The 461,373-nt window shown below is 43.6% G+C and carries 431 protein-coding genes, 8 tRNA genes, 2 rRNA genes and 1 other RNA gene (2 of these 442 running past the window's edge); 271 read left to right on the top strand and 171 right to left on the bottom strand.

The window, feature by feature from the left end:
* Together KRP56_01600 and KRP56_01605 are read left to right on the top strand one after the other, a co-directional pair.
* Positions 1–653, top strand: the 3' portion of a protein-coding gene (locus tag KRP56_01600; protein ID UAL07976.1) for an oxidoreductase. The gene continues 607 nt to the left of window position 1, outside the view; the window shows 653 of its 1,260 coding nt (coding positions 608–1,260); the start codon falls outside the window, past its left edge; it ends in the stop codon at positions 651–653.
* A complete protein-coding gene (locus KRP56_01605; protein ID UAL07977.1) occupies positions 654–2,171 on the top strand; it encodes a Ni/Fe hydrogenase subunit alpha in 1,518 nt (505 codons plus the stop codon). It abuts the gene before it with no gap.
* Between the two features lie 51 nt (positions 2,172–2,222).
* On the opposite strand, the gene KRP56_01610 is transcribed toward KRP56_01605, so the two are convergent.
* From KRP56_01610 to KRP56_01630, 5 genes are all read right to left on the bottom strand, one after another.
* The gene (locus KRP56_01610; protein UAL07978.1) at positions 2,223–3,008 is read right to left on the bottom strand and encodes a metallophosphoesterase; all 786 of its coding nucleotides are present in this window, start codon (positions 3,006–3,008) and stop codon (positions 2,223–2,225) included.
* Between the two features lie 4 nt (positions 3,009–3,012).
* The gene (locus KRP56_01615) at positions 3,013–4,416 is read right to left on the bottom strand and encodes an NAD(P)H-hydrate dehydratase (protein ID UAL07979.1); all 1,404 of its coding nucleotides are present in this window, start codon (positions 4,414–4,416) and stop codon (positions 3,013–3,015) included.
* 12 nt (positions 4,417–4,428) lie between these two features.
* Positions 4,429–4,722 carry a signal recognition particle subunit SRP19/SEC65 family protein gene (locus tag KRP56_01620; GenBank protein ID UAL07980.1) on the bottom strand — a complete coding sequence of 98 codons (294 nt, stop codon included), beginning with the start codon at positions 4,720–4,722 and terminating at the stop codon, positions 4,429–4,431.
* Between the two features lie 85 nt (positions 4,723–4,807).
* Positions 4,808–5,191, bottom strand: coding sequence for a 30S ribosomal protein S8e (locus KRP56_01625; protein ID UAL07981.1), 384 nt, complete (start codon positions 5,189–5,191; stop codon positions 4,808–4,810).
* Between the two features lie 54 nt (positions 5,192–5,245).
* Positions 5,246–5,887, bottom strand: a complete 642-nt coding sequence (locus KRP56_01630) for a metallophosphoesterase (protein ID UAL07982.1) — start codon at positions 5,885–5,887, stop codon at positions 5,246–5,248.
* 393 nt (positions 5,888–6,280) lie between these two features.
* Between KRP56_01630 and KRP56_01635 the strand changes: the two genes are divergently transcribed.
* From KRP56_01635 to KRP56_01670, 8 genes are all read left to right on the top strand, one after another.
* Positions 6,281–7,327, top strand: coding sequence for a hypothetical protein (locus tag KRP56_01635; GenBank protein ID UAL07983.1), 1,047 nt, complete (start codon positions 6,281–6,283; stop codon positions 7,325–7,327).
* Complete coding sequence (locus tag KRP56_01640) at positions 7,308–8,432, top strand: homocitrate synthase family protein (protein ID UAL07984.1); 1,125 nt, start codon at positions 7,308–7,310, stop codon at positions 8,430–8,432. The genes KRP56_01635 and KRP56_01640 overlap by 20 nt, the downstream gene beginning before the upstream one ends.
* The gene (locus KRP56_01645) at positions 8,433–9,641 is read left to right on the top strand and encodes a 3-isopropylmalate dehydratase large subunit (GenBank protein ID UAL07985.1); all 1,209 of its coding nucleotides are present in this window, start codon (positions 8,433–8,435) and stop codon (positions 9,639–9,641) included.
* Positions 9,638–10,108, top strand: coding sequence for a 3-isopropylmalate dehydratase (locus tag KRP56_01650; protein ID UAL07986.1), 471 nt, complete (start codon positions 9,638–9,640; stop codon positions 10,106–10,108). The genes KRP56_01645 and KRP56_01650 overlap by 4 nt, the downstream gene beginning before the upstream one ends.
* A gap of 88 nt (positions 10,109–10,196) precedes the next feature.
* A complete protein-coding gene (locus tag KRP56_01655) occupies positions 10,197–11,159 on the top strand; it encodes a hypothetical protein (protein UAL07987.1) in 963 nt (320 codons plus the stop codon).
* Between the two features lie 9 nt (positions 11,160–11,168).
* A complete protein-coding gene (locus KRP56_01660) occupies positions 11,169–12,536 on the top strand; it encodes an aldehyde dehydrogenase family protein (GenBank protein UAL07988.1) in 1,368 nt (455 codons plus the stop codon).
* Positions 12,537–12,676: 140 nt separating this feature from the next.
* Complete coding sequence (locus KRP56_01665; protein ID UAL07989.1) at positions 12,677–13,804, top strand: type I restriction enzyme HsdR N-terminal domain-containing protein; 1,128 nt, start codon at positions 12,677–12,679, stop codon at positions 13,802–13,804.
* A gap of 390 nt (positions 13,805–14,194) precedes the next feature.
* Positions 14,195–14,431: a hypothetical protein gene (locus tag KRP56_01670; GenBank protein ID UAL07990.1), complete on the top strand. Its 237-nt coding sequence runs from the start codon at positions 14,195–14,197 to the stop codon at positions 14,429–14,431.
* A 488-nt stretch (positions 14,432–14,919) separates the two neighbouring features.
* Here KRP56_01670 and KRP56_01675 read toward each other — a convergent pair whose 3' ends face one another.
* Together KRP56_01675 and KRP56_01680 are read right to left on the bottom strand one after the other, a co-directional pair.
* Positions 14,920–15,744 carry a hypothetical protein gene (locus KRP56_01675; protein UAL07991.1) on the bottom strand — a complete coding sequence of 275 codons (825 nt, stop codon included), beginning with the start codon at positions 15,742–15,744 and terminating at the stop codon, positions 14,920–14,922.
* Positions 15,745–16,196: 452 nt separating this feature from the next.
* Positions 16,197–16,284: transfer RNA gene (locus KRP56_01680), tRNA-Ser, on the bottom strand.
* A 255-nt stretch (positions 16,285–16,539) separates the two neighbouring features.
* Between KRP56_01680 and KRP56_01685 the strand changes: the two genes are divergently transcribed.
* The 3 genes from KRP56_01685 (at position 16,540) to KRP56_01695 (ending at position 18,771) form a co-directional block, all read left to right on the top strand.
* On the top strand, positions 16,540–16,731 hold the full coding sequence (locus KRP56_01685) for a hypothetical protein (protein UAL07992.1): 192 nt from the start codon (positions 16,540–16,542) through the stop codon (positions 16,729–16,731).
* A gap of 21 nt (positions 16,732–16,752) precedes the next feature.
* Positions 16,753–18,223: ribosomal RNA gene (locus KRP56_01690) — 16S ribosomal RNA — on the top strand.
* 230 nt (positions 18,224–18,453) lie between these two features.
* Positions 18,454–18,771, top strand: coding sequence for a cupin domain-containing protein (locus KRP56_01695; GenBank protein UAL07993.1), 318 nt, complete (start codon positions 18,454–18,456; stop codon positions 18,769–18,771).
* Positions 18,772–18,962: 191 nt separating this feature from the next.
* Here KRP56_01695 and KRP56_01700 read toward each other — a convergent pair.
* The 4 genes from KRP56_01700 to pyrG all read right to left on the bottom strand — a co-directional run bounded on the left by KRP56_01700 (position 18,963) and on the right by pyrG (position 22,619).
* Positions 18,963–19,038, bottom strand: a tRNA-Gln gene (locus KRP56_01700).
* Between the two features lie 21 nt (positions 19,039–19,059).
* The gene (locus KRP56_01705; protein UAL07994.1) at positions 19,060–20,298 is read right to left on the bottom strand and encodes a tRNA (N(6)-L-threonylcarbamoyladenosine(37)-C(2))-methylthiotransferase; all 1,239 of its coding nucleotides are present in this window, start codon (positions 20,296–20,298) and stop codon (positions 19,060–19,062) included.
* A 14-nt stretch (positions 20,299–20,312) separates the two neighbouring features.
* Positions 20,313–20,948 carry a translation initiation factor IF-2 subunit beta gene (locus tag KRP56_01710; protein UAL07995.1) on the bottom strand — a complete coding sequence of 212 codons (636 nt, stop codon included), beginning with the start codon at positions 20,946–20,948 and terminating at the stop codon, positions 20,313–20,315.
* A gap of 54 nt (positions 20,949–21,002) precedes the next feature.
* Positions 21,003–22,619, bottom strand: coding sequence for a CTP synthase (glutamine hydrolyzing) (pyrG, locus tag KRP56_01715; GenBank protein ID UAL07996.1), 1,617 nt, complete (start codon positions 22,617–22,619; stop codon positions 21,003–21,005).
* A 338-nt stretch (positions 22,620–22,957) separates the two neighbouring features.
* Between pyrG and KRP56_01720 the strand changes: the two genes are divergently transcribed.
* From KRP56_01720 to ilvD, 6 genes are all read left to right on the top strand, one after another.
* Positions 22,958–23,386 (top strand): 30S ribosomal protein S12, encoded by a 429-nt coding sequence (locus tag KRP56_01720; protein UAL07997.1) that lies wholly within the window; start codon positions 22,958–22,960, stop codon positions 23,384–23,386.
* Between the two features lie 5 nt (positions 23,387–23,391).
* Positions 23,392–23,976, top strand: coding sequence for a 30S ribosomal protein S7 (locus KRP56_01725; GenBank protein ID UAL07998.1), 585 nt, complete (start codon positions 23,392–23,394; stop codon positions 23,974–23,976).
* 22 nt (positions 23,977–23,998) lie between these two features.
* A complete protein-coding gene (locus tag KRP56_01730) occupies positions 23,999–26,203 on the top strand; it encodes an elongation factor EF-2 (protein UAL07999.1) in 2,205 nt (734 codons plus the stop codon).
* A gap of 69 nt (positions 26,204–26,272) precedes the next feature.
* Positions 26,273–27,541 (top strand): translation elongation factor EF-1 subunit alpha, encoded by a 1,269-nt coding sequence (gene tuf / locus KRP56_01735; GenBank protein UAL08000.1) that lies wholly within the window; start codon positions 26,273–26,275, stop codon positions 27,539–27,541.
* 12 nt (positions 27,542–27,553) lie between these two features.
* Positions 27,554–27,868, top strand: coding sequence for a 30S ribosomal protein S10 (gene rpsJ / locus KRP56_01740; protein UAL08001.1), 315 nt, complete (start codon positions 27,554–27,556; stop codon positions 27,866–27,868).
* 108 nt (positions 27,869–27,976) lie between these two features.
* The gene (ilvD, locus tag KRP56_01745; GenBank protein ID UAL08423.1) at positions 27,977–29,623 is read left to right on the top strand and encodes a dihydroxy-acid dehydratase; all 1,647 of its coding nucleotides are present in this window, start codon (positions 27,977–27,979) and stop codon (positions 29,621–29,623) included.
* A 48-nt stretch (positions 29,624–29,671) separates the two neighbouring features.
* On the opposite strand, the gene aroC is transcribed toward ilvD, so the two are convergent.
* From aroC to KRP56_01775, 6 genes are read right to left on the bottom strand one after another with little or no spacing between them, the layout of a single operon-like run.
* On the bottom strand, positions 29,672–30,733 hold the full coding sequence (gene aroC / locus KRP56_01750) for a chorismate synthase (GenBank protein UAL08002.1): 1,062 nt from the start codon (positions 30,731–30,733) through the stop codon (positions 29,672–29,674).
* 4 nt (positions 30,734–30,737) lie between these two features.
* A complete protein-coding gene (gene aroA, locus KRP56_01755) occupies positions 30,738–32,018 on the bottom strand; it encodes a 3-phosphoshikimate 1-carboxyvinyltransferase (GenBank protein ID UAL08003.1) in 1,281 nt (426 codons plus the stop codon).
* Positions 32,015–32,851: a shikimate kinase gene (locus tag KRP56_01760; GenBank protein ID UAL08004.1), complete on the bottom strand. Its 837-nt coding sequence runs from the start codon at positions 32,849–32,851 to the stop codon at positions 32,015–32,017. The genes aroA and KRP56_01760 overlap by 4 nt, the downstream gene beginning before the upstream one ends.
* Positions 32,848–34,164, bottom strand: coding sequence for a shikimate dehydrogenase (aroE, locus tag KRP56_01765; GenBank protein ID UAL08005.1), 1,317 nt, complete (start codon positions 34,162–34,164; stop codon positions 32,848–32,850). The genes KRP56_01760 and aroE overlap by 4 nt, the downstream gene beginning before the upstream one ends.
* The gene (locus KRP56_01770; protein ID UAL08006.1) at positions 34,161–35,174 is read right to left on the bottom strand and encodes a 3-dehydroquinate synthase II; all 1,014 of its coding nucleotides are present in this window, start codon (positions 35,172–35,174) and stop codon (positions 34,161–34,163) included. The genes aroE and KRP56_01770 overlap by 4 nt, the downstream gene beginning before the upstream one ends.
* Positions 35,175–35,176: 2 nt before the next feature.
* Positions 35,177–35,968 carry a 2-amino-3,7-dideoxy-D-threo-hept-6-ulosonate synthase gene (locus KRP56_01775; protein ID UAL08007.1) on the bottom strand — a complete coding sequence of 264 codons (792 nt, stop codon included), beginning with the start codon at positions 35,966–35,968 and terminating at the stop codon, positions 35,177–35,179.
* Between the two features lie 103 nt (positions 35,969–36,071).
* On the opposite strand from KRP56_01775, the gene KRP56_01780 reads away from it, so the two are divergent.
* Positions 36,072–36,147: transfer RNA gene (locus KRP56_01780), tRNA-Ala, on the top strand.
* 80 nt (positions 36,148–36,227) lie between these two features.
* Here KRP56_01780 and KRP56_01785 read toward each other — a convergent pair.
* Entirely contained in the window at positions 36,228–36,500 is a 273-nt protein-coding gene (locus KRP56_01785; GenBank protein UAL08008.1) for a hypothetical protein, read from the bottom strand.
* Positions 36,501–36,672: 172 nt separating this feature from the next.
* Between KRP56_01785 and KRP56_01790 the strand changes: the two genes are divergently transcribed.
* Positions 36,673–36,993 (top strand): demethoxyubiquinone hydroxylase family protein, encoded by a 321-nt coding sequence (locus KRP56_01790; protein ID UAL08009.1) that lies wholly within the window; start codon positions 36,673–36,675, stop codon positions 36,991–36,993.
* A gap of 72 nt (positions 36,994–37,065) precedes the next feature.
* Here KRP56_01790 and KRP56_01795 read toward each other — a convergent pair whose 3' ends face one another.
* On the bottom strand, positions 37,066–38,835 hold the full coding sequence (locus KRP56_01795) for an alanine--tRNA ligase (protein UAL08010.1): 1,770 nt from the start codon (positions 38,833–38,835) through the stop codon (positions 37,066–37,068).
* A gap of 65 nt (positions 38,836–38,900) precedes the next feature.
* Positions 38,901–40,133, bottom strand: coding sequence for a nitrogenase cofactor biosynthesis protein NifB (nifB, locus tag KRP56_01800; protein ID UAL08011.1), 1,233 nt, complete (start codon positions 40,131–40,133; stop codon positions 38,901–38,903).
* Between the two features lie 109 nt (positions 40,134–40,242).
* On the opposite strand from nifB, the gene KRP56_01805 reads away from it, so the two are divergent.
* From KRP56_01805 to map, 5 genes are all read left to right on the top strand, one after another.
* The gene (locus KRP56_01805; protein ID UAL08012.1) at positions 40,243–40,641 is read left to right on the top strand and encodes a DUF61 family protein; all 399 of its coding nucleotides are present in this window, start codon (positions 40,243–40,245) and stop codon (positions 40,639–40,641) included.
* A gap of 340 nt (positions 40,642–40,981) precedes the next feature.
* Positions 40,982–43,894 (top strand): 23S ribosomal RNA (locus KRP56_01810).
* Between the two features lie 139 nt (positions 43,895–44,033).
* Complete coding sequence (locus KRP56_01815; protein UAL08013.1) at positions 44,034–44,675, top strand: MBL fold metallo-hydrolase; 642 nt, start codon at positions 44,034–44,036, stop codon at positions 44,673–44,675.
* A complete protein-coding gene (locus KRP56_01820; GenBank protein ID UAL08014.1) occupies positions 44,672–45,310 on the top strand; it encodes a threonylcarbamoyl-AMP synthase in 639 nt (212 codons plus the stop codon). The genes KRP56_01815 and KRP56_01820 overlap by 4 nt, the downstream gene beginning before the upstream one ends.
* On the top strand, positions 45,304–46,194 hold the full coding sequence (map, locus tag KRP56_01825) for a type II methionyl aminopeptidase (GenBank protein ID UAL08015.1): 891 nt from the start codon (positions 45,304–45,306) through the stop codon (positions 46,192–46,194). Before KRP56_01820 ends, map begins: the two co-directional genes overlap by 7 nt.
* 99 nt (positions 46,195–46,293) lie before the next feature.
* On the opposite strand, the gene KRP56_01830 is transcribed toward map, so the two are convergent.
* Positions 46,294–47,331 (bottom strand): linear amide C-N hydrolase, encoded by a 1,038-nt coding sequence (locus tag KRP56_01830; protein UAL08016.1) that lies wholly within the window; start codon positions 47,329–47,331, stop codon positions 46,294–46,296.
* 209 nt (positions 47,332–47,540) lie between these two features.
* On the opposite strand from KRP56_01830, the gene KRP56_01835 reads away from it, so the two are divergent.
* The 11 genes from KRP56_01835 (at position 47,541) to KRP56_01885 (ending at position 56,128) form a co-directional block, all read left to right on the top strand.
* Positions 47,541–48,962, top strand: a complete 1,422-nt coding sequence (locus KRP56_01835) for an MFS transporter (GenBank protein UAL08017.1) — start codon at positions 47,541–47,543, stop codon at positions 48,960–48,962.
* 60 nt (positions 48,963–49,022) lie between these two features.
* Positions 49,023–49,655 (top strand): MarC family protein, encoded by a 633-nt coding sequence (locus KRP56_01840; protein UAL08018.1) that lies wholly within the window; start codon positions 49,023–49,025, stop codon positions 49,653–49,655.
* A gap of 166 nt (positions 49,656–49,821) precedes the next feature.
* Positions 49,822–49,906, top strand: a tRNA-Leu gene (locus KRP56_01845).
* A 348-nt stretch (positions 49,907–50,254) separates the two neighbouring features.
* Positions 50,255–51,157 carry a metal ABC transporter substrate-binding protein gene (locus tag KRP56_01850; GenBank protein ID UAL08019.1) on the top strand — a complete coding sequence of 301 codons (903 nt, stop codon included), beginning with the start codon at positions 50,255–50,257 and terminating at the stop codon, positions 51,155–51,157.
* A gap of 9 nt (positions 51,158–51,166) precedes the next feature.
* Positions 51,167–51,943, top strand: a complete 777-nt coding sequence (locus tag KRP56_01855) for an ABC transporter ATP-binding protein (protein UAL08020.1) — start codon at positions 51,167–51,169, stop codon at positions 51,941–51,943.
* Positions 51,943–52,893: a metal ABC transporter permease gene (locus tag KRP56_01860; protein UAL08021.1), complete on the top strand. Its 951-nt coding sequence runs from the start codon at positions 51,943–51,945 to the stop codon at positions 52,891–52,893. The genes KRP56_01855 and KRP56_01860 overlap by 1 nt, the downstream gene beginning before the upstream one ends.
* Before the next feature lie 189 nt (positions 52,894–53,082).
* Positions 53,083–53,451 (top strand): CopG family transcriptional regulator, encoded by a 369-nt coding sequence (locus KRP56_01865; protein ID UAL08424.1) that lies wholly within the window; start codon positions 53,083–53,085, stop codon positions 53,449–53,451.
* Positions 53,452–53,753: 302 nt separating this feature from the next.
* On the top strand, positions 53,754–54,233 hold the full coding sequence (locus tag KRP56_01870) for a 30S ribosomal protein S13 (protein UAL08022.1): 480 nt from the start codon (positions 53,754–53,756) through the stop codon (positions 54,231–54,233).
* Positions 54,234–54,243: 10 nt separating this feature from the next.
* Entirely contained in the window at positions 54,244–54,894 is a 651-nt protein-coding gene (locus KRP56_01875) for a 30S ribosomal protein S4 (GenBank protein ID UAL08023.1), read from the top strand.
* Entirely contained in the window at positions 54,894–55,286 is a 393-nt protein-coding gene (locus KRP56_01880) for a 30S ribosomal protein S11 (protein ID UAL08024.1), read from the top strand. The genes KRP56_01875 and KRP56_01880 overlap by 1 nt, the downstream gene beginning before the upstream one ends.
* 11 nt (positions 55,287–55,297) lie before the next feature.
* Positions 55,298–56,128: a DNA-directed RNA polymerase subunit D gene (locus KRP56_01885; protein UAL08025.1), complete on the top strand. Its 831-nt coding sequence runs from the start codon at positions 55,298–55,300 to the stop codon at positions 56,126–56,128.
* 63 nt (positions 56,129–56,191) lie between these two features.
* On the opposite strand, the gene KRP56_01890 is transcribed toward KRP56_01885, so the two are convergent.
* The 3 genes from KRP56_01890 to KRP56_01900 form a co-directional block, all read right to left on the bottom strand.
* Entirely contained in the window at positions 56,192–59,545 is a 3,354-nt protein-coding gene (locus KRP56_01890; GenBank protein ID UAL08425.1) for a DNA polymerase II large subunit, read from the bottom strand.
* A 42-nt stretch (positions 59,546–59,587) separates the two neighbouring features.
* The gene (locus tag KRP56_01895) at positions 59,588–60,574 is read right to left on the bottom strand and encodes a 50S ribosome-binding GTPase (protein UAL08426.1); all 987 of its coding nucleotides are present in this window, start codon (positions 60,572–60,574) and stop codon (positions 59,588–59,590) included.
* Between the two features lie 67 nt (positions 60,575–60,641).
* A complete protein-coding gene (locus KRP56_01900) occupies positions 60,642–64,709 on the bottom strand; it encodes a lamin tail domain-containing protein (protein UAL08026.1) in 4,068 nt (1,355 codons plus the stop codon).
* A 136-nt stretch (positions 64,710–64,845) separates the two neighbouring features.
* Between KRP56_01900 and KRP56_01905 the strand changes: the two genes are divergently transcribed.
* The 3 genes from KRP56_01905 to KRP56_01915 are packed head-to-tail and all read left to right on the top strand — an operon-like array spanning position 64,846 to position 67,838.
* Positions 64,846–66,468, top strand: coding sequence for a radical SAM protein (locus KRP56_01905; GenBank protein UAL08027.1), 1,623 nt, complete (start codon positions 64,846–64,848; stop codon positions 66,466–66,468).
* Positions 66,469–66,477: 9 nt separating this feature from the next.
* Positions 66,478–66,651 (top strand): 4Fe-4S binding protein, encoded by a 174-nt coding sequence (locus tag KRP56_01910; GenBank protein UAL08028.1) that lies wholly within the window; start codon positions 66,478–66,480, stop codon positions 66,649–66,651.
* On the top strand, positions 66,648–67,838 hold the full coding sequence (locus KRP56_01915) for an NAD(P)/FAD-dependent oxidoreductase (GenBank protein ID UAL08029.1): 1,191 nt from the start codon (positions 66,648–66,650) through the stop codon (positions 67,836–67,838). The genes KRP56_01910 and KRP56_01915 overlap by 4 nt, the downstream gene beginning before the upstream one ends.
* A 114-nt stretch (positions 67,839–67,952) precedes the next feature.
* Here KRP56_01915 and mvk read toward each other — a convergent pair whose 3' ends face one another.
* From mvk to KRP56_01930, 3 genes are read right to left on the bottom strand one after another with little or no spacing between them, the layout of a single operon-like run.
* Positions 67,953–68,885, bottom strand: coding sequence for a mevalonate kinase (gene mvk, locus KRP56_01920; protein UAL08030.1), 933 nt, complete (start codon positions 68,883–68,885; stop codon positions 67,953–67,955).
* A complete protein-coding gene (locus KRP56_01925) occupies positions 68,885–69,403 on the bottom strand; it encodes a hypothetical protein (GenBank protein UAL08031.1) in 519 nt (172 codons plus the stop codon). The genes mvk and KRP56_01925 overlap by 1 nt, the downstream gene beginning before the upstream one ends.
* A 5-nt stretch (positions 69,404–69,408) precedes the next feature.
* Positions 69,409–70,536 (bottom strand): pyridoxal phosphate-dependent aminotransferase, encoded by a 1,128-nt coding sequence (locus KRP56_01930; protein ID UAL08032.1) that lies wholly within the window; start codon positions 70,534–70,536, stop codon positions 69,409–69,411.
* 90 nt (positions 70,537–70,626) lie between these two features.
* On the opposite strand from KRP56_01930, the gene KRP56_01935 reads away from it, so the two are divergent.
* The gene (locus tag KRP56_01935; protein UAL08033.1) at positions 70,627–70,992 is read left to right on the top strand and encodes a hypothetical protein; all 366 of its coding nucleotides are present in this window, start codon (positions 70,627–70,629) and stop codon (positions 70,990–70,992) included.
* A 9-nt stretch (positions 70,993–71,001) separates the two neighbouring features.
* Positions 71,002–72,153, top strand: coding sequence for an HD domain-containing protein (locus KRP56_01940; protein ID UAL08034.1), 1,152 nt, complete (start codon positions 71,002–71,004; stop codon positions 72,151–72,153).
* Here the strand turns inward: KRP56_01940 and serS are convergent, their stop codons facing one another.
* From serS to KRP56_01960, 4 genes are all read right to left on the bottom strand, one after another.
* Positions 72,154–73,428 (bottom strand): serine--tRNA ligase, encoded by a 1,275-nt coding sequence (serS, locus tag KRP56_01945; protein ID UAL08035.1) that lies wholly within the window; start codon positions 73,426–73,428, stop codon positions 72,154–72,156.
* Positions 73,429–73,437: 9 nt separating this feature from the next.
* Positions 73,438–73,731: a YhbY family RNA-binding protein gene (locus KRP56_01950; GenBank protein ID UAL08036.1), complete on the bottom strand. Its 294-nt coding sequence runs from the start codon at positions 73,729–73,731 to the stop codon at positions 73,438–73,440.
* The gene (locus KRP56_01955) at positions 73,728–74,048 is read right to left on the bottom strand and encodes a ribonuclease P protein component 4 (protein UAL08037.1); all 321 of its coding nucleotides are present in this window, start codon (positions 74,046–74,048) and stop codon (positions 73,728–73,730) included. Before KRP56_01955 ends, KRP56_01950 begins: the two co-directional genes overlap by 4 nt.
* A gap of 63 nt (positions 74,049–74,111) precedes the next feature.
* Entirely contained in the window at positions 74,112–75,110 is a 999-nt protein-coding gene (locus tag KRP56_01960) for a hypothetical protein (protein UAL08038.1), read from the bottom strand.
* Between the two features lie 172 nt (positions 75,111–75,282).
* Here KRP56_01960 and rplJ point away from each other — a divergent pair, with 172 nt between their 5' ends.
* The 6 genes from rplJ (at position 75,283) to KRP56_01990 (ending at position 79,351) form a co-directional block, all read left to right on the top strand.
* On the top strand, positions 75,283–75,801 hold the full coding sequence (rplJ, locus tag KRP56_01965) for a 50S ribosomal protein L16 (protein UAL08039.1): 519 nt from the start codon (positions 75,283–75,285) through the stop codon (positions 75,799–75,801).
* 9 nt (positions 75,802–75,810) lie between these two features.
* On the top strand, positions 75,811–76,791 hold the full coding sequence (dph2, locus tag KRP56_01970; protein UAL08040.1) for a diphthamide biosynthesis enzyme Dph2: 981 nt from the start codon (positions 75,811–75,813) through the stop codon (positions 76,789–76,791).
* A 45-nt stretch (positions 76,792–76,836) separates the two neighbouring features.
* Positions 76,837–77,346, top strand: coding sequence for a hypothetical protein (locus KRP56_01975; GenBank protein UAL08041.1), 510 nt, complete (start codon positions 76,837–76,839; stop codon positions 77,344–77,346).
* A 231-nt stretch (positions 77,347–77,577) separates the two neighbouring features.
* The gene (locus KRP56_01980; GenBank protein ID UAL08042.1) at positions 77,578–78,054 is read left to right on the top strand and encodes a 6-pyruvoyl tetrahydropterin synthase family protein; all 477 of its coding nucleotides are present in this window, start codon (positions 77,578–77,580) and stop codon (positions 78,052–78,054) included.
* Complete coding sequence (gene queC, locus KRP56_01985; protein ID UAL08043.1) at positions 78,033–78,719, top strand: 7-cyano-7-deazaguanine synthase QueC; 687 nt, start codon at positions 78,033–78,035, stop codon at positions 78,717–78,719. Before KRP56_01980 ends, queC begins: the two co-directional genes overlap by 22 nt.
* A gap of 5 nt (positions 78,720–78,724) precedes the next feature.
* Positions 78,725–79,351: a radical SAM protein gene (locus KRP56_01990; GenBank protein UAL08044.1), complete on the top strand. Its 627-nt coding sequence runs from the start codon at positions 78,725–78,727 to the stop codon at positions 79,349–79,351.
* Here the strand turns inward: KRP56_01990 and KRP56_01995 are convergent.
* Entirely contained in the window at positions 79,343–79,693 is a 351-nt protein-coding gene (locus tag KRP56_01995) for a NifB/NifX family molybdenum-iron cluster-binding protein (protein ID UAL08045.1), read from the bottom strand. The two genes, KRP56_01990 and KRP56_01995, sit on opposite strands and share 9 nt — an antisense overlap.
* Positions 79,690–80,520, bottom strand: a complete 831-nt coding sequence (locus tag KRP56_02000; protein ID UAL08046.1) for an Mrp/NBP35 family ATP-binding protein — start codon at positions 80,518–80,520, stop codon at positions 79,690–79,692. The genes KRP56_01995 and KRP56_02000 overlap by 4 nt, the downstream gene beginning before the upstream one ends.
* An 88-nt stretch (positions 80,521–80,608) precedes the next feature.
* On the opposite strand from KRP56_02000, the gene KRP56_02005 reads away from it, so the two are divergent.
* Positions 80,609–81,010: a VOC family protein gene (locus KRP56_02005; protein UAL08047.1), complete on the top strand. Its 402-nt coding sequence runs from the start codon at positions 80,609–80,611 to the stop codon at positions 81,008–81,010.
* Positions 81,011–81,041: 31 nt separating this feature from the next.
* The gene (locus tag KRP56_02010; protein ID UAL08048.1) at positions 81,042–81,629 is read left to right on the top strand and encodes a flavodoxin family protein; all 588 of its coding nucleotides are present in this window, start codon (positions 81,042–81,044) and stop codon (positions 81,627–81,629) included.
* A 37-nt stretch (positions 81,630–81,666) separates the two neighbouring features.
* Here the strand turns inward: KRP56_02010 and KRP56_02015 are convergent, their stop codons facing one another.
* Positions 81,667–82,389 carry a hypothetical protein gene (locus KRP56_02015; GenBank protein ID UAL08049.1) on the bottom strand — a complete coding sequence of 241 codons (723 nt, stop codon included), beginning with the start codon at positions 82,387–82,389 and terminating at the stop codon, positions 81,667–81,669.
* 105 nt (positions 82,390–82,494) lie between these two features.
* Between KRP56_02015 and KRP56_02020 the strand changes: the two genes are divergently transcribed.
* The 3 genes from KRP56_02020 to KRP56_02030 all read left to right on the top strand — a co-directional run bounded on the left by KRP56_02020 (position 82,495) and on the right by KRP56_02030 (position 84,635).
* The gene (locus tag KRP56_02020; protein UAL08050.1) at positions 82,495–82,986 is read left to right on the top strand and encodes an RNA-binding protein; all 492 of its coding nucleotides are present in this window, start codon (positions 82,495–82,497) and stop codon (positions 82,984–82,986) included.
* 1 nt (position 82,987) lies between these two features.
* On the top strand, positions 82,988–83,329 hold the full coding sequence (locus tag KRP56_02025) for a cell division protein SepF (protein UAL08051.1): 342 nt from the start codon (positions 82,988–82,990) through the stop codon (positions 83,327–83,329).
* Between the two features lie 94 nt (positions 83,330–83,423).
* Entirely contained in the window at positions 83,424–84,635 is a 1,212-nt protein-coding gene (locus tag KRP56_02030; GenBank protein UAL08052.1) for an HD domain-containing protein, read from the top strand.
* Here the strand turns inward: KRP56_02030 and KRP56_02035 are convergent.
* From KRP56_02035 to KRP56_02045, 3 genes are all read right to left on the bottom strand, one after another.
* Positions 84,625–86,076: an RtcB family protein gene (locus tag KRP56_02035; GenBank protein ID UAL08053.1), complete on the bottom strand. Its 1,452-nt coding sequence runs from the start codon at positions 86,074–86,076 to the stop codon at positions 84,625–84,627. The genes KRP56_02030 and KRP56_02035 overlap by 11 nt on opposite strands.
* 37 nt (positions 86,077–86,113) lie before the next feature.
* Positions 86,114–86,191: transfer RNA gene (locus tag KRP56_02040), tRNA-His, on the bottom strand.
* A 69-nt stretch (positions 86,192–86,260) separates the two neighbouring features.
* Positions 86,261–86,767, bottom strand: a complete 507-nt coding sequence (locus KRP56_02045; GenBank protein ID UAL08054.1) for a glyoxalase — start codon at positions 86,765–86,767, stop codon at positions 86,261–86,263.
* A 111-nt stretch (positions 86,768–86,878) separates the two neighbouring features.
* Here KRP56_02045 and argF point away from each other — a divergent pair, with 111 nt between their 5' ends.
* Complete coding sequence (argF, locus tag KRP56_02050; GenBank protein UAL08055.1) at positions 86,879–87,793, top strand: ornithine carbamoyltransferase; 915 nt, start codon at positions 86,879–86,881, stop codon at positions 87,791–87,793.
* Here argF and KRP56_02055 read toward each other — a convergent pair.
* A complete protein-coding gene (locus KRP56_02055) occupies positions 87,786–89,063 on the bottom strand; it encodes a DHH family phosphoesterase (protein ID UAL08427.1) in 1,278 nt (425 codons plus the stop codon). The genes argF and KRP56_02055 overlap by 8 nt on opposite strands.
* A 223-nt stretch (positions 89,064–89,286) precedes the next feature.
* On the opposite strand from KRP56_02055, the gene KRP56_02060 reads away from it, so the two are divergent.
* The 8 genes from KRP56_02060 (at position 89,287) to KRP56_02095 (ending at position 96,736) form a co-directional block, all read left to right on the top strand.
* Positions 89,287–90,012 (top strand): metallophosphoesterase, encoded by a 726-nt coding sequence (locus KRP56_02060; protein UAL08056.1) that lies wholly within the window; start codon positions 89,287–89,289, stop codon positions 90,010–90,012.
* Between the two features lie 96 nt (positions 90,013–90,108).
* Positions 90,109–91,140, top strand: a complete 1,032-nt coding sequence (locus KRP56_02065) for an MtaA/CmuA family methyltransferase (GenBank protein UAL08428.1) — start codon at positions 90,109–90,111, stop codon at positions 91,138–91,140.
* Positions 91,141–91,238: 98 nt separating this feature from the next.
* The gene (locus KRP56_02070) at positions 91,239–91,952 is read left to right on the top strand and encodes a DUF169 domain-containing protein (protein ID UAL08057.1); all 714 of its coding nucleotides are present in this window, start codon (positions 91,239–91,241) and stop codon (positions 91,950–91,952) included.
* 286 nt (positions 91,953–92,238) lie between these two features.
* On the top strand, positions 92,239–93,567 hold the full coding sequence (mcrB, locus tag KRP56_02075; protein UAL08058.1) for a coenzyme-B sulfoethylthiotransferase subunit beta: 1,329 nt from the start codon (positions 92,239–92,241) through the stop codon (positions 93,565–93,567).
* 4 nt (positions 93,568–93,571) lie between these two features.
* Entirely contained in the window at positions 93,572–93,994 is a 423-nt protein-coding gene (gene mcrD, locus KRP56_02080; protein ID UAL08059.1) for a methyl-coenzyme M reductase operon protein D, read from the top strand.
* 5 nt (positions 93,995–93,999) lie between these two features.
* Positions 94,000–94,776 (top strand): coenzyme-B sulfoethylthiotransferase subunit gamma, encoded by a 777-nt coding sequence (gene mcrG / locus KRP56_02085; protein UAL08060.1) that lies wholly within the window; start codon positions 94,000–94,002, stop codon positions 94,774–94,776.
* A 2-nt stretch (positions 94,777–94,778) separates the two neighbouring features.
* The gene (gene mcrA / locus KRP56_02090) at positions 94,779–96,443 is read left to right on the top strand and encodes a coenzyme-B sulfoethylthiotransferase subunit alpha (protein ID UAL08061.1); all 1,665 of its coding nucleotides are present in this window, start codon (positions 94,779–94,781) and stop codon (positions 96,441–96,443) included.
* A 5-nt stretch (positions 96,444–96,448) separates the two neighbouring features.
* Complete coding sequence (locus KRP56_02095; GenBank protein UAL08429.1) at positions 96,449–96,736, top strand: DUF2098 domain-containing protein; 288 nt, start codon at positions 96,449–96,451, stop codon at positions 96,734–96,736.
* Positions 96,737–96,865: 129 nt separating this feature from the next.
* Here KRP56_02095 and KRP56_02100 read toward each other — a convergent pair whose 3' ends face one another.
* The 4 genes from KRP56_02100 to KRP56_02115 form a co-directional block, all read right to left on the bottom strand.
* The gene (locus KRP56_02100) at positions 96,866–98,074 is read right to left on the bottom strand and encodes a YcaO-related McrA-glycine thioamidation protein (protein UAL08062.1); all 1,209 of its coding nucleotides are present in this window, start codon (positions 98,072–98,074) and stop codon (positions 96,866–96,868) included.
* A gap of 71 nt (positions 98,075–98,145) precedes the next feature.
* Entirely contained in the window at positions 98,146–98,700 is a 555-nt protein-coding gene (locus KRP56_02105) for a hypothetical protein (GenBank protein UAL08063.1), read from the bottom strand.
* A gap of 52 nt (positions 98,701–98,752) precedes the next feature.
* Complete coding sequence (locus tag KRP56_02110) at positions 98,753–99,073, bottom strand: hypothetical protein (GenBank protein ID UAL08430.1); 321 nt, start codon at positions 99,071–99,073, stop codon at positions 98,753–98,755.
* The gene (locus KRP56_02115; GenBank protein UAL08064.1) at positions 99,073–100,029 is read right to left on the bottom strand and encodes a DUF2111 domain-containing protein; all 957 of its coding nucleotides are present in this window, start codon (positions 100,027–100,029) and stop codon (positions 99,073–99,075) included. Before KRP56_02115 ends, KRP56_02110 begins: the two co-directional genes overlap by 1 nt.
* A 159-nt stretch (positions 100,030–100,188) precedes the next feature.
* Between KRP56_02115 and atwA the strand changes: the two genes are divergently transcribed.
* From atwA to KRP56_02195, 16 genes are all read left to right on the top strand, one after another.
* The gene (atwA, locus tag KRP56_02120) at positions 100,189–101,802 is read left to right on the top strand and encodes a methyl coenzyme M reductase system, component A2 (GenBank protein UAL08065.1); all 1,614 of its coding nucleotides are present in this window, start codon (positions 100,189–100,191) and stop codon (positions 101,800–101,802) included.
* Entirely contained in the window at positions 101,799–102,416 is a 618-nt protein-coding gene (gene mcrC / locus KRP56_02125; GenBank protein ID UAL08066.1) for a methyl-coenzyme M reductase I operon protein C, read from the top strand. Before atwA ends, mcrC begins: the two co-directional genes overlap by 4 nt.
* 2 nt (positions 102,417–102,418) lie before the next feature.
* Positions 102,419–103,930 carry a methanogenesis marker 3 protein gene (locus KRP56_02130; GenBank protein ID UAL08431.1) on the top strand — a complete coding sequence of 504 codons (1,512 nt, stop codon included), beginning with the start codon at positions 102,419–102,421 and terminating at the stop codon, positions 103,928–103,930.
* A complete protein-coding gene (locus tag KRP56_02135) occupies positions 103,927–104,349 on the top strand; it encodes a methanogenesis marker protein 6 (GenBank protein UAL08067.1) in 423 nt (140 codons plus the stop codon). The genes KRP56_02130 and KRP56_02135 overlap by 4 nt, the downstream gene beginning before the upstream one ends.
* Positions 104,346–104,780: a methanogenesis marker 5 protein gene (locus KRP56_02140; protein ID UAL08068.1), complete on the top strand. Its 435-nt coding sequence runs from the start codon at positions 104,346–104,348 to the stop codon at positions 104,778–104,780. The genes KRP56_02135 and KRP56_02140 overlap by 4 nt, the downstream gene beginning before the upstream one ends.
* Positions 104,777–106,000, top strand: coding sequence for a methanogenesis marker 15 protein (locus tag KRP56_02145; protein UAL08069.1), 1,224 nt, complete (start codon positions 104,777–104,779; stop codon positions 105,998–106,000). The genes KRP56_02140 and KRP56_02145 overlap by 4 nt, the downstream gene beginning before the upstream one ends.
* Positions 106,001–106,009: 9 nt before the next feature.
* Positions 106,010–106,570, top strand: coding sequence for a methanogenesis marker 17 protein (locus KRP56_02150; GenBank protein ID UAL08070.1), 561 nt, complete (start codon positions 106,010–106,012; stop codon positions 106,568–106,570).
* Positions 106,570–107,499 carry a methanogenesis marker 7 protein gene (locus KRP56_02155; protein ID UAL08071.1) on the top strand — a complete coding sequence of 310 codons (930 nt, stop codon included), beginning with the start codon at positions 106,570–106,572 and terminating at the stop codon, positions 107,497–107,499. The genes KRP56_02150 and KRP56_02155 overlap by 1 nt, the downstream gene beginning before the upstream one ends.
* Entirely contained in the window at positions 107,496–107,903 is a 408-nt protein-coding gene (locus tag KRP56_02160; GenBank protein UAL08072.1) for a GIY-YIG nuclease family protein, read from the top strand. Before KRP56_02155 ends, KRP56_02160 begins: the two co-directional genes overlap by 4 nt.
* A gap of 369 nt (positions 107,904–108,272) precedes the next feature.
* Positions 108,273–108,797, top strand: a complete 525-nt coding sequence (locus tag KRP56_02165; protein ID UAL08073.1) for a hypothetical protein — start codon at positions 108,273–108,275, stop codon at positions 108,795–108,797.
* Positions 108,798–108,806: 9 nt separating this feature from the next.
* Positions 108,807–109,028, top strand: coding sequence for a helix-turn-helix transcriptional regulator (locus KRP56_02170; GenBank protein UAL08074.1), 222 nt, complete (start codon positions 108,807–108,809; stop codon positions 109,026–109,028).
* A gap of 130 nt (positions 109,029–109,158) precedes the next feature.
* A complete protein-coding gene (locus KRP56_02175; protein ID UAL08075.1) occupies positions 109,159–111,879 on the top strand; it encodes an FAD-binding oxidoreductase in 2,721 nt (906 codons plus the stop codon).
* A gap of 194 nt (positions 111,880–112,073) precedes the next feature.
* The gene (locus tag KRP56_02180) at positions 112,074–113,153 is read left to right on the top strand and encodes an ABC transporter substrate-binding protein (GenBank protein UAL08076.1); all 1,080 of its coding nucleotides are present in this window, start codon (positions 112,074–112,076) and stop codon (positions 113,151–113,153) included.
* Positions 113,154–113,389: 236 nt separating this feature from the next.
* Positions 113,390–114,322 carry an iron ABC transporter permease gene (locus KRP56_02185; GenBank protein UAL08432.1) on the top strand — a complete coding sequence of 311 codons (933 nt, stop codon included), beginning with the start codon at positions 113,390–113,392 and terminating at the stop codon, positions 114,320–114,322.
* Entirely contained in the window at positions 114,322–115,074 is a 753-nt protein-coding gene (locus KRP56_02190; GenBank protein UAL08077.1) for an ABC transporter ATP-binding protein, read from the top strand. Before KRP56_02185 ends, KRP56_02190 begins: the two co-directional genes overlap by 1 nt.
* Positions 115,075–115,083: 9 nt before the next feature.
* Positions 115,084–115,695 carry a class I SAM-dependent methyltransferase gene (locus KRP56_02195; GenBank protein ID UAL08078.1) on the top strand — a complete coding sequence of 204 codons (612 nt, stop codon included), beginning with the start codon at positions 115,084–115,086 and terminating at the stop codon, positions 115,693–115,695.
* Between the two features lie 168 nt (positions 115,696–115,863).
* Here KRP56_02195 and KRP56_02200 read toward each other — a convergent pair whose 3' ends face one another.
* Positions 115,864–116,355 carry a hypothetical protein gene (locus tag KRP56_02200; protein ID UAL08079.1) on the bottom strand — a complete coding sequence of 164 codons (492 nt, stop codon included), beginning with the start codon at positions 116,353–116,355 and terminating at the stop codon, positions 115,864–115,866.
* A 4-nt stretch (positions 116,356–116,359) separates the two neighbouring features.
* Positions 116,360–117,907, bottom strand: coding sequence for an MFS transporter (locus KRP56_02205; GenBank protein UAL08080.1), 1,548 nt, complete (start codon positions 117,905–117,907; stop codon positions 116,360–116,362).
* A 323-nt stretch (positions 117,908–118,230) separates the two neighbouring features.
* Here KRP56_02205 and KRP56_02210 point away from each other — a divergent pair, with 323 nt between their 5' ends.
* Complete coding sequence (locus tag KRP56_02210; GenBank protein ID UAL08081.1) at positions 118,231–120,150, top strand: GAF domain-containing protein; 1,920 nt, start codon at positions 118,231–118,233, stop codon at positions 120,148–120,150.
* Positions 120,151–120,152: 2 nt separating this feature from the next.
* On the opposite strand, the gene KRP56_02215 is transcribed toward KRP56_02210, so the two are convergent.
* The 4 genes from KRP56_02215 to KRP56_02230 form a co-directional block, all read right to left on the bottom strand.
* Positions 120,153–122,171 (bottom strand): hydantoinase/oxoprolinase family protein, encoded by a 2,019-nt coding sequence (locus KRP56_02215; protein UAL08082.1) that lies wholly within the window; start codon positions 122,169–122,171, stop codon positions 120,153–120,155.
* Positions 122,140–122,454, bottom strand: coding sequence for a hypothetical protein (locus KRP56_02220; GenBank protein ID UAL08083.1), 315 nt, complete (start codon positions 122,452–122,454; stop codon positions 122,140–122,142). Before KRP56_02220 ends, KRP56_02215 begins: the two co-directional genes overlap by 32 nt.
* A gap of 168 nt (positions 122,455–122,622) precedes the next feature.
* Complete coding sequence (locus KRP56_02225; GenBank protein ID UAL08084.1) at positions 122,623–123,711, bottom strand: uroporphyrinogen decarboxylase family protein; 1,089 nt, start codon at positions 123,709–123,711, stop codon at positions 122,623–122,625.
* On the bottom strand, positions 123,708–124,349 hold the full coding sequence (locus KRP56_02230; protein ID UAL08085.1) for a cobalamin-dependent protein: 642 nt from the start codon (positions 124,347–124,349) through the stop codon (positions 123,708–123,710). The genes KRP56_02225 and KRP56_02230 overlap by 4 nt, the downstream gene beginning before the upstream one ends.
* Positions 124,350–124,607: 258 nt before the next feature.
* Between KRP56_02230 and KRP56_02235 the strand changes: the two genes are divergently transcribed.
* Complete coding sequence (locus KRP56_02235; protein ID UAL08086.1) at positions 124,608–124,946, top strand: hypothetical protein; 339 nt, start codon at positions 124,608–124,610, stop codon at positions 124,944–124,946.
* Positions 124,947–124,957: 11 nt separating this feature from the next.
* On the opposite strand, the gene KRP56_02240 is transcribed toward KRP56_02235, so the two are convergent.
* From KRP56_02240 to rnpB, 6 genes are all read right to left on the bottom strand, one after another.
* Entirely contained in the window at positions 124,958–125,638 is a 681-nt protein-coding gene (locus tag KRP56_02240; protein UAL08087.1) for an HAD family hydrolase, read from the bottom strand.
* An 18-nt stretch (positions 125,639–125,656) separates the two neighbouring features.
* Positions 125,657–125,821, bottom strand: coding sequence for a FeoB-associated Cys-rich membrane protein (locus KRP56_02245; GenBank protein ID UAL08088.1), 165 nt, complete (start codon positions 125,819–125,821; stop codon positions 125,657–125,659).
* Positions 125,815–127,938 carry a ferrous iron transport protein B gene (gene feoB / locus KRP56_02250; GenBank protein UAL08089.1) on the bottom strand — a complete coding sequence of 708 codons (2,124 nt, stop codon included), beginning with the start codon at positions 127,936–127,938 and terminating at the stop codon, positions 125,815–125,817. The genes KRP56_02245 and feoB (KRP56_02250) overlap by 7 nt, the downstream gene beginning before the upstream one ends.
* A gap of 64 nt (positions 127,939–128,002) precedes the next feature.
* Positions 128,003–128,224, bottom strand: coding sequence for a ferrous iron transport protein A (locus tag KRP56_02255; GenBank protein UAL08090.1), 222 nt, complete (start codon positions 128,222–128,224; stop codon positions 128,003–128,005).
* Between the two features lie 5 nt (positions 128,225–128,229).
* Entirely contained in the window at positions 128,230–128,544 is a 315-nt protein-coding gene (locus tag KRP56_02260; protein ID UAL08091.1) for a ferrous iron transport protein A, read from the bottom strand.
* A 91-nt stretch (positions 128,545–128,635) separates the two neighbouring features.
* Positions 128,636–128,930, bottom strand: an RNA gene (rnpB, locus tag KRP56_02265) — RNase P RNA component.
* Between the two features lie 274 nt (positions 128,931–129,204).
* Here rnpB and KRP56_02270 point away from each other — a divergent pair.
* The 3 genes from KRP56_02270 (at position 129,205) to KRP56_02280 (ending at position 130,968) form a co-directional block, all read left to right on the top strand.
* Positions 129,205–129,762, top strand: a complete 558-nt coding sequence (locus KRP56_02270) for a TetR/AcrR family transcriptional regulator (protein ID UAL08092.1) — start codon at positions 129,205–129,207, stop codon at positions 129,760–129,762.
* An 86-nt stretch (positions 129,763–129,848) separates the two neighbouring features.
* Positions 129,849–129,932 (top strand) — tRNA-Leu (locus KRP56_02275).
* Positions 129,933–130,119: 187 nt separating this feature from the next.
* Complete coding sequence (locus tag KRP56_02280) at positions 130,120–130,968, top strand: DUF1638 domain-containing protein (protein UAL08093.1); 849 nt, start codon at positions 130,120–130,122, stop codon at positions 130,966–130,968.
* 6 nt (positions 130,969–130,974) lie between these two features.
* On the opposite strand, the gene KRP56_02285 is transcribed toward KRP56_02280, so the two are convergent.
* The gene (locus KRP56_02285; GenBank protein UAL08094.1) at positions 130,975–131,895 is read right to left on the bottom strand and encodes a hypothetical protein; all 921 of its coding nucleotides are present in this window, start codon (positions 131,893–131,895) and stop codon (positions 130,975–130,977) included.
* Positions 131,873–132,508: a hypothetical protein gene (locus KRP56_02290; GenBank protein UAL08095.1), complete on the bottom strand. Its 636-nt coding sequence runs from the start codon at positions 132,506–132,508 to the stop codon at positions 131,873–131,875. The genes KRP56_02285 and KRP56_02290 overlap by 23 nt, the downstream gene beginning before the upstream one ends.
* 266 nt (positions 132,509–132,774) lie before the next feature.
* On the opposite strand from KRP56_02290, the gene nifH reads away from it, so the two are divergent.
* The 12 genes from nifH to KRP56_02350 all read left to right on the top strand — a co-directional run bounded on the left by nifH (position 132,775) and on the right by KRP56_02350 (position 144,712).
* Positions 132,775–133,596: a nitrogenase iron protein gene (nifH, locus tag KRP56_02295; GenBank protein UAL08096.1), complete on the top strand. Its 822-nt coding sequence runs from the start codon at positions 132,775–132,777 to the stop codon at positions 133,594–133,596.
* 13 nt (positions 133,597–133,609) lie between these two features.
* The gene (locus KRP56_02300; GenBank protein UAL08097.1) at positions 133,610–133,933 is read left to right on the top strand and encodes a P-II family nitrogen regulator; all 324 of its coding nucleotides are present in this window, start codon (positions 133,610–133,612) and stop codon (positions 133,931–133,933) included.
* Positions 133,934–133,947: 14 nt separating this feature from the next.
* The gene (locus KRP56_02305) at positions 133,948–134,319 is read left to right on the top strand and encodes a P-II family nitrogen regulator (protein UAL08098.1); all 372 of its coding nucleotides are present in this window, start codon (positions 133,948–133,950) and stop codon (positions 134,317–134,319) included.
* Entirely contained in the window at positions 134,316–135,926 is a 1,611-nt protein-coding gene (locus KRP56_02310) for a nitrogenase component I subunit alpha (protein ID UAL08099.1), read from the top strand. Before KRP56_02305 ends, KRP56_02310 begins: the two co-directional genes overlap by 4 nt.
* A complete protein-coding gene (locus KRP56_02315; GenBank protein UAL08100.1) occupies positions 135,926–137,293 on the top strand; it encodes a nitrogenase molybdenum-iron protein subunit beta in 1,368 nt (455 codons plus the stop codon). Before KRP56_02310 ends, KRP56_02315 begins: the two co-directional genes overlap by 1 nt.
* Positions 137,294–137,352: 59 nt before the next feature.
* Positions 137,353–138,702, top strand: coding sequence for a nitrogenase iron-molybdenum cofactor biosynthesis protein NifE (gene nifE / locus KRP56_02320; protein ID UAL08101.1), 1,350 nt, complete (start codon positions 137,353–137,355; stop codon positions 138,700–138,702).
* Positions 138,699–140,546 carry a nitrogenase gene (locus KRP56_02325; protein ID UAL08102.1) on the top strand — a complete coding sequence of 616 codons (1,848 nt, stop codon included), beginning with the start codon at positions 138,699–138,701 and terminating at the stop codon, positions 140,544–140,546. The genes nifE and KRP56_02325 overlap by 4 nt, the downstream gene beginning before the upstream one ends.
* Positions 140,543–140,851, top strand: coding sequence for a (2Fe-2S) ferredoxin domain-containing protein (locus KRP56_02330; GenBank protein ID UAL08103.1), 309 nt, complete (start codon positions 140,543–140,545; stop codon positions 140,849–140,851). The genes KRP56_02325 and KRP56_02330 overlap by 4 nt, the downstream gene beginning before the upstream one ends.
* 8 nt (positions 140,852–140,859) lie before the next feature.
* Positions 140,860–141,801 carry a helix-turn-helix transcriptional regulator gene (locus tag KRP56_02335; protein ID UAL08104.1) on the top strand — a complete coding sequence of 314 codons (942 nt, stop codon included), beginning with the start codon at positions 140,860–140,862 and terminating at the stop codon, positions 141,799–141,801.
* Between the two features lie 229 nt (positions 141,802–142,030).
* The gene (gene modA / locus KRP56_02340) at positions 142,031–142,921 is read left to right on the top strand and encodes a molybdate ABC transporter substrate-binding protein (GenBank protein UAL08105.1); all 891 of its coding nucleotides are present in this window, start codon (positions 142,031–142,033) and stop codon (positions 142,919–142,921) included.
* A gap of 51 nt (positions 142,922–142,972) precedes the next feature.
* Positions 142,973–143,656, top strand: a complete 684-nt coding sequence (gene modB / locus KRP56_02345; protein UAL08106.1) for a molybdate ABC transporter permease subunit — start codon at positions 142,973–142,975, stop codon at positions 143,654–143,656.
* Entirely contained in the window at positions 143,657–144,712 is a 1,056-nt protein-coding gene (locus KRP56_02350; protein UAL08107.1) for an ATP-binding cassette domain-containing protein, read from the top strand.
* Between the two features lie 82 nt (positions 144,713–144,794).
* Here the strand turns inward: KRP56_02350 and KRP56_02355 are convergent, their stop codons facing one another.
* Positions 144,795–145,934, bottom strand: a complete 1,140-nt coding sequence (locus tag KRP56_02355) for a Fic family protein (protein ID UAL08108.1) — start codon at positions 145,932–145,934, stop codon at positions 144,795–144,797.
* Between the two features lie 140 nt (positions 145,935–146,074).
* Between KRP56_02355 and KRP56_02360 the strand changes: the two genes are divergently transcribed.
* The 12 genes from KRP56_02360 to KRP56_02415 all read left to right on the top strand — a co-directional run bounded on the left by KRP56_02360 (position 146,075) and on the right by KRP56_02415 (position 159,440).
* Positions 146,075–147,403: an MFS transporter gene (locus KRP56_02360; GenBank protein UAL08109.1), complete on the top strand. Its 1,329-nt coding sequence runs from the start codon at positions 146,075–146,077 to the stop codon at positions 147,401–147,403.
* 13 nt (positions 147,404–147,416) lie between these two features.
* On the top strand, positions 147,417–148,385 hold the full coding sequence (locus KRP56_02365; GenBank protein ID UAL08110.1) for a DUF1743 domain-containing protein: 969 nt from the start codon (positions 147,417–147,419) through the stop codon (positions 148,383–148,385).
* Between the two features lie 143 nt (positions 148,386–148,528).
* A complete protein-coding gene (locus KRP56_02370; protein ID UAL08111.1) occupies positions 148,529–149,092 on the top strand; it encodes a TetR/AcrR family transcriptional regulator in 564 nt (187 codons plus the stop codon).
* 2 nt (positions 149,093–149,094) lie between these two features.
* Positions 149,095–150,192 (top strand): radical SAM protein, encoded by a 1,098-nt coding sequence (locus tag KRP56_02375; GenBank protein ID UAL08112.1) that lies wholly within the window; start codon positions 149,095–149,097, stop codon positions 150,190–150,192.
* Positions 150,193–150,341: 149 nt separating this feature from the next.
* Positions 150,342–151,475 carry a hypothetical protein gene (locus KRP56_02380; protein UAL08113.1) on the top strand — a complete coding sequence of 378 codons (1,134 nt, stop codon included), beginning with the start codon at positions 150,342–150,344 and terminating at the stop codon, positions 151,473–151,475.
* Positions 151,476–152,609 (top strand): hypothetical protein, encoded by a 1,134-nt coding sequence (locus KRP56_02385; protein ID UAL08114.1) that lies wholly within the window; start codon positions 151,476–151,478, stop codon positions 152,607–152,609.
* 772 nt (positions 152,610–153,381) lie between these two features.
* Positions 153,382–154,659 (top strand): hypothetical protein, encoded by a 1,278-nt coding sequence (locus KRP56_02390; GenBank protein UAL08115.1) that lies wholly within the window; start codon positions 153,382–153,384, stop codon positions 154,657–154,659.
* A 71-nt stretch (positions 154,660–154,730) separates the two neighbouring features.
* Positions 154,731–155,450 carry an InlB B-repeat-containing protein gene (locus KRP56_02395; protein UAL08116.1) on the top strand — a complete coding sequence of 240 codons (720 nt, stop codon included), beginning with the start codon at positions 154,731–154,733 and terminating at the stop codon, positions 155,448–155,450.
* 108 nt (positions 155,451–155,558) lie between these two features.
* Positions 155,559–157,928, top strand: coding sequence for a leucine-rich repeat protein (locus KRP56_02400; GenBank protein UAL08117.1), 2,370 nt, complete (start codon positions 155,559–155,561; stop codon positions 157,926–157,928).
* Positions 157,929–158,048: 120 nt separating this feature from the next.
* Positions 158,049–158,573 carry a DUF3793 family protein gene (locus KRP56_02405; GenBank protein UAL08118.1) on the top strand — a complete coding sequence of 175 codons (525 nt, stop codon included), beginning with the start codon at positions 158,049–158,051 and terminating at the stop codon, positions 158,571–158,573.
* A gap of 117 nt (positions 158,574–158,690) precedes the next feature.
* Positions 158,691–159,011 carry a hypothetical protein gene (locus tag KRP56_02410; protein UAL08119.1) on the top strand — a complete coding sequence of 107 codons (321 nt, stop codon included), beginning with the start codon at positions 158,691–158,693 and terminating at the stop codon, positions 159,009–159,011.
* A 108-nt stretch (positions 159,012–159,119) separates the two neighbouring features.
* Entirely contained in the window at positions 159,120–159,440 is a 321-nt protein-coding gene (locus KRP56_02415) for a hypothetical protein (protein UAL08120.1), read from the top strand.
* Here KRP56_02415 and KRP56_02420 read toward each other — a convergent pair.
* From KRP56_02420 to mtnP, 4 genes are all read right to left on the bottom strand, one after another.
* Positions 159,437–160,549, bottom strand: a complete 1,113-nt coding sequence (locus KRP56_02420) for a TIGR00303 family protein (protein UAL08121.1) — start codon at positions 160,547–160,549, stop codon at positions 159,437–159,439. The two genes, KRP56_02415 and KRP56_02420, sit on opposite strands and share 4 nt — an antisense overlap.
* 12 nt (positions 160,550–160,561) lie before the next feature.
* Positions 160,562–161,554, bottom strand: a complete 993-nt coding sequence (locus KRP56_02425; protein ID UAL08122.1) for a phosphoglycerate mutase — start codon at positions 161,552–161,554, stop codon at positions 160,562–160,564.
* Positions 161,551–163,719, bottom strand: a complete 2,169-nt coding sequence (gene hypF / locus KRP56_02430; GenBank protein ID UAL08123.1) for a carbamoyltransferase HypF — start codon at positions 163,717–163,719, stop codon at positions 161,551–161,553. Before hypF ends, KRP56_02425 begins: the two co-directional genes overlap by 4 nt.
* Positions 163,720–163,809: 90 nt before the next feature.
* The gene (mtnP, locus tag KRP56_02435) at positions 163,810–164,589 is read right to left on the bottom strand and encodes an S-methyl-5'-thioadenosine phosphorylase (GenBank protein UAL08124.1); all 780 of its coding nucleotides are present in this window, start codon (positions 164,587–164,589) and stop codon (positions 163,810–163,812) included.
* A 321-nt stretch (positions 164,590–164,910) separates the two neighbouring features.
* On the opposite strand from mtnP, the gene KRP56_02440 reads away from it, so the two are divergent.
* The 25 genes from KRP56_02440 to KRP56_02560 all read left to right on the top strand — a co-directional run bounded on the left by KRP56_02440 (position 164,911) and on the right by KRP56_02560 (position 192,450).
* Positions 164,911–165,642: a class I SAM-dependent methyltransferase gene (locus KRP56_02440; protein ID UAL08125.1), complete on the top strand. Its 732-nt coding sequence runs from the start codon at positions 164,911–164,913 to the stop codon at positions 165,640–165,642.
* Positions 165,643–165,769: 127 nt separating this feature from the next.
* Positions 165,770–166,576: an AAA family ATPase gene (locus KRP56_02445; protein ID UAL08126.1), complete on the top strand. Its 807-nt coding sequence runs from the start codon at positions 165,770–165,772 to the stop codon at positions 166,574–166,576.
* On the top strand, positions 166,569–167,348 hold the full coding sequence (locus tag KRP56_02450; GenBank protein UAL08127.1) for a sirohydrochlorin cobaltochelatase: 780 nt from the start codon (positions 166,569–166,571) through the stop codon (positions 167,346–167,348). The genes KRP56_02445 and KRP56_02450 overlap by 8 nt, the downstream gene beginning before the upstream one ends.
* 9 nt (positions 167,349–167,357) lie before the next feature.
* The gene (cfbE, locus tag KRP56_02455) at positions 167,358–168,572 is read left to right on the top strand and encodes a coenzyme F430 synthase (GenBank protein UAL08128.1); all 1,215 of its coding nucleotides are present in this window, start codon (positions 167,358–167,360) and stop codon (positions 168,570–168,572) included.
* A complete protein-coding gene (gene cfbD, locus KRP56_02460) occupies positions 168,569–169,651 on the top strand; it encodes a Ni-sirohydrochlorin a,c-diamide reductive cyclase catalytic subunit (GenBank protein UAL08129.1) in 1,083 nt (360 codons plus the stop codon). Before cfbE ends, cfbD begins: the two co-directional genes overlap by 4 nt.
* Complete coding sequence (gene cobB, locus KRP56_02465) at positions 169,648–170,979, top strand: hydrogenobyrinic acid a,c-diamide synthase (glutamine-hydrolyzing) (protein ID UAL08130.1); 1,332 nt, start codon at positions 169,648–169,650, stop codon at positions 170,977–170,979. The genes cfbD and cobB overlap by 4 nt, the downstream gene beginning before the upstream one ends.
* 237 nt (positions 170,980–171,216) lie before the next feature.
* On the top strand, positions 171,217–171,975 hold the full coding sequence (gene cobM, locus KRP56_02470) for a precorrin-4 C(11)-methyltransferase (GenBank protein UAL08131.1): 759 nt from the start codon (positions 171,217–171,219) through the stop codon (positions 171,973–171,975).
* Complete coding sequence (cobJ, locus tag KRP56_02475) at positions 171,976–172,740, top strand: precorrin-3B C(17)-methyltransferase (GenBank protein ID UAL08132.1); 765 nt, start codon at positions 171,976–171,978, stop codon at positions 172,738–172,740.
* Positions 172,741–173,448 (top strand): precorrin-2 C(20)-methyltransferase, encoded by a 708-nt coding sequence (cobI, locus tag KRP56_02480; protein UAL08133.1) that lies wholly within the window; start codon positions 172,741–172,743, stop codon positions 173,446–173,448.
* Positions 173,449–173,457: 9 nt separating this feature from the next.
* A complete protein-coding gene (locus KRP56_02485) occupies positions 173,458–174,093 on the top strand; it encodes a bifunctional precorrin-2 dehydrogenase/sirohydrochlorin ferrochelatase (protein UAL08134.1) in 636 nt (211 codons plus the stop codon).
* Positions 174,090–175,340: a glutamyl-tRNA reductase gene (hemA, locus tag KRP56_02490; GenBank protein ID UAL08135.1), complete on the top strand. Its 1,251-nt coding sequence runs from the start codon at positions 174,090–174,092 to the stop codon at positions 175,338–175,340. The genes KRP56_02485 and hemA overlap by 4 nt, the downstream gene beginning before the upstream one ends.
* A gap of 1 nt (position 175,341) precedes the next feature.
* Positions 175,342–176,325 (top strand): porphobilinogen synthase, encoded by a 984-nt coding sequence (gene hemB / locus KRP56_02495; GenBank protein ID UAL08136.1) that lies wholly within the window; start codon positions 175,342–175,344, stop codon positions 176,323–176,325.
* Positions 176,318–177,595: a glutamate-1-semialdehyde 2,1-aminomutase gene (locus tag KRP56_02500; GenBank protein ID UAL08137.1), complete on the top strand. Its 1,278-nt coding sequence runs from the start codon at positions 176,318–176,320 to the stop codon at positions 177,593–177,595. The genes hemB and KRP56_02500 overlap by 8 nt, the downstream gene beginning before the upstream one ends.
* Complete coding sequence (gene hemC, locus KRP56_02505) at positions 177,592–178,473, top strand: hydroxymethylbilane synthase (GenBank protein ID UAL08138.1); 882 nt, start codon at positions 177,592–177,594, stop codon at positions 178,471–178,473. The genes KRP56_02500 and hemC overlap by 4 nt, the downstream gene beginning before the upstream one ends.
* A complete protein-coding gene (gene cobA, locus KRP56_02510) occupies positions 178,470–179,213 on the top strand; it encodes a uroporphyrinogen-III C-methyltransferase (protein UAL08139.1) in 744 nt (247 codons plus the stop codon). The genes hemC and cobA overlap by 4 nt, the downstream gene beginning before the upstream one ends.
* Positions 179,210–179,989 carry a uroporphyrinogen-III synthase gene (locus KRP56_02515; GenBank protein ID UAL08140.1) on the top strand — a complete coding sequence of 260 codons (780 nt, stop codon included), beginning with the start codon at positions 179,210–179,212 and terminating at the stop codon, positions 179,987–179,989. The genes cobA and KRP56_02515 overlap by 4 nt, the downstream gene beginning before the upstream one ends.
* A gap of 303 nt (positions 179,990–180,292) precedes the next feature.
* Positions 180,293–180,574: a hypothetical protein gene (locus KRP56_02520; protein UAL08141.1), complete on the top strand. Its 282-nt coding sequence runs from the start codon at positions 180,293–180,295 to the stop codon at positions 180,572–180,574.
* 4 nt (positions 180,575–180,578) lie between these two features.
* Positions 180,579–180,917, top strand: a complete 339-nt coding sequence (locus tag KRP56_02525; protein UAL08142.1) for a hypothetical protein — start codon at positions 180,579–180,581, stop codon at positions 180,915–180,917.
* A 227-nt stretch (positions 180,918–181,144) separates the two neighbouring features.
* Positions 181,145–181,822 (top strand): energy-coupling factor ABC transporter permease, encoded by a 678-nt coding sequence (locus KRP56_02530; protein UAL08143.1) that lies wholly within the window; start codon positions 181,145–181,147, stop codon positions 181,820–181,822.
* Positions 181,822–182,169: an energy-coupling factor ABC transporter substrate-binding protein gene (locus KRP56_02535; protein UAL08144.1), complete on the top strand. Its 348-nt coding sequence runs from the start codon at positions 181,822–181,824 to the stop codon at positions 182,167–182,169. The genes KRP56_02530 and KRP56_02535 overlap by 1 nt, the downstream gene beginning before the upstream one ends.
* Positions 182,170–182,458: 289 nt before the next feature.
* Positions 182,459–184,279 (top strand): energy-coupling factor ABC transporter permease, encoded by a 1,821-nt coding sequence (locus tag KRP56_02540; protein UAL08145.1) that lies wholly within the window; start codon positions 182,459–182,461, stop codon positions 184,277–184,279.
* 2 nt (positions 184,280–184,281) lie between these two features.
* Positions 184,282–185,430, top strand: coding sequence for an energy-coupling factor ABC transporter ATP-binding protein (locus tag KRP56_02545; GenBank protein UAL08146.1), 1,149 nt, complete (start codon positions 184,282–184,284; stop codon positions 185,428–185,430).
* 2 nt (positions 185,431–185,432) lie between these two features.
* A complete protein-coding gene (locus tag KRP56_02550; protein ID UAL08147.1) occupies positions 185,433–186,587 on the top strand; it encodes an energy-coupling factor ABC transporter ATP-binding protein in 1,155 nt (384 codons plus the stop codon).
* A 72-nt stretch (positions 186,588–186,659) separates the two neighbouring features.
* Positions 186,660–188,030, top strand: a complete 1,371-nt coding sequence (locus KRP56_02555; protein UAL08148.1) for an ATP-binding protein — start codon at positions 186,660–186,662, stop codon at positions 188,028–188,030.
* 289 nt (positions 188,031–188,319) lie between these two features.
* Positions 188,320–192,450 (top strand): leucine-rich repeat protein, encoded by a 4,131-nt coding sequence (locus KRP56_02560; GenBank protein ID UAL08149.1) that lies wholly within the window; start codon positions 188,320–188,322, stop codon positions 192,448–192,450.
* Between the two features lie 123 nt (positions 192,451–192,573).
* On the opposite strand, the gene KRP56_02565 is transcribed toward KRP56_02560, so the two are convergent.
* From KRP56_02565 to KRP56_02580, 4 genes are read right to left on the bottom strand one after another with little or no spacing between them, the layout of a single operon-like run.
* Complete coding sequence (locus KRP56_02565) at positions 192,574–193,221, bottom strand: histidinol phosphate phosphatase domain-containing protein (protein ID UAL08150.1); 648 nt, start codon at positions 193,219–193,221, stop codon at positions 192,574–192,576.
* A complete protein-coding gene (gene hisIE, locus KRP56_02570) occupies positions 193,218–193,820 on the bottom strand; it encodes a bifunctional phosphoribosyl-AMP cyclohydrolase/phosphoribosyl-ATP diphosphatase HisIE (GenBank protein UAL08151.1) in 603 nt (200 codons plus the stop codon). The genes KRP56_02565 and hisIE overlap by 4 nt, the downstream gene beginning before the upstream one ends.
* Positions 193,817–194,569, bottom strand: a complete 753-nt coding sequence (hisF, locus tag KRP56_02575) for an imidazole glycerol phosphate synthase subunit HisF (protein ID UAL08152.1) — start codon at positions 194,567–194,569, stop codon at positions 193,817–193,819. Before hisF ends, hisIE begins: the two co-directional genes overlap by 4 nt.
* Positions 194,570–195,121, bottom strand: a complete 552-nt coding sequence (locus tag KRP56_02580) for an imidazoleglycerol-phosphate dehydratase (GenBank protein UAL08153.1) — start codon at positions 195,119–195,121, stop codon at positions 194,570–194,572.
* A gap of 492 nt (positions 195,122–195,613) precedes the next feature.
* Here KRP56_02580 and KRP56_02585 point away from each other — a divergent pair, with 492 nt between their 5' ends.
* Together KRP56_02585 and KRP56_02590 are read left to right on the top strand one after the other, a co-directional pair.
* Positions 195,614–196,480 (top strand): ATP-binding cassette domain-containing protein, encoded by an 867-nt coding sequence (locus tag KRP56_02585; GenBank protein ID UAL08433.1) that lies wholly within the window; start codon positions 195,614–195,616, stop codon positions 196,478–196,480.
* Positions 196,477–197,238, top strand: a complete 762-nt coding sequence (locus tag KRP56_02590; GenBank protein ID UAL08154.1) for an ABC transporter permease — start codon at positions 196,477–196,479, stop codon at positions 197,236–197,238. The genes KRP56_02585 and KRP56_02590 overlap by 4 nt, the downstream gene beginning before the upstream one ends.
* A 70-nt stretch (positions 197,239–197,308) precedes the next feature.
* On the opposite strand, the gene KRP56_02595 is transcribed toward KRP56_02590, so the two are convergent.
* Positions 197,309–197,938, bottom strand: a complete 630-nt coding sequence (locus tag KRP56_02595; protein ID UAL08155.1) for a precorrin-8X methylmutase — start codon at positions 197,936–197,938, stop codon at positions 197,309–197,311.
* Between the two features lie 114 nt (positions 197,939–198,052).
* Here KRP56_02595 and cbiD point away from each other — a divergent pair, with 114 nt between their 5' ends.
* From cbiD to KRP56_02640, 9 genes are all read left to right on the top strand, one after another.
* Positions 198,053–199,183, top strand: a complete 1,131-nt coding sequence (cbiD, locus tag KRP56_02600) for a cobalt-precorrin-5B (C(1))-methyltransferase CbiD (GenBank protein ID UAL08156.1) — start codon at positions 198,053–198,055, stop codon at positions 199,181–199,183.
* Complete coding sequence (locus KRP56_02605) at positions 199,183–200,232, top strand: cobalamin biosynthesis protein (GenBank protein UAL08157.1); 1,050 nt, start codon at positions 199,183–199,185, stop codon at positions 200,230–200,232. The genes cbiD and KRP56_02605 overlap by 1 nt, the downstream gene beginning before the upstream one ends.
* Positions 200,229–202,208, top strand: coding sequence for a precorrin-6A reductase (cobK, locus tag KRP56_02610; protein ID UAL08158.1), 1,980 nt, complete (start codon positions 200,229–200,231; stop codon positions 202,206–202,208). Before KRP56_02605 ends, cobK begins: the two co-directional genes overlap by 4 nt.
* Complete coding sequence (locus KRP56_02615; GenBank protein UAL08159.1) at positions 202,205–203,557, top strand: cobyrinate a,c-diamide synthase; 1,353 nt, start codon at positions 202,205–202,207, stop codon at positions 203,555–203,557. The genes cobK and KRP56_02615 overlap by 4 nt, the downstream gene beginning before the upstream one ends.
* An 821-nt stretch (positions 203,558–204,378) precedes the next feature.
* Positions 204,379–205,293, top strand: coding sequence for a hypothetical protein (locus tag KRP56_02620; protein UAL08160.1), 915 nt, complete (start codon positions 204,379–204,381; stop codon positions 205,291–205,293).
* Positions 205,280–206,065, top strand: a complete 786-nt coding sequence (locus KRP56_02625; GenBank protein ID UAL08161.1) for a hypothetical protein — start codon at positions 205,280–205,282, stop codon at positions 206,063–206,065. The genes KRP56_02620 and KRP56_02625 overlap by 14 nt, the downstream gene beginning before the upstream one ends.
* Positions 206,058–206,414, top strand: a complete 357-nt coding sequence (locus KRP56_02630) for a hypothetical protein (protein ID UAL08162.1) — start codon at positions 206,058–206,060, stop codon at positions 206,412–206,414. Before KRP56_02625 ends, KRP56_02630 begins: the two co-directional genes overlap by 8 nt.
* Positions 206,415–206,723: 309 nt before the next feature.
* Positions 206,724–206,894, top strand: a complete 171-nt coding sequence (locus KRP56_02635) for a hypothetical protein (protein ID UAL08163.1) — start codon at positions 206,724–206,726, stop codon at positions 206,892–206,894.
* 50 nt (positions 206,895–206,944) lie between these two features.
* Positions 206,945–208,606, top strand: coding sequence for an InlB B-repeat-containing protein (locus tag KRP56_02640; GenBank protein UAL08164.1), 1,662 nt, complete (start codon positions 206,945–206,947; stop codon positions 208,604–208,606).
* A gap of 164 nt (positions 208,607–208,770) precedes the next feature.
* On the opposite strand, the gene hisA is transcribed toward KRP56_02640, so the two are convergent.
* The 8 genes from hisA to KRP56_02680 all read right to left on the bottom strand — a co-directional run bounded on the left by hisA (position 208,771) and on the right by KRP56_02680 (position 214,477).
* Entirely contained in the window at positions 208,771–209,484 is a 714-nt protein-coding gene (hisA, locus tag KRP56_02645) for a 1-(5-phosphoribosyl)-5-[(5-phosphoribosylamino)methylideneamino]imidazole-4-carboxamide isomerase (protein ID UAL08165.1), read from the bottom strand.
* On the bottom strand, positions 209,481–210,080 hold the full coding sequence (hisH, locus tag KRP56_02650; GenBank protein ID UAL08166.1) for an imidazole glycerol phosphate synthase subunit HisH: 600 nt from the start codon (positions 210,078–210,080) through the stop codon (positions 209,481–209,483). The genes hisA and hisH overlap by 4 nt, the downstream gene beginning before the upstream one ends.
* Positions 210,077–211,132, bottom strand: a complete 1,056-nt coding sequence (gene hisC, locus KRP56_02655; GenBank protein UAL08434.1) for a histidinol-phosphate transaminase — start codon at positions 211,130–211,132, stop codon at positions 210,077–210,079. Before hisC ends, hisH begins: the two co-directional genes overlap by 4 nt.
* Positions 211,132–211,983: an ATP phosphoribosyltransferase gene (gene hisG / locus KRP56_02660; GenBank protein UAL08435.1), complete on the bottom strand. Its 852-nt coding sequence runs from the start codon at positions 211,981–211,983 to the stop codon at positions 211,132–211,134. The genes hisC and hisG overlap by 1 nt, the downstream gene beginning before the upstream one ends.
* A gap of 85 nt (positions 211,984–212,068) precedes the next feature.
* Positions 212,069–212,491, bottom strand: coding sequence for a hypothetical protein (locus KRP56_02665; GenBank protein UAL08167.1), 423 nt, complete (start codon positions 212,489–212,491; stop codon positions 212,069–212,071).
* A complete protein-coding gene (locus tag KRP56_02670) occupies positions 212,488–212,697 on the bottom strand; it encodes a type II toxin-antitoxin system Phd/YefM family antitoxin (GenBank protein UAL08168.1) in 210 nt (69 codons plus the stop codon). Before KRP56_02670 ends, KRP56_02665 begins: the two co-directional genes overlap by 4 nt.
* Before the next feature lie 178 nt (positions 212,698–212,875).
* Positions 212,876–213,937 (bottom strand): aspartate-semialdehyde dehydrogenase, encoded by a 1,062-nt coding sequence (gene asd, locus KRP56_02675; protein ID UAL08169.1) that lies wholly within the window; start codon positions 213,935–213,937, stop codon positions 212,876–212,878.
* Between the two features lie 237 nt (positions 213,938–214,174).
* Positions 214,175–214,477, bottom strand: coding sequence for a chorismate mutase (locus tag KRP56_02680; GenBank protein ID UAL08170.1), 303 nt, complete (start codon positions 214,475–214,477; stop codon positions 214,175–214,177).
* Positions 214,478–214,691: 214 nt separating this feature from the next.
* On the opposite strand from KRP56_02680, the gene KRP56_02685 reads away from it, so the two are divergent.
* The 6 genes from KRP56_02685 to KRP56_02710 all read left to right on the top strand — a co-directional run bounded on the left by KRP56_02685 (position 214,692) and on the right by KRP56_02710 (position 225,787).
* Positions 214,692–215,135, top strand: a complete 444-nt coding sequence (locus KRP56_02685; GenBank protein ID UAL08436.1) for a regulator of amino acid metabolism, contains ACT domain protein — start codon at positions 214,692–214,694, stop codon at positions 215,133–215,135.
* A gap of 151 nt (positions 215,136–215,286) precedes the next feature.
* Positions 215,287–215,646 carry a hypothetical protein gene (locus KRP56_02690; protein ID UAL08171.1) on the top strand — a complete coding sequence of 120 codons (360 nt, stop codon included), beginning with the start codon at positions 215,287–215,289 and terminating at the stop codon, positions 215,644–215,646.
* Positions 215,616–219,119 carry a hypothetical protein gene (locus KRP56_02695; GenBank protein ID UAL08172.1) on the top strand — a complete coding sequence of 1,168 codons (3,504 nt, stop codon included), beginning with the start codon at positions 215,616–215,618 and terminating at the stop codon, positions 219,117–219,119. The genes KRP56_02690 and KRP56_02695 overlap by 31 nt, the downstream gene beginning before the upstream one ends.
* A 184-nt stretch (positions 219,120–219,303) precedes the next feature.
* Positions 219,304–221,985, top strand: a complete 2,682-nt coding sequence (locus tag KRP56_02700; GenBank protein ID UAL08173.1) for a hypothetical protein — start codon at positions 219,304–219,306, stop codon at positions 221,983–221,985.
* A 162-nt stretch (positions 221,986–222,147) separates the two neighbouring features.
* Positions 222,148–223,962: an ATP-binding cassette domain-containing protein gene (locus tag KRP56_02705; protein ID UAL08174.1), complete on the top strand. Its 1,815-nt coding sequence runs from the start codon at positions 222,148–222,150 to the stop codon at positions 223,960–223,962.
* A gap of 97 nt (positions 223,963–224,059) precedes the next feature.
* Positions 224,060–225,787 (top strand): cation:proton antiporter, encoded by a 1,728-nt coding sequence (locus KRP56_02710; protein ID UAL08175.1) that lies wholly within the window; start codon positions 224,060–224,062, stop codon positions 225,785–225,787.
* An 82-nt stretch (positions 225,788–225,869) separates the two neighbouring features.
* Here KRP56_02710 and nifV read toward each other — a convergent pair whose 3' ends face one another.
* Positions 225,870–227,057 carry a homocitrate synthase gene (nifV, locus tag KRP56_02715; protein ID UAL08176.1) on the bottom strand — a complete coding sequence of 396 codons (1,188 nt, stop codon included), beginning with the start codon at positions 227,055–227,057 and terminating at the stop codon, positions 225,870–225,872.
* A gap of 141 nt (positions 227,058–227,198) precedes the next feature.
* The gene (locus KRP56_02720; GenBank protein ID UAL08177.1) at positions 227,199–228,236 is read right to left on the bottom strand and encodes an mRNA surveillance protein pelota; all 1,038 of its coding nucleotides are present in this window, start codon (positions 228,234–228,236) and stop codon (positions 227,199–227,201) included.
* A 187-nt stretch (positions 228,237–228,423) separates the two neighbouring features.
* Here KRP56_02720 and carA point away from each other — a divergent pair, with 187 nt between their 5' ends.
* Positions 228,424–229,509 carry a glutamine-hydrolyzing carbamoyl-phosphate synthase small subunit gene (gene carA, locus KRP56_02725; GenBank protein ID UAL08178.1) on the top strand — a complete coding sequence of 362 codons (1,086 nt, stop codon included), beginning with the start codon at positions 228,424–228,426 and terminating at the stop codon, positions 229,507–229,509.
* Complete coding sequence (gene carB, locus KRP56_02730) at positions 229,506–232,715, top strand: carbamoyl-phosphate synthase large subunit (protein UAL08179.1); 3,210 nt, start codon at positions 229,506–229,508, stop codon at positions 232,713–232,715. The genes carA and carB overlap by 4 nt, the downstream gene beginning before the upstream one ends.
* A gap of 84 nt (positions 232,716–232,799) precedes the next feature.
* On the opposite strand, the gene KRP56_02735 is transcribed toward carB, so the two are convergent.
* The gene (locus KRP56_02735; protein UAL08180.1) at positions 232,800–234,269 is read right to left on the bottom strand and encodes a leucine-rich repeat domain-containing protein; all 1,470 of its coding nucleotides are present in this window, start codon (positions 234,267–234,269) and stop codon (positions 232,800–232,802) included.
* A gap of 347 nt (positions 234,270–234,616) precedes the next feature.
* Between KRP56_02735 and KRP56_02740 the strand changes: the two genes are divergently transcribed.
* The gene (locus KRP56_02740) at positions 234,617–237,472 is read left to right on the top strand and encodes an InlB B-repeat-containing protein (protein UAL08181.1); all 2,856 of its coding nucleotides are present in this window, start codon (positions 234,617–234,619) and stop codon (positions 237,470–237,472) included.
* A gap of 238 nt (positions 237,473–237,710) precedes the next feature.
* Here KRP56_02740 and KRP56_02745 read toward each other — a convergent pair whose 3' ends face one another.
* Positions 237,711–238,841 (bottom strand): hypothetical protein, encoded by a 1,131-nt coding sequence (locus KRP56_02745; protein ID UAL08182.1) that lies wholly within the window; start codon positions 238,839–238,841, stop codon positions 237,711–237,713.
* Positions 238,842–239,020: 179 nt separating this feature from the next.
* Between KRP56_02745 and KRP56_02750 the strand changes: the two genes are divergently transcribed.
* Positions 239,021–240,427, top strand: coding sequence for an alanine:cation symporter family protein (locus KRP56_02750; protein ID UAL08183.1), 1,407 nt, complete (start codon positions 239,021–239,023; stop codon positions 240,425–240,427).
* Between the two features lie 145 nt (positions 240,428–240,572).
* On the opposite strand, the gene KRP56_02755 is transcribed toward KRP56_02750, so the two are convergent.
* Both KRP56_02755 and KRP56_02760 read right to left on the bottom strand, forming a co-directional pair.
* The gene (locus KRP56_02755; GenBank protein UAL08184.1) at positions 240,573–243,140 is read right to left on the bottom strand and encodes an MMPL family transporter; all 2,568 of its coding nucleotides are present in this window, start codon (positions 243,138–243,140) and stop codon (positions 240,573–240,575) included.
* A gap of 150 nt (positions 243,141–243,290) precedes the next feature.
* Positions 243,291–245,792 carry an MMPL family transporter gene (locus tag KRP56_02760; protein UAL08185.1) on the bottom strand — a complete coding sequence of 834 codons (2,502 nt, stop codon included), beginning with the start codon at positions 245,790–245,792 and terminating at the stop codon, positions 243,291–243,293.
* 205 nt (positions 245,793–245,997) lie between these two features.
* Between KRP56_02760 and KRP56_02765 the strand changes: the two genes are divergently transcribed.
* Together KRP56_02765 and KRP56_02770 are read left to right on the top strand one after the other, a co-directional pair.
* Positions 245,998–246,690, top strand: a complete 693-nt coding sequence (locus tag KRP56_02765; protein ID UAL08186.1) for a TetR/AcrR family transcriptional regulator — start codon at positions 245,998–246,000, stop codon at positions 246,688–246,690.
* A 52-nt stretch (positions 246,691–246,742) separates the two neighbouring features.
* Positions 246,743–247,963, top strand: a complete 1,221-nt coding sequence (locus tag KRP56_02770; protein ID UAL08187.1) for an isocitrate/isopropylmalate dehydrogenase family protein — start codon at positions 246,743–246,745, stop codon at positions 247,961–247,963.
* A 40-nt stretch (positions 247,964–248,003) separates the two neighbouring features.
* On the opposite strand, the gene KRP56_02775 is transcribed toward KRP56_02770, so the two are convergent.
* The 3 genes from KRP56_02775 to KRP56_02785 form a co-directional block, all read right to left on the bottom strand.
* The gene (locus KRP56_02775; GenBank protein UAL08188.1) at positions 248,004–251,606 is read right to left on the bottom strand and encodes a leucine-rich repeat protein; all 3,603 of its coding nucleotides are present in this window, start codon (positions 251,604–251,606) and stop codon (positions 248,004–248,006) included.
* Between the two features lie 465 nt (positions 251,607–252,071).
* Entirely contained in the window at positions 252,072–253,706 is a 1,635-nt protein-coding gene (locus KRP56_02780) for an ABC transporter ATP-binding protein/permease (protein UAL08189.1), read from the bottom strand.
* Between the two features lie 207 nt (positions 253,707–253,913).
* Complete coding sequence (locus tag KRP56_02785; protein ID UAL08190.1) at positions 253,914–254,078, bottom strand: hypothetical protein; 165 nt, start codon at positions 254,076–254,078, stop codon at positions 253,914–253,916.
* Between the two features lie 282 nt (positions 254,079–254,360).
* Here KRP56_02785 and KRP56_02790 point away from each other — a divergent pair, with 282 nt between their 5' ends.
* The 5 genes from KRP56_02790 to KRP56_02810 are packed head-to-tail and all read left to right on the top strand — an operon-like array spanning position 254,361 to position 261,457.
* The gene (locus KRP56_02790; protein ID UAL08191.1) at positions 254,361–254,654 is read left to right on the top strand and encodes an STAS domain-containing protein; all 294 of its coding nucleotides are present in this window, start codon (positions 254,361–254,363) and stop codon (positions 254,652–254,654) included.
* Positions 254,655–254,658: 4 nt separating this feature from the next.
* The gene (locus KRP56_02795) at positions 254,659–256,086 is read left to right on the top strand and encodes an ATP-binding protein (GenBank protein ID UAL08192.1); all 1,428 of its coding nucleotides are present in this window, start codon (positions 254,659–254,661) and stop codon (positions 256,084–256,086) included.
* 4 nt (positions 256,087–256,090) lie between these two features.
* A complete protein-coding gene (locus tag KRP56_02800) occupies positions 256,091–257,263 on the top strand; it encodes a hypothetical protein (protein ID UAL08193.1) in 1,173 nt (390 codons plus the stop codon).
* A 4-nt stretch (positions 257,264–257,267) separates the two neighbouring features.
* Positions 257,268–259,724, top strand: a complete 2,457-nt coding sequence (locus tag KRP56_02805) for an aldehyde dehydrogenase family protein (protein UAL08194.1) — start codon at positions 257,268–257,270, stop codon at positions 259,722–259,724.
* Positions 259,721–261,457: an ATP-binding protein gene (locus tag KRP56_02810; protein ID UAL08195.1), complete on the top strand. Its 1,737-nt coding sequence runs from the start codon at positions 259,721–259,723 to the stop codon at positions 261,455–261,457. The genes KRP56_02805 and KRP56_02810 overlap by 4 nt, the downstream gene beginning before the upstream one ends.
* Here KRP56_02810 and KRP56_02815 read toward each other — a convergent pair.
* From KRP56_02815 to KRP56_02835, 5 genes are all read right to left on the bottom strand, one after another.
* Positions 261,449–263,266, bottom strand: coding sequence for a SpoIIE family protein phosphatase (locus tag KRP56_02815; protein UAL08196.1), 1,818 nt, complete (start codon positions 263,264–263,266; stop codon positions 261,449–261,451). The two genes, KRP56_02810 and KRP56_02815, sit on opposite strands and share 9 nt — an antisense overlap.
* Before the next feature lie 179 nt (positions 263,267–263,445).
* A complete protein-coding gene (locus tag KRP56_02820; GenBank protein ID UAL08197.1) occupies positions 263,446–264,066 on the bottom strand; it encodes a hypothetical protein in 621 nt (206 codons plus the stop codon).
* Positions 264,063–264,674 carry a hypothetical protein gene (locus tag KRP56_02825; GenBank protein ID UAL08198.1) on the bottom strand — a complete coding sequence of 204 codons (612 nt, stop codon included), beginning with the start codon at positions 264,672–264,674 and terminating at the stop codon, positions 264,063–264,065. Before KRP56_02825 ends, KRP56_02820 begins: the two co-directional genes overlap by 4 nt.
* A gap of 130 nt (positions 264,675–264,804) precedes the next feature.
* Positions 264,805–265,344, bottom strand: coding sequence for a DUF308 domain-containing protein (locus tag KRP56_02830; protein UAL08199.1), 540 nt, complete (start codon positions 265,342–265,344; stop codon positions 264,805–264,807).
* Between the two features lie 101 nt (positions 265,345–265,445).
* Positions 265,446–266,351: a hypothetical protein gene (locus KRP56_02835; protein UAL08200.1), complete on the bottom strand. Its 906-nt coding sequence runs from the start codon at positions 266,349–266,351 to the stop codon at positions 265,446–265,448.
* 41 nt (positions 266,352–266,392) lie between these two features.
* On the opposite strand from KRP56_02835, the gene KRP56_02840 reads away from it, so the two are divergent.
* The 5 genes from KRP56_02840 (at position 266,393) to KRP56_02860 (ending at position 271,549) form a co-directional block, all read left to right on the top strand.
* Positions 266,393–266,896, top strand: coding sequence for a hypothetical protein (locus tag KRP56_02840; protein ID UAL08201.1), 504 nt, complete (start codon positions 266,393–266,395; stop codon positions 266,894–266,896).
* Positions 266,897–267,194: 298 nt separating this feature from the next.
* Positions 267,195–267,572, top strand: coding sequence for a hypothetical protein (locus tag KRP56_02845; protein UAL08202.1), 378 nt, complete (start codon positions 267,195–267,197; stop codon positions 267,570–267,572).
* A 133-nt stretch (positions 267,573–267,705) separates the two neighbouring features.
* Positions 267,706–269,337: a radical SAM protein gene (locus KRP56_02850; GenBank protein UAL08203.1), complete on the top strand. Its 1,632-nt coding sequence runs from the start codon at positions 267,706–267,708 to the stop codon at positions 269,335–269,337.
* A 996-nt stretch (positions 269,338–270,333) separates the two neighbouring features.
* On the top strand, positions 270,334–271,272 hold the full coding sequence (locus KRP56_02855; protein ID UAL08204.1) for a hypothetical protein: 939 nt from the start codon (positions 270,334–270,336) through the stop codon (positions 271,270–271,272).
* A gap of 124 nt (positions 271,273–271,396) precedes the next feature.
* Positions 271,397–271,549: a hypothetical protein gene (locus tag KRP56_02860; GenBank protein ID UAL08205.1), complete on the top strand. Its 153-nt coding sequence runs from the start codon at positions 271,397–271,399 to the stop codon at positions 271,547–271,549.
* A gap of 44 nt (positions 271,550–271,593) precedes the next feature.
* Here KRP56_02860 and KRP56_02865 read toward each other — a convergent pair.
* The 3 genes from KRP56_02865 to KRP56_02875 all read right to left on the bottom strand — a co-directional run bounded on the left by KRP56_02865 (position 271,594) and on the right by KRP56_02875 (position 274,248).
* Positions 271,594–271,669: transfer RNA gene (locus tag KRP56_02865), tRNA-Gly, on the bottom strand.
* A gap of 56 nt (positions 271,670–271,725) precedes the next feature.
* Positions 271,726–273,216, bottom strand: a complete 1,491-nt coding sequence (locus KRP56_02870) for a DUF1846 domain-containing protein (GenBank protein ID UAL08206.1) — start codon at positions 273,214–273,216, stop codon at positions 271,726–271,728.
* A 63-nt stretch (positions 273,217–273,279) separates the two neighbouring features.
* A complete protein-coding gene (locus tag KRP56_02875; protein ID UAL08207.1) occupies positions 273,280–274,248 on the bottom strand; it encodes a Na+-dependent transporter in 969 nt (322 codons plus the stop codon).
* 147 nt (positions 274,249–274,395) lie between these two features.
* Here KRP56_02875 and KRP56_02880 point away from each other — a divergent pair, with 147 nt between their 5' ends.
* Together KRP56_02880 and KRP56_02885 are read left to right on the top strand one after the other, a co-directional pair.
* Positions 274,396–275,805 (top strand): DEAD/DEAH box helicase, encoded by a 1,410-nt coding sequence (locus KRP56_02880; GenBank protein UAL08208.1) that lies wholly within the window; start codon positions 274,396–274,398, stop codon positions 275,803–275,805.
* Between the two features lie 111 nt (positions 275,806–275,916).
* Complete coding sequence (locus tag KRP56_02885; GenBank protein ID UAL08209.1) at positions 275,917–276,480, top strand: acetate uptake transporter; 564 nt, start codon at positions 275,917–275,919, stop codon at positions 276,478–276,480.
* Positions 276,481–276,503: 23 nt separating this feature from the next.
* Here the strand turns inward: KRP56_02885 and KRP56_02890 are convergent, their stop codons facing one another.
* The 9 genes from KRP56_02890 to KRP56_02930 form a co-directional block, all read right to left on the bottom strand.
* Positions 276,504–276,689: a hypothetical protein gene (locus KRP56_02890; protein UAL08210.1), complete on the bottom strand. Its 186-nt coding sequence runs from the start codon at positions 276,687–276,689 to the stop codon at positions 276,504–276,506.
* Positions 276,682–276,903 (bottom strand): hypothetical protein, encoded by a 222-nt coding sequence (locus KRP56_02895; protein ID UAL08211.1) that lies wholly within the window; start codon positions 276,901–276,903, stop codon positions 276,682–276,684. The genes KRP56_02890 and KRP56_02895 overlap by 8 nt, the downstream gene beginning before the upstream one ends.
* A 51-nt stretch (positions 276,904–276,954) precedes the next feature.
* Positions 276,955–279,564, bottom strand: coding sequence for a valine--tRNA ligase (locus KRP56_02900; GenBank protein UAL08212.1), 2,610 nt, complete (start codon positions 279,562–279,564; stop codon positions 276,955–276,957).
* Positions 279,565–279,674: 110 nt separating this feature from the next.
* Positions 279,675–280,850, bottom strand: coding sequence for a CBS domain-containing protein (locus tag KRP56_02905; protein UAL08213.1), 1,176 nt, complete (start codon positions 280,848–280,850; stop codon positions 279,675–279,677).
* 162 nt (positions 280,851–281,012) lie between these two features.
* Positions 281,013–282,695 carry a glycine--tRNA ligase gene (glyS, locus tag KRP56_02910; protein ID UAL08437.1) on the bottom strand — a complete coding sequence of 561 codons (1,683 nt, stop codon included), beginning with the start codon at positions 282,693–282,695 and terminating at the stop codon, positions 281,013–281,015.
* A 33-nt stretch (positions 282,696–282,728) separates the two neighbouring features.
* On the bottom strand, positions 282,729–283,553 hold the full coding sequence (locus tag KRP56_02915) for a CBS domain-containing protein (GenBank protein ID UAL08438.1): 825 nt from the start codon (positions 283,551–283,553) through the stop codon (positions 282,729–282,731).
* A gap of 22 nt (positions 283,554–283,575) precedes the next feature.
* Positions 283,576–283,947: a universal stress protein gene (locus KRP56_02920; protein ID UAL08214.1), complete on the bottom strand. Its 372-nt coding sequence runs from the start codon at positions 283,945–283,947 to the stop codon at positions 283,576–283,578.
* Between the two features lie 51 nt (positions 283,948–283,998).
* Positions 283,999–284,448 carry a universal stress protein gene (locus tag KRP56_02925; protein ID UAL08215.1) on the bottom strand — a complete coding sequence of 150 codons (450 nt, stop codon included), beginning with the start codon at positions 284,446–284,448 and terminating at the stop codon, positions 283,999–284,001.
* Positions 284,445–285,494: an amidohydrolase family protein gene (locus KRP56_02930; protein ID UAL08216.1), complete on the bottom strand. Its 1,050-nt coding sequence runs from the start codon at positions 285,492–285,494 to the stop codon at positions 284,445–284,447. Before KRP56_02930 ends, KRP56_02925 begins: the two co-directional genes overlap by 4 nt.
* A gap of 99 nt (positions 285,495–285,593) precedes the next feature.
* Here KRP56_02930 and KRP56_02935 point away from each other — a divergent pair, with 99 nt between their 5' ends.
* Positions 285,594–285,758 carry a 4Fe-4S binding protein gene (locus KRP56_02935; GenBank protein UAL08217.1) on the top strand — a complete coding sequence of 55 codons (165 nt, stop codon included), beginning with the start codon at positions 285,594–285,596 and terminating at the stop codon, positions 285,756–285,758.
* A 125-nt stretch (positions 285,759–285,883) separates the two neighbouring features.
* Here KRP56_02935 and KRP56_02940 read toward each other — a convergent pair whose 3' ends face one another.
* Complete coding sequence (locus tag KRP56_02940; protein ID UAL08218.1) at positions 285,884–286,819, bottom strand: NAD(P)/FAD-dependent oxidoreductase; 936 nt, start codon at positions 286,817–286,819, stop codon at positions 285,884–285,886.
* 404 nt (positions 286,820–287,223) lie between these two features.
* Here KRP56_02940 and KRP56_02945 point away from each other — a divergent pair, with 404 nt between their 5' ends.
* From KRP56_02945 to KRP56_02955, 3 genes are read left to right on the top strand one after another with little or no spacing between them, the layout of a single operon-like run.
* Positions 287,224–287,622: a pyridoxamine 5'-phosphate oxidase family protein gene (locus KRP56_02945; protein UAL08219.1), complete on the top strand. Its 399-nt coding sequence runs from the start codon at positions 287,224–287,226 to the stop codon at positions 287,620–287,622.
* 55 nt (positions 287,623–287,677) lie between these two features.
* Entirely contained in the window at positions 287,678–288,097 is a 420-nt protein-coding gene (locus tag KRP56_02950; protein UAL08220.1) for a hypothetical protein, read from the top strand.
* On the top strand, positions 288,097–288,321 hold the full coding sequence (locus KRP56_02955; GenBank protein ID UAL08221.1) for a hypothetical protein: 225 nt from the start codon (positions 288,097–288,099) through the stop codon (positions 288,319–288,321). The genes KRP56_02950 and KRP56_02955 overlap by 1 nt, the downstream gene beginning before the upstream one ends.
* Positions 288,322–288,350: 29 nt before the next feature.
* Here KRP56_02955 and KRP56_02960 read toward each other — a convergent pair whose 3' ends face one another.
* Together KRP56_02960 and KRP56_02965 are read right to left on the bottom strand one after the other, a co-directional pair.
* Positions 288,351–288,566 carry a hypothetical protein gene (locus tag KRP56_02960; GenBank protein ID UAL08222.1) on the bottom strand — a complete coding sequence of 72 codons (216 nt, stop codon included), beginning with the start codon at positions 288,564–288,566 and terminating at the stop codon, positions 288,351–288,353.
* A gap of 185 nt (positions 288,567–288,751) precedes the next feature.
* Entirely contained in the window at positions 288,752–288,979 is a 228-nt protein-coding gene (locus tag KRP56_02965; GenBank protein ID UAL08223.1) for a YdbC family protein, read from the bottom strand.
* A gap of 217 nt (positions 288,980–289,196) precedes the next feature.
* On the opposite strand from KRP56_02965, the gene KRP56_02970 reads away from it, so the two are divergent.
* On the top strand, positions 289,197–289,808 hold the full coding sequence (locus KRP56_02970; protein ID UAL08224.1) for a hypothetical protein: 612 nt from the start codon (positions 289,197–289,199) through the stop codon (positions 289,806–289,808).
* A 300-nt stretch (positions 289,809–290,108) separates the two neighbouring features.
* Positions 290,109–291,323 (top strand): hemolysin family protein, encoded by a 1,215-nt coding sequence (locus KRP56_02975; GenBank protein UAL08225.1) that lies wholly within the window; start codon positions 290,109–290,111, stop codon positions 291,321–291,323.
* On the opposite strand, the gene KRP56_02980 is transcribed toward KRP56_02975, so the two are convergent.
* Together KRP56_02980 and KRP56_02985 are read right to left on the bottom strand one after the other, a co-directional pair.
* Positions 291,283–291,744 carry an exosome protein gene (locus KRP56_02980; protein UAL08226.1) on the bottom strand — a complete coding sequence of 154 codons (462 nt, stop codon included), beginning with the start codon at positions 291,742–291,744 and terminating at the stop codon, positions 291,283–291,285. The genes KRP56_02975 and KRP56_02980 overlap by 41 nt on opposite strands.
* A gap of 4 nt (positions 291,745–291,748) precedes the next feature.
* Entirely contained in the window at positions 291,749–292,231 is a 483-nt protein-coding gene (locus KRP56_02985; GenBank protein UAL08227.1) for a hypothetical protein, read from the bottom strand.
* A gap of 120 nt (positions 292,232–292,351) precedes the next feature.
* Here KRP56_02985 and KRP56_02990 point away from each other — a divergent pair.
* Positions 292,352–292,426 (top strand) — tRNA-Ile (locus tag KRP56_02990).
* 439 nt (positions 292,427–292,865) lie between these two features.
* On the opposite strand, the gene KRP56_02995 is transcribed toward KRP56_02990, so the two are convergent.
* Positions 292,866–293,510: a hypothetical protein gene (locus KRP56_02995; protein ID UAL08228.1), complete on the bottom strand. Its 645-nt coding sequence runs from the start codon at positions 293,508–293,510 to the stop codon at positions 292,866–292,868.
* 63 nt (positions 293,511–293,573) lie between these two features.
* Here KRP56_02995 and KRP56_03000 point away from each other — a divergent pair, with 63 nt between their 5' ends.
* Positions 293,574–294,221, top strand: coding sequence for a hypothetical protein (locus KRP56_03000; protein ID UAL08229.1), 648 nt, complete (start codon positions 293,574–293,576; stop codon positions 294,219–294,221).
* A gap of 15 nt (positions 294,222–294,236) precedes the next feature.
* Entirely contained in the window at positions 294,237–294,554 is a 318-nt protein-coding gene (locus tag KRP56_03005; protein ID UAL08230.1) for a hypothetical protein, read from the top strand.
* A gap of 676 nt (positions 294,555–295,230) precedes the next feature.
* Here KRP56_03005 and KRP56_03010 read toward each other — a convergent pair.
* Complete coding sequence (locus KRP56_03010; GenBank protein ID UAL08231.1) at positions 295,231–295,635, bottom strand: hypothetical protein; 405 nt, start codon at positions 295,633–295,635, stop codon at positions 295,231–295,233.
* Between the two features lie 834 nt (positions 295,636–296,469).
* On the bottom strand, positions 296,470–296,964 hold the full coding sequence (locus KRP56_03015; protein UAL08232.1) for a hypothetical protein: 495 nt from the start codon (positions 296,962–296,964) through the stop codon (positions 296,470–296,472).
* Positions 296,965–297,067: 103 nt separating this feature from the next.
* Here KRP56_03015 and KRP56_03020 point away from each other — a divergent pair, with 103 nt between their 5' ends.
* From KRP56_03020 to KRP56_03065, 10 genes are all read left to right on the top strand, one after another.
* Positions 297,068–297,244 carry a hypothetical protein gene (locus tag KRP56_03020; GenBank protein UAL08233.1) on the top strand — a complete coding sequence of 59 codons (177 nt, stop codon included), beginning with the start codon at positions 297,068–297,070 and terminating at the stop codon, positions 297,242–297,244.
* A gap of 102 nt (positions 297,245–297,346) precedes the next feature.
* Positions 297,347–297,658, top strand: coding sequence for a hypothetical protein (locus KRP56_03025; GenBank protein UAL08234.1), 312 nt, complete (start codon positions 297,347–297,349; stop codon positions 297,656–297,658).
* Complete coding sequence (locus KRP56_03030) at positions 297,648–297,995, top strand: hypothetical protein (GenBank protein ID UAL08235.1); 348 nt, start codon at positions 297,648–297,650, stop codon at positions 297,993–297,995. The genes KRP56_03025 and KRP56_03030 overlap by 11 nt, the downstream gene beginning before the upstream one ends.
* Before the next feature lie 4 nt (positions 297,996–297,999).
* Entirely contained in the window at positions 298,000–298,206 is a 207-nt protein-coding gene (locus KRP56_03035) for a hypothetical protein (GenBank protein UAL08236.1), read from the top strand.
* Positions 298,203–298,571, top strand: coding sequence for a hypothetical protein (locus tag KRP56_03040; protein ID UAL08237.1), 369 nt, complete (start codon positions 298,203–298,205; stop codon positions 298,569–298,571). The genes KRP56_03035 and KRP56_03040 overlap by 4 nt, the downstream gene beginning before the upstream one ends.
* Before the next feature lie 25 nt (positions 298,572–298,596).
* On the top strand, positions 298,597–298,794 hold the full coding sequence (locus KRP56_03045) for a ribbon-helix-helix domain-containing protein (GenBank protein ID UAL08238.1): 198 nt from the start codon (positions 298,597–298,599) through the stop codon (positions 298,792–298,794).
* Positions 298,791–299,072, top strand: coding sequence for a hypothetical protein (locus tag KRP56_03050; GenBank protein ID UAL08239.1), 282 nt, complete (start codon positions 298,791–298,793; stop codon positions 299,070–299,072). The genes KRP56_03045 and KRP56_03050 overlap by 4 nt, the downstream gene beginning before the upstream one ends.
* The gene (locus KRP56_03055) at positions 299,069–300,577 is read left to right on the top strand and encodes a hypothetical protein (protein ID UAL08240.1); all 1,509 of its coding nucleotides are present in this window, start codon (positions 299,069–299,071) and stop codon (positions 300,575–300,577) included. The genes KRP56_03050 and KRP56_03055 overlap by 4 nt, the downstream gene beginning before the upstream one ends.
* Before the next feature lie 83 nt (positions 300,578–300,660).
* Positions 300,661–301,683 carry a site-specific integrase gene (locus KRP56_03060; protein ID UAL08241.1) on the top strand — a complete coding sequence of 341 codons (1,023 nt, stop codon included), beginning with the start codon at positions 300,661–300,663 and terminating at the stop codon, positions 301,681–301,683.
* Between the two features lie 84 nt (positions 301,684–301,767).
* Positions 301,768–302,877 carry an ATP-binding protein gene (locus KRP56_03065; GenBank protein ID UAL08242.1) on the top strand — a complete coding sequence of 370 codons (1,110 nt, stop codon included), beginning with the start codon at positions 301,768–301,770 and terminating at the stop codon, positions 302,875–302,877.
* A 561-nt stretch (positions 302,878–303,438) separates the two neighbouring features.
* On the opposite strand, the gene KRP56_03070 is transcribed toward KRP56_03065, so the two are convergent.
* The 3 genes from KRP56_03070 to KRP56_03080 all read right to left on the bottom strand — a co-directional run bounded on the left by KRP56_03070 (position 303,439) and on the right by KRP56_03080 (position 304,457).
* A complete protein-coding gene (locus tag KRP56_03070; GenBank protein UAL08243.1) occupies positions 303,439–303,675 on the bottom strand; it encodes a hypothetical protein in 237 nt (78 codons plus the stop codon).
* Positions 303,676–303,867: 192 nt separating this feature from the next.
* Positions 303,868–304,077, bottom strand: coding sequence for a DUF2188 domain-containing protein (locus KRP56_03075; GenBank protein UAL08244.1), 210 nt, complete (start codon positions 304,075–304,077; stop codon positions 303,868–303,870).
* Positions 304,078–304,175: 98 nt separating this feature from the next.
* Entirely contained in the window at positions 304,176–304,457 is a 282-nt protein-coding gene (locus tag KRP56_03080) for a peptidyl-prolyl cis-trans isomerase (GenBank protein ID UAL08245.1), read from the bottom strand.
* 119 nt (positions 304,458–304,576) lie between these two features.
* On the opposite strand from KRP56_03080, the gene KRP56_03085 reads away from it, so the two are divergent.
* A complete protein-coding gene (locus KRP56_03085) occupies positions 304,577–304,954 on the top strand; it encodes a hypothetical protein (GenBank protein UAL08246.1) in 378 nt (125 codons plus the stop codon).
* Between the two features lie 67 nt (positions 304,955–305,021).
* Positions 305,022–306,593: a GTPase domain-containing protein gene (locus KRP56_03090; GenBank protein ID UAL08247.1), complete on the top strand. Its 1,572-nt coding sequence runs from the start codon at positions 305,022–305,024 to the stop codon at positions 306,591–306,593.
* A gap of 3 nt (positions 306,594–306,596) precedes the next feature.
* Here KRP56_03090 and KRP56_03095 read toward each other — a convergent pair whose 3' ends face one another.
* On the bottom strand, positions 306,597–307,562 hold the full coding sequence (locus KRP56_03095) for a pirin family protein (protein ID UAL08248.1): 966 nt from the start codon (positions 307,560–307,562) through the stop codon (positions 306,597–306,599).
* Positions 307,563–307,698: 136 nt separating this feature from the next.
* Between KRP56_03095 and KRP56_03100 the strand changes: the two genes are divergently transcribed.
* Positions 307,699–308,427 carry a pseudouridine synthase gene (locus KRP56_03100; GenBank protein UAL08249.1) on the top strand — a complete coding sequence of 243 codons (729 nt, stop codon included), beginning with the start codon at positions 307,699–307,701 and terminating at the stop codon, positions 308,425–308,427.
* 99 nt (positions 308,428–308,526) lie between these two features.
* Here the strand turns inward: KRP56_03100 and KRP56_03105 are convergent, their stop codons facing one another.
* From KRP56_03105 to KRP56_03125, 5 genes are read right to left on the bottom strand one after another with little or no spacing between them, the layout of a single operon-like run.
* Positions 308,527–310,131, bottom strand: a complete 1,605-nt coding sequence (locus tag KRP56_03105) for an Hsp70 family protein (GenBank protein ID UAL08250.1) — start codon at positions 310,129–310,131, stop codon at positions 308,527–308,529.
* Positions 310,128–310,982 (bottom strand): hypothetical protein, encoded by an 855-nt coding sequence (locus KRP56_03110; protein ID UAL08251.1) that lies wholly within the window; start codon positions 310,980–310,982, stop codon positions 310,128–310,130. The genes KRP56_03105 and KRP56_03110 overlap by 4 nt, the downstream gene beginning before the upstream one ends.
* Positions 310,979–312,232 carry a hypothetical protein gene (locus KRP56_03115; GenBank protein ID UAL08252.1) on the bottom strand — a complete coding sequence of 418 codons (1,254 nt, stop codon included), beginning with the start codon at positions 312,230–312,232 and terminating at the stop codon, positions 310,979–310,981. Before KRP56_03115 ends, KRP56_03110 begins: the two co-directional genes overlap by 4 nt.
* Before the next feature lie 4 nt (positions 312,233–312,236).
* Entirely contained in the window at positions 312,237–315,260 is a 3,024-nt protein-coding gene (locus tag KRP56_03120) for a zinc ribbon domain-containing protein (GenBank protein ID UAL08253.1), read from the bottom strand.
* A gap of 12 nt (positions 315,261–315,272) precedes the next feature.
* On the bottom strand, positions 315,273–317,324 hold the full coding sequence (locus KRP56_03125) for an Hsp70 family protein (GenBank protein ID UAL08254.1): 2,052 nt from the start codon (positions 317,322–317,324) through the stop codon (positions 315,273–315,275).
* A gap of 214 nt (positions 317,325–317,538) precedes the next feature.
* Between KRP56_03125 and KRP56_03130 the strand changes: the two genes are divergently transcribed.
* Genes KRP56_03130 through KRP56_03145 form a run of 4 tightly spaced genes read left to right on the top strand, consistent with a single transcriptional unit; the run spans position 317,539 to position 320,980 of the window.
* Positions 317,539–317,892, top strand: a complete 354-nt coding sequence (locus KRP56_03130) for a metalloregulator ArsR/SmtB family transcription factor (GenBank protein UAL08255.1) — start codon at positions 317,539–317,541, stop codon at positions 317,890–317,892.
* Positions 317,889–318,122, top strand: a complete 234-nt coding sequence (locus KRP56_03135) for a cation transporter (GenBank protein UAL08256.1) — start codon at positions 317,889–317,891, stop codon at positions 318,120–318,122. The genes KRP56_03130 and KRP56_03135 overlap by 4 nt, the downstream gene beginning before the upstream one ends.
* Positions 318,119–320,008, top strand: coding sequence for a cadmium-translocating P-type ATPase (cadA, locus tag KRP56_03140; GenBank protein UAL08257.1), 1,890 nt, complete (start codon positions 318,119–318,121; stop codon positions 320,006–320,008). Before KRP56_03135 ends, cadA begins: the two co-directional genes overlap by 4 nt.
* Positions 320,009–320,026: 18 nt before the next feature.
* A complete protein-coding gene (locus KRP56_03145; protein UAL08258.1) occupies positions 320,027–320,980 on the top strand; it encodes a hypothetical protein in 954 nt (317 codons plus the stop codon).
* Here the strand turns inward: KRP56_03145 and KRP56_03150 are convergent.
* A complete protein-coding gene (locus KRP56_03150) occupies positions 320,958–321,596 on the bottom strand; it encodes an HAD family hydrolase (protein ID UAL08259.1) in 639 nt (212 codons plus the stop codon). The genes KRP56_03145 and KRP56_03150 overlap by 23 nt on opposite strands.
* A 130-nt stretch (positions 321,597–321,726) precedes the next feature.
* Here KRP56_03150 and KRP56_03155 point away from each other — a divergent pair, with 130 nt between their 5' ends.
* Positions 321,727–323,403, top strand: a complete 1,677-nt coding sequence (locus tag KRP56_03155; protein ID UAL08260.1) for a formate--tetrahydrofolate ligase — start codon at positions 321,727–321,729, stop codon at positions 323,401–323,403.
* On the opposite strand, the gene KRP56_03160 is transcribed toward KRP56_03155, so the two are convergent.
* On the bottom strand, positions 323,387–324,046 hold the full coding sequence (locus tag KRP56_03160) for a sel1 repeat family protein (GenBank protein UAL08439.1): 660 nt from the start codon (positions 324,044–324,046) through the stop codon (positions 323,387–323,389). The genes KRP56_03155 and KRP56_03160 overlap by 17 nt on opposite strands.
* 127 nt (positions 324,047–324,173) lie before the next feature.
* Here KRP56_03160 and KRP56_03165 point away from each other — a divergent pair, with 127 nt between their 5' ends.
* The 3 genes from KRP56_03165 to KRP56_03175 are packed head-to-tail and all read left to right on the top strand — an operon-like array spanning position 324,174 to position 327,496.
* On the top strand, positions 324,174–325,652 hold the full coding sequence (locus tag KRP56_03165; GenBank protein UAL08261.1) for a sel1 repeat family protein: 1,479 nt from the start codon (positions 324,174–324,176) through the stop codon (positions 325,650–325,652).
* 12 nt (positions 325,653–325,664) lie between these two features.
* The gene (locus KRP56_03170) at positions 325,665–326,768 is read left to right on the top strand and encodes an SEL1-like repeat protein (protein ID UAL08262.1); all 1,104 of its coding nucleotides are present in this window, start codon (positions 325,665–325,667) and stop codon (positions 326,766–326,768) included.
* Positions 326,769–326,773: 5 nt separating this feature from the next.
* Entirely contained in the window at positions 326,774–327,496 is a 723-nt protein-coding gene (locus KRP56_03175; GenBank protein ID UAL08263.1) for a sel1 repeat family protein, read from the top strand.
* Between the two features lie 79 nt (positions 327,497–327,575).
* On the opposite strand, the gene KRP56_03180 is transcribed toward KRP56_03175, so the two are convergent.
* Positions 327,576–327,950, bottom strand: a complete 375-nt coding sequence (locus KRP56_03180; protein ID UAL08264.1) for a nucleotide pyrophosphohydrolase — start codon at positions 327,948–327,950, stop codon at positions 327,576–327,578.
* A gap of 60 nt (positions 327,951–328,010) precedes the next feature.
* On the opposite strand from KRP56_03180, the gene KRP56_03185 reads away from it, so the two are divergent.
* Positions 328,011–328,547: a hypothetical protein gene (locus KRP56_03185; GenBank protein ID UAL08265.1), complete on the top strand. Its 537-nt coding sequence runs from the start codon at positions 328,011–328,013 to the stop codon at positions 328,545–328,547.
* On the opposite strand, the gene KRP56_03190 is transcribed toward KRP56_03185, so the two are convergent.
* Together KRP56_03190 and KRP56_03195 are read right to left on the bottom strand one after the other, a co-directional pair.
* The gene (locus KRP56_03190) at positions 328,529–328,669 is read right to left on the bottom strand and encodes a hypothetical protein (GenBank protein ID UAL08266.1); all 141 of its coding nucleotides are present in this window, start codon (positions 328,667–328,669) and stop codon (positions 328,529–328,531) included. The two genes, KRP56_03185 and KRP56_03190, sit on opposite strands and share 19 nt — an antisense overlap.
* Before the next feature lie 339 nt (positions 328,670–329,008).
* The gene (locus tag KRP56_03195) at positions 329,009–329,446 is read right to left on the bottom strand and encodes a hypothetical protein (protein UAL08267.1); all 438 of its coding nucleotides are present in this window, start codon (positions 329,444–329,446) and stop codon (positions 329,009–329,011) included.
* A 162-nt stretch (positions 329,447–329,608) separates the two neighbouring features.
* Between KRP56_03195 and KRP56_03200 the strand changes: the two genes are divergently transcribed.
* The 5 genes from KRP56_03200 to KRP56_03220 all read left to right on the top strand — a co-directional run bounded on the left by KRP56_03200 (position 329,609) and on the right by KRP56_03220 (position 333,207).
* The gene (locus KRP56_03200; GenBank protein ID UAL08268.1) at positions 329,609–330,499 is read left to right on the top strand and encodes a DUF6293 family protein; all 891 of its coding nucleotides are present in this window, start codon (positions 329,609–329,611) and stop codon (positions 330,497–330,499) included.
* Positions 330,500–330,604: 105 nt separating this feature from the next.
* Entirely contained in the window at positions 330,605–330,805 is a 201-nt protein-coding gene (locus KRP56_03205; protein UAL08269.1) for a hypothetical protein, read from the top strand.
* 87 nt (positions 330,806–330,892) lie between these two features.
* Positions 330,893–331,159 (top strand): hypothetical protein, encoded by a 267-nt coding sequence (locus KRP56_03210; GenBank protein UAL08270.1) that lies wholly within the window; start codon positions 330,893–330,895, stop codon positions 331,157–331,159.
* Positions 331,160–331,243: 84 nt separating this feature from the next.
* Positions 331,244–331,519, top strand: a complete 276-nt coding sequence (locus KRP56_03215; GenBank protein ID UAL08271.1) for a hypothetical protein — start codon at positions 331,244–331,246, stop codon at positions 331,517–331,519.
* Positions 331,520–331,842: 323 nt separating this feature from the next.
* Complete coding sequence (locus KRP56_03220) at positions 331,843–333,207, top strand: O-acetylhomoserine aminocarboxypropyltransferase/cysteine synthase (protein ID UAL08272.1); 1,365 nt, start codon at positions 331,843–331,845, stop codon at positions 333,205–333,207.
* A 141-nt stretch (positions 333,208–333,348) separates the two neighbouring features.
* On the opposite strand, the gene KRP56_03225 is transcribed toward KRP56_03220, so the two are convergent.
* Positions 333,349–334,074, bottom strand: a complete 726-nt coding sequence (locus KRP56_03225; GenBank protein ID UAL08273.1) for a sel1 repeat family protein — start codon at positions 334,072–334,074, stop codon at positions 333,349–333,351.
* A 126-nt stretch (positions 334,075–334,200) separates the two neighbouring features.
* On the opposite strand from KRP56_03225, the gene KRP56_03230 reads away from it, so the two are divergent.
* Complete coding sequence (locus KRP56_03230) at positions 334,201–335,436, top strand: phenylacetate--CoA ligase (GenBank protein UAL08440.1); 1,236 nt, start codon at positions 334,201–334,203, stop codon at positions 335,434–335,436.
* A 60-nt stretch (positions 335,437–335,496) separates the two neighbouring features.
* Here KRP56_03230 and KRP56_03235 read toward each other — a convergent pair whose 3' ends face one another.
* The 3 genes from KRP56_03235 to KRP56_03245 form a co-directional block, all read right to left on the bottom strand.
* Entirely contained in the window at positions 335,497–336,456 is a 960-nt protein-coding gene (locus KRP56_03235) for a replication factor C small subunit (protein ID UAL08441.1), read from the bottom strand.
* Positions 336,457–336,563: 107 nt separating this feature from the next.
* Positions 336,564–337,769, bottom strand: a complete 1,206-nt coding sequence (locus tag KRP56_03240) for a SufD family Fe-S cluster assembly protein (protein ID UAL08274.1) — start codon at positions 337,767–337,769, stop codon at positions 336,564–336,566.
* Positions 337,748–338,437: an ATP-binding cassette domain-containing protein gene (locus KRP56_03245; GenBank protein UAL08442.1), complete on the bottom strand. Its 690-nt coding sequence runs from the start codon at positions 338,435–338,437 to the stop codon at positions 337,748–337,750. The genes KRP56_03240 and KRP56_03245 overlap by 22 nt, the downstream gene beginning before the upstream one ends.
* 404 nt (positions 338,438–338,841) lie before the next feature.
* Between KRP56_03245 and KRP56_03250 the strand changes: the two genes are divergently transcribed.
* Genes KRP56_03250 through KRP56_03260 form a run of 3 tightly spaced genes read left to right on the top strand, consistent with a single transcriptional unit; the run spans position 338,842 to position 341,906 of the window.
* The gene (locus tag KRP56_03250) at positions 338,842–339,804 is read left to right on the top strand and encodes a hypothetical protein (GenBank protein ID UAL08275.1); all 963 of its coding nucleotides are present in this window, start codon (positions 338,842–338,844) and stop codon (positions 339,802–339,804) included.
* 1 nt (position 339,805) lies between these two features.
* Positions 339,806–340,987 carry an AAA family ATPase gene (locus KRP56_03255; protein UAL08276.1) on the top strand — a complete coding sequence of 394 codons (1,182 nt, stop codon included), beginning with the start codon at positions 339,806–339,808 and terminating at the stop codon, positions 340,985–340,987.
* Position 340,988: 1 nt separating this feature from the next.
* A complete protein-coding gene (locus tag KRP56_03260; protein ID UAL08277.1) occupies positions 340,989–341,906 on the top strand; it encodes a TIGR00269 family protein in 918 nt (305 codons plus the stop codon).
* 87 nt (positions 341,907–341,993) lie between these two features.
* Here the strand turns inward: KRP56_03260 and KRP56_03265 are convergent, their stop codons facing one another.
* The 4 genes from KRP56_03265 to KRP56_03280 all read right to left on the bottom strand — a co-directional run bounded on the left by KRP56_03265 (position 341,994) and on the right by KRP56_03280 (position 347,174).
* Positions 341,994–343,025 carry a radical SAM protein gene (locus KRP56_03265; protein UAL08278.1) on the bottom strand — a complete coding sequence of 344 codons (1,032 nt, stop codon included), beginning with the start codon at positions 343,023–343,025 and terminating at the stop codon, positions 341,994–341,996.
* Positions 343,010–344,434: a cysteine--tRNA ligase gene (gene cysS, locus KRP56_03270; protein UAL08279.1), complete on the bottom strand. Its 1,425-nt coding sequence runs from the start codon at positions 344,432–344,434 to the stop codon at positions 343,010–343,012. The genes KRP56_03265 and cysS overlap by 16 nt, the downstream gene beginning before the upstream one ends.
* Before the next feature lie 3 nt (positions 344,435–344,437).
* Entirely contained in the window at positions 344,438–345,130 is a 693-nt protein-coding gene (gene cysE / locus KRP56_03275) for a serine O-acetyltransferase (protein ID UAL08280.1), read from the bottom strand.
* Positions 345,131–345,242: 112 nt separating this feature from the next.
* Complete coding sequence (locus KRP56_03280; GenBank protein UAL08281.1) at positions 345,243–347,174, bottom strand: phosphoadenosine phosphosulfate reductase family protein; 1,932 nt, start codon at positions 347,172–347,174, stop codon at positions 345,243–345,245.
* 344 nt (positions 347,175–347,518) lie between these two features.
* Here KRP56_03280 and KRP56_03285 point away from each other — a divergent pair, with 344 nt between their 5' ends.
* A complete protein-coding gene (locus KRP56_03285) occupies positions 347,519–348,268 on the top strand; it encodes a DUF1275 domain-containing protein (protein UAL08282.1) in 750 nt (249 codons plus the stop codon).
* Between the two features lie 162 nt (positions 348,269–348,430).
* Positions 348,431–349,636, top strand: a complete 1,206-nt coding sequence (locus KRP56_03290; protein UAL08283.1) for an aminotransferase class I/II-fold pyridoxal phosphate-dependent enzyme — start codon at positions 348,431–348,433, stop codon at positions 349,634–349,636.
* A 55-nt stretch (positions 349,637–349,691) separates the two neighbouring features.
* Here the strand turns inward: KRP56_03290 and ribH are convergent, their stop codons facing one another.
* The 4 genes from ribH to ribB are packed head-to-tail and all read right to left on the bottom strand — an operon-like array spanning position 349,692 to position 351,715.
* On the bottom strand, positions 349,692–350,108 hold the full coding sequence (ribH, locus tag KRP56_03295; GenBank protein UAL08284.1) for a 6,7-dimethyl-8-ribityllumazine synthase: 417 nt from the start codon (positions 350,106–350,108) through the stop codon (positions 349,692–349,694).
* Between the two features lie 4 nt (positions 350,109–350,112).
* The gene (gene ribC / locus KRP56_03300) at positions 350,113–350,583 is read right to left on the bottom strand and encodes a riboflavin synthase (protein UAL08285.1); all 471 of its coding nucleotides are present in this window, start codon (positions 350,581–350,583) and stop codon (positions 350,113–350,115) included.
* Complete coding sequence (locus tag KRP56_03305) at positions 350,580–350,999, bottom strand: FAD synthase (GenBank protein UAL08286.1); 420 nt, start codon at positions 350,997–350,999, stop codon at positions 350,580–350,582. Before KRP56_03305 ends, ribC begins: the two co-directional genes overlap by 4 nt.
* A 5-nt stretch (positions 351,000–351,004) precedes the next feature.
* Positions 351,005–351,715: a 3,4-dihydroxy-2-butanone-4-phosphate synthase gene (ribB, locus tag KRP56_03310; GenBank protein UAL08287.1), complete on the bottom strand. Its 711-nt coding sequence runs from the start codon at positions 351,713–351,715 to the stop codon at positions 351,005–351,007.
* A 216-nt stretch (positions 351,716–351,931) separates the two neighbouring features.
* Between ribB and KRP56_03315 the strand changes: the two genes are divergently transcribed.
* The 3 genes from KRP56_03315 to feoB (KRP56_03325) all read left to right on the top strand — a co-directional run bounded on the left by KRP56_03315 (position 351,932) and on the right by feoB (KRP56_03325) (position 355,967).
* Positions 351,932–353,215 (top strand): serine hydroxymethyltransferase, encoded by a 1,284-nt coding sequence (locus KRP56_03315; GenBank protein UAL08288.1) that lies wholly within the window; start codon positions 351,932–351,934, stop codon positions 353,213–353,215.
* Positions 353,216–353,406: 191 nt separating this feature from the next.
* Positions 353,407–354,066 (top strand): metal-dependent transcriptional regulator, encoded by a 660-nt coding sequence (locus tag KRP56_03320; protein ID UAL08289.1) that lies wholly within the window; start codon positions 353,407–353,409, stop codon positions 354,064–354,066.
* The gene (gene feoB, locus KRP56_03325) at positions 354,066–355,967 is read left to right on the top strand and encodes a ferrous iron transport protein B (GenBank protein ID UAL08290.1); all 1,902 of its coding nucleotides are present in this window, start codon (positions 354,066–354,068) and stop codon (positions 355,965–355,967) included. Before KRP56_03320 ends, feoB (KRP56_03325) begins: the two co-directional genes overlap by 1 nt.
* Positions 355,968–356,004: 37 nt before the next feature.
* Here feoB (KRP56_03325) and KRP56_03330 read toward each other — a convergent pair whose 3' ends face one another.
* Positions 356,005–357,690, bottom strand: a complete 1,686-nt coding sequence (locus tag KRP56_03330; GenBank protein UAL08291.1) for a glutamate--tRNA ligase — start codon at positions 357,688–357,690, stop codon at positions 356,005–356,007.
* Positions 357,691–357,861: 171 nt separating this feature from the next.
* Positions 357,862–358,338: a tryptophan-rich sensory protein gene (locus KRP56_03335; protein ID UAL08292.1), complete on the bottom strand. Its 477-nt coding sequence runs from the start codon at positions 358,336–358,338 to the stop codon at positions 357,862–357,864.
* Between the two features lie 166 nt (positions 358,339–358,504).
* On the opposite strand from KRP56_03335, the gene KRP56_03340 reads away from it, so the two are divergent.
* Positions 358,505–359,782 (top strand): UbiD family decarboxylase, encoded by a 1,278-nt coding sequence (locus KRP56_03340; GenBank protein ID UAL08293.1) that lies wholly within the window; start codon positions 358,505–358,507, stop codon positions 359,780–359,782.
* Positions 359,760–361,289: a nitrite/sulfite reductase gene (locus tag KRP56_03345; GenBank protein UAL08294.1), complete on the top strand. Its 1,530-nt coding sequence runs from the start codon at positions 359,760–359,762 to the stop codon at positions 361,287–361,289. The genes KRP56_03340 and KRP56_03345 overlap by 23 nt, the downstream gene beginning before the upstream one ends.
* A gap of 38 nt (positions 361,290–361,327) precedes the next feature.
* Here the strand turns inward: KRP56_03345 and KRP56_03350 are convergent, their stop codons facing one another.
* Positions 361,328–362,635: an adenylosuccinate synthase gene (locus KRP56_03350; GenBank protein UAL08295.1), complete on the bottom strand. Its 1,308-nt coding sequence runs from the start codon at positions 362,633–362,635 to the stop codon at positions 361,328–361,330.
* Between the two features lie 251 nt (positions 362,636–362,886).
* On the opposite strand from KRP56_03350, the gene KRP56_03355 reads away from it, so the two are divergent.
* Positions 362,887–363,882: a cation diffusion facilitator family transporter gene (locus KRP56_03355; GenBank protein UAL08296.1), complete on the top strand. Its 996-nt coding sequence runs from the start codon at positions 362,887–362,889 to the stop codon at positions 363,880–363,882.
* 111 nt (positions 363,883–363,993) lie between these two features.
* On the opposite strand, the gene KRP56_03360 is transcribed toward KRP56_03355, so the two are convergent.
* The 3 genes from KRP56_03360 to KRP56_03370 are packed head-to-tail and all read right to left on the bottom strand — an operon-like array spanning position 363,994 to position 366,088.
* Positions 363,994–365,106: a tRNA (guanine(26)-N(2))-dimethyltransferase gene (locus KRP56_03360; GenBank protein UAL08297.1), complete on the bottom strand. Its 1,113-nt coding sequence runs from the start codon at positions 365,104–365,106 to the stop codon at positions 363,994–363,996.
* Positions 365,106–365,648, bottom strand: a complete 543-nt coding sequence (locus tag KRP56_03365; GenBank protein UAL08443.1) for an NTPase — start codon at positions 365,646–365,648, stop codon at positions 365,106–365,108. Before KRP56_03365 ends, KRP56_03360 begins: the two co-directional genes overlap by 1 nt.
* Positions 365,649–365,701: 53 nt before the next feature.
* On the bottom strand, positions 365,702–366,088 hold the full coding sequence (locus KRP56_03370) for a dihydroneopterin aldolase family protein (GenBank protein UAL08444.1): 387 nt from the start codon (positions 366,086–366,088) through the stop codon (positions 365,702–365,704).
* Positions 366,089–366,135: 47 nt separating this feature from the next.
* Between KRP56_03370 and nadA the strand changes: the two genes are divergently transcribed.
* The 3 genes from nadA to KRP56_03385 all read left to right on the top strand — a co-directional run bounded on the left by nadA (position 366,136) and on the right by KRP56_03385 (position 370,050).
* Positions 366,136–367,038 carry a quinolinate synthase NadA gene (nadA, locus tag KRP56_03375; protein ID UAL08298.1) on the top strand — a complete coding sequence of 301 codons (903 nt, stop codon included), beginning with the start codon at positions 366,136–366,138 and terminating at the stop codon, positions 367,036–367,038.
* An 88-nt stretch (positions 367,039–367,126) separates the two neighbouring features.
* On the top strand, positions 367,127–368,479 hold the full coding sequence (gene trkA / locus KRP56_03380; protein ID UAL08299.1) for a Trk system potassium transporter TrkA: 1,353 nt from the start codon (positions 367,127–367,129) through the stop codon (positions 368,477–368,479).
* Between the two features lie 2 nt (positions 368,480–368,481).
* On the top strand, positions 368,482–370,050 hold the full coding sequence (locus tag KRP56_03385) for a TrkH family potassium uptake protein (protein UAL08300.1): 1,569 nt from the start codon (positions 368,482–368,484) through the stop codon (positions 370,048–370,050).
* Here KRP56_03385 and KRP56_03390 read toward each other — a convergent pair whose 3' ends face one another.
* The gene (locus KRP56_03390) at positions 370,051–370,890 is read right to left on the bottom strand and encodes a tetratricopeptide repeat protein (GenBank protein ID UAL08301.1); all 840 of its coding nucleotides are present in this window, start codon (positions 370,888–370,890) and stop codon (positions 370,051–370,053) included.
* A gap of 81 nt (positions 370,891–370,971) precedes the next feature.
* On the opposite strand from KRP56_03390, the gene KRP56_03395 reads away from it, so the two are divergent.
* Together KRP56_03395 and KRP56_03400 are read left to right on the top strand one after the other, a co-directional pair.
* Positions 370,972–372,003: an ATP-binding protein gene (locus KRP56_03395; GenBank protein UAL08445.1), complete on the top strand. Its 1,032-nt coding sequence runs from the start codon at positions 370,972–370,974 to the stop codon at positions 372,001–372,003.
* 44 nt (positions 372,004–372,047) lie between these two features.
* A complete protein-coding gene (locus tag KRP56_03400) occupies positions 372,048–372,860 on the top strand; it encodes a DUF4435 domain-containing protein (GenBank protein UAL08446.1) in 813 nt (270 codons plus the stop codon).
* Here the strand turns inward: KRP56_03400 and xseB are convergent.
* Positions 372,850–373,083, bottom strand: a complete 234-nt coding sequence (gene xseB / locus KRP56_03405; GenBank protein ID UAL08302.1) for an exodeoxyribonuclease VII small subunit — start codon at positions 373,081–373,083, stop codon at positions 372,850–372,852. The genes KRP56_03400 and xseB overlap by 11 nt on opposite strands.
* Positions 373,070–374,341: an exodeoxyribonuclease VII large subunit gene (gene xseA / locus KRP56_03410; GenBank protein UAL08303.1), complete on the bottom strand. Its 1,272-nt coding sequence runs from the start codon at positions 374,339–374,341 to the stop codon at positions 373,070–373,072. The genes xseB and xseA overlap by 14 nt, the downstream gene beginning before the upstream one ends.
* Positions 374,342–374,409: 68 nt before the next feature.
* Between xseA and KRP56_03415 the strand changes: the two genes are divergently transcribed.
* Positions 374,410–374,838: a PaaI family thioesterase gene (locus tag KRP56_03415; protein ID UAL08304.1), complete on the top strand. Its 429-nt coding sequence runs from the start codon at positions 374,410–374,412 to the stop codon at positions 374,836–374,838.
* 4 nt (positions 374,839–374,842) lie between these two features.
* Positions 374,843–375,322, top strand: a complete 480-nt coding sequence (locus KRP56_03420; GenBank protein ID UAL08305.1) for a hypothetical protein — start codon at positions 374,843–374,845, stop codon at positions 375,320–375,322.
* Between the two features lie 77 nt (positions 375,323–375,399).
* Here the strand turns inward: KRP56_03420 and KRP56_03425 are convergent, their stop codons facing one another.
* The 3 genes from KRP56_03425 to KRP56_03435 form a co-directional block, all read right to left on the bottom strand.
* Entirely contained in the window at positions 375,400–375,957 is a 558-nt protein-coding gene (locus KRP56_03425; protein UAL08306.1) for a hypothetical protein, read from the bottom strand.
* 62 nt (positions 375,958–376,019) lie between these two features.
* Complete coding sequence (locus tag KRP56_03430) at positions 376,020–376,445, bottom strand: hypothetical protein (protein ID UAL08307.1); 426 nt, start codon at positions 376,443–376,445, stop codon at positions 376,020–376,022.
* A gap of 43 nt (positions 376,446–376,488) precedes the next feature.
* The gene (locus KRP56_03435; protein UAL08308.1) at positions 376,489–377,187 is read right to left on the bottom strand and encodes a hypothetical protein; all 699 of its coding nucleotides are present in this window, start codon (positions 377,185–377,187) and stop codon (positions 376,489–376,491) included.
* A 155-nt stretch (positions 377,188–377,342) separates the two neighbouring features.
* Here KRP56_03435 and KRP56_03440 point away from each other — a divergent pair, with 155 nt between their 5' ends.
* Genes KRP56_03440 through KRP56_03450 form a run of 3 tightly spaced genes read left to right on the top strand, consistent with a single transcriptional unit; the run spans position 377,343 to position 385,504 of the window.
* Positions 377,343–380,009, top strand: a complete 2,667-nt coding sequence (locus KRP56_03440; protein UAL08309.1) for a PD-(D/E)XK nuclease family protein — start codon at positions 377,343–377,345, stop codon at positions 380,007–380,009.
* A complete protein-coding gene (locus KRP56_03445; GenBank protein ID UAL08310.1) occupies positions 380,002–382,881 on the top strand; it encodes a UvrD-helicase domain-containing protein in 2,880 nt (959 codons plus the stop codon). The genes KRP56_03440 and KRP56_03445 overlap by 8 nt, the downstream gene beginning before the upstream one ends.
* A 25-nt stretch (positions 382,882–382,906) precedes the next feature.
* Positions 382,907–385,504, top strand: coding sequence for an HAD-IC family P-type ATPase (locus KRP56_03450; protein ID UAL08311.1), 2,598 nt, complete (start codon positions 382,907–382,909; stop codon positions 385,502–385,504).
* Here the strand turns inward: KRP56_03450 and KRP56_03455 are convergent.
* Both KRP56_03455 and KRP56_03460 read right to left on the bottom strand, forming a co-directional pair.
* Positions 385,483–386,127, bottom strand: a complete 645-nt coding sequence (locus KRP56_03455; protein UAL08312.1) for a 3'-5' exonuclease — start codon at positions 386,125–386,127, stop codon at positions 385,483–385,485. The two genes, KRP56_03450 and KRP56_03455, sit on opposite strands and share 22 nt — an antisense overlap.
* The gene (locus KRP56_03460) at positions 386,124–386,726 is read right to left on the bottom strand and encodes a hypothetical protein (protein ID UAL08313.1); all 603 of its coding nucleotides are present in this window, start codon (positions 386,724–386,726) and stop codon (positions 386,124–386,126) included. Before KRP56_03460 ends, KRP56_03455 begins: the two co-directional genes overlap by 4 nt.
* Positions 386,727–386,801: 75 nt before the next feature.
* On the opposite strand from KRP56_03460, the gene KRP56_03465 reads away from it, so the two are divergent.
* Entirely contained in the window at positions 386,802–386,996 is a 195-nt protein-coding gene (locus KRP56_03465) for a hypothetical protein (protein ID UAL08314.1), read from the top strand.
* Here the strand turns inward: KRP56_03465 and KRP56_03470 are convergent, their stop codons facing one another.
* Positions 386,997–387,830 (bottom strand): cobyric acid synthase, encoded by an 834-nt coding sequence (locus tag KRP56_03470; protein ID UAL08315.1) that lies wholly within the window; start codon positions 387,828–387,830, stop codon positions 386,997–386,999.
* Complete coding sequence (locus KRP56_03475) at positions 387,827–389,644, bottom strand: cobyric acid synthase (protein ID UAL08316.1); 1,818 nt, start codon at positions 389,642–389,644, stop codon at positions 387,827–387,829. Before KRP56_03475 ends, KRP56_03470 begins: the two co-directional genes overlap by 4 nt.
* A gap of 170 nt (positions 389,645–389,814) precedes the next feature.
* Between KRP56_03475 and KRP56_03480 the strand changes: the two genes are divergently transcribed.
* The 13 genes from KRP56_03480 to KRP56_03540 all read left to right on the top strand — a co-directional run bounded on the left by KRP56_03480 (position 389,815) and on the right by KRP56_03540 (position 404,622).
* Positions 389,815–391,005, top strand: coding sequence for a DNA repair exonuclease (locus tag KRP56_03480; GenBank protein UAL08317.1), 1,191 nt, complete (start codon positions 389,815–389,817; stop codon positions 391,003–391,005).
* Positions 391,002–393,218, top strand: coding sequence for an AAA family ATPase (locus KRP56_03485; GenBank protein UAL08318.1), 2,217 nt, complete (start codon positions 391,002–391,004; stop codon positions 393,216–393,218). Before KRP56_03480 ends, KRP56_03485 begins: the two co-directional genes overlap by 4 nt.
* A 294-nt stretch (positions 393,219–393,512) precedes the next feature.
* Positions 393,513–395,438 (top strand): DNA primase, encoded by a 1,926-nt coding sequence (locus KRP56_03490; GenBank protein ID UAL08319.1) that lies wholly within the window; start codon positions 393,513–393,515, stop codon positions 395,436–395,438.
* A 10-nt stretch (positions 395,439–395,448) separates the two neighbouring features.
* Positions 395,449–396,966, top strand: a complete 1,518-nt coding sequence (locus KRP56_03495; protein ID UAL08320.1) for an ATP-binding protein — start codon at positions 395,449–395,451, stop codon at positions 396,964–396,966.
* 227 nt (positions 396,967–397,193) lie between these two features.
* Positions 397,194–397,973: an ATP-binding cassette domain-containing protein gene (locus KRP56_03500; protein UAL08321.1), complete on the top strand. Its 780-nt coding sequence runs from the start codon at positions 397,194–397,196 to the stop codon at positions 397,971–397,973.
* Positions 397,970–398,683 carry a cobalamin biosynthesis protein gene (locus KRP56_03505; protein ID UAL08322.1) on the top strand — a complete coding sequence of 238 codons (714 nt, stop codon included), beginning with the start codon at positions 397,970–397,972 and terminating at the stop codon, positions 398,681–398,683. The genes KRP56_03500 and KRP56_03505 overlap by 4 nt, the downstream gene beginning before the upstream one ends.
* The gene (locus KRP56_03510; protein ID UAL08323.1) at positions 398,655–399,299 is read left to right on the top strand and encodes a Fe-S cluster protein; all 645 of its coding nucleotides are present in this window, start codon (positions 398,655–398,657) and stop codon (positions 399,297–399,299) included. The genes KRP56_03505 and KRP56_03510 overlap by 29 nt, the downstream gene beginning before the upstream one ends.
* 5 nt (positions 399,300–399,304) lie before the next feature.
* A complete protein-coding gene (locus KRP56_03515; GenBank protein ID UAL08324.1) occupies positions 399,305–400,540 on the top strand; it encodes a methanogenesis marker 16 metalloprotein in 1,236 nt (411 codons plus the stop codon).
* A complete protein-coding gene (locus KRP56_03520) occupies positions 400,519–401,790 on the top strand; it encodes a cysteate synthase (GenBank protein ID UAL08325.1) in 1,272 nt (423 codons plus the stop codon). The genes KRP56_03515 and KRP56_03520 overlap by 22 nt, the downstream gene beginning before the upstream one ends.
* Positions 401,783–402,889, top strand: coding sequence for a sulfopyruvate decarboxylase subunit alpha (gene comD / locus KRP56_03525; GenBank protein ID UAL08326.1), 1,107 nt, complete (start codon positions 401,783–401,785; stop codon positions 402,887–402,889). Before KRP56_03520 ends, comD begins: the two co-directional genes overlap by 8 nt.
* A gap of 8 nt (positions 402,890–402,897) precedes the next feature.
* Positions 402,898–403,587: a UPF0280 family protein gene (locus KRP56_03530; protein UAL08327.1), complete on the top strand. Its 690-nt coding sequence runs from the start codon at positions 402,898–402,900 to the stop codon at positions 403,585–403,587.
* On the top strand, positions 403,584–404,246 hold the full coding sequence (locus KRP56_03535) for a class I SAM-dependent methyltransferase (protein ID UAL08328.1): 663 nt from the start codon (positions 403,584–403,586) through the stop codon (positions 404,244–404,246). Before KRP56_03530 ends, KRP56_03535 begins: the two co-directional genes overlap by 4 nt.
* Positions 404,247–404,304: 58 nt before the next feature.
* Entirely contained in the window at positions 404,305–404,622 is a 318-nt protein-coding gene (locus KRP56_03540; GenBank protein ID UAL08329.1) for a nucleoside triphosphate pyrophosphohydrolase, read from the top strand.
* Here the strand turns inward: KRP56_03540 and KRP56_03545 are convergent, their stop codons facing one another.
* From KRP56_03545 to KRP56_03560, 4 genes are read right to left on the bottom strand one after another with little or no spacing between them, the layout of a single operon-like run.
* Entirely contained in the window at positions 404,623–405,057 is a 435-nt protein-coding gene (locus tag KRP56_03545; GenBank protein UAL08330.1) for a GNAT family N-acetyltransferase, read from the bottom strand.
* 23 nt (positions 405,058–405,080) lie between these two features.
* Positions 405,081–407,120: a hypothetical protein gene (locus KRP56_03550; GenBank protein ID UAL08331.1), complete on the bottom strand. Its 2,040-nt coding sequence runs from the start codon at positions 407,118–407,120 to the stop codon at positions 405,081–405,083.
* 8 nt (positions 407,121–407,128) lie between these two features.
* Positions 407,129–407,782 carry a triose-phosphate isomerase gene (gene tpiA, locus KRP56_03555; protein UAL08447.1) on the bottom strand — a complete coding sequence of 218 codons (654 nt, stop codon included), beginning with the start codon at positions 407,780–407,782 and terminating at the stop codon, positions 407,129–407,131.
* Between the two features lie 43 nt (positions 407,783–407,825).
* The gene (locus KRP56_03560; GenBank protein UAL08332.1) at positions 407,826–409,016 is read right to left on the bottom strand and encodes a fructose-1,6-bisphosphatase; all 1,191 of its coding nucleotides are present in this window, start codon (positions 409,014–409,016) and stop codon (positions 407,826–407,828) included.
* Positions 409,017–409,184: 168 nt separating this feature from the next.
* Between KRP56_03560 and KRP56_03565 the strand changes: the two genes are divergently transcribed.
* From KRP56_03565 to KRP56_03590, 6 genes are all read left to right on the top strand, one after another.
* Complete coding sequence (locus KRP56_03565) at positions 409,185–409,334, top strand: hypothetical protein (GenBank protein UAL08333.1); 150 nt, start codon at positions 409,185–409,187, stop codon at positions 409,332–409,334.
* Positions 409,335–409,407: 73 nt separating this feature from the next.
* Complete coding sequence (aspS, locus tag KRP56_03570) at positions 409,408–410,712, top strand: aspartate--tRNA(Asn) ligase (protein UAL08334.1); 1,305 nt, start codon at positions 409,408–409,410, stop codon at positions 410,710–410,712.
* 100 nt (positions 410,713–410,812) lie between these two features.
* Positions 410,813–411,349 carry a Holliday junction resolvase gene (locus KRP56_03575; GenBank protein UAL08335.1) on the top strand — a complete coding sequence of 179 codons (537 nt, stop codon included), beginning with the start codon at positions 410,813–410,815 and terminating at the stop codon, positions 411,347–411,349.
* Positions 411,350–411,542: 193 nt separating this feature from the next.
* A complete protein-coding gene (gene hisD / locus KRP56_03580) occupies positions 411,543–412,799 on the top strand; it encodes a histidinol dehydrogenase (GenBank protein ID UAL08336.1) in 1,257 nt (418 codons plus the stop codon).
* 6 nt (positions 412,800–412,805) lie between these two features.
* Positions 412,806–414,887, top strand: coding sequence for a polyphosphate kinase 1 (gene ppk1, locus KRP56_03585; GenBank protein ID UAL08337.1), 2,082 nt, complete (start codon positions 412,806–412,808; stop codon positions 414,885–414,887).
* Entirely contained in the window at positions 414,874–416,397 is a 1,524-nt protein-coding gene (locus KRP56_03590) for a Ppx/GppA family phosphatase (GenBank protein ID UAL08338.1), read from the top strand. The genes ppk1 and KRP56_03590 overlap by 14 nt, the downstream gene beginning before the upstream one ends.
* Here KRP56_03590 and KRP56_03595 read toward each other — a convergent pair.
* Positions 416,394–417,017 (bottom strand): CDGSH iron-sulfur domain-containing protein, encoded by a 624-nt coding sequence (locus KRP56_03595; GenBank protein UAL08339.1) that lies wholly within the window; start codon positions 417,015–417,017, stop codon positions 416,394–416,396. The genes KRP56_03590 and KRP56_03595 overlap by 4 nt on opposite strands.
* A gap of 388 nt (positions 417,018–417,405) precedes the next feature.
* On the opposite strand from KRP56_03595, the gene KRP56_03600 reads away from it, so the two are divergent.
* Both KRP56_03600 and KRP56_03605 read left to right on the top strand, forming a co-directional pair.
* Complete coding sequence (locus KRP56_03600; protein UAL08448.1) at positions 417,406–418,656, top strand: Nre family DNA repair protein; 1,251 nt, start codon at positions 417,406–417,408, stop codon at positions 418,654–418,656.
* A gap of 46 nt (positions 418,657–418,702) precedes the next feature.
* Positions 418,703–419,425, top strand: a complete 723-nt coding sequence (locus KRP56_03605) for a radical SAM protein (protein ID UAL08449.1) — start codon at positions 418,703–418,705, stop codon at positions 419,423–419,425.
* On the opposite strand, the gene KRP56_03610 is transcribed toward KRP56_03605, so the two are convergent.
* Positions 419,426–420,043 (bottom strand): hypothetical protein, encoded by a 618-nt coding sequence (locus KRP56_03610; protein UAL08340.1) that lies wholly within the window; start codon positions 420,041–420,043, stop codon positions 419,426–419,428.
* Positions 420,044–420,365: 322 nt separating this feature from the next.
* Here KRP56_03610 and KRP56_03615 point away from each other — a divergent pair, with 322 nt between their 5' ends.
* The 5 genes from KRP56_03615 to KRP56_03635 all read left to right on the top strand — a co-directional run bounded on the left by KRP56_03615 (position 420,366) and on the right by KRP56_03635 (position 424,773).
* The gene (locus KRP56_03615) at positions 420,366–421,991 is read left to right on the top strand and encodes a TCP-1/cpn60 chaperonin family protein (protein ID UAL08341.1); all 1,626 of its coding nucleotides are present in this window, start codon (positions 420,366–420,368) and stop codon (positions 421,989–421,991) included.
* Positions 421,992–422,074: 83 nt separating this feature from the next.
* Positions 422,075–422,365 carry a DUF3795 domain-containing protein gene (locus KRP56_03620; GenBank protein UAL08342.1) on the top strand — a complete coding sequence of 97 codons (291 nt, stop codon included), beginning with the start codon at positions 422,075–422,077 and terminating at the stop codon, positions 422,363–422,365.
* A 94-nt stretch (positions 422,366–422,459) separates the two neighbouring features.
* Positions 422,460–423,230, top strand: a complete 771-nt coding sequence (locus KRP56_03625; GenBank protein ID UAL08450.1) for a recombinase family protein — start codon at positions 422,460–422,462, stop codon at positions 423,228–423,230.
* A 1-nt stretch (position 423,231) separates the two neighbouring features.
* Entirely contained in the window at positions 423,232–424,077 is an 846-nt protein-coding gene (locus KRP56_03630; protein UAL08343.1) for a recombinase family protein, read from the top strand.
* 198 nt (positions 424,078–424,275) lie between these two features.
* Positions 424,276–424,773, top strand: coding sequence for a hypothetical protein (locus tag KRP56_03635; GenBank protein UAL08344.1), 498 nt, complete (start codon positions 424,276–424,278; stop codon positions 424,771–424,773).
* A 242-nt stretch (positions 424,774–425,015) separates the two neighbouring features.
* Here KRP56_03635 and KRP56_03640 read toward each other — a convergent pair whose 3' ends face one another.
* Positions 425,016–426,071: a prephenate dehydrogenase/arogenate dehydrogenase family protein gene (locus tag KRP56_03640; GenBank protein ID UAL08345.1), complete on the bottom strand. Its 1,056-nt coding sequence runs from the start codon at positions 426,069–426,071 to the stop codon at positions 425,016–425,018.
* 36 nt (positions 426,072–426,107) lie between these two features.
* Complete coding sequence (locus KRP56_03645) at positions 426,108–426,902, bottom strand: 2-amino-3,7-dideoxy-D-threo-hept-6-ulosonate synthase (protein UAL08346.1); 795 nt, start codon at positions 426,900–426,902, stop codon at positions 426,108–426,110.
* 262 nt (positions 426,903–427,164) lie between these two features.
* Between KRP56_03645 and KRP56_03650 the strand changes: the two genes are divergently transcribed.
* The 3 genes from KRP56_03650 to KRP56_03660 all read left to right on the top strand — a co-directional run bounded on the left by KRP56_03650 (position 427,165) and on the right by KRP56_03660 (position 430,445).
* Positions 427,165–428,352, top strand: a complete 1,188-nt coding sequence (locus KRP56_03650) for an MFS transporter (GenBank protein ID UAL08347.1) — start codon at positions 427,165–427,167, stop codon at positions 428,350–428,352.
* Between the two features lie 219 nt (positions 428,353–428,571).
* Positions 428,572–429,132 carry a hypothetical protein gene (locus KRP56_03655; protein ID UAL08348.1) on the top strand — a complete coding sequence of 187 codons (561 nt, stop codon included), beginning with the start codon at positions 428,572–428,574 and terminating at the stop codon, positions 429,130–429,132.
* 1,016 nt (positions 429,133–430,148) lie between these two features.
* Positions 430,149–430,445 carry a hypothetical protein gene (locus KRP56_03660; protein ID UAL08349.1) on the top strand — a complete coding sequence of 99 codons (297 nt, stop codon included), beginning with the start codon at positions 430,149–430,151 and terminating at the stop codon, positions 430,443–430,445.
* 104 nt (positions 430,446–430,549) lie between these two features.
* Here the strand turns inward: KRP56_03660 and KRP56_03665 are convergent, their stop codons facing one another.
* Entirely contained in the window at positions 430,550–431,029 is a 480-nt protein-coding gene (locus KRP56_03665) for a GyrI-like domain-containing protein (protein ID UAL08350.1), read from the bottom strand.
* A gap of 178 nt (positions 431,030–431,207) precedes the next feature.
* On the opposite strand from KRP56_03665, the gene KRP56_03670 reads away from it, so the two are divergent.
* The gene (locus tag KRP56_03670) at positions 431,208–431,621 is read left to right on the top strand and encodes a hypothetical protein (GenBank protein ID UAL08351.1); all 414 of its coding nucleotides are present in this window, start codon (positions 431,208–431,210) and stop codon (positions 431,619–431,621) included.
* 358 nt (positions 431,622–431,979) lie between these two features.
* Here KRP56_03670 and KRP56_03675 read toward each other — a convergent pair whose 3' ends face one another.
* Together KRP56_03675 and KRP56_03680 are read right to left on the bottom strand one after the other, a co-directional pair.
* Complete coding sequence (locus KRP56_03675; GenBank protein ID UAL08352.1) at positions 431,980–432,558, bottom strand: hypothetical protein; 579 nt, start codon at positions 432,556–432,558, stop codon at positions 431,980–431,982.
* Positions 432,559–432,866: 308 nt separating this feature from the next.
* A complete protein-coding gene (locus KRP56_03680; GenBank protein ID UAL08353.1) occupies positions 432,867–433,190 on the bottom strand; it encodes a hypothetical protein in 324 nt (107 codons plus the stop codon).
* Positions 433,191–433,537: 347 nt separating this feature from the next.
* On the opposite strand from KRP56_03680, the gene cooS reads away from it, so the two are divergent.
* The 4 genes from cooS (at position 433,538) to cas9 (ending at position 441,750) form a co-directional block, all read left to right on the top strand.
* On the top strand, positions 433,538–435,475 hold the full coding sequence (gene cooS, locus KRP56_03685) for an anaerobic carbon-monoxide dehydrogenase catalytic subunit (GenBank protein ID UAL08354.1): 1,938 nt from the start codon (positions 433,538–433,540) through the stop codon (positions 435,473–435,475).
* Positions 435,476–435,842: 367 nt separating this feature from the next.
* On the top strand, positions 435,843–437,657 hold the full coding sequence (locus KRP56_03690; protein UAL08355.1) for an oleate hydratase: 1,815 nt from the start codon (positions 435,843–435,845) through the stop codon (positions 437,655–437,657).
* A 177-nt stretch (positions 437,658–437,834) separates the two neighbouring features.
* Entirely contained in the window at positions 437,835–438,704 is an 870-nt protein-coding gene (locus KRP56_03695; GenBank protein ID UAL08356.1) for an aldo/keto reductase, read from the top strand.
* Positions 438,705–438,933: 229 nt separating this feature from the next.
* A complete protein-coding gene (gene cas9, locus KRP56_03700; protein ID UAL08357.1) occupies positions 438,934–441,750 on the top strand; it encodes a type II CRISPR RNA-guided endonuclease Cas9 in 2,817 nt (938 codons plus the stop codon).
* Positions 441,751–441,883: 133 nt separating this feature from the next.
* Here cas9 and KRP56_03705 read toward each other — a convergent pair whose 3' ends face one another.
* The gene (locus tag KRP56_03705; protein ID UAL08358.1) at positions 441,884–442,282 is read right to left on the bottom strand and encodes a carboxymuconolactone decarboxylase family protein; all 399 of its coding nucleotides are present in this window, start codon (positions 442,280–442,282) and stop codon (positions 441,884–441,886) included.
* A gap of 257 nt (positions 442,283–442,539) precedes the next feature.
* Between KRP56_03705 and KRP56_03710 the strand changes: the two genes are divergently transcribed.
* The 3 genes from KRP56_03710 (at position 442,540) to KRP56_03720 (ending at position 445,222) form a co-directional block, all read left to right on the top strand.
* Positions 442,540–442,893: a hypothetical protein gene (locus tag KRP56_03710; protein ID UAL08359.1), complete on the top strand. Its 354-nt coding sequence runs from the start codon at positions 442,540–442,542 to the stop codon at positions 442,891–442,893.
* Between the two features lie 194 nt (positions 442,894–443,087).
* On the top strand, positions 443,088–444,644 hold the full coding sequence (locus tag KRP56_03715; GenBank protein ID UAL08360.1) for a hypothetical protein: 1,557 nt from the start codon (positions 443,088–443,090) through the stop codon (positions 444,642–444,644).
* Between the two features lie 152 nt (positions 444,645–444,796).
* Positions 444,797–445,222, top strand: coding sequence for a hypothetical protein (locus tag KRP56_03720; protein UAL08361.1), 426 nt, complete (start codon positions 444,797–444,799; stop codon positions 445,220–445,222).
* Positions 445,223–445,458: 236 nt separating this feature from the next.
* On the opposite strand, the gene KRP56_03725 is transcribed toward KRP56_03720, so the two are convergent.
* Positions 445,459–445,887 (bottom strand): PH domain-containing protein, encoded by a 429-nt coding sequence (locus tag KRP56_03725; protein ID UAL08362.1) that lies wholly within the window; start codon positions 445,885–445,887, stop codon positions 445,459–445,461.
* Positions 445,888–446,077: 190 nt separating this feature from the next.
* On the bottom strand, positions 446,078–446,554 hold the full coding sequence (locus KRP56_03730) for a YbhB/YbcL family Raf kinase inhibitor-like protein (protein ID UAL08363.1): 477 nt from the start codon (positions 446,552–446,554) through the stop codon (positions 446,078–446,080).
* 145 nt (positions 446,555–446,699) lie between these two features.
* On the opposite strand from KRP56_03730, the gene KRP56_03735 reads away from it, so the two are divergent.
* Entirely contained in the window at positions 446,700–447,473 is a 774-nt protein-coding gene (locus KRP56_03735; GenBank protein UAL08364.1) for an NYN domain-containing protein, read from the top strand.
* Positions 447,474–447,552: 79 nt separating this feature from the next.
* Here KRP56_03735 and KRP56_03740 read toward each other — a convergent pair whose 3' ends face one another.
* Positions 447,553–448,557, bottom strand: a complete 1,005-nt coding sequence (locus KRP56_03740; GenBank protein ID UAL08365.1) for a tRNA-dihydrouridine synthase family protein — start codon at positions 448,555–448,557, stop codon at positions 447,553–447,555.
* 295 nt (positions 448,558–448,852) lie between these two features.
* On the opposite strand from KRP56_03740, the gene KRP56_03745 reads away from it, so the two are divergent.
* The gene (locus KRP56_03745; GenBank protein ID UAL08366.1) at positions 448,853–449,410 is read left to right on the top strand and encodes a hypothetical protein; all 558 of its coding nucleotides are present in this window, start codon (positions 448,853–448,855) and stop codon (positions 449,408–449,410) included.
* 157 nt (positions 449,411–449,567) lie between these two features.
* Here KRP56_03745 and KRP56_03750 read toward each other — a convergent pair whose 3' ends face one another.
* Both KRP56_03750 and KRP56_03755 read right to left on the bottom strand, forming a co-directional pair.
* Positions 449,568–450,527 (bottom strand): sialate O-acetylesterase, encoded by a 960-nt coding sequence (locus KRP56_03750; protein UAL08367.1) that lies wholly within the window; start codon positions 450,525–450,527, stop codon positions 449,568–449,570.
* Positions 450,528–450,714: 187 nt separating this feature from the next.
* Positions 450,715–451,923: a DUF4238 domain-containing protein gene (locus KRP56_03755; GenBank protein UAL08368.1), complete on the bottom strand. Its 1,209-nt coding sequence runs from the start codon at positions 451,921–451,923 to the stop codon at positions 450,715–450,717.
* Positions 451,924–452,425: 502 nt separating this feature from the next.
* Here KRP56_03755 and KRP56_03760 point away from each other — a divergent pair.
* From KRP56_03760 to KRP56_03775, 4 genes are all read left to right on the top strand, one after another.
* Complete coding sequence (locus tag KRP56_03760; GenBank protein UAL08369.1) at positions 452,426–452,584, top strand: hypothetical protein; 159 nt, start codon at positions 452,426–452,428, stop codon at positions 452,582–452,584.
* 148 nt (positions 452,585–452,732) lie between these two features.
* Positions 452,733–453,110 carry a very short patch repair endonuclease gene (locus KRP56_03765; GenBank protein UAL08370.1) on the top strand — a complete coding sequence of 126 codons (378 nt, stop codon included), beginning with the start codon at positions 452,733–452,735 and terminating at the stop codon, positions 453,108–453,110.
* A 74-nt stretch (positions 453,111–453,184) separates the two neighbouring features.
* Positions 453,185–454,198 (top strand): DNA cytosine methyltransferase, encoded by a 1,014-nt coding sequence (locus KRP56_03770; protein ID UAL08371.1) that lies wholly within the window; start codon positions 453,185–453,187, stop codon positions 454,196–454,198.
* A 5-nt stretch (positions 454,199–454,203) separates the two neighbouring features.
* Entirely contained in the window at positions 454,204–455,331 is a 1,128-nt protein-coding gene (locus KRP56_03775) for a hypothetical protein (GenBank protein UAL08372.1), read from the top strand.
* 75 nt (positions 455,332–455,406) lie between these two features.
* Here KRP56_03775 and KRP56_03780 read toward each other — a convergent pair whose 3' ends face one another.
* Genes KRP56_03780 through KRP56_03790 form a run of 3 tightly spaced genes read right to left on the bottom strand, consistent with a single transcriptional unit; the run spans position 455,407 to position 458,825 of the window.
* Positions 455,407–456,165, bottom strand: a complete 759-nt coding sequence (locus tag KRP56_03780) for a hypothetical protein (protein UAL08373.1) — start codon at positions 456,163–456,165, stop codon at positions 455,407–455,409.
* Positions 456,155–456,967, bottom strand: coding sequence for a hypothetical protein (locus KRP56_03785; protein ID UAL08374.1), 813 nt, complete (start codon positions 456,965–456,967; stop codon positions 456,155–456,157). Before KRP56_03785 ends, KRP56_03780 begins: the two co-directional genes overlap by 11 nt.
* Positions 456,957–458,825 (bottom strand): hypothetical protein, encoded by a 1,869-nt coding sequence (locus KRP56_03790; GenBank protein ID UAL08375.1) that lies wholly within the window; start codon positions 458,823–458,825, stop codon positions 456,957–456,959. Before KRP56_03790 ends, KRP56_03785 begins: the two co-directional genes overlap by 11 nt.
* A gap of 253 nt (positions 458,826–459,078) precedes the next feature.
* Between KRP56_03790 and KRP56_03795 the strand changes: the two genes are divergently transcribed.
* A complete protein-coding gene (locus KRP56_03795) occupies positions 459,079–459,897 on the top strand; it encodes an HNH endonuclease (GenBank protein UAL08376.1) in 819 nt (272 codons plus the stop codon).
* Between the two features lie 57 nt (positions 459,898–459,954).
* On the opposite strand, the gene KRP56_03800 is transcribed toward KRP56_03795, so the two are convergent.
* On the bottom strand, positions 459,955–461,151 hold the full coding sequence (locus tag KRP56_03800) for a DUF2130 domain-containing protein (protein ID UAL08377.1): 1,197 nt from the start codon (positions 461,149–461,151) through the stop codon (positions 459,955–459,957).
* A gap of 141 nt (positions 461,152–461,292) precedes the next feature.
* Between KRP56_03800 and KRP56_03805 the strand changes: the two genes are divergently transcribed.
* On the top strand, positions 461,293–461,373 hold the 5' portion of the coding sequence (locus KRP56_03805) for a hypothetical protein (GenBank protein UAL08378.1). It continues 2,229 nt past the right edge of the window; only the first 81 of its 2,310 coding nucleotides appear in the window; it begins with the start codon at positions 461,293–461,295; its stop codon lies beyond the right edge, outside the window.

The following is a 461,373-nucleotide window of genomic DNA, read 5'->3' on the forward strand; positions in this document are numbered from 1 at the left end:
TCCAGAAGGATTACCATCCGAAAGCGCCTGTCATGCCTCAGACGTCCTACAAGGCACCTGAGGGAGAGCTCACATTGCCAGTCCTGTACGATAGAGTAAGGACTCTCGACCAGACGATCGATGTGGACTACTTTGTTCCGGGATGCCCTCCTATGCAGGAGACTATATCTCAGCTTCTCAAAGCAGTTGTGGACTTCGCGTATCACGGAATCGCTCTACCCCCCAAGGGAACAGAGATCGGTGTAACGAAGAGTTCTCTCTGCGATCAGTGCCCCAGGCACAAGGAGTTCAGAAGGATAACCGTGATCAAAGAACCATACCAGGTCAATGTTGATCCGGATCTTTGTCTTATGGATCAGGGAATTCTTTGCCTCGGACCAGCAACGGTCGGAGGATGCAATGCAAAATGTACACGTGCTGGACAACCTTGCCGTGGATGCTACGGCCCCACAGCAGAGGTTCAGGAGCACGGAGCAAGCGCACTCACAGCAGTCGCTTCGCTGTTCCCCATCCTTGAGGATGACGGAATTATCGGCGAGGACAAGATCATCGACATCATGAGCACCATAAAGGATCCTCTTGGATACTTCTACGCGTTCACGATGGCCAAATCGTTGATCAAGACCGCCGTCAATGAAAAAGGAGGTCAGTAAATGGCCGGACCTATCATTTGGGATGACAAGCATAAAGTAACCACCAACAGGGTCGAGATCGACCCCATCACCCGTCTCGAGGGACATGGAAAGATAGAGATCTTCCTCGACGACAAGGGAGACGTTAAGAACGCATATTGGCAGGTTCCCGAGGTCAGAGGATTCGAGAGATTCTGTATCGGAAGAAGGGTAACAGAGCTTAACCAGATAACGGCTAGGCTTTGTGGTGTCTGCCCCGGCGCACACCACCTTGCTTCCACCAAGGCCATCGACGGATGTTATAATGCCAAGCCTACCGAGGCAGCATTCCACATCAGAGATACGTTCTACCATGCACACTTCGTGCACAGCCACATTGCGCATTTCTACGCATTGGCTGCACCCGATTTCGTGTGCGGACCTGCTGCACCCGCAGCAGAGAGGAACGTTCTCGGCGTAGTTGCACGTGTCGGGCTCGAGCTTGGAGGAGCAGTCCTCAAAGCACGTGCCGAGGCTCAGAAGATCCAGGCGATCATCGGCGGAAAGGCAACACATCCAGTAATGGGTGTTCCTGGCGGAGTATCCAAGGCTATCTCGAAAGAGGAGCAGAAGGAGATCCAGGGATACGCAGATAACCTGGTGGCATTCGGAGAGACCTCTATGAAGGTCCTCGAGGATGTGGTCCTCAAGAACAAGGAATATGTCGACATAATAGCCAACAAGGACCTGTTCTACAATGAGACATACCACATGGGACTTGTGAACAGCAAGAACCAGCTCGAGTTCCATGACGGACTTGTGAGAGTAGTTGACAACGACAGAAAGGAACATGACAAGTATGACCCGAAGAACTACCTCGACCATATCGGAGAGGCAGTCGAACCATGGTCCTATGAGAAGTTCCCCTATTTGAGAAAACCCGGATACAAGGGACTCGTCGACGGAATGGACAGCGGTATGTACCGTGCGTCACCTCTGTCCAGGCTCAATGTGTGCGAGAGTATATCCACACCTAAGGCACAGGCAGAACTCGTAAAGTACAGAGACTTCTTCAAGAGCGTAGGCGTACCAGGATCTGTCCAGTTCACACTGGCCACACACTGGGCAAGAGTCATAGAGCTGTTGTACTCGGCAGAGAAATTGCACGAGGATGCATACAGCGATAAGCTCATTGATGCTAACATCAAGCAGTACGATCTTGTTCCTGGAGGACGCGGTGTAGGTTGTGTAGAGGCTCCCAGAGGAACCCTTACACACGACTACACATGTGATGAAGATGGAATCGTCACCGCTTGTAACCTGGTTGTTGGAACTACCAACAACAATGGCCCCATCAATATGGATGTTGCCAAGGTTGCAAAAGGCCTGATCCACAACTTCGAGGTCTCCCCCGGTCTCCTTAACATGGTCGAGATGGCATTCCGTGCATATGACCCATGCAACTCCTGTGCAACACACAGCTTGCCTGGTCAGATGCCCCTTGAGGCAGTCATCAGATACAATGATGGTGACGTCTTCGAGACACTCAAACAGAACTGAATGCAAAAACGAGGGGTAACCCCCCTCTTATAATTTTTATTTTTCAAAATATTAGTCTGTTTTTGGGCAATTCTTCCATTTTGAAGTATCTTTACCTTTGATCATGAGGTCAGAACGTTTTCCAAGATTGATCCCATCTAAAAGATGAATGCTGGCACTGTCAAGATCAACAATCTCGCTATTAAGTATCGGTCCGAGTAATGGTTCATTGATTATATTTACCGGTGAACCGCCTAGCATGCGATTGAATGCAGGTACAATAATGAATTCCTTAGGAACGTTATCGAATCTATCACTGTGCACATCTTGTTTGAATTTTCCTCTGACCCAGCAAGGTTCAGATGTTTGTTTTCCGACACCGTCTCTGAACATGACCGAGGGGTGAGTATGTCCCATCACAAGTGTATCTGCGGACATGACATCTTTGGATGGCCACGTATGTCCATGAATAAATCCAACGTCCATTATTTTCAGTCCAGATGCAGGTCGGATATTGACACGGCCTGGTAAGAATTCTTCGAGGTTCGTGTCATGGTTACCTCTGACCACATCAATGGAATCAAATTGTTCCAGCAGTCTTTCAAAGAATAATGGTATTTCTTTGTATTCTTGTTTTGTAGAACCGGGAACGGAGTCTTTAATGTCACCAATAATAACGATCCTGGAACATTTGTTATTCGTGGCCTCCATTATACTGTCAAACATATCGTCTGTGCGAGATACGATATGGAATCCTTTCTTTCTGAGATGCGATTCCAAACCAATATGCAAGTCGGTAATGATAAGATACTCATCTGCACGAAGAGCAGGTATACCTGGGACCGGTTGAAGGTCCATACTTTCACCTGAGTTCCTTTGCAAGGACGGTGGGGATTTTTTCAATAATATCTGTGGCGATAAGGCCATAGGATTTTTTCTTGAAAGCACAGTCTCCGGCCCTTCCAGAGATGTATGCACCAAGACAAGCAGCATCAAAGGCTGACATTTTTTTCGCTAAGAGACCTGCTATTATTCCGGCAAGTACATCTCCTGTACCCGCACTGGTCATTCCAGGATTTCCAGTGTTGTTAAATCTTATCTTTTCACCATTCGAGATGATATCGGTGGATCCTTTTAGCAGTACGGTTGTGTTAGTTTCTTTTGCTTTTAGGCACACATATTTTGCAGGATCACTTCCGATGGTTCCGCCAAGTCTAAGGAACTCTCCAGTGTGAGGGGTCAGTACTATGGGGGTTCCATTGCTGTGAAAGTTCTTGCCCAATGCGTTCAATCCGTCAGCGTCTATGACCATGGGGGCCTTACAGGAATTTACGAAATCATTAACAGCTTCTATAGTGAGATCATCCGTGCCTAAGCCTGGACCGATAAGTACTGCATCGCAGGATTCACTGAGTTCCAGTAATTTTTTTACATGTCCTGGTGCCAGTATGTTACCTTTGAGTTCAGTTAAGATGAGAACGGGAGAGAATGAAGCTATTGTAGGATAACTGCAAGAAGGTGTTGCGACCTTTACTATGTCTGTACCAACGCGCATTGCCGCCATTGCCGCCATTGCCGGTGCACCAAAATAAGGACCACCGCCTATCACGAGCAAGGTTCCACCGCATCCTTTATGACTGTCTTTGGCAGGTATAGGATATCTGAGCATATCTCCAGGACCGACATTTTTTATTGCTTCTGTGGGAACTCCGATGTCTCTTACGATGATCTCTCCGGAATTTTCGGGCGTCATCCCATCTTTTATGTCATGTAGCGCTAAGGTTAATTTGGGTTTAATTGCATGATCTGTACCAAGTCCAGATGGTACATCTATGGAGATTATGTCTCCTTTGAAACCATTCATGGCATTAACATATGATACGTACGGTTCTTTCAATTCACCTGTAAGTCCGGTGCCCAATGCGCAATCTACAATGACATCATAGTCTTCTAATCTGGCTGAAAAAAAATCCAATTTAGGGCATTTCAATTTGGAATATTGTTCGAACGCTTCTCTGCTGTTTATTATAGAAGTTGGAGAGATTATTAGAATCGTAACGTCAGCATGTGAAAGAATATTGGCCGCGGTGTATCCGTCACCGCCGTTATTTCCTTTTCCGCATGCAAAAGCTATTCTTTTATTCGAATACCTGGTTCTGATAATGTCTGCAATTGCTTGTCCTGCGTGAGTCATCAATGATGCTCTGGTAATTCCCAATGCTTCGGAATTGGCATCCATTACTTTGGAGTCCAATGAAGATATCATAAAATCACAACCTTATTTTTGATTCTTAACCAAGACCTCTCCAATTTTAGGAATGAGCTCTGTCTTAGATAATTTTCCACGTTCTACACGAACACATCCACATTTTGCTGTCCAGTTTGAAGGATATGCTTTATTTTCAAGGACTTTGTATTCCAGATCAAGTATCAATGCCCCTTTGGCAATCAAATCTAGTTGTGGATTTTTTACACAAAGATTCTTTGGAAGTTTTCTTCCTTCGGAGCGGGTACGATCAATATCGAAATATTCCGGCCAAAGTGTGATTGCCGTGTCCTCATCGTATGTCATGATATCGGTGTGGTATGGACGACGTGGTATAAGAATTTGTCAAAAATAATCGTAAGTTCCGGGCCATGAGGCCCGGAATGAAAAATCAGTTCTCGATTAGAATGGCGTTAACTGCACCACACTGTCCAGGCCTGGATGTCACGATTGCATTTCCGAGGTCTGTTGTGATGAGAGCACCCTTGTTGAGGATGTTACGCTGAACGTAGTTAGGGTCGGCAGGATTTCCTTTGACATTGAGTATCTTTGTCTTCTGGACCTTGTTGGTCTTCTTATCAAGGACATTTGCGTATTCTGCAAGGAGCATTCCAACCTTCGAGTTGCCACCCATTCCGCGGTACTGTTTGAGGGACTGTTTTCCCATCTTTGTGTACTGCTTCTCTCTGCTAATCTCGAATTTTCTCTTCCCTCTGCTGGCGACAAGTCTGCCTCCAGTGGGCTTTCTGTTGGACCTTCCCTGGTGTAGTGCCATTTTAATCGAACCCACTAATCATGGTTCTATATTTAAAGATTTCCAGTTTTTTGGTCAATCTAAAGGGCCTATAAGTTTAACGTCTGTCTTGTTTCCAGAGATCGTGATGATTGCACAGTAGCCTTCCTTGGCGGCTCCTGGATTACAGAACAGTGTTCCGTCAATTGTCTGTGCTCCGCGGTCTTCGTGTATATGTCCAGACAGAGCGATCATCGGTTTGAATTCTTCAACGATCTTTCTGATCGCGGGACTTCCCACGCTCATACCGTTTGGAATATGATCATAAATGCCATACGAAGGGGCATGCGTCATTAGGATCATTCCCTTTTTCGATATGGGCTTAAGTGCATTGTAGATATCCTCTTCTTCAAGTTCAAAGGGCGTTCCGAAGATCGTTATATTGGAGCCACCCAAACCTATCAAGTTGTATTCACCGATCTTCGCGCTCTTTCCGTGCATATTGTGAGCTACAGAGGCGATTTTAACAGGAAAATCCAGCGGATCACAATTTCCAGGTATGACATAGATGTCTGAGTGGATCATCTTGAGGATTTCTCTGGCATCTTCGCCAGTTCCCATGTTTGTAACATCTCCAAGGAATAGCGTGAAATCGGGCTGGTTATCAGAAATTACTCTATTGATCCAGTCTATGCATGATTTCTTTTGGTGTAAATCAGTTAGGACGAGGAATTTCATATTTGAGGAGAATGAATTTGCATATATATTGATTAACTTATGATTCGTAAACGCTAGTGTGCTCCCAATTACCAGCCATTTATAAGGGAAGATGAATACAACTCATAAAATATATCCCACGTCATACTTTTTATTGAGAGTATAGTAACAGATTTTTGATTCATAATGACCAGAACAATATATCTTTTGTATAACTCTAAACTTGGGATACTGACTATGAAGGGGCATATGGTACATGGATATGACACGGCACAAATTGGAATCTGTTACAATTAAAAGTGCGAGTATGATGAAAGAAAAATCAAAAGAAGGACGTTTAACGGTAGGTATGGACGTCGTTGTAACGGGAGTCGTTTGACCATGTGGAGATTGCTTGCAGAATGTATCAAATCAATGAGTGACACATCATACACGGTACATGGTTATCCAATAACAGACCTCGCGAAAGAAGCTGGGTCTATAAACGTCATAAATGAGAAGACTGCTTTAGAATATGCACTTGGGGATTCTCTCTCAAAGAAAAGATCTGTAGTAATAGTGAAGAATGTAGGAATGAACGCACTTGCAGATCCGCTAGTGATCGCTTCGACCCAGGGGTTGATCGGAGGAGTAGTGCTCATATCGGGGGATGATACCCAAGCAAAGAGTACTCAGAACCGTCAGGATACAAGATCGTACGCTGAGGTAGCATCGATTCCGCTTATGGAGATCGACACAGAGGATGTGTATCAAAGTCTCGAGAATGCATTCATAGCGTCTGAAAGATATTCACGGGTAGCACTACTGAGAACCACTGACGTCATTATTTACAGTAAACCTAAGAAGCAAAAAGTCCATTCGATGCCGAGAGAACGTCAATACGGAAGTCTTGTCAGTAGGACTTTCACGGCTAAAGGCTGTGCAGATTATGCAGACAGGCTTTTCAAGGGGGAGGGAGAGGTTCCAGAGACGGTAGAAGATATAGGCTACACATTGGGCCTGTGCAAGAACTGTCCGTACAAACCTCTTCTAAAATACATATCGGACGAGGGCATCGAGGTGGTAGTCGACACTGGATGTATATTACTTGCCAGAAGAAAGCCTTACTACATCGGAGTGGCGAATTATGGGTTGGGTTCATCGATCGCTGTGGCCGCAAAATCTACAGGCATAGCGATAATCGGAGATTACGCTTTTCTCCATTCAGGCATAAACTCGTTGATAGATGTTTATGAAAGGGATATTCCATTGATCACCATCATACTTAAAAACAGAAGGTTAGGCATGACGGGAGGCGAGGAATGCATCGATATAACGAAGTACATCCCGTGGGCAGAGCCTAAAAATTTAGGGATCGAAGAAGTTAAGAAGATATTGAAGGGACCTGTGGTCGGTCCAAAAACCATCATAATAGAGACAAAATGTCCAGAAGGTGAGATACATGAAAAAATTAGATATTGAGATCTGTGATGTGACACTTAGAGACGGTGAGCAGACACCTGGAGTTTCATTCACATGTGAGGAAAAGCTTGACATCGCGCGCTGCCTTGATACTATCGGCGTTGAGGTGATAGAAGCAGGTTTTCCGAGCGTAAGCGAAAATGAGATGAAATGTATAAAAAGAATAACAGAGGCCGGATTAGATGCGAGGATATGCTGTCTTTCGAGGGCGGTCAAATCCGATGTCGATGCAGCGATAGCATGCGATGTAGATCTGGTGAGCATATTCTTTGCAACATCCGATCTTCACATAAAGGTCAAGTACAATAAGAGTCGCGAAGCGATGCTGGCACAGGCTCTGGAGATGGTTGACTATGCAATAGATCACGGAGTGCAAGTGAGATTCTCAGCAGAGGATGGTTCCAGGACGGACATCTCATTTCTGAAGGAAATGTTCAAGCAAGGTTACGAGCACGGAGCAATGTATAGCAGTATCGCCGATACGGTAGGGTGCCTGACCCCACTTCAAACAGCAGATATAGTAAGGGACCTGAAAAAGGATCTGAAGAACAAGTTGTGTGTTCATCTTCATAACGACATGGGGTTTGCGACAGCTAATGCATTCACAGCTGCAGAATGCGGGGCGTTCCAACTTCATACAACGGTTAATGGTATCGGGGAAAGGGCAGGTAATGCAAGTCTCGAAGAGCTGCTTGTTGCATTGAGGATGAAAGGCGGTGTAGACAGATACGATCTAACGCATCTTACCAAATTGTCCAAGATGGTTTCCAAGTATTCGGACGTCCCTGTTTCGAAGACAAAAGCAGTTGTCGGTGAAAATGCATTCTCGCACGAGAGCGGAATACATATTGCGGCCTTGATCGTAGACAGTGCCACTTATGAGTATTTCCCCCCTGAGATGGTAGGCGGGGAGCAGAAGTTTGTATTAGGTAAACACACAGGCAGGAAAGGTCTTGAGCACATCGTGAACACTCTGGGATATCAGCTTACGGATGCTCAGATGGAAAAAGTACTCCACGATGTGAAAGAGAGGGGCGAAGATAAATGTGCGATCACACCGAAATTGCTCAGGGAGATTGTAAAGAATGCAAAGGAGACGGTGTAATTGAGCACGCTATCCGAGAGGATCCTGAAAGGAGAAGCAGGCAGTTTCGTCGATGTAATGGTGGACAGAGTAATGGCGCATGACGGTTCCGGAATTCAAGCATTGACAGCATTCCATGAGATGGAGGCGGAGGAAATCGCGTATCCTGAAAAAATATCGATAATCTACGATCATATCATTCCGGCGAACAATTCGATAACGGCAAACCTCCAGGCAGAACTCAGAAAGTTCTCTATAGAGAAAAATCTGAATTTCTACGACATAGGAGAGGGAGTATGCCATCAAGTGATGAGCGAGGGCAGAGTAATGCCCGGTGAGATCGTGGTCGGAGCAGATTCGCATACCTGCACCATGGGTGCATTCGGGGCGTTTGCGACCGGGGTAGGAGCATCAGACATGGCATCCATCTGGATCACAGGTGGTACATGGCTGAAGATACCGGAGACCATCAACATCAAATTGGAAGGAAAATTACCTAAATTTTCAGAACCTAAGGATGTAGCATTGAGATATGTGAGCATGCTTGGAGCGGATGGTGCAACGTATAAGGCCATAGAGTTCACTGGCGATAATAATCTAGGGATGGAAGGAAGACTCACGATCTCGAACATGGCCATCGAGGCCGGCGCCAAAGCAGGTCTTTTCTATGCTGACGATGTGACATGCGGTTATCTAAGAAAATATGGAAAGGATGCAGCCCCTCAAAAAGTGGAGGATTGTGACTACATAAGAGAGGAGACGATAGACCTAGATGATGTGGAGCCAGTCCTTGCAGTACCACATAGGGTCGACACGATAAGACCCGTATCTGATATGGAAGGAACGCATCTTGACCAGGTCTTTGTCGGCACATGTACCAACGGCAGATATGAGGATCTAAAGCGTTTTGCAGACATAGTCAAGGGTAAACGGGTGAAGGTCAGGACCATCGTCGTTCCTGCTTCGAGGACCGTGTTATTGAGGGCAATGGAGACGGGGGTCCTAAGGGATATCGTTGAATCTGGAGCTGTCATAGGTACACCAGGCTGCGGACCGTGTTTGGGTGCGCATCAAGGTGTGCTGGGAGAAGGGGAAGTCGGACTTTCTACAGCCAATAGGAACTTTAAGAATCGCATGGGGGTCGATGCAGAATATTATCTTTCGTCGCCGACCACGGCCGCATTCTCCGCACTCAAAGGAGAGATCGCATCACCCAAGGAGGCACCATGAAAGGAATGGTAGTGAAGGTCGGTGACGATATCGACACTGACCTTATCATAGCCGGAAGGTATCTCAGGACCAAGGACAAATCACTCTGGGCAAAGCATGCGTTCGAGGATCTGGATCCGGATATGTCGTCACGTCTCAATGGTAGTGTCGTCGTCGCAGGAAAGAATTTCGGATGCGGTTCTTCACGTGAGCAGGCGGCAATAGCTCTGAAGGAAGCAGGTGTTGTCGCGGTCGTTGCGACAAGTTTTGCAAGGATTTTTTTCAGAAATGCGATAAACAGAGGCATCCCGTTATTCGAGATCCCGGATCTGATAGAATGCAGTGATGGAGATGAGATGACCGTCTCCCTCGAGGGTTCGTATATCGAGGTAGAAGGCATAAGATACGAGTCTTTGAGACTCTCGGACAGGATGATGGAGATCATAAATTCTGGCGGACTCATCGAGTTGAGGAGAGGAAACAAATGATCTTCTTCGACGGTGCTTTTCCGGGTCGATACATGGAGCGTGTCATCTTCAAGATGATCGAGACCAGGCATGTGTGGAGGAATATAGTATGAAGATAGCGGTCGTCAAAGGGGACGGAGTCGGCGAAGAGGTAATACCGGTAGCGGTGAAGGTGCTCGAGCATTATATCCCGGATGCAGAGTATTTCGAGGTAGAAGTCGGATATAAGAAATGGAAGAGGACCGGAAACGAATGCGATGATGAGGACATAAGAAGACTCAAGGAAGCGGATTCCATCATATTCGGTGCCGTGACGACACCTCCTGACCCGAATTACAAGAGCGTTTTATTAAGGATAAGGCGTGAGTTGGAATTATATGCTAACATAAGACCAGTGTACGGAAACGGTTTCAAGATAACGGTCGTTCGTGAGAATTCGGAGGGATTGTATTCCGGTATAGAGACCATCGGTCCCGAAAGATCCACCACATTAAGGGTTGTGACGAGGGAGGCTAGCGAGCGTATCGCCGTGTGTGCTTGTGAGATACTTCTAAAGGATTTCAAGGGCGGCACTCTTACCATAGGAAACAAGGCGAATGTTCTGAAGTCAGACGTATTGTTCAGAGATACATGCATAGAGGTCGCGGAGAGGATGGGGGTACCATACAGGGCCGCGTATATCGACTCGCTGACATTCGACGCGATATACAATCCTCGTAAATACGACGTGATAGTCACGACGAATTTATTCGGAGATATACTGAGCGATGCGCTCGGGAACCTCGTAGGCGGATTGGGAATGCTTCCGAGTGCTAACATAGGGAAGAAATATTCATTCTTCGAGCCAGTGCATGGCAGCGCACCCGATATCGCAGGGAGAGGGATCGCAAACCCCATCGCAGCGATAAGGAGTGCGGGTATGCTATTGGAGCATGTCGCAGGTATGAACTGCTTAGGGGATATCGAGAAGGCGATATCTGATACGATATCGTCAGGAATATGCACTCCAGATCTTGGTGGGCATGCTAGCACAGAGTTATTTGGGAACGAGATGTTGAATAGACTTGTTTGAGACGATAGTATGGCAATAGATGTTTTTAATCCCGCAAGTAACGAGAAGATCGGAGAGGTCGAGGAGTTCACAGAAGATGAGGTCGGAAGCACGATAGAGAGGCTTCAAGACGGATTTTCCGAATGGTCAAAGAGAAGACCAGCATCTAGAGGCATGGTACTTTACAAAGCGGCAGAGATCATAAGAACGGACCAGAACAGACTCGCATCGATCCTGACATCAGAGCAGGGAAAACCATATTTTGAGGCGAGGAATGAGATCCAGGGCGTTGCTGCGGTCTTAGAATTCTATGCATCTATCGCAGGAACGGTATGTGGGCATACCACGCCGAAGTCGGATTATGGATATGCTTTCACAAATAAGTACCCCATGGGAGTATGCGGCGCGATCATCCCGTGGAATATGCCGGCACTTATAATGGCCTGGAAGATAGGGCCCGCGATCGCATCTGGCAACACGGTCATAGTAAAACCCGCGGAGACGACCCCGTTAACAAATATCGAAATTGCAAAGGCGTTATATTCCGCTGGTCTTCCTGAGGATGTCCTCGCGGTCGCTACTGGAAGCGGCAATATAACAGGTGCTGCCATCGCAAGGAACAGAAACATCCGGCACCTGTCCTTCACAGGATCCGTTGAGACCGGAGAAAGGATCTCAAAGATGGTCGATGCAGGCAAGATCAGGTTGACACTTGAGCTCGGGGGAAGTGACCCGATGATAGTATGTGACGATGCCGATATCGACAAAGCGGTGGCAGGCGCGGTCACTGGTAGATTCTACAACTGCGGTCAGATATGTACGGCGGTCAAGAGGCTTTTTGTAGCAGATAAAGTGGCGGATGCATTCATTGATAGGTTGAAGACCGCGACGGAGCAACTCAGGATAGGAGATGGGGCTGTTGAAGGCACGAATCTCGGTCCGCTGAACAATATCAAAGGACTGAACAACATAGATTGCATCGTCAAAGACAGCATATGCTCAGCAAAGGTTATAACTGGAGCTAAAAAACTCAACGGTCCGGGTAATTTCTATGCTCCAACATTGATAACGGATCTTGAACCGGATTCGAGGCTTTTGACCGAAGAGGTCTTCGGTCCCGTACTTCCTATCGTAAGGTTCGAAAACCTGGATGAAGCAATAGGGATGGCAAATTCCACAAGATTCGGCCTCGGTGCTTCGATATGGACGAACGACATAAGGAGTGCATCCAAGGCGATAGACGAGATAAGATCAGGGATACTATGGGTGAATAGGCATTCGAGGATCCCGCCCGAGGTACCATTTGGAGGCGACAAGAACAGTGGTATTGGCCGTGAGAACGGCCTCAATGCATTGGAACAGTATCTTATCGAGAAGACAGTCATCATTGCGCCATGAGTACAGATTTTTATCAAATATTATTAAGAATATTGTTATTTTGTTTAGATACATGGAAATCTTGTTTTGATCAAAAACAACCAGATCGGATAATTGTAAAATAAGAAACAATTTTAAAATTTGTTTATTGTCTACGATGGATGCCCGAATTTTTGACAGTTGGCTTTATACATTTATATAACTCTTCGTTTTTCATGTCGTGCAGTTTCGAAGATAAACTTAACACCCTCATTGCTCAGATACCTGCCAGAAAAAATGTTATCAAGACAGAAGAGGCTACTAAAACAGGTCTTATAATGCCTTTTTTAACGGCACTCGGATATGACTGCACAAATCCTTTGGAGGTTTGTCCAGAATATATTGCTGATTTTGGTGTTAAAAAAGGAGAAAAAATAGATTATGCGATATTAAAAGATAACAAACCTATAATATTTATTGAGTGTAAAAGTATTGGATTTGATTTGGATGATAAAAAATTCGGTTCTCAATTGTATCGTTATTTTTCAACATCCAACACTAAGATAGGAATACTTACCAATGGTATTGAATATCGGTTCTTCTCAGATATCAAAACAGAGAACAAAATGGACACTACACCTTTCTTGATAATTAATCTTGAAAATATCAATGAGCGTCAGATCAAAGCTCTTTCTAAATTCTCACGTGATGAATTCAATATTGAAAGTCTTTTGCCGTCAGCCGAGGACATGATGATACGTAATGAAATCATGAAAGCAATAGAATCTGAATTGAATAATCCTTCAAAAGAATTTGAAGATATATTGATCGTAAAGGTCTATGAAGGTCGTATCACTCCCAATGTAAGACAAAGATATTCGCCGATTATTAAAGATGCAATTAAAACCTACATAAGCGAAAAAGTTACTTCTAGACTTATGACTGCTATGGATCATGAAAAAGAAAGCAATCTTCCTGTTGAACCTGAATCGGTAGTAGAAGAGGACAGTATTGTAACAACAGAAGATGAAAAGGAAGGTTATATGATGGTCCGTGCAATTTGTGCGCAATTAATTGATCCTGGCCGCGTTTATATGAGGGACGCGAAAAGCTATTGTGCCATTCTTTTTGATGATAACAACAGAAAACCAATATGTAGACTTTATTTCAACTCCCCTACAATCAGATATATTTCCACATTCGAGGGAGAAATCGAAAATAAGGTCAAAATAGAAAAAACAATGGACATATACAAGATGCAAGAAAATATTGTTGCAACTGTCAAGAAATATCTTGAGAAACAACTATAATTTCAGATATTGATAAACTTTTTACAAATTACTTTTACGAATTTTGTAATAGTCACGAGATTCACAGGCTTTGTTCATTGAGAATTAACAAACATGTTAGTAGATTCAATAGAACTAAATCCGTCACGGATGAAGAACCAAGGGGATGTTTCCATCTTGATATCGTAGATTTCTATTCTTAGACGTTCTATTTCTTTTAGGGTTGAGAAGTATCTGTCGAAAAGGTCACAATATATTGCACGTGTGAATGGATCGAATCCTTCTTTTGATTCTATTTCTTGAATTAGTCCATCTCTTTCCTTTACGTATGTTTTAACTTAGTACGAGTAATATCAAGTAGGAATATCTGATTGATGATTCGAATTTATATTGATTTTCCGATAATTAGATATGAAACTAAAGCATTCAGTAGAAAATAAGGGAATGAAAATGGAATTATTCGTGTCTAGTAAAATGCATGAATTTTTGATGATCATTACATTTTTAGCACTTTTGGGATTTGCAGTAGCTAATGTGGTTTACAATATGCTCAACGGAATAAGTAGCTACATACTGATAACAATGCCACTCGTAATGTTATTTTTACTGGCATTTGTAAAGACATTCATAAAAGTAAAGGAAAACTGACGATTGTTCAATGATCGTATTGTAGGTTTTAACTTGGGTTATCTCTATCAAGTCTATACGGAAAACCTCGTTCCACTCGGTTTTTGAACAAGATATGAATGATTTTGTTGAACTTATTTATTCGACGTTGTTAAATTCTTGTATTTCATAATGGGCGAATTGTATTAGATCAGTGACATCAATGGATAAAATCAAAAAATTGGGATTAATATATTTGCTGGTTGGAGCAATAGTGCTTCTGTACTACTTATGCATGTTCGCATGGACCAAGTCTGAGAATTATATAGGCTTTTTAATTGGCAGCGGTATTGTGTATCTGATAGTTGGTATTTATTTTTGGAAGAAAGGAGTATTCACATCATCCAGAAAGGAATGAGAATTATTCTCTCAATCAGTTGAATTAAAAATTACTGATTCGCGGGGGTTCGGTGGCTTCGGGCATTAGACGAAGATTGGATGAAAACGATTTAGAATTTTCAGTTTAGAATTTATGTTATCGGTAATGATAAGCGGTTTAAGATCTCTCGAGCATCATCAAACGAATAACTCATGAACAGGTACAGGAAAGGGTCATTGATACTGACCGTTTTAATATGCACCCAATTGCCCTTGAGTTTATCCCTGGTCTCTTTCAGTCTGTTCAGGGCAGTCCTGAATGATTTGGATATCACCCACGTCTGAGAGTTCCATATGAGGTTGTTGAGTATCGTCCAGACGGCTGTACGGTACTTCTCTGGAAGTTCTGATACCTTCTTGCAGGTCTTGAGTTCAGGGATATTTTCCACATCCAGGGATTTGGAGATGTACTTGGCGATGTAATTGACAGGGTTAGCATAACCATGGAATGACAGTCTTTCCTTTGTGAAACCGTATATGTCTATGAAACCGACACCCCACACAGGACTTACGGAATTCCAATCATTGAGGTTCTTCAATGATCCCAGTACCTTCTTGGAATAGGGGTCCGAAGTATCTGGGCGGTAAGTATGGCTCTTCTCGTGCCATTTTATCTTGAGAGGTGTGTTCAGATAGAGGATTATGTGAACGGCAGGATATCCCGATGTTGTAGATTCTTTTACGCTGACCTTGGAATATCCGCCGATCAGGACCTTGTTTAGACGGGCAAATAATTTGTTAGGACCCTTACCAGCAGTTGTGATGTACTGATTGGCCTGGGCGCAGGACATGAGATGTTTATCGAATGTCAATGTCATGAAGAACAAGTGCGAGAATGTCTGACCGTTGCATGTTCTAGAGATATAGGCCTTCTTGATTATCTTGGCAAGGTCCGCTTTTTTGAAGGATTGTCTCAAGGCCCATTGGGTGTTTCCCCTTCTAGATACGGGTATCGCGTGCCTTTCTTTAGTTTCTTTATTTTCAAATAGGTTATAATAATGACACTCAATATAATCCAATAGATCGGATAATAGGTCATCAGGGTCTATCTTGCCTGATAGAACATCCTTCTGTAATTGAGACCTATGTTCAGAATCAAAGATGGTGATGTTAACACCACCCTGGAAATAAACTTGGATCCTTGGCGGCCTTAATGGTTCTAAAGGACGGCAGATAACGGGCGGAGGGGGGAATACCCTCCCGTCCGCCCTATCTGCCTGGTGGTGCTTGTTATTGGCCGTCTTGTGACGACCATAACATCCCTTCGGGAATGCACCGAAAGAAGATAGCCCTCCATCTTGTTTTTTCAGGAATTGAGGGTTGAAAATTCTGGCGTGTGAGAAATTGAATTGGTAGCCAGATGTAAAAATGGCGTGGAGAGGGGGATTCGAACCCCCGGGTCACGTAGTGACATCAGATTAGCAGTCTGACGCCTTGCCAGGCTGGGCCACCTCCACTTATGAAAGGGGGAAAGACGTAATGCTATTAAAACTTTGGATTGATATGTGGCAATCGTCCTGTTTGGGGTCCAGCTACATTCACATTTTCTTTTTAATATAGAAAGTATTAAATATAATCTGGTTATCGAGGGTATTGTGCGATGTGACCAAGGCGACTCACCCTGTGAGATTGTCTTGCTACCAAGTCGCGTGGTTCTTGGGAAAAACTCCCAGGGATGAAAAAGCTTATATACTCCCCCTGATTACAGGGGAATGCGCAAGTCGTGTGGATTTGTCGCAAAAGATGGAGAATCAAGATCTCCGCTGGAAGGCGTGCTCTCTTGTATTCTGACGTTCGATGCTACGAATGTTCCGTTAGACGGACATTCGAAGAGTGTGCCGTCCGACGGAGCAGCGGTGAAATATGGTAAACTGCCATTTCCTTTCATCCATCAAGAGGCGTAAATACTAAAATTAGGATATTTGACTCCGGTTGATCCTGCCGGCGGCCACCGCTATAGGAATTCGATTAAGACATGCGAGTCGAGAGTCGTTATGGACTCGGCGGACTGCTCAGTAACACGTGGACAACGTGCCCTTAAGTGGGGGATAATCTCGGGAAATTGAGGATAATACCCCATAGATCATAGCATCTGGAATGAGCTATGGTTCAAAGTTCCGGCGCTTAAGGATCGGTCTGCGGCCTATCAGGTAGTAGTGGGTGTAACGTACCTACTAGCCTACGACGGGTATGGGCCTTGAGAGAGGGAGCCCAGAGTTGGATTCTGAGACACGAATCCAGGCCCTACGGGGCGCAGCAGTCGCGAAAACTTCACAATGGGGGCAACCCCGATGAGGGAATTCCTAGTGCTAGCTCTTTTTGAGTTAGCTTTTCTTTAGCATAGATAACTAGAGGAATAAGGGCTGGGTAAGACGGGTGCCAGCCGCCGCGGTAATACCTGCAGCCCAAGTGGTGGTCGATTTTATTGAGTCTAAAACGTTCGTAGCCGGTCTGATAAATCCTTGGGTAAATCGGAAAGCTTAACTTTCCGAATTCCGAGGAGACTGTCAGACTTGGGACCGGGAGAGGCTAGAGGTACTTCTGGGGTAGGGGTAAAATCCTGTAATCCTAGAAGGACCACCGGTGGCGAAGGCGTCTAGCTAGAACGGATCCGACGGTGAGGGACGAAGCCCTGGGTCGCAAACGGGATTAGATACCCCGGTAGTCCAGGGTGTAAACGCTGCAGACTTGGTGTTGGAGACCCTTCGAGGGTATCCAGTGCCGGAGAGAAGTTGTTAAGTCTGCTACTTGGGGAGTACGTCCGCAAGGATGAAACTTAAAGGAATTGGCGGGGGAGCACCGCAACGGGAGGAGCGTGCGGTTTAATTGGATTCAACACCGGAAAACTCACCAGGGGAGACTGTTACATGAAACCCAGACTAATGATCTTGGTCGATTTTCAGAGAGGTGGTGCATGGCCGTCGTCAGTTCGTACCGTAAGGCGTTCTCTTAAGTGAGATAACGAACGAGACCCTCACTAATAATTGCTACTCTATTCTCCGGAATGGAGGCACATTATTGGGACCGCTGGCGCTAAGTCAGAGGAAGGAGAGGTCAACGGTAGGTCAGTATGCCCCGAATCTCCTGGGCTACACGCGCGCTACAAAGGGCGGGACAATGGGTTCCGACACCGAAAGGTGAAGGTAATCCCGAAACCCGTCCGTAGTTCGGATTGAGGGTTGTAACTCACCCTCATGAAGCTGGATTCCGTAGTAATCGCGAATCAACAACTCGCGGTGAATATGCCCCTGCTCCTTGCACACACCGCCCGTCAAACCATCCGAGTTGGGTTTCAGTGAGGCTGCCTCTAATTAGGGTTGTCGAACTGAGATTTAGCAAGGAAGGTTAAGTCGTAACAAGGTATCTGTAGGGGAACCTGCAGATGGATCACCTCCTACGCAGGGTGGGGTTAACCCCCCACCCTCAAAAAAAAACAAAGCGATATATTGGCAAGGAAATTACTAAATTGTGATTTCCCTCCGATTCCTAGGCAGCTTACCATACACTAAACGTAGCATCGAACGTCATCTCTTCCACACCAATCTTTTCTATTTTCTATTATCATTCATGTTTATTAGTGATTGTGTCATTATAATTGTATGAAATTGAATGATTTTCCAGATTTTATGAAGGTTGATACAAACAATATCGATCCTTCATTTCAGAATACTAAAGATATCGATGGATATTACTATACCGCGAATGATGGAAGTCAGATGGCATTTTGGACTTGTTACTCCGATAGAGAGTCAAAAAAACACTGCCATCAATTTGATGAGTATACCCTTGTGATCACAGGACAATATACAGTCTGTCTTGAGGATGGACAGGAGATCGTTCTGAATCCTGGAGATGAGTATTTTACACCTGCTAATACAGTACAATGGGGAAGATGTATTGCTAATACGAGAACCATTCACGCATTTGGTGGAAAAAGGGTATAAAAGAAGATTTTGTTATTCATTCTTGAAAAAATCGATATTATTGCTATAATAAAATGCAGCACAAAAAGACAATCTTTTGATTTGATATGTTAGTCAAAATATTCTTGTTTATTTTTATCTGGCCAAGGCCTCAATATATTAACAGATTTAGTACTCACGTTTTTATTTCATTGTAGGGATGAGTAGGAAAGTGGTAGCCCTGTCCGGGTTCGAACCGGAGTCGCCGGCTCCAAAGGCCAGCATGATTGACCACTACACTACAGGGCTATTGTTTCTACTTTACGCAATTCATTTATTTAAGGCTCTTCCAACCAAATACGTAGATGCGCATCCTGTAACCTCGACATCAATGAAAATTCCTAGCGGAATATCGCCTTTTACGGCAATCGGCCTGTAATTTTCTGTACGAGCGATCACAGTTCCTTCCTTCCCTTCTTCGGTCACAAGTACCCTATATGTTCTGCCGATCAATTTGGAATTGACCTGGTATTCAGTGATGTTCTTCACATCGGTCATCTCAGCAGAGCGTTCGGCACTGATCCTCCCATTGATCTGTGCCATTGAGATCGCGGGGGTTCCAGGCCTCGGAGAGAATCTTGTTATATTGACAGTGTCTGCTTTGAGTTCCTTTATAAGATCTATGCTTTTTCTGTGATCTTCTTCTGTTTCTTCGGGGAACCCTGTGATCATGTCTGTAGATATGCTTACTTCAGGATACCTTGTACGCAGTTTACTTACTATGTTCAGGAATTCTTCTACAGTGTAATGTCTTTTCATTTTGGAGAGGACATCGTTACTGCCGCTTTGTACCGGGATGTGAAAGAACTTATACACACGCGGATCTTCGATAGCATCCAACATATCATCTATTATTGGTTTGAGACTATTGGGATTCATCATCCCTATCCTGATGCGGTAATCACCCTTTGTTTCTAGCATCTTGGAAATGAGATGAGCAAGATCTGTTCCGGTGTCTCTGCCGTAGCATGCTGTGTCTTGTGCGGTGACAAGTATCTCTTTAGCGCCGTCCAATACAAGTCTTTGGAATTCACGGACGATGTTCTCTTCCGGGTAGCTTAAAAGATTACCTCTGGCGAATTTTGTTATGCAGTATGTGCAGTTGCCCAAACACCCTTGTGCTATCGGTATGATCCCGAAGCAGCTGTTTTCCATGTCGGGGATGGAATCGCCACAACCGTATCTGTCCAATACAAGTTTTGAAAAATCCTCGTATTCGTTAGGAGGAAGTATTATGGAATCAGGCAGTCGGATTAGTATGCGGCCAGGTTGAACCTTTGCCATGCAGCCCGTCACAATGACCTGCTTTCCTGCCTTGCGGAGTTCTGACATCCGCTTGATCATCTTTTTTTCCGTAGTGTCGACAACGGTGCATGTGTTGAGGATCACTATGTCTGCTTCTTGCGCAGTATCCACTCTCTTATGACCTAATTCGGTCATGCGGTCAGAGAGTTGCCTGCCCTCACCAAAGTTCATTGTGCAACCGTATGATTCCACAAAATATCTCATGTTACACTGTCTTCTCAGCGGGTTGCGGCTTCTGTCGTGACCGTTCCGAATGCTGTTTTGGCGGAGATGTTTGTAATTTTGGTATGTACCGCATTTCCTTTCGATGTTCCTGGTACAATGACAAGGTAATCCATGAACTTACCTACGCCATCTCCTTTCTTTCCAACATCCGTTATGAGCAATTCGATAATATCTCCCACTTTCAGGGTGTTAGGGCTTTCTACTCTAGCTGTCTTTTTGACATTAATCGATCTGCGTGCACCACATGCTTCGCATTCGAGAATGAGTGTCCTGTCCTCTTTGACAACCTTTGTGTCGGGAAGTCCGCATTCCGAGCAGATGACATATGTCTCGGTGTATGATTGGATCTTATCGTTAATGTTTTGAGGGTTGATCTTGGCTTTGAATATGACCCTGCGACCTTCCAGATTTCCAGGGGTTCCAAGTTCTTTGAGGAGGAATTGAAGCACATGCTGTGGGTCCCTTCTCAGTTTGTCGGTGACATCGATGAAGTTCCTGAATATCGTTATCTTTCCTTCTTGGATTATATCAAGTTCGGGAAGTACGAACCTTTCGTGGTTCACGATAGTTTCTGGTAGTACGCTTTTTGCTCTGTCGAGCAGTGTAAAGTAATTGTCATCTGATGTCATAGTACCGCTTATTGGGGCTTACTTTATAAAGGTATTGCGCATGTGCGGGTGTTTTTAGTGCTTGTTCTCCATGTATTGTATGGCTGCATTCACTAGTCCCTGGTGCAATGGTGAAGGACTTAGAGGCCTGGATTTGAATTCCGGATGGAATTGTGAAGCAACAAAGTAGGGATGTCCCTCCAGTTCTCCTATCTCCATTCTGGAGCCGTCATCCGATCTTCCTGTGAATTTCCATCCTGCTGCTTCCAAACGCTCTATGTATGCAGGGTTGACCTCATATCTGTGTCTGTGTCTTTCCGATATATCGGTGCTTTTGTAGAGGTCGAATGCTTTTGAGGATTTTAAGACCTTCACAGATTGTGCACCAAGACGCATTGTGGCCCCCATTGTTTTGACGGCCTCTTGTTCATGCATGATGAAAATAACAGGATTGGTGGTTTCCGGATCGAACTCCGTACTGTTCGCATCCTTAAGGTTCAACATATGTCTGCTTATCTCTATTGTAGCGATCTGGAATCCCAGACATATTCCAAGGAAGGGGATGTTGTTTTCGCGTGCATATTTTGTGGCAAGGATCTTTCCCTCTACACCCCTGATACCAAACCCACCTGGAACGATGATGCCGTGCACATCCATCAGGAGTGATTTAGGATCTTTGTTTATGAGATCGTCGCTGTCGATGAATTTGATTTTGATCTTGCAACTTTGCTTCGCACCTGCATGTGTGAAAGCTTCGAGATGACTGAGGTAAGAGTCTGCCAGAGCAGTATATTTTCCTACCAATGCTATGCAGATCTCCTTCTTGGGTTCCAGTACGTTATTGAGGAATTTTTCCCAATCTTTCATGTTCCTCTTAGTGGTCAAAGGGACGAGTTTCATTTTGTCAATTATGTAATCGGCGACACCTTGTTTTTCAAGTGTCAGTGGAACTTCATATATCGAGCGGGCATCTGGTGCAGATATTACCGCCTTTTCATCGACATCGCAGAACATTGCGATCTTTGCCTTTGCAGCATCGCTGATGGGTTCTGAACAGCGGCCAACAATGATATCTGGTCTTATTCCGATGCTCATCAGTTCTTTCACCGAGTGCTGTGTCGGTTTGGTCTTCTCTTCCCCGACGGAACCCATGATCGGTATGAGCGTAGTGTGGACGAACATCACATTCTCTTCTCTTCCGAAATCCCTACCGAGTTGTCTGGCAGCTTCGAGGAAAGGCATGGACTCCATATCTCCTACAGTCCCTCCGAGTTCGATGATGATCACATCTGCGCCAGATTCCCTTGCTACCGTCGTTATGCGTCTCTTTATTTCGTTCGTTATATGAGGAATGATCTGAACGGTCTTTCCGAGATAATCCCCGCGCCTTTCATTCTCAATTACCGTTCTGTATATTTTGCCAGTAGTTATGTTATGGTTACTGTTGAGCTCCAGGTCCATAAATCTTTCATAATTTCCCAGGTCCAGATCGACCTCTCCCCCATCGTTGAGAACATATACTTCTCCGTGTTCAAAGGGGTTCATAGTTCCCGCATCGATGTTGAGATACGGGTCGATCTTTATTGCGGACACGTTGAGCCCGCGTGCCTTAAGAAGGCGTCCAATAGAGGATGCAGTGATCCCTTTACCTAGTCCCGATATAACTCCACCGCTGACAAAAATTAGTTTCATACAAATCAACGGGAATAATCCTATTGGTTGAATGTTAATAAACCTGTTGATTCAACGAAAAAGATGTACTATTGTTGTATTTGATGACTGTCCATCACATAATATACCTGGGTGCATTCTTCGTCGCAGAAAAGGCTATGGGAAGGATTTAATAATCCTAGCTCTTCTGTGTCACCGTTAATGCCTGTTGGTTACCAGTCACATTCTGACGTGTCCGGTAAAAGGTGTTAAATATGAAGTTAGGATAGACCACATTAGCGTGAAGCTATTGCTATAAGCATGTGCTTTAAATACGATAATTAGTATCGTGTCGAAATACTTCAAACGAAGGTGAAAATTTGGGTAGAGGTCTAAATACCGCAAGAAAAATGAAGTCTGACCGCCAGAAATTCCGCTGGCTGGACAGGGGTTACAAGAAAAGAGTACTGAGACTTAGGGAGAAATCCGATCCATTAGAGGGATCGGCACAGGCACGTGGAATAGTGTTGGAGAAAGTCGGAATCGAGGCTAAACAGCCCAACTCTGCAATCCGTAAGTGCGTAAAGGTACAGTTGATCAAGAACGGACGTCAGATCACAGCATTCGCTGTCGGTGACGGTGCCATCAATTTCATAGATGAGCACGATGAGGTTCTCGTCGAAGGTATCGGCGGAAGGATGGGACGTTCATATGGTGACATTCCCGGAGTCCGTTACAAAGTTATCAAGGTAAACAATGTCTCTCTGAACGAAATGGTCAGGGGAAGGACAGATAAGCCAATAAGGTGAATTAAATGTCAGATGAGATCGTTACGCAGAAAGCGCTCATATTCGGAAAATATGATACGTCCGAGGTTATCGTCAATGATGGCGGATTGGCAAAATACATAGACCTCACACCCACGAATGTGCCTCACTCGGGCGGTAAGCATGCAAACAGGTGGTTCGGAAAGTCCAAGCTCAGCATCGTTGAGAGGCTGATCAACAATATAATGAGGACCGAGAAGTACACCGGAAAGAAGATGAAGGCCTATAAGACAGTCAGTCAGGCCTTTGATATCATTGCAGCTAAGACCAAGAAGAACCCAGTACAGGTACTTGTCGAAGCTCTTGAGAACGCAGCACCACGTGAAGAGGTCACAAGACTTCAGTTCGGTGGAATCTCCGTTCCCAAAGCAGTAGATATCTCTCCTCAGAGAAGGTTAGATATCGCCCTCCGCAACCTCTCCACGGGAGTAGTTGCCGCATCTTCGAAGAATAAGAAGGCTATTTACGATTGTCTCGCAGACGAGATCCTTCTTGCCGCCAAAGGGGATATGACATCATATTCGGTTGCTAAGAAAGAAGAGATCGAGCGTGTTGCGCAGTCGGCCAGATGAAACTAACAATGGGTGAGTGATTATGGGCCGTAAAGAAGACAACATGAAAAAAGCGCAGGAAATCATGAAAACTCCTGAGTACATCAGGAATCTTGGTACCGCAGCGCATATCGATCACGGGAAGACAACATTCTCTGATAACCTGATCGCAGGTGCAGGAATGATGTCCTCTGAGCTCGCAGGAGAGCAGCGTGTTCTAGACTACGATGAGCAGGAAGCAGCGAGAGGTATAACCATCAATGCCGCATGTGCATCAATGGTCCATCACATCGACAATAAAGATTATCTTATCAATCTTATTGATACGCCAGGTCACGTTGACTTCGGCGGAGATGTTACAAGAGCAATGAGGGCTCTGGACGGAGTATATATTCTCTGTTGTGCGGTCGAAGGCATCATGCCTCAGACCGAGACCGTCATCAGGCAGGCGCTCAAAGAGCGTGTAAGGCCTATGCTGTTCATCAACAAGGTTGACAGGATGATAGTCGAGCAACAGGTGACCAAAGAGATGATGATCGAGAAGTTCTCGAAGCTTGTACATGAATTCAATGTGAAGATCATGAACATACTTCCTGCACCACTCAACAAACAGTGGCAGGTCAGCATCCAGGGCGGAACCGTTGCATTCGGATCCGCTTACAACAATTGGGCCATATCTGCACCATACATGCAGAAACACGGGATATCGTTCAGCGATATATTCGAGTACTGCTCCAGAGAGGGCGGCCAGAAAGAGCTCGCCAAGAAGATCCCGTTGCACGAGGTCGTTCTTGAGATGGCAATCCGTCATGTTCCGAACCCTGTCGATGCGCAGAAACTCCGTATACCAGTCATATGGAAGGGGGATCTCGACTCGAAGATAGGAAAACAGATGCTTTCATGTGACCCTAAGGGAGATGTCGCAATGATGATCACAAAGATCATCATGGACCCTCACGCAGGAGAGGTTGCCATTGGAAGACTGTTCTCTGGTGCAATCAAGAAGGGACAGACACTTTACATAGCTGGATTCCCAACACCACAGAGGGTACAGACCGTCGCGATGATGGTTGGAGCAGATAGAATAACGATCGAAGAGGCCGAAGCAGGAAACATTGTTGCGGTCACAGGATTGAAGGATGCAATCTCAGGATCAACTGTATCGTCGCTTCAAGACATGGAGCCATTCGAGAGAATGACCCACTATTCTGAGCCTGTAGTCACAAAAGCTATTGAGGCCAAGAATATGAAGGACCTTCCCAAATTGGTAGAGGTTCTCAGGACAATTGCAAAAGCAGACCCTTCGTTGAACATTGAGATCAACAATGAGACTGGTGAGCACTTGCTTTCAGGAATGGGAGAGCTTCACCTTGAGATCACTGAATATCGTATCATCAACGAACAAAAGGTGGATATAATCTCATCACCTCCGATCGTGGTGTATCAAGAGTCCATAAAGGGAAAGAACCCATCTGAGTTTGAAGGTAAATCACCTAACAAACACAACAAGTTCTATTTCCTTGTTGAGCCTCTTGAGAGCTCAATAAGAGCAGCCATTAGCAAAGGGGAGATCGATCCAGATGCAAAAATCAAGGATCCAAAAGCACTCGCAAAGCATCTTTTCGAGTTGGGTCTTCCTGTTGATGAGGGAAAAGTCGTTGCATTCAAGAACACCAATGTCCTTATCGACTGCACAAAGGGTATCCAGTATCTTCACGAGACAATGGAACTCATAAAGCAGTCCTTTGAAGAGGCAATGATGAAAGGACCTCTTGCAGGTGAAAAAGTAGCAGGGGTCAAGGTCAAACTCATGGATGCTAAGCTTCACGAGGATACGATCCACAGGGGTCCCGCACAGGTGATTCCCGCAGTGAGGGACGGTATATATGGAGCCATGTGCCTGGCAGGAAGAGTAATTCTTGAGCCTATGCAGCATGTTTTCATCAGTGTACCTCCTGATTTTATGGGATCGGCGGTCAATATGATCAACCAGCGCCGCGGAACCATCCTTGAGATGGGCCAGGACGGAGCGGACTCTACGGTTTCCGCCGAGTGTCCTGTAGCGGACATGTTCGGATTTGCATCTGATATACGTGGATCAACACAGGGTCGTGCACTCTGGTCCACTGAGAACGCTGGATTCAAGCAGGTCCCGCCTGAGTTGCAGAAGAAAATCGTTGCGGACATTAGGACCCGTAAGGGATTGAACCCTGAACCGTACGATGCAGGCTACTACTCAGGTCTGTAAACTTTTTATACAAACACTTTAATCGGCTAACAAGCACCTATATAAACAAAATCATAGGAGGAAAGAAATATGGCAGAGAAAGAGCACATGAATCTGGTCATCATCGGACACGTCGATCACGGAAAATCCACCCTTACTGGAAGGATTTTGCTCGAGACCGGTGCAATTGACCCACACGTAGTTGAAAAATACAAGAAAGAGGCAGAAGAGAAAGGAAAAGGATCCTTCTACTTTGCATGGGTCATGGACGGACTCAAAGAAGAAAGGGAGAGAGGAGTTACTATCGATGTTGCACACAAAAAGTTCTACACCGACAAATACTACTTCACCGTCATCGACGCACCTGGACACCGTGATTTCGTCAAGAACATGATCACTGGAACATCCCAGGCAGATGCAGCAGTCATTACCTGCTCCGCAATCGAGGGACCCCAGGCTCAGACAAAAGAGCACGTCTTCCTTGCAACTACACTCGGTGTAAAGCAGATCATCGTCGCCATCAACAAGATGGATGCAGTCAAATACGACGAGACCAAATACAAAGAGGCAAAAGAAGCGATGGTAAAACTCATGAAGATGGTCGGAGTCAAGACCGATGAGGTTCCATTCGTCCCTGTTTCCGCATTCGAGGGAGACAACATCAAAGTACTGTCCCCCAAGATGCCTTGGTACAAGGGCCCAACCCTTCTAGCCGCATTCGACAGCCTCAAGGTTCCCGAGAAGCACACAGAGAAGCCCCTCAGGCTTCCTATCCAGGATGTTTACACAATCACTGGTATCGGAACAGTCCCTGTCGGACGTATCGAGACCGGTGTCTTGAAGCCCAACATGAAGATCATGTTCGAGCCTTCCCACGTAACCGGAGAGGTAAAATCCATTGAGATGCACCACGAGCAGATGCCCAGTGCAGGCCCTGGAGACAACGTCGGATTCAACGTCCGTGGAGTTGCCAAGAACGATGTTAAGAGAGGAGATGTCGCTGGACCAGTTGATAACCCTCCCTCCGTTGCGAAGTCATTCACAGCGCAGATCGTTGTATTGAACCACCCCTCCGTCATCACGATCGGATACACCCCGGTGTTCCACTGTCACACATCCCAGACCGCATGCAGGTTCGTTGAGCTTATCAAGACAATCGACCCTAAGACTGGTCTAGCAAAGGCAGAGCACCCTGACTTCCTCAAGACAGGAGACATCGCACTCGTTAAGGTCGAGCCCACAAAGCCCCTCGTTATCGAGACAGCTAAAGAGTACCCTCCGCTCGGAAGGTTTGCAATCCGCGATATGGGACAAACTGTAGCTGCAGGTATGTGCATCTCCGTCGAGAAAGCCAACTGAAGGTAATCTCATATGTCACAGCGTGCAAGAATATCTCTCAGCGGAACCGACCCAGAAAAGGTCGACAGTGTCTGCGCACAGATCAAGGGAATATCCCAGAGAACCGGCGTGGACATCCGCGGACCTGTACCGCTTCCTACAAAGAAGCTGAAGGTTCCATGCAGGAAAAGTCCTGATGGAGAGGGAAGTGAAACATGGGATCGCTGGGAGATGCGTATCCACAAGAGACTCATCGATCTCGATGCTGATGAGCGTGCCCTTAGGCAGCTCATGAGGATCGAGGTTCCCGATGGTGTCAATATCGAGATCGTACTCCGCAGTACCTGAAATCTTTTTCATCCAGGGGGCTCCGGCCCCTTGAACTTAATTTTTAAATTTATTTTGAGATAATTATATACTGTTTACTACGTTCACATGGTCATTGGAATGATGATCATGAAAAGTGATGCCGTCAAAAAAGGAATGAATGCCGCTCCAGCCAGGAGTCTTCTCAGGGCTGACGGACTGACAGATGAGGATTTCGATAAACCCTTTATTGGTATTGCGAACTCCTGGAACGATATTGTTCCTGGCCACATACATCTTAATGAGATCGTTCAGGCAGTAAAGGAAGGTATAATCGAGGCCGGAGGAAAGCCATTCACATTTGGAGTTCCTGCGATCTGCGATGGTATCGCTATGGGCCACCAGGGAATGCGGTATTCTCTTATTTCGAGAGAGGTAATCTCCGATTGTTGTGAAGTGATGGTAATAGGTCATGCTTTTGATGGTTGGGTAGGTGTAACCAATTGTGATAAGGTAACTCCAGGTATGCTGATGGCCGCTGGAAGAATGAATCTTCCTGCACTCATGGTCACTGGTGGTGCGATGGAAGCAGGAAAAAAAGATGGAGAAACACTCGATCTACAGTCTGTTTTCGAGGCATTAGGTTCTTATTCAGCGGGAAAGGTCGACGAAGAGTACGTTAGGTCCATTGAATGTGCCGCGTGTCCCGGGAGAGGCAGTTGTTCTGGATTGTTTACTGCCAACACAATGGCATGTCTCACCGAAACACTTGGAATGAGTCTCACAGGATGTGGAACTTCTTTAGCGATTGATAATAAAAAGTTAGAGATAGCAAGAGAAACTGGAAAGCGGATCGTTGAAATGGTCCTTAAAGACATAAAACCCCGTGATATCGTCAACACAGATTCATTCCGTAATGCCATCTGCGTCGATATGGCGATCGGAGGTTCGACAAATACTGTTCTCCATATTCCTGCCATCTCAAAGGATTTCGGATGTCCCGTCACACTTGATACATTTGATGAGATCTCAAGGGTCGTCCCTCATATTACTAGTCTGAGACCTGCAGGACCATTTACCATTCGTGATCTGGACAACGCAGGAGGAATTCCTGCAGTATTGAACAGATTGCAGAAATATCTGAAGGACAGGCCTACGGCGAGCGGGAAGAACATATTGAGCATTGCTAAAGAGTCTAAGGTCTTAGACGATAATGTTCTCAGGCCACTCGACAATCCGTACCATAAGCAGGGAGGGATCGCCATTCTCAAAGGAAACATTGCACCGTTGGGATCTGTGGTCAAGCAAGCCGCTGTAGATCCCAAGATGATGAGATTTACAGGTAAAGCCAAGGTCTTTGATTCTGAAGATAATGCAAAAGACGCAATCATTTCTGGAAAGATCGTTTCCGGAGACGTGGTCGTCATAAGATACGAAGGGCCGAAGGGAGCACCCGGGATGCCTGAGATGTTATCACCTACCAGTTTGATCGTTGGAAGAGGATTGGGAGATTCGGTGGCATTGATAACCGATGGAAGATTCTCAGGAGCATCCAGAGGCGGAGCCATTGGTCATGTCTCGCCTGAGGCATATGAGAAGGGACCGATATCGATCGTTGAGAATGGAGACATCATCGATATCGACATTCCTGCAAGATCCCTCAATGTTAGACTTTCAGATCAGGAGATCAAAACACGGCTCACGAAGGTCAAGATCGTCGATCGTCCAGTGACCGGTGTTCAGAAGAAATACAGGGCACTTGTCACGAACGGGGCCAATGGTGCGTATCTCGAGTAAAACTTAAAGGGGATTTTTTCCCCATTTAATTATTTTTTAGACAACTTTTCAATCGGTCTCGCAGATTATCTGATCGGCTATGATAATGGCCGTCATCATTTCCACGACAATTACGGCTCTGGGCACTATGCAGGGGTCATGTCTTCCGGTAACTGTGACTTTGTCATTGTGCATCTCATCAAGATTCACTGTATCCTGTTCTCTTGCTATTGACGGTGTGGGTTTGAATACCGTGCGGAAGATAAGCGGCGCTCCGTCACTCATTCCTCCCAGAATTCCACCCATGTTATTTGTTCTGACCTTTACTCCATTATCAAAGTAGAACGGATCGTTACTTTGTGATCCCCTCATCTCAGATAGTTCGAAGCCTTTTCCGAATTCAATACCTTTGCATGCGGGAATACCGAACATAGCTTTTGCGATAAGAGCGTCCAGCGCATCGAACCAAATATCTCCGAATCCGATCGGAAGGCCCTCTGTTATGCATTCTACTGTACCCCCTACGCTATCTTTTTCTTGACCTGCGGCGGTGATCTCCTCGAACATTTCCCTATCGAGGGTTTCTGTACATGCTCTTGTTGGGAATTTACGAGAGTCTATTGACGATTTAAGGTCCCTGGTCTCCGTATCTTTCACTCTCCCTATCGAAGAGGTATGAGCTGAGGTGAATATACCATAACTTTCATTGAATTGTTGACATATGCTACCTGCTGCCACGATCGCAACGGTAAGTCTCCCTGAGAATTGTCCTCCTCCGCGTATGTCATGTTTTGGATATTTTATCAATGCAGGAAGGTCAGCATGACCGGGCCTAGGCGTTACACCGAATTTGAGATATTTTGAACCGTCGGTATTCTTGTTCCTTATTATTATGAGGATAGGGTTGCCATCCGTTACGTTGTTCACTATTCCTTGGGCGATATCGATCTCATCGTCTTCGGCTCTGGGAGTTCCTATTCCATGCGTTGGTTTTCTTAGTTCTATTGCTTGAACGATCCTACTGCGATCGATCTTGAACCCCGCAGGCAACCCTTCAAGTATACAACCTACACATTCTGCATGGCTTTTTCCGAAAAGGTCAAATTTAACCCTTCTTCCAGTTTGGTACATCGATTCACCTTTCGAATATCAAACCGATTTTGGACATATCCTCTGGGAAATTGGGGTATGATACTGCATAGCAATCATCGTTATCGACAATAACAGGATTTTCGCAGATCAATGAGGCTATTGCAGCGGACATTAGTATCCTGTGGTCATCCAATGTTTGTACTTTTCCTCCAGTGAGTCTCTTTTTTCCACGGATTATGCATCCATCTGCGGTTTCTTCTGCATCTGCACCTATGGCTTTTAACATTGCGACCGTCGATTTGATGCGATCGCTCTCTTTATGTCTCAATTGAGGCGCACCGTACAATTTACTTGTCCCATCCGCAGTGCTTAGAAGCACGGCAACTACAGGGAATAGGTCTGGGGTATTTCCCATGTCAATATCCACTGCCTTGAGTTTGCCTTTGGATATGCTTATGTTTTTTCCGGATACGTTCACGACGGCTCCGCAAAGCTTTAGGATATCAAGGATGCGGCGGTCACCTTGAGGATCTGAAAGATCCATATCGGTCACGGTGACGTTATCCCCGTTGAGTGCGGCACCTACCATGGGAAATGCAGCAGAGGAGAAATCTGCAGGTACATGATAATTGAATGCCTTGTATCCGCTCTTGCCTTTAACTTGAAAATGATTTTTTTCTCTTGTGCTCTGGGCACCTGCGATCCTCATCATGTTCTGCGTGATATCGAGATATGGGTCGGACAATATCTGTCCGTTAACTGTCAGCTCGGTGTCATTGGGTAGCATGGGTGCAGTGATCAACAGCGATGTAATGAATTGTGAACTTACGGTGCCATCAATCTCAACATGTCCACCGGCGTTAGGTCCTTTTACTGTGACAGGAGGTCTGCCGTTCTCCGATGTACAGGTGACTCCGGTCATTCTGAGAGCATCCAGTAATGGTGCCATTGGTCTTTTTTTCAATGATTCGTCACCGGTTATAGTGACCTTTTCATCGAATATGGAAACAATGCCTGTCAAAAGACGCATCGTAGTCCCGGAATTGGCGGTATCGACAGTATCAATAGGAGCATGGAGGCTACCGCCTTCGATAATTACTCTTTTACTGTTCAGAGCGTCTTTTTCATTCTCGACCTTTATTCTAGCGCCCATTGCTTCACACGATTTGAGTGTCGCTTTGGTGTCTTCGGAGAGCAGAACGTTGTCTATTTCGCTTTTTCCATCAGCCATTGCGGCCAAAAAGAAAGCACGGTGCGTATGACTTTTTGAGGGAGGTGTTGATATCGTTCCATCTAGTTTTCCGCCTTTGAATATCATATTCATTCAGGTATCCCCCTTGTTTTTGTAAGTATCGTATTTTTAAGACCTGTTCTCTCAATGAAGGCCTGACCTCTTCCGTTCTCGAGTACGATGGCTATTGCCGGTCCTGAACCAGACATACCAGCCCCTAGTGCACCGTTGTTCAAAGCCATCTCCGCTACAGAATTATCCACTTCAGACACTTTTGAGATTATGCGCCCATTCATGGTCATGGCGCTGAAAGGATAGAATTCGGTGATGCCAAGAGCGGCATTGATCTCCGTGCCTACTTTTTGGAGCTCTTCCAGGTTGAGAGTGTTCTTTCTGATCTTTTTATCTGGAATGTAGAGGACGACATCGTATGTCTCTATGTCCCTGTGGAGTATGATCTGATTTTCGCTATTATTGGTAATAACAAGACCTCCAAGTTCGCATCCGCAGGCATCATCGAACGATCCAGTTACTGTCACCTTTGCTCTTTTTGCACATGACACGCCGTGGTCGACGAGCACCACAGGATTGATATGGAAATTATATTCGTTGAATACGGCATGTAGTATTGCATTACACGCTGAGCTCGAGCTCTTCAATCCTCTTGAGACCGGTATCTCAGAATTTACAATGAGCGCCCATCCTGTAGGTTCTTGTCTGTTCATGACCTTGTATGCCTTTTCGACACAATACCTGGCCATTGTTGTATCCTCATCGGGATCATTAACAATGCTAACTGTTCTTTTTTCTCCACCAGGTATGAATTCGGCCTGTGTTTTGAGCTCTATTCCGATGGTTGCACCTATTCCCATAGGCATTGCATTGATAACGGTGATCGCACCATGTGATACTCCCTTTCCGGTCATTGTAGTACACTCCTCATTGTCTCGAATTGATCATAGTCGCCGGTCCAGAGTCCGAACGATGCGGCCCCTTGTCCTGCAAGCATGTCGGCTCCGGAGACAGTTCTTGCACCTACAGAAATAGCTCTGGATATTATAGGGGTATCCCTTCCATAGACCATATCGAAGACCGTATGGTCCTTGTTGAGTTGTTTAAGATTCAATGGATATTCTCCTTCTCCGTACATTCCGACAGGAGTACTGTTCACAATGAGGTCATTCATTTGAACAGGAACGGAATCTTTTTGTTTGTATTCGCAGCCCATATCTGATGCCAGACTTTTTGCTGTGGATTCGTTCCTTCCGGTTATCGTAACATGACATCCCTTTTCCAATAGTATGTATGCGCAGGCTCTGGCTGCTCCCCCGGAACCCATTATGACAGCTTTTTTTCCTTTGGGTTCGAATTTTCCCTTTTTAAGAGCTGTTTCTATACCGATTATATCTGTATTGTACCCTTTCAGTTTGCTGTTCTCGTTTACGACAGTGTTAACGGCTCCAATATCCTGGGCAGTTTTATCCATGCAATCTAATTGTTGTATTATGTTTTGTTTGTGAGGTATAGTGACATTGATACCCTTTATGTTATATTCCCGTATAATGTCAGCACAATGTTCCAGGTCCCCTGTTTCGAACTTGAGGTATATACCGTTCAACCCCTTTATTTCCATTGCAACTTCATGCATGATGGGAGATTTTGATTTGGATAGAGGGCAACCGACTATACCAGTTATCATGCAGTCATCACCGAGTTTTCTCATATCCTTTATACTCAGTTGTCCGGGGGCTGTTGGTTCTCCAACGTATCCGAATGAGAATTCGTTTTTTAGAAGTGTTTTTCTGATCCTTGTGATCTTTCCAAATTCGCCCATACCCAGCAGAACATGTCTACTATCAATTTTTTCAGAGGACACGAATATATTGTGAAGGTCAGCGAATCCTTTTACTGCAAAGGCACCTTTGTGTATGTCTCCGTCCATGGACATGAGTTTGTTGACAATAGCATCATACGACGGGGTCAGATCATAATTATGGTATGAGGATACAACTGTAAGATGAGTGTTCGGTCTGGGGGTTTCCCCCACATCGATCATCCCGTTGAATCCGCTGGGCAGCAATGACAGATCCACGTTCCCGCGATAAGTGACCAGAAGTTCTTTATTCGGTATGTGGGGCACTTGACCCAGCAGATCAAGTCTGATCTCGACCATATCGGCATCTGAAAGGTCATCCTTTTCCGAATATGAGCTCAGAGAGGCGCAGATCCTGCCGATCATAATTCCCTGATCGTCTCATCGATCTTCATACCAAAGTGGCGTCCACCAGATTCCAGTCTGGCATATACCTCATCGCCTGTTTTTATCTTGGATACGGAGATTGATCCTTTTGGTCCGACCAATTTGACCGTTTCTGCATTTTGTAAGATGGTGGTATATTTTTCCTTTCCATCAGTGGCCTCAAGTATGAGCATGGGTCTCTGTTCGATCTTACATCTACCTACGCTGGATATTCTGGTTTTTCCACCTTTATCGACGAGAAGTATGGTTTCTCCGGATTTGAGCTCAGAAAGATATCTGGTCTTTCCTTCAGGTCCGAGTACATAGGCATGCACGGCTCCTGCATTCACTCTGAAAGGCCTCGCGTTGACATAGCCGTTGTCCTCGCTTTCTGATTGTATAAGGAAGAGGCAGGATGCGGTCGAACCAATCAGCATACCTTCTCCTGGACGCATCATCGATACAGTGTCTACGCAAACTCTGTCGCCCATCTCTATTTTCTTCACATCCAATACCTTTAAAGGTACTAGATTTACGTCGGAAGATTCCATGCTGAGGTCCGCAAATTGCCTGACCTCATTACCTGTGGACACATCTATCACAATGCCATCTACACCTTTTTCCAAAGTAGTCAGATATGTTTTCGCCTTTTCAACACTGGATGCGCATGCAAAGATGCGGGTATCTGTTTTATGGAATTTGGCGATCATATTCTCAAGGGGAATGATGGTCCAGTCTGACGTTCCTAGAACTACGGTCTTACATTTTCCGGCAAGTGCCATGGCTCCTTCTTGATCGGCAGGTTTTTTCAGTTCTACATATACTGAATCATCTGAGAGTTTTCCATTGTCGTTGAAGATAAGTTTGACATTTCCGAAGGAGGTAAAATCTTTGTCTTCAGGTCTTACGATGGCAACTGTCACACCACACTCTAGAGCGCTTATCACCAATTCTTTTCTTTTTTCCTTTTTATCAGGAGTATCCGCTTTGACCCAGATTTCTTTTGACATGTTCACTCCAAATTCTGGTATGCTTCTTTGACAGTTGCTCCATGTAGAACTATATCAGAGATGGCTTTGGTCATTGCTTCGACATTTTGGTGTTGGAACACATTACGCCCAATAGAAACACCTTTTCCTCCGGCCTGAAGTGAATCATATACCATGTTGAGGATATCCATATCGGATTTCATCTTCGGTCCGCCTGCGATCACTACTGGCGCAAGTGCTCCGTCGACCACTTTTTCGAAAGTTTTCACATCGCCAGTATAGCTGCATTTGACCAGGTCTGCGCCGAGTTCGGTTGCTACTCTTGCTGCGTGTGCAACAACGGCTGGATCATACGAATCAGATATCTTAGGTCCGCGAGGGTAGGCCATAACTAGAAGAGGCATACCCCAATCTGCGCATTCTTCGGAGATCATTCCGAGGTCAGATAGCATTATGGTTTCTGTTTCAGCACCTACGTTGACATGCATCGATACGGCATCCGCACCGATCTTAAGTGCTTCCTCGACGGTTGCTACGAGGGTCTTGCTGGTAGATGTCACTCCAATGTCAGTGGATGCTGATAGGTGCAGTATGAGTCCGATATCACGGCCGCTTGTACGGTGACTAAAGCGGATAAGACCCTTGTGCATGAGTACAGCAGTTGCACCGCCGTTTGCCACATCATCTACGGTCTTTTTCATGTCGATAAGACCCTCTACTGGACCTATGGAAACTCCATGGTCCATAGGTACGATAACACAGTTTCCTGTGTTCCTATCGACTATCCTCTCCATTCTTATGCTTTTTCCGTACATTTGTATCAACTCCCGGATCGTTTGATGACGATCCGATCCCGTGATCAATATCCTCATTCTAGCGAAACATATATATTTATTGCCAGGTTCATGGAAGGATAGTGGGCTGGTAGATCAGCTGGAAGATCGCTTGCTTTGCAAGCAAGAAGTCGCGTGTTCAAATCACGCCCAGTCCACCACTCGTATGATTGTTTTGAAGCCTTTTCATAGTATAATTCGTTAATTTGTTTGATCGTAGTATAACATTTCTAGAATTCTATTAACAGGATTTTTGATCGTTTTCACATTCGTGCAATGCATTTTCAGCTATTTTGTACACTCTTTCATATTGTGATTGATAGACAATTCTATCTGCATCTCTGATATTTCCGCCGGACCCTGGTACGCTATTGAATTTTAGATATTCTTTGACCAAATAATCCAGAGGTATCGGTTGTGATTTGATCATTTTTTTGAATGTTGATAGATATACGGTGAATCCCATTTTTTTCAGCACACACAGAAGCTCATCTTCATTCTGAATTTGATCCATGATTTGAAATTAACATACATAATATAAGTATAATTTGCAAAAAATTCGAGGATCCTTAAGATCATTTGTTCTTATACAGGAAGAATCATCACAATTCAGTTGCAGTTATTATTAACGGGTCCATCCGCCAGTTACTTATATGCACAATACTGTCCGATTTTTGGTGAACTGAATGCCAAGTTTTGCTGATCCGTTTGTAGGAAATGTAAATAAAAAAATGTCAAAAGAGGAATTGGCACAGGCTCTAAGACTGGACATCGCTGGTGAGTTAGAAGCTATAACTGTTTACGAGTCGCATATACTCGCTACGGACGACCCCGTTGCAAAGGCTGTCCTGTCAGATATAAGGGATGAGGAAAAGGTCCACATGGGGGAGTTGATAACGCTCATGCGTTATCTTGACCCAATGGAGACCGAGCATTTTCTTTCCGGAGAGGAAGAAGTAAAAGAGATGCTTGACAAACTCAGAGCGCAGGGTAAGATCAAAAAATGATCCGATCTAAAACAGTTTAACTCTATTTCTCATTTATTAAAGATATAAATTTTAAAGTGTTTGAAATGATATTCAATCGAATTTACCGACCGTCGCTTTTATGCGCCTTACCCCTGCAGCACAACTTTCTTCTTTCTGTATCTTGAAGCCTTGAAGTTCTCCAGTTTGTGCGACATGCGGTCCACCGCAAAGTTCTGAGGAAACATCGCCTATGACGTAAACTTTGACAAATTGTCCATATTTGTTGTCAAATACGCCGATCGCACCAGATGCTTTTGCGTCATCTAGGGGCATCTCCTTGCATACGACGGGAATGTCCGCTTTTATGGCCTCATTGACATATTTCTCGATAGCTGTGAGTTCTTCTGGAGTGAGTTTTCTGTCAAAATTAAAATCGAATCTTAGTCTTTCCGCAGTGATGTTGCTTCCTTTCTGTCTTATATCGGGGTCGACCAGATCCCTAAGTGCAGCGTTAAGAAGATGTGTTGCAGTATGCAGTTTCGTGGTTTCTTCGGTATGGTCCGCCAACCCTCCTTTGAAAACTTGGTCCGAACCAGCTCTGGATTTATCCTGATGGTCTTTGAATCTGTTGTTAAAGTCGTCTATATTGACAGTAAGTCCTTTTTCAGCTGCAAGTTCTTGTGTCAATTCTACTGGGAATCCATAGGTATCATAGAGTTTGAAAACAAGTTCTCCATTCAATTCTTTGGAATCTCCGTTCTCGACAAGCATCTCTTCGAACCTTCTGAGTCCCTTGGTGAGTGTTTTATGGAACTTTTCTTCTTCCGCAGTTAATTTTTCATAAATGTCCGTCTTATTATTTTCAAGTTCAGGATATGCCGCAGAATAATCGCGAACAATGACCTCAGCGATCCTTTGCATGTATGTTCCATCATAACCTAATTTAGACATGTATCTGCTAGCTCTTCTGATGAGTCTTCTTAAAATGTAGCCTTGTCCCATCTTGGACGGTACCACACCGTCACCAAGCATGAATGTTGCAGCTCTTAGGTGATCGGCTATAATTCTGAATGATATTATGTCATCTTCGTATTTTTTACCGGAAATTTCTTCTATTGTCCTTATTATCGGTTGGAAAAGTTCCGTGTCGTAGACGGTATCTTTTCCATTCATTATGCGGAGTGCTCTTTCAAGACCCATTCCAGTATCTACGTTCTTTTGACCAAGCGGGGTGAATTTACCATCTTTGTCTTTGAAATATTGCATGAACACATTGTTCCATATTTCAGTGTATTTTCCGCAGTGGCAGGAGGGTCCGCAATTCGGACCGCATTTTTGTCTGCCATCGTCATAGAATATCTCTGTATCGGGCCCGCACGGTCCTGTTTGTCCAGCAGGTCCCCACCAGTTGTCCTTTCTTCCGTAGAAGAAGATCTGGTCGTCTTTCATACCGTGGCTTTTCCAATATTTCTCTGTGTCTGTATCGCGTGGTATATCGCCCTCGCCTTCAAAGGCGGTCACCGCTAGATGATCAATAGGTATCTTAAGAACTGTCTGGAGAAGATCAAAACTGAATTGTATGGATTCTTTTTTAAAATAATCTCCGAGAGACCAATTTCCAAGCATTTCAAAGAAGGTCAGGTGACTTGCGTCTCCGACCTCTTCGATATCTCCTGTTCTTATGCATTTTTGGAAATTTACCAGTCTTTTTCCCTCGGGATGTTTTTCGCCGAGCAGATATGGTACCAGGGGGTGCATCCCTGCTGTTGTGAATAATACCGTTGGGTCGTTTTCAGGGATGAGCGATGCAGATCTTATGTATGCATGGCCTCTGTCCTTGAAGAAATTAACATATGCTTCTCTGAGTTCTTGAGCGTCCATTTTGTACACTCCAAATGATTCGTGTGATACCCTTATCGTTTAAATAGACTGTGAGTAAATGGTTTTCAAAGGGTATTCAGGATATCGTAGACGTCTCCTTCAGCGATTATTATCTTCTTTTTTGCATTTTTCAAGATCTTTTCAGGAAGTGCTCCGATCTCTTTGACGATGACCGTATCGCACTCATCAAGTTTCCTTACTATGCCTTCAAGATGTTCCCGGTGGCCTTTTCCAGCGACTTCAAAATTCGTATCGATAATGAGTGTTTTGCAGAGGATGAATTTTCCATCTTTTTTATCATAAATGTTAAATTTCACACTGCTACCGAAACCAGAATCAATAGTCCTTCCATCGGATGTGGCCACAGCTATCTTGTTTCCATTGTTAAAGAACTCTGTTCGTATCGGGATTTCATGCAACGGTCCGCAGCCAGGTTTACAGGATCCCATGTGAACGAATTCACCTGAACGATCATTGTCCAACATCCCTATGGCATCTGCGCGACATTGTCTGCAATGGCGCATCATCTTAGCATCAATTGAACATTTGTCCATTAGTTCTTTTCTTTCTCCTGCCGTGGGTGCACGTCTGTTTGCAAATTTTGTGTCATCAACGGGGATCAGAGGTAGAATATTCACTATATAGGCACCGAGTTCTTTTACTTTTTTTACTAATTCCGGAATGTGCGTATCGTTGATACCGGGTATCATTACAATGTTTGCTTTTACGACAATTCCCATTTTGGCACAATTTTTTATTCCTTCGAATTGTCTCTCCATGAGGACCTTTGCACCGTCTTTTCCGTTGTATTTTTTACCGTTCCATAGGACGGAATCGTAGATCTCTGCACCTATGTCTGGATCGCAGGCATTCACAGTGACTGTAACAAATCTTACGCCAAGATCAAAAAGTCTTTTTTCATTGCCTGGAAGCATCAGTCCGTTAGTGGATATGCACAGTGTGAGATCTGGAAAATTTTCTTTGATGAGTGCTAATGTTTTGAATGTAGCATCATTGGCAAGAGGATCTCCTGGTCCCGCAATGCCAATTACTTTTAAATTTGGGATTTTTTCTTTTACAAAACGGACCTTCTCTACAGCCTGTTCCGGTGAAAGAATTTCGCTTGTAACTCCAGGGCGAGACTCATTGCTGCAGTCAAATTTTCTGTTGCAATAGTTACACTGTATATTACAATGCGGTGCAACCGGTAGATGCATTCTAGCGAATTGGTGATGAGCCTGTTCGTCGTAACAAGGGTGCGTTCTTATCGCTTCCTTTAGTTCATCTTCCGAGGTCATAGTCCTTAATCCTCTTACTTATATTATATTATAATTGAAGGTAAATCGAAAATAAAAAAGAGAAATTTAAAATAAATATGTCGACAGGATATGGTAGTCCGTGAATTAAATGTCCGATCCAATCGATGTAGAGCGTATTGTATCCGAAATGAATAATAATATGCCAATAAATCGTAGAACTTTACTGGATTATTTAGAGAATGGCGATTATACATATCAAACGCGTAGCGGTATAAAAGGTACTTTTGGTCCAGTAGAATTAGAATATCTTTCTTCGATATGTACAGAGATCGAAAAAATGAGACTTCGGTTGCCTATTTTTATCGGTACAGATGTTATTTCTGAAACAGGCGCTTGGAAAGTAGAGGGTAAGATAGAATCATCGGTTGTGTCAAAGATGTTAGGCAAGAATCGTCACTGTGAGGATTATATACAACTATGCTATCCTGACCTCTTGGAAGTAAGAAGACTATTGCCAGAGCTGGCTGTAGTAATATTTCTTCCCTGATTATGGAATGTAATCGGAAAAATATAAATACTAATCCTGACTACAGGGATTTGCGCGATGTGTGGCATCGTGTGGTTCCTGTCAAAAATGGCAGTGAATTGGTGCGATGCGAACATCGTTCGTAAAGCTAAATCTCGATCACAGGCGAGTAATTATATACTACCTGCGCATCGGGAGTATTCGCCAGGTTTGGTAACAAACCAGGCAAATTAAAATCATGCACCCGAACAGAGGTCCTGCTTCGGGGAAGAGGTGTAGGGCTCCAATAATGGAGGATGAGATTGGAATCCGCCCGATGATCACCGATCATACGCAACCTGGACGTGTGCTAGATCATACGCCAGCGGCGATGCTACGCCGCATGGGGGATGGTTCGGCTAGAGCGCTGAAGAAGGTCGTGTCAAGCTGCGAAATGCGTCGGGTAGGCGCAAGAAACCTATGATCCGACGATGACCTAATGGGACTTCCTATTCTTCGGAATAATCAGTAATGATTGGGAACGCGGGGGATTGAAGCATCTTAGTACCCGCAGGAAAAGAAATCAATAGAGATACCGCTAGTAAAGGCGATCGAACACGGTATAGGGCAAACTGAATCCCTTAATGAAAGTTAAGGGAGATGTGGTGTTGTAGACTCATTTACTCCTAAGTTGTAATATTCAAAGTTGTCTGGGATGACACGCCATAGAGGGTGATAGCCCCTTAGAAGAAAGATAATATGGAGATTTTTGATGTTCTTGAGTAACGTGCATTGGATATTGCGCGTGAATCTGGGAGACATTCGCTTCCAACCCTAAATACGTCTCTAGTCCGATAGTGTAGTAGTAGCGTGAGCGAAAACTGAAAAGTACCCTTAACGGGAGATGAAAAGACCTGAAACCATGCGGTCAAAGATTTATATAGCATCAAAGGGAAGAAGCCATTATGGTGGACCAGTGTTATATTATTCGTTTAGAAAAACGATCCAGGGAGTTCTGGTCATTGGCGAGGTTAACCATTCAATTGGGAAGCCGAAGGGAAACCGATTGTCCGCAATTTTTATGAGGGACAACGTGTGCTCGCGTGGAGTCAATGGCGCGGATACCCGAAGCCGGTCGATCTATGCTTGAGCAGGATGAAGCCTCTCGAAGGGGAGGTGGAGGTCCGAACCAGTTCTGATGTGCAAATCGTTTGGATGACTTGAGTATAGGGGTGAAAGGCCAATCTAGGCCGGAAATAGCTGGTTCCCCCTGAAACTAGTCGCAGCTAGACCTCGATCGAGGTAGAACATGAGGTAGAGCACCGATTGGGTGCTTAGGGGAAGAAATTCCTCGGCATCCTGTCAAACTCCGAACTTGTGTTCATCGTAGACGTCGGGTGCAAGGCCGTCCGGGGTAAGCTTGACGGCCATAAGGGAAACAACCCAGACTACAGTTAAGGTCCCCAAATTTCGGTTAAGTGTAATATGAAATGGCGTCGGCAGTCTAAAACAACCGGGAGGTGGGCTTAGAAGCAGCCATCCTTTAAAGATAGCGTAACAGCTCACCGGTCGAGATCGTGGGCCCAGAAAATGGACGGGGCTAAACCGAGTACCGATACTGTAGAATACAGCAATGTAATTTGGTAAGGGGGCGCGGTGCATGGGAAGAAGCAGGGCTGTGAGGTCCTGTGGACCGTGTACCGACGAGGATCCTGGAGAGAGTAGCAGCAAAGCACGGTGAGAATCCGTGTCGCCGCAGGGGCAAGGGTTCCTTGGCAATGTTCGTCAGCCAAGGGTTAGTCGATCCTAAGGTAATTCTTAATCGAAGTTATCGAAAGGGAAACAGGTTAATATTCCTGTACTAGGAAATCCTTTGTCCATATTATCGGATCAGGGTAGTTTTTGTACGACCGTCGTCGTATCTAAGTGTACAAGTTTGTGAAGAACCGTAATGGTGAGAAGCGAACGAAAGCATGATGGGGTGGGAGTATTCCCACTTTAAATGATCCCCGGTCTCCGTGAAAGTAATATGGTTACAGATTTCTTATTCGTACCAAGAACCGACACAGGTGTCCCTAGGTGAGTAGCCTAAGGCGTGTTAGCATAATCGAGGCGAGGGAACTCGGCAAATTAGCCCTGTAACTTCGGGATAAAGGGTGCCAGTAGTGAGAGCTACTGGTCGCAGTGACAAGAGAACACCGACTGTTTAATAAAAACATAGGTCCCTGCTAGTTCGAAAGGATGTGTATAGGGGCCGAAGCCTGCCCAGTGTTGGCATCTGAAATTCTGTTTCAACGGAACGAAGGACCGATAAACGGCGGGGGTAACTATGACCCTCTTAAGGTAGCGTAATACCTTGTCGCTTAATTGGCGACTTGCATGAAGGCTCAACGAGTGTTCTACTGTCCCCGCCTCGACGCTAGTGAAATCAATCTATCTGGTGCACAATCCAGATCCCTCCATCTGAAAGCGAAGACCCCATGGAGTTTCACTACAACCTGTTGTTGTTGTAGGGAATGTTATGTGTAGGGTAGGCGGGAGACGTTACCCAGGAAGGTGCGCTAGCACCTCTCCGAGTCGACGATGAAACACCGCCCTTAACATTCCTTACGACTCACCTCTTCGGAGGAACAGCTATAGGCAGGTAGTTCGGGTGGGGCGCCACGCCCTCAAAAAGATAACAAGGGCGCCCAATGGTTAGCTCAGGTAGGTCAGAAATCTACCGAAGAATGTAAAGGTAAAAGCTAGCTTGACTCGGAACCAGACAATAGGGTTCGGAGATAGGAAACTATGGCTTAGCGAACCAATCAGCCTCCCGAGTGGGGGCGATTGATGTCAGAAAAATTACCCTGGGGATAATTGAGTTGTCTCGAGCAAGAGTTCATATCGACCTCGAGGCTTGCTACTTCGCTGTCGGCTCTCCCTATCCTGGTGGTGCAGCAGCTGCCAAGGGTGGGGTTGTTCGCCCATTAAAAGGGATCGTGAGCTGGGTTTAAAACGTCGCGAGACAGTTTTGTTGCTTTTTGATGGAGGTGTGGGTACCTGACGAGAAGGATCCTTTAGTACGAGAGGAACAGGGATTCGTCGCCTCTAGTTTATCAGTTGTCTGACAAGGCATGCTGAGTAGCCACGCGATAGTGGATAAGAGCTGAAAGCATCTAAGCTCGAAGCCACCTTGAAAAAGAGGTACCATAGGGCGCTTATAAATGATAAGTTTGATAGAAGCCGGATGTAAGTATCGAGGTTCGCCGAGATATTCAGTCCTGGCTTACTAAAGCCGTTACGTCGCTGGATGTGGTCTAGCAGTCAAACAGGTTGCGTATAAAAAATTCTCATCCTCCAAATAGTATTTTATTTGGTTTTAATTTAATTTAGTTGTACTTCTCATCCAGTACACCTTATTTGTTAAATATTACAATCTCAGTCTGTTTTTTATGGCAGTTACAAGGATATCGTCAAAAATTTCATTTGATTCCAATATTTATCTTGTTCAAGGCAGGATCAACGTCCTGATCGATACTGGAACAGGTCTTGGTTCCCAAGAGGTCTTGAAGAATATAAGACGTATTTTGGGTGATTCAAAACTTGATATGGTCATTCTTACTCACTGCCATGCAGATCATATCGGTGGTTTGACCGATATAATTGAATCCTTTTCGTGTCCTGCATTTGCAGGTAAGGATGCCGAATACATTCGAAGTGCAAGTCCTGTAACTTTGGCAGAGGAAGTATTGGGTATCTGTCTTCAACCGGTGGACGTTACAGAGGTATCCGATGGAGAGATAATTGATATGGGAGATCACAGGTTGCGCATTATCGATACGCCAGGACATACAATTGGAAGCATTTCGTTGTATGATGAGGTAACGCACTCGCTTTTTTCCGGAGATACTTTGTTCACAATGGGAGTGGGTCGTACTGATTTTCCAACGGGTTCATTTAAATATCTCACCGAATCTCTATTAAAACTTAGTAAGATAGAAATAAAATCATTGTATCCTGGGCATGGTAATGTTTCGGATCAAGGTAATCAAATGGTAAGATACGGGTTGAATATGTTGGGGGTGTCAGTATGAGAATAATAAAATGCGATTGTTCAAACGGTGTCAATGCTCACTGTGTAGAGGCAGCTTTGAATGCTGCAGAGGATATCAGCGAAGGAAGGTTAATTGTGTACCCGACAGAGACTGTTTATGGTGTCGGGGCCGATATATATAATCAGGTTGCGTTGAAGAATCTCTATCTTGCAAAAAAGAGGCCATTCGATATGGCGTTATCTGTTGCCGTCAGTGATAGGAATATGATGGAACAGGTTGCGATACTGGATGATAATGCGGATAAATTGATCAAGGCATTCCTTCCAGGGCCGCTCACACTCATCATGCCGAAACAACCTGACGTTCCTGATTTGTTGACCGCGATGTCACAGAAAGTAGGCATACGCATCCCAGATCACCCTATTGCGCAAGAGATAATAAGGCGTACGGGGCCTATTGTAGCGACTTCGGCAAATGTACATTCTAGACCAGATGCTACCACTGTTTCAGAGGCCATCAATGATTTCGGTGATGCGATCAGTACGTACATAGATGCAGGAAAATCACCTACAGGAAAGCCATCAACTATTGTTTGGCTTGCTGACGGTGAGGTGGAGATTGTACGTCAGGGTATCATCACAATACATCAGATAGAGGAAGTCTTAAGATGCTGACAAGCGAACAATTAGAAAAACTTCGTAAAGCTGGTCAGGTGGCAGGAGCTGCCAGAGAAATGGGCATGGGCCTTGTTAAAGCGGGCGGTAAACTCTATGATGTCGCACAGGAAGTCGAGGGATACATAAGAGAACATGGTTGTGGTCTTGCATTTCCATGTAACATAAGCAGAAACGAAGTTGCTGCCCACTACACACCATGTATCAATGACCCCACGGTTTTCGAGCTGGGGGACGTTGTTAAGATCGATTGCGGTGCTGAGATAGATGGCTATGTGGGTGACACTGCAGGCACAGTGGAAGTCGGTACCAGGAGATATACCGAATTGATTGACGTATCAAAACGTGCGAGAAATACCGTGGCAGAATTTATTGGTGAAGGTACACCGCTCGGAGAGATCGGACGTGCAGTTGAGATGGTGATAAACCAGGCTGGATTCAAACCCATTGATAATTTAAATGGGCATCAGATTGAGCCATACAATTTACATGCTGGACTTTCGGTTCCGAGTTATGCAAGCGGCGACACGACTACATTGAAGGCAGGCATGGTAATTGCTATTGAGCCCTTTGCTACCAATGGGGGAGGGTCTGTTGTAAATGGCCCTCAGGGCAATATCGTTCGTCTTGTCAGAGACCGTAAGGTCGATGATCCGAAGGCACAGGATTTCTTGGAATATGTAAAAGGTGAATTCAAGACGTTCCCGTTCTGTGCGAGAAGCTGTGATTTTCCAGATGCAGAGAAACATGTGAAATATCTTATGCATCGCGGGGTCCTGTCAGGATACGCACAGCTTGTGGAGGTAAAGGGAGGGATGGTGTCTCAACATGAGTACACGTTCTATATTGCCGGCCCAAGGGCAGAGGTCACAACTTTGCCTTGAATGGTGTGGACGGGGCTTTGCCCCATCTTACACTCACATTTGGAACCTATTGAAGTAATTTGTTAATGTAAGAATAATAAAAAATAATTTAAAATGTTTTCAAATAGAAAACGTGATGTTCTCAATATCCTGTTGTTTCATCCTATCCAATGGTTGTGATTTGTAATCTTTATTTGGAGAAAGGTCCACTTTGCTTAGGTCCAGGCAACGTAGACGACGATTGTATTGTGTATGATAATAGTAACGAAGGTTCTTCGTATCGCTTATTGTCGTCCATGTGGTGGAGCTGACTAGGCCTTTCTGCATATCTTTTTCTTTGGGAGTGAAGACACGTTCTAATGGCACATTGAATGAATCCATTATCCTATTCATTTCTAGGACAGTATCATAGGCGTCGACGGTAGGTCTGGCGGTGTTTGTTAGTGCAGCAGCTCTCACAAAACGTGACGGCGGCGTATAATCGCCAGGCATCCCTACCAGTCCAGCTCCATGGCCTATGGGTATCATCTCAACGCCCATGTAATTTGCTTTTTCCTCTCCATCAGCACGGAAATTTAGATAGTTGCGTAGATTGGTCATATGCCAATCGAAAGAAGGTGAATTTGTGATTATGCCTACGGGGTTATCGAATATTGTTGTTTGACCGTTTAGGAATTCAATAGTGATGGCTTTTCCACTTCTGTCTGCGACCATGTAATGACACGGGACCTCTATGTTGGTACCAGGTAGGGGTATCCCTACCAAGTGTATGCCTTCTATACCATTTTTTATTTCATCTATGGTAGCGAACATGCTCAATATGTAGGTTCCAAGATCTGTTGCCGCCATACTTTTTTCTGCAAGTGCCGGATCATATTTTTCATATTTTGCAGTCCCTGTATGATAGAAAAGTCCTGCGACCAATCCTTTTTCATTCATACCATCAGAAGCAAAATATTGACCAAAGGCATCTATCCCGACAAATCCATATTTTGCATTCCAAGTGAATCCGGTGTTGCCATCTGGTAGTGTACCAGTTATCTTTTTCTCTCTGGGCGCGATGAATATTCTGGAAAATATGTCCATGGTCCCCCATTCCATACTTCTCCCTTTGATCACAGCTCCATCTTGAGCTTTTAGTATGATGCCTGTACACATGTTATCTTACTCTGGTCCTTAAGGGCCATTCTATCATTTCTTCGTGTAGCTTTAATACTTTTGGGTATTTTTTTATTATTTTTGGCTATTTGTACAGGACTTATTAACAATATGTAGTTTTTGAACATTTGAAAAAAAATAACATTGGATTATTTGAATGCGCAACGGCAGTTTATATATACCATCAAGGTAAGTTTTCATAAGGTAAAATGTCTGAAGTCAGTTTTAAAAATAGTAAACTGGTCATAGTTGTGGCATTATTAGCAACCTTTATGGTCATGTTAGATCTGAGTTTGGTCAATATATCCTTGCCTACGATCCTTAAGGATTGGCATCTCAAAACCTCAATGGTGATGTGGGTATTGTTGGCTTATACGGTCTCACTTTCGGCATTCATGCTGCTGTTCGGTAAACTCGGTGAAAGGTACGGGTTCAAGATCATAATGTCAGTTGGATTTGTTATATTCATATGTGGTACATTATTGTCTTTCTTCTCACCAAACATTGACACACTCATAGTATGTAGATTTGCGCAAGGTATAGGTGCGGCGATGATAACCGCTTTGGCATTTGCAGCCATAACCCGGTTTGTAAGTCCAGATCTACGTGGAAAAGGTCTTGGAATAGTGGCTGCTGCAGGTTCTCTCGGCACTGTGATAGGTCCTACATTGGGCGGATATCTTGCAGGTACTTTTGGTTTTCATACGGTCTTCCTTGTTAATATTCCAGTTGGAATCGTTGCACTTTTCTTGTCATTGAAGGTCATTCCAGGTGACAGATTGCCAGTAAAGGGTCGTTTCGACGTTATAGGTGCTGTATCGATATTCATCGGAATATTCGGCATAATATATGCATTGAATATGGGAGAGCAATTAGGTTGGACATCGATAACGATAATAAGTACGATCTTGGCTGCGGTCATATTCATACCATTGTTTGTATTCTGGGAGAGTAAGAGGGCAAGCGATCCCCTACTGAATATAAAGGCAGTATCTTCTAGGAATGTGTTATTGCCTTCGATAGGCTCGATGATGATCATGGCCGCGTTCGCAGGAGCATTCGTCATATTGCCGTTCTATTTCGAGCTCATGCACGGTATGACCTCAACGCAATCCGGTCAGATGTTCTTGTGGGCCACGGTCACAATGGTCGTTGCAGGCATTGTCGCAGGTACTATTGCTAATAAAGTATCTGTCCGCTCCCTATCTATCGTATCTCTGATAATTGCAGCAGCAGCATTCTTCATAATGTCCACTATAGTCGCTAATACAGGCCTGTTAATCATAGGCCTCATGTTATTGATTCTGGGTATTGGTAACGGTCTGTTCTACCCTCCTTCGAACAGGATGATCCTGACAAGTGCCCCGCCTGAGGTGCAGGGGGAAGCATCAGGATTGTTGAGGACCATGCAACAAGTGGGTTGTGCTATCGGCGTGGCAATATTTACCACCATAATCACGACCTATGTTGATTTCAAAGGATACCTGGATGGATCAGAGACATTACAAGATCTAGAAAGTAATTTCATCAGCGGTATGTCGGTCTGTATGATAATCGGTGGCATAATGGTCATTATCGGAGTTGTTGCATTATTATTTACCAGAAAGATGGCATCCGTAAAAAAGGAGTGACTTCGATGATACATGAACATATTACAATATTGTTGAATACGTGGATGGAGGCGCGATAATATGATTAGCATACAAGAGGCCGTAATATTTGCGATCGGTCTAGCTGTTTTGTTCAGTCCTCCTGCGACTATTGGGCCATATCTCTCGATAACAAGTGCATTTGATGAAAAGACACAGAAAAAGATTGCAAGGACCGCGGCTTTGTATTATTTCATCTTTGTTATAGCAATAGCTTGGATAGGTCAGTATGCGTTGGAAGTACTGGGTATCAGTGTCAATGCATTGATGGCAACAGGAGGTATAATCTTGCTGGTATCGTCGATACCTATGGTCTTGGGAAAGAACTACGGAGGTATCGATTCAGAACAAATAAAGCACAGTAACTGGAAGACGGTGGCTGCTGTGCCGATAGTATTCCCATTGGCATGTGGCGGAGGATCAATCGCATTGATCATAAGTAATGCAATGGAATACAGTGAAGTAAGTTCTCTTATTTTGATATCGGCTATGTTATTGCTAGTGTCATTGGTTGTTTTCTTGACATTCATTTTTGCTGAACCATTGGCGAAGAAAGCAGGTAACAGCGGTCTGGAAGTGATGTCCAGGGCAGGAGGTATAATCTTGGCTACCATAGCATTGCAGATGTTAGTCAAAGGTCTTGTACCAATGATATATGGTTATTGGCCCGGCTAAAATCAGAAAAAAATATTTTGATATTTAATGCAGGACCTTCGGGTTCTGCATATTTTTTTTATAATATCGGTTCAATTGATCAATTATTCCTATTGTATTTTTTTTTAAAAACGAAAATTCATCGTAAAGGTTTATTTACCATTTACGTTTACGACCTAATACAGAAGCCGATGTAGCCAAGCCTGGTTAAAGGCGATGGACTCAAGATCCATTCTTGCAGGAGTTCGCCGGTTCGAATCCGGCCGTCGGCACTCATATTTCTCTTTAGCAGAGAGAGGGTTGTTTTGAACTCGAATTATTTTTCTGAACTTTTCTTGAGTATGCGTGGTTTTAAACATCATATTCTTTAAAAATATTGTATTTTAAATTATTATTAATGTAGTATTAATATATTAAAAAAATTCTCATGTTAACTAGTTCAATTCATAAAATCGATTAACACAATGTGATGTACGATACTTAATAATGAAAACATCGTTAGTACTGAGTTAATTTTGATTTAATTGTTAATATTACTTATTAAAATAATTAGATATTATAATGATTTTTTAATAACATATCAATTAGATTTTAATAATAAATATCACAATCCCATGCTGATGAAAACAATATCGATAGTAGCAATAGTGATTGCAATCGTTTTGGTCGCAGGAGCGGCAGCGGTCGTGGTCATGCACAATAATTCGAATGATGATGATCGTCAGACCATTACTGTAACAATGGCATGGGAAGAAGACATAGTCGAAGAGATCGCAGGTGATGAGTATAACGTAGTGTCTATGATGCCGTCAAATGTAAGTCCTCATACAACTTATTCACAGCCTAGTACCGTGGCGGAGCTTTATTCTTCTACGGTTTACTTTATGGTGGGATCTGGCATAGAATGGGAGACTGCGTTCATGGACGATGTCATCTCGCAGATCCCAGATTCAGTGGAGATCGTGAAATTAGCGGATGAGATCGAGTACACTCCCCTATATTCAGTAGAAACGAGTGAATCTGGTGAGTATGATGTTCATATCTGGACATCTCCTGATAATTTGGCAAAGATGGCAGAGGTCATTATGGATAAGCTCATAGAGCTGAATCCAGACAATGCATCTGTCTATGAGGCAAATTATGAAGCATACATGGACAAGGTCGATGCTGTTAACGATAAGATGACAGAACTTGCAGACCTTGTAGGCGATGAAGAGATCAATATCCTCGTTTGGCATCCCGCCTGGCAATATTTCATCGAGCAGTATGGAGCTGAGATGGGATTGAATGCCAATATGATCGGGGTCGAGAGCCAAGGCGAAGTGTCGATAGAGGATGCTGTGACCTTGTACAAAGATTATGACGTCATCTATGTGTCCGTAACAGATGAAGGATACGAGTATAGAGATGTACTTGAAGAAAATGGGATAAATGTAGAAGTTGTCAATCCGACACCTGATGATATGCTCGAGTCCCTTTCTGATTTCATAGACCTTCTTATGCAGGAATATGCTGAGTCGTGAGGTAGAGCAATGACAGGTGAACCCCCCATATCGATCAAGGATCTCTCCGCAGGTTACGGGAACGAATTGATACTCAAAGGGATCTCTCTCGAACTCAAAGAGAATGATTTCCTTGCGGTCATCGGTCCCAATGGCGGCGGAAAGACGACATTGTTCCGTTCAATATTGGGCTTGCTCCGCCCAATGAGCGGCACAGTGGAGGTCTATGGGGAGCCACCTGTTACAGGTGTAAGGCATATCGGTTATGTGCCTCAGCGTGGAGTCTTCGATTCCAACTATCCAATATGCGCTGAAGAAGTCGTGTTGATGGGATTGAGGGTACGTAAAGGTCTTAGGCCGTTCTATTCCAAAGAAGAGAAAGAGATGGCAGAGGTTGCAATGGAATATTCAGAAATGTTAGATTTCCGTGATAAGCGCATCAGCGATCTCTCAGGGGGACAGTTGCAGAGGGTCTTTCTAGCAAGGGCCCTCGCACCCAAACCTAAGATACTTTTATTGGATGAGCCAACATCCAGTCTTGACCCGTCCATGAGGGATTGTACGTACGATGTTCTTAAGAAGGTCAATAAGGACGGTGTGGCGATAATGATCATAACACATGATATGACCAGCATATCACATGATGTGAAGAGATTGGCATGTATGAACAGGAGATTGATCTGCAATGATCGTCCGGAGATCACTGAAGAGATGGTGGAATTGGGATTCCACTGTCCGCCAGAGTTCTTGAGGGTATCAGGTAATGTCAAAGGTAAGTGCTGCTGCCATGAAGGTGATTCTGACTAATGGATATATGGGATTATCTTTCAATTTCTTTGATACAGAACATGTTCATGGCAACGGTATGTGCCTGTATCTTGTGCGGAGTCATAGGCACATACGTGGTCGTCAATAGAATGGTAGCTGTGACAGGGGGTATAGCTCATACGACCTTCGGAGGTATAGGTTTTTCATATTATGTGATGTCTGTATTTTTGGTCGGATGGTTCACACCAATGCTCGGTGCATTGCTTTTTGGAGTTGTTTCTGCAATAATAATGACATTCTGTAAAAAGATCTCTGATCTTAGGCAGGATACGTTGATCGGCGCTCTATGGGCTGTCGGTATGGCCATGGGAGTAATATTCTTGTGTTTCATGGATCGCAGTGTTATAACTCCGTCCTCGTACGAATCCATTCTTTTTGGTAATGTGCTGTTCGTTAGCAATCTGACACTAATGATAATTGCCGCGGTTACAGTGGTTATATTGACAGCAGTGGCATTGTTGTTCAGGGACCTTCAGATCCTGACATTCGACGAGACCCACGCGAAGATATCAGGCATCAATGTGTTTTGGTTGAACATGGTACTCTATGTCATGGTCGCAGTTACTTGTGTGATGGTAGCCAATGTGGTCGGTATAATAATGATAATCGCTCTTATGACAATACCCGTGGCGATATCTAATTTCTATACTTACAATCTGAAGGGTATGATGATAGTCGGCACCGTAATTTCCATGGTATTATCAATTCTGGGTCTATTCCTAGCCATTGGTTTTGACTCCCCTCCAGGGGCGACAGTTGTTCTTATCATTGGAATCGCGCTTATCGTAGCTCTGTGCATCAATTATTTATCGAAAAGAAGTTCCAAAAAGTTGGAAAAGCGTTCAAGATCAGAAATGCCAGTTGTCAAAGAGACAAATTCAAATGTTGTCAACGAATCCAATGTGAAATTTTCTTCGAATAAAAAATAAATTTCATCGAATGTAAATACACGAATTTGGGTTTCTCTTTTTAGTTTTTTAGGTATTTTTTGATGCAGTTTATACTATTTTGCATCTACATTGTGCGTTAAAATAGGGGATCAAAAGGCACAATGTTAATAACTTTTCACGGTATACGGTCGTTTTGTTAATAAGGGCGAGACAATGGGCATTGTAAGCATATCACTCAACGAAAAGAATTTAGAAGCACTCGATGACATCCGTTCAGCATTCGGCCTCAATGGTAGAAGTGAAGCCATGCGTACTGCGATCAACATTGCAATGAGCGATATACAAGAGATGAAAGATCTGGCTGGGTCTATAGAAGGAGTATTGATCGTGGTCAGGAGAGATCATGCTGACCCCTGGATGGGATCGATACAGGCGGAATATGAGACCGAGATTAAAACTCAGATGCATTCCCATCTCAAGGACCATAAATGTCTTGAGGTGATGGTGATATCTGGAAATGCCGAGAATCTCTCATCCATGTTGAAAGAGATATATGCTACGAATAAGGCCGATTATGTGAAATTCATAAGAAGTTAAGCATGCATCCGTTGTCTAAGTTCCTTAGAGATCATATGATTTACGCGTTAATGTTACTGTTAATACGGCGTCTCTGTAACAATACGAAGTGGCACTATATATTTCAATGAAGTCATGTCGTGTAAAAATCATTTAAATTATTCTCAAACGGTGCACTAACCTTTATAAATAGTGAGCACATCAGCAGCTTTACGTAAACTCAGGACCCGTCTAATAAACGAAAACTGAGAGCACATCCCATTGGGATTTTGTGCTTGATTACTTCCCCCGAAAGGGCGGAACATTTGCGGAGGATTGAAAATATGGCAAAGGCAAAGAAAGAAGCGCCTAAGACCGAAGATGAAAATTTTAATTTCATCGTTCGTATCGCAAGCAGTGATATAGATGGTCAGAAGAGGGTCGTCATCGGCCTTCAGAGCATCAAGGGAGTTGGAAAAAGAGTTGCTGAGATCGTAGTCAGAAAGGCTGACATCGACCCAACAGTGAAGATCGGATCCATCTCGGACGAAAAGGTCAAGCAGCTTGAGCAGTGCATAATGACGTATGTCGAATACGCACCCAACTGGGTCGTTAACAGGCAGGTCGACTATGAGTCAGGTGCAGACATGCACCTTATCGGAAACGACCTTGATATGGTCCAGAAGGACGACATCAACAGAATGAAGATGATCCGCTGTTACCGCGGAATTAGACATGAGACACACCACAAGGTAAGAGGCCAGAGAACCCGTTCGAACGGAAGGAAAGGACTCACAATGGGTGTCCAGAAGAAGACGTCTTGAGGTGTTATAAATGGGAGATCCTAAATTTTCACGTAAGTCTTACGACACACCTTCTCACCCATGGCAGGGCGAGAGGATAAAGGCAGAGGCCGAGATCGTCCGCCAGTTCGGACTTAAGAACAAGACAGAAGTCTGGAAGGCACAGACAACACTCAGGAACTTCAGGAAGCAGTCAAGGGAGCTTCAGGCACTCTTGAGGACCGGAGATGCACAGGCGAAGGTCGAGGCAGATGCACTTATCAACAAGTGTGCCCGCATCGGTGTTCTGCCCGTTACCGGTGGAACGCTCAATGAGGTTCTTCTGCTGACAGATTCAGAGATACTCTCTCGTCGTCTTCAGACCGTTGTTTTCGAGAAAGGACTTTCTACAACGATCAAACAGGCAAGGCAGATGATCACGCACGGACATATTTTCATAAATGGTCACAGAGTGACCGTTCCTGGATATATTGTCAACAGGGATGAGGAAGCCTCAGTGGAGTATAATGTAGCATCGCCGTTCACAGATGAGATGCACCCGATGAGGATTCCATCGGAGAAACTTATAGTAAAGGAAGCAGTCAAAGAACAGACTCGTTCAAAATTCGAGGCAAAGACTGCAGCAGTAGCCAGGGCAGATGCTCAGGAAGCCGGAATCACAGCAAAGGATGGTGAGATCTGATGGCAGCAACACAGAAATGGGGAATCGCTAACATCTACGCCAGTTACAACAACGTCATGATCACCTTGACCGACATAACGGGAGCAGAGACTCTCGCTAAAGTTACCGGTGGTATGGTTGTTAAACAGGCCAAGGATGAGTCTTCGCCTTACGCAGCTCAGAGAGCAGCAGAGAAGATCGCAGAGGTCGCAGGAGAGAAGGAGATCATCGGAGTTCACGTCAGGGTACGTGCACCCGGAGGAAACAAATCCACATCTCCAGGACCCGGAGCTCAGGCTGCAATTCGTGCACTGGCAAGGGCCGGTCTTAAGATAGGCCGCATCGAGGATGTTACACCTATTCCGCATGACGGAACCAAGAAGAAAGGCGGACGCAGAGGACGCAGGGTCTGAGGAGGCCTCTTATGGACATTGAAATACTCGAAATGGCAGAGAGGAAGGGAAAATTCATCCTTAAAAATTCCTCTCCTGCCATGGCGAACGCACTCAGGAGGACAATGTTGTCCGACATTCCAAAGATGGCCATCGACAAGGTCGAGTTCCACCTCGGACCAATCATGGTTGATGACAAGGAGTACGAGAGCGTAACGCCCTTGTTCGATGAGATCATCGCTCACAGGCTTGGAATGATTCCAGTGCCCACGGATTATGAGCTCTTCACATACCAGGATAAATGTGTCTGTGGAGGGGATGGTTGCCCAAGCTGTACTTTAATGTACAGTTTGAATAAGATAGGTCCGTGCACGGTATTGTCCGGTGACATGGTACCGCTCGGCAATCCAGATCTTAAGGTCAAGGACGAGAACATTCCCATAGTCGAATTGACGGATGGACAGGCCGTGCTCATATATGCGACAGCAGTGATGGGCACGTGCAATAAGCACGTCAAGTGGCAAGCAGCATTTGGTGTAGGATACAAGTATCTCCCAGTGATCAGCATTAACTCGGAGAAGGCCAACGATCCCGACGTTCTAAATGTGATCAAACATTGTCCAAGACATGTTTTCGGGGAGAAGAACAAGAAATTGGTGGTTGTTAACCCACATGCATGTTCATTGTGTGATACATGTAAAGAGATTACAAACGGTGCCGTCCACGTAAAAGGAGACGACAAGAATTTCTTGTTCACATTCGAGACCGATGGTTCGCTTACTGCAAAGCAGGTTCTTGAAAAGGCAGTTGAGATCCTCAGTGAAGAAGCCAAAGAGCTTGCAATGCAGGCTGATTCGCTCTAAACAAATTCCAGATCATTCCGGGCCCGTATATCGGGTCCGGTAATTTTTAATTTTATAAAATCATTAGTAGAAATCGGATAACTTGCATTTTTTGATCTTATCATTGTTGAATAAGGAATTCATGCTCATCTCGAGGATCTCGATCCTGTCTTTGGTATAATCATCAAGACCGTATTTCTCGCTTATCTCTTTTGACACTTCAAGATATTTTCTTACGCTGGCCTCATGGACAGTAAGATTGAGGGTATGTCCGCATTTCATGCATACTCCGCTGAGAGGCACTCTTCTGTATTTCTCTCCGCACTTGGTACATCTGACAGTCTGTGCTGCAAAGCTTCTCAGATTTCCGATCATATCTGGCATGAAGTGTTTATTGATGACCTTTGTAGCGACATCCCTTTCATCGACTGCGCGGATCATCTTCCCTAGTTTGAGTTGTGCATTCATCTTATCCATCATGGATTCCAACGTGGTGTATGCCGAATATTTTGGTCCTTCGGCAATATCATGTGTATCATGGGTGAACCCAAATCCCTCATATTGTCTGGGAGTTCCGATACGTCCTGCTACAAGATCCATGATCTTATCGATCTCCCTTGGATCCTTCATCTCCATGGCGGCGTTATAGAATTCCAATGGGTATTCCCTCAGGCAATCTACATTATGGGCTTCTTTGTCAATTTCATTTGGATCCAATCTCGTTGTAAGAACCAAAGGTGCATCCATAAGCCCGCCACGTCTGTTGGGAAGGAATGTCCTGGAGAAATTAAGAAGACCATCCATCGCAAGTATTACACAATCTTCGTCACCATCGCAGTTCCTTCTTTTAGCAGCATGGAAGAAAGGATGTCCATAGCATCCCCTTACGTCAGAGTATCCTATTATGCGACTTAGTATACATCCTGATGTGTGAGGAGCAAGTGCATATGTCAGATGACCAATGAGATCACTTCTGTTACTGACGTTATAGTAACTTTTCATATCATAGAGTTCAGTCAATTCATCATCAATAAATTTGGCAACTTTCACCATATAGTTTCCACAATCTTGTGAAGGTACTATGTCCTGAACTTTGAGTTCGACTATTTGTTCAGGGTCTGTCAGAGGAGCGTTATTCCAATCGTGTGTATATCCTAACTCGTGTGCCTTTTCTATGGAGAGTCCGATCTCCCTTGGTTTGAAATGTGTAAGCGGTATGTCTGTCATGTCAAAACGAATGGTCCCTTCTTTGAACATGGAGACATCATTTTTCGATCTTAGTATGCCTTTTTCAAGCGTTTCTGGGACCTTTATCTTTGAGATCAGTTTTTCCATGCATTTGAGGTCTACCGGTCTTTCACGGAGATTTGCCAGTGCATCGTTGAATTCTTTCTCAATGTTCAATTTGGTCATCGGAGGAGCACCGGTTGGGCCACGCGGTTCTTGAACACTCATATTGAGAGTGTGACATCTGCACTCTCTGCACCAAGTACGGAATGTGATCTGACCGCATTCCGAGCATCTTCTTTTACTTACTTCTATCTCAATATATGGTGCTGAGTCAGACCTTAGGCTGGAATTATTGGCCCTTGCGGTTTTCATGGCGCATTCGATGTCTTTTCTGGGCTGGGTGTCAGAGCCGACAGGGAAGATAGATTGTAATTTGGGAGAAAGCTCACGTTCTTTTGCTTTTTCAGGACGGCCCATTCTTGTTCCGATACGGGTCATGGCCCGGGCACGGACCATATATCCTGCAGCATTGCTTATCGCGGGCAGAACATCCGTTCCTTCTAATTCTATGAGAGAAACGATCTTCTTTTCTTTGATTCTGAGACCGAGACATTCTATGATCGGAAGAGAATATCTTTGATCAATAATGGATCTTCCTTCACGGAATATGTGTACGGCGCAGAGGTCCTCTAATGTCCTTTTTGTGGAGGCATTAGTCGGAATACTGAGGGTCACCCCATCGTACATGCCCGATATGAGTATTGCATCTCTTAGTTCGATCAGTTTTTCCATCTTTACATCGGACCACATCAAGTTGAATTTTGGATGAAGTGCGAGGCCCAACTGATCGGACATCTCTTTGGAACGTTCATATGTGGGATCATTCCAATCATCTGGTAGTTCTCCTTTTGCAAGGATCTCTTTTTTGTGCCACTCGATAGAATATCCGCAGGGGACCAGTAAGTGGTTGTTCTCGCAGAATTCACCGAATGGGATTAGGATCTCACCATTGTCCACGATCTCTGATATTTGATCCCTGATTTTCAGGACCTCTTCTTTGGTTTGACAGTATATCAGGTCACCATTCATGAGGAGAAGATGCGGGCCTTCTAAGATGTCGCACGGTGTGACGACACACGCTTTTCCAGGCCTTTCGATCTTCAGTTGTGTTCCCAGGGCCATGAACTCATCCATTGCGTACATCGTTGCGGGGCTATAGGCAAGGGATGCAAGTCCAGAGGTCCTAGCCCTTCCATATCTGAGTCTGAATCCTCCAATCGCACAGGGGTGTCCAAATATAGGACGTCCTGCGACCAGATCATTAAGGTATTTGTAAGATGGCTCGACCTTTTTTTCTCCTGTTTCCATAACTTCTGTCGTTTTATGGGCATCAAGATATTTTCCAATGAAATCCCATCCTTCGATATTGAGCTTGTCTACGTGTTTCTTTAGTTTTGCGGCTTTAAGACACATACCCTCGGATATAACCAGGCACGCTCCACCCCTGACCTTGTTCGTTTCTATTCTTGGCAAGTCCCTGAATCCAGAGATCTCGATCTGTTCTGTGCCTTCTCCATCTATGCAGATCGGACAGTTGTTGACGATCAGTGCGATCTCTGATGAGGATGGTGTGAACTGAAGATGCTGGCATTGCTTGTATAAGGGTATCTCCTCGTCAAATCTTGCTGCTTCTTGAGGAGTAGGGATATATTTTCCGATTCCAAGGGTTTGTCTGACCATGTCAGCAATAAGCACGCTCATGGCTTGCCCTGTTCCTCCTGCAGCACGTATCGGACCGGCAAAGATGAGGTCGATATAGTTTGTACCGTCAGAATTTGTCTTTATTTTAGTATCGGCGATGCCTTCCAGAGGAGCAACGAGGATACCTTCAGTGAGTACGGCAAGGCCCACCCTTACGGCTCTGTCGACGGCTTTTTCCAGGCTTTCTGCAGGTCTGTTCGCGATCTCTTTCGCGATCATCAGTGCGACGATCTCACGGTTGCCGTGTTCTGTCGTTAATCTTCTGATCTCTTCAGCGACACCTTCTACATTATAATCACTTAGAAGTTTCTCAACACGGGAGGCAAGGTCCTCTGCTTGCGGGATCTCAACATGGTCCTCAGGGTCGAACCCTTTTTTCCTTGCTGCTTCTGCGATCTCATAGCATTTATCGTTTATCTTGGAAAGATTTGAAAAGTAGTCCGCCATCTCATCGCTGACGGCAACCTTTGATGGCATATCTTCTGCCTCTCAGATCTCCGCAGCAATGGACCTTTCGCGGAATATCTCTCTTAATTGCTTTATTAGCATGGACCTTAATTCATCCATTCCTTCTCCAGTCTGTGCTGAGAAATGGATATTGTCGCTATTGGTACGTATTATGTCGAGCTTGCTTTCGGCTACGATTATTGGGACACCGACAAATCCTTTTTGCACGGATTCGAGCAATGCCATTTGTTTCGTCATCGAATATCCGCAGGTTTCCGAGGGGTCTATGATGAAAATCATTATGTCTGTGAGGTAACGAAGGGCGAGGACCGCCTGTTTCTCTATATCGTTCCTGTCTTCGAAACTGCGGTCGAGAAGGCCAGGGGTATCGATTACCTGGAATTTTCTCCATTCATCCTCTATGTGACCGACGATAATTCCTTTTGTAGTGAACGGATATGGTGCTATCTGAGGGGTAGCTGTGCTCAGTTCCGTTACAAGTTTGCTCTTTCCTACATTTGGAAATCCAGCAACTACCAGGGTAGGAACACTCGGGTCTATCGAGGGCAGAGCTCTGAACTTATTTTTAGCATCCTGTAGGAAAAGGAGATCCTTAGAGATCTGATGGATGTAGGATGAAAGACGTCCGTAGAAGCTGTTCCTAATGCTGTCCAAGAGCTGAGGGTCCTTGGTACGTCTGACCTCTCTAAGGGATTCATTCTTGAGTTTTTCTGTTCTATTGGATGCCCAGTTCAAAGCTCCAAGTGATTTTTTATATTGATCAATACCGATCACGAGGTCCACAAGTTCAGGCTGGAAGTCCTCTTCCTTTTCCATTCTTGGGAATCTTTGGATGTACCCGCCAAGGGTTGTTACAACGATATCTCCAGAAGCTGTGATCTTGGCCAGGATCGTTTTCTTCTTCGTATCAAGCGCATCAGATCCGTTCTTGGTAATTTTCGACGCCCTATGGAATGTCTTCTCTATGAGTTCCTCAGCAGTGAGGACCGTTGGTATGTTATAGTTCATTCCGGCCATATTGGGAGATAGGGTTCCCATATTAATAAAAATCTTTAAAGAAGTTTGCTAGATCGGGTCATGATGACTGTTTAAATGTCGCTTTTATCAACCATATGTCATTATGTGTGTTTTTGTCCGCTCCTAACGATGAAGGGATCAGTGCATATGGGCAATCAAGAATCTGAACTCCTGCGATAACCTTCCAAGATCCGGCATCTCCACCTATTACTCTGTCCAAACTCGATAAATTGGCTCTTATGTTCACACATATTTGGACATCGGGGTATTTGTCAGCGTCGTCAAGGAATTTTGGAGTCTTTATGCCAGTATATACTTTGATCCCGAGGTAGGTATTATTGTAAACAACCTCTTTAGGATCGATACCGTACGGGTTTCCGATATTGAATAAAAGGTCCTCCATTTCACCTATCAGGCATTTCAATCCATCTTCTGCGAAATTCGAATCTATCAATAGTGAGGCCTCGAATCCAATGCATCCTGCTGAAGCGACGTCAGTTACTTCCACCGATACGTAGATAGACGCCTCCACCAAACATTCCGATAACATCTCAATTGCAGAGGTTATAGCATTCTGAACAGCAACCTGGAAAAATTTCGTTAAATCCTCAGTATTCGTAAGGTCGCCCATGTCCGATAATGTCGATGTTGCGGATTCTTTGATTATGTTGTACAGCTGTGTCCTTATCATCTGCCCTGTCAGAATTCCGCCACAATTCTTTGTATCACGAGTACCTTCTTCGAATATCCATTCGGTGGAGGCGTCCGCCACTCTTTGCCAAGTATAATTATCATTGGCAGTATCTTTTTTAGTGGGTGTCTTATCTACAGTATTGCCGTCACAATCCATTAGCATTACATACTCTCCACCCTTTAGATTTGAGGAACCAGAGTTATTCAGGAATGATCCTGGGAGATCTATGATGAGCCTTCCACCAGGTTGTAGTTCTGTCGAGGAGATCGTATACGTCTTGGTTTTGTTGGTGCCTGCACGTAACGAATATCCAGAGATATCAATGGTCTCAGAGGATGCATTATACAGTTCCACCCATTCGCAATTAGTGTCAGTTCCTTCTGGATTGGATTCGAATTCATTAACGACAAGTCCATTTTTGAAGGGAGCATTATATTTCAGATTCAGTCCCAGATCTATCGAGACCTTTGCCGCCCCCATAGGTATATTTGAAAGAATCGTACCCAATCCAGGTATGTCTTGAAGTGAGAAATCTATTTCGTTGTATGAGATAACTTCAGGCATAACTATATCGAAATCTGTTCCTTTGACGTTTCCAGATACACATATGAGGTATTTTGTCGTCTTCATTGTAGGGTCTATGTCTGCTTTTACATCCCAGTCATCACCGACTATGGATGCCGATCCTGTTATGATGAGTTCCTTGGAGCTGTCTTCTCCTTTTTGCTTTATGGTTATTGACCCAGATACGTCTAGATCGGATACGGTAGTACTCAATTTTATTGTTAAAAGTGTCTTTGTGTTCTTGATAAGAGATGCTAGATTCAAGGTTATTGTCAGTGTGAAACCCATGTATGAGAATCCGGCCGTTTGTTTTGATGCATTGACGTTCAAGATCCATTCAAGAGACCCTACAAGATTTTCTGCGGCCTCAGTGAACCAAGCTTCTATCTTATTTTCAATCATTTCCTTCAGTTCTTCCAAAGGTTCCATTAAGGCGTTATAGAGTTTTTGTACGATGTCTGTCACGAATTTACTTATCTCGATAAGTGCGGAATTAAGAATTGTCAAGGCGTCCATTATCATCGAAAGGATCTTTTTAAGAGGTTCTAAAAGAGGAGACAGTAGATTGACAAGAGAATTCCAAGCATCAGACAATACTGTATTGCTGGCACAGTAATTATTAACACCTTGTAAAGCCCAAGCACTAACAACTGTGATCTTCAATACGAGGTCTATTTGACAGCTATCTTTGATCTCTGAGTCAGAGATTCCCATGTAATTTTCCAGTGAACCTTTGCTAGAGACCTTATATGAAATATCGTCTTTTATGGAAACAGAAAAAACGGTTGAGTATGACGCCCCTGAGTTTTGTAGGAATCCTACATAATGAATACAGTCAGACAGATTGGAATTCGGGCCATATACTTCTACAGCGGGGTTGGAGGTCAGATCCATAGACATCTTTTCGATGGACGAATTACCAGCGTTATCTGTAATCACGAAACTATCGGTTCCAGGAAGTTGTATTGGGTCGCAGTATGAGTTGATGGCAATGTTCTCGCGCATCTCCCTGCATAATGATACAATGCGTTCTGGAACATTCGTCGTCTTATCCATGAATCCGAGTCCCTTCTCCAAGACAGATCTGCATATTTTTTTCATCAGATTATCCTGTTCACCATTTACATTTTTCAATGTGGTGAATCCGTTCATAAGGGAGTCCACTTCATTTGAATATGTATCAAGGATGTTCTTGATCTCAGGCCCGTCAATTAAAGAATTGACGATCTTTTCAAGCGTATTTGTATTTAACACCGTTCCGTAGTTTTCATCTATCATCTGGGTCAATTTTGTAAAGAGAATATCATGTATGTTCTCCTTGAATGTTGAAACACCATATATGTTCACTACATTGTCGTTTATTGTATCGTATATGCTGTTGTAGAATGGGTCAATGATATTCTGTTCACCGATCGATTCGCTTATTATTTTTTCAAAGGCCGCATCGCCGTTGTTCAATGCGGATTCTACGGTTTTGGAAATGGTCTCTAAAAATGATTCACCATCTGTGGAATCGACCTTGAATCTTATCGTGCCAAAACAGTTTTCAGACCCTACTTTCAGCGCTGCAGAGTTGATGATATTGGTGAACCATTCTCTGATCTCACAGTTGTCTTCCCTGTAATGCTGTTTGAAATTAGATATGCCCTCCCAGGACATCAGATCGACTGTTGGGTATTCGAGCGTAACGATATAATCTGAACTTTCTTTTCCGATAGATTCGGATATACTCTCGCCTGGAACAATTATCTGAAAGGTCTTATTAGAGTGGAGATATCTGTATTTCTCGATGTCCAGCCCATTTTCCGAAAGGACGCTTTCGATGTAAGGTGCAGCGGAGAATTCGTTGTTGTTTGTGAAAAAGCCTTTAAGGGAATCCCAAGCGTTCTTTAGTTTATCGTTTGCCAGATCTACTGTGTCAATAATGCTGTTACCATAAAGGTAATCTATCCACTGCAGCGCGATATCATCGGCGATCGACATCAATGCTTGAGAATATACGATCGAGAGATCTATTTCGACGTATCCATCAGATACAATGTAATAATCTGCAAGGTCCACAGATGTTGATGAACCGTCAATTCTTTCAGGCAAAATGCGGAAATATGTAAGACCCAGGATCTTGATCGAGTTTGAATACGCCAGTGTAACATCCTTTGTGGTAAGTATGTTGTTTGTTCCCATATCTCCGAATTCATTAATGGCTCCATAGCCGTTCATCACCCTGTATTGTGCCAGACAGGTCAGTTGATAGTTTATCATTTGGGATATCAATGAGCCGGGTCCGCTTATTGCGTTTTTGAATAGGGAACCTTGTTCTGCTACGAGAGGAAGAGCACAGGACGCATCGGTCTCAAAGTCTATTGTCTTTACAGTTTCACCCGAGTCACTGGAATATTTTGCTGTGAAGGAGCCCTCGCCAACTAGATAAGAAGGAGCACATCCTTCAGTTAGGTCGTTTTCAGAATATTTGAGAGATTCAGCTGAGAGTTCTGTTGAGAATGATTGTAGTTCTACGGTGACACCATTGTCTAAAATTGGAAACTGAAAATCCATCCAGTTCTTTGCCCGTTCTTCGTATTTTTCAGCGCGTTGTTCAATAGTGCCTTCTACTGACGCTATGCTAAGTGAGAAGATTATTTCCCCAAGGCCCTTCTCAACAAAGTATTCAGTACTATCGATCACAGTTTCAATGTTCTCTAATTCCTCAGAGATATCTTCAGTATTTTCAGAGCTTTTTTCTGTTTGTGCTGCAACGACAGCATAAGCAGAGCCCGATATTAGAAGAACTGCGATTATAGCAAATGGCATATTGCCGCGTTGGGATCTTTTCAATCCTGATATCGAACGATGTTTTATCGGTCTCATGTGACCGGTTTTGTTGTTCGTTCTGTTATATGGGGGACGATACAGTTAGTGTACGCAATCGGACTTTCCCCGCGCTCTTTGTACAAAGAATATCAAAGAAGTATTATAAGACGTCATTCGATTCCCCTTTGTTACCATGAGTGCAACTATCAAAGAATATGCAATCCAACCGGGTCTTCCCAAGAAAACGGAATCTATCTGTCCAGAGTGTGGAAAGATTATAGAGGCCACCCTTTTTGAGAAGGACGGTAAGGTCTACATGGAAAAAGAATGCCCTCAGCATGGAAAGTTCAAGGACGTCTATTGGTCAGATGTCAATATGTATCTGAAAGCTGAGAAATACGCTCACGACGGTATAGGAATATTCAATCCAATGGATAAGAATCTGAAAGAGGGCGAGAATGCAAATTTCATCATCGATGGTAGAAGGGTGGATATGCTAAGCACTACGGCGCTGGCCAATATCGATCTTACGAACAGATGTAATATGAATTGCCCTATCTGTTTCGCGGTAGCAAATCAGGCAGGGTATGTTTTCGAGCCTGACTACGATACAGTGGTCAAGATGCTTCAGACCCTGAGGAATGAGAAACCGATCAAATGTACGGCCGTTCAATTTGCTGGAGGAGAGCCAACGGTTTATCCTCAGTTCGTTGAGGTTGTAAAAAAGGCAAAAGAGCTTAAATTTGCACAGGTACAAGTTGCGACGAATGGTATAAAGTTCGCAAAGGATTATGAGTTTTTGAAAGCCTCCTCTTTGGCAGGACTCAATACGATATATCTGTCGTTTGATGGAGTGACAGATGACATTTATCTAAAGGCCAGGGACAGAAAGATGTTCCAGATCAAATTAGATGTAATTGCCAATTGCAGAAAGTTGAAGGAAGATATAGGAAAATCCCCATCGATAGTCCTAGTGCCTACAATCGTAAAGGGGATGAACGATCACCAGATCGGAGACATTGTTAAATTTGCGATCGAGCACTCTGATGTTATCAGAGGTGTCAATTTCCAGCCAGTCGCCTTCACAGGAAGGATAGACCACGAGGAGCTTGAGAAGGGTAGATTCACCCTTCCCGATCTGGCCAGGGAGTTGAGCGATCAGACAGGCTATACGACCGTGGATGATTGGTATCCAGTTCCTATCGTTGCACCCATCTCTAGCTTCGCATCCATTATATTGGGTGAGAACAAGGTGACGTTCACGACACATCCTCACTGCGGTATTGCAACATACCTCTTTATCAATGAGAAAGGAGAAGTAACTCCTTTCCCCCGTTTCATTGATGTCGATAAGTTCTCCAAAGGTATGGTGGAGATCGGTGCAAAGGCCGAAAAAGCAACATTTAAGAAATTGACTGCATTGAAGTTATTGAAGCTTCTCAACAACTGCATCATCGAGGATAAAATGCCAGAGGGTCTCGATAAGAAGAAATTCATAATGATGATAAAGAGCGTTATGAGCAACAAATCCAAGAGTACCCTTGCCGCTTTCTCTTGGAAGATGATGATGATCGGCGGTATGCACTTCCAGGATGACAGTAATTACGATATTGAGAGGGTCAAGCGTTGTGGGGTTCATTACGTAACTCCAGATTGTCAGGTCATTCCGTTCTGTGCGTACAACGGAGGGCCGAATTATCGCAAGATCACCGAGCAGAAATATTCCACGCCTCTTGCGGAGTGGAAGGCTGCACATAAAAAGGAAGCAAAAGAACTCGAACAAGCTTTGATCGTACCCGAGGATCAAAAAGCATGAGGTGTAAAGATGATAGTTAATTTCGATAAATGTCTCCACTGTGGTGGATGTGTTGGATCCTGTCCACAGAATGCGATCTTCCTGAATGACTATATTTTGGAGTTCAATGATAAATGCAACAGGTGTGGAAGATGTGTCAGGCTATGTCCAGTACAGGCACTTAAACTGGAGGCGAAGGTATGAAGACATACAAATGCGATGTTATAATTGTCGGCGCCGGCCCCGGTGGGAGCATGGCAGCAAAGTTCTGTGCGCAAGGCGGATTGAACACAATACTCATAGAGAAGAAGGCCGAGATCGGGGCCCCTCTGAGATGTGCCGAAGGCGTATCCAAGAAATGGTTACAGGAAGTAGGTATAGAACCAGATCCGACCTGGATCTGCGCAGACATGAAAGGAGCAATCATCAGATCACCTAGTGGATATCAGTTCAAATTGGATGAGAGCAAAGCAGGTTCCGAGGTTGGATATGTTCTTGAGAGACACCTTTTCGATAAAGCACTTTCAAGGGATGCTGTAGAAGCTGGTGCGAAGATAATGTTGCGCACATCTTGTACAGATGTCATTAGGAAGAATGGAAAGTTGATCGGGATCAAGGCAAAATCCATGGGAGAGGACATCGAGATCCACGCCGATGTCATAATTGCTGCCGATGGATATGAGTCACAGGTAGGCAGATGGGCAGGTATCGATACGAACCTTGAATTGAATGACCTGTGTTCCTGTCTTCAGTATAGAATGGTGAATTGCGATGCTGACATGGAATATTGTGAGTTCGTGATAGGACGTTCTGTTGCACCGGGTGGATATCTTTGGATATTCCCCAAAGGCAACGGTGTTGCCAATGTAGGGATCGGTATAATGGGTACAATGGCCAAGAAAGGAGAGGCCAAGACATATCTCGATAAGTTCATAGGATCGGATCCCCGTTTCAAGAACAGTCAGCCTGTAGAGATAATGGGGGGATTCGTTTCCACATGTCCAGGTATGGATTGTGCCGTGGATGACAACATAATACTTGTCGGAGATGCGGCAAGGATAATCGATCCAATTACTGGTGGAGGAATCTGTCATGCGTGTAGGACCGGTATGTACGCCGGAAAGGTAATAGTCGAAGCATCGAAGAACGGAGATTTCTCGAAAGCGGCGCTTATGCCTTATGAGAAGATGTGGCGTGACAGGATGGAGGACAAACTCTATAGGAATTGGATGGCCAAAGAAAGGTTGGCCGAGCTCGATGATGAGACCATCGATGAGCTTGTGAAACTAATATCTGATTCGGACATCAAAGAGGTCAATGTCTACAACCTTCTCAAGGTTATCAAAGAGAAGTTCCCTAAGGTCGTTGAAGGTTTCGAAGACCTGATTTAAACTTTTTAGCGGCCTCTGGCCGTTATATTTTGTTTTTCAATTCAAATTGGTGTATAGGTGTGACCTTTGGTCTGCAAGTTATAGTTTAATTGATAATAATTGATTTGCAATCCTTTATCTGGTCACTTTTACGCCTTCTACTCTCGTGGATACTATGAATGGCATACCGCCTCTGGAGAGGATGGCATCTGCAACCTTATCAGGTTTATCAGTAAGGGCGACCATACAACCCCCTCCTCCGGATCCAGTCAGTTTTGCACCATAGGAATACGGTAGTGTTGCATCAACCAATTTGTTCAGTTCGTTACAGGATACACCTAATATGGACAGAAGTTTATGATCATATGTCATCAATTCTCCCAGACGCGTCCTGTCGTTCCTGTTTATTGCATTCATACCTTCAAGTGTGATATTTCCGATCTCATCCACGATATCTGATGCAAATTTGTTATTTTCTCTGTATTTTCTTACTTTTTCAACAAGAGGTCCCGTGGGTGCGCGTATTCCGGTATAGCCGATCACAAATGTCATCTGTGGTATATCGATATCCGAGATCTCCCATTTGTTTCCGTTCTTTTCAATGGTCCAAAGGTGTTTTTTGGCATTAGGCACATTTAATGCAATTCCATATCCATGAGTGGAAGTGGAGGTATCCATGGGGCTTCCTCTTCCTTGTGCATAATATTCTGCTTCGAATGCCTCTTTGGCCACTCCTTCCGGATCTATTCTCTTCCTATGAAGCTGACGCATTGCTGCAGCGAAGGCCACAGAAAGGGCCGCAGAAGACCCAAGACCAGACCCAGGTGGGATCTTGCTGTCCATGTATACTGATACGGGAGCAGAGTCGTATTTCATCAGTATATGCTTAATGTGAGGATTGGCATTAATATCAGCAGTTTCACCATTGATCTTGAATTCTCTGTCGGCATGCACTTTAACGGTAAAACGCTTATCGATCGCCAGCGATATCGCCGGTTTTCCATATACCACAGCGTGTTCGCCAAGGATCACGAATTTACTTGGGGCGGAAACAACGGTCTCGATCATCAGTCAGACAGTCCGTAGCGGTCCAGTAATTCTCTGATTGCATCATTAGGTGTTCTTTTTTCCAATATTGGCTGAGGTATGTCCCACCATCTTTCTTCGAAATCTTTAAGAGCGGATTGATAATCATTTTCAGAGTTGAATTTGGAAGGTTGGACCGTTGCGAGTGCCTTCTCATGTTCCTTGAAAAGGTCTACATTGTATTTTCTGTTGGTTAGCGCAACTCCAAGTAGCATATCGAACGAATATGACATCTCCATCGCTATTTCGGAAGGTATGGCATCCATCATCATGTCCAGGACGCTGTTGGCGGTCATTTTGAAAAGCATCTGACGTTTTGTATCTTCGTCAAGGCCTTCTTGATTTTCAATGATATTGGTGATCTCTTCATACATCAGATCTCCAAGAGCATCGACCCGGACGGGATTCTTCTCATACATCTGTTCGTATGCTTTGTCTTCTTCACTCTTTTCCTCTTCATCATATCCGAAAAGGCTGGCATTGGGGTCGTTGTAATCCATATTCATCATCTCTTAAGTTTTTTCATTGTATTTTCAAGAATATCCATTCCTGCATTGATCTTTTCCTCGCTGGTTGCATAGGAGAATCTGAGGTGGCCTTCCCCATATATTCCGAACGCGGAGCCAGGTGTGCATATAAGGCCGTTCTTTACTAGTTCTGCAGCAAGTTCTGCAGATCTCATATCGAGGTCATAGGTAGGGAATGCATAGAATGCCCCTTTAGGAGGTATCATATTCATTCCGTCTATCTCGTTTATGCGTTTAGTTATGAGGTCTCTTCTCTTTTTATATATGCTTTTGGATTTTTCCAGATAAGGTTCTATATTCGGCATTGCAGCAAGTACACCATACTGTGATGGCATATTTGGATTCGCACATACATGATATTGCATCTTTATGAGGGCGTCCATATCCTCTGTGTCGGCACAAATGAATCCGAGTCTCCATCCTGTGACCGCCATCATTTTAGAGAAACCGCTTGCGATTATTGCTCTGTCCAAACGGTCCATGAAGGACACATGCTCGCCTTCATAGACGAATGGTTCGTATACTTCATCCGCGAGTATGTAGATGTTATTGTCTTCTGCAATGTCCAGTAGCGCCTTTTTTGTCTTTTTGGTGATCACACCTCCGGTGGGATTACTGGGAGTGTTAACGATCATCATCTTTGTCTTCTTAGTTATAAGTGACTGGATATTTTCGGTATCAGGTTGGAAGTCTCCTTCTGTGAGCTTATATTCTTTATAGGATCCTCCTGAAAGGACGGCATGAGGTCCGTATATTACGAAACCCGGACTAGGTACAAGGACCTCATCACCAGGGTCAATGAACGATTGTGATATCTCTAAAAGTGCAGTGGACCCACTCGGGGTGATCATGATATTGCCACCGTTGATATTTCCATATTTGGAGAACCTTTTGGCCACCGCATCCCTTAGTTCGGGGATTCCTGCAGTTGGACCGTATTTGTTCTTGTGATTCAGTGACGCCTGATACATTCCTTCGATGGCCTCCATGGGCGGATCCAGATCAGGTTCACCAAGTCCCAGATTGATAGAATTGGGACCTGCGAGATCGAACATCTTCCTGATGCCTGACATTGGGATGCTGTCTAACCTCTTTGATACTTTCATAAGACGTAATTGTCAATCTTTGTTATATTCGTTGGGTTCGTATTTTGGAAATACGCCATATTATTAATCCTGGATTGTATTCTCGATTTCATGGTTCAGATCAACAGAAAAGCCTGGCTACTTTTCGATATCATCGGATTGGTGTTCGTGATATTCGGTGCGATGTCCTACGTAGGTCTATTGTTCCATACGGGGACATTCGTCGGATTATCTGCATTTTTAATGGGTCTGTTCTTTGTTGTATTGGGTTCTGCATTCGGATATCTTGAAGGTATTACCGTCAGAGACGAGATATCGGAATTGGTCAGATATAAAAATGTGGAAGAGGCCGTTGCCAAGTGCAATGACAGTGAGGGCACATACATACTCGATATCGATGAGGCAGAGAAGAAGACAATTCCAGATGAGATAAATGTCAATGAACTCTTTGATGATAATGTCGATTCAAAGAAGTGAGGGGAGATAATGGCCAATCAGAAGGCATTGAACGCAGAAATGCTCTATTACATGTTCGAGGCTGTGAATATGCACAGGTGGAACGATCACATGAGGACGATCGATCTCACAGAACTTGATAAACAGGCGCATAAGGCCTCCATAGCATGGATCCTAGGGAAGTATGAAGAGGATGCGGGACATGAACTAGATTGGGAGAAATTGATCTCTGGAAACCTTTATTCTTTCATTTCCAGATTAGTGCTGACCGATCTGAAGCCTCAATTATATCATCGTATGGAATCAGAGAAATCAGGTCAAGTAAATGATTACATATTGAAGGAGTTCAATCGTAAGGTTCCGGATGCGCCAGAAAACTTCAGGAATGAGTTGGAAGACTATCTGCATTCTAAAAAAACATCCAAAGAGGATGCTATATCCCGTGCTGCCCATTATTTGGCCACAAGATGGGAATTCAATATGATATATCCAGCGAACCAGTCCATGTATGGAATAGACCAGACACGGGTTGAGATAGACGAGCAGATCTTTCAACATATGGATCTTGCTGGTGTAAAGAAATTGATGATCGATAGGAGCACATTCAATATAGTGGATCTTATCGGGCAGTTAAGGTTTCAACAGAGGTGGGCTAGGACGCCCAGGATACCTCAGACAACCGTTTTAGGGCATTCTCTTATTGTGGCCAATATGATATTTCTGAGCGATTATGATAAAAAAGTAAGTAATAAACAGAAATATTTTGATTTCCATACAGCATTATTCCATGACCTTCCAGAGGTCTTGACGAAAGACGTAATAACACCTGTTAAGACCAGTGTGGACGGTCTTCCAGATCTTTTGGAGAGTTATGAGCATGAGCTCATCGAATCAAAGATAATGCCTTTGATCCCGGAATCTTGGAGGGATGAGCTAAGGATGATGGTGTACGATCCATTCACAGATTTAGATGATCCAGTATATGGTATACGTAGAGGAAGGGACCTCAAGACATGCGATCGTATGGCCGCTTTTATGGAAGCGCACATTTCGATCCGTTATGGTATTTCGTCTAAGACACTTAGGGAAGGGGAGAAGGAAATAAGGAAAAAACTTGAAAAAAGCGGTAAAGGAATAGATGCAAATGGTTTGTTAAAGAGTTTCGATCGGATGGATATCTGATCATTTTCTCTTTGAGATGACTTCTTGTCCCTTCATGTAAGGTCTAAGAACATCAGGAATTGTCACGGAACCGTCCTTATTTTGATAATTCTCAAGTACAGCGACCATTGTTCTGGGTAGAGCAAGTCCGGAACCATTGAGAGTATTAATGAATTCACTTTTGAGGTGCGGTTCAGGCCTGTACTTTATCCTGGCCCTGCGTGCTTGGAAGTCTGTGAAATTGGAACAAGATGAGGCCTCTAACCAAGCATCTTTTCCAGGGGCATAAAGTTCCAGATCGTAACATTTTGCACAAGAGAAGCTCATATCTCCAGTGCATAGTAACAGTACCCGGTATGGTAGATTAAGTCCCTTGATAAGGTCTTCAGCATCATTCCTTAGTTCCTCGAGGGCTGCCCATGAGGTCTCGGGTACTACGAAGCGTACCATTTCCACTTTGTTGAATTCATGTACACGGATGATACCTTTCGTATCAGCATGTTTTCCGACCTCTCTTCTGAACGATGGGAGGTATGCAGTGTATTTTATCGGGAGGTCCTCTTTATTGAGGATCTCATCCTGGAACAAATTGGTCACAGGTACCTCTGCGGTCGGATTCAAGAACAAATCGTCCTTCTCAAGGTGATACATATCGTCTTTCAGATTCGGATATTGTCCAGTACCTATGAGCGCCTCTTTGTTCACGACCACAGGGGGAAACACTTCTGTGTATCCCTGATCGTGATGTGTATCGAGGAAATAGGAGATGAGTGCGCGTTCAAGACGGGCTCCATCTCCCTTCAAGCAGTAAAATCCGCTTCCTGCGACTTTTACGGCTCTGTCGAAATCGATGATATCGAGATCTTCTGCGATCTCAAAATGCTCCTTGGGTTTGAAATCAAAGTGTCTCATTTTTCCCCATTCGTAGACTACCACATTGTCGTTGCTGTCTTTACCGAAAGGTACTGATTCATGAGGGATATTTGGGATGTTGAGTACACAGTCGTTGCGTATCTCTTCCAAGACTACCATCCTATCATCGTTGGCTTTGATCTGATCTCCTACTTCGCGCATCTTATCAATGATATCATCTTTCTCTTTTCCTTTGGGGAGTTTAGAGATCTTAAGTGATTCTTCATTTCTGGTCTTTCTCAGATCATTGTTTGTTTGTGTAAGTGCTCTCCATTCGGAGTCTGTTTCCAGGAATTTATCGAGTACATCCGTGGATCTGTTTCTGTTGAGGATCATTGTCCTGATCATATCGGGATTTGATCTGATTATGTTTACATCCAACATCCAAACACCTTAGAATTTCTTTTGGCACAGGGAGCTCCACGTTCTTTTGTCCGTGAAAATAATGACATTTCCGCGAACATCCACGACGACGGAATCCGTGGAGTCTGCGATGGTCTGAGCGGTCTCATCCGCTTCTTTTTCAGCATTGTCTAGGATCCTGACCTTAATGATACGGCGGCTCTTCAGCTGGGCCGTTATCTCGTCTTTGACTCCTTGATCAATTCCTTCTTTTCCGACGTGTACGGTAGGTTTGAGTTCTACAGCACGTCTCATTATCTCCTTTTTTGCTTCTTTTTCCGTCATTTAATCTGCTCCCTGAGGTATGGCATACGTTTGATCGTTCCACATTTGGCACATGTTGATACGATCTTATGTTCAGTAAGTCTCACTGTGCAATTGATGCCCGGTATCATTGGTAATGAACATTCTTTACAGTATTTGAAATCTGAGGGGACATCTGTCCTGGTCTTCATTCCTATCCGTTTAGCTAATGTGACATACCTGGTTGCCCGGTCATCATTTCCTTCTCTAACTGCTTTATCGGCCAACTTGACCAGTATCCCGATCCTTTCGTTGCCTATCTGGGCCGCAGCGTTCTTTGGAAGGTGCCTTTTAGACATGTTATGCCTCTTTCACTGACAGGACGCTGAGATATAAATGTTTACCACGCATTAGGCATGCGATCATCTATGCAACTGCGGTGCCAGAACTTTTATGTATTTGCATCCTGCGATCGATTTTCCTGCTTCATATTCATCCAGACGTTCCATGAATTTTTCATGGAAGATGCGGATGGTATCATCCCAACCATTACCTGAAACAGAGACATCTAATTTCGAGTTCGTGAATGTCCATATTTTAGATCCTGGCATATGTGATATGTCTGCTGTTACGGGATTTGAAAGTTTCACATCCCTGTCCTTTGATATTATCCTACTGAATGTGATGCTGGGTATCTTTTCTACAGATATGATCTCATCGATACCTATGAGGTTCCCGTTTCTTGCGAACGTCATGTGTCCTTTCACAGCGCAGGGCCCACAGTCACACAGTCCGAGTGCGGTTGTCCTCATCTCCTCATCATTGAAATTGAGGTTAACATCACCTTCGTCGCATGCAAAGCATGTTCTTCCTAATGGGTCTTTGTATAGTAGGCCCACGGCCATTCCCAAGTGGTCCTGTGGAAGAGGACATGACCATTCCGATATGACTTCCTTTGAAGCTCCTTTGAATATACCTGATACATCTGTTGCGGCGTATTGGATCGAATATCCCACAACATCACGTGAAAGTGAACTGAGGTCCCCTATGACCCAGGATTTGTATTTTGGGTCAGGGAAAGTAGTCTCTATCATATCCGATAGACTATTGCTTTCTGACATGTTCATCATAAGTGTCATGACCTTCACCGTGTCATCCATCAGTGTACCGGTGAACCTGTCCGCCGCCTCTGTAGAAAGCGTCATGCTCCTTCCGTCCACTTCTGTGATGTGAAGGATGAACCTGTTGAGGTACTCCTTAGGAACAGTGTATACGGTCATCATGTCCTTCTCGATGATCTGTGCCCCTATATGGACAATCAACGACTGGATGTCCATCATTATGCTCCCTGCTACCGATACAGGTATGTCGTCGCCTTCTTTATTCGATATGACCTTGAAACTTGGTGTGTTCGTCAGCATCCCCTAGTGGAACATTTTCTTCGCATTATATTATTGTTATTAGTCTAAACTAGGGAAATCCTTATATCTGATGTATGTCTCGTCGTGGATGGTCATGAATCGGCCAAGTAACAGTCTTTAAATATGAATTTGGGATTGTCGCATTCATTAAGCCCGCACACAGGTGGTAAAGATGGTAAGAAAGCCCGCATCGATGTATAGAAGAATCACAGGACAGGCGTACACACGCCGCGAATATATGGGAGGAGTCCCTGCAAGCAGGGTCAGCCAGTATGATATGGGTAACCTTCAGGCAGATTTCCCCGTAGTTCTCACACTTAAAGTGAAGAATCGCGTCCAGGTGAGACACACATCCCTTGAAGCAGGCCGTATCGCCGCTAACAGGGTCTTGTCCAAAGACGCGGGAACTCAGAGCTATCACCTTATGGTAAGGGCGTATCCCCACATGGTTCTCAGAGAGAACAAGCTTGCTACTGGTGCAGGAGCAGACCGTGTGTCGAGTGGAATGCGTCGCGCTTTCGGAAAGACGGTTGGAACTGCAGCGAGGCTTGAACGCAATCAGGCGATCCTTACAGTAAAGGTCCCGGTAGACAAGGTCAGTGTTGCAAAGGATGCTCTTTGGAGAGCATCGATGAAATTCCCCTCCCCATGCTACGTAGTAGTAGAAAAGGGACAGGAACTCATAAACTGATAGATAGACATGTTCGACCTAGAAATAGGGAGAATTGTTGATTGGGTTTGCGGCGGGGGGTTCTCCTCCGTCGCTCTCCAGTTGCCAGAGGGGCTTAAGTCCAAGGCAATTGATATTTCTGATATCATAACTCGCGAGACAGGTGCATCTGTTTTCATTTTAGGTTATCCATGTTACGGTGCATGCGATCTTTTTGTAGATTATAGAAAATATGCTGAGGCATTGATACATTTCGGTCATTCTCCGATACCTTCTATGGGTGAAGACCCCAATGTGATGTATGTTGAGGTCCACACATCCATAGACATTGTTCCGAAGTTGAATGCAGTGTTGAGCGAACTTCCGCAGAGGATAGGTCTGCTGGCCACAGTACAATATGTAGAGATGCTGCCGAAGGTCAAATCTGTTTTGGAAACTTCTGGTAGAATCGCGACCATCGGCATGGGTGACACAAGAATATGTCATCCTGGTCAGGTACTTGGATGCAATTGCAGTTCAGCTATTTCCGTGCAGGACGAGGTAGATGGGTTCCTGTTCATAGGCGAGGGGGATTTCCATCCGCTCGCGACAGCATTCGGTGTGAAAAAATCCCTATTTGTACTAAATCCTGTCACCGGAGAACTAAGGGACGTCGTCGATACCCGTGATCGGATATTAAGGAAGAGGTTCGCATCCATTGAAAATGCCAAGTCAGCGAAGGATTTTCTCGTTATTGTGTGTGGAAAAGTAGGTCAGAATCGCATGTCCACAGCTCAGATCATATGTTCAAAGTTAAGGAACAACGGCAGGAATGCACATATTGTGATCATGGATGAGATAACACCTAATTCGTTGCTTCCTTTCAAAGCAGATGCATATGTGTGTACAGGATGTCCTCGTATAGCAATGGACGATTCTGTACGGTACCAACATCCCATGCTTACCGTGACCGAGATTGATCATGTACTCGGATTGCGTGATTGGGACGATTATAGATTCGACTCAATATGAGGATTTGTGCAAATCCTTAATACAAGTGAGGGATTAGCATATTTCATGTTCACATCGCAATCTCTTCTTGAGGGAGATCTTCCAAAGGTTCGTGTCGGCATCGGTCGCGGGACAGAGAAAGGGAATGTAGAGAGAAGCGTACACACAATTGGTAAAGATAGAGCGATCATCTATGACGATCCAAAGGCACTTGTGGATGATTTGTTATCTGGCAAGATAGATGCTGCGGTCCGTGGGGATATGTCGTCTTCTAAACTTTTGCCAATACTCAAATCAGCCATGGGTGTAGATAATTTAGAAAGGATCGTTCTATTGGAGCCAAGGATGAGCAAATTGGTCTTTATGGCGCCCGTTGGTATTGATGAAGGGTGGACCGTTAAACAAAAATATGAAATGGTCGAAAAGTCGCTTAAACTTATGAATAAGTTAGGCGCAGGTCAGAAAGTGGCTGTCATGTCTGGCGGAAGAAACGAGGACCTCGGCAGATGTCCAGCCGTGGATAAGACGATCCAAAATGCCAATGAACTTGTGCAACTTTTGAAAAAAAGGTTATGATGCATACAATGCGCAGATCCTGATAGAGGATGCTCTGGAGGAGGCCGATCTGATAATCGCGCCTGATGGGATAACTGGGAATATCATATTCAGAGTACTTCACTTTGTAGGTGAGGCCAAGGCCCTCGGCGCTCCGGTCATAAATATCGATAAAGTGTTCATTGATACCTCAAGGGAAAAGACAGATTATACTGATTCCATACAGTTGGCAATGAGACTCAAGGGGGAATATTGATGATACTAGAGATCGACGGCGGGTATTCAGGTATCAGATTCTCATCATGTCATTTTATCCCCAGGCATGAGAAATGTTCGAGATTACACGGACACGGTTACATCGTGCGTCTTCGTCTGGAAGGAGAAGTGGGGGAAGAAGGAATGATCATGGACTTCGTGGTCTTGAAGAAGAAACTTAAGGAGATGATCGACGAATTCGATCATCATGTCCTTCTTCCTGGAAGATCAAAAGATGCTAAGATCACTATGAACGGAGATTCAGTAGAAGTCTCATGTTGTGGGAAAAAGTATGTGTTCCCCTCTGAGGATGTGGTCATACTCGATGTCCCTACGACGACAGCAGAGGAGATGGCAATACTCATGACCGAAAGGATGGCAAGAGAGGTAAAGATACCTAGCAATGTGAAGAGTATATCTATCGGATTGGACGAGGAGCGTGGACAGACCGCATGGTCCACGAAGGTGTTATGATGAAAGCGGTCGTCCTTCTCTCAGGCGGATTGGATTCTACGACCACACTCGCGCAGGCCATTGCAGATGGGTATGAGGTCACGGCCATCAGTTTCAGATACGGCCAGAGACATACAAAGGAGTTGACATCTGCCAAAAATGTGTGCGATCACTATAATGTCAAGCATGTGGTCATCGATCTCAATCTCAGTTCTTTCCGTTCAGCACTTACAAGAAAGGATATTGACGTACCGATGGATCGTTCAGGGGAGTTGTCCAACGAGATACCGGTGACATATGTACCGGCGCGTAACATAGTGTTCCTCAGTATAGCTGCCGGTCTTTGCGAATCGATAGATGCAGATAGGATATACATCGGTGCTAACGCGGTGGATTATTCTGGTTATCCAGACTGTCGTCCTGAGTTCTTTGAGGCATACGAGAAGATGTTGGCCGCGGGAACGAAGACAGGCGTGGAAGGACATCCTGTAAAGATAATAACGCCGATATTGAGAAGTTCGAAGGCCGATATCGTCAGGCTTGGAAAGAAATTAAATGCACCTCTTGACCTTACATGGTCCTGTTATAACGGTGAGGATAAGGCTTGTGGTCATTGTGATTCGTGCAGACTTAGACTCAAGGGATTCGAAGAAGCAGGTTATAAAGATGAGATTGAATACAGGTGATTGATATGAAAGTCTGTGAGTATTTCAGATCTCTGCAGGGAGAAGGGATGATGATAGGCGTCCCTACATATTTTATCAGAACGGCAGGTTGCAATCTCCGTTGTAAGTGGTGTGATACCACTTATGCGCAGGAGGAGCCTGGTATGGAAGCGGATGTCGATGACATCATGGAGATCATCGGCGATGCGAAGAACGTTTGCATCACCGGAGGAGAGCCTCTTCTTCAGAAGGACATGCCTGAATTATTGAATAGGCTTGTTGATGAGGGTAAATACACGGTCCTTGAGACCAACGGGTCAGTGGACCTATCAAATGTTCCTGACAGTTCGGATATCCTGATAAGTATGGATATAAAATGCCCATCCTCCGGAATGGAGAAGAAGATGTGTCTGTCAAATCTCAGGATCCTCACAAAGAAGGACCAGTTGAAGTTCGTGATAGCAGATAAGAAGGATTTCTATTATGCTGTCAGATTCTTAGAGGAGCATCCAGTGGACACGAACGTTATTTTCAGTCCAGTTGGTGGGATGGACCTTCAGCCTATAGCGGATGAGGTCGTCATGAGAAAACTAGATGTCAGGGTTCTGCCCCAGCTCCATAAGATAATATGGGGCGATAAGAGATCAGTCTGATCCCTTTTTTTCAAACCCTTTCATCCTTTCATATCTTTTGATGAAGTCAGTAACACAGTCTTCGACCGTACCTTCTTCATCATAGGATACGAATATGTTTGCCTTGTTCAGTATATCCAGGCCATGGTTTCCTATGCCACCAGTTATCAATGCATCCACCTTAAGTTCGACTATGGCTTTGGCGACCAGCATACCCGCTCCGTCCGAGCGGGCATATTCGTTTTTAACGACCTGATAATCCAATGTATCCGAGTCGACAATAAGGAAGAAGGGTGCGTGGCCGAAATCTTCGGCCACAAATGAATCTAGCGTTTCGCCCTCTGATATTACACCTATTTTCATTTTTGTTCTACCGTTTCAATGATCTTGTTCGCTATCTTATTGAATGCTTTTGCGGATTCTGATTCTGGATTAGATATCACAATAGGCATTCCGGAATCTCCAGACAGTACGATGGCAGGTTCAATCGGGACGCGTCCAAGGAACTGTATGTTCATGTCTTTGGCGGTGGCTTCCCCTCCGCCAGACTTGAAGATATCCGTGATCTCCCCGCAATGAGGACATACAAAGCCACTCATATTCTCGATGAGTCCTATTATCGGGATCTTAGTCTGTGTAGCGAAAGTAACTGATTTCCTGCTGTCAAGCAATGCGACATCCTGAGGTGTTGTAACTATGACAATACCGTCTGCTTTGGGGATGAGCTGTACGATCGACAAGGCTTCGTCACCAGTTCCAGGAGGCATGTCGATCACGAGGTAATCCAGATCTCCCCAATTCACGTCTTCGATGAATTGTTTGACAGCACTCATCTTTACCGGTCCTCTCCACATGACCGCTGAATCCTTATCAGGAAGCAAAAACGCCATCGACATGATCTTGAGTGATGGTGGAATTGTTATCGGGATGAGTTTTTGGTTCTCTACCGTAAGCTTTTCATCTTCCACATGGAACATCTTCGGAAGATTGGGTCCTGTGATATCCATATCCATTATTCCGGTCTGGTAACCTGCCACTGAAAGCGTCATTGCCAAATTGGATGAGACAGTGCTTTTCCCTACACCGCCTTTTCCGCTCATTACGATAATTACATGTTTGATCCTGGAAAGACTGTCACTGAGTTTTGTCTGTTCTTCTATGTCCTCTCCGCTAAGCATTGGTTTCGACATTTATTACACCCTTAATGTACATGAAATGAGTGACCAGCATTATAAACCTATCAAAACCACTATATCGGAATAGCGCTATGTGGAAGGTATGCCATTAGGAGATCCTGGGGGAGGAAGTTTCGCATACACCATAGAGGGTCTGCCACAAAACATATTTGTCGCGGTGGTTCCTGTCAAAGATCCCGAAAAGAGTCTTTCTTTCTACAGAGATCTTCTGGGTATGGAGGAGACCTATCGTTCCGATAATGAGATCGGAGTGATGAGGGATGGCGCGAGACTCATACTCCGTAGGTCGGACAGAGCAGGTGTGGATACGGGGATATACATAGGGGTCAGCAACCCTTTCGACCTTCATAGACGGTTGATAGACGAGGGAGTAGTATTCGTCGAGGACCCGAAGAGGGAACCATGGGGAGTCAGCACATCCTTCAAGGATGATGACGGCAATATCATCAGGGCAATAGAGATGAATGCGGACATTCGTGCATAATGTTTTATCGGTCCCGGTTCATTCTGGCAGCATGAAGGTCATAGCCCTTAATGGCAGCCCGCGCTTGGTCGGCAACACCAGCAACATCATCAACGACATCCTCGATGAGATCGAAAAAGAGGGAATAGAGGTAGAGCAGATACAGCTCTATGCACATGAGATCGAAGCTTGCAATGATTGCAGATCCTGTGAAATGAGAGGCGACAGCCGCTGTATAATTGAGGACGGCCTGAATGAGATCGTTGATCAGTTGCGCAAAGCCGACGGCATAATACTTGCGTCTCCCTGTTATTATGGTGCATGTTCCGGGCAGATGAAAATATTCTTGGAGAGGGTAGGATTGCCTCTCGAGATGGGTGATATGGGCCTGAAGAGGAAAGTGGGTGCGGCAGTGGTCGTCAATGCACATGATGGCGGATCATTGGCGTACATGCAGATGGTGAACTGGATGCTTCGCAATGAGATGGTCGTGGTAGGAGGAAATCCATCACCAATCCTAACAGCGTTGAATTCTCCTCAATATATCGATGACAGGATGGGCATGAAAGGGGTCATGAGCATGGCGCACGAGATGGCATGGTTGATCCTTCGCATCAATGGGCTGAATCTCGATGATTAAGTAGGTGACCGGGGTGTCCCGGTCATGTTTATTACGGTCAGAAGAAGTAGAATCCGCATTTTTCAGAGGCGGATATCTTTGCGACTGCTTCAAGTCTTTCAAGAGGGCCAGAATAGCGCCTCACCATGACCTTTCCCTCGTCGGGGAGTACAACGGTCAATCTCTCTGCCTCCGCCAACATTTTTTTGGCATCTTCAGGTGTGAAAATCTTTTTCGTTTTAGCTGATTCGGGTGCGGAAGCAATGATCGGGCAGCCATGTTTCTGTGCTATGCTTGGAAGCATGCTGTTATCTGGCCCGAAGGCTCCGATGCACCCTCTGCCTTTGTCCCAAGAAAGCGGACATTTGGCGCACATTTCATTCATCTCATCGAAATCGACGAGATCCCAACCGGTCAAGCGATTTTCGGGTTTGGATGCAGCGATGACTTTTTCTTTCCTTTTTTCATCAAGTCCATCCAAAGGTATCCACCCTGTGTTGATCCTTTGGCAATTTTTCTTTAAAATTTCCAGATCATCAGCGTTTTTGATCTTTTCGAGATAGATCGCATCGGCTTCGGCATTGAGTCTGTTTCTTTTCATGAAAGCTTCCCAATCAGGAAAAAGCACATTTGCCACCTTAAGAGATACGAACTCGTCGAATTCGACTATGTCTTCGAATCCTTTGTCGTTCTCTACTTTTACCTTGTGTATCTCCATCTTGAGTTTCCTGCATAAGGCCCCTTCGGCCTCCAGCTCGCAAATTCCGATATTGATTCCCATATTGATCTCCGACATTTCATGTCCTTGCGGTATTATAATCCTCTCTTTGTATTATTTCAGAGCTTAACGCAAGTATGATTTATTCATAGTATGATTGAGGGGGCAATGGCAGACATAATGATCCGTAAAAGGAAGAGGATGAGAACAAAGGAGATCAAGGTATTTTCCAAAGAACTTGAGGAAACATTACATGTTCCTGTATTCACCGAGGATGATCCGGTAGATATGGCTGAAAGTTCAGATTACAATCTTCTCTTCGTCGGAAATGATATTATTGGAATTGTATACGAAGATAAGCCCTTTTTGACCGTAAGAGGGGTCATGAAATACAGGCCAGAGAAAAAATTCGTAACAATCGATATGGGTGCAGTGCCATTCATAATAAACGGCGCTGACTGCATGGGCCCCGGAATAGTGGATGCCGATGAGTCTATCCAACCTGGCGATTTCGTATGGATGAGGGATGTGAAGAATCTGGTTCCGTTGGCCACCGGAATATCTGGGCGTTCAGGCGAGGAATTAAAGGCCAGAAAAAGTGGTAAGGCCGTAAGGTCATTGAATTATGTTGGCGATAAGCTTTGGAAGACCGGGGAATGAGATGAAGGCAAAAGAGGTGGAGGATAAGGAGAAGGTCTTCGTGGACCTTAGCAGTTATCCAGTGAAGACGAAGGTCTCAACGGATGCCCATGTAAAGATGGTAGAGGTGACATCGTACAGTGATCTCAAGGTACTTGTGGATATGACCTACAGAGGCAATGTCGTCGTTATGGATTTCTCTCGTTTTGCGGATGGCGATGCACAGAAGAAAGAGATGGTAAAGGATTTTTTAAAGGTGGCATCGGATATAAACGGTGCCTTCATGGAGGCTTCTGATAGGATAATGATCCTAAGCGGCAATGGAATGCCGATAGACAGGACCCGCTTATCACATAGGAGCTGATGTCACGTCCAAAGACCAAAAGACCATATTCGATCCGATACACGGAAGCATAAAGGTAGGAGGGGTCTATCTCAATATACTGGATAGGCATGAGATGCAAAGACTTCGTAATGTGAAGCAACTTGACATGGGATACATGGTATTCCCAGGTGCTAACCATACAAGGTTCGAACATTGTCTCGGAGTGTATCATCTGGCTGGTCGCATGGCAGATTCTTTGTGTCTGTCAGAGGATGATAAGCGTACAGTGATGGCAGCGGGGCTTCTGCACGATGTTGGTCATCCTCCATTCTCGCATACCTTGGAGGAGTTGATCTTCAATAGTACAGGGCTGGACCACATGGATATGGCAAGAAAGCTCATAATGGGGGAGATAAGGACATATCGTGAGAGAGACGAGGACCTGTTCGGCGGTAAATGTTCTATTGCCGAGGTGCTTAAGGATTCAGGGATAGATCCCAAGAAGGTCTGTGACCTCATCGCATATGCTGCATCTCAATCCAGTGGTGAGTTTGTCGATAAAAGGTCATATTTCCCTTCAGGTGATTATGTGCATCAAATCATCCATGGGCCGATCGATGCAGATCAAATGGATTATCTCATGAGGGACGCCCATTATACTGGTGTTACGTGGGGGGCCATAGATATTGAACGTGTGCTAAGCACGATTAGGGTCCACAATGATAGGATAGTTATGGAAAGAGGCGGGATAGTTGCTGCTGAGGGGTTGATGGTGGCCCGTTCTTTGATGTATTCTGCCGTTTACTACCACATGACTGTGAGAATACTCAAAATGATGCTTATAAAAGCCGTTGAATGTTCTAATCTGAATATCGACGAGATCCATACTTGGGATGATGCCGATCTAGTAAATGCATCGATATCCGACGGTGGAAAGGCATCGTATATTACGCGTTCGGTGATCTCACGTAAACTTTACAAATCGGCACTTACAATTTACAGTGAGGATACAGACGAGGAGACCGCGGCCATGTTGGCTCAGTATTCCTCATATCGTTCCAAGAAGGAGCTGGAGATGGAGATCGCGGACAAAGCGGGAGTCGACATCACAGAGGTCATAGTCGACATGCCTTCCAGATCCACGATGTTGTCGGAGGTTAAGATCGGTAAGACCGATGTCACAATATTGGATCCGAATGGAAAGGTAAGGTCGATAACCAAATTCTCACCAATAGCAAAAGGCCTTCAGGCAAGAGATCCTTTCGGATGGAAACTGATGGTAGCTACACCGAACGATCTGACTGAGAAGGTGGAGAAGGCGACCCGTAAGGTCCTCAGCCTTTGACGACCCCGATAGGTGTCAATTTTGCCACTTTGCCCGTGAGCCCAGCGTCACATACGACCTTTATCACTTCATCGACGTCCTTGTATGCTCCGGGAGCTTCTTCAAGAAGTCCCTCGTCAGATCCGTTCCTGAGGTAGATGTTGTTAGCGGCCAGATCCTCTCTGATCGTTTTGAGGTCCATGCTTTCGATCGCTGTCTTACGGGACATCTGTCTTCCTGCCCCATGACATGTGGATCCGAAGGTATCTTTCATGGCGCCCTGTCTTCCGACAAGCACGTATGTGCCTACGCGCATGTCCCCTGGAATAATGACAGGCTGTCCTGCATCACGATATTTCATTGTGATCTCTTTTCTTCCCGGTGCGAAGGCGCGAGTGGAGCCTTTTCTATGAACGAGAACATCTTCGTTGTGCTGTTCGACAGAATGGCGTTCTTTTTTCGCTATGTTGTGTGCGACATCGTATACAACATCCATTCCCATGTTCTCGGCTGAGTCACCCAGTACATTCTCGAATGATTCCCTCGCCCAGTGCGTTATCATCTGTCTGTTTGCCCAGGCATAGTTGGCTCCGCAACACATCGCTTTATAGTAGTCGTCACCGAGCTTGGAATCCAACGGTGCACATGCAAGTTGTCTGTCAGGCAGGTCCACGGAATTCTTTCTTATGTACTGTTCCATGTCCTGCAGGTAATCGGTGGCTATCTGATGTCCGCATCCTCTGGACCCGCAATGCACTGTTATGGTGACCGTTCCTTTTTTGAGTCCAAATATCTTAGCGGTCCGTTCATCGAATACATTGTCGACGACATCCAATTCCAAGAAGTGGTTTCCAGAACCCAACGAACCCAATTGAGGTAAACCTCTTTTGCGGGCCTTATCACTTACCACAGAGGAGTCCGCATCTGTCATGTGACCTCTTTCTTCTGTGACATCCAGGTCCTTTTCCCACCCGTATCCGTTCTCTACGGCCCATTCTGAACCGTTGAGTAGAATATCATCCATTTCTTTGTTCCCTATCCTGGTAAGTCCTTTCGAACCCAATCCAGATGGGACGTTCTTGTAAAGTTCGTCAACCAAGAGGTTGATCTTACCGTCAAGGTCCTCTACAGTGAGATCTGTTTTGATGAGGCGTACGCCACAGTTTATATCGAAGCCTATGCCGCCAGGAGATATGGAGCCGCTATCTGCATTGACAGCCGCCACGCCTCCGATCGGGAATCCATATCCCCAATGGATATCTGGCATGGCCATCGAGCTACCGACTATTCCTGGAAGGCATGCGACATTGGCAGCTTGTTGAGGAGCATTATCACTGCGGATGTGTTCGATCATAGATTCATTGGCATAAATGATGGCGTTGGTCCTCATCCCAGGAAAATAGTCCGCAGGGATTTCCCATCTGTTATCATCTATCTTGTTGAGTCTGCCGTTCCACGTCATCAGGATCATCCCTGTATTGCTTTCAAAAGTTATAAGGTGGGGCCCGAGCCGAGATTTGAACACGAGTCAAGGGATCCACAATCCCCTAGGATAAACCAAGCTACCCTACTCGGGCCATACGATAAGGCGCTGATTATATTGCCATTAATAAATGTTTCCTAATTCAAACCCGTCCTTGGGAATTTCACGTTCTTAGGATTGTTGAGGATTCGATCCATTTTTTGACAATATTTATCGGCGAATCCATTAATCTGGCAGTTTCTTCGATCGATCCGCATTCAGAGAATATACGCGCTGCCACCGCGGATATATTTTCGCCGACCTCAATTATGTGTTTATCAGGATCGTACAGTCTGATGACTCTCTGTCCCCATTCATGTGTTTTTAGTGGGTGTACGAGATTTATTTTTTCATAGGATTCCATCTTTTTTACAAAGCAGTCGATATCATCTGTTTCGAAATATAGTTCCATATCATTGGATCCGAAAATAATGTCGTTCTTGGGTACATTCAACAATTTTTCAAATTTTTCCTGTATGGCGAAACCACCACTGAAAGTAACATTGATACCAAGATCTAAAACGACCTCCTGGCAGAACAGTTCGCAATAGAATTTTTTTGATAGTTCCACATCATTTACTGCTAACAGAGGAAGTTTGAATGTCGTCAAGTTTTTGTTCTCTTCTTGCATTGTTTCAGTCTTCTGGGGTATTGATCTTTCTGTTGAAAAATGGACAAGAGCCTGTCCGTTATGTCAAAAGATGACGTATGAGTATATTAATTCGGGAGGTATTCTCGTATCATGGCGAAAAGAGACCTTATTTCAGTACTCGATATGAAGGAAGATTGGCCAGATCTAGTAGATCTATCTATCAAACTCAAAGCAGAGCGCGGTAGACATGGTGCCCCTTTGGAGGGGAAGACACTTGCGATGATGTTCGAGAAACCGAGTACCAGGACAAGGATCTCCTTCGATGTGGCCATAACGGAATTGGGGGGACATGCACTTTACATCGATGTCTCCAAGATGCAGATGGGTCACGGCGAGACCGTTGAGGATACGGCAAAAGTCATGAGCCGTTTTGTTCACGGTATCATGTATCGTGCGTATGACTACAAGATGATGGACAAGGTTGGAGAGAATTCAACGGTCCCTGTGATAAGCGGATTGGACAATCTCGAGCACCCTTGTCAGGCACTTGCCGACATGGTTACCATAAAAGAGAAGAAAGGATCATTCCGCGGAAAGAAACTGGTGTACTTGGGAGATGGGAACAATGTGTGCAATTCCCTGCTGTATGCATCCGCTATAATGGGACTTGATATGATAGCGTGCTGTCCGGCTACAAGGATGCCAAATGCAGAGATCATGCTCAATGCATCACGTATCGCTGATTCCAACGGAAGCAAGATCATCGCATCCCACGATCCATTGGAGGCCTGTAAAGATGCAGATGTTCTTTACACCGATACATGGGTATCTATGGGCGATGATACACCTGTTGAGAAGGCAGTTAAACTGTTCCATATGTATCAGATAAATAGCGATCTGTTGGCAATAGCAAAACCGGATTGCATAGTCATGCACTGCCTGCCAGCTCATAGAGGACAGGAGATAACTGCAGATGTTATGGACGGCCCTCAGAGCGTAGTGTTCGATCAGGCGGAGAACAGGCTACACGCTCAGAAGGCGGTGCTTTACACATTACTCAGATGATCTGAGCGGAAACCAGGTCTTCAACTATATTCAGGAAATCTTCTTTCTTGTTCTCGGGGATGGTTGCGCCGGCGGCAATATTATGTCCGCCGCCATAGCCTCCGACCATCTCCGATGCTTTTTTCATGACGAAGGACAGGTCCAATCCTCTGTCTGTTAATGCATGGGTCGTTCTTGCTGAGACTTTGACACCATCATCCGAATCTGCGAAGGCTATGATAGGAAGTTCGCGTTTGGCGTCTCCCGAATTGAGTAACATGCCGGCAACAATACCAACCACGGTCTCACGTATCTCTGATCCAGAATCAAAATACTGGATGAATCTCCGCTCTCTTAAAAGATGGTTCTCCCTTATGTAAGTGAGTGCAATGGAGATATTGCGCCTATGATCGTTACGATTCCTTTCAGCATCCTCAAGTGCTGACATATCTCCTTTGCATATCCTCATTCCTGTTTCTGCATCATCGTATCTTCCGCATGAGTTCAGGATGGTGGAGTATTCCTTTGAATCCCTTAGTCCGATGTAGGGGCCATATTTGGGCAGGACATACACTTCTCCATAAAGACGTGATTTTATTTCCGGGTTGTTCACTTTTGATAGCAAAGCATCGGTCGCTTTTTGTTTTTCTTCAGGTGAAAGGTCGTTCCACATTCTCCAGTCTGAACCTTTTTTGAGATTTATCCCCATATCTGAGTAGAATTTGGAGCACTCTTCACGGTTATCTGATATTCCGGGAATATGGGGATCGTTACTGTACTGTAAGAATTGAACCAGAGGACGACTTTCTCTGCCGAAGAATCTGAGGTCCTTATCAATAATGACATCTCCATTGTCAATTGCATCTTTTAGGATTATGCGGTTATAACTTACAAGTCTGCATTCTTTATTATCTTGGAAGTCACCCACCGCGCCTATGATGCCAAGATACGCTAGGTCCCTGTTATTCTGGTCGATCGTACGCGAAAGAAGATATGTCATGCCTGCACCACATATCTCGTATGAGCCATCCACTCCGTATGTATGGGGATTCAGGTGGTAGATCTCCATGAAATGATCAATGAATGTTTGTTCTTTTCTGAATTTTGGATCAGGAACATGATGATCGGTTATTATGATATTAGGTCTTTTGAAATCGGATAGATATCCGCTTCCCAGGTCAGATATCCAAATTATATCGGATGTGCTGTTGTTGACATGCGATATGGTCTCCTCGGTGATCTTTTTTTCAAATCTCACTGAATGGGGAATACCTAGGCGTTCAAGCGTGATGGAAGCGATCGACCCTGCTGTTATGCCGTCGGCATCGATATGAGTTATGATTTCGGCACTATTTGCAGATCTCAGGACATTTGCGGCCCTGTTAAGGTCAGTAATAAGTTTTTCCGAAAGTCTGTCGGGCCATTCCATTCAGTGCACCTTGTCATACCGTCATCCACTGATGGGTCAAAATACTTTTCAGAGAAGATAAATCCTGGTTCGTGTTCTAGGGTGTATGGATTCCATAGAGATACTTCCGGGGGTCAGGATCACAAATGACAGATGTTTGATCCTGGATGATGACGGTCCTACGGCCGTTTTGGGAGATCTTCATTTGGGATATGAGAAGGCAATGGAAGAAGAGGGTATGTATCTCCCAAGGATGAATACGGATTCAATAAGAATGAATCTCAACAGGATCCTTTCTAAGTACGAGCCCAAGCGCGTGGTTCTTTTAGGGGATATTAAACATGATTTCCGTCGTTCCAAATATGAGGCGAGGCAAGAGGTCGCGACAATATTGAATCTTGTTTCCGAGGCAGCCGAGACGGTGGTTGTTAAAGGCAATCATGATAATTTCTTGCAGAACATGCTTTCAGGAATGGGTATGCTAGCCGTTGAGTATGTCGATATAGCTGGGTTCAGGTTAGAACACGGGCATGTAGATACTGGAAAGAGACCAGTCATAATAGGTCATGAGCATCCCTCTGTTAGGATACCAGGTAGTATGACTGGCGGCATGAAGATACAGTGTTTTGTTCATGCAAGGAAAGATGGAGTAATCGTGTTGCCTCCATTTAGTCCATTTTCATCAGGTAATGATATTTCATTGGATCCAGGATGTTTAATGGCCGATGCTCTAAAAAAATCCGATTTGCCCAGTGCCGAGATATATGGAATTTCTGATGTTGGATTGATGCCTTTAGGGACTCTCAAAGAGGTCATGGAATTGGAATTATGAGTGTAATTACGGTCATTCTTGGCACAAGTATGCTTTTACGGTCACCCTTTTTATAATATGATGCCATTCCAACACCGAGGAGAAATCATCATGTCAATGACTCCAAGAGACAGAGTAATCGCAGCAATGAATAAGGAAAAGCTCGACAGGCCACCAGTGGCCATTTTCACCCAGTCCGCAACACTCGGACAGATGGATAAAGTCGGAGCAGCATGGCCAGAAGCTCACAAGAATGCAGAGCTTATGGCAAAACTCGCGGCAGCACAGGCTGACGTCTTTGGATTTGAGGCAGTAAGGGCATCCTTCTGTCTTACCGCAGAGGCGGAGAGGCTCGGATGTAAGGTCCAGGTCGACAAGAAAGACGCAGCACCTATGCTCAAAGCACACCCATTCAAATTCGACCCTATGATGGGCGAGTATGATGACCCCACCACAATAATGTCCCCTGAGGAATTTATTAAGGCGGGAAGGGTCAAGATCGTTCAGGACGCAGTGGGAATCTTGAAAAAGACCCACGGAAAGAACTATGCAATCGTAGCAGGAAACACAGGACCATTCACACTTGCAGGACACCTTGTCAGCACCGAGAACCTCGTTTTCGGAATGATGATGGCACCTGAAGAGGTTGATAAATGGGTCGATGCGGTCACACCAATTGTGAAAGCATACACTCAGGCACTTTTGGACGCTGGAGCAGACATTGTTCAGTGTTCTGAGCCTTCCGCATCCACAGATATGCTCGCACCCGACATGTTCGAGGAAGCAGCAGGAAAGGCAGTCAAACACAGCCTCGCAGAGTGCAGTGGTATGACAGTCCTCCACATCTGCGGAGACACATACCCGATCCTTGACCAGATGGCTGGAACAGGTGTCACCGGACTCTCAATCGAAGAGAAAGTTGACCCATTCAAGGCAATGGAGAAGGTCGCTGGTTCGATCGCAATGGTTGGAAACGTCGGATCCGTCAGGCCTCTCTTCCAGGGAACACCTGAAGAGGTCAAGAAGGCATCGATCCACTCTGCTGAGGCAGGATTCAATGTCATCTCTTCCGGTTGCGGTATCGCAGTCGGTACACCTGATGCCAACATGCAGGCAATGGTCGACGCAATCAAACACTTCCACAGATGAAGTTCTGATTTAGACGTTTAAAGCTATTAACAAACCATTTTCCTTTCGAGGTATTCAATTTACCTCGAAAGGTTTTTTGTCCTATTGTTAACATACCTATGCTCATGTCACGGATCTTGCAGACCAATGCAGAATACGCAGAAAAATTGAAAACAATCTTGGGCCTTAGATATGAGCCCGTTGCTGTTAAACTGATAGAGGCCAATGAATCATATCCAAGTTGCTGTAAGGTTCCCTCGGAACAGATGAGCCATTGTCAGGCTGTTTTCAGAGCTAAGAATGGAGAGTGTTTGAACATGCCTCTTGACAAACAGTCATGTCATGTCGGAGCATCTGCTTTGAATATGATAGCTACGCCTGATAAAGTGGCATCTGGTGAATTCCATGCAGGTATGGGAATTCATGATTCAGCGGCTGCAGCGGCAAAAATGATATCTGACCGTATTCTTCCTAAAGAATGTGTAGGGGAAGTTGTATGTCCTCTTTCAAAGGCAGATTTCATACCAGATGTTGTTATATTGGTCGATATTGCGGAGAGAGTATATTGGATCGTTCCTCTACTGACTGCTGAGAAGGGCGGACGTGCAACATTTAGCACATCTCCTTTCCAGTGTGCGTGTGAGGATGTCACGTCTGTACCCATTGTGACAGGTAGTGCAAATGTGTCCTTGGGATGTTTTGGATGTAGGAAGAAAACAGATATGAAAGCGGATGAACTTGCATGTGGAATTCCGTATTCTGCGATCCCGGGCTATGTAGAGCACCTTGGGAAATACGGTTCTGGTGTTATGACGAAGGCGAAACGCGATTGAGCGGTTCATATTCAATTCATATCAAAAAACATAAAGAATAGGCTCATTTAGTATGTGCCTATTCTATCATTTTTATTACGATGAATAATCATTAAATACTAGACATCGGCAGCTGACTGTTAGTTGTAGTGATTTCTGGCAATTATTTTTTAATCAAAAACAAGCTACTTATTCAAAAAATAGGCATTTCTAGTATTGTTTTTATAATGAGGATGTATACCCCTTTTTGCAAGGGGAACACGGAAAACCCCTATTTTCCGTAAATTATTGAAAAAGGAGGTATGAAATGCCAAAATACAAGGACGTAATCGATCTGTACGACGACTACGGGAAACGCATTGCAAAAGGCGTACCGTTGGAATCTATCAGTCCATTGCGCAACAACGCGATCAAGAAGATTGCATCTCTCACCAAGAGGACCATAGCAGTCAACCTTGCTGGAATTGAGAAAGCTCTCAAGACCGGTAACATGGCTGAAGCAATGATCAGAGGTAAAGAGATCGATGTTGAATTGGTCAAGAATGCAACTAAGATTGCAAATGCAATAAAACTCATGGTTCAGGTAACTGAGAACGACGGCACAGTTGTCACTGTTAAAGGAGACGGAAAGAGCCTAGTTGTCATTGTACCTGAGATGAGGGCTGAAGCCGGTGTCGAGTACATCAACGGATTCACAACTGTCGCAGCCGTGACCACACAGGTGATCATTGATATGTTCAAGGTCCCAATGTACAAGGCTAACATGGTCAAGGGTGCCGTTTGGGGAAGATATCCTCAGACAGTAGGATTTGATGGTGCAAACGTCAAATGTATCCTTGAGGTCCCTCAGAACAATGAAGGAGCAGGTTTCGCACTTAGGAACATCATGGCAAACCACGTCGTTGCATTGGTCAACAGGAACGCAATGCAGGGATCTGCACTTTCATCGATATTCGAGACATGTGCAGCATTCGAGATGGGAGACGCAATCGGTCCATTCGAGAGAGGACACCTCCTCACACTCGCATATCAGGGACTCAACGCCAACAACATCCTCTACTCTATAGTCAAGAAGAACGGAAAGACCGGAACAGTCGGTACTGTTGTTGAGTCACTGGTCGGAAAGGCAATAGAGGATGGAGTTATCCGCGTAAAAGAGGAACTCCCATCTGGATACAAGATCTACACAACAGACGATCTTCCACTTTGGAACGCATATGCCGCAGTCGGACAGACCGCAGCAGTCATGGTCAACGTCGGAGCAGCAAGGGCAGCACAGGGTGTACCTGGAACAGTCCTTTACTACAACGATCTGCTTGAGCATGAGACCGGACTCCCTGGTGTCGATTATGGACGCGCAGCAGGAGTCGGTGTCGGTATGTCTTTCTTCTCTCACTCCATTTATGGAGGAGGAGGACCTGGTCTCTTCCACGGAAACCACGTCGTTACAAGGCACGCAAAGGGAACCCTTATTCCATCAGTCACGGCAGCAAACTGTCTGGACGGCGGAACACAGACGTTCTCTGCTGAGGCAACATCCGGACTCTACAAAGAAGTGTTCGGTGACATGAAAGAATTCCACTCGCCTATGCAATTCGTAGGTGCAGAGGCAAAGAAGATTGCAAAGAAGGTCTGAGTTTATGTCTAAGCCGGCAGCAGAATACGCGGGAATACCTTTACCTGAAGTAGAGGTCTTTTCCAACCGCCTCCTTTGTGTTGATACCACTGAAAAGGTGCTCAATGCACTCAATGATATCGAGAACATCAGACAAATAAACATGACTGGTGAGAGTCTCCCGAAAAAGATCAACAGCGGAGCTAATAAAGGTCTTGACAACAACCATTCCGAGCGCAAGGTAATAAAGGTCGGCGGGCAGGATGTCGAGATCCGTTACTTAGTTGGCGCGTTCTATATCGAACTTGCCGTGGAGAACGAGGAGCAGTTAGATTCTGCGGTAGAGAAAATAAAGATGGCGGTAGAACCCCATCTTACGTTTGGCTATTCAGTAAATGTCGGCAGATATTCGAAATTCAGAGATTCTTTAACAGATTATAAGGAATGATTAATATGGCAGCATACAAAAGACAGTTCTACCCTGGATCATCCACTCCTGCAAAAAACAGGAGGAGATATATAGATCCCAAGGTCAAGCTGAAAAAACTTCGTGATGTCTCAATGGATGACGTCGTAAGACTCATGGGACACAGGAACCCTGGAGAGGACTACAAGTCCATGCACCCTCCGATAGAGGAAGGCAAGGAACCAGATTGTCCTATCAGAAAACTCGTCACACCTATCGAGGGAGCAAAGCACGGAGACCGTGTCAGGTATATCCAGTTCACTGACTCCGTTTATTTCGCACCCATCTCCCCATACCAGAGGGCATGGATGTACCTGTCCAGGTACAGAGGAATCGATACCGGAACACTTTCCGGAAGGCAGATCATCGAGATGAGGGAGAGAGACCTTGAGGTCCTCGCCAAAGAAATGATCGACAATGAGACATTCGACCCTGCACTCACCGGTATCAGGGGAGCGACCGTTCATGGACACGCATGCCGTCTCGACGAGCACGGCTTGATGTTCGATGCATGGCAGAGATATGTCTGGGATGACGCAAAGAAAGAAGTCGTCTACGTAAAAGATCAGGTTGCATTGCCTCTCGACAGGAAGATCTATGTCGGAAAGCCCGCATCCATGAGCGATCTGAAGAAGAGAACAACAATCTTCAGAGCAGATGGCGTAGACATGAGGGACGACAAAGAGGTCACCAAATACGGACTCAGAATACACCTTCTGAGGACACTCGGCGGTTACCAGCCCTTCAACGTAAAAGGTGAGTAAACATGGCAGCAAAGAAAGATCAGAAACTCTTCATGGATTCAATGAAGAAAAAATTCAAAGAAGACCCTACTGACATGGAGACCAAGTACTACTGCTACGGAGGCTGGAAACAGTCGAAGAGCAAGGTCGAGTTCCAGAAGTCAGCCGATGCCATCGCCAAAAAGCGTGGCATCCCCATGATGAACAGGGACATTGGAGTTCCGCTCGGACAGAGGTCCTGGATGCCTTACCAGCTTTCCCATACAGACATGTATGTCGAGGCTGACGATCTGCACTGTGTAAACAACTGTGCAATTCAGCAGGCATGGGACGACATAAGGAGAACAGTCCTCGTCGGACTTGACTCTCCTCACCACACAATCGAGAAGAGGCTCGGAAAAGAGATTACGCCTGAGACAATCAACGCATATCTCGAGACCGTAAACCACACCATGCCTGGAGGAGCAGTCGTTCAGGAGCACATGGCTGAGATCAACCCCGCTCTCGTTTGGGATTCATATGTCAAGGTATTCTCCGGAGACGACGAGCTCATTGATGAGATCGACCCCAGGTTCGTCATCGATATCAACAAGCTCTTCCCCAAGAACCAGGCAGACCAGTTGAAGAAAGCAGTTGGAAAGACCCTCATGCAGGCAGTCCGTGTACCTACCATCGTTGGAAGGCTCATGGATGGAGGAACAGTATCAAGACATGCAGCAATGCAGATCTCGATGGCATTCATCTCCTCGTATAAACTTGCAGCAGGAGAGGCAGCAATTGCAGATTTCGCATACGCAGCAAAGCACCAGTCCATCAACATGGGAACCATGATGCCTGCAAGGCGTGTAAGAGGACCAAACGAACCCGGCGGTATACCCTTCGGATACTTCGCAGACATGTGTCAGTCTGACCGTGTCTACCCTGACGATCCCGGACGTGCAGTTCTTGAGACAGTCGGTCTCGGAGCAGCGGTCTTCGATCAGATCTACCTCGGCGGATACATGTCCGGCGGTGTTGGATTCACTCAGTATGCATCAGCGACATACACTGATAACATCCTTGAGGACTATGTTTACCACACCATCGATGTCATCAAAGACAAATACGGTGGATTCTGCGCAATGAAGCCTGACAACATGGATAAGCTCCTTCAGCTCGGTGACGAGATCAACTCTTACGCACTCGAGATGTACGAGAGATATCCAGCTGTCATGGAGACCCACTTCGGTGGATCCCAGAGGGCAACTGTTGCAGCAGCAACAACCGGTATCGCAGGCGCAATGGCAACAGGAGTTGCCGACTGTGGTCTGAACTGCTGGTACCTCTCCATGTTACAGCACAAGGAGAGAACCGGAAGGCTCGGATTCTATGGATACGATCTGCAGGACCAGTGTGGTTCCGCTAACTCCTTCAGCTACAGGTCCGATGAGGGTCTGCCCATGGAGCTCAGGGGACCAAACTACCCCAACTACGCAATGAACGTCGGTCACCTCTCCGGATACGCTGGTATCCCCAAGGCAGCACATGTTGCCCGTGGAGACGCTTTCACCGCAAGCCCACTCATCCGTGTCGCATTTGCTGACCCAAGCCTTGTCTTTGACTTCGCTAACGTCACAAAAGAATTCGGACGTGGAGGACTCAGAGAGTTCGTCCCTGCCGGTGAGAGATCCGCCGTCATCAAAGGCTGATGTCTATGATGGAGGGAGACATCCTCAAGTATATGCCGACGTCAACGGTTGGAAAAGTAACGGAGATCAGAAATAGGGACGGAAAGATCTGGGTAAAACTGGATTTCACGAATCTATACTATGATGCTTCGTATCTTGTTCCGGCCGATGTATCGGAATACAGGGAAGTCTCCTTCAAAGAGCGTGAAAGATCCTCCGAGGACTACAAAAAGACTGGCAATTCGCCTCAAGACTCCGATGAAATGGAGAAAGATGTCGACATTGGCGGTTATATGCCGTCCGGTGGTGGATAAGTAAACCTTTTAGGAATTCTATTCCAGCCCCTCCGCGAGGAGGGGCAAAACCCAATTTTAAAAAATATAATATTTTATATTCAGTTCATTAAATGTGCATCGGTTTCCGAGTAAAGAGATCAAAAAAGATCAATTTTGATTCCAAACGCCTTGAATTCTTGCGCCCACGCGGTCCGGATCCATTGTTGTAACTTCTAAGCCAGGTACCACTGCTCTTACGCATGGAACATTCACATCATCTCTTGTCAGATCCACAATTGCTACCGTATCGAATCCATTGATCATGAGTCTGTCAAGGACGACCTCAATATCATCAAGGACGTAAGGTGTTGCCAGATTTGGAATGTCATTCAATCTGATCTTATTTTCGAGATCATGATACCATACGCCATTCAGTTGTTTGATCTTATCATATCCTAGGTCGACAGCGGTCTTTTGGAGCTGTGCATTGATCTTCATACCGTGTTTATGTGTGGTCCTGCTTTGAGCAACTTCAGTTATTGCACGTACGCATGCGATCTCCGGGTTCAGATGTGTGCCAACACCGATGGTCAACATCTCAGGGTCTTTCGTCCTAATATCATCCGCTGCGGCACCTATCGTAGGTATCCCAAGATCGCTTGTTAGGTCCTTTAAGTGGATCTTTGTGCCCACAGTTTCGAATTTTTTCAAGAGCTGGCCAGGAATGGAATCTTCTTCAACGATGATGTCCGCGTTTGCGATATTCTTATCCTCGGCTATCGACCAGGCATCCCTTTCGATGAGTTCCAAAAGCGAATGCAATATTGCTTCTTCGATCGTGTTTCCCGTCGCGATGCCGTTCGTATGGTATTTGAAAAGTTGAAGGTCGGTATCGTTGTAATAAGGATAGAACACAGCACATGCTGGTACCCATATGGGACATCCTCTGAAAAGTTCATAACCTTCAATCCATGCTATTTCCGAATCCAGATAATAGTTCAACACATTGATCGGAAGTATCAGATCTTTTGGATCGATAGTGGTTCCAACGTCCTTTGCTTGAGCATATGTGCCATAGATCACTTCATCGGTATCGCGTTGTTCTGCACTGTATCTTTCCATTGCTTCCATAAGTCCGGATGCCAGAGCCTGTTCTTCCGTCGGGCCCTTGCCATTATAGTATTTTCCTGCTGGAGCATTGGGGCGTCCGATCGAATACACTGGGATCCCGATGTTGTCTGTCGCTGTGATATTCTCAGGTTCCATCATTCCTGCTTTGGAAAGCATAGGCAGGACCTTTTGGATAGTTTCTTCCGGAGGGACCACTCTTATTCCGGTTCCGGGTGAGTATTTCGGGCAGCGGTTAAGTTGCAACATAGCGGGCGCGAGATATTATCTATTGTTAATAAATTATGGCACGAGCATCATTTCGTGCTCGTGCCGTTATTTCATGACTTTATTCTGTTGAATCCGATAAGTACTGATGCCAGTTTTGAGTCATCATTATATTTCATGTATTTTCTCATCATGAGGTCGCAAGTAGGTGCGGGGCTGCATGAGATCACATCTTTACATCCGTTGCTCTCATTGAGTTCCGGGAAAGGTACGGGTGGCATGATAAAGTGTTCACCGCCCTTCACTTTGATCTTTGGGAACAATACAAAGGCATCCGATAGCCAGACCACGTCATCCCTGCTCATGTACTCTTTGGCAGTCCAGGGGAAAACCTCCACGCCCATGACCTCTCCCTCTCCGGAGAGCAGTATGACCGTAGGTTCGGGCGGAGGCCTGAATCGGGGGTCTTTGATTATACATATCACGGATTCGCGTTCGAGTGCCTGGGCGAAACCCTGGTTATCAACGGTTATATCGCCGGCGGCACGGACTTTGGTCTCTTCTTCGCGCATCTGTCCAAGAATGGTCTTGTCAAGGTAGAACGCATGGACGACACCACGCATTTTGCGTACTATCTCCAATGGTTTGTCTACGACTTCCTCTGTCATAAATGTACGAATCTGTTCGGGAATATAAACGTATAACGTAGATGCTGAATCATCACTCGATGGTTATCGTCACATTCTTCTTCAGACCGAGTCCTCCGGCAACTTCCAGTGCTTTTACGATAGCACAAGGCACGGGGCAGGCGAGGTGCGCGATTGTATCGTTCGCGGCTTTGTAGATCTCGGAATCAAGGTAATGGCTTCCGACCTCGCTATATGGTGAGATCGGCGGAAGTTTCTCTGCCAATTTCTTGACGCTCTTGCAGTCGCTCTGTATATCGAATGTCACATTCATATCGTCGTCCATTTTGGCGACAATAACGGTCTTCATCTTACAGACCCCGGGGTCCACTGTTACTTTGCATGTTCCATCCATCATTCATCACTTCTTAGACGTATCAGGTTGTTTACGCCAGCCATGGACCTGATATCCACGACGCCGATCGCGGCGATCACCTTATTGTCAAGTTCTATTGGTGTTACAATGACCTTGATCCCTTTGTATGGTCCAGACGTAGCAATCTTACGTATCGTCGTACCGACATTTATGACCTCCTCAAGTACAGCACCTGTATAGGCGTTGTCGATGACCATACCGGATTCGATCCTTATTCCTAAATTATCTCTGCTCTTTGCACAGACTGGAAGTCCTCCCACAAGGTCATGTATTGCGAAGGCTAATGAAAGTAGCTCATTTCCCGTGCTTCTTTCTGTCAGCATGCCTTCCAGGTCACGGTTTATATGTAGACCACCTAAAAGTTCAAGGCCGGACGTGATGGCGCCCAGTTCAGCAGTTCTATAATCGTCTGCTGTGCCTATTATTATGACATCATCATTTCTAATGATGAACTTCTCTTTTATCTTGGATTCTATTTTGGGATCTACGCGATATTCTGAGCCAGGGAATATTATGGTCCCTTCACTGCATATCAACGTGGTTGCTCCAATGGCTCCTGCTTTTATGGCGTTGTCCCTCTCTTCGCATCCGTATTTCACTTTGGAAGCAATCGCCGGTATACGGATCACGCAGTCAGCCTTTCCAATTGTAAGCTCACCCATATCCAATGCCTGCAATTCCATGTAGGCGGAGTTCCAGCAGTTTCTCCCCTCAGGGGTCATCATTACCCCGTTCTTGTTGATCACGATAAGTCCGTTGTCTTGCAGTAGGTTAAGGATAGTTCTTGTGCTTCCTTCTCCAATGCTGAGCATGGTAGCCAGTTTCTTTCTTCCGACAGGACTGTTCTCGTTGAGGCAATACAGTGTTTTCCAGATGTGATAGTCTCTGAACTTGGGTATCGGTCCGCCAAGTCTAGGGCCGCGTTGCAAAGTCATGTGGATGCACAGTCCATCCATCCATATAAAATTAATGTGTGTTTATGGTTTTTTTGTATAATAAAAACATAACTGATTTTATGGTATTTAACCACCGTTAAGTAGATTTTTAATAGCGATTCCTACTGTTTTATATCTTAGTAAAGGCTCACACGCACCATGGCAAAGACGGTCGATCTTCTGGTAATCGAGAACGTAACGAAAAAATTCGACGGCAGAACTGTCCTTAACAATGTCAGTGCGAAAATAACTACAAGCTCCATTCTCGGCCTTATCGGAAAAAGTGCGGCTGGAAAGAGTGTTTTGATCTATATGCTCAGAGGCAGTGAGGAATATAGGCCCGATTCAGGACGTGTTCTCTACAACGTCAATGTATGTTCGAAATGCGGTAATGTCGATCTTCCGTATCCTGGTGTAAAATGCACAAGATGCGGATGTGATACCAAGACTCAAATGGTGGACTATTGGACCCTCAAAGAATTCGATCCACTCAGACAGGAGATAAGGGGACGCATATCAATCATGCTTCAGAGGACATTCTCTTTATTTGGTGACAGAACCGTCGTTGAGAATGTGCTTGAAGCGATTCCTGAGAACAGTCCAAAACGTGTGGAGAGGGCGATCGAATTATTGGAATTCGTCAATATGACACATAGGACGACCCACATTGCAAGAGACCTTTCTGGAGGGGAGAAACAGAGGGTCGTAATGGCGAGACAGCTTGCCAAAGACCCGTTGTTCTTCCTTGCCGATGAACCCACCGGTACTCTTGACCCGAATACGGCAAAATTGGTACACAAGAGACTTGTGGAATATGTCAAGGACAAAGGGATATGCATGGTATTCACATCTCACTGGCCAGAGGCCATCGAGGAAATGGCGGATTATGCGATATGGCTTGATTCCGGTAATGTGGTCGGAGAAGGCAAACCAAGGGCCATATGCGAGAAATTCATGGAGGAGTACCATTTCGAGAAAGGCGAGTCACATGAGGTCGGAGAGCCGATCATCGAATTGAAGGATGCTGAGAAGCATTTCTTCTCCGTGATCAGAGGAGTGGTCAAGGCCGTTGATGGTATAACATTCGATATCAAGGAGGATGAGGTGTTCGCCATAATCGGAACATCTGGAGCTGGGAAGACGACAACCTCCAGGATGATCGCAGGGATGTCCACGGCAACGAAAGGCTCTGTAAAGGTCAGAGTGGGAGAAGATTGGGTCAACATGTCCGAGGAAGGATATGCTGGGAAAGGAAGGGCCACACCATACATCGGTGTACTTCACCAAGAATATACCCTGTACCCTTTCGATACGATACTTCAGAATCTTTCCACATGCATCGGTATGAAAATGCCTGCAGAACTTGCAAAGATGAAAGCCATACAGGTACTTTTGAGTGTTGGATTCCCGAAGAAGGATGTGGAGAAGATATTGTACGCATATCCTGACACCCTGAGTGTGGGCGAATGTCAGAGGATAGCTTTTGCTCAGGTCCTGATAAAGGAGCCCCGTATAGTGATATTGGACGAACCGACAGGGACCATGGACCCGATCACGAAGACGATAATTGCCAAGTCTGTGCTGAAAGCAAGAGAGACATTGGGTGAGACATTCGTCGTGGTAAGTCACGATATGGACTTTATTTTGAACTGTTGTGACCGTGTAGCCTTCATGAAAAACGGAAAGGTCGCAGCCATCGGAAAGCCAGAGGATATAATCAAGCAGTTCGATATGGATGAGGAACTGAGTGAGCCGGAAGGTGAAACCGAGTGAAGCAACAGATTGGAAGGCATCTAAGTTTTGTTGAATGTAGGGAGTCCATGGGACTCGGTGTAGGTGGAGGTCTGGCGCAGAGAGCGACCATTTCAGAAAGCGGTCGTGATGTCGTGGTCATAGCCATGGGTCCTGGGAGAAGGCACATAACCAAACCGGTATGTGAGATAACCTATGCGCTCAGGGAAGAGGGGATCGACACGAGCGTATTGGTCGTCAATGCTGGATCAGGCGTACCAGCCGATGCTCCAGATGTTACTACTGGAACAAATTTTGGGTTGGACCCCATCGAGGTGGAAAGGATACAGCAGTACAAGCTCGCATTGATACACCTTGGAAATGTCCGCCTTCACATAGTATACAAGGCAAGATTGATACTCAGGAATGTCAACATACCTGCAGTCATCGTATCTCAGTGTCCAGTCGATTACGAGGATTTTGCTGCGATAGGCGTCAAAACATCCGTGGTTATGCCTTCTGATGAGAATATCAACACAAAAGGAGAGATAGTTGACATCGTCACCGGGGTTATCAGGGGAGTAACATGCCCCCAGGATAAGCTGGATGAGGTGGTTTCAAAGATACAGGCGCATCTGCCGAATAAGGGGGCATGACATTGAAGGTCATAGTCAACGGAAAAGAGAAGAATTTGAAATCCGGGGCTAAGTTAAAGGATGCCATATCAAAGGAACCTTATGTGAAGGATTCGTTGATCTCCATTCATCTTTCGACAGATAAACTCGTTAAAGATACCAACGATTTCGAACTTGTGATGTCGTCTGGCGTGATGGTACTGCATTTGGATGATAGCGATGACGCCAAACTTTGGAAGTCGATAACAAACAAGATAATAGGGGTCACATCGAGATGGGTGACCAATGAGATAGTGGCGTTCGGGTCCTTTCCAACCGACATAGTTACAGATAGAACGGAGAGAAAGTACGAACCCTTCGAATGTTTCTTTTCTCTGGGCGGATTCGATAATCAAACCACATACATCATGATAGCAAGGAAGGATCATTACAGATCCTACGGGGCAGGTACAGGAAGGATCGGCAAGATCACTGTTGGAAGACATCTTCTGGGCTTGTTGAAGGAAGGAGAGGAGATAAAGGAGATACGTCCACTGATGTCTGAGACCAGTAGTGAGAATGTAGTGATCACCAAGGACCTTGAATATCCATTAGAGGAGAATAACAGGATAGAGACATGTGTCAATGTTGTTCTGGATCAACACTCGCATGCATCATCTGAGCAAATACTCATAATAGGTTCCAAAGGTTACATCAATGTAAGTGAAAGCACCGGAAGTTTTCTTGGATGCAGGGACGACATGGACGTTCAGATCCCGGATGAGAAGCATCAGATAAGGGAAAGAGGGACGGTCGCTGTCAGGACATCAGGGAACGGAGAAGGGCATGTTCTATTCTACAGAGAGACTAGACAGATCACACAGGCCCATAACTATGCAGGGCATGTCGATAGAGGTCTGGCATTGATAATGCGTGCCGGAAAGGATGAGAAAGTATCGATCACCACCGAGCCTGCACGTGTATTGTCCGTCGGGATGACCCAGGCAAAGGGGGAAGAATTCCTTTCACAATTCAATATCAAACAGAAAAGGACAGGCGATCTGTCCGATGAAGCCATCATAGCAGAACAGAAACCAGAGATGACCATGGAGGCTCTAGAGAAAGGAGAGGTGGAGACCTTTGCGGTTCCAAGGGATAAGGTCTTTAAGATCTCGATCAACGATGGCGATCCCCTAACTTCTCATTATTTCAGAAAAGTGACAGGCCTGAGTCATAAGTCCGTGGGTCTGTTGAAGGTGCAGTTTACTTTCCCAGGTATGCCGATGGTGACATTCTATGGTGATGAGGTAAGGGCCATGAGCCTTTATCCTCAGGACCCCTTCAAGAAATGCAAGAAAGGAGACATAGGTGTGACCAATCAGTCCAGACCGCATCATGGTCTCATGGGCATAAGGCTTCAGGACAGCAAGGAGTATGGGCCGTCCGGAGAGGAGCCGTACGGAACAAACATGATCGGCAGATTCCTTGACGATGTCAAGAAATTAGAGGAACTCGACGAAGAGGATACCATATACGTAACGGAGGAGAAGATATGAGCGAAGAAAGGGAGACCAGACTTTTCATGATCTCTCCTGATTCCATGCTTACACCTGACCAATTGGTCCGTATGGTGCATGCCATGGGCATGGAGGCCACGGTAAAGGAGACCTGTTATGGTTGTCTTGTCGAGGGTCCAAGCAAGCTAGTGAGAGAGATCCTGGCCGCGGTCAGGGAGAAATATCCATATGAGGTATTCTCCAAGGTAAGGGCGTACCCCTGCGGAGATCCGAGAAGATGTCGTGCACAGCACGGTACGAGGCCCGGATTTGCGCAGTTGGAGGCTGAATGGGCGGCATTACCGTTGATAGAGCACGGACTAAAGTGTTCTGATGAAGGTAAAAAATACAAGGCCCATGAAGAAGAGAAACAACTTCCATTAGATGATTTTAAGAAGATATGCGAGGCGAGCAGATGAAGGTATTCATAGATCCCCCCAACAGCATGATATTATACGACTTGGTGGAGAGGTTCGGACATGAGCCTTTGTCCGCTATGGCGGCCATCCAGAACAAGATAGACAACATAGAGGTCGATATGCCGCCTATGAATGTGACCCTCGACGACGTGATCAGGGGTCTAAAGTACGCAGGAGTGGAGGTGCCTTCCGGAATAAGGGGCAGGTTGGCCATGTGGGGCCCGTTGATAGAGCAGGCGGATGCTGCGGTCATAATGATCGATGCACCGTTCAGTTTCGGTTGTGTTGGATGTGAACGTTCCAATGAGATGGTCAAATATCTTATCAAAAGACGTGGGATTCCCACAGTGACGGTCTACTACCCCAAGAATGAAGAGGAAGCAGAGACGGTCGTAGGGCAGGTAAAGGAGTTTTTGGAGGGATTGAAATGACCATAAAGATCGCGCAACTTTCATGCGGAACAGAATATAGTAGCGTTCAGTACGAGATCGATAAGGCAGCACGTTCAGTTGGTGCGAAGGTCGTCTATCCTGATGTATCATTTGAGGACATAAACGAGGCCGTTAAGAGGTTTGGATTCAATCCAAGATCGCCTCAGTTGAAGCTCATGATAGCAAGAGCGATCAAACTGGCTGATAAGAAATACGATGCTGATGCCGTTTTCATAACATCATGTTTCAGATGTGCTGAGGCCGCATTAGTAAGGAACGAATTGAGAAGATTCATACAGGAGAACACGAACCTGCCAGTGGTCACATATTCTTTCACAGAGAGACTCAAGGCAGCTCAGTTGCTTACGAGGATGGAGGCACTGGTGACGATCGTTACAAAGAAAGACCTTCTCGCGAGAGAGAGACAGACGGGACTTACCGCAGGCCTAGATTCTGGATCCAGTACCACCAAGGCCGTGATAATGCAGAATAACAAGATCATCGGGAAGGATTGGACAAGCACAGGGGATGTGGTCAAGTCAGCACAACAGGTGCTTGAGAACGCCATGAAGGAAGCAGGAGTTGAATTCAAACAGATAGAGGCCCTGGGTACAACCGGGTACGGTCGTTTCAATCTTGGAAAATTCTATAATGCCAAGTTGGTCCAAGAAGAGCTTACGGTCAATTCCAAGGGCGCTGTGTGGCTTGCAGACAGGCAACGCGGGGAAGCAACGATACTCGATATCGGAGGAATGGACAACAAGGCCATCACCGTAAGGAACGGTGTTCCCGATAACTTCACAATGGGAGGCATATGTGCCGGTGCATCTGGAAGATTCTTAGAGATGACGGCCAAGAGACTCAAGATAGAGATAGAGGAACTCGGGAAGCTTGCAGACAAGGGAGATTGGAGAAATGCGAAGATGAACTCCTATTGTTCCGTCTTTGGTATCCAGGACCTTGTTACAGGATTGGGAGAGGGAAAATCCTTTGAGGATGTCGCGGCGGCTGCATGTCATTCTGTTGCTGAGCAGGTCTATGAACAGCAGCTTCAGGAGATCGACGTCAGGCATCCAATAATACAGGTCGGCGGCACATCTTTGATATCAGGGCTTGTCAAGGCCGTTGGAGAGGTATTGGGAGAGCGTCCGATAGTTCCACCGAATTCACAATACATCGGAGCTGTCGGAGGTGCCCTGCTGAGCTCAGGGCTCCTGTGAGGGGAATAAATGGACATTGAAGTAGAAAGTACTGAACAGTATGGGATAGATTCATACAAAGCCCTATTCGAAGAGATAATGTCAGATATAGGTAAGGCCGCGTTGATCGATAAGGCAAAGTTGGTCTTGGATCCTCACCGTCCGCTTTTCATATTCTCGATAAGGCTCAGGTCAGAGCCTGCAAGCAAGAAGATAGGGGATGTGGCCAATATAAGGTCGGAGGGAAATAATGTGCACATCACAACCACCGATGAGAGGTATGCACCAGACATCCTCAGTCAGCTTTGGAAGGTCTATGGTAGGGGAGCCGTTGTACAGCAGACGCGTTTCGACATGGATGTCAAGGGAGCGAAGGGGGACGTCATCAGTTCCATGATCATAGCCTCAGGTGAAGAATCGATGAAAGAGATCGTCGGGTCCCTCTGGAGGACAATGCCAGAAGGGATAAAGAACAGGCACACGTACATAGATGGTCCTGTAGTGACCGTAGTGGCCACTGAAGAGATACTCCTGAAAGATATGTTGGAGGACGGTCTCAAGGTCCACAAGGAAATGAGAGGTGTTGTCTGATGTTCAAGGTCATAATGTATGACGGTGGAGTATACCGCTCGGATGAGCTTTATGAGATGATAGAGGATGTGGGAGGTGTCGTAATTCAGAAGACCAAAAGTGCCCAGATGCTTACTGTCATAATGTCCATACCGGAGGAAGATTCCGCTATGATCGAGGCGTTATGCATCGACATCGGTGGTGTGGTCAAGCCAGTTCCGCTCGCCGGTACGGAGATAGCGGTTGTGGGCCCTACACTGGGACGTCATCATATGCCGCATCCAATATGCGACATCGCCGAGGAACTCAGGAGATATGGGGCTATCACCGTTGTCATGGGTCTTGCAAGAGGAAGAGGTAAGGCAACTGCTCAGATTAGTCTCGAGGAGAGACTGATAATAGAGGAGTACGACGCCGCTGTATTTTCTCTTGGTAATTTCAAAGAGTGCATTGAAGCAAAGAAGGATCTCTTCAAGGATGTGAGGATACCTGTAGTGTTGGTATCTGGTCCTCAGACGGAAGGTTTGGAGGGATACTGTGATGCAATGGTATCCGGTGTTGGAAGAAAGGCATCCAGGATGAGGACTGCATCTGAAAGGGCGAAATTGGACGAGATAGCGGATCGCGTCGAGGATGTTCTGAAGCAAAAGAAGAAGCTAATGGAGGAGGATCCCCTATTCGTAAATCCCGGAGAGATAAAAGTGCTTCTTGAAGATTATGAGCCGATCAATATGTGTCTGAGGCCTGCACCGATAGTTCTGCACATGGACGGCCTCAGATTAAAGGTCTCATATGAGGAACATGCAAAGATAATAGGGGAGATGGAAGTCTACGGCCGTAAACTATCAGATGTATGTAAAATCACACCGTCAAAGATCGATGATAGTAGCATAATCATGCGCATCAAGACCCTCTCAGAGATCGAATACGAGGACTCTAGGAAGAAATGATACGAAAAGGAACATATGTTCTATTCGTGGTCCTTTCGAGAGAGATCGAAGTGGATATCGGTTCTCTGGGTCTTTGTCATTTTGATCCTGGGACATATTGTTATGTAGGTAGTGCCATGGGGGGTATCGATCAGAGAGTGAGAAGGCATCTCTCGGATAATAAGAAGATACGCTGGCATATTGATAGACTGACCTTAATATCAGATCATAAGGAGGCGTATGAATCATATCCAGATTTTGTTCCCGAATGTGAATTGGCGTACATCGCAGAAAGGTGTGGTGCCATGCCAGCAATCAAAGGGTTCGGATGTTCAGATTGTTCTTGCATGACACATCTTTTCATGGTCACAGACGAGGTCAAAGATCGGTTGATCCTTGAAGCGGGTCTAGTTCCTTTCAAATGAATTTTATTCATCAAGAGGATATTTAAGGAAAATGGGTCGTTGAAATTCTGTCCGTATTTGTTATATCGTAAAAGATGTTCCTCCAATAATCCGAAGAAAATGGTAACTCTGTCGGGTACTGAGGTGAGAAAAGTTCCCTCTCTACTATCCGGGTAGCCCCGTCCCGAACCAGTGATTCACATGTCCACGCCTGCGAAGTACACTTTCCTCTAATATGCGGCGAGTGGCGTACATTAATTGGCTACAAAATACAACAATTAGTGTGAGAATCAAAAACGGGGCTTACAAATTCAAAGTACTGGACTTTTCTTTGATAACAGATATATTTTCAATCGTTAGAGATTTAATGTCAGAGGATAATCGTGTATCATGGATGAGATGGAAAAAGAACGAAATCTAAAAAAATTAGGCGAAATAAGCCATTACGCGTCAATAGCTATTTGGTTAGTATTGATCGTTTCGTTGATATCCATAGTCGTTTCTTTAGCGATAATCACCATGATCGCTATGAATTATCCTCCGATGATGGAGATGATAATGCATATGAGGACCACTAAAGAGAATGCACTTTACAATTACTCGTCCACAGCAATAATAAGCGCGGTCTCATTCATCATGATGTTGTTCATGATCCGTTTTTTCGAAAACATAAGGGCGTCTTACACACCCTTCACGTTGGAGAATGCCAAGATTCTCAAGGATTCGTCAATAGTTATGTTGTTATCAGCAGGCTTGATGCCCATAACATTTGTTATTCTTGCCTCTTTGTTGAAACAAAAATACGAGATAAATATCGAATTGTTACTTTTCGTATTGGCACTGATCGTTTACTGCATATCATTAGTGTTCCGTTACGGTGCTTTACTGCAAAAGGAATCCGATGAAACTCTCTGAGGTGTAAAAATGGCGATCATCTTGAGATTGGACAGAGTGATGGCAGATAGAAAGATGTCACTCAACGAACTTGCCCAGAGAGTGGGCATATCTAATGTCAATCTTTCGAATATAAAGACCGGAAAGATATGCGCCATAAGATTTTCTACGCTTGACGGGATCTGTAGGGTATTGGATTGTCAGCCCGGGGACATTCTAGAATATTGTGATGAAGATGACGATTCGAAATGATCGTCTTTTTATGTTGTGGATATCAAACGTCCAGGTATGATTTTCCAAGTCACAACGCTTATAACATATCAGTCAATACCCTTCCTTATTATAATAGGTCACACTTTAAATTAAAAGTGGAGGACTCAATATGAATTGTGGGGACAACCAGACCAAAAAATTGACGGCCGATGCCGTAGAAGAGCTCCAGATCGCATTCGCTGGTAAGACCAAAGTGTGCGAGTCCGGAAACAAAGTAAAAGCAGCCATTTGCATCCAACCCTCGACCGTTGAAGAGGTCAAGGAGATCATTACATACGCTAAGAAGAACAACTATTCGGTTACTTCCAGCAACAAATCAGTATGGACCATTGATGCTCAGAAGACAGAATGTGGTGGCATCTTTGTGTGCCTACGTTCCTTTGAGAAGATAGGTGATGTAGACCCCGTTGCCATGTCAGTAAGGGTAGGGGCCAGTGCAAAGTGGAAGGATGTTCTGGAAAAAGTCTCGAAGGCAGGTTTCACAGTCGGTTCCCGTCCTACAGATCTTGACAAGAGCGTAGGTTCATGGGTAGTGACAAATGGTGTCGGGGTAGGATCTTACAAATATGGATCTGCCAAGGACAACGTACTAAGTGTACAGGCCGTCACGGCTGAGTCACTTATCGTCGAGACAGGGTACGATAATATCGGATACTACATGTCCGGTTATAATCTCACCCAGCTCTTTTCAGGTTCTGAAGGAACCCTTGGAATTGTGACAGAGGTCACATTGAGACTCGCACCTGCAGGGGTCACAAAGATCGTTGCGTACAAGTTTGCAAACACCGTCTTAATGAATGAGGCAATTCAGAAATTAGTACATCATCCAAGCGTGAAACCATATGATATTTCGTTCTGCAGCGAGAACACGGCGCTGCTTCTTGCTCTTCAGGGAGCACAAGAATTCGTAGATCTTGAGGAAATAGAACTGGATGCAATATTCGCAGGTTCTGCAAAATTGGAGTCTTCCGAGGCTGACAAATATTGGACAATAAGATCCAACCATAAGATACACGGTGAACATGTTATAATTCCAGCCAAGAATTGGGAAAAACTTGTAAATGTGATAAGCGGAAAATATCACGGATCCATACCAGATCGCAGTTCTGCAGTGTTCACGACAGGTTCCGATGGAGCCGAGGCAGTTGCGGAGAAGGCGAACGAACTTGGCGGAAGGAAGATAACCGGCGCCTCTTTCGAATGGACGCCGTATTGTCTCAAAGGCGAAGCAGATAAGGACCTTGACAGAACGGTAACGCCTGAAATAATAGCAGCATTGAAGGATATCGTAGGCGAAGCGAACGTAGCGACAGAGGGAATGGAACTAATGCTTTACAGCAAGGACATGGCCCCCCTTCCCAAAATGGCGGGTTTTGCGTTCAATAACATTCCAGATGCTGTTGTGAGGCCTTCTACGGTAGATGAGATCTCTAAGGTCGTAGCACTTGCGTACAAGCACGGCATACCTGTGATCCCAAGGGGCAATTCGTCGTGGGGTCTTGGCGGATGTCAGCCAACATGTCGCGGAATAGTCATCGATATGTCATCCAAATTCAACAAGGTCCTTAAGATGGACACAGAGGGGATGGCAGTCAAGGTCGGTTGCGGATGCACATGGAAATCATTGTTGGATGAGTGCATGAAGAAAGGTTACATCATCGGATCGTATCCATCATCCTTCCCTTCTGCAACGTTAGGAGCCTGGCTCGCTACGAACGGAATGGGTATCGGATCATACAAATATGGGGCTGCCAAGGACAATGTTCTCAATATGCAGGTGGTCTTAAGCGATGGGACGATCCTTCAGACCGGAGACGATAATGTCGGTGCATACTACAAAGGATACAACCTTAACCAGATATTCTCAGGTTGCGAAGGGACGCTCGCGGTCTTCGCAACAGTGACCTTTAGGCTTCACCCGATGGGAAAGATCAGGCCTTTGGCATACGAGTTCGATCAGTTGGCGCAGGCCAACGGAGTGATCCAAAAGATCGTCAATCATCCAAGTATCAGGCCGTTGCATGTTGCATGGTCCGATTCCCTTCACTTTGCTAACCAGAGGAAGGCAGGTTTCCCGGCACCAGATGTGAAGAATCTGCTTCTTGTGACACTTCAGGGAGATGAGAAGTTCATCGCTTTGGAAGAGAAGGTCATAGATGAGATTGTCGTAGAGGACGGACTTGGAAAGAAGATAACCGATGAACATATTCCTGCACACGAGTGGGAAGAGAGATGCTATGAGTTCAGGGCCAGGAAGGTCGGTGTCGGAGAGATACCCGCTGAAGTCATAGTTCCAGCACATGAATGGGGAGCTTTCGTCGGTGCGTGTTACAAAGGTTTCGAGGAGATGAAGATGGAAGCGGGAGGTGTGATCGGCGTAATGGTCGACCGCAACACTACGCTTTTCATGCCTTACTATTTCAAGGACGATGAAGGAATGCTCGGAATGACGGCATTCGGATTCAACTTCTATCTGGGAGATGTTGCTTCCAAATATGGCGGAAGGACGACCGGATTCGGTATATTCTTCGCGTGGAACCTCGATAATGTCCATGATTCCGATACAGTGGAGTACATGAGGGATCTTAAGACGATCATGGATCCTCACGATGTTGTCAATCCAGGTCATGTAGTTTGCGGAAAGACGAGATTCGGGGTCAACATGAGCAAGCAGCTTATGGGACTCGGAAGCGGAATGATGCAACTTATCAAGAAGATGCTTCCTGCCAACACAACATTCGCGGACAACAATAAAAGATTCAGGTACATCGAGCTCGAAGAGCGTAAAGAGCGCGACAGATTCCACAAGCTCGGTGACGGTTCACAGTAATTAAATTTTCCAAACTTTTTCAATTTATTTTTCATGATATTTTTGATATTTGCACGGGGTGCCGTCGATATTTTGCAATTATTATCAAAGATATCTTTATCTGAATTTCATATTAACACTACTTATTTATTCGTGTTATTTATTACGTTACCTAGATCAGTATTGTGTTAAATGATTGATCTTGAGGCATTTGAATGAACAATAAACAACTATATGCAATAGTAATCGTGCTTGTAGTGGTGATCGCTGGTGCAGGGGTTGCCGTTCTAGTAATGAAGGATGACAATAACAACGGAGGTTCGGTGACCGTGACCGATAGTCTTGGCAGGGAAGTAACTGTTGAAGATACAGATTCAATATTCTGCATAGGTGCGTGTTCGCTTAGGCTGGTATCGTATTTTGATGCTGTTGATGACGTATGTGCTATGGAAACCGAAGGAACCTTTAATTGGAGTACCGGTCAGACATATTATGTGGTCTATCAGGACTTCTTCGAGTCTCTTCCTGAGAGTGGGACTGACGCTGAAAGTGTCGCTGTGCTCAATCCGTCTGTTGTGATAACATCAACATTAGCTGATGTTTCAGCTGCGGATACTTTCCAAGACAAATGCGGATGCCCCGTATATGTCATAAATGCTGATGTTGAATTTGATGCTGATTATTTCTATGAGCAGATAACCTCGTTGGGAGATTTGTTTGGCGAGAAGGCGAGAGCAACTGAATTGAACAGCGGTATCAAAGCAATGATCTCTTCAATAGAGTCAGCCGTATCAACATCTTCGTCCACAGCATATGCATGTGGAATGTTCTATTACGGTGGGTCTTCTCTGTTAAAGGCATCAGGTAACTATCTGCCATTCGACTATTCTGATGTTACTAATGTAATGCCCGGATCCTCCAACAAACAACCCTACACCATAACCCTTGAGACCCTGTGCAGTTATGATCCAGATTATATTTTCATAGATGATGTTAATATCGAATCTGTACTTTCAACAATAAGAACTGATATTACTGACAATACAGGTCTCGAAGACGTAAGTGCAATCGAGAATGATAAGATATATTCTACTATGATCTACAAATATTATGGAACTAACTGGGACAATCAACTTATCAATTCGTATTTCATTGCGGTCTTAATGGATTCTGACAGTACATGGACATTTGAAGACATGGCGAATAATGTTCTTGAGTTGTTTTACGGAGACGATGCTGTAACTTATGAAGCTCTTGCTGAGATTCAGGGTGGTTGCGCAAAAGTAGTACTTTGAGAGTGCTTTAAACATTTTTCAAATTTTTTAATAGGGAGAGGTTGCCGATTACAGACAAAGCAAATGATACTGAACATGAGAAGTCCCAGTTCTCCGATATATATTCCTACGAAGGTACTGATATAGGGCCATCATCAGTTAAATATCAAGGATACGTCAAAAGGAAGCGCTTGGTAATTGGGGTCAGTATAGTGATACTGTTGATATGTATCATTTTGGCTGCTTGCAACGGTCCTATGAACATACCTATTTTAGAGGTCATAAAGGACATATTCACATTCAATACATCTGGTGATGGACGTATCGTATGGAACATAAGAATGGTCAGGATATTTGCCGCTATACTTGCTGGTGCCGGACTCGCAATATCTGGAGTGGTCATGCAATGTATCCTTCGTAATCCCTTGGCCTCCCCTTACACATTAGGACTGTCTAGTGCCGCGGCTTTCGGTGCATCCTTCGCGATAATATTTGTAGGTGCTGGCACAAGCATAACTTCAGCAGTGTCCATTACTAATCCATATGTAACGGTGCTTTGTGCCTTCATAGCGTCAATGATAGCAACGGTAATGATATTGGTGTTGACAAAGGTAACCCATGTAAGTGCTGAGACAATGGTGTTGGCAGGTGTTGCCATCAGTGCAATATTCTCTGCAGGTCTTTCATTCATGCAGTATATCGCCACGGATTCACAACTTGGAAACATAATCACCTGGATGTTTGGGGACCTTGGTAAGGCGACGTGGAGTTACAATACTCTGATATTGTTCGTTCTGACCCCAGTTGTTCTATACTTTTTCTATAAGAGATGGGACTATAATGCCATGGAATCTGGGGAAGAGAGCGCAAAGGGATTAGGTATACATACCGAAAGGGAAAGGATAATCGGACTTGTATTAGCTTCCCTTTTGTGTGCGACCATCGTATCTTTCTTTGGCATTATTGCGTTCATAGGTCTTTTGGCGCCGCACATAGCAAGGATGCTTATCGGTAGTGACCATAGATATCTGATACCCTTATCAATAGTGATAGGTGCAATAATAATAGTGGTCTCAGATGCCGTAGGTCAGATCATACTTTATCCAAAAGTTCTGCCTGTGGGTATAATAACCTCGATGTTGGGTGGACCTATGTTCATATATCTGTTGGTCAGGAGGTATAGGCGCTAATGTTCTTCAAGGTGGACGGGATGGAATTTTCGTATAAGAGTGAGAAAGTTTTGGAAGATATCTCATTCGAGATCGAACGTAAAGAGATGGTTGCATTGCTTGGACCGAACGGCGTTGGAAAGACAACTTTGATGAAATGTATCAATCGGATATTGAAGCCGTCCTGCGGGTCAGTTCTATTGGAAGGTTTGGATCTTACCGATACGGATAGACGTACAATATCAAGGAATGTTGGTTATGTCTCTCAGAGAGGCGAAACATCAAGACTTACTGTATTCGATTCGATACTTCTTGGAAGAAGACCTCATATTGAATGGGATGCGACTGAAAAGGACATATCCATAACCAGCAGAGTGATACATTTGATGGAACTCGATCATTTATCTCTAAAATATGTGGACGAGATCAGTGGCGGGGAGTATCAATTGGTACAGATCGCACGTGCAATAGTTCAACAGCCACGTGTGATATTATTGGATGAACCGACGAGCAATCTTGATCTTTCCAATCAGCATATGATAATGCACATGGTGTCAAATCTAGTCTCATGTAATGACATGGCCGCGGTCATGACGATACACGATCTCAATCTAGCGATAAGACATTCTGATAAATTCATTTTAATGAAAGATGGACGTATATTCGCTGCTGGTGATAAAGGAATAATCACGCCCGAGAATATCAAGAGAGTTTACAATATTGATGCTTACGTAGATGAGATACGGGGGTATCCGAGGGTAATGCCTATTTGAGGGATCATTATGGAAAAGATGAATACAAATCCAAAACAAAGGGAATTTTTCAATGAACATGCAGCTCATTGGGACAACATATCAATACATGATATTCAGAAGGTCAGGCGCATAGTTTCATTGTTAGAGTTGTCTGGAAATGAAAGAATACTCGATATTGGTACTGGGACCGGGATAATGATACCATTCTATGAAGAAAATCTGAGATCAGGTTCGATACTGGCAATAGATTATTCAGAGAATATGATAAAGCAGGCTATGATGAAATATCCTGAGACCATACACAATATGGTCAGATACAAGGTTGTCGACATATATGATATGGAAATGGACGAAAAATTTGATGATATTGTTTGTTATTCATGTTTTCCTCATTTTCCGTATCAGGAAAGGGCAATACGAATATTGGCGAGTTATCTTGAAAAGGATGGTAAATTGATGATTGCCCATTCTTCTTCTAAGAAGCATATAAATGAAGTACACAGATCGGGAGGGGAGGTCATTTCCAATGATTTCCTTCCGAAGATCGAAGATCTAAGAGATATGATCATAAACGCTGGTTTAAAACCAATATTCGAACAAGATGATGAGGATTTCTATATCATTATTGGAAAATTTTGAGGCATACGAGTCGTTTTGTAGAGTAGTAAATTCAAGGTGATAATATATGAAATGTGGGGCATTTCGCTTACATCTTCATTTTATGAATGTTTTTACATATTTTATTGGCCCCATCATTAATTGAGTTTTTTTAATGATGAGGTCAAATATGTTTTTGTTGGTTGAAGATCATGTTTGATTTAATGTGTCTCTTAAATATTCCAATGTTTTCGTATATTCACCATTTCTGTCGACATTTTGACACATTGTATTGATAGTATGAATGAAGCTTTCGATCTCTTCGTCAGATATTCCTTTAAAAAATGTCTCTATCACAGAATCAATATCTTTTTTCAAATATTCTGTTATCTCTTTTCCACTTTCGGTAAGGAACAAATCGTATTTCCTTGAAGTTTTTGAAGTTCTATTATCATAAACATAACCTTTCTCCTCAAGACATCTTATTGCACGTGTAGTATTCGCCTTATTAAAAAAAAGACCGTCGGAGAGTTCCTTCAAGGTGCACCCTCCGGCGTCTAATGCTAAAAGATATCTTACATGTATCTCTGAGATCTCATAGAGTTCCTTGGTCATTACATGTCTTTTTTGAATTTCTTTTTCCATGATTCTTGTGACCACAGGCATGAATAATTTCCAATACTCTTTGACATCTTTATCCATATAATCACTTCTCTAACAACTCGCCTTCTTCTGGTGTGAGTTCAATTTCACGATTCTTTTTAGCATTTATGAATAATCCGACAAACACCAACAACAGCATTATTATTCCACCAATCAAAAATGCAAAATCTACACTGTTGGCAAAGGCTGTAAGCACGCCATCATATGCATCTTTTCCATATTGCTGTAGTATCTGTGACAGATAATTCAGGACTCCCGTATCATGAGGAATATTGTTGTATACCTCAGGAGACAAATTGGTTGCCAATTCAGAAGAGATCTTCTGTGTTATCAGCATTGAGAATACCGCTGTACCAGATGTTGCACCGACTGAACGCATCAGATTTACTGATGATGTGGTCATTCCCATTTCATTTGGTTTTGCACGGTTCTGTGCAACTACCATGACAATGGACATCATACAGCCCAATCCCAGTCCTAATAGGAATAAGCAAAAGACCATCCCCATCACATCCCCTCCATACTTGAGGCTCGACATCATCCAAAAAGAAATGAATGTCAATATGGGGCCAATAATCAACCATGGTCTGTATCCTGTACGAGATAGCAGATTTCCGCTCGCAATTGATGTGATCACCATACCGGCGACTAGTGCTATACTTACCTCTCCTGCTTCAAGTGTTGTGAGTCCATATACATAGATCATAAACATGGATGAATAGGTCATTGCGCCCATCATTCCTAGACCGAATATAAGCATGAATATGCCACAAGCAAGCAAAGTACGGTCTTTGAAGATGTGCGGTGCAAGAACCGGATCATCAGCTTTCTTTTCAATTCTAATGAATAGAAGCAAAAGGATTATTGCTACCATTATCATTAGGAATGATTCTATGCTGACCCATTGTACCTCATCGCCTCCCCATTCAAAGAAGAGCAGAAGAACAATCAAGAAGCTGGATAGTACTGCCATTCCCGTGTAATCGACCTTGTGAAGTGAATCGACCTCTGCTTTTGGGAATTTCTTAATTGTAAGAGCTAAAGCTATGATCGCGAGTGGGACATTGATATAGAATACCCAGCGCCAATCCATGTATTCTGTTATGTATCCTCCTAGAAGAGGGCCGATAGCACTTCCGAGTCCAAATATTGCACCCAGAACTCCTTGCATCTTGCCTCTTTTTTCTGGAGGGTAAAAATCTCCGACTGCAGCCATTGCAACAGGAATCAGAGCACCTCCGCCGAATCCTTGTATAGCACGGAATATGATCAGCTGTTCCATCGATGTTGACATTCCAGAAAGTATGGAACCTCCGATGAATAGACCCAATCCCATTAAGAATATGGGTTTTCTTCCATAATGGTCGGACATTTTTCCGCTAATGGGGATCATTATTGTTTCACACAGCATATACGCTGTGATCATCCAAGCATAAAGTTCAGTACCGTTAAGATTTGCTGCAATAACTGGTCCGCATGTACTTACAATAGTTCCATCCAAACAAGCAATCAACATTGCTAAGGCTAATCCCAACATGGTAATGTTACGTATCTTTGGATCGATAGAGTTCCATGTTGTTTTGTTTTCCATTTCAATCCTTCCTCTTATTGTCCGGAATAATCCCATTAAATGGGACCTTTGATTCTGGTTTCAACAACATCGGTCAATGTGAGTTCATATAAAAATATATTGACGACTCAACTTAATCTTGATTTTACTTATCATCTAATTAAAGATTGTTATGAGTTGGGTACTTTAACAAATAAGAAGAGTATGAAAATATTCGATTAAAAACAGTTGCTTGCAGTTATTCTTGTAAATTATTTCCGTTCTTTCACTATTTGATACATGATTTTTAAGTTTGCCAGTTATAAAAATAATTTATGATTTGCGATTGTATTTTTAATTCATACATGATACCATACGGTATGTACGGAGTGTTGTTGATCTCGTCAGATGAGGTCCTGTTACAACAGGCTCGGAGATTCATCACGAATATCAACGATAGTATGGATGTACACATTTTAAGCGATCCTGCTGGTCTGAATGCTATTTTGAAATCCGAATTGCATTTGGATGTTATCGTATGCGATCATGATCCACCTAATGTCAATGCCATTTCGATTTTCAATGAAATGAGTCGTATGAACGATCTTCGCCCCTTCATTATCATGACAAAAAAGGCTGACGGTAATGTGGCCATTAAGGCATTTGAATTGAAAATGGATTATTATGTCAGTCGTGAAAATGTAATGAATTTCTACATGGATCTATCGTCAAAGATCATTCTGTGTGCGGAAAAGGTCAAAATAGAGGCATATAGGCAGCTTAGCGAGAGAAGAATGAATGCTTTGCTTTCGATGGCTACAATGCACGATAAGGAATTCGGTGAGATACTCAATTATGCTTTGGAATCCAGTGTCAAATTGACCAACAGTACGATCGGTTACATTGCAATGTATGAAGAGGATACCAAGAAACTCAAGATGGGTTCCTGGTCATTGGGTGGACCTGAGAAATGTAAGATGAAGAATAGGCAGATTACATACGATTTTGATTCTACGGGTGTTTGGGGAGAGCCAATACGTCAAAAAAAGGCAATAATCATTAATGATTATTCCAGTGACCCCAGATGTCATGAGAACGAATTGCCAGCGGGTCATGTAGAATTGAAAAGATTGTTAATGATACCCATATTCCATAATGGGCAGATCCTTGCTACAGCAGGTGTTGGAAACAAGTCTTTGGAATACACTGAAGACGATACCATACAATTCACTCTTTTTATGGAGGGTCTAATTTCCATCTATCACGAAAGAATGCTGGAAGAAGAAAATGTAAGAAGTGAACGTAATCTAAGGGAAGTCATGCTCAACGCACCCGTAGGCATAATGATCGTTGATAATGACCTCTCAATTTTAGAGAATAACGAATATGCAAGGTCACTTTTGACATCTCATTCTTTGTGTCTGTCCAAGGAGCCATTGAAGGCTTTTTCTAACGATCTTTCACGTATGATCTCATCTGATATAGACGAAGTACGTGAGTCAGGGGAGCCAAGGGAATTTCGGCATTCTGTAGACAATAATGGCGTAGATGTGGTTTTTAAGATCAATGTAGCTAAAACAGTTGGAAAAAAGGATGAGATCACAGGGTTCATAATAATAATTGACGATATAACTGAAATCGCTCATGCTGATAAGGTGTTGCGTCAGACAATGGAAAGGATAAATGTTCTAGATTCTTTGATGAATGAGGATATAAGGAAATCATTGAAAGATCTAAGATTCGATGCAGATGGTATTTCAAATTCTTTAGAAAAAGAGAGCATATTGGACAGTATAGGAGCTTTGGATAATATCATGAAGTTCGTCCAGGAATACCACGATGTAGGTCTTGTCGATCCACAATGGCAAAGTTTGGACGACATAATAGACATTGCAGTCAAATCCAATCATCTAGAACCAAATTTTATGGATCGTAATGTAAAAGGTGCAAAGATACTTGCCGATCCAGCATTTTATAATGTTTTTTCCAATCTTGTGATGTATTCTTTGATACAGGGTGTTCGTGTCACCAAATGCTCAATAAAATGTAGGATCGACAATGGAAGTCTGGTCATAGTTTATTCGGATGATGGTGTCGGCATACCATATGATCAGAAAGCATCATTTGTTTCCGGAGCCTCCATGGAGTACGGGAGGGGAGCATATCTGGCGTTCAATATTCTGAGAGCCTCAGGATTCCGTTCTAAAGAAGTGGGAGTTCCAGGTAGAGGAATGATAATCGAGATAACAGTGCCATCATCCAATTATTCAATCAATTGGGAATGATCTCAGATCATCTGTTGAGGTTTTCCTGTAGCCGTTACAGATATGAGTATGTCGAGTATTGTCTTGGTCCCCTCGATATCATATGTTCTTTCTTTGACATCAAAAGATACATCTGTGGAGTAGGCACCGGCCTGTTTTGCCGTGGTATCGGCAAATTTTCCACCTTCTATCCTTGCGTATTCCATTCCTTTTTGTATCGTATCGAAATTCATTTTTCCGAGTTTTGAAAATACGGTACAAGGTCCGGAATAATCAGAACATGTGCCCTCTGGTTCGATCAGGATATCGATCGATTCTACGATGCATCCAGATATTGCACCAATCGCATTTCCCACCATCGAGTCGTGAGGTTCAATGAATCTCGTATTCAGTCTTTTTGCCACATTAGGAAGCCAAGCGCACACTGGTGCACCTATTCCGATTATTGGTTTGTTCAGTGTGATGGTGCAATCATAATCCCGTCCAGGGTTTCCAGTGATGACCTTATTGATAATGCTCTCGCAAATGTCACAGGATTTGGAATTGGAAGTTTCATCGAATATGACCTTCATAAGGATTTCACGAGTTATCTTCTCATAAACCATGGTCCTTATTTTCTTAATGAACTCTTCTTTAGTGGTTCCCGTCCTCCTGCACATATATTCCATTCCTAATTCGGAAGCTTTGGCGTTATATTGTACATAACTTCCTTCAGCATGGAGGATATCTGTCGGTGTCAAACCGATCCTTTGTATCAGACCGTGTTCTTCCATTTTGGTTATATTGAAATTCAGGGGATGTACATTTAAGATCGAAGCTGCCCGGTTCAAAGTAAGCGGACGCTGTTTGATCAGACCAAGGAATTCACGATCTATCTGTGAAAGTATCTCGGTCGAAAGTGGTTTCGATCCTGTAAAAAATTCTATGTTCGAAATGACATTTCTGTCATCAAAGGCTCTGTGATTGGTCACTGGTTGTTTGATCGTCTCTTCAAGATCACCGATTATCTCTGGATGTTCATATGCTGCTATGCAGAGAGGTACAACACGTTGTGGTTTAAGGCAGACCTCATTCCCATTAAGGAAGATGCGGCTGTCCCCTCCAATACCAGATGTAGAGATCTCGGCTGCAAGGACATGGGTCCTATGACCGCCGATGGTAGCTCCACAAGAATTGATGCTGGGAAAACCATTCCTAAGTATGCCTATATCGGTCGTTGTACCGCCCATATCCACAACCACTGCATCTTTGATCCCGGTAAGCACCTTTGCACCGGTAAGGCTTGCAGCAGGACCGCACAGTATGGTCTCGACCGGGCGTTCCTCTGCCATTTTAACGTTCATGATGGAACCGTCTCCTTTCACGATCATTATCGGTGCGTGTATCTCGTGGCTGTCCATCACTTTGCTTACAGATCCAATGAGGTCTTTTATTACGGGTATCAGCCTTGCATTCATTATTGCGGTCACGGTCCTTTCATTGAATCCAAGGCTGGACGATAACTGATATCCGCAAACTATGGGTTTGTCAATGGTCATCTTGACCAGTTTTTCAACGTCAATCTCGTGTTCAGGATTTCTGACGCTCATATAGCCTGTTATCGCAATACAATCGATCTTGTCCTTTACATTATTTAGAAATCTTTTTATCGAATCTATATCAAGTTCTTCTGTTATTTCGCCGTTCAGATCGTGACGTCCGCTGACTTTGATATATTCGTCCACTCTGACCGAATTGTTGTATTCTCTTCCGATACATATCAGGCCGACTCTGCATCCTTTTCCTTCGACCACCGAATTTGTTGCAAGAGTGGATGATAAAGAAACGATTGAGATGTTAGATAGCAACTCTTGATCGAAATTTTTAATTGCATTCTCGATCCCTATGACAAGGTTCTCTTTTGTTGTGAGTGCCTTTGCCTTTTGAAGAACCGTGCCGTTTTTCATATCGAGGATCACGGCATCTGTGTACGTTCCTCCAGTGTCGAATCCTAGACCAATATACATTAGATCACCTGTTGTATGTGCGTATGCCGAGGCCATCGTAGTGTTGGTTCACAACTTCACAAATGTGATTTGCGATCATTTTTTGTTGTTCTTTTCCGTGTATCTCTGGTGTTTCGTTTATGAAAAATTCGTTATCGCATTTCGAGCATCTGACCTTAGGGCACCCTTTCACAGATTCAGAGCATCCTTGACATGCGAAAGTACGTGCATATACAAGGGAGAATCTAAAACCACATTTTGGGCATTCGAATTTTCTAATAGATGCTGTGGTTTCATAAGAGAACCCTCTACTTCTCATCGATTCATAGAAGCCGTTCATTTGATCATCCTTTATATTTATCTAGTTTGGAGGAAGACGGACCTCTATGCTGCAAGAGGAAGACCATTTTGTAACGGTCGCACTTCGGTCCGTCTATGGTAAAAAGTTTAGCGTTATTTTAGAAGGGTCATTACTCCTTCCTTGTAAATTGTTTATTTTAAGTGGTTTTTAATTATCCATTCTGCCGTATTTTTTCGTTGTTTCGACCATTGCGGAGATATTCTCCAATTTGCATGAGATATCTGGTGGCACTTCGCACCCAGATGCAATGCAATATGTGGAATTCAGTCCGCGCTTGCACAAAGCGGTCTTGACCTCATGGCATAGGTCCCTCGTAGCATTGGTCACTTGTTCTACGGTTCCTCTGATGAAGAGCTGTGGATCAAGCTGCCCTGCGACAAGACATTTGTCGGCATATCCGTCTTCGATCACTTTTGTCGGAGACGGGGACCCCTCGATAAGTGGATAGTAGGCCATCGAGTAGATCGAAGGCTTGTATTCTTTTATCTGGGTGTTTAGGTGTGGAAGATCGGCGCAGTTATGTATTGCCATAGCCATTCCGTTTTTTAGGACCAATTTGTTCAGTTTCTCAGCGTATTTTGCTTCGAATTCCTTGTATTCTTGGTCTCCTAGAACCGAATAGTTTCCCCAAAGGTAATCCCACATCAATGCTTTTATTTCTGTATGTCCAAGGGCCTCGACGATCTGCGAATCGTATTCGGTCATGGTTTTTAGGGCTTTATGGACCGGAGCAGGGTCAGTGAACATATCCATGAACAGTCTTTCTGCTCCAACGGTCTGTGATAATGCAAGTAGAGGTCCTTCTACAAATGCGGAGGTTATTACCTTCCCATTCAATCCACTTGCCATCAGTTTTGTACCTTTTATCAGAACGTCAGTTCTACCTTTTTTAATGTCAGGTACCTTAAGATTCTCATAATCTTCAGGTCCATTGTTTACATGTTTATCTACGAATGGAGTATTTTGTTCGTCCATTCTTACATGTGCACCCAGGTCTCCTGCCATGACCGAAAGATCCATCAATCCGACCGCAAAGTCTAATCCGAATCTTTTTTGTCCTTCTACGAAGGCCTGTGCAAACAGCTTAGGATCACTACACCATTCGCGGTAGGTCAGTTTTCCATCACCTATGAGCTTTCTGCAGACACCGCATGCGATGGGGTAGACAGTGAGTCTGTCAACCTTCTCATTGTTGATTGCAGCAGTTGCTCTTTCAACTGGTGTCATTTCTTTCATCTGAATTCCTCCTTGAGCCAGTTAACGCAATTCTGTGCATTTGCATCCCTATGGTCTGCCCCAATATCTTTTGCAAATCCAGGAGATGTTGGTGGACCGCCAATAGTTACGATCACTTTAGAGCGGTAACCCGTTTCTTTCAGCACATCGATTGTTTTTTTCATATTCTCCATTGTTGGTGTCATGAGGGTGCTGAGGCACAGACAGTTTATTCCGTCGTTCTCCGCTTTCTTCACAATTTCTTCAGGAGAAATGTCCTTTCCATAGTCAATCACAATGTATCCGCCTGCGGTGAGCATTGTTCTTACTATGTTCTTTCCGATGTCATGCACGTCGCCTTCAACGACTGCGGCTGCACATTTTTTTGCATTTTCAAGTTTGGATTTTGGGATTGCAGGTAGAAGGATGTCCAATCCTGCGTACATGCAACGTGCAGAGACCAATACCTGTGGGAGATAGACCTTATGTTCCGCATAGTTCTCTCCAACAACACTCATTCCCTTTACAAGGCCCTCGTTAATTGCTTCTATAGGGTCCATTCCGGTACTGAGTGCTTCTTGTGCGGCACTTTTTGCAACCTCGATCTTGTAATTTATAACCGAGTCGCTTAATTTTTTCAGTATTTCCTCCTTCGACATTTTATCACTCCGATTCTTGCCTTGCAAAGCTTATAGTTTAAATTCCCTCCATCTATATTTATATTGATTACATGGTTGGATGAAATCTCCATAAAGTAATAGCTTAGTTACTTATTTTTTGGTTGATTAGTATATAAAGAAACGCATTTTAACGGCTATTAAACAATTTATTGGTTGGATATAACTATGAAATAATAGATTTGAATGAAAATTTGTAGAAATTAATATATAAACATATTTACTATATACATCGATAATATGAGTTCTACTGTCATAGCAAAAATGAACACTTGTAATAAAGTCAATAAAGTGACGGCTAAGATGCAGGAGGATGGGACGATTCAGATCGAGATAGTTTCAGATTGCCCCAATGTCAAGGCCTATGCAGAAAAATTAAAAACAATAACGATGGAAGATGCAACAAATTATAATGGAAGTAAAGTCGTGGATCCGGATATAAGGGCGACATTATCGGTGCCATGTCTTACGCCGATTGCGGTCTTTGATGCGGCATGGATGGAATTAGGAATGCTATCCAAATCTCGTGCTAAAAATGTTAAAACCAATGACATATCGTTCGAGAATTGTAACGAATGAAGGGCGAGTCATCAGATCATATATAGGAGGTTCTTGACACTATCCAGCAATTGTACATCATCGTTAATCGCTTTCCAATTGTTGATATCATAGTTACCAGAAAGTACACCATAGAATCCAGCTCCCGAATCTCTCGCGGTCATCCAATCGAATACATGGTCTCCGAGATAAAGGATCTCATCCGGTCTGACGCCTATTGCATTTGCCACATGTTGCATTGCAATGGGCGATGGTTTGGATTCATTATCTGGATAATCGTCTCTTGCAACGATGACATCGAAATCGTTCAAGATATCGAAGAGATTGAGGACACATTCTGCGTATCTGCGTCCTCCGCGTGTAAGAATACCAGTTTTGTATCCTTTTTTCTTTAGAAGGTCTAAAACCTCAAGTGAACCTTCGAAGGGTTGGGCCAGATGTGCATTTTCTAATTCTACGTCTGTCGCTCTTTTTGATATCCTTTTACCTATGGAATTTATCTCTTCGGTCATTCCGTTGGCTTTCATCCATTCCATTCCGCTGCTAAGTTCGGATCTGGATCCATTGGACCTGTCTATGACATTCTCTGGAACTCCGATGGATCTCATCTCATCGAATACCACATTGGAAAGTTTGGTATAGTTAACCTTCGTGTTCATGAAGGTGCCATCCATATCGAAAACGACAGCTTTGTACTTGGGGTCCAGTGCCATGAACCCCAAGTATGTTGCTTACTTATTTTTATTCTTCTTTTCAGGACGGCATTCCTTGTTCGTACAACATTTCTTGCATCCCTCACATCCTCCGCATCTGAAGCTCTTGTATGAATAATACACGGCGATCATCAAGATCACAGCTATTACCAGAGCTATCAGTATTGTGGCACCATTCAGCATTTTATCGCCTCCTTGGATTTGTTATTAAAATATTTGAATGGGTCCTTTGCAATGAGTAGATAGATCATTAGGATGGTTATGATGATCGTAGGTATCAGCCATAAACTGAATGTCCCGTATACGATGATCGAACCGAACTGGAATATCATCATTGCGATCACATATGCTAAAGCGCACTGGTATGTGACAGCTAACAGTGTCATTTTCCATGTTCCCAGTTCTCTCCTCATTGCACCGATCGCTGCAAAGCAAGGTGCACATATCATGTTGAAAGCAAGGAATGACAATCCGCCCACGGTTCCTAGCATGGCTGCGATAACAGTCCATATCTCTTCTCCTGCTTCTGAGATTTCATTGAATCCGAAGAGAACACCGAATGTTCCAACGACATTCTCCTTTGCGAGCAGTCCAGTTATGGTAGCCACCGAGAACTGCCAATCACCCCCCCATCCTAATGGAGTGAATATCCAGCATATGGCTTGTCCTATCGATGCAAGCATCGAGTCGTTGATGTCATCAACCATTGTGAGGTTCCAGCTGAAAGCAGAGAGGAACCACACTATCGCACATGCGAGCAGTATGAATGTTCCAGCTTTCTTTACAAAGGCCCATCCCCTGTCAAGGGTCGTTTTCACAACGTTCATGAATTTGGGTGTGTGGTAAGGGGGCAATTCCATAATGAACACGGATGGAGCTCCTGCGAACGTTCTCAATTTCTTAAGTATTATTCCGGAGATCAATACACAGCCTATTCCTAAGAAGTAACAGAATAGTGCCACTAGAGCAGAACCTCCAAACAATGCTCCGGCGATCAGAGCGATTATTGGGAGTTTTGCTGAGCATGGCATAAAGGTAGTTGTTACGACTGTTAGTTTTCTGTCGGTCTCATTCTCTATGGTCCTCGATGCCATGATACCCGGAATTCCGCATCCAGTCCCTACAAGTAACGGTATGAAGGATTTTCCGGAAAGATTGAATTTCCTGAATATGCGGTCCATGACAAAACATATTCTTGCCATGTATCCGCAATCTTCAAGGATGGTCAGCAGTATGAACAATACCAATACCTGAGGTAGGAAACCTAGAACAGCACCTACACCAGCAAGTATACCATCTACGATGAGGCCGATCAGTACAGGATCAACATTCATACTCTCAAGCCATGACTGTACTCCTGGGAGAACCCATTCTCCGAAAAAAACATCATTGACCCAGCCAGAGAAATATGCACCGACGGTGGTCATTGCTATATAGTAAGTGATGAACATTATGCCTGCGAATATGGGAAGTCCCAGCCACTTGTTCGTTACGATCTTGTCTATCTTATCCGAGATCGTCTCTTTGTTATCCTTTGTTTCTTTTCTGACACCAGATACAATGGTCCCTATGGCATTGTATCTTTCTTCTGCGATGATACCATCGCCGGTGTCATCTTTGGATTTTTCCAAGGTTTCGATCAACGGAGTGATCTCGTCTAATATATCCTCATATTCAGATTGTGCCAGTTCATCTCTTTCCAAAAGTTTTATCGCATACCATCTTGAGGTGGCATGATTGCGGTTGTCAATTAGTTCGCTGACCTTGAAGATGCAGTTCTCTGTTTCATCGGAAAATCTAAGGTATCCTGGAACATGGCCTACTTCGGCAATTGCAGTATCAGATACATCATCCAATCCATCGTTTTTGAGAGCGCAAGTAGGAACAACCTTGCAACCGAGTCTCTTTGATAATTCTTTAATATCAATCAATATGCCACGATTCTCGGCAATATCCATCATATTAAGTGCTATCACGACGGGTATTCCCATTTCCATCACTTGTGTGGTAAGGTACAGGTTCCTTTCGAGATTGGATGCATCAACGATGTTAATTATAACGTCCGGAGACTCATGAACAAGATAATTTCTTGTTATTATCTCTTCCGGCGAATAAGGAGATAAGGAATATACCCCTGGAAGGTCGACAATATCAACATCTTTTTTTCCTCTGAGCTTTCCTACTTTCTTTTCGATGGTAACTCCTGGCCAGTTTCCGACACGTTGAGAGCTTCCAGTCAATTTGTTGAAAATTGTAGTTTTACCGCAATTCGGGTTTCCGACAAGTGCGACAGTGGTCATTTGATGCCACCTCTGATCCATAGCTTACGCTGTCCTATCATTTTTTCACCTTTAAATTAGAGATTCATTCGATCTCGACGATCTCTGCTTCTTTGTTCCTAAGGCTTAATTCATAATCTCTGACCTTGACCTCGATAGGATCTCCAAGAGGTGCTCTTTTTACTGCAATTACCTTTGCACCTTTGGTTATGCCCATGTCCAAGACACGTTTTCTTATCGGTCCAGTGCCGTGTACTTTGATAACAACGGTTTCGTCCCCGGGTTTCATATCCTTTATTGTTTTCATTTTCCTCACATCGGTACGAAATAGAGTCTGGATGCTACGGAGGCATCCATTGCTATACGAGAACCTTTTATGTCCACGATCAGGTCTTTTGATACTTTCTTTATGACAGATACTTTTGATCCTGCAGTGAATCCAAGGTTCGACATATACTTCCTGGTTTCCTGGTTTCCAGTGATCCTGATTATTGTTCCAGTATCACCTTCGGATGCCATGGTAAGAGGTATTCCTCCCATGGTAGGCATGGTCGTATCTACGTTGGCATCCGAGCCCTTATGGCATCCGCAGCATGAACTGCATGAAGCGCATTTGCTACATTCCATAGTTTTAGGTATGCCTAATTAATATTTAAATTTAGTCAAGACTAAAAATTGATGTATCAATTATTTGGAGGTCCTAAATATAAAAAGTGCCTAGTGTGGGTAGTACCCCCCTTTCTGTTTCAGGCAGCATTCGACTATGCGCTCTACCCGCCGGTCTCGGGCCGATCATTCCGGCTGTATGAGTTTGCTCCGATGAGGTGTCGCCGTTTCACCAGATCTCCGGGAATGTCACCGACGCACGGATCATCCTATTTACCGGAACTGTGTCGTTTCTGGGCCCTTGCCAAGACTCTCGCCCTATTGGATTTCCCAATTCATCTTGCCCTATGGAGAGGGGAAGTTCCTCAGCTGGACAAAGTCCTACCGTCGGCTGCCCTCCCACTCTAGACATTCGGAACCAAGGGTTCGCAGTATTAATTACTGTCGTGTGAACATTATCAGATTTGGTTATTCATAACGATAAAAGTCATTAAATAACAAATGTATTTTTTGAACGTTCATATTTGAGAAATGATCGATTTCATTGAATGTTTAAAGTTGTTTTTGATATGTACCAATATGAATATTTTTTTAAAAAAAGATTATTCCAATTAATTAAATGGATAGGGTATTATTGACGCATCAATTCAATTTTTATACTTACAAGTTAATCAATTAATCATGTCTTCAGAAAGGAAGGACAGAATCCTAGAGGCCACCATATTCCTCTTGGAGAATTGTCAGGACGTCAAGGAGGTAACCACAAGGGCGATAGCAGGAAACGCAAGCGTTAATCCAGCATTGGTCAACTATTATTATGGTTCTAAAGACGAACTGATGGTTTGTGCCATGAAGAGCATAATGGCTAGTTTTCTGTCCGATGATAGCATACAATACGGCACTGGCAATCCCAAAAAGGTTTTGGAGGAGGCACTTACGTCTTTTGCTAGGAAGATCGTGTTGTTCAGGAAGCACTTGAAGACCGCTGTTCCGAAGATCCTTTTGGATGATGAGATAGTGCTTTCCAGGATGGTATATCCTTTGATCAAGGAATATTACGGTGACAGGCTGTCGGAACAGGACTCAAAGCTATTGGCATATCAGATCGTTAGCTTCATATTGCTGGTTTTCTACCGTTCTGATGCTGTAAAGAAATACTGCGGTGTCGATTTCATGGATGAATATCAGTGCAGTGTCCTTGTAAAGAAAGAGGTAAATCTTGTTCTCCAGACAGTTTGATAGATTATCCTTTCAACAAAACATTTTCTTATCTTACTTCTCTAATGGCAAAGCTTATTAAGTCCATACTTATCGGGGATTTAGCTGCAAGGGTAGTCAAGCATGGCCAAAGACGCTAGGTTGAGGGCCTAGTCCTTAGTGGTCCCTGGGTTCAAATCCCAGCCCTTGCACTATTCCGCTTATCTTATGGTTTTGATTGTTACATCCTACTGTTGTAGTTTTGTCATGCTTAAAATCTCATGTCCAAAGTAAATTGATGTTTTTATCGATATATCCTATCGATTCATTCTCCAATCAAGATACATATCAATTGAATAGTAACTATCTTTTATATAGCGATATGACATCTTGTTTCCAATGACTTCTGGTACGCTTGGAATAATTGCCTGTCCCATGCTCGAGAACGAACTTGTCCATTCGTTGAAGAAAGATGATGAGACAAAGAATATCTATGTCATCGAGACAGAGTACTGTGGCAGTCTTAAAGGAAAACTAAGCGTCAGTGGAATTCCATTTGAGCTTCTATCTGAGAAGGAATTCTTTAGCGGAAGATGTGATATCTCCAGCTCGTTGTTCAACATTGTGATCAAGATGAATAATCTTGGATTGCATGCAGAACCAAAGGATCTGAAGACATTTGTAGAAAAACAGATAGAAGAATTCCAGCCACACATTGACGTTCTAGGCGTCTATTACGGACTGTGTGGAAATTATGGCTGGGACGTTACATCTTGGTGTGAAAGCAAAGGATACAAACCTACTGTTGTTTTCCGTGATGAAGGTGGACACGTATGCGATGATTGTGTTGGCGTATGTGTGGGTGGCGGGCCAAGATATCTGGATCTTGAAAAAACGTATACCGGTATGCTGTATGTAACACCCGCCATTGCTTCTAATTGGAGGGATTTTCTTGCGGCGGGGGACATCATGAAAGGGATAGATTCCATGAACAGGATCGAATCACTCAGAGAGCTTGGAATAAGGACTCCAGATGATTACATGAGGTGGATGTTTGAGGTCTGTGGCTATAAGAACATGGTACAGATAGACAACGGTCTATGTGATAGGGATGAGTTCGATAAACACATCGATGAGATGTCCAAAAATCTGAATCTGAGTATAATACAGGTGGAATCTGGATGGGCTACCCTCCAGCCTGCAGAGGATCTGTATACGGCCTGCAAATCAAATCTGGAACATACGTGAGATTTCTCATTGATTCGGTATTATTGGGTGTCCGTGTACTATAGTCGGGTTACGGTAGTCCTCAATGGAGAACAGATCCGAGTCTTTGTTGTAAGGCCCCATGCTGTCGAACATGATCCCGTCTTTGGTGAATCCTATATCCATGGGGACGACAGTCCATTCATCATCGGAGGTCATACTATGTTCCAGTCTTGGTGACATATTCACCACTGAAGCATCCGAGAATATCCTGACCTTGTTTGCTATTGTCTTTATCGATGAGATCATACCGTCTTCAAAGAAGGTTATCGACCCCGTATCTGCATTTATTCCCAACGCAGTAGGATCGAATGCGACAATATTCCCAATTGGCGTTGTGATCTTAATAGGATCCGCTGGTTCTATGGACCTTATCTTACCGTTCTCATACAACGAGAATCCGTTCCTAATGCGTATACGTCCGCATGGAGAATCCACATAGATCTTTTCTCCAGGCCATAACGTAACAGATCTGATATTTCCAGATCTATAGAAGCAGATATTTATGATCCTTGATCTGAACTTGGAGAACGGAAGATCGAGATTTAAGACCGGGCAGATCTCCTTTTCGTCTTGTTCGGACCAGTAACCGCTTATCTTTCCATTAACTGGGAATACTCTCTTGATCTCCCCTGTATCGTAAAATGTCACTAGTTCTGCCGGCATTGGGCCCAGAGGGGTGATTATCTCTGTCGTATCTTCCAATGAGACGGAACGCAGGTGGCCGTCCTTTGAAATGGAGATTGAGCCGTTGTATTTCTTACGCACATCACCTTCGCTGTGTTGCGGTATCAATGTTCCGCATTTGCACTTTATTATATTCTTTGAATTCAGAGTGTATATGGTGCTGTCACCATATTCTGACATGGCCGTTATGCCTTTTAGGTCATCTTTTTGAATTATTGGCAATACATCCTCTCCTTATTGTTGCTTTGATCTTTTCGTCATTCTTTGATATCGAAATGTCCATGTTATTCTGTTCTACCAGTTCTTCGATCCAAGGAGGAACATGTTCGCAGACCAGTACGAATGAAACGAATGGCGTTTTATCTAAGAAATCACGTAGAAGCATTTTCGAGGACAGGTCCGGGCGTTCAGATTGTGCGGCGACCAGATCGAATATGTAATTCCCATCGCAATTGGGAGATACAGGTGTCATCGTAGTTCTTTCGCTTTCACATGTTTCGACATTGATCAGACCTTCTAGATACTCAAGGTCGTCAATGTTAAATTCCCGGACCTCCAGTATCTTAAGTCCTGCTTTATCGAACATACGGTATGGGAGACCATTGATCGATGTGCTAATCACTGCTGTGCAGTCCGATATGTCATCACATATCTTTTTCATAGAATTCCTGATATTTTCAAGGTTTCCAGATATATCTAGGGTATAATCAATTCTTGAATATTCGGTCCAATCAGGACCCGATCCTTCGAATTTAATTATTATTTTTCCTTCTGTGGCCGAAGTGATCTTTTCATCTGTATCGGCGATCAATGCCATTCTTTTTTTTTCAGTCATTTTGCATTCCTTTTGCAGTTAGATAAAGCGATGACGAGGGGTGATGAAACAACACGGGGAATATTGTTTTCCACATGTCTCTATACGTTTCGTCATTTATATAATTTTTTCATATATCATTAGACAATTGTATAATAAATAGTGTATTAATTGTATAAACATACAGTAAATAGCCAATTTTTATATACAAATACGCAATTGATAACGATGTAACGGCTTGATAGAAGGTAATTGACGATCAGGCCGACACAATACGGGGAATATCAATGAGACAAGTAGCAATTTACGGAAAGGGTGGCATAGGAAAGTCCACTACAACTCAAAATTTGAACGCAGGTCTGGCAGAAGGGCTTGGCATGCAGAATATGATCATTGGTTGTGATCCAAAGGCAGATTCGACAAGGCTCATCTTAGGCGGTCTTGCACAGAAGACCGTGTTAGATACCCTTCGTGATGAAGGAGAGGATATCGAGCTCGATGCTGTTTTGAAGCCCGGTTACAAGAACATAAGATGTGTGGAATCGGGAGGTCCAGAACCAGGGGTCGGATGTGCGGGAAGAGGTATAATCACATCCATCAATCTGCTGGAGAAGCTTGGAGCATACACAGACGATCTTGATTACGTGTTCTACGATGTTCTCGGAGATGTTGTTTGTGGTGGATTTGCGATGCCGATCCGTGAAGGTAAGGCCAGGGAGATATACATCGTTTGTTCCGGTGAGATGATGGCATTGTACGCTGCTAACAACATAGCCAAGGGTGTTTCCAAGTATGCAAAGAGCGGAGGCGTACGCCTTGGAGGGCTGATATGCAACTCACGTAAGGTGGAAGGAGAGGCAGAACTCGTATCGGCTGTCGCCAAGGAACTCGGAACACACATGATACACTTTGTTCCAAGAAGCGCAGATGTCACCAAGGCTGAGATCAATAAGAAGACCGTCATCGAGTACAGTCCGGGCGTTCAGCAGGCAGAAGAGTATAGAGAGCTCGCAAGGAAGATCGACTCAAACAAGGATTTCGTCATACCTACGCCGATGCCACAGGAGAGACTGGAAGAGATCCTAATGGAGTTCGGATTCATGAACTGAGGAGGTCTTTGAAATGTATATGATAAAAGCAATTGTTAGACCTGAAAAGTCTGGAAAAGTGATGTCTGACCTTATGGACGCAGGATTTCCTGCAGTCACAAAAATAGATGTCTTTGGTCGCGGTAAACAGAGAGGCATGGTCATCGGTGATGTCAGATATGACGAGATACCGAAGGAGATGCTTCTGATAGCTGTTAAAGACGAAGATAAGGAAGAAGTGATCAGGAACATACTCCACAGTGCTCGTACCGGAGATAATGGACATTTCGGAGATGGTCGTATCTTTGTACAGCCGATAATCGAATCGTACACCATAAGCACGGCCTCCAAGGATTGAACGGACGTGACATCATGAAAGAGATCTTGGCCTTCATAAGGCCCGATAAGATGAGGATAACGATAGATTCACTGGCTGATGCAGGGTTTCCTGGGTTGACCTGTAGGACATGCATGGGAAGAGGAAAACAGATGTTCCCATCCCATATCGACGGTGTGCCTTCAGAGGTGTTCAGTGCCCCCGCGGACGAGATACTGTTGCAACATTCCCGTTTGATAGCAAAGAGATGCCTGTCTCTCGTGGTCAATGATTCTGACCTCCAAAAGGCTGTCAGTGTCATAATGGAAAAGAATAGGACCGGAAAACCCGGTGATGGAAAGATATTCGTTCTGCCTGTCGTGGAATCCTATAGGGTTCGTACGGGCGAATCGCTGTCGGGGGAATGAATATGGTCATACCAAGAGAGGAGATATTGGCAAAATACGATCCCCGTGTGTTCAAGAACAGAAAGGAGCACATAATCACCGTTGACAGTAACGATCCTAACAGTCAGATAACCGCCAATTCAAGGGCGGTACCAGGTATAATGACGCATAGAGGATGTTGTTATGCAGGTTGCAAAGGAGTCGTATTGGGCCCGTTGAAGGATGTACTCGTGATAACCCACGGCCCGATAGGATGTGGGTTCTATTCATGGGGTACCAGACGTAACAAGGCATATGATCCTAACGGGGTATGGTTCCAATATTGTTTCTCTACCGATGTGCAGGAACCTGATATCGTGTTCGGAGGGGACAAGAAATTAAGGAAGGCCATAGACGAAGCATTGGCCACATTCAAGGTCAGACCTAAGGCGATCATGATATGCTCCACGTGTCCGATCGGACTTATTGGGGACGATATACATGCTGTAGCTGCAAAGGCCGAGGCTGATTACGGGATCCCGTGCATGGCGTTCAGCTGTGAGGGTTACAAGGGTGTTTCGCAGTCAGGAGGCCACCATATCGCCAACAATACCATCATGAGACGTGTAATAGGGTCCAACATCGAAGCTCCCCAGGCGTCTAGATATTCTGTCAATCTGTTGGGAGAATACAACATCGGCGGTGACGGATGGGAAGTTGAGCGCATATTGGAGCGTTGCGGAATAGAGGTCGTATCGATATTCACCGGTGACGGTAGTTTCGAAAAGATACAGAAGGCCCATACTGCAACGTTGAACCTCGTTCAGTGTCACAGGTCGATCAATTACATTGCAGAGATGATGAAGACGAAATATGGAATAGACTGGTTGAAGGTCAATTTCATAGGCATAAAGTCGACCATCAAGTCATTGCATGATATTGCAGATTATTTCGATGACCCCGTGTTAACGAAACGTATCGAAGATGTCATAGAAGACGAGATGGAAGATATCGCTGACGACATTGTGTATCTGCGTTCTATGCTCGAGGGTAAGACCGCAGTGATATATGTCGGAGGATCAAGAAGTCATCATTATCAGCTTTTGATGCGGGACTTCGGTATAAAGTGCGTAGCCGCTGGTTATGAGTTCGCACATCGTGATGATTACGAGGGTCGTGACGTCATACCTACCATCAAGGGCGATGCTGACAATAAGAACATCGAATCAATCACCGTTAAACCCGATCCAGATCTGTATAAAACATTCCTCACCGAGGCACGTTACAAGGAACTGAAGGAAAAGATGGAACTCGATGATTATGCAGGCATGATCCCCGATATGGATAATGGAAGCATCGTTATCGATGATATGAACGAGTTCGAATCAGAGGAGATCATGAGGATATTCAAGCCGGATATGTTCTTCTCTGGGATCAAGGACAAGTATATGTTCGAGAAGTCTGGGGTCTATTCAAGACAGCTCCATTCCTACGATTATAGCGGTCCGTATTCTGGATTTGCCGGCGCCTGTAAGTTCGGACACGATCTTGTGATGGGGCTTACGATCCCGGCATGGAAATTGATAGTTCCAAAGTGGAAGAAGGAATCCGTTCTGGAAGCTTCTTTCGAGAAAAAGGGAGTGCTCTGATGTTAGATCTTACGCCAAATGAATGTGTTGAGAGGGAAGCACTAAGAATCAATCCCTGCAAGACGTGTCAGCCAGTGGGAGCCGTGTATGCGGCATTGGGTGTTCACAGATGTATGCCTTACAGTCACGGGTCGCAGGGATGCATTTCCTATCACAGGACCGTATTGTCAAGGCATTTCAAGGAGCCAGCTCCTGCTGTATCAAGCTCGTTCACAGAAGGAGCATCGGTATTCGGCGGTGGAAGCAATCTTAAAACGGGTGTCAAGAACGTGTTCGAGATCTATAAGCCGGACATAATAGCGATACACACCACGTGCCTCAGTGAAACGATCGGAGACGATATCCGTTCGATAATACAGGATATAGAGGTTCCTGATGGCAAATATCTCGTCCATGCCAACACCCCTAGTTACGTGGGGTCTCATGTTTACGGGTATTACAATATGATGTGCGGTTTCATCAACTATCTGTCGGAATCCACAGGTGTGCCGAACGGGAAGGTCGCAATATTCCCCGGTTGGATGAATCCAGGGGATCTGGTTGAGATCAAGAGGCTTGCAGATATCTGCGGCCTCAAATACATAATGTTCCCAGACCAGAGCGGCGTCATGGATGCTCCTCTGCTAGGTACTTATGAGATGTACCCTGAAGGAGGGACCCGTATCTCTGAGATCAAGGACCTAGGAAATTGCAGATGTGTACTTGCATTGGGTGAAATGATCTCGGCTGAACCTTGTTTCGCATTAGAACGCAAGTGCAAGGTACCTCACAAGATGATCCCGTATCCGATCGGTGTTGAGAATACCGATGAATTTGTGATGCAGACCGTGAAACTTTCAGGAATAGGCAATGTGCCCGTTTGTTTGGAGAATGAACGCGGGCAGTTGATCGATATGATGATCGATTCTCATCAGCATTATTCGCAGAAGAAGGTCGCCATCTACGGGGACCCTGATACTGTATTGGGTGTGATGAGTTTCGTATTGGAACTCGGAATGACGCCAAAGTATGTTATCACGGGTACTTTTGGGGAAAGATTCGATCATGAGGCCGCGAGGATCCTGGAGGTATATGGAGTCAAGGATTGCAAAGTAAAGAGCAATGCAGATCTGTTCGAGCTCCATCAATGGATCAAGAACGAATCTGTGGATCTGTTGATCGGTACTACATATGGAAAGCAGATCGCAAAGGCAGAGAACATACCTCTCGTACGCGTCGGCTTCCCTGTGTTGGACCGTTATGTGCATTCATACATGCCGATCGTTGGATACAGAGGGTGCATCCGTCTTCTCGAGATGATCACCAATGTATTCCTGGATGAGCGCGATCGTGAGTGCGAGGACAAGGATCTAGAGATCGTATTGTGATCTATCCTTGTTTTAAACATCTTATCTAAACTTATTAAGAAACATTAGGATGGAACATAATGAACACAGAACCGGGCACGATATTGGATGAACGTAAGGCGTTCATACGTTATGGTCAGGAGAGCGGCATAAAATGTGAGGCAGACAGTGTTTCCGGTGCCGTCAGTCAGCGCGCTTGTGTGTACTGCGGTGCGCGTGTAGTTCTGAACCCCATAACAGATGCATTCCACATAGTCCATGGCCCAATAGGTTGTGCGAGCTACACATGGGATATAAGAGGAAGTCTGACCAGTGGCAGCGATGAGTATCGTAACAGTTATTCAACGGATATGACTGAGAAGGACGTGATCTTCGGAGGGGAAAAGAAACTCTCGGCAGCCATTGATGAGGTTGTTGAGAAACACAGTCCTTCGTTGATATTCGTCTATGCAACATGTATCGTGGGGGTCATAGGTGACGACATAGGTTCTGTCTGCAGAGCAGCGGAGGCGAGGCATCCAAACGTCCGCATAATACCTGTCCAATCACCAGGGTTCTCCGGTACCAAGTCACACGGCTACAAATTGGCATGCGAGGCGCTGATGGACCTGATAAGGCCGCATTATGATCAGGCAAAGGTCAAAGGTATCAATTTCCTTGGAGATTACAATCTTGCCGGGGAAGCATGGATCGTCAGAGGATATCTGGAGTCCATTGGCATACCTATAATCACGACATTCACAGGTGATTCCTGTCATAAGAATTTGATAAGGGCCCCCAGTGCTCAGATGAACATAGTTCAGTGTGCGGGGTCAATGACATATCTTGCAAAATGCATGGAGAACGAATTCGGAATACCATATATGAAGATCAGTTTCTTTGGTGTCGAGGACACCTCTGCATCTTTGCTGCGTATAAGTCAGGCGGTCGGTACAGAGGAGAACATCTGTGCGGCAAAGGAACTTATAGCGAGGGAAGAGGCGAGAGTCAATCCGATATTGAAGGAATACAAAAAGCGGCTTCAGGGTAAAAAAGCCGCAGTGTATGTCGGTGGCGGATTCAAGGCGATATCCCTGATAAGGCAGTTCAATGCCCTTGGTATGAAGACCGCCATGGTAGGTACTCAAACTGGAACACAGGAAGACTATGAGATAATCAGACAGATAGCTGACAGCGATACGGTCATCCTGGATGATGCCAATCCTGCGGAACTCGAGACCTTCATGAAGGAAAAGGACGTGGATATTCTGGTTGGTGGGGTCAAGGAGCGTCCTTTGGCCTATAAGTTAGGTGTTGCGTTCTGCGATCACAATCATGAGAGGAGACACGCCTTGGCCGGTTATGAAGGGGTATTGAATTTTGTCAAGGAGATCGATGCATCGATAAACAGTCCGATCTGGAATTATGTAGGGGGCTGTGACAGATCATGACAAAGAACCTTGTCAGTCTTAACGTCAATCCTTGCAAGATGTGCATGCCAATGGGGAGCGCCACAGCAATGTACGGAATACGCGGGTGCATGACCATATTGCACGGATCACAGGGATGCAGCACATACATAAGGCGTCATATGGCCACACATTACAATGAACCTGTGGATATCGCGTCGTCATCGCTCACCGAACAAGGTACGGTGATGGGTGGTGAAGTGAATCTCAAAAAGGGATTGGATAATATGATCCGTCTCTACGATCCAGAGGTAATAGGTGTCGCCACTACCTGTTTGGCGGAGACGATAGGCGAGGACGTACCAAGGATATTGGACGACTACAAGAAGGAGCATCCTGAGAACAAGGTCGAGTTGATACCGATATCATCGGCAGGATATTCCGGTACGCAGTTCGAGGGGTATTTCAAGGCCCTTCGTGCAGTAGTTGAGAACACTCAAAAGGATTCAACATCTAACGGACGCATAAATGTGGTCGTAGGGCCAATGTCTCCTGCGGATGTCCGTTCTTTAAAGAGGTCATTGGATCGTTCCGGTCTTGAATACATATTGTTGCCAGACATCTCGGATAATCTGGATGGGGGTCATGGGTCCAATTATTCCAGACTTCCAAAGAAAGGCACTTCGATCGAGGATATTGGAAAGATGTGCGGTGCAAGGATCACATTGGAGATATCTTCCTTTGTGCCAGATCAATTGTCCCCGGCAGTCTTTTTAAAAGAAAAGTATGGGGTGCCGTTCATTCGTCTAAATGTTCCAGTAGGCCTTCGTGATAATGATCTATTCATATCAGCGATCGAGTCAGTTGGAGGCAAGATAGACCATTTGGTCCACGATGAGCGTTCCAGGTATCTTGATGCAATGGTGGATTCGCATAAGCATAATGCCAGGGGGCGCGCGGCCATATTCGGGGAACCTGACTTCGTATATTCGGTGGTCAGGATGATGAAAGAGAATGGCATCTCCACCAAGGTCATTGCAACTGGATCGTCTTCGCAGATCTTCAAGGAGTCTTTGAAGGAAGAACTTGGTCTGGAATCGTCCGAATGCGAGATTATGGATGATACGGATTTCGATTCCATAGAGCGTAAGATCCTGGAAAAAGGTGTCAATTTGATGGTCGGAAGTTCGGAAGCAAGACGTATTGAGGAAAGGGACGGCATACCGCTGATCCGTTCTACTTTCCCAATACATGACCATACCGGAGGTCAAAGAGTAAGGATCACCGGGTATGAAGGAGGTCTGGCACTAATGGACAATATCACCAATAGCCTCATAGACGGGGTGGAAACGACCTTCAGGGAGGACCTTAAGGAAAGATATTACACATGGGGGCAGAGTTCGCAGATCAATAAAGATCCAGCATACAATAATATTGTATCTGTTCAAGATCCGTGTGGACCAAATTATGCAGAGCTCAACGCCGTTAGGCAGGATGCTGAAGAGACATTCTTGATAGCAGTATCTTCAAAGAGTGGAGTTTTAGTGGACCAGCATTTTGGACGTACAGACGATCTTTACATCTACGAATGTGGCAGACCGAATGAGGTAAGATTCAGAGAACACAGGAGCGTATCCAAATTCGGTGACGGTTCTGTATGCTGTGGAGGCCCTGGTACGCGTAAGGATGATGATGGGCAGAATAAGATCGACAAGATCGTAAAGGTCATCGGTGACTGTAAGGTTGTGATATCGATGCGCATAGGTGATGCCCCTCAAAAGAAACTCAAGGATCTGGGTATATTGAGTTTGATGATGACAGGAAGAATAGAGGAAGCTGTTGATAAAGCAGCAAAGGAAATTAATTCATACGGAGTGATAGAATGATACAGCCAAAATATCATGTTTTTGTCTGCACAAGTTGCAGACCGAACGGAGTGCAGAAAGGACTTTGTGCGACAAAGGGGTCTCCAGGTTTGATCCAGAGTTTTATTGAAGAGATAGAGGACCGCGGGTTGGAATCGGATGTGCTTGTCACCAATGCAGGATGTTTCGGCATATGTGACAAGGGTCCAGTGGTCGTGGTCTATCCTGAAGGCGTCTGGTACGGGAATGTCACAGAGGACGATGTCAGCAAGATCGTGGAGAGCCATTTTGAGAATGGCACGCCACTCAAAGAATTGATTATCTGAGTGAGATCATGGTCAACAGGAATTCCATGAACGCTCAGGATGTAGCTGATGTCCTGAACATAGCCAAGAACACAGTGTACGAACTTGTAAAGCGCGGAGAGCTCAATTCCTACATGGTCGGTAGGAAGATGCGTTTTACAGCCGATGATGTTGAAGAATATATCAGAAAGTCGAAAAGGATACAAGATGTAGAGAAGGACACAGAGGACCTACAGATCGAATACGATGAGTCCGTATACTCTAGTCCTGGTTTCATAATATCCGGTCAGGATATAATGTTGGATGTACTCTCATCATGTATCGACCAACAAGGCGGTGGATTGTGCCTGAGGTCGTATATAGGAAGTTATGACAGTCTTGTGAATCTGTACAAAGGAAGAGTAAATGTAGCATCGTCTCACCTTTGGGACGGGGACACTGGGGAGTATAACGTACCATATGTCAAAAGACTATTGCCTGGTACTCCGGCAATAATAATACATCTTACATGTAGGACCCAGGGGTTCTATGTTAAGAAGGGGAATCCTTTGGATGTCAGGGGATGGGATGATCTCATCAGAGATGATATTACTATCATTAACAGGGAGAAAGGCGCAGGGTCGAGAGTTCTTCTTGATGAGCATCTTCGTCTGATGGGTGTTGCTACCAAAGGCATCAACGGATATGGTCGCGAGTCTCGTTCCCACTTGACAGTAGCAACGACCGTTGCCAGAGGCGGAGCAGATCTGGCTGTCGGGGATATGAAGATGATAAGACAGGTATCTGGAATAGATTTCATTCCTCTTCAGAAAGAGAGGTATGAATTGGTCATCAAAGAAGAGGATATGGGCACTAAGCAGGTCGACATTTTATTACAGACAATAAGGTCCAAGGAGTTCAGACAGGAATTCTCGAATGTTGATGGTTATGATACCAAGGATATGGGCAAGATAGTAAACGGTATAAATTGAAACTTTTTTCTTTTTTATAATCTTTCATCACTTTTTATAATCTTTCATTTTTCATATTAGATAAATATCTAATTAAATACAATATATTTGTACACTTGATTAATTGTATATGATAACACTATATATATGTCTATTAAATATAATTTTATGGCTGAATGTAACGTGACAAGAAGTTCTTTCGAACGTGTCCAATCATTACATTCAACAAAAATGCACGGAGTGAATTTGAATGGAAAAAAAGAAGATCATGGCTTTTGTCGCAGTAGCGGTGATTGTCGTTGCCGCGATAGGTATCGGGGCCTATGCGTTGAGCAAGGACAACGATAAGGACAGTGTTGAGGTCAAGTTATTGGTAGCTGCCAGTATGACGGACACCATGAATGAATTGATGGATACATATGTTTCCGAGACTGGTGAAAGTGTCAGTTTCACAGCTTCATACGGATCATCTGGAACATTGGTCACTCAATTGGATAGTATGCCGAATGACGGGGATATCTTGTTAACTGCCAGTTTAAGTACAATGAAAACCGCGGACACCAATGGGGACATAACTGAGTATGTTTACTATCTGACAAATGATCTTGTGATCATATGTTTGGCGGAGAACGCTGACGAGTTCGAAGCTGCATTCGCAGAGGAAGGATTCGCGGCATTTGCTGACAGTGAAATATTCTCATCCGATGATACAGTTGCATTCGGCGGTGCGGGAGTGCCAGCCGGTACATATACACGTACGGGTCTGTCCAATACTTATGTGGATGGCACTGCATTGTTCAGTGGGGACGTCAAGACAACTGAAGGATATTCTGATCTTATAGTACCTCAGATCAACAACTGTTCTGATGTAAGGGCGGTACTGTCCGCTGTTGAAACAGGTTCTGCTGTGGTCGGTGTGGTATATGCCACAGATGCATCAATTTCTGAAGAAGAGGTTACGGTCCTTTATACTGCGACCACTGCTGAGATAGGACAGGTAATCTATTGTCTGGGACTTGTCAACAATACGAACAGCAGTGCAGAATTGGAAGCAGCTGAAAAGTTCTATGTTTGGTTACAGGATAGCGATACAGCGAAAGAGATCCTTTTGGAGTACGGCTGGACCATCTATAGTAGTTGATCAAAAACAGGGCGCACGATTGTGCGCCCTTAAATTTAATATGGTGAACTCATGGACTGGTTAATTACGAATTGGTCGCCTTTCTGGATATCTTTGAAGGTCGCTGGTCTGGCCACAATATTCGCAGTCGTGACCGGCATATTGGCGGCCTGGTTAGTGAACAGGGTAAACAGAGGTAAGGCCATACTTGATGCAATATTCATATTGCCTTTGATACTTCCGCCGACAGTCCTAGGGTTCCTTATTTTGGAAACAGTATCCATACACAGTCCGATAGGAGTTTTCTTTCTCGATATAGGTATAAAGTTTACAATGGATTGGAAAGGTGCGGTGTTGGCATCCACGATCGTTGCTTTTCCGCTGATGTATCGTTCTGTAAGAGGGTCTTTGGAGGCCTTCGATGATAACATACTCAATGCAGGAAGGACATTGGGCATGTCGGAAAGATCGATGTTCATATCGGTCATACTGCCTAATATTGTTCCTGGAATCGTTGCCGGTTCGATATTGGCATTCGCGAGAGCGTTGGGTGAGTTCGGTGCCACAATCATGGTGGCAGGAAATATAATCAACAAGACCCAGACAATGTCTATTGCCGTATGGTCCGCCTATTCTGGAGGGAATATGGAATTGGCATATAATTGGGTCATAGTGTTGATAGCGATATCTTTCATTGTGATAGTATTGATGAATTGGATAACTTACAGACAAAAAAAGCTCATTCGGGGGAAATAAATGTCGTTATATGTCAGGATAAAGAAGAAACTGGGCAATTTTGATATGGACCTGGAATTCACTACAGATAACGAGACAGTTGCATTATTGGGAGAGTCAGGGAGTGGCAAGAGCATGACCTTGAAATGCATAGCTGGAATAGAGAAGCCGGATGAGGGCATGATAATATTGAACGATCGTGTCCTTTTTGATTCTGAGAAGAATATAGATCTACCTCCGAGGAAGCGCAAGGTAGGGATACTTTTTCAGAATTATGCGCTTTTTCCGAATATGACCGTAGAGCAGAACATAGGTGTAGCGATGAAGGGGAGGTCCGATGAAGAAAAGAAGAAGAAGGTCGCTGAAATGGTCGAAACGTTCTGTCTTCAGGGTCTTGAAAAGAAGCGCCCGCTTCAATTATCAGGCGGTCAGCAGCAGAGGGTGGCTACAGCAAGGATGTTGGCATCGGAGCCGGACATAATAATGTTGGATGAACCGTTCTCTGCATTGGACAGTCATCTCAGATGGAAACTGGAGATGCAATTGACGGAAGATCTTTCCAGATTCGAAGGGACAGTGATATTGGTCTCTCACAACAGGGATGAGGCCTATAGGATGTCCAATAAGATAATCGTCATAAAGGACGGAATATGCATGGCACCCATGGACAAGGAACAATTGTTCGACGATCCCCATACCGTTGATGCAGCCGTGGTCTCCGGATGTAAGAATATATTGCCTGCTGTGAAGATCGATGATCATCATGTTAAGGTCACTCAATGGGATCTTCAATTTGAGACGGAAGCTCATGTTCCAGATGATCTGGATTCTGTAGGCATTCGTTCACATTATATAACGGAAAATGCGGATGGAAATAAGATCAGCTGTATCGTCCGTAAGGTGATAGAGAGTCCATTCGAATATTCAGTGATATTGTCTGTGAATTCTATGTTCGGATCTGATAACGATAAACAAAATTCATTGTATTGGCAGATAGACAAGTCTCATCCGGCACCGGCAGTGGGCGATAATGTTTTACTCTATGTTCCTGACAATAAGATACTACTGTTGGTTTGATTTAATGCGAATATTCTAATTTTGTGCGTGAACATATCTGAACACAAAGCTATTTTTTCGGTCAGTGTTTAGATTTGATGTCTTAATATTGCATCGATTCCCAATCAAGTTCCGTCTTTAAGTCTCTGAATGGATCCTTGAATCTGAATCTCTGTGATCTGGTCATTCCTCTTTTTTCCAATATATCCATTTCCACCAGTTCGTTGAGTTTGTTACGTACTGATTGTTCGCTCAGGTCCGAGACCCATTGTGTCGCCTCAGTCACAGAGAATTCGTCGATCGTTTTTGCCTTTTTTACAATGAATATCATGTTGGCATCCATCTTCACCCTCAGGTCCTTCTCAGAGAATGCGATGATAGTTTCTTCGTACGATCTGAGTAAAGCTTCTGAGATGTACATTATCAAGGGGCAGTAATCCAATGTTGCCTCTGTGTAGATGAGCAGGGAATAGTATGTTCCTGTGTCTTTCAAAAGTTCTTTTTCCACCATACAGAGTTTGCTGTTCTTAAGGCCCAATTCCTGAAGCAAAATTTGGAAAAGTGTGCGGCTGGTCCTTCCATTACCGCTTCTGAACGGATGTATGCTCTCGAATTCATGGAAGAATATTATTGAGGTTATCAGTTCGTCGAAAGGAGAATATTTGAGCCAGTTTAGAAGGCCATCAAGTTCCTCCTCGATCCTTTTGGGAGGACACGCGATAAAATATTCGAATCCATCCTTATTGATGAAAGAAGATTCTTCTGTTCTGAATCCTTTCAGGTCTTTTGCCTGTCCGACGTTGTCGAAGAGCATTTCATGTAACATCTTTATAAGAGATAGGCTCCACGGGAGATTGAACTCGTTTTTAATGAAATATGAGTACATATGGTTGAATATCTCGTGTTTCTCTCCGTTCTTGCTTTCATCTTCGGTCATTCCGCGTGAGAACAGCATCGAAAGGCGATTGAGTTCTTGTATCGGCAGGTCGTTGCCATCTATCTTCACAGACCAATGGACCTTGTTGGAGTATGTGCTAATGACCAGATTGCGGTAGTCTGTGTCGCTCAAGATCATCTCGCTTAGGATGTTCTCATCCTTCCTTATCTGGTTTATAACCTGTCTGTATTTCTTATTAAGACGAAAAGATGGATTGAAGGGTGTCTTGTCCTTATGTTTTACAGGATAGTCAGTTACTCTGTACTTCGAATATTCTATTATTTTATTATTATAATCAATTATCATTATATATGTAAATCTTAAGTATAATATTTAAAATAACGGAATAATAGAATATAATTGTAATAATATTTTATAACAAAGTAAGAAACTTTTACAAAAGACTAAAATACCGTTAGCGGTGGTATTCTACGGATTGACATCTCATGATGATCTCAGAAGAATCCAAGAAAGCAGTTTACAGATACCGTTGGGTCATGTTCGGTATTTTACTTGCGGCATACTTCTTCGTGTATTTTCACAGGATGTCGATAAATGCCGTCGGTACCGATATGATCAACGATGTCGGAGGCGGTTCTAAAGAATATCTAAGTTCGATATACTTCTGGACATATGCTGCCATGCAGATCCCCAGTGGAATAATGGCCGATAGATTGGGTCCCAGGAAGGCCACCACTATATTCCTTGCCGTCGCCACCGTCGGGTCGTTCATAACTTGTTTGGCAACAGATTTCACGATGCTCGTCATCGGTAAGATATTCATAGCTGCTGGATTGGCAGTGATCTACATTCCGTTGATGAAAATAATTTCTGTTTGGTATGGTAAGAAGGATTTCCCCCAGTTGAATGGTATCGTCATTGCTGTTGGGAACGTCGGGGCATTGGCCGCTGCAGCACCTTTGATGTATCTCGCAGATGCAGTGGGGTGGAGAGAGGTCTTCTTGGTCTTGGGATTAGTGACTGTTGTTCTCTGCATACTCTGTCTGGTATTCATAAGGGACCATCCGCACGATAAGGGACTGCCAAGTCTTGAAGATATAGAAGAGGATGAGACAGGCGTACGCTCCGAAGACAGGACAGATGCTAAATTGCCGGTGGTCGCAGGTCTTCTGACCGTCGCTAAATGCGGTAGGATATTCTGGACCTTGGGAATAGCATATTTCCTCATATACGGTACCATAATGGTATTCCAAGGGACCACTTCAATAGCGTATTTCAAGAGTGATGTCTATGCGTTTGCTCTTGCAGCATGGTTCATAACCATGTTGGGAGTGGGCAAGATAATCAGTACGATAATCATTGGCCGTTTGACCAGTCGCAAGATAATAAAATCGAAGAAGAATGTGATGATCTTCGGTACGCTGATGTATGCTTTGATATGGGCGGTCATATGGTTGTTCGCGGGAGAATTCAACAGTGAGCCATTCTGGTTCACGATATGTACGCTGTTTGGTTTCTTCTCGGGATTCATGACATTGTCGTTCACACAGGTGAAGGAGTGGTTCCCAGTATCGATCTCAGGTACGGCGATATCGTTCATGAATGTCCTGTTGTTCTTAGGTGCTGCAGTGTTGACGGCAGTGGCAGGTATTGTACTGCATAAGGTGTACGTACTTTCCAACTATTCCACGCTCTGGGGTATCATGTTCGCAGCGTCGGTCGTTGCATTGTTATTGGTAATACTCTCCAGAGAGAAGAAGGATACCGACCACATGGTCACTCCTGTGGTAATGAAAAAAAAGAGTGATGTTTGAAGGAAGCGATGATATGCAAATATTGAAACCTGATGAAGTGGAAAAGAAATATGGAAAACTATTCTGTAAGAATTTCTTTACCTTGGTGGATGAGGAAAATGGAATAGGGCAGATAATAGAGGTCTGCAAGGCTCGCGGCCCTGGACAGTGGGATGTCGTGAACAGGAGACGTTCCGGCGGAGTAATAGAGAACATCCGTCAGGACGGGATGACGCTTGTCATGGATGTTAAGTTGGGCCGTAAGGAATTGAATTTCGGCCCAGCATCTTCAGATATCGGAGGTCAGGGCGTATCCGCAATGATCGTCGAAGGAGATACCGTGAGGACCACATGGTCTGGTATCGCAGGGGCCTCCATCGGTGTGGGTGCATGCATTCCGCAGTGTCCTGATGTGATTCATGCCGAGTATCCAGATGATTTCCATATCGGAGGGGCTCATGCGGTCAGTTTGGATATCATCACACCAAAGATGGTCAGGGTCATAATAGGTATTGACGATACTGACACAAAGGAAAAGGGAGCATCTTGGGTAGTTTCTATGAAAATGGGAGAATTGTGTCCGATAGGAAAATTCATTGAGCACAGGATAATACAATTGAATCCCAAAGTTCCGAACAAGACCACCAATTGTTGTTCTACGGCGGTCTCATTCGCTGTTAAGGAAGATAACATTCCAGCGCTTGTCGATTATTGCAAAGAGTTCGTCAAAAAGGAATCCTTCTCGGACGATGCCGTCATGACAGTATTCGTCGGTCTAAAGGTGCCAGAAGGTCTTGAGAGATTCGGGAAGGATGCAAAGATCAGGATCCTATCGACCGAGGATGCTGAGAAGGCTGCAAAGCAATACAATGTCCAGATAATCGAGGTCACGGGTAAAAGAGGCGTCATCGGTGCTGTAGCTGCCATCGGCTGTTTCGATATGGGAGAGGTTGCCGCCGGATTGCCGGAGGATTTTGACAAAGGTCATGTAAAGAAGGACTGAATTGCTTTTTATTTCGGATGCTGATGCAATACCAGCATCCGACAATATACTTTTGATTTGATATTTTTACGATCGATCTTTGGTTTTGCAACTAATTTTTTAGTTTGGAAAAGTATATATTATCAAACATGTTTGAAACATGTATGACTAAAAAAGATACGAAAGAATTGCTAATAGAGACAGCAATGGAACTTTTGCGTGATGCAGATGATATTGACCAGGTCACAGTGAGAGACATTGTCGGTAAAGCTGACGTAAACATCTCAATGGTGAATTATCATTTTGGTTCTAAGGAGGAATTGATAAAAACAGCGCTTATCAGATTGATAGAAGAAAAAGCACAGGACATGGTCATAACGTGCAGTAATATGTCCGACCCCAGAAAGGCACTCTTTGATTATCTTAATGATATGTCAGAGTCTATTTTGAAGACCGAGAAATACACAAGAGCCATAATGCCCTCAGTACTGCTGAAGGATCCGATAGCGGTGCCTGATTATATCGTACCGTTCATATCCGAATGTTTTCAGGGTCGCAGGTCCTTACAGGAATGCAGGTTGATAGCTTACGAGTTGATAACTTTCTTTCAGGTAATATTCTATCGTATGAAGGATTTCAAAGCGTACACTGGCTTCGATATAACAGATAAGGACATCAGATCAAAATTGATCGCTGATCAATTGGATATTTTCATAGGTAGGGTTTGATCATGGAGAACAATGAACTGACACAATATTTTAGCAGGCATTCTAAAGCTCTTGTTCTGCAGACCCTTTCAAGATCATTCAGCGATCCTAAGGAGGCAGCATTCCTCATAAGATTCGGTCGTTCTGTGAAAAGGGCAAATGCTATAAGGGAAAGATATGAAACGGAAGGGCTTCATGTTCCGCCGTTTCTCATCTCCAGTGTAACCACCTCATGTAATCTTTTTTGTAAAGGTTGTTATGCAAGAGCGAATGGTATATGCGGAAAGCCAATGAGGCCAGAATTGTCGTCTGAGGATTGGAGGAATATATTCAAAGAAGCAGAAAAAATGGGTGTCATGTTCAATATCCTGGCCGGAGGAGAACCATTGATGAGAAGGGATGTAATCACGGTAGCCAAGGACTTCAGAGAGATGGTCTTTCCGATATTCACGAATGGTACTGCGATAGATAGTGAATATGTCGAATTGTTCGATAATAACAGGAATCTGATACCCATATTCAGTTTGGAGGGTGGAAGAGAGAGTACAGATGTTCGTAGAGGTGAGGGTACCTTCGACACGGTGGTAGCCAAAATGCAGGATCTAAAGGATAGCGGACTTTTCTTCGGTGTTTCATTGACCGTGACAAAAGACAATATGAATGAGATAATGTCCAAGGATTTCGTGGATTTTATTGAACAATGTGGTTGTAGCATTGTATTCTACATCGAATTCGTAGCTGCGGAAAGTTGTCTTTCACATCTAGCCCCAGATGGTATTTCCCGTGCATTCTTTGATGAAAGGTTGAAAGAATTGAGAGATAGTAACAAAAAAATGATATTCATGTCATTTCCAGGCGATGAGAAGGGACTGGGTGGGTGTTTAGGTGCCGGAAGAGGATTCTTCCATATCAATCCATATGGAGATGCTGAGGCGTGTCCAGCTTCACCGTGCTCGGATGTCAATGTGAAGGAAGACGGATTTGAGGCCGTATTGAGGTCTCGTTTATTCTCTGAATTAAGATCAGACGGAATTCTAGCCGGATATCATGAAGGTGGATGTGCACTGATAGAGCATAAGGACCAGGTATCTCGTATAATCTTGGAAAGTGCGGAAAAATAAGGATACTAAAGACCGGATGTCGATGGCCAGTAATGTAAAACTCATTTTTTATTAAAAATATGTGATTTTTATCTGATTTTATAAAAATATATTTTTCGTTGAGAGCAATTGACACTTTATCTTTATATCCTGGATGGTTATTTTGGCGCGTGACCGATCGCCACGGTGTTCTGAAATATGATCACTACGTCAAACTTAACAGATATGCAATAGTGCCTACTGCATGCTTCATTATGCTGGGATTTCTTCTCGTTATAATGGCGACGTGGTCCCTTCGCTCGTACATAGATCCGATGATGGGGCAGGATACCTACAACCTTATCAGAACGATAATGTCCTTGGTAACAATAATATTCGCAATAGAGGCCATGAGGTGCAGATGCATCTCGGAAGGCATACTCTTGTTAATGGCCGGTTTATCGTCCTTGATATTCTCGATCTCTGAAGCTAATTTTGAGACGGCTGGACTTGGCATAACCTATATATTCTTCTCTGCTGGATTCTTAAGCAGCGGATACGTTTTCTACAAGAGAAAGCAATTCATTATAACATCAGGTACGACGGTCTTCTCCATAGCAACCATTATCCCGCTCTTCATATCAGGTCATTATGATCTCATTACCGGTGTAGGATTCATGGTTGCCGGTCTGATATTCATCGTGAATGGTTGTTACGATACTGTCAAGATCGGATGGGGGAAAGAACTCAAGAGGTATATCGGGTACAAGGACCTGTGTAACAAAAAAGAGTACGCACACATGTTGGTATCCACTGCAGGGATATTGTCATTCGCGACGCTATCAATGGTATTGGGATATCATGTGTTGGACACGAGCGAGCACAGTACTTCCCTCTATGTGGTTAAATTGCTCTTATCGGTGGTGGTCGTAACATTTGGCATATACGCACTGGGACACGGCATAGTGGCAGAGGGGCTGATGATGTTCGTACTGGCATTGTCTACTTTCTCTGCTGCTGTATTGAGTCTCGCACATATTGAATTCCCAGTATCATTGAATATGATATTGTCAATAGTTTACGTTGCTTTGACCATAGAGTTCTTCATGAAAAAGGACGGTCTTCTGTGTATGACATGTTTTTTGATATTTTTGGTGCTGTTCTTAGAATCATTCACACATCAGGCGGCTTCGTTGGAGCTAGCGATCACAGTACTCAAAGCAGTGTCCGCTTATAGCGCAATAGCGGCATTGCTGTTCTTCGAGACCGGGAAAGAGGTCCTGCCGAGGAATATACATTTACGGGAAAAAAGGGAGGCTGCATAAATGTCAGAAGAGGTCCAGTTCGAAGTAGAGAATGTTTACTCCAAGGATGAGAAGGTATTCGGTGATGAGGCCACATTCCTATCGGTCACTGCATTCATGCTGATAGGTCTGTTGATGATCTGGGCCGGATTGAATTATCTGAATAGTTTTTGGAACTTCATGGAGGTCGAGGACGGTGCCTACGATGTGACCAAATCGATAATCTCCGCATTTGTGCTGGTATTCTCCATTCATATGTTCTCTCGTAATCTGGTGACGGAAGGCATAGTGGTCATGTTCACAGGGATCTCATCCCTATCGTTCTCTTTGGGGGCCCTGTTGCTCAATGTTCAGGGATATGAGGTATTGGACATTCTTTTCTCGATTGGCATATACATAGCGGCGATATTGTTCATAGGAAGGAAGAATTATCTGCTGGGTTTAGCATCCTTATCATTCGCGGTCAGTATATCCTTTGCATATGCGATAAAGACCGATGGTTTGAATGTCCTTGTTGGTGCTGGTCTTATGATATCCGGTCTGTTCTTTGCATATTATTCGTTTGGGAATCTAATTCTCGGGGAGACCGGTAAGAACATATTGCATGTGACTCAGAACAGCAGGCCTGTGGGTGTTGAGGAAGATCGTGACAGGTCGTTCGAACTTGTGATCGTGGCAGGCATGTATACCTTTGCCACACTTACGTTGTTAGTAGGGTACGAGTTCCTGTTCGTCGATTATACGTCGGTTCCGTATTGTGTGGCGGAATTCTTCCTTTCATTGGCTGTGATGGCCTTTGCATTGTATGCCTTGGTCAGAGGCATGATACCTGAAGGAATAATGATGTTGATGTTCGGGCTTTCATGTTTCATCTTTGCCACAGTGGTCATATTCGGATTTGTTCCTTCAAGTCTGATAGACATAATTACTTCACTGGTCCTTGGAATAACAGGGGCGGCATTTCTTCTAAGGAAGGAGGTCATGCTTTCTGTGATCTCTTTACTGTTCTTGATCGGGGGCATTTTAGAAGCGGTGTTCGAGATGTATTTCCTCGGAGGGGTTTTCATATCCATAATGGGCATATTGGCGATGTATTACGCTGTGAGCCGTTGGGTCCTTATGGAAGCAGGAAAGGAATTCTTACTGATAAGGTGAGATTTTAAAACTTATTAATCGTCATCATTTTTGTAGTATGTTTTAATTTTCCTTTATTGAAAAAGCGTATATTTCCATGTATGCTGCAATTTTGTTTATAGCCTACGTGATGAGATTGTCTGAATTTCAGAATGTCACGGGCGTTCGTTGCAGTTAATTTGGACGTTTTTTGACAGTGACCATATATGATGTTTCGGGACGGAGGACTGTAATGTTGATTTCCAAGCATATATGATAATGTCTTTTGTTTTGTTGTTATCGATTTTTAGGGATTAAGTTGGAAAATGAAGTTCATCAAATCAGTATGATTTCGATGTACGCTTTCTTTATTTTTGATAAAGAGGTTGCTTATATAGATATATTATGTATGCGTAAAATATGTATTTGACTGTAAAAAAGTATTACTTAAGATAATTTAATAGTTTTATAATAGATGGTATTTCTATACGAAATCGATTAATAATGATGGTTATCAAATGAGTAAGCCAAGATACTTTTACGTTTTATAATTAGGACGTAGAGATAATCAGTTTTATTTAAATACTTTGAAAGCACATTCATCTTATTTTTTATTTAAAAAACATTTAAATACTATATCAAAATGCTATCGCTTAACTATAGCATGTTACAGAAACATTGCAATATGCATTTTCATGTAATATGTAAGTTACTAAAGAGGCCCTGTATCGCCATTCAGCAAGGTCATGTCTAGGGCTAACGAGGGGGAATATCCATTAAAACAAAAATATTCGCAGTATTGGCCGTTGCATTGATGATGGCAGCAGCCTTTGTGGGCGTAGCATCAATAAAAGGATCTGATGATTCTGATGCTAATGATACAGTCATCAATGAAGCATCGGGTACTGTAAGTTATGTCCCAGGTACTATTAACGTATCTGTTGGTGGTAATGTATTGTTTACACCAACGATAAATTGGGTAGCCGCAACTTCTGTAGTAATCACAGTGTCTTTTTATGATGTTGATTCAAACTATACGGTGACGTATAATTCTGGTACGGGGGTTGTGACTGTGAAAGGTCTTGCGACCTGTACAGATTCATTTACAATCAATGTAAAAGCAACCATTACAATTAATGGGACTGTAGTAACAAGAGATATTAGCCAAAATATAACAGTTAACGTTTTTGCAGCGCCTGTTTTCACAAGTTATTCTAATGATTGTTACTTTGGACAGTATTATTCGAGCAATATAGTAACCGTTAGTAGTTTGACAGGATCTGGAACGTATGCTATTTCAGTTACGGGTCTTCCAGACGGGTTGTATATACTAGGAAATACAATTGCAGGAAATGCAACATGGGCTGCATCTGCATCAGGACCGTATACCGTAAATGTAACTGTAGTCGATACGATAACAGGAGCAAAGTGTTCTGGAACGATCATCATCACAACTCATACATATTCTATTTCAGGAACATTTGTTGATGGAACTCATGGAAATTCAGTGTCCATATTGACAGACGGTGTCAGTAAAGCAACGGTTTCATTAGATACCACTAATACAATCGTGAATTTCTCTACAGGAGCGGCCACAATAACCATTGATGGATTGTATACGGATGCTGCATTAACTACAGTTTTTAGTAATTATGCGTTTAGCGCTAATGTTCTTACAATCAATGGACAGAGTACATATTACGTAGCTTACACAATTTCAACTGGAGAAACTGGTGTGCTTTATGTGAAAGGCTCAACTCTTTCATCCACAATATCTGATGGAAGTATCGTGTATATAGACCAGAGTACTACTGTTTCTTCAGCTAGTATAACATTCAATAACATATCATCAACGATATCATCAACAAATACAAGCGTTTATGTTGATGGAGTTTTGGATACTGTAACGTTTTCTGGATCTTCTATAACAATTAATGTTAACGCCATTGTAGTTGGTATGCACACATATACTGTTGATTACACTGTTAATGGATCATATGCAGGTACATTCACATTTTATGTGTATGTGATTGAAGATGGTACGAGTTTTATCATTCCCGATCCATCAATTAACATAACCGTTACATCGTGAGGTTAAAATCATTTAATTCAGGGGCTTCGGCCCCTTTTCAATTTATTTAATATAACGAAGGAGTAACAAAAATGAGAACTAAATTAGTCCTGACTCTAGCGGTCCTGTGCCTGATGTCATCGATCATCGTCGTATCTAGCGACAGCATTGCTGTTGCTGACGATAGTGAGGATGACAGCAGTATCACGACCATAGAGGCATATGCATCAGAGTTCGTGCTTTCCGATTCTAATAACATCGGATATATGGCAAAATGGGAGATCAGTTTTACTTCTGATTTCTCTACGATAGAGGATTCCTCTACAGATAATACGTACACATACACATATCCAAATGATACTGGCTATTTCTATGTGAAAGAATACATTTCGACATCCATGACATATGATGAGGAACACACTAAGTCCTCTGTTGTCAAGGTTTTGGTCCTCGGTCCAGCTCCAATAATTACATTGGATACCATGGACGGTAAAACCTCTGAGACGATGAAACTTCCATATATAGTTGGAAGTGGCGGTACCGTTTCATTGCCGACCCCAGAACGTGACGGCTATATCTTTGCTGGTTGGTATTACGATGCATCGTGTACCCAGAAGTTCGATTCTTCTGTCACCATAGTCTCTGATACAACTCTGTATGCGTCATGGGTACAGTCAACAGACGTCGGTGGCTCTTCTGATCTTACCAAGACAATAATTCCAATTATAATAATTGTTATTTTGCTTCTGGCATTCATATTATTCTTGTTCTTTAGGAGACGCAAACAAGAGGAAGAGGAGAAAAAAGATTGAGGATGTATGCGGACCTTAGGGTTCGCATACATCAAATTATTTGAGATTCTGTTAATTATAGTTTAGATTTTTTGCAAAGAAGAGACTATGTAATAGGGGGTACAAAAGATGAAAAAGAAAGCTTTATTAAAATCAGCTTTAGTGATCTCTGCCCTGATCATGGCTTCTTTGAGTTTGACAGTTGTATACATGGACGATGAGGAATATTGTTCTGATGCTGCTGTCGGAGATAGTTTTGGTGTATTGACCTCGGATGGAGTGACCATTAGGTATGTAGTAACTTCCAGTAATACAGTGAAAGTTGGAAATGATAGCTGGAAAGGTGCATTTTATTATTCTTCTGATCGGGGATGGACAGGAAGTGTTACAATACCCGCTACCGTTTCATATGGTGGTGTAACATATAATGTAACTGAAATAAGTGGAAGTGCATTTCAGAGTACAAGCATAGCTTCATTGATAATAGGGTCTAGTGGCAGTAATGTTAATTTAAACAATATTGGGTCTTCTTTCTATGGTTGTTCGTTAAAATCACTAACAATATATGGTTCAGTAAATACAATAAGCGGTAATGCATTTCAATCCTGTACTAATTTATCTTCCATTGATATTACTGGTTCTGTGGGTATTATTGGAGGAGGTGCTTTTTCAGGATGTACTTCTTTAAGCACTCTCACTGTTGGTGGGTCTATTACCACAATAAGCGGTAATGCATTTCAAAATAGCAGTTTATCTTCTGTGATGATAACTGGATCTGTTAATACAATATCAAGTGAAGCATTTGGTGGTCTAACATCTCTTAAGACATTTTATGTTGGAGGAAATGTGACGACTATAGGAAATACTGCCTTTCGTGGTTGTACTGGCTTGCAATCATTTACGGTTAACGGAACAGGTACAATCAGTTCGATCGGAAGCAGTGCATTTCAATCTTGTACTTCTTTGAGTACATTCTATGTTGCTGGATCGATAGGGGATATCTATTCCAACGCTTTTCAATCAACTAGCACCCCATTCACATTTACAGTTTTAGGAAATATTACTACAATAGATTCAAGTGCTTTTTATAGTTCTTCCATTCAATATTTTACAGTTGAAGGTACAGTCACTACAATTCAAAACAATGCATTCCAATCCTGTACAAGCTTAGTATCTGTAAATATGGGGTCCATTGGTTCTATAGGAATATGGGCTTTTGGAGGATCAACATTGACTTACATCACTTTATCAAATACCACTAATGTCGCATCTGATTCGTTTCAAAGTAGTCAATTAACTGAGGTATATATTACAGGTGCAGGGACGAGTTCTTCTAGCAGTCTAATAAGTAAATATTTTTCATCTTCAACTTGGTCCATTGGGAATAAAACAGTCAATACATTGATCCTTGATGATGTTTCTAACATATCTAGCGTAGGCAATGGTGGAACAGTAGTCTATTATGATAAGTCAAACAACTCTTGTTCAACATATACTTATGTTAATGGTTCTTGGGTAGTATCCTCGGCCACTACAACAGTAGTTATAGTTTTCGAGCCGCAGTCAGATTCAGTATCCGTATCGTCTACAATAATCTCTTCAGGTTCCACTGTTACATTTCCGGCCGTCTATAAAGTAGGTTATGAATTGATAGGTTGGTTCTCTCTGCCTTCAGGAGGTGTTCAATATACAGAATCTACGGTTTTCACAACGAATACTGTCATCTATGCACATTGGAGGTCTACAACTACAATCTATTATGATGTCACATACGATGTCAATGGAGGGTCGGTCGCCGCTCCCACTCAGGAAGCTGTTGCCGAAGGTTCCACGTTCACAGTTGCTTCATATTCGGGAACCAAGGCAGGATACATATTCTCAGGATGGTCCAATGGTACGAGCATATATCTTGTTGGCTCCACTTATACCATGGGGACATCCGATGTCATCCTTGTAGCAGTGTGGACGGTTGTGACATATACGGTCACATACGATGTCAATGGAGGATCTGAAGCCGCTCCTATCCAATCTGCCGTATCCGAAGGTTCCACGTTCACAGTTGCTTCATATTCGGGAATTAAGGTTGGATATACGCTTATTGGATGGAATGATGGTACAAACACGTACTCTGTAAACTCTACTTACACAATGGGAACATCCAATGTGATATTGACTGCAGTTTGGTTCGATGAGTTGAAATTCGTAATTCCGGTCTGTACAACTGTGGATGAGGCCTACGAGGCTGATAATTACGTCGTGAATATTTCTACAGGTGTCAGTGATATGTATATTTCATATAGCAACACCTATGGTGCCAATATAGATGTGGCATATAGTGATGGAGTCATATCTTTGACGATCAACGATCATTCTGTGAGTGGTTCTTTACCCGTATATATCGTTCTTTCTAATTCTGATGGTACGATAATTGTAGATTATTACATACAAATTAATGTATTATCAGATTCTTACTTTATAGTACCTGAATTAATTAATTGAAATCATATATTATCGATTCATCATAAATTTAGGTATACCAAAATTATATATACTTTTTAGGCATTCCTAAATCTAGGTCTGGTAAACCTAGGGACGATCACAATGTTGGAGGAATATCTGATGAAGCATGCGGCACCGACCCTCGCGGGGGTCAAATGCGGCAGTCTTTTTAGGATGGTCCTCGACCTCGATGCCTTACACCAACAAATGTCAAGAATGAACTCCGTATTGAATCACCACGGCGTTAGGGTCATCGTCCTTCGGTCATCGGGCAGGGAACACTTGGTCTATGCATTTAGACCGAGTATGATCAGTGACATCCTGTCCGATGACCGTATTTTCTCTTTCTTATCCGAGAGAGGATATGTCGTCAGTAAGGTCAATCATCTGATCAAATCCTTGAAGGTCAAAATGCAGGGGATACATGGCTTTGTTCACGAGGTCGGCATTTTCCTCGGATATCCGTTGGAGGATGTCATTGGATTCATGGAGAATAAAGGTCTCTGCTACAAGTGCTCTGGATGCTGGAAGGTGTACGGTGATGCCTGTGAGGCACAGAAGATGTTCGGCAAGATAAGAGAATGCAGGAACCTGTATACGAAGGGCTACATAAGCGGTATACCGATAACCGAATTGGTCGCATGATCATCTGATCGATGATCGAACCGTATGAGTATCTGATGTGCCAGTATACTTGGTGAAACTCAATCGTTTTTATACAGATAAAACCATACAAGAACGCCGGATTTCGGAGGTTCAGATATGGCGAAGGAGTGCACGGTCAGAGTGGATGCAGGTGTTTGCAAGATGGTCACGACCATTCACGCTAAGGAGAATGAAATGGGCATGATCGAATTGGACATTCAGAGTGATTGTCCAAATGTACTCAAGATGTCATGGATAGTTGAGCCCGTATCTCCATGGACGGAGGTCGAGGCGGCAATGAACGAGACCGAGGTCTACAAGTGGGCCAGTGATAGACTTCCACATGCAGCGTGTCCAGTTCCATGTGCTATGATAAAAGCAATCGAGGTCGCAGGGGACCTTGGTCTGAAAAGGAATGTCACGATCGAGATCTTGTGATCTGTAGAGACATTGAATTTTTACTGATATTTCGAATTCGGCATTCACGGTTTATTTTTCATCTGTCAGGCATCCCATCTTTATAATCCGAGAGCGATTACGAGTTCCATGAGGCCAGAAGCGGTGGTCGAGGACATTCCGGAGTTCGAGACCGAGGTCATCGGAATAACATGCGTGAACGGTGTACCTTCAGGCATAATCTTCTTTCATGAAGGTATGATGCTGGGCGCGGATTTCACAGAAGAACAGGTGCATGCGACGCCTACGATAGGGAATTATAAGAACCGTCCAGTAACAACGATAAATGCACCGGAAGGAATGTCAGCTGTCGTGAAGGGAAAAAAATTGACACGCAATTATTCAAAGGATTTTCGTATGGTCAGGCAGACCACGACCTCTTTCGAGGTCGTGAGTCTTCGCCGTCATTAATCGAAGTTCATAATCTTCTTGTAGATCTCATGCACCTTGGCAAGCAGGTCATCACAGGTTAGTTCTCCTGAGCTTTGTATTATCGCCGCAACGGATGATCCGCCGCAACCTACTCCTTCCTTGATGTATCCCCATTCATAAGCTTGAAGGCCTTCGTACGGGCTCGATGAGTAATCCATGTTGACATAGACGATCGGAACATTGGGTGATATCGAGTCCATGATCCTTGCATTTGAGGAATTGGGGTCGTTCATCAGCCATCTTGTTGTTCCTTGGAATATATTCCCTACGATAGAAGGTTCCAATTCTATGGCTGCAGCGATCACCGCTGTGAGCTGTGTTCCACCGCCTACGATAACAGGCACATGTTTGGCAGCTCCGATGAGTATTCCTACATTGGCGGGCATCATCGGGTCACCGACACATTCGATGGCTTTCAGCGGGTCGTGTTTCAGATCGCCTATTTTTATAGAGGCTGCTTTTAGAGCATCATTTACGGTCTTGGATTTGAGTTCTTTGGGGTTCTTTGGGGAACTGCTGCTTACGAGGTTCTCTTTTATGATGCCCATGGCCATCATAACGGCCAATGCTGTTGTCGTACCGCCTGCGCAGCTTTCGCTTATCACAACGTAATCGTAACTCTTTGCGAGAAGCTCTCCGAATACTATTCCCATCTCGTATTCTTTTTTGACGTTCTTCACAGACTTGCCGGTGGTAATCTTCTCTCCGCATTCTCCGCCCATATTAATGTAAGGCACGTTAGGTGGGATCTTGCATCCGCCGTTGACTATCAGGTACGGCATCTTAGATAGTTCTAATGCGGCCTGTGTCAGAGTTGCCGGGGTCGGAATGCCTCCTGGATTGATCGGTATTCCCTTCATGCAGACCGTTTTTCCTAAAACGAGAAGTTCCGCATCTGCAGCGGGAGTGAACATTGTCAGTTCAGGGGTGTCCCCTGCATCTGATATGCCTGGTATGGTGGAGGTCAGTGTATTGGCTACTGTGCATGTGAAAATGCCTTTTTTCCCCCAAATACGTGACAGGATTTCCTTGGCGATCTTATCGTTCCCGTATATGCTCAGTGACGGGGGCAGTTCGAATTTTGTCATTTGTTCACCGCTTCAATTCCTCATGATGGTCGGTATGATATCTTTCAGAACGGATACCTCTCCAGCTTTCATGGGAGTTCTTATGTTTGTCCATAACGGAACGTTCATTAATATGTGTTCGCCAGAGACGCATGATGTGCCGTGGTCCACGAAATAAACTATGCGTTCCGTATCGGAGAAATATCTCTCCATGAGGCCGTCTATCTTCTCTAGGACCTTTATTTTCTTCATATGGTCCTTTTCATGACTGTATTCGTCGACCTCATCGAAATGAAGGAAGACATTTCCTTTTTTCAGCGCATCAACGGCTTCGGGCAATCTAGGTTCGATGTTCCTGTGCATTTTTATCTCATATCCGAGAGATGCGGCTACACCTAACGCGGTGGGGCTGCTTGATACTGCGGTCATCTGTTTTATGTAAGGCGGATATTGCCTTCCCAATCTTCCGCATCCCCAAGGATAGTCGGTTATTCCGATCTCATCCTGGACGCTCAATATGAGGTCTCCCAAAGGACCGGGTATTTCGTAGTAGGGGGAATTCCTCGGAGGCGATTGGAGGTCAGGAAGTTCATGATCGTAGTCCATGGTCAGTACTGCTCTTCCGTTGGTGAAGAATTTGATCTCAGGATTGAATTCCTTTAACATATTCAGATGCCTGGATATGTGTTCCACAAGATCCTTTTCATATTTGTCCCCTTCATAGGACCATAATACGGTGTCTCCCTCTATTCTAGCCGGACTGAGACGGAATGCCATGCGGTTATTTTTCATGTTGAGGCCTAAACCCTGCGCCTCAAGTGCCGCTCTTGAGTTCTCAGGTGGATGTCCGGTGAAGAATTCGTTCAGGAATAGTTGTGTGTATCCTCTTCCTGTGGTTGTGAGTTTGAGGTCTGCTTTTGAGTACATGAATGGCATTTCGGCCACCTCGTATGGTTTTTTACCGTTCAATGCGGGATTGGGATCATCCTCCATCCCATCTAGAAGTACGAATAATGTGTTCTTCATTCTACCATCTTCAATGCTATTGCGGCCTGACCGGTCGATATGCCACCGTCACCGTTGGGGACGGAGTTATGGAATATCGGTTCGTGTCCTTTTTTCTTTACCATGTCGGAGAACATCCTGCAGATCGGTTCGTCATAGGATACCCCGCCGGTAAGGCCAATATTATCAATATTTTCTGATTCAGCGTATCGGATCGCATTATCGACCAATTCGTTCATGATGTTGTATACAACAGAGTATGCGATATCGGCTGGACGTTGGCTTTTTTTGATATTTGCGAAAAGATGTGCCGTTCTAATGACACCGTTATCGGTATTTGTTTCGAAACCCTCTATGAGTTCACCATTTGCGATGTATTTTTCAAGTCTCATGGCAGGTTCTCCGTCATAAGTCCTTTCTTTGCATATGTCGAGGGAGTATGCCAGTGCATCCAGTATCCTTCCCATGGATGAGGTCTTTACGCTTTTGTCCATGATCTTTTCTAGAACCGCAGAATCTGATTCGTTGAATGAATTGTTCTCGACACCATTCATCGAATCAATTGCGAATCTTATTCTTCTGAGGTCATAGAGTGCTTTCTCCGACCCGAGCAGAGGTATGTATTCTAGATGTGCCAGTCTTTTGTATTTTTCAAGATCTGCGTAAAGTACCTCTCCTCCCCATGCCTGTCCGTCATCACCGTGGCCAGTACCGTCCAGGGTAAGGAATACTCCGCGATCAATCTGTTTCTCCGCTATCAGAGATGCCGCATGCGCCCAGTGATGTTGTACTTCGATCAATTTTGCATTGTATTCGGTCGCGAAGGTCTTTGCCAATCCACGGTTCACATATCCAGGATGCAGATCCATGGCCACTACCTGTGGTACACAGTTGGTTAGCGAAACATTGAACCTTATTGCCGATTCCAGATATTCCAGCACGCCGATGTTCTCTCCATTGCCAACATATTGTGTGGGATAGACCCTTCCTTTTTTGGCTACGGCACCGGCAAGATTCTCTTGTGCCCCTACTGCGATGACGGAACCTTTGAAATTCGTCTCCAGGAACGATGGTATGCTGCCTCTGGATTTTCTTATGAAGGACCTGTTGTCATCGTATAAGCGGAGAACACTGTCATCTGCTCTGTTGAGGATGGCCTGGTCGTGAAGAAGGTACATGTCCGCTCCGAGCCTCAGTGCTTCGCTGTCACTTGTTATCATTGGTTCACCCGGAGCGTTTGCAGATGTCATTATGAGGGCATCGGCTTGAAGATATTCGAAAAGAAGATGCTGCATTCCGGTGTAAGGAAGGAATATCCCGATATTATCCAATCCCGGGCTTATCTGTTCAGTCAATTTGGTGCATTTTTTCTTTACCAGAACAATTGGTCTGTGGGGTGATTGTAGTTCTCTTCTTTCATTATCCGTGAGCGTGGCGTATCTCTTGGTCGATTCTATGTCGCGGACCATTATGGCGAATGGTTTGTATTTTCTTCCGTACCATTCCCTTATTTCCTTTATGTTGTCCAGGATGCAGCATATGTGCATGCCTCCCCAGCTTTTCGCAATACCGATCATACCGGTATCCAGATTGTTGGCGAACTTCCTTATCGGGTCACCTTTAAGGGGATTTCCATATCTGTCTACAAGATAGTATCTGGGGCCGCAGACCGGACAGCATATTGTCTGATGATGTAGCCTTCTGTCAACAGGATCTGAGAATTCTTGGCTGCAGTGTGGACACATGGGGAAGTTTCTCATCACTGTCTGTTCTCTGTCGTAAGGGAGACCAGATAATAACGTGAAACGTGGGCCGCAATTGGGGCAGGATATGAATGCGTAACTGCTGCGTCTTCCAGCACCTTTCATTTCTTTGAGGCATTTCAAACAAATGGCCGTGTCCGTCGGGATGGAGAAACTATCGGATTCGGATGTGGAATCTAGGATCTTGAATCCGTTGTATTTACTGTCTAGTTCAGAATCAATTTTTTCAATGGATTCAATGCAGGCTAAAGGAGGTCTGTTAATATCAAAATTTTTGAGGAAAAGTTCACCGTCATCAATGTCGACAATCACATCAGAACCGTTGTTCCAGACTGCACCGCGTAATCCTAAAGATGTTGCTACGCGGTATACAGAAGGTCTGAATCCCACCCCTTGGACGGTTCCTTTGAATATTATCCTCATGCACTGGTGGATAGCGTCCACTAAAGATTAATAGTTTCAGGAAAATAAAAATGAAGGTTAAGGGCCCAGTGGCAATCTGGGTTATTGTTTTTAGATCGAGCCGCAGCCTTTCGCAGCATCGATACAGTGGCAATCAGGTTCTTTGATCTTTGGAAGTCCCAGCTCTAGGAGTTTGAGTACTTTTGCAAGACATTCGTTCATGGTCCTTATGACGATCTCAATGGTCACGTCCTCTTCAAACCAACAGTCGTAATCTGTGACTGTCGCGAGACTGCAGTAGCACATACCCAGTTCTCTTGCGAGTTGACATTCTGGTACAACCGTCATGCCGATTATATCGCCGCCTACTGCCCTGAACATCCTGCTTTCTGCTCTGGTGGAGAATCTCGGTCCTTCAATGCATATGTAATTGCCTCCGCGGTGGAATACTATGTCCATCTCCCTGGCGGTCATTGCGAATATGTCATTTAGGTAAGGACAGAACGGATCAGGCATGGAGATATGTACGGTCTTATCGTTGAAATAGGTGTATTTTCTACATTTGGTGAAATCAATGAACTGGTCAGCGATCACCAGGTCTCCTGGTTTGTAGGATTCTGTAAGCGATCCGACAGCACATGCTGAAATGATGAATTCGCAGCCCAGATGCTTAAGTGCCCACATGTTTGCCATGTATGGTACCGATGTTGGAGGGAATTGGTGTTTCTTTCCATGACGGAAAAGGAATGCTACTTCGACACCGTTTATTTTTCCGATCATTATTGGGTCGGAAGGTTTTCCATATGGTGTGTCTGGAAAAACCTCTTTCACGAGTTCAAAGGAGTCTGGATTGTATATACCGGTCCCGCCGATAATTGCAATTTTAGGCATGCTTGATCGATGCATTTGAATGTAATTAATCTATCGCAAACACTTTTGTTTGTTTTTACAGACAATTTATATACTTTGTAGTAGTAACACATAATTATAAAATAGTATTACTACGGGGTGAATTCAAGTCTGTCATGAGCGATTGCGTCGATCTGCATTTATGTCTCCTCATTGGGCGGGTCGTCAACCCGTCCAATGTTCAATAATAAATTTACCTAGGCTGTGCCAGTGTTTCTTTTACGGAATAAATAAGTATCATACCAGCGTTCATATCTCACGTTATCCGTTTGTTATCGGATATCATTCAGGAGGTCGTTTCTGTTGTCCGATGGTAAAGAAAAGTTCTACGATGACCATGCAGAGAATTGGGACAATGAGTCAATGCACGATCCTATGAAAATGGAATATGTCGTGAGGATTCTGGAACTCAAGGGAGGGGAGGACATATTGGATGTCGGTACTGGTACCGGGGTTTTGATACCATATTATGAAAAATCAGGTGTTAGGCATATCAAGGCGATCGATATTTCAGAAAAGATGATATCGGTGGCCAGCAGAAAGTACCCAAAGGCCAGTCATCCTTCTGTAGATTTTTTTATGGAGGACCTTTATGATCTTGAAGAAAAAGGTGTTTATGATATAGTAGTGTGTTATTCGTGTTTTCCTCATTTCAGAGACCAGCCTAAAGCATTGTCAATCTTGTGTTCCACTTTGAAGGAAGAAGGCACACTTGCAGTAGTTCACTCAGATTCTAGAGAGCAGATACAGCACATACATGAGAGTAGAGGTGAACACGTTGCTCATGACCTTCTTCCCGGACTTATTGAAATGAAGAAGATGTTCAATGATGCCGGGATGTCCGTTGTATTCCAGAGGGATGATGACGAGTATTATATCGTCATAGGAAAAAAAAGGTCATCAGAAAGAGGTCTCAGTAAGGAAGAGATGTATTCTTTACTATTGAAGGAATATGATGACATAAAGGACGAAGGTAGAGATGTCTATTTTGATCATATAATCAATGATTATCGTAGAGATATTGGTCCGGAATAAGGATAATATCTTAATGCCTTTTATTTACGTTAACATAATTCAAAGTTACGTTCTCGCGGAATAAAAAATATCATTTAGTGTTACGAACATCAGTAAGAATAATAAGTAACCACTCAATTTAGTGTTCGTGCGCAGGATAGCAATATATGGAAAGGGCGGTATTGGAAAATCGACCACTACTGCAAATGTTTCTCAGGCTTTGGCCGAAAAAGGGCTCCGCGTCATGCAGATCGGATGTGATCCAAAGGCGGATTCAACATCGATGCTTACCAACGGTGTTAAGATCAAGACGGTCCTAGAACTCATAAGGGGCGATCAGGAACCGGAATTGCAGGACATCGTTCACATTGGCAACGGTGGCGTTCTTTGTGTGGAGTGCGGAGGGCCTAAACCTGGAATGGGGTGCGCTGGCAGAGGCATAATTGCCGCATTCGAGAAACTCGAAGAGTTGGATGCTATGGATGTTTACAGACCAGACGTCATACTCTACGATGTATTGGGTGATGTGGTATGCGGCGGGTTCGCCATGCCAATTAGGAATGGTTATGCGAATGATGTTTTTATTGTGACATCAGGGGAAATGATGTCCCTGTATGCTGCAAATAATATCGCTGAAGCTGTGCGGAATTTCTCGCCGGGGGGATATGCCAAGTTGGGAGGACTCATTCAGAACTCTCGTAATGTGGAGTCCGAGGATGAGGTCATATCCAAGGCAGCGAAGGAGATCAGTACAGAGGTCGTTGCCTGTATACCGCGGGACCCATCGGTCCAAAGATGTGAATCCATAGGAAGCACAGTCGTTGCTGGAGAACCGGATTCGAAACAGGCAGATGCGTACAGAAGACTTGCATTTGAATTACTGGTACGTTCCCAGGACGTGTCAGGAGGAATGAGATTGGGAATTACAAAGGTAAAGGGGTGTTGTGATGAGTAAGGCTGTTTTGATCGTAGGACATGGTTCCAGGTTGATGTTCAACAAGATGACGATGGAGGCTCAGGCAGAGGTCCTCAGAAATATGGGCCATGATAACATATACATAGGATTCAACGAGACATCTATGCCTTCGATAGAGGATGCGATGTTGGAGATGGCCTCTGATGGAGTGGATGAGGTAGTAGCTCTTCCTTTCTTCATTGCATCAGGTCTGCACATGACACGTGATATCCCTCCGAAACTTGGGCTTCCCAAAGGGATGTCGGAGGCAGTGACCGACATCGATGGAAAGAAGATGCTGGTACATTTTGAGACGCCCTTCGGAGAGGATCCCAATCTGACGGACATATTGTGTGAGAAGATAGAGGAGATGTCATCCGGAAAGGGCAAGAGAGGCATAATGGTCATGGGCCATGGTTCCAGACTCAATTATAATTCAGACATAATGGAGCTGAATGCCGCACGTCTGAGAAATAGGGGATACGAGAACATTTACGTGGGGTACAACGAGTTCAACGATCCGAGGATAAGCGATACGATAGAGAGAATGAAGAAGGACGGGATGGATGAGATAATAGCTCTTCCTTTGTTCATTGCATCCGGTGCACATCTGTCGGAGGACATTCCTGCAGGCCTTGGAATACCAGAAAGGTGCAACTGCGCTTATGTGGAGTACAAAGGCAGGAATGTGGCGATCAAGTATGCCACTCCAGTAGGAGGGGACCCCCGTCTTTGCAAAGTACTCGACAAGAAGATATCGAAATATTACTGAGTTGATGGTATGAAGATCCTAATTCTTGATTCGATACACGGGGCGGACATCCTTTCTGAGAAGTATATCGCGAGGGGAGACAGTGTGACCTGTGTCGATGTATACAAAAAGGCCATTCCCGAGGTCATAGAGAGCATAAAGAGGACAGGTGCAAGATCATTGGATACTGTTCCGGCGGAGAAATTCGATCTTGTCGTTATGCCTTGCCATTGTCCAGATGTTTTCCTGCAAACTTGCACTTACGAAAAGAGGATATATTTCTTCGATGCGGTCCGTGAGTTCATCGATGACAGCAGATATAGGATAGAGATAACAGGTGCCAAAGGAAAGACAAGCACATGCTTCCTTTTAGCGACCATATTGGGACTTGAAGGAAAGAAGGTGTTCCTCCACACATCCAGAGGTCAGGGGCCCTGGGAGAAAGGAAAATTGAAGATAACTGATAAACGCAGTATCGCTCCAACATCCCTTTTGACATTGCCGAAGGGAGATTATGACGTCATGATCTGTGAGGTCTCGCTGGGAGGTTCTGGTAAGGCCAATATCGCGGGTATAACGAATCTTGCTGTCGATTACGGTATCGCTGCCAACACGAGGTTGGCTTCCGAGGCCAAACGTTCCATTCTTACAGATGGCATCAACGTGGTAAAAAGGTCAGAGGTGTTGATGTGGGAGCGTTATGAGATGGGTAATTGTATCGGATACGGGGATCGTGTGGAGATCCTAGGTAAACCTGAGTTCGGAAAGCCTTTGAAAGCTGTTCTGCACTATATGGGAGATACGGAATTCGAGCTTTCTGGAGGATATCTGTCACTTGGTTACTTGGATTCCATGAATATGGCTGCAGAGATGTGCCGTTGCATCGGGATTTCCAAGGAAGCGGTCTTGAAGGCTTTGATGACATTCAAAGGGGTCCCTGGGCGTGGCGAGATCTTCGAGAAGGATGGTGTGAGGTATGTAATGGAAAGGAATCCAGGAATATCTCCAATATCTGTTGATTGGACATTAGGCATTTTGAACAAGATGGATGTTCTTGATAATGCAGTGATGATCGTGGATCCAGTAAGCAGGAAGGTCTGTGACAAGATGGATGCAGAGGAGATAGGCAAGGTTGCTGAGAAGTATGGAGTTTCTGCAGTATTTACCAACGGAGACGGTGCGCGCCCCGAATTGCCAAAAAGATTCGATACGGTAATAGAGTTCGTAAAAGAGGGCTATCAATGAAGGACAAGATGATCCATCCCCGTCCTAATCCGATAATCGCCGCGATGTACACATTAAGGGATATGGATGTGGACGTTGTTGTGATACATGGTCCGGCTGGATGCGGATTCATGGCCTCCAGGATGTTGGAGGAGGCGGATGTCAGAGTGGTAACATCGGGTATGAGAGATGACGATCTCATATTCGGTGGTGCGGATTCTTTGATCGAGACATTAAAAATGGTGAAAGAGGCCTTTGATCCCAAGACCGTGGCAGTTGTGGGTACATGTGCCAGCATGATAATCGGTGAGGATATGACTGCGGCAATAGCGAAGGCCGATATAGGGTGCACTGTATTCGCAGTGGATTGTCATGGTTGCATGGGAGATAACACGAGAGGTGCGATCAAGGCCCTGCAGTCTGCCAAAGATGCAGGCATAATAACTCCTGAAGAGACTGAAAGGCAGATATCTTTAATGAGGTCTGCAACCAGACTTGAGAAACAAGTAGGAATGGCCAGCAGAGGATATATTTCTCCGGACAGGGGGCCTACCAAACTCAATGTTTGCAGAAAGATAATCGAGACATTCAGAAATGGTGGCAAGGTCGCGGTCGTCATTATCGCAAAGAAAGAACTGGCTTATCGTTTTGCGGATATGTTCCTCGCGGTTGAAGAAGCAAAGAGAAAGTTGGGAGGCAGTACGTTCTATGCTGCAAATCTAGATGGGAACATCGGGCTTCCTAGGATCAGGAGATATTGCAGCGATATAATTTCAGACCTCAATGAAAAAGGGGTCGTCATGGATGCGATCACAGGAGGATTGGACGAATACGCAATCAAAGGTGCGGAGACAAGAGCCGTTGTAGATAGGTCAGGATCCGATATGACGGTCATACTCGGGATATGTCACGCCTATCCTGGACTTTCCAAAGAATATGCACTCATCACCGATCAGCCAAGGGAACTTGCGAATTATCTTTCTCAAGGATTGAATGCCGTAGGGGAGATATCCAGTCATTCAATGGTCATGGGAACACATCATATAATCCATCTGGAGACCGCCGATACATTGCGCGAGCTCTTGGAGGAAAACAGATGAAAGGCCTGATAATAGCTGGTGCTGGCAGCGGCGTTGGAAAGACATCGGTGACCACAGGAATACTTTCAAGACTTTCTAAGAATTACAAGGTTCAGGCTTTCAAAGCAGGACCGGATTTCATCGATACGATGTATCACGCGGCTGCAACCGGCAGACCTTCTAGGAATCTAGATTCTTTCATGATGGACGACGATGTGATAAGGAATCTTGTAGGGTACGCATCAAAAGATGCAGATCTATGCATCGTCGAGGGCGTAAGAGGACTTTATGAGGGATTCTCCGGTGATGACGACCTAGGTTCCACAGCATATTTGGCAAAGCTTCTCGGGTTTCCAGTCATATTGGTTTTGGATGCGAGATCGCTGACCAGAAGTGCGGCCGCGATAGTCAACGGATTCAAAATGTTCGATCCAGATGTGAATATTGCCGGAGTGATCCTCAATAAAGTATCAGGCGGACAGCACAGAGATAAACTGGACATCGCGATGAGGACATATACCGACGTGAAAGTGGTCGGTATGATACCAAAGGATGATTCCAATGTTCTGGAACAGAGATATCTGGGACTTAGGACATTGTCCTCGTTCACACATAAAGAGATAACGCCATTAGAATCGTTGACCTCTTCTCTCGACCTTGATACCTTGATGGATATAGCCGAGCATTCAGAAAGCGACCTCTGTACAGATTCACCGTATGTCCAGAGAAAATCAGATGTAAAAGCGGCCGTTCCAATCGACGATTCATATTGTTTCTATTACAAAGAGAACATCGAATGTCTTGAGGCGTCCGGTATGAAGGTCCGCACGTTCAGGCCCACTGAAGGTGATCCTTTGCCCGATGCCGATGTCTATTACCTCGGCGGAGGATATCCAGAACTCTACGCGGATAAGCTTTCTCAAAATACTGATTATCTTCAGGGTCTAAAAAGTGTGTCCGAAGAGGGAAAGGTGGTCTTCGGAGAATGCGGTGGACTAATGACCATGTGCAAGGATCTGATAGATAAGGAAAGGAGAAGATTCCCAATGGCAGGGATCTTCGATGCGGATGCAGACATGACGAACATACGTCATGGTCCGACATATGTGGTCGCAGATGCCATTGACGGAAATCCTCTTTTCAATGGAAGGGTCAAAGGCCACGAGTATCATTATTCCGATGTATTCACAGGTAAAGATCCTAAGTTTGGATATGATGTGATCCGCGGAATGGGGATCGTGAACAAGAAGGACGGGCTATTTGTTAGGAATTCTCTTGGTTCGTACATGCACCAACATGCACTGTCGACGGATGATTGGGCAAAAGGTATCGTGGAGGCTGTAAAGTGATGTACATATTTACAGATAATTGTTATACAAACTGTCAATTAGATACTTTACATGCATCCAATAGGAACACGTTTAAATTGAGTAATTGTAATAAAAAACTTGATTTGTTATCAAAAAATGCTGAATATAATGGAAAATAAGCTAAATTTAACGTTGGTCGTATGTACCAACTTATATAGGTCTCAATTGATACCATTTGTGGTAGTAAATTGACGCATAAGTCAATGTGGTGGTAACATGATTTCATTCATAGGTGCAGGGCCGGGCGATCCGGAGCTATTGACGTTGAAAGGAAAAAAGCTCATCGACGATGCGGATGTCATCGTGTATGCAGGGTCTTTGGTGAATCCTGCGGTACTTTCTGATGCTAAGCCGATGGCAAAGATCTACAATAGCGCAACGATGGATCTCAACGAGGTCATCGAAGTAATGAGCGTTGCAGAGAAGGCTGGCAAGAAAGTGGTACGTGTTCATACGGGAGACCCCGCGATCTATGGAGCGATCAGGGAACAGATGGATAGGTTGGACTTGCTCGGTATCGGATACGAGGTAGTGCCCGGTGTCAGTTCTGTCTTTGCCTGCGCGGCCGCATTGAAAAAAGAGTTCACCCTACCCAAGGTCAGTCAAACGGTCATACTAACTAGAATGGAGGGGCGCACTCCCATGCCCCCGAAGGAGAACCTCAGAGATCTGGCAAGCCATCATGCAACAATGGCGATATTTCTCTCAATAGGTTTTCTCGATGAGATGACGAAACAACTCATCGAAGGGGGATATTCTCCCGATACACCTGTTGCTGTGATATACAAGGCCTCATGGCCCGATCAGAAGATCATAATTGGAAAGATCAGCGATATAGAACAGAAGGTAAAAGATGCAAAGATCACAAAGACAGCGCTCACTCTTGTTGGAGATTTCCTTGGCGATGAGTATGAACTTTCCAAATTATACGATCCCGCATTCACGACAGAATTCCGCAAGGGAAAGGTGAATTGAATGACCAGGGGAAGGCTTTCTGTCGTTGGTTTTGGTCCTGGCGCATTGGAGAATATGACGATCAGGGCTGAGAGGACGATAAGATATGCCGATGCGGTGATAGGCTATACCGCATACATCGACATGATCAAAGGTTTCTTCCCTGCAGACAAGGAGTACATCTCCACTGGAATGATGAAAGAGGTCGAACGCTGCAAGAGGGCCGTTGAGGAGGCCATGAAGGGAAGGAATATCGCCATGGTAAGCAGCGGTGATTCTGGGATTTACGGCATGGCAGGCATAATCTATGAGGTTGCCGAGGAGATGAAGGCGGATATCGAGATAGATGTAGTGCCAGGCATGACGGCCGCATCGACAGCAGCATCGGTATTAGGTGCTCCATTGATGCACGATACTGCGTTCATAAGCTTGTCCGATCTGATGACGCCCATGGACCTCATAATGAAAAGAGTGGATTGTGCTGGACAGGGTGATTTCGTCATTGCGATTTACAATCCTAGGAGCAAGAAGAGGACAGATCACCTTGACAGAGCAGCAGACATACTCATGAGATATCGTTCCCCAGATACCCCTGTAGGAATAGTCAGGAATGCAGGAAGAGAGGGAGAGGAGAAACAGATAACGACCCTCGAAAAAGTGAAGGATGCTGACGTGGATATGTTCTCTATCGTCATCATCGGCAATTCAAATACATTCGTCTCCAACGGCAGGATGATCACGCCTCGCGGTTACAGGGAAAAAGGGCGTATGGATAAGGTGTTGTGAATGTCTGGAAAGCTTTACGGCATAGGTGTGGGACCCGGAGACCCAGAGCTGCTTACGCTCAAGGCAAAGAGGATAATAGAGAAATGCGAAGTACTCGCGATACCCACCAAAGGTGAAGGGGAGAAAAGCACCGCTTTCGATATCATAAAACCTGTGACCGACCTCAAAGATAAGAAGATAATCGAGGTCGTATTCGAAATGAGCAAGAATGCCTCGGATTATTGGAAATGTGGACAGATCGCAGGAGATGTAATAATCAAAGAGCTGGAACAAGGACATGATGTCTCCATAATCACTTTGGGAGATGTATCGATATACAGCACATACATGTATCTGGAACATTACGTTCGTGGAAAAGGATTCGATACAGAGATAGTTCCAGGGATACCATCCTTCTGCAGCGGTGCGGCCCTAGCTGGAATACCGCTGACACTCGGGAACGAGGGGCTCGCCATAGTTCCTTCTGCCAAGGACAATCCGCTTGTGGGCGAGGCATTGGACAGATTCGATAACATCGTGATAATGAAGGCAGGCAAGAGCATAGAGAAGATTGCCAACATGATGAAGGGAAGGAACGTTCCTCTGGAATGTGCCACGATAATACATAATGTTGGAATGGAGGATCAGTATGTAGGTCCTATCGATCTCAATAGAGAGTATGGTTATTTTACTACGGTCATAATAAAAAAGGGAAATATGAGAGCCTGAGGCGAAAAAATGGACAATTCTAACAAGATGGCACCAATATTCATATCCTCCGGAGACAGGAAGATCGTGATCTTTGGCGGAGGCAAGGTGGCTCTGAGGAAATGCAGGCACTTCGATGGGTTCAAGATAAAAGTAGTTGCAGAGGACGTCCTTCCTGAATTCAAGGAGATCGCTGAAGAGATCCTGATCTCAAAGATAGACGAGGATTCCATATCTCAGAACATCTCGGATGCGTTCATGGCTGTTGCAGCTACAAATGACAAAAGACTTAATGGAAAGATAAGGGACATAGCGATAGCATGTGGCGTATTGGTGAATTCCGCACACGGCGGGGGAGATGTGCTGATACCATCCGTCCTTGAAAAGAGGAATTATACAGTGACAGTATCGACAGGAGGAAAGGTCCCGGCATTCCCCCCTTACGTGGTTGAGAGATTGGACCCATTCTTGGATGAGAGTTACGACCTCATGATGGACCTCATGATGGACCTGAGACCGATTGTGATGGACAGTATTTCCAGTCAACAGGATCGTGCCGATTATCTAGCCCGTGTGCTCAGGGATGAGGATGTCTGGAAATGTCTTCGTGGACACGATCTCAAAGGTGCGATGGAGACAGCGAAAAGGATAGGCGATCTGCAATGATAGTGAGTCTACACGTGACCCACACATCTGCAGGTAACGTCTCAGGTCTGAATGAGATAATTCCTGCACTCGAGAAGAATATCAATGAGTGCATAGGTGCAATGGATTTTGTTCAAGAGTATGTCGTTGTGAGGACATGTAATCGTTTCGAGGTCTACACATCCACTTTTGATAATGAGATGGCCAAGAAGGCTTTCAGGAGCATAACACGCCGGAGCATACCATATTCTCAGGATGAGCAATTGTCATTCATCTTGGAAGGCAACAAGAGCGTTGCTCATCTTTTTAGAGTGGTATGTGGGTTGGACTCACTCATAGTCGGTGAGGACCAGATACAGCACCAGGTGAAGGAATCCTATCTCAAGGCAAGGGAGGACGGTCATGCAAATATAATGCTGGCTTATCTGTTCGATCATGCATTGATAGTAGGAAAGAGGGTCAGATCGGAGACTGCTTTGAATAAAGGTGCTGTCTCGGTCGGTTCCGCTGCGGTGGAACTTGCAGAGCAGAAGATTGGGTCGCTTTGCAACAAGACAGTGACAGTATTGGGTGCTGGTGATATGGCATCCGTCATTGCTAAGAATCTCGTAGGAAAAGGTCCGAAGGCGGTATTCGTTTCTAACCGTACATTGGAACATGCAAAGGAATTGGCAGGACAGTTGAATGGAACGGCCATCACTTTCGATCATAAAGTAGAGGCCATAACGGACAGCGATCTGGTCCTTGTAGCTACGTCTGCGCCTCATGTGGTGATAAGGAAGGCCGATATCGAGGTGGCCATGAGGGACCGTATGGACCGCAAGCTCCTTATGATAGACGTTTCGGTACCGAGGAACATCGCCCAGGATGTGGTAGAGGTCGAGAATGTTGAGGTAGAGACCATGGACTCTCTACAATCGATAGCAATGGAGAACGTTGCCCGCAGGACAGCTGAGATCTCAGAAGCTGAGCACATCATAAACGAAGAGCTTTCTAAGATGGACAGGGAGCGCAAGGAGAAAGCGGCCAATGCAATAATCCGCGAATTGAGTATAAAATTCGCAAGTATAAAGGACGAGGAGGTTGCCCAGGCAAAATCCAGAGCTCTTGCCAATCCAGATATAAATTCGATCCTGGAAGATCTTTCCAGAGCATTGGTAAGTAGTATAACCTCGGAATTGTTTATCAATCTTAGACAGGCATCAAGAAACGGAGATTTCGAGGCCTGCAATACAGCTAAGACACTTTTCGGTTTGGAGGACGATTGAAATGTTATATCCGCAAGTACGTTTGAGAAGGCTTAGACAGAGCCAGAGAATTAGAGACCTTGTAACTGAAACGAGACTAGATCCAGCCGAATTCGTTTATCCTTTATTCTTCGATGCGAACATCAAGGCTGTGAAGATGACGGGTTCGATGCCTGGGGTCAAGACCTATCCTCTTTCAGGATACAAAGAGATAGCTAGTGAGGTCCAATCTGCGGGTGTTAATTCCGTATTGGTCTTCGGCATACCAAAGAAAAAGGACAGCGTAGGTTCGGATGCCTATTCTGATTCTGGTGTTGTGCAGGAAGCCATTAGGGGGCTAAGGTCGTGTTCAGATCTTTTGATCATCGCAGATCTCTGCATGTGCGAATACACCGATCATGGCCATTGCGGTTTACTCGACGAATGTGGACATGTCGAGAACGATACCACTATTGAGATATATGGTAAGATAGCCGTTTCCCAGGCAAAGGCAGGTGCGGACATCATAGCTCCAAGCGGCATGATGGACGGACAGATAGCCGCGATAAGGTCAGCTTTGGACGAGGCTGAATTTGAGAATGTGCCCATAATGGCATACAGTGCCAAATTCTACAGCGCATATTACGGTCCCTTCAGAGATGTGGCCTGCTCTGCACCCGGAAAGGGGAACAGGGCAGGATATCAGATGCCTTGCGGTAACAGGAAGGAAGCGATGCGTGAGATCGATCTGGACGTTGCCGAAGGGGCAGACATCATAATGGTAAAACCTGCAGGCCCCTATCTAGATATAATCAGAGAGGCTGCCGATACGTTCGATCTTCCTATTGCGGCATACCAGGTGTCTGGCGAGTATGCAATGATCAAAGCAGCTGCGAACAACGGATGGATCGATGAAAGCAGGGTTATGATGGAATCATTGCTTGCTATCAAAAGAGCAGGTGCCGACATCATAATAACGTATTTTGCGTTGGATGCGGCCAAGAAATTGAGGGATCGTAATGAATGATCTCAGATCGCAACAGATGTATGCGGAATCCAGTAAACTCACTCCGGGAGGGGTATCGAGTCCTGTACGTGCATTCGCACCAAATCCTCTGTTCATGAAGAGTGGAAAAGGATGCATGATAACTGATGTGGACGGTAACGAATACATCGATCTTTGCATGGCATACGGCCCTTTGATCACCGGTCATGCATGTAAGCGTGTGATGGATGCAGCTTCGGGGCAGATAGCCAAAGGCACGATATACGGTGCCCCTTCCGAGCCTGAACTGAACATCATAAAAAGACTCTGTCAGATAGTGCCATCTTTTGAGATGGTGCGTCTGGCCGCTTCTGGTACGGAATCCACCATGCATGCCATACGTTTGGCCAGGGGGTTCACTGGAAAGAACGGCGTGGTCAAAATGAATGGTGGTTTCCACGGAGCGCACGATGCGGTTCTCGTAGCTGCCGGTTCTGGTTCTGCACAGAGCGTTCCCGGTTCCAAAGGTGTGCCGTTAGATGTTGTCAAGAACACGTACATCGTAGAATACAACGATCCGCGGATGTTGAGTGATCTTCTTGAAAAGAACAAGGATATCGCATGTGTGATAATGGAACCAGTGTTGGGCAATGTAGGAGTTGTCCCTCCGCATATGAATTATCTTCGTGAGGTTAGAAAGATCACAATGGAACATGGCGTGATACTTATTTTTGATGAGGTCATCACTGGTTGCAGACTTTCGGAAGGTGGTGCGCAGAAGCTTTACGGCGTGATTCCAGACCTTACCACCATGGGTAAGATCATAGGTGGAGGTTTCTCGGCCGGTGCATTTGGAGGAAAGAGGGAGATAATGGAGAATGTAGCTCCTGCCGGAAAGGTATATGCAGCAGGTACTTTGGCCGGTAATCCGGTCAGTGCCGCGGCAGGCCTTGCACAGATAGATTATATGCGTAGCAACCAGAGATATCTTACGTTAAATCAGAACACCGACAGATTAGTTACTGCTCTGAGGGATTCGATGGAGGACCGTAAGGTCTCAGGCTGCATACAGTCCGTAGGGTCGATGTTCTCTGTTTATTTCGGGCCTAGCAGCGTTTCCAATGGGAAGGAGGCACAGAATGCAGATAGGGAAAAATTCACAAGATTGTTCGCATACATGCTCAAGCGGGGTGTCTATCTTCCCCCATCCGCACTCGAAGTGGAGTTCATGTCTGTAGCCCACGATGAAAAGTCGATCAACAGGATAATCGAGGCATTTGACGGCTTCCTGAAAGAGGAGGCACGTCAATGAGGATCGGGTCCAGAGAGAGTAAGCTCGCAATGAGGCAGACGGACATGTTCGTCAATGCCATGAGGGATGCAGGTTGCGAGGAGGATTTCAGTATCGTCGGCATAAAGGCACTGGGGGACATAGATCTCACATCTCCTTTGGATAAGCTCAATAACATCGGTGCATTTGTCAGGGAATTGGATGAGGCGATAATGAACAAGGAGATAGACATCTCTGTGAATTCTTTGAAGGACATACCTATCGATGTAAATCATAAATTGATCATTGGCGCCATAATGAGAAGGAATGCCGTCGAGGACGTGATCCTTCCATGTCGTTTAGAAGACCTTAGGGAAGGAGCAGTGGTAGGTACTGCATCAGTGAGAAGAATGGCCCTTTTGAGGTCTATAAGGCCGGATATAAAGACGGTCTCTCTTCGTGGAAACATACATACGCGGTTATCAAAATTGGATTCCGGAGAATGCGACGCGATAATACTTGCGAAGGCCGGTCTGGAGCGCATGGGTATCGATAGGCCGATGTTCACAATGGACCCAACGTACTTCGTGCCCGCACCCGCTCAGGGAGCCATAGCAATTGAATGCAGGACCGACGATACGGAGATCAGAAACAAACTCATGCTTATCGATGATAAGGTCACCAGAGAATGTGTGACGATAGAACGTTCCATTATGAGGGCGTTGGGAGCAGGATGTTCGTCGCCGGTCGGCATCAATGTAAGGAAATTGATCAAAGGATTCAATGTAAGGGCGGTATCGTTCGCATTCACGGAAGAACCTGTGAGGCTTGATGTTGTGATACCTCATGAGTATAACGACACTCAGATCCTGGCGATAGCTGATCATTTAAAAGGAATTAATAAGGAGCTGGTACTTTGACAGGAGCGGTATATCTAGTGGGGGCAGGTCCCGGAGACCCAGGCCTTATGACGATCAGAGGAATGGAACTTGTAAGGCAAGCGGATGCGGTCGTTTATGATGCATTGGCCAATCAGGATATCCTGAAAGAATGCAAAAAAGGTGTAGAGCTGATCGATGCAGGTAAACGCGGAGGGAATCACACACTCACGCAGGCTCAGACCAATTCCAAACTTGTGGAGTTGGCATCCCAAGGCAAGATAGTTGTCCGTTTGAAGGGCGGGGACCCGTTCATGTTCGGCAGAGGGGCGGAGGAAGCGGAGGAACTGAAGAATGCTGGATTGGAGGTACACGTAGTGCCAGGAATATCATCTACGATATCTGTTCCGGAATTGGTTGGCATACCGGTCACTCACAGGGACCACACTCCATTGGTGACATTCCTAACTGGACACGAGAAGGACGATCGTGGCAAGGACAGGATCGATTGGAGAGGTCTTGTCAATGGTCATGGCACATTGGTCATACTAATGGGAATAGGCAATGCAGGATACATTTCATCAGAACTTATTGCAGGTGGCATGGATCCAGATATTCCAGCTGCGATCATCACTAATGGTTCTACTCCGAAACAGAGAGTAGAGATGACCGTCGTATCGAAATTAAAGGAAACTATTGATAGTAAAGGCCTAGAGGCTCCTGGCATAATGGTCATAGGTAGTGTTGCCAAGCTCCATGATGTACTCGGTGACCTCAGATGACGACCGTGGCTTTTACCAGGCCGGCCGATAGAATAGCCGATTCGGTAAAGGCAGCGGAAGATATGGGTCTAGTGGCGATCGCTGCGCCGTCATTGGAGGTCATGGATGGACATCAGGATGATTATGATGACGCTGAGAGGTTGCTTTCCAGCAGAAAGGTGGATTATGCGATCTTCGGATCCGGGACAGCTGTGGATAAATGCGTGGAAAGATTCGGCAGAGATGGATTTATAAAATTGTTCACTGGGTCTGTCATTGTGGCGATAGGTCCGAATACTGCAGCAGTACTGCGTAAGTCGGGTGGAATTGAGCCAAAGATCATGCCTGTCAACGATCACAGTTCTTATGGACTGGTGAATTCTCTAGGAAAGGATGTGAATGGTAAGACCGTGATGCTGGTACGTTCCGACAGCGGTTCGGATGTTCTTCTTGATGGTCTGAAGGATAACGGTGCTAACGTAGTGGAATTTGCTGCGTACAGGTTAAAAGAAGTTGGAATGACAAATGATCTGATGCGCATAATGGACGGTCTCGAGGACGGTTCTATCGATGTGATGGCATTTACAAGTCCGATGTCTGCTGAATCATTCATTGGATTGCTGGATCAGAGATACGGTCATAGTAAGGCCGCAATGATGATGGATAAGGTAAAGGTGGCTGCGATAGGAAAACCCACATCCCTTAGATTGCAATCATTAGGTCGCGTTCCTGATATCGTTCCGGAGAAAACTACTTTCTTGGATATGCTTCAGGCGATAAAGGATCATCAGAAGTAATGGTCTAAATTAATTTTATTTGTACGATGGATGATTTATAAGATTGTTATGGTCAAACATAACAATATCAATTTTCTGGTTTATAGTATTTAAATTTATTTTTATTGTTATGTTCTATTACATTAATCTAACATCACATACAGATTTGAATTCTAATTAAAAAGAATTTTTTATTGTTATTTTTGTAATTGCATCTTTAATTTTGAGTATTTTTAACCTTAGTAGCAAATAATATATAATTAGTATTACTTCATGCGAATAACATTGTAAAATGTAATACGAGGAATTCAAATGTGGTTTCTTATGACAATGATAGCCGCTGTGTGTACCACTGCGGTTTATCTGATTTGGCCTAAGGCTAAGGAATACAGAGTGGATCTCCTTGTACTGATGCTTTGGGGACTGACAGTATGTCTGTTCATCGATCATTCGATAGGATATATCCTCGACGGAGGACATGAACTGGATGAGTACTTCGATGTCAGCATAGATGCGGTGATAATCGGCTTCTTGATGCTGATCCCAATATATTCAGTATGGGAATTGTATATTTTGATCAAAAAGACAAAAGAGGAGTATGCGTGATAATATGGCATGTTTTTTAGTAATGGCAGCGACTGCAACGGTAACTACGGTATTCAGAAAGAAGATACCTGAGAAATGGCACATCAACTGGTTCAACATAATGGCATGGGGTGCATGTCTGGCATTGCTGGTCGAGCACATAATTCATAATGAAATCGTTCCTTGGCCGCCGTTCTTCACGGCGATGTCCAGCTCTGGAGATTTCCATCAGATGTTGGTGGAGATGTTGCAGATCGGGGTCCCGATGCTCATTAGCGTGACATTGATCTGGCTTGCGGCGGTTCTTATCTACAATAAGATAACAACCCCGAGCAGTGAGAAGATCGAAGCACCTGTAGCTTGATCAATTTATTAAAAGAACAGAAAGGTCTATTCGAAGGTCTTTCTGTTCAATTTATTTTATTATTTTGCTTTAGAATAATATCAATTCATTATTTGTATGCATATTTTATGTCTATATGGATATTGGATTAATATACCAATAAATATTATTGATTGCATTTCAAAATGAGAATATGGTAGTGGCTCTACCGTGGTTCAGTCTAATAGATTATTCAATAAGGTGAAATAATGCATATAATGGAAGGATATCTGCCGTGGGAATGGTGTTTGGTATGGTTTATCATCGCAATACCGTTCTTGTTCTTCGGCGCAAAGAAAATAATAAAGATCGTAAGGGAGCATCCCGAGCAGAAGATGACCGTAGCTCTTTCAGGAGCGTTCATATTTTTATTGTCATCTCTTAAATTGCCGTCCGTGACCGGGTCCAGTTCTCATCCGACTGGAACAGGTCTTTCAACCGTTCTTTACGGTGTCGCGTGCACATCGTTTCTATCGATCATAGTTCTGATATTTCAGGCACTCTTATTAGCTCATGGCGGCCTCACAACACTTGGAGCGAATGTCGTTTCAATGGGTATCTTCGGTCCGGCATGTGGTTTCGGAGTCTGGTATGTTTTAAGGAAAAAGGCGCACGTCAGTATTCCAGTAGCTATGTTCTGCACAGCGGCCATTGCAGATTTCATGACCTATGTAGCAACTTCATTCCAGCTTACACTCGCATACCATGATGTAGGGTTTGCAACTGCATTCACTGAGTTCCTTACGACATTTGCGATCACCCAGATCCCATTGTCCATAGTGGAGGGAATAATATTCGCAATGTTTGCAATGTATCTCATGAACAATAAGCCTGAGATATTCGGGGAATCGGTCGGAGAAGAGAAGGTCAATTCGGAGGTATGTTGATGGAAAAGAAAAATCATAAATATGTTTACATCGCGGGATTTGGGATAATCGCACTGTTGGTGTTATGCACGTTGGCGATCGGTGCTAACAATGGTTCCGAATTCGGCGGATCGGACGATCAAGGTGGCAGTGTCATCGAGGAAGTAAGCGATAGTTTCGATGGGCCTTGGTGGAATGGCATCTATGGTGATTATGAGATCCCCGGAGAGACCGAGAGCATGTTGTTTGCTCTGCAGGCAGCCATTGGAGCGATAATTATCGGATTTTTCATCGGATATGTTTATCGTGGAAAGCGTGACGAGAAGATCAATTTGAAATCTGAGAAGGAAGACAAAGTAAAAGAGTGACCTTCTTTTGAAACCATTTCCAATTCTTTATTTATGTATTATTGATGTAAATATTGATTATTAATTTTATTACATTTTATCAATGCGGATTTTATTTATTGGGATAATATTTGACATAATAGTGTGCAATGATCTGTATGTTAATATTTTTGAAAGATTCATATGTTAAATTTATGCTTAAATAACAATTGGACAAATATACCAATAAATACATTGGCGTTATACTCCAATAAGATCCGATATAGCATTGCCTGATCTTTAGAATGTTGCTGTTCAGAGAGGAAACAAAATGCACATAATGGAAGGATATCTACCGTGGGAATGGTGCGTCGTATGGTACGCGATAGCTCTGCCTGTATTGATCTACGGAGCATGGAAGATAGTAAAGATCGTCCGTGAACATCCTGACCAGAAGATGATAGTGGCTCTTTCCGGAGCATTCATCTTTCTTCTATCTTCTTTGAAATTGCCATCTGTGACAGGTTCCAGTTCTCATCCTACGGGAACTGGTCTTTCCACTGTACTTTACGGTGTTGCCTGCACTTCATTCCTATCTGTTATCGTTCTGTTGTTTCAGGCCCTTCTTCTGGCACATGGCGGCCTCACTACGCTTGGTGCAAATGTCGTGTCGATGGGCATAATCGGTCCCTTCGTGGGATTTGCAGTATGGCGTCTTCTCAGAGGTCCGGTCGGAATGAAAATAGCCACTGCGATGTTCTTCACCGCTGTGGTTGCCGACATGGTGACATACATATTCACATCATTCGAATTGGCACTCGCTTATCCTGGAACGGATTTTTTCAATTCTTTCATCGAATATCTCAGCGTCTTTGCGGTGACACAGATACCGCTTGCAATAATCGAGGGAATAATATTCTCAATGTTCGCCGTATATCTGGCAAATAACAGGCCAGAGGTATTCGGCGATATCACCGAGAAGGATCTTATTACTAAAGATAAACGTAAAAAGGTATCTTCCAGAAGGATATATTTTGCAGGATTTGCGGTTATTGCATCCATTGTGGTGGTCGCACTTGTATATGGTTTGATGACCGGTGCGGATTTCGGAGGTACAGATGATGCAGGCGGGAGTATAATCGATGCTTCTGGAACATTCGACGGCCCATGGTGGAACGGCCTCTTTGGAGATTTTGAATTATCGGATATTCAGGAGAAGTTGTTATTCCTTCTTCAGGGCATTATTGGACTTGCCGTTATAGTGTATTTCTTGAATCATGTTAGAGTTTCAAGGAGGAGGGCGCAGGGACTTCCGACAGGTAAGCGCGGAGGCGTCTCGGAGCAGGTCCAAATGGACACTCTCGCATATAGTTCCAGAATGGTGGGATGGTCTCCTTTGGGTAAGATGTTCCTCATTCTTTCACTGATCGTGGTGGGATTATTGACGAACAGCATTATCGTGCCTGTTTGCACTTTGATCATAGGTCTGATCCTCATGGCCTATTCTACAAATTTCAAGATCCCATCGTTGATAGCTCTGGCAATCGGTGAAGCGATCCTTATCATGATCATCGGATGCGGCATGATATCGATAATGGGAAAGACATCAGACCCAGCCCTATGGGATACGAATATACTTTGGTTCCATATCCACATGACAGAGGCCAGTTTCAATCAGGCTTGGTTGGTATTTTTAAGGGCTATTGCAGGTGTGACCTTGATGTTGTCATTTGCGACCTCTACCCCGATACCTCATCTGGCACAGGCATTGCGTCAGATAAGGATACCAAAGGAGATCACGGAGATCATGGTCCTCATATACAGGTATTCTTTCCTTCTTCTCGAAAGGATGCAGACAATGAGGTCTGCGGCCGATTGTCGTCTGGGATTCGCGGGATTCATAAGGTCCTTCAAGACCACCGCGGGTATAGCGATCGGCGTGTTCTCATCATCTATGGAGATCGGAGATAAGGCACAGTGCGCATTGGATTGCAGGAATTATTCCGGTACATTCCCTGTATTCAGGGTCCCACGCAAGATATCTGTTCCATGGGTGATATTCTCGCTCATACTGGCTGTTGTATTGTTAGTGTTCGGATTGTATTCGGTCGGTTGGATCAATATGTCCGATGTATTCTTCGGTAAGGTGTGATCATGGTTTCGGAATTCATCTTCGAGACCAAGGGATTGGTGCATGCATACAACAACAGCAAGAAGGATTCCATAAAGGACATCAGCATAAAGATAAGAAAGGGAAAGAAAACGATCCTTCTGGGTGCAAACGGAACAGGAAAGTCCACTTTGTTCTATCATTTCAACGGCGTCTTCAAACCAAAGGAAGGTTCGGTTTATTACAACGGTGAACCGCTAAGTTATGAGAAGGAGGACCTCAAGAAACTTCGTTCAGAGGTTGCGGTGGTGCTACAGAATCCCGACGATCAGATATTTTCTGCCACGGTGGAAGAGGACGTCGCATTCGGTCTTCTGAATATGGATATGCCTCACGATGAGGTGGATAAGCGCATAGATGAGGTACTTTTCATCGTTGGGTTATCGGATTGCAGGATGAAACCAACTCAGCAGTTATCTTATGGACAGAGGAAGAGGATAGCGTTCGCGGGCGCATTGGCCACAAGACCGAAGGTACTGATACTCGATGAACCGACGGCAGGGTTAGACCCGCAGATGGCACAGGAGATCATGGAGATCGCAGATCAATTGCATCATCTGGGCACAGACGTGATAATCTCCACCCATGATGTAGACCTGGCCTATGCTTGGGCTGACGAGATACACGTCCTTCGCAATGGTACTTTGGTATATTCTGGCGATTCTGAGGGATTCTATTCTGATCCGGTCCAGGTATCAATGTCAGGATTGATGCCACCGTCAATGTTCGCCATAAATGTGAACATTGCTGCCGTGGATGGAAGACATTCAGATCCTTACCCGCGTACAAGGGCACAACTTCTTAGCAAGATGTCCTCAAAAGATGTCAAAACGGGTACGGTATTCACAATGTCCGTGGTGGATTTCATTGATCAAGAAATGGTCGACAAGATATTGCAGAAGGCAGGGGATAATGCTGCGGTAGGAATATTCGGTACGGACGCAAGGAAGTTGGCATTCGAGGCCGGATTGAGACTGGATTATGTTTTCAACGGAGTGGAGAATTGCATAATAGAAGCTCTTCTTGGGAGCAATGCAGTGATAATACACGACAGTTCTGTCAAGGATATGATCATACAAAAGATATCCGATATCAGAAAATTCGGTGTCAATATTTGCACGGATGGTGACTGAGTTTGGAAGAATACATCCTTGAAACAAAGAAACTTTCCTTCTTTTACAAGGGGCGGGAAAAAGCAGCTCTTGAAAATATCGATATCAAGATAAAACGTGGTGTGAAGACCGTGCTTCTCGGAGCGAACGGAGCTGGAAAATCAACACTGTTCTATCATTTCAACGGCGTATATGAGCCATCCACAGGTCTCGTATATTATGACGGTAAACCTATGAGTTACAGGAGAAAGGCCTTGAGGAAACTTCGTTCTGAGGTGGCCGTCGTTCTGCAGAATCCCGATGACCAGATATTCTGTTCAACGGTCGAGGAGGATATTGCGTTCGGTCCTAAGAACATGGGGTTATCTGAAGAGGAGATAGGAGATCGTGTAGATGAGGCACTTTTTCAAACGGGTATGACCATGTTGAGAAAACAGGGAACACTCAGGTTGTCTTATGGACAGAGGAAAAGGCTCATACTGGCGGGGGCGATAGCCATGAGGCCGAAGCTGCTCATACTTGATGAACCGACTGCTGGATTGGATCCACAGATGGCCCATGAGATCATGGAATTGGCAGATCAGTTGCATCATATGGGCACGACAGTCGTCATATCTACGCACGATGTGGATCTGGCCTATGCTTGGGCCGATGAGATCAATGTTCTGCGCATGAGTAAACTCATATATTCTGGTAATTCTGAAGAATTCTATGCAGATCCAAAACTTGTGCATATGGCAGGTTTGATGCCGCCATCCATGTACAGCATAAACAAGAATTATGCCATTATGGTCTCTGGTAAGGACATGCCCTATCCAAGGACCCTGCCCGAACTTGTCAGTAAGGTGTCGAAAGAAAAGAAGGTGCCGGGGAAGCTAGTTATAATTTCGGTCAAGGATTCATTGACAGAAGAGGATATGGGGCATGCCAAGGATCTCGCAGGTGATGTACGCATCGGTGTATACGGTACGGCAGCCAGAAAGGCAGTTTTCAGAGGAAAGTTGTTCTCAGATTACGTATTCAACGGTATCGATAATTGTCTCATCGAGAATGTCAAGGGCAACAATTCCATACTATGTTGTGAGGATCGGATGGTAGGGATCGTTCTTGATAGATTGAAGCGGCTCGATGAATTCGGATGTTCTGTAGAATCCGAGATAATCGATCTCGGGAATTGATCCTTTTTCAGTTTTCTTTATCTACTGTCAATACGTTTTACATATGTCTAATTGGTTTTAGACGGGTGTCGTATGAGTTTCATTGGAAGAAGATCGGAACAGAGATTGCTTGAGGATGAATATTCACGTCAAGGCAGCAGCTTTGTCGTCGTTTCAGGTGTACGCAGGGTCGGTAAGACCGCGTTGGTTCGCAGATTCATAGAAGGAAAGGATTCGTTCTATTACCTTGCGAGAGAAGAGACACTGTCATCTAATCTCCGCCGTTTTCTGAATGAGATTTCTGAGAGAACAAAAAAAGAAGATCAAAGCAAAGATTGGAAAACTGCATTTTCGGAATTGGTTCCGCGTCCAAAATCTAAACTGGTCATAGTTATCGATGATTTTCATCTTCTTGCTTCCGCAGACGGAAGTATCCTGCCTATCATAAAAGAGGCATGGAATAAGAAAATGGGCGGAAACAATGTTATGTTCATACTCTGCGGTACAGAGACCGGATTGATGAATGAGCAGGCCCTTAAAGATTATTCAGAGATCTATTCATGTTGCACTGTGAACATTCAGCTTAAGCCGTTGAGCTTCTTTGAGATATCGAATGCGTTCGGCGACCTATCTTTCAAGGAAGCAGTAGAATTGTATACGGTCACAGGTGGAATACCAAAGTACGTTGAGATCCTAGAGGACGGAGAATTGAGAAAGAGTCTGGTAAAAAATGTTCTGGGAAGGAACGGGCCTCTTCACGATGAACCCGAATTCATCCTTAGATCCGAGGTTAGGGAGCTTTCTTATTACATGTCCATAATGGAATCCATTGCATCAGGCAATCGTTTGATAGGCGATATAGCGAAATCCATCAATGTACAATCGAAGATACTCAGTCCTTATCTAGGGGTCCTTGAGGAAATAGGCATGATAGAAAGGGAATTACCCTTTGCTGAGAAAGATAAGAAACGTAGCAGGATGGGGCAGTATCGCATAAAGGATGGTTTCATAGAGTTCTGGTTCAGATTTGTGTATCCCTTCAAGGATTCATTGGACGCAGGCGATGATACGTTGGCAAAAGAGGAATTGAAAGATCATTTCTCTGAGAGTTTCGTATCTGCAAGATACGATGATGTGTGTATTGAGATCTTTGGTAATATAAGCGAGAAGATCGGAATGAAGGGTGTAAATGCGAGCCGTTATTGGAACAGTAAGAGCACCATAGGTCTTGTTGCTGCAGATGATAAGAATAAGGTCATTTTTGCCGCAGATTGCTATTATTCCAAGGAAGAGGTTCAGTTGTCTGCACTGAGTGATCTTGTAAAGAAATGTTCAGAGAGTAAGGACATGGTTGGATACAAGGTCATCAACGGTCTCTTTTCAAGGTCTGGATTTAGTGATGAACTTGTAAAAGAGGCACGTGGTAGCGGAACCGTACTCATAAACAAGATGAAGGTCGTATAAATCTAATAACAATTAGATACACGGACACAATGGAAACATTGTGTCCTCAACCACTATTTTATGAATATAAATGTATAAAGACATCCAATTGTACGTAATTCATTTTTTGAAATTGTAAGAATCATTCTTTTGTTTGTGTTGGCTCTATTTATCGTGTTTTGTAATTGTTGAAGAGAATCGATCGAGTGGATGGGTATTAAATACGTTACAATGGTGTGTCTTTGTTAATAAATCTCGTCATATCAGGCCATTCCCGATATTGAACAAAGATATACTCAGAGGCATTCATATGGTCAATCCAAAAAAAGGCACGGTAGTTAGATCTTCATCCTTTACATCAGGCAGAAAAAAAGCAATGGTGTTTCTTGTTGCACTAATTTCTTGTGCTGTTTTTGCCAATGTTTTGATCGATGATAGTGATGTTTCGTCAGCAGATGATTCTGCAGGAAGCATATTCGATGTTGATGGTGTGGAATATAAGGTGATAAGTGATTCGAATGTAGAAATAGTGGACATTTCTGATGATTTGTCAGCTCTTACAATAAATTCTACAGTTACGAATACGACATGGGAATGGTATCATTGGGTAAGTAAAACTTACAACATAACAAGTGCTGCGGACGATGCTTTTGTTTACGGGGAGAGTCTCACTTCAATTACTGTTTCAGGAAATACCAACTTCTCTTCTGCTGATGGGATCCTGTACAATTCTAGCGGAAGTGAATTATTATGTTATCCAATGGCAAAGGCCGGGACATCATACAGTATTCCTACTACGGTCAGTGGCATTGGGCCATATGCGTTCTGTGGATGCGATAATCTGGAGACCGTGACTATTGGGTCAAATGTGAATTCGATGGGAGATTATGCATTCTATAACTGCGAGAATATCGAGACCGTGACCATCGGTTCTGGTCTGACTACGATAGGTAACTATGCATTCTACGACTGTAATGATATGGGTACATTGATCGTGGATTCGAACATCACCACCATAGGCAGCTATGCATTCTACGAATGTGAGGATCTCTACACAGCCAAAATAGGCTCTGACGTGGTCTTAGAAACGGGAATGGTCAAAATAAGTCCAAGCGTAACGATGATCGGTAGTTATTCTTTCAGTGAATGCGACAAGATCCAAAATCTGCAAATCGGTGTGCCGATCGGTACCAGCGCAATAACGATCGGTGACAATGCCTTCTACGATTGTGACGATCTGACGAATGTTGTCATGGGATGCAGTGTCCAGATCATAGGGGACGATTCATTCCACAATTGTGTCAGTTTGAAGGCTGTCGTTATCCCCACCAGTGTTTCAAAGATCGGCAGTCACGCATTCATATCCACATCGTTGAAGGCGGTAGCGATACCGTCCACCACCAATGTGAGTTCTTCGGCTTTTGATCTTACACTTCTAGGCGGTCCCTGGGAGATATACTACGGTGGAGACCATATAATGGCTGCCGTATTGAGTTGCGGTTCCACTTATGATCTGGGTAGTGACAATCACTATACTTTGACAGTCGTTCCTGAGACAGGATATGGCATCAACAGCTACGTCTATACAGGTGATTCCTCGGACATCAGCAGAGTTGGAGATACCAACGTTTGGAATATCTCCTCAGGTTCGATGAGTGCAGGCGGGCACAAGGTCACGTTCACTACAGGAGTATTGAGTTACAACATAACCACGAGCGTTCAGAACGGTACCATCTCTCCAAGTGTGACCTTGAATTATGGAGGTAGTGCCACGATCGCATATTCCTCATCAATAGGTTACCATTTAGTTTCTGTTATTGTCGATGGGGTCCTGGTGACGGGGCACGATTCTTCTTACACATTTAACAATGTGACAGCAAACCATACTATCTCTGTTGTTTATTCTGTTGATACCTATGTAGTGACCTTGGACAAGGATGCCCATGTCTCCAATATATCATATTCATTGAATGATGGGGCCTTACAGAATTATACCGTGCCATTAAGTTTGAAATATGGTGATAAACTGAGCATAGTTGCCACGACAGATCCAGGATATCATTTCGTGCAATGGGCGACAGGTGTTACGGCCAATCCGTTAGTGATCGCTAGTGTAAACGCAAACATCAATTATGTCGCGACATCGTCAATAGACACGTTTACTGTTACCTTGAATAAAGATGCCAATATCTCCAGCATCGTGTATACTTTGAACGGTGGTACGACGCAAACCTATGTTTCACCAATTAGTGTCAGCCATGGTGACAATCTCAATTTGTACGCAACATCTGGTACAGGATATCATTTCGTGCAATGGGCGACAGGTGTTACGGATAATCCACTGACGATCCATGATGTCACAGCTAATATCACATATACCGCGACATCTTCGATTGATACCTTCACTGTAACTCTCAACAAAGATGCTCACGTATCTTCAATGGCCTATACTTTGAACGGCTCTTCACATAATTACACTGTGCCTTTCACCGTTAATTACGGTGACGTTCTGATCCTTACAGCTTCATTGGATACCGGGTATTTCTTTGTCCAATGGGCGACAGGTGTTACGGCCAATCCATTGACGATCAGCTCTGTTAACTCCAATATCAATTATACGGCAACCTCATCAAAGGAGGTTTTGACTGTTACGTTGAATAAGGACGATCATATTTCTGGCATCACTTATACAGTGAATGGTGGAGCATCACAGACGTATACTGCACAATTCACTGTTAATTACGGTGATGATCTCAAGATCACCGCCTCAGTTGATCCAGGATATAATTTCATACAATGGGCACCAGGTGTAACTTCCAATCCACTGACGATAACAGACGTTACTTCCAATATTAGCTACACTGCGATATCGCATGTAGAAAATTTGACCATCACAGTAAGCAAGGATGCTCACGTCTCCAGTATAACATATACAGTGAATGGCGGAGCATCACAGACCTATATTGCGCCTTTCACTGTGGATTACGGTGACAATGTTCTGATAACAGCTAATATGGAGACTGGGTATTATTTCCTTGCATGGTCCGGTACTATTGTCAGTACGACCAATCCGTTGCCGATAAATGTGGTAACGGACGTGAACATAAGTGCAACATCTTCGATGCATGTATTCACTATCTCATTGGATAAGGATGCCCACGTTTCCAGTATAACGTATAAGGTAAATGGTGGAGCCTCACAGACATACACTGCACCCTTCAATGTGAGTTACGGTACCAGTCTTCAAATAACAGCCAATATGAATGCAGGATATCATTTCACTTCTTGGTCTGGTACTATTGTCAGCACGGTCAATCCGTTGACGATCTCCAGTGTTGATAGTAATGTAAATATAACGGCATCATCGTCAATAGATGTCTTCACAGTTACATTAAGCAAAGACGCTCACATTTCCAATATTACTTATACTTTGAATGGCGGAACATCAAAGAATTACACTGTACCGTTCACTGTGAATTACGGTGACAATCTGACAATCAAGGCAGTCGCAGATTCTGGTTATTATTTTGTCCAGTGGGCGTCTGGGGTTACAGACAATCCATTGACAATCACAGATATTACTTCCAACATAAGCTATACTGCGACATCATCAATGGATGCTTTCACGGTCACATTAAGCAAGGATTCTAACATCTCCGGTATAACTTATACTTTGAATGGCGGAGTGCCACAGAACTATACTGTACCGTTCGCTGTGGATTACGGTGATGATCTGACGGTTACCGCGATAATGAATTTTGGCTACAATTTCAATACTTGGTCAGGTACAATTACAAGTACGGATAATCCCCTATCAATAGATCTGGTATCGAATGTAAGTCTGATAGCATCTGCCAGTCCAGATACAAGTACAGTAACATTCGTGGGTAATTATTCAGAGTCCACGTATTCTGTGAGCATAACAGAGACATATGGAACTGCATATGTTTTGCCAGAGGACGATCCGACGAGAGACGGATATAATTTTGCAGGGTGGTATACTTCGTCTACCGGAGGCACCCAGGTCACCAGTCAGACAGTTGTGTACACTACGGGGGATAAAACCCTGTACGCACATTGGACAGCGCATTCTGGCGGTAATGTGGACATAGGTAAGATAATACCCTGGCTCATAGCATTGTTTGCGATATTGGTGATTGCTGCATACCTCATAAACAGATATCTAATTGGAAAGAGAAAGTACAAAGTGATGTTCGATGCGAACGGAGGTACTGGAAAGATGAAGGACCAGTCCTTTATGTTCGATTCGTCTCAGGGCATATCCAACAATGCTTTCACAAGACCGGGATACGCATTCATGGGGTGGTCAACAACGCCTACTGGGTCTGTTATATACAGTAATGGACAGAGTGTTGAGAATCTCATTCCTGTCGGTGAGAAGAGTATAACGCTGTATGCAGTGTGGGAACCAGGCAACTGATTCTCAACTCAAACATTTTTTAAAAAACTATTTTCTTTTATTACACAATTTATATTTTTTTGAGTGATCGAATCTAATAAGAATATGATTGGAAAGTGTTTATTTCAATAGGTTTTGTAATTCTCAAAGATGTCTGATGAGTTCGTAAGGAGTGACCTGAATGGCCTTCTTTGCTTCTTCTTTGGTGAGTCCGGCACCCAATGCTACTGTCCACGCGGCCTTCTCATCCATGAGATTTTCTGGTGCATGCGTGTCTGAATTGATGACCATCATGGCACCTGCTTTCCTTGCCATGTTCACTACATGTCCGTTGGTGATGTTGTGTCCCATCCTCCCCGTTATCTCAAGTACGACGCCGTTCTTGGCTGCGATCTCAGCCTCTTCTAGCGTTATGAATCCAGGATGTGCCAGTATATCGATATCAGGGTTTTCGACCGAGGCCCTGTTGGTTCCAGGCATCACCGGTTCGGTTACTGTTTCTCCGTGAACGACTATCCATTCCGCCCCATAATATCTCGCTTTTTTTGCTATCTCAGCGATCTTGTTGGGAGGTACATGGGTGATCTCCACTCCTGGAATGACTTTGATATAATCTTCACAGAGGTCGATTGCTTTTACTATATTGGTGACCACGAATTCTACATTCGTCACATCAACATGGTCCGTTATGGCAATGGCATCGTGTCCTAGGTCCATCGCCCTTCTTACAAGTTCGGAGGGTATAAGCTCCCCGTCACTGAATATCGTATGTGAATGAAGGTCAACTCTCATTGTCTCCTCTCCGCCAATTTCTCATATGTCTTTGACAGATCTATGTCCTTGTCGACTATTGCGACCATTGTGTGGTAGATCATGTCTGCTAGTTCTCCGGCGATCTCGTCTTCCTTATCGTCCTTTATCGCAAGTACGAATTCAGTGGATTCTTCCACGATCTTCTTGCACATCTTCGTCTCGTCTTTGAACAATTTGCATGTGTAACTCTCATCCGAAGGGTTCTCTTTGCGGTCCCTGATCACTCTCAGAAGTTCGGGGAGTATCTCGGCAGTACGTTCCGGATTGCCCTGTATGGTCTTATAGAAACAGGACGGGGCGCCAGTATGGCATGCGACGCCTGTTTGTTCCACACGTACTAGGAGGGTATCGTCATCGCAGTCTGTTTGGATCGAGACTATCCTTTGGACGTGTCCGGATTCCTCGCCTTTCTTCCAGAGTTTCTGTCTGCTTCTTGACCAGAAGTGCGTGTATCCTGTTGTCTTCATGAGTTCGAAGGCCTCTTCGTTGGCCCATGCGACCATCAGGACCTCATTCGTCTTGTAGTCTTGAACGATCACAGGTATCAGTCCCTTCTCATCGTATACGAGTTCGGTCATCTTACAGGGACCCCCATGTCCTTGAGATATTCCTTCACTTCTCCAACTGTGTGTTGGTTGTAATGGAATATCGATGCCGCAAGTGCAGCCGAGGCGTTGGTTTGTGCAAAGACATCGTATATGTGTTCGATGGTTCCGCATCCTCCGGAAGCGATCACAGGTATGCTGACCTCTTCCGCTATCACTCTGGTAAGCGGTATATCGTATCCGTTCTTCACGCCGTCGCAATCCATGGAGGTGAGCAGTATCTCTCCCGCACCCAGGTCCTCTGCTTTTTTTGCCCAATCTATGGCATTCAAGCCTGTGGACCTTGTCCCTCCGTGGGAGAAGACCTCCCAGTGGTCGCCGACACGTTTGGCATCTATCGCCACCACTACGCATTGGCTTCCGAATTTGCTTGCTGAATCGGTTATGATGTTAGGATTTGCGATCGCTGCTGAGTTGACTGAGACCTTGTCGGCTCCTGCGGAAAGAGCATCATGCATGTCCTGTGCGGTCCTTATGCCTCCCCCGACGGTAAGTGGCACGAAGACCCTCTTAGCTGTCTCTTCCACCATATCTAACATGGTCTGTCTGGATTCCAGTGATGCAGTGATGTCCAGGAAGGTTATCTCGTCTGCTCCTTGTTTGCTGTATTCCTCTGCAAGGTCAGGAGGGTATCCCATGTCCTTAAGATTTTGAAAGTTTACACCTTTCACTACTTTTCCGTTCTTTACATCCAGACATGGAATGATCCTTTTCGTGAGCATTCACTTCACCTTCACGCTGTCTTTGGTGCTGAGCTCCGTGTCCCTCGGGACGACAGCGGTCTTGAGTGCGGTTCCCATTGTCTTGAAGGAAGCCTCGATGATGTGGTGCTCATCGAATCCTCTGATCTGCAGTATGTGCAGTGTCATCCCCGCGGACATCGCGAAACTTCTGAAGAAGTGGTGGTATAGCGGATCGGGGCAGTCGATCTCAGCATACGGGCGGTCCACTATGTCAAGGGATGTCATTATGAGGGCATCATCCATGGCCAGCGTTGAAGTGGCCATTCTGGTGATCGGTGTTGTTCCGAGCGCCTGCTTGAATGCTTGTCCCAGAGTGATGGCTACATCTTCGATGAGGTGGTGTTCGTTATCTCCAGACGCATCCATCTTTATGTCGAACGATGCATATCTTGCGAGGGTCTCCACCATGTGTTTGAGGAATTGAACGTCGGTCACGACATCGAAATTGCCCTTACCGTCAATGTTCAGCTCTATGGAGACCTTGGTCTCCCTGGTGCTGCGTTCTATCTTTGCTGCCCTTTTTACTGTCATGATAACAAGATTGAGTACGGCATGGCTATATAAAAACAATATTCTCGTGTGTGTTTATATGGATAGAAATTGTTTGTTCATTTGTTGATTCATTGTATTTGCATGGGGTGGGTGATCTGGTAATTCTAAACTTTTTATTGTTTGATTAGTTATCATATTACAGCCATATAATGTGGAATATTTCACAAAAATATGACGTAATTATGTGATATATTGCACATTTTTATAATATAATTTCAAATTCTCACGAGAATGAGGCCCATGAAATTCTATGAGTTCTTAGCAATTAAACGCAGAATCGTTGTGTGTTGTCTTTAAGCGGGCAAATCACAGGAACTTGGATACGCCGTGGAAGGGGAGGGGGAGGGCAAGAGAATCATTGATGCAATAGATGCAACAAAAAAATCAGATCGGTCTTAGATACAATTAATTTATGATTTTTGAGGTAAAGTTATAATTTTGAGCTGTTATAGGTGTCTGAGCGGATTCAATATGTCGAGCATTATAGAGGCCAAGGGACTTGTGAAAAGATTTGGTGATTTTATAGCCGTGGACGGTGTATCCATCACAGTCGAAAAGGGCGAGATATTTGGATTTCTCGGACAGAATGGTGCGGGCAAGACAACGACCATTCGCATGTTGACAACACTTTTGAAGCCTGATGAGGGCACGATCGTGATCGGTGGGCATGATGCCTCAAAAGAACCGATGGAGGTCAAGAGCATGATAGGTATATGTCCTCAGCATATCAGTCTCGACAAGGACATATCGCTCTATGAGAACATACGTTATAAATCGATGCTTCTCGGAATGTCAAAGAAAGATGCAACAGCTCGCATAGAAGAATTGACGGAACTCATGGGCCTGGAACCGTACATGGATAGGATAGCGTACAATCTTTCAGGCGGTTGCAAGAGGAAGGGAGTGATAGTTTGTTCCATTTTGCATCAACCGAAGGTCCTGTTCCTAGATGAACCGACCTCCGGCCTAGATACCCAGTCAAGGCATTTACTTTGGGAATTGATACGCATTTTGAAGGAAAAAGGTACGACCGTGATCTTGACAACCCATTACATCGAAGAGGCGGAGGCACTAAGTGACAAGATCGCAATAATCAGTCATGGAAAGATCGTGTTGGAAGGCACCCCTGATGAACTGTGCCACAATATAGGGAAATGGACCGTTGAGTACATAGATGAGAATGAGGTCAGATGTTTCAAGTATTTCAATGAAAGAAAGGAGGCGTCTGAGTTTTTCGATACATGTGGTGACCCTGAAAGGACACTGCTCAGGAAGACCCATTTGGAGGATGTTTTCCTGGAGACCACTGGAAGAGACAATTTCCAGGAGGATGCATGAATTCTGTCTCGAGGTTCCTGGTATACTCATATCGTGTATCCTGGGGGGACCTTTGCGCAATAAAAAGGACCATGTTGTCCATTCTTGTGACATGTCTCGTCATACCGATATTGTACCTTGTCGGTTTCGGATATGGTCTGGGCAGTGGTATGACCGTCGAGGGTTACGACTACGTGGCATTTCTTTTTCCAGGTATAATTGCTATGACAACTCTCACTGCATGTTTCACTTTCACTTCTTCGAAGATAACAATTCAGAAGTCATTTTACAAATGTATCGATGAGATGCTTCTTTGCCCCATCCCTATATCTTCGATGGTCGTCGGTAAGGCCATCATGGGAGTGATACGCGGGCTGCTGAGTTGTACAATATTGATAGTAATGGCAACGCTGGTTTCTGACGATTTCCGTCTTTCGTTATCATTGGTATTGGTTGTTATACTCTGTTGTTTTGTATTTTCATTCCTGGGTGTTGCTACCGGGCTGATAGCAAGGAACCATACCGACGTGACCTTGTTCAGCGGGTTGATAATAACGCCGATGACGTTCCTCTGCGGAACTGTATTCTCTTTGCAGGCATTGCCACAGGCGGTCAGGTACGTGGTGGATGCTCTGCCTCTCACGCACGCTGTGAACGTAATAAGGGCGTTATCGTTGGGACAGGAGTTCCCATGGGCGTCATTGGCTGTAATTCTGGGATTCGGGATAGCATTCTATTCGATCGCATATTACATCATAAAAAGAGGGAACATATCGTGAAGAAGGAGTTTTCACCGCGAGGTTGGAAAGAATAAAATTGCCGTCCGTGTGACGGACGGCTGTCAAAAGATCAAACTTCGTCTTTGTAGTAAAGCATCGCGTTGCAGATGGTGGCAGCTATATTGCTTCCGCCCTTCCTTCCGCGTGCGATGATGTGTGGGGTATTAGTCTTCATGATGAGGTCCTTTGATTCGATGACATTCACGAATCCAACGGGCACACCTATTATCAATGTGGGCTTGAGGCCTTCTTCCCTGATGAGTCTTTCAAGTTCCAATAGGGCTGTGGGTGCATTTCCAACAGCGAATATCACAGGCTTTTTGAGTTTTGCTCCTTTTTCCATGCAAACTGTGGCCCTGGTGCATCCTCTTTCTTTCGCATCATTGACAACATCGTCATCGCTGATGAAACAGTGGACCTCTCCACCATATTGTTTCAACTTTGTTTTGTTGATCCCGGCAGCGGCCATCTTTGTATCGGTGACTATGTCAGCTCCGGTTCTCAAGGCTTTTATGCCGATCTGTACTGCATTTTTTGAGAATACCAGATTGTCGTAGTAATCAAAATCTGCTGAAGTGTGTATACATCTTTTCAGAACAGATAACTGAGGTTCAGGAAGTGTTCTTTCTTCCAATTCCTTGGTGATGATCTCCATGCTCCTTTTTTCAATGTCCTCAGGTTTTATTATATCGAATGTCATTTTTTATTTCTCCAGAATCTTTATCCTCTGTCAAACGGTACTGTACGATAGTAACGCTAAATAGTAGAGGTTGCACCAACTATATAAGTTGGCTGATATATCCAAGTTGATGTCATGATGGACGACGATAGAATATTTGTCGAGGGTAAAGAATTAAGGTGCGGATATACAACTGGCACATGTGCAGCGGCAGCATCGAAGGCCGCATCCATTATGCTTTTAGGCGGAGACAGGATAAATTCCGTTGTTATCATCGTACCCAGTGGAAAAGAATTATGTCTAGGTATAGAAGATATAACGATAACCAACGATCAAGTGATCTGCGCTGTAAAGAAGGACGGCGGAGATGATATAGATGTCACGGATGGCACATTGATATATTCCGCGGTCAGAAAGAGGGATGACGGGAAGATCATTCTAGACGGTGGTGAAGGGGTCGGCAGGGTCACAAGAAAAGGACTTGATCAACCAATCGGTAATGCCGCTATAAATCGTATTCCCAGATCAATGATATTGGAAGCTATGAACGATGCTGCCGAATCCTTCGGTTGGAAGGGAGGGTTGGAAGCAACGATCCAAGTACCAGACGGTGCAGAGATAGCTAAAAGAACGTTTAACCCCAATCTGGGTATTGTTGGTGGAATATCCATACTCGGCACGTCGGGTATTGTCAGACCTATGAGCGAGAAGGCCCTGGTAGATACGATAAGGACCGAAATGAGGATGTATTTTGCAGAAGGTCACAGGTATCTGCTTTTCGTTCCCGGTAATTATGGGCAGGATTATTCTGATAATATGGACGACATAGGTTCTGCAGTGGCCGTCAAGATAAGTAATTTCTTGGGTGAATCTTTGGATTATGCGGTTGAACTAGGGGTGGAAGGTATCCTTTTGGTCGGTAACATCGGCAAGCTCGTCAAGGTCGCTGGAGGAATAATGAACACCCATTCTAGAAATGCGGATTGCAGGATGGAGATACTGTCTGCGTATACTGTGGTGGCAGGCGGGGATGCAGACACTGCCAGAAAGATAATGGACGCGGTCACCACCGAAGCAGCGCTGGATATTCTGAAAGAAGCAGGTCTGATGAATAAGGTGATGTATTTATTGGCGGAGAGAATAGAGTTCCACATGATGCACCGTGTGGGCGGTAAGCTGAAGGTCGGTGCGGTCATGTTCTCTTCCACTTATGGAAGATTATGCGAATCGGGCAATGCCTCCGATATCATGAAGGAGTTGATGTGATGCATGTTATGATAGTGGCCTTCACGGTCAAAGGTTGTCAGACCGCAAAGAGGGTTGCCGAGGTTTTGGAGGGCGATCGTTGCGAGATATTCTCGAAGACGACGGCCGATGTTAAAGACACAAAGAAGGTCCAAGTACCTTTGGTGGACTGGACAGGCAATGCGATGGCCTCCTCGGATGCATTGATATTCGTGGGTGCGACCGGAGTGGCGGTTAGGATGATCGCCCCGTACATCAAGGATAAGAAGAAGGACCCCGCGGTAATATGCATGGATGACACAGGGAAATTCGTCATATCCCTTCTGTCAGGACATGTAGGAGGTGCCAACCGTCTGACAAGCAAGATCGCTCAAGGTATCGGAGGCATACCTGTCATAACTACTGCGACAGATGTCAATGGTAAGTTCGCTGTCGATGTATTCGCAGTTGAGAACGGTATGAAGTTCAGAGGCAAGGCATTGGCCAAGGAGGTCTCTGCGAGGATACTGGACGGGAAGGACGTATACTTCGAGTCGGAGTTCTTTGTGGATGGTCTGGTTCCTTCTGAGCTAAAGGAGAAGGACGAGGGGGATTTGGGTATACTAATATCTTCGAAGTTCTTCCCGATGCTTCCCTTTGATAGAACGTTGGTCCTCATTCCCAAACATTATGTCGTGGGCATAGGTTGCAGGAAAGATATCCCATGTGAGAATGTCAATATTCTGTTCTGCAAAGTGCTCAGAGAGATGAATATAGCGTTCGAGAGTGTCAGACTTATTGCGAGCATAGATCTCAAGAAGAATGAGCCAGCGATAAAGAAGTTGAGTGAAGATTTCGATATTCCGACAGTTTTTTACACATCGGGTGAACTCAACGATATCGACTATAATGGGTTCACAAGATCGGAATTTGTCAAATCCGTTACGGATGTGGACTGCGTATGTGAGAGGGCAGCAGTAAAGGCATCCAAGAGTGGAGACCTCATATGTAGGAAAGTGGCGCTGAACGGAGTTACCATTTCCATTGTGCAAGAGGAATATATCGTTAAATTCAATGAGGGTGGAAAATGAATGGTGTTCTGATATTTGCTGGTACGACCGAAGGAAGAAGATTGACCGAATACCTTGGTTCTAATGGTGTCAAGGTCCACTCCTGTGTGGTCACTGAATATGGACGTGCTTTGATAACCGAGAATGATAACATAGAGATCTCGTCTGACCGGCTGGGAATGGATGGCATGTGCAGATTGATGAAGGAATATCCTCTCGTCATAGATGCAACCCATCCTTATGCGGTCATCGTCACTGAGCACATCAAAGAAGCTTGTTCGAGCACAGGTGCCGAGTATGTTCGTCTTTTAAGGCCAGAAGGGGTTCACAATGACAATCTTATAATTGTGCCAGATATAGATTCTGCAGTGGAATATCTGAAAGATAAACCAGGAAATATCTTTGTGACCACCGGGAGTAAAGAAGCCTCGAAGTACACACCGATAAAAGATAGGGTCTTCGTTCGCGTCCTGCCGAATGTGGACAGTCTCAGGAAATGTAATGAGGCTGGATTCGAAGGTAAGAATATCATATGCATGCAGGGTCCCTTCACCGAAGAATTGAATTATGGTATGCTGAAGCAGATCGATGCAAGGTACATAGTGACCAAGGATTCAGGTCAGCCCGGTGGATTCGGAGAGAAAGTGTCTGCTGCGAGAAAGGCAGGTGTTAAGATAATACTTGTCGGAAGGCCAACCGAAGAATGCGGTTTGTCATTCGATGAGACAGTTTCAATGCTGAGTAAAAGATTTGGCATCACAGACAGATGCGATGATGTAAGGTCAAAACGTGAACTTTTCATCGTCGGTATTGGGATGGGGACACCTGAAGGACTTACTGTAGAGGCACGTGATGCGATATTGTCTTCCGATCTTATCGTAGGTGCAAAGAGGATGATAGAGTCCGTCGGGCAGACTGGAAGCGACATACTGGAAGAGTATCTCACGGACAAAGTGCTCGCACATCTGAAAGACCATCAAGAATACAGACACATTGCGGTACTTGTATCCGGCGATGTGGGATTCTACAGTGCGGCAAAGAAATTGATACAGGGGGCCGACCGTGATGAATACGATGTCAAGATCATATGCGGCATATCTTCCATGGTATACCTCTGCGGAAGGCTTGGAACATCATGGGATGATGTGCATCCCGTCAGTGCCCACGGCCGTGAGATCAATATCGTCGGAGAGGTCAAGAGACATCACAAGGTATTCTCTTTACTCCAGGGTTCCGAGGGAGCTACATCGATGTGCTCGCTGTTGATAGAATATAACATGGATGATGTCAAAGTTACAATAGGACAGGACCTTGGAAGTTCCAGAGAGAGGATATTTTCAGGACATCCTTCGCAGGTAATGGGCATGGTGGATTCCGAGTTGTGTGTGGCCTTGATCGAGAATCAGAATCACACTACAGAGAGCATAATCGGTCTGTCCGATGAGGAGTTGATACGCGGTGATGCCCCGATGACAAAGTCAGAGGTAAGGGCGTTGTCCGTAATAAAGCTCAGATTGAATGAGGACTCCATCGTATATGATGTCGGTGCAGGAACAGGTTCTGTTTCCGTCGAGATGGCCTCGGTCGCAGTATCTGGGAAGATCTATGCGATAGAGAAGGAAGAGGTCGCTTCTTCCCTCATAGAGCAGAATCGTAAAAAATTCAAAGTTCCCAATCTAATGATAGTAAACGGATTTGCACCCGAGACACTCGAGGAGCTTCCTGTACCCACACACGTATTCATTGGCGGGTCGTCTGGTAATTTGAAACAGATATTGGAATGCATATTGGGCAAGAACCCTTCTGTGCGCGTAGTGATCAATTCAGTGACCTTGGAGACAATATCTGAGACCATGGAATGCATAAAGGAGCTCGGTCTCATAGAAGAGGATACCGTATGTATCAATGTATCTAAAGGAAAGAAGATAGGAAGATATCATCTTATGACGGCACAGAATCCAGTGTACATAACTACGTGCAGGGGACCTGGGCAATGATACTTCCGAGGATAATGATAACAGCACCTGCGAGCGGCAGCGGTAAGACGTTGATAACCTGCGGGATACTCCAGGCTTTGGTTAATAGAGGTTTGAAAGTTTCTTCATTCAAGTGCGGTCCGGATTATATCGATCCTATGTTCCACAGCAGAGTGATAGGGACGCCTTCCAGGAATCTAGATCCTTTTTTCACTGACGACAATCTCACCAGATATCTGTTCTCAAGGTCTGCGGAAGGACAGGACATATCCGTCATAGAAGGCGTAATGGGTTTCTACGACGGTCTGGGGATTGTGACCGACAGAGGTAGCACTCATGACGTTTCACAAAGGCTTTCGTGTCCTGTGATACTCGTCGTCAATTGCAAAGGTGCGAGTCTTTCGGTCGTTCCTGTGATCAAAGGATTCATGGAGTTTAGGCAGAACAATATCAAGGGCGTCATATTGAACAACATGTCCGAGTCTGTCTACAGAGAGGTATCCAAGTTCATAGAGAAGGAACTGAATGTAAAGGTCATAGGATATGTACCAAAGGTTTCGGAACTTGTACTTGAAAGCCGTCATCTGGGACTTTGCCTTCCAGGTGAGATAGATAATCTCAAGGACAAATTGAACAAGCTTGCTTCAGTGTTCGAGGATACGATGGATCTAGATCTTCTGATAAGATTATCTCAGGATGTTCCTGAGCTTTCCTACGATGCACCCAAGATAAGAAGGATCGATGGCACTGTAAAGATAGCTTTAGCGGATGATGAGGCCTTCTGTTTCACTTACGAGGATAATATCAAGATGCTTCAGGAGTGCGGTGCGGAGATAGTTCGTTTCTCTCCGATACATGATAAAAAACTACCCGATGGCGTTCAAGGAGTGATATTCTCAGGAGGTTATCCTGAGCTTCATGCCAAAGCCCTTTCCGATAATACTGGCATGATAGAGGATGTTAGGAAGAAGATATCGGCAGGACTTCCATGTATGGCAGAATGCGGAGGTTTCATGTATCTGCACAGAGAGATAGAGGATTCGGAAGGAATAATGCATCCAATGGTCGGTATAATCGATACGAAGGTCGTCAATATGAAGAGGCTCAATCGTTTCGGATACATTAAATTGGAATCAAAAGGCGGTTCCCAGATACTTCCCGAAGGTTGTGTGATCAAAGCCCATGAATTCCATTACTGGGATAGTGATGATTGCGGGGACGATTGTATTGCTGAGAAGACGAATGGAAAAAGGTATGGATGCATGCACCTTGAGAATGATATGGTGGCAGGATTCCCGCATTTGTATTATTATTCCAATCCGGATGTGGCCTACAATTTCTTGAAGTTGTGTTCAAGTAGATGGCTTTGATATATTTATTCGGCTGAATATTTTGGATTTTTACAAATTTTTCGTATGAATATTTTTGTAAATTAATGCGTATCGCAGGCATTAAGCAGATTTAGCATTCATAGTTAATGCATGTTCAAGGAAAGAGACTCGAAATTGAAGGTTAGGAACTCGTTAAGATTCAATCATCAGTCAACAGGCATTCTCTAGTTTCTTTGTGTATAGAGAAAACAATAGATGACCTCTACGGAATATTCGAGGATCAATCGTAATTTTCAGTAATGGAATTATACCCTATAAAGAGAACTTAAGTTCTTTGCAGGATCTAGGTTTTTAATATTTTTTGGGGGTTATTGACGTCTAGGGTATATAATGTCTTTGAAATACATGACTTTATACGGATGAGTATGTGCTTTTAATTCAGAATCTAAAATATAATTTTTTCAGTTCGTATGATTTTTCTTCTACACTATATAACAGTATATCTATGATTTGTGAGTTCTTGTGATATCATACTGGCATTAAAAAATAATTAGGTATTATTTTTGAATGTCATGTAATTATGAAATTACATTTTTATTGTCCTGGCTATCTTTGATTTAAGAAATGGACATAATTAGGTAGATTAATATATAAATGATTCGAATCTTGTATATAGGGATGGAGAAATAACGAGATGGAATCAATAAGATAATAGTTGGTCTGCAAGTGACTCTGTTGGCGTTGTCCAGAGAGGGCGCTGTTTACGAAAAATATTTACGTTTACCGTTAGTAAAAAGCATGCGGTATGCACGCATTAGGCGTGTAAATGTCACCATCTCGTGTATTCGGGAGGATCAGAGATGAACATTAAAAAAAGAAAATCATTGATGGCTACTATGGTAGTCATCACGATGCTGGCAGTACTCGCTGCTGGAGTTTATGCATCTGAGGATAACGATGTCGATGCGATAGAGATTTCCTCAACTGCTTATACCTTCAGTGGCGTCAGTCTGGATACCAGTACGAATACGATCACGGGTAATGTGACGCCAATCAGTGGTAGTGTGGGATCTAACACAAAACTATTGGTCACCTTTAATTATTTGGAAGGCAGCGTCAATCGCTCGATCAGTAGTCAGTTTGCAGTTAGCGATCTTGGAAGTAGCGGAACGTTTAATGTTTCTGCAGCATCTTCCGGTACATTACAATCTGTTACTCTTCGTGTGTTTGACGGGGCATCATTCATTCTTGGAACTACATCTACATACGGATATTATTTCCACTCGGCAGTTGGCCAGACCGTTTATAACATCGTCGCAACGGTGACTAACGGTACAATGACGCCTGCGGGATACAACAGCGTAGTATCTGGAAATTCTATAACAACGGCACTGTCTTCCAGTTCTGGCACTGTCCAGTACACTCTGGCCGGTACAGATGTATCCGGTCTTGTCGTGGGTGACAGCCTTACCGCAGGTGCTTTGACGACCACAGGTTCCGTTGTCGATATCTACACGGTAGAGACAACAGACTGGACGGTCACGACGGCGATTGCGACAACCAACGGAATAAGCAACTACAACGTCATCTTCAGCTCCGTGTCCTTGGAAATCGAGGCCAACGGAATCGACGAACTCAAGACTACAACGTCATCTTCAGCTCCGTGTCCTTGGAAATCGAGGCAGATCTTACGATCACTGTCGACGAACTCAAGACATACGACGGCACTGTCTTCCAGTACACAGACTGGCCGGTACGGTCTTGTCCGGTCTTGACAGCCTTACCGCAGGTGCTTTGACGACCACAGGTTCCGTTGTCGATATCTACACGGTAGAGACAACAGACTGGACGGTCACGACGGCGATTGCGACAACCAACGGAATAAGCAACTACAACGTCATCTTCAGCTCCGTGTCCTTGGAAATCGAGGCGGCAGATCTTACGATCACTGTCGACGAACTCAAGACATACGACGGCACTGTCTTCCAGTACACTCTGGCCGGTACAGATGTATCCGGTCTTGTCGTGGGTGACAGCCTTACCGCAGGTGCTTTGACGACCACAGGTTCCGTTGTCGATATCTACACGGTAGAGACAACAGACTGGACGGTCACGACGGCGATTGCGACAACCAACGGAATAAGCAACTACAACGTCATCTTCAGCTCCGTGTCCTTGGAAATCGAGGCGGCAGATCTTACGATCACTGTCGACGAACTCAAGACATACGACGGCACTGTCTTCCAGTACACTCTGGCCGGTACAGATGTATCCGGTCTTGTCGTGGGTGACAGCCTTACCGCAGGTGCTTTGACGACCACAGGTTCCGTTGTCGATATCTACACGGTAGAGACAACAGACTGGACGGTCACGACGGCGATTGCGACAACCAACGGAATAAGCAACTACAACGTCATCTTCAGCTCCGTGTCCTTGGAAATCGAGGGCAGATCTTACGATCACTGTCGACGAACTCAAGACATACGACGGCACTGTCTTCCAGTACACTCTGGCCGGTACAGATGTATCCGGTCTTGTCGTGGGTGACAGCCTTACCGCAGGTGCTTTGACGACCACAGGTTCCGTTGTCGATATCTACACGGTAGAGACAACAGACTGGACGGTCACGACGGCGATTGCGACAACCAACGGAATAAGCAACTACAACGTCATCTTCAGCTCCGTGTCCTTGGAAATCGAGGCGGCAGATCTTACGATCACTGTCGACGAACTCAAGACATACGACGGCACTGTCTTCCAGTACACTCTGGCCGGTACAGATGTATCCGGTCTTGTCGTGGGTGACAGCCTTACCGCAGGTGCTTTGACGACCACAGGTTCCGTTGTCGATATCTACACGGTAGAGACAACAGACTTGTCGACAACCAACGGATGACAGCCGTGTCCTTGGAAACGGCACAATCTTACGATCACTGTCGACGAACTACATACGACGGCACTGTCTTCAGTACACTCTGGCCGTGTATCCTTGTCACGGTAGAGACACACGATCTACACTGACAACGACGGTCAAGACACGACGGCACTGTCTTCCAGTACAACGTAACGTAAGTAACAACGTCATCTTCAGCTCCGTGTCCTTGAAATCGAACAGACTGTACAGATCTTACGATCACTGTCGACGAACTCAAGTACGACGGGGTGACAGTACACTCTGGCCGGTACAGATGTATCCGGTCTTGTCGTGGGTGACAGCCTTACCGCAGGTGCTTTGACGACCACAGGTTCCGTTGTCGATATCTACACGGTAGAGACAACAGACTGGACGGTCACGACGGCGATTGCGACAACCAACGGAATAAGCAACTACAACGTCATCTTCAGCTCCGTGTCCTTGGAAATCACCCCACAATAGGGGGCAGTGTTACCGGAGGAGGGTCCAAAGCAAGCGGATCTTCCGTAACATTGACGGCAGTTGCAAATGCTGGATACAAGTTTGTCAGTTGGAATGACGGCACTACAACCGCTACCAAGACATTCATAGTGACCAGTAATGTGACGTATACCGCAACATTCGTAAAGGCACAGTACACCATAACTTTCGACTCTGCCGGAGGTTCTGCCGTATCGAGCATAACTGCGGATTACGGTACATCTGTAACGGCACCCGCAGATCCGACCCGTGAAGGATACACTTTCACAGGATGGTCTCCAGTGGTGCCGACGACGATGCCTGCGAGTAACATCACATGCGTTGCACAATGGGAGATCAATACGTATACGGTAACTCTCGTTGCTGGTACTGGAGGTACGGTCCTCGGACAGGGTACATATGACTATGGAACCTCTGTTAGAATACTTGCGACCCCTGGTAGTGGATATGTATTCACCAGTTGGTCCGATGGCGGTGCAATGACCCATGATATTACAATCACGGGTGATGTTACACTGACGGCGACATTCAAGGCGGTTCAGGGAACAACATACACAATAACCGTGGATTCTGGAACAAATGGAAGTATCGTTGGTAATACTACGATCGAATCGGGTACGTCTGCTATATTCTATATCTTAGCCGATACAGACTATATTGTGACAAATGTTACCATTGATGGAATTTCTGTGGGTACCATGGGTTCATACACATTCTCGAATGTGACTGCGAACCATAGCATATCTGCTACGTTCGATTATTCGAACGGAGCAACCACAGAGGTGGACAAAGAGGGTAACGTTACAGAGAATATTGTGACCGTGATCGGAACAATCACGGAAACTGTCTCCAGGACTACACTTGTTGATGGTTCCACGGATATGCTTGTGAATATCGTAGACACATCTAACGGAGTTGAGACTACTGCGTTTAATAATGGTACCGAGACATCGGTCATTACAACAATCACAGTAGATTCGACGTCTGAGAGCGGTGTATCTGTTTCGTTCGTAGATGATTTTGTGATGGATGCTGCATTGGCTCAGGCTGCAACAGCAGCCGCAGCAGCTGGAATAGAAGATCCGAACCCTGTTGTCGAGATATCAGTCATATCCGGTTCTAGAACAGATGAGCGGTGCGTTGTCGAAATGTCCTTGGATTCCATGAAGAGCATCGATGATGCTTCTGCAGAGGTCGAAATAGTATCGGATAACGGTACCATGACACTCGATAGCGATGTGGTATCCACATTGGCTGCAGGAGAAGGAGACACAGTCTCACTGACCATCGGATTCGCATCAAAGGATGACCTGAATGAAAAGCAGAGGGAAGCGGTCGGAGATAATACGATCATTGAACTTTCTGCTACCGTGGGTACGACTGCAGTTTATGATTTGGGTGGAACGGTAACGATAACCATCCCATATATCCTGAAGGCAGGAGAGGACCCGGCCAATATCCAGATATGGTATCTTGATGATAACGGAAATATCGAGACGTTTAGTGCAGTATACGATTCAGTCACAGAAACTGTTTCGTTCACGACTACTCACTTCTCATATTATGCCATAGCATTCACTACAGATTCAGAGTCCATATCTATTTGGATCTATGTCGCTGTAATAGTGATTGTTCTGATTTTGGTGTGCATCGTTGGATATTACTTCGGAGTTGTCAAGAAAAGGGCGATATAAATGGAATAAACTTATTTAAAGGGCCTTCGGGCCCAACTTTTTTTAAATCTTAACCAAGCAAAATGAGGAGTGCATCTTCTTTTAATATCGATTCTTGCTTGATAGTTAATGTAAATGGGATGTTATTGGTTGATGTTTTTGAAGTTTGAATTTGAAAAAGAGGTTTAACTTTCCCATGGTTTTTCCCATTCCCATGGTCTGATGATATTGGTGTATATCGCAAGACCGACAATGGCCGCTTCTGCGCCCGCATTGCTCAGGATTTTTACATCCTTCTCCGTTGTAACACCGCCTGAGGCGATCACATTGCATGGGCAGCGTGATATGAAATCTCTGGCTTGCTTTTCGTTGATCCCTTTCTTCTGTCCTTCAACATCGACATTGGTATTGAGGACCGCAGCGAGTGGAAGGTCCTTTATGAGATTGAACATCTTTTCTAAAGAAAGATCTGAATTCTCCTGCCATCCTTTGATGGCGATTTTTCCGCCTTTTGTATCAAGGCCGAGGACTATCTTGTTTGGGAATTTGTATGCCATTTCCGCAAGCCATTCAGGCTCCTTCACAGCCTTGGTGCCTAAGATGACCCTATCTACGCCTGCAGATAGTAATTCTTTGATGGTGGCTTCGGAACGGATGCCTCCTCCGACCTCTACTGGCACATCGCATTCGCGTGCTATCTTTTTGAAGACCTCGATGTTGCTGCCTTTATCGAATGCTCCGTCCAGGTCAACCAGATGCAGATATGGGGCATCCTTGTATGTCCATTCCAAAGCGGTCTCGAATGGGTCGGGAAGGACTATCTGTTGACTTCCTGGCACTCCTCCGACTAGTTGTACTACTTTATGATCTAGCACATCAACGGCGGGTATGACTATCATATCCTGTCCTCCGCAAAGTCAATAAAATGACTGATGAACTCCAATCCGGAGTCACCGCTTTTTTCTGGGTGGAATTGTGTGCCATAGCAGTTGTTCTTTCTGAAGAATGAGGGGAACATCGTTCCTTCGTATTCGGTTCTCCCTACAATAACTGAGAGGTCCGTTGCATCACAGTAGTAGGAATGGGCGAAGTAGAAGTATTTGTCATCGATCCCGTCCATGAGGATATCGTCGGTGTCCACAAGGTTCCATCCCATATGAGGGACCTGTTTTGCTTTAAGTTTCACGACCTTACCAGGAAAGAATCCTAGGCCAGGAGATGTGCCTTCGCTACTCGATTCAAACAATATCTGTGTTCCGATACATATCCCGAGAGCAGGCACTCCTGCTTCCAAGCGTTCGCGTATCTGCTCACGGTAGGGAATTAATTTCTCCATGGTTTTGTCGAATGCCCCCACACCAGGGAATACGATGCATTTCGCATCGAGGAGTTTGCTCATATCTGTTACCACGGTAACAGCTGTACCGTTCTTTTCCAGTGCTTTTTTTATGGAATGCAGGTTTCCGACCCCATAATCTGCCATTGTGATCCTCATTTGCATTCCTCCAATACCTCAGTTATCTTACCGAGCATTATCTTGTTGAGTTCTTCTGTGCCGACGGTCATCCTCACGCAGTTCTCTGTTCTGCGTTTGCTGCCGAAATCCCTTATCAAGACGCTTTTCGCTTTAAGTTTGGAGACCATCACAGAGTGGTCTATCGGGCATTTCGCGAGTATGAAATTAGCATCAGAGTGATATGGTTCGAAGCCCAATCTCTTGAGTTCCTTTGTGAGTTTAGGTCTCTGCTCGGTTACCATATCTACGCTTCTTTTGATGAACTCTTGGTCCTTCACAGCGGCTATCGCGGCATGTTCACATATCTTGTTCAACGAATAAGGTATCTTGACCGAGTTCATCATGTCTGCGACATCAAGGTTGGTTGCTGCATATCCTACTCTCAATCCTGCCATCGCATATGCTTTTGAGAAGGTTCTGAGGACAATTAGATTTTCAAATTCGTTGACCTTCTTGATCATCGAACCCTTCGGTGCGTATTCAACATACGCTTCGTCCACGATGACGATGCCTTTGAATTTAGATAGGATTTCTTCCATGTCCTTGTGTTTGAAGATGTTACCTGTGGGATTGTTAGGTGATGGCATGATGGCGATCTTTGCTTTGGATTTCAATATGCCATCGACGTCTAGTTGGAAATCGTCAGTGAGGTCGACCTCTACGGGTTTTCCTCCGTTCATGTTGACGAAGTAGTCGTAAAGTGTGTATGAGGGGATAGGTACGACACAGTCATCACCCCATTCGGTAAAGGTCTTGAAAGACACGTCCAGCATTTCATCTGAACCATTTCCTGCAACGAAGTTCTCGGTTTCTAGGTCGTACAATTCTGCAAGAGCAGATCTTAGACCATCGGAATATGTGTTGGGGTATCCTTCAAGGTCCTCGTGCATTTCGGCAAGATATTTGGATGCAGCCGGATTCGAACCGAGGACGTTGGTGTTCGTGTCCATTCTGAGCTCATTGTTGAGTTTTGGATTGTAGTACTTCTGGAAACCGCGGGTTGAACTTCTCATGATTTCCCTGGATACCATCATTCCACCAGCCTGTCAATGGATACGGTGAGGATGCCGGTGGCTCCCAGTTTTTTGAGTTTGTTTATTATTACGAACATCTCGCTTGATTTGATTACTACCTGTACCGCTACCATCTTGGTGTTTCCGGAGATCTCCATTATTGTGGCCCCGTCGATGCCTGGAAGGAGCACCTGTACTTCCGGTAGTTTATTCTTCGGTACGTTGGCCATAAGGTATTTCTTGTCTTCTGCGGCGATGACACTCTTTATGGATTCGACGACATCGTCGATCTGACCTTGGACGGCAGGGTTGGTTTTCAAGGATGTGAATATGGCGGCCTGGGAGTCCAGTATCTTGCATACTTCCACCATCCTGTTGATTTTGAGTGTGGAACCCGTGGCGACAAGGTCGGAGATCATATCGGCAACGCCGAGGTAGGGCATTATCTCTGCCGCACCAGATACTTCGACTATCTCCACTTTCTTGTGTTTGGAGTCAAAGAACTTCTTTGTCACATTCGGGAAAGATGTCGCGATGCGCGATCCGTTAGGAATATCCTCGACACCTTTGATCCCGGAGGTCTCAGGAGCTGCAATAGAGAGACGGCAAATTCCGAATTCAAGTTCGGAGATCTTTTTCAGAGGATATCCAGCTTCTGCTACCATATCCTCTCCTGTTATTCCGAAATCGATGGCTCCAGCGCTGATGAATGCAGGTATGTCCTGTGCGCGGACGAACAGGACCTCCAGGTCCTGGTCCTTCGCGGTGACATATAGTCTCCTACCCCAATCCTCGCCTAGGTCAATTCCTGATTTTGTAAGGAGTTCTACGGCTCTTTCGTTGAGTCTTCCTTTGTTTGGGATTCCCAGTTTGACAGTCATCTTTCGGCCTCTTGATAGTTTTTGTATAAAAGAGGGGTTTAATAAGTTTATCCGCGCGTGAAAAACATAGATATCAGTCTCTTTTCTTTGAAAGTTGAGCCATAATTTCTTTAGGTCTCATTGCTGGCACATTTGACCCTTTGAAGTCATCGACATTATTCGTCGCTATCACGTCCGCCTTTCCTTCTTCTGCCGATACCGATAGCATAGTGTCATTCAATGACATCTTGGAATTGAAGGCAGACAGGAATAGCTCTTCGTGGGGCACAGGCAATACACCTAGTATGAATGCAATTTCGGAGACAATATCCCTGGCTTTTTGAGTATCTGCGATCTCTGTTGTTATGCGATTTATGTCGATGAAGGTAGGCAGCATGGTATATCCTTCTGCTTTTCCATCAGCTATAGCATCCAACAATTTGGATGATTCATCATATCCAGGATATCTTTTCATGAGAACATCCATAAGCACATCCTCCGAGAATGCAATCTTCATAATGTCTCTGTTCCTTCTTCTGTGAATTCTTTGCTATCGATGGATAATGAACCAGATATCTTTCTCAGGGATTCTTTTTTTCCATTTACTGTTCCGCTGAGTTTGGCGAACACATCCCCATGCTTCATTATGTAAACATCTTCTTTTGCGCAAAGGTCGAGATATTTTCCAATGTTCTGTCTGAAATCGGTTGATGTGACGTACATAGTGGTGTATATGTATTTTAATATTAAAATTATACGTATAAATTAGATATTAAAATACGTATATTTGTATTATAAAAATATAATTGATATTGTCTGGCACATTAAACTTAAATTTTAATAAAAGTGAACAGTTTTTGAAAAGTATGTGCGGCCGGAATGGTACCGGCCGCTTTGATTTTTAAATGAGTTTCTTAGCTTTTGCAAGCTCTGCGTTGAGGACAGAACCTCCGGCGCCGCCTCTTATGGTGTTGTGGGAAAGTACGAATGCTTTGTAATATCCGTTGCTTTCTCTGATCCTTCCCACTGTGGAGGCCATTCCCTTCGCCCTGTCCGGTGTTCCGGCCATGGCATCGAATACAGGCTGAGGTCTGTTCTCTTCGCTTCTGACGATTATCGGCTGTTCAGGTGCCGACGGCAGTTTGAGCTTCTGTGGTTCTCCGCGGAAGTTCACGAGGGTCTTTTTGAAGTCCTCCAATGAGGGATGTTCCTTCATATCTAAGACAAGCGATTCGAGATGGCCGTCTATAACTGGTACTCTGGCACAGTTGGCCATGACCTTGAAGTTGGCATATTTGAACTCCCCCTTCTCGTACGTTCCGAGCATCTTTGCAAGTTCGGTCTCCATCTTTTCTTCTTCGTGGCTAATGAACGGTATGACGTTACCCACCGCATCGAGCGACGGTACACCGGGATATCCAGCGCCAGAAAGTGCTTGGTATGTCGATACGAAGACCTGATTCAGTTCGTAGGCGTCGTTGAGCGCTTTGAGAGGTATCGCGATCCCGGTACTGGAACAGTTGGCGTTGGTGACTATGTAACCTCCGTCCTTGTATGTGTCCTGGTCCTTGACGGAATCGTACTGGGCCCAGTTTATCTCTGGAATTATTATCGGGACATGTTTATCCATTCTGTGGGAACCGGCGTTGGTGAACACAGCCACACCTTTCTGTGCTAGTTCTGTTTCTGTAGGTCCTGCGAGTTCCGACGGGATACCGGAGAACGCGATCCTGCAGTTCTTTGAGATCTTGGATAGGTCCATCGTTTCGATCTTGCTTTCCACAGTCTCTTCCTTGTAGACATGGTCCCTCACTTTCAGGACGTCGCCTAGTCTCTTTCCGTCAGATCTTTCGGAGGCGTAAAGCCCCTCTATCTCGAAATACGGATGGTCCTCGAGCATCTGGACGAATCTTTGGCCGATCATCCCGGTGGCCCCGAGCACTGCAACCTGAATCTTGCTCATTGTCTTTTGCTCCTTTCAATTGGGTTGTTGCACGCAACGAAGGGGTAGTATTAAAAACATGGTCATGGGATTCTCAGAAAATCTACGAAATCAGGAAGGGGTTTAAAAATAAGGTTCCATAAATCGTATAGTTCGGAATCAAATGCCATTTTCTTTTGAAAGTGCGGAATCAGTAATGGATACTATTTGAAATTGAAAATATGCGCAAATGGTTTTTGGTTTAAGTGGTTTTGATGATCACTGGATGCCGTAGAGGTGTTTCTGCCTTTCTTTCGAGATGTTAAGGATGACCTCTGCGATCATGCGTGCTTCTTCCTCGGAAAGACTTACCTCTTCGCAGAGTTCGTGGTATCTGTCGATGACCTCGCGCTCCTTGTCCTCGTCCCAGTATTTCTGACCTGCATGTTTCTTTGCCTTCGCTAATTCGTCAGCGATCTCCATGCGTGTGGAGATGAGGTCGATTATCTCCTCGTCTATCTCCTCGATCTGTTCTCTGAGTTCCTTCGTGTTTGACACGGTTATGCACCTGTACAATGGCATCACGGCATTTTTGATATAAAGGGTTTCCTTCCCTTGAAAGTGTTCTGTTTTTCTATATTCGAGATGAAATAGGTGTAGAGGATAGGTTTACGGGTTCATTTTTTCGATATGTTACGGCGAATGGCCAAATGATTTAAACGGACAGAGCGTTCACCGGTACATGGATCGTATCCACCAGTTGCTCAGACAGTACCCTTCGCAGGAGAAGGTGGCGATGGTGATGCTCCGCCACGGGATCAGCGTCAGAGATGGTAAGGCATACTGCGGTCCTATCGAGCAGTCGGATGCGGCTATCGCAAGGGCGGCGGATGTTGACCATAGGGTCGTCCGTTCTGCGATAACGAGGATCGATACCACGCCTGGACTGTCGGCGATATTCTCCAAGGTCAGGCCTACGCTGTTGATGTCCGATATGGCGCCGGAGATAGGCTGTTCGACGATCGAGATAATCCCAACGGATGCTTCTAAACCTGGGATATTGGCGGAGACGATGGGCGTGATCTACAAACAGGGTCTCACTGTCAGGCAGGCTGTCATCGATGATCCTGGGAACAGGATGGAATCCCATCTCATCGTTGTGGTGGACGGGGAGATCCCTTCGTATGTGATACCGTTGATAAAGGGTTGCAGCGGTGTGGCGAGTGTAATTATCAGATGAGTGTGTGTTGATGTGTATCATGAAGATGCATTCCAGAAGACCGTATCACTTTGATGTTTACTACTATAATATAACTAAGAAATGCACTTAATCTTTTTATAGTTGCAAATCATAGACGACCTCTGTACATTGGCCATACATATGGTCAGGTATGCGTGCCTCTACGCCGACGGTACGCCGTGTTCGCACGGTCAAAGGAGATTGGTTGGGAAAAGACTGGGATAGGATGGATCAAGGTCGTTTCGGTACTTTGAGTGCCGTAGATGTGTTCCGTTCATATTTTGGTCATTTTGTCAATTATAATCCTTTGGAAGATACCTTAGGATGTGGAGGAAGGGACACTACATTGCCGTTGTCCTCGGTGCTGTGCCGAACGGTCGGATGTCGTTGCGCATGCGGAGGGGTGTGTAGAGGGTCCACGGACCCTGTACGCGCATCTTCGCGAGCGTGGTGCAAAGATCGGGATGGAGAGCATCTAGGATGGATACGGCAGGGGATGATTCCAAGATGAAAATGAAAATGAACAAAAATAAGACTATGCTCGCACTCATTGTCGTCGCGGCACTTGCACTCTGCTCTGTAGCAGTTGTTGCAAATGAAAGCGATGATAGCAGCGCGGCAGGCACCTCTACTATTGATGCCCAGTATGTAAGTACTCAGGAAATCAACAGTAACACAGGTGCTGTAAACTATGAAGTGCGTGTACCCTTTGATTACAAAGGCACACTTCAGATGAATGCAGATTACGAAGTTGTATTTACCATAACTTCAGATGCAAATTATTCAGGAACAATTAGTTTCGGAACATATGATCCCGCAACAGGAATATACATACCTGTCGCAGTGATTACACTTGATGGAGTAAGCAGTGCAACTATTACGTTCACAACCACTGGAGTGAACCACACAACTATCTCTGACTTAGCTGTGATAGAGACCATTCCTGGAACGAACAGCACAGCATCCACATCTGGAACAATCACTATATCTGAAGGATCTGTACAGCTTGGAGATAGCGCATATTTCAGCGGAACTGTCGTTGCTGACGAGTCAAAACTCGTATCAGTTAACACATATGGTACAGTTTTGTCATCCGATGACCTCATTTACGGAGGAATAACCGAAGGTATTCAGCTGTATTACAATACAGATGACAAAGCGTATGAGCTTGTTGACGGAGAGCTTACTATTTACGGAACAGCTACAATGAACAGCTTTACCGTTACTAGTGGAGAACTTATTGTTGATTCTGATGCAATTGTTACAATGCCTGCAGATTCTGCGACATATACAATAGATGATGATTTCGTTCTTACAGTAGTCGGAGCTTCAAATGGCGATCTTGTTGATGGTGCGATATATGATGCATACGGCGAAGAAATTGCGTCGGTGTCAGGCATATCTTTAACCGGTGATGAAGTTACATTCACGCTCACCGATGGACGTGTATTAGACATGAGTGGCACATACACAATGCAGCTTCTTATGATGTATACAGACTCTGGTGTTACTACGTACTACATGTACAATGGTGTTGTTACATTCTCTGTATCTAAGATAACCTCGACTACTACTTATCAGGCAAAGATTATAGTGTCTGGTTCTTCATCATATTCTACTGCAACTGTTAACAGTGGTAGCATAGTGATTGGATCTAAGGACATCGCAGGAACCAGTATAGATTCGTATAGCATAGCATACAATGTCAATACGTATAAACTTGTACAGGCAGTTGTTGGCAATTCAAATGGTGGATCAGATTCAACACTTTCTGGATATATAACGTTTGATACAAGTGTTGGGGATGACCAGACAATAATGGTTGTGCTTATGAATAAGACCACAGGAGCATATGTTGTATTCTATGGCCTTACAGACCTTGGAGTAACTGACTTTGCGATATATTACAACAGTAGCACCGTAAAGGCAGCTAGCATGTCTGTAACAACTTCGAGTTCATCTAGTATCATAGGACAGATTTATTCAAATGCACAAGTTGCAGTAAGTACATCGAATCTTGATATAGATGACAATAAAGTCTATACGCTCGAAGTAGACGATCAGTTGACCGTTGATGGAACATTGAATGCAATGTATTCATCTGATTCTTCCTGCAGTATTATCGATAATAACGGTAATATCGATGTTACAGGTATCATAATGTATCAGGTCGAAAAGAATGGTACATATTCTGTACAAATCAACGATACTATTAATGCAGTTGCATACATGGTCGCTGCAGCAAGCACATCTACACAGACATATGATTCATACTATTACACAACACTCACTAACGCAATGGCGAACGCTTCTAACATTTATGTATACGGAGAAGTAGTCGTACTCGAGAATACAACTCTAACAGGTACGCCTGTCGGTACATCTACATCACCTAACACAATAACTGTTGTTGGAGATTTGATCATTGGGGACAACGATGAAGATTCATTAGTCACAGCAATTGTTACAGTACCTTCGACCTCTAAATTGGTCACAACAGGTACAGTCGTTGTTGAGAACGGACAATTAAAGATTGCAGGACTCACATCTGATTCTGGTTATAATGTAATCGCGGATGTGTTCATGGTAGATACTGGATATGGTGTGTACACAGACCTTGCGACAGCTCTGGGACTTGCTTCTAGCGGTGACACCGTAACAGTACGTAACTCGGGCGACATAATACTCGCTAATAGTTCGACCATTGCATCAGGTGTGACACTTGATGCATTGTCTAATACTATTATCATCAATGCTGGTGTAACATTTACTGTTTCTGGTGTAATGAAGGTCTACGCAATTGAGATTGATCCTGCAAAGGCAGCCACGAGTACAACTTCTGCAAAGGCAGCCGGTGTCCTTGTCTTTGACAACTATGACAGTAACACCAATATTACTATTGGAATACTTACTGAAGGTACAGTGACATTTACTACGAACTTTGACAATACTGGTACAAGTGATAATGTATTCGATATTGGAATAATAGTAGTGAACAGTACAACTAAGGCAACATCTGCTGTATTTAATTTCAACGGTAATGTTAATCTCAGCGCAGTTTGGACATCTGATCTTTCCTCTGGAAAGGGATATGTTACCCTTAATGTGCCTGGAACACTTACCACAGAGAATGATATGAATTCTTCAGACCTTTACGCGATAGCAAACGTCTCAGGAACTCTCACAGCAGAAGCAATACTTGGTGTCAGCGAACTTACTGTCACAGGTAGTGTTTTACTTGCAAATGACATGGATTCTTCATGCTACGTATACGCTGATGTGAGTCTGGTTGTAGGAACAGCATCAACAACTGCCACAGCAACCACGAACAATGCAAAGGCTACAGTCGTAATAGGTGGATATGCCATTGTGTACGGAACACCTGCGACAGATGCCGTATCTATATACAATGATACTGGTGTTTTGGTTACATCGACAACTGCATACTATTTGAATACAGACGTTCTCTACGCTACAGCATATAGTGTTGATAGCTACAAGATTACAACAGTATCTAACCCTGTAATCACGGGCCAGGTATTCTACGGATGGTATGAGGAAGCAACATTCCAGACATTGGTTATCAACGATACAATTGGTAGCCTTGACAGTGTCTACGGAAAGCTTGTCACACAGACAATATCCATAACCCTGACGTATGTGCAGAATGGATACTGGATGGTCAACGGCAATGTATACGCAGGTAACACTGTAACCATCGACTGGGCAAGCAGTTATAGCATCTCGTTCGTAGCCGACAGCGGTTACGAGTTGAAGGACTACGCTGTATACGTGAACGGCAGTGCTATGCCATTAGGCTACACTCCGACCGCAGGCGATGTCCTCACGTTCAATGGTACCGTCGAAGCAAAGACGATATCCGAGGATACCAGCATGGAGATAACAACGATTCTCCTGATCATTATCACAATCGTGATCATAATCATGGCAATCGTCATTGTCCTTAGACTGATGAGAAGCTGATCTGTGAAAGTAGTGAGATGGAATCATCCTTGAACAGAATATAAACCGGGGCGAAAGCCCCTTCTTAATTACTTTTAATATTGTCTCTTTTAAATAGTGTAAGAATAAAGGTGCATGTGATTCTTAGCATCTCTTTTACAATTAAATACTTACAAATTATATACTAAATATCTCGCATCCTGAGATGGTCCATATGATTTTGATGAAGAAAAAGAAAAGTATTGTGATTTTAACAATATTGATGGCAGCAGTCCTGTCATTCACTGTATTGTCAGTGCATGACGATGAGCGGTCTTCGGATGGTGCCGTCGTGGTCGATACATTGAAGATTGTCAAAGGGGAGACACAGAATTTGGATGTCGATATAACCAACTCCCTTATTGTTGAAGGGACATATTCAGGTACTGTTGAACTTGTGTCCAGTAGTAGCACAGTATACTCCAAACTTACATTTTCTACTGTATCTGGATTTGAACTTTATGTTAATTCAGGCGATCCCTATATCATCGGAGATATAACCGGCGGTTCAACAACATATTTCACGATAATCTCAGGATCGGTTACGTTAGGAAATGATAACGATACATTCACAGGTTATGTACATGGCGGTGATGGTTCCATAGGTTTTAATGGAATTATAGGTACTGTAGTTACCATTTATGGGTCCGATATAGTATTATCAGGAGAAACCAATGGATATTCTGATATTGGGTTCTCTGTGATATCATCCGTTACAGTCACATCATCGAATACATATACCAGTGATGAAGATGTTACTGTATCCGGTATACTCAGCAATGAATTGTTGAGTAACAGCATAGCAGTCACAGAGAGATCGGATGGATCATATCTTCTGATTGGTAGTCTTGCATACATAGATAGGAATGGTTCCTCATCAATAGGCACATTTTTCGATTTGATCGTTGGAGATAAGAATGATTGTACACATGCTGTGATCATAGGAACATCTCAAGAGGTTGTCACATCTAATGATATCATTGCATTAGGAGGAGGAAAATATCTCGTGTGTCTTTCATCCAGTGTATCATCGATGGATATCGGCGGCGTGACAGTGAATTTTTCAGGATTGAGTATGGCTTCGGAAGGTAACAAAGTTACGCCTTCCCTTACTGGTGTGACTGCCAAGATATCTCTGAGCGGGAATGTGACAATAGAAGATCTGATTGTTGGTCCAAGTGTTAATATGGTGGTCCAAGATGGGGCATTCGTGTCAACCACTTCCTCATCTGATCTAACAATTGAGGGAAGTCTTTCTGTGATCGGCACTGCGGATTTCACCTTCATATCCACATTTTCAACGAATTCTGAGATAGGGGACGGAACAATATCTGTGACTGGTGTATTGATGGCAACCACCGGCGCATCCAGTGATGTGAATATACATTCCATGTATTATGTATCCGGATTCGATCGTGTATACGCTTCCTTAGCATATGTTCTGGAGAACGGTAACGGACATGTTTACGTTTCAAATTCTTACATCATAAATTCTTCTACGACCATATCATCATCGACGATTCTAGACAACTCAGGGACATTGTATCTTTCAGAGGCTGTCACATTGACCAACAATGGTTCAATCATCAATGACGGAGGGGTCATCATATCCGATTCCAGCCAATTCTATAATGTCAACGGAACATTGGACAACAACAGTTTCATCATGGCATATGGATTGTTCACCAATAAAGGCTCATTTTCAACCAAGTTTTATGCGGACGTCAGTTATTACAACAATACGACCACGAAATTCGCCAGTATACCCGTGATGTTGGAGAATGCATCTTCAGGCGATAGTCTGATCCTTAGGAGAAATGTGACAATGACCACTGATTCCACACTTTTGAGCGGGGTCACATTGTCAACCAATAACTGGAAATTAACAGTGGTGGATGGAGTAATATTCAATGTATACGGTACAATGAACGTAATAAGTGATACAGACGTGAATGGTGTGATGATCGTTTCCGGTACAACGAATGTTGGTATTGGCTGTACACTGTACGTGTCTGGAACACTGTCTGTATCCGGGATATTGAATGTCAGTGGGAATGTATCTGCGGATACAGTGATACTTACTGGTACAACTACGATCACTGGAAACATGACCGTTACCAATGTCATAAAGGTTGGAAAGGACCCCTCATCCCTTCCGTATGACAATCAAACCTTCATAGACGGGGGGATATCGTTGGCAGACGGAGCCATGGCAATAGTGTATGGTGATGCTTCCAATTTCGACCCATTGGATGTTTTCAGATATACAGAGTACACGGTATTCACAATATCCGATGATACATATGCTTACGAGTACGCATCTTCGAGTGAGGTTAAGCTGGATCTCTTGGTACCTAAGATAAGCGGTATTGGTTTCGCTCAATGGTTGGACGTAAACGGCAACAGTATAACTGGCATTCATTATGTCGGTGATTACGGTATCCTCATAGCAGATACGACCACAGAGACCTTTGATGTCACATTGACCTATAATGAAGGTATCATTTGGATAGTGGATGGTTATGATGTACAGCAAGGAGGAGGACAAGTGACTATTCCTTATGGGGAGCATTATGTCGAGATACAGGTGGTCGAGGGATATACTGGAAGTCCCGTAATCTGGTTGACGATAGGTCTTAGCACTGTCCAAATATCTCCTGGTGAGGATATAATGATCATACAGGACTGTACGTTCAAGGTCACAGGTATATACAAGAGCGGAGGAACATCCCAGGACAACAGCCTTGTAACAATATTATCGATAGTAATTGTGATAACAATCGCGCTTATCGCAGTCATGTTAGTCCTTCTGATGAGGAAGAATAAGAATAAAGATAAGTCTCAGTGAAATATTTTAAAAACATTTTCCTTTTTATTCTAATAAAAAACTAGACCACTCTGTATGAATCACAATGTGTTCTTCATCGCATTAGTAATATTGGGTAGTATGAATTCAGAATCACCACAGATAATCAGTGAGTATCAAATATACTAATACCATGTCCGTGACATGCTCTTCAAGGCACAGGCAATATCCAAGTCATTCGGACCGGCAAAGGTCCTCAAGGATGTCAATATACAGATTGACGAAGGTGCCAGCATAGGTCTCATTGGTGTTAACGGTGCAGGGAAGAGCACATTTCTTAAGATACTCCTAGGTCAGGAGAAACCTGATACGGGAGAACTAATTGTAAATACGAATCGTGTAGGTTATCTGGAACAGTTCGCAGAATCTTCTCCTGACGTTACCGTAAGGGACGTTCTCGGTCGCCCTTACGGCCATATAGAGAACATCCGTAAAAGGATGAGAGAGATCGAGGAACTGATGGCCTCCGGTGCAGAGATGGATTGGAATTCCATAGCATCAGAATACTCTCAATTGGAGAAGGATATAGCACAGAGCGATATGAAGGATGAGAAGAATCTCATCAAAGCATTGAAGAAAGTAGGTCTCTCAGAGGAGATGATGGACCGTTCCATGGAATCTCTCTCCGGAGGAGAGAGGACCAAGGTTATGCTCTCACGCATACTTGTTCAGGCTGACGAGTGCGACATACTCATAATGGATGAACCCACGTCCCATCTCGATATCGATACCGTCGAATGGTTGGAGGATTATCTTTTGAAGACACATTGTTCTGTCCTCGTCATTAGCCATGACAGATATTTCCTTGACAAGATAGCCACTCGTATGGTCGAGATAGACCACGGCAACACGAGGGAATATAAAGGGAATTATACTGATTTCATCACCAAGAAGATGCTTGACCTCGACCGCATGGAAAAGGAGTACAAGAAGTACTCGGCACAGAAGAGGAAGCAGGAGGAGATCGCAGATCAACTCCATAGGGACCAGTGGTACCTGACCACTCATAAGACCCGCGAGAAACTCATCGCCAAGATGGAAGAGAAGGAAAAACCCGATAAGAACAAGGAGATAACGGTCAAGATACAGGCGGCTCCCAAGTCTGGTAAGAATGTCATCACGACCAAAGATCTTTCTGTAGAATTGGGAGGAAAGATCATACTGGAACATGTGGATCTGGACATCCATAAGGGCGATAAGATCGGTATGTTCGGCGGGAACGGTCAAGGAAAATCGACATTGATAAAGGCGATATTGGAAGAGATACCGTGCAAAGGAGAACTTTGGGTCGCCCCTGGGGCCAAGATAGGTTATTATTCCCAGCATCACGACGGTCTCGATCTCAGATTGACGGCAGAGGAACAGCTGCTGATGATAATAGGGAAGGATAGGAGAGGCGATGCAAGACAGATGCTCGCAAGGATGCTCTTGATGGGGGAGGATGTCGAGAAACCCATGAAGATGCTGTCAGGTGGACAGAGGGCCCGCGTAGCTCTCTGCTTGATGCTTCTGGAGGAGACTAACCTTCTCATATTGGACGAGCCCACCAATTATCTGGACATTCCTGCCAAGCATGCGGTCGAGGAAGCATTGACCGAATATGACGGCACGATAATGGTGGTCACCCACGACAGATATTTCCTAGATACAGTGTGCAACAAGACCATTGAGGTCAAGAATAAGTCGGCCATCATGCGTCCAGGAACATATTCCGAGGCTAAAGGCAGGCCCAACGTCAAGGAAGTGGTCATGGATGCTGATGAGTACAGAGTGATATCGCCTTTTACAAATTGGACTCTAGGAAGGAAATTTGTCAAGGGAGATCGCGTACTTATCACTCCCGCCGAGGTTGCGAGTTATCAATGGGCTCTGGATCAAGATAAACTTAAAAAGACAGGTGGACGTCAGAGAAAGAAGGTTCAAGTTTCTGATGAAGATGAAGATGCAGACGATGAATGAGGCCATTGTTCGATTGTGCTGAATATTTGTTTTTTGTTATTGATTCAATACCTTTTTTTACTATTAGCGTAATTATCGTCGGGGGCGCCAGAGAAGAATGGAAGAGTTAGTTTTGCTTTTGAACATGACGTTGATTCTTTCTCTAGCTGCCGTTTGTACTGTTATATTTAAAAAACTAAAAATGCCGACGATCATTGGTTATCTCGCGGCGGGAATAATTTTAGCTAGTTATTGGGCCACCCAGTCAGAGGATACACAACTTATTGTCACTATACTTGCCGATCTGGGTCTAGTATTCCTTATGTTCTGTATTGGCCTGGAACTTAACATCAAAAAGCTCCGTAAGTCCGGAATGTTCGCACTCATGGTGGTGATGATCCAGGTACCAATAATGATCTTCGGCGGGTACATCTTCGGAATGATGATGGGATGGGATTCCCTCCAATGCATATTCTTCGGTGCGATAATATCAGGTTCGAGTACTGCTGTCGTCACTGCCGTACTTGCAGAATCCGATAAGCTCAGCAGGGAAGATGCAGAGACAATAATCCTCATAACTGTAATTGAGGATGTGGCACAGGTATTGATCCTGTCCATGACATCTCCTTTGCTCGTAGGTTCTTCTATGAGTCTAGGCTCTGCCATGTGGATGCTGCTGATCATAGCAATATTCATGGCAGGTTCCATGGTGTTAGGATTGATCTTCATACCGAAGATCCTCGACTGGATCGGTGAAAAGATGCCAGAAGAGGTATTGCTGGTATCTGCACTGGCCATGTGTTTTGCATTGGCGTTATTATCTGTGTATGTGGGAATGTCCATGGCCATCGGTGCATTCCTCATGGGAGTCATAGTTTCGCAGTCGCATACTGCCAAGTCTATTGAGCACGACGTTGTTCCGATGAGGGATATCTTCATGGCGATGTTCTTCATATCTATAGGGCTGAAGATATTCCCTGGCAGTATAATACAGAATATAGGATTGATAGTGCTTTTTGTCATCGTATATGGATTCTTGAAGACTTTGAGTGTGTTCATCGCATATTTCATTGGCAACAAGTCGATGCGTTTGGGATTCATATCGTCCGTGAGTCTTGTGGCCATGGGTGAGTTTGCGTTCATCATATCTAAAGAGGCTTATGATGCAGGAGTCATCTCTCAAGATATCTACACATCCGTCATAGGTGCGGCCCTTCTATCGATGGTATTATTGCCGATATTCTCGAAATATTCCAACACAATATGCGACAAAGTCGAGGAGTATAGCCCAAGCTTTCTCTATAATATATTCAGGAAGGCTGAGAAGTTCAGAAGTGACCAATATGCTAAGATGGCCTTGTCTTCTAAGGTCACGGCAGCTAAGTTCAAGAGGAATTTGACATTAGCATACTTGGAGATATTGATACTCGCGATCCTACTCCTTGTGTTCTACGTTACAACACCTGGCATGGCGCAGTTCCTGTACGATGCCGTGGAATCATTCACGTACAACGATTGTTACACGCTGATACTCATGATGGAGTTCATAGCCCTCATGTTGCCTCTGTATCTGATCGTTAAGAATGTCAAATTTGCAGAGAAGGTTATGCTTGATATGGAAAGAAGGGCCGTCACCATAGGAATGGGGGATCTTGACAGCAGGGTATCCAGATTTTACAAGGAGATGGTCAAGGTCAACACATGGATGATAGTGTTCTTCATCGATTTCCTGTTCTTGTTCATAATCCCGACCAATGTGGACTTCTTGACACACGTGTTCGTTGTAATGTTCGGTGCAGGATGCATAATATTCATCTATTTCATCAAATACTGGAGAAGGAACTGAGGCTCTGTCATTTCGGTATTGTTTTTCTCAGTAGATCAATATTAAAAATGGTGTTGGACGGTCGTTTAGACCGTAAAAAGTTTCAGAATTCTTTTTCATCATCGAACGGGTCGTCGCCTGTTTTTAGATTATTGTAGATGACGACAAGTTCGTCCTCGGATATGCTGCGGTGAAGTTTCACTGCATATCTTCTGACCCAATCAAGGAGAGTTATGGCATCCTCGTCGCTGAGGGCTATTCCTCTTTCTTTGAGCTTGGTTACTAAAGTGTTCCTTCCGGAATGCTTCCCGATGACGATCTTCCTCTCGAGTCCCATCTCTTCGGGGTCGTAAGGCTCGTAGTTCTTTGCGTCCTTGATGATGCCGTCCGCATGTATTCCTGCTTCGTGAGCGAAGCAGTTGGTGCCTAGGAAGGGCTTGGAGACTGGTATCGGCCTGTTGGCGGCTACAGAGACGAACTCTGCTAACGGCTTGAGTTTCAAAGGTTCTATTCCGAAGTCCTTTCCGTAAAGGTGCTTAGCAGCCATCACGACCTCTTCGAGCGGTGCGTTACCGGATCTCTCTCCGATTCCCATGACAGTAGTACTGGCGAATTTGGCTCCCGCCATCATACCAGCCAAGCAGTTGGCCGTTGCCATCCCGAAATCGTCGTGGGTGTGCATCTCGACATCGATACCTACGGTGTCGATGATCTTCTTCACTCTTTCGTAACAATTGAACGGGGTCTCCCTTCCGATGGTGTCGCAGTATCTGAACCTGTCAGCGCCCGCATCCTTTGCGGCCTGAGCGAACTGTATGAGGAAATCTATGTCCGCACGGGAGGCGTCCTCTCCGTTGCATGAGACATACAATCCGTGTTCTTTCGCATGTTCTACACTAGTGACGACCTTCTCAAGGACCCATTCTCTGCTCTTTTTGAGCTTGTGTTCGATATGGATGTCAGAGGAGGACATCGAAATAGCGACGGAGTCGACTTCGCATTCGATACTTGTGTCGATGTCGTGTATATCTGCTCTGTTCCATCCCAGGATAGAGGCATTCAGTCCCATGTGGGCGATGTGCCTTACAGCCTTCTTTTCGTCGGAACCCATAGTGGGGATACCGGCTTCGATCTGCTGTACGCCTGCTTCGTCCATAAGTTGGGCGATTCTGTATTTCTCCACATTAGAGAATACGATGCCCGCGGTTTGCTCTCCGTCCCTAAGGGTGGTATCGCAAGCCACGAGCTCATATTTGTTCAGGATCTTGTTGACCTCATTGTAGCTTTTCATTTATATTCCTCATTTTTAGTCCCTGGCGGGACCGAAAACGTTCTCACAAACTAAACAGACCTTATTGTTAAATATCATTCTTAAACGTTTTCCTGAAAACAGTGTTCAATTGTCTAGTGAGTCTTCTTATACTGTGGTCAATCAGACCTTATAGCGTAAAATAGCACCCATTCCCCCTAGTGCGGCAAGTTCTCTTCCGCCGTCGTGTTGTTCCGAGACAACTATTATATTCCCTTTTTGGGATTCGACGGCCCTCACTATGTGATCTAGGTCCTGTACCCTTAGTTTGGAATCCAATATCAGGAGCGTTTCCACGGCTCCGGATTGTGCGGCATTCTCTATCTCCTTGGGTCCGTATGTAGCGAGACCGTCCTTTCCGATCTCCGCCATGAGCTTCTCCACAGCTTCCATCTCTGCTCCGACAGCTGATTCCCGGAGTATATCGGCACCCATGCCTGTCTTTATGAGTTCGTTCACTCCGGCCATTCCGCATTGACCGGTGTGATAGACATGCACGCTTTTGAATTCCGGAAGATTGAGTCTTTTAAGGTCATCTATCAGGGATTCCTTCTCGAATCCGGGACCGAGCAATACCAATGGCATGTTCGGTTCCATCAAAGGTTTTACTTTGTCAATGATCTCGCCATGGTAGTTGTCGATCTTTCCTTTCTCTTCATATTGTTTTCCGGACCTTCCGGAACGTAGAGTGGTCACTTCCTTCAGTCCGTATTGTCTCAATACAGCTATCGTCGCATCGTCTTGATCTAGAGATATGAAGACTATCCGTGGTTTCTTAGTATCGTTCACGGCCCTGTCTAATCTCTCGAGCTGTGTCTCCCTCCAGCGATCTTTCTTTATTGTAAGATTATCTCCTATCTCGAATATGAGAGTGTGATGTTGTCCGATATCCTGAGGTCCCGTTTCTATGATGCCTAGGATCCTCAGTCTGAGGTCGTCCTCCGAGAATTCGACCTTTTCTGTGCGTATGCCAAGCGTCATCCGCTTCTTTTCCATTTTCTCCGCTCTGATCTTGTCAGCGGATTTCTCCTCTCTTCGGGTGGTGGATGCAGTGACAAGGTCCCCTGTTTCTATGACGTTGTACAGGTGCCACATGTCCTCATCGGCCTCAAGCATCAAAGAGATGCTGCCAGTTCCTGGATCCTTCCCGAGAATGCGCATGTCAGTACTAATGGCATCAACCGATAATAACATTCACATTTGCTTCGATTTTCTGCCGTCAGCACACTGTTTTATAAACCTCAGTACAAAATAAGAGGGGTTGTCTAATTCTAGACATCGATTCTGATGGGTTGTTCTGAACAAACCCAATCCATTAAATACATTCCCCAACTTAGAATTATTCTCAATGGCACGCAGTTATTTGGTCCTTGAGGACGGGAGCATATACGAAGGAGAGCCCTTCGGATATCAGACTCCCGCATTCGGTGAGGTAGTATTCTCAACCGGAATGTGTGGTTATCAGGAAAGTTTAACAGATCCTTCGTTCCAGGGGCAGATACTCGTTATGACCTATCCTTTGATCGGTAATTACGGTATCAGCGACGCATTCTATCAGTCAGAGTCGATACATGCTCGCGCACTTGTCGTCAGGGAATACTGCAAGGAACCTTCCAAGATGTACGGCGGTAGGACACTCGACGACTTCCTTAAAAAATTCAAGATACCCGGCATATCGGGCATAGACACCAGGGACCTGGTCATAAAGATCAGAACGATGGGAACCCTGAAAGGTGCCATCACTCAGGATAAGGACGGCATCGAAGCCCTGATAAAAGAGCTCAAGAGGATGCCTGCGCCTTCCGAGAGCAACCTCGTCGGAGAGGTCTCCTGCAAGGAGATAAAGAAATGCGGCACCAATAAAGCGATCACAGTAGGCCTTTTGGATTGCGGAGAGAAATCAGGTATCCTGAGAGACCTTTCATCCAGGTACAATGTGGTGGTGTTCCCTTACGACACTCCGGCCGACGTCATTGTAGAGTCAAAAGTGAAAGGGGTGCTCCTTTCCAATGGACCCGGGGACCCGGCTCACCCTGCCATACTTAACACCACGGCAAAGACCGTCAGAGATCTATCCACACAGCTTCCGCTCTTCGGTATATGCTTCGGCAACCAGGTCGTGGCGCTTGCTCTGGGAGGGAACACATACAAATTGAAGTTCGGTCACCGCGGATGCAACCAGCCTGTCAAGTACGAGGGCAGAGTGTACATAACATCCCAGAACCACGGATTTGCGGTGGACGAAAATAGTCTGGAAGGTACCGGACTTGTTGTAGACCAGGTGAACGTGAACGATAAGACCGTAGAAGGTTTGAAACACACCGACCTCCCTATATTCACTGCTCAGTATCATCCGGAGGCGTCGCCAGGTCCATGGGACACATCGTTCCTGTTCGATAGATTCGGAAAGGTCATCAAGGAGGGACATCTGTGAGAAAGGATTACAAGAAGCTCATGGTCATAGGTTCTGGACCGATAATCATCGGACAGGCTGCAGAGTTCGATTTCTCTGGAACACAGGCATGCCGTTCTCTTCGTGAGGAGGGTTACAAGACGGTACTTGTTAACTCTAATCCTGCGACCATTCAGACGGATGCCGACACAGCAGACAGCGTTTATATAGAGCCGCTTCAGGCCGATATTGTGGTCAAGATCATAGAGAAAGAAGGTGTCGATGGAATAGTATCCGGTATGGGTGGACAAACCGCTTTGAACATCTGTTCAGAATTGGCAGAGTCAGGAGAACTGGCTAGACTCGGAGTGAAACTCGTAGGTACCCAGCCCGACGCTATCGAGATGTCGGAGGATCGTGACCTCTTCAAGAAGACGATGGAGAGGATCGGGGAGCCAGTCCCTCTGAGCAGAAGTGTTCATACGATACAGGAGGCATTGGAGGCTGTCAAGGTCATAGGAAAGTACCCTGTCCTTGTGCGTCCTGCCTTTACCCTTGGAGGTACCGGAGGAGGTATCGCATACAGCGAGGGAGAGCTCATGGAGATATGTGCCAGAGGTCTGGCTTATTCCCGTATCCATCAGGTCCTCATCGAGGAGAGCGTCCTTGGATGGAAGGAATTGGAATACGAGGTAATGAGGGATTCCGTGGACAATTGCATCATCGTGTGTAACATGGAGAACCTCGATGCGATGGGGATACACACTGGCGAATCCATAGTTGTGGCACCTTTGCTCACGATATCGGACAGGGACCATCAACGTCTAAGGACAGCTTCACTGAAGATAATCCGTGCCCTCGGAATAGAGGGAGGATGCAATGTGCAGTACGCATTGAATCCTGAGAACAGCGAATACAGGGTCATCGAGGTCAATCCCCGTGTGTCACGTTCATCTGCACTTGCATCCAAGGCGACCGGATATCCGATTGCACGTGTCGCAACGAAGATCGCCGTAGGATACACACTTGACGAGATACCGAACAAGATCACAGGAACTACATATGCGGCGTTTGAACCTGCCCTTGATTATGTGGTGGTCAAGATACCCCGCTGGCCATTTGACAAGTTCCGCACTGTCGACAGACACCTCGGTACCCAGATGAAGTCCACCGGAGAGATGATGTCCATAGGACGTACATTCGAGGAGGCACTGCTCAAAGGACTCAGGTCTTTGGAGATCGGCGTAAAAGGTCTCGACCGTATCGAGATGAGTGACGAGGAGCTCATGGACGAGCTCAAACATGCCACGGATAGGCGCATCTTCGCCATAGGAGAGGCCATCAGGAAAGGATGGAGGATCGAGAAGATAGCGGAGCTCGCCCAGTGGGATGAGTTCTTCGTAAGGAAGCTAAAGAATATCATTGACATGGAGAACAGACTTGCCAAAGAGGAACTCACAAAGGACCTCATGGAGAGTGCCAAACGCATGGGATTTTCCGATGATACTATCGGCGACCTAGTAAAGAAGAACTGCATGGAGGTCCGTAAGATCAGGAAGAGCATGGGAATTGTCCCAGTCTACAAAATGGTGGACACATGTGCGGCTGAGTTCAAAGCAGAGACACCATACTTCTATTCAACATACGCAAAGAGCAGCGAGGCTGTGAAGCACACGGGTAAGAAGAAGGTCGTGCTGATTGGCAGTGGTCCGATAAGGATCGGCCAAGGAATAGAGTTCGACTATTGTTGCGTCCATGGTGTGATGGCCCTTCAGGAAGAAGGTGTCGATGCCATTATAATCAACAATAATCCAGAGACAGTATCGACAGATTACGATATATCGGATCGTCTTTATTTCGACCCGCTGGATCTCGAAGATGTATTGAATGTCATAGAGGCCGAGGATGCCGATGGAGTGATATGCCAGTACGGCGGACAGACCAGTGTCAATCTCGCGGTCGATCTGGAGAAAGCATTGGTTGGAACGAAGACCAAGATACTCGGTACCTCGCCGGACCAGATGGATGTCGCAGAGGACAGGAGAAGGTTCTCAAAGCTAATGGACGACCTTGGAATAAGACAGCCCAGGTCGGGTACTGGTTATTCTTTCGAGGAGGCCAAGGCCATAGCGGAGGAGATCGGATACCCTGTCTTAGTAAGACCTTCCTATGTATTGGGAGGCCGTGCCATGGAGATAGTATATTCCACTGAGGAATTGAAGATCTACGTGGCCACCGCCGTCAAAGTATCCAGGCATCACCCCATATTGATCGATAAATATCTGACGGAAGCGATAGAGATCGATATCGATGCGGTGTGCGATCAGACCGATGTGTACATCGGTGGCATAATGGAGCATGTGGAATATGCAGGATGTCACTCCGGAGATGCGACTATGGTCCTTCCTCCGTTCACATTGGGAAGGGACATCATCGACAAGATGGTGGACATAACCAAACAGGTCGCGCTGGCACTTAAGATCAAAGGTCTGATGAACCTGCAGCTTGCTGTGAAAGGTAACGAGGTCTACATGATAGAGGCCAATCCAAGAGCTTCACGTACTGTGCCTTTCATATCCAAAGCAACAGGGATACCTCTTGCGAAGATCGGTGTCAAGCTCATGTTGGGAAAGACCTTGAAGGACTTCGGACTTTCAGGATATAGGCCGATAGACCATTTCGCTGTCAAGGCATCTGTGTTCCCATTCCTGAAATTACCCGGTGTCGATTCCATTCTCACTCCCGAGATGAAGTCCACCGGAGAGGTAATGGGTATCGACGAGGACTTCGACATAGCATGTTACAAAGCGCTCACCGCCGCAGGCAACTGTCTTCCTACCGAGGGTGGAGTCTATATCACGGTCAACAACGCAGATAAGGAGCGCGTTCTGCCAATCGCGAAGGAACTCATACAGATGGGATTCACCATATATGCCACAAAGGGAACTTCAACATACCTTAGGGAGCATGGTGTGGAGACCATGACCGTCTTCAAGATAGACGATAACATGAGTCCAAATGCGATAGGATTGATGAGAGCAGACAAGATCAACCTTGTCATCAATACCCCATCGGAGAAGTCGGGACCTGTCCGTGACGGTCACAAGATGCGCAGACTCGCCGTTGAGTTGGAGATACCGTTCCTCACCACGATACAGGGTGCCGATGCAGCTGTCGGTGCCATCAAGGTCGCGAGAGACAAGAAGTTCTCCGTCAAGTCGACGAAGGAGTTCCATCTTCTCAGGTAAATCTTTTAATTCTTTATCATTAAAATATCACTCCACTCGGGAAATCTCGAGTGGAGTTTTTATGGTATTTATGGAGCAGTGTCCTCATCTTCTTTTCATATATGCCCAAGCCGCCAGTACCAGAAGTATGATGATAACCGCCACAATTATTATTACAATATAGGATTGGTCCTCATCGTTCCCATCATAGGATGAGTTAATGGTCACCGATGTTTTACTGCTGTATGTAGAGTCGAAATCATCAGACGAAAGTGATGTATCTATCGTCAGACCTGTTTCACATTGAGTATCGAAACAGTATGTGCCCAATGACATGCTCGAGGTCCTTTCGATATATATGTAGCTGAGGAGTGAGCAGTATTGGAAGGCATAATCCCCAATGGAATCGACACTGTTTGGTATAGTGATCGAAGTCAGAGAGTAACCGTATTCGAATGCATAATCTCCTATCGTCTCAACACTATCTGGAATCGTGATCGATGTCAAAGCATAGCATTTGCAGAAAGTGTACTCTCCTATCGATTCAATATCATCTGACAGGGTGATCGATGTAAGTGAATAACACTTGTAGAACGCGCGGTCCCCTATGGATTCAACACTATCTGGAATCGTAATGGATATCAGAGCAGAGCACGTACAGAAAGCATATTCTCCGATCGTTTCCGTATTGCTTGAGATGGTTATCGATGTAAGTGCAGAGCAGTTGAAGAATGCATAATCCCCTATGGATTCAACGCTATCTGGAATTGTTATTGTTGTGAGTGAGGAGCAATTGTAGAATGTGCTGTCTCCGATGGCCTCAATATTATCCGATAAGGTTATTGATATGAGTGAAGAACAGCTATAGAATGCATAATCCCCAATGGATTCAACGCTGTCGGGTATCGTTATGGATGTGAGTGAGGAGCAGTTGCTGAAAGCATAGTCTCCGATCGATGTGACACTATCAGGTATCGTTATGGATGTGAGTGCAGAGCAATTATAGAACGCATAACTTCTTATTGATTCGATATTGGCAGATAATGTTATCGTTTTAAGTGCGGAACAGCCTTGAAAAGTGAATTTTTCGATGGATGTGACGTTGTCAGGTATAGTGATCGATGTAAGTGCAGAGCAATTATAGAACGCATAATTTCCTATGGATTCAACATTGTCAGATATCGTTATCGATGTTAAGCTGGAACAATTGTAGAACGCGCGGTCCCCTATGGCGATCACAGTGTAAGTGACGCCATCGTAGCTCACAGTTGAAGGTATCGTCAAGGTAACGCTCGTGGACGTATCGATGGCAGCACTGTAACCGTTACCTACCTGGACCGTAGCTTCAGAGTCAGATATGATGTAGTATGTGACCTCTATCCCACCGGTCGTCACTGTAAATGTCGTGTCTGCTGCAGCAGAGTCGTTCGTATCGTTCAAAACAGTTACGGCCATTATGATGCACATCACGATAGATACGATCGCCAGTATCATCGACAAATGTCCATGTCTGTGTGTTTTGACATGATCGGAATTCAATTTTGAATCTTCTTTGTTTTTTTGGTTTGAATCCATGCGGTCATCACCATTGACTTCGTGGCCGTCTAGAAATTAGAATTATTTAATGATATTCGTTAAATTATATTCATATATCAATATAATTTGAAATCATATATCAATGAGTCGTCAAATTATCATTTGTAATTGTTTAATCACCTAATGAATTAAATAAAAGATTTTTGTGTGTTTGCATTTTATTTTTGATTGTAAAAGTTGTCGTTATTCAGTTTTTATCCTTATCAGATAATATACTGATTTCAATCAAAAATAATGATATATTTAAATACGCTAAAGAATCAGCTTAAATAAAAGGTGTTGTTATTGTATCTTGTTTCAATTATCGATTGATAGGAGAATTATATTTGAAAACACGCATTATATCAGGTACGTTCGTATTTGTGATAATCACATTCAGCTTATTTGCAGCGGTCGTTTCTTCACCCGTTTCTGCTGAAGTCGATTATGGATCGACAGATTCGAAAGTACTTGAAAACCCAAACGTCGTGATAAGAGGAACGTCAGACTCAGATGAAACGACCGTGGCTACTTTGTTGAACACATTGACTTTTTCAGACAATGTTAGTCATTGGTACATAGTTTATCCAGATTTAGCATCGGCAACAACAGATGGTGTAGCTGCTGGGCAAGTGATATCCGTCACATATGAGGGTAATATGTATTCTAGTGTCACCGTATTCGTAGGCAATCAGTTTGATGGGACAGGCGGAATCAGTACTATAATAGCGGACAATACTACTATATTTTTCAAGCCTGGGGATTATTCAGTATCAGCGGGATGCGCTTCTACCGGTTATTTTTCTTTTAATAATCTATCCTTAATTGGATTGGGAGCCACCTCAGATTTAGTGGAATTCGACATGGGATATTATTCATATGGAGGTACGGATTACAACCTCCGCAATATACTGTGGAGTAATTTTTACGCCTCAAATATAACTTTTAATGCTCAAGATCGCAGCATGTTCTACAAGAGTACGGGTCAACATTATTTTCATATGACCGGTCAGTCAAATAATGTTTTTAATAATGTAGTCATTACCAATCTTAATCTTGTCAGTAGTAGTGCTGAGAATAATAGAAATGTTGCAATCAATGTATTGAATTCAGATTATATAATATTCAATAATGTTACATTGGAAGATTGGACATCAATATCGGGGTGTGGGCCAATTCAGGTGAATAACTCATCATCAAATGTCTATTTCAACAATCTCACTCTGAATAATGTGCATGATACCCAAGGATTCATCAAGGTGGAGGATGGAACTAGTGGCAATCCTCTTACTGTTACTTCAATTTTTATTACTGGAACCTTATCATTTGTTGGTATGACAGAAATTGAGAAGACGATCTTTGTGGAGAGTTATTATTATGATACTGTGGCATTTCCAAGTAGTCTCTACAGGTATGCACAGGTAAACAATCAGAACGGGTCTTTTAATCCTTCAATCCCTTATATCTTATTGTCAACTACTTTGCCTGACTCCATAGAGGGATATGCGATATTCGATCTCAAAGATAATACATTCATTGTAAAGGATGGAGATACTTTGATTACGCAGGAACAGCAGATCCAGAATATAGTGGATGCCGTTGCATTCATTCAAATGATCAAAGGCATGACCGTTGCTACGTCATATAATGTAAAATACTGTGTCGGAGAAAGTTTGGGGACGATCACTCTTCCAGAGGTCGCGACTTCAATTTCAAATTACGATGGATATTGGGAGAATATGGGATTGAACATAATACCGGTTAGTGCGATAGATAATGTTATAACGACAAAAGAGGTAGTCGTATTCAATTCTGGTTCATCAATTTCTCTTCCTGCGAGCAATAATAGGTACACTTTGTTCAACATAGATTTCAACGAGGTAGAGGGGTGCACTCTGCAGGAGGTCATCGAAGGGGTAACGCCATTGTCTTCTGCGTTAGATCCATACGAGTATCTTTATGGGACCTCCAATGGTCTGACATATACGGAGTACAGCTCTTCCAAATCACCTCTCGTTCCCAATGCAACAGACGAGACATTTCAGAGTTGCGTTTTTACATCTTTGGTCAACAACATAGAGATAAGCAGTGCCTCTCTTACATGGTATGTAGGTGATGAAAAATACCTTACTGCCACTTTGACTGATACAAATGATAATTCTTTTACCTATGGGAGTATAACTCAAGAGGATCTTAACAAAGATACTGCTAATGATGAAGTACCCATCATCAAATGGTTCTCTACAGATACTTCTGTTGCTACTGTTGATATGGATACGGGGAAGGTAACCGCCGTAGGTATAGGAACAGTTACAATAGTTGCCAAGGCCGCTGACGAGTATAATGATGGGGAGATAGAAAAGCCATGGGCCGCATATACTTTAGTTTCAAATCCAGGAACATATACGGTAACATTCGATTCTAATGGGGGTATTGCGGCCGATCCGACTACAATTCAAGTTACATACGGTTCTCAATATGGTACTTTGGCCACCACATCAAGGGAAGGATATACTTTTGATGGATGGTATACAACTGTATCCGGCGGTACTAAAATAGAAGCATCTTCGATAGTTAACATAACATATCCTACTACGCTGTTCGCGGTCTGGACACTTAATGATTACACCGTGACCCTGATCTATGACAGTGAGTTCATATCCGTCGACGGGGTCCCGTCAGGTGGGATCGTCTCCGCAGGTGACGGCATATCCGTCTCTGTCACGGGGAGCATCCTCGTCGAAGAGGTCTATGTTACGGTCACCATGGGCGGGAACACGGTCGACGTATTCCAGTATTCGAGCGGTTCCCTCACTGCAGGCACGGTATCGATAGATCACGTCACGGGAGACGTCACCATCACTGTGGATTACAAAGAAGTCCAGATCGTATCGCCATCCTCCGAAAAGAGCTTCTCGTGGTGGATACTCATCGCAATCGTCCTGATATTGCTATTAGTATTCTTCCTGTTCTACAGAAGAAGGAAAGTAGTATTCGAGAACGACAGCGTTACCGTCACCATCGACGGGAACCCGATCGACAGTGGATCGAAGATACGCAAAGGGGACATACTGACGATCCAGATCAAAGCGAATGGGTACAGATATACAGTGTCCAACGCCACTGGTTCTGATGGAACATACACTGTGGACGGAAGAAGAGGAAACGTCGTCATAACCTCGGAAATAGATACTGTCCAGTGATACCGTTCGGTCTTTGAAACCTTTTAAAACCTTAACTCTGCAAACAGGGAATATATTCATTCCTAATTTTGCGGAGTTAAGGTTGATAAATAATTTTTTAAAAAAATCAGATAAAATAAAATATGAGTCAATTTTCTCATATGGTGCTATAAGTTTCGGATTCAATCTTCATTCATAGAAAGTCAACATATCTGGTGACATGTAGTTTATCAATTATCAATATAGAATTTTTGCGAGTTTAGATATTGGTCGCATTAACTCCTTTTATTTTTCTCAATCTTATAGTGAATATTGTCATTCCTAGTGATATCATTGTTATTGACATCAACACCATCGTGAAAAGGATCATTGTACTGTCGAATACCCCTGGTATTAGAAGGTTAATCCCGAATAATATTGCGGTCATACTGGTGACAGTAATTCTTAATTTGACCTTTTGAATCTCTTTTTCTCTCATCACAAGCATCTTCAATAGTCTAATTCCCTCTACTAGATTCAAAAGACCTAGTGTGTAGGACATTACTGAATGAAGAACATCAGATGGCACGATCACAGCTATCATGCTTATGGTCATGCAGATGATACCTATGATCACAGCTAAGTTCGACCTTCCGATATTTCCAAACGGAGAATCCCCATCGGATATCAATCTCAATGCCAGTATCATGAGGAAGACTGCCATCATTCCTCTTAGTGATATCTTTATGTTTCCGGCGGTGACCATCATGACCACGATAGCTATTACGTTGCATAGCATGACGATTCCCGTAAAGAACAGTATTAGAGACATGATAGGGAATTCATCTTTTTTGTGAATAGGAAAATTAGTTCTTGTATATGCCATGCCCGTCATCGTCAGACCCATGGCGACCATTACGATCGAGTAAGGAAGGCAATCTTCGAAGTCAAAGATATTTGCCATATCAAATATCATGAAGATCAATAGTAGGCCAAATATCATGCAAAGGGACCTCAGGACGATCCCATTTTTCTCGCGTCCCCTTATTGCCCATACGATGCACATCGCGGAGTAGATGGCCAGTATGATCATTGTTATGACTTGTATCAATTCTGTGAAAGCATAAGGTAGAAGCAGATCGAACACTCCGATAATGATACCTATCGAACCAAGTATGGATAGGTGGATGGAGCGGCGGTATGTTCCGAACGGAGTATCACCGCTCATTATCCTCAGCGATATTAGCAGGATCAGTAATCCTTCGACAGAATCAACATCATCACTACCAATATTGTATTGATGGAATCCATAGGTGCCTGCGATCAGGAACAGAAGTCCCATTAGATACATGAGTATCCTTTCGCTAGGGATGGTTGACGTTCTCGTTAGTTTGTCAATGACATCATTCAATCTGAGAACGCTCCTTGTAACATTAGAGTATGATCTCTATTTGAATTTAATGTGAGTGCACATCTTTTTGTGAAGCAGGACCTTGTTTGGGAATCAAATGAAGGTCAAGTTTAAATGCACTCAAAGCGTCTTTAATTCGCAGTTTGAAAGGTTGTGTAATAATTACTGTTCTCGAAAATTTGGATTCATTCATCAATAATTACATAGACCAATATTTGTGGTATGTAGCTTTTGTATTGTTGGTCGGTTTTGGGATATATTTCACGATCAAACTGAAAGGTGTCCAGATCTTCAAGCTGAGAGAAGAGAATCGATTGGCATTCAAGGCAGATAAGAGTGAAAAGGGCAAGGCCATCTCTTCTTTCGAAGCATTCTGCATAGGTCTGGGTGCACGTGTTGGAATAGGGAACATCGCAGGTGTGGCAACGGCCATAATGCTCGGTGGGCCTGGAGCCATATTCTGGATGTGGACATTTGCTATAATAGGTGCAGCCAGCAGTTTCATGGAATGCACTCTTGGACAGATGTTCAAAGAGAAACACGGCGAGTTCGGTTTTATCGGCGGACCTGCATATTACATAACGAACGGACTTAAAAAACCTAAATTTGCGGTATTTATGGCCATGATAACAATATGTGCATATTGTGGCATAGCAGGTGTCGAATCTGCAAATGCGACCGATGCGTTCATCGGAGCGTTTGATTTCAATTATGCTGCCTTGATATTTGCGATATTGCTTGCTCTTGTTGCGGGCATCGTTATATTCGGCGGTATAGGTCGTGTAGCCAGAGCATCATACTATATTGTGCCTCAGATGGCATTATTGTGGATGGTCATAGCTTTTGTAACAGTGATCATAAACTTCACGGCCTTGCCCGGGGTATTACATGCCATAATCGCAGGGGCATTCAATCTTGATGCTGCAGTAGGTGCGACGATAGGTACTGCATTGATGTGGGGGTTGAGAAGAGGGGTCTTCTCCAACGAGGCAGGAGTGGGTTCGATACCGAACGTTTCGTCTGCAGCTTATGTGAAACATCCGGTAAAGCAGGGCCTAGTGCAATCTTTGGGTGTTTTCATCGATACATTGGTTGTCTGTTCCGGTACAGCATTCATTATTCTCACATACGGTGATTACTCATCCTTAGGTCTTACTGGTGCGCCTCTGGTACAGAGCATCCTCAGTGCAGGTTTCTTGGGTGTTGCAGCACCAGCCATACTTGCGTTCTTTATGACGATATTTGCTTTTACAAATCTTATTGCATGCTATTCAATAACTGAGACCAATGTGAAATTCATATCCAAAAAGAACAGGTATCTGGTTTACATGCGTATCGTCACTGTATTCGTGGTCTTCGTATCGTGTTTGCTTCCTCTCAGCCTTGTATGGGATGTTTGCGATGTATTCATGGCCTGCATGGGCATATTCAATATCATCGCAGTCATGTTGTTGTCCAAATATGCATTTGCTGCTTACAAAGATTACAGGGATCAAGTGAGTGCCGGTGTGAAAGACCCCATATTCAGAAAGAGTTCACTCGGAGATATGGACAAGAGCGGTATAACGACGTGGGGAGACGATTGAAGATAGAGTAACATCCGGTAATTTATTCTATATTCGATTTTTCTACACCATGTTGTTTTGTTGAATTGATTGTATAGGTCATAGTTATTTTATGAGGTATGGAACAACAAAAAATAGAAAACTGGGGGATTTACCCCCAGGGAGTTTATGGGGTTTTAGGTATTTCTTCCGTCGGATGTTCTTTCTTCTTCAGGAACTTAGGACCTTTCCAGCACCATTCGCCCATCAGGTGCATGACCGCAGGTACGATGTAAGTACGCACGATCAAAGCATCCACGATTATGGCGAATGCTAATGCGAATCCGAACTGCTGTAGCATGACCATGTTGGAGATCATGAGAGTACCGAAAGCACCACCCATGATCAGACCGCAGATCGTGATCACAGATCCAGAGCTTATCACAGCTTCTGTGATTGCGTCATCATTCGACATGCCCCTATGCAGATGATTTTCTTTGATACGCGTCGTCAGCAGGATATCGTAATCCATTCCCAGTCCAAGACATATCACGACCAGCACAATAGGTATTAGCCAGATCAAACCAATGTCTGAGAATACCAGATGTGTTATTGCGATGGTCCATACGACACTCATGAGAATGGTAACGATCGAACGCAACGGTGTCAAGTAAGATTTAATGACAAAGAACAATAGTATGAAGATCAGGATGACCGCAAGTGCTATGATCTTAGCAAATTCTCCATTTACTTCTTCAGACACTTCGTACATGACTGCTGCAGAACCTGTCAACCAGGCTTGGGTAAACTCTTCATTGTTTTCCAGGAAACTACTGACCTCTGCATGAATGGTGTGCAGAGAATCCATGGATTTGTCAGACATTGACTGTTCATTTGTGATTATTGTCATTTTCACATATGTTACAGATATGGTGTTATCGGCATTGGTGATTCCACCCACAATGCCAGTCGTGTAATTCATCGTACCGTCTACCATTGCACCATATGTTGTATTATCGTACGATAATTCCTCTCCTTCTGCTATTGCTGCAGCGGTTAGAAGATATATGGTTTCCATATAGATGTTCAGGGAAGATGGGATTATTGTAGTATCATCCAGTATGCCTGTTTTTTCATTGTTGGTATAGAGTCTTAGTAGATATTCAGAATCTGTTTCTCCTGTTTCTTGGGGGCCTACAGATTCTATTGCGGCATCAGCTATGTTAGCCCATACTTGGAGACTGTATGCTTCTCCGATATTGCTGTCGTTACTCGATATTGTACTAGATAGTTCTGTTAGTTTGTCATAGTATGTGGTATAATTGCTGTTCCATGTTAGCAAATATACTGTTTGCCCTGATATTGTAGTGGTAGTTATGGTGGCGATGCTGTCCTCTAGTTCCAATACCTCATAGTCAGGCATTATCAATCCGCCATACGTGTATTCCTCTATGACATCTAGACCTTCCTGTGACTCTCCAGTCAGCATAGTGCCCACCATGTCGTAGGATGTTTCCGCGGTTGCTACCACATACACCATCGGAACGGTGAAAAGTATGGCTGCTACGACGATCGCTTTTGCGTGAGCCAGTGAGAATTTGACAGATTTATGGAAGTATTTATTTCCGAATCTGGCACATTTCCCGTACCATCCGTTCATCGCTTTGCTACCTTCCTGATATGATTCTATCTTGGAAGGCCAGAAAATCCTTTCTCCGAGAAGGTTAAGTATGGAGGTTATCAGTGTGAGTGCTGCCAATAGAGCGATTGCGATACCGATGGCCAACATCACTCCCATTCCGCTTATGAGCGACAATGAACATATTGACATGGCACCGAATCCGATCATGACCGCGATTCCAGATGTGGTTATGGATTCTCCTGCCCACACGATCGCTTCATGTATCGCCGTGTCGTGGTCTGCACCCTTTCTGCGTTCTTCTCTGTATCTGGATACTATGAATATACAATAGTCACAACCAGCACCCAGCATGGATACGATAATGAACATCTCTGTGATGAAGAATATGTCCATCACACTTCCGACAAAGAACAATCCAAGGAATGCAATGGCAATTGCGACACCGATCGTGATCGGAGGCAATGCAGATGCAAATACGGATCTGAAGAACAGACCTACAAGGATAAGGATCAAAGCTATCGAGAAGATATCGATATGGGAGATATCTTCTGTAGAACCGGTCATTATGTCATATGATATGGCGGGGTTACCAGTCACATATGTGGATAGGGCAGCATCATTTTCTTTTTCAGCTTTTTCTGTGTATGTCGCGATCCATTCCCTGAGTTCTTTAGTATCATCTGTATAACTTCCATCTGATACCGCTTGATCCGAGAAGATGATAGCGATCATTCTCATGCCTGAGCCGTCCGCATTACTGTAATCTTCATAGGGTATGATGATCTTCAAGGCCCCATCCATAAATTCACTATAATTAAGAACTAGTTCGGCTTCGACTTCTTCCGATGCCGTTTTTCCTGCTTCGTCATCATAAGTTATGATTAGAAGGTCGGTCGAATTGGATTCTCCACTACTGCTTACGAAGTAGTCTGCGATTATCTGAGCCCCTACGCTCGATTCCGAATTGGAATCTGCCATGTCATCTGAATTATAGTTGAGTGTATCGACCGCTTTGCTGAAAAAAGGCACTGCGATGATAAGAGCTATGATCCAAATAGCGATAATCAGCTTGGAATGCTTTGTGATTCCGTTAGCTAATTTTTGAAATATCATAGATATTAGCATCCAGTACGAATTTATAATATTGTTCGTTCAAGAACGTTCACCAATGGTGGCAGTCTTTGATATCAGTATGGAATATGTACCCCGTGTCGTTAACGACACGGGTAAAGGATTTGATTTAAATTGTTTCAGGGACCCTTATCACTGGTTCCTTTTTTGGAGGAACTTCGGACCTTTCCAGCTCCAATCTCCCATGAGGTGCATCAATGCAGGCACCACATAGGGGATTATGACCAGCGAGTCCACCAGTATGGCGAATCCCAGAGCGAATCCGAATTCCTGCAAGAGCGGGGATGAGGAGACCAACAATGTCAGGAATGTTCCACCCATGATAAGTCCGCAAAGTGTGATGACAGATCCGGATTTTACCAGTGCTGCATCTATCGCATCATCATTGGACATTCCCTTCTTCTTGTTCTCTCTTATACGTGTCGTCAGCAGGATATCGTAATCCATTCCGAGTCCTAAACACACCACGAACAGCACTATCGGGACCACCCATGTTACAGGTATTCCCAAGATCATGGTGAACACTATGTGTGTAAGTGCCACGGTCCATGTTATTCCCATGAGTATGGTGATCAACGAACGCAGTGGCGTTAGATATGATCCCAACACGAAGAACAACAATACGAAGATCAGTACTATGACGCATATCTTGATCCAATCGAACTGAGAATTGACTGTCTCAGATATCTCTCCGAGGGACACTACCGCACCTGCGACCCATGTCTCTGATGTGATATCGCTGTATTCCTCATCGTATGTACCGTGTACCAACGAGTCTATGGCATTTATGGAATCCATTGATTCCTGGGACATGGGCTCATCGATCAATATTACAGTAAGTTTAACGTATGTTCCGTCAGTTGATACTGTTCCTCCGACATAGTTCACAATGTAATCTATGTATGGTGCGACAGTTGATGCACTGGTATTCCATCCCATCTGATCGAATACGGCCGATATGTAGGGTTGGAGCAATTCAGGCAATTGTTGCACTGCGAGTTCATTGATGCCCTCTGTGCCATAGTTCGCGGATATGTAGGCGGCGACCATCTCTGGCGTCACATTACCTTCTCCGAGCTGTGCCACAAGGGCCTCGTAGACCTGTTCGTATACCGCTGCGTATGTCTGGCTGTATATACTCGTCCAAGGAGTGGGGCCTAGTACATAATCGACATTACTTGTGTCGTTGGCCACAATTCCTTCCGAGATCGTATTCGTCATCTGTAGGTATTCAGTGGCATCGCTCGTCCAAGTAAGCGTATGGTTTGTTGTATCCACCGTTGCTATTGAACTGTTAAGCTGGATGACAACGTAGGTGGGCATGATCATACCGCCGTCGGTATAATCGATTATTGTGTTGATACCTTCTTTTCCCTCACTGTCCGGCATGACGCTGATCATATCGAACGAGTCCTCTTCTGTCTCCATGACATAGATGGCAGGTAGGGAGATCAATATCGCAGCGATGACGATCGGTAAAGCATGTTTCTTGGATATTCTTGCTGCCTTGGTGAAATGTTTCTTTCCGAAGTTGGCAAATTTACCCCAGATACCTTCCCTTGCCTTTCCACCGGCACTATAGGATTCTATCTTGGAAGGCCAGAAGACCTTGTCCCCGATGAGTGCCAGGATAGCAGGTATGAATGTTAGTGCCGCTATCATTGCAAGAACGATACCTAGCGCTAGTATGATTCCCATGGATCTTATCATTGAGAAGGAGCACAGGCTCATAACACCGAAACCGATGATGACCGCGAGTCCAGACGTGGCAACGGATTCTCCGGCCCATTTGATGGATTCCGTGAGTGCATCATCTTTCTCTTTTCCTCCCTTACGTTCCTCTCTATATCTCGAGATTATGAATATGGAGTAGTCGCATCCTGCACCGAGCATGGACACCAGGACTATGGTCGTGGTTATGTAGAATATGTCGAGTACCCCTCCGATAAAGAATACAAGTGCCAGAACAGTACCGTATGCCATTCCGACCACTGCCGGAGGTATTATTGCGGTGGTTATAGCGTAGAAGAACAGACCAAGCAGTATGATGATGAGAAGGATCGAGAATGGATCGATCTTTTCGACATCGGTCATAGCACCATTCTCAGTATCGTATTCTATAGCATCTGTACCTGTGACATATGTCGTAAGTTCGATACCTGTATCGGTCTTGGCTGAGGAAACAAGGTCCCTCATATTCTGGACCTCATTGGACCCCGTGATACCATCGCCATATTGTATGGCGATCATGTAAATACCGCTCTGGGTCTTATCTCCGTCCTTGTTGTACGAACCTAAAAGTGCCAATGAGGCATCGGTACCGTACGTATTGGTCAATTGGTCGGACAGTCCACCACTATCATAAATGAAATCTGAGATCTCAGCGAGTTCCTCTGAGGTATCGTATTCGATTACGATTATAGTTCCTGTCGATGTAGTTTCTGCAAATTGGTCCTCTATTATTGATAGCCCCTGATTCGATTCCGAATCGCTGCTAACCATGGATGTGATGTCGTAATTCAGGACATCCCTGTATTGTACAGCGAAAGGTACCGCGATAAGGAGTGCGACCAGCCAGATGGCTATGATAGCCTTCGGGTGTTTTATTATGGTCTTTGCCATTTTATCGAACATGGTTCACCTTTGAGCGTGCTCAATTACGATATCGTATATAATTTTATTGAGCGCGCTCAATGAATATATGGATGATAAATGCTTTATACAGGTATTTTTTGTCGGGCAATTATTAAATAAGGATGTAAACCATTGATTATTTGTTTAATTTATTTGAGCATAATCAAGACATGGGCACCGTTATATAAAAAAAGAGAAAGATCATATGGAAATCATGGACGGAGGGGGGATCGGAAGTTCGGTCGTTCGCGATCTGAGGAACAGACGCGAGGATTCAAGGGACAGGATAATCCGAGCTTCCGCAAGTCTCTTTTTCGAACAAGGTTATGAAAAGACCACCACTCGCCAGATAATACAGCGTTCCGGTGTCCTCAATGGAAGTCTATATCATGCGTTCAGGAACAAGGATGAGATCTTCAAAGAGATAGTCATGGAGGCATTGGAAGATGTCCTTCATGAGTCCGAGGAACAGTTGAAAAGGAATTTCAATCCTCTGGTGGCCATAGTGTATCCGGCGGCCATCGAGCTCTATACAGCATCCAATTCAAAGAACGTTGCTGATCTTCTCTATCACGCCCATCAGTCTTGGAGTGTGATGAACGGGTTCATCGAGGTCACCCACAAATGGGTATCTGAACAATTGATCAGACTCAATATCGATGTGAATCTCGATAACTATGAGAGGAATGTACTTGCATTGATGGGGTGTGTCGGTTCCTATATCGAAGAGTATCATCTTACAGACAACAATGTTCCATATAAGGATAATCTAAAGGCCGTGATCATCGTCGTCTGTGCGCTTTTCGGCTTGCAGATATTTGATGTCAACAAGATCGTCAACGAGATATGCAAACATTTGGAATCCGAGAGGGTATCTGTATTAGGATTGACCATCTGATTCACAACTAATTATAAAAGTGAAGTAAACATACGTTCGCCAAGTGATCTACATGGTAGACGAGAAAGCAATTCAGGTTGCGAAAGAGAAGTACGGCGAACTTCTGAAACAGCAATTAGAAAGGGTCGAAAGGCTCAAGAAAGAAGGCGATTGGACCGATTATTCCAAACTTGATAAGCTCATCATCGGTGTTTGCGGAGGGGATGGTATAGGTCCCTACATATGTGCATCCGCACAGAAGGTCATGGAATTCCTTTTGGCCGATAAGATCAAGTCAGGAAAGGTCGAGATCAGGCAGATCGAAGGACTCACCATCGAGAGACGTGTGGAGGTCATGAAGGCCATCCCTGATGATACTCTTGCAGATCTGAAGAAATGTCACGTCATCCTCAAAGGACCAACGACGACACCGAAGAAAGGAGACTCTTGGCCAAACATCGAGAGTGCCAATGTCGCTATGAGGAAAGAGTTGGATCTTTTCGCAAATGTCAGACCGGTATCGGTCCCTGAACTTGGTATCAACTGGACATTCTACAGGGAGAACACCGAGGGAAGCTACGCACTTGGAAGCAATGGAATCAATGTAACCGATGACCTTGCGATGGATTTCTGCGTGGCCACGACACAGGGTACAGAGAGGATCATCCGTGCCGGTTTCGAGCATGCCAAAAAGACAGGTCAGAATTACGTTTCCGTGGTCACCAAGGCCAATATCATAAAGACCACTGACGGTAAGTTCCTTGCGCTCACGGAAAAGATAGCGAAGGAATATCCTGGTGTTAAATGGGATGATTGGTTCATCGATATCGCGACCGCAAAGTTGATCGATCCAGCAAGGAGAAGCGACTTCCGTGTGTTCGTGCTACCCAATCTTTACGGAGATATAATCACCGATGAGGCTGCCCAGATACAGGGCGGTGTTGGAACTGCCGGAAGTGCGAATCTCGGAAAGAGATACGCAATGTTCGAGGCCATACACGGTTCTGCACCCAGGATGGTCACAGAGGGAAGGGCACAGTATGCTGATCCTTGCAGTATGATCAAAGCAGTGGCCATGCTTATGGAGCACATCGGAGAGGTAGAGAAAGGCAACAAGCTCAACATGGCGCTAGATGTCTGTGTTCAGTTCGAGAGGAAGCTCGTAATGACTGGAAGGAGTACAGGTGCCACCGGGGATGAGTTCGCACAGTATGTCATGGATACAATTCAGAGGCGCGACCTTGAAAAGGTCTGGCAAGAATATGTCCATGCTGCAAAAGCAAAGAATGCTTGATTAAACTCTTTTTTAATCTTTATTTTTGAGACAATATGCATCATGGTGATTGATCATCATCTTGTTCGTCTCTTTTTTCTATCAAGCGAGGTCTGACATATTTGCGGTATATGATGTAACCAAGGAATATCAGGAAAATAAAGAACAATATCAGTATGATGCGTACGACATTATTACTCAAATCAATGTCACTATTTGTTGGTGTGTTGCTCAAGAGTTCTATGGTAATGTTGTCCGTCACTGTGATCGTGAAAGTACCTGTAATGACACCGTCGGCATCGGTGTCTGTGAAAGTGCCCTGATAGATTATAGTGTTAGTACTGTCGCGTACTGTTATGGTCAGACTCGTGCAATCTGTGGTTGATTCGACGGTAAAGGATTCTACTGTTCCCTCGTCCAAGGTGTTTGGGTCTGGAGTAATGGAGACCGAGGACGGGTTTATGTATGATATTTCACATTCTTTGACGCTCGGGTCTTTGATAATAGTGTATGATACCGTGGTATCGCTTGCAGGCATCGTGAATGTCAAGGAGTTTGATGTTTGTGATAGGACCACTGCACCGTCTGCATTCCATTGTTCTATTATGTAATGTTGGGAACCGGTTGTGAAATCAATCGTCACCGTATCTCCAACTTGGTATATGCCAGCACCAGAGAATAGACCATATGTGGAGGAGGATATTGAAACAGTATAGCTTCTGAGAGTTGAATCGAAAGTGGCAGTATAGGTAATATTGCCAGTTACAGCAGATATGGCAGGCGACCATCCGGAGAACTCATAGTAATATGAACTTGTGGCATTTTTCTGTGGTGTTGATCCGCTGTATACAGGAATATTTCCATAATCAACGGAATCTGTTTTTAAAATTGTACCATTATAATTTTCCCAAGTCACGATATAAGAATCTAGATCAAGAGTAATATTTTCATTAAATGCATCTCCGCTCACAGATATCGATAATACTGCATTTTGATGATAATGTTCGATGTTTGCAACAATGTTTCCAGATGTTCCGTAAGGTACGTTATTAAGAATATATTTTCCCTCAGAATCAGTGATCGCAGTGTACGTATCAGATCCAGATGTTAACACAACCGATATTCCAACAGGAGATAATCCGTTACTTATTGTCAATGTTCCAGATATGGAATATAGATTTGGTGACAAATCGTAAGTTATGATTGTTATTTCATTTACAATATCTGTTGCATGTATTGTATACACATTGTCGACATTTGTAAGATTTGTATATGTGGTACCACCAATTAGAACGGTTACCAAAGGTGTGCTATGGTCGTATCCAGTGTTAGAATTTACTGTGAACGAATAATCGTTTCCATATTGAGCATCAGTTCCAGAGAGATTAATTGTTGTGCCTGTCCCCTCATTAGTAGTTACTGTGTATTTGTTGGCAGTCCACATGGCATAAAGTGTAAGATTAGATGTTATTGGATCGTTAAAGTTATATACTGTTGATAGTGAAGAGTCTGTGAACCATCCAGAAAGACTGTAGCCAGTCATTGTTGATGATGGTAAAGTTGCACAGGTGTTTTCACAGATCAATTGATTTGGTACGCTACTTCCACCATTGCTGTCAAATGTAACTGTGTAAAGTAGACCGAAATTAAGAATGCTACTTTTGGTTACATCTGAGTCGAATATAGTGGAATTTGCCCAACTTGTACTCCAAATTGTGCATTTATTGTTTGTATTTACGTAAAAAGAAGAATCCTCAATATTTGAAGGTTGACTAAAGAATATGACTGAAATGAGTCCGCTGCAACCGGAGAATGCACTATTGCCTATTGAAGTGACACTAGATGGAATTGTTATTGATGTTAGATTACTGCATAATTGGAATGTATAATCTTCAATAGATGTTACGCCAGATGGGATTGTAATAGAAGTTAGTTTACTGCAACTGTAGAATGCACCACTACCTATTGAAGTGACACTAGATGGGATTGTAATAGAAGTTAGTTTACTGCAACCGTAGAATGCACAAGTGCCTATTGAAGTGACACTAGATGGAATTGTTATTGATGCTAGATTACTGCATAATTGGAATGTATAATCTTCAATAGATGTTACGCCAGATGGGATTGTAATAGAAGTTAGTTTACTGCAACTGTAGAATGCACAAGTGCCTATTGAAGTGACACTAGATGGAATTGTTATTGATGTTAGATTACCACAATAAAAAGCACCGCTTGCTATTGTTTTGACAGTTGAGGGAATTTCAAATGACCCTGATTTGGAAGTAGGGCAATATATTAGCATTGTTGAATCTTCATTATATAAAATGGATGAAAAACTAGAGCAACGTCCAAATACAGTTTTACCAATAGAAATGTTACTGGAAGGAACTGAGATAGATTTAAGGGCTGTGCAATAGTAAAAAGCGCTATCACCAATGGAAGTTACGCTAGTCGGAAGTATAACAGTTTTGAGACTAGTACAATACTGGAATGCATAATCACCAATTGAAATAACCCCGTTGCAGATGTATACATCAATTAATGAACTACAACCATTGAAAGCACTGCTTTTTACGTATGTTACATTTGATCCGATAGTTAGATGTAATAGTCCTGTACACGATTGAAATGCGCTAGATTCAATTGAACCAGATTGAATATCTATTGAAGTTAACCCTCTGCAGGAACTAAATGCAGAATTGCCGATATATGTTACACTTGATGGAAAGGTAAATGAGGTAAGTTTGTTACAATTGTTGAAGGCATAATCACCGATATATGTTACACTTGATGGGATGCCGACAGTTGTTAATCCAGTACAATAGTCGAAAGCATGATTGCCGATAGACGTTACACTTGAAGGAATGCTGACCGTTGTTAGATTATAACAGTAATAAAATGCATAATCACCGATATATGTTACACTTGATGGGATGCCGACAGTTGTTAATCCAGTACAATAGTCGAAAGCATGATTGCCGATAGACGTTACACTTGAAGGAATGCTGACCGTTGTTAGATTATAACAGTAATAAAATGCATAATTTCCAATTGATTGTACTCCGGTGGGTATCGTTACAGATGTTAGTTTACTACAACCACTAAATGCAGAATCTCCGATCGATAATATTCCTGAGGGTAATGTTACAGATGTTAGCACACTACAACCACTAAATGCATAATTTCCAATTGATTGTACTCCGGTGGGTATCGTTACAGATGTTAGTTTACTACAACCACTAAATGCATAATTTCCAATTGATTGTACTCCGGTGGGTATCGTTACAGATGCTAGTTTACTACAACCACTAAATGCAGAATCTCCGATCGAGATAATTTTCGATCCAATTATCATCGATGTAATTCCTGTGCTACCCTTAAATCCATCTGCATTTATTGCGACTATGTCATACGTTATACCATTGTTTACAACAGTAGAAGGTATGGTTATTGAGTTATATAGAAAAGATGATGATCTAGAGATACTAACCGTGCCCTTGGACGTCGATATGTCTTCTGTTTGGACAGTATATTTAAAATAACCATCGGAGCTGTTAAAGGTATTACCAATGGATGCATCAGAATCATCAGATGTGACTATTGCTAAGGATGATACAAGGAACGATATCATTAATACCGTAATCAGTAGTTTTTTCCTATTCATATTGATATATCTATCGATTTTTATTGAATATTTTATTTTTTGAGTTCGATTTACAAATCATAAAAATTAGTCGTTATCTAACTAATTTAAAATCATCATCAATTATATTTTTCCCCGATTGGTAACTTCTATTAGCCTGGGGACGATAGAAGATATATATAAAGTTAGTTTTAGGTTTGTAACGCGATACTTCATTTTTTATATTGGTTATTTTAGCATCATTTTAAGTTATATTTTGATAAATTGCATTGAATTTTGAATAATATAATCTATGAGTTACAATAAAAAGCAATTTTATTTAGAAATTTTGTAGAGTTTAAAGAAATTTTAAAATTGAAATATATGATATTATTATATATGATATTCTATACTTTTTTATGGAATAAATCATATTTGTATCTTGTTATAATTGTGGTATTCAGGACGATCTTAATTCATTACTTTTTGGAATATCTCTCTTTTAGGTCAATTATATTCTTCCAATGAAACGATCTCATCTGCTATGCATCTGAAACGCGAATCGTGACTGGTTAGAATTATTATTCTTTCCTTCTTAAGAGTTAAAAGACAGTTGAGCAGACAGCTTATGCTGTGATCGTCGAGACCTGTGGACGGTTCGTCCATTATCAATACATTGGATCCTTTTCCAAGGACCTTCAGGAGGACGATCCTCTGTTTCTCCCCTCCGGACATGACGTTCATCTTCGTGTTCCAATGTTCGTTTATGTCGAAGTTCTTATCGAGATACATTCCTTCCAGCCCCATTATACTGATCATGTTCAGGATCTCGTCCGTCCCTTCAAGGGACAGGGCATCGTCAAGGTATTCTTCGACTGTGGCATCCGGAATATCGACCCTTTGAAGCATGGTGGCGATCTCATCTTTGCGAGCAGTGTAGAGATCCACATTCGAAGTGTCCAATCCATTGTACTCAACGTTACCTTCCTTCAGATTCTGGAGTATTCCAAGCATTATGTTGATAAGTGTCGTTTTGCCCACTCCATTGGGGCCGGTTATCAGGTATATCTTATCCTTCTCGAAACATACTGACAGTCCTTTGATGAGGTCAGGACCGGATTCGGCATGGGAATATGTGACGTTCTTGATCTCCACCGAGTTGATATCCCGGATGACGGTGCTGCCGTTCCTTTCTTCTTTTATGTCGAATATCTCCCTCATGCGTGCATAAGAGGAATTGCTGTCCTGATACGATTTTCCCAGATTGAAATAATATTTCACTATGGTTATCAGTATGTAGAAATAGGCTATGACGATGGTGAATTCCCCGACTGTCATCTGTCCGTTTATTATCTGCAGTCCACCAACGATAAGGGCGCCGGATTGGAAGCATATGGATATCGTGGTGTCCAATGACGTGAACACATAGGATGCATGGCTGAAAGATATCATGGACCTTAGATATTTCTTGAAATTCCGTTCCATGTTGTTCTTGCTTTTATCGAACGCGGCCTCGATCTTTATTTCCTGTATGCCATTCAGCTGTTCGAAGAGTACCTTTGAATAATGGCTTTGGCTTTCTTTCATTTCTCTGCTTCTTTTGAAGAGAGGTTTTCTGAGCACCATATAACATAAAAGATAGACTGGCAGGAATGCAATGGCGAGAAGGAATATGCTAATGTTTATCTCGGCGATTAGCACGATTATGATCACGAACGTTATTCCGTTCAGGAATACCATGATGAAATTGCCGATCACAAAGGATACGAGCGTGTTAACGTCAGTGCCTATCCTCTGTACCAAATATGCAGGGTTGAATTTTCTGGTGTATGTATCATACGGGATCTTTTGGATGTGTGATATCGTATCTCTCATCAGGTCGAAACTCGCTTTGGTCGTCAGTTTGACCGTGGTCATGCTGTTGAAATATGATGCAACAGCCCCCATTACACCAACAAATATGATGATGAGCGCATAATCGAAAACAGTTTTCTCAGATGCAGTGGTTATCAAAGCGTCAATGAATATGCCAGTATAGTACGGGACGATCAAAGTCGATGCCGTGCCTATGATTGAAAAGGATACAAGCAGGATAACATAGAATTTGTATTTCGACAGATATCCCGTGATGAATCGTATCATTTTGGCACCCTTAATGAATCTATGGCAGGCATGTATTGACATAATACATAGACTGCTGGAGATATGTCGTTTCTTGTCGATGTTGCGCATCAATGTATGCATACAAATGATTTAGCAATATTATGCAGACACATGGATATGAGTTAAATCATTGGAAGATGTTTGTTAATCAACGACTTTTGAAGTTATACTGTTCATTCAATGAGTTTACCACCCAGTGAACGGACACCACCATTTGCCGTATGATGGACAATCTGTTCTGTCGCACAATGCACTACTTACTCCAACAGTTGCGCTTGCGCTTGAGCACGGACCCTGGGCCATCTGTTGATTATCGGTCATCAGTTCTATATTTATCAAGGACTTAGCCATTTTTATTTCACCTCGTTTATTTTTCTTTACTATAGTTCAATAGATTTTATGCATCAATATGAACCATTGAAATCATCTGAGAGTACATTATTTATAACTTGTTAAGGAAATCGATGTATTGTGATATAATGTTATAACAATCAAAAAATAGATCGTAATTGGTTAAAGGAAAACTGAGATATCTAGACGATTTGGACCGTAATTCATTTTTTTCTAATGTGGGATGTCAATGATTTTGTTCTTACATTATCATTATAAAGAATTCTTCTGATTAGGAGGGCCATGAGGACACAACTCAGCAGCGGCACCCTCACATTGATGCCGGAAGGTAGGTTGGATACCTTCACGGCTCAAAGATTTCTAAACGATGTAGAACCACTGTTGGCAGATGCGGACAGGGTTGTTATAGACCTCAAGGATCTTCAGTATATATCCAGTGCCGGTCTTCGGGCGATACTTGCCATACAGAAGCGTATCGGTCCTAAAGGTGGCAGCGTGAGAATAGAGAATGCCTGTGATTTCGTAGCGGAAGTACTTTCTATGACTGGATTTCAGGAACTCATAGGATCGGAATGATGTTATGAGGATATTGGACATCCGCGTTAGGACCGAAGCAAGGTCCGTAACATATGTGCAGTCTTGCGTATCCGCTATTGCAAAGGAATACGGCCTCAAAGATCTGGATGCCAGTAAGTTGTGTGTTGCAGTGGAGGAGGCGATGATGAATGTCATCGAGAACGCGCCTCCGAAATCAGATGCGGACGCTTGGTTCGACATAGGCATTGACATTGGTGATATGGACATAGAGCTGTCAATAAAGGACAGGGGCCGTCCTTTGGACCTTCAGACGATAAGAGAGGATGACGACTCTGAATGTATGAACTTAAAGTTGATGAGAGGCCTTACAGACGGAGTGGCCCTCAGCAATCTGGGGGGTGCAGGAAGAGAGCAGAGGATAATCAAACGCTTCGAATCTCTTCCGTCCTATGAGAGAAGGGCTCCTGAAGATCGCGCAGAATTTTCAGAGAACATCGAGTTCCGTTTCCATGATCTCAGAGAGAACGATGCCATCGAGGTCGCCCAGTGTGTTTACGATGAGTTCGGGTACACATATCAGAACGACACGGTCTACTATCCTGACAAGTTCTACGCCGCATGTACTCGCAAAGACTACTGTTCCATGGTAGCTTCGGCGCCCAATGGTGAGGTCGCCGGTCATCTGGCCTTGATATTCGATAAGAGACTTCCAGGAATTGCTGAGATGGGCATCGGCGTAGTGAAGCACAAATATCGCAATTATTCTGTTATGAAGAATCTTACATCTTCCATACTTAAGCGCGGTGAGGAGGATTACGATCTTAATGCTGTCTTTGCGCAATGTTTGATGTGGCACACCATAACTCAAAAGATTAGTCTGAAGAATGGTTTGGTACCTTGTGGGTTCTTCTTTCAATACTGCAGTGATGAGATGCGGAACAATTTCAATGGCAGCAATACCCGTGGAAATGTTGCACTCGCCATAAGATCATTACACGACATCGTAAGGGATGATCATGTTCCAGAAGAGATACATGATATATTTTCTACAGTTATCGAGGGTCTGGGCCTTAATAGGGCAGTCCTTCCCGGGATCGAACCGGCTCAGAATACAACCAGTGAGATATACTCGGTCACAAACCGTAATCTGCGTGTAGGGAAGATCTTCATTGACAATGTGGGCTCAGACCTGGAATACAAGATCAAGGACTCTATGCGTATGATAAAAAAAGAGGGGTGTGCGGTTTGCGAGATGTATATCTGCATGTCGGATCCAGGTGCCATATACGCATATCATTGTGCCAAGGATTCAGATTTCTTTTGTACTGGCATATTGCCATGTACGGAGAAAGGCGACATGATAATAATGGAATGTCTGTTCAGTCAGGTTCCGGACTATGGTGCAATGGAAACCATAGGTGCTTTCACAGAATTATTGGATAAAGTGAAGAAATTAGACCCATACGGATGATAACATGGACTATCACATAAGGAATTTAAACGATCCGGATCCGAAGGTTCCAGATGATTCTCTCAATGCCTTACAGTGTCTTTGGGCTTCATCAGACCCGTTCGATCATGATTCGACGGATGATATATTTTTAGAGGCTGTTAAAGAATCTATTATCTGGCATATGTCCAATAGTGGATATTTCAGGGATTGGATGGACCGCGATGGATTCAACATCGGATCTTTGAGGACATCTGCAGACCTATGCAAGATACCATTCCTGCATGCCAATTTCTATAAGACCCACATAGTTAAAGATCGCGAGGATGATGATTATCTGTTAACGTTGACATCATCAGGGACCACAGGACAGAAAAGTCAGATGTTCTTTGATAAATGGACACTTCCTGCAATGGATAAGACCTCCGATATCGAGAATCAATATTATGGATACATAACCAATGAACCAGTCAATTTCATGATGTATGCCTATGAGCCGGTGGAAGGGTTCAATGTCGGGACCTTAAGGACCAGATTGGCAATGATGAGGTATGCCAAGGCCAACGAGACGTTCTACGCCTTAAGGTATACAGGCTCTGGACACGAGTTCGACCCATTCGGAAGCATAGATGCTTTGCTGAGGTTCGAAAAGGAAGGACTGCCAGTCCGCATATTGGGATTCCCAGCATTCCTATATTTCACTTTAGAGATGATGGAGAAGATGGGATACCCACCTTTGAAATTGAATGAAAGGTCGATGGTCGTCGCCGGAGGCGGATGGAAAGGATTCACGGACAAACAGATGGACCCAGAGAAGTTCCGCAATTATATCGGGGCAAGATTGGGTATACCGGAATCAAGATGTATAGAAAGCTACGGGGCAGTCGAACACGGTGTGGCGTACATACAATGTCCAAACCATCATTTTCATGTTCCGATATACAGTCGTGTAATAATCCGTGATACTGAGACCTTGGAACCGCTTCCTTTTGGGAAGATTGGATTCCTCAATGTGATATCTCCTATGAATACGGGGGTACCGGTGGTCAGTCTTCTCATGGGCGATCTTGCGATACTACACGAGGGTTGTGAATGCGGATGTGGGACGAATGCACCCTGGTTCGAGATAATAGGCAGAGCCGGAACATCCAAGAATCGTAGCTGTGCAGTGGCCGCTGCGGAACTCTTGAGGAGATGATGATATGACCCACATATGGAAAGGTGTCGAGATAGGTGACAATGAGTTGGAGCAACATATCAACGGATTGACCGAGGATCTTATCAACTCAATGTCCGAAGTATTGTGCACCGAAGATGTTCTAGATGCGTGTGATCGCATGTCCCATATCCTCAAAGAGCGTAGAAAGGAGATGTTTGATGCTCTGGAGGAGGACGACTGTATAGACCCAGATGGTGTTTTACAAACTCTTTCTATTGCACTTGCCAGAGATTCTCTTGAAACAAAACTGATCGTAGAATTAGGGACCGAGAAGCCCGCAGATCCGAGACGTGTAAATTATCGTGAGCAGAAATATGAATGCTGGGCCCCGATGGGCGTAATAGTGCACATAACAGCCGGAAACTCATTGGTGGTCGCCCCCATGGCTTCAGTGGAGGGGCTTCTGACCGGTAATGTGAATATAATGAAAGTGGCCAAAGGTACAGGGAGTTTTGCCTCTTGGTTCCTGAGGACATTATCCGAGTTCTCCAATCTGTCCAAATTCATCTACCTTCTTCGCATATCGTCCTCTCGCAAGGACATAATGGAAAAGGTCATTGGACATGCCGATTGCGTCAGCGTATGGGGAGGAGAGGACGCAGTAAGATCGGTCAAGGATATGACGCCGGCCAACATACCGGTCGTCGTCTGGGGCCATAAGATAAGTTTTGCGTATGTCACTCCTTCGGAGATGAACAATGATACCGTAGAAGGCATAGCTCATTCTGTCTGTAGGAACCATCAGCAATCCTGTTCCAGTCCTCAATGTGTTCTTGTGGACACGAACGACAGGGAAGAGGTATTGAGATTCTCAGAGATGTTGGCCGATGCCCTAGAACAGGTCGGAATGGCATACCCTATTCCAGATCCGGACATTGCTCAGAAAGCTGAGATCTCTTCAGTGGTCCATCTTCATAGAGCGGATCTGTATTTTAATGACGGGACAGTGATAGAGAGGAAGGACTGCCGTGTTTTGGTAAGTTATTCTTCAAAATTCTTGCCTTCTCCTTTGTTCCGCACAATATGGGTATCGCCAATGCCTCATGCAGATATAGTAAGGGGGCTCAACGGAATGAGGGCGTATCTTCAGACAGCCGGTCTTGCATGTGCCAAAGAAGAGATGTACGACATTGTGTCGATTCTTTATCGTGTCGGGGTCACCCGTATAACTCCAGTAGGTTCCATGAGCGTGTCCTACACAGGAGAGCCGCATGACGGTATGTTCGCGCTATCCAGATTTATGAAGAGGGTCTCTTTCCGTACGGAAGAGGATATGTGCGGCATAGTGAGCCTATCCGAGATGCACAGGCTTGAAATTAAAAAAACATCTGGGCCGATACAGGTCAAGAAGGATTATCCATCAGTACCAGAGAATGGTACCAGGACGATCATGAAGAGCGGGGGAACGACAGGGGTCCCACTTTATTGCAGTTACACTGACAAGGATTACAGACAATACATCATAATGCCTGCGGCCCAGAGTTTCATGGCGGCAGGTCTGGACCCCGAAAAGGATGTCGTGGCGGACCTGTTGAAAGCAGGCCATATGTACGGGGGAATGAATTGTTTCATATCAGTATTTGATGAACTAGGTGCCCCGCATCTCAACATCGGCGGACTCATAGATAGTCTGGAGCAGACCGCGGACTATATGGTAAGAGGGAAGGCGAATGCCGTTCTGGGAGCACCCAGTTTCATAACTAGGCTGTTCAGGGCGAATGAGAAAAAATTGAAGGATTACGGAAAGATAAAGAAGGTCTTCTGCAGCGGAGAGCACATTTCCGAAGGCCAGATAAGATATCTCAAAGAGGAGTTCGGCATAGAGCAGATATCATCGTTCATGTACGGCAGTAATGAGAACGGGACAATAGGATTCGCATGTAAATGCTGTAGACCGGGGATGTTCCATCTCTGTTCTGACATCCAAAGGATGGAGATAGTCAAGATGGACAGGGATGAGCCCGTAGGTCCGGATGAAGAGGGCAGGATACTGATTACAGGTTTCATGAGAGAGAACGGCCATACGGAACGTTACGAGATCGGGGATATCGGCAAGTGGGTCCATGACGATTGCGAATGTGGCAGGGGAACCCCCAGATTCACACTTGTCGGAAGGTACGGAGATGTTATCCGTATCGGAGGGACGTTCTTCAACTATCATAAGATCGCCAGCATATTGTCCGACGATATCGGATATAGAGGACGTCTTCAGCTTCTTTTAGAACGGAGAGGTCTATCCGAAGTGATGGTCTTCTGCATGGAGGACACGGATATAACTCCCGAGATGCTCAAGACTACGTTCTTGAACAGCGGGTACGAGCCATTTCAGAGGACAATGCCCAATGATCTATTCCTTCTCGATGTGAAGATGATGTTCCACGATGAGTTCATACAGAACGAAACGAGCATAAAGTTGCGTTCGGTGGTGGACCGTCGTTGAAAGATCAGGAGATGCAACGTAACCCATATCTTATGAATCGGGCCTTCAGAGTGTATCTTCTAGCTACGATCCTGTCCACAATGGCCGTTGCCCTTGGAAGTGTGTTCAACGGTATAGTCGTGGGCAATCTGATCGGTCCGGATGCATTGAGCGCGGTCAATCTTTGTTCTCCGTTGTTACAGATGCTCAATGCGATCTCTGCATTGATAAACATAGGTGGGGCCACATTGGCGGCAACCTATCTTGGACGTGGGAGACGTGATGATTACAGACGGATATTCAGATTATCTTTCCATATGAGCATAGTCGCGGGCATATTGCTTATGATCGCAGGTCTGTTCTTTTTGGATCAGATATCCTCCGTTCTATGCAGTGACAGTTCCCTGCTACCTATGGTAAAGGAATATACATTTGTGATATTGATGAGCGGGGTCCTTGCCATAATGTTGCCTGGAATGTGCGCATTCGTAAGGACAGACGGCAATCCCAAGCTCTCGACGTATGCCTTGATAACATTCTGTCTTACGAATATAATCCTGGATATTGTTTTCATATCGGGTCTTGGAATGGGCATCGGAGGGTCTGCGATCGCTACAGCTTGCGGTTACGTTACTGGATTGATAGTCCTGTCTTTGCATCGCAGACATCCCATGAGAATGATATCATTCTCAGGAAAAGGAGGGTCTGTCAGCAGGGTAGCGATCCTTCAGATGGGAGCCCCTGTTGCGATCGCATCTCTTCTGATGACCGTTCGGATCCTGGGCCTAAACATACTGGTTCTCGGTTCGTTGGGGTCAGAAGGGGCCAGTGTAATGGCGGTCTGCATCAATCTAATGGTATTATCATCTGTATTCATCGGAGGGACGTCTCAGACGATGCAACCTGTATGCGGTGTCCTGTATGGCTCTGAGGATCATACAGGAATGGATATGGTGATCAAAAGAGCGTTAACGATCCTGATGTTGTCTTTGATCGTCATCACCATCATCATATTCATCTTCCCGTCGGATATAGCGTCGATCTTCGGCATAAGGGATGATTCGGTATTGTCATATTCAGACACGGCCTTGCGTATGTTCGCATTGAGTCTTCCACTCTATGGAATAAACTACTTCCTGATGATAATATACCAGATAAGCGGGAGGAAGGCATTGGCATCGGTGGTGTCAGCTCTGCAGTCGTTGGTGGTACTCGTGGTCGCGGCGATCTTTGTGTTCGATGGATATTCGGACATGATATGGGCTGCATTCGCTGTAGGGGAATCAATTGTGTTCCTAGTTATATTGGTCATGTCGGTGATAATGAGGTTCCGTTCAGGCACAAAGATGTTGACACTGATTAAGCGTCATGTGGCAAAGGGTGATGAATTGGAGATGTCCGTTAAGAATAACGGAGAGGACATGTCTTTGTTGATGGATTCGATGGATTCTTTTTTGGAAAGGAACGGTGCAGGAAAACAGCTTCGTACACATGTACGTCTATGTTGTGAAGAACTCGTTATCAACATAATGGAGCACGGTAGTTCCGGAAATAAAGGGTACATTGATGTGACCATAAGGATGTCCGATGGCAATTCGGCGGTATTGTGTCTCAGAGATGATTCCTTCCCGTTCGATCCGATAAATTATGACAAGGATGGGCGTGGGCTTATGATGGTCAAGCGGATATGCACTTCTTTGCAGTATTCCAGAGTGATAGGTCAAAATGTAGTGGTGGCCAAACTTTCAGGTTGATTGTTCGATTTCGATCTCAGTTGTGGTTCTGTTCATATCCTTCACCCTCAGATATGTGAACTTGCGCGATATTTTGTTTACAAGCAATATCCCATTGCCCCCAAGTTCTCTGTTCTCCAGATCCTGGTCCGGACATTGTCTTTTATGACAGGTTGGATCGAATTCCGGGCCATCATCTTCGAATATCAATACGACAAGGTCATGTCCAGAATATATTTCGAATGAGATATCATTGCGTGCTCCGGAATGTTCTGATATGTTCATGAACAATTCTTCTGCCACCAATACTATAGGTTCGATCACAGGTATGTCTTTACAGACCTCTCTTATTGTAGATACAATGATGTGCAGGCTTTCCTTTTCGGGAGGTACAAAAACTGCAATGCTCCGTCCTTCACGTTTTATAGCAAGCATGGACAGATCATCGGATTGCGGACATTCTTTCGTGAATTCTTCTAATGCGAAACGTACTTCCGATACAAGTCCTGTCGAAGATTCTGAGTTCGATATTTCCAGGGCATTCTTGAGTCTGGCCTCTCCGAACATGTTCTCCGTCTGATCCGTAGCTTCTGTCACTCCGTCAGTATAGAGGAAGATGGTTTGTCCAGGATGCATGACGACCTCCGAATCATGATATTTTCTTTCAGCTATACCAAGGAAGGGTTCCGCCCGTACCTGAAGTCTCTCGTATTTCCCTCTTGTACCGAGGAGCGGTGGGTTATGTCCAGCGCATGAGTACTTGACAGTTCCCGATCCCATATCCAATAATCCGAAGAATACTGTAACGAACATGCACGTGTCGTTATCTCTCATTAGTTCTTTGTTTGCTTCCTCCAAGACCTTGGAAGGCTGCAGTCCGGAGATAGCCTTCTCTCTTATGATGGCCTTGGATCTCATCATGAACAAAGCAGCAGGTATCCCCTTGTCAGATACATCGGCCATTACAATGGCGAGTTTTCCATTATCCATGATGAAGAAATCATAGAAATCCCCTCCGATCGTCCTTGCAGGTGACATGTATGCGCTGACATCTATCCTTTTGTCAGGGGGACAGGATTTAGGGAGTACTGAACACTGTATCATTTTTGCCGCATAAAGTTCTGCAGCGGCTTTAGATTCCTCTGAAACAGCTGCGACCTCTTTGAACAGCAAATAGAGCATCAGTAGGTAGAGTATCAGAACTGTAATAGTGTTTATTTGAAATCCGATGGAGTATGCTTCGATTTCCTGAGTGGAATACCATGCAGAATAATCTACTATTATCAATGCTAGAACTATGGCCAGCGCAGTAGAGAGCTCTCCAACACTTTTTCCAGCATCGTCGATCATCCGTTTGATATTATGTTTGAAAAGTGCAATGTAGATGATGATCACGGCGACATTCAGAGAAAATTGAATGCTCAGATAGCCTAGGTCCCCGTAAGGTTTTCCGAGTTGGAAGAACAAGGTGTCGCATATGAAGCCGTTGACGATTATCTGCATGGATAGGGTCAACATCACGGAGAATAATCTGACCGTTTTTGATTCAGAGTAGATGATGGTGGTTCCAGAGTAGACTGCTAACAAGATAACGATTAGCTCAATCATTTCTGAGCCGGATTCTGATATTAAATTATCATCGTAAAGTAATGTATATGATATCAAGAATACGGCGATAAAGAGGGCAACGAATATCAGAAGCCACGTTATTATTGTTTTTTTGTAATCATGCTTTCTTTTCAAGATCGAATCAGTCATTATTGCGCAGAATATACCCACGATCAATATGGAGGCGGCTTGGAATAATGTAGAGAGGAAATCGAATTGCATGAGGACGGTATGTTCATCTTCCGAGGAATATAACTTTTTATTGTAGCAAGGGAAACAGATCCTGGGATCTTTTTGCTTAATTGGCCATTCTCTTAATGTATTTTGAAAATCAAGAATATAGGTCGTTTGTCGTAAAAGATGAATTAATCTTGATCATAGGTCATATCGGTAAATGAAAATTACCATTCGAGAGGTTTATGTCTGATATAATGTAAGTAGATCGACGAGTATATCAGTGCAGACAATGCAGCAAGACACAGCATAAGGATGACGTTATCCCTTACGAATTCTTGGTTCGATGGTGAGGCTATCCAAAGCAGAAAAAGCTGCACAGATTCTGCACATACAGCGGCGATAAGTGTCCAACTTATTCTGGGGTATTTCATTCCCGCCATCCATCTTATCATTCCGCCGATGACTCCTGCGATCACAGCAGAGACCGCACATGCGATCTGTGGATCTGCGCCTGAGAGTATGCCTTCGGCGCCAATTATAGCTCCTGCGATCACCCCTACGCGTGGCCCTCCTGCCAAACCTGCGAGAGTAGCAACGAAGATGACGGTATTCACGTAATAACCGTCGAGATCATAGGAAAAGAAATGTGTTGTGATCACTCCCACGAATCCAAATGATAGGATCTTCACTATTGCATTCCTAACATCATAATCTCCATTATTGTCAAAGCTCCGCATGTGGTCTGATTTATGGAGGTAAAAGGCAAGTAGCAACAAGATAAAAACGACGATTATCATGTTCAAGAAGATGCTTTTGTACGAGACGATGTCCAGCATCACTATCATATGATCTTCTCCTTGTCCTCGAGGATATATTTATGGTAAATATACGAAGCGACAACCATGCATATCGTGTTCCCTATGATCATCACAGGACCGATTATCGAAATTATATCGTATCCGTCATCGATAAAAAGTGCGATGAGACACATGTTTATCGTTTCTGTTGCGAATATGAGTATCACGGCGTTGAGTACGGTTGGGAATTTCTTTCCGGAAAAATACCAGAGTAAGCCTCCCAATGCGCCTGCGATGATAGTGCCCAACATAGAAGGGACCGCTGTGGTGCCCCCAGATAAAAATCCTTCTACGCCGACCACGATCCCTGTCGGGATACCTACCATAGGTCCTCCAAGCATTCCTGCAAACATAACAGGGAAATCCCTTATGTTGATCAAGATACCGTTTTCAATGGATATCGTCAGATATTCAGTTGTTATAATGCCGATGATTGAGAATACAACAGTTGCTTTTAGGACATTTTTCCAGGATATTGCGCATCTATCGTTTATTACGGATTTATTCGTCTTTTTGTAGATATATGCGACCAGCATTATGGTGAAGACCTCTGCAATCATGATAAGGATGAATGTGTAATATTCGTAGAGATCCATTCCAGACACCATACTTAAGCGAGCTAAGTACGTCCTAGTAAATATAAATAAGATTTCGAGTGATTAGATATAACTGTACCATGTTCCAATTTTTTTAAAATGAAAAGGCTTGAAAAGGTTTGATGCACAATCAATTTTCAATTGTGACTTTAAGGGATTTGAATCTCCATCCGTTAATGGCCAACAGACATCCTGTAATGATCAACAATGCACCGAATATCCACATTGCGGCTTTGATCGTCTGATCAGGGAATATCATGATGATAATGGCCAATAACACGAATATAATGCCGATGACCAAGGATACGGTCTTGTTATTAGATACGGGCATCCCTATGTCGGCTATCTGAATGATACCAATCAATATCAGAAGTATCGCGAACATGTATGCTGCGACCTCGGCCATGAAATGAGGTACTATTGCAAGTGCCAGACCGATAAGGATGTACAGAGCATAGATTATTGTCATCGTTGTGTCTGTGCCTGCACTTTTTACGACACCGATTATACCTACAACCATTATGATGATACCAAGTATCAATAGACCGATCTCCAGTGTAGCATTAGGCCATATTATCATGATTATTCCCAATATGGCTGCTAGTATACCTGCGATCAGCATGGTCCATCCTGTCATCTCAGGGAGCGATTCGTTATTTGTTTTTTTCAAATTTACACCTAATGGGTAATACGTTGGAGGATACTTAATGAATCTCCAATCATTCAATGGAAATCATTGTATGGGTTATTTTTTTGAATAGAGTATTCGCATCAATCTTTTCTGACGATGTCATCACGGAAAGAATCAAATTTCACCACAGTGTCAAAATTTTGATTTTTCATACGTTCTGTTTCTTTCTTTTTTATTGACGATATCAGGATGAATTCCATTTTCTTATGGGATAGAAAATGTTTATTCATTGACCTTAGACACAAATATGCCCAATAAATGGAGAATATCCCAAGCGTCATAAGACTGTATCTCCGCATTTTATTGTAATCCATATAATTTATCGTAGGTGAGAAATCGTTCAGTTCGATCCCTATTTCAGAGAACGAACTTTTGGAGATTTCATAGAATTCAATGAAATGTCTTTCGTGTTTGTAAGGCATTAAGGTTATTGATGGGAACGCAACTATGCCGATGAATAGGAATTCAATGATAAGGACATAGGATACCTCTCCGAGATGTTCACTCAGCGGGAATACTGACCAACAGAACAAACTGACAGCAATACCCAGTATCATGAGATAAATGATTTTCCAAGGGGAAGAAGGATGCTCATCACGACGTATACTGTCATCTATTTCCATCATCTTTTCTAGGCGGTCCTTCAGAGTCATTGCATCCTTTTGGCAGGCATCCAAGTAGTCTATGATCGCTGCTCTCAGTTCTTCTTCTCTCTTCGAATGCCATTTGTTTCTGATCAGTAGCACGGCCGAGATGATAAGCGGCATGAAGCTGGCTATTATCACAAGTATGAACACTGTAAAAGAAAAAAGGAAGGGAAGGTTCGCATATCCCTGAATATCATGGACGATGACCATGTAATATACCGAGAACACAATGAAAGCAAATATCACGATGAGAGCCATCAAAGGATTCAGAACCAGGTCCGTTCTGTCTCCGCGACATACTGCTTTTATGACACGGTTACCTGCCTCTCTCGTATCCATACAGGAAAGTAGTATTATAGGTATAAATCATTCTTTGCTCCATGGAAGAGGAAACCCCTGATAATAAAGCGCCTCTTTATTTGTGGGTGCTGGGTCCATTGGCATTTGCCTTTACCACATTTTATTTTGTCAGGATATTCTCATACCTTTCCATTGCTTTCAATTTTAATGATCTCGGATATTCCGCGGTAGTATTCGTTTTCATGCTGTTGTTGTTCGTTTTGTTTGTAAATTATTTGCTGGCACTGTCAAGGATGATGACTGCAAACAGACGGGCATGGGCATCTTTGGTAAGACAGTCATGTCTCTATATTCTGCTAGTTGTTTTGGACCTGATAAGAATAGATGTGGTCAAAGGTGATGTGTTCGGTATAGGTCCCATTCCTATGTTGTTGTGTATGATACTTATGGTCGTAGTCCTTATTTCCAGGCCGGTCCGTCGTTATTATACGCCAATATATTCTGAAGAACTTCCATTTAGGGATTGGGTGTTATTGGCATTTGGATCGGATCCATTTCGGTGTGGTAAGATAAAATCCATATGAGATCAAAATAAAAAGAAATAACGATTTTTGTTGCATTATTATCAATCAATTCAAATTTGTGCTATTTTTTTAAAACAGTATATAATCTTTAACGGATAGAAGTACTATTATATTGTAACGTACTTACATTATGTGAGGTGTTAGACTAAAAATCAATGATGGGTATCAATTACACATCATTATACTTCAAGTACGGAAAAGATGAAAAATGATTGAAAATAATGAGTCAGCTCCAATTTATTGGATTGTAGTTTTAATTATGTCTGTGGTCGGAATCGTTACAGTATTTATGTCTTGGATGGACACAACTATTATAGGATTTGATAATTCATATAATGCCATGGACTTTGCGACATCAGATGTGTTCAAAGACGGTGGTCTGTTTGAAAATCTCAATTCCCCAGGTAAGTACATTCCTATTTCCATAGGTGTATTATCTTTAATTGAGGTCCTCCTTGCTATTCGTAGCAGAACCAATGCAGTTGCGGCGGCGGTTGTCGGGTTTGTGATATTTGTTCTCGCAATATACTTCTATACTTTTGTTGATCCAATGTCCAATGGTTCAGTTATCTATGACAGACAGGTCGGTATAGCTGTTTGGGTCGCAATGGCGGTAGGTTTGGTCAGTATGATCGCCGCAGCAATCCAGTATAGTGCGCTTAGGAAGAGCAATTAATCTTTTAAGGGGATTTTCCCCTATGATTTTTTTATTTGTAAAGTTGTTTCGAGCATCGAAAATCTCAGTTTCAATATTTTGAATGTCAAGTTTATAGGATATCATTATACCCCATCACTACGTAGTAGACCATATGACCGCAACGATGCAGAATTATGCGATTGAAAAAGGACTACCGAAGAGAACGAGTTCGGTCTGTCCCGAATGCGGAAAAATTCTTGAAGCCACCCTTTTTCAAAAAGATGGTAAGGTCTACATGGAAAAGGAATGTCACGAGCATGGAAAGTTTTGCGATCTTTATTGGTCGGACGTTGAGATGTATCTTAAAGCTGAAAAATATGCTCATGACGGAATAGGTCTCCGTAATCCTATGGACCCTAATCTGGGAAAGGACGAGAACGTACACATTTTTGTTGACAATATGAGGGTTGACATGCTCACGTGTACAGCTCTTGCAATGGTAGATCTTACCAACAGATGTAATATGAACTGTCCCATATGTTTCGCAAATGCGAATCAACAAGGATACATCTACGAGCCAGATCTTGAAACCGTATGCAAGATGCTTGATGCTCTCAGAGCGGAGGAACCCATCAAGTGCGCGGCGGTTCAATTCTCTGGAGGAGAACCGACCATTCATCCTCAGTTCTTGGAAATCATAAAAGCAGCTAAAGAAAGGAAATTTTCCCAGGTGATGGTTGCTACCAACGGTATCGAGTTCTCAAAGAGATATGATTTTTTCAAAGCAGCATCACAAGCAGGACTCAACACAGTATACCTGTCATTTGATGGTGTCACGGATGATGTTTACTTGCAGGCAAGGGACAGGAAGATGCTCAATGTCAAACTTCAGGTCATTGCCAATTGTAGAAAATTGAAAGAAGAGACAGGCAAATGCCCGTCCATTGTTCTTGTTCCCACGCTTGTCAGAGGTGTTAACGATCATCAGATCGGAGACATAGCCCGTTTTGCATTTGAAAATGCAGATGTTGTTCGCGGTGTCAATTTCCAGCCTGTAGCATTTACTGGTAGGATAACCCGTGAAGAAGTTTCCAAGGGAAGATTCACACTCGCGGACCTTGTGACCTCGTTCGGAGAACAGACAGGATTCACAAATAAGGATGATTGGTATTCTGTTCCTGTGATCGCACCGATCTCTAATTTTGCTTCCATCATTCTCAATGAGAGTAAGGTAACATTCACAACGCATCCCCATTGTGGTCTTGGAACTTACATATTCATGAATGACAAGGGTAAAGCGGTGGCGATCCCCGAATTCATGGATGTAGATAAGTTCTCGAAAGGTCTCAATGAGATATGCATAAAAGCAGAAAAGGCCAGATTCAAAAAGATCTATGTGCTTAAACTTCTGCAGCTTTTGAATAATTCGATAATTGAGGAAAAATTACCGGAAGGAATGAGTAAAAAACAGTTTGTTTCTATGATAAAGAATATCATGAGTACAAATACAAAGTCAAATATTGCGGCATTTTCATGGAAGATGATGTATTTTGGAGGAATGCATTTCTTAGACCCATATAATTATGATATTGAGAGGGTCAAACGTTGCGGTGTCCATTATGTGACACCTGACTGTCAGGTAATTCCGTTCTGTGCTTACAATGGGGGGCCAGAATATCGTGTGGAGGTTGAAAAGAAATTCTCTGTGCCTATCGAGATATGGAAACAAAAGAATAAGGAAGAGGCCTTGAAACTCGAGGAGGCACTCATTATCCCGGAGGATCAGAGACCAGATTATTCATAAAGACATGATCTAATTGAAAAATACTTGGTGTCTAGGCCTATTTAAATTCATGCCTAGATGCCATACTCTTTGAATTTTTTTTAGGTTCAGTTCTGTTTTTTCAATGTATTTCAGGACTCATTTTTTAGGTGTACATATGGGGGTTTCTTTAAAACCTGAGTTCGACGGTGTGTCATACTTCTGTATGATTTCATCTGTACGTTTGACCATGCGTTTGATCATGCGATGGCTTTCCTTCCAGATGTTTGACGCGCTCTTGAACTCTGGAATTTCAGCTACTTCCCGCACCCCATACGAAGAAGTTATTTCTCAGCCGATACGATATGATTGTGCAGATAAACAGAAATAGGGAGTTTCCCCGTTTCGACCTGTTTAAAACACGGTCGATCTTAATTTTGTTAGATACATCTCACGAAGGTGATGGTACTATTTGGTATTGATCAATTTCATTCGGCTCTAGGACGAACGTCCTGAGCTTAAAATGGTTTTGTGTCACAATGGAGTATCGTTGTTCAGGACACTTTTATTTTTTTCCTAGCTTCAGTATTAATCGATTCTTTGCATCAGATCCTATCGAATTTAGGAGTCATACAATCGATCATGCACTGTTCTTGATTTTGGTTGCACTCAAAAATTCAAAGTACTTATATAGTGTTGAAAAACATACATTTTCGAGTAAGGACTTGGGTGTTGATTTGTATAAGGCAGTTAAATGAAAAACAAGCATCTGTTTCATTATTTTCAGTGGACAAATATGGTTGTGGTGTGGTTCATTTTCTATGTCGTCCACATTACTATTTCGTATTGTGTCTTTTTTCAATCCCAATATACGAATCAAATTCGAATCCTGTTATTATCAATCTGGAAGTCTTTCAAAAATCTGAATCGGAATATCATGCTTCCAAAGCAATGGTATTTGCAGAATTGAAAAGACCTCTATTTTTTGTAAATCGTACATTAAAACTGATTTAAGATTAGATGTTGGAGTATATGATCATGAAAATAAAAAAATACGGCAATTGTCTTCTTTTTGCATCTATCGTTGTTGTCTTGGCATCGGTGGCTGTGATAGGGGTAGTTACTTCAGACAATGATATGTCTATGAATACCTCGGATGAGACTACGGCTCCATCTGTTTTTGGAGCACCGGTCTACTATGACTATAACCATACGATAACCGCCAGTGCTGGTTTTGGAGGTTCTATATCGCCTTCGTCCGCGACAGTTTACAGCGGTGGGTCTCAGACCTTCACCATCACTGCGTCGGCAGGTTATACGATATCCGATGTAAAGGTTGATGGCGTGAGCGTAGGCGTTGTCTCGACATACACATTCACCAATGTCACAAGCAATCATACGATATCTGCGACATTCTCGGGTGGACAATTCACGATAACTGCCAGTGCTGGTTATGGAGGTTGGATATCACCGTCATCTGCAACGGTCTCTCAGGGGGGGTCTAAGACCTTCAATATAACCACATTTTCAGGGTACACAATATCGAATGTAATTGTCGATGGTGCCAGCGTGGGTTCGGTCTCGACATACACATTCACCAATGTCACCAGGGATCATACGATATCTGTGGAATTCTTAACACAACATTACACGATAACCGTCAATGCGTATTATGGAGGTTCGATATCTCCAGGAATTTCGATGTCAGTTTATTCGGGGGCGTATACGACCTTCAAAATAACCGCTTGGGATGGATATGAAATAGATAATGTAATCGTCGATGGTGTAAGCATGGGTGGGATCTCGACCTATACTTTTAATAATGTGACTTCAAACCATACTATTTCAGCAACATTCTATGAAACTGCTGAAGACAACGCTATTAATTTTGGTTTATTGTTTGCGGCAATTCTTGCATTTCTCGTACTTCTGTTTATGATCATAATGTATATGATGAGCATGAATACGAAAAAATAAGTATTGTATTTTTGATCGATGTAGGTAAACAGGGTGTAAAGGCACCTGTCTTAACTCGTTTTTAATTCTAGTATGACAACAGATGTAAACGCGTCGTCTTGGGTCGATCTTTTTCGAGGTTTTTATGATAGCTTTTTGCGATGATGATGTCGACATAGAGTCCGTAAGCATATCCATGGGGCATCATTCGACCAAGACGACAGAGGGATATTACTGCAGGAAGAATGAGAAGAAAGCAATCAAATCTATAACAGAAGCATGGGAGGGGGGATTATGAATCCCACTCCCCTTCACCACCCTCTGTATCTGGATAGCAAGGAGTGGTGCGGGCGCCGGGATTCGAACCCGAGTTCTAACCTTGGCAAGGTTAAGTGATAACCAGCTACACCACGCCCGCACTTTAAATCTAGGGATTATATCTTTCGATATAAAGGTATCGTCATATTACTGGCGTTAGTTTATTTGACCTTGAAAAAGATGGTTTCCTTGGTATCTTGGTTCACATGTCACGTTGAGCTTCAGCTTGTTCAAAATGGCCATATCTGTCTGCGACAGTATCACAGATGAATGTACCTCACATCCTTTGAGATCGGATAGATGTGAAAGCGCTCTGGCAGCCATTTCATCATTTCTTGCGCATACTGCGAGTGCGACCAACATCTCGTCCGCATGCAGTCTGGGATTATCGTTTCCAAGGTTCTCCACCTTTAGTTTCTGCACAGGGCCCAGTATGTCAGATGAGATGAGTGGTATCGAATCATCTATGTCTGCGAGGGTTTTCATTGCATTCAACAGCATAGCGGATGTTGCGCATAGCAGAGGCGAATCCTTTCCTGTGACGATCCTGCCGTCATACAATTCTACACCAGTGATCGGAACTTTTGAAATCTCAGCCTTTTGTCTAACAGCAGGTATGACCTTTCTGATGTCTGGATCGATATTCCCATTTTGGAGAAGGAGTTTCAATCTTTTTACCACATCTTCTTTTACAAGGCCTTGTCTGTTGTCGCAAAGTCCTCTGTAATATCTTCTTATGATCTCCATCGTAGCAGCATGGGAAACAACTGCATCGTCAATTATACAGAATCCAGCCATGTTAACGCCCATATCGGTCGGTGATCTGTAAGGTGATGTGCCAGATATCTTCTCTAATATGGCATTAAGGACGGGAAATGCTTCTATGTCCCTGTTGTAATTTACTACAGCTTTTTGATAGGCTTCCATGTGGAAGGGGTCTATCATATTAACATCGCCGAGGTCTGCGGTAGCAGCTTCATATGCTATGTTGACAGGATGTCTCAGAGGCATGTTCCAGATAGGGAAGGTCTCGAATTTTGCATACCCTGATCTTTCTCCGTGTTTGTATTCATTGTACATCTGTGAAAGGCACGTGGCCATCTTTCCGCTGCCGGGACCAGGGGCAGTGACCACAATCAATGGTCTTTTTGTTTTTACATACTCATTCTTTCCGAATCCCTCATCGCTGACTATATTTTGCATGTTTGAAGGATATCCAGGTATGGCGTAATGTCTGTAGGATCTAATTCCCAATATCGACAGTCTTTCTTCGAATGCGATTACCGAAGGCTGTGAGGAGTACATGGTCAATACGACTCCGGCCACTGACATTCCGTCTTCTTTGAAGGCATCCATGAAACGTAGAACTTCCAGGTCATATGTTGTACCGAGATCGCCGCGGACCTTGTTCTTCTCTATGTCTCCGGAATTTATGACAATTATAACTTCGACCTTGTCTTTCATTTTTAAAAGCATTTTTATCTTGCTGTCAGGTTTGAAGCCCGGAAGTACTCTGGAAGCATGATAATCATCGAAAAGTTTTCCTCCAAGTTCCAAGTAAAGTTTTCCTCCGAACCTGTTGATCCTTTCTTCAATATGTTCTGATTGGATCTGAAGATATTTCTCATTATCAAAACCGATCTTCATGAATGCTCACGGTATGGTCGATGCATTGTGAATCTAAAACGATGTCGTTTATGATCAAGTCATCTAGCGCTCTTGGTCAATGGTGAGTTCCCGTTTCATCCTCTTTTTCGAGAATGTGACCGAATCCATGAATGTGACCCAACATATCTCGATCACGATCGATGTTGCTATGACCGTTACGGCATAAGGTGCTTGGGTGCCTAAGGTTGCTACACAGAGAGCTATGGCGATCCCATTGTTTTTGTAGGATGTCATCAGAACATCGGTCACCCTCTGTGGCCACGGTATGTTTAGTTTGCGTTCTATTACATTCACTCCATTGCTGAATACGAAGGTTCTCAAGGCAGCTATGAGTAGGAACACAATTAGTACGGACATTGTACTGGGGAATATTGCTGTGCTCACAGAAAGCCATACGAAAAAAGCCAAGATTACATTTAGCGTGACGGACATTACTTCTTTGCTTATCTCCACTCTTGTTAGGAATCTCGACAGGATCAAAGGTAGACCGATGACCTCTACGATCGTTATAACAACACTTTTCATATCGACAAGTTCACCGATAGTTATCCAGATAACGAAAGGTATCCACAGCAATGCAGCAACATATACGAATATGGTGGATCTTAGTGCATGTGCCAGATCTCCACGTAGGATATAGGAAAGCGGCGGTATGGATACTGCGAAAGGTGCAGCTGCTATGAAGACCAATCCTGTGGCATAGTCTTTGAAAGCGGGTATGTCCTTCAGTATAAGATATGCGAGCAATGGTATTATCGATGCTGCGATCAGTCCTAATATCAGGGCTCTCATCAGAGATTTTGAATTTTTTATAGGGTCTAGATTTTTATAAGGTATCCGTGAAAGGGATACGGTGATCATTATTATTATCAGAACAAGCGTGATATTGCGTCTTATAGGTGCAGTGAATATTTCATATGGAAAGTATCCAGAAATATTCGTTATCAGTGATATGATCAATGCGGCCCCCATAACAAGCGCGGTACTGCATAGGAGACCTTTTGCATTCATGGACCAGTATCACTGTTTTTTGTATATATACCTCAAAAAAGTTCGATAACACTAAGTATTTAAAAGGAGGGTCCATCTAGAAATTGAAATTGAGCGGTGTCTGCGTTCTAGTCGCAGGCGGTTTGACTTCAAGATCAGTGGTATATTATGATCTCAAAGTTCACAGATTTAGGTATTTCTGAAGATATAGCAAGTGCGATGGATGAAATGGGTTGGGATGAACCAACACCCATCCAGATACAGGCTGTACCCATGGGATTGAAAGGTATTGATATGTTTGCACAGGCGCAGACAGGTACCGGAAAGACAGGAACATTCGGTTCGATCGTGTTGGGAAGGATACCTGCGGGAAAGAAATTGCCATCGGCCATAATAATCGTTCCCACTCGCGAACTCGCGAATCAGGTCGCAGAGGAATTCAGCAGGTTAGCCATGTTCACGGGTCATGTTACAGTGCCCATCTATGGTGGAGCGAGCATCGAGGGCCAGATAAAGAAACTGGAGCATGGTGCAGACGTTATCGCTGGGACTCCTGGAAGGGTCAGAGATATGATATCCAGAGGCATCCTGAATATGACATGCATATCGGAGGTCGTCATGGATGAGGCCGACCGTATGCTCGATATGGGATTCATAGAGGATATCGAATTCATTCTGAGTTCTATGCCCAGCGACAGACAGACACTTCTTTTTTCGGCCACAATGCCAGAGGATATCAAGCGTCTCGCCTCCGACTACATGAAAAAGCCAAAGGAGATCAGTGTTTCCAAGGACGAGATGGTACTCGATCTCACCAAACAATATTATATTTCGGTGGGAAGGAGGAACAAATCCTGGGCTCTTTGCAGGATACTCGATATTGACAAGCCCAAGGCAATAATATTCTGTCAGACCAAGAAGATGGTGGACATCCTCGTGGAAAGGTTGGAAGGATTCGATTACAAGGTAGAGGCCATCCATGGTGACATGCCTCAGACCAAAAGAGAGAGGGTCATCAAGGATTTCAGGAATGATAAGATCGACATCCTCATAGCGACCGATGTTGCCGCAAGGGGATTGGATATCGATGATATCTCTTACGTCGTCAATTACGACATGCCCGAGGATGTGGACACATACATCCACAGGATTGGAAGAACTGGAAGGGCCGGCAAAGAAGGAGTTGCGATATCATTCATCACAACCGAGGAAGAGTATCTCATAAAGGAACTCGAGCTTCGTACCGGGATGGTAATAGAGAAAAGAGACGTTCCGGAAACGGAAGAAGGTACAAAGGATACTATCCGTAGGGTCGTGGATTACGATCAGATATGTGATGTGTTCGGAATGTGCAAATTTGAGATCAATCTTGGAAAGAAAGACGGGATTGGAAAGGTCTCTCTTGCAGACTATATAATACGTGTAGCTAAGGTCAGAGAATTCTCTATAGGAAAGATACAGATCGATGAGAACTCATCAATAGTGGAAGTTCACAAGGATTTCGGCAATAGAATGACGATGGACCTTCCAAAAGTTAAGTTCAAAGGTAAGAAGATATTCGTTAAGGTCATTCAATAAGGAATTTTGGGGTGAAAAACCCCACTTTTCATAATTTTGGTACTTCGTTTATTGACGACTTCGACATTAGACGATTGTTAACATTATATACCCGACTATAGATGAATATGTATGGCCGACGGACTAGAAAAGCCGACCTTGAAGAAATCGAACCCGGCCCCATTGGGGCTTTTGGGATTCGGTATGTCAACTGTACTGTTGTCGTTGCATAATGCGGATCTTATTCCGTTAGATGCAGTAATAATCTCAATGGCAATATTTTGCGGAGGATTAGCACAGTTCGCAGCGGGTATGATGGAATATCGCAACGGAAATACATTCGGAACAACTGCATTCACGCTTTACGGTGTGTTCTGGTTATCGTTCGCTTTCATCAAAATGGACCCGAGCGGATTTGGATCCGAAGGAACTACTGTTGGGATGTACTGTTTCGTATGGGGAGTCCTTACATTGTTCCTGTTGATAGGGACTTTGAAGGGAAGGAATGCGTTGAAGTTCGTGTTTTTTACACTGACTATCGTGTTCTTCCTTCTCGCTGCAGGCGACCTGTCAAGCAATCAGACGATAATCCATATAGCAGGATTCCTCGGAATAGTATGTGGTGCTTCTGCGATGTATACCGCATTTGCTGAAGTTCTTTCTGAACAGTTGGGAAAAGAGGTCTTACCGTATTGATAAACCGGTCCGAAAGGACCATCTCAATTTCTTTTATTTTTCTCGTGATCGCGTTCGATGCTGTATACGCCATATATACACAGTATTCCGCCGATCAAGAAAAGAATGCTTTTTATTATCGGGGCATTGAATATGTTCGAGATGGCTAAAAGGACCAGGATCAAACCTATGGCGAGCGGAACTATCTTTTTGATCATTATCTCATTCATCTTCTGGGCTCCTGTATTTTAGGGCTGAAAGTACTCCGATCGTCATCGCTATCCAGACCGCTGTGATCAGTCCAGCGGGGATGAGTGAAAAGGTCCTCCAGAGGAGACTGTCCGTATGATATATCTGGAACGTTGCCCAGATAGAGAATACGGAGATGATGAGCATAACGATGTACGCTGCGATCTCTCCTGCGGGCATGAGAGGCTCTTTCATTTTGATCACTGACGATTGAAAGGAGGGGTAGGCCCCCTGTTTGATAGTTGTTCAGATCTCTATGACGACCAGGATGTTACCGACCTGTATAGTGTCGACGGCCTTTCCGCCAAGCATGAGACGTTTCTCGACCTTGAAGAATTCCGGCCCGAGGGTTATATTCTCACCTTCGACATCCAATACCACCTGTCCGTTGGTAAGTTGTTTTGTGATGTCTTCGGGATCAGCGGAATTGAGTGCTGCGACAATGGCTTTTGCCTGGGCCTTGAATGCAGGTCCAAGTTTGCCATATTCGGGTTTCACTCCCACGATCTCTTCTTTGAGATCCGCCTTAGGCGCGATTATGACCTCTTTGGCCTTCGTGGTCTCCGAGATATCCGATTCGGTGTGTTTGAGGACCTTTGCCGCCTCTCCGACGAATTCTACTTTGGTAAGTTCCGCATTGAGCGGCATCTTGTTCTCTGATTTCCATGCGCGTATCGCAGCAAGGACCTCTGCCAGTGCATCACCGGAGACGAGGGCCGTTTGGTCCACGAATATAGGTGTAGGCCACGCGGTTAAGTGAATGCTGCTGTTCCCGTCATGGGCCTTGAAATGCTCCTGATAGACATCCTCTGTTATATGCGGCATGAATGGTGCCATGAGCTTCAGTGCTCCGAGGAAGACGTTGTAAAGTGTGTATTTCACAGCATCGTCATTCCTGGCCTTGACCATCTCTATGTAATTGTCAGCGAAGTCATGCCATATGAATGCCTCAACATCTCTCATCGCCTTGTCGAACTGGTAGACCTCCAGATATTCTGTTGCCGATCTCACGACCTCGGAATATTTACTGATGATCCATTTGTCCGATTCTCTGAGGCTGTCACAGGACTTGGGAACGTTGTCGAAGAAACGACCTACGAACTGACCTATGTTGAAGATCTTGTTGCAGAGTTTCCTTCCTCTTATGACATCCTTCTCTCTGAAGGCATGGTCAATACCGAGGGAACATGTTGCCGCATAGTACCTAAGAGCATCTGCTCCGTAGTTCTCGATTATAGGTATGGGATTTATGACATTTCCAACGGATGAATGCATCGGCGTTCCGTCTGGAGCCATGATGAATCCATGTATCATTATGTCGTTCCACGGTTTGGAATGTGCTATTTGGTCGGATCTAAGGATCGAATAGAATGCCCAAGTCCTGATTATATCATGAGACTGGGGTCTCATGGACATCGGGAAGAGTTTCTTGTGTAGTTCGGGGTCTCTTTCCCAGTAGGTGTTGTACAATGCCGATCCAGATGAATCCATCCATGTGTCGAATACGTCCGTGCATCCGCACAGTTTTCCACCGCACTTGGGGCATTTTGGTACTGGGGGTTTATCATCCAGGGGGTCCACATAGCATTGTTCCTCCGTGGCACAGACCGCGTGTCCGCAGTCTTCGCATTCCCATAGGGGTATAGGTGTGGCGAATATGCGCTGTCTGCTCAGTACCCAATCCCATTCAAGCGAGTTGGTCCAGTCCTGAAGCCTTATCTTCATGAATTCTGGGAACCAGTTGATCTCATCTGCTCTCTTCAGGACCTCTTTCTTGAAATCGGTGGTCTTGAGGAACCATTGAGGGACCTGCAGGAATTCTATCGGGGTCTTGCATCTCCAACAGATGGAGACTTGCTGAGGGTTGTCCTTCTGTCTGACGAGTATGCCTTGTTCTCTCAGATCATTGATGGCCGCTTCTCTCGCATCCGCTACGGGCATTCCTGCATATTTTCCGGCAAGTTCGGTCATTTTACCGCACTCGTCAATTCCCTTTTCCATCTCCAGGTGATATTTCATCACCCATTCCAGATCCTCTTTGTCGCCTATAGTGCATATCATTACGTTACCGGTACCGTATGCGGGATCTACCTTGGGATCGGAGATGACCTTAACATGTCTTCCGTAGAGAGGGGTTATGAGTTCCTTTCCGATCAGATGCTGTTTGGTCTTATCGTCTGGATGTACTGCTACGACCTTACACGTGCATAGAAGTTCTGGTCTAGTGGTCGCGACCAATATGTGGTCGTCCTCTCCGACGATCTGGAATTTTATAAAATTGAGTTTGTTGACATTGTCCTTGTATTCGACCTCTGCATCTGCAAGCGCGGTCATACATCTGGGACACCAGTTCACCGGGAAGTTCGCTTTGTAAACGAGTCCTTTGTTGAACAATTTAATGAAGGACAGCTGTGTTATGCGCCTGTAATAAGGTGCGTCTGTCTGGTAATAGATGCTTGGATCCATGCTCTCTCCGAGTATCTCGAAGTGGTGGGTCATCTCGTCAATGAAACCATTGGCATAGTCGCTGCATAATTTCCTGTATTCCTTTCTCGGAAGGTCCAGTTTTGTGATGTTGTATTTCTTTTCGACCTTGACCTCGATAGGCGTTCCGTTGACATCGAAACATAACGGGAAGAATACATTGTGACCGTTCATTCTCTTGTACCTTGCGGCAAAGTCGATCAGGGAGTATCCCGTGGCATGACCGAGGTGAAGGGATCCGGAAGTGTATCTTGGTGGGTTGTCGATGCTGAAGACGGGTTTATTGGATTTAGGATCAAAGTGATAGACCTTTTCCTCTTTCCACATCTCCTGCCAACGTTTCTCGATGGTTGCAGAATCGTATTGTGACATGTCAAACATATGTGGGATATAACGCGAATAAAAAAATGTTGCCATTGGAACGTGTGTGCGCGCACAAGTGTTGAAGTTTGAAAAGAGGGGACTTGCCCCTCGTTTAGAGTTTATTTCTTTCTCTTTCTGAAGCTTACTCTGGAATCTTTGAGGTCGACGACCAGCGATTCTATCCTCTTCATGAGGTCGTTGTTGGCCTTTACAAGGTCCCAGTCTATTACCTTAGCGTTCACCGTTGTGCCGTCAATGAACAGTTTTCCGGTAAGGCTGTATTTCTTCTTTTCTCCGTCCTCATTATATCTTGAGACATGTATCGTCAAGGATTCTGGTTTGTAGATCTTGGAGATCTTCTTTACCTCATCCTCAATGTCTGCGTACATGGCATCGGTGTAGATCTTATCCTCTTCCTCCAGACCGCTGATCTGGACAAATAACGATTCCCTTTCGCGGCATGATGATATAAGTTCAATTATATCGTATTCCGTGAGGATTCCAACGGTCTCGTTACCGTCCACGACAGGCAATGTGGAGAAGTGACGGCCGGTCATTACTGTGGCCGCATCCCCGATGTTGCTATCCCATTCCACAGTCTGTACAGACGTGGTACATACAGATTCGATCGTGATCTGCATCTTGTTGTTCTTGTCGAAATCGCCGAAGAGCCTCTCGTTATCCTTCCAGAAGTTATCGATGATCTCTTTCATTCCGACTATACCTACAAGATTGTCGGCATTGTCCATCACGGGTATGGTCCTGATGTCCAGTCTCCTCATGATATCGATGGCATCCTGGAGTAATGCATTTTCCCTCAGGAATTCCACAGGGGACGTCATTATCTCCCAGACCTTGATGTCCTTCAAAGCCTTCATGCGTCCGGCAATATCGATCAGACCTCTTCTGGATACCAATCCAATGACCTTTTTGCCGTTCAAGACGGGAAGTTGTCTGCAGTTGTTCATAACCATGTGTTCTGCGATCTTAGTGATCTCCGTTTCAATGGTCAGTGTTGGCAGGTTGCGGATCATGTTCTTTACTTTTGTGTCTATAGTGAGGCTCCTTTTTTTGAGGATCGATCCATAGCTGATCATTCCGGCATAGGCACCATCATCCACAACGGGTAATTCTTGGAAGCCTGTCTGCCTCATTTTGGACAGTGCATCCGCAACCCTGTCCTCCGACCCGACGGTCGGGAATTCGGTGATCAAAATCTCTTCAACAGATATACTGTCGATCTGGGATCTTAGTATTGATAATTTCTTAAGATCTTCTAGGTCTTTAATTCCCAATTTCACACCTCGTAATCAACATCGAGATATGGAAGATATAAAGGTTGGTCTAATGTCTGGCTTTATTTACATGTTTAATGTCGGACATAATGGTATGATAATTGAAAATAATTGAAAGGGTTTACGATCCCTTCGTTTTCACAAAGGTATTAAATATGTTATTCAAAGACTGCTGAAAGGTTTGCCAGCGATCAGGGAATCCACTATCTCCCCACATTTCTTAACTGGTATCCTTTTTTGCTGACTGGAGTCACGGTCCCTTATCGTCACAGTTCCCTTGTCCTTTCCGTCTAGGGTGTCATAGTCCACTGTGATGCACCAGGGGGTACCGATCTCATCCATACGAGCATATCTCTTGCCTATAGTTCCGGTCCCGTCATAGTAGGCTTCGACACGATGGGTGTGTACGGTATCGTAGATCTCTGTCGCGATGGTATCAAGACCATCCTTTTCCATCAAGGGGAATACTCCTACCTTGATGGGTGCAACTTCGGGCTTGAGTCTCAATACAGCATAGCCTTTTTCCTCGTCGAAGGAATATGCATGCTCCAGTATCGAATAGAATATCCTGTCAAGTCCGTGTGAGGGTTCGATCACATGAGGTACTACACGCTCTCCTGAGATCTTCTCATTCACTTTGGCGATCTCAAAGAACTCATCTGTCAGGATGATCTCTTCTCCGTCAATCACTAATTTTAGCTTTCCGTTCTTTACATCAGAAGGCATCTTGGATTCCATGGCAACTGCGATGTCCTTGGCTTTTCCTTTGAATTTGGGCCCTAGTGCTTTGTGTTTGGCCTTGATCTTATCGATCTCGACCTCTTTTGGCTCATCGAACTTCTTGAAGTGTGTGAGGTCTGTTCCTGAGAACTCTGCATGACGTGACAGATCCCAGCACCCTCTGTCTGCGATGCCGGTTATCTCTATCCATCCGTACGATAGAAGTACCTCTGCATCCCAACAGTCTGCGGCATAGTGTGCCATTTCGTCTTTCAGATGTTGTCTGAATCTCAGTCTTTTTGGATCTATTCCGAGCCTTATCAGGAATTGTTTTGTCGTGTTGACGAAATATGCCAGGACCTTATTGGCTATTATTCCCTTATCCACGGCTTCTTTGACAGTAATGGTTATTGTTTCCCCGGTTGTGTTGGGTACAAGTGTTATGAGTTCGTTCTCGATCTCAGGGTATCTGGACCAGTTCTTGTCTGTGGGATCGACGAAAAGTTCGACCTCCATCATATTGAACTCCCTCATTCTGATCATCCCCTGACGTGGAGCGATCTCATTTCTATATCCTCTTCCGGTCTGAATAACACCCATTGGGAGTTTTTCCCTGTTATATCTGTAAAGATTGAGGTAGTTAACGAATATTCCTTGTGCTGTCTCAGGCCTCAGATATCCGACACGTGCGGAACCAGGTCCAATGGTTGTCTTGAACATAAGGTTGAATTCTTCTACCGGTCCAAGATTCCCTCCACATTCTGGACAGACGACATTGTGTTTTACAAAGGCTTCGTCCAGTTGTTTTGGGGTAAGAACGTCTGCATTGTTGTAGAATTCTTTTACAAGATGATCCGCTCTGAAGGGAGATTGGCATTTGGTGCAGTATGTTATGAGGTCAGCGAATTCGTCGACATGTCCTGATGCCTTGAAGACCTCTCTAGGATTAACGGTCTCCGAGTCTATCTCGACGAAACCTTCTTTCCCTTTGTAGATGTTTCTCCAGACATCCACGATATTGTTCCTTAGACTGAAACCCGTAGGTCCGTAGTCAAACATTCCTGCGACCCCACCGTAAAGTTCGAATGAGGGCCAGATGAATCCTCTGCGCTTGCAGATGGACATGAGATCGTTGGTGTCAATGTTGTTCTGTGTCATTCATTCCGCATTCCTTGTAAGTGCGCAAAGTACGTCGACATCATAAATCATTCCAACGAGTTCATCCTTGGTTCCGTGAACCGGAACCTGACCAAAGTCGTTCTGGAGCATCATCTTGGCGACATCGTTGAGAGTTGTTTTCTTGAATACTGTCTGGGGGTCTTTGACCATGTAATCCCTGACTTTTCTATCATCGGACAGGTATTTTTCTGTCGCAGCGTAGAAAAGAGGCAATACATTCCTGTATCCTGCAAGTTCTGAGTCCTCTATTCCGAGTTTTGACATCGCCTCAGCATCTTTTGTCTGATCGCTGAAAAGATCACGGTCCGTAAGTATACCTACAAGTTTTCCGCGTGCATCAAGAACAGGTACTGCTGGAACATCGCTGATCCTCATTGCTGTGATCGTGTAAGCAAGGGGTTCATCGACATATGCAGTTACGCAGGTGGTCCTTATGACATCTTCTGCGGTCATTGTGGTCTTCATTTCCTTGACCTCCCTGAGAAGGTCGGTCGGAGTGATGATACCGACGAGTTTTCCATTTTCGACCACAGGCAATCTGTGTATCCTTTTTTCGGCGAATATTTTAGCTGCTTGAGAGATACTAGCAGTAGGCTCGATGGTTATGCAACCTTTCTTCATTATGAGAGAAAGTTGATCTTCATCGAATTTTCTGAATATGTCCCTTCTTGAGACTATTCCCATGAGTTTTCCGTCCGACGAACGGATGACCGGTAGACCGGTAAGCTTGTTTCTAACCATCATGTTGATCGCGTCGTTACGGCTACCTGGAACCTCGACGACGATCGGTGCTGCGGTCATTATGTCCGATACTGTCTTCATATTATTACCTCCATGACCTGACAACGACTACAGGACATGAGGCGTTCTTGATTACTGCCTTTGCTACGCTTCCGGTAAGGATCTTCTTCTTTCCGGACGTGCCCATGACTATGATGTCGTAATCCTTGGATTTTTCAAGTATGATATCTGAAGGAGAACCACTGAGTACCAAAGGTTCTACTTTGATGCCCGCTTCTGCACCTTTTGCTATGACCTTGTCGATTGCCTTTTTACTAGCAGGCGAATCTATTTTGTCGGTCACGTGCATGACTGTGATATATCCTCCCGAGAGTTTTGCCAATGATAGTGCCTCTTCAACAGCACCATTTGCATAGCCGTCGATATCGACGGGCACAAGTATCTTTTGAAAACCCATGTGACCACACTCTGTATGCTTCGCTGTAAATGTGTATCCTTATAATAATATTTAGGACGGGAAGTCAGGCTTCACAGAGGCGCTTATCACCATGACGGGACAATGTGCCTTCTCGATCACTTTTTCTGCAACACTGCCCATCAGCACTTTTGTCATTCCCTTTTTTCCGAGGGTTCCCATGACCACCAGATCAAATTTCTTCGACATGGTGACGATCACTTTTGCAGGTATTCCTTCAACGATCTCTGTTTCAGAATTTACATTTTCGTCTTCGCATCTCTTTTTTACGTAATCCGTGGCTGCCTTTCCTTCTGTCTCCAGCGTATCATATAGATTGATCACTGTGGAATCCATAGGCATGCTGGCATAGACGGATTGATCGAGAACATATATCGCTGTGACGGTGCCTCCGCTTAGTTTTGCCATCTGTATACTCTTTTCTATGGCATTCTTTGTGAATTCGCTGCCGTCCGTAGGGACTAGTATTTTTTTGAAGCTCATTTATGTCTCACCGTTTGGTTTTTGTATGCGAATATTGGGTTATTGCAGGAAAGCATCCTGCCAACAGAAAGCGGTCCGTCACATGGCATGACCGTTAGTTCTGCTTTTCTCCCTATTTTCAAATCCAGGGCGTTATGGTTATATATTATCTTCCGTCCGTTGATAACCATCGGCCCCCATATATTGTCTGGGTCTCTGCCTTGTTTAACGGCGACATCCATGAATGCCCTTGTTTCTGCCCTCATGTCTGGGGTGCATAACATCGCATTGTCAGTTCCGATGGATATTTCGGCCCCACATCTTTCCATCCTGCCTATAGGTGGTATTTTACCAAAGAACATATTGGATCTGGTGCAAACTACAATTCCAACATCTGTCTCAGCACATTTCAGCATATCGCTGTCAGAGGCCTCTGTCATATGGACCACGAAGGTCGGGTCCAGCGATAGTATCTCATCGATGTCCTCACGGATTCTCTCGCTTGCATGTATGGCAAAGATCTTCTGTCTTTCGCGGACCCTATCAGCTATCTTTTCGATATATTTGTGATCCATATCTGAAATGCTGGGCAATCCGATGCCATCTGCAACTTCAAGTATTGAATCCACTTCATCCTCATTGTATTCTGGAGAGATGGGGCGGCCGAGTATGATAGCGTTTGGTACTGCTTCTCTGAGAAGGAGACAACCTTTCAATCCTCCTTCTCTGAAATCGATGAAAGTTTTACACCCATATTCGTTCGATTTATCTGAAAAGTCCTTAATGGATGTTTTTATCTCGTTATCTGTTGCGTTGTTTAGATATCTGTGTTTAAGCCCGTTAGGTGGTGCTACGAGATCTTCAAGACTCATACCAGGTATTGTTTTTACTGCTCCGTCCGCACAGTGTGTGTGTGCGTTGATGATCATTGGGATAATTATTCCGCTGGCTAAAGGAACCACTGGGCATTTTTCATCTGATATATCGACAATGATCCCATCTTCTATGGCGATGTATCCATCTATGAGGTCTTTTCCGATGAGAATTTTGCCACAGAGATAATCCATATTGCGTTAATGTTATGTCGGATATATAGGGAATTCGTGGCAGATCACAATAAGTATTAATAAGGTGTTTTGAATTATAAGGCCTACAGGTGTACCCTAATGGTAAAGGTAATCGAATCAGAGTGTGTCGCATGCGGAGCATGTGCCGACGTTTGCCCCCAGGATGCAATCACAGTTGATGATGTCGCAGTTATCAACTATGACAAATGTGTTGACTGCGGAGCATGCATCGACGAGTGCCCATCTTCGGCAATTGTTGAGTGATTAAGCTCAATATACGAAAAATTTTATGGCAGTGACCCTGCCGTCTTTTTTCTTTTTAAACTCATGACTAGCATGGTTCTTTGAAAAGGTGAATTTGGGCCGCAAGTTCTTAAAAAAATTAAGATTTACGCCCAGTATGGTTTCTTAACAAATTTGTATGCCATTACCACGGCGGTAGCGGCTTCTCCGCACGCAGTGATGATCTGTTTGTATTTTCCAGGATAGTCAATGGCATCTCCGCAGGCGAATATTCCGTTGCGGTTTGTGGACATGTCGAAATTGACCTTTACTAACCCATCTGGTGTTAGATCAAGGCTCCATTTCTTTAGATCGTCCAAGTTTGCATTTATACCGATATTGATAACGGCCAGATCGGTAGGGATATCCATGATCTTACCATTTTGAGATATTGTGACACTCTCGATGTGGTCCTTTCCGTTGAAAGAGATGACATTTGCATCCATGATCTTCCTTACATTGCTGTTCTTGAGATTTTCGACATTTACCTCATCCGCTCTGAATTCGGATTTGCGGTGTATAATGGTAGTATCTGTTACAGAGTCCGCTATCAGTGCCATTTCTATTGCACTGTTACCCCCACCGAACATCACTACACTCTTTCCGACAAGTTCTTCTTTCTGCGGAAGTATGTATGTCACTCCCTTGTCGGTAAGTTCCTTTTCACCAGGTACGTCCATTTTCTTGGGGTCAAAGCATCCCATTCCGATGGCAACTACAACAGATTTTGCATGATATGTGTTCTTTGTGGTCACGACAAGTAATTCTTCGTCACCGTCGTTGATCTCCAGTACTTTCTCATATTCTTTGACATTGCACTCCATTGATTCGGCCTGTGCGTACATCTTATCAGCGAGTTTACGTGCTTGGACCGTTTCGAATGCAGGATAGTTGTGGATACCTTTTTCCGGATAAAGTGCTGTGAGCTGCCCGCCTACGCGACCAGACTCTAAAACCAAGGTGTTCATCATCTTCGATCTTGCATATATCCCTGCTGTCAATCCGGCTGGGCCGGCTCCGATGATGACTATGTCGTAACACATGTTGCACGGGCTTATTGTTTTTTGATATAAAATTGTGTTCCTGGAAATATGCAAAAAAATGGTGCTTTCTGTTACTGTGATTAAGATTTTATATGCAATTCGAAGTAAATTTACGAATTACGTATTATTATTGAGTAGTTTTGTAATTTATTTAAATTTTAAGATTTTCAAGCAACCTATAAATATTGATATTGTATGCTGGACTTGTTAATTATGCAGACTGATGTTATGGAATTCGTATTGCTGGTAGTGGTCATGGCAATTTATCTGGGAGCTATCGCTTTCATAAACAAGGACAAGACCGACGAGTATAATTGATACTATTGCCGTCCGATAGGGTTTTAATCACTTACTAAAGGTAACTGTCATATAGTGGTACTAACATTTGGTTAGTAGGTAATAAAATGACATCAATACCTGCAAAAGTTACAGATCTTATGAAAAAAGAAGGGACCGTAAAAGTATTGGTAACTTCTTCTAAAGCGGGAGTTCCCCACGCAATTGCCGCGGGGGCAATAATGTCTCCTTCGCCAGATAAGCTTGTGTTTGGAGAGGTACTTTCAAAGGTCTCTACGAAGAATCTTGCGGAGAATGATAAGGCTGCATTCCTGATTGTCAATGGCATGGAGTCGTATGAGATCGGCTGTAAGGTAAAAGCAAAGCTTACAAGCGGTCCTGAGCTCGACGGCATGAATAAAGCACTCGAGGCGTTCCACCTTAAAGCTAGCGCATTATGGGTTTTCGATGTGCAGAGCGTCTATGAACAGGGCGCAAATCCGAATGCCGGAAAGAAGCTCGCGTAAATCTCATTTTTAAACTATTTCCAAATATTTTATCATTGAAGTTTTAATTATCAGAATGTCATATTCGGGTGATAATATGACCGAACTCATACCTCTCTTGATGGACATGCTCAAGCGTCCAGAAACACACAAGGTGCTGTCCACAGTATCGCCTGAGGGCAAACCTCATTCCGTGATATGTGGCAGTTTGATTGTCACCGATCCATGCACTATTATGGTTGGTCAGGTGTATATGCATCAGACATCCGTCAATATAACAGCTAATCGTGATGTCGAGTTCCTTGTTTGGTCGGGGGCACAGGCGTATTCCATTCAAGCTACGCTCAGTTCCATTCTTACTGAGGGTCCAGAGATGGAAAAGATGGAACAGCTTCTTGGAAAGATGAATATGAAGCCACTCTCTGTCTTTGTCTTTACAGTGAACTCTGCGTACGATGAAGGGATAACGCCAAAGGCGGGAACAAAGGTACTTTGATGTTGGAGAAACAAAGGTCCAGGAACAATATGATAATGTTGTCCGGGGGGATACTGGCGACAATCGGATTGATCGCCATATTTATGGATTATAAAGTGGCAGGGATCTGTATTCTTGTTTTAGGTGTCGCAGTGTTGATGATATCCTATTCCGTGTCCACTTTCTTTTTCAGAATGGATATGAAGGAAACTTTCGAGAATACAAAGAAGAAAGATGATAAATAAGTGGTTTGGGAGTTGGACAAAGTCCAAACTCAGAATCTTCTGCGCCTGTCGCCGTGATCTTCTGGCTGGTGCTTCTTAAAGCAATCCTTGCAGTAGACTGGACGTCCCTGTGTGGGTTTAAAAGGTACTTCGCATTCCTGTCCGCAGTCGGAGCAGGTAGCTTTGAAAAATTCTTTGGGTTGATCCCTGTTGCTGCTACCGCTGCTGCTGTTCCTATATCCACCGCTTCCGCTTCCGTAGGCCATTTCTATTCCTCTATTATTTTATTGGTATTCCCAATATTCTGCCTAAACCAATCTAATGGATTCGGAGCAATATCTTGAATGCCTGTATTCTGGACAAGCGACTTAGTTTAAAAAGATTGCGGTACGACAAAGAGAAAGTGAATTTTTTAAATTTGGAGTAGGTTAAGAGGTTTTGTCTATCTGGCTCAAACATCTGATCTAGTTTCTAACGCTTTTTTCAGTTGGGAGACCTCTTCATTAGAGAGTGTAATGCCCTTCCCCATCTTTGTTCCGTCGGGAGACCATTCTCTGATATCGTATTTGGGTTCTCTGTCGTTCCAGCTAATAAGGTTGAGTTCTTTGGTCCATCCTTTAGATGATTCGGAGAGGACGGCGATCCTCTCGACGACCTCGTACTTGAATTCGACTGCCATGTTGCCATGCTCCTGCTGGACCAAATGTATGTCATTATTATATTTAAATAAAATTAGGAAGTAAATACAGTTCTTCGGAGGCTGCCCTGAATACGCAAAGATATTTTAACCCATCGATAAAATATACAACTGCCAATAAAAAATATTGGTTCTGGGTCATTTAAAATTAGTTGTTTCTACGAATAATATATATAACGCAAAAGTACGTACGGAGCCTATGTCATTCTTTGACAATCCCAAAAATTTCGGAACCGCAATGTTACTTGCGGGTTTGATAGCAGCGCTTGTATCGTTGATCGGAATAATATCAGAAGCTTTGTCCTCTGATGTAAGTGTAGGTCTTATAATCGTTGCGGTAGGAGCTTTGATATACGGTCTGATGATCGCAGCAATAGGACAGAAGATACGTGTAGGTGAGATATCCCAGAAGATCAAAATTCTTGGTAGTTTCATCGCCGTGGTCGGAGCAGGATTCATCGTTAAAGGATTCTTCTCAATGATTGGAGAGACCGTTGACAATGCTGATGATCTCGGTATCGCGGTTGTTGGATTCTTTGTTGCGTTGATTCTCGGTATAATTGCAATCTATATATCAAGGACCATAACAGACGGACAGACAACAACAATGGACAGAGTATTCTGGATTGTTCTTCTCGTCATATTCGTCATAATGATAATTGCAAGCCTTGTTGGAATATTCTCTATTTTAGATGGCGGAGCTATCGGAATATTGAATGCCGTTGCCAGCATTTGTAACGTAGTCGTATACGCTTCTTTGTTGGTTGTTCTTCTTTCTGACGATGTCAAGAAAGAGCTTGGAATGGCTTAAACAACTATCAAAATCTAAACTTTTTTCATTTTTTTTACTATTTTTTCGATGCTACAATCAAATAATATGGCAACAGTTCCAGATTAAGTTAATGAAGATCATTTGTCAAAAATCAAAGGTTCAAATAACCATCCACAATGATTATAACTACGTAGGCATTACATTCATTGTCAGGTTATTTGCTTGACAGTTGGATGAACCAAAAAATGGTCTATTGCATTGTTGACAGGTGTGCATGATATGGATCTGCTCGTACTTGCCATTATTATTTCGATGATTTTGTTAGTTTCCTTATCTGCTATGTTCTCGGCATCGGAGATCGCGTATTCAAGCTTGAATCAGATAAGATTAAAGAACATGGTAGCAGAAGGTGTCAAGAAGGCTGATGTGGCACTTGATAATTGGGAGCATTTCGATAAGATCCTCACAACAGTTCTAGTGGGTAATAACATTGTGAATATTGCTGCTTCCACGCTTTGTACAATGTTATTTGTGGCTCTATTTGGTGATGCATATGGTGTCCTGTTGGCTACGGCTTTCATGATCACAGTGTTATTGATATTTGGAGAGATAACGCCTAAAACACTTGCAAAAAGAAATCCTGAGAAATTTGCGATTAAGATCGCTAACATCATAAAGTTTACAGCTGTGGTCCTTTCACCAATGATATGGGCTTTCCTTGCGATAACTCGCTCTATGACTAAAAGGGGAGAAAAAAAGGATTCGCCAACACTTACCGAAGATGAGCTATATTTCATGATAGACGAGATCCAGGAGGAAGGAACCATTGAGAAGAGAGAGAGCGATCTTATCAAGTCTGCCATTCTCTTTGATGACATCATGGTCTCAGAGATATACACTCCGAGGGTAGACATTACGGCAGTGGACATCAGGACCGATGTCGAGGACATGAGGCGTCTTTTCATCGAATCTGAATATTCCAGGATACCTGTTTTTGATACGACGATCGATCGTATAATCGGGGTAGTGTATTCAAAGGACTTCTACTCTAGATACGTAAATGGTAAAGAATTCAAGCTGACGGACGTAATAAGACCTGTAAGATTTGTTCCGGAGAGCATGAGCATCGCGACCCTTTTGAACGATCTGCAGAGAAGCAAGCTTCATATGGCCGTTGTTCTGGATAACTATGGTGGCACTATGGGTATTGTCTGTTTAGAGGATATCCTTGAGGAGCTTGTCGGAGAGATATGGGACGAGAACGATGAGGTCAAGATACCTGTAACCAAGATGAATGATGGTTCGTATACGGTACTCGGTGAGGCCAATATGATCGATGCCATGCGTGAGATGGGATTGGAATTCAAACCTGAAGAAGGATTCTCAGGTAGTGTCAGTGGATTCATTCATCACAATTTGCAGAAGATACCTCATAAGGGAGATTCCATTGAATTAGACAATGTTACGATAGTGGTCAGCACCATGAAAAGTCGCAGGATAAAGGAAGCAAGGTTCATTCCGCGCAATTCGTTGGGCCGGATTGGTTCTGCTTGAATGTGGATAAGAATTCAATCAGATTCCTTGTTGCTATCTCTTTCTTTGCTGGATGAGAGGTAACCTTTCCTGTGATCGAGATGACATCTCCATGGTGTGCCATTGCGAATTCGCCTTGTACGGCCTTTTGCTTGTCCAGTCTAAGGTAGAACACGCACTCATCATCGATACGGTCGTCAATGTCAGCGATAACGGCCTCTATCAAAGTTGTTGGTAATTTGGAGAACAGCAAGATGAATTCCTTCTGTTTCTTGAGTTCTTCCTGCATGATGATCAAATGGTTGCCGTGTTCGCCATCGCATACCTCCACATCGAATTCGTCGTTGCCTATCAGGTTTGTCATGGTCTCGTGTATCAGATCTTCATTCTCAGTGGAGTAACAAAAGGTCTGTACTCTTAACCAGTGGAAGTTGCCTTGCATGATATCATGTATCCTGTTTCTCTTTTAAAACGATGTTTCTGGGTACTAGAGCTGCTATTGTTTCTGGATCTGCGGAGGAAAGCGTTATAACGTTTCTTCCCATCAGTTTGAACGATATCCCGCGTTCGTATCCGTGGCAGATATAGTTCTTGTACTTAACATTCTTCGATCCCCATCCACTGTAGTTTCTTATGACGTCAATATCGCCGGTTTTGTGGTCTATGACTTCGGTAAATTTCACTACCCTTTTTTTGACATATTTTATTGTTATCGTACTGTCATCAATGATGATATGAAGTCTCAGAAGGTAGAATAACAAAATAACAGCGGCGAATACGATGGTTGCAATGTAGAACATCCACATTTCCGTTCCGATGTTCATTTGAGTGCAAATGAGGATGAATATGTCGGATGCGATCAGTATTAGTAGAAGCATTTGGAATGCTATCTTCGATATCAGGAATTCGGTTTCCTCATATGCTGCCATGCAATCCTGGATGATGTAGGTGGTTATCTGTGTTTCGTTAATAGATGCTTTATGGCTAGTGTTCGAAGACACATTAAAGGTAAGGTTTATATTGTACATCCTTATTCGAGGGATAACTGAGGGCCCATAGCTTAGACCGGCTGGAGCGCCCGGCTGATAACCGGGAGGTCGTGCGTTCAAATCGCATTGGGCCCACTCATTTTGTTACCCAGATGTTCGTTTTTTTAACTGAATAGATTTCTTCATTGTTTTTGTTATATTTGGTTTTTATTATGCAATCTTTATTTCTCTTTTAAAGTTAACATGTTAACAATATTACTATATTTTTAATATATCTGGATGTATGATTTTTATTAGAATTAATTTGTTAACTTTGAGTTAACTTTTGAAACATTTTTGTTAACTTACATCTTCTTTTTGTTAATTTTCTTTTAATTTAGTATCGTATCTAATAGATATGAAATAGAATACCCTAATTATTTATTAAACTCGAGATCAAAAATAATTTACACTGTGCTGTGATTTTTTAGATTTAGTTGATAGGTAAATCCAATTAAAAAAGTAATTTTTTTTTGAGATAGAGATTTTGAAAGCAATCAAAATAGCATCATTTTATTTTTGTATTAGCTTATTTTTACGAAGGGGTTAATATTCTTCCATATGCGGTGCAAATATGTTCTTTTTTACAATCACATTTCCAAATATGTATTTCTGAAAATATTTTTTCGGGAGATGTTATTTCAAATTCTATTTTATTTTTACGATGTGAATATGGACAACTGAATTCTACGTTCAGAATTACTCCCAGTTCTTCAGTTTGCGATTCGTTATTGTTTGTAGATTTTAATGATGGTTTTAGATCATAAGGTAATTTACAATGATTAGCGACAATCAAAGAAATGGTTTCCGATATTTTAAGAAATTTTATATCTTCTTTTACAAGTGCATTATGTAAATCGTTGTGGTCTCTAATCAGTAATGAAAATTTTTTTATTGTGTCTGTGTAGACTAGTGTGGGTACTTGATAAATTATTACAGTAGGTTTTGGTTTTTTTACAAGAATGCCTTTTTGTTCTAATGATTTAAAAGCTTCTTTCATTTTCTTATATTTATGTGTTGGTATTGATTGAAGGAGATCATTTTCTGAAATTTCTTTTCCACCTCCAATTCCTGCAGAGACCAATCTGCGGAAGACTAGCCACTCATAGTTACTATATTTGGTGAGGCAATCTATTTCCCCATTCGTGATGTCTGGCCACCATTTTCTTATCTCGAGCATTCAATAACATTATATATTTTACTTATATATAGATATCTCATTACAATGAGTTGTCTAATCACAATGACTAAATATAGTATATGTGATATTAGCGGTGCAGAGGCAACAGAAATGAGGACCCCTCAAGAGATAGTAATGACTATCGCATATTCATTGAAAGATGGGAAGAAGGGAGATGAATATTCGGTAGCAGACATATCGAAAAGTACACAACTTCACTACATGACGACAAGCGATTACTTGAGTCTTATAGAGTATATCCAAGAGAATATACCAAAAATAAATAAAATTGATTCAAGGGGCAAAGCTAGAATCGTCATAATAAATGAAATGGAATCAGACTATTCTCAAAAGGAGAAAATAATGCTAACTATGTTTGATAAGGCGGCATTCAGTAAAGATTCGGCACTTGTTATAAAAAATGCAGAAGACTGCATAGATGCCGCCATATCTGAAAAATTAGTACTTGAGTCCATAAAGGGAAGATATTACCTTACAACTAACGGCATAATGGAAGCTGCGAAATTTGCGGAAAAGAGAGCAGAAAAAATGATGGATTTGAGTGTAAAATCTAAAAAAGAATGCCTAAATTATGAATTAGAAGATAAAGAAGAAGTGTGGCATAAGTGCAATGACTGTTTAGAAAATGGCTACAAACAAACAGGAATTACAGATACAATACGCTGTCTTCCATCTTCTCTTGCAGCTTAATAGTGGGGGATTAGGATGGAAAATATAGAAGAAAAAAAACAACAAATAAAGAAGGGAAGATCTCAGTCGTTCTCTAAGGTATATGCAACCAATGTATTAGTCTCGGAAACTGACTCAGATGTCAGATTGTATGGATTTAATGAAATTCTAAATATAGACGATACAGAAAAAGTAGCGATAAGCGATGGAGAATTGATATTAACATTCTCTGCGACAATTCTCCTTTACGAACAATTGAAAAAGATAGTAGAAAAATGGAATGAAACAGATAAGAAAGTGGAAATTTCAGAAGTTAGAAGAGCAACATTAGAGAATTTATTGAAAGATTTCTGAACTATATCTTAAACCCTTTAAAATTCGTAATTATTTTATTTCTTCTTGTTGATTCTGTTAAAGGTCTGAGAGAAGAACAGAGTATAAGATTTCTCTGCTCATCAATTCTATTGGTCATAATAATTTTTATTTAGGATTGTATGGCTGATCTCCAGACGAATCAGGATGTTTTCGACGTTAGTCATCAGGAGTTCGAAATTCTGTCACTTTTCTTTGATAGCTTTAGATAGCTAATATTTAAAATGGATGTCGTCGAAAGGGATTCTAGATCTAGTTTGTAAAATAGCAAAATTTCTAAAGAATCGTAACAATCCTAATGCAATCGGACATTCTTCCTTTGTGCGGTCGTCCGCTATATGGATTTAATCCAATATTATGCCCATCTCTGGAGATAGATATACATTGATATTTTTGGGAGGATTCTTCTTTTCGTAGGCAGTCTCTTTTCTCCGGATATAATGTTATCGTTTCCTCATCGTATTATTTCGGTTCTCATTTAAACTATGTCCTATTTCTTAGGTCATGCGATATTATCGGCCCGGCCGGAATATACGACGCACACATGATGCGCATGCGCGCAGTGGCTTCTCTGCATATATGCCGATAATATCTGGGCATTATCGCTGTTTTATCGGTGTGATATCGGGGGTTTATCGACCTTAAAATGGGTCTTAATTCAGGTGGTTTCTTGTATCTTTTGATCCTGTTTCGACAGGTTGATGGCATCGTTCACGGCGTTCTCTATATCTTCAGAACTGCTTTCCTCTATCTCGGCCTTCTTAGGCAGCTGGTATCTGAAGGATATCCCTTTGAACAATGATTCTAGGTCTTGATCTCTGATTAGATCCAATTTCTCCGGCGGTAGGTATTTCCAAAGGACAGCAGCGATCTTTATCGAATCGGCCACTATATCCGGTTTGGAACGTCCGTCCACAATGTGGATGAAGTCGATTATAACGATCGTCTCCGACGGCAGAAGATAAGCCCTCGTCTTGGCCGGTTCTTTATGTTCGATATCTTGAGAGTGCTCTGTCTCTTTGTCGTGTGCATTGTTCTTGGGATCCTCTGATCTTGTGGCCATATCAATGTCCTCATAATTGGTTTAGATCGTTACCGCCATGCGGTTTAGTTGTATCGATGATCGACATAACGGTAATTGTGGTCGTTTTGATCATAATATACCTATACAATATCGTGATTGATTTTTGATTTATAATCTATATGAAATCTTAGATTTTCTTTTAAAATTTGGTTGTCGGCGGATATACCGTGTATAGGTGCATGTACGCGTAATGTAGGAAAGTTTCGTTTTTCGAAACATATACGCAACTTTTATGAAACTTTTTTAAGAGTCCCAATATCATTTAAGCATCAGATATTTTGATATGCTGGGTATCTTTTTGTTTTTCCCATCTCAAATTAAAAGAATAACTATCAACGAAACTTAATTGAACATGAAAATTAGGATATATTGACATCCATTTATGATAACAGATCTCTGATTCTGTTAGCGACATACATTTAGAATATGATTCGAAATGTCGGTCGGCGATTATATCACGTATGGGCGCATATACGTGTAATATAGGAAGTGTCGAAAAATCGACATTTTCCGACATTTTATCGACATTTTTATGTTGATTGATTTAAACACGTGGTTTAGTAAAAATACTATGCTGGGTATGATGTTAATAATCTTTATTCTTTATTAATTTCATTGTTTGAACCGAGATAAATTCGCTATCGTACATAAATTAATTAAATTGCTTCTGGGTATTTATGATTTTAATCATATTCATATTTTTAAAATTATCAATGACAGGATTGGATTCGAATAAAAATATTGGATTAAGTTTCATTACATTAATAATTCCCTAAAAATTCTTGCTATATTTTTTCAGTATGGTAATCAGAATTAGTCACATTTAATGTCTTTAACATGAGGGATTTCTCCATCATAAATACAAGGCGTAGGATAGGGATACTCTAAATCATCTATTTCTGTTCTAAATATTATGTATTCACTTAATGCATAAATTGCAAAATTTCTTACAGTTGTGTTGTCAGTATTTCCAAATAAAGGCAGGTCGAACGATCCATCATAAGCATATTCACACATTACAAAAATCTCTGTTAAAAATCCGTCTGGAATTCTAATCTGAATACTACATCCTGAACAAACATCTAATTTAGCCCGTTCACACATTTTCTCGATGTATAATCTTAAGTCGTGGCCTGGTCCTCCGCAATACTCTATATTAAACTTATCATTTAAAAATCTTAAAGCACATAAGAAAAAGTCAGGAACATTTGAGAACATACCCCTATCTTCGATGTACCGCTCAATCCACGCAACATATGAAGCGGGAACCGTAAATGCCCGTTTAACGGTTTTTGTGGAATTACGCATAATCTGAAATCTCTTTTTCAGATATTATACCATCTAAAAAAATGTTTATAAATTGTCTATTTAGACGAAATTATTTTATACAATATTGTCGCTTTAGACAATTATGGAAGATAAACGGATTTGTCCGAAATTTACTGAAAAAGAGATGTTGCAAATCGACACTATGGTTAAATCAGGATATGGTCGGTGTCGTACAGATTTTGTTCGTAAAGCAACTATTATTTTTATTGAAAAAACGACTGAAAATACAGTTTCTTTAAAAAAGGAGAAGGGAGCCTAAATTCATATAACATTTAGACCAAAAAAGTCTGTTAAATGAGATAGCCAGATATAAATAAAAAATACAACAAAAACTAGATTGAAATTAGTAGGAGATAAATAAATGAAACCATCACAAGTTGATACAGTCATTAGTACCTGGTTAAATCTGGGTGTAGCCAATAATTGTTCTATATCCACACTTAGTAGAGTAACTCCAGTGGATATTGCAGTATATTGCACTAAGAATAACCACCCAATGAAACCGAACAAGGCCATGAAGATCCTAAGGGAGTTGGGATTCGATGTCCTTAATGATAGGATTTTCGGGAATGACTCGGATTTCGAGGAACGTCTGATCAAGACTATCAGGATGTTCGGTACTGATGCACAAATAAACCATTATTTAGAAGGAAGTGAAAAAAATGATAGTTGAAAACATAGTAAGTTCAGAATCTGAAAAAATCTGTAATGAAAAAGAGAGGACAAAAATCGTTAATCTAAAGATAGACCAATCCAAAGTAAAGATGTTCATAGCGATAATGGATGGATTCAGCAAGTGTCACAATGTGAGTTTTGACGATACTATTCGGAATGAGAAAGTAGCAAACGAGATTGAGAAAGAGATAGAGGTCCTCGTCTCCAAATATTCAGTTGTTAGGAAGATGGATCCCAAGATTATACCGCAATTCATTGAACAGATCTATCCGGATCTCAAAGAGAAGATCATATCGATATCTGTTAAAGAAGAATCTGTTGGAACAGGTTGGTGATATTATGGCAAAGATAGAGATAGAGATACCCGACGATATGCTGGCACAGGCTAAATGGTATGTGGAGAACATGGACGATTATTACGATGATTTGAACGATTTCTTCATGACGGCCATAGAGAGCAATTTGGACATGTGCAACGACGAGACGATAGCGGTCAAAAAACCGTTCAAGAACTGTTTCTACGTTAGAGGAATGGTGGGAATATGATCGCTGGAGATCAGGCCTTAGATACTCTTTTTGAAGAGAGGATCAACAGGATCATGGACGAGACGGATCTCGATATGGAAGATTCGGACGAGAGGACAGAGATAGTGAAAAGATTGGCCAATAAACTTTTAACAAAATGTCAGCCAGATGCAGCCCCGGGAACATGGGGGGCCGATCAATTCTATCAGTTCATGGAGGAAGAGGTCGGTAATATGGCCTATCACGTTCTTGGCAGTTTGTACGAATCATTATGTTGGCATTTGGTCGCCGAATACGATGATGGACGCGAGGATAATGAACCGTTCCACGATATGGCCATAATGATACGCGTTCCGAACGTCGAACAGTGCCGCAGGATGTTCTAAGGATAAGGGAAAGGGGTGTCGATAGATGGAAGGCAAGAAGAATGGAGGTCTGAAGGTAATATCGGCAAAGGTCCCGGTAAGAACATACGATGAGTTGGAAAAAACGGCCGCAGCCCTGGAGATCAACAAGAACGAATTGATCAACAGGGCTGTCAGGCTCTACTTGATGTCATGCTCACAAGCGATCGAGGCGGTCAAACCAATTAACACGAGGAAGTTATGACAGAATACTTTACGAACCCTAAGGATAAATTCTTTTTCGAGAAAGTAAACCCGTTAAGATACACCCAGTCATACAACGGTTCGTTTACTCCCGATGGCAAGATAATAAGACTTAGGCCAATGCTAGTTCATGTTAGATCGGACGATTCTTATTTTTGGGCACCGTGTGAAGGGTGCGGAAAGGAAGGAAGAGACCTAAAGAGGATCGTCAAAGCGAACGGTTCAAGGATCCAATATCTTTGTTCCGAGTGCAGGATCAAGGGGAGAGGGAATCAATGATCCATCCGTCCGATGGGAGGGCGGTCTACGAGTTCGAAGAAGTGGACGGCATCGTTAATTTTGTAGAATCGCAAACGATATCGTGCGAACATACGCCGATAAGTAGAATACCGAAAGATAGAACGGACGTATGGGATTATTATTCTGCACACTGTTGGAAATTGCCGGCAAAGATCAATCCGCATCAAGATTGGAGTGGCATTTACATCAACCATGAGAATCCAGAAATGATACTTGGGTGGATCTCCGAAATAACAGGAAAGATCCTAAGGTTATTGGATAGAAGCATGTATTTCAAGGACGAAAGGCACCCTGCCCTTATCGTCAATTTCATTTTCAATACTTATCTCAAGGATGCTTTCGATTATGCGCCTCGCATAATCCTCACCGGCGGAACGGATTCGGGAAAATCCAGATTGCTAGAGATATTAGGGGAATTGAGTTATCACGGATTCCTCATTGTCAGGCCGACATTCGCCATAATGTTCAGAATGATTGATGCCTATAATACGACCCCAATAATCGACGAGGCCCAGAGATTGAGGGAAGATGCACGCAGGGATCTTGAGGACATATTTCTAAGCGGAACGCAAAAGGATGCAATGATACCTAGATGCAATAACAATTCATTGAAACCTGAGACTTTCAAGGTATATTCTCCGCTAGTAATGAGCAATAAAGCAGGAACATTTACAGCTGAGGATATCGAAAATAGGGGATTCAGGATCAATCTGATACCAAATAGGATCAAAAAAATAGATCCCCTTCTGGATAAGGACGGATTCTTGGAGATCCGTACTGAACTGTACTCATTGCGTGCACTCTACAAGATGCATCCGGAATGTTTCGGATTGAAGGATCTTATAAAAGAGGCGATACACGAACTTACAGAGACCGATGATCAGGGGAACATGATCACAGATTTCATAAGGACCGATGGGGAAAGAGGCCGTCTAAAAAACAGATCGTTGCAGATAGCCATAACATATTACACCCTTTCAAAATTAACAGGCACGGAATCCGATATACTTTCATTGCTGACAGAGGAAGACAGGAACAACATGGAAAGGAACAAGGATACCAAAGAAGGTGCGGTATTCCGTGCGTACATCCAATGCTGTAAGGACAAATCAGAAGATTATCCCCTTTACGGATATCTTGATATCATGACGTCCGTCAGCTCCAAAGAGATCCAAGAAAAATACAATTTGAATCTCTTGGAATCCGGAAATCAAAAGACCACTTTGGACCAGATAACCGCCAATAGCGTGTCCAGGACAATGAAGGACATAAGCCTTGAGATGTCCTATGATGCTGGAAAGGGAAGAGGTGGCCACAGGAACGGTGTCAAGATCGTCAAAAATCTTGACGAATACATCTACATGAACGAGGACCGTTACGCCACCGAGATAGAATCTGAAATTTTAAGGGATCTCCACAGTAGAAGATCATTGAAAAAGTTAACTTCAAAGTTAACAGATAATGAGAAGTTAGCCGAAAGTTAACATATTGAACAAAATACAATCCAGATGTGTTAAAAATACGATAAAATGGTAACTTGTTAACTTTTACAGAGGGGAGAGAAAGAATGACCAGTAGAAAGCCTTCGGACACGGCAGAGATCAAGGATTACAATGTCGATCTTCGCAGGGTAAGATTAGGTGCTAGGCCATTCAAAGCAGGGATACGCTATTATGAAGTAAAGAAACAGGCATATCTTACAGACACTACGATCGAAGAGAATGTCAGGAAGCTTTACTATTTTGCCGATGTATTCAAGGACCTCAAAGCTCAGGGATTGGCCAAGACCACTGATCCCAGACACATAGGGGAATCAGAGATCGAGGCGTTCATGATTTTCATGAAGAAGAGAAAATTACAGAACTCGACCAAGAAAAAATACATGAGCATGTTGGATAGTTATTTGGGATTCTGGGAGAATCATATAATCCTGAACATGAAGAAACAGAACAAGTTCGTTTCAATGTCTAAAGGGGGATCTCACATACCAACATACATCGATGAGGACGATCTTCGTACGATTTTCGGGCATATTGAGAATTATCCAGGATATAACGGAATTATAATTCGTGGATTTTTTTCATTGATCTTCGGTATCGCCGGAAGGCCTAAGGAGATTATAGGGGCGTTGACATCGGATATGGAGATAGAGAATGAGCAGTTTTATATTAGGCATCCTAAGGGAGAAGATTCATGGGGAATGCGTGAATGGATCTCCATTACAAGGAAGGACATGATACCAAAATTGGAAAGGTTTTTGGAAGAAAGGAAGGCCCATCTTGAGAGTATAGGATGTCAATCTGATTTCTTGTTTGTTAATCCAAGGACAGGTCAGCCATTTTCACTTAAGACCATAAGAGTGATAAAAGAGAATATTGAGAATGAACTGGATATAGATTTTAAACTCAAGGAATTCAGATCCTCATATGCTACTATTACGTACAAGCATAACAAGGGAATGAAGGATGCGATCAGTAAGCAGCTTAGACATCTTCAGCCAAGTACAACCGATAAATATTACATAGCCTACGAGAGGAAGCAAGCATCAAAAGAATTATCGGATGAATGGAAAAAATCTAAAATAGAATAATTGTAACCCATCAAATTAGGTTATTTATGTTACTGTTTGGGCTATATTAAATAATTGAAATGACGATTGGAATGAGATTTCAATATGACAGATGATATCGATTTTACCAGTTATTTTAAAAGGCCTTTAGAGTCAATTACTGATTCAGATGTCTCTGAATTTGTAAATAATTTTTCGGAAGGTCTTAATATCGAATACAAATCTATTGAAATATTAAAAAAGCCCTCAGAATTGTCCAATACAATTTCTGCATTCGCAAATTCTTCTGGAGGGATGTTATTTATTGGTGTTTCAGAGCCTGGTGAAGGTAATGATAAAAAAGAAAGAAAAATCGAATATACTAGTAACAAGACGCATAGTAAAGATTGGCTTTCTCAAAGTATTGTTGACAAGGTACAGCCAATTGTTAGAGGCATCAGAGTTTTACAGATATTTGACGTTAGTAAAGAAAAATGGTTTTTTTTGATATGTGTACCAAAAAGTGAAAATATACCACACATGACAAATAATAGGTATTACCATAGAATTGAAGCAAGATCAGTACCAATGGAACACTATCATGTTTCAAATTGTTTTAATATGGTACAAAAACCAGTATTAATACCTTGTTTTTCTGTTAATAAAAAAGATAATGGTGATATGGAAGTAACATTTAAAATTTCAAATGAAGGAAAAGCCATTTGTAAATGGCCATTTGCAAAAGTTGAATTTTTTGGTACTTTAATACATACTAATTCGTTGACTAAGTTTAATAATGAATTTGGGTTGAGAGCTGATAGAAATCCACCATATATGCAATTATGTACGGGTAATATGGTTTTGTACCCTGAAACAACTCAAGACGAGTTTAGAATTACGCTTTTTAAATCATCGTACGTGCTTGTAAGAACAACATTAGCTGGTGAAAATTCGCCTTCTAAAGTTTATTTTTCATGTATTGATTCGATGCGCATTCCATTTGGTAAAGGACTTATTTCGGTCGAACAGCCTAGACTAAAAATATTTCAAATATATGATGTAAAAGAATTAGAAAAGGAATATGGACTTTTATCTAAAGATTCAAAAACAATAGATTCATTTTGTGAAATTTATTTTACTGGTACCATTCAAAGTAATTTATTTGCGGATTTGTCAACTGAAAAGAAAGAATTACTCAAAAAGATGATGCTAGATCAATTTGGTATAAAAAAATAATTTTAATTTTATCTGTTTTCATTATATATTTTAAAAAAGTTGTTTTGATTGTTTAACTTAAATAATGTATAAATTTGATTAATAATAAGTTTTTTTTTGATTATTGGATTAATTTTAAAAGATAGTTATTAGAGTTATTTTTTTTCTATCTGGCTTTTGTTTTGTTCAATGTGCATTGGGCCCACCATTCCCAACTGGATAACTTCATTTTTGACGGTTTGGTGGCAGTGATTTGCAGCTGACTTTTCGATATTAAATTCAGATTTAAACTGGAAGAGTTTGATCCTTAAGGACAACGACGAAAGCAAGTGTGTTGTATGAGCCGATCTTTTGTTTTTTTGACAATGGGCCTGCAATACATTGCTTTTCTAATGTCATTATTGTCATAAAATCAGTTTTAATGTTAAATTCGATCACATCTTAATAAAGGTTCATTTATTATGATTATTTCAGCTAGTTGATCCATCATAAAATAAAGAACCATCTTTAAAGAATTCGCACTAAAACAATAATGCATTTCAATCAGGTTCAAGATATCATTCATTGATTATTCAGAACCAGTCAAGGAAATAGTTCATTCTTTTTTCTTTCATCGTCTTTATCGTTATTCTCTTTTTTTGTGAGTGTCAGAGAAGTATCGCATCCAGTCATTTTGACATCAGAAATGAAGTAACCTTGTTTAATGTAATCATTGGCAGCAGACATCAATTGGTCCTTTGATCCGTATGCCCTTACATTCTTCTTTCTTCCCAAAATATTTTTTTTCGGCTCGACCAATGTAAGTAAATAATCCGCCATAGGTGTCCTCCTCACTTTTTGAAGTTGCCCATCTACGTCAAGTGTCGTTGAACCGTTTCATTACGATAGCTACGTCATATATAAATGTGACTTCATCAAATAAGTCGTTAATTAATCAAAAAGTTGGATGGTGGTCATAAAATATGATTTATGTTACATATGAGTGAATATGTAAATTATCAGTCATGACAGTTACTTCTTCTGATATTTTCCATCTTTTTTATGCGGGACCACGCGTGAACCTTCGTTATTTTTCTTCAAGGTTTTGACATGATCCTCGGCTTCAGCTTTTGTTTTGAAAAGTTTTGTTGCCCTTGAAGCGCCTTCCGCCTTTATTTGCCACATTCCGTCATCAGAACGTTTTGTTATGTGCCATATTTTGGGTCCTTTGGTATCGTTCATTTTGTCCTCAAAGTAGGTTGGTGTTTAGAATCGTTGTCTTAGTTAATAAGTAAGTGGTTTAGATGACGGCAGATATAACCTCAATATAGGGTCATCATTTATTTCTGGTCTTTTACAAGAATGAGATGCCATCCGAAGTCCGTTTTGACAGGTCCAACGAGATCTCCTTTTTTTGCATTGAAAGCTGCGGTCTCAAAAGGTGCGACCATCTGTCCGCGGCCGAACCATCCCAGATCCCCACCTTTTTTACCTGAAGGGCATTTTGATTTGCTCTTTGCCAGATCCTCAAATTTGGCACCGCCTTCAATTTGTGTTTTTAGGTCTTTAGCTTCTTTTTCAGTTGCCACGAGTATGTGTGCGCAATTAACCTGTTTTACCATAGCAGGCGTACGGCATCATTATCATAAAATGTTTATGCTGAGCAAGGTTGAACGGAGTAAAATTTTCAACCGTAGATTTTTACATACAAACTTTGCTTGTATATTGTTGGAGAGTGCAAATGGGAGAGATGTCAGAAGATAGGATACGGAGTTTCATAACAAATCCAAATGCCTTATCGATCACTGGTCCGAGAAGGGTGTCCAAAAGCGATTTGATCGATCTGGTACGTGATGTTCTGTGTGATGTGTACCCTGGTATCAATATAATCTTCGTTGAGGGAACTATGGATATAAGCATTATTTCTAAGGATGGTATGAGTGCCATACTTTCAAAGGAACCATTTGTTTCTGAGGTTATGGATAGTATAAGATCAGTGCTTTCTGATAGAGTTTTATTGTTCTATGTACAGGAGTTGTGCCATCAGGTTCCTGTATGTGTCAAGGGTTTTCATGGGTCGGAGGGCTGTTCTTTGTCATATAAACATCAAAGTCGGTAATATTATGTTGTTGGATTGAAAAATTGTTATATCTGATGATGTCAATACACTACTGGGATGGGGATCCATGAATAAGTTCAACATGAAACTTTTCGCAGTGCCATTTGCGATCACCGCAGTATACATGACATTATGTCTTGTCTGCACTATCACTTCAATACAAGAGAATTCGGTCTTTGATTTTTGTCTGTTCGATCCGATGAAGGTAGGTACATTGGGCGTAGCAAATGCATATGTCAGCCTTTCTGATATATTCCCAGAAGCTGTTTGGAATGCCTTTGCAGAATTGCCGAACGCTCTTCTGGATCTTATTGACGGAGTGATGGGCGATTATGTGAAGAGAGCTGATATGGCAGTCGCGTTCACCATCATCGGATTCATTCTTGTGATTGCAGGCATGTTGTCAAAGGTTGCTAGAAACTGTCAGAAGAAGGACGATTCCCGTGAGTTCATGTTCACAACCCGTCCTCATGCGGTCCTTAAGGCAGCGGCGATGCCATGGGATATCTTCCCCGCAATGTATTCACACAAATACGTCCCTGTAATAGTGCCGATCTTCTTCTTGCCATTCATCATATTGTTTGCTTTGTTTTCGATGATAATCATACTTGTAATATTCCTTATCGAAAAGGCTGTCGTCGGCGTTATGGCCAAATCAGCGTATAACAAGGATAAGAAAGAATATGATGCGCTCACTCAGTACGCAGTCTGTCCCAAATGTAAGAGGAAATATTATCAGCCCAATGTAAAGTGTAAATGCGGTCTGGTCTTTGAATATCCTGTTCCAGGTGTTTATGGTATAAAAGAACATTATTGTGTCAAAGGACATGCTGTACCATGCAACAACAATAATGGGGCCAGATCCAAATTGAATATGGTATGTCCTTACTGTAACGGAGAGATAAAGACCCATGAAGCTAGACCTATTGTGTTCTCAATGGTGGGTGCTGAGGGTTCTGGAAAGACCACTTTGATTGTATCTGCGGCAGAGACAGTGTGCGATGCGGCAAAGAAGAAGGGATTATATGCCGACACATCAAAAGGGATCTCTCCTGCAGTTCAAGGATCAAAAGATGCGGTGGCACCTACAATCATGGGCGAATTGGATTCTGAATGTTTATTCGTCTGGTCCAGAGAAATACATGATAGAGAATTGGTTTTCAATGACATCTCTGGTAAGGAGTTTGAACCCACGGACGATAGGTCTCTTTTCCAGGAGTACTACAAATACAGCGATGGTTTCATTTTCGCCATCGATCCGTTAGCCGTCATAGCGTTCTACAATTCGAACTCGACTTTCAAAAGCAATAAGACCACGGTGACAAGCACATTGGAATCTTTTTACCAGATCTACACGTTGATCAATGGGTATGGTCCCTCCGTTAGGTCGGCTGTCCCTATGGCTGTTGTATTGACGAAGATGGACAATCCTCGTGTGAGTTCTGCTGTGAATGCAGAAGGTTCTCCTGAGGCGTTCCTGGAGAAGTATGGTCAGGAGAATTTTGTCAAGATCGTCAAATCTACGTTCGATAATGTAAAATATTTCTCTGTCGCGTCGTTGGGTAGCAATTCCAATGCGATCGAGCCATTCAAATGGGTGATCGATCAGAAGGATGAGGATTTCAAAAAGATACTCTGACGGTCATGGGCGTTCTTCCCTTCCGTCAGCATATCGAATGAATCTACCAGTATCTTTGGGTTGAGCTTTGTCGATCACATCCCAAGGCCAATCCTCGTACTGCTTCCTTCTGATCTCATCGAGGGCATCCCTGACATCTTTGTCGTTCTTTAGGATCACAGGGCCGAAGGTTGTCTGTTTTTCATTGATAGGCTCGCCCTCAAGTAGCCAAAGAACAGCATTGGATACGCCGTTGGTGAATGTGACATCTTGATCTCCAGGTAGTTTGAATCTCATATTGGACGAGAATGTGGATTTCTCAATCTTTATGCCGGATCCTGATACAGCATAAAGATTTCTGTTAATTTTTGAAGAAACTGCCGGAATGGTCATGCTTCTTCCTGCATCGATGGAGATCCTCAAGATCCTTACATGATGGGATTCATCTGCTGCCCATGAATCTTTATTCGGTATGATTGCTTTCTTCCCGTTGAATTCTCCGGCTATGATCTTTATTGAATAATCTTCATTTTCTATAACTGGAACATTTTCTGACCAGATATTGTTCAATGTAGTATCCTTGTTCTTTTTATCCATTGGGAGATTCATCATGATCTGTGTGATATCATTTGGATTCCTTTTTTCCGAAGAAGTAAGAGGATACATCTCACAGTGTTGGTATCTGCTGCTAGCTGTCAACCACTGGACATCTCCAAAGCCATATCTTCCCTGATTGCCTAGATTATCGAAGTGATCGACATATCCCTTTTCAGGGATCGTTATTGTTTCATATCCCCAATGTGCATGTGCAGGAAATCCCGGTACGACCTTTCCATGGTACATTCTGAAACCAAATCTCATGTCATAATCTCTTCCTAGGTCTCTGCCAGCTATTTCTGATAGAGGAGGTGCTTGTTGAGAATTCCCTTCTGGATAGTCATCTTCATGATGCGAAACAAAAGTGAACGGGTCTTCTACGTCCCAATGCATGCCGATCGGCTTGCTTAAAATGATCTGGCCTTGATTTTTCTTTTTGAAGATAGACATGTCGTACCGACGGCCTATATGTTCTCTCTGGTTTTAATATTCGTTATCGGTTTATATTGAGAACTGTTACACTATCAATATGGAAGAGATACAGGGAAATGAAGGCACCCGTCTCAATAAATTCATAAGCGAAGCAGGAGTAGCATCCAGAAGAGCATCTGACAGGCTTATAGAGGATGGGCATGTTACGATCGATGGAAGAAAGGCCGTCCTAGGTGACAAGGTGTTTCCAGACTCAGTTGTGTGTGTAGACGGTAAACAGATATCCAGAGAAGAAGAGGACATCATACTTGCATTCTATAAGCCAGTAGGCATAACATGTACCTCCAATCCAGAGGATAAAAATAATGTCATCGACTACATAGGATATCATAAACGCATCTATTCCATCGGAAGACTTGATAAGGATTCTGAAGGTCTTTTGTTGTTGACCAACAACGGTGAACTTGCTGATGGCATCATGCGTTCTCGTGCTGAGCACGAGAAGGAATATCTTGTGGAGGTCAGCAAAGATATAACGCCCGCATTTCTAAAGGGGATGTCAGAAGGTGTACCTATTATTGAGGGGAAGGTCACAAAGAAATGTTTTGTCGAACAGACAGGACCAAGGGAATTTAGGATAATACTGAGACAGGGACTCAATAGACAAATACGTCGCATGTGTGATTATTTTGGATATGATGTTGTCAGACTTGTACGTGTAAGGATCATGAACATAACGACAAAGGGTCTTAAAGAAGGAAGACACAGGAATATTTCTAAGATCGAACGTGATGAGTTGTACGATCAACTCGGTTTAAAAAAGTAATTTTGGATGATCATTTCACTGCGTATTCATTTTTGCAATACCAGTAGATCTTTTAATTAAAATAAAAATTGAAATGCGGGAATGACCCCGCTAAAATATTTAGACCGCGTGGGTAACTTTGTCCATCAATCCCTGTGCCTGGTTGACTTCGGCATCGGACATCTGGAGTTTGTTCTGGAGCTGATACTCTGTGTGCACGTCAAGGCAGTCAACGTATGCTATGAGGATTCCTTCATCGGTTGCGACGAATTTCACTGTGATGGGTGTATCCCTTGTAACATTCTCGGGTAGTTCCATCTCGAAATCTCCTACAGGGTATCCCTCGATAAGATCTACTTTTTTGCCTTCTTCCTTGTTGTAGGCACCGTTCTCATAGATTTCGACCTTTATCGAGGTCTGGTTGTCTTCTTGTGGGTAGTAGGTGTTGATCTGCACTATTGGCAGTACCTCGTTCCTGAAGATTATGTTAGAGATCTTCTCAGAATCATCATCGTATGTGACTTTGATTCCGAAGGATTTACTCAGTACGTTGTGAACCGAGATCTCTCCTGCGACAATTGGTGCTTCAATTACCTTTCCAGAGTTGTCAAGCTTTGGTTCTGCTACTTTGGAGGTACCGTCGGCTCCCCATGCTGCAGATTTTGCGAACATTGCTGCTCCTTTGGCTACAGATTGGTCTGGATCGAAGATCTTGACGTCAGCGGTGGGATATTTCTTTGTGATACCGTTCTTTACTTGGGGCATCCTTGAGGATCCTCCGACCAGAAGTACGGTGTCAATATCCTTTATCGTGAATTTCTTAGAGGTCAGGGTTTTCTCAATGATGTCCAATGTGGTCTGCATCAGAGGTGCACTGGCATTCTCGAATTCTTCGCGGGTTATGGTGTAGACTACCTTTTTTCCGCCTACATTGAGCGTTCCTTTTGTGGATTCCGCTGTGGACAGTCTCTTCTTGATCGTTTCTGAGTCCAGGACAAGTGATTGTTTTACTTCATCATCTTCATCGAGTTCGTATTCTTCTACGCCTGCATCGGTCATGACCTTTTGTTTGATCAGTTTTGTAATGATCGCATCCCAGTCCTTTCCTCCAAGAAGTCTTTCTCCATCGGTTGAGACCGCAGTAAAAGATTGTCCCTCGATCTCGAGGACGGTCACATCAAAGGTTCCTCCTCCAAGGTCATAGACAAGGACTCTTTTCTTGGAACCGTCCGATCCCAATCCAAATGAGATCGCTGCTGCGGTAGGTTCGTTGATGAGCGTTACTTCTTCCAATCCAGCGACCTTTCCTGCTGTCTTCGTGGCATCTCTTTCTTTCTGTCCGAAGTACGCAGGGCAGCCGATGACCGCTTTTTTGATGTCGCAGCCGTGGTTGTCGTTAAAGTCGTTGATCATTTTTTTGAGAATGGAAGCAGATAATGTGACTGGTGTGTATTTCTCGCCATCAATATCAACTTCATAGTCAGTTCCTATGTGTCTTTTGATGGCCGATATTGTCCTCTCAGGGGCATACATCATGGACATGTCCTTTGCAGGAGATCCTATTATGATCTCTCCGTTGTCATTGAACAGGATTACCGATGGTGTGGTGTCTTCTTGTTCAAAATTCTTTTCTACGATTGGCTCGCCGTTCTCATCGATGTAAGCAAGACATGAATATGTCGTTCCAAGGTCGATTCCGATTAAATATTTCTCTGCCATTTTCATTCCTCTTTGTTGTTTGATCTTTCTGATTGGTTGTTCGTGGTGAATTTATATATCTTCACTTTTTCTTTGAAAAGTATACGTCCGTTGAATTCGTATTCATAGGACAGTCTTTCTGCTATGGTGCCGTTAAGTGTCTCGTCATCGGTTGGCACAACATCGATGATTCTCTGATGAATCGTGTTTAGTCTCTCACAGTCGAATTTCCCGATGTGCACACCCGCATCAATAAGGATATTTTCCATATCCGTGCTGTAGGCGGTAAATGAATCCAGGATGTCCTTGGGACTGAATTTATCGAGTTTCTTTTCCATGTCGGAGCAGAGTTTGAAGAAATCCTCTCTCATGATACACATCTGTTCCAGCATGTTCATGAATTTTCTATTGGCGATCTCTGTGTCTCTCTTTGCCACGGCATCCATATAGTTCTTGTGTTGTTCTTTAGATGTAATGCATTCGCTGTTCTCAGTTCTGAATTGAGCTATATCCCTTCTTAGTGCTTCTATTTCTTCTTCGATGGTAGGTGCGTTCACTTTGACATCTTGTGTCGGTAGAGGTTCTTCACTTTGAATGATTGTAGGCTCTTTTTTCTCTTCTGCTGTTACAACAGGTTCGTGGTCTGCAACCATGGGTTTGGATTCTGTCTCGATAGGTTCCTTGACCTTTTCTTGAACAGGTTCTGACCTTACTATGTCCTCGATGAGCACTTCATTTCTTTCTGTTTCTTCCTGAACAACAACCGTATTCTCGGTCGGGGCTCTCTCATTCACATCTTCTTTGCCATCGTTCTCTATCGAACCAGTGGTCAGAAGGTTCTTGAGCATTTTTGTGGGGGTCTTTTTCTTAGAGCTCATTTTGTCTCCTCCGAGTTGTTGTTAAGAAGCCATATGAAAGGGTCCTCCACTCTGATGGGGGAGACACCTCTGGTCAACATGCTTCCTACAGGATTGCTTCCAAGTGATGAAACGGCGAAGTAACAGTGCTTTTCGAATTCTTTTACGTTCTGTGTGAATTCGTTGGACACTGCTCTGCGTAAGTATTCCTCAACTTCTGCACTTATCTGTTCGAAGTTTGAACGGTCATATTTTCCGCGTTCGCGTTCAATGTTCAATGAGGAATTGAGTCCAAACAAGATCTTTTCTTCTTCTTCATCTTCAGGTGATTTCATCAATACATCACTTTTGGTCAATGCGACCGCAAGAGGTATCTGAATCTTGTCCCTTGTCTTGGATTTGTTGCTGGCACGGATTATGTTCGAGATGTTCGCAAGCATCTCAGATACATTAGGTCCGATAGCAGGTTTGTTCTCTACGTGTATCCTTTTGTTTATGTAAGGGATCTGCAGAGGGTCCACAAGGAATACTATTCCAGATGCACGGGATATGAACGAGTTGAGATTCAGTCCCATGATCTTGCTTGTGGAACAAAGGTCCTCACCTGCTGTGTCGAAAAATGCCAGAGTGTATACCTTAGGTCTGTCGCCTTCGATGAATCTCAGGTAATAGATCATAGGTTCTCTGGCATCGGTACTTTCTTCGAATGAGGGTGTGGGTGCTAGTTTCCTTCCGTCTTCGAATAATCTCTTGTAATATGTATCACGATAGATCAACGAGGTATTGTCCGTAGCAGCGCTCATTGTTGCTCCGAATTCTTGTGTGAAGGAGTTCTTGAGTTGATTTATGAGAACGGCTATGTAGTGGCTTTTTCCGACTCCTTTAGGTCCAAGCATCACAAACACTGTGCTTCCTTCATCTTCCGCACCTTGAGGGATAGGATTATGGCATATTGGACACAGTCTCTTGTAAGCTGATCTGTTGCATATATCACATACACCAGATGAATTCCTGACGATGTGATGGTCCGTAGTTACTGCATCAGATCCCATCGGGTCCTTACCTAGGAATATTGTCTTCTCAACATCTATCTCTTCATCATCTTTTCCGCAACTGTATTTTTTTGCATCAGTTGTTGAAAGGTTCCTCAGGAATTGTTTTGTACATGAGGGGTTGGTGCATTGATAGTGTATGCTTTTCAGATTTATTGAATTGAAACAGAACGGGCAGATATAACCATGGTCCTGATTGTCAGATGTTTTCTTTCCCATCGTATCAGCTCTCCTTGTAGAGTGGGTGGATAAATCTGAAGTTATGATATTCCTCCTCATTCAAGAAGAACAACCTTACCTTATTCAGGTCCAATTTTGGTCCAGCCATAAAAGTTATGACTGTTTTTCCGTTGTTCAACGGTGTGGGGGTCTTACTTGTCCAGATATTCACTCCGTCCCAGATTTTTAGAGGTATGCCTTCGCTTACGCAAATGGCGCACATTGCTGGTAACTCTTTTATCTGAGGCTCGGTCTCTATGCTTAGAAGGATCTTTGAGTCTACTTTGGAGGCTTTTTCTACTTCTAGTTTGTATTTCACTTTGTTGTAGTCGCCCGAGAATATATTGATACTCATACCGCGAGAGTACAGTCTTTCGCCGTCGACATCATACTGGGCGAAGATGGTAGCGACTCTCTTTTTGGAGTTGCCCATAGGTATGCGTACTATTTTGTTGGAATTGTAGGCTTCACGGCTGACAGTTATTCTTTCTGCAGTGATATCATTGGGATCGGTAACCGGTGAATCGTCTTTGATCGCTATGATCGCTGTTTCGGCATCATTTGGCCAATTCATGGTCAGATCGCAGTCGTTCCCGCTCATTTTTTTCTCCACGTCCCTGAAAGGTTTCAGGTTTGCTACCATCACATCTTTTCCTCTTACAGCCACATTGCCCGCGGAGATCATGGGATATATGTAGTGCACTGCTCCGTCAGGAAGCATGAATCTCATACCGTCTTCGTATGTTTCGAGAGGTTGGACCTCTTTCATCCAAGAATTTAGATCGCTCAGTTGGATCATGCGTCCATACATCGTCACTTTTTTAGGCGAATAATATAGACTGACCTGCTCTTTGCTCTTCCATTTTGCTGTGAATGATCCATCTGATTTGTTCCAGCGTACTTCCATATCTCTTACTGGATCTGGGAATTTTATAGTTGTACCTGAGAATGCTGATCCCATAGACCTTTCTATTTTGCCTTTATTCTCATATTCTGCAACGAAAAGATAGTAGTATTTCACTCCGCCTACGAGACCGTAATCATCGAAGGGAATTACACCGTTATGGTTAAGTTCTATTTCGTCACCTGTTCCTGCTGTATTGGTACCTTCTTTTCTCCAGATACGTACTTTTGAACATCCTTTTGGTTTTTCGTAGCTTATCCGCAATCCTCCGCCGATAGGTTCGATGATGACGTTTTCGACCTCAACGAATACAGTGATAGGACCGCAGCTAGCAGCTTCCTTCGATAGTATACCGTAACGTTTACTGTATACTGAATAGTAATAATCGATGCCTGGGTCCATTGTTTTGTCTAAATAGACGCTGTTTGGGATCTCAGTTAGAGGTTCCGTGTCCTCATTCACTGTAGGAAGTCTGTCGTGTGCTCTGTAAATGCAGAATGTTGTATTCTTTCTTTCTTCAGGTATTGCGAATTTGAGCAAAGCTTTTCCTTCGCGTATCTGAATGGTTGCATCCGCTGGGGATTCTGGTGGGTACCCCATCATCTTAGCTTTTGTTGCAGGATGGTCGGGACATCTTTCGGCAGCAGACACGAACAATGCCATTTTAGCATCCTCGTCCTTTGTTTCCTCTGCCTTCTTACAAAGGGTTTCTGCATCAGTGACCCGTTGTATACTTTCCTCATATTTTTTTCTTAGTTCAACATCATTTTCAATGATATACGGGAAATCATTGATAGCCTTTTCACAGTACATCTGACAGCTTTTGAATTTCTTCATTTTATACGACTGTTCAATATTTTTTACTGTTGTGTCGTATTTGGCCATAGAAGTAGCTAGATCTTGGGAAAGTTCACTGATGTTAGGATATGTGGAATAGGTTTTTTTAAGATTCTTGAGATCCTCATCTGCTTTTTGAAGCAATCCAGATTCCAAGTTCTTTTTGAATCTCTCTTCTATTACCTTTGCCTTGTTAAGACTATCTTGGAAGTCAAATCCGCATTTTATACAAGTTTTGTTACCGGATGATTGCTCTGTGTTACAGTTAGGGCATTTGGTCTTGATGCTGAATCCGCATATGGAACAGCACATGGCGTTCCCACCGCTTTCTGTCATTCCACCGCAATTGGGGCATATGATCAGTTTGCTATCTTTTGTTGAGAAATTGGAAAGATATTTTTTCTTTATACAATAATCCTCAAGTATGGCAACGGACATGTTCATGTCCGCGTCTGTGCCTCTTACGTAAGCATTTAGCAGATTATCGATGTATTCTCTGGAGAATGGTTGTCCATAATCTTCATCCATCGTACTCATTGCTGGAGCCAAGATCTTCATACAATTTCCATACTTCATAAGAAGCATCATTGCAGGATCGTCTTCCAATATTGTTTTGATGGCCCTTAAGGTCTGGATATAAGAGTCCTGTGTTGGCAGGACGTCCTGTTTCACATTGGCTACTCTTTTCTCACAGATCTCGAAAGCATTTCTCATGTCTGACAGGGAACAGCCCTCTCTAAGTCTGTTCACATTGATCTCCAGACTGGCATTATCAATGAGTTCGTTAAGCACGTCTGTGGGCATATATGCGCCGACGTCCCTCATTCCTGCAAATGCATTTGCTACCCTGGGATTCACTATTTGTGCAGGAGAGATGTCCTTGATGCCAGCGGCCTCAATGAGATCCGCTTTTGAAATATTGTCCCATCCTAGTTTTTTGACCAGTGCATCAGCGGTTCCTGGGAGCAAGATGCGAGTGCCGTCGTGAAGTATGATCGAATCCTTGTTGAGTTTGGATGCTTTGGCTGCGAGCACCCTGCGTCCGTCAGCGAATTCCTTCGCCTTCAGAGCAGGGTCGCTCATGACCTTATGCATATCCGGTACTAGTTCCAGGATCTTTCCTATTACGAATCTGCGGTCAAGGTCGTTCTGTTTATCTTTGAACTCCTTTATCCACTTCTTCTCTTTCTCATCGATTTTGGATTCGATGGATTCTGGACTGTACGTACTCACTTTGTTTGGATTGAGTCCGATCAGACGACAGTAATTTTCCCTGTCATTAGCCATTATCGGACCTCATCAGTGCTGAAGTTTAGCCTTCTCTCCGCTTTCGCGTAGTCCCATGGCACCTGTGTTGATGGCCATGGCGATGGTGCTGAACGTATCTCCTAGTTTGTCAAGGGTCGTGAACATGGCTCCTTCTTCAACAGTGGCAATCTGTCTGAGGAAAGATGTATCTGCCTCAGAGAATCCAACTGCGACGATGGTTATGCCGCCTGTTCTGCATGTGATGGCTTCAGAGACAGCTGTGTCCCTCTTACCCCAGATTCCATCTGTAAGGACGAGCACCATCTTCGCACCAGGCTTTCCACTGAGTACGGCTTGTGCAGTTCCAAGGGGACTGGCATCCGTTCCTCTTCCGAGCATGTTAACATTAAGGTCATCTAACGAAGTGATTATCGTGTTGGAGTCTGCAGTAAGTTCTCTTATGACCTTGACCTTGTCACCAAATCCGATCAATGCGACCTTGGTGTTCTCGTTGGAAACACTTGAAACAAAGTCCCTGATACTATCTTTCACTTCATCCAATGAGATCTTCATACTTCTGGACAGATCCACACATATGGCGATGTTCCTCGAGATCGGGGCATCCGAGCGCCTTGCTCCGGGTGCTTCTCCCATCCAAGAGATATCGTCTGGAACGGCTTCAGCATCTACATTGAGTGCTTCTCCGTCCTGATATGCGTTGACCTTCACGACACCGTTGTCGTCGTATGTGTATTCGATATCGACGAGTGTTCCGTTACCAACGTTGCAAAATCCAGTAATAACGACTTTTGCTAGGACATAGCAGTCTAGTGGGTTCTTGCTTTCACCCTGAAGTGTGTAGACTTCGATCCTGTCTGTTAGGTTACCTTCTGCGATCTTAAATGATTTTTTGACATTAACAGGAACTTTTGAGTTCTTTTTGATCATGATCTCGTTGATGTATCTTTTTCCATCGACACTGGTTGAAAGGGCACCGAGACTATGTGCTGTAACATCAGTGACCTTCTGATCAGATAGTCCAATCTTATCGCTTGTGTAAAGTTCAGAGACTATGGCTGCTCCTTTTGCCACGGCAAGATCGGTATCACTGTGCTCTATGACGTTGTCCTTTCCTGTGAGTTTTTTGAGGAATTTGGGTACCTGTGGCATCCTTGAGGATCCTCCTACCAAGAGGACCTCATCGATATCTTCCCATTTCATCTGAAGATCGTCCATTAATTTCAGGACGACATCCCTTGTAGCATTGAGAAGGTGTTGTGTTTTAAGGTCGAATTCTTCACGTGTGAGAGTGTATTTTCCAGCGTGACCTTCGTATTTTAATTGAATTGCAACATTGTCGGCTTTAGTAAGGATCTTCTTGTAATTCTCTGAAGCAACAATTAGTTCGTTCTTTTTAGACTCGTTCTCTCTGGGGTCCATTCCGAACTCTTCCTGGAATTTGTCACAGATGTATTTTGTTATGACTGAATCCCAGTCTTTTCCTCCAAGGAGGTGGTTTCCATCTGTTCCAATCACTACAATGTTTCCGCCTTTTATCTTGACGATAGTGACATCAAAGGTTCCTCCTCCGAGGTCGTACACCATGACTGTTTTATCGACAGAACGGTTGTATCCGTAAGATATAGCGGCCGCAGTGGGTTCGTTGACGATCTTCAGGACCTTTATTCCGCAGGATTCTCCGGCGCGTATTGTCGCTTTTCTCTGGAAATCGTTGAAGTATGCGGGTACAGTTATTACGGCGGAATCGATCTTTTGTCCAGATTTTTCTTCCGCTTCTTTTATTACTTCTTTCAAAAGCATCCCTGAGAGCTGTTCTGCCGTGTAGACCTTTCCGAAGGCCTCAACTGTAAAGCTATTGTCTCCCATTCCACGTTTGAAGGCCGCTGCGATGATACCTGCACCGCCAGCCTGCATGTCTTTGGCATCTTCTCCGATCAGGATTTCCCCTTTTTCGAGGAAACAAATAACTGACGGCGTAATGTCCTTTCCAAACGCGTTTGGAATGATTTCTGTTTTTGTTGTTTTCTTATCGTAAACTGCTACTGAGCAGTGAGTTGTTCCAAGGTCGATTCCTACCTTCATAATCCCATCACTACTTGTATTGCGCTTTTAATATAAAACTGCATTCAACCATGCTACGAAATTCGTAGCGATAATATTTGCAATTGAATTTTTGTATCATGTTACATGTATCATCTATGGATTTCGTATTTTTGTAATTAGTCAAATTCTGCATTAGAATTATATATTTTAATTTGTATGTTAGTTCAATTGAACAAGTATTCAAGTGATTACAATGTTACCGACAGACTGTAGAATGAAACCCGAAGATATTGACAAAGCCCGCATGTCGATGTTGAATGCCCATATGGTTGATGACGTTTCTGGATTATTCAAAATTTTTGGAGATAGTACCAGGATAAGGATATTATGGACATTGGACACCGTGGAAGAGATGTGCGTTTGTGGATTAAGTGAAACCCTCAGTATGTCGATATCTGCTGTATCGCACCAGCTGAGGATACTGAAGGATGCTGATCTTATCAAAGGGAGACGTGACGGCAAGAACATCTACTATTCTCTTTGTGACCACCATGTAAAATTGATTTTGGAGATGGCTTTGGAACACAGAAGAGAGGGTAGGGAATGAAAGCAGTCTTAGAGATTAAGGGGATATGCTGTCCTAATTGTGCATCAAAATTAGAGGATAGATTAAGGACAATAAAAGGGTGCGATTCTGTCACATATGCTTTTATGACACAGAGGATAACCTTGGAAACTTCCGAGGGGAATATGGACAGTATAATTACAGCTGCGATGTCGACGGTCCATAAATATGAACCAAAGGCAGAAGTATCATTGAAGAAGGTCTATCGGTGAGGATTAGTATTGACGTCATAAAGGTGACGGTCGCCTCTGTTCTTCTTATCGTGGGCCTGTATCTCAAGTTCTTGTCCGGTGCAGATGATACAGTCCAATTGATCGTGTTTGGTATTGCATATGTCATCTGCATATACGATGTCGTTGTTGAATGTGCGCACAATATTCGTCATGGTGATGTGTTCGATGAGAATCTTCTTACATTGATAGCGACGCTGGGTGCATTTGCCATAGGTGAATATCCAGAGGGTCTGGCTGTGGTATTGTTCTTCATAGTCGGTGAAATGTTTGAGGGATATGCCATCGATAGATCTAGACGTTCCATATCCGCGTTGATGGACATAGTTCCTGAGAGTGCAAATGTGATCAGAGATGGAAAGGTCATAGAGGTCGATCCCCAAGATGTTCATATTGATGAATTGATTGTTATTAAGCCCGGAGAGAAGGTTCCGCTAGATTGCTTGATAATTGACGGTTCAACATCGGTGGATACCAAAACGTTGACTGGAGAGTCCATGCCGCGTGATGTGGACGCTGGAGATGAGCTTCTAAGTGGTTTCATCAATCTTTCGGCAAAGGTGACCGCTAAGGTTACCAAGGTCTATGAGGATTCTGCAGCAGCCCGTATAATGGAGCTCATCGAAGATTCAGCTTCCAGAAAAGCCAGGTCTGAGAGATTCATCACTACGTTTGCCAGATATTATACACCTGCTGTCTGTCTATTGGCATTCTTAGTTGCTTTTGTGCCTATATTCTTCTTCGGACAGGATGTCCAGACATGGACATATAGGGCCTTGACATTGCTTGTGGTCTCATGTCCATGTGCATTGGTCATCTCTATACCGATGGGTTTCTTCTGTGGTATGGGGTGCGCCTCCAAATTTGGAATACTCGTGAAGGGAGGGAATTATCTGGAGATGCTTGCCAAGACCGATACAGTGGTCTTTGACAAGACTGGTACGCTGACAAAAGGATCATTTTCGGTCAGTAATATTCATTCTAATCAGATGTCCGAGGACGAATTGGTACAGTTGGCAGCAGAGGCGGAATTCTATTCCGATCATCCGATATCGATGAGTATAAAGGAAAAGTATGGCAAGGATATCGATCCCACAGTGATAGGGAGTTCCAAGGTAATCCCTGGAAAAGGCGTTGTGACCGAGGTTCGGGAGTCGACGATCAATGTTGGGAATTCCAAAATGATGAAGAGCATAGGTCAAACACCGATAGAGAATTGTTGTAAAGGCACCAAGGTACATCTGGCATCAGAGAACGGATATTTGGGTCATATTTCGGTATCCGATAAGGCCAAGGACGATTCAAGATGGACGATTAACTCTTTGAGGCATATGGGTGTAAGAACGGTCATGTTGACGGGAGATAACCGTGAGGTCGCTGACGATATGGCAGAAAGACTCGGACTGGATGAAGTGCATTCTGAACTTTTGCCGGAAGATAAACTTACTATTCTTGAGGAAATCATATCCAAGTCCAATGGCAGCACGGTCTTCGTCGGCGACGGTATCAACGATGCACCATCATTGGCCAGGTCGGATGTGGGAATAGCCATGGGAGGAATCGGTTCAGACGTTGCAATAGAGGCTGCGGATGTGGTCTTTCTGAATGATGCCCCCTCGAATGTGGTGACCGCAGTCAGGATCTCAAGACGTACAATGAGGATCGTGCATGAGAACATAATATTCGCTTTGGGCGTTAAGGCGATAATAATCGTATTGGCCGCAGCCGGCATCGTCGGTATGTATGCTGCGATATTCGGTGATGTTGGTGTATCGATAATAGCAATACTCAATGCGATGAGATGTCTCAGGACCAAAGGCGTAGGTCCAGACGTTATTACATCTGGGAGCGAAGATATCAATACCTGAGAAATCCTTACTTGCATCATGGATGAGCAAACTGCCAAAGAACAGTGCATATTGGCCTTGAGATATGTTTCAGGCAATGGTGCTCCCAGAGATCCGACGTTCGCAGCCACGATGTTCAAGAGAGTGGCTGCGGACGGTCATGCTAACGGGCAGTTCGGATTGGCAGAGCTGTTGGTGACCGGGAATGGGATACAGCAGGATATTCCCCGTGCGATAGAATACTATGAAAAGGCTGCTTCTCAGGAACATCCTGCCGCCATGTTCAGACTCGCTTCCATGATGATGGAAGAAGGGCCGATGCAGGATGTTGACAAGGCCAGAATGTATTTCATAAGATGTGCCGAGTTGGGAATGACGATGGCATTCATTGTCGCCGGGGACATCTATTTTTACGGGGTGGGCGGCAATCAGAATATGGAGGAGGCGTTTGTTTGGTATGAGCAAGCCGCAATAGCAGAGGACCCTATTGCGATGTTCAAATGCGGATATATGCTGGAGAACGGCATAGGGGTCAAGAAGGATGATGCAACGGCCCTACAGATGTTCAGGGGAGCTGCGTTAAGAAGGGTTCCCGAGGCTCAGTTCAAAATGGCATCGTTAGCATATGACGGCAAGGTTCCTGGAGGGAAGAAAGAAGCAGCTCAGTGGTATCAAAAATGTTCTGATCATGGGTATCCGGCCGCTACTTTCAATCTTGCAACCATGTATTACGAGGGTGACGGAGTGGACAGGGACTTTGTCAAGGCATTCGAACTTTACAGCAAGGTCGCGGAGGAGACGGATGACGGTGATGCGTATCTCATGTTGGGACGTATGTACTTGGATGGTCTAGGCACCGAGAAAGATCTGGATCTAGGATTCAAAGCGATAGGTAAAGCTGCAAATGCTGGAAATCAGTCCGCTTATCAATTGATTGAAGATATGAAAAGAAGACAGAATTCTCAGTTCATCAGGATAGATGGAACGGAGTGAGGATCTCTGTGAGGTCGTTCACGGTCTCATTCGATTTACAAGACACTCCTTTTTTCTTTCTGTCCAAGAAGATCGTATCGGTCCCTGCTCTGGACCCTGCTCTTATATCGTTGATCGAATCCCCGATCATAACGGCTTTCGAAGGATCGGCACCAAGTTCTTTCAGACATAGCAGGACGGGTTGAGGGTCTGGTTTTCCGTTGATACATCTGTCAGAACCGACCATGGAGCCGAAATAATGATTGAAGTTCAGTCTGTTGGATATACCATCGATGTGCGGTGTAAGGGAGTTGGAGACGATACCCAACTTCTTTCCTCTTGCTGATAGTTCAGATATGCATATTTTTGCATCGGGGAAGAGTTCTACTGCATCTTTGTAGCACGTATCGTATGTAGTTATTACAATACTAAAGAAATCTCTGAATTTACAGGGGCAATTCGGTTTGTATTTTTCCCAAGTGTCCCTCATAGGTGTTGTCACATATTCATCATATTTACTCGGATCGTAAGGTATTCCAAATTCCTTGAATCCGGCGCGTAGCGCGATCTCCAACCCGTGACTGGAATCGACGAGCGTATTGTCGAGGTCGAAAATGTATGTATCGTACTCTTTCACAGGTCTGCATTGTCTAGGAGGTTTATTGCTGTTTTCATTTTCATTTTTATATACGCATCATGCTCAAAGGAACCTTGTTCTTCTGTATGATTTAATAACACGCACTGAATAATGTATAATTGGAGTGACCATGATGGATGATATCGAGATCGCAGAGAATGCGAAGGTGAAACGCATCACAGAGGTCGCGGAGACCATCGGCCTTGCCGCGGACAGCATAGAGCAATATGGTAAATACATCGCCAAGGTCCCATTGGATGTAATTGAAAGATACAAAGACAATAGGGATGGCAAGCTGATTATGGTAACAGCTGTCACCCCGACACCGGCTGGAGAGGGGAAGACGGTCACAACGATCGGGCTCATTCAAGGTCTAGCTTATATTGGAAAAAGTGTGGTCGGAGCATTAAGGGAGCCGTCTGTTGGACCTACCTTTGGTGTCAAGGGAGGGGCGACAGGAGGAGGATATTCGCAAGTATATCCGATGTGGGATATCGATCTTCATTTTACAGGTGATATACATGCTGTCGGATCTGCAAACAACCTTTTGTCGGCCGTACTTGAGAATCAGCTTGTAAGGGAGAATCGTCTGGGGATAGACCCATCTCGTATCGTTCTCAAGAAGACCATGGACATGAATTGCAGGGAGCTTAGAAGTATAGTCGTAGGTTTGGGTGACAGCAGGGTAACGGGCGGAGTGACCCACCAGAGCGGATTTTTGATCACTTCTGCATCGGAGATCTCGGCCATATTGGCGTTAGCTTTGGGATACGATGATCTCAGATCAAGGCTTGAACAGATGGTGGTTGCATACACATATTCAGGAGATATCGTCACAGTCAAGGATCTTGGTTGTGTCGGAGCCATGATGATCCTTCTGAAGGATGCAATAAAACCAAATCTTGTTCAAACTTTGGAAGGTCAGCCAGTGTTCGTGCACGGTTTTCCGTTCGCGAATATTGCGCATGGAACCAATAGTGTAATAGCGACCAAGACGGCCCTCAAATTGGGAGATTATGTTGTTACAGAGGCAGGATTTGCGGCCGATCTCGGAGGAGAGAAGTTCATGGATGTGGTCTGTAGACAATCGGGATTCTCTCCTGATTGTGCTGTCTTGGTGGCATCCGTACGTGCGCTCATGACGCACGGAGGGGCAGAGGTCAAGAAACCGGAAACATTTACCAGAGAGGCTCTGGTCAAGGGACTGGCCAACCTTGATAAGCATATCGAGAACATAAGGCTGTACGGAATACCTGTTATCGTGTCTATCAATCATTTCGCGTCTGATGATCCTGAGCACATTCAGATGCTTTGTGATCACTGTTCAGGCCTTGGTGTGGAATGTGTCAAATCAGATGCATTCATGAAAGGCGGCGCGGGTGCTGCCGAACTTGCCAGGAAGGTTGTGAAGATCATAGATGAAGGTAAAAAGGACTTTAGGTTCCTTTATGAAAACGACATACCTGTCAAGGCAAAGATCGAGAAGATCGCCAGGGAGATCTACGGTGCAGACGGAGTGGAATACAGTCCGATGGCATCAAAGACCATAAAGGACCTGGAGGAAAAGGGTTACGGAAGACTTCCGGTATGTATCGCAAAGACACAATATTCTCTCTCAGATAAAGCTGAGTTGAAAGGTGCACCGAAAGGATGGATGCTCAATGTCAGGGAGGTCACTCTTTCTGCAGGGGCAGGTTTCATAGTACCGATATGTGGGTCGATCATGCTGATGCCCGGACTGGGAAGCGAACCTGCTGCAATGAGAATGGATCTTGATTGTGAAGGCAAGGTCATTGGTCTGAAGTGACCTTGTTGTTTCCTTTTGCCATGTCATACCAGCGGGATGCTTCTTCTTTGTCTTCTGGTACGCCATCCCCGGTATTGAACATATTGCCTATCAAGATCTGAGAACCTCTGTGGCCATTCAATGCTGCAGAAACAAGCCAATCCAATGCTTGTTCCGTATCTTTTGGAACCCCTACACCAGTTTTATACAACTGTCCTAGTATGAACTGTGCTTCGGAATTACCTCCGTTCGCAGCCATAGTGAACCATTTTGCAGATTCTTGAAGGTCCCTTCCTATTTCTTCACCATCAAAATATATCAGTCCTAGTGAGTATTGTGCTCTGGCATCGCCGTTCTCTGCCGGAGGTCTAAAACATTCCATCGCTTTGCGTATGTCCTTATCGGTTCCATATCCTCTGATGTAGATCTTGCCCAAGAAGTACATGGCGGTAAGGTGTTCTTCATCCGAGGCTTTTTGGAACCATGTTCTTGCAGCATTGAAATCCCTAGGGACCCCTTGACCTCTTGCGTACATAAGCCCTAGACAGAATTCTGCATCAGTATCACCTTCATTCGCTTTAGAAGAAAGTATCGAAAAAGCAGTTGGATAGTCACACTCCGATCTATTACGGATAACGAACTTGGCCCATTCCAATGGGTCCATAGCTGTAGGTGTGGGAACTGCCATAATGCCCGGAATGTTTGGACCTAGTAATAACGTTTGTTGTTTTGTACCGTTTTTTATAGGACGAATGAAAGTGATAAATATGATGCTACAATGTTTTCCAGTTATGAGCTCACAATCGATCATCAGCGAGGACGACCAATGTTTCGCTGCGCTTTCCATCATGGACGTCAGTTCCAAAAATTACGACATGAAGAAGGCACTCTCCACCATTGAGCCGCTGGCTTCTCAGGGAAATATCGAAGCACAATACATATACGGTCTTTTTCTTTATACGGGGACTCATATTGATCAGGATAGGATATCCGCTTTCAAAATGTTCAGATCTTCAGCTGTTGGAAACAATCCAGAAGCGTTGCTGTTGATGACAGAGTATGATAAGCTGGGTGAAGGGCAAGCATTCGATGACCTGTTATCACTTAAATTCAAGGCCAAACAAAGGGACGTGGACGCATGTTCCAAATTGTTCGAGATATACAGTAACGGAGGGGCGCTTGTCAAAAAGGATCACAAGATAGCATTGAGTTACTGTACAGTATGTGCGGAGAAAGGCAATATAGATTCCATGAGCACCATCGGATTCATGTATCTGATGGGAAAAGGAGTCAGTAAAGATAAAGAAAAGGCCATGTATTGGTTGAAAAAAGCGGCAGACCTCGGAAGCGGTGAGGCCATGTACAGAATAGGGAGCATGTACGAAGAAGGCCTATGTTTTACTGAACCGGATCTTAAAGAAGCTGCAAAGTGGTATACTTTCTCTGCCAGTGCTGGTAATAAAGATGGTCAATACTCAATGGCAGCGTTCTGTTGTGCGCAAAAGACCAAGTATTACGATCCGAAGAGAGCAGCACAATTGTTCCAAGCTGCAGCTGACCAAGGCCACATAGAGGCAGCATATCAGATAGGCATGACCTATGCTTTCGGAGAAGGTGCTAAGAGAGATACAGGTCTTGCAATCAAATATCTCGAGATGGCTTGTGAAGGAGGATCTCAGCAAGCCATGGTAGATTATGCTAATATGCGGTTCGAAGGGACCATGCTGCCAAAGGATGAGCACATCGCGGCGAAATGGTTCGAAGTAGCTGCCAATAGGTGTGATGGAACAGCACAATACGCATTGGCTTGTATGTATGGCAACGGTATCCATTTTGAAAAAAGTGATGAGATGGCCGCAAAATGGTTCAGAGAGTCAGCTGAAATGGGCGATGCGAACTCCCAATATTGTCTCGGGTGTTTCTGTTACGAAGGTAGAGGTTGTACCAAGGATGCAAAGGAGGCCGCTTCATGGTTCGAACAGGCCGCTGAGCAGGGACAACCTGCCGCTAAATCGTTTTTAGGTATGATGATGGTCAGTGGCAAGGATATTCCGCAAGACGTCGAGAGTGGGGTGGCAATGTTGCATGAGGCCGCTGATGATCATGGCTACTACGAGGCACAGTATTATTTGGGTAAGATCTATTCTGAAGGTAAGTATGTGCTCAAGAATATCCCGTTGGCCAAGAAATATCTCGCAATGGCTGCAAAGCAAGGAGATGCCGACGCCGTTGCATTGATCGATAAGATCAAAGCAGAAAAGATCCGTTGAATAGGTGCTGTAATGGTCAAGGATGATATGATATTTCACGATGCCGAACTCGGCAACCCATATGCAGGATTGGGTGTGGCGTACATGTATCATTATGGTAAGAACATTGAACAGAATGACGAAGCGGCTATGGACTGGTATATGAGGTCTGCGGAGAATGGTTGTTCTAGGGCGAAATGGGAGCTTGCAAAGGCTTTTCGCGATGGTACGATAACCAACGTGGACAATGAATATTACATATATTATCTGAAGAAGGCGGCAAGTGCCGGAATACCTGAAGCCAGGTTAGAGTTGGCACTTATGAACATGAGTGGTGTTCTGATACCTAGCAACCCGCATGTAGCATTCAATTGGATGCACTTGGCCGCCGATCAGAATCTTCCTATGGCGGAGTTCCTGCTGGGTTACATGTACGGACAGGGCATAGGTACGGAGGTCGATAAGGCCGAAGAGGAAATGCTCTATTCGAGGGTGGGCCTTCACGGCAATGCGGAATTGTTCTACTGGATAGGTAGAAATTATGAGTACGGGCTCATCGGTGTAAAGAAGGACCTTTTTGAAGCTGGAAGATGGTACAAGTTCGGTGCCGATATGGGTCACGAGTCATGTTATATCTCGTGGCAATTCGTTCTTAATGTTTTAAGCGGAGTAAAAGAAGAATCACTTCAAGACAGGGAGTTCAGACTTTCTCATACAGAGGCTGCCAAGGAAAGGACCATGAGGGAGACAGCTTTGGCCTACGCGGACAGCTGTTTGAGCAATGACCAGTATGAGGAGGCCTTTGATAATTATCAGGAGGCAGCCGATCTTGGTGACCCGGTGGCGATGTACACTATTGCTCTGATATACCATGATGGATACCTAATGAAAAGGAACGATAGCATGGCACTTGAATACATGAATAAAGCCTCCATGGCAGGTTCCGAGGATGCGCAGTTCATAATGGGAACCCTATATGAGATAGGTAGAGGGGTTCCAAAGGACGTCAATGAGGCAATATATTATTTTACTATGGCGGCAGCACACGGTTATCTCACTGCGTACTATAGATTATCGAAATACATGGAGCATCCTGAGATATATGTCAGAAATACGGTGCCTATCATCATAAGGTAAGTGTCATGGCTTTCAAAGAAGTCTTAGAATCTGCTTCAGGTGGGGATCCTCATGCTCAAAATGCTCTCGGATATATCTATTTTCAAGGTGACGGTGTTGAAAAGGATCACGGTAAGGCCATAATCTGGTTCGATCTTTCCGCGGAACAAGGTGATGCAGAGGGTCAGTGCAATCTAGGCTTCATGTTGGCTCACGGACATGGATGCACTCAAGATTTGATACGGGCCTTTGAATTGTATAAGTTGTCAGCGGAACAGGGTTATGCAAGAGCAATGTTCAATCTTGCCAATGCGTATTCTGACGGCGCAGGTACAGACCAAGATTGGGTCGAAGCATATAATTGGTATTCCAAAGCATCCGAGAGCGGATTGATGATAGCGGACTATCGCAAAGGTGTGATGCTCGAGGAAGGAAGGGGAGTTCCTCAGGATACAAAGAAAGCCATAGAGATCTACGAAAGATGTCAAAAGGAAGGTCACGATATGTCCATGCTACGCCTTGGTAGGATGCATCTTGAAGGAAGGGGTGTAAAAGCAGATCCTGAAAAGGCCTTTAAGTTGTTTTTCAAAGCATCTGAGGCAGGGAATGCGGACGCCATGTGCGAATTAGGAAAACTCTTCGCCAATGGTAAAGGTACTGTAAGAAGTGTACCCAGTGCCAAGAAGTGGCTCACCAAGGCCGCTGTAAGAGGCAATGAAGAAGCAAAAGGCATTCTCGGTTCGTTATGAATCTTAGGAGATACCTAATGTGATCGATATATGAATCGCCAATGGTTGGATCTTGTAATATCAGTTATAGGTTTGACGATCAAAATGGCCAATATTCGTCGTATTTTTTATTGTTGCTTTTACTTTTTTCGACTGGATATTTTTCCTCATTTTTCCCAATTTTATTAGATAAAGCATCATAGACGTCGATCTTATTCATCTGGGCGAATCTAAGGGCGAAATACATAACGTCGGCAAATTCATCGCATATCTTTTCACGCATCTTTGGGTCTTTCAACATTTCCTGACTTTGTTTTTCATCTTTGAATCTGAAAAGTTCTAGAAGTTCAGATGCTTCTGTAGATATTCCGATCGCCAGGTCTTTCGGATTATGGAATTGATCCCAATCTCTTTCCTTGCAGAATTTGGCGATCATGTTCTGAAGTTCTTCGATTGTTATGTCCCTGTTGCTCATGTGTTGGGATGGATTTTTGATATTAAGTACGTTTGTAATTTTGAAAATTGTTTAATATGTATGAAGCAAGTAACGGGCATGTATCAGTATTCAAAAGAGAATTCTGTAAAAGTGATGGGATTCATCATAATGGGATTATATCTCGTCATGGTTGGATTTACAAGGATAAACGATCAACACAGTATCTTCGAAGGCAACCCTTCCTGTACAGTACCAGCATTCATTATGGGAATAATACTTGTGATCGCTGCTTTGTACCTAATATATTGTTCTAATATCCTGGTTGGTATGGTTTTTATGCTCACTGGGTTCGCAGCCATATGTCTGGGTATGAGTGATATCTCAGGTTACAATGATTCTTTCAGGGCAGTTGTTGCTATAGGTTCTTTGATCTTGATGTTCATGGCCCTTCGTTTGAAGGATCTGGATCTTTTAATTCTAAATGGATTGAACATGTTTGTTTATGTGATCGCTATGAATTCATTATCAGATATCATCCCTTCAGATCTGGTTGCGTTCATGTTGCTTGTGATCGGTTTCTTTGCGATATATATCGCATTGAAAGCATGGACACCAGTTCAAGATGAAACGTGGTGATCCATATCTTCTTGGGGGCAGAGTGAGTAAGCTGTTTGAGCATATTGTAATGCTTCGAAGAACTTACCACTCTCCTTTGCTTCATTGGATCTTCTAATCATAGATTCCACACTTATTTCCATATTGTCCTCCTTTTTAGTAAAAGGTTTGTAAATTGTTTTGGGATGCACTATATTTTCACATAGTACAGGAGAAGAGACGTGTTTAAAATATAATAACAGATTTTTGTAATATATGTAATATATGTAATTTTTATATTACTTAAAAATTGGATCAAAACAAAAAATAAAATTTGATATGGGATATTTTGTAAAGAACAGTAAGTTCTCGATTTAGGATCTCAAATAAAAAATAATATCAGTAAAAATTAATTAAAGTACCTGGGTAATTGCAGATTTAATTAATAATACATTAACAACAATAGGATTATTCGATCCCGGAGTTGAATATGTGTGTTAACATCACATTACAGATTGCTGATATTCTATTGTTTTTTGAAGTTCTTTTTGAAGACCTTCAAGTTCTTTTTCAAGGATATCTATTTCTTTTGTTATACTGGGTCTTTCAGATATATTTGCTTTGAAGTAATCGTTCTTAAGTATCTCTTTTTTTCTAGATAATTTCGATATCTTGTCTAATATGAGTTCTTTTTCTTCCCTTGCTCTTTGGATCTTTACCTTTCTGGATTCTGATCTGTTCTCTTCTTCAAGGTCCTTTTTGATTTCATTTGTTATATTTGGACCTGCTTTTAAGGTCATTATCTCTTGCATGATCCTATCGCAAGTCATCCTAGTCTCGTTGTTCATAGCTATGCATTGGTCGAGTTTTGCTTCTATGCGTCTGAGTCTTTCTAATATCTGTTCTTCGGTATTCATTTGATCGTGCAATGGTATGTGCATTCATGCTTAATGTTTGTTCTTTTTTGACTTGATTGTTTGCGCTATATCGAAAGAGAGTATTATTTGATATTTTGTCGATCTTTAGTTTGTACACGTATAACAATATTTTGTAATATTGGTAATTATTGAAATACCAGTATGTGTATCAGATATCGTGGTGTAATGTTATCCGGTTGTAAATCCAGAGTAATGATAGCGTGTGTGACGTTCGAGACTGTAATGATCACAGAACCTATTGTATCGTATCAGACCAACAGGGTACATTTGATTCACTGGGTTACCGATTTGGATGAATTTTCTAAACGACATCCAGGCGAAGATGACAAGATAAAAGAATATAGGGAAAAGATCAGCATTTATCAGCAATTCTACGACGAGGTCAAATATTCTATTGAAAATGATATTGAGAATGTTGAGATATATGAACATGTTGCAAAGGTCTTTGATTTTTCAGAGATGCTCAGGACAGTTCTTGCAATAATCGCATCCGAGAAAGATTCAGAGATATTCGTTAATATCTCTTCTGGAAGTTCCGAATTTACCGCGGCCGCGGTCATTGCATCTATGATGAATCCAGATGTGAGATCGTTCTCAGTGATAACCGATCGTTTTACGATCGATACTGCAGAAAATATCAGAAAGTCCTATTACGATAAAGACACAGGAAGACCCATAGGGCTTACAAGATCGGTTCGTGATGTCAAGGAGATCCCGAAGTATAGAATGGAGATGCCGAAAGAACATTTGGTACTTGGTCTGAGGATCCTTTCTGAAAGATTACGCAATAAACAACATACAGCAGCAAAATACATGGTATACTGTTTCAAGCATGCAGGTATATGGTTCCGTGATACTGGTAGTCCTTCACCGGATAAACCTGAGCAGGATCAGACCGAGGCCGTTTATTATCACAGAGATTACGTTACTCCTTGGTTGGACAGCGGGTGGGTCGAGAAGGACGATATAGTGAAAAATAGGTTGAAGGTATTGCCAGACGGTCAGAGGATAGTCGATACGTTCTATACATTCGATAATAAGCTCAATGGTCAGTGAGTTTTAGAAGGCTTTTTTAATGATGGTATTCGGAATTGTGGTATTTATTTGAGTTATACTAATTGTAGTGTTTGAGCTTATCTTCTTTGTTTAAATGACGTGATCATGGACAGAATTGATGTGGATGCATGTTCTAAGAACACATTAGAGGAGGACGAATATTGCATTTTGATGACTGTTTACGATATTTTGACGGATGTCAGAGATCAATTGATCAGGATCCACGGGGAATCTCCTGAAACTGTAACAATGCTAATTTCAGAGATAAGGGGGAAAATGATGGAAAAATTTGGAATGATGAGATGATAGGTCTTATGTTTCAGATCGGAATATGTTCTGTACTTTCGGTGACCTCTGTATAGTGATTAATAAGGTGTATTGCAAGCCGCGGTCATGGATCGGTTCGGTGAACAAACTCTTGCGATAGAAATACACAATTGTTCGTCTTGTAAATGGAATGTCATATATGATTGTGATCCAGAGGATGTTTCGGTCTGCATTCATATCTGCACGGGAAGCCTTCATTACAATCTAATAAATCCAGAATTATCTGTTGGTAATTGTGAAGAATGGACGCCAGACCTTAGAACCTACATGGAGATCACAGGTTATTCTGGACCGGTTCCTTACAGATACAGATATTTATATTCTAGAGATTAAACAGTATGTGTGAGATGTCGCTCCATTCTATAGAGTATTGTAAACAGGGTAAGTTTCAAATCGTAGTATATGATGGGAGGCCTCATGAGCTACAAATCTTTTATCTGTCCTGAGTGCAAAGCAGAGATAATGCTCGATGAAAGTAGGGATTTCGGATTTTGTTCTGAATGTGGAACTAAGATCCCAATAGAACACAGGTCGGAAGGAGCAAGTTATACGTACGGCGAAGCAGAAGCCAATGCTCAACAAAATGCTTCTAAAACTGTGGAATCCAAGACGTGCAATTCATCTGAGTGCAAGTCTTCTGAGGACAATTCTGTTACAGGAATATTCTTACGTTCTGTCAAGTTTTGGAAATGATCGAGATCTAATAGGATGATATCCGTTTAGAGCGATATCATTTTCAGGATCAGGCGTAGGTACATTTTGATGTTATCTGCATGCCATCCGATCGATATTTGCAGTCTTAATTATCGGTTTGAAGAATTTAGTTCCTTTTACAATTATGGTCTAAATTTTAATTTATTAAAAATTAATATTCTTTAATGAATTTATTTAGGTAATTAATGTCATATTTTTTGAATAATATTCATATTTGAATAAATTTAACAATTGATAATAAGTATTTGGAATGCATGATGAGTGTTAGAAGCAACAAAAAGTTGCATCAACAGGTGAAAAATATGTCATTATTCAAACACAAAGAAGAAACAGCAAAAGCAGAGACGACTGAGGATAGGAATGACGTTCCTAAAGGGCCTAACAACAAGAATGGCTACAGGTTCGAGACACTTCAAGTACACGTAGGACAGGAGCATCCAGATCCAGCGACTGATGCAAGGGCGGTGCCCATCTATCTTACAACTTCCTACGTCTTCAAAGATAGTAAGCAGGCCGCGGACAGATTTGCGCTCAAAGAGTTCGGAAACATCTATGGGCGTCTCACGAATACGACCCAGGGCATACTCGAGCAGAGGGTCGCTGCACTCGAAGGAGGGTCTGCAGCTTTAGCAGTGGCAACCGGTGCAGCCGGCATAACATATGCGCTAACAGCACTTGTGACCTCTGGACAGCATATTGTTGCTGCTAACAATCTTTATGGTGGAACATACAACCTCTTGGAGCATACATTCCCCAGGAATTACGGCATCTCTACCACATGGGTCGAACCTGACGCTAAGAGCATCGAGAAAGCAATAAAAGATAACACAAGAGCCATAATCGTGGAGACGTTTGGAAACCCCAACTCGAGTGTCACGGACATCGATGCGATCGCAAAGGTAGCACATAAGCACAACATCGTCCTAGTGGTCGACAACACATTCGCAACACCATATCTGTTCAGACCGCTGGAACACGGTGCAGACATTGTAGTGGAGTCCGCGACCAAATTCATAGGAGGTCACGGAACTGTACTCGGTGGAATAATAATCGAGGGTGGGAACTTCGATTGGAAGGCCAGCGGCAAATATCCTCAGTTCACGACACCTGATGCAAGCTATCACGGTCTCGTGTTCGCGGATGCACTCGGGCCTATAACGTTCGTAACATGGATAAGAGCGGTACTATTGCGTGATACTGGTTCCTCAATTTCGCCTGTGACCGCGTTCGTACTGTTGCAGGGACTCGAGACACTGTCACTTCGCGTGGACAGGCATGTGGAGAATTCACTCAAGATCGTGGAGTACCTGAGTAAGAATCCCAAGGTAGCAAGTGTGAGTCATCCTGCATTGAGCAATCATCCCTCGCATGAGCTCTATACAAAATACTTCCCCAACGGCGCGGGATCCATATTCACGTTCGAGATCAAGGGCGGAGAGAAAGAGGCAAAGAAGTTCACAGAATCTCTTCAGTTCTTCTCATTGCTTGCAAATGTGGCAGATGTTAAATCATTGGTGATCCACCCGGCCTCTACGACACATTCACAGCTGAATGCGGAGGAGCTGAAATCGCAGCACATATATCCAAGCACAGTGAGACTCTCTGTAGGTATTGAAAATGTCAACGATCTGATCAATGATCTGGAGCAGGCCTTCGGAAAGATCTGAGGCCTGAATACAGGATCATCAATGCGTGCGTTCTTCCTCCAGCGCACGCATTTTTTTTATAAATTAATATAAATTATTAGTTGAAATCAATCAAGTATGGCGTTTTAAGGACATCATAATTCTATTTGATCTTGATAAAGATCATTTGTGACTTGATTGTGATAGGATATTCTTAGCATCTGTGTTTCCTTGGGCTGCAGCGAGTTCGAAGTATTCCACGGCCTCTTCTTTATCCTGTGGTACCCCGCGTCCTTCTGAGTACATCATACCTAACCTGTATTGTGCGCGTGAGTGTCCGTTCGCAGCGGCCATTTTATACCACGTTGCGGCCTCAAGATTGTCCTTACGGACCTCAATACCGTTCTCATATATGTTGCCTAAAGCGAATTGTGCGCCAACATCTCCCAACTCAGCTCTTGCTTTATAATCTGCTGTTTTTGAAAAACGCTTGTTCTTTGGATCATTGATGTATGTATCCAGATATTCTTTGGCTTCTTTGTGGCCTCTTTTTGCTGCTGTTTCCAATAACTCTATGCCTTCCTTTCCAGATCTGAATCCTAATGTTCCCCTGTATATCAGAAGTCCTAGTCTATACATCGCCTCTGCATTCTTTTCATCGGCTGCTTTAGAATACCATTTTTCTGCAAGTTCGTATTTTTTCTGGCTCTCATATATCTCTCCGAGTTTCTCCTTTGCTTCTGTAAGATTGTGAGTCTCGGCTGCCTCTGTGAACCATCTGATCGCTCTGGACGTATCCTTTGGTATACCGTCCCCATTCATGTAGGCCATTCCAATTTTTGTTTGGGCATAGGGGTCTCCCGTATTGGCCTTTTGTAAGAGTACGGCAATGTCTCCAGCAGTGTTCATGATATCGTGGTATCCAAAGGAAGGATAAATGGGTTTCATTTACTATAATGAATAATTATATACACTAATGCCAAAAGATAGTTATATGGTAAAAGGCTAGCTCGGATGTACCACACCGGTGATATGATGAAGATGAATGATTATCAGTTGGAAACGATCGTCCGTAATCTTTCCACAATAAGAGAGAGAAGTCCCTTTTACAGGGAGAAGTTCAAGAACATCGATTTGACAAAGATAAGATCGCAAGAAGATTTCGAGACGCTTCCTTTTTCAGATAAGAACGATCTTCGTGATGCATATCCTCTCGGATTGCAGTCTGTACCAGACAAGGAAGTCGTAAGGATACATTCATCATCAGGTACGACTGGAACTCCGGTGATAATACCATACACACAGAGGGATGTGGAAGATTGGGCCATTCAATTCGAGCGTTGCTATCGCATGGCCGGTGTCACGGAAATGGACAGGGTCCACATCACACCGGGATATGGATTATGGACAGCAGGCATAGGTTTTCAACTTGGTGCAGAGAGGCTCGGTGCGATGACCATTCCGATGGGTCCAGGTAATACGGATAAACAATTGAAGATGATGGTAGATCTCCAGAGCACAGTACTTTGTGCGACCTCGTCATATGCCCTTCTCCTTTCTGAAGAGATAGAGAAACGTGGCATAAAGGATCAGATCAAACTAAAGAAAGGGGTCATAGGATCCGAACGCTGGGGAGATAAGATGAGGAATAGGATCGCTGATGAGCTGGGAGTAGAGCTGTATGACATCTACGGACTCACCGAGGTGTACGGTCCTGGCATAGGCATCAGTTGCAGTTACAAGAACGGCATTCACATGTGGGATGATTACATCTATTTCGAGATAATAGACCCTAAGACCGGCGAGGTGCTTCCAGATGGCGAAGTGGGAGAACTTGTCATAACAACTCTCAGAAAAGAGGGTGCCCCACTAATAAGGTACAGGACACACGATCTCACAAGGATAATACCTGGGGATTGTCCCTGCGGTTCCAGATTCCCAAGGATAGACATAATCACGGGTCGTACCGATGATATGATCAAAGTCAAAGGGGTCAATCTTTTCCCCGCACAATTTGAAGAGTTATTGACCAAGTTCCCCGATGCGAGCAGTGAATATCAGGTAATGATCGATCATATGGAGGGCAAGGACATACTCACTTTATTCTTTGAGACAAAGGTCGATATCGATAAGAGACCGGCTTTGGAAAAGGATATTGCGAAGGAATTCAAGGATATGGTCAATGTGACGATCAGTCCGAAGGCGGTGGGTTTGGGTGACCTTCCAAGAAGTGAGAAGAAGACCCCTCGCATATTCGATAACAGGTATTGATCTGTTTAAAACATTTTCGATTCTTATCTTATTTAGATCTAAAAGAGGTTTAGATAGATATCATCTCTTACTGCCACCTATCATGACAAGATAGGCCAGAAGAGCTTCCAGTTGTATCCTTTCATTACTGCCTTCAATGATACGGAATTCCACTTCACCGGTCTTATCCATCAATCTGACCTTTTCAGAATCGGTTATACTCAATTCGAAGAAGGTTGAATGTATCTGACGGATGATATCCTGTCCTGACAGTCCGTATATGATCATTATGTTGTCAAGCATCTCCCTGGCATGAATGAAATTTCCTGCGAGTGCTGTTTCAAGCATTTTCTTGACCTCTTCCGGATTGGCCATTCCAGTGGTCTGGTAGATCGTATCCAAGGTTATGGTGTTGCCCATAGAGGCTGCCACCTGTAATGAGTTGATGGCCCGTCTCATATCTCCTCTGGCAACATGTATGAGTCCTTCCAAGGCATCATCATTGATCTTGACGTTCTCTTTCTTGATTATCATGCTCAGATATTCCAATACATCCTCTCTCGAGAGTGGGGTGAATCTGAATACAGCGCATCTAGATTGTATGGGGTCGATGATCCTGGAAGAGTAGTTGCATGAAAGTATGAAACGGCAGATCTTGGAGTATTTCTCCATTGTTCTTCTTAGTGCTGCTTGAGCGTCAGATGTAAGTGCGTCTGCCTCGTCCATGAATATTATTTTAAACTCAGCGCTTCCAAGGGGGGCGGTCCTGGCGAACTCTTTGATCTTTCCTCTGACGACGTCAATGCCTCTTTCGTCCGATGCATTGAGTTCGATGAAGTTGCCCTTCCACTCATCCCCAAACATTTCCTTTGCCATTGCAAGCGAACATGTGGTCTTTCCCGTGCCTGCAGGGCCTGTGAACAGTAGATGGGACATGTTCTTGGATGCGACATATGCTTTGAGTCTCTCTGTCACATGCTTTTGTCCCACGACCTCGTTAAGAGTCTTGGGTCTGTATTTTTCTGTCCAAATCTCGTTAATGGGGAACACCTTCGAATGCCATAATGTATAGCGTGTTTATATTGTCATTGACATATATTTGTAAATGGTTTGGATAGTCAACAAAGAGACCAGGTCTCTCTGTTGGCTTAAGATCCGAGATTAGCCTTCGCTATTGCCTCGTCGATTTCCTTTTTCAATGAATCTGGTAGACCCTCAATGCTTCCGGCTAAGAATCCTTTGACTATCATGCCGATAGCATCATCTTCCGTCAATCCGCGGGACATAAGGTATTCTATCTGATCCCTTGCGATCTTTCCAACGGCAGCTTCGTGTGTCATCTCGACATCTGCAACATGGGCTTCCAGTTCGGGTATGGCAAGTGTGGTTCCGCCGTCCTCTAGGATAAGGCTCCTGCATTCCAGATGTGCCTTTGCACCTGATGCGTTCCCGATGAGTTTTCCGCGAGCAATCATAGATCCGCCTTTGGTTATGCTTCTGGACATCAGCTGTGCATTTGTATTCTTGGCGTTAAGGATGGCCATTCCTCCGGTATCAACGTTGGATCCCTTCTCTGCAAGGCATATGGTGTTGAATGCGCATGTCGCATTCTCACCGTTGAGATTGGCAACGGGGTAACTCTGCAAAGAACCGACCGGGTTCAAAAGTATGTAGTTGTTAGTGTAGGAAGAGTTCTTTCCCATAATTGTAGCTGTTCTGGGGCGGACACCTGTCTCTTTTCCCCAGCTGTGTATCATGGAGAACTGAAGTTTGGCATTGTCATGAATGTATATCTCTGATACACCCACATGTAATGCATCGTCGGAATGGTGAGTCGTGGAACAACCAGTGATTATCTCAAGTGATGATCCCTCTTCCATTATGATGATATTGTGGAGATTCTGGATGCTTTTGTTCTTATTGAGAAGCATGCATGTTTGAACGGGATACTTGGCGTGATAGTTCTGCTTGACGCGGATGAAATATCCATCAGAGTCCTCCAGGTAGGTCTTTGCCGTGTATTTGTCCTTCATGGGATCCATCGATTTCCACATGTAGTCCTTGACCCAATCATATTTTTTGAATGCTGCCTGGGTGGACAGCATTTCGACGCCTTCCTGTTCTTTATTGGAACAGTGGCTCATTCCATTATCGATGAATACGATGGTACCTGAGCGGTCCTCATTGTTGGTGACCCCGACGCGGGTCATGACCTCCTTGAATTCATTGGAATCTTCAATGTTTTCGATTTGTTTGGGGTCACGAGTACCTTCATCAAATCTGTTTAGGTCGATGTCCTTGCCGTAGGCTGCGGCTTTGTTCAATGCCTTTTTTACATCTTCACCATTCTGCATTTGATACACTCTCCGTAACCTTTTTCTCTAATGTCCTTAAGAATGTCCATTGGGCGTCCTTGACAGGATATTGTACCGTCTCTCATGATGTATGCTGTATCGGCGCCGATATAATCCAAGATTTGTCCTGTATGAGTGATCACAAGTGATGAGACATTCTTTTTCGCTCTTTCTACACCGCATAAGGTTGAATTATACAACAATTCGTGGACTTTCTTTCCTATCAAGCCTATGCTTTCTATGTCCACTCCCGATTCAGGTTCATCGAGCAATACGAACTCAGGTTGCTGTGCAGTCAGTTGGAGAAGTTCCGATCTTTTGATCTCTCCGCCGGAGAAACCGACGTTTATATCACGATCCATGAATTTGTCCATTCTGAATTTATCAGCGTTGTTTATGATATTCTCACAATCGCTGTTTTTGGCGGTTGCCCTCACCAGGTCACCGAGTTTCACACCAGTGACGTTAGGGGGTCTTTGCATCATCATCCCTATGCCGAGTTTTGCGCGCTCGTCAACGGGCAAATCTGTGATGTCTAAGCCTTTAAAGAAGATCTTTCCTTCGGTAATCTTTGTAGTACCATATCCCATTATCGCAGAGAGTAATGTGGATTTGCCGGAACCGTTGGGTCCGAAGAGGACGCAGGTATGTCCATCAGGGATGGTCATGTTTATACCTTTGAGGATTTCTCTGCCTCCGGCCCATACATGTAGGTTTTTGATCTCTAGCACAGTAACACCGTGTTACTCGATATGAACCGTCATTTAATAAACTATTGTAAATGTGGGTCAGTGTTGATTTACGTTATCAAAAATCTGTTAATATATGTTAATGCGTGCATAATGCTACAATTACGGATTATTAATGGTTAAAACTTTTTTGGTGTGTGGCATTTACAATACTAGATTACGAAAGCATTTAGATTTAATTAAATTGTATATATTATTCTTAGATTTTTGGGACTTTTCGTCGTCACACTAGCGTTTGTATAATACGTTTTAAAGTTTTGAACGGTTCATATCGCTGCGCATAAGAATAGATTATAACGTCTTAATTCCATCGGGGTCTTCATATGAAAGTATATGACGCCTACAAACTGGCAATCGAGACTGGTATGAAAAACGATCCACGCCCCAAGGATGAGGTTAAACTGGTACTCAACGAGGCTAAAGAAGAATATGATGGGCTTTCAGATGAAAAGAAACCCTATTACGATCAGGAAAGATTGTGGAATCCCTATGCTGATTCTCGTCTGATGTGGGGAGAGGAGGTCGCCAAGGAAACTGATGCAAAACAGTTCATGTGGGGCATCGATATTGACACATCCGAGATACTTCTTGCAGACAGATTGAGAGAAAAAGGAAAGAAAATATCTGCAGTTGTGGCACATCATCCCGTAGGAAGATCTAGAACCTGTTTTCCAGAAGTGATGTGGATGCAGACAGGAATGTACGACGATGTCAATGTACCGATAAACATTCTTGAAGGGCTTATGAAACCGAGGATGGAAGAGGTAAAGAAGAATGTCCTCGGTTCCAATTATAACAAGCCAGTAGATGCGGCAAAATTACTCGATGTCCTCATGTTCAACATACATAGCCCCGCTGATAACATGGTGCAGAAATACATGGGTAAGATGTTCAAAGATTCTGAGCCGAAATACCTGGAAGATATCATTGATAGGCTGATGAAAGAACCTGAGTTCCAAACCGCAACAAAACTTAACGATCCGCCAAGGATAATGGTGGGTAGCAAGAAGAATCACTGTGGAAAAGTGGTCAGTAAAATGACAGGTGGAACATCCGGCCCCAAGGAGCTCTATGAAAAACTGGCGATTGCAGGCGTTGGTACTGTTGTCGGAATGCATTTCCCAGATGACCATATCGAAGAGTGCAAGAAGCATAATATCAATGTCATAATCTCTGGGCATATGGCGTCCGATTCATTAGGAATAAATCTCATATGTGATGTTTGGGAAAAGAAAGGTATAGACGTCCTAGGATGTTCTGGATTTACAAGATTTAGTAGGAACTGACATGTTTGATCGTGCCTCGGCTGTGATCAAAGACAGTACAAAACTGTCATTCGAATATGTGCCAGAGACCCTTGTCCATAGGGAAGAGCAAATGAAACAGTTGGAAATGCTTTTCCGCCCCATGGTAATGGAGGGCTGCGGTTGTTCAGCATTTCTTTCGGGAGGTGTTGGTACTGGAAAGACAGCAACAGCAAAACGTTTTTGCGAGGATATGTCCAAGTACTGTGCCAGAACAGGTAAACTTATGGACTATGTGTTTGTAAATTGTAGGATAAGGAATACAGAATATGGTGTCCTTTTACATTTGGTGAGGCATTTTGATCCTGGATTTCCAGAAAGAGGATTTTCTGCAGAAGAGATGCTCAGGTCATTCCGTACACACATAGAGAACAGTGCCAGACCAATAATTGTGGTATTCGATGAGGTTGATATGCTGTTGAAGAACAACAGTAAGAACCTGGTTTATCAGATGATGAGGATGAATGATGAGTTGAAAAGATCCTCCGTCTCATTGATGATGATATCCCAGGTATCGATAGCTGAGTTATTGGACGAGGCGTCCATATCCACGTTCAAACGTGCAAATACTGTCAGGTTCGAAAGATATTCTTTAGGTGAGCTGAGGGAGATCATAGATATTAGGGCAAAGGAAGCTCTGGTTGCAAACGCTCTCGGCACCGATGAGGTTTCTTTGCTCGCTGAGATAGCTTCTCAGTATGGTGATGCCAGGTTTGCGATCGAATTGATCGAGAGGTCCGCATCTATAGCAGAATCTGAAAAGATCGGTCGGATCACAGCAGATGATATACGTACCGCTAATGCAATGATATATAGCGATGTTTCTGAGAATAAATTAAGAGATCTTGATATCAATAGGAAACTGGCTCTTCTCGCGATATCTCGTGCTATAAAATCTGAATCCTATGTCAGCATTACTTCTGCAGAGAAGACCTATGCGGTTGTATGTGAAGAATACGAGCAAGTGGCAAGAAAACATACCCAATTCTGGACATATATACAAGATATGGAACATTGTGGATTGTTGTCCACTGAAGTAAAAAGCGAGATAGAGGGCGGCAGGGTCACATACATTTCAATCCCCAATATACCGCCAAAGGAGTTGGCCAAGAAATTGGAATATCTGATGGAGATTCCACAATCTGCCGACGAATATGAGTGGTAATATGAAGTGCGATATGTGCGGTCATGATGCTGTAACGTTCATTCGTTACAACGGTTCTCATCTTTGCTCAGAGCATTTTCAGAAGTATGTTGAAAAGAGGATAAAAAAAGAGATAAGGAAGCAGATCAACGTGTATCCTGGCGATACCATCGCAGTTGCTGTTTCCGGAGGAAAGGACAGCATGGTCACCCTTCACATGATAGACTCTATTTTCAGGGAAAGAGGGGATATAAACATATGTGCCATATCGATAGATGAAGGCATAAGAGGATACAGACCTCCAAGTTTGGATATTGTAAAGGATTTTTGTGCAAAGAGAGACATCGATTGGCATGTGCGCTCTTTTTCTGAATTAGGTCTTGAAATGGACGATGTTGCTCCAGTCTCCGGAGAGAACAGTCCGTGTACATACTGTGGTGTATTCAGGCGTAAACTGATGAACGATGAGGCAAGAAATGTCGGTGCCAGATTCCTTGCCACGGGTCATAATCTAGACGACATGGCGCAATCGATAATGATGAACTTCGTTCGTGGAGATATTGAGAGATTGGCAAGGTTGGGACCTCATACGAAGGTACAGCCTGGGCTTGTTCCAAGATTTCATCCGTTGAGAATGATACCCGAGAAGGAGTCCCTATTGTACGCCTTGGTATCCGGTATACCATTCTGGGATGGAGAATGTCCATATTGGAAAGAAGCTCTAAGAAATCAATATAGGGATATTGTAGACGAGTTGGAAACAAGGTCCCCTGGTTCAAAGTTCAGCATATTGTCTTCGTACGATCAGATCCGTCCCATGCTTTCTGAAGAATACACTGCAGCAGAGCTTCATTTTTGTGGATGTGGTGAGCCAACACTCGGTGTTAGATGTAAAGCATGTGAATTGTCAGAACTGTTGATAAAGAGAATCAACGGATGATATGTTTTAACTTAGTTTGCTGGTTGGCATCAACTTTATCATTTTTCTAATACTGAAACATCGTATGAGAAATACGACATTAAAAACTCAAATTATGTCTTTGAAAGGAACTATGTCACAACATGTGCACTCTATACACATTGTATGGAAACTACGCGTGTCAAGATGATATTTTTCCATTATTCTTTTTTGAAGATTGGCTAAGTATATCACGCGTTCCGATGTGATCGGAGGTTGTTGACCTATTGCTTTTTTTAGATTCTCTTTGTTCATAGCGTTCTGTCTGAGAGCCCTTACTGTAGGAACTACGCCCATTGAACACAATTTTTCAAAGCAATCCTCTATTTCTTGGTCTGTTTCGCCCATTCCAAATATTATATTGGAACTTACTTTTCCTTTACCGAATACATTCACTGCATATTCCAATAGGACCCATATATTATCATAGTCTAATTCTGGACACACTTTGAGGAACATACTCTTGGTGGGAGCTTCCAGATTTAGTTTTATTTCTGTTGCACCAGCTTGTTTAAGCATTTCAACATGCTCTTTTGTGGATACGTAGGGTTCTACACCTATGGGCATTTTCAGGAATTCATTGCGAAGTGCAGTAATGCATGACACAAATCTATCAACCGTATCGTCCACTGAACCAGCTACACCGCTGGTCAGGGATACTGAGACTACCTTCTGTTTAGAAACAGCATCTTTCACTTTGAATACGATATCATCATCGGTCAGTCCTTTGAATGTGCTTTCATCAAGGAGTGGCGATGTGCAATAGGCACAGTGATAGATACACCTCTGGTCCAAATTGAAGAATGCTTGTTCAGGGCAATGATAGACCACGGGTTTAAGTTCGACTTTGTTCAAAAACGGTTTTCCGTTCTTGGTCATAGCGTAACTCTTGTCTTTCACGACAAGTTCGAAGTCACCCTTATCGAAGGAAATTGACTTTTTTACCCTGAATCTGTCGAATGCGAATACCAATGAACCGTATCCTGCACCAGGACCTGCGGTGGAATGGGATACTCTGAAAGGAAATTCAAAATCCTCTGGTATTTTGACCGATCCTCCAAGTATGAGTTCGGCTTTCTTTTGGATCAGATCCTCTTCCATTTCACACCATCCGCGGAATCTTCTAGTTTATATCCTGCCGCGGCAAGTTTATCCCTGACCATATCTGCAAGTTCATACTGTTTACGTGATCTGAGTTCTTTACGTAGTTCGATTAAAATATTCATCAAAGAATCGAAAGCATCATCATCTTTTTGTTCGCCTTCAGGTAATATTCCCAAGATTTCATTGAATTCTCCCATCAAAGACAGGATCTTTTCTGCATCTTTCTTGGTCAGTTTCCTCTCTCCCATGGCCTTATTGGTCGTACGTGCCAATTGGAACATTTCTTCAATAGCTGCGCGGGTATTGAAATCATCATCCATGGCATCTTTGAATCTGGCCCTGGATCCTTCGATCATATCACATATGTCGCTGTTGCCTTCGGGTCCGGTCTTTGCATAGGATTGAAGGTCTTGGTAATTATTCCACAATCTTTTGAGTGCGACCTGTGCTTCATTCAGCATGTCCTCTCCATAGACCAGGGGGCTGCTGTAATGGGTGTTTAGGAAGTAGAAACGAATCGTATACTTATCGAATTTTTCAGTCACGTCTTTAACTCTGAAGAAGTTGCCAAGGGATTTTGACATTTTTTCTTCTTTAGAATTGCTTGCACCCTTCACTTGCAACATGCCGTTATGTATCCAGTAATTAGCCAGAGGTTTTCCTGTTGCCGCTTCGGATTGCAATATCTCATTTTCATGATGGGGGAAGATAAGGTCGTTCCCTCCACCATGTATGTCTATTGTCTCACCCAGGTGATGTCTGATCATAGCTGAGCATTCAATATGCCATCCTGGCCTGCCTTCTCCCCACGGTGAGCTCCAACTGCAGTGTTCCTCAGGCTTAGCTGCTTTCCATACTGCGAAATCCAAAGGATCCTTCTTTTGTTCATCCTGTGTTATGCGTCCCGAGGATTCCATGTCTTCGATCTTTCTGTTCGAGAGTTTACCGTAATCCTGTTTTTTTCTAACTGAGAAGTACACGCTGCCATCTGGTGTTGTGTAACCGTAACCGTTCTTGATGATCCCTTGGACCATGGCGATTATATCATCCATGCTCTCGCTGGCCTTAGGATAAATATCGGCCTTTTTTATACCAAGTTTCGCGGCATCTTTGAAATATTCTTCTATGTATCTTGTAGACAGCTCGAGAGGATCGATACCTTCTTTGTTGGCTTTGATGATGATCTTATCGTCAACATCAGTGAAATTTGTTACATGAGTGACATCGTAACCTGAATATCTGAGGTATCTGGCTATCATGTCGAATACGATCATGCTTCTTGCATGGCCCATATGAATGTCATCGTATACGGTGACCCCGCACACGTACATTTTGACTTTACCAGGTTCTATCGAAATGAATTCTTCTTTTTTATTGGTCAGATTATTGTGGATCATTAAAGACATGGTTCATTCCTTCTTGAATGTGGAGTTTTTAGGTATGGATAAATCTGCAAGGTCTTGAAGATTGGATGCTTCTTGAAGTTGTTTGATAGCTTCGCGTAATGCCTCTATTTCGCATTCCAATTGTTGAACGCGGTCTGATATGTAGTCTGGTAGATCATTATGTTTTAGAGGATCGTGTTTTACTCCGTCCTTCAATATGATCTTTCCAGGCACACCGACCACAGTGCAGTTTGGTGGAACATCTTTCAGGACGACTGACCCAGCCCCAATTCTGACGTTATCACCTATCGTTATGTTACCGAGGACGGTCGCATTAGCACCACAGACGATGTTGTTTCCGAGAGTTGGATGTCTTTTTCCTTTGTTAGCAGACACACCTCCCAATGTCACTCCTTGGTAGAGTGTGACATCATTGCCGATAATGGCCGTCTCACCGATGACCACACCTGTTGCATGGTCAATGAAGAATCCTTTGCCTATTGTTGCACCAGGGTGTATGTCGCACCCTGTTAGTTGATGTGCTTTGAAATTTATTTCCCTAGCTTCCATATATTTTCCCTGAAGCCAAAGTTCGTGACTCTCTCTGTACATACATACAGCATGCAGTCCAGTATGGAATTTGATTGCATCTTCCTCATTGATGATCGCAGGGTCGCGTTCCATCACTGCTTTTAGGTCATCGGGATCTATTCTCATGCTATCAGTACGTCAATGAATACCCCGTTTATTTATCTATTTATTAAGTCAACAATGATAACATCATTGCACATCAACGATAAATACGCGATTTTAATGTGATCACACACTTTCATTGATCGAATTCTTCCGGATCATTGTTACCAAATTTCACTGCTGGGCATGGTCCGTAGCAATCCTTGCAGAATATGCATTCATCTTCATGTATGGCGACTTTGCCATCTTCGATATAAAGGGCACCTGGTTTACATCTGGCCACACATAGTCCACATCCTACACATTGTTCGGCACGGACCACAAGTTGGAATGCTTCATTCATATGTTGTTTTGCGTCATTCTCTACATAGGCCTTGGATATTATGGCTCCATCACCGTAGAATGTGACATAGTCTGCTTCCAGATAATTCTCTTCCTCGTTATGGTTTATTACCCATCCCAATGCATGTGTGAAAGGTTTTAGTTTATGAAGGTCGATTGGTCTGGACAGTGCGGCTTCTATGCTATAGCCCATAGTGCAAGGTGAGTATCCTTCCTGTATCTTTATACCGACAGGGCCGCTGATAGATTTATTTGTTTTTTTGGTCAATTCGGGCACATCCTTTCCAGTGATTCTTTTTATCTCATCGCGAATAGATTGTGGAGCGGATTTCCATCTCCACAGTCCATAATCCTTCCATTCTGCGGGAAGCTCATTTTCCTTTGTGTAGTCGTCGAGGAATTTGTCCCATTGGGGATATCTGTCTGCAGACCTTACGATATCGAATTCAGCAAGATCTGATGCAGGACATAGGAAACATCCTATTCTGTCCAGCCCTTTGGTGTACCATATGTTGTAAGGCTCTTTGCGCATGAATATGTACATCCAGATGTGCATGGCACTCCAGTTCTGTATCGGAGATGCCCCTATTTGTCCTGGTGTCCAAGGGTTTTGCCATACGCGAGGTTTAGCATTTCTTGCTTCAGATTCGTATTTCCTTTGTCCTATGAACGATAGGACGCCATTGGGGAAATTCTTGTTTATTGCAGATACCATCGGTCCTAATTTATTCGTTTTGCAGCACCATCTGAAATCCTTTGCGGGCGGACCGAATTGTACTAAGTTGCCAAAGAAAGCATCCACTGGTGCTTTTTCTTCGATCAATTTTATGTTATGTCTTTGGCAGACATCATGCACATGTTCCACGGTCTCATTGAATTCAAGTCCCGTATCTATGAACATAGCAGGTATGTCCAATCCTGCATCTATGGACAGAAGCAAGGTGGCCAGTGAATCCTTTCCTCCAGAGAAGGAGACAACAGTTGGAAGATCGTATTTCACCATTGTGTTCCGCATGAAGCCCATGGCCTCTACGATCCTTTTATCCATGACGGCTCTGTTCGCTTCAACAGCGTCATCCCATGTATGAGGGGCACCCGGTGTTATGAATTCTTCGGGTTTGTACCATCTGGTCTTTACGCCGACTCCTTTTTCTTGTTTGAGCATGTCCTCAACGGACATTTTGGCGATACCTGTAGCTATCACTTTCATATCGGGGTCTACAATTATGACCTCATCCCCGTTCTTGATATCAGGATGCGCGTCCATTATTCCTGGACCCATGAGGTTCTTGCTCTCCTGTATGAATTTTATGGCTCCTGGATCGCAGACCACATATGCTCTTTTCAATTTTCCTTCTAGACGTATTGCGCCTTGTAGGCGTATTATGAATTGCCATCCTCTGCCGACGTCATACCTCATGGTGCCGACAACACAGCCATCCACCAGTACCTCGTCCATGCGGTCTATCGCAGGAGATTTGTTTAGTATGACCAGGTGACCTTCAGGGATGACCTCTTTACCCGAGCCCTCTCCAAAAAGACCATCTATGACCCCTCTTATGTGTTGTATGTCATTATCGAATGCTGGCCTGGAATCTGCCGGTGGTGTGAGTTCCATCTCTTTTGTCCTGGACCCGCAAACGGGACATTTATCTGTCTCGAGAATAGGTAGATTGCACTCAAAACACCATCTGAGGTGATTTTTTCCAAGTCTTATAGATCCCATAATTCCATCACTGTTCTACCTGCTATAGATGAAGGAGATAAATAATTTGGTGGATTGTAAATGAGTTTGTCGCTCCGTATATACGTTAACCCAATACGATTTCACTATGATAGATGGATTTCATGCAGGAATTAATCTTGTGATGATCAACAGGCCATGTTCTATAACATTCTCATTTTGAATTGATAGATGTTAACATTTGTATATCGCTTTTGATGTCATTTTAGATTATTTAGAGTCTTATGGACAAAGTTGTAATCTGGCCGTAGGTCCATTATCGGAACGTATAAATCGTTTCGATCAGATTAAGCTACTGGCTGTGTAAAAGTTATGGTGATGGTCGAGTGAGCAGTTACCCAGTGGACGAACGTGTAAGGGACATATTAGTTGTTGTCTTGGCATGTGGTGCTGGATGCATGGATGCATTTGCCATATTGGCCTTGGGAGGGGTATTCATTTTTGCCTTGACAGGCAACACGATATTCATGGCGATATCGATAGTGGATGGTAATTACGTCAAGCTACTCACAACCCTCATTGTATTTGCTGCATTTATTCCAGGTACTCTTTTGGGTACAAAGATGTTAAAATCATCAGAACCAGGGCAGTGTTGGAATTCTCAGATGACCAAAGCCATGAGCTTGGAAGCTGGTCTAATTTTTATTTTCTTTGTTCTGCTTTATTTGCGTGGCGACAATACTGAATTTGCATCATTGGTACTTCCTATTGCCGTCAGTAGTTTCGCAATGGGCCTCCAATTCTCAATCACCAGTAGGCTGGCAGTAAAGGGAGCGATGGTCATCATGATAACAGGGATGTTGATCAAGCTCTTCAATGAAATGGTCTTTCCAGATATCAAGGAGAAAGTAGAGATACCAGAAAAAAAGGCAATCACAGGTACAAAGAGGCCATTATCTGAAAACACATCCAGGTTCTTTGGTTTAGTATGGATATCGTTCTTCGTTGGGGCTTTACTCTCTGCTCTCTTGATAAGGGTAAATTTGCTTCTTCCAGTAATTTTCATACTAGCAATGGAAATTCTGATACTCTTGTTTGTGACGGTCGGAAGGAAGAAAATGGAGTCCACCCATTAAAGTAGTAATGTAAAGACGACCAATGGGGACAATCAGGTCAACTCAAAAGTCATCTTAATGATAGAGTGAACATTGAGGATGTCGATTTCAAAGATCTGTCTGATTTATCTCTTATAAAAAGACTAAATATATTAAACGACGTGGAGGCGTGAAAGTGATCTTATGAAGACTAAGATAAAAGCTTCCAGGCGTGCGTTGGGAATGGATTATGCGATTCGTGAAGTAGTAGTCCCAGCCGATGCTGCCGAGAAAAACGGCAAGAAGCTTTACAAACTTAACATAGGTGACCCAAATAAATGGGATTTTGAGACACCCGAGTACTTCAAGAACACACTGAGAGAGGCCGTGGATAATACCGATAACGGGTATGGGGATTCCCAGGGTAACCTCAATCTCAGAGAAGCGATAGTTCAGAGAGAACGTGAGAAACACGGAGTGAAAATAACATCGAACGATGTCTATGTCACGGCCGGACTCAGCGAATGCATAAATGTGCTAATGGCAACTCTCATCGAGCCAGGAGACGAGGTGCTCGTTCCTGGGCCAGGGTATCCATCCTACGCACAGTATACGAATTTTTACGAGGGAAAGATCGTACCATATGAGCAGATCGAAAGAGAAGAATGGCGTCCAGACATCGATATGATGCGCGATCGCATTACCGATAGGACAAAAGCACTGGTGGTCATAAATCCAAATAATCCAACCGGTGCAGTTTATTCTGAAAAAGATCTGAGGGCTATCGGTGACATCGCAGCAGAATACAACATTCCCCTCATATCGGATGAGATCTACGATAAGATCGTATTCAAAGGTAATTTCTTTTCATTGTCCAGATTACCGGATGATGTTCCGAGGATAATCATGAATGGTTTTTCCAAGGTCAATCTTATGCCTGGATGGAGAGAAGGATATTGTTACTTCATGGATAAGAATGGGCTCATGGATGAGATACGTGAGGGCATGATGAAACAATTCCGCGTCAGGATTTGTCCCAATGTTCCTTGTCAGGAAGCGGCGCGGGCATCACTTCAAGGACCTCAAGATTACATAGTCGATATGAATCGCAAACTCAAGGAGAGGGCTGATTTCACATATAAGAGGTTGAATGAGATCCCAGGGATATCCACAAGAAGGGCAATGGGTGCGTTATACATGTTCCCCAAGGTAGAACTTGGTAACACCTGGAAGTCTGACAAGGATTTCGTATTCGATCTCATAAAAGAAGAAGGGGTCGTATTCGTCCATGGTTCTGGATTCTGTAAAGAATTCGGGCAGTCTCACTTCAGAACTATCTTGTTACCTCCGATGGAAACTTTGGAAGAGGCGTACGATCTCTTTGAGAAGTTCATGGTAAGACATCAATGATGGCTTGAATCTTTACGAAAACATTAAATGGCCGGGAAATTCCCGGCATGAATTTTTAAACTTTTTCTAATCTTTTCAGCATCTTTACTGCCGCATCTACTACATCGCGACCTTTTTCAATACGATCTACAGCTTGGAGTTGAGTCATATTCGGTCCTGTAATTCCGAAGGCGACAGGTTTGTTGTATTTCAACGAAAGATCCGCAATCTGTCTGGATGCTTGTGATATGACTATCTGATCATGATCGGTCTCTCCTTTGATGACAGCTCCAATCGTTATCACGGCATCTACGTCTGTCTTTTCAAGCATGGTCTGTACTGCAAGGGGGATCTCGAATACCCCAGGTACCATTATTGTCTTGCTTATTTGGACGTCAAGGAATTCGGCTTCTGCCTTAGCCCTTTCGATCATCATCATCGTAACGTCATAGTTGAATTCCGCTGCTACCATTCCTAGTTTGTATTTTGCCATTTTATCACCTGTATTGTACTGGACCTTCGTCCGCAAATCCCTGTCTCAATCCCATTCCCGCTCTTTTTGTTAGGTTTTCTGGACGGAATAATAGATCGTAAACATTGACGGCATGTTCTCTTGTTCTGCTGTTTGCCAGAGAAGCGAGTTCTTTGTCGTCCCGTGCCTCATCGGCATGTACGAAGACCTCTATGATGTGTTTGTTTGTTGTTAATTGAGTAGCAATGAGTCCAGTGGATGCTTCATGCGCGCACATCTTGTCCTTCTCTTTCGGTCCGGGCATACCCAGTGCCAACACAATGTCACAATGTTGTTCTTCAATGAGTTTTTTGCATGCTACAGGCAGATCTTTAACACCGGGTACGGTGTATCTTATGACCCTGAATCCTGTACCAGTATGATTAAGTTCGTCTATGGCGGATGCGGCCATATCGTATCTTGCAAATGTCGTATCTGCGATGCCTATGAGTTTCATTGCATGCCTCTTATTTTTGCTACAATCTTTCTTGTCGCGTTAAGGTCATCCGCGTATTCGTTAGCTCTTACGATCCTTATATGATCCAATCCATGGGCCTTTAGATCTTCTTCGAGTTTCTTTTCGTTGAATTTTTGGTCAAACCCTAGAACTATGATATCAGGATCAATATCTTTGACGGTCTCAAAGATATCACCCTCCTTTCCTATGACGGCCTTATCGACCGGTTTCAATGCTTCAACAACCCTTACACGTATGTCTTCGGGAGTTATCGGTTCATGTTTTTTTGAACGAACGGTCTTATCACAGGCCACGATGACGATCAATTCGTCTCCTAATGCCTTAGCTTGTTCTAGGTAAGATATGTGTCCGGGATGGATAAGATCGAAGACTCCCGTTGCCATTACCCTAACCATTATAATCACAGGTCCAGGTTGTTCTTTTCAAGGTATTTTTCCCAAGCCTCTACGACCTCTTTACCTGTAATGAACGGGATGTCTTTCCTTTTTGCGTATTCAATGACCTGTTCCTTCTGTCTAGAATTTCCATCGTCACCCATCATTTCACATATTGTTGCGGAAGGTTTGACACCTGCCATGTACATTAATGCTGTACAAAGTTCAGTGTGTCCGAATCTCGTTTTGAGTATCTTGGAAGATGTATTCAGAAGATGTACATGTCCAGGGGCGCGGAAGTTTTGCCCGATCTCTTTCTCAATATCTTTTGCGGATTTATCCTGGAATATCACTTTAGAATATTCCCTGATGGTCAAAGCTCTGTCCTTATCAGTAATGCCAGTATACGTTTTCCTGTGGTTTATCGTGATACCAAAGGAGGACTTTGTATTATCATATGGTATATCGTTGGGTGCCATGTCCTTCAATATGGGATATTTTTCCCGGTCATCCCAATAAACATCTGCCATGAAAGGAAGTCCTATATTTTTGGCCAGTTTGTAAGGTGTTGTTGTACAGACCAGGCCGCCAGCATCTTGCCTCATCATCTTAAGTTGTTCCCATGTGATGAATTCAGACGCAACGGTAAGATCAGTTTCCCGTTCTCTGTCATCGAAATCGAATACAAGGACTGGCCTTCCTGCCCTTATCTCGTCCAATGCTTTATCAATGCTCATCTTGACTACCGTTTTTTGAATGGGGAATGTATTAAAATAATAATGGTTTACTACCTATATTTTGGTAAAAACTATTCTTTGGGTTCAATCAGCATTGGATAAATCTTGGTCTAAATGTGTTTTTATCTTCAATTTTCCTTTCGAAACCTAATAACTTAACAAATAAGGTGGACCGAATCTCTTTTTAACAGCATCTACTATTATGCGTTCGATAATATGACTTTGGACGATGCCCGTTTTATAAGACAGCAGGTGCAGGCCCACAACAAGTGGTTCGAGGACTGCATTCCAATGATCGCTTCTGAAAATCTTATGAGCCCTCTTGCTAAAGAGATGCTAATATCTGATTTTGCAGACAGGTACGCTGAGGGTACCCCTGGAAAAAGGTACTATCAGGGTAACATATATGTCGATGAGGTCGAGCTTAAGGCGATGGAGATCGCGAAAAAGCTATTCAAGGCTGATTTTGTGGACGTAAGACCCATTTCAGGAACGGTTGCCAACATGGCAGTGTTATTCGCATTTGCGCAGCCCGGGGACACAATAACGACTTGTGCATTGGCACAGGGAGCACACATTTCTACCTGTGAGTTCGGTGCATTCGGACAAAGAGGTGTTAATTCAGTTAATTATCCCTTCAATGTAGAGGATATGAACTTGGATGTCGACGGTACGATAAAGACCCTCAAACAGGTAAGACCCAAGGTCGCCCAGTTTGGTCTTTCAGTTTTCCTGTTTCCTCCGCCACTGAAGGAGCTTCAAGATACATTCAATGAGATAGACTGTCTTGTATGGGAAGATTGTGCACATGTTCTCGGACTTATTGCCGGTGGACAGTTCCACGATCCGCTCAGAGAGGGCGTGAATATCATTTCCTCGTCAACGCATAAGACGTTCCCTGGACCCAATCATGGAATGATCCTTGGTACGAATCTTACGGACGAGCAGGAAAAGAAGATACAGAAGGCAGTATTCCCAGGTGTAACGTCGAGCCACCACCTTCATGCGATGGCCGCACTTGCGATCACACTTGCAGAGATGGACGTCTATGCTAAGGATTACGCATCACAGGCATGCAAGAACTCTCGCGCGCTGGGACAAGCGTTGTACGAACTTGGTGTACCGGTACTCTGTCCTGATTTGGGATTCACAAGGTCTCATGCGATAGCAGTTGACGTATCTCAGTTCGGGGGCGGCAAGGATTGTGCAAAGGCCCTTGAGGATGCAAATATAATCTGCAATAAGAACATGCTTCCATGGGATACAAGTTCTGTGAAGCCTTCTGGATTGAGATTGGGATCACAAGAGATGACACGTCTGGGAATGAAAGAGAGCGAGATGAAACAAGTGGCGGAGTTCATCGCGCGCGTCGTTGCCAAGAAAGAGGACCCGAAGAAGGTCGCAAAGGATGTAAAGGCATTCAAGAAGGATTTCTCAACGATCCAATATTGCTTCAATTCGGGAGAGCCTGCGTACGAGTATCACAAGCTTGTTGATTGAATAGGGTCAAACTATATTTGGGGTGCAGGTCTTATTTTAGATCGCCCCCATTTAACCTTTTTCCTAAATTATTTTGATACCTAATTCGTTGTAACAGTTACCTGGAATATGCAACTCCCAGGCGGGTCCAAGATTACTTTTTATTGGTTGTTTAGGAATACCTTAAATATATGATAATTGTACATTAGATAATGAGTTCAGGCAATCGTGAGGACTATCTTATAAGTATTCTTAGGCTCACTGAGGGCGAAAGGGCCGCTAAGACCACAGAGTTGGCAAACTTCATGGGAATATCTCCAGCCAGTGTTACTGAGATGTTGAAGATCCTTTCGGTCGATGGATATGTTGAGTACGAGAAGTACAAAGGCGTGAAGCTTACTGAATCAGGACTCAATTATGCAAGGCAGATCAGAAAGAAGCATCACGTAATGGAGAATTTCCTTATGAACGTTCTCAATGTGGATCATCAAACGGCACACGAGGAGGCTTGTAAGATGGAACATGCAATTTCCGAGGATTCGATGTTGAGGCTGTGTCAGATGGTGGGCACTCCTGTTGACAGTGATTGTAAGAGTTGTGGAAGTCCCTGTAAAGCGGCATGTTCAGGTAAAATTGCGATCGAGACACTTGATCAGATGATATCTGGGGATCATGGCACGATCTCACATCTCAAGAGTGACAATTCCGACACAGTAAGAAGGCTGATCTCTATGGGGTTTGTACCTGGAAGAGCAATATCTGTTGAAGGCAGAATTTCTGAAAGGGGTCCAAGGATAGTCGGCATCGGTGATTCGACCATCGCGCTCGATGTCGATCTGGCTTCGGCCATATATGTGGACGTGGAAGATTAATGGTATCTGATATTGTTCAGGTGGCTCTGATCGGGCAACCTAATGTAGGTAAGTCTGCACTTTTTGCGAGGATGACAGGAGTAGGAGTAATATCCTCGAATTATTCTGGTACAACAGTAGAATTCGAAGAGGCTCACATCACAAGGAATGGTGTGACCGTAAATGTTCATGACCTTCCTGGGATCTACAGTCTTTCTAAGAATTCTCTTGACGAGGATGCCGCGATAAAGATGTTGGCAGATCCTGACAATGATGCGATAATCATAGTCGCCGATGCTACCAATCTTGAAAGCAGTATAGTCCTTTGTTTTGAGGTTCTTGAATTAGGACTTCCATCGATATTGGCGCTGAATAAGATCGATGCTGCGAAAAACAAATACGACATCGACACGGTCGCGCTATCGAAATCTTTGGGGATAACCGTAATTCCAGTTTCAGCCAGGACATCGGAAGGTGTAGACGCATTGGTGGACGCAGTATGTGCAGGAAAGGCCAGTGCACCTAATTTTAGGGTCAATTACAGTAAGAATATAGAGGTGGCAGCGAGCTCACTTGCAGAGGTCATTCCCGAGGGAAAATACAGATCATTCGGTGTGGCTATAAAGCTGATAGAGGGGACGAAGGATTTCATCGATATGGTCCCAGAAGAGGTCAATGATAATGCTGAGAAATTCCGTAGAATGCTCAACAAATTCAATAATGAGTCACCCGAGCAGACCATAGGTCGTGAGAGATACGCACTTGCCGATATAATGGTAAAAGGTGTCATGAGGAGAACTCAGAGGACTCAAACTACCAAAGAGAAGTTCTCAGACATGACAATAACTCCCCTAACAGGAATACCGATCATGTTGGCTGTCCTGGGAATGATCTTTTTGACAATAGTCTATGTGGGTTCTTTCCTTGATAGCATCATATCGAGTTTTTATGACTGGTGTATAGGGAATTGGCTTACAAGTTTTGCTTCGGGTTTGGACCCATTCTGGAAGGCTGTTGTCGAGGGTATAAATGGCAGTGTTGGGGCGATCCTATCGTTAGTGATACCTTACATAATGGTATTCTACATAATATTGGGCATACTGGAGGACTCTGGTTATCTTACGCGTGTTGTCGTTCTCCTTGATACCACTATGCATAGGTTCGGACTTCACGGTGGAGCGGCCATTCCAGTTATGGTTGGTATCGGATGCAATGTTCCGGCAATTTTGGCCACACGCACCATTCAGTCAAGAAGAGAAAGGCTCATAATAACATCGATAATCGTAATGGCGGTCCCTTGTTCGGCCCAGATGGCGATAATAATGGGTATAACCGGGAAGTATGCTGGAATACCCTATGCATTGGCAATTTTGGTCATGCTTGTGGCGCTTGGATGTTTGATCGGGCTAATCCTCAATAAATACCTCACCAAAGAGCCCAGCAGTCTTGCCATGGAGCTTCCGGACCTCGTAATGCCTCAGGCTAGGAATGTTCTATTCAAGACATGGGAGAGGATAAAGGATTTCTTCGTTATCGCTTTCCCGTTGCTGGTCATAGGAAGCATTATCGTTGAGATACTTTTAACATATGATCTATTGAATTGGATCATCGATCCATTGTCTTTCATAACAGTCGGTATGCTTGGATTGCCGGCAGTATGCGTGATAGCATTCATTGTGGGCATATTGAGAAAGGAGATGGCCGTTGGGATGCTGGTAATGCTGGGCCTTCTCACTACCATGACGCCGGAACAATTTGTTGTTTTCGGGGTCGTAATGGCAACATATGTTCCGTGTATCGCGACGCTTACCGTAATGTGGAGGGAACTGGGATGGAAAGATACATTTGTTGTATCGATCATCTCCTGTTTTGTAGCCATTCTCCTGGGGACAATGGTCAACATATTGTTCATCATGTTCTGATGGTCAAATAGACCCTATGAGAGTATGATCTAGATTTTCAGCGTTGTGTGAATACAGCAGTGATCGTCTTTGGATTCTTGTCCTCGATCTTGACGAATCCCACTCTCTCGAATTGTATTGAATCGGATTTCTCATCCAGAAGTCCTTTTTCTGCCAATCCTTCTAATATGGTTCCATCAGGCATAAGGACCTTGGTCTTTATGCTGTCCCTGCCGACCCACTGTACAGCTTTGAAACCTTGCTTGAGTATGGACACATCATTACCAATATATTTTGCAGGTGTGGCATATTCTATGTTGCATAGATCTTTAAGTCTCAGTTTTTTAGATTCGGCGAAAAGTTTCGAGTCTTCTCCTGATAGGAATATGGTCTTGCTTCCGTCTATGTTGTATGTCCTGCTTCCTCTTTCTGGATGATCAGGATGGAGTGGAGCCTTGCCTATTATGGCATCAATGCCTTCGATGTCATATCTGACTGGATCGTTAACAAAGAAGTATCTGTTGGAGATGTCGTCGATGATGTCTCTGTTCATACCGTAGAGGTTATCCCATGAGAATTGAATATCCACGGATTTCATACCGCTTTCTACCCAATATCTTCTGATGGCCTCAGGTCTAATGCCTCTTCTCTCAAGTGCTCTGACGGTACCTGTCCTTACATCATCCCATCCCGTATATTCTCCTGCATGGATGCTTTGTTTTATGAGTGAGGTCTTAAGCACGGTATCAGGTATATTGACCAATCCGTAATGGTAGTAGAAAGGCTTCTTCCATCCAAAGTAATCGAATATGTACTCCTGCCTTATTGTGTTGTTAAGATGGTCCTTTCCTCTGATAACATGCGTCATTCCCATCAGATGATCATCAATGGCGACAGACAGGTTCATCATAGGGTATGCACAGTATTTTGATCCGGTCAAAGGATGTGGATGATTCACGATCCTTAGAGCTACAAAATCCCTGACCGCTGGATTGGGGTGTTTTAGATCTGTTTTGATAACAGCGACAGCTTTTCCTTCTTCATATCCGCCCGCAAGTAGTTTGTCATATCTTTCAAGCTGGATCTCTGTAGGAAGATCATGACAAGGGCATGGAAGGCCACTTTCCTTGAGCTCTCTCCAGTGTTCCGCTTCACAGGTGCAAACATATCCTTTTCCCATTTCGATAAGTTTTCTTGTGTAATCGTAATAAATTTCGAATCTTGTCGATTGTATGACTGATTCGTGGATTTTGACGCCTAGCCAATCCAGATCCTCTGGGATCATATCATAGGCTTCAGGATCTATTTTCTCAGGATTGGTATCTTCATATCTGGCTATGAGTTTTCCATCATATCTTTTCACGTATTCGTCATTCAGGATGGAAACTCTTGTATGGCCTATGTGAAGTGGTCCAGAAGGTCCAGGTGCTATGCGCATTACGACCTTGCCATCTTTTGCATCGTCTAATTCAGGCAGCTGATAAACACGTTCTTTCTTTTCTTTGACCAGAAGCGACGAATCCATTTTTCTCAAGGCATCTGTTTGTGCATCCAGTCCCATAGCATTGATGTCTGAAACAATCGATTCGATGAGTTGAGTAATTTCTGCAGAATTGTTTCTGTATTCAGGGAATCCTCCGAGTATCTTACCTATGACTGCCTTAGGATTTGCAGTTCCTTTGAAGAATATTGCGTTCTGAAGTGCGAATTTCCTTATCGTATCTTCGATAGGTTCCCCTGACATGATTGGACATTCGAATTCCTGTATTTATCATTCGCCTAAAAGAAACAGGAATGGTCTCTTAGATCTCTTGTTGTCGTCTAGGTCGAGGTCTAGTTTGTATTGTTCTTCTTATCTGATATTACGCACCGTTTTAAGGACCGTAGTGTCAAATCAACTTGTGTCTTCGGTCAATCAATTGAGTACGTACACGCTGTAACTCAGATATCCTGCAATGACGAGCCAAACCAGATAAGGGATCTGAAGGTAACCTGCTATAGGGTCTATCTTTCTGAAGGTCAGTATCATAGCGAGAACCAGTATCCACATCACGACGATCATTATGAAAGCGAGTAAGTATTCTCCATACGTGAAGAAGATAGGCGACCAGATGAAGTTCAAGGCAAATTGTGCAACAAATATGGCAATAGGCAGTCTAATATCGGTATCCCTCTTCAGAAGCACAAGATAAAGTGAGATCCCCATTAGGATGTATAGAATGGTCCAGACAATTGGAAAGAGTATGGACGGCGGTGAGAGATCGGGAAGGTTGAGCGTCTTGTAAACGTCAACGCTGCTAGCTGTTAACAGACCGGATATAGTACCTATCCCTACACATGCAATAAGACAAATCGCTAATAGCTTCCAGTTAACTGTTCTTACCTCTGACAATTTTCATACCCGTATCTAATTCACATGCTCAGGATATATAGGTTTGCAAGTTTTTGAAATCAATGTTCTGGATGGGCGGTCGTCTGATCATTTGTGCATCTTTCGTTGTGTTAAATATTTGGTTTTTGAGCCATAATTATAAATGTACGTTACCTACGGGTGAAGTATGTCGCTAAGGAACTCCCTTCATGGAGATGTTCGCAAGGTCGAAGAGAATATAGACCCTGATTCAGGAAAGATCACCAAATATCTCATGGGGGACCAGGAGACCACATTCCTATTCACAAATCTGAATGGAAAGAAGGCAGCTGGAAATGTATTTTCCACAAGGAAGAAGATAGCTGATGCTTTGAATATCAAACCAGAAGATATCGTCAAGAGTCTAATGAATGCGATCGACGATCCCAAGGATACAAAGGAAATAAAAGATCCTGAATTCAAAACAAAAAAGATGGATCTGGATCTTATGAAACTTCCCATTCCTAAATATTTCCCAGAGGACGGAGGACGCTACATAACTGCAGGAATAATCATCGCGGAGTTCGACGGAAAAAGGAACGTATCTTTTCACAGGATGATGATAATGGACAAGGACCATATTGCGGTCCGTCTAGTTCCCAGACATCTTTTTACGATGTTCACCGAATCGAAGAAACTCGGTAAAGAACTCAACATTGCCATATGTGTCGGTGCACCGGCAGAGGTATTGTTGTCAGCAGCTGTTGCGATGGATTATGGGTCCGATGAGTTAAGGGTGGCTTCTTCTTTGGATCATATAGGTCACGGTGGACCTCTTGAGGTCGGAAGATGCGATAACGGGATACTTGTCCCATCTGCTTGCGACTACGTGATGGAAGGAAAGATAACGTTACAAACGACCAAAGAAGGGCCATTCGTGGATATAACTGGAACATATGATTGCATTAGAGATCAACCTGTTATAAAAGTGGACAAGATATGGACCAATTCCGACCCGTGTTTCCATATTCTCCTTCCTGGAGGATATGATCATTTCCTTCTTATGGGACTTCCCAGAGAACCGATGATATTCAAGACCGTGAGACAAGCAGTTCCACGTGTCAAGAATGTTCGTCTCACAGAGGGAGGATGCTGTTGGTTGAACGGCATAGTCTCCATTACAAAGAACAAGGAGGGGGATGGCGTGAATGCAATATTGGCAGCATTTACCGGACATCCATCAATGAAGAATGTGATCATTGTCGATGAGGACATAGACATATTCAATGACCGTGAGGTCGAATGGGCAGTTGCCACAAGGATGCAGGGCGATAGGATAATCAAGATACCTGGAGCTGCTGGGTCTTCTTTAGATCCAAGTACGGATAGTACTACATACAAAGTAGGTTTCGATGCAACCATTCCCATGAATGCGGACAGATCTCTTTTCAAGAAGGCGACCCTTGACGAACATCAGATTAGATGATTTCCGTGAAGCTACATGGAAATTTTACTGCGGGGAACTAGATGTAAAGGAATACAAGAGAATATCTGGTAAGTTCGGAAGTTATGCCCAAAAAGGTGGGCAGAGCAGCATGGTCCGTCTTAGGATGGCGGGCGGAGAGATAACGAAGGACAGATTGAAGTTCATAGTGGACTGTATCGATAAGTACGACATCGATCTCGTTCATCAGACTACGTGCCAGGCCATACAATTACACAATCTTAAAGGAGAACAGGTCTGCAAGATAATCGAAGAGGCGGCTAAACACGGCATCATCACTCTCGGTGGAGGAGGGGATTTTCCAAGGAATGTAACGGCATCTCCGCTTTCCGGTGTAGAGATTGGTGAATGTTTCGATGTATTGCCTTATGCTAAGGCAGCGGAAAGATACGTATTGGGAATTTTAGACGATCTGAAATTACCAAGGAAATTGAAGATCGGTTTTTCCAATTCTAAGAAGAACGAGGTACATGCAACTTTCAGGGACCTTGGATTCATGGCAAAATCGAATGGGAAGTTCGATGTTTACAGTGCGGGAGGTCTTGGAAACAACCCGCGCATGGGAATCTGTGTGGCACTAGACGTTGAGCCTTCCAATGTTCTGTACCATATCAAGGCGATGATCTGTACTTTTGTGAGATATGGGAATTATGAGAATAGGTCGAAAGCAAGGACCCGTTATATGCAGGAGACTCTCGGCGAGGAGGGTTACAGAGAGGCATATCTTGGTGAATTAGAGAAGGCGATCTCCGAGGGAGGTCTGGAAATACATGTTCCTTCAAAAGTGATATCCAAGAAAGGAAAGGTCTGTTCCGTCCCAATGTCACGTATCCATCCACAAAAACAGGAGGGCCTGTATTATGTGGCATATCATGCTATTGGAGGAGATCCAGTTCCAATGAGATTCAAGCAGATCTACGATGTCATCAATGATATGCCAGATGTAGAAATTCGCACATCTACCGAACAGACCCTATACATAATAAATTGCGACTCTGAGGAGGCACGGAAGATCGTAGATATCACTTATGACGGTGCAGTCAATCTTTTTGAGACCTCTGTATCTTGTATCGGCTCGACCATTTGTCAACAAGGATTGAGAGATTCAAACGGTCTGCTTCATCAGTTGATCGAGATGTCGAGGAGAAATAATTTTGCGGATGGGATACTCCCGCGTGTTCAGATCTCAGGATGCACTTCTTCTTGTGCTTCCCATCAGATAGGTACCATGGGCTTTCAGGGGACATCTGTAAAAGACCCCACAGGAGCATCAGTTCCTGCATTCTTTGTATTTGTAAATGGCTCTCATATTGCGGGAATTGAGCGTTTTGGCGATTCGATAGGAAAAATACCAGAATCAAAAATACCAATATTTTTGGAGAAGATTGGAAGGGCCGTCGCCATCAGTAGAACAGATTTCAGATCTTGGTACTTGTCCGATAACAGACGGTTCTTGGATATTGCAAATGAGTTCTTGGTAAAAGAATGATGAAAGAGGTGCATTAATGGCACCTCTGAAATCATATTTCAATTCCACCAATCGCCATTTCTGCGATCAATGGTCTCATCTCTCTTTGGTCCGATACTTATGATGTCCGCAGGTATTTTGAGTTCTTTTTCAATGAATGCAATATAGTTCCTCATTTCTTTTGGAAGTGCATCATATCCGTTCTTAACGACCGAATCAGTGTCATTCCAGGATTTCCATCCTTTCATCTCTTTGTATACTGGCTTTGCTTTTTGGAGTTTTGATATGGATGCAGGGAAATGTTTTTCCGTTTTTCCGTCGATCTCGTAAGCAATACATACAGGTAATGTCTCATAATCATTGAGGACATCGAGTTTTGTTACAGCAAGAGAGGTGAATCCGCACATTCTTGATGCATGCTCTGCGACAACAAGATCCAGCCAGCCGCACCTTCTTCCTCTTCCGGTGGTGACGCCGAATTCTCCGCCCTTGATCTGAAGGGTTTTCTCTGCTTCTCCTGAAAGTTCTGTGACAAATGGCCCCTCGCCCACACGTGTCGTATAGGCTTTCAAGCATCCAACGACCTTTTCTATTCTGTTAGGTGCAACACCAGCTCCAGTACATATTCCACCGCCGCATGTTGCTGAAGATGTCACGTATGGATAGGTTCCATGGTCAATATCGAGCATTGCTCCCTGAGCTCCTTCGAACATAACATTTTTACCATTGTCGAGTGAATCATTGATCAGTACAGAGGTATCGCAGATATTCTTCTCGATCAATTTCCTCCATTCCATCATTTTTTCAAAAAGTGATTCTGTTGTGCAATTGCACTGTTCAGCGTCGAGCATGTCCAGAAGGTCTTTTTTATACGGGAGTATGAATGATATTTTATCTTTCAGGGTGTCCTCTTCCATGAGGTCTCCAACCCTGAGACCGATCCTTGCCATTTTGTCCTGATATGTAGGTCCGATGCCTTTCTTTGTTGTTCCAACAACATTCTTTCCACGATATTTTTCTTCAGCACCGTCAAGTTTCTTGTGGTATCCCATTATGAGATGGGCCCTGTCGGAGATCTTCAGGCCTTCAATGGAACCCCCATTCTTCTTTACTTGATCGATCTCTTCAATCAGTTCGTCCATATTGACGACCACACCGTTTCCGATGACGGCAGTCTTACCAGGTCTTACGACACCTGAAGGGAGTCCGTGGAGTTTGAAAACCTTGTCACCGACGACAATGGTGTGTCCGGCGTTGTTGCCTCCTTGAAAACGAACGATGAGATCCGCGTTCTCATCAAGATAATCAGTAATTTTCCCTTTACCTTCGTCGCCCCACTGGGCACCAATGATTGCAAGACTCGGCATTATTTTACCTATCCCTCATCAGCTCGTTATCATCTATAAAATTTATGGCTCTGTCTAAAATCGTGTGGAAGGTTTCATGGACCTAATTTTCTGTATTCTTGCAATATGATTCTTCATTTAGATTCGATCTTTGGTCAAAACACAGTTCTAGGATCACGTCACTTTGACTTGTGGTTAGATATACTATAACTCTGTTCTAAGTTCATCAGAATTATATGAATGGGTCAACTCACAGTGAGGCGGGGCAATAAATGACAAACGAAGGCGAATCCAAGTTAACTATCATCTCAGCTATTATCGCTAACATCCTGATAGGAATAGTGAAATTCATCGCGGCGGGCATTACCGGTTCGTCAGCAATGGTCTCAGAAGGTATTCATTCGTTTGTTGATTCTGGAAATGGATTGCTTGTTCTTTTGGGAATAAAACGTTCAAATAAAAAATCTGATCGTGATCATCCATTCGGTTATGGGAAGGAACTTTATTTCTGGACACTTGTCGTTTCAATACTGATATTTTCCGTTGGAGGAGGTTTAGCAATTTCCCAAGGATATGAGGCACTCGTGGAGGCTTCGAATGGCACTCATGAATTGGGCGATCCAACTCTGAATTACATCATACTTGCTGTGGCAATGATACTAGAGGGGGCTTCTCTCTTTATCGCAATCAGACATTTCAACCGTTCTCGTAAAGGGACCGGCATGAAGACGATGGAGTACATACATGAATCCAAGGATCCCAGTATCTATACAGTATTGTTGGAGGATTCTGCTGCGGAGATAGGATTGATAATTGCATTGGTGGCCACTTTCCTTGGTCACACGCTTCACAATCCATTCTTTGATGGTGCTGCATCAGTTTTGATCGGTGTCGTGCTCATTGTCGTAGCGGCCATAATAATGCGTGAAAGTATGGGGCTTCTAGTGGGAGAAGGTATGACCCCAAGAGAGGTCCGTCGGGTAGGGGAGATCGTCAATGCAGATCCTGATGTTTCTGAGTGCGGTCTTGTTCTAACGAACTATTTCGGCCCATACAGTCTGCTTGTGAGCATAGATGTGACTTTCAAAGAGACATGCGATCTGTGCGGGGTAATCGATGCGATAGATCGTATAGAGATCATGATCAAAAAGGAGTTCCCGCAAACGACCCGTATATTCGTGGAGGCTGAATCGCTTGCCTGTGTCATGAGTCAGCGGAAACAGATCGAGAGCATGACTTTCGAAGAGGACAATCATAAAGATGCATGATATGCTGATTTCAAAGGACAGAACTTAGGAAGGTTGCTGTTCATAAAAATCGGTGTTGCGGGCTCAAAATAAGTGTACCCTTGAAGCATTCGAATATTCAGAGAATTGGATTTATTTCGTTGGGCGAAGGGTTTCTGGACTTATAGAAGTATATATCGAAATAACATCTTCCGTCGAGAGGTCCGTCTTGAATGATGTAGGGCATATATGAGTTTTGCACGCGTGGCCATGTTCGTTCAATGCAGCTATCATGTCCTCTAGTTTCGGAGGTGACAATTTGATATGCGATGATAGTTCGCTAAGATCATACAGGAATACTTCGTTAAGTTCATTTCTCCAAATGTCTAATGTTTTTGTACATCTTTTTTCGGTTGCCGTATTCTCAGGGGACATACCGTATAGGATCTCATGATCATGAAGTGGACCAAGCCAAAACGGTCCAAATTTATGTTCATTGTCATAAGTGTGAGATATGGATCTCTTCAGCGTTGAGGCGTCGTACTCCATATAACCAAGCTGTTCCAATGTTTTGTCCGCTGCTTCCGCTCCTTCCAATACTTGTACGTACGTCCTAAAGTAGTGGTCGGCATAGAAAGATAACAGCGGTTTCATTCCACGGTCGAATTTGGCAAGTTCCTTGGCTATCGTGCACATAAGAATGCGCAATCCTCCCTCGTGGCACATGTATCCTCTGATAGGTTCGGATTGATATCTTCTTCTGCATTTGACAGCATGTGCCCCGGCAAGTGGTGCGGTATCCGTGGCGGTTATTGCAAGGATACCCTTTTTTTTACAGCCAATTATGGCAGATTGAATATAAGGTACAGGAGAACCGAAAGGGTCCAGGTCCACATAGTCAAATGATTCCTCGGCCAATAATGAATGCATATTCCTGTTAGAGGCCCTGCAATTGGAAAGTCCATTGATCGAGATATTGGAATTGATGAAATGGATCGCATCAGGATTTATATCGTTTGCAGTAACTATTGTGCCAGGCACTTCATTTGCTATACGAACTGCTCTGGAGCCTGTAGCTGTCATCGCATCGCATATTGTGATGTTCTCTCTCTTTAAAGAGCGCAAGAACATTATGCTGACATCTCTATTGAATGCCATTTGTTCATTAAAGAACACATTTCCATTTTTTGTGCCTGGACCGTGCATAGAATGATCTTCTGGCACAATGATTGTGGTAGGACCCTCACGGATCGTTGTTTGTATCATCAGACATTTTCACCGTTCATGAGACGAATGATCTTGTATGGTAAAAGGTTCCTATTGGTAGGAGTTACTTCCAAAATCCTGACATCATCTCTTCTTCTGATATCCTGTAAAAGTGGGTTTCTTGATTTTTTGTGTAAAGTAAGGATCATAGGTTTGTTAATATCGAGTGCGTCTTTTACGGCGTCGATGAAGGCTTGGCTTTCGACCTCTACCTTCCCGACCTCATCAATGACAATTACATCGCATTTTTCACATGCGTCTTTGATGGCCGTGATGCTTACCTCTTCGAATTTAGATAGGTCCACACCGATTTTTCCGATCATGATCTTGCTTTCGATCTCTTGACTTGCGAATATCTGCGATTCCCCTGTCAATATGTTCTTAACAGTGAATCCAGTTTTATGTCTGCCGTCAGAGATAGGTTCATCGATCATTCCACCTATGGTCAGTTCTTCCTCCTTGAGCATATCGATTACACGAAGTAACGTATACGTCTTTCCTGAACCGGGGAGTCCCGTGATGCCTATCTTAATGTCGCCAATCATAGTATCGCTTGAACGAAGTGTGCGTTCCTGTATCTCGTTAAGACTATAAATCAATTTGTCTGGATATTTGAAATATACATCAAAGGATAATTCAATTCTTTGTCGAAACGCATTTCAGCCGTGACCAAAACATTATCGATTTTTATTCTAAGAATGACATCCAGCATCTCTCCAGTAAGTGAACGATAGGAATATTCATCCTTTTTCGGTGTCAATGTGCTCTTATCTATTCTTACTTTGACACTTTCTACGTAGGGTTGTATCAATACGCCGCTTTCGATGGACCGTTCCAAAGTTTCAACATTGTTAGAATTTACGGGAACACCTACAAACTGATGGTATATTGTCCCCATTTTTATGCCTGCTTCGAAGAGCGCACGTTCTTTGACAGTGCAGTTGAACATTTTTGCTGCACGAGTCTCCCTTTCCATATTCAGGGGTAGGCAAGCGTAAGATTTAAAGAATGTGTGCTATACAGACATTAATGTCATCTGTAACAGACCGCATTCAACAACTCAAACGGGAAAAGAATGCAGTTATATTGGCTCACAATTATACTTCTGCGGACGTGCAGGATCTGGCTGATTTTGTAGGCGATTCTCTGGGTCTTTCCATAAAGGCCTCTAAGACGGACGCAGACATAATCGTGTTCTGCGGTGTTTCCTTTATGGGAGAGACAGCAAAGATACTGAGTCCGAATAAGAAAGTACTTCTTCCTGAGCCGGAGGCAAAATGCGCAATGGCGTCCATGTGCAGTGCCGATCAGATAAGGCAGATAAGGAAGACCTATCCTTTGCACTCCATAGTTGGATATGTCAATACCACTGCAGAGTCAAAGACCGAGATGGATGTGTGTTGCACATCATCGAACGCACTTAACGTGGTAAAATCATTGGACAATGATAAAGTGGTGTTTGTTCCAGATATGAATCTTGGTGCTTATGTCAAGTCAAAAGTGGATAAAGAAATAGTTCTTTGGGATGGGTTTTGTCCAGTTCATCAGTGCATCACTGTCAAGCAGGTAAATGACCTTAAGACCAAACATCCTGAGGCTAAAGTACTGGCGCATCCTGAATGTAGGATGGAGGTACTGGCATTAGCAGATTCCATTGGTTCTACAGAGAAGATCCTAAGTGAGGCCAAAGAAATGGATGCAACGGAGTTCATCATATTGACGGAGGTTGGGATGAGACACAGGCTTGAGAAAGCATGTCCTGGAAAGAAATTTTATTTCACTGTTCAAGCTGTCTGCATGACCATGAAGATGATAGAGCCCGAGTCGATACTTCGTGTTTTGGAAGAAGAATGTAACGAGGTAGTTCTTCCAGATGAGGTAATCAGGAAAGCATACGTTCCCGTCAAAAGAATGACAGATATACTCGAATGAAGATTTTTTTTAAGATAGACACATTCCTGTTTTAGACGGTAAAATCTTATAACGCGTATGTGTTCTCAGGAAAAGAAGGCGTGCATTCATGAAGGTAATCATTGTTGGAGGCGGAAATGTTGGATACACCTCTGCCGAGGCCCTCTGTAAAGTGCATGAGGTCCTGGTGATCGAAAAGGATTCGGTCAAAGCGGACAACATTAAGAGTCTTCTCAATGTTTCAGTGCTTCATGAGGATGGAAGCAATCCAAAAGTTTTAAGGTCCGCCATAGGCAGAACGGATGCAGACATAATATTCTCGGCACTTCCGGACGATGGTCTGAATCTGTTCATAGGGATGATTGCCAAACGTTATAAACCGTCCATAAAGACGATCGCATGCCTCAGAGACCCCGATTATGAGATCAAGACAGTGGCTGAAGGGTTTGAGGGCATTGATATGTTCATTTCCCCTGAGCAGATAATGTCAGATAAGATCAGTAAGATCGCTTCTTTGGAGAATGTTATTCAATACGACTATATCGAGAGTAAAGGTGCAGCTCTTGTTACATTCAAGGTCGAGAATGAGCACGAACTTGTTGGAAAGGTCGTTATGGATATCAATATGCCTGATAATTGCTCCATTGTTGCCATTTATCGTGGTGATAACACAATAATAAAAACGGAAACAGCTCAGGTCCATGTTGATGATAGGATATGCATGCTAGGTACACCCGAGGCCGTTGAATCCTTCAATAAACTAATGGGTGTGAAGAGAGAGGCCAAGGAGTTTGTTATCATAGGAGCCACAGTAACGGGTATCTCGATAGCAAAGGCTCTAATGGCATCTGGAAAGAGGAAATACATAAAGATCATTGATAGAAACGAGATAAGTTGCAGAACAGCTGCTCGGATACTCAACGATGTGCTTGTTGTGAATGCCGATATTGCAGACCCTCAGATCATGAGGGGCGAGAATATAGACAGGGCAGATGTGATAATCAGTGTATCACCTAACGATGAGCGCAATCTACTCGCATGCATGGCAGGATTGAAATTCGGTACGAGGAAGATAATTACAAAGTATTCCACGGCAGAATATGAGGAGATATTCAAGTATACAGGTATAGAGTCCATCATTGGGTATCACCGTGTGATTTCCAACGAGGTCATGAAGAATCTGATCTACGACGAGAACGCCATACTTGTATTGGATCGTGAAGATGAATATTTCTTTGGAGCTACGATAGATGGTAAATCTAAGATGGTCAATCGTTGTTATGGTGATATCAAGATACCAGATGGCATTCGTATCGTTGCAATAATTAGGAAAAACAAGATCATTTATCCTAAGATGAATACTATATTTCTCGACGGGGACAAGGTAATGATCTTTGCCCATAATGCTAATGCGGCAAAACTTGTCAAATTTATGGGACATGAGACCCCTGTGGAGTTGTAAGAATGTTCGATGCGGTAAGACTGCGCTTGAACCATATGGAAAGATGGAAGAACAGCACCATCAAGATAATGGGTGCTGTGGAATTCACTCTCGGAGTGATGCTTCTAATCCCCACAATTGTTGCGTTGATCTATGGCGAGGACGCATCCTATTTTTTTATACTCGTACCACCGCTGATGATAGCAGGAAGTCTTCAGTATCTGTTGTTTTCTAAAGACAATAAAATGTCACCTTCTGTCAGCATATTGATGATGACGGTGGCATGGTTCATTGCATTTTTTGTCATAGCTGTTCCTTTTTACATATATGGTTTTGCGTGGTATGATGCCATATTTGAATCAGTGAGCGGATTCACTACCACTGGTTTTTCTATTGTTCCCAACGTGGAAGAATTGCCTAAGAGCATGCTTTTTTGGAGATCATTCTCTCAATGGGTGGGCGGTGTATCTGTAGTTCTAGTGTTCATGTTTATTTTGCCTATGATGGGGATTGGCGGTCGTGCGTTCATCAATAATGAATTTACAGGCACAGATATGGAGAATTATTCTGTGAGAATGAGAAGCGTTGCGATGAGTTTCATCTACATTTACATACTGTTCTCGTTGATGGAAGTAATTCTGTTAATGGCTGCAGGTGTCAATTTGTTCGAATCAACCTGCATGATGATGTCTTGCTTATCTACAGGAGGGTTCATGGTGAAAGCAGACAGTCTCGCTTCATATTCTTTCACGGTTCAATTAATCGTTGTGATATTCATGTTCCTTGGTGGAACAAATTTCTATCTGCACTATAGAACTCTGTATAGGCGTGACTACAAAGCCTATGTTAGAAGTCAAGAATTCGTTTGGACATTTTTATGGTTTGTCATTGCCATATTCTTGGTATTGTTAGCAATAATAATCGATGAGGGCAAAATATCTGGTAATGTAGATGATAATTTCTGGTATGCGACATTTACAGTAGTCTCGTTCGGGACTGCCACAGGGTATACGATATACGATTATTCTGTTTGGCCTGCTGCAGCATCCTGTCTTTTATTGTTTGTAGGATTCATAGGTGCTATGTCTGGATCCACGACAGGAGGTGTGAAAGTCTACAGGATGATCATCTTAAAATCATACATTTCCTACGGATTTTACAAGATGTTACATCCTCATGCAATAAGGGATGTTAAGTTAGATGGCCGTACTGTGGACAGCGATGCTCTGATGTCTGCTATTGTGATCACAGTATCTTTTTTGATTGTTGCTGCTGTGGGAACCACCTTGATCGCATTGGCCGAACCAGATATCGATATGATGGAGTGTTTGGGACTTTGTATTCCAAGCCTAGGTAATGTTGGAGCGGGATTAGGACAATTTGGTCCTGCAGGATCCCTTGTAAATCTATCTGTATTCACGAAATTAGTCATGGCTGCAGTGATGTGGATAGGACGTCTCGAAGTATTCATGGTATTGATATTATTCACCAGAGCATTCTGGGGTGACATAATTCTCAATACGAATTCTAACAAACATTCGGAGAACAGAAGGCAATTCTTCGACAGTGCATATAGAAGAAAGAGACAGTGATCACTGTCTGCACATGTCCAATATACGGACGACCGCTTGGTGTCCAGGGGTCTGTTCGTTTATAGCTCCTGCGATTATCTTTGCTTCGTTGATTTTTCCCTTTTCAATAAGACAGAACGCTAGGGTTTCCATCGCACCTATGTTTTTGGGGTCGGTCTTGACAGCTTTGGTAGCATATGCACCAGCAGCGGAGATCTTTCCGTTCATCCACATGAAATACGCTGCTAAGGCATTGGTATTTGCTGAGCTTTTATCATTCTTTAAGATCTCTTTGACAAAAGATTCTGCTTCTTTCTCGTGTCCCCATCTTAGAAGAACGGAGCAGTGGCATCTCTGGACATAGTAGTCTGACGGAGCTTCATTCAGAAGTCTGATGCTCTCATCGTTGGCGATCTTGAATTCTTTCATTGAACAGAGCGCATCGATCATCACTATTTCGTCATCCAAAGTAGGTTCTTGGATCAAATTATACGATTCTACCGATCCAGAGTAATCACCCAGCCCGTAACGTACAGACATGCGTTCTCTTTGGATATCGTCACATATGGCAAGGTTCTCAAGGATCTTTGCTGCTTCTTTGAAACGTCCGATCCCCTTTAGACCTTTGACGATCTCGATCTTCGAAGTCTCATTGGAGGGCAAGTTGTTCATGATGATGTTAACAACCTCATCGACCTTCTCATCTTCTTCTACGACCTTTAGAAGTGAGGCACATGTCAAAAGTGTCATCGGATCATCATGGGAATTTGATGCAATAAGCATGATCTGCTGTCCAACTGCGTCCTTGTTGCCGACACCAATGTTCTTTTGGATCTCCTTGAAGGCCTGGTCCCTGTTCATGATAACGCCTATATGCTCTTCTAAAATAAAGTTTCAGTTGAAAGCTATGTATATCTTCACAGCAATCACACATCGCTCATGATGCTCAAATCGATAAAGGTGTACGGATTGTTCGATGAATACGATTACAGCGTTGATTTGAGTGATAACTATGTAACATTCGTTCATTCTCAGAATGGATTCGGAAAATCCACGTTGATGAGACTTATATACAATGTGTTGAGCGGTGAGCTTGAAGAAGTTTTTGAAACACCTTTTGATAGATTGGACTTGGTGTTCGATGACGAAACGGTCCTCTTTGTGGAGAACAATAAGGATGATCTCCATATTCAGATACAAAGGAATGAGGTAGAGGAAGAACTCGCAGCCGAGGACCTAAAGAAGATCTTGAAGGTTACATATATGTCACCAGATAGGATGACCATCTCCAAGGACGGACATCTTGTGCCTGCATTGGATTATTATCTCGAATGCTTGGCGGTAAAGATGAAGGAAGCAGGAGAACATTGTCAACTGACCGATCAACCAAGAAAGCATAAGTCAGAATTATCAGACAGTGAACTGGAATTCTGGTGTAAGGACATGAAGGCCAAATTGGAGTTCATAAAGCAGGCTGGATTTGAGCCAGATATGCCACCAAGTTATAGGTTCCCCCCTTCAAGATTCGAGATCATGGAATATCGTGAGGATTATACTAATTTGGCATATTCTGTGAATGATTATGTGGAAAAATATCATTCGCTTGCAGAATCGATAGTCGTATACATGGACATAGTGAACAGTATTTTTGTTAACAAGGTCATTTATGTAAATGAGACAGGGGCCCTCACAGCTAAGATGGACAATGGGACCACTCTTCCGATATGCAAGCTCTCTTCCGGAGAGAAACAGATACTCGTCATATTCTATCGTCTTTTATTCGAGACAGATGTAGGGTCGCTTGCGATAATCGATGAACCGGAGATATCACTTCATATATCATGGCAACAGCAGATCGGAAAGATATTCATGGATGTTGCCAAGCTAAGAACATTGCACATAATAGTGGCGACGCATTCGCCACAGATTATTCATGACAATTGGAATCTCGCTGTGGAACTGAAAGTGGAATAATGATAGAGAATATGACCGCTTCGGATGTGGCCAATGAGATCTCGATGTTGAGGTCCACATTCAAAGGTACTTTTGTTGTAGTTGAGGGCGTGACCGATAGTAGACTCTATGGTAAATTCATAAAGAAAGAAGATGTCAATGTCGCCATAGCATATTCCAAGGAAAATGTCAGGCATTCTGTAATGGAGTGTAGGACCAACAGAGGAGATCTTAAGATAATCGGTATAGTGGATCCGGATCTCGACCGTTTGAACGGATGGGAATACAGGGCTCCGATATTCACAACCGACCATCGTGACCTGGAAAGTATGATCCTTTGCACTCGAGCTTTGGACGATCTTCTAATAGAGTACGCTGACGCCGGACAGTTGAAGAAATTTGAGGATAAATTCGGAGTCGTTAAGGATGTGATCGCAAAAGCTACTGCCCCGATCGGTATGCTCATGTTCATATCGCAGCGGGATGGGCTCGGACTATGTTTTAAAGATCTGGATTACAGATATTTCATAAACAAGCGCACTCTTGAGAATGATTACTACAAGATGATAGATGAAGTATTTTCCTTGTCAAGGTCTCCAAACATAAATAAAAAAGATGCTTTAGCAAAATTGATCAAGGATATGGATTCATTGGAGGACCTATGGCTCGCCGTAAGGGGTCACGATGCGGTCGCAGTGTTAGCTATAGGACTTTCGGACGTATTCGGTTCCTATAATTGCAGTGGGATGAAATGCGGCCAGATCGGCGGATCGTTGAGATTGGCGTTTTCTTATGATTATTTTGCAGATACTGAATTGTACAAGGATACTTCAGAATGGAGCAAGAAGACACAGAATCCTCTTTGGCTCAATCGTTGAGTTCTAAGTTCTCTTTTACAATACCGTTTGCGGTTTCCATTATCTTTTGAACTTTGCGATCGCTGTCCTCGAGTATCTTCTTACAGTGTTCTCTTAATGCGATGGCCTCTTCGTATGTCTTGAGGCTTTCATCCAGGTCTAATCCGCCATTCTCGAGCTTTTTTACCATGTCTTCCAAGGCTGTAATGCTCTCTTCGAAACTCATATTCTCAACATTTGTCATTTGGTCTCACTTCTTTAATCTCTGCGTCTATGGATCCATCACGCATACGGACGATTATGTTCTTTCCTTTTTTCACCGATCTTGTCGATGTTAGTGCTTTACCGTTCTCATCGGTCACCATGCTGTATCCTCTTCCGAGGACATTGTACGGATCCAGGGCCTCTAAACGGTTAGTGAGATTCTCCAAGGTCCTGATCCTTGAAGGTATCAGATTCTCAGGAACCTTTTCTAATCTCATCTCAGCAAAGGCATACCTTCTACGCATCATCTCCACAGTGTTTCTAAGCGCTCCAGCTAATCTTGTGGATATATGATCTAAGCGCATGCTCTTCATGGCTACCATCTCTTCTGCACGTTTCGGTGAGAGTTTGGAATCGACCTTGTTGAATCTGCTTCTCATTTTTTCTATCTTATAGCTGAGTGCCCGGTTGAGACGTACGGTATCGTTGTTGAGCTGATTCATTATCTCGATCTTATCCCTAAGTGCTATTTCGGCAGCAGCGGTCGGAGTGGCAGCGCGTACATCCGCCACAAGGTCGGATAGAGTGAAGTCGGATTCATGACCGACAGCGGATATGGTAGGTACTTTAGAGGCTGCTATGGCCCTAACAGTCTTTTCTTCATTGAAGGCCCAAAGATCCTCCATCGAACCTCCTCCCCTTCCGACGATAATAACATCCACGCCGATCCGGTTAAGTAATTCTATACCCGCTGCTATCGACTGTGCGGCCCCTTCTCCTTGTACCTTTGCTGGTGCAAGAATTATATCGGCAGGGAATCTTCTTCCAGAGGTTGTGATTATATCGTGGATGACAGCTCCGGATTGAGATGTGACCACACCGATGACCTTGGGGTAGATAGGAAGTTTTCTCTTTCTTTTTTGTTCGAAAAGTCCTTCGGCCTCCAATTTCCTTTTCAGTTTTTCAAGTTCTGCATAAAGGTTGCCGATCCCTCCGCGTTTCATGGTCTGGACCATGAATTGATAAGAGCCCCTTTCGACATAGATGTCGACACTTCCGTAAACAGCGACCTCCATGTTGTCAGTAGGTTCGAAATCGATCCTTGCCTTTGCGGATTTGAACATAACGCAACGTATCTCGCTGCCGTTGTCCTTCAGAGTAAAATAACAATGGCCCGAGGAATAAAGTTTGAAATTGGAGATCTCACCTGTAACCCATACATCAGTTACACCGGGCGCATTGGTCATGACGTTCTTTACGCGCGTGTTCAGTTGCGTGACAGTTATGGTCTCTTCCATCGACATGCCATATGGCGCCCTTCGATTTATCGTTTGGCTAAAATATGAGGTCACGGATACAAGGGGATATGGACATGAAGACCTTGAAGGAAATTGTCAGTCCTGAATTGCATGAATATCTTCCACGTATATTGGATATGTGTGAGGCGCCTTATGCAGTTGCGAATGGAATTGAATTAGTAAGTCTTACTCCTGAATGCACACGCATGAGGAAATCCATCCACCAGGACGATATGAATAGCATGGGAAGGGTGCATGGTGCCGCATTGTTTGGTTTGATAGATCATACGTTTGCCGTAGCGGCCAATGTGAAAACAGACGGTACGGGACAATGTTGCAATATAATCTATCATAGGCCGTGTACTGATAATGAGGTCGAGTCTGAGGCTAGACTTATAAATGAATCTAAATCATTGCAGATATTTGACGTAAGGGTATACAGTGGCAGTAAACTCAGGGTATCTGCTACATGTACGGGATTTAAGATCAACAGGTGAAAGGATGACCAGATTTTGTCCATATTGTGGAGTTGCAGTTCCTTCAAACTGTATCACGTGTCCGAAATGCTTTAAGAATCTTCCTAGAGAAGACGGTACTGAAAGTTCGTCGCAGGACGAATTCATTGACGGTAAGATCACCAGAGAAAAAACGGAAGTTCACGACGAAGGTGTGAAGATCATTAAGAAGAATAGGAAATTAATGTTGATACTTGCAATAATTCCTGCTTTCTTCGGAGTTTTGGGCTTGGCGCAGATATATCGCGAATACAGGAATCATCTTGGATATTTCTTCTTGATCGTAGGTTTGATACTTTTCATTCCTTCAGTATTCCTGATAATGGGAGTTTGGACCACAGGATTGTTCATAGGCATCTTCAGAATAGTCGCATATATAATTTTGACATTGCTGTATCTATCTGCAGCATTGGCATCTGTCCTTGATGCTGCATTCGGATCAGTATTTAAGATCATAAAATTGTGAAACACATCCACGGATCTGAGAGAATGGTCGGCATCATCATGATGTTCTTTTTTTGATGCTGACCAACTTTCGATCCTTCAATATTTTCCTTTCTCCCTCATATGGAACATGAGATGGGTCGACATTTTTGCAAGGTCCTCTGCGCGTCTGTTCCTTCTTACTTTGGCAGGATCGTTCCTCATAATTCTGTGGTATGCTTTGCATATGGTCTCAGCTTCATCGGCTGGTTCTTTACATTTGAGGCTGATAGGCATCCTGGATGAGATCGACGGCATTATCGTGGTCTGATAAGTGATGTCCCATGGTGCACAGATCATGTACCGTCCGAATTCTTGTCTGATATCGTAACATGTGACGTTATGCCCTTTGATGATCTCGAGGATATCATTGGAGATCTTTTTCTCTGATCCTCCGGAATATATGGTCTCAGGCGTCATTCTAAAGTGTTCGGAAAGATAGTCCAATTTCTTTTTTCCCAGATCCTTTGGATCATAGAATACAAGACCGCTGTATACGAGCTCGTAGTTCATATCATCAAGATCTGCTTTGCAGATAGCAATGTCTATTATTTCGTCATAAGGATAACCATTCGGACCCGTTGTGACTGCCTGAACAACATAGACGTCGTCTGTCATGATTCAAGGTCAATGCAGTGGATGTATAAATGTTTGGGAGAACGAAGGCTCATCTGCAAAATTCATATGTCGAAAAATTCCTTAACGCTAGGACGGAAAAGATAGTATATCACAACGATCCCGATAACCATAGTAATTCCAGCGGTCCATTGTTTGATGTCTATGAGGCTTATTATCGATGCAAGTACCAAAAGTCCGAAGAAGATCAGTGATATGTACCAGATGAATGCCCATCCTTTGAAGAAACCGAATCCTATGAATGCTGTTGCGAATGCTATTACGAATACAATTATGCTCATACTGTGCACATACGATATCGCTTCATCGAGGGTCGTTCCACTTGAAAGGACGCCTTGATCGATAAGTTCTTGTGCTATTTGTTTCGCAATGTCTGGAACAAGACAACCTATGGCCGTGATCAACAATGCTATCGCCACAATAAAGAAAAGTATGCCTATGATGGTGATCAATAATGGTCTCTTGGCCATAGGAGGGTATTACGGACGTTTGGTATAAGTTTTCCGTTATGATTCATTGTACAATATCGAATCCTACTATCAGTGAGCATAGTTTTGGGTCATATTCGTCCATGAATCTTTTTTTCAGCATGATGTCTGTTGTCAACGAGGGATAAAAACAAATCGCATTTGATACCCCGTTCATATTTTCCAATGATCTGAATCTGCGAGGCATCATAACCAATCTGGATTCAGACCTCTGTACGGCTTTGGCATATAGCACGAAATTGTCAGAGAGCCAAATAACATCACTTCTCGCTCTGTATTCTGCTTCTTTGCATTTGGGAACATCATTTCCTGTTATATTGCCGTAGTTATCCATCATGATCATGGATATTTCGGTCTGTTCTTCAATGAAACCATCGCAGAATACACATATCGCGGTATTTCTAACACAGCATTCATCTAACGCACGGTTGTCATATAACATCCCTCCTGCAAGATGGACCTTCATCTCTTCATTGATTATATCGCGCATCAATAGATCGTCAAGTTTTCTTACCGAAGTTATCCCCTCAGTCTTCGATAGTAGGGATATCGTATCAAACAGGGAGTTTTTATCTGATGTCTTCGAGGCAAATCTTGTGCAGTCATTCAGATCCAGGACGGTGTTGTCCGATGGAAGATCAAATACGCCATTCCAATAGCTATTACCCAAGACATGTCTTTGGGGTTCATGCATCCCATCCGTTCCGAAATCATGGTGCTTCATGTATGGTTGGAATATACATCCAATATATAAAAATATATTATTCGACCAACAAAAGATGAAAGCATCCCATTATTCAGAGAAGAGATCATAATTACTGATTTGTTACAATAATTACAACTTTCAGTTTTTATAATGACAAGGATATTGCAGACATCATGAGAAAGGCCAAGAGCATTGATGAACTTTACGAGGAGGTCAAGGATTGTGACCTCGTTATCACCAATGACGCACCGCTGGCGACGGCTTTAAATGCAAGGGTGCAAAAGGCAAGAATAGGTAGTTTCGCATACACTCCTAGACAGATAGCAGGTAGAGATTCTGTTCGTGTTCTTGGAAGAGGCGTGATAGGGGATCTCAAGCTCATTTCAGCGATCGCTGATGAGACTGGCCTTGATTTTAAGTATATTCATGGTGAGTTGGAGAATATTCGCACCATTCGTAGATATAGGGCAAATCCGGAGAATTATCTATATTCTAAATCGGCAAAGGAGGTCTATCGTTCATTCAATGCATTGCCTACAGTGGAGAAGGTCATGTCCAATTACGATCCTTCACACAGTGAATTCTATACGGGAAGAAATAACATTGCTATTATCGGTTTGGATCTCTTCGACGATCTGGATAAGCATTTCATTCCTTTGGAGTTCAAAGATGTCGATATGTTCGAGGATGGTGATTATGATATCGAAAAGATCCATCAGATAGGTAACGATCGCCAGATAGCGGACAATATTGTGGAATTGATTACTATTGAAATGGTCGAGGACACTGCCATCGTATTGGATACTGAAGGTCCGGTCGCCGATGCCATAAGGGCAGCGTTGTACAGAAGGGGATTACCATTCAAGAACACTATGGCCGTAAGAGACCTTTCTCAAATAAGGGATTTCATACAGTTCGTCTCATTGGCATTGAGTTATGAGACATTAAGGGTCAAACACATAAGGGAGATATTTTCCAATTATGGAGGATATGTAAAGTCCAAACAGGATGAATATCTTCTCTCAAAAAACGTTCAGAACATAAAGAATGATGTTGCTTTGAAATTGGTCGACATAATGAAGAACATACGCTCGATGACATTCGGCGAAGTGATGAATGCCATTGTACATCCTGTTCAAAGGCCGCAAGTGAAGATATTGTTGGATGAAATGATCATGACCGAAAAAAAGGTCACAACCAAATTGGTCAATCAAATTGTTTATGCTGTAAACAATGTATCGGATCTGCATCACAATGAACAGATTCCAGCTGAGGAGAAGAAAGGAGTCTTGCTTGTGAATTGCAATAATTCCGTCTATATAGACAGGCCGTTCATTATCTTTGTAGGAATCGGGCCGGAATGGTCACTCAATATAATTGGTAAAGAATATATTGACAGGGAAGCCGAGTCTGAAAAGGATCTTCTTAGATTTTCTTCGTTAATACAACAAGGCACTTCAAGAATATACGCAGTTAATTACATGAGAGGGGGAAAACCAGCAAAACCATGTGGTTCTTTTGAACAGATATATCGCGATAGGGTCATAGAGAGTTTCAAAGATGTTTGCAGTAAAGAGGGTGGGTTGATACAAGGGCCATGGTATATTGTCAAGGAGACGGAATTCTCTGAGAAAGGGGAAGACCCTGTAGACCGTATTCCAGTGTATGACTGGAAATTCTCAAAAAGTACTTACAATCTATTCCGTCAGTGTCCGCGCGCATACATGTTCGGTGAGATGATGAAGACCCCGGATTCCGAATATACGGTCTTTGGCAGTATAATTCACGAATTCGCAGAGCTCTATGTATGTTATCCTGAGATGGTCAAGGAGAAAGGTCTGGAATATTATCTGGATCTTATACAGGAAAGATATTCCGGGATATCTTGCGAGCAGATGGTGAGGATCGACAGAACCGATATGTGTGCAAGCATGATGAATGTCATGCGTTATTTGGACAAGGCAGCTCCAAAGAATATTATATTGGATCGTAAGAATTCTGATCGTAAATATCCAAACGAACTCATGGTCATGGAAGATTGCGATCTTTATTGTAGTGCAACAGAGACAGAATTCAGATCATCCATTAATCCTTTGTTTGGTAATTTCGATCTGATAAGCGGTACCACAATTACAGATTACAAAACAGGCAAGTCTTGTGAATTGAGAGAAATAAGGGACAAAATGGCTCTTCCAAAGGATCATCCGGAATTCCAACCGATGATATATCTTGCATTGTTGCATCAATCCACGGGTAGACTCCCATGCAGGTTCAATCAATTCTACGTAAAGGATAGGTTGAAGGATTCAATACTGGATGAGAATTTCGACGTTATGTTGAATGTAAGGGTTATTGAATTCATTGATATGACATTCGATGAATACATACACAGTTCTGATTGTTCTTTGAAGGAGGAATTCACATCCAAATCCAACGAGAAATTCCTTCAAGCATGGGATGCATTCATCGATACATTATCTGAGTATGGATGGAAAACCAGAGAGGACTGGGACAACAACTTGTCTCTGAAGAACTCTGTTATGAATGCAGTAGGGATGAGGTCAACCGATTCAAATCTAAAGGCAGTCGCGACTGCGATAAGAAAGGTCGTTAAGAATACAATAGGGAATATGTTCTGCAATGATGATAAATTGATAATACCCAGAGATACAGTTTTAGAATTTTTGGATAGAGTAGATTCGGATCATCTTGCCGCATCGTTGATGACCATATCGAAATTCCCTGCAGATCCGTGTAAGGATTGTTCAAATTGTAATTTTGCTAAAGTATGTACCATGTTAGTTGCAAAGGCCGATGAGGGAGAGGATGTTGATGAATGAACTCAACGAGTCCCAGACGAAGATAGCAAACCAGTTGGACGGCATGATAGTAGTAGATGCAGGCCCAGGTACTGGGAAGACCAAGACCATCGTGGAACGTTACATAAACATCTTAGACAGCGGAGTTGACCCCAAGGACATAATCCTTCTTACATTCACCCGTAATGCAGCTCAAGAGATGGAAGACAGAATAAAGGGCAAGATGATCCATTCCCATAATGCAAATAAATGTAAAGATGTAAGAGCTGGAACATTTGATTCATTCTGTTTTTCTGTAGTTATGGAATCTCCTGAAGCGGTTAGTAGATTTTTTGGTATTTCCGAGAAATTGACGAGAAGTGCAAAGACAGTAGAGAATGAAACTTTGAATAGAGTGTATTTTGACGATTTTATGGATCGTTTCTTATCTGGTAGAAGCGACGATTACGGCGATAGTTCTACAATAGCCAGTCAACATTATTCTGAACTTTACGGCATAATAAACAAATTAATGGCCAGGGGTGTTGTCCCGATCAGAGAAGGATGGTTCGGAGGAGATAGCGGTACAGTACTCTATGGCGATTTTGACAATATGCAATCAATATTGAACAAATTGAACATGGAAGTAAACAAAGACAAGTATGAGTTGTCAACTTATATGCTGAGAGATACAGAAAAATATTCTTTTATGTTTCAGAAGCCAATTGAGACAGAACCTTTGTCTGAGGATATGATTGATGCTGCGATCAAGGATGATCGTGTTTCTTTGATAAAACTCCTACACGACGTCTATTATGAATTCCTAAGACGTTCGATCATAGACGACAGATTGACATTCGGTCTGGTATCTTCTTTTGCTTTCGTGGTATTGTATTCAGATGATAAGACAAGAGAGAGAATGCGTTGCAGATATCTGATGGTAGATGAATTTCAAGATACCAACAGCAATCAATTCATGATCGCGTTGATGCTTTTGAAAGAACCGAATCTATGTGTCGTAGGTGATTGGAAACAAGGGATATACGGATTCAGATACGTTTCTACAGAGAACATCACAAGATTCTACGATAAAGGTGTAAAATTGAGAAAGTTCTTGAATGAGGATAAGGAGCGCATTCCTTTTTCGATCGAAGAACGCGATCCCATGTCATTGGATATAAATTACAGAAGTTCTCAGTTGATAATAGATCTTGCATATGATTCCCTATACATTCGCGGCAACAAAGATGAGAAGGTAGTGGTTGAAAATATCACAAGGATCACAGCAGCAAAAAAATATCTGGACGAACACACGGCAATAGAATGTGTCAGCGCTCCATCTTCTGATGAAGAGATACAAGAGGTCCTGAGAAGGATCGAGAATTATGTGAACAATGACAGATATATGATCTGTGAGGATGAGGTTACTTTTCGCAGGGTCCAATACAAAGACATAGCCGTTCTTTGCAGAGCCACGTCACTCGCATGTGCCATATATGAAAAAGCATCGAAGGCTGGAATACCTGTATTTCTCCAAGGTGATGTTGATATAATGGGCTCAAGAGAGGGAAAGTTATTGCTCGCTTGGCTCAGATACATCAATAACGACAGTGATCCCTGGGGCATATGTACGATATTGGCTGATCAAGGCCACCCTCTCTGTGAGATAAAAGAGATGACGCATCTAGGTTCATCCGTTGTGATACCTGCAGAGATAATACAGAAAAGACGTGAATTGATAACGAAAAAGCGCAGAGTAACAAATATGATCGCATCAATATTTGATTACTATAATCTAAATAATGATATTACTCAGACGATAACTTCTGTACTTTCATCTGCTCACAGGGGATCACTGTTGACGATATCGGATATAATCCGTATGATAGAGACAGATATCGATAGCGGAACAACTTATTCAGTCGATTCTTTTTTGAATAGACAGGCAGTGATAATACAAACCATGCACAAGTCCAAGGGTCTCGAGTATCCAGTGGTCATAGCTGCGGGATTTAATCAAAGATCATTCCCAAACACAAGAAGTGATATTTCAGAATACTTTTTCAACGATACAGTTGGGATAAGAAGTAGAAGCGAAGTGTGTCCAATAACAGAAGGCACTGCCAACATAATGCAATCATGGAAAACCAAGCTTATAATGAAGACATTATCCAAGGATTATAGCGAAGAGAGAAGACTTTTGTTCGTCGCAATATCAAGGGCAAAGCAATATTTGACCATAACCGCTGCGTCCAAACCTTCCACTTTCTTCAATGGACTTTTAGAAAAGTCAACTGGGTCACCGTGTGGAAAAAACAAGGTCTTTTGCACATCCAATGAGGAATCCGATATAATGATCGAAAGGCCCAAGATCGATGAGTTCAAGAAACGCAGGAGGAATGTGGGCGTTCACGACATACTTCATTTTGAAGGTGATGATGCACCTCCTGAGGGTTCGGATCAGGTATGTGGTAAAGGAATGGAATATGGCAAGAAGGTCCATTATGCGGCAGAGCTTCTCGCCAGAGGCCTAAATCTTGATACAGAGTATTCTCAATTTCCAGAGAATATTGAGATCAAAAAGGTATTGCATTCTGTAAAGGATGCTGTTTATATCGAACCAGAGATAGAGTGTGCACTTCCCTTCAATGACATCAATGTGACTCTCAGAGGCGTCATAGACCTATATGCTGAATTCTCTGATAGGGTCGAGATACATGATTACAAGACGGACGTATCGGATCAGTTCGAAGGGGAATATAAGATACAACTCAGTGTATATGCACATGCGGCACATGAGGCAACAGGTAAAAGGACCGTATGTGTCATAGATTATGTCTCACAAGGGCGTAAAGTAGTGTTCGATCCGTTGGAAAAGGAATGCATAAGAAAGCGTTTGGCAGATTACTCATAAATAATCGAAAGTGATGCATAGCTTGATGCCGCCCGATGGACTTACTGACAAGGAAGTGAAAGACAGAGAGAACATTGGTAAGGTCAATTCTTTCGAATCACCGGTGAGCAGGAGTTACATCGACATAGTTTTCAAGAATTTTTTTACATCTTTCAATCTGATATTGTTGATTCTTGGCGTAGCCCTGATATACTTTCAGGAATACATAAATGCAGTAGCGGCGACTGGTGTCATACTGATAAATGTCCTGATATCCACTATACAGGAAATGAAGGCCAAGAGGAGATTGGATAAGATCGCTTTGCTTCTCAGGCCTACTGTTAAGGTTGTCAGAAACGGCACAGAGATGAACGTCGACCCATCCAAGATAGTGATGGACGACGTCATCAGAATGGAATCCGGAGATCAAGCACAGGTGGACGGAGTCATATTGGAATGTCGTTCGTTCGAGATGGACGAGTCATTACTTACCGGGGAGTCGAGTACGCGTAGGAAGCACGAGGGGGACACCATATATTCCGGTGCCTACTGTGTGACGGGAGAATGTTATTACAAGGTCACCGCACTTGGAGAGGACACATTTGCATCAAAGATGCTATCCAGTGCTAAGAAGTTCGAGAAGAAGAAGACCCCCCTCCAGAGAGAGACGGCCACTGTCACTGAGATGTTGATGATAATCGCGTTCATATATCTCGCATTGATGGTAATAATCAATATCATTTCAGGTAAGCACGCTGTGGATTCATTGATCCAATCCGTTATAATATTGGATATAGTTCCAATTGCTTTGTTCCTGTTGATAACAATAACTTACATGATAGCTGCGGTTCGTATGGCTGATAGCGGTGTTTTGCTTCAGAATTCGAGTTCCGTTGAGTCGATGAGTCATGTAGATACGGTGTGTATGGACAAGACCGGGACCATCACTACCAACAATCTGGTCTTTGAAGGTGCAGACTATTTCATCGACCAAGATGAGGCCAAGAACATCATAAGGGCATTTGTTTCTGTTACGGGTAGTAAGAATCATACTATAAAGGCCATAGAAAAGGAGTATGGTAAGGTCGAGGCAGAGCTCATAGATGAGATACAATTCTCATCAGAGAGGAAGTTCAGTGCGGTAAGGGTAAGGACATCCACCGGAGAATATTCTCTTGTATTAGGGGCTTACCCAATGCTCACATCCAGGATAGAATCTGACATTGATATAGGCGAAATGGTGTCCCAGCTTTCAAAAAAGGGACTAAGGACGGTTTTGCTGTGCAAGGCAAAGATTTTGGAACTTTACGAAAATGAAGTGCCAGCAATGTCAAGTTTGGAACCTGTTGCATTGATATATATCAGAGATGAGATAAGGCCAGATTGCAGAGAGATAATAGGTAAATTCATCGATAACGGAATGGATCTGAAAGTAATTTCTGGTGATGACCCAGAGACCGTGAATGCATTGTTCTCACAGGCCAATATTCCAGGCGATAGAAACATCATATCTGGAGAACAGTTGGATGCGTTACAGGGTGATGAGAAGAGAGACGCAGTCCTAAGGACCAATATATTTGGACGCATGAAGCCGGACCAAAAGAGTGAGGTCATACAGATATTGAAGGATAATGGCAGATACGTCGCCATGGTTGGTGACGGTGTAAATGATGTGAAATCAATTAAGATGGCACATGTGGGTGTAGCACTACAGAGTGGGTCTGGAGCTACAAGGGGTGTCGCAGATATGGTCCTCATCGAAGATCGTTTCGAAGCTCTTCCCAAGGCCATAATAGAAGGCAAAAGGACAGTGACTGGAATGCGCGATATCCTGAGACTGTACCTTACCAGGAATTTCGTACTTGCAATATTGGTTGGTGTTCTTTTGCTCATTTTCCACAAATTGCCCTTACTACCAATACAAAATACATATTACGCTCTTGTAACGGTGTCGTTGGCTGCCTTTTTGATGATAATATGGGCCAAGCCTTCTGATAATAAGGAAATGATATTGCCAGGAGTCTTAAGGTTCAGTATACCGATGGCAGTTTCGATCGCTATGTTCGGACTTGTGATCTATGCGATATTCATGATCGGGATATCGAATGGTTGGTTCCCCGACATAAATCTTACAGAAACATGGAATGCATATCATGCTCTTTTCCCAGATTCGACATATAGTGAGTTCTTGGACCATATGTCAGGGTACAAAGATACTCCTGACACATTGAGCACGCTTGCTGAGGTTACGGCAAGGAATGCGATGCTGTTCTTTATTGTGATAGCAGGCATATTGCAACTTTTCCTGATCTATCCTGTATTTGGATTCATGAACCGTGACGGAAAGTCAAACAGACAGATACTCCCGATATTACTTGCCTTCCTCTTACTCGGCATCGTTGTGATCTTTTACAATCTTCCAGCTGTATCAGTCGGATTGGCATCAATAATGTATTTCCCAATACAGTACTATCTAGCATTTGTTGGTTTTACGGCAGTATGGTTTGTTATTGCAATAATTATGAACCGTAGTAAACACAACTCATACATGGTCAAGATGACAGAAAAGTCATTTAATAGGCAACTTCAGAAGGAGATAGAAAAAGAGAATAAGAAAAAAGGTCAAGATGATGAAAAACATTGATCTTTTTTGTAGGGATAATCTCCGTTCTTATGCATTTCTATCATGATATGTGATGCCATTTTTGCGTCAGATAATGCACGATGATTTTGCTTTCCGTTTATTCCTGCAGGATCTTCGTCTTTGAGTATCATCTTGTAAGCGTTGTCAAGTTTTGGCCATCTGTAATCATCAAAATAGTTCATCGATTTTAATTTGCAGACATATGTGGCGGCAAGCATGATATCTTGATATTGATTGAATGTGCCTCTTAGATTCCATGGTTCCCGGAATAGGAATTTGTTAAAATCATAACCTGTATTGTATGCGGTCACATTCTTTTTCAACAAGATCGATCTGACATCATTCAGTACATCAGTGAAAGGAAGACCTTCTTTGACAGCATCCAAGGTCATATCTGTATTTTGGAATATCCAAGCATTCTTTCTGTAATCGTTCCAAGAATCTACATCATGACCTACTACAGCGGAATAGACCTCTTTCACAGTTTCATGGTCTAGGTCCACCAGGCATATCCCAATGTCCACCACAACGTCCTCCGGAGCCCCTAAAAGTCCCGTCGTTTCCGTGTCTAATACGTATACCACATTATCGGGGGTTTCATCAAATGAGAAAAGGTTACTCATACAACATCTTCCTCTAATTTTTTTGATATAAATATATATTCTCTATACCAAATGATAACGAATATGATTGAGATTATCAGAGCAATAATAGCCATTACCAGTGAAGGATCGATGGATATCCCAGGAGTCGAATTCTCAGTATCATTTGAGATCGTACCATCCTCAGGAGTTTCAATGTCGGGATCGTAATCTGCAGGATATTCTATAGCATCTGTGAAAACAATTTCTATATTTGAATTCACCCCATATATTGTGAAATACGAACTATATCCTAAACAATAAGGCGATTCATGTTCATTGAAACGATATTCTTCACTGGTGTCTATTTCGCCTGTTGCACTGTTATAAGAGTAGAATTGTACAGTTGACTTTGAGAGGTCGTATTTTTCAGAGTAGGCTATAAATGATAATGTTCCTTCATTTTCGATCTGAATGGTGTTTTCACCATCAGATGTTCCGCTGGTGAATGTGACCTTTATACCATCAATGTTCGTGAAATGTACTGTGTATGTATCGTCTGCATCCGAGGTATTTTCAATGCATAAGGCAGGAGCCAATAACAGAGTCATTATGATAATTGACAGGACCCCGAATCTCATGGCACAAGCGATGGCTTACAAATATTTAATATTAAAACGTAAAAGCAATATGCATGCAGATATTTACTAGGTCATATGGTAGCTGTAATAAGGATTGGAAAGGAAGAAAAAGAAGTAATTCAGGGAATGACCATAGAATCGGCGATGGTCAGTATGAAGATGTATCCAGATTCATTCCTTTATTTGTTAAACGGTGTGCCAATACCGATGGATACGCCTATAGAGGACGGTATGACCATAAAGGCTTTGAAGGTAGCTTCAGGCGGATGATCAGTCAGTTGCACATTTGTCGATGGCATCTAGGTCGAGTCCGCTGTCCACGGCTTTTTGCAGCAGTTCATCAAGGTTGTTCATGAATGCTTTTCTGATATCCTGACCTTCCAATTTTCCTTCTTTATCTGACATGGAATCTTCTTCAGGGAATTTTAGGTTCATGTAAGGAAGTACACCTATGCATTTCATTCCGGTAAGTTCTTCGATGCGGTCTATGCCGCTCTTTAATATCGAAGATTCACCTCTGAATCTGTTAATTATGAATCCTTTTAGCAAAGGTTTTTGTTCATCAGGTATCAGTTTCCACGTTCCATATATTGCTGCGAACACTCCGCCTCTTTCTATATCGCCGATAAGTATCGCGGGTATCGAACGTGCTTTGAGCATTCCTATGTTTGCAAGGTCTCTGTCCATGAGATTCAATTCTGTGGGTGATCCGGATCCTTCGCATACTACGGCATCAAATTCTTCGATCAATTTGTCGTAAGATTCTTCTACCTTCCTCATTACCATTTCCCTATCCATGGGGACATTATTTGTTATGTCCATGAATGGTTCTCCCCTTATGATCAGTTGTATGGAACTGTTTCCAGAAGGCTTCAGTAGAACGGGATTCATGTCCTCTGTGGGTTCGATCTCTGATGCCCAGGCTTGGAATGCTTGTCCCATTCCTATTTCTTTGCCGCTTTTTGTCACATAAGAGTTTAAGGATAGATTGGAAGCTTTGAATGGAGCAACATTAATACCTTTTGTTCTTAGATATCTACAATAAAGTGCCGAGATAGTTGTTTTTCCGGCTCCGGATGATGTTCCTAGAAAAATTATTCTCAATTTTTCACCCCCAATATATCAAATAATTTTTCAATATCTAATCCAGATTCGAAAACATAGGCCATTTTTGCTATATTTTCTTCTAGTATGTCATCATAATCTTTCACATCATTCAATTCCAATGGCGTCCCATCATGTTTGATAAATGACATGAAATATTTTCTGAATGCAGGTTTGTCCAGACATCCATGGAGATACGTTCCAAAAAGCATTTCATTTTCAATCAAGGAACCTTCGTATTCTTCTTTCGGATATCTATTGATCTTGAATATGGGTTTCTCGTTAATTTCTGACATTCCCATATGGATCTCATAACCAACTATGGGTTCTCCGTTGCAGATCATTGTACCTTCGCTCTGGATGACCCTTTTCTTATACTCGTTCCATTCAGTGGTGTTATTGAATAGTCCCAATCCTTCTACGTTGCTTGGTTCCTTTCCTTCCAGACCGTTAGGGTCTTTCAGAAGTTTTCCCATCATCTGATATCCGCCGCAGATCCCAAGGATCGGTATTTTTCCCTTCAGTTTCTTGATCTCATCTCCAATACCGGAGGATATCATCCAATTCAGGTCATCAATTGTATTCTTTGTTCCTGGAAGGATTATTGCATCAGAACCTTTCAGTTCTTCTGGCCTTTCTACGTACCTTATTGTCGTATCCTCGAGGAACAGTGGATCGATATCGGTGAAATTGGCGATCCTCGGGAATTTGATCACGGAGACGATTATGTTACCATGTCCAACAGTACTTTTTCCTCTAAATGCTTCGGAATCTTCTGATGGTAGGAAAAGTTCTGCATGAGGTATTATCCCAACAACAGGCACCCCTGTGATCTCTTCAAGTCTGTCAGCCCCAGATCTTAGATATTCTGGATTACCGCGTACATTGTTCAGTATTATGCCTTTTATCCTTTTTCTGTCATTTTCGGGTATAAGGTCCAGAGTACCCACCGCATACGCGAACGAACCTCCCCATTCGACATTCACGACCAACAAACAGTCTGCATCTGCAATTTCTGCAGCACGCATATTTGCGATATCCTTGTCATATATGTTGATCTCAGCGGGAGACCCCGCGCCTTCCATTACCACATAGTCGTAACGTTTTTTGAGGAATTCTATGTTCCTGCGTACGATCTCTTTGCCCGGTCCAGGTACGAATTCGTTGTAATATCCTTCGACGTCATAGTCTTTGAATGGTTCGCCTTCTACCATCACCTGTGATCTTGTTTCTCCTTTGGGCTTGAGAAGTATGGGATTCATGTGATGATCAGGATTCTTCAGCCCTGCGGCCTGGGATTGAAGGACCTGTATCATGGCGATCTCGGAACCTTTGCTTGTGACCTTCGAGTTAAGGCTCATATTTTGAGATTTGAAGGGGCATACCAGATACCCTTTATTGTGAAGTATACGGCATATTGCTGCCACTGTTATCGATTTTCCTGCATCAGATGTGGCACCTACGACCATGATTGCCTTTCCCGGATGGAAGAATCTCTTTTTGGCATTAGGTAGGATGCTCTTGATGCGAGGGTCTTTGGGGTCGTTGATGTTCTGTCTTTTTATTTCAGACATGACGAACTTTCCTACTTCTGGTCTGTGAATGAAAAGACAATAGGTACAATTCCAAATGGCCTTATCATGTTTTGATCTGGTCATCTCTCCGAGATCGGTATCGTTGCATGGGTAGAAAGGACAGTAGCAGAATGTGCAGTCCTGTCCCGTGAAATGACTTGGATGATATGGGCATTTCTTGTTGGGTCCGATCCATCCGACATCTATCTCTTCTTTGACCTTGCTGGTGATATTATCCATTTGTCATACCTTGCAGTAAAAAGGTATAAGCGGAATCATCATAAGTAGTTTTCAGGTGTCGTGATAAAAGTTGTACAATATTGCTGTGAATAATATCACCATATTTCACTTTCGTTTACTTTCGGCCTACCCATTGTATAATTTATAACCTCCTTGTAGAATTATGGGGCGTGGCCACTTTTAAATTCGTTCACTGCGCCGATCTGCATTTGGGCAGCAGGGCATACGGCATTTCAGGAAAAGATCCTGAATTGGGAAAAAGGATGACAGAAGCTGTTTTCAAGTCTTTTTCCAAGATAATAGACCACGCGCTCTTGGAAAAGGCAGATTTCATGGTGATCTCCGGAGATATATTCGATGAGACCACCGAAACGCCAGCTACGCGTTATAGATTTTCTAAAGAACTTTCAAGAATTAGCATCCCTGTCTTCATATGTCTCGGTAATCATGATTACGTCATGTCTTGGACCGAGAGCATACCATATCCAGATAATGTTCACGTGTTCGGTAAGGAACCTGAAAGTATTTTTATCGAGGTCGGAGGAGGCAATGTAGAGATCGTCGGAAGGAGTTTCCCTTCTGTTCATTCTTCATTCGACCCTGTTCAGGACATAAAAGGAAAAGAAGGGGTATTTTCAGTAGCGGTGATACATTGTAGTGTTGACGCTGTAACAATGGATAACGATTATGGCCCGTGTAAACTTGCTGACATGTACAACAAAGGTATTGATTATTGGGCCCTGGGACACATTCATAAGAGGGTCGAATTGTCAAAGGACCCATGCATCGTTTATTCCGGTAACATTCAAGGGAGGAACAGGAGAGAGACCGGTCCAAAGGGTGCCTACCTAGTAAGTGTATCGGACGATCATATGGTCGGTCTTGAGTTCTTCGCGACCCAGGATGTAATATGGGAAAATATAGAATCAGACATCACTGGAAAAGACATAAACGGTCTTATGAATACGATATCTTCTACAGTAAAAAAAGGCTCTATAATCAATCTTACAATAAACGGACACGGTCCTTTAGACAGCATTTTACGTCTGGGCACAGAGGGACTTATAGATCAGATAGAGAACATTACAGGATGCAGGGTTGCGGACCTTCGTATCAATACATATCCGCTTTTGGAAAGAAACGATCTTTTGCAGGGCGCAGACCTTAGGGCCAAGATAATAAGGTCCTCGGATAAGATGAGTCTTTTGGATAGGGACCAGCTCATCAATTTAATATGTTCCACTAAGCAGTCCGCGTCTATCAGATATATGTTAGAATGGCTCGAGGATGATGAGTTAAAGGCACTAGTTCGTGATGCAGAGACCCTTTTGATAGAAAAATTGACGGAGGGATCAAGATGAAGGTTCTTTCATTGAGAATAAGATCTTTTGGTGAGTTGAGGGAAAGGAAAATCGACTTTGACGATGAACTTACGGTCATATATGGTAAGAATGAGACAGGGAAGACATCCTTCATGGAATTCATAAGAGGGACGTTGTTTCCTGACAATCAGAGAAATCATTATCCTGAATATAGGACCACAGACTCGGGAGAACTTGATTTTGAGATCGCTTCCGGAGATAAGTTCACGATAACACGTGAAGGCAAAAAGGCGAGATCTGAAAAGATGCCCTCCGATATCGTCCATATGGATTCTTCGCTTTACAGGTCGTTGTTCGCAATGTCGCCTGAGGACCTTAGAGATTCCAAGGTCATTACTTCCGGGGAGATCAAGAATCGTTTCTTGACAGTTCCAGGCGGAGAGTCTCTCCCGAAGGTCATCGAGGATATAGAGTCCGAGATGAAGGATATAATGAGTGTTGATAGGAAATCCTCTTCTACAAAGGTAGCCAGATTGTTTTCTGACATAGAGAACAACGATATGGCTGTAAAAAGGTCCAAGGAATTGGATGGATCGTATGGTGAAAAGAGCAATGAAAGGAACGAACTCCAAAAGATATCAGAGGATTTGAAGGAGAAGAAGAAAGAATCTGATGTCGCGGTAGCATCATACAGTATCCAAAGATCTCAATCTGCAAATCTGGTCAAATTGGATGAGCTTAAAAAGAAAAAGGATACGATTTCAGCTTCGGCGGAAATAACCGACAGCGATAAGACAAAATATGAAGAGCTAAAGGTCAATCTGGCCAATATAAAGCGTGAGACGGAAGATGCACGTTCCGTTGTGAATGAATTTCAAGATTCCACAGATGGGATAGATCCGAAGATATTACTCGTACATCGTACTACGATCGAGGATCTGAAGCACAAAGAACAGCTATATGTACAATTATCACGTCAAAGAAAAGAATTTCAAGACAATGAGAACAATGCGATCAAAGAGATAAATAATGAGCCCGTCAAAAGGGAGATGGTACAGAAGAGTAGGCCGAGTGTCGGTTTGATCGCCTTAGGGGCGATGGTGTTTGTTGCAACGGTTTTCATTGGATTACTATCCAACATCTTGGTATCTGTAGTCGGTGCCGCAGTTTTTGTCGCATGCATCATCATAGCGTTCAAGAAAGGTCAAAGGCGCGAAAGTAGTGTTTCAAGTGATAAGACGGTCGATTCCAGGCAGGTAGAATATTGGCACGGTAAGGTCCAAGAGCTCGATGGAAATATATCGAGTATTGAAAAGGACCTTGACATATTGGCAAAGAGGACAGGGCTTGCAAGATCATCGTTCATGATCGACGTTGATCGTTTGTATAATGCATTGGGAAATGCTTTGAAGATAAGTGATGCGGAAACAGTCAGAGATAAGTTGGATGTCTTGGAGAGCAGGGCGCAATCCGATCTTAATCTATTCTTATCCAGGTTTGGTTCAGAACAGAGATTTAAGGATCTCTGTGAAATGAAAAAGGAATATGACAGCATATGCTATCAGATAGATACGCTTGAAAAAAGCATCGAATCATCCGGATATTTTAATGGAGCACAGGTAATCGAACTTCCTGATACGGAAGGAATTCAGGAAAAGATGAATGAGGTTCAGAGGAAAATAGGGGATATTGACAGACAGCTCAGGTCGATGCGTGAAGATGATGAAATGGAGCGGCTGTTGGATATGCGCACACTCCTAACTACAGAACTTTACAATACAGTGAAGAGATGGGCGGTCCTGTCATTGGCATCTTCAATGATAGAGGATGCCTGCAACACGATATATTCCGACATTCAGCCAGGTGTGATAACCACGGCTGACCACCTGGTAAGGACAATGACATGTGAGAGGTATGGTCTGGAGATGGACATTCGTACCAATGAGGTAAGAGTAAGGTCCGGAGACACAGGTAAGAAAGAGAAGGAATGGAGTACAGGTCTTGGCGATCAAGTGTATCTGGCAATAAAATTGGCAATCGCCAAGGAGATGTCAGGAAGTGAGACACTTCCAATCTTACTCGATGATGTGTTGCAGATGTTCGATTCTGAAAGGAAGAAAAACGCGTGCAAATCACTTGTAGAACTTTCAAAGGATATGCAGATAATATTGTTCACATGCGATGCGGAGACACTGTCGATGATGAGGTCTATCGATGCTTGTAAGGTGATAGAGTTGGCTAATATTGAATAAAAACACCAAAAATGATTTAAATATCATCACCCTATGGAGCGACAAGGGAAGTATACATCTTCTCTGTTCACTGATTCACTATCACAATCACATACCCTGCTAGGAAGCGGGGAAGTACTACACCGTGCCGCACAGTAGCGATCTGTCCGGTTAAGCACAAAACGGTATTCAAAGATGGGAAGCGCAGGAAGCATGCCATGATAAGGGAGCGAGTATCCCAGTTGGCGTGCCGAAGGAAGGACAACAGCAGAGCAGGGACGTGTATTTTTCCCTCCAACCTAATGGAGGGTACATATGAATATTGATCCAAACGCAACAAAATATATGATCAAAGCCAAGATCACGGCTGACGGCATCGTTGAGAAACCAGATGTCGTGGGAGCGATCTTTGGACAGACAGAAGGACTGCTTGGAGACGATCTCGATCTTAGAGATCTTCAGAAATCAGGCAGGATAGGTAGGATAGAGGTCGAGATTGTTTCCAAGGGCGGAAAGTCAGAGGGAATAATCTACATGGCTTCTTCACTTGATCAGGTGGAGACTGTAATTCTCGCATCTGCACTCGAGACCATCGACCGTGTAGGACCTTGCAAAGCAAGCATCCGTGTTCTCGGTATCGAGGATGTTCGCGTGACCAAGAGAGAAAAGGTCGTCGAACGTGCAAAAGAACTTTTGAATGATCTTATCGTACAATCAAAAGGAACATCTTCTGACCTTACACAGAGCATAAGACAATCCATACAAGTGGAAGAAATAACTACATATGGAAAGGACAGATGCCCGGCAGGTCCGGCTGTCAAAGATTCCGAATCCATAATCATTGTGGAAGGAAGGTCCGATGTTCTCAATCTGCTTAGAGCAGGAATAAAGAACGCCATTGCAGTTGAAGGAACGAACATTCCTAAGACCGTACAGGACCTTTCCAGAGAAAAGGTGGCAACAGCATTCACCGATGGAGACAGAGGAGGAGAATTGATCCTCAGAGAACTTTTCCAGACATCGGAGATAGATTTCGTTGCCCGTGCGCCTCGTGCCCATGAGGTCGAGGAACTCACTTCCAAACAGATAGTGAAATGTCTCCGCAACAAGGTCCCTGGTGACCAGTACATGGAGATGAATGGTCTAAGCTACGAGGAGAAAGACCTTGACGAGACCGCAGAACGCGATCTTCGTGAGGGTGAGCGCAGAGAGATCCGCGAGGATGATAAACCTAGAAGGGACCGCGAAGCGCGCGAAGGCCGTGACCGCAGGGACAGGCCCGAGAGGTCGAACGACAGGACAGAAAGGACCGAGAGGCCTGAGAGATCGGAAAGATCTGAGAGACCCGAGAGGTCGAACGACAGGACAGAAAGGACCGAGAGGCCTGAGAGATCGGAAAGATCTGAGAGACCCGAGAGGTCGAACGACAGGACAGAAAGGACCGAGAGGCCTGAGAGATCGGAAAGATCTGAGAGACCCGAGAGGTCGAACGACAGGACAGAAAGGACCGAGAGGCCTGAGAGATCGGAAAGATCTGAGAGACCCGTCGAGAGAAGAAAGGATAACACCAGAACAAGGGATTCCGATTCCGATTCTGATGAACGCCGCGAGCGCAAAGAGAGATTCAACTCTGAGAACGCTGACAGATACAAGAAGAAGAATGTTCACGGGACAGAGAATTCCGAAGAGCGTGTAGACGCTGTTGATAATTCAGAGAGCGAGTCCAAGATCGTAGAGCGCAGAGAGGAATCTGCTGTCATCGAATCTGTACCAAAATCTGAGATTGTCGAGGCATCCGATATCGTTTCAACAGAATACTCTGATGAATCGAAGAAGACAAGGAAGGTCCGCGAAAAGGCAGACAAACCGGAAAGGGCACACAAAGAAGACGACAAGTCCACAAGGACACTTCGTGCAAAGAAGGACAGAAACACCAAGACACTGTCCCCAGAGCAAGAGGTATTCAGAGACATGCTTCTTGATATGTCCTCTACACACAACGCGAAAATACTCGCGGCAGACAACTCTGTGATAAGAGAGGTCGCTGTCAAGGGATTGGTAAGTTCGCTCAAAGAGGAATCTGCGGGTACATCTACCATAATCTTTGATGGTGTGATATCCCAAAGGATACTCGATGTATCTGCCGAGAAGGGCATAAACACTGTGGTGGGTACCCGTAAGGGTAACATCACCAAGATGCCTGCTAATATCGTGATCTGGACCAAAGAAGACCTCTATTGAGGTGGACTTAATGGCTAAGAAAAAATCTGTGGATGTCTGGGAGGATGTGGCTACTCTTAAGAGCACTGCTGATATCCAGATACCCCCAGACCCTTTAGACAGGGTTCTGGGGCAGGAAGAAGCAATAGCGCTTGCAAAGATCGCGGCCATACAGCACAGGCATTTGCTGTTGGTAGGACCTCCTGGAACAGGAAAGTCGATGATCGCCCGTGCGATCTCGATGAACCTTCCAAAACCTAAGCAGGAGATCAGGGTCGTAAAGAATCCTGAGAATTCTGAAAGGCCATTCCTCGAGGTCCTCAACGAAGATCAGGTCAACGAAGAAGAAGGCATACGTGCCGAATCTGTCGGTAAATTGCTTGATCCGGAAAAAGCACCTGTGAATGTTGCTGAACGTCTTGGATACATGTGCAAGTACTGTAAGACATATTCATCTCCCAATGAGTTGATGTGTCCGTCTTGTCAGAAGAGTAAAATGGATGTGGGTGCAAACAACAATCCTTTCGGTGATCTTATCGGAGGACTGTTGGAATCTGCGATGCCACAAGTCATCGCTGGTAAGGACAAGGTCCATACGACACGTGTTCTCGCTGACGGTACTGAGGAGACCGTGGTATTCGAGCGTGCAGGCGACAAGATAAGGATGTTGGACAACAAGGCGCTTCAGAAGAGGAGCCAGTTGAATAAGAAATCCAATCAGAAGGTCCTTGTGAAATTCAATAGAGACCCATTCGTAATGGCCACAGGAGCATCGGAGACGGAGCTTCTGGGAGACGTAAGGCACGATCCTTACGGAGGTCATGAGAAATTGGGAACTCCCGCCTATGAAAGGGTCGTCGCAGGGTCTATTCACGAGGCACACGAGGGTGTGTTATTCATTGATGAGATATCCCATCTGGGAAATCTTCAGAGATTCATCCTCACTGCGATGCAGGATAAGAAATTCCCCATAGCAGGAAGGAATTCACAATCCGCAGGTGCCAGTGTCAAGGTCGACAATGTACCATGTGATTTCATACTCGTTGCAGCCTGCAATATTCAGGACCTGGAGAGCATATTGTCTCCACTGAGGTCAAGGATAATCGGTTGCGGATATGAGGTCCTAGTCGATGTCGCCATGCCAGATACCCCTCATAATCGTGCAAAGTATGCTCAATTCGTGGCACAAGAGATACAGATGGACGGTCGTATACCGCCAGCTACTATCGAGGCTGTAGAATTGATAATCGAAGAGGGGAAAAGACGCGCAAAGGCCGACAATCAACTTAACTCTTTGACCCTTAGGCTCAGAGAGATGGGCGGATTGATCAGGGCGGCCGGGGACATAGCAATGATGGAGAAATCCAAGTTTATCACTGCTGATCATATGAAAAAGGCTGAGAGAAGATCAAGGCCTGTCGAAGATCAGATCAAGGAGAAATACGGGTCCTATCAGAAGGGTGTGTCCAAGGATAGCTCTAAAGCTCAGAACGAGAAGTCAGAGTACTATCTCGAGAATGAGCATATCGGCGACACCATGTACAGTTGAAACCAATATCCTCATCCTTTATTGGATGGGGATTTTAATAATTTTTTTTATATTTGGGCTTTGATGTTCTGTTAATGTTGTTTTTAGTATAATTGTTGAATTTTCATTTTTGTTGTACAAAATCACAGTCTTCCGATCAATGTATAAAAATGTATTTTTGATCGATTTTATCCTAATTAGGAAAATATATCCGAAATATATAATATTCAAGAGAGTAATTACAAATCATGACTGATCAATTTGACGACATTACCGTTACAGTCTGTCCCGGCATCACCAAAGATGGAAGACTTGAAAAATTTGAGCCAATAAAAATCTGTCCAGGAGACACTATTTCAATTGTCGGACCTACCGGTTCCGGTAAGACCGCATTTATCAACGATATTGAGGTATTTGCACAGGGCGATACGGTTACAGGACGTAATATCAAGGTGAATGGTGCGGCTCCTCCGGAGATGTTCATCAGAGATCCGGCATGCAAACCCATTGCTATGATAACTCAGAATACCAAATGTTTGGCTGATTTGAAGGTTGATGATTTTCTTAGGATGCATGCATCTACAAGAAAGAATTTTGCAAAAGATATCGTTTCGGAAGTAGTATCTCTTGCCAATCAATTCACAGGTGAAAAGATCAGTCCAGATTCAAGGATATCCTCGCTTTCAGGCGGGCAGACCCGTTCACTTATGATCGCAGATGCTGTATTGATCTCAAAAGCCCCCATTCTTCTCTTGGATGAGATAGAGAATGCCGGAATATTCAAGGATGTGGTCATATCCAAATTAAGGGAATATAAAAGGGCAGTCATTTTTGTTACGCATGACCCATACGTATCCCTCCTATCTGACCGCAGGATAGTGATGAAAGGCGGAGAGGTAGTTGCGATACTGTATCCCAAGGAGACTGAAAAGGAGGCCCTTGTTGCAATTCACAATATGGACATATTGTTCTCTGAGATCCGTGAAAGGATAAGGATCGGCGAATTGATAGAGGGTGGATTGAATTGAATGTCAGGCTGATGGTAGTGGCTGGTCCACCCAGTGTAGGTAAGACATCCGTGATCAAGAAGATGATAGAACATCTTTTGCCAGATAAGAAGGTGGCCTATCTGAAGATAGATGTGGTTACGGCGTTCGAAGATGAGGAACTTAGAAAGGAATATGGAATACCTACCAAGAAAATCTACTCGGGTGACATGTGTCCAGATCATATGGGCATCATGGTGATACGCGATGCTATCGATTGGGCTGAGAGTGAAGGTGCGGACGTTCTTATTTATGAGAGTGCAGGACTTTGTTTGAGATGCACCCCATATCTTAGCAATTCCTTCGGCATATGTGTGATGTCAGTACTTTCGGGAACGCATGCTCCATTGAAGATGGCTCCAATGATAGCGTTGTCCGACGTATGTGTGGTCACAAAGACGGATCTGATATCTCAGGCAGAGAAAGAGGTCTTCAGGGAATCAATACGTCAGGTCTCACCCGATATGGATATCATCGAGACCAATGCTGTTCAGGGTACTGGCATGAGATATCTTTTCCGTTTGATGGATTCTGTGGATAAGATCGACGATATATCTACATTGGAATTGAGAGGAGTGCCGCCTCTTGGAGTATGTACCATCTGCATAGGTAAGAAGAGTGTTGGTTGGCAAAATCATTTCGGGGTCATAAGGAGGATGGAAGATGGGGACAACATATACCGCGGAGAATGAATGGTCCCCACCTGGTAAGAACTGTGGGCTTTGCGGTCTAAGCTCATGTGAGGAACTCGTACTAAGGATCAGGGAGGGAAAGACCGGTCCTGAAATATGTCCTTTCTTTTCTTCGAAAGAGAAGATCTCAGATGTAAAAATGATACAGAGTTACAGTGGCGTCGATGTTGTTGGCCAGCACTATTCATTCGTGATGCAGCCGATACCAGGGGAGATTTCGGCTAGAAAGATCATTCTGCCATTCAGACCAGATCTGGTGGAGAAGTGGAGCATCGTCAAAGGGGACATTGTCGTAGGACGTCCTGCAGGAGCTGGGTGTCCAGTCCAGCACGTGATAAGAGTAATGGAAGCTGATGAGGTCACAGGAGTGATAAAAGGGCATGTAGTTGGTCCGTCCTTTTCTCGTGGAAAGGATGTTAAAGATGTAGTGGCATATCACATGCTTGGGTTCGAGGGTATGGCTGTGCCAATAACCGAGGAACCTCAATTCGGTAAAAGATACAATTTCCTGCCAGGCTTTTGTATGATGGACAGGTCTCATACAGGTCTTGTCAACATGGTGATAAAGAAACCATGGGGATTGAATGTTCGTGTAGAAGACATAATAATATTGTGATATTTATGAAGGACATAGATAGCGTTCAAAAAAGTATATCTGAAAAGAAGGCAAAGATATACACGGCGTCAGAATTCAAAGATAAGATCCGCAGGGGGGATAAGATATGTTTGAGTGATGTGGATGCTGTGACGTGCGGCACATTCGGTGTGATGTCAGGTACGATGATGGTCCTTACAGTGCCGGTGACAGCACCAGCCGTTTTCAAGAAAGCAGATCGCATCGAATTGAACGGTGTGCCAGGCAATGTGGGTCCATGTCCCAATGAATCATTAGGCATCGTGGATTGCATTGTTTACGGTACGGCACACAGAGATCATGATTATGGTGGGGGACATCTTTTCAGAGATATCGTAGAAGGCAAGATCATCGAGGTCAAGGTCTGGTCGGAAGATAAGATATTCATTAATCACATCACAAAAAAGGATCTTATTTTTTCCAGGATGATCTTGACGCGTGGTGCTTTTAAGAATTATACCTGTTTTTTCAATGGGTCGTCGGATACATATGATACCATATTTTCTGGGAAGGGCGGTATAAGAGGGAATCTTTCTGAGGCAACGGTCAGTGGTTGTGGTGAGATCAATCCACTGCAGAACGATCCAGATATGAGATATATCCGTCCAGGTGCTTCAGTATTATTGAACGGTTCTCCTGGAATTGTTCTTGGTATGGGCTCAAGAGGTTCTGTTCAGAAACCCAATCTTTCAATAGCTGCGGATGTAGAGGACATGGTTCCAGAATACATGGGCGGTTTCAAGACATCTGCCGGTCCGGAATGTCTTACATCGGTTGCATTCGTAATACCTGTAACGGATGAAAGGTCTTTGAAAGATGTTTCAATTCTGGACGAGGATTCGGCTCTTCCTTTGGCAGACGTGCATGACAGAGTAGTAAGGTCCAAAGATGCATATTCATCTGTCTGGCAGGGTACCGATCATGATATAAAGGCAGATATTTCAAAATGTATCCATTGTGATATTTGCGAAGCAGCAGAGAATTGTCCTGTGGATGCATTGGTATCAGGGGGGATCAAGGATGAGAAACGCTGCATGTCATGCGGTTATTGTGCATCCACATGTGTAGGCGGTGTTTTTACTGCTGAAATGGGAAGTGTAGATCATGAAGGGAAGGAAATTCCGATAATCATCAGACAATCATCACGTATCATAGCGGACGAACTCTGTGAGAATTTAAAGAATAAGGCTGCCAGGGGCCAATGGAAACTGAAGGTGTTCTGATGGGTAACTATGTTTTGAGATGTTTGGAGGGCCATGAACTTGTTGATGAAAATTACACACTTACCTGTTCTTCCAATCATAAGGGACTTCTCAGGACCGAATATAGTGAAATGCAGTTAGGACCTAAGACATATGGAGGGATATTCAAATTCTTCGATTGGCTTCCCGTGCATTCCGTGATAAAGACCCGTTCAGGACCAGTGGTGTTCCGTAACGAGAAGATATCCAAGGAGCTTGGACTGAAGGATCTCTGGATAGGGTTTACAGGATATTATCCTGAGAGGGGTGCATATGTAACATCTTGCTCTTTCAAAGAGCTGGAGGCATTGCCTACGTATGCCAGGCTGAGGGATTGCGGCGGAGGTACGATACTTCTTGCATCTGCAGGCAACACTGCAAGGGCGTTTGCACAGGTTGCTGAGGACATAGGAGAAAGATGTGTCATCGTCGTACCAAAGAAGTCTAAAGACAGATTGAACCTAACAAAGGATACGGGAAGGGTCAGGTTGTTCACCGTTGATGGAGATTACACGGATGCGATACAGATGTCCGACCGTATCGCTGCACTTGGTGGATTCGTTTTAGAAGGAGGCGCCAAGAATGTCGCCAGAAGGGATGGCATGGGGACTGTAATGCTCGAAGGTGCGTTATCGATGGGTAGGATGCCGGATCATTATTTCCAAGCGGTGGGAAGCGGTACTGGAGGTATTGCCGCATGGGAAGCGTGTCTTCGTCTGATGAAGGATGGTCGTTTTGGAAATAAGCTTCCAATATTGAATCTTGCACAGAACATGCCGTTCGCACCAATGGTAAAGGCATGGAACGCAGGTCGTAAAGATATACTGCCGGAAGATCTTGGAAATGCGTCAGCGGATGAAAATGCGGTTTATGCTGATGTACTCACCAATCGTAAACCTCCGTATGGTATCAAAGGCGGGGTCTTCGATGCAATGACAGATTGTAATGGCAGATTCTTAGGGATCTCCAATTCTGAGGCTCGTTCTGCAGAGAAATTATGGTGTTCCATGGAATCAGTTCGTCCAGATCCTGCAGCGTCAGTAGCATTGGCATCGTTGATAAAGGCCATTGAGGATGGATCAGTATCACAGAATGACAAAGTATTTTTGAATATGACGGGAGGCGGTCTTGAACGTGCAAAGGAAGAATTAGGTTTGACGACCGTGAAGGCAGAAGCGAATTTAGACACCAGTCTCTCTCAAGACGATCTGAGGAGGATCATAAATGAATGAACAAGAAGTAATTGACATTCTAAAATCAGAAGGTGTGGACCTGGTCGCGAGTTTGCCCTGTGACCGTAATAAATGTTTCACATCAATGCTATATGACAATTTTCAGGTAGTCGATCTGACGCGTGAAGAGGACGGAGTTGGAATATCTGCTGGTGCTTTCATGGGCGGCATGAGGCCGATAATGTCTATACAGAGCTCCGGTCTAGGGAATATGATGAACGCACTGATGTCGCTAACATCCTTCTATGGGTTTCCTTTGCCTATTTTGGCAAGTTGGAGAGGTGTGGACAACGAGAATATAGAAGCGCAGAAAGCATTCAATTTGAAGATACCTCAGATGTTGGAGGCATTCGGGATCAGATATGCGATCATCAAAGATGTCAAAGACATGCCTGTCATAGGTAAGATGATACGTGGTGCGTTCGAAGACAATGCGATCACTGTGATCCTCATCTATCCAAGCTTCTGGGGAAGCTCTGCGGATTTTAATTTGGATTACCCATCAAGAGTTCATGAGGTATCATTCAAAATTGAAAAAAAGGTCACACAGCCTACACTGACAAGATTGAAGGCGATAGGTTCGGTCATGTCATGCATAAATGACGATGATATCGTCGTGTCCAATATAGGTGTGCCGTCCAAGGAGGTATTTGCGTCCAAGGATCGTAATTTGAATTTCTATATGCTTGGAAGTTACACACAAGCAACTCCGATAGGTATAGGATTGGCGATCTCTACCAAAAGGCAGGTTTACGTCATAGATGGCGATGGAAGTCTTCTAGGTTCCTCGATATTGCCTGTCGTCGCGTCCATGTCCCTTCAGAATCTAACTATCATATGTTTGGACAATGGTACATACGGTTCTACAGGAAACCAGATCAATCAAGCTTATTCTGTGGTCGATATGGAATCGGTGGCGAAGGCATACGGAATACGCAATACCTCTTCTGTATCGGAGGAGGAAGGTATCGTGAGAGCAATGCGTTCTTCAAAACATATGATGTTCATTCAAATAATGATAATCCCCTTCAATTCCAAATCACCTAATATCAGTTATTCGGCAGATGAGATCAAGAGAAGGTTCATTGATAGTATATGATCGAAAATATGCATTTCTGTATCAAGGAAACGGAGATGAATATCACCGTGGATGATAGTTTCAAAGATAATATCGCTGATTATGTGAGAGAGGCACGGAGCAGTATCGAGGACAAGATACGTTCCGATCCGTTCTTTGGCATCACATACGATCCATATTCCCCATCTGATAATGATGATACACTTATTCGGCACATGTGTTCGGCATCTGTATCTGCAGATGTTGGTCCTATGGCATCTGTTGCTGGTGCAGTTGCATTGCATGTTATAGAAAGATTGAAGGACCAAGGTTGTACACATGCTGTAATTGACAACGGTGGGGACATAGCGTTGATGTGCGATCATGAGATAATAATACGCGTATATTCAGGAAATGACATCACAGAGGACATAGGTATGATAATACCCAAGACAGATGGTATTTTGGGCATATGTTCCTCGTCAGGAAAGATAGGACATTCTGTATCGTTTGGGAATTCGGACGTGTGCACCGTTATATCCGAAGACCCCATTCTTTCGGATGCATGTGCCACTTCGCTCGGGAATATGATCTCGGAAGAATCTGATCTTCTAGCATCTTTGGAGAAGATCTGTGAAGTGGAAGGTGTGAGAGGATGCTTCGCATTCATAAACGGTGCCATAGCGTCCTGTGGCGATCTTCCGGAGTTTATTTTATTGGAAGGAGATGACAAACAATGAAGTATGGTGGATTGGAGCCAAAGGAATTCGATTCTAATGCAGTGATGACAATTCCTGAATATGACAGGATACATGAGAACGTGGTAGACATCGTGGCACACTCTGGTGTAAAACCAGGTACATGGTTGGATACAGGATGCGGGACCGGTAAGTTGGTATCCATCTGTATCGATAGATATGATCATACCGATTTTATAATGGCAGATCCAATGGAAGGGATGTTAGAGATCGCCATGAAACGTGCAGGTCCACGTCCAAGATATATTTGTTCTCCGACAGATAAGTTAGATCTGTGTGATGAAAGCATAGATGTGATCACAGCAGTCCTTTCCCATCATTATTATTCTCCAGCTGAAAGGATAGTTGCAGAAAAGAATTGTTTCAGGATGCTTCGCCCAGGCGGCATATTCGTTACTGTGGAGAATACTGCACCGCGGACGGAAAAGGGACTTGCGATAGGTTTGGAAATATGGAAGGAAAAGCAGCTTTTGGCAGGTAAGACCCCAAAAGATTCGGACGACCATATGAAAAGATATGGTACCGAGTTTTTCCCTATCGGAATACAGCAGCACATCGAGCAATTGAGTGATATAGGATTCAGCACGGTCGAGATCTTCAGGCTTTCATACATTCAAGCTGGATTTTACGCTATAAAATGATATTCATCCTCAGATAGCAGCAATATGTTTTTTGACCATACACTGTATATGGTCTTCCATGGCAGTTAGACAGGTCAACAAACTAGTACGTGACAAGATACCCGCGGTCATCATGGAGTCCGGAGCCGTACCTGAATTCAGGATATTGAATGAAGAGGAATTCTTCAAGGCTTTGGAGGACAAACTTTTCGAAGAAGTAGAAGAATACAAAAAAGATAGAAATCTGGTGGAACTGGCAGATATCTATCAAGTAGTGATATCCTTGTCCGAGGTCCTGGGCGGAGGACGCAGAGAATTAGATTACATTGCAGATGAAAAAAGAAAAGAACGTGGCAAGTTCGATATGCGTATTTTCTTGGAAACAGTTTCTGAGTGATCATGAGTTCTGATAGGGGGAGCCCATCATTCTGACAGCGTTGCCATGATCTGTATAGAAATCTGGCAGGAACTCGGTTTCAATGAACCCCCTTTTCTTATAGAATTCTCTGGCATTTAGATTGGAATCCCTCACTTCGAGTTGTATCATGGAGCATCCATGCAGTACAGATGCCATTTTGAACTCTTTTAAAAGTTGATCCCCCACGCCTGTTTTTCTGTATCTATCGTCCACGGCAATAAGTGATATTGTGGATCTGTTATTGTTGAGGAGTGCTCCGCAAAGGAATCCTATGGGTTTTCCGGTGTTGTCGCATGAGACCAACTGTCCGTTTGGCCATTGGAGGATAAAAAAATTGAATGTATCAGGAACATAATACTGATCTAGACTGGCACATGTTATCCGGTATACAGTACCAATGTCTTCTCTTTTCATTTTTCTTACGACAGGCATTTGATTCAACCTTTTTTTCTTGATATTGCAATTATTGTTCCTATTATAGCAATGGTGATAGCCGATATGCACGCCAACAGATCTTTTTCTTCTGAAAATAGACTCTTCAAATCTGAATTATCGTCCTTGGATATCTTTTCTACGGTGAACGTGTAGTTTGCACTATATTTTGTATCTTCGATAGTGACATCAATATAATGTTCTTCGGCTGTGAGGTCTTGTAGTAGAAGTTGAGGTGTTTTTGTGATCATTTTATCACCGCCGTCCAGGGACCAAAGATATGTTACAGAATTAGGGCCTTGAACTGTGAATAAACATAGATCATCATGTTCCAAAATACCTTTTTGCATGATGATATTCAAATCCTCTATATCGGTAGTGTTGTTATTGTTCCAGTCCTCCATGAAATATTCAAGGAAGAATCTGTTCACACCTTCAGAATAGATGATGATCGCAATCTCTCTATTATTCAAGAAAGAGTTCTCCGTCCAATTCACGGAGCCTATCCATGTGATGTCATCGTCTATCAATATTCCTTTGTTGTGTGTTGTCCCAAAACCCTCTCCACCATCAATATAACAGGCTTTTACGCCAGTTGTGGTGTTGATGAGGTTCACGACCGATGAAACATCGGATATGGAGCCGTCGAGAATGAATTTGCAATCAATAGCCTTGTTGGAAGCTGTATTCATCCAGGATATGGGAGAATCATCTTCTAACAGGGAATATGAGCTACCGAGGTCAAGTTGTTCAGAATATATGCTTTCTGTAGCTTCATCAATCAATTCATTCAATGCATGATATGAGTTGTCAGGAGAAAGAACGGGAACCAATTGAGCATCATACCATACCTCTTCATATGATGTTGAGGAGGGAGTATATTCAAGTGACCCAGAATATTGTTTTAGATCCGGATACCTCTGCATTAATTGATCAACATCTCCGAATGAAATATCGCGGTCATTTTTCCATATAACCTCCATATAATCAGCGTATTCTGAACTTTTGATTATGGCTCCCCAACCTCTGTTGGCAGAATTCGAATCGCTCATATTGCTTATTGTCCAATTCTCTGAGGTGATGATGACGGTATCATTGTCAACGACCGCATATTTGTTATGGAAGAATGAATACCTTTCATAGTTTCCTGCCTCAGCGGTATTGATGAGCCAAACTTCTCCTCCTGAATCTACTATGGAGCACATTAGTGAAAGTTCTGTGCTGATATCGTAATTCAAAGGATCTCCTTCCAGTATTATCTTTACATCCACATGTTGGTCCCCGGTCCTTTCTTCGAGATCTATGAGCAATGCTACAAGATTCTTGCTGGTAAGCTGGTATATGGAGATCAGGACCTCTTTGTTGGCCCCTTCAAGTGCATCGTATATAGGTTCCCCATCGGATTCTGGGAAGGTGAATGGCATTATTTCACATTCAAATGGATCATTAGGATCGAACGATATGTTGGTATATCCGGCTTTGGTCTTTATCCAATCTTCGGATGTGTCGGTGTCCATGATGCCAGTTCTCAAGATGTAACAGTTAGAGGATATTGGAACAGGATCGCCTGACCACCCAGTAGTTACGCTTCTATTTCCATAGCAAACCACATCTATTGTTGTGGAACCGCTTATGAGAGTAATATCGTCACCGGAATTATTCAATGCAAAGTTACCTGTTTTAACAATTCCATCGGTACCTACTGCATGAACGTTTTCTCTGGACGAGAACCATTCTTGATTCTCTGTTCTTATCGTAACTGTAAGGCGGGAATCCTTTTTTATCACAAGAGAAGAGCCGAATGCGATAGTCGCTTCCCCGTCCGTGACTTTCATGCCACGTAGGTCAAAATCGTTTGAGCCATAGTTATAAAGTGAGAATCCCTCGTTTCCGTATGGATCAATTTCGTATATTCGAATAAGTTCTTTGGATTCACCGTCTGAATTTTCAACTATGAATGGAACAGCGAGCAATATGGATATGACGATAATAAAAAGGGGGGCCCTCCTCAAGATGTTCGATCCGAGCATCGAGCGGAAGGCCATTTTATCACTCAAAGGTATTTTACTAGATCCAGCATGGTTGCGCGCGGGTCCTTGGACTTGATCACGCCTGAAGCTAAAAGAACTCCGTCCGCTCCCAATTCCAAGGCAGTCTTTACGTCTTGTCCGGTCTTAACCCCTGCACCGCATAGAACAAAAATCTTTCCGTTCACGGATTTCACAGATTCAACAGTATTCTCTACGATCTGAGGGTTAGCGGATGTGACAGATATGTCACCGCCTATGAGTTCAGGTGGTTCCACCGCTATAAAATCTGGATGGTGATGAGCGATCAGTGTAGCTGCTTGTACTGTGTTCGCACAGACGACAGTTACCAGATCACATCCTTTTGCCAACTCAAGACACTCTTCGATAGCACTTATGGACACCTGGTGTTCAGAGTGGTTGATCAATGTTCCCACGGCTTTGGTTGCCTTAACCATAGATGGTGTGACCCATCCTGTGGAAGATCCGGGTGCATGTGGATCTATATTCTGTGAAAGAACAGGTATCTTCACTTCTCTGGCAATTAATCCGAGTTCGACCATCGGAGGGCATATTGCGATCTTGATACCGGTTTCTTCGGAAACGGATTCACACATTCTTGCTATCTCTAATGATCTTTCGCCGTCTGCCTCGCGGTAGGCTTTGAAATTCACTATGATTGCCGGTTTTGATATCGGTCTGCTGTTCAAGGTTTCGCCTCGATCATTCAACATCTTTCTTCTTGTGGCAGCTGCTCTTTTTAGGAGTTGCTTCAAGATCTTCGAATCTGTCCTTCAGTTCTTTGAGAACCTCGGGCCTGGATGTGTATTCCATTTCTTCTGCACCTAGTATTGAAGGTACAAACGGTCCCTGAGATCTCATGAACTTGCTGGCCTTGATAGAATTGCTGCGTGCGTGGTCAAATGTTGGAGATCCAAAGAAATCTACTGGAATGTGCTCTCCATCCTTAGAGTTCATTGGTTCAAGTCCCTGAAGGTGTCCTTCATTGAGCTGGAATCCAAGACAGCATATTCTCGGAGGTCCGTCAAAGTATGTGGGGTCCGAATCTTCTGGTGAACATGGATACAGTGCACCGATGTGTGAGCCTCTCATCCATCCTGCGACAAGCATGGTGTAATTGATGAAGGGCTGTGTGTATTCTCCAACTGAAGGAAGACCACTCTGGCATCTGCATATGCAGACTGGGTCATCCTTTCCGATGTATTTTCCTGCTGTAAGGTTTAACTTATCCGTGGACACAACGCAGGCAGGGCCGATTCCAGCTCTTGAATTAACTCTTTTTATTGCGTACCTGGATGTATCTCCTAGAAGGGAAAGTATGCTCCAGGCTTCTTCTGGGGCGGACATTACTACTTTTTTATGATCCATAACATCTTGGATCTCAAAATCAAATCCCTGTTTGGCCCTGGCATCTATAACAAGTCCGGTGGTCGTGAAAGGATCAAGGAAGATCCTTGTCAGGGGAAGAGAGTATGCGGATGGTTCTGTTTTATCTGCCATAAAGAACAGAAGGGGTTCTGAACCTCTCTCGACAAAGGACATCTCTGCTGAACCTGGGCCAGCTCCTTTAACGTTACCCGAGAAGGCATCTGTGAGGATGTCTTGTCCGGCTGCGTACAGTTTCATTGATTTGGCGATCTTTGTCGCTTTTTGGAAACAGTCCCATGCAGCGCTGTGAACTTCTTTGTTATTCTCCCCTTTGTAGTGGGTCATGTAGAGATTAATATCATCTCCTACACGTGTGACATAGAAATCCTCGATGACGCCGGCCTTCTGTTGTTCTTTCAGAATGTCTTTAGACGCTTGAAGCATTGATGGGTGAGGTCTGGAGTGTCCAACTACGGACCCAACATCTGCTTTTATAATTGATACAGTGACTTTTTCTGCAGCCATGAATTCACCATTGTTGAATGGGTGTCGGTTAGTGTTCTGAATTATAATAATGTTTTTCATACAGTTAGGAAGTAATATCGTCAAAAATCTCAACCGTCGGTAGAACAAAATATCGGAATGATATATTCCCCAATATTGTTGGATGTTAAACATCCGGAAGTGATTTAGATGATGGAAAACATGAAAGCCAAAATGGTAGAGAAGATGTCGAATAAGAAGAGTGATAAAGAAAAGAATTACACGCTTCACATTATCGGTGCCATTGTGATAGTGGCTTTGGTCATTACCGCGTTCAGCTATTGGTTCCCGTTAAATTGAATCTTCATTAAAGTGGCCCTTTAATGGGATGTAGGTTTTATATTTCAGGCAGAACTACGGCAGTCTGTTTAACATGACAGTCATCAGAGACTCCAGCAACATCGCAGTGAGCGACGGTACGGCAACCGTGAAGGGTTGGGTCCAGGATATTAGGAATCTAGGAGGTATCTCCTTCCTTACACTCAGGGACAGGTATGGGACCATTCAGATCACCATGCCCAAGAAGAAGATGGACCCACTACTTTTTGAAAGTATAACAAAACTCTCTAGAGAATCGGTCATTGCCGTCACAGGAGAGGTAAAGGAGAGCAATCAGACCGTTTTGGGTCTAGAGTTGATACCCAGTTCATTCCAACTTTATTCTGAGGCGGCTGTTCCACTTCCAATGGGAGTGGTAGATAAGGTAAATGTCGAGATGGACACGCGTTTGAACAACAGGTTCATGGATCTGAGGAAGCCAGAGATAAAGGCCATCTTCGAATTGAGATCTATGATGACCGCCCTTATCAATGAGGCAATGCAAAAATTTGGATTCACTTGTGTAAGTACTCCGAAGATAGTGGCATCTGGTGCTGAGGGAGGTGCTACTTTATTCAATGTGGATTATTTTGGAAAGCCCGCATACCTGGCACAGAGTCCTCAGCTATACAAGCAGATCCTCATGTCCACAGGACTTGACAGAATATATGAGCTGGGTCCAGCTTTCCGTGCGGAGCATTCCAACACCAATCGTCATGTGACCGAATTCATATCATTCGACGGAGAGATGTCTTGGATCGAGAGAGAGGAGGATGTGATGGCCATGATCGAGAAGATATTGGATTATGTCCTCAAAGGATTGAAAGAAGTGGGCAAGAAACAGCTTGCCATACTTGGAAAGGACATCAATGTTCCAGCTCTTCCTTATCCTGTACTTACATATTCTGAATGCCTTAAAATGGTACAGGATTCCGGTATGCATCTGAAAGAAGGTGACGACCTAGGGACAGAAGGAGAAAAGGTCGTAGGGGACATAATGGCCGAAAAGGGATACGATCTCTATTTCATCGCCGAATATCCAGAAGAGGCAAAACCGTTCTATATTATGGAAAAGGACGGAACATCCTATTCGTTCTCTTTCGATCTCGATTACAAAGGTCAGGAGATCTCTTCCGGAGGTCAGAGAGAGCACAGGTACGACAGACTTGTCGCCAGAATGGAAAAGAAAGGATTGAATCCATCGGATTTCGATTTCTATCTTGATGCGTTCAAATACGGTATCCCTCCGCATGGCGGATGGGGCATTGGATTGGATAGGCTCATCGTGAAGATGTTGGACCTTCCCAATGTGAGAGAAGCGATATTGTTCCCAAGGGACATGAGCAGACTTTCTCCCTGAAACATATCCTCTCCCTCTTTTCAGGGAGGGGATAATACATTCGGTCATTTTCGGTCTACCCCATGATTCGTTTTAATATACTCAGTCAATCCATTGAATCATGGCGGCATCGGGAGACATCTACGAGAGGGAATTAAAGTATCTTCTCACCGGAGACCAAAAGACCATTGCCAAGATGGTAAAGACTTGCAATCCAATAGAGCATGAAGCATACAGCATCATGATGTCAGATCCATTCATGGTTGTAAGGGCTGCAGGTTCATTAGGTGTAGACCTTGTTGCACTCAGATGGGATTTTTCATTTCCAATCGAGGTAAAGAGTTCTGGCGAGGACGTGATGCATTTCAGTCGGAATCCCAGATTGGGAGAGCAGGCCCAGAAGATGCGCAACGATTGTGCTTCGTGTCATGTGATACCCATTTATGCCTACAGGTTGAAAAGTATAAGAGGCGACCCGTGGAGGATCTTTACAATTCCTTCTGATACCAGGCTCAAGGGCCGCAGTGCGTTGCTGAAGAGAAGGATCCCCGAGTTCGAGATCACATCCAACGGTAATTTTATAATGCGGTGGGAGGAGGGGATGAAGCTGAGCGATTTCCTCTCATACATGAACATGAGTGAGTTTGATAAGGAGTGAGACGACCGTCAGTACTCATAGGGATCATCATAAATCAGCCGAAAGTTATCTTCATTCGGTCAAGTCTCGTACATTAATCGGGACCTTGCATAAAAGACTGGCGTTCGACTCAGTTTCCGTTTATATATAATATATAGAAAACCTCGTGCGTGGCTTAGCTAAATATATAACCAAGTACGGAATTCGAAATACCATGTCATGGAAGCAAGTCGACGAAAATTTTTGGAAGGATAACCGTGCATCAAAAGTTGATTCGGTTATCGATACCGTTCAGGAGATCATTGATCAGGTCAAGAGAGATGGTGACAAGGCACTTATAGACCTGACGAAGAAGTTCGACAAGATCGATATCAAGTCCATCGTTGTCACCAGAGATGAGGTCGATGAGGCCTATGATGAGGTAAATCAAGACCTCGTAGATGAGCTTGAAGAGGCAGCATATCGTATCCAACGCTTCCATGAGATGCAGGTGCCCCCGGACCTATGGACACGCGAGATCGAACCAGGCATAACATTGGGTGTCAAGAGCACACCTCTTTCCAGGGTCGGCTGTTATATTCCAGGAGGAAGGGCATCGTATCCGTCCACAGCATTGATGTGCATCATTCCGGCACGTGTGGCGGGAGTGGATGAGATCGTTTGTTGTACTCCTGCACCTATCAACCCTATCACACTTGTCGCTCTCGACATAGCAGGTGTTGACGAGATATACAAGATCGGGGGGGCACAGGCTATCGCCGCCATGGCATTAGGGACAGAATCAATTGAGCCGGTCCAGAAGATCGTAGGTCCTGGTAACGTATATGTTACCGCGGCAAAGACCATTCTGAGGAAGAATGTAGAGATAGATTTCCCTGCAGGTCCAAGTGAGATCGGCGTTCTTGCCGATTCATCCGCAGTACCTGCATTTGTGGCATCCGATCTGATCGCTCAGGCCGAGCACGACCCATCATCCGCATGTCTCATGATAACCAATGACAAAGGTCTTCCAGAAAAGGTCTGGAAGGAGATGGAATTGATGATATCTGCGGCTCCAAGGAAGAACATAATCGAGAAGGCCCTCAACAATTCAGGATATATCGTGGTTGAGGATATGGATCTGGGGATAGAGATAATGAACACCATTGCGCCCGAGCATCTTTCGATACAGACCAGGGATACCTTCGACACTCTTTCCAAGGTGACAAACGCTGGTTCGATATTCATCGGGCCGTATACTCCGGTTGCAGCAGGCGATTATGCCTCAGGAACTAACCATGTATTGCCCACGGCCGGACACGCGGCCACATCATCAGGACTTAATGTTGCACATTTCCGCAAGACATCTACCGTGCAGATCTTGACTAAGCAGGGTCTTTCGATTCTCGCCCCTACGATAGAGGCCATCGCCACGGCGGAAGGTCTGAATGCGCACTGCGAGTCAGTAAAGATCAGGAAATCTGAAGAGTGAAGTTACATGACAGATCCAATCGATCTCTATGACCATTCATTGTACATAAACAGGGAATTATCCTGGTTGGAGTTTAATAGACGTTGTCTTCTTGAGGCAGAGGATAAGACCAATCCGACACTGGAGAGAGTCAAGTTCTTGGCCATAGCATATGGTAACATGGATGAGTTCTTCATGATACGCATCCCCGGCATGATATCGAGGGAGATAATGGATTCTTTGACCTATGTGGGACCAGACTCTTACGAGAATCATGATGAATTCGTAAAAGACGTCAACAAGAAGGTCGAATCTCTCGTAGAAGGTTATGATTCCTGTTGGAACGATCTGAGTGTTGATCTTTCAGAAAAGAACATCCGCATCAGGACAATTGAATCTCTTAACAAGATACAGAGAAGTTGGATAGATGATTACTACAAAAAGAGGGTGCACGCCCTTCTGACGCCCTTAGCGTTGGATGTTTCGCACCCATTCCCTTTCATTTCAAACAATTCTCTTAACCTGGCCGTGAAGATAAAGAAGAATGAGAATGAGTATCTGTATGCAAGGGTAAAGGTGCCTACAAGCATACTTCCCAGATTCGTTAAGATACCCTCTGATAAGACCGGGGTCGACTTCGTACTTCTGGAGAATATCCTTAAGGCGAACATCGGACTGCTTTTTCCAGGAAGCGACATCGTAGGGATATACAACTTTAGGGTCACCAGGAATGCGGATGTCAAGGTAACGATAGATGAGGCTTGCGATCTGATGTCCGCAGTAGAGACATCATTGGATTCCCGTGATATGGGATTCCCGGTCAGGATGATGGTCGAAGAGGATATGCCTCAGGAGATGATCGATCTTTTTGGCCGTAATCTTAAACTTTCAAATTATCAGATACACAAGGTATCCGTCGGGGGTATGTTGCTTACAGACCTATGGGAAGTGGCAGGTCTGAACTATCCCAAATTAAAAGAGAAGCCATTCTTACCGTTCTGTCCGCCCGAATTCGGAGAGGATGCATGTATATTCAACACCATCAGGGAAAGGGATTGGATCCTGTTCCACCCGTACGAATCTTTTGATGCCGTCATACATCTTCTGAACGAGGCTGCCGACGATCCCAAGGTCCAGAGCATTAAGATATGCTTGTATAGAATCGGAAAGGATCCGTCCATGATCCGCGCGTTGATGAGGGCGAAGGAAAAGGGGAAAGCAGTCTCCGTTCTAATGGAATTACGTGCGAAGTTCGATGAAACGAACAATATACATCTCGCAAAGGAATTGGAGAAGATGGGGGTGCACGTGGTCTATGGTCCGGTCGAACTGAAGGTCCATTCCAAGCTTCTGCAGATCATAAGGCTCGAAGGAGAGCATCTGATCAGATACACTCATCTAAGTTCCGGAAATTATAACTCCAGCACAGCCAAGCAATATGGCGACATTTCATTCTTCACTGCGAATCAGGTGATAGGACAGGATGTCGGGGAACTCTTCAACGCTCTCACTGGATTCTTCGGGCCGAGGGATTATTCGCATCTTCTTGTGGCACCGCTTACACTCAAGAGCGAGCTGCTTCGCAAGATAAGACGTGAGGCGGACAACCAGCGTGCAGGGAACAAGGGATATGTCGTCCTCAAGGCCAACGGTCTTGTGGATTCTGATATCATTGCTGAACTGTACAGGGCATCACAGGCAGGCGTTAAGATCGAACTTATAATAAGGGGTCTGTGTTGTTTGCGTCCCGGTATTCCCGGTGTGTCTGAGAACATTCGTGTGACAAGTGTCGTTGACATGTTCCTCGAGCATTCAAGGATCTACTATTTTGAGAATGGCGGCGATCCTGAGATGTACATGGGCTCTTCGGACATGATGCCCCGTAATCTCATTGCAAGGGTGGAAGTGCTATTCCCTGTCCTGGACAAGGAGATGATGGTGAACATCAGGGAAAACATTCTGAATGTGCATCTCAACGATAATGTGAAAGCAAAGGTACTGAACTCCTCCGGTGAGTATTTGCCTGTTGTCAGAAAGAGCAGGGCAAAGAAACTCCGCTCGCAGAAATGGTTCATCGAGAACAGGGGTGTTTGGCATGGGAAGCATTGACGGCGAGGTTGTCGGTTTCATCGATGTCGGTACAAATTCTGTGCATGTCCTAGTGGTGAAATATTATGAAGGATCGATGGGAACCACGATCTTCCAGGATAAAGAGGTCATACGTTTAGGACAGAGTCTCTATTCCAATGGTTATATTGACAAGGAGACGATAGAGAAGGCGCGTTTGGTCATAAACAACTTTGCAGAGACCGCCAGGAACATGGGTGCCGATAAGGTAATTGCCATGGCGACATGCGCTGCCAGAGAAGCGAACAATAAGAAAGAGCTTTTGGATGCGATAAGATCGGACGGGGTCGATGTCAGCATTATTCCAGGGTATGAGGAGGCCAGGCTCATACGTCTCGGACTTTTCGGTCCGGTCGCTCCCAAGGAGAACACATTAGCAATCGATATAGGGGGTGGCAGCACCGAGATAATACTCTGTCGCGAGAAAGAGGACGTTTACCTGGATAGTCTCAGCGTGGGTGCTGTAAGATTCGCATACGGTTGCGGCATATCACCAAATAAAGCTCTCACATTTGCAGAGTACGATCATCTGAGAAGAGAGGTCGATCTCAGATCGAATCATACATGCAGAAAGGTCAACGAGTACGGGTTTTTACGTGCATATGGTTCGTCGGGCACAATGATCGCACTGGCGGAGATGTGTGCTGCCAAGAGAGGAGACAATGATTCCTCTTACATGATGTACTATGAGCTGGTCGCTCTTATGAAAGAATTGTACACCAAGGATGTGAAAGGCAGATGCACCGTTGTAGGAATGAACCCTTCCAGGGCAGACATAATTGTTGCCGGTGGGGCCATAGCTGAAGAATTGATGTATCTCCTTAACATAGATCGCATAGAGATAAGTTTGAACGGTCTGAAACAGGGGATGCAGATAGATTATCTCATGAAATTTGGGAATTCCGATTTCAATGTTAGGGAATCTTCAGTAAGAGGATTGGCGGGTAGATGTCAATACGATAAACAACACGCCGATATTGTCCGTAAGAATGCATTGTTCCTTTTCGACCGTATGAAAGAACAGGGCGTACACAAAATGGATGGTGAGATGAGGGAGCTCTTGGCCTATTCATCAACTCTTCATGATATCGGTGAGTTCATCAATTATCCGAAACATCAGATCCACACATTCATCATAATAACCAATTCCAATCTTGGTGGATTCACAACAGACGAACTCAAGACAATGGGGTTCATTGCAAGATTCCATCATAAGAAATTCCCTGCAAAAGATGCAAAGGTCTTCGGCGACATGTCACCAAGGCAGATCGCAAATATTCGCGAATGTGCCTTGATGCTGAAGATAGCAGATATACTGGACAGGCGTCACAGTTCTGCCATAGAAGAGATAGATGTCACTTTGGATGGAGACACGCTGATGCTCGAACTTAGATCCGAACTCGATATGAGCATGGAGGCTTGGAAATTGGTCTCTATTGAGCCCGATATCGAGGATGTGTTTGGATTGAAGTTCAAGATAATCAAGTCTTAATGTGAAAGGTGGGACGAGTCACAGAAAGGCATGTTGCTTGATTTTCCGCATCTGCATAGAGCAACACGGTTCCTTATCTCGTATTTCTCTCCATCAGCGGAGATGACAGGTACCTTGCCTTTGACCCATATTGGGCCGATGCCATGAACATCATTGGTAACGGATATCTCCATGTTGAATTCAGGTTCCTGTTTCTCACCTTTTATGATGAGGGTCAGACTGCCTCCAGGGCAGTTGTCGCATTGGCTCCTTGCATCACCCAGATATTTTTCTTTTTTAATGGATTCCTCTATTTTCTTACCAGCGTGACAGAATCCTGCACCAGTGCATAAGATCGGTTTTTCCATTAATTGGACATTTTCGCATCCATTGGTTATTTTGGACGTCTTGTCGTATGGTTCATTCCCTGCGGTTTCTTTTCCATCGAAATGTACAGCTGCATGTGATCCGTCGCAGAATGGCATGGATTTGGATTTTCCGCATCTGCATAATGCATATATCTCATCAGTGGAGTATTTTTTGTCGTTCGTCCAACCTACGGGTTTTCCAAGGGCATCGATCTTCACCGAAATCTCATCTAAAGGAATATTTCCATAGACCATGTAAGGTCCATTCTTCATAATTTTTATATTTCGGTCATCATTCATATCAAATCAGTATCCCATCCTGCTAAGCAATATTTAAACTCTGTTGATGTTTAGCATAGACTAAATCTTGTTTTGTTGTTTTTGATCGTTTTAGCAATATGGTCTAATATTTGGAAGATTGTACGCGTAAATCGTAGATTCATCAAATTAATTCGTAATGGATTTATCATAATTTGGAATAAAGATGCAATAATTACCTAGCTTTTTATATTCAAATAAACATGTCGGAATCATAGCAGGAGTCAACCCCTTGCACATGGTTTCGACCTGTTGATTCCTGCTGAAAATTTCATATCCCAATGTTTTTGAGAGATAATGCGCTATGGGAACATGCATGTCTAAAACTGGTTTCTTTGATGAGATGGCCGCTTATAACAAGGCTCCTACGGAGACGGGACTCTGTTCCATCTGCAAAGGTTCAAGGAAACTATGTGGCAAGGATAGATGTCCTCTGATGATCAAGTTCTATTCTCAGCAGAGGACGATGCCTCTGATCAATGTAAAGGATCTTGCTGGATGCAGTCCTCCTGCGGTCTTTGTAGGAAGATACGGCTATCCGAAGGTCGACATAGGTCCGTTGTTGCCTCCTGAGTTCGGCGATACTTCAATAATGGATAAGCCTGAAAGATGGGTGGGTAAGTCGATAGATGAGATCGTGGACATGAGGTTTAGGTTGGTCCGTGGCAAATATAGGATAGACGCTACTAATTTCAAGACGGCCGGCAGGATAGTGGACAGCATACAGGAATTGGCACTGACGGAGAAGCCTGTTGAGGTGGAAGCGAATTTTAGGCAAAAACCCACCGGAAGAGTGATCTTGGACGATGAGGTTCAGCCGTTCGGTCCATCTGCACGCATGGACGATATGAAGATGGGCAATGGAAGATTCGAAAAGAATCTGGAGAAATCTTATTACGATACGGATCTCAACGCTGTCGGTGCGGTCATCAACGCATACAATGGAGGGACGCTGATCTCCGAGATCCAAAAGGCATTCTCTGTCGGTACCATGGGCATGGACAAGAGGAGACGTTTCGTACCTACTAGGTGGAGCATAACCGCTGTCGATGATATGATTGGCAAGAATCTGCTTAAAACGACCAAGTTTTTTGATACGATCGATGATTTCCGGATATATTATTGGGAACAATTGGACAACAGATGGTGCATCATGATGATGCCGACGACGTGGAGATACGAACTTATTGAGGCATGGTACCCCAATACAACATGGAATCCTACAGGAAGGGACATCGACATCATCTCTGATTGTGAATTCTTCGATGGTCGTTCAGAATATGCGCACATAGGTGGATGCTACTATGCGGCCAGGATGGCGGTCAACGAACTTCTAACCAAGGAGAGACGTACCGCGGGAGTGGTTATAATGAGAGAAGCGCATCCCGGATACGTCATGCCTGTAGGCGTATGGAATGTCAGAGAGAATGTCAGAGCCGCACTCGGTCAGACGACCCCATACCATTTTGATACTCTGAATTCTGCACTTACATACGTCGATAGTGTGATGGACATCAAGCAGAACATGTGGATAAAACATTCAGGCGTCATGAGCGATTATCTTGTTCAAAGGAGGATCGAGGACTATTACTGATCTTTCTGAATATGGGAATGTGGGTGAATGGGACGGCCCGTACAGGATGATCGAGTGTAAACGCGCACTTTCCCCGTCAGGTCTTCCAGGTATCAACTATGCGTTGAATCCTTATGGGGGATGTGAACATGGCTGTGTCTACTGTTATGCACCTGAGGTCCTGCATACTGATTGGAAGGATTGGAGGGTGGTAAAGGTCCGTTCCAATATAGTTGAAAGGCTGGCAGTCGAATTGTCCGGCCTATCGGGAACGATCGGCATCGGCACGGTCACAGATCCATACCAGGGTGCGGAAAGAAGGTTCCTTCTGACGCGGTATTGTTTAGAAGAATTGAAGAGACATGATTTCAGGGTCCATATTCATACTAAATCGGACCTCATATTGCGGGACATCGAATTGATATCGTCAATGAAAGGCGAGGTCGGGATAACGATAACTGGGCTGGACGATAAACGTTCCAAGATGACAGAGCCCGGGGCCCCAATGCCCGATAGAAGACTGAACGCATTGAAACAGCTTACCGATGCGGGTTTGAACACTTATGCTCTGGTAGGGCCTGTGTTGGATCATCTCGAAGGACATGAACGCGAATTTGTCGATGCGATCGTTTCCACAGGAGTTCGCAGAGCAGTTATAGATTCACTTAACATGAGGCCGCAGTTGGGAGAACGCCTACAAAGAATGAATATCAGAGGTTCTGATAAGGCAAAGGATACGATTCGTCAGATGTTCCGTGAATCTGGTCTCAAGGTCGAAAACGTTTTCTGATCAGCTCTTGCTGTATAACCTAAGCCAGGCTTGAGCGGCATATATCCTCTTGCGCATTTTGATAAGTTCTCTTTTATCTACTTTTAGGGCATTCTTTCTCTTCCAAATGTATGAGGACTCCCATTTCATTTTTAGAACAGAAGATAGTTTTTCTACACTTGAAAGGTACGCATCCGTAAAATCATTGTATGCCATGCATATGGCGCAACCGTCCTCCACTCTGGAAACAGCATCTTTAAGCTCATCCCATGTGTTTTTTGTTGCTTCGTATGGTATGCATCCTACACGCTGAAAGAAGTCGTTCGCATCGTTGGCATATTTTGCCTTGGAATTACGAAAATTATCACCATATCTTGTAAAGCGGACCTGCATGGATTCTTTGATCCTTTGTATGTCCGAGGCTTCTTTGATATTTTCGGTGTTGAGTTCCTCTACAATGCAATGTAGTGTTTCTTCAACATCACGGTCCGTATAAGTGTTGTCAAAATTAAATGACCTGATCCATATCAGGTTGTTTTTGACCTTTGAACCGCAATAAACACAGAAGCCTTCCTTCCATTGCTCTTCTAGTTTTACTTGTCCGCCACATTTAGGGCATTTATGTACTACTAGTGTCAACTCTTCACCACTTCAGGGTATGATTTATAGACCTATTAAAGGTAGCGGACCTAAAATAGTACTTATTTTGTCATTTATTTTGTTTCTTGCCTTTCTGACGTCGCTTTTCTTCTTAGACTTGTCGTCTGCGTATTAATACTTGAAATCCAGTTTTGTGTTCGAACTCATCATTTATTATCATATCTGTAGTACTTGTAACAATATTGTGTCTGGGTCTCCCTTAAGTTAAAACATTTTGTTGCTCAAGTCGTGTTGTTATGCAAATAGATTAATATAGAAGAACAAAATTACTGTAACTAATCATTTAGGAGGAAAGAATCCTATGTACGGAAATTCAAACCAACCAATCATAGTACTCAGAGAGGGTACAGAGAGAACAAAGGACAAGGAGGCCCAGTACAATAACATCGCGGCCGCCAAAGCCGTTGCTGATGCAGTCAGGTCAACATTGGGACCCAAAGGTATGGACAAAATGCTAGTCAACACAATTGGAGATGTCGTCATCACCAATGACGGTGTGACGATCTTGAAAGAGATCGACGTTCAGCACCCTGCGGCAAAGATGGTTGTCGAGGTAGCAAAGACACAGGATACAGAGTGTGGAGACGGAACAACAACCGCGGTCATACTCGCAGGTGAGCTTCTCAAACAGTCCGAGGAACTTATCAATGCCAATGTCCACCCAACTGTCATAACCAATGGATATAACATGGCTGCAGTAAAGGCCAACGAGATCCTTAACAGTATTGCGATCGATGCGACAAAGGACGAGATCCTTAAGAAAGTGGCCTCAACTTCACTGACCGGAAAATCCGTCGGAGAGGAAGAGGAAAAACTTGCAGAGATCGTTGTAAAAGCATGCAAAGCTGTTGCAGAGGATGGAAAAGTAGATACTAAGAACATCCGCGTCCAGAAAAAGGTCGGCGGTGTCATCGGCGATACATACATGATCCAGGGAGTAGTCATTGACAAAGAATGTGTACATTCCCGCATGCCCAAGAAAGTAGAGAAGGCAAAGATCGCACTGTTCGAATGTTCTTTGGAAGTAAAGAAAACAGAGTTCGATGCACAGATCCAGATCACAGATCCTACAAAGATGTCCTCTTTCCTTGCAGAGGAAGAGAACTCCATGAAAGCTATTGTTGACAGCATAAAGAAGGCTGGCGCAAATGTGGTCTTCTGCTCCAAAGGAGTGGACGAACTCGTTCAGCACTACATGGCAAAGGCAGGCATCCTTGGATACAGGAGATGCAAACAGAGTGACCTCGAAGCAATCTCGAAGGCAACTGGAGCCAACATTGTCGGTGGAGCGATGGAGCTCACCAAAGAGGATCTTGGAATCGCAGGCTGCGTTGAAGAGAAACTCGTTGGAGAGGACGGAATGGCATTCATCACCGGATGCAAGAACCCCAAGGCGATCACAATTTTCGCCCGTGGTGGAACAGAACATGTCCTCGAAGAGGTTGAGAGGGCCCTTAACGATGCTATCCGCACTGTCGGTGTAACTATCGAAGACGGTAAAGTCGTTGCTGGCGCAGGCGCACCCGAGATAGAGCTTGCACAGAGGCTCAGGGAGTACGCTTCATCCGTAGGCGGAAGGGAGCAGCTCGCCATCGAGAAGTTCTCAAAGGCCATGGAGATAATCCCCTGGACACTTGCAGAGAATGCTGGTATCGATCCAATCGACAGCATAATCAAGCTGAAGAACGCTCACGACAAGAAGAAGGACGGAAAGTACTTCGGACTCGATCTCGATACCGGAGAGGCAGTAGACATGTACAAGGCAAATGTCATCGAGCCCCTCAGGGTCAAGACACAGGCGATCAGCTCTGCAAACGAGGTCGCGAACATGATCCTTAGGATCGATGATGTCATCGCATCCCGCAGGTCTGCTCCCCCCCAGGGTGCAGGCGGAATGCCTCAGGGAATGCCACCTGGAATGATGTAAACCTTATAAGATCACGGGGGGTCATCCCCCCATTTTATTTTTTATTCCCAAGTCTATTATACTACACATTATGATGGGCTGTCATGGATGCGAGAATTAGCTGTTGCGGTATAGACTGTTCTCAATGTGAGAACTATCCGGATAGCTGTAAGGGCTGTAGCATTCAGAAAGGCCATGTTTACTGGACGGTGAATGTGTCTTTGAATGTGTGTCCGATATACGGCTGTTGCAGACAAAAGAAACAAATGGACCATTGTGGACTTTGCAAGCAAGTACCTTGTAACATCTGGAAAGAGATGAAGGACCCATCATGGACCGATGAGCAGCATCAGGAAAGTATAGATCAGAGGCTAGTTTCGCTAAAAAAACTCTGAAAATAACAAATTTTACGTGGATTTACGTTATTTGTTAATCTCATACCTAAATTTTTAAACATGTAGGATAATACGAGTGATGGATGGGAATCCGATGAGGGCAGCACTCTACGTGAGGGTGTCGACCGAAGACCAGGCGACCGAAGGTTTTTCACTCGACGCTCAGACAAAGAGATTGAAAGCATATTGCAGTGTGCGTGGTTGGGAGATCGCGGACATATACCGTGATGAGGGTTATTCAGGTCGCAAGACCGATCGTCCGGAATATCAACGTATGATGAGGGAATCCGATGGATGGGATGTCCTTTTGGTCCTAAAGATGGACAGGATACACCGTAACAGTGTGAATTTTACGTTCATGATGGACGATCTTCGTAAAAAGGGCAAGGAATTCAATTCCGTCCAGGAGAAGTTCGACACTACTACCGCCATGGGCAGATTTGTAATGGATATCATGCAAAGAATCGCCCAGTTAGAGAGTGAGCAGATCGGGGAGAGAGTGAAGATCGGAATGACCCGTAAGGCACAGTGCGGAACTGGCAATATGGGGTCCGGGCACCCGTTTGGCTATGTGTATAGTAAGGGAAGTCTCCTTATCATAGAGAATGAGGCAGAGGTCGTCAGGGAGATCTATTCCATGTACAAGAAAGGACAGTCGATGGCATCCATCGCCGACGATCTGAATAATAGGATGGTGCCTGCGAAGCGTAGTGGAAAGTGGAACAAGCAATCAATTTGTAAGATCTTACACAATCCATTATACACAGGATACATAGAATGGGACGGTATTGTTCGTAAAGGTGATCATGAGGCCATCCTCGATCGGGATTCTTACGAGGTCATCAATGGACCATTAAAGGTGTGAGATGAGAGCTGCCATTTATGTAAGGGTCTCCACCGAGGAACAGGCCCTAGAAGGATATTCTCTTGATGCTCAGACCTCTATACTGAAAGATTATTGCATCTCAGAGGATTGGGAGATCGAGAGCATATATTGTGATGATGGTTACTCTGGGACTAATGTAAAACGTCCTGCATATCAGAGGATGATGTCCGAATTCGATAAGTGGGACGTGATCCTCGTTCTAAAGATGGACAGGATACATAGGAACAGTCGTAATTTCATGAATATGATGGACGAACTTAACAAGCAGGATAAGAAGTTCGTATCATGCATGGAATCATTGGACACGACGAATGCTTTAGGAAGATTCGTTGTGGATATGATACAGAGGTTGGCACAATTGGAGAGTGAACAGATAGGGGAAAGGACATATATGGGTATGAAGGAGAAGGCAGAGACACTTCATAATTCTCCGGATGTCAATAAGACCCTAGGATTCAATCCGCCTTATGGTTACGATATGGTCGACGGCATACTATTTTCGGTACCTGAAGAGATCGAGGTTGTTGGCAGCATATTCCACTCGTATTCTGAAGGAAGCACTTTGGACAAGATTTCATTCGATCTTAACAGGAATGGAACATTGACAAGACATGGGAATCCATGGAACACATATAACCTTAGGAACATATTGCACAATCCCATATATGCTGGGTATATGAGATGGGATGATATTTTGATAAGGCATTTCACTCAAATTGCAGTAAATCCTCAAGAATATAATTGTGTACAAAGGTTGATGGCATCAAAAGTACAAGACCCAAAAAGGAGAAATGTGGAATTAATTCCTGAAGATGAATTCTGGTAATTTTGACTCAGTACTCGCGTTTGTATTTAAAACTAGTGTCCACTTTGATATATCCAGTATGGTACAATTATTAACGTCCAGAAGTAAAAAATATTACTGCACCATATGTCATTGAAGATCTATCCATCCAACGATTAATATATATATTGTTGAACGACAATCCTATGCCGAGGGTTATACCTCATTGGAGGAAAAAACATGGTAGAATGTCAAAAATGTCTGGACCCAACGGCGTTCGGACTTTTCTTGGTTGCAGTGGTGTCATTGCCGCTCGCGATCTTACAGCTCAAAAATGAAGGAGTTCCTACAGCAGCGTTCTTCGAGGTCTTAGGAATTTTGATCATTATTGTAGCCCTGCTCGCTTACAGATCTGACAGTAATTTTGGATTCATAGTATTTGGTTTGGTAGGTGCGGCAGTCGCCCTTACTGGATTCGGAATGGGCGAATGGGAGAACATCACTTTCGGTGTCGTCTTCATTCTCGCGATCATCTGGTCTGTGCTCATTAAGACATACAAGGCATTGTCCCTCATATTGGTGACAACTGCATTGATTTTCTTGACAGTCGGACTCTCAACCATCATCGGTGGAGACTACTGGCACTGGATCATCGGTATCGTCGCACTCTTCAACTTCCTGTTCAACATATACCTTTCCTATGCACTCGCATTGGAAGGAAAGATCCCAACCTACTGATCGGGATGTGTTGAAAAAGTTGTCAAACCATTTACATAATTCCTTTTCTTTTCACAATGTTTAATAATATCATATTCTTAACCGTGCATTAATGAGAAAAGAACGCAAGATCAAGTTGATGGCGTGGTTCATGGTGATCATCATGATAGCGGTCATCTTCGTGGTAGCTGCCGCATGGATAGCCGAGAACCTCTGATGTCCGGTCATATATTTCGATGAGCTATGCATCAACTGATGTCAGTTCATCGGGAGAAATACTCTCTTCCAGCATCCATTATCTTTATGAATTCTGAGGAGTCGTTATCTATAGATGCATTCTTGATATCTTTTACAGCTTTAGAGAAATCATCCCAAAGTTTATCGCGGAATGCATTCGAGTGTTGTATCTCGTAGTACAGTTTGGGGTCCTCAAGGGCCACCGATTCATTGGTCTCCATGTTCTTACGGAATGTCGTCGAGGCCACGGTGCACATATCCTGGTAACTGATGCCGCTTCTGTCGAGAACTGTGAAGAATGCTATATTCACAGCATGGCTTAGTCCTAACACGTATGACATGTATCTGTCATGGTCGTCGATGTCCATCGTGCGTATGTCCCCGCCCTTGTTCTTGAAAAGTTCCCGTGCCTCGATGACAGCATCGGCATTTCTGCAGTCACATATTATTAGGTTCCTTCCGTACATAGATCTGGCGGAAGGTCCGAACATCGGATGTAGCGAACATACTTTCTTTCTTTTTGCCATGTTCTTGAGTGTCTTCGAGATGGGTGTCTTGAGTGATGTAAGGTCGAAGATCAGGGCATCATCACGGCACAGGCCGTTCAATTGTTCCAAGACCCCTTCTGTGACGTCTATGGGGATGGAGACGATGATCACATCTGATGAGGATGCATCTTCGATCGTGAGGCCATTGTGGAGGGAGGGGTCTATTAGTTTGATGGTATGTCCATCCGAACTCAGAGTGTTTGCCATCCACATCCCCATCTTTCCGCCGCCTCCGATAATGGAGATCTCTTTTTTGATAGAATTGTGAGGTGTTACGAGGGATTCTCTATCGACGGCCTCCTGTATGAGCGCTCTTGCGATTTTTTCGAGGGTATCGGGAGATATACCGCTGCTCTCGGATGCATCCCTGTATCTTTTCACGACCTTTTCTTCTACGGTCACGTTCCTTATCGGGAGGCCGTCCTCTATCTTCTTGCGCCCTACCTGTTCAGCCAGGTCGGTTCTTCTCGAAATGAGGTCTATGATCTCCATGTCCGTACGCAAGATCTCTTCTCTGAGCAGTTCTAGGTCCATCTATCTCCCTCGATTGTCCTTAAGCATTCATCTTTCTTATTGTTTGAGATGTTTTACCGCTTCTTCGACGGTCGCTTCGTGAAGTACGATATCTGAAATCGCGCTCATAATGCCTTTGACGTCCTTGTGCTGGAATATGTTCCTTCCTATGGATACACCGTGTCCGCCTGCCTCGAGTGAGTCGTGGACCATGTTGAGGAGATCAAGATCTGAATTGATCTTAGGCCCGCCAGCTATCACTACAGGGACCATTGCCCCTTTAACGACCTTTCTGAAGGAGTCTATATCACCGGTGTAACTGCATTTCACTATGTCTGCACCTAGTTCTGTGGCCACCCTTGCAGCATGAGCTACTGCAACTGGGTCAAATGAATTCTTGATCGTGGGACCGCGTGGGTATGCCATCGCAATAAGGGGCATTCCCCATTCCGTGCATTGTCCAGAGACCATGCCTAGGTCTTTGATCATCTGAGGTTCGTTCTCTGCACCGACGTTTATGTGCATCGATACTGCATCGGCACCTAGCTTCAGTGCTTCTTCCACTGTTGCGACGAGTACTTTGTTGGTGGAATTCACACCTATATCTGTTGAGGCTGAGAGGTGCAGAATGAGGCCCACATCGTTTCCCGATGTCCTGTGTCCTTGTGGAACTATTCCTTTGTGCATTAGGACGGCAGTGGCACCTCCTTCGACGACATCGCTGACCGTCTGTTTCATGTCGATCAGGCCCGGTATGGGTCCGATGCTGATGCCGTGGTCCATTGGCACAATGACCGCATTCCCGCTTTCCCTGTCGATTATTCTTTCAATTCTGATGTTCTTTCCAGACATCCTATCACCGTGTCACGTGTTAGCACGGAACATGTATATATAATTTATTGTAAATATTCCATTATTATGCACAATGTTACCAAATATAATGAGACAAATTGAAAAATGATAATTTTTTGTTAGGATAATATCCATTGACATTCACAATAAGCATCATAGGCAAATCCAAGTCACATCTTGATTTTTAATAATGGAAATGAGACGATCACATCATGTGGACAGGAACATAAAATAAATACTGGGGACAAAGCAATATGGGCCCATGGCAGAGGAGAAGCTGTTCACACGCAATTTCATGATATTGATAATCATGGGATTCTGTTTCAGTTTCGCTTTCCTTTCGATCTACATATGCATGGCAGATTATGTGGACGACATCTTCGGTGGTAACGCCACTTGGGGAGGGGTTGCCGCCTGCATTTTCGTTCTGGGAGCATTTCTCTCACGTATCTTTATTGCAAGATATATCGACGTCATAGGAAGAAAAAGATCCCTTTTCATCTCGATCGTAATGATGATAATTGCAAACATCCTTTACTTCTTTGTCCCGGATTTCCTATCATTGTGTCTTTTGAGGATATTTAATGGATTTTTCTACGGTTTCGGTATGTTGGCCATCAATAGCATGGTGGCTATGTTCGTACCTGCTTCCCGCCGCAGCGAAGGTATCGGATATTACATGCTGTCCTACACTCTCGCCTCAGCGATAGGGCCGTATCTGAGCATGCAATTTTTGCATAATGGCGGATACGACTCAATATTTTTGATGACTACGGTGGTAATAATGATCCCAATACTGATGGTTGGATTCTTGAAGGTCGACCGCAGAATTATCACCGCAGAGGAACGTGAGCGTATCCATGAGTTGAAGATCGACAATCTCATTGAGAGATCTGCTTTGAGGATATCTTTGGTGGTCATGGTCTTCTTCTTTGCGTATTCCAGTGTCTTAACGTTCGTTTCTCAGTACGGTGACAGCATCGGATTGGTAGCCGCGACGTCGTGTTTCTTCTTGGTGATCGCAGCATCTACGTTCATATCTAGAGTTTTCGTAGGTAAGTTGGCCGATATGCACGGGGAGAATGTAGTTCTGATCCCATGTTTCATAATGTTCATCGTCGCCTTGGTGATACTGAGCTATGCAGATTCTGCTTTGATGCTGTTGGTGGCAGCATTCATGATCGGGTTCGGTGTAGCTCTGGTGAACTCTGTTGGACAATCGATAGTCATACGTCAGTCGAGACCGGACAGATATCCGATATGCATGTCAACATTCCAGATATTCATGGACATGTCCAGCGGGTTCGGGCCGTTCGTGTTCGGTACGCTGATAGTGCTCTACGGCTTCCATGACACATACTTGATAGCTGCAGGGTTGGGAGTTATCTCGTTGATATTGTACATGTATCTGCACGGGTTCAAGATGATGAAGAAAGAAAGCAATTGTTGATAACACGACGTCGCGGCTACCAATCCGATGCTGTCGTTCAAGATGATGAAGAAAGAAAGCAATTGTTGATCCCAAACAGGCTCTTTATGATCTGTTGCATCTTCCTGTATTTAGGTATATAGCAAGATATAGAGTACATATTATATGTCGAATAATCTTAAAATCTTGCGATCTAATAAATTACTTACGTTTTAATGAAATATAAACGGAAGCGGCCATATGGAAAAGAAAAAATCGATAATAGTTGTATCCGTCATTGCAATCTTGGCGATCGCGACCGTTGCTTCTGTAGCCATATTATCAAATGATGACAGTAATGATGAGACATCAGGATTGACTGGGATGTACATATACGTGGCACGGGGAACGTATGAGGTCGAACCTATGGGATATACGACAATCATGGGGTATACAGGTTCATGGGAACTGACCTTGGATAACGGGAGCGTTGTAGATAATGAATACAGCCTAAATACAACCACGAACACATCCTATACAAATGTGGACCTGGGTACAACGCAGCCCGTTCCCGATCATCCTGATGGATATGTGGATCCGATACCGGAAATGAACGAATTGCTTGACGGTGCGGAGTACATAGGTTATCTGGTCATCGAGACCACCTACTATGGTTCTGTCGGGACATCTGTTTACAAGATCGACGATAAGACCTATTATGCCGACGATTCAGGGATAGTTTACAGGATGGTGGTCGTCAACGACAAATTTACAGATACCGAGATCCAGGTCGTTTATGAATTGATATCGATAGCTGATTGAAGTTGGTGTTCGCAGTATTATCTCTAAGTGATTCGTAATATACTCAGATTTTTTTGATAAGGTAGAAAGTGCCAATGTGATAAATATCGGACAATCATAAAATTAAAATTGGGGTGTGACCCCGGAAGCATATTTGAAAATAACAAGTTCATTTCTTTATCATCATTGTGATGACTTTTTTTTCAATCGGTCAAATATACTTTTTTTGTGAGTACTAGTGCAATCTGAACATAGACAATCCTCATCGTGTTCACTAGTACATTTGGGGCAATGACAATCATCATCAGTATCATCATACTTTTCATGATCGTTCAAGCAACTGGAACACTGGCAATCGTCACTATGTTTGTGTTTATTCATTTTCGTCAACTCTCATTTAGGGGTTTGGTTCGAAGACCGAATAATTGCATCGATACATTGTTTACAAGAGGAATAGGCCTTTCAAAACGATATCTATGAATGAAAATCATCATGTTTATTGTTCATTTTTGTCATGTAGGGCACGACTGTCGTTTTTAAAGATATTAATGTATCTGGTGCAATTATTCGATCCACAGGACGGAAGTGTCGACACAATTATTAATAAATTACTATAATGTTATTAATATTTAATTAAATTTACGCAATATGATAATAGCATAAAAAAAATATTAAGGGTTAAAGGCAAGATTTTCCATATTACAAAAAAATATTTTCTTTAATTTTCACCTGGTCTGCAAAATAAAATATTTAAAAATTAGTCGTCAATATTTGTACACATTATTACAAATATCAATTAATTTGTTTGTTAGTTAATAATAATAAGGTAATATATTTATATAAGATAAGAAAGATTTAATAACAAATATGTGGGTATTGTTTTGTTGATAGGAAAGTCAAATCTGTTGGATCAAAAATAATCAAATTTACAACATCGAAAATAGAAAATATTATTGTAATATGAAAGATAATAGCATTCGATAAATGGCTTATACCTAGATACGAGAGAACGCGATAAGTGTACGAGTTGAGAGACAATGAGCATATTGAAACATGGTAAGGATTGTAAATGTCCAAAGTGCACAGGCAAGCATGATGCAGATTGTAAATGCGCAGAGTGTGTAGGTAAGGAAGTTATGCATGGTAAGGACTGCAAATGTCCAAAGTGCACAGGCAAACATGACAAGGCCTGCGAGTGCTCTGAGTGCATGAAAGAGGTCAAACATACGAAGGACTGCAAATGTCCAAAGTGCACAGGCAAACATGACAAGAACTGTCAGTGTTCTGAGTGCGCTGGTGTAGTGGAGCACAAGAAGTGCTGCTGCAGATCTTGAAAGAGCAGGTTGCGGATCATTCAAAGGAGGGGAAGAATCCCTTCCTTTTTCAAATGATGTGACATTTTATTTACGTACATGTCTGCAATTTTTCATATATGGATTCATTCAACAATCGGTATCCAGATCTCGATGTCGCTTTCTCCATTTTCATCCACGGCCTCACAATAGAATGTCATATCGTATGCTACCTTCTCATCACGAATGTGACCCGAATCAGGCAATGATTTTTTGTATATATTCTCAAATGTGGATTCAAGAGGGTCTTTGGACCGCGCTTTAAGTGAGAACACTGCATATTTGTTTGCCGATAGTTCTAATTTCGTCATATCGGCAGGTATATCGTCGAAGGAGGAGACCTCAACCATGGCATAGCTGTCGAATACCCACGGTTTGTCCTGTGGTGATCTTTTTGAATAGTCGTTGACACCTACCAGATAGTTGATGTCCGTTCTGTTCTTGATCTTGTCTTTATTCTTGTTGAGTTTATGCCACATCCGCGGTATCTTAAAGAATCCGTTTTTGGTGTTTACATAATATCCAATAAGTTTCACTTCTTCTCTATCGACGGTCTTTATTTCCATGGTAGCACCCGTAACAATGTTATTTGAATTAGGGGCATGGACGATATTTACAATTTTTGTAATATTGTAGTTTCAATCATCATTAAAATGAATTTACACGGGTCTATATTTTCCAAATATCTAAACACTATAGATCAATATCGCAAGTGATCATATGAAAATAACACATACTCTGAAAATGAGTGAGTATACCATCGGCTCCCAATCATCTGAAGATACATACAGGGTACTGCAGAATAGTTACAACATGAACATTCGGCGGATAAATATCATGACCGTATTTTCCGCATTATTATGTTTCGGACTTGCAATTTTCCTATTGAGTGAAAGTCAGATGATAGGCGCTCATTGGTGTGTTGGAATTGCATTATTGTTGGCACTCATTTCTTGCATATACGGATTCATTGCGATGATACGCACGACAATAATCATACGCTTTGATGGAAGTGGAGATGGAAATGAAAAATGCGATTATAAAGAATTGAATAGAATGATAAATGATAAAAATGATAAGTTATATGAAAACGTGGCCATTCTTTACATTTTGATAATTGCAATTATCGTGTTCATGTTCTTTTCGATAATATTGTAATCGCAAAATACGATGTAGTTGTAATTTATTTATAAAAATAGTACGGATTTTTGCGATCCGTACTTTGATTTTCCTTCATTAACAAATTCATCATAGGTATGACAAATACTGGAAGGATCAAGTCGTTCATCATAAACTACACGAAAGAGATGTTCCAACCTTATGAATATCATAATATTTGTAACAGTGAACAAGGATGTGTTCATACATTATCATACTGTTTCTTAGCAGTATTTTCTGAAGTCTGTTAATTTCTTGTTAGATATTATCGTATGAGCATTAATTCTTATATTATCCATTGTCATCAAAACAAAACAATTTATGTGAATGATCGAGATTCAATTGAATTCTGAGTATCTCATGTATTCAAAGCTTTCTTGCGTTTCAAATATGAGGCTATGGCGCTTATCAAGATCACGATGATCACAAAACACAGTGTCGCCATCGAGGCTTGGCTGCTTCCCAGATATGTGTAGAATATGTTGCCCACGAATAATAGTAAACCGTATTTTATTACGTATCCGACCATGATATAGAAGATGCATTTTTTCAGATCCCATGTTTTTACCGTTGCTATGAAAGCGCCGCAAAACGGGATCATAGGAACGATACGGTTGAGAAGTAATGCTCTTTCGTCTGCTATGAACAAGAAGTCAACGTACCTGTCCATCAGATTAGATATCCTGTGGGGCATCCTGATCCTTTTGATAACAAAATATAGAACGAATATACCGGCCAATTCACCAAGCATACAGAAAAAGAACAATTCGAGTCCGAATGTCAAATCTGGTCTTGCAATGAAAGCGCTCACGAATATCAATTCAGGTAAGGCAGGGAAGATAAGAGCATCGACGAAGAATATCAGTGATACGCATAACAGCAACTGTCCGTCCCCGACCGGTGCTAGGAATGTAAGTATCCAGTTACCTATATCCATTTGATATCCTCATGTGTAAGCCTATAATCAAACAAGATATATCAAATCAGACACATATTGAAATTTCTTATTGAATAAGATCATATTTTTTCAGAGAGTTGGAATTCTCCTTTTCTCTAATAGTATATGCCTATTGCAGCATAGACAACTGCAGACCCTGTGATGAATCCCATCGAAGAGCTTAAGTTATGATTCATAAAGAACCAGATATATACTGCAATTAATGGGATCCATAATACCAAATACAGTCTTGTTGTGTCTATTTTACTTATTTGCATAGTTACTTCCTACTGTGTTTTAAATTCATTCTATGCGGTTTTGTCAGCTTTTGCTACTGGTCTCACTTTAAGTAAGAAATACAGGACGAACCATGAGCAAAGACCTATGACAATGAATGAGGGCTTACTAATCCTTAGGAATCTGCCTAATTCTCCGTCCACTTTACCTGATATGAGATAGAGGAATATACAGATTACAAGGGGTATCGCATATTCTAAGACATTAGTTATTTTTAACGAACTAAGCACATCTGGAGAATATTTTCCATACTTCTTTCTGACTACATACATGAGTGCTAGAACCGACAAAGCGAATATAGCGAACAAAAATGTACAAAAGAATGTCCAATCCATTTTATCATCTTAGTTTACCGACCGTTGACACAATATTTGTTCAGATTAGTAGGTCAAACTGTTCAGGACTTGGATATTATATAGTTTTTCCGTTTTTCTTTGTAGTTATATGCAAACATTTATTTTCTAAATTTTTTCATAATAGCGACCTGGATCATATTGTCATAAATATTGTTTAATTTCAATGAGATTTTCATTGTATCATTCCCTGTGTCCAAGCATATATTTTGGAAGGACAGATGGTAGGTCATAGTGTGAAAGATATCAAAGAAAGATGTAGATTTTATACATAGCTATTTAACGCTATCAAAGCCATATTTAAATGAATGGGATAATGGAGAACGAAAATGGATAATGGATTACCAGAGATAATATCGGTTGAGTGCCTCAGAGTTCCGCCAAAAAGTCTGAAACCCGAAGAGATCGATCAGAAAGTTCAGGATAGGACGCTTGACAAATCAAGTCAGGATGTACTGAGAAAGACCATGAAGGAAGGGACGGACACAGTATGGGATCGTTACGAAAGACAACAGCCTCCATGTAAGTTCTGTACTGAAGGCATATCATGCCAACGTTGTTCAATGGGACCTTGCAGACTGATGGGAGGGGACAGGACCAGAGGTGTATGCGGAGCCGATGCGGATACGATGGTATCACGTAATCTTTTGGATACGATCGCCACAGGGGCCGCAGCCCATTCTGATCACGGTAGAGAGGTCGTGGAGACCCTTTTGAGAGCATCGAGAGGCGAGGCTCCAGGTTACGGCGTGAAGGATGAAGTGAAGCTCAGAAAACTGGCCGACGAATACGGAATTGAAGCTAACATGTCCGTAGAGAAGACCGGAGAAGCACTTGCCCTGGCCATGCTTGAGGAATATGGTACGATCAAGGGTGAGTTGCAGATGATAAAGAGGGCGCCTGAGGCGGACCTCGAACTATGGAAGAAGGAAAAGATCCTTCCAAGGAGCATCGACCGTGAGATCGTCGAAGCTATGCACAGGATCCACATGGGTGTCGGTGCCGATTACAGGGGATTCCTATCTCAGGGAATGAGGGCATCCATGGCCGACGGATGGGGAGGATCCATGGTCGGGACGGAGATATCGGACGTCCTCTTCGGTACACCTCATATAAACAGATCCCAGGTAAATCTGGGGGTTTTGAAGCACGATCAGGTCAATATCTCGGTCCATGGACACAATCCAGTACTGTCCGAGATGATAGTCAAGGTATCAGAATTGCCTGAGATGACAGAGAGGGCCAAGAAGGTAGGTGCCCAAGGTGTGAATCTGGTTGGCCTATGCTGTACCGGGAACGAGCTTTTGATGCGTCATGGGATCCATCAGGCGGGGAATCATATGGATCAAGAGCTGGTGATCACCACAGGAGCCTTAGAAGCGATGATCGTCGATTATCAATGCATATTCCCGACGTTGTCCAATACGGCCGCATGTTATCACACAAAGTTGTTCTCGACGTCCCCCAAGGCAAGCATATCCGGTAGTTATTACATGGAGATCACGCCTGAGAACGCCTACGAACAGTGCAGGAAGATCATCATAACGGCGATAGACAATTATCCGAACAGGGTTCCCGGACGTGTACTCATTCCTGACAAGCCTATGGATGCGATGGTCGGATTCTCTGTAGAAGCGATAAAGGATGCTTTCGGAGGCAGTCTCAAGCCTCTTCTTGATGTCATAATATCAGGTAAGATAAGAGGATGTGCCGCGATAGTAGGGTGCAACAATCCGCATATAAAACAGGATTATGGACATGTGACGCTGGCTAGGGAGCTCATAAAGAAGAATATATTGTGCGTGGAGACCGGCTGTTCGTCGATCGCATGCGCAAAGGCCGGGCTCATGCAGCCCGAGTCCGCTGAACTTGCTGGAAGCGGGCTCAAGGAATTCTGTACATCAGCTGGTATTCCACCGGTCCTTCATATGGGGTCCTGTGTGGACAATACCCGTGTGTTGAACCTTGTTGCTGAGTTGGCCAGGCTGGCTTCCGTTCGTATCGATCAACTACCGGTCGCAGGAGCGGCCCCGGAATGGTATTCTCCAAAGGCCGTGGCGATAGGGAGTTATTTCGTCGGCAGCGGTGTGAGTGTTGTGCTCGGTGTGATGCCGCACATAGCAGGCAGTGCCAAGGTGGTCAAGGCATTGACAGATGACCTTGAAGATTCAATAAATGCGAAGTTCTGGGTTGAACCGAATCCGAAGAACGCAGCAGCATTGATATTCGATCATATAGAGACGAAGAGGAAGGCCATCGGGATCTGAGGACGAATAATTCAACGATACGATAGTATCGTTCTTATTTTTCCTCAAATCGTTTATTTCGATCTCTCAGGTTTGCTGGAGGTCTTGTATCATAAGAATTACAGGTCATTCCTAATCTGTAGTTAATTAGTGATAACGTACAATTTTAGGATCATAAGTAATTTATGAAGTTCAATTTCAAATGTTACAAAATAAATTGGTATGGTGAATACATAAGAAAAATTAGAGGTCTGGTCAGATAGTCCAAAGGGAACCTTAGAGGGAATATGGTTATCGATATGATGGTCCGTCCTAATTGTATGCGGTCTTTGTTTTTGAATTGCCGACATAGATGAACAACAATATAAAAAAGTTGCAATAAGTTATTATGCTCATACCAGCATATTTTAATCTTGAGGGATACAACATGTATTATTCAAGTGGTAATTATGAAGCATTTGCCCGTCCCGTGAAACCGGAGAATGTGGATGACAAATCTGCATATATCGTCGGTTCCGGATTGGGAGCCCTGTCTGCAGCGTTTTTCCTTATACGCGACGGACAGATGAAGGGAGAACGCATTCACATCCTTGAGAAGGACCCCAGACCTGGTGGAGCCTGCGATGGATATCAGTATGAAGACCGTGGATTCGTCATACGCGGCGGACGTGAGATGGAGACCCACTTCGAATGTATGTGGGATATGTTCCGTTCCGTACCGTCTATCGAGACAAAGGGGGTAAGTGTCCTCGATGAATATTATTGGCTCAACAAGAGGGATCCGTCCGGTTCCCTCATGCGTGCGACGATCAACCGCGGAGAGGACGCTCATACAGATGGTAAATTCAATATGACCGATAAGGGCACCAAGGAGATACTGGACCTTTTCTTCACGCCCGATGAGGATCTTTACAACAAACGCATCGACGAGGTTTTCAGCAAAGATGTCCTGGATTCCAATTTCTGGCTGTACTGGCGTACGATGTTCGCATTCGAGAACTGGCATTCAGCACTCGAGATGAAACTCTACATCAGGCGTTTCATCCACCACGTGGGCGGTATGCCGACCCTCAGTACCTTGCGTTACACCAGGTACAATCAGTATGAATCCCTGATCTTGCCCTTGGTCAAATATCTGGAATCACACGGGGTGACGTTCCAATATAATACAAAGGTAATCAATGTGGAATTCGATATACACGGGGAAAGGAAACTGGCAAAGCATATCATCTTCTTGAAGGACGGTAAGAAAGATGCAATCAACCTAACGGAGAACGACTTTGTCTTCGTAACGAATGGCGGTTGTGTCGAGAATTCCACACTTGGAAGTCACAATGAGCCTGCACCGTTCGACAGTGAGATAAAGGAAGGCGGAGGCTGGGACCTTTGGCGCAAGATAGCAGCACAGGATCCCTCCTTCGGACATCCCGATAAATTCTGTTATGATCCGGAGAAGAGCAGTTGGATGAGTGGGACCATCACAACACTCGATGACAAGATACCTCCGTATATTGAAAAGATATGCAAGCGCGACCCGTTCTCCGGAAAGGTGGTCACCGGTGGTATCGTCACTGTCAAAGATTCGAATTGGCTCATGAGCTGGACATTCAACCGTCAGCCGCATTTCCGTTCACAGCCCAAGGAACAGCTCGTAGGCTGGATGTACGGATTGTTCACGGACAGACCCGGGAATTATGTCAAGAAAACGATGCGGGAATGTACTGGTAAAGAGATAGCCATGGAGTGGCTCTATCATATCGGTGTCCCCGAGTCGGAGATCCCCGAGTTAGCGGAAAAGAGTGTCAACCTTGTTCCTTGCATGATGCCGTACATAACGGCGTTCTTCATGCCCAGGGAGAAGGAGGATCGTCCTCAGGTCGTCCCGCAGGGTTCTGTCAACTTTGCATTCCTCGGTCAGTTCGCTGAGACCACCCGTGATACCATCTTCACAACAGAATACTCGGTCCGTACCGGTATGGAGGCAGCCTACACACTGTTGAACATCGACCGCGGGGTCCCAGAGGTATGGGGAAGCATGTACGATATCCGCGATCTGTTGGATTCCACAGTGAAGCTGTCTGATGGCAGGAAGATAACCGATATGGAACTCAGTTTCAAGGAGAAATTGGTCCTCAAGGGTGTCATGAAGAAGGTAAAAGGCACGGATGTCGAAAAGTTACTGAAGGAGTACCACGAGATCTGAAGGTTTACAACCAAATCTGATACCGATCAAGGGGATGAGTCGTATCAGGCTCATCCCTATTTTTAATATTCTTGACCGCGGCGTTCGGTCATCGATTTTTCTAACTGTTTCTTTTGGCTGTTGTCAGGGACATTATAAATCAAGATAAGTGAATGCGTAGGGAAGATAAAGGATGGAATGACAATGATATTGGATGAAAATTACATTCTTTCTAATGGTGTAAGGATTCCAAAATTGGGTCTGGGCACTTGGTTCATTAATGACAGGAATGCAGCTGAAGCCGTTCGTCAGGCCGTTGCTGTGGGATATCGTCACATCGACACCGCTGAGATCTATAAGAATGAGGCGGGAGTCGGTGAGGGAGTACGCACATGCGGAGTGCCGAGAGATAAGATCTTCGTCAACAGCAAAATAACTGCGAAAGTTAAAACCTACGATGAAGCAAGGGAGATGATCGACGGGTCCATTTCAAAAATGGGTCTTGATTATCTGGACATGATGATCATTCACAGTCCGCAGCCATGGAGTGAATGGCGTAAAGAAAATAACCGTTACTTTGATGAGAATCTAGAGGTTTGGAAAGCACTGGAAGATGCTTACAAAGAGGGTAAACTGAAGGCCATAGGGGTTTCGAATTTCTTGCAGGATGATCTTGAAAACATATTGACGCATTGTGAGGTCAAACCAATGGTGAACCAGATCTTGACCCATATCAGCAATACCCCGTTAGACCTTATCGAATTCTGTCAGAAGAATGACATTCTAGTGGAAGCCTATTCACCGATAGCTCACGGCAAAGTACTGAATAACAAGAAGATAGCAGCCATAGCTGAAAGATACAATGCCACCGTGGCGCAGCTATGTATACGCTATGTCATCCAATTGGGTGCGGTCGCCCTTCCAAAAACGGCGAACCCGCTCCATATGAAAGAGAATGCCGATGTGGATTTCATCATTTCTGAATCCGATATGGAAGCACTGAAGAACTTTGAGAAGATCAAAGGCTATGGTCTGATACGTATCATGCCTGTGTTCAGAGGTAAGTGATCAATGAATGGGGAACAAATCTATCGGTCTTTTTGTATCTAACATCATTAAGACAGGGTTTATGACATAGTTTTATAGACGCAAGTCCATTACATATTAGGACGGATGCCCTGATGGAAGGTCCGAATGAAATTCCCCGCGAAGATCTGTGCCTGGCGGTTTCACGCTCGGTATCAGATCGCATGTATTGTAGGAGAGCTCATGAAGATTTCATGCGGGGCGGTCCCGTATGAACTGCAATTTTGTTGAATCGGTCCATACTGATTGGCCGACAACCGACAAAAAACAATTAACACCAAAATTTGAGAAACAACTGATATGGCGGATCAACCTTTTTGAGGACGGCGACCCCATCGGACAAGGCAGGAATCTGAGATGTTCCGAACGCAGACGGATCAGGAGAGGACAGAGGATTACTCTACTTCAAGAATTGTTCGATAATGAGATGCGCAAAGTGGATCCAAAATTTTTTAAGAGAAGAAGCATCGACCGCGGGGGCCTTGACGACCCTACACATGGCCTAGATAGATCTGTTGACGATTCGGACGATTATTTTAAGAGATGTTGCAAAAAATATCCTACGATATACCATTTGAGAAAGCATATTGCAACCACCGATGTCCGTCCCGATATTCGTTTGTTCTATCTTGCGGTGCGCAATATAATAGAACACAGAGGACACTTTCTGTTTGAAGGCATGCCCGATGATAGATCTCCCGACCTAGGTTGGATCGTGGACCGGACACTGACGTATCTGCGTGACGAGTTCGGGATTAATATGCACGCGGACGGCATAATGTCGGATGTGGAGTCCACTTTATTGGATAGAGGGCTCAGAATAAAGGACAAGAGGGCGAGGCTGTACTCTTTGCTATCAGCTGACGATGTTCCAAAACGTTCGTTCTTGGATCTGCTCATAGGAAGGACGGTAAGGATCGTGGATATCTTCGGAGATAGGGTTCTGAACGACATCGAGATATCCTTCAAGGGTCAGGACTACGATGAAGATCATGACAGATACGAGGACATTTTGGGTACCGAGAGGACGGTCCTGTTGGATCTGATGAAGTTGATCTATGATTGGTCGACCGTGCGTGAATTCACAGAGGGTGGTCGTCAGATATCCAGTATCATAGTGGATAGATACGAACAATACGAAAAGGACATGAAGATATTGAGGGACGTATCGAAGAAATTTCTTTCTCCGAAAGAATATGTTGAGCTCTTCAAATCGGACAATGTGAAGAATAACCATCGTCATTACACAGGGACCCGTAAGAAAAGCGATCCAAATGAAAGGACCTGCACACAGGAGAAGTTTAACAGATATCTGAAGGAGACCTTCGAGGATGTGGAAGCCAAGGACCCTTACCTCAAATATCTGCAGTGGAGGACATACGAAGGATCGTTCGCACCTAAGAGGAGGCCAGATCTGGACAATGTTATACCGAACTGCATGCATAGGAGGGAATTGGAAAAGATCGTGGAGAACATGTCCAGATTCTATACTTTTTTGAACGAGGACGATGGGAGCGGGATGTCTAATGGTGGGAAGATAATCTTACTCTGCACATTCAGGATACCTTATAACATCGGTCCGACGGATATCACTGACCGGTCATGGACAAGTAGCGGTCAAGATGCCGCGGTATCCTGGACCTCTGAGAGCATAACCGATCTGGAGAAATGTTCCAGGGGATTCATAGACAATATATGCGGCAGATGTACGTATCTGCCCGAGGAGAAGGCGCTACCAAATGATTCCGTATTGTATTCCAGATGCAAGCTATATGACGAGCTCAATGGCCTAAGGGTCAATGGTAACAGGATCAATCCTGAGATGAAGATGGAACTGGTGAACGGCCTGTTCTGTGATATGGATAGATGTGGACGGAGGGTTACTGTCAAGGATATCAGGAGACATCTGGCGTCCAAAGGACTTATTTCAGAAAATGATATAATAACCGGGGTCGATGGGAACGTCAGGTCAGATCTGAGGTCTGAGATGTTGATCAAGAGCATCATAGGCGAAAGATCGAGAGATCTGCGTATGGTCGAGGACATTATCCACGACGTAGCAGTTCACAATGCGGATGGTTGCGGATTGAGGGAGAGGATCGCCCGCAAGTATTCGGGCAGATTGACAGATGATGAAATTTACCGTCTGTCGGAACTGCATTCTTCTGGTTGGGGGAAGCTATCGGAACGTATGCTAACAGAGGTCCGCTATCCAGAAGGTTCGCCGTTCGAGGGGATGAACCTTTTCGATGCATTGGAGTGTACCAATCTCAACATGGATGAACTGTTGAACGATAGGTACGGGCTCTTGTCGAAGACAATGGCGACAGTACATGATACTGTGACAGTACAGGATGACGGGATGCAGGGCGCTGTTGCAGTTCCTGCATATACTAATGACATGCGGATACCAAAGATATGGGGATGTCTTTACACGATAGATAGCATTCTAAAGATGACAGGATGCGATCTGACGGGGACTGTGATCGAAACCGAGGACAATAGGGTCGACTCAGGGTCATCGTCAAGAAAAGAGCTCCTTCTTAAGCTGTACAGCCAACACATTGACGATGAAAGGGATTGGGTCGGGGAGATCTCCAAGATCGATGAAGGCAGACTGCACAGGAGGAAGGTGTTCGCTTACTATATGCAGAAGGGACACTGCATCTACTGTAACAGACCGATACATCTTGAGAGGATAGATGAGGAGGATTACAATATGGATCACATCATACCGCGGTCGTTGCTGATGGATGATGACATCGATACCAACATGGCACTTACGCACAAGGAATGCAACCAACGCAAATCCAACACATATCCTGTCTCGCTCGATATACAGAGGAGCATGCGCAGATTCTGGCTTGAACTCAGGAACGAGGGGTTCATCACAGCGGAGAAATATGACAGACTGACTCGCATGACATCGATATCCGAGATGGAATTCGAGTGTCTGATGGCACGTGGACTGACAGAGAGGAACGGGATCAGGAGCATAAACGGAGAATATTGGCTGCACATGGTCTGAAATGGCACATGGTCTGGGATATCTAGACAATAATTGATCATACATTATGGTTTTTATAAACAACCACATGGGATAAATTTAGTTGGAGTGGTAGATCATAACAGCCAATATGAATACAATGCACATCATGTGTTCATTGTTTGACACTAATGTCTTTGTTTTCACCGTAAACTTCTTGAAACATCCTGAATGAATAGGATTGGGATCTGGTCATGGACATATAGGAGCTTATGAGAAGGGTCTCGAGCACCTCGTCCCTGGTAGCCCCCGCGCTCATGGCATGGTTCATTTGGAGCCTTATACAATGTTCTCCGCCCAGGGCTGCCGCGGCAGACAAGGCTAAAAGGTATCTGGTTTTGGGATCGAAAGAGGAGTCCTTCTCCATTATCTGAGTGGCCGTTTGCACCATGGGTATGAATTTGTCAGGACGTTCTGCCAAGACCTGTGTGACCAGAGGCACATCGCCGTATCTGGTCTTTATTGCGGTTAGCATTCTATCCACTTCGTCGCGTTTCTTTGGATCGCATTCCATGAACGTGCACCGACTTACGTGATAATAGAGTTTGTTCGAGTCTAGATGACCTCTGTCTTTTACAGGGACTCGCTGTGCATATAACCACGGATCAATGGTTTTTAAGTGCTGTTACATTCAATTAATATATGTTAAATGTGCATATTAAAAATGAGAGGCACTACATCATTCTCTCCGTGTACTATAACGACATAAGGTAAGAGTATACAGGAAAACAGATGCAGTGTACTTTGAAAAAATCTGATGTCGGTGGTCGTATGACAGACAGCAAAAGGATCGAACAGGCGAAGGCGATAGCAGAGTTGATCAAGAAGGACGAATACAAGCATTACGGTATTCGTGTCCTTCTTCCAGATGAACATTATTCCGAAGGCGATATCGCAAGAGTGTCCCACAAGGGCGGTCTGAAGGAGAGTGGGAGTGATCTCGATACAGGCACATACACGATATTGGTCCCCGCATATCCAGGTATCGATGACATAATCGAGACAATAGATAGGGCAAGGATGTATGGTAAGAGACTCGCCTTATTGGGATGCCTGGAAGGCAAGGGCGGTTATGATCTAGATGAGATATGTATGAAGAATGCGACGGTCCTTATGATAATCTGATGTGTGTTGAATATAAACAAACATTTTTTTGAAAAAGATTCAGTCTGTATCAGGGATAATGAGTATTTGGATATTTTTGGTACATGATACGCATTTTGTAAATATTTCTTATTTGTTTCTGGATATGCAAAATAATCATATATCCTTGTAAGAGATTACAGGGGTCATAAGGACAAATTCTCGAGGGAGTAAATATGAAGAAGGCATTGCAGATCTCAGTCGTTTCGATAGTTGTGATGATGACGGCATTATCCTTTTTGCCGATGATGTCCGCAGATGCGGATTCCGATACCGTTTATCCCGATGAGGGGATAGTCTTTCCGTACGTGGATGTGACCGAGGACATACCCAGTAGCATAGATCTCAGGGATTATGGATTGGTAACATCTGTGAAGGATCAGTTGCAGAACGGGACATGTTGGGCTTTCGCAGCATCAAGTGTGATAGAGACGGCGATCTTGAAGAAGAAGCTCGCAACATTGGATGAATTGGAAATCTCACCATTGCAACTGGCATATTTCAATGCCAACAAAACTACAGATCTGGATGGAGGCACTGCCGGGGATCTGATAATCCCCACTTCAGAAAGGTCATATCTGGATCTTGGCGGGGAGGCCTTGCTGACGACGATGGAATACGCTACATGGATGGGGCCCGTAACGGCGGACGCTGTGAATTATCCCTATGCAGACGCTACTGCAAGTACCACATTGGATGATAGTTTAGAGTACAGTTCAGATTATGTTCATCTGGATGATGCCAAATGGGTCAATGCCAAGGATGTCGACTCTATAAAGTATCTTGTCTCCCAAGGGAATTCGGCCGTGATCGGCTTTTATTTCAGTGGCGAGAACGCAATTATAATATCATCTCAGACCGAGGGTACGAACTTTACATATTATGGTACGGACGATATAATTCCGAACCATGATGTCACCATAATAGGATATGATGACGACTACCCTGCATCCAATTTTGTGAACACTCCTGCAGGGAACGGTGCCTGGCTATGTAAGAACAGCTGGGGTTCGGATGTCGGTAACGACGGATGCTTCTGGATGTCATACTATGATGAATCGGTGAGGTTCGCGGTATTCTTCTCAGTAGAGTCTGCTGAAAATTATGATCATAATTACGAGTATGACGGCGGAGGGTCCACTAACAACAATATCACATTGGGTTCTGACGCATACATGGCGAATGTTTTTACTGCTTCGGGAGACCAGGTCTTGAAGGCAGTATCTTTCTTCATGATGCAGAATGCCAATGTTAGTTATACGGTTAACATATATACCGATATCAAAGACCCAGAGGACCCCACTAGTGGCAATATGGTGAGTACGATATCGGGTATCACGGACTATGCAGGTTACTATACGGTGGGATTGGAAAAAACGGTCGATCTAGATGCAGGTGAGGATTTCTCTGTCGTAGTATATGCGGCATCATCGGACAACGAGGACCTGTATCTGCCGATCGATACGGACGAGGTCCGCCTTATGAGTGATCAGCCATGGGTCACATACGATACCTATGCCACAGCGGGTCAGAGCTTTTTTAGCAGCAATGGTTCAGATTGGACGGATCTGGGTTCAGATGGATCTTCTAACATCAGGGTGAAGGCCTTCACGGACGATATATCGAATGAGGGTACAAGTTCATATGTCTGGGTATTTGTGATCGTTGCAGTGATATTGATCGTATCTGTGACAACTGCAGTGTGGTTCGTCAGGAAGAACAAGGTGTTGTGATCTACTCAAGCAAGGATCGATGATGGGTTCAAAGGAAGGCTAGAATTGTACGCCTTCCACCCACCATCCCTTAACTTCTGGTTCTTTGTAAAGGCTTATTGAGAGCATTGTAATGGTAAAATATAGAGTCGGGATCGACTTACAAGTACGAAATGTCAAATGCCGAGGTATGTTCTATGAATGGCAAATCCGAATTCGATTCTGAGTTTTGCCGTGTACGGTACATGAAAACTGACAACGAAGTATTTCTTGAATGGAAGAAATTCGCGAGAATGAATGATTACAGAGAACCGACATTGTTCGCTTTGAAATTACTGAAAAAGAATCCTGGAAGCAATTTTATCGTTGATGCAAGAAATGGATTTGAAGATGACCCAGAAGATGTAAAATGGGGATTTTCGGACCTTCTTCCGAATATGGCGAAGACCGATTGCAAATATGTCGCATTCATTCTGGAAAATGCTACGGCCATCGAGAATGAGATGAACATGTGGGCAATGGAGTTCGGAAAGTATTTTACAGTAATTAATGTCGATAGTTATGAAGAGGCTGTTCGTAAAATGACATTTCGGACATGAAAATAGGAAATTTGACACTGTTCTCTAATTTTGTGGCATATATGGGCAATCAAATGGGGGGCGTTGATAACTGCCATCTATCCTTTTGATGATTCGCACTTTGTCAAAAAGGATTATTCCTCTGATACTGCTCATAATATGGTCGTAGAGAAGGTATTTTGCGTATATCACGGGTAAGGGATTCAAAGTCGATTTAGATAATATCGTTGTTGGAAATGTCGTCTGTCTGAAGGAGATTAATGAATCACCGATATGAATTCTGCTTGTGGGCAACGTTCTTTCAGAATACGTATGAATTCCTGTTTGTTCGCAGGTGATATACAGACAAGATTATTCTTTCCATAGTAAATAAGAACAGAATCCGAGGACATTCCTAGAGAATAGGTCCAGATGTGCTTGTCCACTATCTTCTTCACAGAGGAATATATGACAGGGGGTTCGTTGAATGCCATTGGACATTTAATGATCAATTCGTTGGTTTCGAATGTGTATCTGGTGTAATATCCAGATACGATGAGGGTCAGAATGATCAGTGCGAACAGAGTAAGAATGATCGACGGATGCTTGAAAAGAAAAAGAAAGATCAGAACTATCGTTGTAATGATTGTGATACTGAGCCAAAAGAAATTTCCGAATTTGGTACGGAATGCAATTGAATCTTCCACAGATAAGTAAGATTATTTCAAAATAAATAATCGATTAGGAAAATATAAAAGAGGATAGGGGGCATCTAATGCAGAAGTACTATCTGGATTTTTATTGTTCATTGTGTGTGTATTTCCACCATCGTCAAAAATATTCAATTTTTGTTGTAATCAGAATGAATATTGCTGTTAAAAATGAATAAAACAAAATTTATTTCTTGTTGTTCTGAAAAGTCCCTGAATACGAGGCAGCCTGCAGTATATGGCCGTCGATCTTTTCCAACAGTTCTTTGCGGCCGCATTTAGGTGGCAGGTCGACCTTTATGTCGAGTATGTAGACCTTGAACACATACGTGTGCACAGATCTCAAGGGCGGTTTAGGACCTTTGTAACAATGCTTCCCGTAGGCGATGCCCTGCACAGCCCCTCCCATATTCTCCAGGATATCACCTTTAGGTATCGCTGCCGGGACGGTTTCCATGACCGGAAGGTTCCATATCACCCAATGGTTGTAGTTTGGGAACAGAGGGTGCGATGCATCGTCCATGGTGATCGCCATGGTGATCGCACCGTCGCATATGTTCCCGATATGCATCTCCGGGGAGATGTTCTTGTCCCCGGCGGAAAATTCTTTTGGGATCTGGCTGCCATCTGCGAATGCCGGTATGGAGAATTCCAACTGTTTCATTCTTATGCCCCTGTATGAATTGAGATCGGTGCCATACTTATTTTATACATTCCAATAAACTTGTAATTAATGAGATATTCATTGGTAGTAATACGTTGAGAGATCCAATCCATGATTATTTTATGGTGTATGCGGATATTCATCCGTGGAAAACCTGAAAGAGAAGAGGATGGCCATTCTGATCGATGCGGACAATGTCTGTTCCAAATACATCAAGACGATATTGGACGAGGCATCATCCTTCGGCACCGTCAATGTGAAACGTATCTACGGGGACTGGACGAAACCTCAGCTGAGGCCTTGGACAGAGGTGCTGCTTCCCAATTCCATACGCCAGGTCCAACAGCCCAATTATACCACGGGCAAGAACTCCACCGACTCGGGGATGATAATCGATGCCATGGACCTCTTCTATTCCGGTGCCGTGGATGGATTCTGCCTTGTATCCTCTGACAGCGATTTCACAGGGTTGGCGATGCGTCTGAGGGAATCAGGCATGTTCATAGTGGGAATGGGCATGAGGACCACGCCTGAGCCCATGGTGGCCGCATGCAACTCATTCAAGTTCCTTGATGTGATCGATCCTGATGCGGGTGTGAACAAGGTCGTCGGTCTGAAAAGCGAGGTCGTATCCGAGATACCTATCAAACCTAGGTCCGCATCCAAGGATATAAAGGAACTTACAAAGATCATAAAGGATATCATCGACCTGAATTCGGATGATGACGGTTGGATGATGCTCAGCGAGCTTCAGCCGGACCTGATAAAGAGGAAGCCTGAGTTCGATACCAGGAACTACGGTTTCAAGAAGATGCTGTCTCTTGTGGAATCCTTGAAGGGATTCGAGATAAAGAAGGAGAACGAGGTCACGAATCCTCAGAATCCTGATGCGCATATAGTTTTCATCAAGAACAAGTGAGGGCTATGGTCATGTTCTGTTGATAGAGAGTGGACGGCCATTCTTTTCCGCATAATTAAAAAACGACTAGGGCGGCCAATCAATCATTGAGGCCTTCAGTACGGATGTGTTCAGCTCCAATTTCGGACTCGATCTTATGCAGCAGTCTTGTGAGGCTTTCCAGGTCCACGGTCTCGACGGCCAGTCTATGGCGGTATTCTCTGCATCCATGACAGCCGGCTATGAATTTGGGGGCGACGCCGCGGAGTATGTTCATGGCCAATTCCTCTCCCTTCTCCTGGATGAGGGCATCGGCAAGCGATAGGCACCAATCCACTTGCTGGGATACGATAGGAGTTAGGAGTGTCTCTCCTGTACGATAATAATGATCGATCTGAGTGATCAGATATGGATTACCTACTGCCCCGCGGGCAACCATCACTGCGGAGGCTCCTGTGATATCGACGGCATGTATCGCGTCATCCAGGGAATAGATGTTCCCGGATATCATCAACGGCACGGACATATCCGATTGCAGGTCTTCGACGAGTTCGAAATGGGGGGTCCCGGTGTAAAGTTCTTCTCTGGTCCTTGCATGCACGGCGATGGCATCCACACCTGCATTTGTAAGTTCGTCGATCACTTGGCGGAAGTTCATGTTATCATTTCTTCCGAGACGTATCTTTGCTGTGACTGGCACATCTACTGTCTCTTTGATGCGGTGGACTATATCGCCACATCTCTTCGGGTTCTCCATGAGGGCAGAACCGGAACCGTTGCTTACGACCTTGGATACGGGGCATCCCATGTTGATGTCGAAGAAATCTATGTTCGGATTGTATTCTATCGCGCCTTTCGCGGCATTGGCTAGATTATCAGGGTCGTTGCCGAAGAGCTGTAGGCCGGTGGGGTAGTTGCGTCCGAATCTGACATAGGCCATGGACCTTTGAAGGCCGTGCACTATCCCGTTGTCGGAGGTCATCTCAGTGACGGAGACAGCTACTCCGAAGGGTTTCATGAATTCCCTGTAGCTGCTGGACGTTATGCCTGACATTGGTCCCAGGACCACGCGGCCTTCGATTTTAAGATCACCGATCTTCCACATTAGGATTGGGACCATAATACGCGTGTTTATCAGGTTTACGTTGGGTATGATTTTATTTTTCTTTTGACGATGATCTTCTCGGCCCTCATGTCGTCATTTATGGAACTGAAAAAGGAAAGCTGCAGCATATTAACCTAACATGTTGGTGGCCTAAAGTGTTATTTCAAACGTAACTTTTATGTTATATCAAAGCATAAGCAGCGTTCATACAACCTCATTGAAACCGATGGGAGGCCCCCGATCCTGAACCTCGGATCGGATTTCATTCAAGAGAGTAAAATTCGACGGTAATCTCATGATAGGAAAAAGAACGATAGCAGTGATATCAGTAGTGATGATATTGGTGGCATCCATTGCTGCATACGCGGTCATAACGATATCTGGCAAGGATAATGGCGATAATGGTACTGACGATGCCGTCTCAGGATTAACGGGAACATATCTTTACATGACGTACGGCACCTACAACGATGATTCTATGCAATATATGGGCACATGGAGAATGGAATTGGATAATGGGGAAGTGATCAAGAACGAAGGTAGTCTGTCCACATACCATGAGACATCGTATCCTATCGTTAATGTCGGCACCGAATTGCCAGTATCGGACCGCCCTGACGGATATATCGATCATATACCCGAGAAGAACGAGGTGCTCGCAGGTGCTGAATATCTTGGGGATATTATCATAGAGACATCAAATTTCGGTTCTATAAGCACCTCTGTTTATGAATCCGGAGATAAGACCTATTATGCGGACGATTCCGGAGCGATATACAGGATTGTCCTTACCACAGAATTCGGATGGACGGAGATCCAGGTAGTGTATGAATTGAGACAGATCGCGAGTTGATAATGTAACTGTGTTCTGAGGCCTTAACATCTTAATTCTTGAGTCAATTAAAAGATATGTTTTAGATATTGGACCAGTAGAGACTGTTAGAAGTGGTCGGACTTTGGTTCTATGTTCAGGTTATCGGTATCGAGCATAGCAAAGATGCAGATTACAATCAAGAATAGATCTTTCCGATGTATTCGCCCAGTTCCGCCCCGATAATATTGTCACCCTTCTGAGAGTAGTGCAAGTTATCGTCAAGCATGGTACCATCATCGATCGAGAAGGAATCGGAGGCCGTGGATGCCAGATGGATCGTCTTGCATTCCTCCGCCAATTGGATCTGCGCGATAGAACTGTTGACCCCTTCGGCCGAACGCACCTTGCTTATGAATCCGCAATCGAAATCATACGGGGAGAACCGTGCATCCCCGATCCCCAGCAAAGATCTGTGGATCTCCATGAAGGACCGTTTGTACGTTTCCACATCGGTGTCCGAATCGGATTCGCCTTGTATCCATATGTACGATCTCACGGTGAAGTCATAGTGTGCGGTATCTATCGTTAGGAGCGCACCGGAGAACACGGTCTGTGCGTAATCATAGGATATCCCTCCGGGGAGATACGTGCTTATGGGGGCCCCTCCGATGGCCCCGTTGATCGTGAGGACCTTGTGTCCCGTCCTTTTGTTGTATGCGGCTGCGAAGGGGGCCTCTATGTTGCCTATGTGAGCTACGTTGGTGCTCTCTGTCATGCTGTGCATTCCGTAATCATTGACCGAGCGGTCATAGAATATGTTGGATACAGGGTCGTCGGATGTGCCGTAATAGTAGGCGGTGCCCAATTCGGGGACGGGGGATGCGGTGGATGGGTCGGAAGAGTAACGGTACATAGCGTTGCTTTGGCCTAGAATCAGGAAAACATCGAGTTGTGCTTTTTTGACATTTATTTTTTCTTTGATTCTACCAGAGTATGTGATGATTCCATCGCCAATATCGCACGCGTGAACGTATTTAATGTCACCGATTTTGATGATTTCTAGTGCGCCTGCTGCGGATATTATTTGAGGGTTTGATTCTTCATCTGATGTTGAGAATTCCAGATAATCGTTATAATACATAACTGGTTTTTCCATTATGTTTTGATTGTTTGTTATTCTATTTCATTTTTTTGATATGATATCGATGGAATCTAAGCCGTTGTTCATATTCATAGAGATACTAAATAATCAACATCAATTAAGGCAAAATCATAATTGGTTTGTTATTATTTTTATATGAATTTCGATTGTTATCTTTTAGGATTCTTAAGAGGTATCAAATCTATATTAATTTATTAGTATCTTTAGATTTAATTTCTTTTTCAAGTTTTTCTATAAGAGGTTCATAATTAAATGTAGGTTTCATTGCGTTGTTATATAATTTTATACTTTTAACAATCATATAACTATTTTTAAATCCAAAATAATTCTGTATACGATCAAGCATCAATGAATTAATATATTTACTACTAACTGAGTTCAATTGTTGTATCTCGATTATTTTCGAGGTTTGTTCTCTTTCGACGATGGATTGAAAATAATTGGCATCTATCATCGAATAGTGGTAATATTCTTTATTATAATTTTTTAAGTTTCCATTGTATAATTCTTTGAATATCGGATTGATTAATACAATAATTATCTTAGGGGATATTGGAAGAAACCAGACTAGTTCTGGAAAATAACCGTGGTCTATGTACAGTTTTAAATATCTTTTTTGGATTTCACGATATCCATCGTATTTTTTAATCAGATCTAGCAAAAATTTACCATTTCTTGTAATTGGCGGTTCACAATCAGTTAATTGATCCCATTCGCTAATTAAATATGAATCCGTAAGGATGAATTCATTATCCCAATCGCATTTCCATATTCCTACGTCCGCAATTTCTGCAGCTCTGTATTTAGTGGCGAGGGATACTGAACAATTTTTATCATCTAATATTTTTTTGAATTTATTATTTATTATCACTTTGAGATCGTACAATATTTGTTTCTTTTCATCGAGTTCTGAAGTACATTTAAATGATTTATCAGGATAGGTAAATTGTAAATGTCTATTTGAAATATCTTCAAGATTATGGGGCGTCAGTTCATCAACATATGGTTTAAGATTTCTTTCCCATCCGACTTCGTCTATTTCTTTTGAAGGAACTCTAATGAATTCAGATAAAAAGAAACGTTTTATTTCATCAATTTCGTATGCTGAAAGTGATATGGTGTTTGTTTTTGACTGGTTGATCTTATTAGCAATTGGAAGAAATGCTTGCTCAATCCGAGTGTTTAATCTTTTTTCTATTTCCGTTTTATCTTTATTATTTTCATCCCAGTATAGATGGTCTTCTCCAAATATTTTATTCGTTTGATATTTATTGAGCTCATTTGTCCTGTAATTGTATATTTCTATGAGTTTTTTCTCATTATTATTTGTTGAGAATTCATTTACTATAAATTTAGGAATAAAATGATTGTAAGTATACGGAGCAGTCATTACATAAGCGATTATGTAACTTCAAAATATTATTTTTTTGTATATAATTGATGTTTATTGTAATTTGATCATAATGGTAATTAATGGGGATGAAAATCAAAACATGTGTTTATTAAAAATTCAAAGGAAAAGCGGATGAAATTTCCAATTTATGCAGATAATTTGGTATTGTTAGTATGAACGTATATGTGGCGATTGGATGCAGTCCCAATTGAAGTTATGGATCGAAGTGCTGCCTCTTAATTCCATACTCAAGTATGGCAATATAATTACACTACTGGCAATAACTCAACAGATATGATGATTAAATAGATGTTGTGGACCTTTTCTATTCAGTTACTGGAATACGATATCCCCATCCATATCGTTGGAATGGTCTGCAGGATATATAAATCAGATGAAAAACGCATATATTTGCCAGATTGTACAAAAGACTCGTAAAAAGGGCGGTCGGCGGCAGTTCTCAAACAATTTGACTGATCATAACAAGGAGTTGACGATATTGAAGACAAACAACAATAGATCAACGGATGCTGTGTACGCACAGGAGAACTGCAATCAGAACATCATATCCAGTATGGACAGTGAACACGTAACGGACTCCATTCTCTGCCTGCTGCAGGAATCGGGAATTGGAGAATCGGAGCGCATAAGTAAATGATTATACGCAAAATAATCGATATTCAAGTTGCTCTGTGGCAGAAAATACTTAAAATAAGTCAATTTTTACATAATGCAATGAATTCTATATTTCAAATTCAATACTCCCGCAAATGGACAATCATTCGCCTGAACAGCGTCATATAAACATGCAGGCAATAAAGTGCAGGAATACTGGCATAGAAGTGGCGCTCAGAAATGAGTTATGGAATAGAGGGCACAGATATAGAAAGAACTGCAAGGATGTCATGGGAAAGCCGGACATCGTTTTTGTAAAGAAAAAGGTAGCAGTGTTCTGCGATTCGGAATTCTGGCATGGATATAATTGGAATGAACAGAAGGATCGTATCAAAAGCAACAGGGAGTATTGGGTCCCCAAGATAGAACGCAATATCGAGCGTGATCGGGAAGTCAATTCAGTCTTGAGGTCTCAGGGTTATGAAGTCATACGTTTCTGGGGCAGAGACATAATAAAAGACGTTTCCGGATGCGCAGATGCGGTCATAGAGGTTTTATCTCGCCGGTGAGCTTTCACTTTCGGTCACCCAAAGCGGCAATTTATATATTCACCAGACCTATGGAATTACAGGGAGAAAAAGCCATGTCTACAACGGAATCGATATCCGGCCACATTCATTGCGACAGGGACGTCCGCAGACAGTATGCTGTAGGGAGCATGTTCGCCGGAATAGGGGGGATATGCAGGGCATTCAAAGATGCAGGTGCAGAGATAGTCTGGGCTAATGAGATAGATCACAATGCATGTGAGACCTACAGGAAGAATTTCGGATCCGGATATCTTGTAGAGGGAGATATAATGAAGATTGACAGTGCGGGCATTCCCAAACTGGACATACTTACTGCCGGATTTCCATGTCAGGCATTCTCGATTGCAGGATACAGAAAAGGATTCAAGGACCCGAGAGGAGCCCTTTTCTTCGAGATCGTAAGGCTCATAGATGACAAGGAACCCAGAGTTGTCTTCATAGAGAACGTGAAGAATCTGGTAAAGCACGATAACGGCAACACATTCAAGAATATACGCCAATGTCTGGAAGAAAGCGGATATATTGTCGATTACAGAGTGTTCAATACTAAAGATTACGGCAATCTTCCTCAAAATAGGGAACGTGTGTACATAGTGGCTTTCAGGGACAGAAAAGATTATGATCATTTCGCATTTCCGGGTCCCGTGTTACTCGATGCAGACATACATTCAATCATCAGAACAGATAGAAAAGAGAATAGCTGTTATTATTACGGAGAATCATTTTCCCATTACAGGGAATTGAAAGACGCAGTGAAGAACAGAGATACGGTTTATCAGTGGCGCCGCATATATGTTCGTGAGAACATGAGCGGAGTATGTCCTACTCTGACAGCGAATATGGGAATGGGGGGACACAATGTCCCATTGATCATAGATGATTTCGGCATCAGAAAGCTGACACCCGAGGAATGTCTTGAATTCCAGGGATTTCCGCAAGAGTTTTCTTTTGCGGATGTGAGCAGAGCATGCAAATACAAACAGGCCGGTAACTCTGTATCGGTGCCTGTGGTGCGCAGGATAGCCGAGAATATAATAGCTGCAATGAATAAAACAGACGGGTGCTGAGAAAATTGGCCATTGAAAGAAGATCCGATTCAATAAGGGAGTATGAAAGGCTCATTAAGTCAGTTTGTCTCATATCGAATCTTTTTTCCGAGAATGATAAACCGTACATCGATTACCGTCTTGCAGAGAATATGTTCTGCAGGTGTTTTGGTGCAGATAATCTTTCGAGATCGGACTGTTCAGTCGATGCGAGGCTGGGAGATCTCGGAGTGGGGATAAAGACATTTTTAGGTGTCGGAAAGAAACCATCTTTTCAAAAGGTGGCAGAATTTAACAAGGATAGCCCCAGATTCAGAGGGATGGACCTCACAGAATTGGTCGGATGCGTATCTGAACTGAGGAATGAGAGGATAGATTTCACAAAACGCACATATGGAATCTCCGATATACAGTATCATTGTCTTGTAAGAGATTCTGGTTGTGTCAGCATAGTTGAGTGCCCTATGCAGCAGATAGACATCGACAGGATATCTGTGCAGGGGAAGAAGCACGGGAGCAGTGCAGTGGCTTTTTCTGACGGTTCGAATGATTACTTCTTCAATACATCGAAGAGTACCCTTTATTCGAAATTCGATATATCGAGGCCCCTGCTCGATATAGACGTAGATATAATCGAGGATCCGTTTGATGTCCTCCTTAAGTTGCTTGATAATGGAACAGGGACTATAGGCGGAATGTCTTCGCAGGAATGTGTGGAGCTACCGCTTTATTCTGTCAGGAACGGAAATCCGTATGTTCCTGAAAAGAGCGGAATAAACCAATGGAATGCGGGAGGCAGGGCCAGGGATTACGATGAGGTATACATACCGGTCGCGATACGCATACACAGGGAACATCCAGGATTCTTCCCGGGAAGGGACAGGCCCTTCGATCTGAGGCTTCCCGACGGAAAGACAGTGCTTTCAGCGAAGATATGCCAGCAGAATGATAAGGCATTGATGACAAATCCGAATTCGGCTTTAGGAGAGTGGATCCTCAGACAGGTGCTGGATGTATCGGAAGGGGAGCTCGTTACATATGATATGCTTTCGATGCTGGGAATCAACTGTGTCAGAGTCTATAAAAATAAAGATCTGGACTATTCCATAGATTTCGGATACAGGGATTTTTCATTGGAATATTTAGATAACTAAGATTGTATGTAAAGGAATCTGAATATTTTTGGGTGCAATATAAAACACAGTTAATTAAGACATGGAGACTTCCTGTCAGCTTTTATATTTTGATTTATACCAATCTTCGAATTCTAATATCTTTGTTTTAATTTCAAAAGAATCTAGAGATTCGATTACAACAATATCGCTGTAAGCATACAAAAATACCTGAAGAGCTCTCACTTCATCCCTGGAAAGAGGATTGCCTGAATCAGATCTTGATTTATAATAGTCTAAAAATGTATGAGTCACATATTTATTCATAAATAAAGTACGATCCAAAATATTATTGGCGAGATCTTGATTAGAAAGCATTACCTCAGTCAGTTCGAATTCATTTCCCGTTCTAGTTGGGTCAAAGGTCATGTCTGCAATAGTCCAAAGACGGGGAAGCACACTTTCTCTTCTATTTCTTTTTGTAAGAACAACAGGAAATACAAATTCTTTCTGAATTTTTGAAATCTGCTCGTCTTCAGTCTTCTGATCAAGTTTATAGCGATATCTGAGATATGGCAGATAATGATGAGACATAATGGTCCAAAATGCACCGTTGCAAGCCACTTCAGGAGATAAATTCAGAGTTTTATAGATGATCTTAGCATTTTCCACATCGGTAGATGGCGGTTCTTTGTCTGGATTCATAACAAAAGGGATAGGGTCCACTTCCAGTGATGAAAGCTGGGAATCATATCCAAGTTCACGGATAAAATCGCCAAGCCAGTAATTGTCATTAAAAAGATATTTTTTAATGTTGATTGGAACGGCCTCAGTAATCTTAGGCAGACAGGATATATCGAGTTTTTCAATATTCATTTATATCACCGTAATATTTGGACAGGTAACTGCTAGATTCAAACATCATGTCTTCAATAATTTTCATTGCAATGTCATATGCCGAAAAACCTTCAATAGAGTCGCCAATAAGATCATGAATTTTTCCATCTAAAACATAATACCATTTATAGGGGATTTCTTCAGAAGTTTCAATCCAAAAACTTTGTATTACCTGTTGGAGGACAGGAACGACAAACATTGACGTAAATATCTGTCCGCATTCTTTCCGTCTCAAAGAATTATAATTTTCGAATACAACTTTAGGTAAAGAAATCACAATATAATTCTCTTCAAAAGCATACGCATATCTATCACCTGACATAAAACGGCAGATAGATTCGGCGGCTTCATTCGGATCGCGGAAAATGGTAATTTCATACTTCTCTGTTTCCGCAATCATAGCTCCTTTGGGAAGTATTATGAAAAGACCGCTGTAATCTTTATCTAAATTTTCATTAGTATATCCGCGTATTTCCTCATTCATGATTATGCCTGGGGTAATTACAATTTTATCTGCAAATTCAGACTTTACAAGCTTATACATGAATTTCTGAGGAATCTTGACTAATTTTTTGCTGTTTGTAGCGGAACATACGATCAAAATGCAAAAATTGGCATTTCCTTCTTCGATAAGTGCATTCAGTTCTTCATCTATAAGCTCAAACTTACCTCTGATAACAAGATGAATACCAGAATCAGAACATGAAATATCACAATTGATAATTGAAAGATAATCGTCTGAATTCTTCTGCAGTTTAGGATAGGGGTAATTATTGGACAATTTTCTCACCCTCCACATCGATTCTGCAGGAAATTGGATAATCCAACACAATTGTCAGAGCATTGCGCTCATTTTTTATCGGATGAATAGGACCTATGCGTCCATCTGACACATTATATTTTGTTCCGTTGGGGCCGTACGCAGCCTTTATGTCAACAGCTCCCCCATCGCTGTTATCTGCATAGATAATGTGTGCTTTAAGATAAATTTCATCAGAACTATCCACATTAAACATAATATGATATGAATTATTTTTGATATCAGTGCAAATTGTACGAACTTTTATAAGATTGACCTGTCTGATTTTAAAGATACGTTTATAATCGCTATCGCTGACAGGATTGACAGAGGGAGGAAGCGGATCAACAACTGATTCATTTGTATCGTTATGTATGGGTTTGGTATCACTGTCGTAATCAAACGATGATTCTTCTTCTGTCTGACCGGCAGGCAATATAGATTTAACAGTAGCCAAAGGTTTCGACAGTTCGGAACTTTTCTTTTTAGTTTTGACCCTGCTGATCGGATCATAAAAGAATTCCTTTTTTGAAATTTCTACATTCTCATTTTCATCATTCACAGGAATATACCTGTTGAGACCGATCGCATCTTTGCTATCCTTCATATCCAGCGCTGTCATTTCATCAGCAATTTTACGAATATCTCCTTTTATTGCATTTATAAGATTCTTCACATCTTTCTTACGAGACTCATCAGTCACTTCAATATTCCATTCATTATGGGATATATCTTCAGCAGAAAGCAAAAGGGAAGAAGCTTTCGGACTTCTGATAATTGCAAGACCGATTATTTTTTCACGGGGCAATTTATGAAACTTGCTGCTGATGGTCATTCCAGCTCTGACAGATGCAACATAGAAATTATCTTCTGATTTGGCCAAATAAATTCCATAATCAGCACAAATGTATTTAGGGCCTTCAAGAAAACATTTAATTAATTCAGAAATGCGGTTAATCTCTGCAACTTCTTCCTCAGCAATAGGATTGAGGCATCCTAAAACATATTGAATGGAATTGTCATCAATAATAACGCCGTTAATATCTATAATTAATTTCTTTTCTAGAATGCTAACAAAGAAATCGCGGATTACTGCGAGTTTTATCTGATCGTCATCATTCGAACTATCAATAAAAGCCGGTATGTATATGTCTGTACCTGGAACATCTCTGCTGAAATCAGGATCTAAAAACAATTGGTGCGCTGAATGCTTTTCATTTTCATCATTATAACATCCTACACTGTCATGTTTTACGTTATCATCATCGCGATATGTGATTTGATAAGAGCATCCAAGAGAAGCTTCATATCCTTCAGTATCCAGTGTAGAAAAAAATACACAACCGATACCAGACATTCTGTAGAATGATTCCTTCCCTCTTCCTTTGGAACCGCCGGATTGAGAATCTTTATTCGAAATTCCTTTGCCCAAAGTAATAGCATTCCAGGGTGTTGCGGAATCTTCATTCTCATTGGAACCTATTAATCCAGTAGTATTGAAGTCGCTGATACGCATTACAGTCATATTTTGTTTGTTGAGATAATTTTCTCTCTGCTGATATTTTTCGAACGCGAAGGTATTTTTATCGATCTTACGAGTTTCATTTTTGCAATATCCGAGAACTTCACGGAAAGAATCAACATCCGGAAAATCTGCCGTATTAATCATAAACTTATGAAATACTACTTTAACAGGTGATTTAACAGAGGAGTCATTGCTGTTTTGACAGATTTCTCTGACAAAAGTTTGAATTGGTGAATTCCTGCTGTCTATTTCATTTGCGTTGATACCTATCTTTTGATAACTATTTGTTTTCGGAAACTTCCAGCAAGATTTCATGATACCACTCGATTACGTCAAGGATAATCGCTGGTATGAATTCGTCAGATTATAAATCATATTGTTAAAAAAGCAATTCGAATACATGCGCTATCAGAATAATTTTTTTTTGTGTTTTGCTATAGATAAGGGAATACGCGAATTCACACTATTTCTGTATCTGTTATAAATTTTATTTTTTTAGAGAGTTATGTTAGATTATTAGAATTGTTAAACCCGGCAGATTAAAGTGTTTATTAAAATATTATTTGGTATGAAAGAAATCCAAAGAGTTCCATATTCAACGGAGGAAGATATTCTTGTGGTGGAACTCTATTCGAGGACGCCATATGCAAAGATTCACAGCGATAATCCTGAAATTATAGATCTTGCTAGATTTCTGACGGACAATGGACATCCGCGCACCCCTACTGCAATTAGATTCAAAATGGAAAATCTGAAATCTGTGGATGAGAAATATCTGGATAATGGCAGGAGAAAGGGAATGTCCAATATCTCCTCTCAGCTGAGTGATGTGTGGAAAAGATTCCATGACAGCGGATTTTCCGATATAGATTCTGAGGCTGACAAGGCCAGGAAAATCATTCAGGAAGGCCTCATATCAGATAACAATGAAAAGTCGTATTTGTCATATGACATTTCAATTGACGGTCGCATTGTAGAACGTATTGCAAAGGTAAGAGTGAATCAGCCTCTTTTCAGAAGCAGGGTAATGGCCGCATATAATGGCAGATGCTGTGTAACTGGGTTGGATGTGCCGATTTTTCTTCAGGCATGCCATATAAAACCCTGGAAAGATTGCGAAGGGGATCTCAGCTCGCAACGTATGGATGTAAGGAACGGGCTTTGTCTGAATGTGTTGTATCACATTGCATTCGATGAGGGTTATATGGGTATCGACGAGGATAGGGCAGTCATGTATTCGCCGAGATTCAAAGAATATTATGATAAGGATTTCATATCCAGAGTTTTCACGCCGTTTGAAGGAAAGAAAATTGATATAAATGTTAGGATACCGGCAGGCGAGTTTTACCTCGATTACCATCGTAAAAATGTTTTCATGGATTCATGAAACGGAGCTTATCAGGCAAACAAATTAAGGAAATATGTATAAAAAGTTTCTAGGAACTCATTCCTTTTCATCATTTCCAGGTTCTAATTGTTTGATTTCGCCTAATGCATTGCCGATCAACCCTTGGAAGTCACCGTACATACCAGATGTGTTCCTGATGACTGCTTCAATGGCCTTCTCTTGTTTACCCCAGCGTTTCTCAGTCGCTCTCTTCTCCTTATCCAGTTCATCCTTTAACATTTTGTAATTGTCGATTATTGCCTCTACGCGATGTTTGAACTCCGGTCCTGTAAGATATTGATAAAGGAATTCCATTTTGGCATCCTTGTTCTGGGAGTTCTTGTTCGCCGCGTATACAGCCAACATCTGTGTACGGACCAGTCTCGCTACGGCCAATGCGAATCTTGGACGGGTGATCCAGATCCCGTCAACTTGCGATATGTCCCCGTATGATTCCGGTACGTTGACCGAGATCAATACTCCAATTACGGCATTGGATTCGCGGATGTCCTCTTTGAATTTCTGTATCCACGATGGTTGCCAAGCGGCATTCTTCGTTTCCCACAATATGAGGCCGCATTCCTCTGAGAAGTTCTTGACCAGGTGTTTGATATCGGCGCCTCTCTGTCCCTTCTTGACATCCAGGATCTCGTCGTATGGGAACTCGTTCTTGAGGCATTGCTCCAGTTCCAGCTCCAATACCTCTCCCTGGTTCTGTTGGGACCCTTGCTCGGCCTTCTTCTTGGCTTCCGAGAGGGCGGTCTTCGTATCCTCGAGCTGTTTCTCCATCTGTCTGTATCTGAGTTCCCATGCTTCGTCGGCCTTTTTCTTTTCTTCTTCTTTGATCTTGCCGGTCTCTTCAAGGATCTTCTTGTTGGCCTCTAACTGGGCCTCTTCACGTGCCTTTTTCTCTGTGCGTAACTCTTCTAGGAGGCCGTTCAGCTTTTCGCGCAGTTCAGTGTTGGTCTTGTTGTCTGCTTCTTTGTCCTTCTTGAGCTCTTCGATTGTCTGTTCATGGGATTTTTTGATCCTTTCTGTTTCTTTCTCAAGCATCTCTCTGATAAGTTTCTGAGCATCATCGTTTGCCTGTTGTTTTGCTGCAGATATCTTCTCATCATTCTCTTTGGCAGCGGCAGCGAGTTCTTTCTTATGTTGCTCTTCGAGTTCCAGTTTTATCCTGGTCTCCACTTGATCCTCCAATGCTTTGTCTATCTCTATGAGAGTTCCGCATTTTGGGCATTTTATTTTACTCATTGACATCATTGATGTATTGTTTTGATTCTTTTTTAAATATAATCATTTTTGATTTTTATTTTAGAGTATGCAGGTTTTATCAATTTATTGTTGTTTTATGTTATTAATTATATATATTGATAAATGGTAACATAGTTGAGTATGGCAAATTCAGAGGATAATAAAACTGCAAAGATAATAAAATTTGATTTACATATTCATTCTTATAAGAGCATATATAAA

The organism is Candidatus Methanogranum gryphiswaldense, assembly GCA_019262145.1.
Classification (GTDB): Archaea; Thermoplasmatota; Thermoplasmata; order Methanomassiliicoccales; family Methanomethylophilaceae; genus Methanogranum; species Methanogranum gryphiswaldense.

What these genes read in the sequence shown, in the direction of transcription:
- mcrG (UAL08060.1), top strand. Translation starts at nt 94,000, where the DNA reads ATGGCAGCATACAAAAGACAGTTCTACCCTGGATCATCCACTCCTGCA.
- KRP56_02920 (UAL08214.1), bottom strand. Translation starts at nt 283,947, where the DNA reads ATGGGTTTTCAAAAGATACTTGTGCCCGTCGATATCGACGGCTATGCA.
- KRP56_02375 (UAL08112.1), top strand. Translation starts at nt 149,095, where the DNA reads ATGGAGAACAATGAACTGACACAATATTTTAGCAGGCATTCTAAAGCT.
- KRP56_02960 (UAL08222.1), bottom strand. Translation starts at nt 288,566, where the DNA reads ATGGCCTACGGAAGCGGAAGCGGTGGATATAGGAACAGCAGCAGCGGT.
- KRP56_03550 (UAL08331.1), bottom strand. Translation starts at nt 407,120, where the DNA reads ATGGCCTTCCGCTCGATGCTCGGATCGAACATCTTGAGGAGGGCCCCC.
- KRP56_02200 (UAL08079.1), bottom strand. Translation starts at nt 116,355, where the DNA reads ATGGATAAAGATGTCAAAGAGTATTGGAAATTATTCATGCCTGTGGTC.
- KRP56_03485 (UAL08318.1), top strand. Translation starts at nt 391,002, where the DNA reads ATGAAGGTTCTTTCATTGAGAATAAGATCTTTTGGTGAGTTGAGGGAA.
- KRP56_02680 (UAL08170.1), bottom strand. Translation starts at nt 214,477, where the DNA reads ATGCCATTGTACAGGTGCATAACCGTGTCAAACACGAAGGAACTCAGA.
- KRP56_03030 (UAL08235.1), top strand. Translation starts at nt 297,648, where the DNA reads ATGATAGTTGAAAACATAGTAAGTTCAGAATCTGAAAAAATCTGTAAT.
- KRP56_01840 (UAL08018.1), top strand. Translation starts at nt 49,023, where the DNA reads ATGATTAGCATACAAGAGGCCGTAATATTTGCGATCGGTCTAGCTGTT.
- rplJ (UAL08039.1), top strand. Translation starts at nt 75,283, where the DNA reads ATGGTAAGAAAGCCCGCATCGATGTATAGAAGAATCACAGGACAGGCG.
- KRP56_02515 (UAL08140.1), top strand. Translation starts at nt 179,210, where the DNA reads ATGACGACCGTGGCTTTTACCAGGCCGGCCGATAGAATAGCCGATTCG.
- KRP56_02020 (UAL08050.1), top strand. Translation starts at nt 82,495, where the DNA reads ATGGCAGACATAATGATCCGTAAAAGGAAGAGGATGAGAACAAAGGAG.
- xseB (UAL08302.1), bottom strand. Translation starts at nt 373,083, where the DNA reads ATGACAAATGTTGAGAATATGAGTTTCGAAGAGAGCATTACAGCCTTG.
- KRP56_03145 (UAL08258.1), top strand. Translation starts at nt 320,027, where the DNA reads ATGGATGAGCAAACTGCCAAAGAACAGTGCATATTGGCCTTGAGATAT.
- KRP56_03125 (UAL08254.1), bottom strand. Translation starts at nt 317,324, where the DNA reads ATGAAGGTAGGAATCGACCTTGGAACAACTCACTGCTCAGTAGCAGTT.
- KRP56_02840 (UAL08201.1), top strand. Translation starts at nt 266,393, where the DNA reads ATGGAAGAGGAAACCCCTGATAATAAAGCGCCTCTTTATTTGTGGGTG.
- KRP56_01900 (UAL08026.1), bottom strand. Translation starts at nt 64,709, where the DNA reads ATGAGACCGATAAAACATCGTTCGATATCAGGATTGAAAAGATCCCAA.
- KRP56_02355 (UAL08108.1), bottom strand. Translation starts at nt 145,934, where the DNA reads ATGATAATTGATTATAATAATAAAATAATAGAATATTCGAAGTACAGA.
- KRP56_02335 (UAL08104.1), top strand. Translation starts at nt 140,860, where the DNA reads ATGGTCAACAGGAATTCCATGAACGCTCAGGATGTAGCTGATGTCCTG.
- KRP56_02770 (UAL08187.1), top strand. Translation starts at nt 246,743, where the DNA reads ATGGTAGACGAGAAAGCAATTCAGGTTGCGAAAGAGAAGTACGGCGAA.
- KRP56_02815 (UAL08196.1), bottom strand. Translation starts at nt 263,266, where the DNA reads ATGCAATTCGATTTCCTCTCTACATTATTCCAAGCCGCCTCCATATTG.
- KRP56_03705 (UAL08358.1), bottom strand. Translation starts at nt 442,282, where the DNA reads ATGGAATGCGATCCAAAGAAACGCGACGAAGTGGATAGAATGCTAACC.
- KRP56_03395 (UAL08445.1), top strand. Translation starts at nt 370,972, where the DNA reads ATGCTCAAATCGATAAAGGTGTACGGATTGTTCGATGAATACGATTAC.
- KRP56_01650 (UAL07986.1), top strand. Translation starts at nt 9,638, where the DNA reads ATGAAAGGAATGGTAGTGAAGGTCGGTGACGATATCGACACTGACCTT.
- aroE (UAL08005.1), bottom strand. Translation starts at nt 34,164, where the DNA reads ATGATCGGCAGGATCTGCGCCTCTCTGAGCTCATATTCGGAAAAGGAT.
- KRP56_02145 (UAL08069.1), top strand. Translation starts at nt 104,777, where the DNA reads ATGACCATAAAGATCGCGCAACTTTCATGCGGAACAGAATATAGTAGC.
- KRP56_02805 (UAL08194.1), top strand. Translation starts at nt 257,268, where the DNA reads ATGACCCACATATGGAAAGGTGTCGAGATAGGTGACAATGAGTTGGAG.
- KRP56_02015 (UAL08049.1), bottom strand. Translation starts at nt 82,389, where the DNA reads ATGGGAATCAATATCGGAATTTGCGAGCTGGAGGCCGAAGGGGCCTTA.
- KRP56_03215 (UAL08271.1), top strand. Translation starts at nt 331,244, where the DNA reads ATGAGCTACAAATCTTTTATCTGTCCTGAGTGCAAAGCAGAGATAATG.
- hisD (UAL08336.1), top strand. Translation starts at nt 411,543, where the DNA reads ATGTCATGGAAGCAAGTCGACGAAAATTTTTGGAAGGATAACCGTGCA.
- KRP56_03120 (UAL08253.1), bottom strand. Translation starts at nt 315,260, where the DNA reads ATGGCTAATGACAGGGAAAATTACTGTCGTCTGATCGGACTCAATCCA.
- KRP56_03450 (UAL08311.1), top strand. Translation starts at nt 382,907, where the DNA reads ATGCCGCCCGATGGACTTACTGACAAGGAAGTGAAAGACAGAGAGAAC.
- KRP56_03435 (UAL08308.1), bottom strand. Translation starts at nt 377,187, where the DNA reads ATGAAGCACCATGATTTCGGAACGGATGGGATGCATGAACCCCAAAGA.
- map (UAL08015.1), top strand. Translation starts at nt 45,304, where the DNA reads ATGCTGACAAGCGAACAATTAGAAAAACTTCGTAAAGCTGGTCAGGTG.
- KRP56_03390 (UAL08301.1), bottom strand. Translation starts at nt 370,890, where the DNA reads ATGAACAGGGACCAGGCCTTCAAGGAGATCCAAAAGAACATTGGTGTC.
- KRP56_02150 (UAL08070.1), top strand. Translation starts at nt 106,010, where the DNA reads ATGGACATTGAAGTAGAAAGTACTGAACAGTATGGGATAGATTCATAC.
- hisA (UAL08165.1), bottom strand. Translation starts at nt 209,484, where the DNA reads ATGATAGTCATACCCGCCGTTGATGTGCTAGATCATAAAGTAGTACAA.
- KRP56_03350 (UAL08295.1), bottom strand. Translation starts at nt 362,635, where the DNA reads ATGCCGAGTCTTGCAATCATTGGTGCCCAGTGGGGCGACGAAGGTAAA.
- KRP56_01785 (UAL08008.1), bottom strand. Translation starts at nt 36,500, where the DNA reads ATGGATCAAATTCAGAATGAAGATGAGCTTCTGTGTGTGCTGAAAAAA.
- KRP56_03600 (UAL08448.1), top strand. Translation starts at nt 417,406, where the DNA reads ATGGCCGCTTATAACAAGGCTCCTACGGAGACGGGACTCTGTTCCATC.
- KRP56_03360 (UAL08297.1), bottom strand. Translation starts at nt 365,106, where the DNA reads ATGATACAAACAACGATCCGTGAGGGTCCTACCACAATCATTGTGCCA.
- modA (UAL08105.1), top strand. Translation starts at nt 142,031, where the DNA reads ATGGAAAAAAAGAAGATCATGGCTTTTGTCGCAGTAGCGGTGATTGTC.
- KRP56_03205 (UAL08269.1), top strand. Translation starts at nt 330,605, where the DNA reads ATGGACAGAATTGATGTGGATGCATGTTCTAAGAACACATTAGAGGAG.
- atwA (UAL08065.1), top strand. Translation starts at nt 100,189, where the DNA reads ATGGCAAAGACGGTCGATCTTCTGGTAATCGAGAACGTAACGAAAAAA.
- KRP56_03305 (UAL08286.1), bottom strand. Translation starts at nt 350,999, where the DNA reads ATGGTTAGGGTAATGGCAACGGGAGTCTTCGATCTTATCCATCCCGGA.
- cfbE (UAL08128.1), top strand. Translation starts at nt 167,358, where the DNA reads ATGAAGATCCTAATTCTTGATTCGATACACGGGGCGGACATCCTTTCT.
- KRP56_02315 (UAL08100.1), top strand. Translation starts at nt 135,926, where the DNA reads ATGTTAGATCTTACGCCAAATGAATGTGTTGAGAGGGAAGCACTAAGA.
- KRP56_02410 (UAL08119.1), top strand. Translation starts at nt 158,691, where the DNA reads ATGGCGAAGGAGTGCACGGTCAGAGTGGATGCAGGTGTTTGCAAGATG.
- KRP56_01905 (UAL08027.1), top strand. Translation starts at nt 64,846, where the DNA reads ATGAGTGCAACTATCAAAGAATATGCAATCCAACCGGGTCTTCCCAAG.
- aroC (UAL08002.1), bottom strand. Translation starts at nt 30,733, where the DNA reads ATGTACCAAACTGGAAGAAGGGTTAAATTTGACCTTTTCGGAAAAAGC.
- KRP56_02845 (UAL08202.1), top strand. Translation starts at nt 267,195, where the DNA reads ATGGACACAACTATTATAGGATTTGATAATTCATATAATGCCATGGAC.
- KRP56_02220 (UAL08083.1), bottom strand. Translation starts at nt 122,454, where the DNA reads ATGAACGGCTTCTATGAATCGATGAGAAGTAGAGGGTTCTCTTATGAA.
- KRP56_03100 (UAL08249.1), top strand. Translation starts at nt 307,699, where the DNA reads ATGGAAGAGATACAGGGAAATGAAGGCACCCGTCTCAATAAATTCATA.
- KRP56_02995 (UAL08228.1), bottom strand. Translation starts at nt 293,510, where the DNA reads ATGCTCGAGATAAGAAAATGGTGGCCAGACATCACGAATGGGGAAATA.
- KRP56_02695 (UAL08172.1), top strand. Translation starts at nt 215,616, where the DNA reads ATGGATACGGCAGGGGATGATTCCAAGATGAAAATGAAAATGAACAAA.
- KRP56_01730 (UAL07999.1), top strand. Translation starts at nt 23,999, where the DNA reads ATGGGCCGTAAAGAAGACAACATGAAAAAAGCGCAGGAAATCATGAAA.
- KRP56_02185 (UAL08432.1), top strand. Translation starts at nt 113,390, where the DNA reads ATGAACATACCTATTTTAGAGGTCATAAAGGACATATTCACATTCAAT.
- KRP56_03510 (UAL08323.1), top strand. Translation starts at nt 398,655, where the DNA reads ATGGGGACAACATATACCGCGGAGAATGAATGGTCCCCACCTGGTAAG.
- KRP56_03535 (UAL08328.1), top strand. Translation starts at nt 403,584, where the DNA reads ATGAAGTATGGTGGATTGGAGCCAAAGGAATTCGATTCTAATGCAGTG.
- KRP56_02685 (UAL08436.1), top strand. Translation starts at nt 214,692, where the DNA reads ATGGTGATGCTCCGCCACGGGATCAGCGTCAGAGATGGTAAGGCATAC.
- KRP56_01990 (UAL08044.1), top strand. Translation starts at nt 78,725, where the DNA reads ATGAAAGTCTGTGAGTATTTCAGATCTCTGCAGGGAGAAGGGATGATG.
- KRP56_01915 (UAL08029.1), top strand. Translation starts at nt 66,648, where the DNA reads ATGAAGACATACAAATGCGATGTTATAATTGTCGGCGCCGGCCCCGGT.
- KRP56_01660 (UAL07988.1), top strand. Translation starts at nt 11,169, where the DNA reads ATGGCAATAGATGTTTTTAATCCCGCAAGTAACGAGAAGATCGGAGAG.
- KRP56_03165 (UAL08261.1), top strand. Translation starts at nt 324,174, where the DNA reads ATGAGCTCACAATCGATCATCAGCGAGGACGACCAATGTTTCGCTGCG.
- KRP56_02485 (UAL08134.1), top strand. Translation starts at nt 173,458, where the DNA reads ATGGACAATTCTAACAAGATGGCACCAATATTCATATCCTCCGGAGAC.
- ppk1 (UAL08337.1), top strand. Translation starts at nt 412,806, where the DNA reads ATGACAGATCCAATCGATCTCTATGACCATTCATTGTACATAAACAGG.
- modB (UAL08106.1), top strand. Translation starts at nt 142,973, where the DNA reads ATGGACTGGTTAATTACGAATTGGTCGCCTTTCTGGATATCTTTGAAG.
- KRP56_02955 (UAL08221.1), top strand. Translation starts at nt 288,097, where the DNA reads ATGTTGGAGAAACAAAGGTCCAGGAACAATATGATAATGTTGTCCGGG.
- KRP56_03440 (UAL08309.1), top strand. Translation starts at nt 377,343, where the DNA reads ATGAGAAAGGCCAAGAGCATTGATGAACTTTACGAGGAGGTCAAGGAT.
- KRP56_02100 (UAL08062.1), bottom strand. Translation starts at nt 98,074, where the DNA reads ATGTTGCAACTTAACCGCTGCCCGAAATACTCACCCGGAACCGGAATA.
- mcrD (UAL08059.1), top strand. Translation starts at nt 93,572, where the DNA reads ATGTCTAAGCCGGCAGCAGAATACGCGGGAATACCTTTACCTGAAGTA.
- cobK (UAL08158.1), top strand. Translation starts at nt 200,229, where the DNA reads ATGAATGGTGTTCTGATATTTGCTGGTACGACCGAAGGAAGAAGATTG.
- KRP56_03460 (UAL08313.1), bottom strand. Translation starts at nt 386,726, where the DNA reads ATGAGATTCGGGGTCCTGTCAATTATCATAATGACTCTGTTATTGGCT.
- KRP56_02700 (UAL08173.1), top strand. Translation starts at nt 219,304, where the DNA reads ATGGTCCATATGATTTTGATGAAGAAAAAGAAAAGTATTGTGATTTTA.
- KRP56_02670 (UAL08168.1), bottom strand. Translation starts at nt 212,697, where the DNA reads ATGTACGTCACATCAACCGATTTCAGACAGAACATTGGAAAATATCTC.
- ribC (UAL08285.1), bottom strand. Translation starts at nt 350,583, where the DNA reads ATGAAACTCATAGGCATCGCAGATACGACATTTGCAAGATACGATATG.
- KRP56_02270 (UAL08092.1), top strand. Translation starts at nt 129,205, where the DNA reads ATGTCTTCAGAAAGGAAGGACAGAATCCTAGAGGCCACCATATTCCTC.
- serS (UAL08035.1), bottom strand. Translation starts at nt 73,428, where the DNA reads ATGTTGGATGTAAACATAATCAGATCAAATCCCGATATGATCAGGACA.
- KRP56_02855 (UAL08204.1), top strand. Translation starts at nt 270,334, where the DNA reads ATGAAAATAAAAAAATACGGCAATTGTCTTCTTTTTGCATCTATCGTT.
- KRP56_03005 (UAL08230.1), top strand. Translation starts at nt 294,237, where the DNA reads ATGGAAAATATAGAAGAAAAAAAACAACAAATAAAGAAGGGAAGATCT.
- KRP56_03385 (UAL08300.1), top strand. Translation starts at nt 368,482, where the DNA reads ATGTTCGATGCGGTAAGACTGCGCTTGAACCATATGGAAAGATGGAAG.
- KRP56_03085 (UAL08246.1), top strand. Translation starts at nt 304,577, where the DNA reads ATGGGAGAGATGTCAGAAGATAGGATACGGAGTTTCATAACAAATCCA.
- asd (UAL08169.1), bottom strand. Translation starts at nt 213,937, where the DNA reads ATGAGCAAGATTCAGGTTGCAGTGCTCGGGGCCACCGGGATGATCGGC.
- aroA (UAL08003.1), bottom strand. Translation starts at nt 32,018, where the DNA reads ATGAATATGATATTCAAAGGCGGAAAACTAGATGGAACGATATCAACA.
- KRP56_03665 (UAL08350.1), bottom strand. Translation starts at nt 431,029, where the DNA reads ATGGAAATAAAGACCGTCGATAGAGAAGAAGTGAAACTTATTGGATAT.
- KRP56_02555 (UAL08148.1), top strand. Translation starts at nt 186,660, where the DNA reads ATGAGTTTCATTGGAAGAAGATCGGAACAGAGATTGCTTGAGGATGAA.
- KRP56_01695 (UAL07993.1), top strand. Translation starts at nt 18,454, where the DNA reads ATGAAGGTTGATACAAACAATATCGATCCTTCATTTCAGAATACTAAA.
- KRP56_03630 (UAL08343.1), top strand. Translation starts at nt 423,232, where the DNA reads ATGAGAGCTGCCATTTATGTAAGGGTCTCCACCGAGGAACAGGCCCTA.
- KRP56_02970 (UAL08224.1), top strand. Translation starts at nt 289,197, where the DNA reads ATGTCATTCTTTGACAATCCCAAAAATTTCGGAACCGCAATGTTACTT.
- KRP56_03050 (UAL08239.1), top strand. Translation starts at nt 298,791, where the DNA reads ATGACAGAATACTTTACGAACCCTAAGGATAAATTCTTTTTCGAGAAA.
- nifH (UAL08096.1), top strand. Translation starts at nt 132,775, where the DNA reads ATGAGACAAGTAGCAATTTACGGAAAGGGTGGCATAGGAAAGTCCACT.
- KRP56_01615 (UAL07979.1), bottom strand. Translation starts at nt 4,416, where the DNA reads ATGATATCTTCATTGGACTCCAAAGTAATGGATGCCAATTCCGAAGCA.
- KRP56_02000 (UAL08046.1), bottom strand. Translation starts at nt 80,520, where the DNA reads ATGTCGAAACCAATGCTTAGCGGAGAGGACATAGAAGAACAGACAAAA.
- ilvD (UAL08423.1), top strand. Translation starts at nt 27,977, where the DNA reads ATGAAAAGTGATGCCGTCAAAAAAGGAATGAATGCCGCTCCAGCCAGG.
- cysE (UAL08280.1), bottom strand. Translation starts at nt 345,130, where the DNA reads ATGAGAATAGATCCCGATGACCTAAAAGCAGTGATGGAACGCGACCCT.
- KRP56_02965 (UAL08223.1), bottom strand. Translation starts at nt 288,979, where the DNA reads ATGGCAGTCGAATTCAAGTACGAGGTCGTCGAGAGGATCGCCGTCCTC.
- KRP56_03250 (UAL08275.1), top strand. Translation starts at nt 338,842, where the DNA reads ATGAAAGTATATGACGCCTACAAACTGGCAATCGAGACTGGTATGAAA.
- KRP56_03455 (UAL08312.1), bottom strand. Translation starts at nt 386,127, where the DNA reads ATGAGTAACCTTTTCTCATTTGATGAAACCCCCGATAATGTGGTATAC.
- KRP56_02735 (UAL08180.1), bottom strand. Translation starts at nt 234,269, where the DNA reads ATGGATTCAAACCAAAAAAACAAAGAAGATTCAAAATTGAATTCCGAT.
- KRP56_02925 (UAL08215.1), bottom strand. Translation starts at nt 284,448, where the DNA reads ATGAGCTTCAAAAAAATACTAGTCCCTACGGACGGCAGCGAATTCACA.
- KRP56_02450 (UAL08127.1), top strand. Translation starts at nt 166,569, where the DNA reads ATGAGTAAGGCTGTTTTGATCGTAGGACATGGTTCCAGGTTGATGTTC.
- KRP56_02665 (UAL08167.1), bottom strand. Translation starts at nt 212,491, where the DNA reads ATGAAGATTGCATTCTCGGAGGATGTGCTTATGGATGTTCTCATGAAA.
- KRP56_03115 (UAL08252.1), bottom strand. Translation starts at nt 312,232, where the DNA reads ATGGGAAAGAAAACATCTGACAATCAGGACCATGGTTATATCTGCCCG.
- KRP56_02885 (UAL08209.1), top strand. Translation starts at nt 275,917, where the DNA reads ATGGCCGACGGACTAGAAAAGCCGACCTTGAAGAAATCGAACCCGGCC.
- KRP56_01925 (UAL08031.1), bottom strand. Translation starts at nt 69,403, where the DNA reads ATGGATTACAACGACCCCAATGCCAGCCTTTTCGGATATGATGAAGAG.
- KRP56_01610 (UAL07978.1), bottom strand. Translation starts at nt 3,008, where the DNA reads ATGGACCTTCAACCGGTCCCAGGTATACCTGCTCTTCGTGCAGATGAG.
- KRP56_01815 (UAL08013.1), top strand. Translation starts at nt 44,034, where the DNA reads ATGGCAGTTACAAGGATATCGTCAAAAATTTCATTTGATTCCAATATT.
- KRP56_01855 (UAL08020.1), top strand. Translation starts at nt 51,167, where the DNA reads ATGACAGGTGAACCCCCCATATCGATCAAGGATCTCTCCGCAGGTTAC.
- pyrG (UAL07996.1), bottom strand. Translation starts at nt 22,619, where the DNA reads ATGAAACTAATTTTTGTCAGCGGTGGAGTTATATCGGGACTAGGTAAA.
- KRP56_03645 (UAL08346.1), bottom strand. Translation starts at nt 426,902, where the DNA reads ATGTCTGGAAAGAACATCAGAATTGAAAGAATAATCGACAGGGAAAGC.
- KRP56_01850 (UAL08019.1), top strand. Translation starts at nt 50,255, where the DNA reads ATGAAAACAATATCGATAGTAGCAATAGTGATTGCAATCGTTTTGGTC.
- KRP56_03170 (UAL08262.1), top strand. Translation starts at nt 325,665, where the DNA reads ATGGTCAAGGATGATATGATATTTCACGATGCCGAACTCGGCAACCCA.
- KRP56_02520 (UAL08141.1), top strand. Translation starts at nt 180,293, where the DNA reads ATGACAATGATAGCCGCTGTGTGTACCACTGCGGTTTATCTGATTTGG.
- KRP56_02400 (UAL08117.1), top strand. Translation starts at nt 155,559, where the DNA reads ATGAAAAAGAAAGCTTTATTAAAATCAGCTTTAGTGATCTCTGCCCTG.
- KRP56_02980 (UAL08226.1), bottom strand. Translation starts at nt 291,744, where the DNA reads ATGCAAGGCAACTTCCACTGGTTAAGAGTACAGACCTTTTGTTACTCC.
- KRP56_01885 (UAL08025.1), top strand. Translation starts at nt 55,298, where the DNA reads ATGGACATTGAAATACTCGAAATGGCAGAGAGGAAGGGAAAATTCATC.
- KRP56_03045 (UAL08238.1), top strand. Translation starts at nt 298,597, where the DNA reads ATGGAAGGCAAGAAGAATGGAGGTCTGAAGGTAATATCGGCAAAGGTC.
- KRP56_02110 (UAL08430.1), bottom strand. Translation starts at nt 99,073, where the DNA reads ATGGATGGAACATGCAAAGTAACAGTGGACCCCGGGGTCTGTAAGATG.
- KRP56_02590 (UAL08154.1), top strand. Translation starts at nt 196,477, where the DNA reads ATGAATTCTGTCTCGAGGTTCCTGGTATACTCATATCGTGTATCCTGG.
- KRP56_02835 (UAL08200.1), bottom strand. Translation starts at nt 266,351, where the DNA reads ATGGATACGAGAGAGGCAGGTAACCGTGTCATAAAAGCAGTATGTCGC.
- KRP56_02165 (UAL08073.1), top strand. Translation starts at nt 108,273, where the DNA reads ATGGATGAGATGGAAAAAGAACGAAATCTAAAAAAATTAGGCGAAATA.
- KRP56_02280 (UAL08093.1), top strand. Translation starts at nt 130,120, where the DNA reads ATGACTTCTGGTACGCTTGGAATAATTGCCTGTCCCATGCTCGAGAAC.
- KRP56_02560 (UAL08149.1), top strand. Translation starts at nt 188,320, where the DNA reads ATGGTCAATCCAAAAAAAGGCACGGTAGTTAGATCTTCATCCTTTACA.
- KRP56_02705 (UAL08174.1), top strand. Translation starts at nt 222,148, where the DNA reads ATGCTCTTCAAGGCACAGGCAATATCCAAGTCATTCGGACCGGCAAAG.
- KRP56_03330 (UAL08291.1), bottom strand. Translation starts at nt 357,690, where the DNA reads ATGTCAGGGGAACCTATCGAAGATACGATAAGGAAATTCGCACTTCAG.
- hypF (UAL08123.1), bottom strand. Translation starts at nt 163,719, where the DNA reads ATGAGGATAATATTCAAAGGAACCGTCCAAGGGGTGGGATTCAGACCT.
- KRP56_02850 (UAL08203.1), top strand. Translation starts at nt 267,706, where the DNA reads ATGACCGCAACGATGCAGAATTATGCGATTGAAAAAGGACTACCGAAG.
- KRP56_02580 (UAL08153.1), bottom strand. Translation starts at nt 195,121, where the DNA reads ATGACAGTAAAAAGGGCAGCAAAGATAGAACGCAGCACCAGGGAGACC.
- KRP56_02875 (UAL08207.1), bottom strand. Translation starts at nt 274,248, where the DNA reads ATGAATGCAAAAGGTCTCCTATGCAGTACCGCGCTTGTTATGGGGGCC.
- KRP56_03415 (UAL08304.1), top strand. Translation starts at nt 374,410, where the DNA reads ATGGACATGAAGACCTTGAAGGAAATTGTCAGTCCTGAATTGCATGAA.
- KRP56_02615 (UAL08159.1), top strand. Translation starts at nt 202,205, where the DNA reads ATGATACTTCCGAGGATAATGATAACAGCACCTGCGAGCGGCAGCGGT.
- KRP56_03640 (UAL08345.1), bottom strand. Translation starts at nt 426,071, where the DNA reads ATGGACCTAGAACTGCTCAGAGAAGAGATCTTGCGTACGGACATGGAG.
- KRP56_03800 (UAL08377.1), bottom strand. Translation starts at nt 461,151, where the DNA reads ATGAGTAAAATAAAATGCCCAAAATGCGGAACTCTCATAGAGATAGAC.
- KRP56_03290 (UAL08283.1), top strand. Translation starts at nt 348,431, where the DNA reads ATGAAGACTAAGATAAAAGCTTCCAGGCGTGCGTTGGGAATGGATTAT.
- KRP56_02155 (UAL08071.1), top strand. Translation starts at nt 106,570, where the DNA reads ATGTTCAAGGTCATAATGTATGACGGTGGAGTATACCGCTCGGATGAG.
- KRP56_02535 (UAL08144.1), top strand. Translation starts at nt 181,822, where the DNA reads ATGGAAAAGAAAAATCATAAATATGTTTACATCGCGGGATTTGGGATA.
- KRP56_01710 (UAL07995.1), bottom strand. Translation starts at nt 20,948, where the DNA reads ATGACATCAGATGACAATTACTTTACACTGCTCGACAGAGCAAAAAGC.
- KRP56_03465 (UAL08314.1), top strand. Translation starts at nt 386,802, where the DNA reads ATGGTAGCTGTAATAAGGATTGGAAAGGAAGAAAAAGAAGTAATTCAG.
- KRP56_01665 (UAL07989.1), top strand. Translation starts at nt 12,677, where the DNA reads ATGCCCGAATTTTTGACAGTTGGCTTTATACATTTATATAACTCTTCG.
- feoB (UAL08089.1), bottom strand. Translation starts at nt 127,938, where the DNA reads ATGACCACTGTCGCACTTGTCGGAAACCCGAATTGCGGTAAAACTACA.
- KRP56_03315 (UAL08288.1), top strand. Translation starts at nt 351,932, where the DNA reads ATGACTTTGGACGATGCCCGTTTTATAAGACAGCAGGTGCAGGCCCAC.
- KRP56_01605 (UAL07977.1), top strand. Translation starts at nt 654, where the DNA reads ATGGCCGGACCTATCATTTGGGATGACAAGCATAAAGTAACCACCAAC.
- aspS (UAL08334.1), top strand. Translation starts at nt 409,408, where the DNA reads ATGACAGTCATCAGAGACTCCAGCAACATCGCAGTGAGCGACGGTACG.
- KRP56_02310 (UAL08099.1), top strand. Translation starts at nt 134,316, where the DNA reads ATGAATATGGTCATACCAAGAGAGGAGATATTGGCAAAATACGATCCC.
- KRP56_01795 (UAL08010.1), bottom strand. Translation starts at nt 38,835, where the DNA reads ATGGACGCTCAAGAACTCAGAGAAGCATATGTTAATTTCTTCAAGGAC.
- KRP56_03675 (UAL08352.1), bottom strand. Translation starts at nt 432,558, where the DNA reads ATGGATATAGGTAACTGGATACTTACATTCCTAGCACCGGTCGGGGAC.
- KRP56_01635 (UAL07983.1), top strand. Translation starts at nt 6,281, where the DNA reads ATGAGTGACACATCATACACGGTACATGGTTATCCAATAACAGACCTC.
- KRP56_03790 (UAL08375.1), bottom strand. Translation starts at nt 458,825, where the DNA reads ATGAAATCTTGCTGGAAGTTTCCGAAAACAAATAGTTATCAAAAGATA.
- KRP56_03445 (UAL08310.1), top strand. Translation starts at nt 380,002, where the DNA reads ATGAATGAACTCAACGAGTCCCAGACGAAGATAGCAAACCAGTTGGAC.
- KRP56_03660 (UAL08349.1), top strand. Translation starts at nt 430,149, where the DNA reads ATGAGCATATTGAAACATGGTAAGGATTGTAAATGTCCAAAGTGCACA.
- KRP56_02595 (UAL08155.1), bottom strand. Translation starts at nt 197,938, where the DNA reads ATGACATTCGATATAATAAAACCTGAGGACATTGAAAAAAGGAGCATG.
- cfbD (UAL08129.1), top strand. Translation starts at nt 168,569, where the DNA reads ATGAAGGACAAGATGATCCATCCCCGTCCTAATCCGATAATCGCCGCG.
- KRP56_02160 (UAL08072.1), top strand. Translation starts at nt 107,496, where the DNA reads ATGATACGAAAAGGAACATATGTTCTATTCGTGGTCCTTTCGAGAGAG.
- KRP56_02240 (UAL08087.1), bottom strand. Translation starts at nt 125,638, where the DNA reads ATGGCACTGGACCCCAAGTACAAAGCTGTCGTTTTCGATATGGATGGC.
- queC (UAL08043.1), top strand. Translation starts at nt 78,033, where the DNA reads ATGGTCCACGAAGGTGTTATGATGAAAGCGGTCGTCCTTCTCTCAGGC.
- KRP56_01860 (UAL08021.1), top strand. Translation starts at nt 51,943, where the DNA reads ATGGATATATGGGATTATCTTTCAATTTCTTTGATACAGAACATGTTC.
- KRP56_02175 (UAL08075.1), top strand. Translation starts at nt 109,159, where the DNA reads ATGAATTGTGGGGACAACCAGACCAAAAAATTGACGGCCGATGCCGTA.
- KRP56_02775 (UAL08188.1), bottom strand. Translation starts at nt 251,606, where the DNA reads ATGAATAGGAAAAAACTACTGATTACGGTATTAATGATATCGTTCCTT.
- KRP56_02045 (UAL08054.1), bottom strand. Translation starts at nt 86,767, where the DNA reads ATGCAAGAAGAGAACAAAAACTTGACGACATTCAAACTTCCTCTGTTA.
- KRP56_02890 (UAL08210.1), bottom strand. Translation starts at nt 276,689, where the DNA reads ATGAATGAGATAATGATCAAAAAGATAGTTCCGCTCGCCATAGGTTTG.
- KRP56_03565 (UAL08333.1), top strand. Translation starts at nt 409,185, where the DNA reads ATGATGGAAAACATGAAAGCCAAAATGGTAGAGAAGATGTCGAATAAG.
- KRP56_02025 (UAL08051.1), top strand. Translation starts at nt 82,988, where the DNA reads ATGAAGGCAAAAGAGGTGGAGGATAAGGAGAAGGTCTTCGTGGACCTT.
- KRP56_02985 (UAL08227.1), bottom strand. Translation starts at nt 292,231, where the DNA reads ATGGCAGCATATGAGGAAACCGAATTCCTGATATCGAAGATAGCATTC.
- KRP56_02060 (UAL08056.1), top strand. Translation starts at nt 89,287, where the DNA reads ATGGATTCCATAGAGATACTTCCGGGGGTCAGGATCACAAATGACAGA.
- KRP56_01910 (UAL08028.1), top strand. Translation starts at nt 66,478, where the DNA reads ATGATAGTTAATTTCGATAAATGTCTCCACTGTGGTGGATGTGTTGGA.
- KRP56_02325 (UAL08102.1), top strand. Translation starts at nt 138,699, where the DNA reads ATGACAAAGAACCTTGTCAGTCTTAACGTCAATCCTTGCAAGATGTGC.
- KRP56_03265 (UAL08278.1), bottom strand. Translation starts at nt 343,025, where the DNA reads ATGGAAGAGGATCTGATCCAAAAGAAAGCCGAACTCATACTTGGAGGA.
- cobB (UAL08130.1), top strand. Translation starts at nt 169,648, where the DNA reads ATGAAAGGCCTGATAATAGCTGGTGCTGGCAGCGGCGTTGGAAAGACA.
- trkA (UAL08299.1), top strand. Translation starts at nt 367,127, where the DNA reads ATGAAGGTAATCATTGTTGGAGGCGGAAATGTTGGATACACCTCTGCC.
- KRP56_03180 (UAL08264.1), bottom strand. Translation starts at nt 327,950, where the DNA reads ATGAGCAACAGGGACATAACAATCGAAGAACTTCAGAACATGATCGCC.
- KRP56_03605 (UAL08449.1), top strand. Translation starts at nt 418,703, where the DNA reads ATGATCGAGTGTAAACGCGCACTTTCCCCGTCAGGTCTTCCAGGTATC.
- KRP56_01895 (UAL08426.1), bottom strand. Translation starts at nt 60,574, where the DNA reads ATGAACTATAACATACCAACGGTCCTCACTGCTGAGGAACTCATAGAG.
- KRP56_03590 (UAL08338.1), top strand. Translation starts at nt 414,874, where the DNA reads ATGGGAAGCATTGACGGCGAGGTTGTCGGTTTCATCGATGTCGGTACA.
- KRP56_01935 (UAL08033.1), top strand. Translation starts at nt 70,627, where the DNA reads ATGGTTCAGATCAACAGAAAAGCCTGGCTACTTTTCGATATCATCGGA.
- tuf (UAL08000.1), top strand. Translation starts at nt 26,273, where the DNA reads ATGGCAGAGAAAGAGCACATGAATCTGGTCATCATCGGACACGTCGAT.
- KRP56_03430 (UAL08307.1), bottom strand. Translation starts at nt 376,445, where the DNA reads ATGGCCAAGAGACCATTATTGATCACCATCATAGGCATACTTTTCTTT.
- KRP56_03080 (UAL08245.1), bottom strand. Translation starts at nt 304,457, where the DNA reads ATGGTAAAACAGGTTAATTGCGCACACATACTCGTGGCAACTGAAAAA.
- KRP56_02065 (UAL08428.1), top strand. Translation starts at nt 90,109, where the DNA reads ATGACTCCAAGAGACAGAGTAATCGCAGCAATGAATAAGGAAAAGCTC.
- KRP56_02370 (UAL08111.1), top strand. Translation starts at nt 148,529, where the DNA reads ATGACTAAAAAAGATACGAAAGAATTGCTAATAGAGACAGCAATGGAA.
- KRP56_03210 (UAL08270.1), top strand. Translation starts at nt 330,893, where the DNA reads ATGGATCGGTTCGGTGAACAAACTCTTGCGATAGAAATACACAATTGT.
- KRP56_03755 (UAL08368.1), bottom strand. Translation starts at nt 451,923, where the DNA reads ATGACTGCTCCGTATACTTACAATCATTTTATTCCTAAATTTATAGTA.
- KRP56_02195 (UAL08078.1), top strand. Translation starts at nt 115,084, where the DNA reads ATGGAAAAGATGAATACAAATCCAAAACAAAGGGAATTTTTCAATGAA.
- KRP56_02585 (UAL08433.1), top strand. Translation starts at nt 195,614, where the DNA reads ATGTCGAGCATTATAGAGGCCAAGGGACTTGTGAAAAGATTTGGTGAT.
- KRP56_03730 (UAL08363.1), bottom strand. Translation starts at nt 446,554, where the DNA reads ATGAAACAGTTGGAATTCTCCATACCGGCATTCGCAGATGGCAGCCAG.
- KRP56_03230 (UAL08440.1), top strand. Translation starts at nt 334,201, where the DNA reads ATGAAGATGAATGATTATCAGTTGGAAACGATCGTCCGTAATCTTTCC.
- KRP56_02525 (UAL08142.1), top strand. Translation starts at nt 180,579, where the DNA reads ATGGCATGTTTTTTAGTAATGGCAGCGACTGCAACGGTAACTACGGTA.
- feoB (UAL08290.1), top strand. Translation starts at nt 354,066, where the DNA reads ATGGTATCTGATATTGTTCAGGTGGCTCTGATCGGGCAACCTAATGTA.
- KRP56_03595 (UAL08339.1), bottom strand. Translation starts at nt 417,017, where the DNA reads ATGAAGAATGGACCTTACATGGTCTATGGAAATATTCCTTTAGATGAG.
- KRP56_03575 (UAL08335.1), top strand. Translation starts at nt 410,813, where the DNA reads ATGGCGGCATCGGGAGACATCTACGAGAGGGAATTAAAGTATCTTCTC.
- KRP56_03615 (UAL08341.1), top strand. Translation starts at nt 420,366, where the DNA reads ATGTACGGAAATTCAAACCAACCAATCATAGTACTCAGAGAGGGTACA.
- KRP56_02565 (UAL08150.1), bottom strand. Translation starts at nt 193,221, where the DNA reads ATGAGAGTTGACCTTCATTCACATACGATATTCAGTGACGGGGAGCTT.
- KRP56_03530 (UAL08327.1), top strand. Translation starts at nt 402,898, where the DNA reads ATGCATTTCTGTATCAAGGAAACGGAGATGAATATCACCGTGGATGAT.
- KRP56_03095 (UAL08248.1), bottom strand. Translation starts at nt 307,562, where the DNA reads ATGCATTGGGACGTAGAAGACCCGTTCACTTTTGTTTCGCATCATGAA.
- KRP56_01870 (UAL08022.1), top strand. Translation starts at nt 53,754, where the DNA reads ATGGCAAAGGCAAAGAAAGAAGCGCCTAAGACCGAAGATGAAAATTTT.
- KRP56_02765 (UAL08186.1), top strand. Translation starts at nt 245,998, where the DNA reads ATGGAAATCATGGACGGAGGGGGGATCGGAAGTTCGGTCGTTCGCGAT.
- KRP56_02620 (UAL08160.1), top strand. Translation starts at nt 204,379, where the DNA reads ATGAACATTAAAAAAAGAAAATCATTGATGGCTACTATGGTAGTCATC.
- KRP56_03185 (UAL08265.1), top strand. Translation starts at nt 328,011, where the DNA reads ATGAAGCAAGTAACGGGCATGTATCAGTATTCAAAAGAGAATTCTGTA.
- KRP56_03355 (UAL08296.1), top strand. Translation starts at nt 362,887, where the DNA reads ATGACAAACGAAGGCGAATCCAAGTTAACTATCATCTCAGCTATTATC.
- KRP56_02135 (UAL08067.1), top strand. Translation starts at nt 103,927, where the DNA reads ATGAGCGAAGAAAGGGAGACCAGACTTTTCATGATCTCTCCTGATTCC.
- hemA (UAL08135.1), top strand. Translation starts at nt 174,090, where the DNA reads ATGATAGTGAGTCTACACGTGACCCACACATCTGCAGGTAACGTCTCA.
- KRP56_01620 (UAL07980.1), bottom strand. Translation starts at nt 4,722, where the DNA reads ATGACATACGATGAGGACACGGCAATCACACTTTGGCCGGAATATTTC.
- cooS (UAL08354.1), top strand. Translation starts at nt 433,538, where the DNA reads ATGGATAATGGATTACCAGAGATAATATCGGTTGAGTGCCTCAGAGTT.
- KRP56_02405 (UAL08118.1), top strand. Translation starts at nt 158,049, where the DNA reads ATGAAGCATGCGGCACCGACCCTCGCGGGGGTCAAATGCGGCAGTCTT.
- KRP56_02225 (UAL08084.1), bottom strand. Translation starts at nt 123,711, where the DNA reads ATGAAAGAAATGACACCAGTTGAAAGAGCAACTGCTGCAATCAACAAT.
- cas9 (UAL08357.1), top strand. Translation starts at nt 438,934, where the DNA reads ATGAACTGCAATTTTGTTGAATCGGTCCATACTGATTGGCCGACAACC.
- nifE (UAL08101.1), top strand. Translation starts at nt 137,353, where the DNA reads ATGAACACAGAACCGGGCACGATATTGGATGAACGTAAGGCGTTCATA.
- KRP56_02760 (UAL08185.1), bottom strand. Translation starts at nt 245,792, where the DNA reads ATGTTCGATAAAATGGCAAAGACCATAATAAAACACCCGAAGGCTATC.
- KRP56_02255 (UAL08090.1), bottom strand. Translation starts at nt 128,224, where the DNA reads ATGAAAACAATAAAGGATATGAAACCCGGGGACGAAACCGTTGTTATC.
- KRP56_03420 (UAL08305.1), top strand. Translation starts at nt 374,843, where the DNA reads ATGACCAGATTTTGTCCATATTGTGGAGTTGCAGTTCCTTCAAACTGT.
- KRP56_02945 (UAL08219.1), top strand. Translation starts at nt 287,224, where the DNA reads ATGACATCAATACCTGCAAAAGTTACAGATCTTATGAAAAAAGAAGGG.
- cbiD (UAL08156.1), top strand. Translation starts at nt 198,053, where the DNA reads ATGATGGACGACGATAGAATATTTGTCGAGGGTAAAGAATTAAGGTGC.
- KRP56_02780 (UAL08189.1), bottom strand. Translation starts at nt 253,706, where the DNA reads ATGATACGATTCATCACGGGATATCTGTCGAAATACAAATTCTATGTT.
- KRP56_02105 (UAL08063.1), bottom strand. Translation starts at nt 98,700, where the DNA reads ATGACAGAGGAAGTCGTAGACAAACCATTGGAGATAGTACGCAAAATG.
- KRP56_02785 (UAL08190.1), bottom strand. Translation starts at nt 254,078, where the DNA reads ATGGCTAAGTCCTTGATAAATATAGAACTGATGACCGATAATCAACAG.
- KRP56_03655 (UAL08348.1), top strand. Translation starts at nt 428,572, where the DNA reads ATGGAAAAGAAAAAATCGATAATAGTTGTATCCGTCATTGCAATCTTG.
- KRP56_03015 (UAL08232.1), bottom strand. Translation starts at nt 296,964, where the DNA reads ATGCGTAATTCCACAAAAACCGTTAAACGGGCATTTACGGTTCCCGCT.
- cobJ (UAL08132.1), top strand. Translation starts at nt 171,976, where the DNA reads ATGACCAGGGGAAGGCTTTCTGTCGTTGGTTTTGGTCCTGGCGCATTG.
- KRP56_03135 (UAL08256.1), top strand. Translation starts at nt 317,889, where the DNA reads ATGAAAGCAGTCTTAGAGATTAAGGGGATATGCTGTCCTAATTGTGCA.
- KRP56_02950 (UAL08220.1), top strand. Translation starts at nt 287,678, where the DNA reads ATGTCATATTCGGGTGATAATATGACCGAACTCATACCTCTCTTGATG.
- KRP56_03175 (UAL08263.1), top strand. Translation starts at nt 326,774, where the DNA reads ATGGCTTTCAAAGAAGTCTTAGAATCTGCTTCAGGTGGGGATCCTCAT.
- KRP56_02005 (UAL08047.1), top strand. Translation starts at nt 80,609, where the DNA reads ATGCCATTAGGAGATCCTGGGGGAGGAAGTTTCGCATACACCATAGAG.
- KRP56_03745 (UAL08366.1), top strand. Translation starts at nt 448,853, where the DNA reads ATGATAGGAAAAAGAACGATAGCAGTGATATCAGTAGTGATGATATTG.
- KRP56_02930 (UAL08216.1), bottom strand. Translation starts at nt 285,494, where the DNA reads ATGGATTATCTCTGTGGCAAAATTCTCATCGGAAAAGACCTCATAGAT.
- KRP56_03000 (UAL08229.1), top strand. Translation starts at nt 293,574, where the DNA reads ATGACTAAATATAGTATATGTGATATTAGCGGTGCAGAGGCAACAGAA.
- KRP56_02605 (UAL08157.1), top strand. Translation starts at nt 199,183, where the DNA reads ATGCATGTTATGATAGTGGCCTTCACGGTCAAAGGTTGTCAGACCGCA.
- KRP56_02755 (UAL08184.1), bottom strand. Translation starts at nt 243,140, where the DNA reads ATGATATTTCAAAAATTAGCTAACGGAATCACAAAGCATTCCAAGCTG.
- nifV (UAL08176.1), bottom strand. Translation starts at nt 227,057, where the DNA reads ATGAAAAGCTACAATGAGGTCAACAAGATCCTGAACAAATATGAGCTC.
- KRP56_03780 (UAL08373.1), bottom strand. Translation starts at nt 456,165, where the DNA reads ATGAATATTGAAAAACTCGATATATCCTGTCTGCCTAAGATTACTGAG.
- KRP56_03220 (UAL08272.1), top strand. Translation starts at nt 331,843, where the DNA reads ATGTCATTATTCAAACACAAAGAAGAAACAGCAAAAGCAGAGACGACT.
- KRP56_01760 (UAL08004.1), bottom strand. Translation starts at nt 32,851, where the DNA reads ATGACCGGAAAGGGAGTATCACATGGTGCGATCACCGTTATCAATGCA.
- KRP56_03160 (UAL08439.1), bottom strand. Translation starts at nt 324,046, where the DNA reads ATGGACCCATTGGAATGGGCCAAGTTCGTTATCCGTAATAGATCGGAG.
- KRP56_03720 (UAL08361.1), top strand. Translation starts at nt 444,797, where the DNA reads ATGTCAAATGCCGAGGTATGTTCTATGAATGGCAAATCCGAATTCGAT.
- KRP56_03680 (UAL08353.1), bottom strand. Translation starts at nt 433,190, where the DNA reads ATGGATTGGACATTCTTTTGTACATTTTTGTTCGCTATATTCGCTTTG.
- KRP56_01625 (UAL07981.1), bottom strand. Translation starts at nt 5,191, where the DNA reads ATGGCACTACACCAGGGAAGGTCCAACAGAAAGCCCACTGGAGGCAGA.
- KRP56_03225 (UAL08273.1), bottom strand. Translation starts at nt 334,074, where the DNA reads ATGAACACTGCTGGAGACATTGCCGTACTCTTACAAAAGGCCAATACG.
- hisF (UAL08152.1), bottom strand. Translation starts at nt 194,569, where the DNA reads ATGCTCACGAAAAGGATCATTCCATGTCTGGATGTAAAGAACGGAAAA.
- KRP56_01705 (UAL07994.1), bottom strand. Translation starts at nt 20,298, where the DNA reads ATGAGATATTTTGTGGAATCATACGGTTGCACAATGAACTTTGGTGAG.
- KRP56_01630 (UAL07982.1), bottom strand. Translation starts at nt 5,887, where the DNA reads ATGAAATTCCTCGTCCTAACTGATTTACACCAAAAGAAATCATGCATA.
- KRP56_03065 (UAL08242.1), top strand. Translation starts at nt 301,768, where the DNA reads ATGACAGATGATATCGATTTTACCAGTTATTTTAAAAGGCCTTTAGAG.
- KRP56_03055 (UAL08240.1), top strand. Translation starts at nt 299,069, where the DNA reads ATGATCCATCCGTCCGATGGGAGGGCGGTCTACGAGTTCGAAGAAGTG.
- KRP56_02545 (UAL08146.1), top strand. Translation starts at nt 184,282, where the DNA reads ATGGTTTCGGAATTCATCTTCGAGACCAAGGGATTGGTGCATGCATAC.
- KRP56_01835 (UAL08017.1), top strand. Translation starts at nt 47,541, where the DNA reads ATGTCTGAAGTCAGTTTTAAAAATAGTAAACTGGTCATAGTTGTGGCA.
- KRP56_02420 (UAL08121.1), bottom strand. Translation starts at nt 160,549, where the DNA reads ATGACAAAATTCGAACTGCCCCCGTCACTGAGCATATACGGGAACGAT.
- KRP56_01940 (UAL08034.1), top strand. Translation starts at nt 71,002, where the DNA reads ATGGCCAATCAGAAGGCATTGAACGCAGAAATGCTCTATTACATGTTC.
- KRP56_01640 (UAL07984.1), top strand. Translation starts at nt 7,308, where the DNA reads ATGAAAAAATTAGATATTGAGATCTGTGATGTGACACTTAGAGACGGT.
- KRP56_01975 (UAL08041.1), top strand. Translation starts at nt 76,837, where the DNA reads ATGTTCACATCGCAATCTCTTCTTGAGGGAGATCTTCCAAAGGTTCGT.
- KRP56_03625 (UAL08450.1), top strand. Translation starts at nt 422,460, where the DNA reads ATGAGGGCAGCACTCTACGTGAGGGTGTCGACCGAAGACCAGGCGACC.
- KRP56_03190 (UAL08266.1), bottom strand. Translation starts at nt 328,669, where the DNA reads ATGGAAATAAGTGTGGAATCTATGATTAGAAGATCCAATGAAGCAAAG.
- KRP56_03155 (UAL08260.1), top strand. Translation starts at nt 321,727, where the DNA reads ATGATGGATGATATCGAGATCGCAGAGAATGCGAAGGTGAAACGCATC.
- KRP56_02010 (UAL08048.1), top strand. Translation starts at nt 81,042, where the DNA reads ATGAAGGTCATAGCCCTTAATGGCAGCCCGCGCTTGGTCGGCAACACC.
- KRP56_03090 (UAL08247.1), top strand. Translation starts at nt 305,022, where the DNA reads ATGAATAAGTTCAACATGAAACTTTTCGCAGTGCCATTTGCGATCACC.
- KRP56_03710 (UAL08359.1), top strand. Translation starts at nt 442,540, where the DNA reads ATGACAGACAGCAAAAGGATCGAACAGGCGAAGGCGATAGCAGAGTTG.
- nadA (UAL08298.1), top strand. Translation starts at nt 366,136, where the DNA reads ATGTCATCTGTAACAGACCGCATTCAACAACTCAAACGGGAAAAGAAT.
- KRP56_03500 (UAL08321.1), top strand. Translation starts at nt 397,194, where the DNA reads ATGACTGATCAATTTGACGACATTACCGTTACAGTCTGTCCCGGCATC.
- hisH (UAL08166.1), bottom strand. Translation starts at nt 210,080, where the DNA reads ATGAGGATCACAATGGCAGATTATGGGGTCGGAAACCTGCATTCCATA.
- KRP56_02305 (UAL08098.1), top strand. Translation starts at nt 133,948, where the DNA reads ATGAAAGAGATCTTGGCCTTCATAAGGCCCGATAAGATGAGGATAACG.
- KRP56_02720 (UAL08177.1), bottom strand. Translation starts at nt 228,236, where the DNA reads ATGCGCATTCTCGGGAAGGATCCAGGAACTGGCAGCATCTCTTTGATG.
- KRP56_02390 (UAL08115.1), top strand. Translation starts at nt 153,382, where the DNA reads ATGATGGCAGCAGCCTTTGTGGGCGTAGCATCAATAAAAGGATCTGAT.
- KRP56_02820 (UAL08197.1), bottom strand. Translation starts at nt 264,066, where the DNA reads ATGATAGTGATGCTGGACATCGTCTCGTACAAAAGCATCTTCTTGAAC.
- KRP56_01875 (UAL08023.1), top strand. Translation starts at nt 54,244, where the DNA reads ATGGGAGATCCTAAATTTTCACGTAAGTCTTACGACACACCTTCTCAC.
- carA (UAL08178.1), top strand. Translation starts at nt 228,424, where the DNA reads ATGGCACGCAGTTATTTGGTCCTTGAGGACGGGAGCATATACGAAGGA.
- KRP56_03060 (UAL08241.1), top strand. Translation starts at nt 300,661, where the DNA reads ATGACCAGTAGAAAGCCTTCGGACACGGCAGAGATCAAGGATTACAAT.
- cobM (UAL08131.1), top strand. Translation starts at nt 171,217, where the DNA reads ATGATTTCATTCATAGGTGCAGGGCCGGGCGATCCGGAGCTATTGACG.
- KRP56_02860 (UAL08205.1), top strand. Translation starts at nt 271,397, where the DNA reads ATGATAGCTTTTTGCGATGATGATGTCGACATAGAGTCCGTAAGCATA.
- KRP56_02710 (UAL08175.1), top strand. Translation starts at nt 224,060, where the DNA reads ATGGAAGAGTTAGTTTTGCTTTTGAACATGACGTTGATTCTTTCTCTA.
- KRP56_03035 (UAL08236.1), top strand. Translation starts at nt 298,000, where the DNA reads ATGGCAAAGATAGAGATAGAGATACCCGACGATATGCTGGCACAGGCT.
- KRP56_02190 (UAL08077.1), top strand. Translation starts at nt 114,322, where the DNA reads ATGTTCTTCAAGGTGGACGGGATGGAATTTTCGTATAAGAGTGAGAAA.
- KRP56_01995 (UAL08045.1), bottom strand. Translation starts at nt 79,693, where the DNA reads ATGAAAATAGGTGTAATATCAGAGGGCGAAACGCTAGATTCATTTGTG.
- KRP56_03635 (UAL08344.1), top strand. Translation starts at nt 424,276, where the DNA reads ATGGTAGAATGTCAAAAATGTCTGGACCCAACGGCGTTCGGACTTTTC.
- KRP56_02800 (UAL08193.1), top strand. Translation starts at nt 256,091, where the DNA reads ATGGACTATCACATAAGGAATTTAAACGATCCGGATCCGAAGGTTCCA.
- hisIE (UAL08151.1), bottom strand. Translation starts at nt 193,820, where the DNA reads ATGACCGAACTCGTATACGATGAGAAGGGACTGATACCTGTGATCGTT.
- KRP56_01655 (UAL07987.1), top strand. Translation starts at nt 10,197, where the DNA reads ATGAAGATAGCGGTCGTCAAAGGGGACGGAGTCGGCGAAGAGGTAATA.
- KRP56_03540 (UAL08329.1), top strand. Translation starts at nt 404,305, where the DNA reads ATGGCAGTTAGACAGGTCAACAAACTAGTACGTGACAAGATACCCGCG.
- mtnP (UAL08124.1), bottom strand. Translation starts at nt 164,589, where the DNA reads ATGCCTAAAATTGCAATTATCGGCGGGACCGGTATATACAATCCAGAC.
- KRP56_03475 (UAL08316.1), bottom strand. Translation starts at nt 389,644, where the DNA reads ATGGATAATATCACCAGCAAGGTCAAAGAAGAGATAGATGTCGGATGG.
- KRP56_02530 (UAL08143.1), top strand. Translation starts at nt 181,145, where the DNA reads ATGCATATAATGGAAGGATATCTGCCGTGGGAATGGTGTTTGGTATGG.
- KRP56_03715 (UAL08360.1), top strand. Translation starts at nt 443,088, where the DNA reads ATGAAGAAGGCATTGCAGATCTCAGTCGTTTCGATAGTTGTGATGATG.
- KRP56_01685 (UAL07992.1), top strand. Translation starts at nt 16,540, where the DNA reads ATGCGCAAGTCGTGTGGATTTGTCGCAAAAGATGGAGAATCAAGATCT.
- KRP56_02230 (UAL08085.1), bottom strand. Translation starts at nt 124,349, where the DNA reads ATGTCGAAGGAGGAAATACTGAAAAAATTAAGCGACTCGGTTATAAAT.
- KRP56_01820 (UAL08014.1), top strand. Translation starts at nt 44,672, where the DNA reads ATGAGAATAATAAAATGCGATTGTTCAAACGGTGTCAATGCTCACTGT.
- KRP56_03280 (UAL08281.1), bottom strand. Translation starts at nt 347,174, where the DNA reads ATGGGATCTATAAGACTTGGAAAAAATCACCTCAGATGGTGTTTTGAG.
- KRP56_02385 (UAL08114.1), top strand. Translation starts at nt 151,476, where the DNA reads ATGTCAGAAGAGGTCCAGTTCGAAGTAGAGAATGTTTACTCCAAGGAT.
- KRP56_02180 (UAL08076.1), top strand. Translation starts at nt 112,074, where the DNA reads ATGAACAATAAACAACTATATGCAATAGTAATCGTGCTTGTAGTGGTG.
- KRP56_03495 (UAL08320.1), top strand. Translation starts at nt 395,449, where the DNA reads ATGGCTAAGAAAAAATCTGTGGATGTCTGGGAGGATGTGGCTACTCTT.
- KRP56_03520 (UAL08325.1), top strand. Translation starts at nt 400,519, where the DNA reads ATGGAAACTGAAGGTGTTCTGATGGGTAACTATGTTTTGAGATGTTTG.
- KRP56_03020 (UAL08233.1), top strand. Translation starts at nt 297,068, where the DNA reads ATGGAAGATAAACGGATTTGTCCGAAATTTACTGAAAAAGAGATGTTG.
- KRP56_03340 (UAL08293.1), top strand. Translation starts at nt 358,505, where the DNA reads ATGTCGCTAAGGAACTCCCTTCATGGAGATGTTCGCAAGGTCGAAGAG.
- KRP56_03240 (UAL08274.1), bottom strand. Translation starts at nt 337,769, where the DNA reads ATGCAGAATGGTGAAGATGTAAAAAAGGCATTGAACAAAGCCGCAGCC.
- comD (UAL08326.1), top strand. Translation starts at nt 401,783, where the DNA reads ATGAATGAACAAGAAGTAATTGACATTCTAAAATCAGAAGGTGTGGAC.
- KRP56_02215 (UAL08082.1), bottom strand. Translation starts at nt 122,171, where the DNA reads ATGGCCTCGGCATACGCACATACAACAGGTGATCTAATGTATATTGGT.
- KRP56_01890 (UAL08425.1), bottom strand. Translation starts at nt 59,545, where the DNA reads ATGGCGGACTACTTTTCAAATCTTTCCAAGATAAACGATAAATGCTAT.
- KRP56_02795 (UAL08192.1), top strand. Translation starts at nt 254,659, where the DNA reads ATGAGGATATTGGACATCCGCGTTAGGACCGAAGCAAGGTCCGTAACA.
- KRP56_03740 (UAL08365.1), bottom strand. Translation starts at nt 448,557, where the DNA reads ATGTGGAAGATCGGTGATCTTAAAATCGAAGGCCGCGTGGTCCTGGGA.
- KRP56_02300 (UAL08097.1), top strand. Translation starts at nt 133,610, where the DNA reads ATGTATATGATAAAAGCAATTGTTAGACCTGAAAAGTCTGGAAAAGTG.
- KRP56_03490 (UAL08319.1), top strand. Translation starts at nt 393,513, where the DNA reads ATGAATATTGATCCAAACGCAACAAAATATATGATCAAAGCCAAGATC.
- dph2 (UAL08040.1), top strand. Translation starts at nt 75,811, where the DNA reads ATGTTCGACCTAGAAATAGGGAGAATTGTTGATTGGGTTTGCGGCGGG.
- KRP56_02790 (UAL08191.1), top strand. Translation starts at nt 254,361, where the DNA reads ATGAGGACACAACTCAGCAGCGGCACCCTCACATTGATGCCGGAAGGT.
- mcrB (UAL08058.1), top strand. Translation starts at nt 92,239, where the DNA reads ATGCCAAAATACAAGGACGTAATCGATCTGTACGACGACTACGGGAAA.
- KRP56_03130 (UAL08255.1), top strand. Translation starts at nt 317,539, where the DNA reads ATGTTACCGACAGACTGTAGAATGAAACCCGAAGATATTGACAAAGCC.
- KRP56_02540 (UAL08145.1), top strand. Translation starts at nt 182,459, where the DNA reads ATGCACATAATGGAAGGATATCTACCGTGGGAATGGTGCGTCGTATGG.
- KRP56_03620 (UAL08342.1), top strand. Translation starts at nt 422,075, where the DNA reads ATGGATGCGAGAATTAGCTGTTGCGGTATAGACTGTTCTCAATGTGAG.
- KRP56_01725 (UAL07998.1), top strand. Translation starts at nt 23,392, where the DNA reads ATGTCAGATGAGATCGTTACGCAGAAAGCGCTCATATTCGGAAAATAT.
- KRP56_03320 (UAL08289.1), top strand. Translation starts at nt 353,407, where the DNA reads ATGAGTTCAGGCAATCGTGAGGACTATCTTATAAGTATTCTTAGGCTC.
- KRP56_02035 (UAL08053.1), bottom strand. Translation starts at nt 86,076, where the DNA reads ATGACGTGGAACGGCAGACTCAACAAGATAGATGATAACAGATGGGAA.
- KRP56_01790 (UAL08009.1), top strand. Translation starts at nt 36,673, where the DNA reads ATGCCAAGTTTTGCTGATCCGTTTGTAGGAAATGTAAATAAAAAAATG.
- KRP56_01830 (UAL08016.1), bottom strand. Translation starts at nt 47,331, where the DNA reads ATGTGTACAGGCATCATACTAAAAGCTCAAGATGGAGCTGTGATCAAA.
- KRP56_02115 (UAL08064.1), bottom strand. Translation starts at nt 100,029, where the DNA reads ATGACTTTGCAACGCGGCCCTAGACTTGGCGGACCGATACCCAAGTTC.
- rpsJ (UAL08001.1), top strand. Translation starts at nt 27,554, where the DNA reads ATGTCACAGCGTGCAAGAATATCTCTCAGCGGAACCGACCCAGAAAAG.
- KRP56_02500 (UAL08137.1), top strand. Translation starts at nt 176,318, where the DNA reads ATGAATGATCTCAGATCGCAACAGATGTATGCGGAATCCAGTAAACTC.
- KRP56_03070 (UAL08243.1), bottom strand. Translation starts at nt 303,675, where the DNA reads ATGGCGGATTATTTACTTACATTGGTCGAGCCGAAAAAAAATATTTTG.
- KRP56_02415 (UAL08120.1), top strand. Translation starts at nt 159,120, where the DNA reads ATGAGGCCAGAAGCGGTGGTCGAGGACATTCCGGAGTTCGAGACCGAG.
- KRP56_03515 (UAL08324.1), top strand. Translation starts at nt 399,305, where the DNA reads ATGAAGGACATAGATAGCGTTCAAAAAAGTATATCTGAAAAGAAGGCA.
- KRP56_02690 (UAL08171.1), top strand. Translation starts at nt 215,287, where the DNA reads ATGCGTGCCTCTACGCCGACGGTACGCCGTGTTCGCACGGTCAAAGGA.
- KRP56_03400 (UAL08446.1), top strand. Translation starts at nt 372,048, where the DNA reads ATGTTGAGGTCCACATTCAAAGGTACTTTTGTTGTAGTTGAGGGCGTG.
- KRP56_02895 (UAL08211.1), bottom strand. Translation starts at nt 276,903, where the DNA reads ATGAAAGAGCCTCTCATGCCCGCAGGAGAGATCGCAGCGTACATCGTT.
- KRP56_02975 (UAL08225.1), top strand. Translation starts at nt 290,109, where the DNA reads ATGTTCTCGGCATCGGAGATCGCGTATTCAAGCTTGAATCAGATAAGA.
- KRP56_02425 (UAL08122.1), bottom strand. Translation starts at nt 161,554, where the DNA reads ATGAAGAACACATTATTCGTACTTCTAGATGGGATGGAGGATGATCCC.
- hemC (UAL08138.1), top strand. Translation starts at nt 177,592, where the DNA reads ATGAGGATCGGGTCCAGAGAGAGTAAGCTCGCAATGAGGCAGACGGAC.
- KRP56_03545 (UAL08330.1), bottom strand. Translation starts at nt 405,057, where the DNA reads ATGAAAAGAGAAGACATTGGTACTGTATACCGGATAACATGTGCCAGT.
- KRP56_02095 (UAL08429.1), top strand. Translation starts at nt 96,449, where the DNA reads ATGATGGAGGGAGACATCCTCAAGTATATGCCGACGTCAACGGTTGGA.
- KRP56_02205 (UAL08080.1), bottom strand. Translation starts at nt 117,907, where the DNA reads ATGGAAAACAAAACAACATGGAACTCTATCGATCCAAAGATACGTAAC.
- KRP56_03105 (UAL08250.1), bottom strand. Translation starts at nt 310,131, where the DNA reads ATGAAAATGGCAGAGAAATATTTAATCGGAATCGACCTTGGAACGACA.
- KRP56_03260 (UAL08277.1), top strand. Translation starts at nt 340,989, where the DNA reads ATGAAGTGCGATATGTGCGGTCATGATGCTGTAACGTTCATTCGTTAC.
- KRP56_02030 (UAL08052.1), top strand. Translation starts at nt 83,424, where the DNA reads ATGCAAAGACTTCGTAATGTGAAGCAACTTGACATGGGATACATGGTA.
- KRP56_03025 (UAL08234.1), top strand. Translation starts at nt 297,347, where the DNA reads ATGAAACCATCACAAGTTGATACAGTCATTAGTACCTGGTTAAATCTG.
- KRP56_02260 (UAL08091.1), bottom strand. Translation starts at nt 128,544, where the DNA reads ATGGAATGTAGCAAATGCGCTTCATGCAGTTCATGCTGCGGATGCCAT.
- KRP56_02880 (UAL08208.1), top strand. Translation starts at nt 274,396, where the DNA reads ATGATCTCAAAGTTCACAGATTTAGGTATTTCTGAAGATATAGCAAGT.
- KRP56_02350 (UAL08107.1), top strand. Translation starts at nt 143,657, where the DNA reads ATGTCGTTATATGTCAGGATAAAGAAGAAACTGGGCAATTTTGATATG.
- KRP56_01805 (UAL08012.1), top strand. Translation starts at nt 40,243, where the DNA reads ATGTCCGATCCAATCGATGTAGAGCGTATTGTATCCGAAATGAATAAT.
- argF (UAL08055.1), top strand. Translation starts at nt 86,879, where the DNA reads ATGGCGAAAAGAGACCTTATTTCAGTACTCGATATGAAGGAAGATTGG.
- KRP56_03200 (UAL08268.1), top strand. Translation starts at nt 329,609, where the DNA reads ATGTTATCCGGTTGTAAATCCAGAGTAATGATAGCGTGTGTGACGTTC.
- KRP56_02245 (UAL08088.1), bottom strand. Translation starts at nt 125,821, where the DNA reads ATGCTGAATGGTGCCACAATACTGATAGCTCTGGTAATAGCTGTGATC.
- KRP56_01670 (UAL07990.1), top strand. Translation starts at nt 14,195, where the DNA reads ATGAAACTAAAGCATTCAGTAGAAAATAAGGGAATGAAAATGGAATTA.
- cobI (UAL08133.1), top strand. Translation starts at nt 172,741, where the DNA reads ATGTCTGGAAAGCTTTACGGCATAGGTGTGGGACCCGGAGACCCAGAG.
- KRP56_02870 (UAL08206.1), bottom strand. Translation starts at nt 273,216, where the DNA reads ATGAAGATCGGTTTTGATAATGAGAAATATCTTCAGATCCAATCAGAA.
- ribB (UAL08287.1), bottom strand. Translation starts at nt 351,715, where the DNA reads ATGAGCATTGATAAAGCATTGGACGAGATAAGGGCAGGAAGGCCAGTC.
- KRP56_02170 (UAL08074.1), top strand. Translation starts at nt 108,807, where the DNA reads ATGGCGATCATCTTGAGATTGGACAGAGTGATGGCAGATAGAAAGATG.
- KRP56_02395 (UAL08116.1), top strand. Translation starts at nt 154,731, where the DNA reads ATGAGAACTAAATTAGTCCTGACTCTAGCGGTCCTGTGCCTGATGTCA.
- KRP56_01950 (UAL08036.1), bottom strand. Translation starts at nt 73,731, where the DNA reads ATGACGGAAAAAGAAGCAAAAAAGGAGATAATGAGACGTGCTGTAGAA.
- KRP56_02825 (UAL08198.1), bottom strand. Translation starts at nt 264,674, where the DNA reads ATGGATCTCTACGAATATTACACATTCATCCTTATCATGATTGCAGAG.
- KRP56_02360 (UAL08109.1), top strand. Translation starts at nt 146,075, where the DNA reads ATGATGATCTCAGAAGAATCCAAGAAAGCAGTTTACAGATACCGTTGG.
- KRP56_01955 (UAL08037.1), bottom strand. Translation starts at nt 74,048, where the DNA reads ATGTCTAAAAGGCACCTTCCAAAGAACGCTGCGGCCCAGATAGGCAAC.
- KRP56_01960 (UAL08038.1), bottom strand. Translation starts at nt 75,110, where the DNA reads ATGCTGACGAACACACCAAGTTTCAAGGTCATATCGAATAAAGAAGGC.
- KRP56_02140 (UAL08068.1), top strand. Translation starts at nt 104,346, where the DNA reads ATGAAGGTATTCATAGATCCCCCCAACAGCATGATATTATACGACTTG.
- KRP56_03010 (UAL08231.1), bottom strand. Translation starts at nt 295,635, where the DNA reads ATGGCCACAAGATCAGAGGATCCCAAGAACAATGCACACGACAAAGAG.
- hisC (UAL08434.1), bottom strand. Translation starts at nt 211,132, where the DNA reads ATGGTATCCAGGGAAATCATGAGAAGTTCAACCCGCGGTTTCCAGAAG.
- KRP56_03075 (UAL08244.1), bottom strand. Translation starts at nt 304,077, where the DNA reads ATGAACGATACCAAAGGACCCAAAATATGGCACATAACAAAACGTTCT.
- KRP56_03040 (UAL08237.1), top strand. Translation starts at nt 298,203, where the DNA reads ATGATCGCTGGAGATCAGGCCTTAGATACTCTTTTTGAAGAGAGGATC.
- KRP56_01775 (UAL08007.1), bottom strand. Translation starts at nt 35,968, where the DNA reads ATGTACGGAAAAAGCATAAGAATGGAGAGGATAGTCGATAGGAACACA.
- cysS (UAL08279.1), bottom strand. Translation starts at nt 344,434, where the DNA reads ATGTCTTTAATGATCCACAATAATCTGACCAATAAAAAAGAAGAATTC.
- KRP56_02940 (UAL08218.1), bottom strand. Translation starts at nt 286,819, where the DNA reads ATGTGTTACGACATAGTCATCATCGGAGCCGGCCCAGCCGGATTGACA.
- hemB (UAL08136.1), top strand. Translation starts at nt 175,342, where the DNA reads ATGTTATATCCGCAAGTACGTTTGAGAAGGCTTAGACAGAGCCAGAGA.
- KRP56_03695 (UAL08356.1), top strand. Translation starts at nt 437,835, where the DNA reads ATGACAATGATATTGGATGAAAATTACATTCTTTCTAATGGTGTAAGG.
- KRP56_03670 (UAL08351.1), top strand. Translation starts at nt 431,208, where the DNA reads ATGAGTGAGTATACCATCGGCTCCCAATCATCTGAAGATACATACAGG.
- mvk (UAL08030.1), bottom strand. Translation starts at nt 68,885, where the DNA reads ATGATCGAGACCGTTGTTTCCGCCCCAAGTAAATTCGTGATCCTTGGC.
- KRP56_03195 (UAL08267.1), bottom strand. Translation starts at nt 329,446, where the DNA reads ATGCACATACCATTGCACGATCAAATGAATACCGAAGAACAGATATTA.
- KRP56_03560 (UAL08332.1), bottom strand. Translation starts at nt 409,016, where the DNA reads ATGGCTGCAGAAAAAGTCACTGTATCAATTATAAAAGCAGATGTTGGG.
- KRP56_02365 (UAL08110.1), top strand. Translation starts at nt 147,417, where the DNA reads ATGCAAATATTGAAACCTGATGAAGTGGAAAAGAAATATGGAAAACTA.
- KRP56_02330 (UAL08103.1), top strand. Translation starts at nt 140,543, where the DNA reads ATGATACAGCCAAAATATCATGTTTTTGTCTGCACAAGTTGCAGACCG.
- KRP56_03110 (UAL08251.1), bottom strand. Translation starts at nt 310,982, where the DNA reads ATGAGCTCTAAGAAAAAGACCCCCACAAAAATGCTCAAGAACCTTCTG.
- mcrA (UAL08061.1), top strand. Translation starts at nt 94,779, where the DNA reads ATGGCAGCAAAGAAAGATCAGAAACTCTTCATGGATTCAATGAAGAAA.
- KRP56_03255 (UAL08276.1), top strand. Translation starts at nt 339,806, where the DNA reads ATGTTTGATCGTGCCTCGGCTGTGATCAAAGACAGTACAAAACTGTCA.
- KRP56_02290 (UAL08095.1), bottom strand. Translation starts at nt 132,508, where the DNA reads ATGACTGAAAAAAAAAGAATGGCATTGATCGCCGATACAGATGAAAAG.
- KRP56_03425 (UAL08306.1), bottom strand. Translation starts at nt 375,957, where the DNA reads ATGACAGACGACGTCTATGTTGTTCAGGCAGTCACAACGGGTCCGAAT.
- ribH (UAL08284.1), bottom strand. Translation starts at nt 350,108, where the DNA reads ATGGCAAAATACAAACTAGGAATGGTAGCAGCGGAATTCAACTATGAC.
- KRP56_02935 (UAL08217.1), top strand. Translation starts at nt 285,594, where the DNA reads ATGGTAAAGGTAATCGAATCAGAGTGTGTCGCATGCGGAGCATGTGCC.
- KRP56_03690 (UAL08355.1), top strand. Translation starts at nt 435,843, where the DNA reads ATGCTCATACCAGCATATTTTAATCTTGAGGGATACAACATGTATTAT.
- KRP56_02210 (UAL08081.1), top strand. Translation starts at nt 118,231, where the DNA reads ATGATACCATACGGTATGTACGGAGTGTTGTTGATCTCGTCAGATGAG.
- KRP56_03795 (UAL08376.1), top strand. Translation starts at nt 459,079, where the DNA reads ATGAAAGAAATCCAAAGAGTTCCATATTCAACGGAGGAAGATATTCTT.
- KRP56_03650 (UAL08347.1), top strand. Translation starts at nt 427,165, where the DNA reads ATGGCAGAGGAGAAGCTGTTCACACGCAATTTCATGATATTGATAATC.
- glyS (UAL08437.1), bottom strand. Translation starts at nt 282,695, where the DNA reads ATGTCCATCTGCAAGCGCAGAGGATTCATCTGGCCCTCATTCGAACTT.
- KRP56_03245 (UAL08442.1), bottom strand. Translation starts at nt 338,437, where the DNA reads ATGACCATCCCTGATGGACATACCTGCGTCCTCTTCGGACCCAACGGT.
- KRP56_01880 (UAL08024.1), top strand. Translation starts at nt 54,894, where the DNA reads ATGGCAGCAACACAGAAATGGGGAATCGCTAACATCTACGCCAGTTAC.
- KRP56_03770 (UAL08371.1), top strand. Translation starts at nt 453,185, where the DNA reads ATGTCTACAACGGAATCGATATCCGGCCACATTCATTGCGACAGGGAC.
- KRP56_01770 (UAL08006.1), bottom strand. Translation starts at nt 35,174, where the DNA reads ATGTCAAAAGAAATCTGGGTCAAAGCGGATACTCCTGATAAAAAGGAA.
- xseA (UAL08303.1), bottom strand. Translation starts at nt 374,341, where the DNA reads ATGGAAGAGACCATAACTGTCACGCAACTGAACACGCGCGTAAAGAAC.
- KRP56_02235 (UAL08086.1), top strand. Translation starts at nt 124,608, where the DNA reads ATGAGTTCTACTGTCATAGCAAAAATGAACACTTGTAATAAAGTCAAT.
- KRP56_02900 (UAL08212.1), bottom strand. Translation starts at nt 279,564, where the DNA reads ATGTCACAATACGATTCTGCAACCATCGAGAAACGTTGGCAGGAGATG.
- KRP56_01930 (UAL08032.1), bottom strand. Translation starts at nt 70,536, where the DNA reads ATGAAAGTATCAAAGAGGTTAGACAGCATCCCAATGTCAGGCATCAGG.
- nifB (UAL08011.1), bottom strand. Translation starts at nt 40,133, where the DNA reads ATGACCTCGGAAGATGAACTAAAGGAAGCGATAAGAACGCACCCTTGT.
- KRP56_02070 (UAL08057.1), top strand. Translation starts at nt 91,239, where the DNA reads ATGCTCATGTCACGGATCTTGCAGACCAATGCAGAATACGCAGAAAAA.
- KRP56_03750 (UAL08367.1), bottom strand. Translation starts at nt 450,527, where the DNA reads ATGGAAAAACCAGTTATGTATTATAACGATTATCTGGAATTCTCAACA.
- KRP56_03765 (UAL08370.1), top strand. Translation starts at nt 452,733, where the DNA reads ATGCAGGCAATAAAGTGCAGGAATACTGGCATAGAAGTGGCGCTCAGA.